At 65.3% G+C, this 461,373-nt stretch carries 401 protein-coding genes, 5 tRNA genes, 6 rRNA genes, 4 pseudogenes and 2 riboswitches (2 of these 418 running past the window's edge); of the genes and pseudogenes, 176 read left to right on the top strand and 240 right to left on the bottom strand.

Annotation, left to right across the window (positions count from 1 at the left end; translation table 11 throughout):
• Positions 1 to 309, bottom strand: partial view of a catalase gene (locus N2K99_RS04020; RefSeq protein ID WP_227923537.1) — the start only. 1,365 nt of this gene lie to the left of the window's left edge; the window shows 309 of its 1,674 coding nt (coding positions 1–309); the start codon lies at positions 307 to 309; the stop codon falls past the left edge of the window.
• 140 nt (positions 310 to 449) lie between these two features.
• Here N2K99_RS04020 and N2K99_RS04015 point away from each other — a divergent pair, with 140 nt between their 5' ends.
• On the top strand, positions 450 to 875 hold the full coding sequence (locus N2K99_RS04015) for a pyridoxamine 5'-phosphate oxidase family protein (RefSeq protein WP_227923535.1): 426 nt from the start codon (positions 450 to 452) through the stop codon (positions 873 to 875).
• Here N2K99_RS04015 and N2K99_RS04010 read toward each other — a convergent pair.
• Positions 872 to 1,768, bottom strand: a complete 897-nt coding sequence (locus N2K99_RS04010) for a phosphodiesterase (protein ID WP_227923532.1) — start codon at positions 1,766 to 1,768, stop codon at positions 872 to 874. The genes N2K99_RS04015 and N2K99_RS04010 overlap by 4 nt on opposite strands.
• A gap of 197 nt (positions 1,769 to 1,965) precedes the next feature.
• Here N2K99_RS04010 and N2K99_RS19050 point away from each other — a divergent pair, with 197 nt between their 5' ends.
• Positions 1,966 to 2,598, top strand: coding sequence for a hypothetical protein (locus N2K99_RS19050; RefSeq protein ID WP_308036424.1), 633 nt, complete (start codon positions 1,966 to 1,968; stop codon positions 2,596 to 2,598).
• A gap of 9 nt (positions 2,599 to 2,607) precedes the next feature.
• Here the strand turns inward: N2K99_RS19050 and N2K99_RS04000 are convergent, their stop codons facing one another.
• Positions 2,608 to 3,357: a sulfite exporter TauE/SafE family protein gene (locus tag N2K99_RS04000; RefSeq protein ID WP_227933968.1), complete on the bottom strand. Its 750-nt coding sequence runs from the start codon at positions 3,355 to 3,357 to the stop codon at positions 2,608 to 2,610.
• A gap of 96 nt (positions 3,358 to 3,453) precedes the next feature.
• On the opposite strand from N2K99_RS04000, the gene N2K99_RS03995 reads away from it, so the two are divergent.
• Genes N2K99_RS03995 through N2K99_RS03965 form a run of 7 tightly spaced genes read left to right on the top strand, consistent with a single transcriptional unit; the run spans position 3,454 to position 8,787 of the window.
• On the top strand, positions 3,454 to 3,756 hold the full coding sequence (locus N2K99_RS03995; RefSeq protein WP_227923527.1) for an urease subunit gamma: 303 nt from the start codon (positions 3,454 to 3,456) through the stop codon (positions 3,754 to 3,756).
• On the top strand, positions 3,753 to 4,070 hold the full coding sequence (locus tag N2K99_RS03990) for an urease subunit beta (protein WP_308036423.1): 318 nt from the start codon (positions 3,753 to 3,755) through the stop codon (positions 4,068 to 4,070). The genes N2K99_RS03995 and N2K99_RS03990 overlap by 4 nt, the downstream gene beginning before the upstream one ends.
• A 2-nt stretch (positions 4,071 to 4,072) precedes the next feature.
• Positions 4,073 to 5,779, top strand: coding sequence for an urease subunit alpha (locus tag N2K99_RS03985; RefSeq protein ID WP_227933967.1), 1,707 nt, complete (start codon positions 4,073 to 4,075; stop codon positions 5,777 to 5,779).
• Between the two features lie 8 nt (positions 5,780 to 5,787).
• Positions 5,788 to 6,471, top strand: a complete 684-nt coding sequence (locus N2K99_RS03980) for an urease accessory protein UreF (protein ID WP_227933966.1) — start codon at positions 5,788 to 5,790, stop codon at positions 6,469 to 6,471.
• Positions 6,464 to 7,219: an urease accessory protein UreG gene (gene ureG / locus N2K99_RS03975; protein ID WP_227933965.1), complete on the top strand. Its 756-nt coding sequence runs from the start codon at positions 6,464 to 6,466 to the stop codon at positions 7,217 to 7,219. The genes N2K99_RS03980 and ureG overlap by 8 nt, the downstream gene beginning before the upstream one ends.
• A complete protein-coding gene (locus N2K99_RS03970; RefSeq protein ID WP_227933964.1) occupies positions 7,185 to 8,183 on the top strand; it encodes an urease accessory protein UreD in 999 nt (332 codons plus the stop codon). The genes ureG and N2K99_RS03970 overlap by 35 nt, the downstream gene beginning before the upstream one ends.
• Positions 8,065 to 8,787, top strand: a complete 723-nt coding sequence (locus N2K99_RS03965) for an AAA family ATPase (RefSeq protein WP_227923513.1) — start codon at positions 8,065 to 8,067, stop codon at positions 8,785 to 8,787. The genes N2K99_RS03970 and N2K99_RS03965 overlap by 119 nt, the downstream gene beginning before the upstream one ends.
• A 54-nt stretch (positions 8,788 to 8,841) precedes the next feature.
• On the opposite strand, the gene N2K99_RS03960 is transcribed toward N2K99_RS03965, so the two are convergent.
• From N2K99_RS03960 to N2K99_RS03930, 7 genes are all read right to left on the bottom strand, one after another.
• Positions 8,842 to 10,239, bottom strand: a complete 1,398-nt coding sequence (locus tag N2K99_RS03960; protein WP_227933963.1) for an HNH endonuclease signature motif containing protein — start codon at positions 10,237 to 10,239, stop codon at positions 8,842 to 8,844.
• A gap of 92 nt (positions 10,240 to 10,331) precedes the next feature.
• Positions 10,332 to 11,348, bottom strand: coding sequence for a zinc-binding dehydrogenase (locus N2K99_RS03955; protein WP_227923511.1), 1,017 nt, complete (start codon positions 11,346 to 11,348; stop codon positions 10,332 to 10,334).
• Positions 11,349 to 11,480: 132 nt separating this feature from the next.
• Positions 11,481 to 12,536 carry a zinc-dependent alcohol dehydrogenase family protein gene (locus N2K99_RS03950; protein ID WP_227933962.1) on the bottom strand — a complete coding sequence of 352 codons (1,056 nt, stop codon included), beginning with the start codon at positions 12,534 to 12,536 and terminating at the stop codon, positions 11,481 to 11,483.
• A gap of 148 nt (positions 12,537 to 12,684) precedes the next feature.
• Positions 12,685 to 13,098 carry a YchJ family protein gene (locus N2K99_RS03945; RefSeq protein ID WP_227933961.1) on the bottom strand — a complete coding sequence of 138 codons (414 nt, stop codon included), beginning with the start codon at positions 13,096 to 13,098 and terminating at the stop codon, positions 12,685 to 12,687.
• A 27-nt stretch (positions 13,099 to 13,125) separates the two neighbouring features.
• Positions 13,126 to 14,604: a serine/threonine-protein kinase gene (locus N2K99_RS03940; protein ID WP_227933960.1), complete on the bottom strand. Its 1,479-nt coding sequence runs from the start codon at positions 14,602 to 14,604 to the stop codon at positions 13,126 to 13,128.
• A gap of 185 nt (positions 14,605 to 14,789) precedes the next feature.
• Positions 14,790 to 16,088: an Nramp family divalent metal transporter gene (locus tag N2K99_RS03935; RefSeq protein WP_227923502.1), complete on the bottom strand. Its 1,299-nt coding sequence runs from the start codon at positions 16,086 to 16,088 to the stop codon at positions 14,790 to 14,792.
• Positions 16,089 to 16,357: 269 nt separating this feature from the next.
• Positions 16,358 to 16,561, bottom strand: a complete 204-nt coding sequence (locus N2K99_RS03930; protein WP_146362590.1) for a cold-shock protein — start codon at positions 16,559 to 16,561, stop codon at positions 16,358 to 16,360.
• Positions 16,562 to 16,767: 206 nt separating this feature from the next.
• On the opposite strand from N2K99_RS03930, the gene glsA reads away from it, so the two are divergent.
• Positions 16,768 to 18,582 (top strand): glutaminase A, encoded by a 1,815-nt coding sequence (gene glsA / locus N2K99_RS03925; protein ID WP_227933959.1) that lies wholly within the window; start codon positions 16,768 to 16,770, stop codon positions 18,580 to 18,582.
• Positions 18,583 to 19,439: 857 nt separating this feature from the next.
• Here the strand turns inward: glsA and N2K99_RS03920 are convergent.
• From N2K99_RS03920 to N2K99_RS03900, 5 genes are all read right to left on the bottom strand, one after another.
• Entirely contained in the window at positions 19,440 to 19,643 is a 204-nt protein-coding gene (locus N2K99_RS03920; protein WP_146362594.1) for a cold-shock protein, read from the bottom strand.
• 202 nt (positions 19,644 to 19,845) lie between these two features.
• Positions 19,846 to 20,613, bottom strand: a complete 768-nt coding sequence (locus tag N2K99_RS03915) for a VWA domain-containing protein (RefSeq protein ID WP_227923497.1) — start codon at positions 20,611 to 20,613, stop codon at positions 19,846 to 19,848.
• 71 nt (positions 20,614 to 20,684) lie between these two features.
• Positions 20,685 to 21,230: a DUF421 domain-containing protein gene (locus tag N2K99_RS03910; protein WP_227923495.1), complete on the bottom strand. Its 546-nt coding sequence runs from the start codon at positions 21,228 to 21,230 to the stop codon at positions 20,685 to 20,687.
• 99 nt (positions 21,231 to 21,329) lie between these two features.
• On the bottom strand, positions 21,330 to 21,800 hold the full coding sequence (locus tag N2K99_RS03905; RefSeq protein ID WP_227933958.1) for a thioesterase family protein: 471 nt from the start codon (positions 21,798 to 21,800) through the stop codon (positions 21,330 to 21,332).
• Positions 21,801 to 21,849: 49 nt separating this feature from the next.
• Positions 21,850 to 22,839 carry an LLM class flavin-dependent oxidoreductase gene (locus N2K99_RS03900; RefSeq protein ID WP_227933957.1) on the bottom strand — a complete coding sequence of 330 codons (990 nt, stop codon included), beginning with the start codon at positions 22,837 to 22,839 and terminating at the stop codon, positions 21,850 to 21,852.
• 124 nt (positions 22,840 to 22,963) lie between these two features.
• Between N2K99_RS03900 and N2K99_RS03895 the strand changes: the two genes are divergently transcribed.
• Both N2K99_RS03895 and putP read left to right on the top strand, forming a co-directional pair.
• Complete coding sequence (locus tag N2K99_RS03895; protein WP_227933956.1) at positions 22,964 to 23,692, top strand: DUF72 domain-containing protein; 729 nt, start codon at positions 22,964 to 22,966, stop codon at positions 23,690 to 23,692.
• Positions 23,693 to 23,751: 59 nt separating this feature from the next.
• Positions 23,752 to 25,260, top strand: a complete 1,509-nt coding sequence (gene putP, locus N2K99_RS03890) for a sodium/proline symporter PutP (RefSeq protein WP_227933955.1) — start codon at positions 23,752 to 23,754, stop codon at positions 25,258 to 25,260.
• Positions 25,261 to 25,300: 40 nt separating this feature from the next.
• Here putP and N2K99_RS03885 read toward each other — a convergent pair whose 3' ends face one another.
• Both N2K99_RS03885 and N2K99_RS03880 read right to left on the bottom strand, forming a co-directional pair.
• Positions 25,301 to 26,263 (bottom strand): L-lactate dehydrogenase, encoded by a 963-nt coding sequence (locus N2K99_RS03885; RefSeq protein WP_227923481.1) that lies wholly within the window; start codon positions 26,261 to 26,263, stop codon positions 25,301 to 25,303.
• A gap of 111 nt (positions 26,264 to 26,374) precedes the next feature.
• On the bottom strand, positions 26,375 to 28,189 hold the full coding sequence (locus N2K99_RS03880; RefSeq protein ID WP_227933954.1) for a gamma-glutamyltransferase family protein: 1,815 nt from the start codon (positions 28,187 to 28,189) through the stop codon (positions 26,375 to 26,377).
• A gap of 117 nt (positions 28,190 to 28,306) precedes the next feature.
• Between N2K99_RS03880 and N2K99_RS03875 the strand changes: the two genes are divergently transcribed.
• The 3 genes from N2K99_RS03875 (at position 28,307) to N2K99_RS03865 (ending at position 31,893) form a co-directional block, all read left to right on the top strand.
• The gene (locus N2K99_RS03875; protein WP_227933953.1) at positions 28,307 to 29,014 is read left to right on the top strand and encodes a YoaK family protein; all 708 of its coding nucleotides are present in this window, start codon (positions 28,307 to 28,309) and stop codon (positions 29,012 to 29,014) included.
• A 192-nt stretch (positions 29,015 to 29,206) separates the two neighbouring features.
• Entirely contained in the window at positions 29,207 to 30,946 is a 1,740-nt protein-coding gene (locus N2K99_RS03870; RefSeq protein WP_227933952.1) for an L-lactate permease, read from the top strand.
• An 86-nt stretch (positions 30,947 to 31,032) separates the two neighbouring features.
• Positions 31,033 to 31,893 carry a methylenetetrahydrofolate reductase gene (locus N2K99_RS03865; RefSeq protein WP_227933951.1) on the top strand — a complete coding sequence of 287 codons (861 nt, stop codon included), beginning with the start codon at positions 31,033 to 31,035 and terminating at the stop codon, positions 31,891 to 31,893.
• A gap of 2 nt (positions 31,894 to 31,895) precedes the next feature.
• On the opposite strand, the gene N2K99_RS03860 is transcribed toward N2K99_RS03865, so the two are convergent.
• On the bottom strand, positions 31,896 to 32,882 hold the full coding sequence (locus tag N2K99_RS03860) for an ABC transporter substrate-binding protein (protein ID WP_227933950.1): 987 nt from the start codon (positions 32,880 to 32,882) through the stop codon (positions 31,896 to 31,898).
• Positions 32,883 to 33,189: 307 nt separating this feature from the next.
• Between N2K99_RS03860 and N2K99_RS03855 the strand changes: the two genes are divergently transcribed.
• On the top strand, positions 33,190 to 34,596 hold the full coding sequence (locus N2K99_RS03855; protein WP_227933949.1) for an aminomethyl transferase family protein: 1,407 nt from the start codon (positions 33,190 to 33,192) through the stop codon (positions 34,594 to 34,596).
• 183 nt (positions 34,597 to 34,779) lie between these two features.
• Positions 34,780 to 35,889 carry an alpha/beta hydrolase gene (locus tag N2K99_RS03850; protein WP_227923465.1) on the top strand — a complete coding sequence of 370 codons (1,110 nt, stop codon included), beginning with the start codon at positions 34,780 to 34,782 and terminating at the stop codon, positions 35,887 to 35,889.
• Between the two features lie 13 nt (positions 35,890 to 35,902).
• On the opposite strand, the gene N2K99_RS03845 is transcribed toward N2K99_RS03850, so the two are convergent.
• Genes N2K99_RS03845 through N2K99_RS03835 form a run of 3 tightly spaced genes read right to left on the bottom strand, consistent with a single transcriptional unit; the run spans position 35,903 to position 38,840 of the window.
• Entirely contained in the window at positions 35,903 to 36,523 is a 621-nt protein-coding gene (locus tag N2K99_RS03845) for a lactate utilization protein C (protein WP_227933948.1), read from the bottom strand.
• Positions 36,520 to 38,019: a LutB/LldF family L-lactate oxidation iron-sulfur protein gene (locus N2K99_RS03840; protein WP_227923461.1), complete on the bottom strand. Its 1,500-nt coding sequence runs from the start codon at positions 38,017 to 38,019 to the stop codon at positions 36,520 to 36,522. Before N2K99_RS03840 ends, N2K99_RS03845 begins: the two co-directional genes overlap by 4 nt.
• Positions 38,016 to 38,840 (bottom strand): (Fe-S)-binding protein, encoded by an 825-nt coding sequence (locus tag N2K99_RS03835; protein ID WP_227933947.1) that lies wholly within the window; start codon positions 38,838 to 38,840, stop codon positions 38,016 to 38,018. The genes N2K99_RS03840 and N2K99_RS03835 overlap by 4 nt, the downstream gene beginning before the upstream one ends.
• Before the next feature lie 167 nt (positions 38,841 to 39,007).
• On the opposite strand from N2K99_RS03835, the gene N2K99_RS03830 reads away from it, so the two are divergent.
• Positions 39,008 to 39,370: a hypothetical protein gene (locus N2K99_RS03830; RefSeq protein WP_227923458.1), complete on the top strand. Its 363-nt coding sequence runs from the start codon at positions 39,008 to 39,010 to the stop codon at positions 39,368 to 39,370.
• 12 nt (positions 39,371 to 39,382) lie between these two features.
• Here N2K99_RS03830 and N2K99_RS03825 read toward each other — a convergent pair whose 3' ends face one another.
• The 4 genes from N2K99_RS03825 to N2K99_RS03810 all read right to left on the bottom strand — a co-directional run bounded on the left by N2K99_RS03825 (position 39,383) and on the right by N2K99_RS03810 (position 44,289).
• Complete coding sequence (locus tag N2K99_RS03825) at positions 39,383 to 40,777, bottom strand: MFS transporter (RefSeq protein ID WP_227933946.1); 1,395 nt, start codon at positions 40,775 to 40,777, stop codon at positions 39,383 to 39,385.
• 93 nt (positions 40,778 to 40,870) lie between these two features.
• Positions 40,871 to 41,260: a VOC family protein gene (locus N2K99_RS03820; RefSeq protein WP_227933945.1), complete on the bottom strand. Its 390-nt coding sequence runs from the start codon at positions 41,258 to 41,260 to the stop codon at positions 40,871 to 40,873.
• Between the two features lie 110 nt (positions 41,261 to 41,370).
• Positions 41,371 to 42,780, bottom strand: a complete 1,410-nt coding sequence (locus N2K99_RS03815; protein ID WP_227933944.1) for an aminomethyl transferase family protein — start codon at positions 42,778 to 42,780, stop codon at positions 41,371 to 41,373.
• 21 nt (positions 42,781 to 42,801) lie between these two features.
• Positions 42,802 to 44,289 carry an aldehyde dehydrogenase family protein gene (locus N2K99_RS03810; protein WP_227933943.1) on the bottom strand — a complete coding sequence of 496 codons (1,488 nt, stop codon included), beginning with the start codon at positions 44,287 to 44,289 and terminating at the stop codon, positions 42,802 to 42,804.
• 227 nt (positions 44,290 to 44,516) lie between these two features.
• Here N2K99_RS03810 and N2K99_RS03805 point away from each other — a divergent pair, with 227 nt between their 5' ends.
• Genes N2K99_RS03805 through N2K99_RS03790 form a run of 4 tightly spaced genes read left to right on the top strand, consistent with a single transcriptional unit; the run spans position 44,517 to position 48,354 of the window.
• Positions 44,517 to 45,407, top strand: coding sequence for an aldo/keto reductase (locus N2K99_RS03805; protein WP_227933942.1), 891 nt, complete (start codon positions 44,517 to 44,519; stop codon positions 45,405 to 45,407).
• A gap of 44 nt (positions 45,408 to 45,451) precedes the next feature.
• Positions 45,452 to 46,153 (top strand): type 1 glutamine amidotransferase domain-containing protein, encoded by a 702-nt coding sequence (locus N2K99_RS03800; protein ID WP_227923447.1) that lies wholly within the window; start codon positions 45,452 to 45,454, stop codon positions 46,151 to 46,153.
• Between the two features lie 3 nt (positions 46,154 to 46,156).
• Entirely contained in the window at positions 46,157 to 47,002 is an 846-nt protein-coding gene (locus N2K99_RS03795) for an SDR family oxidoreductase (protein ID WP_227933941.1), read from the top strand.
• 32 nt (positions 47,003 to 47,034) lie between these two features.
• On the top strand, positions 47,035 to 48,354 hold the full coding sequence (locus N2K99_RS03790; RefSeq protein ID WP_227933940.1) for a multidrug effflux MFS transporter: 1,320 nt from the start codon (positions 47,035 to 47,037) through the stop codon (positions 48,352 to 48,354).
• 19 nt (positions 48,355 to 48,373) lie between these two features.
• Here N2K99_RS03790 and N2K99_RS03785 read toward each other — a convergent pair whose 3' ends face one another.
• From N2K99_RS03785 to N2K99_RS03740, 10 genes are all read right to left on the bottom strand, one after another.
• A complete protein-coding gene (locus tag N2K99_RS03785; RefSeq protein WP_227923444.1) occupies positions 48,374 to 48,829 on the bottom strand; it encodes a DUF3817 domain-containing protein in 456 nt (151 codons plus the stop codon).
• Between the two features lie 82 nt (positions 48,830 to 48,911).
• Complete coding sequence (locus N2K99_RS03780; RefSeq protein WP_227933939.1) at positions 48,912 to 50,267, bottom strand: PQQ-binding-like beta-propeller repeat protein; 1,356 nt, start codon at positions 50,265 to 50,267, stop codon at positions 48,912 to 48,914.
• A gap of 154 nt (positions 50,268 to 50,421) precedes the next feature.
• Entirely contained in the window at positions 50,422 to 51,351 is a 930-nt protein-coding gene (rbsK, locus tag N2K99_RS03775; protein ID WP_227933938.1) for a ribokinase, read from the bottom strand.
• Between the two features lie 5 nt (positions 51,352 to 51,356).
• Positions 51,357 to 52,379: an aldose 1-epimerase family protein gene (locus N2K99_RS03770; protein ID WP_227923429.1), complete on the bottom strand. Its 1,023-nt coding sequence runs from the start codon at positions 52,377 to 52,379 to the stop codon at positions 51,357 to 51,359.
• Positions 52,366 to 53,712 (bottom strand): L-fucose:H+ symporter permease, encoded by a 1,347-nt coding sequence (gene fucP, locus N2K99_RS03765; RefSeq protein ID WP_227933937.1) that lies wholly within the window; start codon positions 53,710 to 53,712, stop codon positions 52,366 to 52,368. The genes N2K99_RS03770 and fucP overlap by 14 nt, the downstream gene beginning before the upstream one ends.
• Positions 53,712 to 54,368 (bottom strand): deoxyribose-phosphate aldolase, encoded by a 657-nt coding sequence (deoC, locus tag N2K99_RS03760; protein ID WP_227923424.1) that lies wholly within the window; start codon positions 54,366 to 54,368, stop codon positions 53,712 to 53,714. Before deoC ends, fucP begins: the two co-directional genes overlap by 1 nt.
• Positions 54,369 to 54,459: 91 nt before the next feature.
• Entirely contained in the window at positions 54,460 to 55,413 is a 954-nt protein-coding gene (locus N2K99_RS03755) for a sugar-binding transcriptional regulator (protein ID WP_227933936.1), read from the bottom strand.
• Positions 55,414 to 55,564: 151 nt separating this feature from the next.
• On the bottom strand, positions 55,565 to 57,103 hold the full coding sequence (locus N2K99_RS03750; protein ID WP_227933935.1) for a tripartite tricarboxylate transporter permease: 1,539 nt from the start codon (positions 57,101 to 57,103) through the stop codon (positions 55,565 to 55,567).
• A complete protein-coding gene (locus N2K99_RS03745; protein ID WP_227933934.1) occupies positions 57,103 to 57,729 on the bottom strand; it encodes a tripartite tricarboxylate transporter TctB family protein in 627 nt (208 codons plus the stop codon). Before N2K99_RS03745 ends, N2K99_RS03750 begins: the two co-directional genes overlap by 1 nt.
• Positions 57,726 to 58,706, bottom strand: a complete 981-nt coding sequence (locus N2K99_RS03740) for a tripartite tricarboxylate transporter substrate binding protein (RefSeq protein WP_227923408.1) — start codon at positions 58,704 to 58,706, stop codon at positions 57,726 to 57,728. Before N2K99_RS03740 ends, N2K99_RS03745 begins: the two co-directional genes overlap by 4 nt.
• A gap of 219 nt (positions 58,707 to 58,925) precedes the next feature.
• On the opposite strand from N2K99_RS03740, the gene tcuA reads away from it, so the two are divergent.
• Together tcuA and N2K99_RS03730 are read left to right on the top strand one after the other, a co-directional pair.
• Positions 58,926 to 60,404, top strand: coding sequence for an FAD-dependent tricarballylate dehydrogenase TcuA (gene tcuA, locus N2K99_RS03735; RefSeq protein WP_227933933.1), 1,479 nt, complete (start codon positions 58,926 to 58,928; stop codon positions 60,402 to 60,404).
• Between the two features lie 61 nt (positions 60,405 to 60,465).
• Entirely contained in the window at positions 60,466 to 61,149 is a 684-nt protein-coding gene (locus N2K99_RS03730; protein ID WP_227923405.1) for a GntR family transcriptional regulator, read from the top strand.
• A gap of 12 nt (positions 61,150 to 61,161) precedes the next feature.
• Here N2K99_RS03730 and N2K99_RS03725 read toward each other — a convergent pair whose 3' ends face one another.
• A complete protein-coding gene (locus N2K99_RS03725) occupies positions 61,162 to 62,064 on the bottom strand; it encodes a DUF5996 family protein (protein ID WP_227933932.1) in 903 nt (300 codons plus the stop codon).
• 155 nt (positions 62,065 to 62,219) lie between these two features.
• On the opposite strand from N2K99_RS03725, the gene N2K99_RS03720 reads away from it, so the two are divergent.
• The gene (locus N2K99_RS03720; protein WP_227923401.1) at positions 62,220 to 62,609 is read left to right on the top strand and encodes a VOC family protein; all 390 of its coding nucleotides are present in this window, start codon (positions 62,220 to 62,222) and stop codon (positions 62,607 to 62,609) included.
• Positions 62,610 to 62,655: 46 nt separating this feature from the next.
• Here the strand turns inward: N2K99_RS03720 and N2K99_RS03715 are convergent, their stop codons facing one another.
• Entirely contained in the window at positions 62,656 to 62,961 is a 306-nt protein-coding gene (locus tag N2K99_RS03715) for a DUF6966 domain-containing protein (RefSeq protein ID WP_227933931.1), read from the bottom strand.
• A gap of 473 nt (positions 62,962 to 63,434) precedes the next feature.
• On the opposite strand from N2K99_RS03715, the gene N2K99_RS03710 reads away from it, so the two are divergent.
• Positions 63,435 to 65,066, top strand: a complete 1,632-nt coding sequence (locus N2K99_RS03710) for an HNH endonuclease signature motif containing protein (protein ID WP_227933930.1) — start codon at positions 63,435 to 63,437, stop codon at positions 65,064 to 65,066.
• Positions 65,067 to 65,280: 214 nt separating this feature from the next.
• Here N2K99_RS03710 and N2K99_RS03705 read toward each other — a convergent pair whose 3' ends face one another.
• Complete coding sequence (locus tag N2K99_RS03705; protein ID WP_227923396.1) at positions 65,281 to 66,306, bottom strand: LacI family DNA-binding transcriptional regulator; 1,026 nt, start codon at positions 66,304 to 66,306, stop codon at positions 65,281 to 65,283.
• A gap of 139 nt (positions 66,307 to 66,445) precedes the next feature.
• On the opposite strand from N2K99_RS03705, the gene N2K99_RS03700 reads away from it, so the two are divergent.
• The 5 genes from N2K99_RS03700 to N2K99_RS03680 are packed head-to-tail and all read left to right on the top strand — an operon-like array spanning position 66,446 to position 72,936.
• Positions 66,446 to 67,753, top strand: coding sequence for an ABC transporter substrate-binding protein (locus tag N2K99_RS03700; protein WP_227923393.1), 1,308 nt, complete (start codon positions 66,446 to 66,448; stop codon positions 67,751 to 67,753).
• A 20-nt stretch (positions 67,754 to 67,773) separates the two neighbouring features.
• Entirely contained in the window at positions 67,774 to 68,724 is a 951-nt protein-coding gene (locus N2K99_RS03695; RefSeq protein ID WP_227923390.1) for a carbohydrate ABC transporter permease, read from the top strand.
• Positions 68,724 to 69,542, top strand: a complete 819-nt coding sequence (locus N2K99_RS03690) for a carbohydrate ABC transporter permease (protein ID WP_227923386.1) — start codon at positions 68,724 to 68,726, stop codon at positions 69,540 to 69,542. The genes N2K99_RS03695 and N2K99_RS03690 overlap by 1 nt, the downstream gene beginning before the upstream one ends.
• A 2-nt stretch (positions 69,543 to 69,544) precedes the next feature.
• Positions 69,545 to 71,908, top strand: coding sequence for a glycoside hydrolase family 3 N-terminal domain-containing protein (locus N2K99_RS03685; protein ID WP_227933929.1), 2,364 nt, complete (start codon positions 69,545 to 69,547; stop codon positions 71,906 to 71,908).
• Positions 71,909 to 71,943: 35 nt separating this feature from the next.
• Positions 71,944 to 72,936 (top strand): acetylxylan esterase, encoded by a 993-nt coding sequence (locus N2K99_RS03680; RefSeq protein WP_227933928.1) that lies wholly within the window; start codon positions 71,944 to 71,946, stop codon positions 72,934 to 72,936.
• On the opposite strand, the gene N2K99_RS03675 is transcribed toward N2K99_RS03680, so the two are convergent.
• From N2K99_RS03675 to xylA, 5 genes are all read right to left on the bottom strand, one after another.
• Positions 72,933 to 73,493 carry a GNAT family N-acetyltransferase gene (locus tag N2K99_RS03675; protein WP_227933927.1) on the bottom strand — a complete coding sequence of 187 codons (561 nt, stop codon included), beginning with the start codon at positions 73,491 to 73,493 and terminating at the stop codon, positions 72,933 to 72,935. The genes N2K99_RS03680 and N2K99_RS03675 overlap by 4 nt on opposite strands.
• 31 nt (positions 73,494 to 73,524) lie before the next feature.
• Complete coding sequence (locus tag N2K99_RS03670) at positions 73,525 to 73,962, bottom strand: cytoplasmic protein (RefSeq protein ID WP_227933926.1); 438 nt, start codon at positions 73,960 to 73,962, stop codon at positions 73,525 to 73,527.
• 49 nt (positions 73,963 to 74,011) lie between these two features.
• A complete protein-coding gene (locus N2K99_RS03665) occupies positions 74,012 to 74,929 on the bottom strand; it encodes an aldose-1-epimerase (protein ID WP_227933925.1) in 918 nt (305 codons plus the stop codon).
• Positions 74,930 to 74,939: 10 nt separating this feature from the next.
• On the bottom strand, positions 74,940 to 76,361 hold the full coding sequence (locus N2K99_RS03660; protein WP_227933924.1) for an FGGY family carbohydrate kinase: 1,422 nt from the start codon (positions 76,359 to 76,361) through the stop codon (positions 74,940 to 74,942).
• 90 nt (positions 76,362 to 76,451) lie between these two features.
• Complete coding sequence (xylA, locus tag N2K99_RS03655; RefSeq protein ID WP_231709512.1) at positions 76,452 to 77,633, bottom strand: xylose isomerase; 1,182 nt, start codon at positions 77,631 to 77,633, stop codon at positions 76,452 to 76,454.
• A gap of 204 nt (positions 77,634 to 77,837) precedes the next feature.
• Between xylA and N2K99_RS03650 the strand changes: the two genes are divergently transcribed.
• Entirely contained in the window at positions 77,838 to 79,025 is a 1,188-nt protein-coding gene (locus N2K99_RS03650; RefSeq protein ID WP_227933923.1) for an ROK family transcriptional regulator, read from the top strand.
• 28 nt (positions 79,026 to 79,053) lie between these two features.
• On the opposite strand, the gene N2K99_RS03645 is transcribed toward N2K99_RS03650, so the two are convergent.
• Positions 79,054 to 80,199: an FAD-binding oxidoreductase gene (locus tag N2K99_RS03645; RefSeq protein ID WP_227933922.1), complete on the bottom strand. Its 1,146-nt coding sequence runs from the start codon at positions 80,197 to 80,199 to the stop codon at positions 79,054 to 79,056.
• Between the two features lie 88 nt (positions 80,200 to 80,287).
• Here N2K99_RS03645 and N2K99_RS03640 point away from each other — a divergent pair, with 88 nt between their 5' ends.
• Positions 80,288 to 81,331 carry a nucleoside hydrolase gene (locus tag N2K99_RS03640; RefSeq protein ID WP_227933921.1) on the top strand — a complete coding sequence of 348 codons (1,044 nt, stop codon included), beginning with the start codon at positions 80,288 to 80,290 and terminating at the stop codon, positions 81,329 to 81,331.
• On the opposite strand, the gene N2K99_RS03635 is transcribed toward N2K99_RS03640, so the two are convergent.
• The 7 genes from N2K99_RS03635 to N2K99_RS03605 form a co-directional block, all read right to left on the bottom strand.
• Positions 81,318 to 82,124 carry a 3-hydroxyacyl-CoA dehydrogenase family protein gene (locus N2K99_RS03635; RefSeq protein WP_231711905.1) on the bottom strand — a complete coding sequence of 269 codons (807 nt, stop codon included), beginning with the start codon at positions 82,122 to 82,124 and terminating at the stop codon, positions 81,318 to 81,320. The two genes, N2K99_RS03640 and N2K99_RS03635, sit on opposite strands and share 14 nt — an antisense overlap.
• A 46-nt stretch (positions 82,125 to 82,170) precedes the next feature.
• Positions 82,171 to 82,977 (bottom strand): enoyl-CoA hydratase/isomerase family protein, encoded by an 807-nt coding sequence (locus tag N2K99_RS03630; protein ID WP_227933919.1) that lies wholly within the window; start codon positions 82,975 to 82,977, stop codon positions 82,171 to 82,173.
• Positions 82,978 to 83,062: 85 nt separating this feature from the next.
• Positions 83,063 to 84,130, bottom strand: coding sequence for an SGNH/GDSL hydrolase family protein (locus tag N2K99_RS03625; protein ID WP_227933918.1), 1,068 nt, complete (start codon positions 84,128 to 84,130; stop codon positions 83,063 to 83,065).
• Between the two features lie 118 nt (positions 84,131 to 84,248).
• The gene (locus N2K99_RS03620) at positions 84,249 to 86,258 is read right to left on the bottom strand and encodes a hypothetical protein (RefSeq protein ID WP_227933917.1); all 2,010 of its coding nucleotides are present in this window, start codon (positions 86,256 to 86,258) and stop codon (positions 84,249 to 84,251) included.
• Between the two features lie 238 nt (positions 86,259 to 86,496).
• Positions 86,497 to 88,920 carry a zinc ribbon domain-containing protein gene (locus tag N2K99_RS03615; RefSeq protein WP_227933916.1) on the bottom strand — a complete coding sequence of 808 codons (2,424 nt, stop codon included), beginning with the start codon at positions 88,918 to 88,920 and terminating at the stop codon, positions 86,497 to 86,499.
• Between the two features lie 115 nt (positions 88,921 to 89,035).
• Entirely contained in the window at positions 89,036 to 89,692 is a 657-nt protein-coding gene (locus tag N2K99_RS03610) for a class F sortase (RefSeq protein WP_260554808.1), read from the bottom strand.
• A gap of 29 nt (positions 89,693 to 89,721) precedes the next feature.
• The gene (locus N2K99_RS03605; RefSeq protein ID WP_308036418.1) at positions 89,722 to 90,555 is read right to left on the bottom strand and encodes a hypothetical protein; all 834 of its coding nucleotides are present in this window, start codon (positions 90,553 to 90,555) and stop codon (positions 89,722 to 89,724) included.
• Between the two features lie 161 nt (positions 90,556 to 90,716).
• Here N2K99_RS03605 and N2K99_RS03600 point away from each other — a divergent pair, with 161 nt between their 5' ends.
• Both N2K99_RS03600 and N2K99_RS03595 read left to right on the top strand, forming a co-directional pair.
• Positions 90,717 to 91,415 carry a sigma-70 family RNA polymerase sigma factor gene (locus tag N2K99_RS03600; protein ID WP_227933900.1) on the top strand — a complete coding sequence of 233 codons (699 nt, stop codon included), beginning with the start codon at positions 90,717 to 90,719 and terminating at the stop codon, positions 91,413 to 91,415.
• Positions 91,412 to 92,170, top strand: coding sequence for an anti-sigma factor domain-containing protein (locus N2K99_RS03595; protein WP_227933899.1), 759 nt, complete (start codon positions 91,412 to 91,414; stop codon positions 92,168 to 92,170). Before N2K99_RS03600 ends, N2K99_RS03595 begins: the two co-directional genes overlap by 4 nt.
• Positions 92,171 to 92,240: 70 nt before the next feature.
• Here the strand turns inward: N2K99_RS03595 and N2K99_RS03590 are convergent, their stop codons facing one another.
• A complete protein-coding gene (locus N2K99_RS03590; protein WP_227923341.1) occupies positions 92,241 to 92,549 on the bottom strand; it encodes a hypothetical protein in 309 nt (102 codons plus the stop codon).
• A gap of 311 nt (positions 92,550 to 92,860) precedes the next feature.
• On the opposite strand from N2K99_RS03590, the gene N2K99_RS03585 reads away from it, so the two are divergent.
• From N2K99_RS03585 to N2K99_RS03535, 11 genes are all read left to right on the top strand, one after another.
• The gene (locus N2K99_RS03585; RefSeq protein ID WP_227923338.1) at positions 92,861 to 93,973 is read left to right on the top strand and encodes a DUF475 domain-containing protein; all 1,113 of its coding nucleotides are present in this window, start codon (positions 92,861 to 92,863) and stop codon (positions 93,971 to 93,973) included.
• Between the two features lie 12 nt (positions 93,974 to 93,985).
• Positions 93,986 to 94,576 carry a TerD family protein gene (locus tag N2K99_RS03580; protein WP_227923335.1) on the top strand — a complete coding sequence of 197 codons (591 nt, stop codon included), beginning with the start codon at positions 93,986 to 93,988 and terminating at the stop codon, positions 94,574 to 94,576.
• Between the two features lie 28 nt (positions 94,577 to 94,604).
• Positions 94,605 to 95,186, top strand: a complete 582-nt coding sequence (locus N2K99_RS03575) for a TerD family protein (protein WP_227923333.1) — start codon at positions 94,605 to 94,607, stop codon at positions 95,184 to 95,186.
• A 28-nt stretch (positions 95,187 to 95,214) separates the two neighbouring features.
• Positions 95,215 to 95,796, top strand: coding sequence for a TerD family protein (locus tag N2K99_RS03570; RefSeq protein ID WP_227923331.1), 582 nt, complete (start codon positions 95,215 to 95,217; stop codon positions 95,794 to 95,796).
• Positions 95,797 to 95,889: 93 nt separating this feature from the next.
• Positions 95,890 to 97,083 (top strand): toxic anion resistance protein, encoded by a 1,194-nt coding sequence (locus tag N2K99_RS03565; RefSeq protein WP_227923330.1) that lies wholly within the window; start codon positions 95,890 to 95,892, stop codon positions 97,081 to 97,083.
• Positions 97,084 to 97,121: 38 nt separating this feature from the next.
• A complete protein-coding gene (locus tag N2K99_RS03560) occupies positions 97,122 to 97,637 on the top strand; it encodes a hypothetical protein (protein WP_227923329.1) in 516 nt (171 codons plus the stop codon).
• Positions 97,637 to 98,188 (top strand): TerD family protein, encoded by a 552-nt coding sequence (locus N2K99_RS03555; RefSeq protein WP_227933898.1) that lies wholly within the window; start codon positions 97,637 to 97,639, stop codon positions 98,186 to 98,188. The genes N2K99_RS03560 and N2K99_RS03555 overlap by 1 nt, the downstream gene beginning before the upstream one ends.
• A gap of 3 nt (positions 98,189 to 98,191) precedes the next feature.
• Complete coding sequence (locus tag N2K99_RS03550) at positions 98,192 to 99,106, top strand: hypothetical protein (protein ID WP_227933897.1); 915 nt, start codon at positions 98,192 to 98,194, stop codon at positions 99,104 to 99,106.
• A 3-nt stretch (positions 99,107 to 99,109) separates the two neighbouring features.
• Positions 99,110 to 100,300, top strand: a complete 1,191-nt coding sequence (locus N2K99_RS03545; protein WP_227933896.1) for an HpcH/HpaI aldolase/citrate lyase family protein — start codon at positions 99,110 to 99,112, stop codon at positions 100,298 to 100,300.
• Complete coding sequence (locus N2K99_RS03540) at positions 100,297 to 103,059, top strand: phosphoribosyltransferase domain-containing protein (RefSeq protein ID WP_227933895.1); 2,763 nt, start codon at positions 100,297 to 100,299, stop codon at positions 103,057 to 103,059. The genes N2K99_RS03545 and N2K99_RS03540 overlap by 4 nt, the downstream gene beginning before the upstream one ends.
• A 5-nt stretch (positions 103,060 to 103,064) precedes the next feature.
• Entirely contained in the window at positions 103,065 to 103,862 is a 798-nt protein-coding gene (locus N2K99_RS03535) for an HAD family hydrolase (protein ID WP_227933911.1), read from the top strand.
• On the opposite strand, the gene N2K99_RS03530 is transcribed toward N2K99_RS03535, so the two are convergent.
• The 3 genes from N2K99_RS03530 to N2K99_RS03520 form a co-directional block, all read right to left on the bottom strand.
• Positions 103,859 to 104,293 carry a hypothetical protein gene (locus N2K99_RS03530; RefSeq protein WP_227933894.1) on the bottom strand — a complete coding sequence of 145 codons (435 nt, stop codon included), beginning with the start codon at positions 104,291 to 104,293 and terminating at the stop codon, positions 103,859 to 103,861. The two genes, N2K99_RS03535 and N2K99_RS03530, sit on opposite strands and share 4 nt — an antisense overlap.
• A gap of 145 nt (positions 104,294 to 104,438) precedes the next feature.
• Positions 104,439 to 104,876, bottom strand: a complete 438-nt coding sequence (locus N2K99_RS03525) for a hypothetical protein (protein ID WP_227933893.1) — start codon at positions 104,874 to 104,876, stop codon at positions 104,439 to 104,441.
• A gap of 41 nt (positions 104,877 to 104,917) precedes the next feature.
• Positions 104,918 to 105,520 (bottom strand): hypothetical protein, encoded by a 603-nt coding sequence (locus N2K99_RS03520; RefSeq protein ID WP_227933892.1) that lies wholly within the window; start codon positions 105,518 to 105,520, stop codon positions 104,918 to 104,920.
• Between the two features lie 135 nt (positions 105,521 to 105,655).
• Between N2K99_RS03520 and N2K99_RS03515 the strand changes: the two genes are divergently transcribed.
• A complete protein-coding gene (locus N2K99_RS03515) occupies positions 105,656 to 105,784 on the top strand; it encodes a hypothetical protein (RefSeq protein WP_257793679.1) in 129 nt (42 codons plus the stop codon).
• A gap of 8 nt (positions 105,785 to 105,792) precedes the next feature.
• Here the strand turns inward: N2K99_RS03515 and N2K99_RS03510 are convergent, their stop codons facing one another.
• The gene (locus N2K99_RS03510; protein WP_227933891.1) at positions 105,793 to 106,977 is read right to left on the bottom strand and encodes a thiolase family protein; all 1,185 of its coding nucleotides are present in this window, start codon (positions 106,975 to 106,977) and stop codon (positions 105,793 to 105,795) included.
• A 108-nt stretch (positions 106,978 to 107,085) separates the two neighbouring features.
• Between N2K99_RS03510 and N2K99_RS03505 the strand changes: the two genes are divergently transcribed.
• Positions 107,086 to 108,315 (top strand): acyl-CoA dehydrogenase family protein, encoded by a 1,230-nt coding sequence (locus N2K99_RS03505; protein ID WP_227933890.1) that lies wholly within the window; start codon positions 107,086 to 107,088, stop codon positions 108,313 to 108,315.
• Positions 108,316 to 108,326: 11 nt separating this feature from the next.
• Here N2K99_RS03505 and N2K99_RS03500 read toward each other — a convergent pair whose 3' ends face one another.
• Both N2K99_RS03500 and N2K99_RS19045 read right to left on the bottom strand, forming a co-directional pair.
• The gene (locus N2K99_RS03500; RefSeq protein WP_227933889.1) at positions 108,327 to 109,529 is read right to left on the bottom strand and encodes a hypothetical protein; all 1,203 of its coding nucleotides are present in this window, start codon (positions 109,527 to 109,529) and stop codon (positions 108,327 to 108,329) included.
• A 175-nt stretch (positions 109,530 to 109,704) separates the two neighbouring features.
• Positions 109,705 to 110,520, bottom strand: coding sequence for an excalibur calcium-binding domain-containing protein (locus N2K99_RS19045; RefSeq protein WP_308036414.1), 816 nt, complete (start codon positions 110,518 to 110,520; stop codon positions 109,705 to 109,707).
• 180 nt (positions 110,521 to 110,700) lie between these two features.
• Here N2K99_RS19045 and N2K99_RS03490 point away from each other — a divergent pair, with 180 nt between their 5' ends.
• Positions 110,701 to 111,237, top strand: a complete 537-nt coding sequence (locus tag N2K99_RS03490) for a hypothetical protein (RefSeq protein WP_227933888.1) — start codon at positions 110,701 to 110,703, stop codon at positions 111,235 to 111,237.
• Here the strand turns inward: N2K99_RS03490 and N2K99_RS03485 are convergent.
• On the bottom strand, positions 111,200 to 111,790 hold the full coding sequence (locus tag N2K99_RS03485; protein WP_227933887.1) for a TetR/AcrR family transcriptional regulator: 591 nt from the start codon (positions 111,788 to 111,790) through the stop codon (positions 111,200 to 111,202). The two genes, N2K99_RS03490 and N2K99_RS03485, sit on opposite strands and share 38 nt — an antisense overlap.
• 26 nt (positions 111,791 to 111,816) lie before the next feature.
• Here N2K99_RS03485 and N2K99_RS03480 point away from each other — a divergent pair, with 26 nt between their 5' ends.
• Positions 111,817 to 113,100 carry an MFS transporter gene (locus N2K99_RS03480; RefSeq protein ID WP_227933886.1) on the top strand — a complete coding sequence of 428 codons (1,284 nt, stop codon included), beginning with the start codon at positions 111,817 to 111,819 and terminating at the stop codon, positions 113,098 to 113,100.
• Between the two features lie 70 nt (positions 113,101 to 113,170).
• On the opposite strand, the gene N2K99_RS03475 is transcribed toward N2K99_RS03480, so the two are convergent.
• From N2K99_RS03475 to N2K99_RS03450, 6 genes are all read right to left on the bottom strand, one after another.
• Positions 113,171 to 114,379 carry an alpha-hydroxy acid oxidase gene (locus N2K99_RS03475; protein ID WP_227933885.1) on the bottom strand — a complete coding sequence of 403 codons (1,209 nt, stop codon included), beginning with the start codon at positions 114,377 to 114,379 and terminating at the stop codon, positions 113,171 to 113,173.
• Positions 114,380 to 114,780: 401 nt separating this feature from the next.
• Positions 114,781 to 115,212 (bottom strand): hypothetical protein, encoded by a 432-nt coding sequence (locus N2K99_RS03470; RefSeq protein ID WP_227933884.1) that lies wholly within the window; start codon positions 115,210 to 115,212, stop codon positions 114,781 to 114,783.
• 5 nt (positions 115,213 to 115,217) lie between these two features.
• Entirely contained in the window at positions 115,218 to 115,721 is a 504-nt protein-coding gene (locus tag N2K99_RS03465; RefSeq protein WP_260554795.1) for a hypothetical protein, read from the bottom strand.
• A gap of 31 nt (positions 115,722 to 115,752) precedes the next feature.
• Complete coding sequence (locus N2K99_RS03460) at positions 115,753 to 116,757, bottom strand: hypothetical protein (protein ID WP_227933882.1); 1,005 nt, start codon at positions 116,755 to 116,757, stop codon at positions 115,753 to 115,755.
• Positions 116,754 to 117,248 carry a hypothetical protein gene (locus N2K99_RS03455; protein ID WP_227923261.1) on the bottom strand — a complete coding sequence of 165 codons (495 nt, stop codon included), beginning with the start codon at positions 117,246 to 117,248 and terminating at the stop codon, positions 116,754 to 116,756. Before N2K99_RS03455 ends, N2K99_RS03460 begins: the two co-directional genes overlap by 4 nt.
• A 101-nt stretch (positions 117,249 to 117,349) precedes the next feature.
• A complete protein-coding gene (locus tag N2K99_RS03450; protein ID WP_227933881.1) occupies positions 117,350 to 117,973 on the bottom strand; it encodes a phosphatase PAP2 family protein in 624 nt (207 codons plus the stop codon).
• Positions 117,974 to 118,169: 196 nt separating this feature from the next.
• On the opposite strand from N2K99_RS03450, the gene N2K99_RS03445 reads away from it, so the two are divergent.
• Positions 118,170 to 118,499 carry a hypothetical protein gene (locus N2K99_RS03445; RefSeq protein WP_260554790.1) on the top strand — a complete coding sequence of 110 codons (330 nt, stop codon included), beginning with the start codon at positions 118,170 to 118,172 and terminating at the stop codon, positions 118,497 to 118,499.
• On the opposite strand, the gene N2K99_RS03440 is transcribed toward N2K99_RS03445, so the two are convergent.
• The 3 genes from N2K99_RS03440 to N2K99_RS03430 form a co-directional block, all read right to left on the bottom strand.
• Complete coding sequence (locus tag N2K99_RS03440) at positions 118,496 to 119,824, bottom strand: amidase (protein ID WP_227933879.1); 1,329 nt, start codon at positions 119,822 to 119,824, stop codon at positions 118,496 to 118,498. The genes N2K99_RS03445 and N2K99_RS03440 overlap by 4 nt on opposite strands.
• Entirely contained in the window at positions 119,821 to 121,200 is a 1,380-nt protein-coding gene (locus N2K99_RS03435) for an MFS transporter (protein ID WP_227933878.1), read from the bottom strand. The genes N2K99_RS03440 and N2K99_RS03435 overlap by 4 nt, the downstream gene beginning before the upstream one ends.
• An 83-nt stretch (positions 121,201 to 121,283) precedes the next feature.
• Positions 121,284 to 122,312 carry a LacI family DNA-binding transcriptional regulator gene (locus N2K99_RS03430; protein ID WP_227933877.1) on the bottom strand — a complete coding sequence of 343 codons (1,029 nt, stop codon included), beginning with the start codon at positions 122,310 to 122,312 and terminating at the stop codon, positions 121,284 to 121,286.
• A 118-nt stretch (positions 122,313 to 122,430) separates the two neighbouring features.
• Between N2K99_RS03430 and N2K99_RS03425 the strand changes: the two genes are divergently transcribed.
• Complete coding sequence (locus N2K99_RS03425; protein WP_227933913.1) at positions 122,431 to 123,315, top strand: hypothetical protein; 885 nt, start codon at positions 122,431 to 122,433, stop codon at positions 123,313 to 123,315.
• 114 nt (positions 123,316 to 123,429) lie between these two features.
• Here N2K99_RS03425 and N2K99_RS19040 read toward each other — a convergent pair.
• From N2K99_RS19040 to N2K99_RS03410, 3 genes and pseudogenes are all read right to left on the bottom strand, one after another.
• A pseudogene (locus N2K99_RS19040) lies at positions 123,430 to 123,492 on the bottom strand (hypothetical protein); the annotation flags it as partial.
• Between the two features lie 170 nt (positions 123,493 to 123,662).
• Complete coding sequence (locus N2K99_RS03415; RefSeq protein ID WP_227933876.1) at positions 123,663 to 125,111, bottom strand: basic amino acid/polyamine antiporter; 1,449 nt, start codon at positions 125,109 to 125,111, stop codon at positions 123,663 to 123,665.
• Positions 125,112 to 125,418: 307 nt separating this feature from the next.
• Positions 125,419 to 126,681 carry an arginine deiminase gene (locus N2K99_RS03410; RefSeq protein WP_227933875.1) on the bottom strand — a complete coding sequence of 421 codons (1,263 nt, stop codon included), beginning with the start codon at positions 126,679 to 126,681 and terminating at the stop codon, positions 125,419 to 125,421.
• Positions 126,682 to 127,142: 461 nt separating this feature from the next.
• Here N2K99_RS03410 and N2K99_RS03405 point away from each other — a divergent pair, with 461 nt between their 5' ends.
• The gene (locus N2K99_RS03405; RefSeq protein WP_227933874.1) at positions 127,143 to 129,245 is read left to right on the top strand and encodes a DUF262 domain-containing protein; all 2,103 of its coding nucleotides are present in this window, start codon (positions 127,143 to 127,145) and stop codon (positions 129,243 to 129,245) included.
• Positions 129,246 to 129,462: 217 nt separating this feature from the next.
• Here N2K99_RS03405 and N2K99_RS03400 read toward each other — a convergent pair whose 3' ends face one another.
• From N2K99_RS03400 to N2K99_RS03380, 5 genes are all read right to left on the bottom strand, one after another.
• Positions 129,463 to 132,459 carry a DEAD/DEAH box helicase family protein gene (locus tag N2K99_RS03400; RefSeq protein ID WP_227933873.1) on the bottom strand — a complete coding sequence of 999 codons (2,997 nt, stop codon included), beginning with the start codon at positions 132,457 to 132,459 and terminating at the stop codon, positions 129,463 to 129,465.
• Positions 132,447 to 134,372, bottom strand: a complete 1,926-nt coding sequence (locus N2K99_RS03395) for a site-specific DNA-methyltransferase (RefSeq protein WP_227933872.1) — start codon at positions 134,370 to 134,372, stop codon at positions 132,447 to 132,449. The genes N2K99_RS03400 and N2K99_RS03395 overlap by 13 nt, the downstream gene beginning before the upstream one ends.
• 56 nt (positions 134,373 to 134,428) lie before the next feature.
• The gene (locus tag N2K99_RS03390; RefSeq protein WP_227933871.1) at positions 134,429 to 137,341 is read right to left on the bottom strand and encodes an SNF2-related protein; all 2,913 of its coding nucleotides are present in this window, start codon (positions 137,339 to 137,341) and stop codon (positions 134,429 to 134,431) included.
• A 359-nt stretch (positions 137,342 to 137,700) separates the two neighbouring features.
• On the bottom strand, positions 137,701 to 140,814 hold the full coding sequence (locus tag N2K99_RS03385) for a DUF3427 domain-containing protein (protein WP_257793685.1): 3,114 nt from the start codon (positions 140,812 to 140,814) through the stop codon (positions 137,701 to 137,703).
• Positions 140,815 to 140,840: 26 nt separating this feature from the next.
• A complete protein-coding gene (locus tag N2K99_RS03380) occupies positions 140,841 to 143,189 on the bottom strand; it encodes a UvrD-helicase domain-containing protein (protein ID WP_227933869.1) in 2,349 nt (782 codons plus the stop codon).
• Between the two features lie 502 nt (positions 143,190 to 143,691).
• On the opposite strand from N2K99_RS03380, the gene N2K99_RS03375 reads away from it, so the two are divergent.
• The 4 genes from N2K99_RS03375 (at position 143,692) to N2K99_RS03360 (ending at position 151,983) form a co-directional block, all read left to right on the top strand.
• Complete coding sequence (locus N2K99_RS03375) at positions 143,692 to 144,402, top strand: ribonuclease HI (RefSeq protein WP_227933868.1); 711 nt, start codon at positions 143,692 to 143,694, stop codon at positions 144,400 to 144,402.
• 38 nt (positions 144,403 to 144,440) lie between these two features.
• Positions 144,441 to 145,697: a sigma factor-like helix-turn-helix DNA-binding protein gene (locus N2K99_RS03370; protein ID WP_227933867.1), complete on the top strand. Its 1,257-nt coding sequence runs from the start codon at positions 144,441 to 144,443 to the stop codon at positions 145,695 to 145,697.
• 83 nt (positions 145,698 to 145,780) lie between these two features.
• Positions 145,781 to 148,648: a PD-(D/E)XK nuclease family protein gene (locus N2K99_RS03365; protein ID WP_227933866.1), complete on the top strand. Its 2,868-nt coding sequence runs from the start codon at positions 145,781 to 145,783 to the stop codon at positions 148,646 to 148,648.
• Positions 148,645 to 151,983, top strand: coding sequence for an exodeoxyribonuclease V subunit beta (locus N2K99_RS03360; RefSeq protein WP_227933865.1), 3,339 nt, complete (start codon positions 148,645 to 148,647; stop codon positions 151,981 to 151,983). The genes N2K99_RS03365 and N2K99_RS03360 overlap by 4 nt, the downstream gene beginning before the upstream one ends.
• Before the next feature lie 60 nt (positions 151,984 to 152,043).
• Here the strand turns inward: N2K99_RS03360 and N2K99_RS03355 are convergent, their stop codons facing one another.
• On the bottom strand, positions 152,044 to 152,598 hold the full coding sequence (locus N2K99_RS03355) for a hypothetical protein (protein ID WP_227933864.1): 555 nt from the start codon (positions 152,596 to 152,598) through the stop codon (positions 152,044 to 152,046).
• 284 nt (positions 152,599 to 152,882) lie between these two features.
• Positions 152,883 to 153,548, bottom strand: coding sequence for an NrtR DNA-binding winged helix domain-containing protein (locus N2K99_RS03350; protein WP_227933863.1), 666 nt, complete (start codon positions 153,546 to 153,548; stop codon positions 152,883 to 152,885).
• Positions 153,549 to 153,640: 92 nt separating this feature from the next.
• On the opposite strand from N2K99_RS03350, the gene N2K99_RS03345 reads away from it, so the two are divergent.
• From N2K99_RS03345 to N2K99_RS03335, 3 genes are all read left to right on the top strand, one after another.
• Complete coding sequence (locus N2K99_RS03345) at positions 153,641 to 154,582, top strand: ARPP-1 family domain-containing protein (RefSeq protein ID WP_227933862.1); 942 nt, start codon at positions 153,641 to 153,643, stop codon at positions 154,580 to 154,582.
• Entirely contained in the window at positions 154,579 to 156,063 is a 1,485-nt protein-coding gene (locus N2K99_RS03340) for an ADP-ribosylglycohydrolase family protein (RefSeq protein WP_227933861.1), read from the top strand. The genes N2K99_RS03345 and N2K99_RS03340 overlap by 4 nt, the downstream gene beginning before the upstream one ends.
• A gap of 68 nt (positions 156,064 to 156,131) precedes the next feature.
• Positions 156,132 to 157,700, top strand: a complete 1,569-nt coding sequence (locus tag N2K99_RS03335; protein WP_227933860.1) for an SIR2 family protein — start codon at positions 156,132 to 156,134, stop codon at positions 157,698 to 157,700.
• Here the strand turns inward: N2K99_RS03335 and N2K99_RS03330 are convergent.
• From N2K99_RS03330 to N2K99_RS03305, 6 genes are all read right to left on the bottom strand, one after another.
• The gene (locus N2K99_RS03330) at positions 157,672 to 158,862 is read right to left on the bottom strand and encodes a GDSL-type esterase/lipase family protein (RefSeq protein WP_308036412.1); all 1,191 of its coding nucleotides are present in this window, start codon (positions 158,860 to 158,862) and stop codon (positions 157,672 to 157,674) included. The genes N2K99_RS03335 and N2K99_RS03330 overlap by 29 nt on opposite strands.
• Before the next feature lie 88 nt (positions 158,863 to 158,950).
• Complete coding sequence (locus N2K99_RS03325; RefSeq protein ID WP_227933859.1) at positions 158,951 to 159,967, bottom strand: ABC transporter substrate-binding protein; 1,017 nt, start codon at positions 159,965 to 159,967, stop codon at positions 158,951 to 158,953.
• On the bottom strand, positions 159,964 to 160,830 hold the full coding sequence (locus N2K99_RS03320) for an ABC transporter permease (protein WP_227933858.1): 867 nt from the start codon (positions 160,828 to 160,830) through the stop codon (positions 159,964 to 159,966). The genes N2K99_RS03325 and N2K99_RS03320 overlap by 4 nt, the downstream gene beginning before the upstream one ends.
• Positions 160,830 to 161,624, bottom strand: a complete 795-nt coding sequence (locus N2K99_RS03315; protein WP_227923191.1) for an ABC transporter ATP-binding protein — start codon at positions 161,622 to 161,624, stop codon at positions 160,830 to 160,832. Before N2K99_RS03315 ends, N2K99_RS03320 begins: the two co-directional genes overlap by 1 nt.
• 14 nt (positions 161,625 to 161,638) lie before the next feature.
• The gene (locus N2K99_RS03310; RefSeq protein ID WP_227933857.1) at positions 161,639 to 162,487 is read right to left on the bottom strand and encodes an NAD(P)-dependent oxidoreductase; all 849 of its coding nucleotides are present in this window, start codon (positions 162,485 to 162,487) and stop codon (positions 161,639 to 161,641) included.
• Positions 162,484 to 163,743 (bottom strand): FAD-dependent oxidoreductase, encoded by a 1,260-nt coding sequence (locus tag N2K99_RS03305; protein WP_227933856.1) that lies wholly within the window; start codon positions 163,741 to 163,743, stop codon positions 162,484 to 162,486. Before N2K99_RS03305 ends, N2K99_RS03310 begins: the two co-directional genes overlap by 4 nt.
• Before the next feature lie 149 nt (positions 163,744 to 163,892).
• Here N2K99_RS03305 and N2K99_RS03300 point away from each other — a divergent pair, with 149 nt between their 5' ends.
• Positions 163,893 to 164,804, top strand: a complete 912-nt coding sequence (locus tag N2K99_RS03300; protein ID WP_227933855.1) for a LysR family transcriptional regulator — start codon at positions 163,893 to 163,895, stop codon at positions 164,802 to 164,804.
• On the opposite strand, the gene N2K99_RS03295 is transcribed toward N2K99_RS03300, so the two are convergent.
• The 3 genes from N2K99_RS03295 to N2K99_RS03285 form a co-directional block, all read right to left on the bottom strand.
• Positions 164,801 to 165,985 carry an ROK family transcriptional regulator gene (locus tag N2K99_RS03295; RefSeq protein ID WP_227933908.1) on the bottom strand — a complete coding sequence of 395 codons (1,185 nt, stop codon included), beginning with the start codon at positions 165,983 to 165,985 and terminating at the stop codon, positions 164,801 to 164,803. The genes N2K99_RS03300 and N2K99_RS03295 overlap by 4 nt on opposite strands.
• 79 nt (positions 165,986 to 166,064) lie before the next feature.
• Positions 166,065 to 167,120, bottom strand: a complete 1,056-nt coding sequence (locus N2K99_RS03290) for an ABC transporter permease (protein ID WP_374200057.1) — start codon at positions 167,118 to 167,120, stop codon at positions 166,065 to 166,067.
• On the bottom strand, positions 167,117 to 168,592 hold the full coding sequence (locus N2K99_RS03285) for a sugar ABC transporter ATP-binding protein (protein ID WP_227933906.1): 1,476 nt from the start codon (positions 168,590 to 168,592) through the stop codon (positions 167,117 to 167,119). Before N2K99_RS03285 ends, N2K99_RS03290 begins: the two co-directional genes overlap by 4 nt.
• 227 nt (positions 168,593 to 168,819) lie before the next feature.
• Here N2K99_RS03285 and N2K99_RS03280 point away from each other — a divergent pair, with 227 nt between their 5' ends.
• The 3 genes from N2K99_RS03280 to N2K99_RS03270 all read left to right on the top strand — a co-directional run bounded on the left by N2K99_RS03280 (position 168,820) and on the right by N2K99_RS03270 (position 172,187).
• Positions 168,820 to 169,860, top strand: coding sequence for a substrate-binding domain-containing protein (locus N2K99_RS03280; RefSeq protein ID WP_227933854.1), 1,041 nt, complete (start codon positions 168,820 to 168,822; stop codon positions 169,858 to 169,860).
• Positions 169,861 to 169,933: 73 nt separating this feature from the next.
• On the top strand, positions 169,934 to 171,133 hold the full coding sequence (locus N2K99_RS03275; protein WP_227933853.1) for a Gfo/Idh/MocA family protein: 1,200 nt from the start codon (positions 169,934 to 169,936) through the stop codon (positions 171,131 to 171,133).
• A gap of 52 nt (positions 171,134 to 171,185) precedes the next feature.
• Positions 171,186 to 172,187, top strand: coding sequence for a sugar phosphate isomerase/epimerase (locus N2K99_RS03270; RefSeq protein ID WP_227933852.1), 1,002 nt, complete (start codon positions 171,186 to 171,188; stop codon positions 172,185 to 172,187).
• Positions 172,188 to 172,268: 81 nt separating this feature from the next.
• Here the strand turns inward: N2K99_RS03270 and mmsB are convergent, their stop codons facing one another.
• From mmsB to chvE, 3 genes are all read right to left on the bottom strand, one after another.
• On the bottom strand, positions 172,269 to 173,471 hold the full coding sequence (gene mmsB, locus N2K99_RS03265; protein ID WP_374200056.1) for a multiple monosaccharide ABC transporter permease: 1,203 nt from the start codon (positions 173,469 to 173,471) through the stop codon (positions 172,269 to 172,271).
• Positions 173,468 to 175,015, bottom strand: coding sequence for a multiple monosaccharide ABC transporter ATP-binding protein (gene mmsA, locus N2K99_RS03260; RefSeq protein ID WP_227923176.1), 1,548 nt, complete (start codon positions 175,013 to 175,015; stop codon positions 173,468 to 173,470). Before mmsA ends, mmsB begins: the two co-directional genes overlap by 4 nt.
• A gap of 102 nt (positions 175,016 to 175,117) precedes the next feature.
• Positions 175,118 to 176,233: a multiple monosaccharide ABC transporter substrate-binding protein gene (chvE, locus tag N2K99_RS03255; protein WP_227933851.1), complete on the bottom strand. Its 1,116-nt coding sequence runs from the start codon at positions 176,231 to 176,233 to the stop codon at positions 175,118 to 175,120.
• A gap of 484 nt (positions 176,234 to 176,717) precedes the next feature.
• Here chvE and N2K99_RS03250 point away from each other — a divergent pair, with 484 nt between their 5' ends.
• Complete coding sequence (locus N2K99_RS03250) at positions 176,718 to 179,372, top strand: M14 family zinc carboxypeptidase (protein ID WP_227933850.1); 2,655 nt, start codon at positions 176,718 to 176,720, stop codon at positions 179,370 to 179,372.
• 66 nt (positions 179,373 to 179,438) lie between these two features.
• Here the strand turns inward: N2K99_RS03250 and N2K99_RS03245 are convergent, their stop codons facing one another.
• The gene (locus N2K99_RS03245; RefSeq protein WP_227933849.1) at positions 179,439 to 180,251 is read right to left on the bottom strand and encodes a helix-turn-helix transcriptional regulator; all 813 of its coding nucleotides are present in this window, start codon (positions 180,249 to 180,251) and stop codon (positions 179,439 to 179,441) included.
• Between the two features lie 79 nt (positions 180,252 to 180,330).
• Between N2K99_RS03245 and N2K99_RS03240 the strand changes: the two genes are divergently transcribed.
• Positions 180,331 to 180,864: a glyoxalase/bleomycin resistance/extradiol dioxygenase family protein gene (locus N2K99_RS03240; RefSeq protein ID WP_227933848.1), complete on the top strand. Its 534-nt coding sequence runs from the start codon at positions 180,331 to 180,333 to the stop codon at positions 180,862 to 180,864.
• Between the two features lie 58 nt (positions 180,865 to 180,922).
• Here N2K99_RS03240 and N2K99_RS03235 read toward each other — a convergent pair whose 3' ends face one another.
• From N2K99_RS03235 to N2K99_RS03225, 3 genes are all read right to left on the bottom strand, one after another.
• On the bottom strand, positions 180,923 to 181,345 hold the full coding sequence (locus tag N2K99_RS03235) for a VOC family protein (RefSeq protein WP_227923168.1): 423 nt from the start codon (positions 181,343 to 181,345) through the stop codon (positions 180,923 to 180,925).
• A gap of 118 nt (positions 181,346 to 181,463) precedes the next feature.
• A complete protein-coding gene (locus N2K99_RS03230) occupies positions 181,464 to 181,853 on the bottom strand; it encodes a hypothetical protein (protein WP_227923166.1) in 390 nt (129 codons plus the stop codon).
• Positions 181,854 to 182,157: 304 nt separating this feature from the next.
• Positions 182,158 to 184,809 carry a glycoside hydrolase family 3 protein gene (locus N2K99_RS03225; protein WP_227933847.1) on the bottom strand — a complete coding sequence of 884 codons (2,652 nt, stop codon included), beginning with the start codon at positions 184,807 to 184,809 and terminating at the stop codon, positions 182,158 to 182,160.
• A 493-nt stretch (positions 184,810 to 185,302) separates the two neighbouring features.
• Between N2K99_RS03225 and N2K99_RS03220 the strand changes: the two genes are divergently transcribed.
• Positions 185,303 to 186,697: an FAD-binding oxidoreductase gene (locus N2K99_RS03220; RefSeq protein WP_227933846.1), complete on the top strand. Its 1,395-nt coding sequence runs from the start codon at positions 185,303 to 185,305 to the stop codon at positions 186,695 to 186,697.
• Positions 186,698 to 186,701: 4 nt separating this feature from the next.
• Here the strand turns inward: N2K99_RS03220 and N2K99_RS03215 are convergent, their stop codons facing one another.
• From N2K99_RS03215 to N2K99_RS03200, 4 genes are read right to left on the bottom strand one after another with little or no spacing between them, the layout of a single operon-like run.
• A complete protein-coding gene (locus N2K99_RS03215; RefSeq protein ID WP_227933845.1) occupies positions 186,702 to 187,244 on the bottom strand; it encodes a hypothetical protein in 543 nt (180 codons plus the stop codon).
• 48 nt (positions 187,245 to 187,292) lie between these two features.
• Positions 187,293 to 187,877, bottom strand: a complete 585-nt coding sequence (locus tag N2K99_RS03210) for a hypothetical protein (RefSeq protein ID WP_260554761.1) — start codon at positions 187,875 to 187,877, stop codon at positions 187,293 to 187,295.
• Between the two features lie 15 nt (positions 187,878 to 187,892).
• Positions 187,893 to 189,668, bottom strand: coding sequence for an alpha/beta hydrolase (locus N2K99_RS03205; RefSeq protein ID WP_227933843.1), 1,776 nt, complete (start codon positions 189,666 to 189,668; stop codon positions 187,893 to 187,895).
• Entirely contained in the window at positions 189,665 to 190,036 is a 372-nt protein-coding gene (locus N2K99_RS03200) for a DUF6507 family protein (RefSeq protein WP_227933842.1), read from the bottom strand. Before N2K99_RS03200 ends, N2K99_RS03205 begins: the two co-directional genes overlap by 4 nt.
• A gap of 304 nt (positions 190,037 to 190,340) precedes the next feature.
• On the opposite strand from N2K99_RS03200, the gene N2K99_RS03195 reads away from it, so the two are divergent.
• The 4 genes from N2K99_RS03195 (at position 190,341) to N2K99_RS03180 (ending at position 195,453) form a co-directional block, all read left to right on the top strand.
• Positions 190,341 to 191,099 (top strand): LamB/YcsF family protein, encoded by a 759-nt coding sequence (locus tag N2K99_RS03195; protein ID WP_227923152.1) that lies wholly within the window; start codon positions 190,341 to 190,343, stop codon positions 191,097 to 191,099.
• Positions 191,096 to 192,985 (top strand): carboxyltransferase domain-containing protein, encoded by a 1,890-nt coding sequence (locus N2K99_RS03190; protein ID WP_227933841.1) that lies wholly within the window; start codon positions 191,096 to 191,098, stop codon positions 192,983 to 192,985. Before N2K99_RS03195 ends, N2K99_RS03190 begins: the two co-directional genes overlap by 4 nt.
• Positions 192,982 to 194,718, top strand: coding sequence for a biotin carboxylase N-terminal domain-containing protein (locus N2K99_RS03185; protein ID WP_227933840.1), 1,737 nt, complete (start codon positions 192,982 to 192,984; stop codon positions 194,716 to 194,718). Before N2K99_RS03190 ends, N2K99_RS03185 begins: the two co-directional genes overlap by 4 nt.
• Positions 194,719 to 194,787: 69 nt before the next feature.
• Positions 194,788 to 195,453 carry a GntR family transcriptional regulator gene (locus tag N2K99_RS03180; protein WP_227933839.1) on the top strand — a complete coding sequence of 222 codons (666 nt, stop codon included), beginning with the start codon at positions 194,788 to 194,790 and terminating at the stop codon, positions 195,451 to 195,453.
• A gap of 24 nt (positions 195,454 to 195,477) precedes the next feature.
• Here the strand turns inward: N2K99_RS03180 and N2K99_RS03175 are convergent, their stop codons facing one another.
• The 5 genes from N2K99_RS03175 to N2K99_RS03155 all read right to left on the bottom strand — a co-directional run bounded on the left by N2K99_RS03175 (position 195,478) and on the right by N2K99_RS03155 (position 200,528).
• Positions 195,478 to 196,287, bottom strand: a complete 810-nt coding sequence (locus N2K99_RS03175) for a putative hydro-lyase (protein WP_227933838.1) — start codon at positions 196,285 to 196,287, stop codon at positions 195,478 to 195,480.
• A gap of 32 nt (positions 196,288 to 196,319) precedes the next feature.
• Positions 196,320 to 197,537 carry an NRAMP family divalent metal transporter gene (locus tag N2K99_RS03170; protein ID WP_227933837.1) on the bottom strand — a complete coding sequence of 406 codons (1,218 nt, stop codon included), beginning with the start codon at positions 197,535 to 197,537 and terminating at the stop codon, positions 196,320 to 196,322.
• A 179-nt stretch (positions 197,538 to 197,716) separates the two neighbouring features.
• On the bottom strand, positions 197,717 to 198,964 hold the full coding sequence (locus N2K99_RS03165; RefSeq protein ID WP_227933836.1) for an NRAMP family divalent metal transporter: 1,248 nt from the start codon (positions 198,962 to 198,964) through the stop codon (positions 197,717 to 197,719).
• Between the two features lie 71 nt (positions 198,965 to 199,035).
• Complete coding sequence (locus tag N2K99_RS03160) at positions 199,036 to 199,872, bottom strand: MBL fold metallo-hydrolase (RefSeq protein WP_231711892.1); 837 nt, start codon at positions 199,870 to 199,872, stop codon at positions 199,036 to 199,038.
• 17 nt (positions 199,873 to 199,889) lie between these two features.
• Entirely contained in the window at positions 199,890 to 200,528 is a 639-nt protein-coding gene (locus N2K99_RS03155; RefSeq protein WP_227923136.1) for a GNAT family N-acetyltransferase, read from the bottom strand.
• 156 nt (positions 200,529 to 200,684) lie between these two features.
• On the opposite strand from N2K99_RS03155, the gene N2K99_RS03150 reads away from it, so the two are divergent.
• The 5 genes from N2K99_RS03150 (at position 200,685) to N2K99_RS03130 (ending at position 204,084) form a co-directional block, all read left to right on the top strand.
• Complete coding sequence (locus N2K99_RS03150; RefSeq protein WP_227923281.1) at positions 200,685 to 201,053, top strand: helix-turn-helix transcriptional regulator; 369 nt, start codon at positions 200,685 to 200,687, stop codon at positions 201,051 to 201,053.
• The gene (locus tag N2K99_RS03145) at positions 201,050 to 201,556 is read left to right on the top strand and encodes an SRPBCC family protein (RefSeq protein WP_227923133.1); all 507 of its coding nucleotides are present in this window, start codon (positions 201,050 to 201,052) and stop codon (positions 201,554 to 201,556) included. Before N2K99_RS03150 ends, N2K99_RS03145 begins: the two co-directional genes overlap by 4 nt.
• Positions 201,556 to 202,044 carry an SRPBCC family protein gene (locus N2K99_RS03140; protein ID WP_227923131.1) on the top strand — a complete coding sequence of 163 codons (489 nt, stop codon included), beginning with the start codon at positions 201,556 to 201,558 and terminating at the stop codon, positions 202,042 to 202,044. The genes N2K99_RS03145 and N2K99_RS03140 overlap by 1 nt, the downstream gene beginning before the upstream one ends.
• 8 nt (positions 202,045 to 202,052) lie before the next feature.
• On the top strand, positions 202,053 to 202,490 hold the full coding sequence (locus tag N2K99_RS03135) for a VOC family protein (RefSeq protein WP_227923129.1): 438 nt from the start codon (positions 202,053 to 202,055) through the stop codon (positions 202,488 to 202,490).
• Between the two features lie 220 nt (positions 202,491 to 202,710).
• Complete coding sequence (locus tag N2K99_RS03130) at positions 202,711 to 204,084, top strand: amino acid permease (protein WP_227933904.1); 1,374 nt, start codon at positions 202,711 to 202,713, stop codon at positions 204,082 to 204,084.
• Positions 204,085 to 204,106: 22 nt separating this feature from the next.
• Here N2K99_RS03130 and N2K99_RS03125 read toward each other — a convergent pair whose 3' ends face one another.
• A complete protein-coding gene (locus N2K99_RS03125) occupies positions 204,107 to 204,358 on the bottom strand; it encodes a hypothetical protein (RefSeq protein WP_227923127.1) in 252 nt (83 codons plus the stop codon).
• 162 nt (positions 204,359 to 204,520) lie between these two features.
• Between N2K99_RS03125 and gluQRS the strand changes: the two genes are divergently transcribed.
• Positions 204,521 to 205,420, top strand: a complete 900-nt coding sequence (gluQRS, locus tag N2K99_RS03120; protein ID WP_227933834.1) for a tRNA glutamyl-Q(34) synthetase GluQRS — start codon at positions 204,521 to 204,523, stop codon at positions 205,418 to 205,420.
• On the opposite strand, the gene N2K99_RS03115 is transcribed toward gluQRS, so the two are convergent.
• Positions 205,417 to 206,439, bottom strand: coding sequence for a DUF1524 domain-containing protein (locus N2K99_RS03115; RefSeq protein ID WP_227933833.1), 1,023 nt, complete (start codon positions 206,437 to 206,439; stop codon positions 205,417 to 205,419). The genes gluQRS and N2K99_RS03115 overlap by 4 nt on opposite strands.
• Before the next feature lie 238 nt (positions 206,440 to 206,677).
• Between N2K99_RS03115 and N2K99_RS03110 the strand changes: the two genes are divergently transcribed.
• From N2K99_RS03110 to N2K99_RS03100, 3 genes are all read left to right on the top strand, one after another.
• Entirely contained in the window at positions 206,678 to 208,681 is a 2,004-nt protein-coding gene (locus tag N2K99_RS03110) for a S8 family serine peptidase (protein ID WP_227933832.1), read from the top strand.
• Positions 208,682 to 208,854: 173 nt separating this feature from the next.
• The gene (ppk2, locus tag N2K99_RS03105; protein WP_227923123.1) at positions 208,855 to 209,892 is read left to right on the top strand and encodes a polyphosphate kinase 2; all 1,038 of its coding nucleotides are present in this window, start codon (positions 208,855 to 208,857) and stop codon (positions 209,890 to 209,892) included.
• 154 nt (positions 209,893 to 210,046) lie between these two features.
• Positions 210,047 to 210,790: an alpha/beta fold hydrolase gene (locus tag N2K99_RS03100; protein WP_260554753.1), complete on the top strand. Its 744-nt coding sequence runs from the start codon at positions 210,047 to 210,049 to the stop codon at positions 210,788 to 210,790.
• Here the strand turns inward: N2K99_RS03100 and N2K99_RS03095 are convergent.
• A complete protein-coding gene (locus tag N2K99_RS03095; protein WP_227933830.1) occupies positions 210,787 to 211,359 on the bottom strand; it encodes a GNAT family N-acetyltransferase in 573 nt (190 codons plus the stop codon). The two genes, N2K99_RS03100 and N2K99_RS03095, sit on opposite strands and share 4 nt — an antisense overlap.
• A 266-nt stretch (positions 211,360 to 211,625) precedes the next feature.
• Between N2K99_RS03095 and N2K99_RS03090 the strand changes: the two genes are divergently transcribed.
• The 3 genes from N2K99_RS03090 to N2K99_RS03080 all read left to right on the top strand — a co-directional run bounded on the left by N2K99_RS03090 (position 211,626) and on the right by N2K99_RS03080 (position 216,033).
• Positions 211,626 to 214,991: a DEAD/DEAH box helicase gene (locus tag N2K99_RS03090; protein WP_227933829.1), complete on the top strand. Its 3,366-nt coding sequence runs from the start codon at positions 211,626 to 211,628 to the stop codon at positions 214,989 to 214,991.
• A 218-nt stretch (positions 214,992 to 215,209) separates the two neighbouring features.
• Positions 215,210 to 215,470 carry a hypothetical protein gene (locus N2K99_RS03085; RefSeq protein ID WP_227923117.1) on the top strand — a complete coding sequence of 87 codons (261 nt, stop codon included), beginning with the start codon at positions 215,210 to 215,212 and terminating at the stop codon, positions 215,468 to 215,470.
• Between the two features lie 110 nt (positions 215,471 to 215,580).
• Entirely contained in the window at positions 215,581 to 216,033 is a 453-nt protein-coding gene (locus N2K99_RS03080) for a MarR family winged helix-turn-helix transcriptional regulator (protein ID WP_227923115.1), read from the top strand.
• A 33-nt stretch (positions 216,034 to 216,066) separates the two neighbouring features.
• On the opposite strand, the gene N2K99_RS03075 is transcribed toward N2K99_RS03080, so the two are convergent.
• A complete protein-coding gene (locus tag N2K99_RS03075) occupies positions 216,067 to 216,690 on the bottom strand; it encodes an FMN reductase (protein ID WP_227933828.1) in 624 nt (207 codons plus the stop codon).
• Positions 216,691 to 216,963: 273 nt separating this feature from the next.
• Here N2K99_RS03075 and N2K99_RS03070 point away from each other — a divergent pair, with 273 nt between their 5' ends.
• The gene (locus N2K99_RS03070) at positions 216,964 to 217,497 is read left to right on the top strand and encodes a hypothetical protein (RefSeq protein ID WP_227923110.1); all 534 of its coding nucleotides are present in this window, start codon (positions 216,964 to 216,966) and stop codon (positions 217,495 to 217,497) included.
• A gap of 80 nt (positions 217,498 to 217,577) precedes the next feature.
• Here the strand turns inward: N2K99_RS03070 and N2K99_RS03065 are convergent, their stop codons facing one another.
• Entirely contained in the window at positions 217,578 to 219,248 is a 1,671-nt protein-coding gene (locus N2K99_RS03065) for an FAD-binding dehydrogenase (RefSeq protein WP_227933827.1), read from the bottom strand.
• A gap of 187 nt (positions 219,249 to 219,435) precedes the next feature.
• Here N2K99_RS03065 and N2K99_RS03060 point away from each other — a divergent pair, with 187 nt between their 5' ends.
• On the top strand, positions 219,436 to 219,579 hold the full coding sequence (locus N2K99_RS03060) for a hypothetical protein (protein WP_227923106.1): 144 nt from the start codon (positions 219,436 to 219,438) through the stop codon (positions 219,577 to 219,579).
• 128 nt (positions 219,580 to 219,707) lie between these two features.
• On the opposite strand, the gene N2K99_RS03055 is transcribed toward N2K99_RS03060, so the two are convergent.
• Positions 219,708 to 219,944, bottom strand: coding sequence for a YegP family protein (locus N2K99_RS03055; protein WP_227923105.1), 237 nt, complete (start codon positions 219,942 to 219,944; stop codon positions 219,708 to 219,710).
• Between the two features lie 127 nt (positions 219,945 to 220,071).
• On the opposite strand from N2K99_RS03055, the pseudogene N2K99_RS03050 reads away from it, so the two are divergent.
• The 3 genes and pseudogenes from N2K99_RS03050 to N2K99_RS03040 form a co-directional block, all read left to right on the top strand.
• Positions 220,072 to 220,485, top strand: a pseudogene (locus tag N2K99_RS03050) (very short patch repair endonuclease); the annotation flags it as partial.
• A gap of 140 nt (positions 220,486 to 220,625) precedes the next feature.
• Positions 220,626 to 221,318 (top strand): HAD family hydrolase, encoded by a 693-nt coding sequence (locus N2K99_RS03045; protein WP_227933826.1) that lies wholly within the window; start codon positions 220,626 to 220,628, stop codon positions 221,316 to 221,318.
• 13 nt (positions 221,319 to 221,331) lie between these two features.
• Positions 221,332 to 221,550, top strand: a complete 219-nt coding sequence (locus N2K99_RS03040; protein ID WP_227923103.1) for a hypothetical protein — start codon at positions 221,332 to 221,334, stop codon at positions 221,548 to 221,550.
• Positions 221,551 to 221,578: 28 nt separating this feature from the next.
• On the opposite strand, the gene N2K99_RS03035 is transcribed toward N2K99_RS03040, so the two are convergent.
• Both N2K99_RS03035 and N2K99_RS03030 read right to left on the bottom strand, forming a co-directional pair.
• Positions 221,579 to 224,032, bottom strand: coding sequence for a Tex family protein (locus N2K99_RS03035; protein ID WP_227933825.1), 2,454 nt, complete (start codon positions 224,030 to 224,032; stop codon positions 221,579 to 221,581).
• Positions 224,033 to 224,086: 54 nt separating this feature from the next.
• A complete protein-coding gene (locus N2K99_RS03030) occupies positions 224,087 to 224,380 on the bottom strand; it encodes a DUF503 domain-containing protein (protein ID WP_227923100.1) in 294 nt (97 codons plus the stop codon).
• 78 nt (positions 224,381 to 224,458) lie between these two features.
• Here N2K99_RS03030 and N2K99_RS03025 point away from each other — a divergent pair, with 78 nt between their 5' ends.
• The 5 genes from N2K99_RS03025 (at position 224,459) to N2K99_RS03005 (ending at position 228,952) form a co-directional block, all read left to right on the top strand.
• Entirely contained in the window at positions 224,459 to 224,947 is a 489-nt protein-coding gene (locus tag N2K99_RS03025) for a DUF2243 domain-containing protein (RefSeq protein ID WP_227923098.1), read from the top strand.
• Positions 224,940 to 225,719: a cytochrome c oxidase assembly protein gene (locus tag N2K99_RS03020; protein ID WP_227923095.1), complete on the top strand. Its 780-nt coding sequence runs from the start codon at positions 224,940 to 224,942 to the stop codon at positions 225,717 to 225,719. Before N2K99_RS03025 ends, N2K99_RS03020 begins: the two co-directional genes overlap by 8 nt.
• 95 nt (positions 225,720 to 225,814) lie before the next feature.
• Positions 225,815 to 227,029, top strand: a complete 1,215-nt coding sequence (locus tag N2K99_RS03015) for a type III polyketide synthase (protein WP_227923094.1) — start codon at positions 225,815 to 225,817, stop codon at positions 227,027 to 227,029.
• Positions 227,026 to 227,757, top strand: a complete 732-nt coding sequence (locus tag N2K99_RS03010) for a class I SAM-dependent methyltransferase (protein WP_227923093.1) — start codon at positions 227,026 to 227,028, stop codon at positions 227,755 to 227,757. Before N2K99_RS03015 ends, N2K99_RS03010 begins: the two co-directional genes overlap by 4 nt.
• Positions 227,747 to 228,952 carry an NAD(P)/FAD-dependent oxidoreductase gene (locus tag N2K99_RS03005; RefSeq protein ID WP_227933824.1) on the top strand — a complete coding sequence of 402 codons (1,206 nt, stop codon included), beginning with the start codon at positions 227,747 to 227,749 and terminating at the stop codon, positions 228,950 to 228,952. Before N2K99_RS03010 ends, N2K99_RS03005 begins: the two co-directional genes overlap by 11 nt.
• A gap of 4 nt (positions 228,953 to 228,956) precedes the next feature.
• Here the strand turns inward: N2K99_RS03005 and N2K99_RS03000 are convergent, their stop codons facing one another.
• The 4 genes from N2K99_RS03000 to speB form a co-directional block, all read right to left on the bottom strand.
• Entirely contained in the window at positions 228,957 to 230,621 is a 1,665-nt protein-coding gene (locus N2K99_RS03000; RefSeq protein WP_374200058.1) for an MDR family MFS transporter, read from the bottom strand.
• Between the two features lie 41 nt (positions 230,622 to 230,662).
• Entirely contained in the window at positions 230,663 to 231,175 is a 513-nt protein-coding gene (locus N2K99_RS02995; RefSeq protein ID WP_227923089.1) for a MarR family winged helix-turn-helix transcriptional regulator, read from the bottom strand.
• Between the two features lie 119 nt (positions 231,176 to 231,294).
• Positions 231,295 to 232,977: a thiamine pyrophosphate-binding protein gene (locus N2K99_RS02990; protein WP_227933823.1), complete on the bottom strand. Its 1,683-nt coding sequence runs from the start codon at positions 232,975 to 232,977 to the stop codon at positions 231,295 to 231,297.
• Positions 232,974 to 233,942: an agmatinase gene (speB, locus tag N2K99_RS02985; protein ID WP_227933822.1), complete on the bottom strand. Its 969-nt coding sequence runs from the start codon at positions 233,940 to 233,942 to the stop codon at positions 232,974 to 232,976. Before speB ends, N2K99_RS02990 begins: the two co-directional genes overlap by 4 nt.
• A 122-nt stretch (positions 233,943 to 234,064) precedes the next feature.
• On the opposite strand from speB, the gene N2K99_RS02980 reads away from it, so the two are divergent.
• The gene (locus N2K99_RS02980; RefSeq protein ID WP_227933821.1) at positions 234,065 to 235,762 is read left to right on the top strand and encodes an FAD-dependent monooxygenase; all 1,698 of its coding nucleotides are present in this window, start codon (positions 234,065 to 234,067) and stop codon (positions 235,760 to 235,762) included.
• A gap of 25 nt (positions 235,763 to 235,787) precedes the next feature.
• Here the strand turns inward: N2K99_RS02980 and N2K99_RS02975 are convergent, their stop codons facing one another.
• Entirely contained in the window at positions 235,788 to 236,363 is a 576-nt protein-coding gene (locus N2K99_RS02975; RefSeq protein WP_227923078.1) for a helix-turn-helix domain-containing protein, read from the bottom strand.
• 150 nt (positions 236,364 to 236,513) lie between these two features.
• Here N2K99_RS02975 and N2K99_RS02970 point away from each other — a divergent pair, with 150 nt between their 5' ends.
• Entirely contained in the window at positions 236,514 to 238,046 is a 1,533-nt protein-coding gene (locus tag N2K99_RS02970) for a sodium:solute symporter (protein WP_227933820.1), read from the top strand.
• Positions 238,047 to 238,053: 7 nt separating this feature from the next.
• Here N2K99_RS02970 and N2K99_RS02965 read toward each other — a convergent pair whose 3' ends face one another.
• Both N2K99_RS02965 and N2K99_RS02960 read right to left on the bottom strand, forming a co-directional pair.
• Complete coding sequence (locus N2K99_RS02965) at positions 238,054 to 239,220, bottom strand: AI-2E family transporter (RefSeq protein WP_227923074.1); 1,167 nt, start codon at positions 239,218 to 239,220, stop codon at positions 238,054 to 238,056.
• A 16-nt stretch (positions 239,221 to 239,236) separates the two neighbouring features.
• Positions 239,237 to 241,048 carry a long-chain-fatty-acid--CoA ligase gene (locus N2K99_RS02960; protein ID WP_227933819.1) on the bottom strand — a complete coding sequence of 604 codons (1,812 nt, stop codon included), beginning with the start codon at positions 241,046 to 241,048 and terminating at the stop codon, positions 239,237 to 239,239.
• A 333-nt stretch (positions 241,049 to 241,381) separates the two neighbouring features.
• Here N2K99_RS02960 and N2K99_RS02955 point away from each other — a divergent pair, with 333 nt between their 5' ends.
• The 7 genes from N2K99_RS02955 (at position 241,382) to N2K99_RS02925 (ending at position 250,745) form a co-directional block, all read left to right on the top strand.
• Entirely contained in the window at positions 241,382 to 242,512 is a 1,131-nt protein-coding gene (locus N2K99_RS02955) for a VIT1/CCC1 family protein (RefSeq protein ID WP_227923069.1), read from the top strand.
• Between the two features lie 156 nt (positions 242,513 to 242,668).
• A complete protein-coding gene (locus tag N2K99_RS02950; RefSeq protein ID WP_260554747.1) occupies positions 242,669 to 244,006 on the top strand; it encodes a DUF6507 family protein in 1,338 nt (445 codons plus the stop codon).
• Positions 244,003 to 245,865, top strand: a complete 1,863-nt coding sequence (locus tag N2K99_RS02945; protein ID WP_227933817.1) for an alpha/beta hydrolase — start codon at positions 244,003 to 244,005, stop codon at positions 245,863 to 245,865. The genes N2K99_RS02950 and N2K99_RS02945 overlap by 4 nt, the downstream gene beginning before the upstream one ends.
• Entirely contained in the window at positions 245,862 to 246,446 is a 585-nt protein-coding gene (locus N2K99_RS02940) for a hypothetical protein (RefSeq protein ID WP_227933816.1), read from the top strand. Before N2K99_RS02945 ends, N2K99_RS02940 begins: the two co-directional genes overlap by 4 nt.
• Positions 246,447 to 246,457: 11 nt before the next feature.
• Positions 246,458 to 246,640, top strand: a complete 183-nt coding sequence (locus tag N2K99_RS02935; protein ID WP_227923060.1) for a hypothetical protein — start codon at positions 246,458 to 246,460, stop codon at positions 246,638 to 246,640.
• Between the two features lie 367 nt (positions 246,641 to 247,007).
• Positions 247,008 to 248,915, top strand: coding sequence for a BCCT family transporter (locus N2K99_RS02930; RefSeq protein ID WP_227933815.1), 1,908 nt, complete (start codon positions 247,008 to 247,010; stop codon positions 248,913 to 248,915).
• Between the two features lie 267 nt (positions 248,916 to 249,182).
• Positions 249,183 to 250,745: an alpha/beta hydrolase gene (locus N2K99_RS02925; RefSeq protein ID WP_227933814.1), complete on the top strand. Its 1,563-nt coding sequence runs from the start codon at positions 249,183 to 249,185 to the stop codon at positions 250,743 to 250,745.
• 65 nt (positions 250,746 to 250,810) lie between these two features.
• On the opposite strand, the gene N2K99_RS02920 is transcribed toward N2K99_RS02925, so the two are convergent.
• The 5 genes from N2K99_RS02920 to N2K99_RS02900 form a co-directional block, all read right to left on the bottom strand.
• A complete protein-coding gene (locus N2K99_RS02920) occupies positions 250,811 to 252,214 on the bottom strand; it encodes a sugar porter family MFS transporter (RefSeq protein WP_227933813.1) in 1,404 nt (467 codons plus the stop codon).
• Between the two features lie 79 nt (positions 252,215 to 252,293).
• Positions 252,294 to 253,196 (bottom strand): succinate--CoA ligase subunit alpha, encoded by a 903-nt coding sequence (gene sucD / locus N2K99_RS02915; protein WP_227905829.1) that lies wholly within the window; start codon positions 253,194 to 253,196, stop codon positions 252,294 to 252,296.
• A 36-nt stretch (positions 253,197 to 253,232) separates the two neighbouring features.
• Positions 253,233 to 254,402 (bottom strand): ADP-forming succinate--CoA ligase subunit beta, encoded by a 1,170-nt coding sequence (gene sucC / locus N2K99_RS02910; protein WP_227933812.1) that lies wholly within the window; start codon positions 254,400 to 254,402, stop codon positions 253,233 to 253,235.
• A 202-nt stretch (positions 254,403 to 254,604) separates the two neighbouring features.
• Positions 254,605 to 257,052 (bottom strand): DNA helicase PcrA, encoded by a 2,448-nt coding sequence (gene pcrA, locus N2K99_RS02905; protein ID WP_227933811.1) that lies wholly within the window; start codon positions 257,050 to 257,052, stop codon positions 254,605 to 254,607.
• 87 nt (positions 257,053 to 257,139) lie between these two features.
• A complete protein-coding gene (locus N2K99_RS02900) occupies positions 257,140 to 257,943 on the bottom strand; it encodes an inositol monophosphatase family protein (protein ID WP_227933810.1) in 804 nt (267 codons plus the stop codon).
• A gap of 90 nt (positions 257,944 to 258,033) precedes the next feature.
• On the opposite strand from N2K99_RS02900, the gene N2K99_RS02895 reads away from it, so the two are divergent.
• The gene (locus N2K99_RS02895) at positions 258,034 to 258,666 is read left to right on the top strand and encodes a hypothetical protein (RefSeq protein ID WP_227933809.1); all 633 of its coding nucleotides are present in this window, start codon (positions 258,034 to 258,036) and stop codon (positions 258,664 to 258,666) included.
• 21 nt (positions 258,667 to 258,687) lie between these two features.
• On the opposite strand, the pseudogene N2K99_RS02890 reads toward N2K99_RS02895, so the two are convergent.
• Positions 258,688 to 260,649 (bottom strand): annotated as a pseudogene (locus N2K99_RS02890) (MMPL family transporter); the annotation flags it as partial.
• Positions 260,650 to 260,733: 84 nt separating this feature from the next.
• On the opposite strand from N2K99_RS02890, the gene N2K99_RS02885 reads away from it, so the two are divergent.
• Positions 260,734 to 261,270 carry a MarR family winged helix-turn-helix transcriptional regulator gene (locus N2K99_RS02885; RefSeq protein WP_227923038.1) on the top strand — a complete coding sequence of 179 codons (537 nt, stop codon included), beginning with the start codon at positions 260,734 to 260,736 and terminating at the stop codon, positions 261,268 to 261,270.
• 32 nt (positions 261,271 to 261,302) lie between these two features.
• A tRNA-Arg gene (locus N2K99_RS02880) sits at positions 261,303 to 261,376 on the top strand.
• A 27-nt stretch (positions 261,377 to 261,403) separates the two neighbouring features.
• Here the strand turns inward: N2K99_RS02880 and N2K99_RS02875 are convergent.
• From N2K99_RS02875 to N2K99_RS02865, 3 genes are all read right to left on the bottom strand, one after another.
• On the bottom strand, positions 261,404 to 262,309 hold the full coding sequence (locus tag N2K99_RS02875) for a carbohydrate ABC transporter permease (RefSeq protein ID WP_227933808.1): 906 nt from the start codon (positions 262,307 to 262,309) through the stop codon (positions 261,404 to 261,406).
• 1 nt (position 262,310) lies between these two features.
• Entirely contained in the window at positions 262,311 to 263,234 is a 924-nt protein-coding gene (locus N2K99_RS02870; RefSeq protein ID WP_227923028.1) for a carbohydrate ABC transporter permease, read from the bottom strand.
• A gap of 63 nt (positions 263,235 to 263,297) precedes the next feature.
• Positions 263,298 to 264,536, bottom strand: a complete 1,239-nt coding sequence (locus N2K99_RS02865; protein ID WP_227933807.1) for an extracellular solute-binding protein — start codon at positions 264,534 to 264,536, stop codon at positions 263,298 to 263,300.
• 355 nt (positions 264,537 to 264,891) lie between these two features.
• Between N2K99_RS02865 and N2K99_RS02860 the strand changes: the two genes are divergently transcribed.
• The 5 genes from N2K99_RS02860 to N2K99_RS02840 are packed head-to-tail and all read left to right on the top strand — an operon-like array spanning position 264,892 to position 269,379.
• The gene (locus N2K99_RS02860) at positions 264,892 to 265,815 is read left to right on the top strand and encodes an SIS domain-containing protein (protein ID WP_227933806.1); all 924 of its coding nucleotides are present in this window, start codon (positions 264,892 to 264,894) and stop codon (positions 265,813 to 265,815) included.
• 8 nt (positions 265,816 to 265,823) lie between these two features.
• Positions 265,824 to 266,768, top strand: coding sequence for an ROK family protein (locus tag N2K99_RS02855; protein WP_227923021.1), 945 nt, complete (start codon positions 265,824 to 265,826; stop codon positions 266,766 to 266,768).
• Positions 266,765 to 267,718 carry a 1-phosphofructokinase family hexose kinase gene (locus N2K99_RS02850; RefSeq protein ID WP_227933805.1) on the top strand — a complete coding sequence of 318 codons (954 nt, stop codon included), beginning with the start codon at positions 266,765 to 266,767 and terminating at the stop codon, positions 267,716 to 267,718. Before N2K99_RS02855 ends, N2K99_RS02850 begins: the two co-directional genes overlap by 4 nt.
• Positions 267,715 to 268,569 (top strand): class II fructose-bisphosphate aldolase, encoded by an 855-nt coding sequence (locus tag N2K99_RS02845; RefSeq protein ID WP_227923016.1) that lies wholly within the window; start codon positions 267,715 to 267,717, stop codon positions 268,567 to 268,569. Before N2K99_RS02850 ends, N2K99_RS02845 begins: the two co-directional genes overlap by 4 nt.
• A 6-nt stretch (positions 268,570 to 268,575) precedes the next feature.
• Positions 268,576 to 269,379 carry a DeoR/GlpR family DNA-binding transcription regulator gene (locus N2K99_RS02840; protein WP_227923014.1) on the top strand — a complete coding sequence of 268 codons (804 nt, stop codon included), beginning with the start codon at positions 268,576 to 268,578 and terminating at the stop codon, positions 269,377 to 269,379.
• Between the two features lie 3 nt (positions 269,380 to 269,382).
• Here N2K99_RS02840 and N2K99_RS02835 read toward each other — a convergent pair whose 3' ends face one another.
• Positions 269,383 to 271,278, bottom strand: a complete 1,896-nt coding sequence (locus N2K99_RS02835; RefSeq protein ID WP_227933804.1) for an ABC transporter ATP-binding protein — start codon at positions 271,276 to 271,278, stop codon at positions 269,383 to 269,385.
• Between the two features lie 196 nt (positions 271,279 to 271,474).
• On the opposite strand from N2K99_RS02835, the gene N2K99_RS02830 reads away from it, so the two are divergent.
• Entirely contained in the window at positions 271,475 to 273,187 is a 1,713-nt protein-coding gene (locus N2K99_RS02830; protein ID WP_227933803.1) for an ATP-binding protein, read from the top strand.
• Between the two features lie 17 nt (positions 273,188 to 273,204).
• Here the strand turns inward: N2K99_RS02830 and fdhD are convergent, their stop codons facing one another.
• From fdhD to N2K99_RS02785, 9 genes are all read right to left on the bottom strand, one after another.
• Entirely contained in the window at positions 273,205 to 274,050 is an 846-nt protein-coding gene (gene fdhD / locus N2K99_RS02825) for a formate dehydrogenase accessory sulfurtransferase FdhD (protein WP_227923007.1), read from the bottom strand.
• Between the two features lie 92 nt (positions 274,051 to 274,142).
• Entirely contained in the window at positions 274,143 to 275,438 is a 1,296-nt protein-coding gene (locus N2K99_RS02820) for a molybdopterin molybdotransferase MoeA (RefSeq protein ID WP_227923003.1), read from the bottom strand.
• Complete coding sequence (locus tag N2K99_RS02815; RefSeq protein ID WP_227923001.1) at positions 275,435 to 275,719, bottom strand: DUF6457 domain-containing protein; 285 nt, start codon at positions 275,717 to 275,719, stop codon at positions 275,435 to 275,437. The genes N2K99_RS02820 and N2K99_RS02815 overlap by 4 nt, the downstream gene beginning before the upstream one ends.
• A gap of 36 nt (positions 275,720 to 275,755) precedes the next feature.
• Positions 275,756 to 276,445, bottom strand: a complete 690-nt coding sequence (locus N2K99_RS02810) for a molybdenum cofactor guanylyltransferase (RefSeq protein WP_227933802.1) — start codon at positions 276,443 to 276,445, stop codon at positions 275,756 to 275,758.
• Positions 276,445 to 276,945, bottom strand: a complete 501-nt coding sequence (locus N2K99_RS02805) for an HNH endonuclease (RefSeq protein WP_227922996.1) — start codon at positions 276,943 to 276,945, stop codon at positions 276,445 to 276,447. Before N2K99_RS02805 ends, N2K99_RS02810 begins: the two co-directional genes overlap by 1 nt.
• A gap of 245 nt (positions 276,946 to 277,190) precedes the next feature.
• Positions 277,191 to 277,991: an NlpC/P60 family protein gene (locus tag N2K99_RS02800; RefSeq protein WP_227933801.1), complete on the bottom strand. Its 801-nt coding sequence runs from the start codon at positions 277,989 to 277,991 to the stop codon at positions 277,191 to 277,193.
• 26 nt (positions 277,992 to 278,017) lie between these two features.
• Positions 278,018 to 278,818, bottom strand: coding sequence for an NlpC/P60 family protein (locus N2K99_RS02795; protein WP_227922992.1), 801 nt, complete (start codon positions 278,816 to 278,818; stop codon positions 278,018 to 278,020).
• Between the two features lie 3 nt (positions 278,819 to 278,821).
• Positions 278,822 to 278,980: riboswitch (cyclic di-AMP (ydaO/yuaA leader) on the bottom strand.
• 148 nt (positions 278,981 to 279,128) lie between these two features.
• Positions 279,129 to 279,893, bottom strand: coding sequence for a M23 family metallopeptidase (locus N2K99_RS02790; RefSeq protein ID WP_227933800.1), 765 nt, complete (start codon positions 279,891 to 279,893; stop codon positions 279,129 to 279,131).
• Between the two features lie 3 nt (positions 279,894 to 279,896).
• Positions 279,897 to 280,093, bottom strand: a riboswitch (cyclic di-AMP (ydaO/yuaA leader).
• Between the two features lie 90 nt (positions 280,094 to 280,183).
• The gene (locus tag N2K99_RS02785; protein WP_227922988.1) at positions 280,184 to 280,882 is read right to left on the bottom strand and encodes a metal-dependent transcriptional regulator; all 699 of its coding nucleotides are present in this window, start codon (positions 280,880 to 280,882) and stop codon (positions 280,184 to 280,186) included.
• A 217-nt stretch (positions 280,883 to 281,099) separates the two neighbouring features.
• On the opposite strand from N2K99_RS02785, the gene serC reads away from it, so the two are divergent.
• The gene (serC, locus tag N2K99_RS02780; RefSeq protein ID WP_227933799.1) at positions 281,100 to 282,227 is read left to right on the top strand and encodes a phosphoserine transaminase; all 1,128 of its coding nucleotides are present in this window, start codon (positions 281,100 to 281,102) and stop codon (positions 282,225 to 282,227) included.
• 45 nt (positions 282,228 to 282,272) lie between these two features.
• On the opposite strand, the gene N2K99_RS02775 is transcribed toward serC, so the two are convergent.
• Genes N2K99_RS02775 through N2K99_RS02765 form a run of 3 tightly spaced genes read right to left on the bottom strand, consistent with a single transcriptional unit; the run spans position 282,273 to position 284,585 of the window.
• Positions 282,273 to 283,553, bottom strand: a complete 1,281-nt coding sequence (locus N2K99_RS02775; RefSeq protein ID WP_227933798.1) for an MFS transporter — start codon at positions 283,551 to 283,553, stop codon at positions 282,273 to 282,275.
• Between the two features lie 54 nt (positions 283,554 to 283,607).
• Positions 283,608 to 284,180 carry a DUF3027 domain-containing protein gene (locus tag N2K99_RS02770; RefSeq protein WP_227933797.1) on the bottom strand — a complete coding sequence of 191 codons (573 nt, stop codon included), beginning with the start codon at positions 284,178 to 284,180 and terminating at the stop codon, positions 283,608 to 283,610.
• Positions 284,181 to 284,201: 21 nt separating this feature from the next.
• The gene (locus N2K99_RS02765) at positions 284,202 to 284,585 is read right to left on the bottom strand and encodes a cold-shock protein (protein WP_227922981.1); all 384 of its coding nucleotides are present in this window, start codon (positions 284,583 to 284,585) and stop codon (positions 284,202 to 284,204) included.
• A 211-nt stretch (positions 284,586 to 284,796) separates the two neighbouring features.
• Here N2K99_RS02765 and N2K99_RS02760 point away from each other — a divergent pair, with 211 nt between their 5' ends.
• The 11 genes from N2K99_RS02760 to N2K99_RS02710 all read left to right on the top strand — a co-directional run bounded on the left by N2K99_RS02760 (position 284,797) and on the right by N2K99_RS02710 (position 295,623).
• The gene (locus N2K99_RS02760; protein WP_227922978.1) at positions 284,797 to 285,108 is read left to right on the top strand and encodes a hypothetical protein; all 312 of its coding nucleotides are present in this window, start codon (positions 284,797 to 284,799) and stop codon (positions 285,106 to 285,108) included.
• Positions 285,109 to 285,147: 39 nt separating this feature from the next.
• Positions 285,148 to 287,583 carry a helicase-associated domain-containing protein gene (locus N2K99_RS02755; RefSeq protein WP_227933796.1) on the top strand — a complete coding sequence of 812 codons (2,436 nt, stop codon included), beginning with the start codon at positions 285,148 to 285,150 and terminating at the stop codon, positions 287,581 to 287,583.
• Positions 287,576 to 289,222, top strand: a complete 1,647-nt coding sequence (locus tag N2K99_RS02750; protein WP_227933795.1) for a DNA repair helicase XPB — start codon at positions 287,576 to 287,578, stop codon at positions 289,220 to 289,222. The genes N2K99_RS02755 and N2K99_RS02750 overlap by 8 nt, the downstream gene beginning before the upstream one ends.
• A 267-nt stretch (positions 289,223 to 289,489) precedes the next feature.
• Positions 289,490 to 289,837, top strand: a complete 348-nt coding sequence (locus N2K99_RS02745) for a DUF6507 family protein (protein ID WP_227922967.1) — start codon at positions 289,490 to 289,492, stop codon at positions 289,835 to 289,837.
• Complete coding sequence (locus tag N2K99_RS02740) at positions 289,834 to 290,982, top strand: hypothetical protein (protein WP_227933794.1); 1,149 nt, start codon at positions 289,834 to 289,836, stop codon at positions 290,980 to 290,982. Before N2K99_RS02745 ends, N2K99_RS02740 begins: the two co-directional genes overlap by 4 nt.
• Positions 290,976 to 291,398, top strand: coding sequence for a hypothetical protein (locus N2K99_RS02735; RefSeq protein WP_227933793.1), 423 nt, complete (start codon positions 290,976 to 290,978; stop codon positions 291,396 to 291,398). Before N2K99_RS02740 ends, N2K99_RS02735 begins: the two co-directional genes overlap by 7 nt.
• 4 nt (positions 291,399 to 291,402) lie before the next feature.
• Positions 291,403 to 291,858: a hypothetical protein gene (locus N2K99_RS02730; RefSeq protein ID WP_227933792.1), complete on the top strand. Its 456-nt coding sequence runs from the start codon at positions 291,403 to 291,405 to the stop codon at positions 291,856 to 291,858.
• Complete coding sequence (locus N2K99_RS02725) at positions 291,855 to 292,706, top strand: hypothetical protein (protein ID WP_227933791.1); 852 nt, start codon at positions 291,855 to 291,857, stop codon at positions 292,704 to 292,706. Before N2K99_RS02730 ends, N2K99_RS02725 begins: the two co-directional genes overlap by 4 nt.
• A 261-nt stretch (positions 292,707 to 292,967) precedes the next feature.
• Entirely contained in the window at positions 292,968 to 293,681 is a 714-nt protein-coding gene (locus tag N2K99_RS02720) for a response regulator transcription factor (RefSeq protein WP_227922956.1), read from the top strand.
• A gap of 79 nt (positions 293,682 to 293,760) precedes the next feature.
• A complete protein-coding gene (locus N2K99_RS02715) occupies positions 293,761 to 295,152 on the top strand; it encodes a HAMP domain-containing sensor histidine kinase (RefSeq protein WP_308036407.1) in 1,392 nt (463 codons plus the stop codon).
• 180 nt (positions 295,153 to 295,332) lie between these two features.
• Positions 295,333 to 295,623, top strand: coding sequence for a WXG100 family type VII secretion target (locus tag N2K99_RS02710; protein WP_227922954.1), 291 nt, complete (start codon positions 295,333 to 295,335; stop codon positions 295,621 to 295,623).
• A 145-nt stretch (positions 295,624 to 295,768) separates the two neighbouring features.
• Here the strand turns inward: N2K99_RS02710 and groL are convergent, their stop codons facing one another.
• From groL to N2K99_RS02690, 4 genes are all read right to left on the bottom strand, one after another.
• Positions 295,769 to 297,406 carry a chaperonin GroEL gene (gene groL, locus N2K99_RS02705; RefSeq protein ID WP_227922944.1) on the bottom strand — a complete coding sequence of 546 codons (1,638 nt, stop codon included), beginning with the start codon at positions 297,404 to 297,406 and terminating at the stop codon, positions 295,769 to 295,771.
• 356 nt (positions 297,407 to 297,762) lie between these two features.
• Entirely contained in the window at positions 297,763 to 297,966 is a 204-nt protein-coding gene (locus N2K99_RS02700; protein ID WP_227922942.1) for a cold-shock protein, read from the bottom strand.
• Positions 297,967 to 298,166: 200 nt separating this feature from the next.
• Positions 298,167 to 298,796 carry a LytR C-terminal domain-containing protein gene (locus N2K99_RS19035; protein WP_308036405.1) on the bottom strand — a complete coding sequence of 210 codons (630 nt, stop codon included), beginning with the start codon at positions 298,794 to 298,796 and terminating at the stop codon, positions 298,167 to 298,169.
• 67 nt (positions 298,797 to 298,863) lie between these two features.
• A complete protein-coding gene (locus tag N2K99_RS02690) occupies positions 298,864 to 299,172 on the bottom strand; it encodes a DUF3263 domain-containing protein (RefSeq protein WP_227922936.1) in 309 nt (102 codons plus the stop codon).
• A 121-nt stretch (positions 299,173 to 299,293) separates the two neighbouring features.
• Between N2K99_RS02690 and N2K99_RS02685 the strand changes: the two genes are divergently transcribed.
• Entirely contained in the window at positions 299,294 to 300,073 is a 780-nt protein-coding gene (locus tag N2K99_RS02685; protein WP_227933790.1) for a uracil-DNA glycosylase, read from the top strand.
• Positions 300,074 to 300,119: 46 nt separating this feature from the next.
• Positions 300,120 to 300,983 carry a siderophore-interacting protein gene (locus N2K99_RS02680; protein ID WP_227933789.1) on the top strand — a complete coding sequence of 288 codons (864 nt, stop codon included), beginning with the start codon at positions 300,120 to 300,122 and terminating at the stop codon, positions 300,981 to 300,983.
• A gap of 64 nt (positions 300,984 to 301,047) precedes the next feature.
• On the opposite strand, the gene N2K99_RS02675 is transcribed toward N2K99_RS02680, so the two are convergent.
• The 4 genes from N2K99_RS02675 to N2K99_RS02660 form a co-directional block, all read right to left on the bottom strand.
• Entirely contained in the window at positions 301,048 to 302,724 is a 1,677-nt protein-coding gene (locus tag N2K99_RS02675; RefSeq protein ID WP_227933788.1) for a threonine/serine exporter ThrE family protein, read from the bottom strand.
• Positions 302,725 to 303,057: 333 nt separating this feature from the next.
• On the bottom strand, positions 303,058 to 304,131 hold the full coding sequence (locus tag N2K99_RS02670; protein ID WP_227922927.1) for a peptidoglycan bridge formation glycyltransferase FemA/FemB family protein: 1,074 nt from the start codon (positions 304,129 to 304,131) through the stop codon (positions 303,058 to 303,060).
• Positions 304,132 to 304,260: 129 nt separating this feature from the next.
• Positions 304,261 to 305,826 (bottom strand): MFS transporter, encoded by a 1,566-nt coding sequence (locus N2K99_RS02665; RefSeq protein ID WP_227922925.1) that lies wholly within the window; start codon positions 305,824 to 305,826, stop codon positions 304,261 to 304,263.
• A gap of 13 nt (positions 305,827 to 305,839) precedes the next feature.
• Complete coding sequence (locus N2K99_RS02660; RefSeq protein ID WP_227933787.1) at positions 305,840 to 307,357, bottom strand: CHAD domain-containing protein; 1,518 nt, start codon at positions 307,355 to 307,357, stop codon at positions 305,840 to 305,842.
• Between the two features lie 136 nt (positions 307,358 to 307,493).
• Between N2K99_RS02660 and N2K99_RS02655 the strand changes: the two genes are divergently transcribed.
• The 3 genes from N2K99_RS02655 (at position 307,494) to N2K99_RS02645 (ending at position 309,972) form a co-directional block, all read left to right on the top strand.
• Positions 307,494 to 308,471 carry an aldo/keto reductase gene (locus N2K99_RS02655; protein WP_227933902.1) on the top strand — a complete coding sequence of 326 codons (978 nt, stop codon included), beginning with the start codon at positions 307,494 to 307,496 and terminating at the stop codon, positions 308,469 to 308,471.
• A gap of 155 nt (positions 308,472 to 308,626) precedes the next feature.
• Positions 308,627 to 308,998, top strand: coding sequence for a DoxX family protein (locus N2K99_RS02650; protein WP_227922920.1), 372 nt, complete (start codon positions 308,627 to 308,629; stop codon positions 308,996 to 308,998).
• Positions 308,995 to 309,972, top strand: a complete 978-nt coding sequence (locus tag N2K99_RS02645) for a transposase (RefSeq protein ID WP_227933786.1) — start codon at positions 308,995 to 308,997, stop codon at positions 309,970 to 309,972. The genes N2K99_RS02650 and N2K99_RS02645 overlap by 4 nt, the downstream gene beginning before the upstream one ends.
• On the opposite strand, the gene zapE is transcribed toward N2K99_RS02645, so the two are convergent.
• Positions 309,973 to 311,043: a cell division protein ZapE gene (gene zapE / locus N2K99_RS02640; RefSeq protein ID WP_227933785.1), complete on the bottom strand. Its 1,071-nt coding sequence runs from the start codon at positions 311,041 to 311,043 to the stop codon at positions 309,973 to 309,975.
• Positions 311,044 to 311,179: 136 nt separating this feature from the next.
• Between zapE and N2K99_RS02635 the strand changes: the two genes are divergently transcribed.
• From N2K99_RS02635 to N2K99_RS02625, 3 genes are read left to right on the top strand one after another with little or no spacing between them, the layout of a single operon-like run.
• Complete coding sequence (locus tag N2K99_RS02635; RefSeq protein WP_227922913.1) at positions 311,180 to 311,470, top strand: DUF1540 domain-containing protein; 291 nt, start codon at positions 311,180 to 311,182, stop codon at positions 311,468 to 311,470.
• 3 nt (positions 311,471 to 311,473) lie between these two features.
• A complete protein-coding gene (locus tag N2K99_RS02630; RefSeq protein WP_227933784.1) occupies positions 311,474 to 312,343 on the top strand; it encodes a restriction endonuclease in 870 nt (289 codons plus the stop codon).
• A gap of 14 nt (positions 312,344 to 312,357) precedes the next feature.
• On the top strand, positions 312,358 to 312,738 hold the full coding sequence (locus N2K99_RS02625; protein WP_227922909.1) for an RNA-binding S4 domain-containing protein: 381 nt from the start codon (positions 312,358 to 312,360) through the stop codon (positions 312,736 to 312,738).
• 22 nt (positions 312,739 to 312,760) lie between these two features.
• On the opposite strand, the gene N2K99_RS02620 is transcribed toward N2K99_RS02625, so the two are convergent.
• Positions 312,761 to 314,287 (bottom strand): acetyl-CoA hydrolase/transferase family protein, encoded by a 1,527-nt coding sequence (locus tag N2K99_RS02620; RefSeq protein ID WP_227933783.1) that lies wholly within the window; start codon positions 314,285 to 314,287, stop codon positions 312,761 to 312,763.
• Between the two features lie 160 nt (positions 314,288 to 314,447).
• On the opposite strand from N2K99_RS02620, the gene N2K99_RS02615 reads away from it, so the two are divergent.
• Genes N2K99_RS02615 through N2K99_RS02605 form a run of 3 tightly spaced genes read left to right on the top strand, consistent with a single transcriptional unit; the run spans position 314,448 to position 317,825 of the window.
• A complete protein-coding gene (locus N2K99_RS02615; RefSeq protein ID WP_227933782.1) occupies positions 314,448 to 315,215 on the top strand; it encodes a tyrosine-protein phosphatase in 768 nt (255 codons plus the stop codon).
• Between the two features lie 2 nt (positions 315,216 to 315,217).
• The gene (gene nhaA, locus N2K99_RS02610; RefSeq protein WP_227933781.1) at positions 315,218 to 317,044 is read left to right on the top strand and encodes a Na+/H+ antiporter NhaA; all 1,827 of its coding nucleotides are present in this window, start codon (positions 315,218 to 315,220) and stop codon (positions 317,042 to 317,044) included.
• 22 nt (positions 317,045 to 317,066) lie between these two features.
• Positions 317,067 to 317,825, top strand: a complete 759-nt coding sequence (locus N2K99_RS02605; RefSeq protein WP_227933780.1) for an SDR family NAD(P)-dependent oxidoreductase — start codon at positions 317,067 to 317,069, stop codon at positions 317,823 to 317,825.
• A 33-nt stretch (positions 317,826 to 317,858) separates the two neighbouring features.
• Here the strand turns inward: N2K99_RS02605 and N2K99_RS02600 are convergent, their stop codons facing one another.
• Both N2K99_RS02600 and N2K99_RS02595 read right to left on the bottom strand, forming a co-directional pair.
• On the bottom strand, positions 317,859 to 319,118 hold the full coding sequence (locus tag N2K99_RS02600; protein ID WP_227933779.1) for an MFS transporter: 1,260 nt from the start codon (positions 319,116 to 319,118) through the stop codon (positions 317,859 to 317,861).
• A gap of 42 nt (positions 319,119 to 319,160) precedes the next feature.
• Positions 319,161 to 319,826 carry a peptidyl-tRNA hydrolase gene (locus N2K99_RS02595; protein WP_227933778.1) on the bottom strand — a complete coding sequence of 222 codons (666 nt, stop codon included), beginning with the start codon at positions 319,824 to 319,826 and terminating at the stop codon, positions 319,161 to 319,163.
• A 133-nt stretch (positions 319,827 to 319,959) separates the two neighbouring features.
• Between N2K99_RS02595 and N2K99_RS02590 the strand changes: the two genes are divergently transcribed.
• Entirely contained in the window at positions 319,960 to 320,436 is a 477-nt protein-coding gene (locus N2K99_RS02590; RefSeq protein WP_227933777.1) for a hypothetical protein, read from the top strand.
• A gap of 28 nt (positions 320,437 to 320,464) precedes the next feature.
• On the opposite strand, the gene N2K99_RS02585 is transcribed toward N2K99_RS02590, so the two are convergent.
• The 3 genes from N2K99_RS02585 to N2K99_RS02575 all read right to left on the bottom strand — a co-directional run bounded on the left by N2K99_RS02585 (position 320,465) and on the right by N2K99_RS02575 (position 322,060).
• Positions 320,465 to 320,884, bottom strand: a complete 420-nt coding sequence (locus N2K99_RS02585; protein ID WP_227922892.1) for a hypothetical protein — start codon at positions 320,882 to 320,884, stop codon at positions 320,465 to 320,467.
• A gap of 94 nt (positions 320,885 to 320,978) precedes the next feature.
• Positions 320,979 to 321,515 (bottom strand): hypothetical protein, encoded by a 537-nt coding sequence (locus N2K99_RS02580; protein WP_227922889.1) that lies wholly within the window; start codon positions 321,513 to 321,515, stop codon positions 320,979 to 320,981.
• Positions 321,515 to 322,060 (bottom strand): hypothetical protein, encoded by a 546-nt coding sequence (locus tag N2K99_RS02575; protein ID WP_227922887.1) that lies wholly within the window; start codon positions 322,058 to 322,060, stop codon positions 321,515 to 321,517. The genes N2K99_RS02580 and N2K99_RS02575 overlap by 1 nt, the downstream gene beginning before the upstream one ends.
• A gap of 203 nt (positions 322,061 to 322,263) precedes the next feature.
• On the opposite strand from N2K99_RS02575, the gene N2K99_RS02570 reads away from it, so the two are divergent.
• Both N2K99_RS02570 and N2K99_RS02565 read left to right on the top strand, forming a co-directional pair.
• Entirely contained in the window at positions 322,264 to 322,767 is a 504-nt protein-coding gene (locus tag N2K99_RS02570) for a GNAT family N-acetyltransferase (protein ID WP_227933776.1), read from the top strand.
• A gap of 60 nt (positions 322,768 to 322,827) precedes the next feature.
• Positions 322,828 to 323,466 (top strand): GNAT family N-acetyltransferase, encoded by a 639-nt coding sequence (locus N2K99_RS02565; protein WP_227933775.1) that lies wholly within the window; start codon positions 322,828 to 322,830, stop codon positions 323,464 to 323,466.
• Here the strand turns inward: N2K99_RS02565 and ligK are convergent.
• The 4 genes from ligK to N2K99_RS02545 all read right to left on the bottom strand — a co-directional run bounded on the left by ligK (position 323,463) and on the right by N2K99_RS02545 (position 327,149).
• On the bottom strand, positions 323,463 to 324,146 hold the full coding sequence (gene ligK / locus N2K99_RS02560) for a 4-carboxy-4-hydroxy-2-oxoadipate aldolase/oxaloacetate decarboxylase (RefSeq protein WP_227922880.1): 684 nt from the start codon (positions 324,144 to 324,146) through the stop codon (positions 323,463 to 323,465). The two genes, N2K99_RS02565 and ligK, sit on opposite strands and share 4 nt — an antisense overlap.
• A complete protein-coding gene (locus N2K99_RS02555) occupies positions 324,139 to 325,194 on the bottom strand; it encodes an amidohydrolase family protein (protein WP_227933774.1) in 1,056 nt (351 codons plus the stop codon). Before N2K99_RS02555 ends, ligK begins: the two co-directional genes overlap by 8 nt.
• A complete protein-coding gene (locus N2K99_RS02550) occupies positions 325,191 to 326,384 on the bottom strand; it encodes a 4-oxalomesaconate tautomerase (RefSeq protein ID WP_227933773.1) in 1,194 nt (397 codons plus the stop codon). The genes N2K99_RS02555 and N2K99_RS02550 overlap by 4 nt, the downstream gene beginning before the upstream one ends.
• A gap of 99 nt (positions 326,385 to 326,483) precedes the next feature.
• Positions 326,484 to 327,149, bottom strand: a complete 666-nt coding sequence (locus tag N2K99_RS02545; RefSeq protein WP_227933772.1) for a GntR family transcriptional regulator — start codon at positions 327,147 to 327,149, stop codon at positions 326,484 to 326,486.
• Between the two features lie 161 nt (positions 327,150 to 327,310).
• On the opposite strand from N2K99_RS02545, the gene N2K99_RS02540 reads away from it, so the two are divergent.
• Both N2K99_RS02540 and N2K99_RS02535 read left to right on the top strand, forming a co-directional pair.
• Complete coding sequence (locus N2K99_RS02540; protein WP_227933771.1) at positions 327,311 to 328,093, top strand: NAD(P)-dependent oxidoreductase; 783 nt, start codon at positions 327,311 to 327,313, stop codon at positions 328,091 to 328,093.
• A gap of 124 nt (positions 328,094 to 328,217) precedes the next feature.
• Positions 328,218 to 329,180: a catechol 2,3-dioxygenase gene (locus tag N2K99_RS02535; protein ID WP_227933770.1), complete on the top strand. Its 963-nt coding sequence runs from the start codon at positions 328,218 to 328,220 to the stop codon at positions 329,178 to 329,180.
• A 64-nt stretch (positions 329,181 to 329,244) separates the two neighbouring features.
• On the opposite strand, the pseudogene N2K99_RS02530 reads toward N2K99_RS02535, so the two are convergent.
• The 5 genes and pseudogenes from N2K99_RS02530 to N2K99_RS02510 all read right to left on the bottom strand — a co-directional run.
• A pseudogene (locus tag N2K99_RS02530) lies at positions 329,245 to 329,928 on the bottom strand (ABC transporter ATP-binding protein); the annotation flags it as partial.
• 181 nt (positions 329,929 to 330,109) lie between these two features.
• Positions 330,110 to 330,883, bottom strand: coding sequence for an ABC transporter permease (locus tag N2K99_RS02525; RefSeq protein ID WP_227922864.1), 774 nt, complete (start codon positions 330,881 to 330,883; stop codon positions 330,110 to 330,112).
• Positions 330,880 to 331,719 carry an ABC transporter permease gene (locus N2K99_RS02520; protein ID WP_227933768.1) on the bottom strand — a complete coding sequence of 280 codons (840 nt, stop codon included), beginning with the start codon at positions 331,717 to 331,719 and terminating at the stop codon, positions 330,880 to 330,882. Before N2K99_RS02520 ends, N2K99_RS02525 begins: the two co-directional genes overlap by 4 nt.
• A complete protein-coding gene (locus N2K99_RS02515; RefSeq protein WP_227933767.1) occupies positions 331,719 to 332,696 on the bottom strand; it encodes an ABC transporter substrate-binding protein in 978 nt (325 codons plus the stop codon). The genes N2K99_RS02520 and N2K99_RS02515 overlap by 1 nt, the downstream gene beginning before the upstream one ends.
• Before the next feature lie 138 nt (positions 332,697 to 332,834).
• Positions 332,835 to 333,917, bottom strand: coding sequence for a PLP-dependent cysteine synthase family protein (locus N2K99_RS02510; protein ID WP_227933766.1), 1,083 nt, complete (start codon positions 333,915 to 333,917; stop codon positions 332,835 to 332,837).
• Between the two features lie 378 nt (positions 333,918 to 334,295).
• Between N2K99_RS02510 and N2K99_RS02505 the strand changes: the two genes are divergently transcribed.
• The 6 genes from N2K99_RS02505 to N2K99_RS02480 all read left to right on the top strand — a co-directional run bounded on the left by N2K99_RS02505 (position 334,296) and on the right by N2K99_RS02480 (position 340,378).
• Complete coding sequence (locus tag N2K99_RS02505) at positions 334,296 to 334,517, top strand: hypothetical protein (RefSeq protein ID WP_227922855.1); 222 nt, start codon at positions 334,296 to 334,298, stop codon at positions 334,515 to 334,517.
• Positions 334,518 to 334,933: 416 nt separating this feature from the next.
• The gene (locus N2K99_RS02500; protein ID WP_227922853.1) at positions 334,934 to 335,881 is read left to right on the top strand and encodes a nucleoside hydrolase; all 948 of its coding nucleotides are present in this window, start codon (positions 334,934 to 334,936) and stop codon (positions 335,879 to 335,881) included.
• Complete coding sequence (locus N2K99_RS02495; protein ID WP_260554726.1) at positions 335,878 to 337,332, top strand: MFS transporter; 1,455 nt, start codon at positions 335,878 to 335,880, stop codon at positions 337,330 to 337,332. Before N2K99_RS02500 ends, N2K99_RS02495 begins: the two co-directional genes overlap by 4 nt.
• A complete protein-coding gene (locus N2K99_RS02490) occupies positions 337,329 to 338,762 on the top strand; it encodes an MFS transporter (RefSeq protein WP_260554725.1) in 1,434 nt (477 codons plus the stop codon). Before N2K99_RS02495 ends, N2K99_RS02490 begins: the two co-directional genes overlap by 4 nt.
• Positions 338,763 to 338,792: 30 nt before the next feature.
• Positions 338,793 to 339,707 (top strand): ribokinase, encoded by a 915-nt coding sequence (locus N2K99_RS02485; RefSeq protein WP_227933765.1) that lies wholly within the window; start codon positions 338,793 to 338,795, stop codon positions 339,705 to 339,707.
• Positions 339,708 to 339,871: 164 nt separating this feature from the next.
• On the top strand, positions 339,872 to 340,378 hold the full coding sequence (locus N2K99_RS02480; protein ID WP_227933764.1) for a hypothetical protein: 507 nt from the start codon (positions 339,872 to 339,874) through the stop codon (positions 340,376 to 340,378).
• 91 nt (positions 340,379 to 340,469) lie between these two features.
• On the opposite strand, the gene N2K99_RS02475 is transcribed toward N2K99_RS02480, so the two are convergent.
• The 5 genes from N2K99_RS02475 to N2K99_RS02455 all read right to left on the bottom strand — a co-directional run bounded on the left by N2K99_RS02475 (position 340,470) and on the right by N2K99_RS02455 (position 344,391).
• A complete protein-coding gene (locus tag N2K99_RS02475) occupies positions 340,470 to 341,276 on the bottom strand; it encodes a DUF4259 domain-containing protein (RefSeq protein WP_227933763.1) in 807 nt (268 codons plus the stop codon).
• Between the two features lie 54 nt (positions 341,277 to 341,330).
• A complete protein-coding gene (locus N2K99_RS02470; RefSeq protein ID WP_227922844.1) occupies positions 341,331 to 342,155 on the bottom strand; it encodes a histidine phosphatase family protein in 825 nt (274 codons plus the stop codon).
• Positions 342,156 to 342,367: 212 nt separating this feature from the next.
• Complete coding sequence (locus N2K99_RS02465; protein WP_227933762.1) at positions 342,368 to 343,180, bottom strand: hypothetical protein; 813 nt, start codon at positions 343,178 to 343,180, stop codon at positions 342,368 to 342,370.
• Positions 343,181 to 343,290: 110 nt separating this feature from the next.
• A tRNA-Thr gene (locus N2K99_RS02460) sits at positions 343,291 to 343,364 on the bottom strand.
• A gap of 157 nt (positions 343,365 to 343,521) precedes the next feature.
• Positions 343,522 to 344,391, bottom strand: coding sequence for a thioredoxin domain-containing protein (locus N2K99_RS02455; protein WP_227922839.1), 870 nt, complete (start codon positions 344,389 to 344,391; stop codon positions 343,522 to 343,524).
• 169 nt (positions 344,392 to 344,560) lie between these two features.
• Here N2K99_RS02455 and N2K99_RS02450 point away from each other — a divergent pair, with 169 nt between their 5' ends.
• The 4 genes from N2K99_RS02450 to N2K99_RS02435 all read left to right on the top strand — a co-directional run bounded on the left by N2K99_RS02450 (position 344,561) and on the right by N2K99_RS02435 (position 349,552).
• Positions 344,561 to 346,042, top strand: coding sequence for a trehalose-6-phosphate synthase (locus tag N2K99_RS02450; protein ID WP_227922837.1), 1,482 nt, complete (start codon positions 344,561 to 344,563; stop codon positions 346,040 to 346,042).
• A gap of 2 nt (positions 346,043 to 346,044) precedes the next feature.
• Entirely contained in the window at positions 346,045 to 346,830 is a 786-nt protein-coding gene (otsB, locus tag N2K99_RS02445) for a trehalose-phosphatase (RefSeq protein ID WP_227933761.1), read from the top strand.
• Positions 346,831 to 346,996: 166 nt separating this feature from the next.
• Complete coding sequence (locus N2K99_RS02440; protein WP_227922833.1) at positions 346,997 to 348,085, top strand: ABC transporter ATP-binding protein; 1,089 nt, start codon at positions 346,997 to 346,999, stop codon at positions 348,083 to 348,085.
• Between the two features lie 105 nt (positions 348,086 to 348,190).
• Positions 348,191 to 349,552: a DUF4032 domain-containing protein gene (locus tag N2K99_RS02435; protein WP_227933760.1), complete on the top strand. Its 1,362-nt coding sequence runs from the start codon at positions 348,191 to 348,193 to the stop codon at positions 349,550 to 349,552.
• Positions 349,553 to 349,584: 32 nt separating this feature from the next.
• On the opposite strand, the gene N2K99_RS02430 is transcribed toward N2K99_RS02435, so the two are convergent.
• The gene (locus N2K99_RS02430; RefSeq protein ID WP_227922828.1) at positions 349,585 to 350,103 is read right to left on the bottom strand and encodes a DUF4190 domain-containing protein; all 519 of its coding nucleotides are present in this window, start codon (positions 350,101 to 350,103) and stop codon (positions 349,585 to 349,587) included.
• Between the two features lie 278 nt (positions 350,104 to 350,381).
• Between N2K99_RS02430 and N2K99_RS02425 the strand changes: the two genes are divergently transcribed.
• A complete protein-coding gene (locus N2K99_RS02425) occupies positions 350,382 to 352,091 on the top strand; it encodes a glycoside hydrolase family 13 protein (protein WP_227922826.1) in 1,710 nt (569 codons plus the stop codon).
• Here N2K99_RS02425 and N2K99_RS02420 read toward each other — a convergent pair.
• From N2K99_RS02420 to N2K99_RS02360, 13 genes are all read right to left on the bottom strand, one after another.
• The gene (locus N2K99_RS02420) at positions 352,088 to 353,464 is read right to left on the bottom strand and encodes an FAD-binding oxidoreductase (protein ID WP_227933759.1); all 1,377 of its coding nucleotides are present in this window, start codon (positions 353,462 to 353,464) and stop codon (positions 352,088 to 352,090) included. The two genes, N2K99_RS02425 and N2K99_RS02420, sit on opposite strands and share 4 nt — an antisense overlap.
• Before the next feature lie 9 nt (positions 353,465 to 353,473).
• Positions 353,474 to 353,965, bottom strand: a complete 492-nt coding sequence (locus tag N2K99_RS02415) for an SRPBCC domain-containing protein (protein ID WP_227933758.1) — start codon at positions 353,963 to 353,965, stop codon at positions 353,474 to 353,476.
• A gap of 124 nt (positions 353,966 to 354,089) precedes the next feature.
• Positions 354,090 to 354,206, bottom strand: a 5S ribosomal RNA gene (rrf, locus tag N2K99_RS02410).
• A 274-nt stretch (positions 354,207 to 354,480) separates the two neighbouring features.
• Positions 354,481 to 357,615, bottom strand: a 23S ribosomal RNA gene (locus N2K99_RS02405).
• A 527-nt stretch (positions 357,616 to 358,142) separates the two neighbouring features.
• Positions 358,143 to 359,670 (bottom strand): 16S ribosomal RNA (locus tag N2K99_RS02400).
• The 16S, 23S and 5S rRNA genes sit together here, the layout of an rRNA operon.
• 554 nt (positions 359,671 to 360,224) lie before the next feature.
• Positions 360,225 to 361,997: a thioester domain-containing protein gene (locus tag N2K99_RS02395; protein ID WP_260554717.1), complete on the bottom strand. Its 1,773-nt coding sequence runs from the start codon at positions 361,995 to 361,997 to the stop codon at positions 360,225 to 360,227.
• A gap of 192 nt (positions 361,998 to 362,189) precedes the next feature.
• The gene (locus N2K99_RS02390; RefSeq protein WP_227934809.1) at positions 362,190 to 363,869 is read right to left on the bottom strand and encodes a thioester domain-containing protein; all 1,680 of its coding nucleotides are present in this window, start codon (positions 363,867 to 363,869) and stop codon (positions 362,190 to 362,192) included.
• A 395-nt stretch (positions 363,870 to 364,264) separates the two neighbouring features.
• Positions 364,265 to 364,381 (bottom strand): 5S ribosomal RNA (rrf, locus tag N2K99_RS02385).
• Between the two features lie 275 nt (positions 364,382 to 364,656).
• Positions 364,657 to 367,791: ribosomal RNA gene (locus tag N2K99_RS02380) — 23S ribosomal RNA — on the bottom strand.
• Between the two features lie 527 nt (positions 367,792 to 368,318).
• Positions 368,319 to 369,846: ribosomal RNA gene (locus tag N2K99_RS02375) — 16S ribosomal RNA — on the bottom strand.
• A 490-nt stretch (positions 369,847 to 370,336) separates the two neighbouring features.
• Complete coding sequence (gene glgB, locus N2K99_RS02370; protein WP_227934239.1) at positions 370,337 to 374,062, bottom strand: 1,4-alpha-glucan branching protein GlgB; 3,726 nt, start codon at positions 374,060 to 374,062, stop codon at positions 370,337 to 370,339.
• Positions 374,059 to 375,828, bottom strand: coding sequence for a maltose alpha-D-glucosyltransferase (gene treS / locus N2K99_RS02365; RefSeq protein WP_227923772.1), 1,770 nt, complete (start codon positions 375,826 to 375,828; stop codon positions 374,059 to 374,061). Before treS ends, glgB begins: the two co-directional genes overlap by 4 nt.
• On the bottom strand, positions 375,828 to 377,879 hold the full coding sequence (locus tag N2K99_RS02360; protein ID WP_227934238.1) for an alpha-1,4-glucan--maltose-1-phosphate maltosyltransferase: 2,052 nt from the start codon (positions 377,877 to 377,879) through the stop codon (positions 375,828 to 375,830). Before N2K99_RS02360 ends, treS begins: the two co-directional genes overlap by 1 nt.
• 169 nt (positions 377,880 to 378,048) lie before the next feature.
• Here N2K99_RS02360 and glgP point away from each other — a divergent pair, with 169 nt between their 5' ends.
• Complete coding sequence (gene glgP, locus N2K99_RS02355; RefSeq protein ID WP_227923774.1) at positions 378,049 to 380,673, top strand: alpha-glucan family phosphorylase; 2,625 nt, start codon at positions 378,049 to 378,051, stop codon at positions 380,671 to 380,673.
• 218 nt (positions 380,674 to 380,891) lie between these two features.
• Here glgP and glgX read toward each other — a convergent pair whose 3' ends face one another.
• From glgX to N2K99_RS02325, 6 genes are all read right to left on the bottom strand, one after another.
• Positions 380,892 to 383,030, bottom strand: a complete 2,139-nt coding sequence (glgX, locus tag N2K99_RS02350; protein WP_227923775.1) for a glycogen debranching protein GlgX — start codon at positions 383,028 to 383,030, stop codon at positions 380,892 to 380,894.
• Between the two features lie 34 nt (positions 383,031 to 383,064).
• A complete protein-coding gene (gene rlmB / locus N2K99_RS02345; RefSeq protein ID WP_227923777.1) occupies positions 383,065 to 384,069 on the bottom strand; it encodes a 23S rRNA (guanosine(2251)-2'-O)-methyltransferase RlmB in 1,005 nt (334 codons plus the stop codon).
• An 81-nt stretch (positions 384,070 to 384,150) separates the two neighbouring features.
• Positions 384,151 to 385,575, bottom strand: a complete 1,425-nt coding sequence (gene cysS / locus N2K99_RS02340; protein ID WP_227934237.1) for a cysteine--tRNA ligase — start codon at positions 385,573 to 385,575, stop codon at positions 384,151 to 384,153.
• Positions 385,576 to 385,604: 29 nt separating this feature from the next.
• Positions 385,605 to 386,102, bottom strand: a complete 498-nt coding sequence (ispF, locus tag N2K99_RS02335) for a 2-C-methyl-D-erythritol 2,4-cyclodiphosphate synthase (RefSeq protein WP_227923782.1) — start codon at positions 386,100 to 386,102, stop codon at positions 385,605 to 385,607.
• Between the two features lies 1 nt (position 386,103).
• Positions 386,104 to 386,880 (bottom strand): 2-C-methyl-D-erythritol 4-phosphate cytidylyltransferase, encoded by a 777-nt coding sequence (ispD, locus tag N2K99_RS02330; RefSeq protein ID WP_227934236.1) that lies wholly within the window; start codon positions 386,878 to 386,880, stop codon positions 386,104 to 386,106.
• A gap of 87 nt (positions 386,881 to 386,967) precedes the next feature.
• A complete protein-coding gene (locus tag N2K99_RS02325) occupies positions 386,968 to 387,450 on the bottom strand; it encodes a CarD family transcriptional regulator (RefSeq protein WP_066300159.1) in 483 nt (160 codons plus the stop codon).
• 256 nt (positions 387,451 to 387,706) lie between these two features.
• On the opposite strand from N2K99_RS02325, the gene N2K99_RS02320 reads away from it, so the two are divergent.
• Positions 387,707 to 388,246 (top strand): hypothetical protein, encoded by a 540-nt coding sequence (locus tag N2K99_RS02320; RefSeq protein ID WP_227923786.1) that lies wholly within the window; start codon positions 387,707 to 387,709, stop codon positions 388,244 to 388,246.
• Positions 388,247 to 388,322: 76 nt separating this feature from the next.
• On the opposite strand, the gene N2K99_RS02315 is transcribed toward N2K99_RS02320, so the two are convergent.
• Positions 388,323 to 389,009 (bottom strand): response regulator transcription factor, encoded by a 687-nt coding sequence (locus N2K99_RS02315; protein ID WP_227934235.1) that lies wholly within the window; start codon positions 389,007 to 389,009, stop codon positions 388,323 to 388,325.
• On the bottom strand, positions 389,006 to 390,166 hold the full coding sequence (locus N2K99_RS02310) for a cell wall metabolism sensor histidine kinase WalK (RefSeq protein WP_227934234.1): 1,161 nt from the start codon (positions 390,164 to 390,166) through the stop codon (positions 389,006 to 389,008). The genes N2K99_RS02315 and N2K99_RS02310 overlap by 4 nt, the downstream gene beginning before the upstream one ends.
• Before the next feature lie 203 nt (positions 390,167 to 390,369).
• On the opposite strand from N2K99_RS02310, the gene phoU reads away from it, so the two are divergent.
• Positions 390,370 to 391,032 (top strand): phosphate signaling complex protein PhoU, encoded by a 663-nt coding sequence (gene phoU, locus N2K99_RS02305; RefSeq protein WP_227923793.1) that lies wholly within the window; start codon positions 390,370 to 390,372, stop codon positions 391,030 to 391,032.
• Positions 391,033 to 391,130: 98 nt separating this feature from the next.
• Here phoU and N2K99_RS02300 read toward each other — a convergent pair whose 3' ends face one another.
• Entirely contained in the window at positions 391,131 to 391,883 is a 753-nt protein-coding gene (locus N2K99_RS02300) for a phosphoglyceromutase (protein ID WP_227934233.1), read from the bottom strand.
• A gap of 453 nt (positions 391,884 to 392,336) precedes the next feature.
• On the opposite strand from N2K99_RS02300, the gene N2K99_RS02295 reads away from it, so the two are divergent.
• Complete coding sequence (locus N2K99_RS02295; RefSeq protein WP_227934232.1) at positions 392,337 to 393,098, top strand: class I SAM-dependent methyltransferase; 762 nt, start codon at positions 392,337 to 392,339, stop codon at positions 393,096 to 393,098.
• Between the two features lie 127 nt (positions 393,099 to 393,225).
• On the opposite strand, the gene N2K99_RS02290 is transcribed toward N2K99_RS02295, so the two are convergent.
• Both N2K99_RS02290 and N2K99_RS02285 read right to left on the bottom strand, forming a co-directional pair.
• On the bottom strand, positions 393,226 to 393,549 hold the full coding sequence (locus N2K99_RS02290) for a DUF2516 family protein (protein WP_227923921.1): 324 nt from the start codon (positions 393,547 to 393,549) through the stop codon (positions 393,226 to 393,228).
• An 18-nt stretch (positions 393,550 to 393,567) separates the two neighbouring features.
• Entirely contained in the window at positions 393,568 to 394,713 is a 1,146-nt protein-coding gene (locus tag N2K99_RS02285; protein ID WP_227934231.1) for a PLP-dependent aspartate aminotransferase family protein, read from the bottom strand.
• Positions 394,714 to 394,869: 156 nt separating this feature from the next.
• Here N2K99_RS02285 and tmk point away from each other — a divergent pair, with 156 nt between their 5' ends.
• From tmk to N2K99_RS02260, 5 genes are all read left to right on the top strand, one after another.
• Positions 394,870 to 395,472: a dTMP kinase gene (gene tmk / locus N2K99_RS02280; RefSeq protein ID WP_231711959.1), complete on the top strand. Its 603-nt coding sequence runs from the start codon at positions 394,870 to 394,872 to the stop codon at positions 395,470 to 395,472.
• On the top strand, positions 395,469 to 396,611 hold the full coding sequence (locus N2K99_RS02275) for a DNA polymerase III subunit delta' (RefSeq protein ID WP_227923799.1): 1,143 nt from the start codon (positions 395,469 to 395,471) through the stop codon (positions 396,609 to 396,611). The genes tmk and N2K99_RS02275 overlap by 4 nt, the downstream gene beginning before the upstream one ends.
• A gap of 79 nt (positions 396,612 to 396,690) precedes the next feature.
• Positions 396,691 to 398,256: an alpha/beta hydrolase gene (locus N2K99_RS02270; RefSeq protein WP_227934229.1), complete on the top strand. Its 1,566-nt coding sequence runs from the start codon at positions 396,691 to 396,693 to the stop codon at positions 398,254 to 398,256.
• A 143-nt stretch (positions 398,257 to 398,399) separates the two neighbouring features.
• Positions 398,400 to 398,472 (top strand) — tRNA-Thr (locus N2K99_RS02265).
• A gap of 237 nt (positions 398,473 to 398,709) precedes the next feature.
• Positions 398,710 to 399,036, top strand: coding sequence for a hypothetical protein (locus tag N2K99_RS02260; protein ID WP_227923803.1), 327 nt, complete (start codon positions 398,710 to 398,712; stop codon positions 399,034 to 399,036).
• Between the two features lie 180 nt (positions 399,037 to 399,216).
• On the opposite strand, the gene csrA is transcribed toward N2K99_RS02260, so the two are convergent.
• The 30 genes from csrA to N2K99_RS02110 all read right to left on the bottom strand — a co-directional run bounded on the left by csrA (position 399,217) and on the right by N2K99_RS02110 (position 424,233).
• Positions 399,217 to 399,483, bottom strand: a complete 267-nt coding sequence (gene csrA / locus N2K99_RS02255; RefSeq protein ID WP_227923806.1) for a carbon storage regulator CsrA — start codon at positions 399,481 to 399,483, stop codon at positions 399,217 to 399,219.
• Between the two features lie 81 nt (positions 399,484 to 399,564).
• Complete coding sequence (locus N2K99_RS02250; RefSeq protein ID WP_227934228.1) at positions 399,565 to 400,614, bottom strand: hypothetical protein; 1,050 nt, start codon at positions 400,612 to 400,614, stop codon at positions 399,565 to 399,567.
• Complete coding sequence (locus N2K99_RS02245) at positions 400,595 to 402,652, bottom strand: flagellar biosynthesis protein FlhA (protein WP_227923811.1); 2,058 nt, start codon at positions 402,650 to 402,652, stop codon at positions 400,595 to 400,597. The genes N2K99_RS02250 and N2K99_RS02245 overlap by 20 nt, the downstream gene beginning before the upstream one ends.
• Positions 402,649 to 403,776 (bottom strand): flagellar biosynthesis protein FlhB, encoded by a 1,128-nt coding sequence (locus N2K99_RS02240; protein WP_227923813.1) that lies wholly within the window; start codon positions 403,774 to 403,776, stop codon positions 402,649 to 402,651. Before N2K99_RS02240 ends, N2K99_RS02245 begins: the two co-directional genes overlap by 4 nt.
• Positions 403,777 to 404,535 carry a flagellar biosynthetic protein FliR gene (locus N2K99_RS02235; protein WP_227923815.1) on the bottom strand — a complete coding sequence of 253 codons (759 nt, stop codon included), beginning with the start codon at positions 404,533 to 404,535 and terminating at the stop codon, positions 403,777 to 403,779.
• Positions 404,536 to 404,811 (bottom strand): flagellar biosynthesis protein FliQ, encoded by a 276-nt coding sequence (fliQ, locus tag N2K99_RS02230; protein WP_227923818.1) that lies wholly within the window; start codon positions 404,809 to 404,811, stop codon positions 404,536 to 404,538. It lies immediately after the preceding gene.
• Positions 404,811 to 405,662 (bottom strand): flagellar type III secretion system pore protein FliP, encoded by an 852-nt coding sequence (gene fliP / locus N2K99_RS02225; RefSeq protein ID WP_374200073.1) that lies wholly within the window; start codon positions 405,660 to 405,662, stop codon positions 404,811 to 404,813. Before fliP ends, fliQ begins: the two co-directional genes overlap by 1 nt.
• Positions 405,659 to 406,168 (bottom strand): flagellar biosynthetic protein FliO, encoded by a 510-nt coding sequence (gene fliO, locus N2K99_RS02220; protein WP_227934227.1) that lies wholly within the window; start codon positions 406,166 to 406,168, stop codon positions 405,659 to 405,661. Before fliO ends, fliP begins: the two co-directional genes overlap by 4 nt.
• Positions 406,168 to 406,869 (bottom strand): flagellar motor switch protein FliN, encoded by a 702-nt coding sequence (fliN, locus tag N2K99_RS02215; protein WP_227923823.1) that lies wholly within the window; start codon positions 406,867 to 406,869, stop codon positions 406,168 to 406,170. Before fliN ends, fliO begins: the two co-directional genes overlap by 1 nt.
• Before the next feature lie 3 nt (positions 406,870 to 406,872).
• A complete protein-coding gene (locus tag N2K99_RS02210) occupies positions 406,873 to 407,742 on the bottom strand; it encodes a flagellar motor switch protein FliM (protein WP_227923826.1) in 870 nt (289 codons plus the stop codon).
• A 74-nt stretch (positions 407,743 to 407,816) separates the two neighbouring features.
• A complete protein-coding gene (locus N2K99_RS02205; RefSeq protein WP_227923828.1) occupies positions 407,817 to 408,629 on the bottom strand; it encodes a flagellar motor protein MotB in 813 nt (270 codons plus the stop codon).
• Complete coding sequence (locus N2K99_RS02200; RefSeq protein ID WP_227923830.1) at positions 408,626 to 409,447, bottom strand: motility protein A; 822 nt, start codon at positions 409,445 to 409,447, stop codon at positions 408,626 to 408,628. The genes N2K99_RS02205 and N2K99_RS02200 overlap by 4 nt, the downstream gene beginning before the upstream one ends.
• The gene (locus N2K99_RS02195) at positions 409,447 to 409,752 is read right to left on the bottom strand and encodes a flagellar FlbD family protein (protein ID WP_227923849.1); all 306 of its coding nucleotides are present in this window, start codon (positions 409,750 to 409,752) and stop codon (positions 409,447 to 409,449) included. Before N2K99_RS02195 ends, N2K99_RS02200 begins: the two co-directional genes overlap by 1 nt.
• Before the next feature lie 174 nt (positions 409,753 to 409,926).
• Positions 409,927 to 411,093, bottom strand: coding sequence for a flagellar hook protein FlgE (locus N2K99_RS02190; protein ID WP_227934226.1), 1,167 nt, complete (start codon positions 411,091 to 411,093; stop codon positions 409,927 to 409,929).
• A 40-nt stretch (positions 411,094 to 411,133) separates the two neighbouring features.
• On the bottom strand, positions 411,134 to 411,595 hold the full coding sequence (locus N2K99_RS02185; protein ID WP_227934225.1) for a flagellar hook assembly protein FlgD: 462 nt from the start codon (positions 411,593 to 411,595) through the stop codon (positions 411,134 to 411,136).
• A gap of 13 nt (positions 411,596 to 411,608) precedes the next feature.
• Positions 411,609 to 413,141: a flagellar hook-length control protein FliK gene (locus tag N2K99_RS02180; RefSeq protein WP_227934224.1), complete on the bottom strand. Its 1,533-nt coding sequence runs from the start codon at positions 413,139 to 413,141 to the stop codon at positions 411,609 to 411,611.
• On the bottom strand, positions 413,138 to 413,809 hold the full coding sequence (locus N2K99_RS02175; RefSeq protein ID WP_227923858.1) for a C40 family peptidase: 672 nt from the start codon (positions 413,807 to 413,809) through the stop codon (positions 413,138 to 413,140). The genes N2K99_RS02180 and N2K99_RS02175 overlap by 4 nt, the downstream gene beginning before the upstream one ends.
• Positions 413,809 to 414,240, bottom strand: coding sequence for a flagellar FliJ family protein (locus N2K99_RS02170; RefSeq protein ID WP_227934223.1), 432 nt, complete (start codon positions 414,238 to 414,240; stop codon positions 413,809 to 413,811). The genes N2K99_RS02175 and N2K99_RS02170 overlap by 1 nt, the downstream gene beginning before the upstream one ends.
• Positions 414,240 to 415,571, bottom strand: a complete 1,332-nt coding sequence (locus N2K99_RS02165) for a FliI/YscN family ATPase (RefSeq protein ID WP_227934222.1) — start codon at positions 415,569 to 415,571, stop codon at positions 414,240 to 414,242. Before N2K99_RS02165 ends, N2K99_RS02170 begins: the two co-directional genes overlap by 1 nt.
• Positions 415,568 to 416,179 (bottom strand): FliH/SctL family protein, encoded by a 612-nt coding sequence (locus N2K99_RS02160; protein WP_227934221.1) that lies wholly within the window; start codon positions 416,177 to 416,179, stop codon positions 415,568 to 415,570. The genes N2K99_RS02165 and N2K99_RS02160 overlap by 4 nt, the downstream gene beginning before the upstream one ends.
• Positions 416,169 to 417,134 carry a flagellar motor switch protein FliG gene (gene fliG, locus N2K99_RS02155; RefSeq protein ID WP_231709554.1) on the bottom strand — a complete coding sequence of 322 codons (966 nt, stop codon included), beginning with the start codon at positions 417,132 to 417,134 and terminating at the stop codon, positions 416,169 to 416,171. The genes N2K99_RS02160 and fliG overlap by 11 nt, the downstream gene beginning before the upstream one ends.
• A gap of 134 nt (positions 417,135 to 417,268) precedes the next feature.
• Positions 417,269 to 418,852 carry a flagellar basal-body MS-ring/collar protein FliF gene (gene fliF, locus N2K99_RS02150; RefSeq protein WP_308036455.1) on the bottom strand — a complete coding sequence of 528 codons (1,584 nt, stop codon included), beginning with the start codon at positions 418,850 to 418,852 and terminating at the stop codon, positions 417,269 to 417,271.
• 11 nt (positions 418,853 to 418,863) lie between these two features.
• Positions 418,864 to 419,169 (bottom strand): flagellar hook-basal body complex protein FliE, encoded by a 306-nt coding sequence (fliE, locus tag N2K99_RS02145; protein ID WP_227923869.1) that lies wholly within the window; start codon positions 419,167 to 419,169, stop codon positions 418,864 to 418,866.
• Positions 419,169 to 419,561, bottom strand: a complete 393-nt coding sequence (gene flgC / locus N2K99_RS02140; protein ID WP_227923870.1) for a flagellar basal body rod protein FlgC — start codon at positions 419,559 to 419,561, stop codon at positions 419,169 to 419,171. Before flgC ends, fliE begins: the two co-directional genes overlap by 1 nt.
• Entirely contained in the window at positions 419,561 to 419,902 is a 342-nt protein-coding gene (locus N2K99_RS02135) for a flagellar basal body protein (protein ID WP_227923871.1), read from the bottom strand. Before N2K99_RS02135 ends, flgC begins: the two co-directional genes overlap by 1 nt.
• Before the next feature lie 185 nt (positions 419,903 to 420,087).
• The gene (locus N2K99_RS02130; RefSeq protein ID WP_227923873.1) at positions 420,088 to 420,432 is read right to left on the bottom strand and encodes a hypothetical protein; all 345 of its coding nucleotides are present in this window, start codon (positions 420,430 to 420,432) and stop codon (positions 420,088 to 420,090) included.
• Positions 420,422 to 420,859 carry a flagellar export chaperone FliS gene (fliS, locus tag N2K99_RS02125; RefSeq protein ID WP_308036453.1) on the bottom strand — a complete coding sequence of 146 codons (438 nt, stop codon included), beginning with the start codon at positions 420,857 to 420,859 and terminating at the stop codon, positions 420,422 to 420,424. Before fliS ends, N2K99_RS02130 begins: the two co-directional genes overlap by 11 nt.
• Positions 420,860 to 420,861: 2 nt before the next feature.
• Complete coding sequence (fliD, locus tag N2K99_RS02120) at positions 420,862 to 422,196, bottom strand: flagellar filament capping protein FliD (protein ID WP_227934219.1); 1,335 nt, start codon at positions 422,194 to 422,196, stop codon at positions 420,862 to 420,864.
• Positions 422,197 to 422,403: 207 nt separating this feature from the next.
• Positions 422,404 to 423,249 carry a flagellin gene (locus tag N2K99_RS02115; RefSeq protein ID WP_227934218.1) on the bottom strand — a complete coding sequence of 282 codons (846 nt, stop codon included), beginning with the start codon at positions 423,247 to 423,249 and terminating at the stop codon, positions 422,404 to 422,406.
• Positions 423,250 to 423,384: 135 nt separating this feature from the next.
• Positions 423,385 to 424,233 (bottom strand): sigma-70 family RNA polymerase sigma factor, encoded by an 849-nt coding sequence (locus tag N2K99_RS02110; protein ID WP_231709541.1) that lies wholly within the window; start codon positions 424,231 to 424,233, stop codon positions 423,385 to 423,387.
• Between the two features lie 304 nt (positions 424,234 to 424,537).
• Here N2K99_RS02110 and N2K99_RS02105 point away from each other — a divergent pair, with 304 nt between their 5' ends.
• Genes N2K99_RS02105 through N2K99_RS02090 form a run of 4 tightly spaced genes read left to right on the top strand, consistent with a single transcriptional unit; the run spans position 424,538 to position 427,724 of the window.
• Positions 424,538 to 425,023, top strand: coding sequence for a flagellar protein FlgN (locus tag N2K99_RS02105; protein WP_227923886.1), 486 nt, complete (start codon positions 424,538 to 424,540; stop codon positions 425,021 to 425,023).
• Positions 425,024 to 425,042: 19 nt separating this feature from the next.
• On the top strand, positions 425,043 to 426,443 hold the full coding sequence (gene flgK, locus N2K99_RS02100; protein ID WP_227934217.1) for a flagellar hook-associated protein FlgK: 1,401 nt from the start codon (positions 425,043 to 425,045) through the stop codon (positions 426,441 to 426,443).
• Positions 426,444 to 426,447: 4 nt separating this feature from the next.
• Positions 426,448 to 427,335 carry a flagellar hook-associated protein FlgL gene (gene flgL / locus N2K99_RS02095; RefSeq protein ID WP_227934216.1) on the top strand — a complete coding sequence of 296 codons (888 nt, stop codon included), beginning with the start codon at positions 426,448 to 426,450 and terminating at the stop codon, positions 427,333 to 427,335.
• Complete coding sequence (locus tag N2K99_RS02090; protein ID WP_227923889.1) at positions 427,332 to 427,724, top strand: flagellar assembly protein FliW; 393 nt, start codon at positions 427,332 to 427,334, stop codon at positions 427,722 to 427,724. The genes flgL and N2K99_RS02090 overlap by 4 nt, the downstream gene beginning before the upstream one ends.
• Positions 427,725 to 427,787: 63 nt before the next feature.
• Here N2K99_RS02090 and N2K99_RS02085 read toward each other — a convergent pair whose 3' ends face one another.
• From N2K99_RS02085 to N2K99_RS02060, 6 genes are all read right to left on the bottom strand, one after another.
• Complete coding sequence (locus N2K99_RS02085; RefSeq protein WP_227929397.1) at positions 427,788 to 428,624, bottom strand: aldo/keto reductase; 837 nt, start codon at positions 428,622 to 428,624, stop codon at positions 427,788 to 427,790.
• Between the two features lie 130 nt (positions 428,625 to 428,754).
• Positions 428,755 to 429,231 carry a hypothetical protein gene (locus N2K99_RS02080; RefSeq protein ID WP_227923894.1) on the bottom strand — a complete coding sequence of 159 codons (477 nt, stop codon included), beginning with the start codon at positions 429,229 to 429,231 and terminating at the stop codon, positions 428,755 to 428,757.
• A gap of 7 nt (positions 429,232 to 429,238) precedes the next feature.
• Complete coding sequence (locus tag N2K99_RS02075) at positions 429,239 to 429,916, bottom strand: bacterial proteasome activator family protein (protein ID WP_269436593.1); 678 nt, start codon at positions 429,914 to 429,916, stop codon at positions 429,239 to 429,241.
• A gap of 210 nt (positions 429,917 to 430,126) precedes the next feature.
• Positions 430,127 to 430,327: a YbdD/YjiX family protein gene (locus N2K99_RS02070; RefSeq protein WP_227923896.1), complete on the bottom strand. Its 201-nt coding sequence runs from the start codon at positions 430,325 to 430,327 to the stop codon at positions 430,127 to 430,129.
• The gene (locus N2K99_RS02065; RefSeq protein ID WP_227923899.1) at positions 430,324 to 432,618 is read right to left on the bottom strand and encodes a carbon starvation CstA family protein; all 2,295 of its coding nucleotides are present in this window, start codon (positions 432,616 to 432,618) and stop codon (positions 430,324 to 430,326) included. Before N2K99_RS02065 ends, N2K99_RS02070 begins: the two co-directional genes overlap by 4 nt.
• A 197-nt stretch (positions 432,619 to 432,815) precedes the next feature.
• Positions 432,816 to 433,793 (bottom strand): NAD(P)H-quinone oxidoreductase, encoded by a 978-nt coding sequence (locus N2K99_RS02060; RefSeq protein ID WP_227934215.1) that lies wholly within the window; start codon positions 433,791 to 433,793, stop codon positions 432,816 to 432,818.
• Positions 433,794 to 433,855: 62 nt separating this feature from the next.
• Between N2K99_RS02060 and N2K99_RS02055 the strand changes: the two genes are divergently transcribed.
• A tRNA-Ser gene (locus N2K99_RS02055) sits at positions 433,856 to 433,946 on the top strand.
• A 311-nt stretch (positions 433,947 to 434,257) separates the two neighbouring features.
• Complete coding sequence (locus N2K99_RS02050) at positions 434,258 to 435,316, top strand: SMP-30/gluconolactonase/LRE family protein (RefSeq protein WP_227934214.1); 1,059 nt, start codon at positions 434,258 to 434,260, stop codon at positions 435,314 to 435,316.
• 268 nt (positions 435,317 to 435,584) lie between these two features.
• Here the strand turns inward: N2K99_RS02050 and N2K99_RS02045 are convergent, their stop codons facing one another.
• Complete coding sequence (locus N2K99_RS02045; RefSeq protein ID WP_227934213.1) at positions 435,585 to 437,399, bottom strand: NAD(P)/FAD-dependent oxidoreductase; 1,815 nt, start codon at positions 437,397 to 437,399, stop codon at positions 435,585 to 435,587.
• Positions 437,400 to 437,619: 220 nt separating this feature from the next.
• Here N2K99_RS02045 and N2K99_RS02040 point away from each other — a divergent pair, with 220 nt between their 5' ends.
• Positions 437,620 to 438,096 carry a MarR family winged helix-turn-helix transcriptional regulator gene (locus N2K99_RS02040; RefSeq protein ID WP_227923910.1) on the top strand — a complete coding sequence of 159 codons (477 nt, stop codon included), beginning with the start codon at positions 437,620 to 437,622 and terminating at the stop codon, positions 438,094 to 438,096.
• Between the two features lie 59 nt (positions 438,097 to 438,155).
• Entirely contained in the window at positions 438,156 to 438,722 is a 567-nt protein-coding gene (locus N2K99_RS02035; protein WP_227934212.1) for a hypothetical protein, read from the top strand.
• Here the strand turns inward: N2K99_RS02035 and galK are convergent.
• Together galK and galT are read right to left on the bottom strand one after the other, a co-directional pair.
• Positions 438,709 to 439,920, bottom strand: a complete 1,212-nt coding sequence (gene galK / locus N2K99_RS02030; protein WP_227934211.1) for a galactokinase — start codon at positions 439,918 to 439,920, stop codon at positions 438,709 to 438,711. The genes N2K99_RS02035 and galK overlap by 14 nt on opposite strands.
• A complete protein-coding gene (gene galT / locus N2K99_RS02025) occupies positions 439,917 to 441,020 on the bottom strand; it encodes a galactose-1-phosphate uridylyltransferase (protein WP_227934240.1) in 1,104 nt (367 codons plus the stop codon). Before galT ends, galK begins: the two co-directional genes overlap by 4 nt.
• Before the next feature lie 391 nt (positions 441,021 to 441,411).
• Between galT and N2K99_RS02020 the strand changes: the two genes are divergently transcribed.
• The gene (locus tag N2K99_RS02020) at positions 441,412 to 445,911 is read left to right on the top strand and encodes an ExeM/NucH family extracellular endonuclease (protein ID WP_227934210.1); all 4,500 of its coding nucleotides are present in this window, start codon (positions 441,412 to 441,414) and stop codon (positions 445,909 to 445,911) included.
• 158 nt (positions 445,912 to 446,069) lie between these two features.
• Here N2K99_RS02020 and N2K99_RS02015 read toward each other — a convergent pair whose 3' ends face one another.
• On the bottom strand, positions 446,070 to 446,969 hold the full coding sequence (locus tag N2K99_RS02015; protein ID WP_227934209.1) for a DUF2382 domain-containing protein: 900 nt from the start codon (positions 446,967 to 446,969) through the stop codon (positions 446,070 to 446,072).
• 119 nt (positions 446,970 to 447,088) lie between these two features.
• A complete protein-coding gene (locus N2K99_RS02010; protein ID WP_227923916.1) occupies positions 447,089 to 447,748 on the bottom strand; it encodes a hypothetical protein in 660 nt (219 codons plus the stop codon).
• 219 nt (positions 447,749 to 447,967) lie between these two features.
• Here N2K99_RS02010 and N2K99_RS02005 point away from each other — a divergent pair, with 219 nt between their 5' ends.
• Together N2K99_RS02005 and N2K99_RS02000 are read left to right on the top strand one after the other, a co-directional pair.
• The gene (locus N2K99_RS02005; protein ID WP_227934208.1) at positions 447,968 to 449,461 is read left to right on the top strand and encodes an aldehyde dehydrogenase family protein; all 1,494 of its coding nucleotides are present in this window, start codon (positions 447,968 to 447,970) and stop codon (positions 449,459 to 449,461) included.
• A 173-nt stretch (positions 449,462 to 449,634) separates the two neighbouring features.
• On the top strand, positions 449,635 to 450,420 hold the full coding sequence (locus N2K99_RS02000; RefSeq protein ID WP_227934207.1) for a hypothetical protein: 786 nt from the start codon (positions 449,635 to 449,637) through the stop codon (positions 450,418 to 450,420).
• A 74-nt stretch (positions 450,421 to 450,494) separates the two neighbouring features.
• Here N2K99_RS02000 and N2K99_RS01995 read toward each other — a convergent pair whose 3' ends face one another.
• Positions 450,495 to 451,445 (bottom strand): zinc-binding dehydrogenase, encoded by a 951-nt coding sequence (locus N2K99_RS01995; RefSeq protein WP_227923933.1) that lies wholly within the window; start codon positions 451,443 to 451,445, stop codon positions 450,495 to 450,497.
• 211 nt (positions 451,446 to 451,656) lie between these two features.
• Positions 451,657 to 453,678: an FAD/NAD(P)-binding domain-containing protein gene (locus N2K99_RS01990; RefSeq protein ID WP_227934201.1), complete on the bottom strand. Its 2,022-nt coding sequence runs from the start codon at positions 453,676 to 453,678 to the stop codon at positions 451,657 to 451,659.
• A gap of 97 nt (positions 453,679 to 453,775) precedes the next feature.
• Here N2K99_RS01990 and N2K99_RS01985 point away from each other — a divergent pair, with 97 nt between their 5' ends.
• The 4 genes from N2K99_RS01985 (at position 453,776) to N2K99_RS01970 (ending at position 457,837) form a co-directional block, all read left to right on the top strand.
• Complete coding sequence (locus N2K99_RS01985) at positions 453,776 to 455,905, top strand: prolyl oligopeptidase family protein (RefSeq protein WP_227934200.1); 2,130 nt, start codon at positions 453,776 to 453,778, stop codon at positions 455,903 to 455,905.
• 82 nt (positions 455,906 to 455,987) lie between these two features.
• Positions 455,988 to 456,075 (top strand) — tRNA-Ser (locus N2K99_RS01980).
• Positions 456,076 to 456,157: 82 nt separating this feature from the next.
• Entirely contained in the window at positions 456,158 to 456,784 is a 627-nt protein-coding gene (locus N2K99_RS01975; RefSeq protein ID WP_227934199.1) for a GNAT family N-acetyltransferase, read from the top strand.
• 12 nt (positions 456,785 to 456,796) lie between these two features.
• A complete protein-coding gene (locus tag N2K99_RS01970; protein WP_227934198.1) occupies positions 456,797 to 457,837 on the top strand; it encodes an aldo/keto reductase in 1,041 nt (346 codons plus the stop codon).
• A 34-nt stretch (positions 457,838 to 457,871) separates the two neighbouring features.
• On the opposite strand, the gene N2K99_RS01965 is transcribed toward N2K99_RS01970, so the two are convergent.
• Positions 457,872 to 458,429 carry a hypothetical protein gene (locus N2K99_RS01965; protein WP_227934197.1) on the bottom strand — a complete coding sequence of 186 codons (558 nt, stop codon included), beginning with the start codon at positions 458,427 to 458,429 and terminating at the stop codon, positions 457,872 to 457,874.
• An 89-nt stretch (positions 458,430 to 458,518) separates the two neighbouring features.
• On the opposite strand from N2K99_RS01965, the gene N2K99_RS01960 reads away from it, so the two are divergent.
• Positions 458,519 to 459,355 carry a crotonase/enoyl-CoA hydratase family protein gene (locus N2K99_RS01960; protein WP_227934196.1) on the top strand — a complete coding sequence of 279 codons (837 nt, stop codon included), beginning with the start codon at positions 458,519 to 458,521 and terminating at the stop codon, positions 459,353 to 459,355.
• On the opposite strand, the gene N2K99_RS01955 is transcribed toward N2K99_RS01960, so the two are convergent.
• Complete coding sequence (locus N2K99_RS01955) at positions 459,306 to 459,893, bottom strand: hypothetical protein (RefSeq protein WP_227934195.1); 588 nt, start codon at positions 459,891 to 459,893, stop codon at positions 459,306 to 459,308. The two genes, N2K99_RS01960 and N2K99_RS01955, sit on opposite strands and share 50 nt — an antisense overlap.
• Positions 459,894 to 460,046: 153 nt before the next feature.
• Between N2K99_RS01955 and N2K99_RS01950 the strand changes: the two genes are divergently transcribed.
• Entirely contained in the window at positions 460,047 to 460,889 is an 843-nt protein-coding gene (locus N2K99_RS01950) for an alpha/beta fold hydrolase (protein WP_227934194.1), read from the top strand.
• A gap of 64 nt (positions 460,890 to 460,953) precedes the next feature.
• Here the strand turns inward: N2K99_RS01950 and N2K99_RS01945 are convergent, their stop codons facing one another.
• On the bottom strand, positions 460,954 to 461,373 hold the end of the coding sequence (locus tag N2K99_RS01945) for a RecQ family ATP-dependent DNA helicase (RefSeq protein ID WP_374200070.1). It continues 1,749 nt past the right edge of the window; only the last 420 of its 2,169 coding nucleotides appear in the window; its start codon lies beyond the right edge, outside the window; its stop codon occupies positions 460,954 to 460,956.

Here is a 461,373-nt window from a genome sequence, read left to right as displayed (position 1 = left end):
GGGTTCGGAGAAAAGCTTGGCGCGGGTGTACTTGGCAATGGGCTCGTCGCCCCACTTGCCGGAAGCCTCGAACTCGCCGTACGCCACGAAACCGCGGGCGTGGACTACGCGCTCGGGGATCCGTTCACGGTCGAAGTGGCTGATCTTCTCGAGGAGCTGGTAGTTCTCAAGCGTGGCCGGGCCACGAGCTCCCACAGTCCGGGTGTTCTGGTTGTCGTAGACCGGGTGTCCCTGGCGTGTGGTCAGGGTCTTCGGGTCTCCGGCGTCGTTCTGGCCGGTAGTGGAATGCTGCTGTCCTGCGTCTGTCATAACGTGTGCTCCTCGGTGGTGAGGTTTATTGCTGGCGGGCAATACTACCTAGTCCACTCTCTTGCAAGGGTAGGGAGAGAGTCAAGTTCATAAGCAACCTGATAGTGGCGGTCAGGAGGTGCCGTTGGCACACTGTGTGCATGACTAATGAAGAGCGTCCCCCGGTCGTTGAACTGTCTGATGAACAGAGCTGGAAGTACCTGGAACACACGCACCACGGCCGCCTGGCGGTCAGTGTCGCGAACCGGCCCAGCATCTATCCCATCAACTATCTGGCCCACGACGGCGTGCTCCTCCTTCGCACCGCGCCGGGCACGAAGCTGGCGGAAATGGCGGTCAACACGTACGTCGCGTTCGAAGCCGACGGCGTCCACAGCGACCAGGCCTGGTCCGTCGTCGTCAAGGGGACAACCCGCTTCCTGGAGACGGGCGCCGAGATCGAAGCCGCGGACAGCCTTCCCCTGCAGCCCTGGGTTCGGACGGAGAAGTACCGCTACGTGGAAATTGTGCCCGAAACCGTCACCGGACGGTTCTTCAACCTGGGTCCGGATCCGTCCCGGGACTAGGCCGATGTCAGTGTGAGCGCCCCTGGTAGCCGGATGCCTGCCTCCGCCAGGCGGGCAGCGGTTTCCTCCGGCCCAACCTGCTCCCCCACGGTGCGGCTTTCCGCCAAGGGCACCACGGAGTGCACCACCGAATCCTCGTAGAGGTGGATCATGTTGTAGCCCTGGCCCGCGTCCTGGCCTCGGGTGCCCGGCGTCGTGAGGTCCTGCGTGTAACAAGTGGCTGAGGCCACGGACACGGGGATTCCGGCGAAGGTCCCGAACGTCGAATAGTGCAGGTGCCCGGCAATGATGGCCCGCACGTCACTGCCCGCCAAGACGGCTGCAAGCCGGTGCTGCTGCCGCAGTTCGACCAGGACGGCGAGGTCCTGCACGCTGGGGACCGGCGGATGGTGCATGGCGAGGATGGTTCCCTCCGGAGCGGCCGTCTGCAGTTCCCGGCGCAGCCAGGCAAGCTGGCCGTCGCTGAGCTCCCCGTGGTGGTGGTCCGGGACGGTGGTGTCCAGGGTGATGATCCGCAGCCCGCCGAGGTGGTGCACCTGGTCCACGGGTGACATTTCCGGGGCTTCGTCCAGCAGGACCTGGCGGAAAGCCGCCCTGTTGTCGTGGTTGCCCATCGCCCAGATCACCCGGGCACCCATCCGCTCAGCGGCAGGGAGAACGATCTCCCGGAGCTTGGCGTAGGCACCGGCTTCACCGCGGTCCGCCAGGTCGCCGGTGAAAACAATGGCTTCGGGCCGTTGTCCGCTGTCTTCGAGGCGGGCGAAAAGCGCACGGAGTTTGGCATGGCTGTCCACTGCGCCATACAGGCAGTTGTCACCCCCGAGCAGGTGGGTGTCGCTGAGATGGAGGAGGAAATGACGCGGGCGAGGATGCTCACCCGGGAGGTATTCCATCGGAACCTTCTTGTGTCGACAGCTGCTGCGGCGTACCCCTTTATGAAAGCAGAGATGGCGACCGGTGAGTAACCTGTTCCCCCGCGTTTCGGACATTTTTGCCCGGCTCTTCGCCACCGTTCGTTCCAGCGTCTACTCTGGCGCAGGCACCGCGGCGGTCGTAGGCTCGGAGTTGCATCGTCCGTGAAGGGACCCCCATGAAACTCAGCCATATTCCCCTGCGCCTGACCACCGGCGCCTACATCCTCAACTCCGGCCTCAACAAGCGCAACATGGATGCCGAAAACGCGGCTTACCTGCAGCAGATGGCCGCCAATGCCTTTCCCCAGGTACAGGACATTGAACCGGCAAAATTCGGCAAGCTGATCAGCACGGCCGAGATCTGCGTCGGGCTGTCCCTGCTGATCCCGTTCGTCCCCAGCCGTCTGGCCGGACTCATGCTCGGCTGCTTCTCGGGCGGCATGGTGCGGATGTACCTCATGACGCCGGGGATGACCGAGGCAGACGGCATCCGCCCCACCCCCGACGGCCTCGGGCTGGCGAAGGACACCTGGATGGCCGGGATTGCAGCCGCACTGGTCCTGGACCGCAAGCGGCCGAAGACCAAGGTCAAGGTCGTCACGGTTCCGACGCCGGTGATGGGTACCGCAGCAGCGGTCGGCACCAAGGGCGCCGCCAAGGGTGCTGCCAAAGCCGCCAAGACTGCGAAGGCCGCCAAAGCGGACAAGCATGCGAAGGCCGCGAAGGTCGCCAAGGTCGCCAAGGCGGCTGCAGCCGTGAAGGTTGCCAAGGCAGCCAAGGACCGTGCCGGGAAGCACGGCAGCAAATAGGCTCTGCGACTACTGCAGGTCGATGATCCCCTTGACGAGGGCGGACACGGCTCCCAGATAGGCCAGGACGACGACGATGCGGCGCGCCGTGGACTCGGGAACGTGCGGAGCCAGCCGGCTTCCGGCTCGAAGCCCGGCCACGGTGAGGACGCCGAGCAGTGCCCAGATCCACCAGGCGAGCTGCGGCCACTCCCCCGGGTCCACCACGGCGTGCGCCGCCAGGGTCACGATGCTCAGCGTGGCAAGGAAGGGCTGCATGGTTGCCATGAAGGAGGCCTGCGGCCAGCGGGCCAGTACCGCGTAGGCGCTCACCGCTGGAACCCCGGCTCCGGCCATGGAGTTGCTGATCCCGGCTAAGAGTCCTGCGGCAGCTTTTGGCGAACCGCCGCGCAGCACCATCTCGGTCCGGTTCAGCACCAGGGATGAAGTCAGGGCCGCGAGCATAAAAATGCCGACTCCGATTTCCAGCGGTCCCACCGGAAGGACCGACGCCGCATACGTTCCCAGCACGACGCCGAGCGCCGCCGGGACGGCCAGCGAGGCGTACATTTTCCAGTCGATGCGCTGCCACACGTGCCGGATCACCAGACCGGCGGCGAGCATGCCGCACACATTGGTTACCACGACACCCTGGTACGGGCCGAGAGCAACAATGAAGAACGGCGCCAGCAGCAGTCCGAAGCCAATCCCGGCAACCCGCTGCGCGATTCCCCCAACAAAAACGGCGACCAAGATGGCCAGCAGCAGTCCGGAATTCACTGCCGAAGTCTATGGCGGAAAACTGCAGGCGCCCAATTTCTCTGTTTACGCAAATTACGCAACACCACGGAAACAACCCGGTGACAGAATCGGCGCATGTTCCTCACTCCCGCTGATAAGGACAAGCTGCTGCTCAGTGTTGCCGGCATGGTGGCACGGGACCGCCGCGAACGCGGCATCCGGCTCAACTACCCCGAGGCCGTGGCCCTGCTTTCCTGCTGGGTGATGGAACGGGCACGCGAGGGCGGGCTGGTTGCCGACCTGATGAGCGAGGGACGCTCGGTCCTGCGCCGCGACGACGTGATGGAAGGGGTGCCGGAAATGATTCCGGATCTGCAGATTGAAGCCACGTTTCCTGACGGCCGCAAGCTGGTCACCATTACGGACCCGATCTCATGAGCCTGGTGCCGGGCGAGATCCGTACCGCTCAGGGGGACGTGGAGATCAATGCCGGACGTGACACCCGCAGCCTGGTGGTGACCAACGACGGCGACCGTCCGGTCCAGATCGGCTCCCACTTCCATTTCGCGGACGTGAATCCGGCGCTGCGCTTCGACCGGGATGCCGCCGTCGGCTTCCGGCTGGGAGCCCCGGCAGGTACGGCCGTCCGCTTCGAACCCGGCGCCTCCCGCGAGGTCGTCCTCGTCCGGTTGGCGGGCACCGGCACGGTTCCCGGCCTTCAACTACGGGGTACCGCGCAGGAAGGGGCCTGAACATGCGGATCAGCAGGCACGAATACGCCCATCTGTATGGCCCCACCACGGGCGACTCGATCCGGCTGGGCGATACGGATCTCTGGATCAGCCCGGAACAGGATTACACCTTCGGCGGGGATGAATCCGTCTTCGGCGGCGGCAAGAACATCCGCGAGTCCATGGCCCAGTCCACCCGGACCTCCGATGAGGGCGCTCCGGACCTGGTGATCACCAACGTCGTCATCGTGGACCACTGGGGCATTGTGCGGGCCGACGTCGGGGTCCGGAACGGCCGGATCACGGGCATCGGGAAGTCGGGCAACCCGGACATCATGGACGGAATCGATCCGGCGCTGGTCATCGGCCCCGGGACCGAGATCATTTCCGGCGAGCGCCGGATCCTCACAGCCGGCGGCGTCGACACCCACGTCCATCTGCTGGGGACCGACGCCCTGCGGGAGGCGCTTGCCTCCGGCATCACGACCGTGGGCGGCGGCGGCACCGGACCGGCCGAAGGGTCCAAGGCGACGACAGTGACCCCGGGCGCGTGGAACCTGCAGGTGATGCACCGGGCACTGGACCACCTGCCGCTGAACTTCCTGCTTTACGGCAAGGGCAACACGGTGAGCCAGGCCGCGCTGGAAGAGCAGGCCCTTGCCGGAGCCGCGGGCTACAAGGTCCACGAGGACTGGGGTTCGACGCCGGCCGCCATCGACGCCGCACTGACCGCCGCGGACCGGTGGGGCGTCCAGGTGGCGTTGCACGCGGATTCGCTCAACGAGGCCGGCTATGTCCAGAACACGCTGGGGGCGATCAACGGGCGCGGCATCCATGTGTTCCACGCCGAGGGTGCCGGCGGTGGGCACGCCCCCGACATCATCACGGTGGCTGCCGCCGCGAACGTACTGCCGGCGTCGACCAACCCGACCCTCCCCTTCACGGTCAACACCGTGGCGGAGCATCTGGACATGCTGATGGTCTGCCATCACCTGAACCCCCGGATCCCCGAGGACCTGGCATTTGCCGAGTCCCGGATCCGGGCCAACACCATGATGGCCGAGGACGTCCTCCAGGACCTCGGCGCCATGTCCATTACCTCTTCCGACGCCCAGGCCATGGGACGCATCGGCGAAACGATCACCCGCACCTGGCAGGTGGCGCACGTTATGAAGGAGTACATGGGCGCCACGCAGTCACAGCTTCCGGCCGACAATGAGCGGGTGCGCCGCTACATTGCCAAATACACCATCTGCCCGGCGGTGGCGCACGGCATCGACCACGAGGTCGGATCCGTCGAGGTCGGCAAAATGGCAGACCTGGTGCTGTGGGATCCGGCGTTCTTCGGCATCCGTCCCACGCTGGTGATCAAGGGCGGAGCCATTGTGGCCGGCCAGATGGGTGATCCCAATGCCACCTTGCCCACGCCCCAGCCCGTCTGGATGCGGGAAGCGCTGGCGGGAACGGCGTCGTCGGCTCCGCATCTGTCCACCTCCTTCGTGGCGCCGACCGCGCTCGACGACGGATTGGCGGACCGCCTCGGGCTGACCCGCACACTGACCGCCATCCGCTCCACCCGGGACGTCACCAAGGCGTCATTGCCGAACAACACGGCGCTGCCGGACATCCAGGTGAACCCGGAAACATTCATGGTCAGCATCGACGGGCAGGTCATTGAACCGACCCCCGCGTCCGAGCTGCCCCTGACCCAGCGTTACTCGCTTTTCTAGTGGAACCGATGCTGCCAGCTCCCGACGCCGGTGTTGCCGCTTTCCTGCTGGCCGATTCGCGGTTGCCTTCCGGGGCGTACTCACATTCGGCGGGCCTGGAACCTGCGGTCCTGGCAGGCCTGGGGGTGGACGGCGTGTATCCCTACCTGCTCGCCCGGCTGCGCACAGTGGTCCGGGTGGAAAACGCCGCCGCGGTGCTGGCGCACAGGTCCGCCCGCGGCGTAGCGGACATCAGCTTCGCCCGGATCGAAGCCGCCCTCGACGCGCGGACACCCTCCGCTGCGCAGCGGGAGGCCTCGCGCCGTCTGGGCCGGGGCATGCTGCGCCTGGCCGGGAAGCTGAAACCGGACTCTCACGCCGTCGTCGAGCTGCAGCGGACCGTCCCGCGCCCCACCCGCCCGGTGGCCCTGGGCGTGACCGCTGCCGCGCTCGGCGTCGGAGAGCTGCAGCTCGCCCGGCTCTGCTGCTACGACGATGCGCAGTCTGTGGTGGCAGCTGCCCTGAAGCTGCTGCCCATCGATCCGATGGATGCCACCGCCTGGATCCTGGACGCTTCCGGAGAGATCGACGCCGTCGCCGTGGAGTCGCTGCTCATTGGCGGCTTAGACGATATTCCCGCCCTCAGTGCCCCGTTGATGGAGCACTGGGCCGAAGACCACACCACTAGAACAAGGAGGCTGTTCGTTGCCTGACAATTCGTTCCCCGCTGCTGCCCCGTCCACCCGTTCACTGCGCCTGGGCGTTGCCGGTCCGGTGGGTACCGGCAAGAGCTCGCTGATTGCCACCATCTGCCGGTCCATGGCCGGCGAGCTGCAGATCGGCGTGATCACCAACGACATCTACACGGATGAGGATGCCCGGTTTCTCCGCTCCGCAGGTGTGCTTCCGGAGGAGCGCATCCGCGCAGTGGAAACCGGTGCCTGTCCGCACACGGCCATCCGCGATGACGTGACCACCAACCTGCTTGCCGTTGAGGACCTGGAGGCGGACTTCGCTCCGCTGGACCTCGTCCTGGTCGAAAGCGGCGGCGACAACCTCACTGCCACCTTCTCCCCTGCCCTGGTGGACGCACAGATCTTTGTCCTGGACGTTGCCGGCGGCGGCGATGTCGCGAGGAAGGGCGGGCCGGGTATCGCCCGTGCCGATCTGCTGGTGATCAACAAGATCGATCTGGCTCCGTACGTGGAAGTGGACGTGGAACAGATGGTGGCGGACGCCGTCGAGGCGCGGGACGGCGCTCCGGTGCTGGCCCTTTCCCGCAAACAGCAGGACACCGTGGACGAACTCTGCGCCTGGGTCCGCGGGTTGGTGGCGCTGCACCGGTCAGGGCTGCACACGCCGCAGGATCCCGGTCCCATGGCTCCGCATTTCCATGCGGACGAGGACGGCGGGTTTGTCCATACGCATGGGGAGGAAGACACTGTCCGCCACCAGCACTGAGCGGGTGCCTGCTCCCGTACCGGCCGGCGCGCACCCCGGGCAGCGGCCTACCCGCATCGCGGTGGAAGCCGCCGGTGATGGCGCACGCTTCGCGCTCCTGGACCAGGGGCATTATCTGGCTCCCCGTCCGGTTGCCGGCGGTTCCGGCGGTTCCGGTGCACGGCAGCTGCGGGTGGCACTGATCGGCATCCACATGATGCTGCTCGCCGGAGACGATGTCCGGATTGAAGTGTCTGTGGGTCCGGGCGTCACCTTGGAGGTGGTCGAGCCGGCCGGCATGGTGGCTTACGACGCCGAGGGCAAGCAGTCCCGCTGGACGCTGGAGGCGGTGCTGGCTGAGGGCGCGGTGATGATCTGGGAGGGAGCGCCTTTTGTGGCTGCCTCCGGGTCCAACGTGCTCCGTGAAACCCGTGTGAAGCTGGGCCCCGGCGCCCGCTTGTTGATCCGCGAAACGCTGGTCCTCGGCCGCTCCGGCGAGGAGGCCGGGCCGCTGCGGAGCATCGCCCGGCTGACCGGTCCGAACGGGGACTACCTGTACGAAGACCTTGACCTGCGCGGAACGCGGCACCGCGCCGTCGGCGTCCTCGGCACCGCCAAGGTGCTGTCCAGTGCGACGGCGGCCGGTTGGCGGCCGCAGGCCCTGCATCCGAACGGCGGCGCCAGGCCCGGTGACGGCAGCGCACGGCGCCTGGATTTGGCGGCGGAGGGAGCCGTGATCCGGGCGCTTTCGGGTACGGCGCATGAAGCCGCACGGGAAACCGACCCCGTCTACCGGTTGTGGAAGGATCAGCTGCTGGGTGAGCCCCGGCCTGATCCGGCACGCCTGTTCGTGGCAGAATCTGCGTATGTTCACGGACCGATACCCCATCCGCCAGGTTCGGGAACACCCCTTGGAACCTCTGGACCGGCAGAAGTGGCCAGCAACCCTCCCGCCGGTGGCCCAGCTGCTGAAGGAGGGCCTTGACCTTGCCCAGGCCACGGTCTTTGTGGGCGAAAACGGGTCCGGCAAGTCCACGCTGATCGAGTCGGTGGCTCTCGCTTTCGGCCTCTCCCCCGAAGGCGGTTCCACCGGCGCCCGCCACACCACCCGCAGCACCGAATCGGAGCTCAGCCGCCATCTGCAGCTGGTGCGTAATCCCGGCGGGACGAAGCGGGGCTACTTCCTGCGTGCCGAGACGATGCACGGCTTCTTCACCTACCTGGAGCAGAACCCCTCCACATCCCACCTGGATGTGGAGTTCCATTCGCTCTCGCACGGGGAATCCTTCCTGGCCCTGGCGGAAGACAGGTTCCGCGGCCCGGGGCTGTGGGTGCTGGACGAACCCGAGTCCGCTTTGTCCTTCTCCGGGTGCATGGCCCTGCTGGGTGTGCTTAAGGAGAAGCTTGCAGACGGCAAGTCGCAGGTTCTGCTCTCCACCCACTCGCCGCTTCTCGCCTCGCTTCCGGGAGCCCGGATCCTCGAACTGGGTCCGTGGGGATTCCGGGAGCGTGAGTGGGACGAACTCGACTTGGTGACCAATTGGAAGAGTTTCCTCAACGGTCCGGAACGCTACCTGCGCCGGCTGTAGCGCGCAGGAGGGCGCCGGAAGGCATCACGAGGACCGGACTTCAACCGGCCGGACCTAGAACGGCGGTGGACCAGGGTCCGGGTACGGATCCGCCTGCAATACCGCGGCAGGAAAACCAGCAGGGACCGCAGCCGTCGGTGGATCGGACCGGGTTTGATAACGCCGGCCCAGGACGGACCGGAACTCGAACTCCCCCGGTGTGGGCTGATCCGCTTTCCAGAGAGCCTCGCTCTTGAGTTTGTGGTGTTTGCGGCACCACGACCCCAGGTTCCCATGATCTGTGGCTCCGCCTTCACACCAAGGCACCGTGTGGTCCGCTTCGCAGGAACCGGCCGACACCCCACAGCCCGGGAAGCGACAGGTTCGGTCCCGCACCCGGATCCAAGTCCGGAGATCTTTGGGTACCCGGTACCGTTTTCGGTCCAGTGCCAGGGCCGCACCGGAGACCGGGTCGGTCAGCAGCCGAAGGAACGAGCCTGCTCCCGCGGCAAGCTTCCGGGCGGTATCCGGATCGATGGGGCCGTACCCTTCCAGATCTCCTGGCTGGTCGGAGAGCCCCAGGAGGGTAAGCACCGGAACAGTGACCAGCACCTGGGCCTGCAGCCCGGCCCCGTCACTGCTGCTTCCGGTGAGAAGGTCGCAGAACAGGTCAGCCCGGAGTTGGGCGAGGTTCCGGTCCTGGTCCCCGCGCTGCCCGCTGGGAACCGGACCGTTCCCGGACTGCATGGACCGGGCGGCGTTTGTCAGCCGGCGGAAGATCCCCTCGGCCTGCTCGGCGGGAAGGTAGGCGTTGAGCCAGGACATACCGTCCTGGTCCGGAAAGAGGCGGATGCAACGGTCCGATTCTGCCCTCCGGCGCCGCACGCCGACGCTTTCGGGGTGCAGCACTTCCCGCAGGCGTCGGGCCTTGGCGGCGAGCCGGGCGGGTGGCAGATCACGGGCGGCTTCAAGCAGCTCCGCTTCAAGCCCTTCCGTGCACCCGGAAGGAACCCCGACGAGTCCATGCAGGATTTCGCGGGCCTGGGGATAACTGCACTCGCCGCGGCTCAACGCTCCCAGCGTCCGCCGAAAATCGCCGGACAGCGCATAGGACTCCTTCACCAACGCCAGCGCTGTCCGGCCGGAAACGTTAAGGGCACAGGCAACCTCAGTAGCCGCGACGTCATCTACATGCATAGGGCCGCGGCCGTATTGTTCCAAGGCCGGAGCTACCAGCTCCTTGACCCGCTCCACCACAAGCACTGTTTGGGCATCCGTCCAGGCCTTGAGCCGGGCAAGGTCCGTGAGGGCGTCCAGAGCAGCGGCCGGGTCCATGTCCGCCGCCGGATCCATCCGGACAACGCCGTGCACCCCCGTCCCCGGCGTGGACGGGCCTTCCACGGCAAACCCCAGCGGACCGCTGCCGCGGGCGCCGCCAACAAGGTCGATAGAGGATTCCGGAAGGCTTTCCATACCCCTAGACCATCACCCCGCACCGACATTTTGAGGGTGCTGAAGTGCCCTGTGAAAACCACCTACTCAGGTATTTCCCCGCGCAGATGAAGCTACGGGATCAGCACCAGGCGGATCGGGTTGCCTTCCTTCGCGTCGAGCGCCTTGACCGCCTGCTCGGCGTCGGCCAGCGGGATGCGCGCGCTGACGGACTTGGCGAAATCGAGCCGGCCCAGCCGGGCCAGGGACACCAGCTGCGGTACGTGGTGCGCGTCCGAGCCGTAATGGCCGCGGATCTGCTTGCGTGCGTAGGAGAAACCGGTGCTGTCATTGATGGTCATCGGCTTGCCGGACAGACCCACGAGCACGAGGCGTCCGCTCCGGCCCAGGCAGTTGATAGCCTGCGTCCGGACGGCGTCAACACCGGCGAAGTCCAGGGCGACGTCGAGCCCCTGGCCGGCAGTGGCGGCCTTCATCGCCTCCGAGAAGTCCTCCGCCATCGGATCAAGCGCCAGATCGGCACCGAATTCCAGGGCACGCTCGCGGGCCTCGGGGATGGGATCAACGGCAATGATGGGCGCGGCACCAATCAGGCGCAGCAGCTGGACACCGTGGGCACCGAGCCCGCCGATGCCCCAAACGCCCACTGCTTCACCGGCGCGCACTTCAGCAGTGGAGGCAATGGCAGCCCAAGGAGTGGACACGGCGTCGGGAATGATGGAGGCCTGGTCGAAGGGGATGTCATCCCCCAGCGGCACCAGCACACCGGCGGGAACAACGAGGTACTCGGCCCAGCCGCCGTCGAAATCAACACCCATGGTCAGCGTGACGCCGTTGTATTCGTACCCGGCCTGCACCACCACCCGGTCTCCGGGAGCAACGGAGGTGACACCTGCACCGGGAAGGTCCACAGTGCCGGCCACTTCGTGGCCGAGGGTGACCTCGTTGCCCTCGAGGAACTGCGGACGCAGCATGCCCTGGATCAGGTGGACGTCGGACAGGCACACGCCCGCAGCTCCGACCTTGATACGGACAAAGCCCGGACCGGGATCGGGAATCGGAACTTCCTTCATGGCGAACGTGCCGGTCTCAACGTTGAGCCGTCCTGCAATCATGGTGCCGTTAGACATGGAAAACCTCTTCTGAACTCAGAACTGCGGCGGCAGATGCGGCCCCAGTTCTCATTATCTGCCAGTGCCGCCGCGGCGCAAAAAGGCGGCAACCGGAACCGGCTGCCGCCCTCCTGCCCGCAGAAGAAAAGTTCAGGCCTGCAGGATCACCTTAAGCGCGTTCGTTTCGGCGGCCCGGGAGAAGGTGTCGTACGCCGTGAGGATGTCGGCCAGCGAGTAGCGGTGGCTGATGAACTCCTCGGCCGGCAGCTTCCCCTCGGCAATCAACTTCAGGAGCATGGACAGGGTATTCGTGTTGACCAGGCCCATGCTGATGTTGATGTTCTCGATCCACAGCCGGTCCAGCTCCAGGCTCACGGGCGTCCCGTGCACCCCCACGTTGGCCACGTTGCCGCCGGGCCGCACGATACTGGTGCACATCTCGAACGTGGCAGGGATGCCCACGGCCTCCACGGCGACGTCCACGCCCCAGCCATCCGTCAGGTCCATGATCTGTTCCCGCCAGTTCTTATCCCCGGAGTTCACTCCGTGGGTGGCACCGAATTTTCGGGCCTGCTCCACCCGGTTGGCGTCCAGGTCCACGGCGATGATTTTCGCGGCACCGTACAGTCCCGAGGTCGCAATCACGGCCAGCCCCACGGGTCCTGCGCCGACCACTGCGACGACGTCGCCCGGCTGGACCTGCCCGTACTGCACACCCATTTCAAACCCGGTGGGAAAGATGTCACTGAGCAGGACACCATGCTCCTGGGAGACGTTTTCCGGCAGCCGGTACATGGACGTGTCCGCGTAGGGCACACGGACGTACTCGGCCTGTGTCCCGTCGATCAGGTGTCCGAAGATCCAGCCGATGCCGGACTGCCCTTCCTCTCCGGTGCAGTGCGAATAGAGCCCGTCCTTGCAGAAACTGCAGGAGCCGTCCGCCGAGACGCAGGACAGGATCACTTTGTCGCCGGTCTTGAAGGCATTCACGCCGGAGCCGGTCTCCGTAACGGTGCCAACCCCCTCATGACCAAGGATCCGGCCCGGTGTAACGGCCGGAACGTCGCCTTTGAGGATATGCAGGTCGGTGCCGCAGATGGTGGTGGTATCTATCTTGACGATGGCATCCCGCGGGTCTTGGATCTGAGGGTCCGGAACGTCCTTCCAGGACTTCTGGCCGGGGCCTTCATAAACGAGTGCTTTCATAGTGTCCTCGCCTGCTCATCCGACTTACGTGCAGGACCTCTGATGCGCCTGCGTTTCGGGAGCTTCCCTGAGCGGGCCTGTTTCGGGGCCGCCGTCGGATGCTTTCAAGCCTAGGTCCCGCCCGTGGCTGTCCGGAAGAAGCGGCGGGCTATCGGCCCTCCACATAGAGCCATTGGCCTCGTTCACGAACAAAACTGCTTCTTTCCTGCTGTGTACCGCGTTGACCGTCCTCCCGGTAGTGGGCACGGAATTCAACCGTTCCGGTGTTGTCCAGGGGGCCGCCGCCGGAGGTGGAAAGGATATCCAGCCGCCGCCATTCGATCCCTGCGTCCAGTTCGAGGTTGGCGGGGCGGTGGTCCGGATGCCACGTGGCCAGCAGGTAGGGGACGTTGCCGGTGGCGAAGGCGCTGTACCGCGAGCGCATCAGCGCCTCTGCGGTGGGGGCGGTAGCGGCTCCGGAGTGGAAGCGTCCGCAGCAGTTCCCGTAGGTTTCCCCGCTGAGGCAGGGGCACCGGCTTTCATCGGTGACAGCGGTGGACGGGACGGGTGTAGAGGTACTCATCGCTCCAGTATCCCGCGACTGGTCCGGTTACGGCCCGAAGCTGTCCTGCAGCCGCTCCAGGTTCTGCCCGATCTCCCCTGGAATGACGCCTCCATCCGGCAGCGCCCCCACGCGCCCGAGCATCAGGACCACCGCTGCCGTCAGCACGGCCATCACCAGGACGGCAAGCAGGGCTCGTCCGGCGAAGGACTGCCGCGGTTCGGCGAGCACCTGTACACGCGGCGTCGGCTCGGACAACGGCACTGCGGCTACCGTCCCTACGGTGGGCGGGACACTCGGCGGAGACGTGATCTGCCCGGACAGGGCAGGCAGGTCCATGGGCGGGGGAACCGAAGGCAGGGGCGCCGAGGGATGCCGGCCCAGGGCCTCGCCGCCATCGGTCCCGTCCGCTTCCCTTGGGGCAACGACGACTTCCCTTGGGGCAACGACGGCGCCGGCTCCCCCGGCGGCGTTGTTGTCTTTCACGGAGGCAACATCCGCCTGAGTTGCCGGTCCGCTCCACGGGTCCCAGTCCGGTGCGGCGGGAGCCCGGTCGGCGGGAGCCCGGTCGGCGGGAGCCCGGTCAGCGGGAACCTGCGGCACCGCTGGTCCGCCCAGACCCGAGGCCAGCTGCGGCACCCGTCCCGGCTGCACCGTCCCTTCCGCCCAGCGGTAGTCCAACAGGGTCGCGGAGACTTCAGCCGCCGTCGGCCTCAGGTCCGGGTCCCGGCTGGTCATGGCGGAAAGCAGGCCGCGCCAATGGCTTTCCAACGACTCTGGAACCGCGGGGTCGCGGCTGAGGCGGGCGACCGCCGCCTCGATAGCGCTGCCGTTAAACTCCACCCTTCCCGTGACGGCTTCAAGCAGCACCAGGCCAAGGGAGTAAATATCGCTTGCCGGTTCTGCCCCCAGTCCGGATGCCTGTTCCGGGCTGAGGTAGTTGGCGGTGCCGAGGGTGGCACCGGCTGCAGTGATCCGGGCGCCGCCCAGAATCCGGGCGATACCGAAATCCGTCAGCTTGGCCCGCGGCGATGTCCCCGCTACAGCCGGCGGCAGCAGGATGTTTGCCGGCTTTACGTCACGGTGGACCACACCCCTGTCATGGATATAGGCCAGGGCTCCCGCCAGCTCGGCCCCAATGAAGGGGACATCCGCAGACAGGACGGCACCCTCGCGCAGGCGCTTGCGCAGGTCCGGCCCGTCAACCAGCTCCATGACCAGATAGGTCCGAGGCTCCCCCGCTTTGCCGTTCCCTTCGCCGGGATCGGCGTCGTCCTTGCCCGCATCGAACAGGGTGACCAGGCCCGGATGCGAAAGTGAAGCGAGGAGGCGCATCTCGTTTTCCTGCCGCCCGATGTCGTCCGGAGCCACGGCACTGGCGCGGAAGAGCTTCACCGCAATGTCGCGGCCGAGCGCTTCATCCTGGCCTCGATAGACGGTGGCCATGCCCCCGCGTCCAATTGGTTCGATGAGTCGGTATCGGCCTGCGATGAGCCTGTCGAGGCCACCCGTTGCGCTGGTTTCCATCCTGCAACCTTCTCTCGCCGCTAATAGCGTAGCTGAGCAGAATCGCTGCGTAGATGGCCCGTAAGCACTTTTCTTTTACTCTGTTTTACCCCTCGTGGAAGCCCGCCTGCTGCGCTAAACTAGCCCGCCGCGAAAGGTCCGCGGCGGGCCGGTCTGCTGGCGCTCGTCCGGATGTTTCCGTACCGCTACAGCGCCTTGGCGATGTTGTCCCACAGCTGCTGGATGCCCAGCGCAATGAACAGCAGCGCCGTGAAACCAAGGGCGAGGTTGGTATGGAGTTTGTTGGCCCATTGCTTGGGAATGCGGCGGCCGTTGAGCAGGCCGAGCAGGGTCACCGCAAGGAAGGGCATAAACAGTGAACCCAGCACACCGTAGACCAGGATCAGGCCGATGGGTTGTCCAAGCTGGAACAGGATCATCGGCGGGAACGTCAGCCAGAGGACGTAGAAGCGGAAGTACTTTCCGCCGATACGCGTGTCGGGATGGCCGGATTCCTTGCCGCGGATGTTCCCCCAGAAATCGGCGAACATCAGCGAGACGCCGTTCCACACCCCGATGATCGAGGAGAAGGACGCGGCCCAGAACCCGATCAGGAATCCGGTGCCGACCACGTCTCCGTATTCCACCTTCAGCACGTCGTACAGATCCAGCAGGCCGGCGTCGCCGCTGGAAAGGGACACTCCTGCGGAACGGACCACTTCTGCGCCGACAATGAGCATCGCCACCACGAAAATGCCCGTCATCACGTAAGCCATGGAATTGTCGATGCGCATGACCCGCATCCATTTGGGGGTGTACCAGCCCTTTTCCCGCAGCCAATACCCGTACGCCGCCAAGGTGATGGTTCCACCCACACCGCCGGCGAGTGCCAGCGTGTAGAACACTCCGCCCTCGGGGATCATCGGAACCAGTCCGGCGAACATCGCCGGAATATTCGGCACGGCAATCACGGCCAGACCCACCACCGTGACGAACATCAGCCCCACCAGCACTGCGGTGATTTTCTCGAAGGTCGCGTATCGGCCGAACCAGACCATGACGAAACCGGCCAGTCCCATCAGGACCGCCCACGCAGTCAGCGGGAGGGCGGGAAAAACGGCGGCCAGCGGCAACGCGGCGGAGGACATGGCGGTGGCTCCATAGATGAAGCCCCAGATCATGATGTACGGGCCGAAGTACCAGGTGGTCCATTTACCCAGTGACCGCCAGCCCTCGAAGATGGTCAGGCCGGTTGCAAGGGTGAAACGCCCGGCACCCTCCACCAGGATGATTTTCAGGACGACGCCGAGGATCACCGCCCAGAGCAACGCGTACCCGTAGCGGGACCCGGCAACGAGGGTGGCCACCATATCGGCGGCGCCGACGCCGGTAGCAGCCACCACGAGCCCGGGACCGACCACCTTCCATTTGGCGGGTGCGCCGCCGTCGTCGTCCACTGCATCGGAGTGGTTTACGGGCCTCTTGGGAGGGGTGTCAGCAGACATGGCTGGTTCCTAACCTTGGGTGCGCGTGTGGCCGGAGCTTACCCTATGGTGCACGTCACTCCGAGCCCGGTTATCTTCGCATCCAGGCAGGGGCACACGGAATTCGGCGAGTCATCCTGCGTTAGATTGCTCACGTGTCCTCGGCCGCCCGCGGGGGCGGCAATGGACGGCCAGCGAAAGAATCCGGCGGGCAAAACAAAAGCAGGACGGGAATTAATCCCGTCCTGCTCCTGATTCAAGCCGGCCCGTGAAACGGACCTAATGTCTTATTAGACAGCCTGGATGTTAACCGCCTGCGGACCCTTGGGGCCCTGCTCGGTGTCGAAAGTGACCTTCTGGTTCTCTTCGAGAGACCGGTAGCCACTGGAGTTGATAGCGGAGTAGTGGGCGAAAACATCGGCGCTGCCGTCATCGGGCTCGATGAATCCGAAGCCCTTTTCAGCGTTGAACCATTTCACGGTACCTGTTGCCATTTTTAATCATCCTTCTGAACGAAACCTGCCCCGACCTTCGGGGAGTTTCACGTTGCCGTGCCTTCCATGCAAAATACAGAAAAAGCGGCTGGCCCTAGATCTGGGTTTCGCCGCTTGAACGTACAAATTGCACAACACTGCAACAACAAAAGTATACCGCGCACCCCGTGGAGAGTCACCCCTCCGCAAGCCCCTAGGCTTGAAGTATGGACTCCCCGATCGAGAACTACCTACGCAGGATCCACGCCGAGATAGCCGGATTGAAAGACGGCACCCCGTACCGCGGCATTCCGGCCATGGCCAATGTGGACCCGGATTGCTTCGGGATTGCTCTCGCCACCGCTGACGGCTTTGTCTATGAGGTTGGGGATACCCGCGAGGAGTTCAGCATCCAGTCCATCTCCAAGCCCTTCACCTACGCCCTGGCCCTCGCAGACCTGGGCATGGATGCGGTGGACGAGAAGGTGGACGTGGAACCGTCCGGGGACTCCTTCAACGAAATCTCCCTGGCCGAAGGTACCGGCCGCCCGGCCAACGCGATGATCAATGCCGGCGCCCTGACCGCCACCTCCCTGGTCAAAGGATCCGGCGGCAGGTCCCGGTTCAAGCGCATCCTGGATACCTATTCGGCCTTCGCCGGCCGTGACCTCGACGTGAGCCAGCGAATTTACGCCTCCGAGCTGAGGTCCGGCCACCGCAACACCGCACTGGCCTATCTGCTGCGTTCCTTCGGAATTATCGAGTCCGATCCCGCCCCGATTATCAAGGACTACTTCCGGCAGTGCTCGGTCATGGTCAACACCCGCGACCTGGCCCTGATGGCCGCCACCCTGGCCAACAGCGGCCGCCATCCCCTCTCCGGAGAAGAAGTCCTGGACCTGGCCTCGGTGGAACGCGTCCTTTCGGTGATGACCACCTGCGGCATGTACGACGACGCGGGATCCTGGATCAGCAGCGTAGGCATGCCCGCTAAGTCCGGGGTGGCCGGCGGTATCCTTGCCGTCCTCCCCGGTCAGGTGGGCCTGGCCGTCTTTTCCCCTCCCCTGGACGCCCACGGCAACAGCGTGCGCGGGGTGGCGGTCAGCCAGCGGCTCTCCCACGACCTGGGCCTCCACTTTGTCCGGGCTGCACGGACCGGCCGCTCCGCCATCCGCGCCATCTATGACATCACCTCCACCCCCTCCGGCATCCGGCGCACGGACGAGGCCGCGGAGATCCTGGCCCAGCACGGCCATCGGGTACAGGTCATCGAGCTCAACGGCGACCTCCTCTTCGCCGGGGCCGAGTCCATGGTCCGGGCCCTCACCGAGTTGCCCGACGACGTCGAACTCGTCATTGCCGACCTGCGCAGCGTGGATGAAGTGTCCGACGTCGCTATCCGGCTGATTGCCGAGGCGGAAGACATGCTCCGCCGTGCCGGGCGGGAACTGGCCCTGGTGGATGTTGAGGGTTCGGTTACGACCGCACTGCAGGAACTGGACCGGAAGACGGCATCCTTCACCATGCGTTCCGCCGCCATCGAGTGGTGCGAAAACAGGCTGCTGGAGGGCTACGGCACCGAGCTTGTCCTGCCGGACCGCATCGACCCCGCCGACTCCCCGGCGCTCAGCCCGCTGGACCCCGAAGAAGCGCAGCTGCTGCAGCAGCTGATGGAGGACCGGGCGTACGACGACGGCGACGTGGTCCGGCGCGTGGGGCAGCGCTTCGGGGGTGTGTTCTTCATCGTTTCCGGGCACATCACTACGTCAATGCCCGGTCCGGACGGCAGCAGGGTCAAACTCGCCACACTGGGTCCGGGCATGACCTTCGGTGAAATGGCGATGGGCGAGGACAAACGCCAGGAAACCACCGTCAAGGCGGCGGGACCGGTGAAGGTCAAGGTGCTGACTGCCGACTCGATTGACGAGCTGGCTGAAAAGGATCCGGTGCTGAGCATGAACCTGTGGAAGGCCCTGACCCAGGACGCGTACAGCCGGGTTGAACAGTACCTGCGCGAGGCAGCCGTCCGGATTCACGACTGAGGGCGCTGCGGCGGACCGCTCCAGCTCTAGTTGCTCCAGCTCTAGTTGCTCCGGCGCCTCCCGGTCCGGCACCCGTTCCCGCTCCTGAGCCCGGAACGGCGGCAACGAAATTCCTTGCTCGCAGAGCTCGCAGGAATATTAAAGCCGCCTAACCCGGGCGCCTGCACGGGTGGGCTTGTCGGAACCTTCGCTGCCGGCAACCTCCCGCAGTCTTGGACGGAAACGTGCCGGACGGCACCCGACCGCTACTGAACCCCACACACGTTGGTTAGGAAGGCTTCTTCCGCGCCCGGATTCCCTCCGGTTTGTCCGGATCCCTGCAGTCTGTGGCAATCCCTGCGCCGCGCAGCGCGGGAATCCGGACAAACTGCAGGGAAACACCCAAACTGCAGGGAAACGCCCAAACTGCAGGGAACCGCTGCCGCGGGGTTGGCAGACATCGGCAGACCGTAGGCACGGCCCCAGACCTACACGATAGCTGCGGCCCAGGTCCTTCGAACCCCGGCCTGGCCCCGGCGCCTTTTCCGGTTTGTCCGATTCCCTCCACTTTTGGGAAAATCCCCACGGTTTGGGAAAATCCCCACACTACGCAGTGCAGTAATTGGCACAAACCGTAGGTTTTTTCCCAACCCGCAGGGGAAATCCGCCTTCCGACGAGCTGCAGGGCGGCAGCCTGGCCCGGCAGACAACGGCAGACACGGCAGCAGCGCCTGGACCACGAACCGGTCCGGCATGGACCGTTGCCCGCGACAGACCCGTCCCGAGCACGCCGGTTAAACACAAGAGCAGGACGGGAGATCCCGTCCTGCTCTATGTAGTATCGGCGCTAAGCGGCCGTTACAAAGTCTCTAAGAATATTAGAGGGCCTGGATGTTCGAGGCCTGCGGGCCCTTGGGGCCCTGCTCGGTGTCGAAGCTAACCTTCTGGTTCTCGTCCAGCGACTTGTAGCCGTTGGAGTTGATCGCGGAGTAGTGAGCGAAGACGTCGGCGCTGCCGTCGTCGGGCTCAATGAAGCCGAAGCCCTTTTCGGAGTTGAACCATTTCACGGTACCTGTAGCCATTTTTTTAATTCCTTCTGCATTCGAAACACATCCCGACTTTCGGGCGGTTTCAGTCGCGGTGTTCCTTTACCGCTTCTACAGAAAAAGCAGCTAGACCAATTGGGTTTCGCCACTTGAAATACAAAATGCGCAACACAACAACTGCGTTTCAGCCTACACGAGGTTTGCCCGGACGCCTAATCCACTCCCCCGCACCCCCCGATTACCTGATCAGGCCCTTGCTGCGGGCCTCAGCGATCCAGGCTGGATACTCGTCGAGCATGGCGTCGAACAGGGCTACGTCGGAAAGCTGGTCGGTGTCCCCCACCGCCTTGTAGTCGGCGTTGTCCATGAACCGTTCTTCGAGGTCATCGAGTTTCTGCAGGAAAGCCATCTCCTCGCGGCCGATGGACAGGAACTTCCAGAAGATCGGCGTTGTACTGACCTCGGTCAGCGCCTTGACTGCCGCCGCCTTGCTGTCAGGAGCGCCGTCCGTCAGGAAGAGGGCGTAGACGGGCTGGTCGGCGGGCACTGTGCCTGCTGCCGGCTCCACCTTCTTCGGGCCGCCGAACAGCCCCTTCCGCGTAGGCGTCTTCAGAGCCGGCGGAAACCCGAAGTGGTCACGGACGGCAAGGAAGGCCGCTGCGTAGTTAGTGGTACCCATCCGCCGCTTACCGATCAGGCGGGAGACGCCGTCGCTGAAATCGTCGAGGCTGATTTCACCCAGGTGAGCCGCACCGCTGTCGAAGACGAAGAAGTCGATGGCGCCGTCGTCGTCGAACTGGGTGGCCAAGGCCAGGACCTTCTCCGCCAGCCGCTGCATGGCACCGGACTTGTACTGCGAGTGCATGGAGCCGGAAAAGTCCAGGACAAGCGCGACTTTGGCGGTCTGACCGTTCAGGCCGGACATGTCCACGGCAGCTGAGGCGTTCTTCGCGAGGCTGAGGAGGGAAGGAGCCTTCTCGGCAACCTTGTCGAGTGAAAGGGGCATCGTGGTCCTTTAGGTGAGTGTGGCGCCCGTCTCGGGGCAGGTACGCAGAAGCCTACCCGGACACGGAACACCTACTCCGGGAGCACCAGTTCCCGTGGAATCCGGGATTGGTTAGGGACCCGGGTCAGCAGCAGCGGATCAATGCGCTCGCCCCGGCGCAGGATGCTGACCTCGCCCGTAGGTTCCAGAATCGCCACGGCCACTTCGGTCAGGTTCCGAATGCCGGACTGCCTCAGCTTGAAGAACAGCTCCTCCTCCAGGATGTGCGCCTTACGCAATCCCTCCTGCACCACCTCGCTTCCGGCCATCAGGAGGATCGGCCGGCTGGTGAGGTAGGCTCCGTGCCGGCTCCGGCGAAGGTAGCCCTCCACCCGCAGCATCCCGAACATCGTGGCCAATCCGATGACGCCGGCCGCAAGGGTCGGCGTGTAGCCGAGGACCACCCGGCCAAGCACAGCACCCAGGGCAATAACGATGGCGCGGTCCAGCGTGGACCAGCTGGCCAGTGCGCGCTGCCCAAAGCCGCGGACCAGCAGCGAGAAGGCTGCGTAAATGCCGAGGGCACTCACGACAACCCAAAGAGCTTCGGACGGGGTGATGCCGAGGTTGTGCCACACGGTGCATCTCCTTGGTTACCGGGCTGGACCTGCCGGGACTACCAAAGATGTTAATGGCGGACGCGTGCCGATCACAGGGGTCGAGGGTCGGCGGGGAGCTCAGGCGAAAACGGAGGCTCCTGTGTGGGCTGCTGCCATTTCCCGCTGGGTCGGCGTCAGGCGCTGCAGCGTACCCGTGGCGCCGTCGACAAAGGCCAGCGTGGTTTCCGCCCGGACACAGGCCTGCCCAGTCACCGGGTCATGGATCACGTACGAGAGTGTCAGGCTGGCGCCCTTTACCGCGCTGATCCAGACGTCGACGTCGGCCGGAATGTTCCGGTACGTCAGTTCCGCTACGTACCGGACCCGGTGTTCCACGACGAGGGACTGGGTGCCGGGCGGAACATCGCTGAACAGCGGAACGGCGGGCTTGTCCCCCGGCCCTCCCGTTCCGCCGGGAGGGCCGAAGGCATGCACTCGTGCTTCCTCGAGCATCCGGACGATCTCAACATTGTTGATATGCCCGTACGCATCCATGTCCCCCCAGCGCATGCCGACGGAACAGGAGATGACGTGGGGGTTAGAACTCATCCTTCATATCTAGCACAGCAGCCGCAGGCCGCTGTGGATGAGGCATGGTTCAGGCGCGGACCGGCAGCGCCGCATCCGCGAGCAGCCGGAAGGAGCGGAGCCGCGATTCCAGCGTGGCGGTCTGCGTGGCAACGATCAGTTCATCGGCCTGCGCATGTCCGGTGAACCAGTCGAGGTAGTCGCGGACTTCCTCGGGGTTGCCGACGGCCGAGTAGCGGCCCATCTGCTTGACCTGCTGTCCGCCCGGCGACTGAAGGATGGCATCCGCCTCTTCATCGGTGAAGGTGCGGTCCCGGCCGAAGAGCTGGGTCACCCGGCGGCGCTGCGAATCGGCGAACATCTGCTGCGCTTCTTCGGTGGTCTCGGCGGCCACCACGTTCACGCCGGCAATCACGTACGGCTCGGCCAGCTGGGCCGAGGGCTTGAAGTCGCGGCGGTAGATGGTCACTGCGTCCTGCAGTGCCTGCGGGGCGAAGTGCGAGGCAAAGGAGTACGGCAGTCCCAGCGCGGCCGCCAGCTTGGCGCCGAAGAGGGAGGAGCCGAGGATGTACAGCGGCACGTTCGTGCCGGCTCCCGGCGTCGCGTTGATGCCCGGAATGAGGGTGTTGCCGCTCAGGTATCCCTGCAGTTCCTGGACATCCTGCGGGAAGCTGTCCGAGGACATGTGGTCCCGGCGCAGCGCGTGCAGCGTCTTCTGGTCCGTGCCGGGAGCCCGGCCGAGGCCGAGGTCAATCCGGCCCGGGAACAGCGTTTCCAGGGTGCCGAACTGCTCCGCAATGGTCAGCGGGGCGTGGTTGGGCAGCATAACGCCGCCGGCGCCGAGCCGAATGCTCCGGGTGTGCGCGGCGATGTAGCCGATCAGCACGCTGGTGGCGGAGGAGGCAATGGTGGGCATGTTGTGGTGCTCTGCGTACCAGATGCGGGTGTAACCCAGCTTTTCCGCTTCCTGGGCCAGCGCCAGCGAAGACGCAAAGGAATCACGTGCGGTCTCGCCCTCATCGATGATGGCGAGATCGAGAATTGAGAGCGGAACACTCATAGGGGGACTTGCCTTTCAGTTGCTTGCGCGCCGGGCCTTTTTGTCCGGGCACGCTAGTTGCAACGGCGACGGCGCCCGGGTTATTTCATCACCGGGTGCACAGCCAGCGGCTAGTTTGGATGGTGTGAGCATCCATATCGGAACATCGGGCTGGGCCTACAACCACTGGCGCAACGTGCTGTACCCCAAGGGCGTGCCGGCCCGGGTATGGCTGGAAAAGTATGCGAGTGAATTCGAAACCGTCGAGTTTAACGGCAGCTTTTACCGCTGGCCCCGCGAGGAGGCGTTCGCCGCCTACCGGGACCGACTGCCGGAAGGGTACGTCTTTTCGGTCAAGGCTCCCCGGGGACTCACCCACGGGCGGAAGCTGCGGGATCCGGATGAGTGGATCGGCCGGATCGAGCGCTGTTTCGCCGCGCTGGGAGACCGCAGCGGTGTGTTCCTTCTTCAGCTTTCCCCGGATATGGAGCGCGACGACGACCGCCTGGACTACATCCTGGCGAAACTCCCCGACAACATCAGGGTGGCGGTGGAGTTCCGGCACGACAGCTGGAATGACGAAGAGGTCTTCCAGCTGCTGGAACGCCACGGCGCCGCCTACACCGTAATGAGCGGGGCGCACCTGCCGTGCACCCTGCGCGCAACCGCCCCGTTTGTGTACGTCCGGTTGCACGGACCGAACCCTGAGCAGCTCTACGTCGATTCCTACACCGAGGAAGACCTGCAGTGGTGGGCGGCCCGGATCCGCGAGTGGGACGCCGCGGGCAAGGACGTTTATGCGTACTTCAACAACGACCTCGGTGGGCATGCGGTCCGGAACGCCTGGCGGCTGCGGGAACTTACATCTATGTGATTCCTGACATACTTGGACGCCGTACTCCTCACACGCACCTAGTGAACGGCAACTAAGCAATGACAGATCAGACGTACAAAGTGATCGCCATGACGATCTATATGCTCGCCATGCTGGCGATCGGCTGGTGGGCCTACCGCAAGACCAACAGCCTGGACGACTACATGCTCGCGGGACGGGACTTGAAGCCCGGCGTCGCCGCCCTCAGCGCAGGCGCCTCCGACATGTCCGGCTGGCTGCTGATGGGCCTGCCGGGCGCCATCTATGTTTCGGGATTGGTGGAAGGCTGGATTGCCGTCGGCCTGACCGTCGGGGCCTGGCTGAACTGGAAGTTCGTGGCACCCCGCCTCCGCGCCTACACGATGGTCGCCAACAATTCGATCACGGTGCCCAGTTTCCTGGAGAACCGGCTTCGGGACCGTTCACGGCTTCTACGGGTGGTATCGGGCCTGATCATCCTGGTCTTCTTCACCTTCTACGTCTCCTCCGGCATGGTCGCCGGCGGCGTCTTCTTCGAAAGCTCCTTCGGCTCAAGCTATGTGACCGGCATGCTGATCGTCGCCGTCGTCACCATTGCCTACACGCTCTTCGGCGGATTCCTCGCGGCCAGCTACACCGACGTGGTGCAGGGCCTGATGATGGTGGCCGCCCTGGTGCTGGTTCCCGTGGTCGGCCTGGTTAATGTGGGCGGTTTCGGCGGCATGACCGATTCCCTCCGCGAGGTGAATCCGGACATGCTGGACCCGATTGCCGGCGGCACGGCGCTGGGCATCATTTCCGCACTCGCCTGGGGGCTGGGCTACTTCGGCCAGCCGCACATCATTGTCCGCTTCATGGCGCTGCGCTCCCCCGCCGATGCGAAAGCCGGCCGCCGGATCGGCGTCGGCTGGATGCTGTTCAGCGTGGTCGGCGCCATCCTCACGGCGCTGGTAGGCGTGGCGTACTTCCAGCAGAACAACCTGACCCTCGACGAACCCGAAGCGGTTTTCCTGAGCCTGGCGCAGATCTTCTTCCACCCGCTGGTGGCCGGCTTTGTCCTGGCCGCCGTGCTGGCTGCGATCATGAGCACCATTTCCTCCCAGCTGATCGTGACGTCGTCGGCGCTGGTCGAAGACCTGTACCGGATTGCGCTTCGCCGCGAGGCCTCCCCTCGGTCCCTGGTGATGCTCGGCCGGCTTGGCGTCCTGGTGGTCTCCGTGATCTCCATCCTGATTGCGCTGGGCCGCAATGACACCATTCTTGACCTGGTGGGCTTCGCCTGGGCCGGATTCGGCGCTTCCTTCGGACCGACCATCCTGCTGGCACTGTTCTGGCGGCGGCTGAGTACTGCGGGCGCGCTGACGGGCATGATTGCCGGCGCCCTCACGGCCTACATCTGGGGCAGCGTGGATGCGCTCTCGGGAACCCTGTACGAGATTGTTCCCGGCTTCATCATCAACGTGGCCCTCACCGTGGTGGTCAGCCTGCTGACCCACAAACCCTCGCCGGAGGTTGACGCCGAATTCAACGACGCCGTCCGGCTCGCGAAGGAACCGGCACAGGAACCCGAGCCGTCAGCAGTCAGCTAGGAACCCCGGACCCGTAAGGCCCGTGCGCCTTACGGGTCCGTCAGATTCCCAATGACTTCAGAGTGCCCTGCAGGGTCTCGGCCGAGGCCATGAGCTTCCCGGTCTCGGCCTCGTCCAGCGGCATTTCGAGCATCTTGTAGACCCCGTTGTGGCCCACGATGGAGGGGAGGGACAGCGCAACACCGCTGATCCCGTACTCCCCGTCCAGCGTGGCCGCAACGGGCAGGACTGCGTTTTCGGCATTCAGCACCGCCTCGATAATCCGCACTCCGGCCAGTCCGATCGCGTAGTTCGTTGCTCCCTTGCCCTCGATCACCTTGTAGGCGGCGTTGACGACGTCGTCCGTGGCGGCGGCAAGGAACTCATCGGTGAAAACCTGCCGCCCGCTGATTTCCCATTCCCGGATGGGCACCGGGCCGATGGTCGCGTTGGACCAGACAGGGAACTCGCTGTCGCCGTGTTCACCGATGATGGTGGCGTGCACGCTGGTCATCAGTACGTGCGCTTCGCGGGCCAGCAGCAGCCGCAGCCGAGAGGTGTCCAGGACCGTTCCGGAGGAAAACATCCGGTTGCGCGGCAGGCCGGCGATTTTCTGTGCGGCAACGGCGAGGACGTCGGCCGGGTTGGTGACCATGATGTAGACGGCGTCCGGCGCCTGTTCCATCAGCTGGGGCATCAGCTTCTCCAGGATCCGCACGTTGGCGCCGGCCAGGTCCAGCCGGCTCTGGCCCGGCTGCTGGCGTGCTCCGGCGGTGATGGCTATAACGTCCGCCCCGGCCAGGTCCTCGATATTGCCTCCGCCGGTGACCGTGTTGGCGCCGGTGAACTGGGTGCCGTGGGCCAGGTCCAGACCTTCGGCCTCGGCCCGGACGGCGTCGATGTCGTAGATCGCAATCTGGCGGGCAGTGTCCCGGATGATCGCTGCGTATGCCATGGACGTGCCGACACTTCCGGCTCCCACGATTCCAAGTTTTGTGACGGGTCGGGTGGTGATATTGGCCATCTTGAAGCCTCGCTCACAGTAGGAAGGAACCCCTCTTGAACTATAGGCTCGGGGCTCACCCGAACGGAACGGGCGGGACTCCCCTCCCCCTGAGCAGGGGGTAAGCCGGTCTCACCGCCCGGCTGCATACCCCTGCGCTCCCCGCGGATTCGCTGCTGCCTGCAGGAGGCCCGAATCCGGCTCCCGGACCACAGAGGACAACCGCCCCAGTGCCCAGTCCCCGGCCCGGGTCACCACATGGCCCCGGGATTCCAGCTCGGCAATCACGTCCTCCCCCAGCCGGTCTTCGACCACCGCGCCGCCGGGTGTCCAGGTGCGCGGCCAGAAAGAACCGGGAATGGACGTGGTGTGCAGGGCGGGGGCGTCAATGGCCTGCTGCGGGGTGTACCCGCCGACGATCGTGCGCAGCAGGTACAGCAGCTGCCACTGATCCTGCTGGTCCCCGCCGGGCGAACCCAGGGCAACCACCGGTTTGCCGTCCTTCAGCACCAGCGTGGGGGTCAGAGTGGTGCGCGGCCGTTTCCCCGGCGCCAAAGTGGACGGCGCGCCCTCTTCCAGCCAGGTCATCTGCAGCCGCGAGCCCAGGCAGAAACCGAGTTCCGGGATGGTCGGGGAGGACTGCAGCCAGCCTCCCGACGGGGTGGCGGAAACCATGTTCCCCCACCGGTCCGCGACATCGATGTGGCAGGTATCCCCGCGGGTCTCGCCGGTGGGCATCACTGTCGGTTCGCCGACGCCGGCAAAACCGGCGCTGCCCGCTCCCGCCAGGGCCGGCGGCAGGTACTCCGTGCGCAGCGGCGGCACGAAGGGCGTGTATCCCGGCACCGTACCGGGGCGGAATTCAGCGGAGGCGGTGTCGGTGATCAGAGCGCGGCGCCCGGCCGCGTATTCCTCGCTCAGCAGGTAGTCCAGGGGCACCTGAGCGTCACCGTAGTATGCCTCGCGGTCCGCGATGGCCAGCTTCTGGGCTTCCAGGATGGTGTGTGCGCCCAGCGCCGTGGACGGGTCCAGACGGTCGTCGTCGAAGCCGGCGAGGATGGCCAGGGTCTGCAGCAATGCAGGCCCCTGCCCCCAGGCTCCGGTCTTGGCAATGGTGTAGCCGCGGAAGTCGAACGTGACAGCCGGTTCAAACCCCGCTTCGAAGGCCGCGAAGTCTGCGGCAGCAATGACGCCGGCGTGGTCGGCGCCTGAGGAGTGGCGGTGCGGCGCGGCCGCGAAATCCGCCGCTGCCTGCGCCACGAAACCCTCGCGCCATTCACGCCGGGCGGCGTCTATCCGTTCTTCCCGGCTTCCGGCGCCGGAACCGGCGTCGACCAGCCGGTCCAGCACACTGGCATAGGCCTCGTTGCGGATGATGTCGCCCTCACGCGGAACGCGCCCCTCCGGCATCCACTGGGCCGCCGAGGTGGGCCAGTGGTCGGTGAACAGCTCCGCCACGGATTCGATGGTGGCTCCGACCCGGGCCAGGACGGGATGACCGTTGCGGGCGTAGTCCACGGCGAAGGCCAGAACGTCTGTCAGTTCCCAGCTGCCGTGCTCCCGCAGCAGCAACAGCCACGCGTCGACGGCGGCGGGGACGGCTGCGGCGAGGGCACCGGCGCCGGGCACCAGTTCCAGGCCTTCGGCGAGGTAGTGCTCCCGGGTGGCTGCGGCGGGCGCCGGTCCCTGGCCCATCAGCACCACCGGTTCGCCGGGGTTCTCCGCCGTCGCGAAAACACCGGTCATGTCCCCGCCCGGACCGTTCAGGTGCGGTTCCACAACGTGCAGCACAAAGCCGCCGGCTACTGCGGCGTCGAAGGCGTTTCCTCCGCGCTCCAGGACGGCCTGGGCTGACGCCGTAGCCAACCAGTGCGTAGACGCACTCATCCCGAAGGTGCCCTGCAGGGTGGGCCGGGTGGTGAAGGAATCCGGGGCGGTGTAGGTCATGGGGCATCTTTCGGGAGACAACAGGTTAGGCGAATCCTTGCATCACGCGATTTTGAATACAATCGGACCTTCCGCCACGTTCGTATACGGACGGCTGCCTAAGGAGACATTCCGCCAGTGAAGCGACTGAACGCCGTACCGACCGAACGGGTGCATTTATGGCTGATGCTGGCCCTGACTTTCTCCACCGGGGTAGTGGACGCCGTCGGTTATCTGGGCCTTGACCGGGTCTTCACCGGAAATATGACAGGCAACGTGGTGTTGCTGGGCATGGCCTTCGCCGGCGGTGCCGACCTGCCGATCCTGCGTCCGGTCCTGGCGCTTCTCTTCTTTATGCTGGGCGCCGCCCTTGCCGGCCGGATGCTGCGCAAGGGCCCGGAGGGCTGGTCCGGGCGGACCACGCTGTCACTGATGGTGGTCGCCGGTGTCATTACCGCACTGGCCGTCCTCACGGCGGTGGTGGACGTGCAGGCCAGTTCCCTTTTGGGCAGCATCACGACGTCGGCTCTCGCCATAGCCATGGGCATCCAGGCCGCGACCGCCAAGCGGTTGAAGGTCGCGGAAATAACCACAGTGGTGGTGACCTCAACCATTACGGGGCTTGCCTCGGACTCGCGTCTGGCCGGCGGGGACAGCAAGCACTGGGTCCGCCGTGCCCTCGCGATTGCCCTGATTATGCTTGGAGCCGTAGCCGGCGCTGCTGCCCTGAATGTCGGGCTCTGGCTGGGATTGACTATCTCAGCCGTCATCTCGATTGCTGTGGCCGTGACCGGTTACGTCCGCCACCACCGCGAACGCAACGGCGCAGGAGTCTCGGCAGGCTGAGCCGGGACCCCCGAAGGTCATTTCCTCTCCGGTTCAGGGCCTGTGGATGCCTTCCGGGGGTTACCAGCCGGGAACCCGGCCTTAGGCTTGAAGGAACGCTTGATCCAGCGCTTCCCCGGTTTGACCGGTGTTCCGGTTCGGCAGGGAAGCTCCATCCGTTGAGCCCGCTTCCGGCTCGACGCGGAGGCCCCTATGGACAGCTTTACTCCCAGCACAGATCCCGTCCTCAACAGCGTTGCCCTGTCCGCCCTCGTGGCGCTGCTTCCACTGCTGACCTTTTTCTTCCTGCTGGCCTTCGCCAAGACGCGGGCGTACGTGGCCGGAGCGTGGGCTCTGCTGGTGGCCCTCGCCGTCGGCGTCTTCGGTTTCGGCATGCCTATTGGACTCGCCCTGCTCTCCGCCACGCAGGGGGCGGCTTTCGGCTTGTTCCCGGTGGTCTGGATCATCGTGATGGCCGTCTGGCTGTACCAGGTGACGGTGCTCAGCGGCCGGTTCGAGGACCTGAGAAGGGTCTTCGACGCGATCGGCGGCGGAGACCTGAGGGTGCAGGCCATCCTGGTGGCCTTCTGTTTCGGCGGCCTGCTGGAAGCCCTGGCCGGGTTCGGAGCCCCGGTGGCCATCACCGTGACCATGCTGCTGGCCCTGGGCATCGCTCCCATCCGCGCGGCCACCGCCGTGCTGGTGGCCAACACCGCCCCGGTGGCGTTCGGTGCCCTGGCCATCCCCATTACCACCGCCGCCAACCTCACCGGCTACACCGGAGATGAAATCGGTGCCGTGGTGGGCCGGCAGACACCGGTGCTGGCCCTGTTTGTACCGCTGATCCTGCTGTTCATCCTGGACGGACGCCGCGGCCTGCGGGACTGCTGGCCCATAGCCCTGTTCACCGGCGTCGTTTTCTCCATCTTCCAGTTCCTCTGCTCAAACTATTTCTCCTACGAACTGACCGACATTGTGGCCTCCCTCGTGGCGCTGCTGGCCGCCGTGGGGTTCCTGCGCTTCTGGCATCCGCGCAACGGAGGCGAAGCCGGCCAGCGGATGAAAGCGGAACTGGCCGAAGCGCGGGCGGGCGGCTGGACGCCGGCCGGCACCGGCACGGCATCGGACGTGCTGACCGCGGCGGATGACACCGCCGAGGACCGGCTCACCCCGTCCCGGGCGTGGATGGCGCTGTTCCCGTATGTGGCGGTCATTGTCATTTTCGGCTTTGTGAACCTCTGGACGCTGGGCGTCGACGTGCCCGAAGCACTCGCGAAGACCAACATCGAGATCCCCTGGCCGGTGCTGCACGAAGCCCTGCTGGACAGCAACGGCCAGACCCAGTCCTCCACCGTCTACAACTTCGACTGGCTGATCAGCCCCGGTACCTTGCTGCTGATCACCGGTCTGATTGTTGCCCTGATCTACTCCCGCTTCAATGAAAACGGCCGGTATCCGCTGAGCATGGGCGCGGCGGTGCGGGAAATCTGGACGACGGCGGTGCGGATGCGTTCCGCCGCGCTGACCATCCTTGGTGTGCTGGCCCTGGCGTACGTGATGAACTTTTCCGGACAGACGGTATCAATCGGTACGTGGCTCGCGGCGACCGGCAGCTTCTTTGCCTTCCTCTCCCCCGTGCTCGGCTGGATCGGCACGGCAGTGACCGGTTCGGATACCTCCGCGAACGCGCTCTTTGCCAAGCTGCAGCAGACGGCCGGTATTGAAGCCGGCCTGGATCCGCAGCTGATGGTCGCCGCCAACACCGGCGGCGGTGTCATGGGCAAGCTGATCAGCCCGCAGAACCTGGCCATCGGCGCGGCCGCGGTCAATATGAGCGGGCAGGAATCGGTGCTGCTTCGCAAGGTGATCGGCTGGAGCGTGCTGCTGCTGCTCGCCCTGTGCATTCTGGTCTATCTGCAGTCCACCCCCGTCCTGGAGTGGATGCTGCCGTAGCTCCGGGGTCCTTCAAGGAACCGGACGGTTCCAGCTCCGGAGCGGAACCATGGACACCGGTTTCCGCGGTCGCTAGGGTAACGCGCATGACTCCGGACTCCGCTGAAACGCCTTCCGCCCCCGCGCAACTACTCACAGATTTTTCGCTCGAGATGACCGGCAAGGACATTGGCGCGCTCCGGGAAGCGCAGCCTTCCATTCCCTCGGGGACGCGGATCAACGTCACGTTCCTGGGTAATGAGGACCTGCCGATGCGCGTCGCCGCTGCTGCTGCCGTGCGGGCAGGCGGGTTCGTTCCCGTTCCGCACATTTCCGCGCGGCGGCTGGAATCCCGGGAAGACCTCGGCAAGTTCCTGGTGGCGCTCGAGGAAGCGGACGCAACGCGTGAGCTTTTTGTGGTCGGCGGAGACCCGGTTTCTCCGCTGGGCCCCTTTCCGGACGCATTGTCCGTGATCCGCAGCGGACTGCTGCCCGGGCACGGTGTCCGGGCCGTGAGCATCAGCGGCTATCCCGAAGGTCATCCGGACATTGATACCGACACCCTCTGGACCGCTTTGGAAGACAAGATCCAGGCGCTGGACCAGAGCGGTTTGGAGGCTTCGATCACCACCCAGTTCGGCTTCGACGTGGCTCCTGTCCTTGGCTGGCTTGAGGAACTCCGCAGCCGCGGCGTGAGTGCACCGGTCCGGATCGGAGTCCCCGGACCCGCCGGTGTGAAGCGCCTCCTCGGTTACGCCCGCCGGTTCGGGGTTGCCTCGTCGGCTGGGATCGCCCATAAGTATGGGTTTTCCCTGACCAATCTGCTGGGCACGGCAGGCCCGGACCGGTTCATCCAGGACCTGGCCGAGGCTCTGTCACCCGCAATCCACGGCGATGTCCGGCTGCATTTCTACACCTTCGGCGGGATCAAGACCACGGCGGATTGGGTACACGCGTACCGCAGCTGAATTCACCCGGACCGTGGCAGGAGCTCTTCCAGATTAGGTTCCTCCTCGATCAGGCCTCGGTCGAGCGAGATGCGCATGACCTCCTCCAGCGAATCCTGGTTGATCTCGCCGTAGTACCTGGGCAGGGTCAACTCCTCGATAACGTCGGGTTCCAGCGAGGTGTAGGTCGGCAGGACGGCGCGTACCTCGTCAGGATTCGAATCTGCATATTCCAGGGATGCCGTCATCGCACGGACAAACTTCTCCATGGTCTCCGGGTTCTCCTGCGCGTACTGGTCCGAGGTGAAATAAACGGCCACGGTGAGGTCCTTGATGGGCTCCGCGTAGTTTGAGAACACCGGAACGGCCCCCTGTGCCTCGGTGATGGTCACAAAGGGTTCCACTGCGGCAATGGCGTCCACGTTGCCGCCGTCGAGCTGTGCCGGCATGTCGGGAAACTGCATCTCGACAAACTCGATGCTCTCGTAGTCACCGCCGGCCTGCTTCACCGCTTCCGACATGGTGGAGTCTGAAATGTTGTTCAGCGTATTCACGCCCACCCTCTTGCCGGCCAGGTCCGCGATCTCCTCGATCCCGCTGCCGGGAAGCGTCATCACCGACGCGAAATCCGCATCGACATCGCCGGTGGTGCTGGCGCCCGGGGCCACCATCTGGAGCGGCAGACCCTTGGACTTGCCCACGATCATGGAGGTTACGTTGGAGAAGCCGAACGCCATCTGCCCCGAGGTGACCGCCGGGACAATCGCCGCGCCGCCCTGGGCAAGCGTCAGGGTCAGTTCCAGGCCTTCGTCCTCGAAGAAGCCCTGCTCCACCCCCAGATAGATCGGCGCCACATCCACAATGGGGATGACCCCCACTTCTATGGACACCAGGTCCCCGCTGGTTTCGGTTTCGTTTTCGGTTTCGGACGACGGCGAACCTTCGCTGCATCCCATAAGGACCAATAGGCCCGCCGCCAGGACCGCAGCAACACCGGTTTTCCTCATCATGCCCTCCAGTTTTCACTAGCCGGAGGCAAGCCAAGTCCCGGCTGCCCTGTCGGTAGCTGCACCCTAGCCGCGTTTAGCCCGCTCGGCCAGCGAGGTGTCCGGCGGCCCGCTGGAGCCCCGGCGCCCGGGGCTCCGGCACCGGGCTCCTCCGTGACGGCCCTCGACAGCACTCGAAGATGGCCCTAGGGTCGGGTCAATCCGTGCTGCTTCTCCGCCGGTGGGCCAGGGACGATTCCGTGGTCCGCGGGCGGAGGCGCCGCATCCGGAGAAGAAGCGTTCCAATATCCCAGCGAAGAAGAGGTTCAACGTGGCACCTAAGAATCTGCAGGACGTCCTGGACTCAAGCGGAAATGTTGTGGATCGACTCCGCAATTCCCAGATCGGGGCGTACATCTATCCCGTTGTGGCGCCGGAGTTCAGCAACTGGCGCAGTGAACAGCGGGCCTGGCGCGAGACTGCCGTGCTCTTTGACCAGTCCCACCATATGGATAACTTGTTCATCAAGGGCCCTGACGCCCTGAAGCTGATCTCCGACACCGCGGTCAACAGTGTGGCGAATTTTCCGGTCAACAAGGCGAAACAGTACGTTCCCACCGGCCCGTCAGGCCACGTGATCGGTGACGGCATCCTCTTCCACGAGGACGACGACGAATACATCTACGTGGGACGGGCACCCGCGGCCAACTGGCTGCTTTTCAACGCCGAAACCGGGGACTATGACCTCGACGTCCAGATCGACCGGCGCTCCCCCTCACGGCCGATGGGCCGTCCGGTATCCCGACGCTACTGGCGGTTCCAGATCCAGGGTCCCAACGCCTGGCAGATTATCGAGAAGCTGAACGGCTCCTCGGTGGAGCAGCTGAAATTCTTCAACATGGACCATATGACAATTGCCGGCGAACGGGTCCGGACGCTTCGCCACGGGATGGCCGGAGCTCCGGGGCTGGAGATCTGGGGCAACTACGGGTCCTATGAGAAAGTCCGGGACACCATCATGGACGCCGGCGCGGAGTTCGGGATGGCCGCCGTCGGCGCCCGCGCCTATCCGTCCAATACGCTCGAGTCCGGCTGGATCCCCTCTCCGCTGCCGGCCATTTACACGGGTGAAGAGCTGCGGCCGTATCGGGAGTGGCTCGGAGCGGACAGCTACGAAGCTTCCAACGCCATTGCAGGCAGCTTTGTCAGCCCGAACATCGAGGACTACTACCTGACCCCGTGGGAACTGGGCTACGGGTCCTTCGTGAAGTTCGACCACGACTTCATTGGCCGGGAGGCCCTGGAACAGATGGACCCGTCGGCACAGCGCCGCAAGGTGACGCTGGATTGGAACGCCGAAGACCTGGGGAAGATCCTGGCCTCGCCCTTGGGCACGGAGGAACCCTACAAGCACTTTGACCTGCCCCTGGCCAACTACGGATCCTCCAACTACGACTCAGTCATCGATGCGGACGGGAACGTCGTGGGCCTCTCCATGTTCACCGGGTACTCGGCTAACGAGCGCCGCGGCCTCTCGCTGGCAACGGTCGATCCGTCGGTGCCCCTGGGTGCCGAACTCCGGGTGGTGTGGGGCGAGCCCGACGGCGGCAGCGCCAAGACAACGGTGGAACCGCACCGGCAGCTTGATGTGCGTGCAACCGTGAGCCCGGTCCCGTTCTCCGAAACGGTCCGGAAGGAGTACAAGGGCGGCTGGCGAACGGGGAACAGCCCGGCCTGACCGGGGCCGCGCCGGGCGCTGCAGGTGCCGGGGACCTTACGGGACCCGCCGCAGCGCCCGGCGGGCCGGCAGTGCCGTCCAACACCACCGGCCATGAGATTCCTCGCAGCTGCCGGCCCGGAGCCGCTCAATGGCGCGGAACCCGCCGAAAGGGGCCTGTTTCCGGGGATTTAGCTTAAGGGGATGAAGCTCTCCTCGCTTACTGCGGCGGGGCTCCTGACCGGAGCGGCCGCCGCTGTCGGGCTCAGTGCCGCTGCCGTGCTGCAGCGGGGTCCCCGGCCGGCTGCACTGCTCATTCGCGGGGTATTCGCCGGTGCAGGCAAGGTTCCGGTGAAGAAGGTCCTTCCCCATATCCCCCGGTTCACAGTGACCAGGCACCGGGACCTGCATTATTTGGGGTCCGCCGGCAAACCCTCCCTCGATTTGTTCCTTCCGGACGATCCGGCCCGGAAACCGCTCCCGGTGGTGATGTGGGTCCACGGCGGAGCATGGATTTCCGGCTCCAAGGAAGATGTGGCGCCGTATCTCAAGGTCCTTGCCGGATACGGTTACGCCGTACTGGGAGTCGGGTATTCGATCTCGCCCGAAGCCGTCTACCCGACCGCGGTGAAAGAGCTGAACGCTGCGTTGGGCTTCATCCGCGAACGTGCGGACCGTTACGGGCTGGATCCCCACCGGATTGTGCTGGCCGGCGATTCCGCCGGCGCGCAGCTGGCCGCGCAGCTGGCCCTGGTCATCACCAACCCGGAGTACGCCCGGGACACGGGGGTTATTCCTGCGGCGGGCCCCGGGCAGCTGTGCGGAATCGTGCTGAACTGCGGAGTCTTCGATCTGGAATCCGTGGCCCGCATGGCCGGACCGGTGGGCTGGGGACTCCGGAAGGCCCTGTGGGCCTACACCGGGTCCAGGAACTGGGCAGCCACCCCTGCCGCGGACCACATGTGCATCCCGAAACACGTGGATCACCGCTTTCCGCCCACCTATATTTCCGGTGGAAACGGCGACAACCTGACCCTCGCGCAGTCGGTGCCCCTGGCAGGCCGGCTCCAGGATCTTGGGGTACCCGTACGCTGCAGGTTCTGGCCAAAGGACTACAAACCGAAGCTGGGACACGAGTATCAGTTCCAGCTGCACCGCCCCGAGGCGATGGAATCACTGCACTCGACGGTTGCCTTCTTGGAAGACGTGACAGGCGTATCCGCCCTGCCCGGGCAGCCGCCGCAGAAGGTGATCTCCCTGGGCAAGGACCTGCTGGAGGACCTCGCCCGAACGAAGGGGCTGCTCGCCGCCTAGCCGGGCTGCGTTGTCAGGTCCGGATGATCACCACGTCCAGTCGCCTCGGCCCGTGCACGCCTTCCACCCGCTGCAGTTCAATGTCGCTGGTGGCACTCGGGCCGCTGATCCAGGTCAGCGGATGGGTGACGTTCAGGCGCCGCACCGCTTCGGGGAGCACACCGGAAATGTCCCGGGCCCGGACCAGGCACACGTGGTGGTCCGGGACCAGTGAACACGCCCGCCGGCCCTGCCCCGGGCTGCCGTCCAAGATGATGGTGCCGGTTTCGGCCACCGCCGCCGCGGAGCCGGTGACCACCGCGTCAATGCCGTCCAGCTCCTCCACGCTCAGCGGCTCCTCCGGTGAATCCACCACCCGTCCCGGGGCCAGCGCCGTCCAGCGTTCATCGAGTCCCGCGGGAACCACGTAGGTTCTCTCCCCTGCCAGCAGTTCGGCCACCCGGGCGGGCACGGATGCTTCATCCACCACGCTGACGCCGGCCTTGTAATCCAGCAGCCGGTCGCTGAGCAGTTCGATGAGTTCGTCCTCGTTCATGCCGGAGTTGTGCCGGTACTTCCGTGGAATTTCCGGTGCTTCCGGGGCATCGTGGAGGGCGGACCGCAGCCGGTCCAGGATTTCCGTACGGGCGCTCATGCTTGCTCTTTCGACGCAGTGTCTTCGTGCTCTTTGGCCCACCAGTCCCGGAAGGACTGCGCAGGCGGAGCCGGGAGGTCGCGGCTCCTGGTCCACCCGGCGGCGATGCCGGGAAGCTTCTTGATTTTCCTATCCGGTCCGGCCGCCAGCTTTCCCAACGGCAGGGCCTTCTCCACCAGGGCCATCCGCCGTCCCGAGCCCATCAGCCAGGACGCTGCCTTCATGGCAACATCCATCTGCCCCGGCACCTTCTTCGTCCCGCGGCGGCTCTGGACATCCTCGGAGCGCAGGTGCACCAGGATTTCCGGGATATTGATCTTCACCGGACACGCGTCGTAGCAGGCGCCGCAGAGTGAGGAGGCGTACGGCAGCGACGCATTCTCTTCGGAGGTGATCCCGGTCAGCAGCGGCGAGAGGATCGCACCGATGGGTCCGGGGTAGGTGGAGCCGTAGGCGTGCCCGCCGGTGCGCTCGTACACCGGGCAGACGTTCATGCAGGCGCTGCAGCGGATACAGTGCAGTGCGGAACGCCCTCGCTCATCCGCGAGCGCCGCGCTGCGCCCGTTGTCCAGCAGCACCAGATGCACATTCTGCGGCCCGTCGCCTGCCGTGACTCCGGTCCAGAACGAGGTGTAGGGGTTCATCCGCTCCCCCGTGGAGGAACGCGGCAGCAGCTGCATAAACACCTCCAGGTCCGTCCACGAAGGCAGCAGCTTCTCCACCCCCATCACGGTGATCAGGGTTTCCGGGAGGGTCAGGCACATCCGGCCGTTGCCTTCGGATTCGACGACGGCGAGCGTACCCGTATCGGCCAGGGCGAAGTTCGCGCCGGAGATGGCCACCTTTGCGGAAAGGAACTTCCGGCGCAGGTGCAGCCGCGCCGCTTCGGCGAGCCGGGCCGGGGTATCGGTGAGGTCCGGATCAACGTCCGGCATCTCGCGCAGGAAGATGTCCCGGATTTGGCTGCGGTTCTTATGGATTGCCGGCACCAGGATATGGCTGGGCTTGTCATGGTCCAGCTGGACAATCAACTCCGCCAGATCGGTTTCGAACGCGGAAATGCCGTGCTCTTCAAGGTATTCGTTGAGTCCTATTTCCTGGGTGGCCATGGATTTGACCTTGACCACCTCGTCCGCGCCGGCGTCGCGGATCAGGTCCCGCACTATTTCGTTGGCTTCCGCTGCGTCCCGCGCCCAGTGGATGACGCCGCCGCGTGCGGTGAAGTTCCCCTCGAACTGCTCAAGCAGTTCGGGCAGCCGCGCCATAACAGCGGCCTTAGTGGCGCTGCCGGCTTCGCGCAGTTCCTCCCAGTCCGGCAGTTCGGCGACCACGCGCAGCCGCTTGTCGCGGATGGTGGAGGTGGCGTGGCCGAGGTTGGCACGCAGCTGCGCGTTGTCCAGTTCCCGCCGCGCTGCGACCGGAAAGGGTTCAGCGGTATGCAGGTTGCCGCTGCCGAAAACCGGCACCGCCGGCATGCCCAGATATGTGGAACTCATTGTCCGGCCTTTCCCGTGAGGCGGGCGGTGCTCCGGGCCCCGTCCCGCCCGGCACCCGGCGGCGGTGCCGGGTGGTCGTGCGTGCTGGCCAGGATTTCCGCGAAGTGCAGGGTTGTGATGCTGCTGCCTTCGCGGGAGAGGCCCCCGCCAAGGTGCATCAGGCAGGAGGCGTCACCGCCGCTGCACAGCTGGGCGCCGGTGGCGGCGATGTTCGCATTCTTGTCCGCCAGCATGGCCGAGGAGACGTCCGCGTTCTTGAGCGAGAACGTTCCGCCGAAGCCGCAGCATTGGTCCGCTTCGGGCAGCGGTTCCAGTTCCAGGCCTTCCACTGTGCGGAGCAGGTTCGCCTGCCGGTCCCCCAGCCGCAGCAGCCGCATGCCGTGGCAGCTGGGGTGGTAGGTGATCCGGTGCGGATACCAGGAGCCCAGCTGCGCAGCGGCGTCCGTCACGCCCAGGACATCGGTCAGCAGGGCGGAGAGTTCGTAGGTCCGTGCGCCGACGGCGGTGGCCCGGGATTCGAGGTCTGGATCGCCCACGGATCGGGCCAGCATTGCATGCTGGTGTTTCACCGAGGCGACGCAGGAGCCCGACGGCGCCACGGCGACGTCGTAATCCTCTGCCTCAAAAGCCTCTACGTGGTTGCGGACCACGGGCACCGCTTCCGGGAAGTACCCGGAGTTGAGGTGCATCTGCCCGCAGCAGGCCTGGCCGGCCGGGAACACGACGTCGTGCCCCAGCCGTTCCAGTATGGAAACCGTGGCGCGGGCCGTGGAGGGATACATCGCGTCCACAATGCAGGTGGCGAACAAAGCAATCTTCATGGCTGCCTTTCAGCGGAAGCGCGGCGCTGCACCTCCTCGAGTGGAACCATCTTTCAATATAACTCCGCCGATTGATATGCCTGCTGCGGGTGAAGTTCGTGATCGGCCCCAGCGCCCTCCCTCCCGGCCTCCCGCTGGGCAGTCACCGCTGCGCTATTCTCTGTTGCATGACGAACATGGGGAATGCAAAAACAATCAGTCTCGAAATAACGTCCAAGCGGGCCCGCGGCCGGGGTGAACTGGTGATCTCCGCGCCGGTGTCTGCCTTGCCGCCCGCCGTCGAGCGGGCAGCACACCGGGTACCGAAGATGACGCTCACCGGGGTGTGGCAGGAACGGGCAGAGTTCTCGGTCGGAATGACCTGGAAGTCCTACGGATCCAACATTGTGCTCTCCTTTGAACCGGTCGACGCCGGCACCACGCGTGTGCTGGCCACGAGCACACCGGCGGTTCCCACTACGGTGACGGACTGGGGGCAGGGCAAAGCGGACCTGGCCGAGCTCCTGAACGCCGTAGCCGCCGAACTCTAGGACTGCAGAACCCTAGGACCGCGCGGACCGGGGCGGGTCCAGCCGTCCCGGGGCCAGCCGTCCCGAAAGGGCCAGCGCTGCGGCGGCCAGGCCGGCGGCGCTGGCAAAGGCTCCGATGAACGCACCCAGCGGCGCCACCGGCAGCATCAGAGCAAAAGCAACCGTGCCCAGAGCCAGCCACAGGGACTGCACGAGGTTGTCGTTGACCTGCAGGGAAGAACTGTTGGTGCCTTCCTCCCCCTCGGCGGAAAAATCCAGCATCAGTACCGACAGGGTGGGAAACGCCATCCCGATGCCGGCACCGGCAACTGCCCAGCCCAGCACGGGCAGCAGGATACTCACCCGGGGGTCGACGCTCCAAGCCGTCGCACCGATGCCTACCGCCAGGAGGAGTGCCCCCAAACGGACCCTCGCCACCTTGTTCGCCAGGACCGCCAGGTTGGCCGCGGCCAGCGATCCGGCGAACCAGGCCACGGCCGAGACGGTCAGCAGCAGCCCGGCCTGCGTAGGCGTGAACCCCCGGTGCACGGACAGCGCCAGGGGCAGATAGGCCTCCGCCCCGACAAAGGCCGCTCCGATGAAACCGCGCAGCAGGATGGTTGCCGGCAGGCCGCGGCCCATCGTCCAGGTCCGACGCGGCAGCAGCCGCGGGCCGGACAGGAGCACCAGGGCGGCACATGCTGCAGCCGGCAGCAGTGCCCATCCCGTGGCTTCACCTCCGGTCAGCCCGATGCCGAGAACTCCTCCGGCCGCCAGGACTGCCCATGCAGTGCGCACATAATTCGGACGCCAGGCTTTGCTCCCCGGCAGCTTCCGGAGCACCGGTGCAAGGCCTGCATAGGCGGCCACGGCAAACAGTGGCGCCGCTCCGAAAACCGACCGCCAGCCCAGGAAGTCATTCAGCCATCCGGCAAGGGCCGGTCCCACCAGCGCGGGAAACACCCAGCCGCTGCTGAGCACGGTGAAGGCCTTCGCCCGCAGGGACTGCGGGTAGGCGCGGGCAATGACGACGTACATTGCCACTCCCGCCAGCCCTGCGCCCAGTCCCTGCAGCGACCGGCCGAGGACCAGCATCACCATGGACGGTGCCAGGGCTGCGGCAACAATTCCCACGGAGAACAGGGCGACGCCGGTTCGCAGCGCCGGGGCGGGTCCCCGTGCGTCGGTCCAGCCGCCGGCCAGCGCAATAGTGACGACGGCGGTGGCCATCGGTGCACCGAAGGCCAGGCCGTAGAGGGACAGCCCGTCCAGCTCCCGTGCGACCACCGGCATCACTGTGCCCACGGCGAGGGATTCGAAGGCAAACAGGAAGGCAAGGGTGAAGAGCCCTACCGTGGTCGAGAGGTAACGGCGGGACCAGAAAGCGGCGCGGTCGGGCCCGGTATTGACCTGGTGTTCGGCCTGCAAGTGATGCTCCTTGAGGATGTTGATTCCGGCTGTGCTGCTCGAAGTCAACAGGCTCAAGTGCGGTTGAGGTCAAGCGCGGTTAGTTGCCCTCTGCTACAGCTGCGACGGCAGGGTGGGCGGGATCTCCGGCATTTCCTGCAGCGACCACTGATTACCGTCCGGGTCGCTGAAGTAGACAAACATTCCCCAGTCCAGCGGAGTGATGTCGCTGGCCGCCACACCGTGGTCCACCAGGTGCTGTCGGGCGTCGGCAGCGCTGGGGACCACTACCTGGATCCGCTGGGTACCGGGAACCATATCCGTGGTCCCCGGGCCGATCACCACCGAGCAGGCCGAGCCCGGCGGGGTGAGCTGCACAAAGCGCAGGCCTTCATTGATGCGTTCGTCGTAGTCGGCGTTGAAGCCCACCTGGTTCACATAGAAGTTCTTGGAGGCGTCGACGTCGGACACCGGCACGGGGACGAGCTCGATTTTCCAGTCCATGGCATTGACGATAGGGGCGCCGACGACGTCGTGGAACAGTGCTGCGGACAGCTTCAGTCCTCGTCCGGCAGATTCGTCCGGGCCGCAGCTGTCCGTCGAGCCGGTTCCGGCTAAACAGCCGCCGCTTTCCGCCAGCCGCCGTCCGTGTACGTTCTGCGGACAACTTCGGAGTACGGCACCGGACTGACGTCCACGCCGACGTTGTATTGCCGGTGCGGTTCCACCGAAGATTTCCGGGTCCCGCCGTCCGGTTCGCCCCAGACCACCGACAGCCGCGATCCGATCTCCACGTCCGGGTTCACCACGGCCAGCGAAAGCGGACGCTTCTCGTTCCAGCTGTAACCGGTGAACATGGAAATGCCCACCATCCGCCCCGAGTCGTCCAGAACGGTGTCGAAATTCGAGGCACCGTAGTTGGCATTGGGCAGGTCGAAGAACTTGTAGGGCAATTCCTCTTTGGAATACATCGAGGCGTGAATCGTTGCCACATCATCGCCGTCCCAGGCCAGCGTGACCTTCCGGCGCTGGGCCCGCGGGTCCATGGCCTCCAGCGCGTCCCGGCCGATGAAGTCATGGTCGAACTTGATAAAGGACCCGTAGCCCAGTTCCCAAGGGGTGGTGTAGTACCCCTCGACCGAGTCCGGCACATAGGACCCCGCCACGGCGGAACGGGCTTCGAAGCTGTCCGCTCCCAACCACCGGCGATAGCCTGCCAGTTCCTCCCCGCTGTAGATGCCGGGCAGGGGTGACGGGATCCACCCGGATTCGAGGGTGTTGCAGGAGTAGGCGCGCGCACCGGCAGGCTCAAGTCCGAACTCCTCGCCGGCACTGAGGATGGTGTCCCGGATCCGGTCGTAGTCCTCGTACGGGCCCCAGAGCTCCAGGCCGGGGGCTCCCGCCATACCGTGGCGCAGGGTCCGCACCCGGGTTCCGCCCACGGACATGGAGGCCATGGAGAAAAACTTCAGCTGCTCCAGCGGGCCGCCGTTCACTTTCTCGATGACGTCCCAGGCGCGGGGTCCCTGGATCTGCAGCCGCCAGTAGTCCCGAAACACGGGCTTGCCCATGGGGCGCGACGGCGAGCGTCGGTCGGTCTTCAGCTCGACGTCGTATCCCCCTTGCTCCGCGTTGTAGAGCAGCCAGTTCACAGCAGGTGAGCGGCCGACAAAGACGAATTCTTCCTCCGCTTCCCGGAAGAGGATTCCGTCCCCGATGACGTGCCCGTTGGGGGTGACCGGAACGTATTGCTTGGCCCTGTTGACGGGAAAGTTCTCCATCGAGTTGATGGCGGTATCGGACATCAGCTTCAGGGCTCCGGGCCCGGAAACGGTCAGGTTGTCCATGTGGTGGGACTGGTCAAACAGCACTGCCGTTTCGCGCCAGGCCCGGACCTCGTTGCGCCAATTGGTGAACTCCGCAGCGACCACCGGGTAAACGTAGGCGCCCATCTGCACATTGCGCAGGTAATCCACGGCGTTTCCGGACGCGTTCAGGACCTCCTGCAGGGAATTCGGGGACATCGTCGGTTCCTTTCGCGGGGCTCAGTGCGCAGCCGCGGCTGCAACCTCGTCAAGGTGGGCAATGGATCGGGTGTCCTGGAAAGCCCGGACGCCTTGGATTCCCTGTTCACGGCCCATGCCGGACTGCTTCATGCCGCCGAACGGTGCGCGAAGGTCCAAGCGGGTCGCTCCGTGGTCGTTGACCCACACATAGCCGCAGGCCAGGCGCGAACCGACCGCGTTGGCCCTGGCCGGATCCTCGGTCCAGACCGAGCCGCAGAGCCCCGCCCAACTGTCGTTCGCCCAGGTAATGGCTTCGTCTTCGGAATCAAACGGAATGATTGGAACCACGGGCCCGAACTGCTCCTCGGTGACCACTCGCAGTTCCGGCGGCGGATCAAGGACCAGCGCCGGGCGCAGGAAGTTGCCGTCCCGCAGTTCCGGATCCCGGGGAAGGGTGCCGAACCGGCGGACCTCGGCGCCGGCAGTCTCTGCCTCCTCGATCAGGTCTTCCACGAAGGCCTTCTGCGCCGGTGAATGCAGCGGCCCCATGGTTGTTCCTTCGTCGAGGCCGTAGCCGATCACGGCGTTTTCCAACCGGGCGGACAGTCCCTGCACCAGTTCTTCGAAGCGGGAGCGGTGAACGTAGATCCGCTTCGCGTTCATGCAGATCTGGCCCGTTGTATCGAAGACCGCCGCATGGAGGCGGTCCAGCCGGGTGTCGTCCAGCAATGCATCGTCGAGGATGATGGCCGCGTCGTTTCCCCCGAGCTCGAGGGTGACCCGGGTCAAGGACCCGGAGGCCATTTCCATGATGCGTTTGCCGCCGTTGACGCTGCCGGTGAAACAGACCTTGGCAACGTCGTCGTTCCGGATCAGGCCGGACAGGTCGCTGTCCCGGCCGGTGACGACGTTCAGCACTCCCGGCGGCAGTTTTTCGGCAACGCGCTGCACAATCCGGGTGGTTGCCAGCGGCGCGGTGGGCGGCGGTTTAACGATGGCGGTGTTCCCTGCCAGCAGGGCGTGGGGCAGGGACGCGCCGAGGATTGCGACCGGCCAGTTGAAGGGCACAATCACAGTCACCACACCCAGCGGCTGGTAGGACACGGTGGTGGTCACGGGGATGCCCGGCGCCGGTTCGAGGATCCCGTCCTGATCCACCTGATCGGCCAGGGACAGGGCAAGCTGCCAGCGGAGCTCGAAAACGAGGGTGTCCACCCAGCTCTCCATAACGATTTTGCCGTTCTCCCGGGACAGGATGGCCGCGTCCTCATCCCGCAGGTCGGCTATGCCTGCAATCGCGTCGGCCATCCGCGCCGCCCGTTCCTGCGCCGACAGCGCCGACCAGGCGGGAAAGGCCGCCTTTGCAGCACCGACGGCGTCCGCCACGTCCTCCGGCGACGCAGCCGCTGCGTGGCCCGCCACCTGCCCGGGCCTGGCAGGATCCGCGACGGCCAGGGTTTCCTGCGTCCTCCGGGGCTCACCGTTGATGTACAGCCCGGTCACCACCTGGGCGGAAGTCTTTGTCATCGCCAACACCTCTCTGTGTTGCTGCTGATCTGTCGCTGCTGTATCCGTGACGCTGCTGATCCGTGTTGCTGCTGTACTCGCCGGCTGACAGCTTCGAATGCCCTGCCGCGGTGGGTACAAGGTAGCCCACCCCGGGGGTCCGGACAACAGGGTCCGAAAGGGTGCCGCCGGCACCTATGTAAGGATGCTGAGGAATAAACCCGGCGACGGGCCTTGTTGACGCCAATATGACTGATACGACGGAAACGACTCCCGCCCTGTCCCCCACCATCGACCTCAAGGACCTCGGCATTGTCCACCGCCTGGGCTTCGGCGCCATGCGGATTGTGGGACCCGGTATCTGGGGCGAGCCGGAAAGCCGCGGCACCGCCGTCGACGTGGTGCGCCGCGCCGTCGAGCTGGGCGTCGACTTCATCGACACCGCAGACTCCTACGGACCGAACATCAGCGAAGAAATCATCGCCGAGGCGCTCTACCCCTACCCGGACGGCGTCCGCATCGCCACCAAGGTCGGCTTCGTCCGCACCGGGCCCGACGTCTGGGTACCGGTGGGCCGCCCCGAATACCTGCGCCAGCAGACCGAACTCGCGCTGCGCAAGCTGCGGGTTGATTCCCTGGACCTGCTGCAGCTGCACCGCATTGACCCCAAGGTCGATCCCGAAGAGCAGTTCGCTGTCCTGCGCGATCTCCAGCAGGAGGGCAAGGTGAAGGCACTCGGCCTGTCCCAGGTCTCCGTTGCCGAGCTGGAAGCCGCGTCGAAGTTCTTCACCGTCTCCACCGTGCAGAACCGCTACAACCTCACCGACCGTTCCTCCGAGGACGTGCTGAAGTACGCCGAAGACAACGGCATCGGCTTCATCCCCTGGGCTCCGATCTCCGCCGGCGAGCTGGCCCGGCCGGGCGGCCCCGTGGACGAAGCGGCCAAGCGCCTGAACGCCAGCACCTCGCAGGTTGCCCTGGCCTGGCTGCTGCGCCGCTCCCCGGTCATGATGCCGATCCCGGGCACCGGCTCCATCGAGCACCTCGAAGACAACCTGGGTGCCGCAGACATCTCACTCGACGACGCCACCTTCGCTGAGCTGGACGCCGCCGGCGCCGCCGCAGCACCGGCCAAGTAAAAACACTTTCCGCTTTTCCCGCCAAGCAAAGGAAAAAAGAACGCATGGCAAATATCCTGATGGTTGTATCCGCAGCAGACTCCCTCACCATGAAGGACGGCAGCGAACACCCCACCGGCTACTGGGCCGAGGAACTGGTTGAATCCCACCGGGTACTGCGCGAAGCCGGACACACCGTCCGCATCGCCACCCCCGGCGGCGTGAAGCCCACCGTGGACCAGGTCAGCCTGGCTCCCGAGTCCGCCGGCAGCCCGGAAAAGGCTGCCGCCTTCACCCAGTACATTGCCTACATTGACGCCGAGCTCTCCTCGCCGCTGGTGCTCGCCGACGCAGACGTGTCGGAGTACGACGCCGTGGTGATGCCGGGCGGGCACGGTCCCATGGCGGACCTGGCGTTCGACAAGGACATGGGCCGGATCCTCATTGCGGCTGACGCCGCGGGCAAGATCATTGCCCCGTTCTGCCACGGCCCGGCCGGCCTGCTGGCCGCCGAGACCGAAGACGGCAAGTTCATCTTCTCCGGCCGCAAGCTCACCGTCTTCACCGACGAGGAGGAGCTGAACGGCGGCACCGGAGAGAACACCCCCTGGTTCGTGGAGGAAGTGCTCCGGAACAAGGGCGCCGTGATCGAAACCGGCCCCGCCTGGACCAGCTACGTGGTCCGCGACCGGAACCTGATTTCCGGCCAGAACCCCCAGTCCAGCGAGGATGTGGCCAAGGCCGTCATCTCCGCACTGGCTGAGTAGAACATGACGGTCCTGATCGCCGGCTGCGGCGATCTGGGCACGGAGGCCGGCCTGCGGTTTGCTGCGGCCGGCTTTTCCGTGCTCGGGTGGCGGCGCTCCCCGGAGAAACTGCCGAAGCAAATCACCGGATCTGCCGTGGACCTGGCCGGCGACCTGCCGCGCATTCCTGCGGACACCGACGTCGTCGTCATTGCGGTGGCCGCCGATCAGCGGACCGAGGAGGCCTACCGTGCCGCCTACGTCACCGGCACCGCCAACGTCCTGGACGCGCTTGAGCGCGACGGCGTGGAGCCGCGCCGCATCCTGTTCGTTTCCTCCACCGCGGTATACGGCGACGCCGACGGCGGCGAGGTGGACGAGGAAACCCCGGCCCGCCCGGCGTCGGCCACGGGTGCCGTCATCCTTGAGGCCGAACAACTGCTGCACGCCCGCCGCCCCGACGCGGTGGTGCTGAGGCTGTCCGGGATCTACGGGCCGGGACGCACCCGGCTGATCGATTCCGTGAGCGCCGGAACCGCCGTCGTACCTGCCAGAACCCAGCTGACCAACCGGATCCACCGGGACGACGCCGCCGCGGCCATCGTGCATCTGGCCACCCGGGTTTCGCATCCCGCGCCGCTCTATGTTGGAGTGGATATGGAGCCGGTGGAGCTGGCCGAGGTGCTCGGTTTCCTGGCTGCCGAACTCGGCCGGGAACTGCCGCCGGCGGGCGAAACGTCCAGCAGCCGCGGCGGCAACCGCAGGCTGAGCAACCGGCGGCTGCTCGGAACCGGATTCGAGTTTGCCTACCCCACGTACCGGGAAGGCTACCGGGCCGTTTTGGCCGGAGCCGGTGTCCGGCACCCTTAGGATTTTGTAACCGTACCTGCACCAGGAGCCCCGTGAGCGATACCCCGCCCAAGACCGGAACACGAAACCGCACCGCACGCCGCACCAGCATTAAGTACATCCTGATGCTCGGTGCGCTGGCCGCACTGCCGGCCGTGACCACCGACATGTATCTTCCCGCGCTGCCGGAGGTTGCCGAGGACCTTCACACCAGTGCCGCCGCCGCCCAGTTCACCCTTTCCGGCACCCTGCTAGGTGCCGCCGTCGGGCAGCTGGTCATCGGACCGTTCTCGGACCGGTTCGGCCGGCGGCTGCCGCTGATCATCGGCATTGCCCTGCACGTGGTGGTTTCGCTGCTGTGTTTCCTGGCTCCCAACATCGGCGCGCTGATTGTGCTGCGCCTGCTGCAGGGCTTCTTTAACGCCGCCGCCGGCGTGGTGGCCCTCGCCGTGGTCCGTGACCGGTTCACCGGTTCCTCCGCCGCAGCGATGCTCTCCCGGCTGATGCTGATCATCGGCCTCGCCCCGCTGCTGGCGCCCAGCATCGGGCAGGCTGTTTCGGGCCTGTGGAACTGGCGGGCGGTGTTCCTGACGCTGGCGCTGATCGGCGTGGTCCTCGGAGCGATCGTACTGAAGTGGATGCCCGAAACGCTGCCGCCGGAACGGCGCCGGACCAAGGGCGGCGCCAGTACCTTCAGCGGCTTCCGGGTCCTGCTGAAGGACCGGCAGTTCCTGGCACTGGCCACCATTCCCGGCCTGGGCATGGCAGTGATCATGAGTTACGTGGTGGGCTCGCCGTTCGTCTTCCAGGACGAATACGGCCTCAGCCCGGCACAGTACGCCGGAGTGTTCGCGATCAACGGCGTCGGCATGGTTATCTCTGCGCAGCTCAACGCGTGGCTCGTGCACCGCTACTCCCCCATGGGCATCCTGCGGCTGGCAGTGATCCTGCTGCTGGGGCTGACCGTCCTGCTGCCGGTGATCGTGCTGACCGGCCTCGGCGGTGCCGCCGGCCTGACCGCCGGATTGTGGCTGGTCCTGGCCATGCACGGCTTCATCGCTTCGAACTCCTCCATACTCGCCCTGAACGACTACGGGCACATGGCAGGCAGCGCCGCAGCACTGATCGGTGCCCTGCAGGTGGGCCTGGCCGGGATCATCAGCCCGCTGGTCGGCATTCTCGGCGGCGGGGCAATGGCCATGGTTTCGGTCATCATCGGCTGCGCCGCCCTGATCGTCCTCATTCTGGCCACGGCGACGACGGCGTACCGCGGCGGCGGCTCCAACCGTCCGGGCCGGCGGCGACTGCGTCGCGGTGCCGCTCCGGGTGCTGTCCCGGCTGAGCCGGGCGCCCCGCTGGCCACGGAGTCCTAGGGCTTACCCTTCGGAACGCTTACCCCAGTTGTACGGGCGGGCCGAGGTAGAGCAGGACGCCGAAGACCACTGCCACGGCAACCAAGGCTACGGCCCCGGCGGCGACGGGGCGGCGCAGCACCAGGGCGGCAATCCGGTCCACGCCGTTGGTGGGCTCTTCGCCGCCGGGGGCCATCCGCCAGCCGCCTTTCAACATGCCGCGTCGGTCCACCGACTTCTCGAAGGGGATGGTGGCCCACGGGATCACCGTGGTGGCCAGGCCGAGGATGCCGGTGCGCGCCGGCCATTTCTGGTTGGCCCAGACAAAGAGGGTGACCACGCCGTAGGCCAGGAAGACGAAGCCGTGCAGGCCGCCGAAGATGGGCGTCAGGGCTTCAAAATGCAGCACGTACTTGGCGAACATGCCGATCAGGAGCAGGGTCCAGGTCACAGCTTCGGCCAGGGCAAGGGTGCGGAACAGTTTGCGGGGTGACATCGAGGGATCCGCCTTCATTTCGGGTTTACCAACAGTATGTCAGCATGCCGCAGGTTCAGGCGAATCCCCCTCCCTGGCAGGATTAGGGGACCGTGGGCAGGACCAGCACCTCATCATCCGCCTGTGAGCTGCCTGCGTGGTGGATCAGAAGGTTGCCGCCGTCGATCTTCGGCCCGGCTGACTGGCGGGGAGCATCGATGTCGTAGGCGGCACGCATCTCGCCGCTGGCGATATCCAGCGCCAGCAACCGGCTCGTGGTGTCCTCGTCATCCGGTTCCGCTTCGCCGGTGGCATAGATGTACACCGTGTCCGCGTCGAAGGCGGCGAAAAGGTCCACGTACGGGATATCCCGCTCAAACTCTCGATCGAACGGCTTATCGCGGACCGATGCGATCCAGCGGGTTTCTCCGGAAGCCTCATCTACGGCGTGGACCTCTGAATCGCTCTTAAGCACGATGGTGCCGTCATGTACGGCCATCTGCAGATTCGTCAGTTCCGGTGAGTCCGTTTCCCGGGTAGTGGCGATTTTCTCCTCGTCACCACTGCTGCCGCTAATCCGGTACAGGTTCGAAGCACTGGTGAAATAGTCGCTCTGGGTCTCCTCGGTGCGCTCAGCCAGGTAGAAGTCGTCGGGGCCGGCAGCGAGACCCACGAAGAAGGTCTCGGCGTCGCGGTCCACAACCTGCTCGCCGTCTTCGAGGTTGAACGCATCAAACGTATAGGTGTGCATCACTCCGACGGCGTTATCACTTACTGCCAGCACCACATCGAGGGCGGATTCCACATCGCAGTCCACCTGCCAGAGCTGATTGCCGGTGCCGGTGTCCAATGCGGTGAGCAAACCGTCCGCCAGATAGTAGAGGACGCCGTCGTGCACCGTAATCTGCGGGAATTCGGTAGTGGTTGCCAGCACTTCGGGCAGGCCCGTTGCCAGATCGAAGCGGGCCAGTTCTTGTTCGCCGTCGTCGGGCTCTCCCTCCACCGACCGGTCCGAGAAGTACAGGTAACCGTCCGCTGCCACCGGCAGGGTGAACAACTCGACGAATCCCATTCCCCGATAGAGGGCAGCGTGTTGCGAACCTTCTCCGTCGGAGGTTGGGTACCCGGCCGGAGGCTTACCCGTGGCATAGTCGGCGACAAACAAAGAGTTGTTGTCGTAAGTGAACAGTTTCCCGTCGTGTGCGCTCATCTCCTCACGCGGGCTTCCGGCAAATTCGAGCGGCACCCGCTCCACGTCCTCGGGAACTTCCGCCTCGACGTCAAAAATACTCAGGTGCTTGAAGTCCGATTCGCTCTTCCCCTTGGCGCTTTCCTTCGATTCCCCTCCGCTGCCGTTGCTGTTGGCGGCGTCGGAGTCGCTTCCCCCGCAGCCGCTGAGCAGCAGTGCTGCGGACAGCGCCATGGCAGGCAGGAAGACGGACGGCTTTTTATACGGCATTATTTCCCCCAAAATTTTTGCCTCAGAAAGTGATTCCGGACAAGGATTGTAGTGGAAGGGTGAATCCCCGCACGCAACAAAAAAGGCTGCTGCGACACAATGGCCCCCAGGGTCGGAGTCGTGTCACAGCAGCCTCATGCCGAAGCCGGACCGGTCAGGCGGCGGCGCCCGGTGCCCTGCCCGTATTCCGTTCGAACTGCTCCCGCGTGGCGTAAGAGGTCTGGGTGCCGCGCCGGGTGACGGAATCCGCAGCGTAGGCGTTCGCCGTGGCCAGCGACTCGGGGACGTCTCCGGATTCCACCAGGCAGTGGCTGAAGCAGCCGATGAACGCATCGCCGGCGCCCGTTGTATCCAGGGCGGGGACGGTCCGGCCTTCAACCAGGACGGGGCCGGCGGCCGAGAGCCACAGGACCCCGCGCGAGCCCATGGTCACAATGACGTTCTTGACGCCGTGGTCCAGGATGGATCCGGCCGCGGCCTGCACCTGGTCAAGGGTTTCCACCGGCATCCCGGTGAGCAGGGCCAGCTCGGTTTCGTTGGGTACAAAGTAGTCGCACTTTGCCACCTGGGCAAAGTCCAGCTCCGGCGTGGCCGGAGCGGGGTTCAGCAGGACGGGAATGCCGTGCCGGTTGCCGAAGTCGATTGCCGCATAAACGGTCTCGAGGTTGACCTCCAGCTGCAGCACGATCAGGGAGCACTGGGAGATCGCCTCGGCTGCATCCTCGATGTCCCCCGGTGTCAGGAAGGCGTTGGCACCCTTGGCGATGACTATTGAGTTGCGTGAGTTGTCATCCACGAAGATGGGCGCGACGCCGCTGGTGGCCTCGGTCTCCAGGACATAGGTGGTGTCGATGCCGTTGGCCTCGAAGTTGCTGCGAGTGGTTTCGCCAAACGCGTCATTGCCGATCCGGGTGAGCATCAGGACCGAGGAGCCCATGCGGGCGGCAGCCATGGCCTGGTTGGCTCCCTTGCCGCCGCAGCCCATAGAGAAGTCCCAAGCTTCGACCGTTTCGCCTTCGTCCGGCATGCGGCTGAGATAGGACACCAGGTCCACCATGTTTGAGCCGATTACTGCAATATCCAACGGGCTTACGCCTCCTCTGTAATGCCGGTACTGACGTGGAAGGAGCGGGACGCTCCGGGAGCCAGTTCAATCAACGTTCCCGCTGCCTTCGCGGCGAGGAATCCTTCGGGCCGGGATGTACCGGGCAGGACAAATGACGCCACCCGCTGATCCGGGTTGTGCAGCAGCCACCGGGTGGCCACCGGGAAGTCCGTGCTGGAGAAGCGCGTGCAGAACGTGATGCCGTCGGTGCGCTCGAGCCGGAACTCCAGGTCCTGCCCGTACGCCGGCAGGTCATCAGCGAGGAACACGATTTCCGGGTCATACCCCTGGGCCGCATCCAGCACGTCCGCGGCGACCTGCCCGCTGCGGATGGCCTCGTTCAGGACCGTCCACTCCGGCGTCGGGAAGACGTGCGCCGGCACGGTCCCGCGCAGTTTGAACGCGCCGTCGGGCAGGGACTGCGTCATCCGCGCCCCGTCCGAGTAGGCGTAGTTCATGTGGCACATGTACTGCAGCGGCATGGTGCGTACTGCGGACAGGTTGGTCACGGACAGGTCGATGTCGAACATGGCCGAACCAGCCCGGAGGCGGACGGCGGGAACGGCCTCGTAGTGGTCACCGAATCCCTTGACGAATTCATGGCGCCCGGAGACGGCCACGGAGTCGGCGTCGATTTCGAGCCAGGCTTCGTCGAAAACCGCACACGGGAACTCCCCGTGCAGCGGGTGGTTATCCTCCGGCGACGGGCAACCGGCGGCGAGCAGTCCGGAGTGGAAGGCGAAGCAGCCGTAGGTGTCTTCGATCAAAGTGGCGGGATAGGGCTGCCGGAAGGGCGAATCCATCCGCAGGCTCACGCCGTCGAACTCCGCATCCCAGACCATCTGCCCCAGGAACGGCAGGACTTCCACCCGGCCGCGGGCGTTGGCCACGGTGACGGACTCGACGCCGGAGGGGTACCGGATACCCGTGACCGTGAATTCGTCCGATTCTGCCAGGGTTACCGGAACCGCGGAGAAGGCGGACCGGGCCAGATTAATGCGAAACATACTCGGCTTCCTTTTCCGTGCTGATGGTGCGCCCGGTTATCCGGCGCTGACGGCCGAAGTGCAGCAGGACCGTCACGAAGCAGACCAGGGATACAACGAAGGAGAACTGCAGGGAACCGGTTGCGTCCGAGACCAGGCCCTGGACCACGGGGATGACTGCTCCGCCGACAATGGCCATAACCAGCACGGCACCGCCGGTTTCCTGGTGGCGCTTGTCCGTGATGGTGTCCAGCGTGCGGCCGAAGATGGTGGCCCAGCAGGGACCGAATAGACCCGAGACCAGCACTGCGGCCCAAACCGCGGTGATGTTCGGAACCAGCATGACGTACACCAGGGCCAGGCTGCCGAGGGCGGCAAAGCCCATCAGTACGGCGTTTACGTCAAAGCGGGCAATCAGGAAGTTGGCGACGGTCTTGCCGAGGAAGAAGGCGGCAAAGGCGAACACCATGTAGTTGGTGGCATCGCGTTCGTTGATGGAATCATCCAGGTTCAGCGCCAGCCGGATGGTGAAGGACCATACCGCGGTCTGCATACCCACGTACATGAACTGGGCGAAGATGCCGCGCAGGAATTCCTTGTTGCGGGCCAGATACGCCAGGGTCTCCCCCACACGGGCAGTGGCCAAATGCGTCCGGTCACCCAGCGGCTTGCAGTGCGGGAACTTGGTCAGCGCCACCACGATGAAGACCACCACCAGGATCATGATGATGTAGCGGTACGGCAGCAGGGTCCGCTGCAGCATTTCGGCGCTGAAGGCCGTTTTCTCCTCCATGGTCATGCCGGCCATCTGCGCGTCCAGGGTGTCGCCGTCGGTAAAGACAAGGTACTTGCCCAGCAGGATGCCCAGGATGGAACCCAGCGGCGTGAAGGTCTGGGAGATATTGAGCCGGAGCGTGGAGGTGGGCTTCGGGCCAAGCATGGTGGAGTACGTGTTGCCGGCCGTTTCCAGGAAGCTCAGGCCGATGGCGATGGCGAACAGGGCCACCAGGAACATGCTGTACGTGGCCATGTGCGAGGCGGGGAAGAATGCCGCGCAGCCGACGATGTAGACGCCGAGGCCGATCAGGATGCCCGTCTTGTACGTGAACCGGCGGATGATGCGGGAGGCGGGAATCGCGATGACGAAGTAGCCGCCGTAGAACGCCGACTGGACGAAGGCGGTGGCCAGGTCCGAAAGGGTGAACACGGACTTGAACTGCGTGATGAGGATGTCGTTCAGGCTTGCCGCGGCGCCCCACAGGGGGAAGCACAGGGAGATCAGAAGGAACTGGAACCACGGGATACGGCTGAGGTAGCCGTCCGGCTGCTGGACGGCTGAAGTCTTGAAGAGCATTAGATGGTGCTCCCCGCCAGGATGGCTGCGCCGGCGGAGGCTCCGATGCGGCTGGCACCGGCTTCCACCATCCGGGCGAGATCCTCGGGCGTGCGGACACCGCCGGAGGCCTTGACGCCAAGGTCGGGTCCCACTGTCTTGCGCATCAGCTGCACGGCTTCGACGGTGGCGCCGTGCTTGGAGAAGCCGGTGGAGGTCTTCACGAAGTCCGCACCCGCAGCGACGGAGCGGCGCGAGGCTTCCGCTGTCTGTTCGGCAGTCAGCAGGCAGGTTTCAAGGATGACCTTGACCAGGGCATCGGAGCCGGCGGCGTCGACGACGGCGCGGATTTCCGCTTCAATGTCATCCCACTGGCCGGCGAGTGCCCAGCCGATATTGATGACCATGTCCACCTCGTGCGCACCGTTGGTGACGGCATCGGTGGTTTCGAAAACCTTTACGGCCGTGGTGGACGCGCCGAGCGGGAAGCCGACAACGGTGCACACACCGACCGGGGTTCCTTCTACGGCACGGCGGGCCCGGCTGACCCAGGCCGGGTTGACGCAAACCGTCTTGAACCCGTGTTCAACGGCCTCCTGGACCAGGGTGTCGATCTGCGTGGCTGTTGCCGTCGGGGCAAGCAGGGTGTGATCGATGAGCTGCGAAATCTTCGACATGTGAGCCTCCTCATTGAGGGTTTTCACTCACTGTAGAAGTGGCTCGGAACACATGTCAAACCAACTATTGACATAGTTTCCGCTGTTACTGCTAGGAAGCGGCTCGCCGGCGGGTCATCCGCAATACCTGCCGGGCGGTGTCCTGATCGATCACCAGATGCGTCGCATATCCGGCACGCAGCGCGGCTTCGATAGCCGTCGCCTTGTGCTCGCCGCCGGCGACCATGAGGCGGGTGGGCACCCTGCGCAGGTCCTGCAGCGTGATTCCGACCGTCCGCTCGTCCAGCTGCGGGACGCAGGGGTTCCCGTCGTCGTCGAAAAAGCGGGAGCAGATATCCCCCACCGCGTGCGCGGCAATGCCTGCCTCCTCCGTCTCGCTGAGGTAGCCAAGGTTGAACAGCATGGCGTCCGGGCGGATTGCACCCACGGTGAAGACGGCGACGTCGGACTCCCGGCCCATGTCGATGACCCGCCGGATGTGCTCCTCCTCCTCCACGAGCCGCTTGACCTCTACGCTGTCGAAAATCACCGGCAGCGGCAGGGTCCGGGCAAACGCACCGAAGGCATTGCAGAACAGGGTGATGGTCTCGAAGTCATTGGTGGCCCGGGTGGTGTAGGAAACCCCGCCTTTGAGCTGAATGATTTCCACCCCGCGGCGTTCCTGACGCTGAAGGTTACGTGCCACGGCGTACATGGTGGAGCCCCAGGTGACGCCCACCGAATCGCCGTCGTCGACGTTCTCGGCCAGCAGCGCCGCGCCTACCTTGCCGAGCTCCCCCACCAGGTCGGGTCCGTTTTCCGGCACGACGGCGAGGCGGACGTCGGAGAGGCCGAAGGCGTTGCACAGCTCCGTAGCCAGTGAGGATTCCTGCTCCCGCGGGTCATGGATCTGGATGGAGACGTACCCTCGGTCCTTGCCGTGCTGGATGAGCTTGGAAACAGTGGGACGCGACAGCCCCAGCCGCTGGGCAACCTCGCTCTGCGACAGTCCGGTTCCGTAATAGAGCTTGACCGCGTCAAGCGCCTGTTCATCCCGCGCATCCATTGTTTCCCCCTTGTCACACCCTCGCCAATGAGGTTGCTCACAGGTGATTCTTCCATCTCCGGCAGTATGCTGCGGAACCAGCCGCAGATCCAGTCGGCCGCGGTTCGTTCGAACCACGGCCGACTGGGTCCCGGACTGTTTACCCCTCGGCCTAATTCACCGGGGCCAGTGTCGGTTCATCCGTCTGCCGGTCCGCCCGCCGGTGCCGCAGGTGCTGGACGCCGCTGACAACCAGTGCCACAACCAGCACCAGGTAGAGGGTGATGGTGATGGGGCTGCCCACCAGAATGCCCAGGTCCCCCTCGGATACGGCCAAGGCCCGCCGCAGTTCAGTCTCGGCCATCGGACCGAGGATGACGGCGATCAGCACCGGAGCCAGCGGAATGCTGTAGCGGCGCATCATGAAGCCGACCAGGCCGATTGCGATGAGCAGCCACAAGTCGATCAGCGACGAGCTCACCGCATAGACACCCAGCACCGAGAACACCGTGATCCCGGCGTAGAGGTAGTGCCGGGGAATACTCAGCAGCTTGGCCCAGACGCTGGCGAACGGGAGGTTGATGATCAGGAGCATCACCAAGCCGATGAACAGCGAGGCCAGCAGCGCCCAGACCAGGTCTCCGCTGCGCTCGAACAGCAGCGGTCCCGGCTGCATGCCGTATTGCTGGAAGGCGGCGAGCATGATTGCCGCCGTGGCCGACGTCGGCAGGCCCAGCGCCAGCAGCGCACCCATGGCGGTTCCTGCCGTGGCATTCGATGCCGCTTCCGGTGCGGCCAGTCCCTTGATGGAACCGGTGGTGCCGAACTCGGGATCTCCGCGGCGCTTGGCCAGCTGCTTTTCCGTGCCGTAGGCCAGGAACGTCGGCACCTCTGCGCCGCCGGCCGGAATCAGGCCGAAAGGGGCTCCGAATGCGGTGCCGCGCAGCCAGGCTGGAAGGGCCTTGCGGAAGTCCCGGAAGTTGATCCGGGCGTTGCCCCCTGCCTGGATCCGGGTGGCCACCGGGTCACGGTGAATCCGCGAGGCCACATGGAACACTTCGCCCAGTGCCAGCAGTCCCACCGTAATCACGATGATGGAGATGCCGTCGAACAGCTGCGGCATGCCGAGGGTGAAGCGGGCGGTGCCGCTCGGCCCGTCGATGCCGACCAGCGCGAGGGCCAGGCCGATGCACAGCGCGGCCACCCCGCGGATTACGGATTCGGAGACAACTGCCGAGATGGCCAGGAAGGCAAAGACCGCCAAGGCGAAATACTCTGCCGGGCCGAAGACGGTGGCGAGGCGCACCAGCGTTGGTGCGAAGAACACCACCAGCGTCGTGGCAATCAGTCCGCCGATGAAGGCACCGATGGCTGCGGTGGCCAGGGCCTTGGCGGCGTGGCCGTTCTTAGCCATGCGGTGGCCCTCGAAGGTGGAGGCAATGGCCGAGGAGTTGCCCGGGGTGTTGAGCAGGATGCCGGCCGTGGAGTCACCGAACAACCCGCCGAAGTAGATGCCGGCGAACATGATGAAAGCGGCAGTGGGTTCCAGCGAGAAGGTGACCGGCAGAAGCAGCGCCACCGCCATGGCGGAGCCGAGTCCGGGCAGCACGCCCACGGCCGTGCCCAGCACCGCGCCGATCAGGACCCAGAGCAGATTAACGGGCGTCAGGGCGTGCGCGAATCCTTCAAAAAGCAGTCCGAGCTGATCCATCAGAACATCCCTCCCAGGAAGCCGGAGGGCAGGTTGAGGCCAAGGCCGGCGCCGAAGGCCAGCTGGACAATGGAGGAGAACAGCAGGGATACGCCAACATCAAAGCCGGGACGTTTGCTGCCCATGGCGTAGCAGACCACCCAGAACAGGAACGCGGCGCTGATGATCCAGCCCAGGATGTTGAGCGCGGCGGTGAAGACCACCACGCCGCCCACCACCAGGCTCACGGTCCGCCAGTCCGAGTAGGTTTTCCACGTGGGTGAGGCCGCGGCGTCGGGGTGCGGGGTGGAGAACTCGTGCTCGCCCGAAAGGTCGTCGAGCATGGCGCCGGAGAAGTTGCCGCGGCCGGGGTGGATGCGGGTATCCGGGATGTTGGGACGCCGGATGACGGAGATCGCCAGCGCCGTGGCCACCACGTAGAGGGCGATGCAGACCAGCACCGGGAAGAACTGCGGTCCCGGTACTGCGCTGCCCTGCACATTCATGGAGACAGTGCCGACGGTGAGGAAAACGGCGAGGGCGTAGAGAACCGCCACCACGATCAGTTCGCTGCGCCCTTCGAGGGCGGGGCTCCGCGGCGGCGCCGTCCGCTGCAGCGGAGCCGGCTTGTCCTGGGCAAGACTCATAGTCCGAGCTCCTTAACAATTGATTGGGCCGTGGAGACTTCTTCTTCGATAAAGGCTTCGAATTCTTCCCCTGTGGCGAAGCTGTCCGTCCAGCTGTTGCGTTCCAGAGTGTCCTTCCAATCATCGGATTCGCGCATTTCCGTGACGATGGAAATGAACTCCGCCTTCGCCTCTTCCGAAATCCCGGGAGCTGCAACGACGCCGCGCCAGTTGGACATGGACACATCCACCCCCTGCTCCACAAAGGTGGGCACGTCCACCCCGTCGAGGCGTTCCGCGGAGGAGATGGCCAGCGCACGCAGGGTGCCGGACTCTATCTGGTCTGCCACCTCGTTGTACCCGGACATGCCGACGGCCGTGGTGTGGGAAAGCAGGGAGGTCAGCGCCTCGCCGCCGCCGGAGTAGGCCACGTAGTTCACCGTGCTCGGATCCATGCCGATCTTCTGTGCGAGCAGCCCGCTGAGCAGATGGTCGATGGAGCCGAGAGAGCCGCCGCCGATCGAATTGGCTCCCGGATCCGCCTTCCACGCCGTCAGGAAATCGTCGAGTGTCTGGAACTCGGAGTCCGCCGGAACCACAAGCGCCGCGTAATCGTCAGCGAGGCGGGCAATCGGCACGACGTCGGCCATCGACTCCGGGTTGTCCGCCAGTTCGATGGCTCCCACCATGACGCCGCCGGTGACCAGGAGTGCGTCCTCCCGTCCTGGGGTCTGGACGAACTGGCTGAGGCCGATGGTGCCGCCGGCTCCGGGGACGTTGACTACCTGCGGGTTATTCACCACCCCGTTGCTGCGCAGGGCCTGCTGGGCTTCCCGGGCGAACCCGTCCCAGCCGCCGCCGGGGGCGGCCGGCGCGATGAGCGTGAGTTTGCTGCGAGCCGTGGCGGTCCCGCCGGACGCAGCTGCATTGAAGAACGCCAGAAGGGTGACCACGGCGACCACGAGGGCAAACGCTCCCGTACGGAGAGATTTTTTCATGTTTCCCGTTCCATTACTTCGTTGTGGTGGAGACGTTTGTACACACTCAAATACATATACCGGAAGTGACGTAGCTCACCACAATAGGCCCCGTCATCGCGAAGTCACAATACGAATTAGGGTCCGGTTATTTGACGAAGTGCTGAACTCTCGTAGACTCGTGGCCATTCCACGGAGCACTGTATACACTCGTATACACCGAATCACAGGAGCATAGAGATGGCAGAGAAACCTGGTCCCGTCCGCACTGATGTCGTAGTAGTGGGCGGCGGCAATGCCGGCTTTACCGCCGCCCATGCCGCAGCTGAAAGGGGCCGTTCGGTCATCCTGCTGGAAAAGGGAACTCAGGAGCTTTCCGGCGGCAACAGCTTCTACACGGCCGGCGCCACCCGGATTGTCCACGGCGGATTGGAGGACCTGGCCGGGCTGGTCGAACCCGATGACCGGCATGCCTCCACCGTGGTTCCGCCGTACACGGCGGAGAACTACGCCTCAGATCTGGCCAAGGTCACCGAAGGACGCAATGATCCCGGGCTCACCGAGGTGCTTATTGCCGAAAGCCAGTCCACGCTGCGTTGGCTGAACAGCCTGGGCTTGAAGTACCGGCTGATGTACGAGCGCCAGGCCTACCAGCGGCCCGATGGAAGCTACCTGTTCTGGGGCGGGCTGCATGTCGGCAATGTGGGCGGCGGCGAGGGCATGATGGCGGACCACACCCGCGTGGCCTTGGAGCACGGCGTCGACATCCGCTACGGCAGCCCGGCGACCCGGCTGGTGCTCGACGGCGGCCGGGTCACCGGCGTCGTTGTTTCCGGTCCCGAGGGCGAATACGAGATCTCGGCCGAATCGGTGATCCTCACCGCCGGCGGCTTCGAATCCAGCCCCGAACTGCGCCGGGAACACCTCGGCGAGGGGTGGGAAAACGCCAAGGTGCGCGGCACTCCCTGCAACACCGGAGACATGATTCTCGCGGCCTTGGAAGCGGGTGCTGCACGCGGCGGCGACTGGAACACCTGCCACAGCGTGCAGTGGGATGCCTTCACCGAGAACAATGAGAGCAACCGCGAGCTGACCAACCGCCTTACGCGGCAGAGCTATCCGTTGGGGATCATCGTCAACCGTGACGGCGAGCGCTTCCTGGATGAGGGTGCAGATTTCCGCAACTACACCTATGCCAAATACGGACGGGAAATCCTCCGCCAGCCGGGCTCGGTCGCCTGGCAGATTTTCGACGCCACGCTGCGGCCCATGCTGCGGACCGAGGAATACGACATGCCCGGCGTCTCCGTGGAAACCGCGGACAGCATTGCCGAACTCGCGGCGAAAATCGGCATCGACCCCGAGGCCCTGGAGAAGACCGTCACCGCGTTCAACGCCTCGGTGGATCGCGGCGTCGACTTTGACCCCAACGTCCTGGACGGCCGTTCCGCCCAGACAGAGCCGGTGAAGAGCAACTGGGCGGTTCCCCTGGAAACCGGCCCGTTCTATGCCTACGGCGTCACCTGCGGCATCACGTTTACTTTCGGCGGGGTCAAGGGCGATACGCACGGCCGCGCGCTCGACGTGGACGGCAACCATATACCGGGGCTATACGCGGCCGGCGAGATGCTGGGCGGGCTGTTCAGCGTTAACTATCCCGGCGGTTCCGGCTTGGCGGCAGGCTGCGTCTTCGGCCGCAGGGCAGGCTCCCTGGCCTGAGCTCCCGTATTGTGGGGACCGACAATTCGGCAGTTTTCCGCATCATTTCCTAGGACACTAAGTGGCGCAAGCAGCATCAGCACGCATGGACGGCGAGTCGATCTTCGCAACTCTGCGCAGTGAGATCCTCTCCGGCGTGCACCGGCCCGGCACGGCGATGCGGGAAGTAAACCTGGCCGAACGATTCGGCGTCTCCCGGACACCCATCCGGGAGGCGCTCTCCCGCCTGCTCCAGGAACGGCTGCTCGAACGAGCTGCCCGCGGCCTGCAGGTGACCCGGATTGAACCTGCCCAGGTCATCCAGATCTACGACATGCGCATCCTGCTCGAGGAAGAAGCAGCCGGACAGGCGGCACGGGCCCGCCAATTCACGGACCTGATGCGGTTGGAAGCCTTGCTGGAGCGGGACCGCCGGCTTACGGATCCCGACGATGCAACCCGGATAACCACCAACCTGGAATTCCATGCCGCGGTCTGGGAGTGCGCCCACAATCCCGTGCTGACCGACCTGCTGGAACGGCTCAGCACACACCTGGTCCATGCGCCGCAGTCCACACTGTCCGTGGACTCGCGCTGGGACGTTGCTCTCGACGAGCACGCCGCGTTGATCCGCGCCATCGACAGCCAGGACGTGGAGGCCGCCCGCCGCATCGCCCGCGATCACATGGAAACCGCGCGGCAGATCCGGCTGAAGCTCCTGCGCGAGGGTGCGCTTCGGCAGCCGCTGCCGCCGTTCACCCGCTAGCCGGCCCAACCATCAGTAGGTCAGCGGTTCGGTGATCCAGTCGATGTCGTCCCACGGATCCAGCCGCTGCAGGATGTCGAAGCTCGTGCGGCAGAAGTCCACCACGGCCTGCTGTGGATCGTCATAGGAGAAGGCGTCCTTGAGCGTGAGGATGAATTCGCTGGACTTAGTGAGGAATTCTGCCTTTGCCGGAGCCAGCATGGTGCCGTAACTGCCGATGTTGGAGAGGAAGGGATAGGGCATCACGTAAAACGCGGGTTCCGTGGAGGACGGGTCGCCAGGCCAGAACCCGAACTCGCAGAACCGCTCATCAAAGCAGTTCACGGCAATCACTCCGTTTCCGGGGTACGGCTCCGACTGTCCGCTGAAGATTGTTCCGGAAAGGTCCATGGTGCCGAACCAGTACGACGGCGCGAAGACCTTTCCACGCACCGGCCCGAGAAACTGTCCAAGACTTCGATGCGCGAAGTGCAGGTTGTCCAGGAAGAGCTCCACCGCCTGCTTGTCATAGGTGGAGTGCTTGGTGTCGGCGTCGAAAGGCACCGGATCGTAGAATTCCTGGGGGTCGGTGTTGATGGCCGTGGGCGCCCCGATGAATTCCAGCGCCCCCATCAGCTGACGGTAGAAGTCCGCCACGCTGAGGCCGTCGCTGAGTTCGATCCGGGTGCGGATGTGATTGGTGTTCTGCACGTCCACATGATGCTGGTGCAGGTTGAAGTAAATCTCGAAGTTCGTATCGGGTCCCGGCATGATGCCGGTTCCGATGCCCTGGACGGTGAGGGGCATCCGCACGTGGCCCCATTCCGGTTCGGGGTAGCTGCGCTCCAGTTTTACCTTGCCCGCCACCTGAAGGTAGAGGTGCAGGGTATCGGCGGTGGCCTGCCAGTCCGGGTAGTTCAGGAAGTTCTGGTCCATGGGAAGCGCCTTCGGTCGGGGGCTCGGTGGCGGTGGCTCGGTGGCGGACAGCGAACGTGCTGCTCCCAGTCTGGAACCCGCCCCGGAGCCGGTCAACGGCACCTTCTGGCACAATTCGGTTCGTTACTGCAATCAGTCGGGACTCGGGGGGATTCATGCGGCTGCACCATGTACAGGTTTCAATACCCACAGGCGGGGAGGACCAGGCCCGGCGGTTTTACGGTGAGGCACTGGGACTGACTGAGGTGGGCAAGCCGCCGTCGCTCGCCGGCCGGGGTGGCTGCTGGTTCCGGGCGTTCGACGGCGACGCCGTCGTCGCGGAGATTCATCTGGGAGTGGACTCCCCCTTTGTTCCTGCCAGGAAGGCGCACCCTGCCCTGCTGCTGGATTCTGCGAATGCACTGGAGGAACTGGGGGCCAGGCTCTCGCTGCATGGCTTCGAGGTCTCCTGGACTGACCGGTACACCTTCGAGGGTTACGAGCGGTTCCATTGCAGGGACCCCTTCGGGAACCGGGTGGAAATCCTTTCACCGCCTGCGGGCTGAGCCCGCCGGGTGCAGGGTCGCCGGGTCGCCGGGTGGTCCGACAGGCTCAGCGCGGGCCTGTCTGGTCTAACGCGAAAGTGCGCGCACGGACCAAAGGCACGCGCAGCTTGTTGACCGCGCCAGCCATGGCCTCGGTGCCGACGTCCGCAAAGGAGCCCATCCCTCCATACAGGCGCAGGCAGTCAGCGGCTCTCTCCCGCAGGTCGGAAACCTCAGTAATGCCGGCAAACATGTGCTCAATCCGGTTTGCCACCCCACTCCGCCACTCGTCGTCGTCCACTCTCGCTGCGGCTCGGACGGCAGAAGCGGCCGAAAGGATTTCATCGCGGACGTCTTCAACACTTTGCGGCATAGCTGGGCGGCTCTCTCTCCGGTGTATCGGTCCCGCTGACCTTAGCGATGATCAGGTGGGCCGTCGAACCTGGGTGCTGAGATATCGGTGCCGAGGCATTGGGGGCTCCCCCGGCGGTCCCTTCCGGAGCCAGGTTCCCGGGCTAGGTAGTGCTGCAGAAAAGACAGGTATTTTTGATTTCCGGGGAGGCCATTTAGGGGCTGGTTTGGGCCCGGAAATGTCAGTGCCGGATGAAATCCTGAGGTATGGATCAGCTCGGGAATACCGAACCGACAAACGGAGAGCCAGGCACTAAAGACCAGCAGCCGGAGGGGCACGCTGGCGAAGCGGATGCGCCGTGCTCCCCGGTCAGTTTGTCTGTATTTAGGGCGGACCCTGTCTCCCCCTACGACGGTGACAAGTCCGCTGCGGAGGCCGACGACGGCCCGACTGGCGCTGCTGCATCTACTGGGTTTATGGGATCTGCCGGGTCTATGGGATCTGCTGGGTCTTCCGCTCGCTCGGCCGCCACTGGTCCCGCCGCCGATCCCACCTCTGCCAACCCCGCCGACCCCAACACCGCTCCCTCCCCCACCACCCCGAGTCCTGTCGGTGATTACCCTGACGGTTTCACCGGGACCTTGGCGCTGCAGAACCTTGAATCGTTCGACGAGCACATGGTCGGAGAGGCTCTCCGCCGGATGGCGCACCTGCTCGCGTGGACGCAGGCGCTGGAGGCTCGTCTGGTGCACCGGATGGAGCAAATCTTCCGGGACAGCTTCTTCGATCCGTCGGAGCGGGATAAACCCGGGATCGCGTTCAGTCTTGCGGCTTCGGAATGCGCCGCCATCCTGAATGTTCCGCAGGTGACCGGCCAGCGGCTGCTGAGCGAAGCCGGGCAGCTGTGCGGCACCCATACCGCCACCCTGGCCGGGCTGGAAGAGGGCCGCTTCTCCTACCAGCATGCGCAGGTGGTCCTGGAACACTGCCAAAACGTTCCTGCGGAGAAACTCCCCGGGTTCGAAGCGGACCTGCTGAAGGCTGCGGAGGGTCAGACGCGGACGCAGTTCTCAGCTAAGGCCCGGCGGCTGCGCGAAAAGACGTTCCCGGAGACCATAAGCAAGCGGCACGTGAGTGCTTTCGAACAGCGCAAAGTCACCCTGGACCGGGAAGAGGACGGCATGTCCTGCCTGTCGGCCTATCTGCGTGCTGCGGAAGCGCAGCAGATCTATACCGCTCTCAGCACTGCGGCGCGGGGTGAGCAGGCGGGAGGAGATTCCCGGACCACAGACCAGCTGCGTGCGGATATTCTGGCCCAGCTGCTCATGGGCGGCAGCCGGGGTATCTTCACCGCGCCCGGAACCCCGGATGTGGCCGGAACCCGAGACGCGACAGAAGTCCGACGCGGCACCGGGCGCATCGGCAATGACACTGACACTGACACTGATGCAGCCACTCCAGACGAGGAACGAACCGGCTTGGGTGACGTCCCGGAGGGTACTGCCCTGCGCCCAACCGGCCCGGTCGAGGAAATCGTCCCGCGGGCGGAAATAATGGTCCTGATCAGCGCCGAAACACTCTTCGGAGCCGACGACGAACCCGCAGAGCTGCACGGTTACGGTCCCATCAGCGCCGAAGAAGCCCGGAGACTGGCTAGGAATGCTGCAGGTTTGACCGGACTGGCCCAGGACCCACAAACCGGGGAGATTTTAGGGGTCGGGAGACGCCGAAAGGTCCCGGCCGGGCTAAAACGCTGGCTTCGCGCACGGGACGGAACGTGCAGGTTCCCCGGCTGCCGGGTCAGTACCGCCAATGCGGACATTGACCACACCGTCGACTGGGCACGAGGCGGACCCACAGACCACGGAAACCTGGAACACCTCTGCCGCCGGCATCACCGGTTCAAGACCCTCGGGTTCTGGAAGGCCTGCCAGCCAACACCCGGGGTGATCGAGTGGACTTCACCTACCGGCCGGGTTTATCGGACCGAGCCGTTTCTCGATTTGGTTTCTCAGCAGCCGACGGACCCGCGGACGGATCCTAAGCAGCCGCCACCCGGTCTGAGGAAGGATCATGCGCAGACAGACCATGAACATAGCGCCTACCAGGCTGCGCCGCCGTTTTGAGCGGAATGGAAAGCGGGGCACAAGGACCGGAAGTCCGTGTGTCGGCCCGGGCTCACGGGCTCACGGGCTCACGGGCTCACGGCGTCACAGGGTCACAGGGTCAGGGCTCACGGCTCGCGGCGTCGCGGGCTCACCGCGGACGGACTCACCGGGCTCACGCCGGCAGCAGTGGGCAACCCGGGCACCTCGGGCCACAACCGAAACCGAACGCTGCCTATGAACTGACGGCCGCAGGCACCCGGGCAGTGCTCTGCCGCACCACCAACGACGTGGCCAGATCCAGACGCAGGTTGTTCGGACGCTCCCCCTCGAACAACCGGACCGCCATCCGGGCAGCTTCCTCGGCCATCTCGATCAGCGGCTGGTGCACGGTGGTCAGCGCAGGACTGGACCACTGCGCAACCTGTAGATCGTCATACCCGACAATCGACAGTTCGTCCGGGACACTAATGCCCAGCTGCCGGGCGGCGTCGAGCACGCCCAGCGCCTGCAGGTCGCTGCCGGCAAAGATGGCAGTAGGCCGGTCCGGAAGCGACAGCAGCTCCAGCGCGTGATCCCGGCCGCCGTCAACGTGGAAGTTTCCGTACCTGATCAGATCCCGGTCAAGCGGCAGCGCGGCGTTGTTCAGCGCAGATCGGTAGCCGTCAATCCGCGCCAGCGAACACATCATGTCCTCCGGCCCCGTGATCGCAGCAATCCGGGTGTGCCCCAGCTCGATCAGGTGGCGGGTGGCCATCATGCCCCCGGACCAGTTTGCCGACCCCACGGACGGCACATCCGGAGCCGGATCCCCCGCCGGATCGATGATCACAAACGGAATGGACCGCGCTTCAAGCTGCCGACGCGAGTCCTGCGCCAGGTCGGAAAAGACCAGAACGACGCCGACGGGCCGCCGGGCGATGACCCCTTCCACCCACTCGGGCGACGGCGCGTGCCGGGTTCCGCTCTCCGTCAGGACCACGCTCAGGCCCTTCTCCCGGGCAATGTTCTCCACGCCGCGGATAATCTCCAGTGCCCAGGCGCTTTCGAGTTCGTGGAACACCAGTTCCAGCAGCCGCGACTTGGCCCCGCCTTTACGGCGATAGCCGTGCTCCTCCAGCAACGCCTCGACTTTCGCCCGCGTTTTCCGCGAAACGTCTGTTCTGCCGTTGAGAACTTTCGAAACTGTCGAGAGTGAAACCTCGGCTTCGGAGGCCAGGTCTGCCAGCGTGACCGGGTGCTGCGGCAGTGATGACTGCATGGGTAGTCCTTCGGGTGTTCGAGCCAGCGCGGACAACAGTTTATCGAAAAGTGTTGCGCATCACATTACGCACATCTTATGCTGACGGCGTCTAGTAACTTTCGACCAATATACCGAAACTTTCGGAAGGTGTTCAACGATGAACAAACCCTCGTCCCGGACCCCGGTCCTGGCCACCGCCGGCATACTGGCGCTCGGCCTCACCCTGGCCGGCTGTGGAGGCGGCGACTCCGCTGCCTCGGACCGTCCCGAAAATGAGATCCATGTCCTCGTTTACGGAGACGCGAGCAACGACGTCGAATCCGCTATGGTCGAACGCTTCAATGAGACCTCCGACGTGAAGGTGGTGCTGGACACCATCCCCGGTGCCGAATACCAGCAGAAGCTGCAGACGGTCATGAGCACCGACGCAGCACCGGACATCTTCTTCAACTGGGGCGGAGGCAGCATCTCCGACTTCGTGGACGCAGACCTGCTGATGCCGCTGGATGACTTCATCGAGGAGGATCCGAAGCTGAAGGACGCCTTCCTTCCCTCGGTGTTCGACGTCGCCACGGTGGACGACACCCCGTACGGAGTGCCGATGCGCGGCACCCAGCCCGTAATGCTCTTCCACAACAAGGAAGTGCTCGCCTCGGCAGGCATCGAGGAAGCACCGCAGACCTGGGACGAACTGCTCGACGCCGTCGAGAAGCTCAAGGCTGCAGGCAAGACCCCGATCGCCCTCGGCGGCGGCGACGAATGGCCCACCCAGATGTGGTTCTCCTACGTCTATGACCGCGTAGCCGGGCCGGAACTCTTCCAGTCCGCCATAGACGGCGACACCGACGTCTGGGATTCCGAAGAAAGCCGGGAATCGCTGGGCATGCTGCGTGAACTGGTGGACACCGGGGCCTTCGGCACCAACTTCCAGTCCGTGAAGTTCACCGACGGCGGCTCCCACACCCTGCTCTCCAGCGGCCAGGCAGGCTTCGAGCTCATGGGCTCCTGGGAGTACTCCACCATCCAGGACGTCAACCCCGAGTTCGCAGCGAGCGGCCTGGGCTGGAGCGAATTCCCCGAGATCGAGGGCGGCAAGGGAGATCCTGCCAACCTGGTCGGCAACACCAACAACTACTACTCCGTCCTCAAGGACACCCGCTATCCCGAGGCCGCACGTGACTTCCTGAAGCTGATGTACTCGGACGAGTTCGTTCAGGAGCAGATGGCCATCGGCAACCTGCCCACGACTACCAGCACCGAACAGTTCCTGGACCAGGCCACCAACCCGGACTACGCCCGCTTCCAGTTCGGGCTGGTGCAGGATGCGCCTAACTTCCAGCTGTCCTGGGACCAGGCCTACCCGCCGGCCGCAACACCCACCATCCACAGCGCTGTTGCCGACTTCTTCGCAGGAGGCATCGACGAAGACGGCTTCATTGAAGCCATGCAGTCGTTGAAGAAATAGCCGGACCGATTGCCGAGACCATGACCACTCTGCTTCCACCTCGGCCCCCGGCCGCACCGGACAACCCCGCCAAGGGTCGTCCGGTGCGGGCCGGCCGGGCCCGGCTGAACCGTCCGGGTGTCGCCTGGACCCTGCCCGCCACCGTCTTTTTCCTGCTGTTCGCCGTTGTACCGCTGATCGCCGTCGTCGTTCTGTCCTTTATGACCTGGACGGGGCTGGGCGACCCGAAGTTTGTCGGCATGGAGAACTGGGAAACCCTTGCCGGGGATTCGGTAATGCTCAAGAGCCTGTGGCTCAGTGTGCTGTTCATTGTGCTTGGTGTTGCCACCCAGACTCCGGTGAGCATTCTGCTGGGTGTCTGGGCAGCAGGACCGCAGCGTAACCGCGCCGTGCTCAGCGCCATCTTCTTCCTCCCCCTGCTGCTCTCCTCCGCGGCCATCTCCGTACTGTGGCGGGCCCTGCTGGATCCGAACTTCGGGGTTCCGGCACAGCTCAAGTGGCTGTTCGGGGACGGCAACCTCTTCGGCAACCAGTCCACCGCCATCGGCGTGATCATCTTCGTAGGCATGTGGCAGTTCACCCCCTTCCACACGCTGATCTACCAGGGCGCTGCCAAATCCGTTCCGCCGGTGCTGTACCAGGCCGCGGAAATCGACGGCGCCGGACGGGCACGCCAGTTCTTCTCCATCACGCTGCCGCAAATGCGCAACAGCATCATCACCTCCGTGATCCTGATGGTGGTCGGCGGCCTGACCACCTTCGAGACGGTGCTGATCCTCACCGACGGCGGACCCGGAACGGACACCACCATCACCGCCTTCTACATGTATGAGGAAGCCTTCCGCCGCTACAACTTCGGCATGGGCTCCGCCATCGCCCTGGTCCTGGTGGTCGTGGCCACCGCCGTCTCGCTGATCATGGTGAAGGCCTCCGGCTACGACAAAATGCGCAGCACCATGGAGGGAGTCTGATGCGTACCCGCCCCAATTACATTGCCGGAGCTGCCGTCACCGTCTGGCTCCTGATCGTTGCCCTGCCGCTGTACGTCATGATTGCCGCCAGCGTGCAGACCCGCCCCGAATTCAGCGCGAACGGCCCGCTGTCCGTACCCACCAGCCTGACCTTCGAAAACTTCCTGATGGTTTTTGACAGCGGGTTCGGCAAGTACTTCCTGAACACCTTCATTGTCACGGCCGGCGTGGTGGGCATTGTCCTGCTGGTGGTGCCGCCGTTGTCCTACGCCATTGTGCGCAGCCAGTCCCGCTCCACCACGTTGATCTTCCGGTTCTTCCTGCTCGGGCTGGCTATTCCGGTCCAGGCAGTGATTGTGCCGATGTTCTACCTGATCAACTCGGTGGGCCTGTATGACACCCTGCTGGGCATCATCCTGCCGACCGCCGCCTTCGCGCTGCCGATCTGCACGCTGATCCTTTCCGGGACCATGCGGGACATCACGCCGGAACTCTACGAGGCGATGTCGGTAGACGGAGCGTCCACCACACGCACCTTCCTGCGCCTGGTGCTGCCGCTGTCCAAGGGCGGCCTGTCCACGATTGCGGTGTTCGCAGCACTGCAGGGCTGGAACGGGTTCCTGCTGCCGCTGATCCTGACCCAGTCGGAATCCACCAAGGTGATCACGCTTGGCCTCTTCAACTTCCAAACCCAGTACGGCATCAATGTGCCGGGCATCCTCGCCGCGGTGATGCTCTCCATGATTCCCGTCCTGCTGGTGTACCTCTTTGCGCGCCGCGCACTGGTCCAGGGCCTTATGGGCGTTGGCGGAAAGTAGACATGACAGAAACAACAGTTCAGCACCTCCCCTGGCGGGACACGTCGCTGACCGCCCGCGAGCGCGCCGCCCGGCTGGCGGAACAGATGACGCTGCAGGAAAAGGTCGCCCAGCTCTTCGGCGTCTGGGTGGGCGCCTCCAGCGAAGGCGGCCAGGTGGCACCCCACCAGCACGACATGAAGAAACCGGTGCCGCTGGAGAATCTCCTGCCGAACGGGCTGGGCCAGCTCACCCGGCCGTTCGGCACCCTGCCGGTCGACGCCGGCATGGGCGCCCTGTCCTTGATGCGCACGCAGCAGCGGATCGCCGAGTCCAACCGGTTCGGCATCCCGGCCATGGCGCATGAGGAATGCCTGGCCGGGTTCGCGGCCTGGGGCGCAACGGCGTACCCGGTGCCGCTCTCCTGGGGCGCCACGTTCAACCCGGAACTGATCGGCCGGATCGGTGCGGCCATCGGCACCGACATGCGCTCGGTCGGCGTGCATCAGGGCCTCGCACCAGTGCTCGACGTCGTCCGCGACGCCCGCTGGGGCCGGGTGGAGGAGACCATCGGCGAAGACCCCTATCTGGTGGGCAGCATCGCTTCCGCCTACATCCGCGGCCTCGAAGGTGCGGGAGTGGTGGCGACGCTGAAGCACTTCGTTGGTTACTCAGCCTCCAAGGCGGGCCGCAACCTGGCCCCGGTCTCCGTAGGTATGCGCGAACGCGCGGACGTCCTGCTGGTGCCTTTCGAAATGGCCGTGCGGGAATCCGGGGTGCGCTCCGTGATGCACGCCTATACCGACGTCGACGGCGTCCCCTCCGCTGCGGACCGCTCGCTGCTCACCGGCCTGCTCCGCGAGACGTGGGGTTTCGACGGCACGGTGGTGGCCGACTACTTCGGGATCAGCTTCCTCAAGGAACTGCACCGGGTGGCCGGTTCGCTCGGCGAGGCGGCTGCGGCGGCGCTGACCGCCGGCGTAGACGTGGAACTTCCCACCGTGGATGCCTTCGGCGAGCATCTCATCGAAGAAGTGGAGTCCGGACGGCTGGATGAAGCGGTCATCGACACCGCGCTGCTGCGGGTGCTGACGCAGAAGGTCGAACTCGGGCTGCTGGACCCGGACTGGTCCGCGGTGCCCTCGGCCCTGGCTGGTATGGACCTCACGGACTCGTCCGGCGTGCTGGGTTCGGTGGACCTGGACCGGCCGGAGAACCGGTCCCTGGCGGCCGAGGTCGCCGAGCAGGCATTGATCCTCACCGCCAACAACGGAATCCTGCCGCTGGCAGCGCCGGGCCGCATCGCCGTCGTCGGACCCAATGCCGACAACCCGATGGCGTTCCTCGGCTGCTACTCCTTCCCCGCCCACGTGGGTGTGCAGCACCCGGAGGTGGCAGCGGGAATCGAGCTGCCCACCATGGCGGCATCGCTGCGCGGCGAATTCCCCGACAGCGCGATGACCGTGACCGCAGGCTGCAGCGTGGACGGACCTGAGACAGACGGATTCGCCGACGCGTTGTCCGCCGCCCGGGAGGCCGACGTCGTCGTGGCCGTGCTGGGTGACCGGTCCGGGCTGTTCGGCCGCGGCACCAGCGGCGAGGGCTGCGATACCGAGTCGCTGGTCCTGCCCGGAGTGCAGCAGCAGCTGCTCAATGAACTGCTGGACACCGGCAAACCCGTGGTGCTGGTGCTGCTGACCGGACGCCCCTATGCCCTGGGCCGCGCCGCTACGGAAGCCGCCGCCATTGTGCACGCGTTTTTCCCCGGCGAAGAGGGCGGACCGGCAATCGCCGGTGTGCTGAGCGGCAGGGTGAATCCCAGCGGCCGGCTGCCGGTCAGCGTTCCGGCGTCCCCCGGTGCGCAGCCGTCCACCTATCTGGCCGCTCCGCTCGCGCAGATGAGCGACGTGTCCAGCATCGACCCGACACCTGCCTTCGCATTCGGCCACGGGCTGGGCTACAGCAGCTTCGAGTGGTCGAACGTCGCCCTGGACGGTCCGGCGGAGTTCGGGGTCGACGGCGAAACGTCCGTTTCCGTGACCGTAGCCAACACCGGCGAGCGCGACGGCGTCGAGATCGTCCAGCTCTACCTGCACGATCCGGTGGCCTCGGTAGTGCGCCCGGTGCAGCGGCTGGCCGGGTTCGCTCGGGTCCCGCTGCGTGCGGGAGAAGCGGCGAAGGTGCGGTTTACGGTTCCGGCCGACGCCGCGTCCTTCACCGGGCGGGACGGGCAGCGCATTGTGGAGCCCGGGGACCTGGAGCTGCGGCTCGGGGCGTCGAGTGCCGATATCCGCGGTACGGCCGGTGTTAGCCTGACCGGAACCGTGCGGGTAGTGGACCACACCCGGCGGCTGCACTGCCCGGCGGACGTGGCACCGCTGGGCTGAGCACCTTTACCTTCAACCCGGGAGCATAAAACCGCATGTACTCCGACCTGCCCGCCGACCAGCTTGCCGCCTATCGAGGCAGCACCCGTGCCCCGGAGGACCTGGACCGGTTCTGGGCGGACACCCTGGACGAGGCACGGCAGCATCCGCTGGCGGTGGAGGTCACCCCCTACCCCAGCGGGCTGCGGACCGTGGAGCTCTACGATGTGGTGTTTCCGGGTTTCGGCGGTGAACCCATCCGGGCCTGGCTGCGGCTGCCGGCCCGGAGCATCGGCGGCGACGGTCCGCTGCCCGGCGTCGTGCAGTTTGTCGGTTACGGCGGCGGACGCGGGGATGCGCACGAGAATCTGTTCTGGGCCTCGGCCGGGTTCGCGCACCTGCAGATGGATACCCGCGGGCAGGGAGCCGGCTGGAGCAAGGGCACCACGCCCGACGCCGCCGGCAGCGCCGGACCGCAGGTCCCGGGCGTGATGACCCGCGGCGTGCTCGACCCGCACACCTATTACTACCGGCGGCTGTTCACCGACGCGGTCCGCGCGGTGGAGGCGATGCGCTCCCTGTCGGAGGTGTCGTCGGTGCAGGTGGATCCGGCGCGGGTGGCCGTGCTGGGACAGAGCCAGGGCGGGGCGCTGGCCCTCGCGGCGTCGGCGCTCTGCCCGGACGTGGCCGCCGTCGTCGCGTTCGTCCCTTTCCTGTCCGATCTCCCGCGGGCCGTGACCGTCACCGATTCCTATCCGTACCGCGAGATCCGTGACTACCTTGCGGTCCAGCGTGGGCAGGCGGAGACGGTGATGGAGACACTGGCCTATTTCGACGCCGTGAACCTGGTTCCGCGCTCAACCGCCCCTGCACTGTTCTCGGTGGCGCTGATGGACACCATCACTCCCCCGTCCACGGTCTACGCCGCGTACAACAACTACGCCGGTCCGAAGGAACTGACGGTGTGGCCGTTCAACGGGCACGAGGCCGGGGCCATCGAGGACGACGTCGCCGCGCTGGCGTTCCTGCAGAAGCAGCTGGCGGGTTAGTTCGGGTTCTCGGCGGTGAACAGTTCGCAGACGGTGTTGTAGTACCGGTCCGTGCTGCTCTGGTGCTGCAACCCGATCTTCCCGCAGACCCGCATCGATGCCGTGTTGGCAGGGTTGGTGACGGCCACAACGCGCGGCAGGCCGTGCTTGAAACCGTGCTGCAGGACGGCGGCACCAGCCTCCGACGCGTATCCCTTGCCCCAGCTGTCGGGGTGGAAGTGCCAACCGATCTCGATGTCGCCCGAGGGCTTCCGCTCAGGGCCCGATGCCGGGATGGGCTTCAGCAGCAGGGTTCCGGTTAGGTTCCCGGCGTCCTGGTCCTGCACCGTCTTCTCCTGCACCGTCTTCTCCTGCACCGCCCAGATGCCGCAGGTTCCGTCGTCTCGGCGGGCCCATGCCTCGATCAGGGTGAGCGCCTCGGCCCGGTCCTGCATCGTCTTAGGGTTGGCGCCCAGAAAACGCTGCACCTCCATGCGGGAGTACAGGTCCAGGACAAAGTCCGCGTCTTCGGAAGTGTAAGGGCGCAGGGTCAGCCGGGGCGTTTCCAGGATCAGCATCCGGGAAGTCTACAGCGGCTGAAAGAGCAGGTCAGGGGCCGGCCGGCCCCGGCCCGCCCGGCGCCGCGCCCGACGGGTTCGGCTCTTTGAGTTCCACGAAAAACACGTGGGTTTCCGTCTCTCCAGTGTTTTCGCCGTAGTGCTCCTGGGCCGGAAGCCAACGGACGGCACCGGCGGGCAGTTCCACGTCCATTCCGCCGCCGGGAGCGGGTGTCGGTCCGCCCGGTCCGCCCGGTCCCGGTCCGCCCGGTGTCGGGCCACCCGGTCCCGGACCACCCGGACCATCAGGCCCGCCGCTCGTGTGCAGCCGCCGGTGAAACGGACTGGCGGTCAGCATCACGCTGTCCGGATGCCGGTGCGGTTTACTGATGTGCCCCGGCGTATCCCGGTACTCGAGCACACGCACCCGCTCGTTTTCGAATACCACCTTGTAGTGGTCCGGATTGGACTGGACTGGGTCCTGGGTCATGCCTGGAAGCTTAGGCCGGGTGCCGGCAGGACAACAGAGCCGCGACCGCTTACGCCCCCGCGATCCGGTAAGCCAGCCGGTGCTCCTCGCCGGGCGCCAGCACAATGAGTCCCTCCCCGGAGTTGAAGGCATCCGGCGGGCAGGTCATTGGCTCTACGCCCACGCCCAGCCGGTCCATCTTCTCGCCGGAATAGACCTGCAGCCACGGCGCCTCCTTGCCGGTGGCGGACAGGACAGCACCGAAGCCGGTCTCCGGATCTGTGAGCGTTACCTGCCAGTCGCCGTCGGGCAGGCCGGTGAAGGCATGGTCCGCAGTGCGGGCGCCGATCGGTTCCGGAGCGTTGAAGGCGAGCACGGTTCCCTCGGTGTCCCGCAGTTCGCTCAGGTCCAGGGGGCTCCCGGACTGCTCCGGACCGCCGAGGACCCGCGCGGCGGGAACGTCCAGCACACAGCGGTCCACCGGCACCCGGCCGGCAGTGAGGTAGGGGTGGGCGGAAACGCCGTACGGTGCCGACGACGTGCCCGCATTGGCGGCAGACAATTCCACACTTAGCCCGGTTTCGGCCTCAAGCGCATAGACCGCCTGCAATTCCAGCTGGAAAGGATAGCCGGGCTGTCCCATCAGCCGGTGCTTCAGGACCACGCGCTCGGGCGAGGTTTCGACAACGTCCCAGGCATCCCAGGCAACCAGTCCGTGCAGGGCCATGCCGGTCTCGGGCTCGTTGACCGGCACCTGGTACTCGGTGCCGTCGAAGGTGTAGCGGCCGCCGACAATCCGGTTGGGCCAGGGCATCAGCACCTTGCCGGTGAAGGCCTGCGGAATTTCGTCTTCCGCAAGCGGCAGCACCACGTCCCGGCCGCTGAAGGTCAGCCCGGAGAGCGTGGCGCCCACCGGCAGGATGGTGGCCCGGTAATCCCCGGCGGCCAGGGAAACGGGATGGCCGTTGGGGCCGAAAGAGGAAGTCATGGGCCCGATCCTATCCGGCAGCCGGCAGCGCAGGGCTTCCCGCCGCCTGCCGGTAACGCTGCAGCACCCCAGGCGTGGGATCGGCCGTGACCACCACGGACGCGCCGTCGTTCCACGCGGGCCACGCGCCCGTGAGGATGGCTGCGGCCTGCCGGGCGGCGCCGTCGGCCACGTACTCCCCCGGCCGCGGGACGGTGACGGGAAGCTCGAAGACAGCGGCGATGACCTGCTGGATCGCCTCGGACCGGGCAGCTCCGCCCACCAGGATCACGCGCTGCGCGGACACTCCCGTGTTCTTCAGCGCCGCGAAGCCGTCCGCGAGGGAGCAGGCCACGGCCTCGACGGCGGACCGGGCCAGATTGGCGGGAGTGAAGTTCCGCAGCGTCATGCCGTGCAGGGACCCGGTGGCGTCCGGCCGGTTGGGGGTGCGTTCCCCTTCGAAGTAGGGCACCATCATCAGGCCGTCGGCACCGGCCGGAGCGGAGAGGGCCAGCCGCGTCAGTTCGTTCAGTTCCACCCCGAGCATGGCAGCGGTGGCGTCCAGGACGCGGGAGGCGTTCAGGGTGGCGGTCAGCGGGAGGAAGTGGCCGGTGGCATCGGCAAAGCCGGCCACAAGTCCGGTGGCGTCCGACGTCGGATTGTCGGCGACGGCGAACACGGTGCCTGAGGTGCCGATGGAGACCACCACGTCCCCCACCCCGGCCGCGACACCCAGTCCGGCAGCGGCGTTGTCACCGGCGCCGGGTCCGATCAGCGCGCCGGCGGGGGTGCGGGCGCCCGCTTCGAGCGGGCCCAGGACGCGGGGCAGCTGCGGCACGTGGCCGAGGGTCTGCTCCAGGATTTCGGGGAGGTACTCGCCGGTGGACGGGGACCAGTAGCCGGTGCCGGAGGCGTCGGACCGGTCGGTGGTCAGGGCGGCCAGCCCTTCCGCGCCGCTGCCCGGCCCGTAACCGGCCAGGCGCCAGCTCAGCCAGTCGTGCGGCAGACAAACGGCGGCGGTGCGGGCAGCGTTTTCCGGCTCGTTTTCGGCCAGCCAGCGCAGTTTCGTCGCAGTGAACGAGGCCACCGGCACGGAGCCCGTGGTGTCGGCCCAGTACCGGGCGCCGTCGGGTCCGGCGTCGGCAATGAGCTTGTCCGCGGCGGCGGCGGAGCGGACATCGTTCCAGAGCAGGGCCGGGCGGACCACGGCACCGGTTTCGTCCAGGCAGACCATGCCGTGCTGCTGCCCGCCTACCGAGACAGCGGCGACGTCGTCCAGTCCCCCGGCAGCCGCAGCTGCCTCTCGGAACGCCGCCCACCACGCTTCCGGGTCCACCTCGGTACCAGCCGGGTGGCGGGCCGTGCCTTCGCGCAGCAGCGCGCCGGTCTGGGCATCGCGGATGACTACCTTGCAGGACTGGGTGGAGCTGTCGACTCCGGCAACGAGTGGCATGTCGAGCCTTTCAACGGGTGCTGCCGCCGGTCCCCCAGGGCCCGGCGGCAGCACGATTCGGTGATGGTTTGCGCGTCGTGCGCAGGTAGCCTAGCGGGCACCCATCAGGTGTTCCAGCGCAAGCTGGTTCAGCTTCACGAACCCGAAGTCGCGGTCCGCGGCGGCGTCGGCGTTGAAGTCCTCGAAGGACGCGGCGTCGGAAAGCAGGTCCGTGACGGATTCACCGGCAGCCAGCGTGGGCTGTGCCAGCTCGGTGATGCCGGCGTACTGCATGGCTTCCTGCACCTCGGGATCAGCGCGGAAGGCCAGGGCACGTTCCTTGAGCAGCAGGTACATGTCCATGTTGGCCTTGGCGGATTCCCAGACACCCTCGTAGCCCTCGGTGCGGGACGGTTTGTAGTCGAAGTGGCGCGGACCTTCGTAGCGCGGTCCGCCGTTGGGGAAACCGTTCTCCAGCAGGTCCACGGTGAAGAAGGCGCTGGTGAGGTCGCCGTGTCCGAAGACGAGGTCCTGGTCGAACTTGATGGACTTCTGGCCGTTGAGGTCAATGTGGAACAGCTTGCCGGACCACAGGGCCTGGGCGATGCCGTGGGTGAAGTTCAGCCCGGCCATCTGCTCGTGCCCGGTCTCCGGGTTCAGTCCGACAATGTCGCCGTGCTCGAGCTGGGCAATGAATGCCAGGCCGTGGCCGATGGTCGGCAGGAAGATGTCGCCGCGCGGTTCGTTGGGCTTGGGCTCGATGGCGATGCGCAGCCCGTAGCCCTTTTCCTTGATGTAGCCGGCAGCTGTGTCGATGCCTTCACGCATGCGGTCAAAGGCTGCGGAGAAGTCCTTGGAACCGTCGTATTCGCTGCCTTCGCGGCCGCCCCACATCACGAAGGTTTCCGCGCCGAGCTCCGCCGCGAGGTCGATGTTCCGCAGCACCTTGCGCAGTGCGAAGCGGCGGACGGAGCGGTCATTGGAGGTGAAGCCGCCGTCCTTGAACACCGGGTGCGTGAACAGGTTGGTGGTCACCATGGGTGCCTTGAGGCCGGTTTCGGCCAGGGCATTGGTGAAGTTCTTGATGATGATGTCCCGCTCCTGCGCCGTGGCGTCGAAGGGAACCAGGTCATTGTCGTGGAAGGTCACCCCGTAGGCGCCCAGTTCAGCGAGCTTATGCATGCCCTTGATGGGATCCAATGCGGCCCGCGTCGGTGTGCCGAAGGGGTCGGTTCCGGTCCAGCCGATGGTCCAGAGGCCGAAGGTAAAGCGGTCGGAAGGCGATGGCGTCATTGTCACGATAGCTCCAGATCAAGTATTAGTTGGAAGCAACAACATATTCGGGTGGCTCTCCCGTGTCAATGGTTCCCGGACGAAAAAGCTTCCGTCCCTCACGCGGTGGGACCTCTCGGAGGCACTTTGTTGCCGACCCCAACCAAACCGCGGCGACGACAGGTAGGCTGGAGGATGACCAGTAACCGGAGAGGAAACCAAGACGTGGAAAGCGGCATTATCAGCGCCCCTGCACCGGCAGGCCGCGGCACCGATAACCTGCGGTCCACCAACCTCTCCCGCATCCTGACCCTGCTGCACCGGAACGGGCAGCTCTCCCGCGCGGACCTGACCCGGCTTACCGGCTTCAACCGCTCCACCATCGGCGCCCTGGTCGGCGAACTGGCCGGCATGGGGCTGGCTTACGAGACCGATCCGCCCGCTGGACGGGTCGGCCGGCCCAGCCCGCTGGTCCACCCCAACGAGCGGGTGGCCGCCATAGTGGTCCATCCCGACGTCGACGCCGTGACCGTCGGCCTGGTGGGGCTGGGCGGGCGGGTGCACCGCCGGGTCCGCCACGACACAGTTTCGCGGCCGAGCGTGGCCGAGACGGTAAGCATCACCCGCGCCGTGCTGGCCGGGATGGCTCCGGACCTGGCCGGAATGGACCGGATTGCCGGGGTCGGCGTGGCCGTTCCCGGGCTCACCCGCACCTCCGACGGCCAGGTGCTGCTGGCACCGCACCTGGGTTGGCGGAACGAGCCGCTGGCCGCTCCCCTGGCCGAGGCGCTGGACCTGCCGGTCTTCGCCGGCAACGACGCCACCCTGGGTTCGGTGGCCGAGAGTCTCTTCGGTGCCGCCGTCGACACCGACAATGCCGTGTACCTCAACGGCAGCGCGAGCGGGATCGGCGGCGGGATCATCGTCGCCGGCAGGCCGCTGCGAGGGGCGGACGGCTACGCGGGCGAGCTCGGGCACACGCTGGTCCGCAGCGACGGCGAGCGGTGCCACTGCGGCCGCCGCGGCTGCCTGGAAACGGAAGTGAACCTGGCCGGCCTGCTGGAGGTGCTGGGCCTGGACCGCGCGGACCAGGACACACTGGACGCGGCGATGGCCGAACAGCAGACCGCAGCAGTGCGCGCCGAGGCGGACCGGCAGCTGGATCAGCTGGCAGTGGCGCTGACGAACTTCGTGAACATCTTCAACCCGGACACGATTGTCCTGGGCGGTTTCCTCGGCACCCTGTTCGCTTCCAATCCCCAGCGGCTGACCGACGCCGTTGCCGCCGAGGCGGTCGCGGGCCTGGGCCGGCGGGTACAGCTGCGCCGGGCGGCGCTGCGTTCGGAACTGCTGCTGGTCGGCGCCGCGGAGCTGGCCTTCGCTCCGGTGCTGGCCGCGCCGCGCCCGGCCTAGGAACCGGCCGGCTTAGTAACCTTCCGGCTTAGGAGTCCCAGCCGAAACTGAACCGCTCGGGCCGGAACGGTTCCAGCAGCGGATGCCGGCGGCCGGTGCGGATTTCCGCGGCCACCAACTCCCCTGCGATCAGGCCCAGTGTGGCCCCCGAGTGCGTGAAGGCGGTCCAGCAGCCGGACAGCGCGGCAAGCTCGCCGAGCACCGGTTCACCGTCCCCCGGCACCGGTTTCAACCCCGGCTGCCGGCTCTGCGGCACCACCTCCGGATGCCCGGCCAGCACCCGGCTCGCCTCCGCCGCCAACTCGGCCGGCACCTCGGAATCCACGCTCCAGCTGCCGTCCTCCCGGCGCTGCACGCGGTCCAGGTACCAGGTGGAATCCATCGCGAGCCGCCCACCGGGGTGCGGGCGAAGCGAAATCCGCGGCGTGTTCAGCACGGCCCGCAGTCCGTGGTCCACCGGTTCGCTGATCACCAGCATGGCCGGGTCGGAGGCATCGGGCAGGTGGACGCCGGCCTCGGCCAGCACTGCGGGCGTGCCGGCTCCGCAGGCGACGACGACGGCGTCGGCCGCGTATTCTTCCCCGCCGGCGGTGCGGATCCCGCGTGCCCTGATGCCGCCGTCGGACCCGGCGCCGCGGGTAAGAGTGCACATTCCGGTGTGTTCGATCATCGTGCCGCCGCGCATCGTGAACTCCTCGGCCAGGTACCGGACCAGGTGCGGCAGCGACACCCAGCCTTCACCCGGGTTGACCAGCACCCGGTGGGGCAGCACCCCCGGGTCCACGCCGGGCACCATGCCTGGAACGTCATCGCGTTCCAGCATCCGGGCCTCGTAGCCCTGCCGGGTCTGTTCGTTGTGCCGCTCAACGACAACGAACGGGTCATCGTCCCAGTACAGGCCGCCGTCGAAGGCAAGCCAGTCGATGCCGGGATTCTGCGCCAGCAGGGTCCGGTACCGGTCGATACCCGCCATCCGCAGCCGGTAGTAATCTTCGCCGTAACTCCCGCCGGCGTTCAGCCAGGACAGTGAGCGCCCGGAGGCTCCGCTGCCCACTTCCGCTTCCGTCACCAGCAGCACGTCCGCGCCGCCGCGCAGCAGCTGCACCGCAGTGGAAAGTCCCAGCACTCCGCCGCCCAGGACGGCGACGGTATCCGGCGGAAGCGTGTTCGGCATGCCTTTCCCCTTCTTGAAGTACCGCAGGGTTTAATTCTCTGGTTACCTTGTCAGGTAATTTCCAGCAGGTTAAGCGAAAGACGGCGCCGTGCATTCTTCTTCCTCCCCCGATCAATCGCGCCGCATCCCGGTGATTGCCGACGTCGACACCGGCGTGGACGATGCCCTGGCCCTGACCTTCCTGGCCCGCAGCCCGCGCATCGACCTGCGCGCAGTGACCTGCGTGGCCGGGAACACCGACGTCGACCAGGTACTGCGCAATACCCTGGACGTGCTGGACCTTGCCGGCCGGCCGGACGTTCCGGTGGCCCGCGGGGCGGAGCGGCCGCTGATCAACGAGCCCCGCAACGCACACGCCTTCCACGGCGCCAACGGGATCGGCGGGCTGCAGCTGCCGGCCGCCAGTGCATCGGCTTCGCCCCTGGCCGCCGTCGAACTGCTGCACCGCACCATCGAAGAGTCTCCGGAACCGGTGACCCTGCTGGGCATCGGCCCGCTGACCAACCTGGCGGTGTTCCTGCGTGCCTACCCGCTCACGGCCCGGAAGCTGGAGCGGATTGTGTTTATGGGCGGATCGGCCGGGATGGGCAATGCCACCTCGCATGCCGAGTTCAATGCCTGGCATGATCCGGAGGCGCTGGCCGTGGTGCTGGAGAGCGGCGTGCCCGTGACCATGTACGGGCTGGACGTCTTTATGGTGGCGACCCTCGATGCGCCGCAGTACCTGTTGCTGGAAGCCTCCACGGATCCCGGTGCCCGGCTCGTGGGCTCCCTGCTGGCTTTGGGAGCGCGGACCCGGGCGGCCGGAGGCGTCCTGGGCGCGGAGCCGCTTCCCACGGTGAGCGCCAACGACGGCACCCTCGAGCCCATGACCATCGGCGACGCCGGTGCCGCCTGCCTGATCGCCGCACCGGAAACCGTGGTCCTCGAGGATTACCCGGTGCGGGTGGAGCTTGCCGGGCACAGCCGCGGGCAAACCCTGGTGGACCGGCGGAGGATCGCCGGCGAGGACGCGGTGCACGGGCTGCTCGCACCGGCACCGGTGATTTCGGTGGCCATGGCGCTGGACCACCCCGCCATGGTCCGGACTTTCCTGGACACGGTGGCTCCGGGCGAGGCTATTCGTAGCTGAAGAAGCCCTGCCCTGTCTTCCGTCCGAGTTCGCCGCGGGCCACCTTGTCGCGGAGGATCTGCGGCGGCGCGAAGCGGTCCCCCAGTGTCGAGTGCAGGTACTCGGCAATGCCCAGCCGGACGTCCAGTCCCACCAGGTCCGTAGTGCGCAGCGGGCCGGTGGGATGGCGGTAGCCCAGCGTCATGGCGGCGTCGATGTCCTCGGCGGATGCCACCCCCTCCTCGACCATCCGCATGGCTTCCAGGGCAATGGCGACGCCGAGCCTGGAGGACGCAAAACCGGGCGCATCGCGGACGACGACGGCGGCCTTGCCCAGGGCTTCGATCCATTCCCGTGCGCTGGCGGCCAGCTGCTCCGATGTACGGTCGCCGAGGACCAGTTCCACCAAGCGGGAAGCCGGCACGGGATTGAAGAAGTGCAGGCCGCAGAAGTTCTCCGGCCGCTTCAAACCCGCAGCCAGCCGGTCCACGGACAGCGAGGACGTGTTGGTCGCCAGCCAGGCGCCGTCGTCGAGCTGTTCCTCCACAGCGCGCAGGGCCGCGGACTTCAGCGCGTAGTCCTCCGGCACCGCTTCCACCACCAGGCCGCAGCCCGCAAACTGTCCATAATCCACGGCGAAGGCGGCACGCTCAGCGAGCTCTTGGGCGCTTTCATCCGTGTCCCCGCGTTCCACGCTTTTGCCGAGAGACCCGGTGACCCGGGTGCGGGCGGCGTCGGCGGCTTCCCGGTCCCGTTCGACCACCACCACGTCCGCTCCGGCGAGAAGGAAGGCGTGGGCTATACCCGCTCCCATGCGTCCGCCGCCCAGCACCCCTACCCGTGCCGGGACGGTGCCGATGTCAGCGCTCTCGAAGGCCACGGGAATTCTCCTTGCGGTCGAGGAAGGCCTGCATGCGGTTCAACTTCGCCTCGGATTCAAAGAGGATTCCCTGGGCGAGGTTGTCGATCAGCGGATGCGCGTCACGCGGGGCGGCGAAGGCAGCTTTGGTCAGGCGCAGGGCCAGCGGATCGGAGGCGGTGATGCGGTCCGCGAGCGCGTGGGCGGCGGCCAGCAGGCCGGCGGGGTGGTGGAGTTCGGTGATCAGCCGGACAGCCAGTGCTTCCTCCCCGGACAGGATCCGTCCGGCCAGCAGCATGTCCTTGGCCAGCGGCTCGCCCACCAGCTCCTTCAGCCGCCAGGTGGCTCCGGCAGCCGCCATGATTCCCAGCCCTGCTTCGGGCTGGCCGATCTTCAGCCGTGGTGTGCCCAGCCGGAAGTCCGCGGCGTAGGCCAGTTCCGCTCCGCCGCCCAGCGCAAATCCGTCCAGTGCGGCGATGACCGGCAGCGGCAGCGCGGCTATCCGGGTGAAGAGGCCGGAGTTGATGCCGGCCAGGGCGTCGTCGCGGCGGCGTTCGCGCAGCTCGGTGATGTCCGCCCCGGAGGCGAAGATCCCCTTTCCGCCGGCCTCGGTGCCGGAGAGGATCAGGACCCGCGGCTGCCGCTCCAGTTCGGCGCAGACTGCATGCAGTTCCTTCACCATGGCCGCGTCAATGGCGTTGCGGACCTCGGGCCGGTGCAGCTGGACGTGGACCCGGTCCGCTCCCTCGGTCACCCGGAGCGTGGAAAATCCTGCGAATGCCTGGGTCTGCTGCGGGGGTTCCGTCACGGTGCGCCCGTCCTCTCGTTGCGGGCCGGCGTCCTTGCCGGCAGTCCTAGTATTACGCAGCCGCCGGGCTTTGCCGTGATGCGGCTCACTGCGGCACGGGGTGCTCTGCAGCCCAATGGACCAGCTCCGCGGTCATGGCACGGTAGCCCGCAGAGGTGGGGTGCAGCAGCTCCTGGTTGGCGGTAAACGAATCGGCGGCCTTCAGCAGACCGGAGACATCCGCGGCATGGACAAACGGTTCCGGGCTGCAGGCGCCGTGTCCGGCCAGTGCCTGTTCGACGGCGTCCACGTAGTAGATGTTCGGCGCGGAGGAGCTGTCCACGGCGGACCGGATGACGGCGTTCAAGTCATTGATGAGGTCCCGGCCGAAGCGTTGTTCCGCGGTGCTGAGCCGGCCGCAGTCGCCGTCGGGCTCATCAAAAAGCTGGGGGTACGGAAGCACCAGCACCGGAGCGGAGACCGCGGCCGCCACGCCCGCGTAGGCGTCCACGAGGTCCGCCTCGAGGGCGGACAGCTGCTCTGCCGCGTGGGCGGCCAGTTGCGGGTCGTCGCTGCAGGGAGTGGTTTCCAGCAGGCAGGCCTGCAGGATTCCGGCGAAGTCGAGGTTGTTGCCGCCCACCGAGAGCACCACCAGGGTCGGTTCGAAGCCGCGCAGCTGCTCCAGTTGTGCCGGGACCGTACCCGGGTCGGTATTCGGTCCGGCTCCGGAATCCGTTACTGCCAGCCGTTGCTGCGCGGTCAGGTGCCCCGTGGTGGCCCGGGAACACGCCAGGTTGGCAATGTTCTGTGGAGCAAACAGTTCCGCAGCGGCCGGGTGGAGGCTGCGGTGGCAGGAATCCCGGACCCCCGACACTGCAGGCTGGTAATCGTCGGCCCCCTCCCCCGCAGCGAAGGAGTCGCCGAGGATGGCCAGGCGTCCGACGTCGCCGGTAATCTCCTCGAGCCAGCCTGAGGGGCGGGGCGGTTCCGGCGTTGGGGTTGGGCTTGGGCTCGAGGTCGAGGTCGGATCGGGGCTGGCCGCTGCCGTCGTCGTCGTGCTGTCCGACGGCGGTCCGGCGGCAGGGGCGGTCGAGCACCCGGAGAGCAGTATTGCGGCCCCCGCGATGCCGGCTGCTGCACGCCGCCTCGCGCCGGCGCATGCGGAGTTTTTCATGAGCGCCCCCTGAATCCTTGAGCGGGTGGAAGTTAAAGGCCGGCGGCCGGCGTCGTTGGCGGTGATAACCCGTACCAACGACGTCGGCCGCCGCTTCATACCTATTACTTAGGGCCGGTTACCGACGGCGGCCCAGCGCCTCGTTCACGGCCGGATCTCCGAGCTGGCTCAGCCAGGTCAGCAGTGCCGGGTAGGTGGACGGGTTGGCTGCCACGACTACCCGGGCCCGCGGGTGGGTAGCCAGCTCCTGGAGCCGGACCAGGGGTGTGGCCGGATCGGCAGCTTCGGCCAAGAGCGCGGCATCCGGGTCAGCGGCCGGCGTACGCCGAACGGTGTCCTCGGACACTTCTTCGTCCTGGTCCGTAGCCTGGTCCGGCGACTCCGTTGCCGCGGTCTGCACGGGTTCCTGGGCCGGAGCCGGTTCCTGGACGGGCGCTGTGTGCTGGGGCTGAACCGGAACCTGCTGCTGCGGCTGAACGGGCGCCTGAACTGGAGCCTGCTGCTGCGGCTGAACCGGCTGCTGAACCGGAACCTGCTGCTGAACGGGCTGGCCGGCGGGCTGGCCCTGCTGCGGAACCTGGTGTTGCTGCGCCCCAACGAAAGTGGCCGGCGTCGGAATGGCGGGAACCTGTGCACGGGCCGGAGCCCCTTCGAAGGCGAAACCGGTGCCCGTGTTTCCGGAAGCCGGCAGCGTCTTGAAGTGTGCCCGCGCAGCCTTGTCCAGCCAAAGTACGGCCAGAACCACGAACGGCATAACCCAGGTGAGCAGCATGATCAGGGTCGTGACCGTTCCGACCGGCAACGGTGCGGCGCTCGTCGTCGAAGAGTCCAAGTCCTGGACTTCGAAAAGGATCATAAGGATCAGCGACAGGACAAACAGGGCACCCGCATAGACGCTGCCCATCACGAAGGCGGACCGCTCATCGCGGGCGGCAAGCTTCCGGACCACTATGGTGGCGGCCACCAGCAGCAACGCGAGGACCAGGCCAACGGACCAAGTGGCGACGCCGTCGTGGTCCTCCACCAGGGTCTGCACCAGTCCGACCACCATGAAGAGGGCGAGGGCCGACGCCAGGATCAGGGTTAGCAGCACCACGGGGCGGAGGGCCGTGAGCCGGTCCGCGGGGGCAACTGCGGTCCGGTGCGTGGTGCGGGCGACGGACGGAGCGGAAACCGCAGCACCGAAGGCCATCCAGAAGAAGGTGGAGAACCCGGCAACTCCCGGGAAGAAGCCCTCCGTAAGGGAATCCACACCCATGAGTCCGAGCACGGCGAGGAAAGCAGCGCCCGCACCAAGTGCCGCACCGGCAAAGCGCCAGGCGTCGGAGCCGCCGAAGACCTTCAGCGCGACAAGTCCCAGGACTCCCACTGAAAGGAGCGCGGCAAGGACTTGTGCTATCAGGAACAGCCAGCCGTCCGCGCCTGTGTAGTAGTCCAGCGCGTCCATAACAAACAGGATGATCTGCACAAAGGTGACGACGGCGGCAAAGCCCACAATGCCCAGCATGACGAACAGCCAGCGCCGGTGGCGGGCATGATCGACGTCGCCCGGAGCTATTTCGCCGTTCCGGGGCTGTGCCGCGAGAAGGGCACCGGCAAGTCCGAAGGCGACGGCGCCGCCCAGGTAGCGGTAGCTGTCGTCGCCGAAGCCTGATACCAGGCTCAGGACGAAGTACACCAGCACCAGGATGACGTACGGGAGGTTGGCCAGAAGACGGATGTCCTGGACTTTCCGGTAGCCGACTGTCGGGCCGAAGACGCCGCCACGCCACAGGTAGCTGATGCCCAGGGACAGGATGCTCAGGAGCGTAATAAGGAGTACGTCAACGCGGGCACCCGCTTTGGTGGCGTCGTCGTAGCTACTCGTACTGAAGGTCCAGGTCATGAAAAGCGAGGCGAACAGGGCCAGGAACGCGATGCCGTCCCGGACGTAGTCGCTGATCGGAACCCCGGCGAAGGGTGACGGACGCTTGGTGCCGGAGGAAGCCTGCGCCTGGGCCTGGCCGTAGCCGGGGTTACCCGGATACTGCTGCTCTTGACGCTGCTGAGTCGGCTGACCATACCCACCTTGGCCGTAGGCCTGGCCGGGCTGGCCTGCCCCGACTGCGGCGAGCTGCCGGTCTTCCACCGATCCGGTGGTTGGTGTTGCGGGTTCGGCGGCAGGTTCCGTACCCGGCGCGGAGGCTGCAGAAGCGGGCGCGGCACCTATGGCATACCCGCACTCCGCACAGAACCGGCCCCCCGGTTCTTGTTGTTTCCCACACTCGGGACAGAATTTCATAACGCCTTCCTTGGATCTTCAAAATATTGATGACGCCGGCGATCCGGCATACCCGGCGGCAGGCTGACCTGCCGCCGGGTGTCTGCTACTTCGTCTTGACCGCGACCGTGTAGCTCACAAGAGCGAAGTCGGTCTCCGGAGTGGCAGACAGTATCTGGACTTTCAGCTCGTGGTCCTTGCCGTCGTTGGGGTAAGCGATGGAGTATTCGGTCCGCTCCCCTGCCGGGATTTCAACTTTCTCTTCCTTGCCGTCCAGCGTGATCCCGATGACGATCTTGGAAGTCGTCGAGCCGAGGGCGCTGATCTCCAGGTCGGCTTCGGCGTCGGTGCCCGAGAGGGTGTGGCTCTTCGCGGACTCTGACGAGGCCCCGGTGGAGAGCACGCCGTAATCGCTGCTGATGTACGAACCGGAAGGCAGTGACTCGTCAGAGTAATCCGAATCATCCGAAGAGGAATCCGAGAAGTCGTAGCCCTTCCCCTCAACCAGGGTCAGGTCGGCGGAGTACTCGAAGTCCTTGCCCTTTTCGGCGAACTCTTCCTGCCATTCCGGGCCGGCAAAGACCACGAGCTTGTAGTTGCCCGCCTCGACCTCATCGCCCCATCCCAGGTCCGCGATCTGCTCCTTGCCATCCTCGGAGTAAACCAGCATGTCGCCGAAGTCGCCGTCTTCTGCTTCCAGGGCCATTTCCTCGTCCACCGTCAGGTTGAGGACCGCGAAGCCGGCCGAGTTGAACTCCACCTCGGTGGATTCGTCCACGCTGATATCTCCGGTGGCGTCCTCGGTATTCGCGAGCTGCAGCATAGCCAGGGCCTGCTCACGGGTCAGGGAATCGGTCCAGTTGATGATCCAATCCGCGACGGTGTGCCCCAGGCTCACCCGCCACTTGCCGTCCTCCTCGATGGTGGTCAGGCTCATGATCTTCGCACCGCCCAGCATCTCCACGGAGGGCTCAATGGAGTAGCCGGACTCGCCGAAGCAGATGCTGTCGGACTCCCGCTCGCCCTCGATGCAATCGCTGGTCAGGGTGATCTTGTCGCCGTATTCGCTTTCAACAGTGATGTTCTCGACGACGGCGACGGCACGGTCGCCGTCCTTGTCACCATCCGTGAACCGCACGTCGCTGATGTTCAGCTCTTCCCCACTGGCGCCGGCCATCAGGTCATCGAACAGGTCCGGGTACAGGTAGAGCATGCTGCCCTCATGGATGGACAGTGTGCCGGCGAGCGGCTCCAGGCTTCCTTCGGAAACCGCCTCCGGCACCGCCTCTACTGCCGCCTGCGCTGCTGCTGCCGGGCTGTCGCTGCCGCCCGCCGATTCGGGAACGCTGCCGCGGTCAAAGCCTTCACTCTCGTTGATCATTTCGACAATGCTGTACATCGGGCTCACGTACCAGCGGCCGTCGCGTTCGGTGGCCAGCAGGGTCAGGGGCGAGCCGTCCGGTCCGAGTTCGTTAAGCTGGACGGTTTCGTCGATCTTTTCCTCGTCCTCAAGATCTCCGGCCTCGATCGCGGAGCGGATGGTTCCGGTAGTTTTCGCCGGATCTATCTGGAAACGTGCTTCGCCGGAGGTGTACTCAATCAGGGCGGTGTGGTCATCGATCTCGGTGACCTTGGGATCCACACCCTCAAAGGTGATGTCCATGCCGTCGAAAGTCAGGTCGTCGTCAATCTCCGAGTCTTCGTCAGAGACCTTGTTGATCGCTTCCTCCAACCGGAATTCCTCGGCCTTGTCCTCAAGCTGCTCCTGGATGCGCTGGAGCGGTTCGCGTTCCTCCGGCGGCACCATGGTAGCCAGCCCAATGATGTCCTTGGACTCGATGGCCTCCACCACCTTGTCGGCAGCGCCTTCGGCGGACCCGGCACCTCCGCGGACCATGTTCTGCACGATGAAGAACGCGGCCAGCCCCAGGATGACCAGGAGTGCCAGCACGGAGACCAGGATGATCGTCAGCTTGCGGGAAGGCTTCTTGCCGCCCGACGACGGCGCGCCCGGTCCGGCGGGCCCCTGCGGACCAGTGGGGCCGCCGTCGTTGGGACCACCTGAGTGGGGACCTGAGCCGGCGGGGCCGGTGTAGCCTGGCTGGCCGGATCCGGACTGGGCCGCAGCTTGCGAGACAAAAGGTGGGTCGAACACGGAAGTCGGCGCACCCGGAGCGCGCATAGCTGCGGCCTGCTGTTCGCTGTGCTGCTGGGACGGGGCCTGCCCGAAGCGCTGCGTCGGCTGCTCGGCCGGGGCCGGAGTCTGAACCGGAGCCGGCTCGAAGCGCTGCGTCGGCTGCTCGGCCTGGGCCGGGCTCTGGGAGTCGTCGGTCTGAGGGGAGGCTGCCTGCGGGGATGCTGCCTGCGGGGAGTCAGCGCGGTGCGTTCCGGAATTCGAGGCCGCATCGGCTTCGGTGCCTTGAGGTGCGGTGCTTTCGCCGCCCGACTGTGCCGGCTGAGGTGCCTGGCAGTTGGTACAGAATTTCCAATGCGGCTGCAGTTCAGCGCCGCAGGACGTGCAGTGTTTCAAGACTCCCCCAGGATGTCAGCAAGGACCCGGAAGGAGTAAGTGATGGTCCCCCCGAGCCAACAGATACGTACGGCACTAGACCCTAGCACGGGCTGGGGTCAGGCTGGGGGCAGGTTCACCGGCTGAGACTGGCGTAGACAACGTAGTTGTCGTCGAAGGTTCCGGTGGCAGGGTCGAAACCGTCGCAGGTGATCAGGCGCAGCTCTGCACCGGCGGTATTGCCGTACACCGCGAGCGTAGGAAACTCGTCCTTGCCGTATTGCTCTCCCCGGTCTACCGAGAAGACCGCAGTGCTCCCGTCTTCCCGGGCAATTTCGAGCCGGTCGCCGGGCGACAGGTTCCGCAGGCCGGCAAAGACTCCCTCGCCGCCGCCGGTGGCGTTGACATGCCCCAGCAGCACGGCGGGGCCGCGTTCCCCCGGGGTGGGCGAGCCCGTGTACCAGCTCGCCGGCGAACCGGGAGGCTCCGGCGGAACCTCGAGGGAACCGTCCTCCCGCAGTCCAAGATGCAGGAGCCGGGATTCGGTGCCGGTGGCCGGGATAGATAAGGACACCGGCGCGGAGGGGGAAAGCACCGGAGGAGCGTCAGCCTGCGGGGCTGCAGGCTGGCTTGACGCGGCGGCCGTGGCAGCCGGGGCAGCCGCCGTCGTTGTGGTGGTTGTCGGTGCTCCGGTCTCCGGCGCGGCCGTGCCGCTGCATCCGGAGAGCAGGAGAAGCGCGGCCGCCGCGCAGGACATCAGTCCTGCGCGGCGGCCGGGGCGGGATGCCGTCATGGGAATCGACGCTTCAGCTACGGTCAGTCTTAGGCGTTGGCACGACGGCGGATAGCCATCGCCCCACCGGCCAGGGCCAGGACACCGGCGCCGGCTACGGCAATTCCGGCGGAGTTGCCGTTGCCGGCTGCTGCCTCCACCCCGGTGTCAGCTCCGCCTTCGGGCATCGCATCCATCTGCGAACCGGTAAGGGTGCCGCAGGCCGCGGGAAGGGTCGCTGCGGCAGGCAGCGTCTCGTCGAGGTCGGACATCTTCTCCGCTGCGGCGGCGGGCATCAACGCGGGATCCACTCCATGGACTACCACTACCGCGGACCCGTCCTTCAGGGATGCTGCGGTCTCGGGAGTCAGTTCGAAGGTGCGCTCGTAGGTGTACGCGGATCCGCCCGGGAAACGATCGACGGCCAGTGCGGAGTCCGCACTGGTGTCACCCTCGGTGGTAAGCGAGTTGCCGATGTGGCCGTAGAACGGGTGTCCCTCGGTGGTGTTGACGACGCCGTCGCCGTCGGTGTCGGCGTCGGGACCCGGGCAGACACCCTGGGCGGCGATGTGGATGTGCTGGGCGTGCGGGAAGGGACCGTCCATGAAGGTCTCCGCCGCACCGGAGACGTTGACCGTTACCTTGGCCTCGGTGCCGTGGACGTCCACCATGGCCTGTCCGGTGGTGCCGGAATTATTCATGGTGTTCAGCGTGGCCTGGCTCGACCAGGAGTCTTCGCCATGGGCCATGGCGGGACCCGTCGAAAGGGCCAGCGCACCCAGGGCCAGGGTGGGAACGGCAAGCAGGCGCATCTTCTTGTTCATGATCGGTTCCTTCGTCGTGTCGGTGTGCACATCGAGGTGCGTGCATCGGTCGTTAGACATGGAAGGTTCGGAGCCGATCCGTTCCCGGATGGGTCGTGAGGCAAATTACTTTGAAATCGGCGCGGGCTACTTGTCCCGGGAGATGAGGGGATCACCCATCCATCGGCGGCCCCGCTGCGAACACTGGGTATGGAGACTCGGTATCTGCGCGGTGCGAAAGTATGACAGTGTTCTCAGCGAACATCTCCCCGTCCGTTGCCGCGGCCGGGGGCCGTCGTCGAAGGGATGACCTGTGGGAGCCCATGACTGACTCGGGAACCGGCCCGACGGATTTCACTGCTCGGCCTGCACCGGAAGACCGGCAGGAGGACCGAGGGGTCGGGCTCGCCGATCTGGTGCGCCGCTGCGGCGAAGGTGACGAAACCAGTTTCGCGGCCCTGTATGACGCCACCTCTGCCAAGGTGTACGGGCTGGCGGTACGGGTGACCAGGTCTCCGGAAATCGCGGCCGAAGTTGTCCAGGAGGTCTATCTGATGGCCTGGCAGCAGTCCGCACGTTTCGACCCGACGCGCGGGACAGTGCTGGCATGGTTATGCACCCTTGCCCACCGCAGGGCAGTGGACCGGGTGCGCCAGGTGGCCCGTGAACGGGAGCGGGAACAGACCTATGAGGACCAACGGACGGGAACGCCAGTGGACCAGACATGGCAGGAAGTGGAGCAGGGGATGAAAACCCACGAGGTGCAGAACGGGTTGAGCACCCTCACCCCGCTCCAACGCGAAGCCGTTGCCTTGGCCTACTACCAGGGATTCACCTATCAGGAGGTTGCCCTGCGCCTGGATATCCCGTTGGGCACAGCCAAAGCACGGATCCGTGACGGGTTGAAGAAGCTTCGCTCGGCATTGGGGGGACAGTCATGAACCAGCACAGCCAGAACGCCGGGCACCTCCATGAGCTCGCCCCGCTGTATGCCGTGGACGCCCTGGAGCCGGCCGAGCGCGAAGAATTCGAACAGCATCTGGCGGACTGCCCCCGCTGCCAGGCGGAGGTCGCCGAATATGCCGAAGTCACCGCCGGCCTTGCTGCGGAGACGGCCCAGACTCCCCCGCCTGCCCTGCGCAGCTCCGTGCTGTCTTCCATCCACGGCACCCAGCCGCTGCCTGGCCCCCGGACGGGGCCGGCCGCCGTCATCGTCTCCCTGGACGAACGACGACGACGGCGCGGGCGTCGGCTCCTGGCCGCCGCAGCGGCTGCCGTCCTGCTCCCCGGAATCGGCCTGGCCGGCTGGAACCTGGGGGTCCAGTCGGAGCAGCGCGAGCAGGAACAGCAGGCAGCTCAGGAACAGGACCGGGAAACCCGGCTGCTGGCCGCACCGGATGTCGCCACGCAGCGCGTCGACGTCAACGGCCAAGCGGCCACCCTGGTTGTTTCGCGGGAGGAGGATGCCGCCTTGTTCGTCGCGGACACCCTGCCCGATCCCGGCGAGGGACGGGAGTACCAGCTCTGGCTGCTCGAGGGCGAGACTCCCATTCCGGATACGCACTTTTCCGGAGGGGACGTCAGCGTCTGGCTCAGCGGCGACGTCGCCAAGGCCGGAGCCGTGGCCCTGACGGTTGAGCCTGCGGGCGGGTCCTCCACGCCTACGTTGCCGCTGGTGGCCGTCGCCGAGATCTAGGCTTGCCCTTTAAACGGAACGTCCCGCCGCATCGACTTCGTGCAGCGGGACGTTCCCGGTGGAGTGGAGGCTAGCGGCCGCCGCGGCGCGCCAGTGCTTCGTTCACGCCGGCGTCGCCAAGTGCGCCGAGCCAGGAAAGCAGCTCCGGGCCGGCAGCGGGGTTGGCGGCCACCGCGGGGCGGGCCAGCGGATAGTCGGTGGCCAGTTCCTGCAGCCGGAGCGGGTCGGTACCCGGATCTTCGGCCTCGGCAAGGATGGCAACCTCGGCGGGGTCCACCTGCGCGGGCGGAGCGGCGGATGCTCCGCCGTTGACGACGTCTGCTGCCGGAATGTTCATAACCGGTTCCGGATTTCCGTTCCCAAACTTTTCGTCCTGCATGCAGTCCTCCTTCAAACGGGTGCCTGAGTAAGCAGGCTTTCCATTATTCTTTCAGACCACGAGGGCCGCCGCCCAATCGCCGCCGCCTCGTCAAGGGACTCAACCCACTGCCGCAGTCGGCCGCCGCTCTGGCGCCCTGCACTCCCCTGGCTCTACCCTCTCCGCGAACGTCACCGCCGGTAGTTGCCCGCGGTGTCCGGGGTGCGACATACTGAAGCCTAATTCGATTCGGATGAAGCCATCCTCTACCTAGTTTTTGCCCTTTCCGCCCCCACCGGCTGCGCGCAGGAACTGAAGGAGCTGCAAGCAGAGTGTTTTTCAAAACTTTCGGTTGGTCGTTTGTAATAACGGCCGCCGCGCTGGTAACGGCGTTCTTCTACGGCGGGGTAGAGGCACTCATCCTCTGCGCCATCCTGGGCGTTCTCGAAATCAGCCTTAGCTTCGATAATGCCGTGGTCAACGCGCGCATCCTCGAAAAAATGAGCCCCTTCTGGCAGAAGATGTTCCTCACCGTGGGCATCCTCATCGCCGTCGTTGGTATGCGCATCGTCTTCCCGCTGGTGATTGTGGGCGTCACCGCCAGCATCAACCCGATCGAAGCCCTGCAGCTGGCCCTCGAAAAGGGCGATCCGGACGAGCCCGGCAGCTACGGCTACCTCCTGCATGAAGCCCACCCGCAGATCGCCTCCTTCGGCGGCCTGTTCCTGCTGATGATCTTCCTGGACTTCATGTTCGAAGACCGCGACATCCGCTGGCTGCGCTGGCTGGAAACCCCGTTCGCCAAGGTCGGCAAGATCAACGGCGCCTCCCTGATCGTCGGCCTCGGTGCCCTGCTGGCCGCCGGTGCCCTCTCGGACCCCTCCCACACCACTGACGTCTTCGTTGCCGGCGCCGCCGGCCTGATCACCTACCTGCTGGTTACCGGCCTGGGTGACATGTTCGACGTCGACGGCGACGGGGACTTCGATGCCGACGACGTCGAGGCACGTGCCCCGAAGTCCGGCAACGGCGCCCTGGTGAAGGCCACCGGCAAGGCCGCCTTCATGCTCTTCCTCTACCTGGAAGTCATTGACGCGTCCTTCTCCTTCGACGGCGTCATCGGCGCCTTCGCCATCACCTCGGACCCGATCATCATTGCCCTGGGCCTTGGCCTCATCGGTGCGATCTTCGTCCGGTCCCTGACCGTGTTCCTCGTGAAGCAGGGCACCCTGGACGAGTTCGTTTACCTGGACCACGGTGCCCACTGGGCCATCGGCGCCTTGGCGACCATCCTCCTGCTCACCATCGAGATCGAAATCAACGAGGTCATCACCGGCCTGATCGGCGTGGTCTTCATCCTCGCGTCGCTGACCTCCTCGATTGTGCGCAACAAGCGCGCAGCGAAGTCCGCCGGTGCATCAAAAGATCCTGTCTACACAAACTAACGAGGGAGAATCATGGGCCTGAGCCTGGAAAAAGGTCAGTCGCTGTCACTGACGAAGAAGGACGGCGGAGCGCTGAGCAAGACCCGACTGGGACTGGGCTGGGATTCCGCTGCCCCGGTCAAGCGCGGCCTGTTCGGCGGCAAGAAGACCGCGGAAGTGGACCTCGATGCCTCGGCCATTTTCTTCGACGCCAACGGCAACGCTGTTGACCAGGTCTGGTACGGCCAGCTCGCCAGCAAGGACGGCTCCACCAAGCACACCGGCGACAACCTCACCGGCGCCGGCGAGGGCGACGACGAGGTCATCCTGGTGAACCTGGCAGCCGTCTCCCCCGCTGTGCAGAACATCGTGTTCGTGATCTCCAGCTACAGCCGGCAGACCTTCGACCAGGTGCAGAACGCCTTCTGCCGCCTGATCGACGACTCCACGCCCGGCAGCCCGGAAATCGCCCGCTACCAGCTGACCGACGCCGGCACCCACACGGCCATGGTTATGGCCAAGGTGGGCCGCGAAGGTTCCGGCTGGAGCTTCAAGGCCATCGGCGAACGCGCCCAGGGCCGTACCGTAATGGACCTGATTCCCACCGCAGCCCGCTCGCTCTAACCACCCGCCCGTCCGTAAGGAGAGCACCTTGTCCGGCCTGACACTTTCCAAAGGAAGCAACCTTTCCCTCACCAAGGCTGACCCGGGCCTGGAACGGGCCCTGATCGGCCTGGGCTGGGATCCGCGCACCACCAGCGGAGATCCGTTCGATCTGGACGCCTCCGCACTGCTGCTCGGAGCCGACGGCAAGGTGCGCTCCCAGGACGACTTCATTTTCTACAACCAGCTGTCCGCCAAGGACGGCTCGGTGGTCCACCTGGGCGATAACCGCACCGGCCAGGGCGACGGCGACGACGAGCAGATCCTGATTGACCTCAGCATCCTGACCGACGACGTCGACCGCGTGGTCATTGTGGTCTCCATCGACCAGGCCGAAGCGCGGCACCAGAACTTCGGGCAGGTGCGCGATGCGTACTGCCGGGTGGTCAACCAGGACACCGACGCAGAGGTGGTCCGCTACGACCTCAGTGAGGACGCCGCAGCGGAAACCTGCATGATTTTCGCCGAGATTTACCGCAACCGCGGAGAGTGGAAGTTCCGCGCCATCGGCCAGGGCTACGCGTCCGGGCTGTACGGGGTTGCCACCGACTTCGGCATCGCCCTCGACTAATCCCCACGTCTACAAGGAGCTGAACAGCATGGCAGGACTGACCCTCACCAAGGGCAACAACCTTTCCCTCACCAAAACCGATCCCGGACTCCAGAAAGCCGTAGTCGGCCTGGGCTGGGACCCGCGCACCACCACGGGTGAACCCTTCGACCTGGATGCCTCGGCGCTGATGATCGCAGCCAACGGCAAGGTGCGCTCCTCCGACGACTTCATCTTCTACAACCAGCCCGCTGCCAAGGACGGCTCCGTCACCCACCTGGGCGACAACCGTTCCGGCGCCGGCGAAGGTGATGACGAGCAGATCCTGATCGACCTGACGCAGATGGCCGCCGACGTCGACCGCGTGGTCATTGTCGTTTCCATCGACCAGGCGGAGGCTCGTAACCAGAACTTCGGCCAGGTCCGCGGAGCGTACTGCCGCGTCATCAACCAGGACAACGACAGCGAAATTGTCCGCTTCGATCTGAGCGAGGACGCCGCGCCGGAGACCTCCATGATCTTCGCCGAGGTGTACCGCAACAACGGCGAGTGGAAGTTCAAGGCCGTCGGCCAGGGCTACGCCACCGGCCTGGCCGGCATCGCCACCGATTTCGGCGTGCAGCTCAGCTAGACTCGCTTTTTCAGTTACACCCTGCGGGGAGTGTTCCGCAGGCCGGGACACTCCCCGCATCCGTATACGCAGCTCACAAGAAAAGGCTGGACCATGACCACACCGTTGACTCCCCCGGACGCCACCGAAGCCGCCCTGGTGCTGAAAGCTCCGGAACCGCCCGCTCCGGTCGCTCCCGAGAGCGCTCCGGGCATGGTTCCGGTGCCGGAGGAACGCCGCGTCGAAATCGCCGCCCAGGCCAAGTCCTTCATGGAGGAAGTCTCCAAGCTGGACGCCCGCAGCCCGGAGTTCACCGCCCAGGTGGATTCCATCAACAAGCTGGCCGGTGCGGAAATGGTGCAGTCCGCCGGATACTCCACCCGTCTGCTGGACCGTTCCTCCACCTCCGTGGCCGGGGCGAAGAAGTCCGGCAATGACGCACAGAAGAAGGTCGCCGTCACCCTGGGCGACCTGCGCAGCACCGTCGAGGACCTCACCCCGAACCAGGCGAACCTGGGCACCGGACGCAAGATCCTCGGCATCATCCCCGGCGGCAACAAGCTGGCCAAGTACTTCCAGAAGTACGAGTCCGCGCAGGTCCAGCTGGACAAGATCATCAAGGCCCTGATGGCCGGCCAGGATGAACTGCTCAAGGACAACGCCTCCCTCGCCGGGGAAAAGGTGGAGCTGTGGAAGACCATGCAGACCCTGAGCGAATACTCCGTGCTCGCCGAGTCCCTGGATGCGGCCTGCGTCGAAAAGGTGGACAAGCTCAAGAACTCCGGGCAGATTGAGCAGGCCAACGCCCTGGAAGCGGATGTGCTCTTCCCCATCCGCCAGCGCCGCCAGGACATCCTCACCCAGCTGGCCGTGTCCGTGCAGGGATACCTCGCCATGGACCTGATCCGCAAGAACAACGTGGAACTGATCAAGGGCGTGGAGCGGGCACGCACCACCACCATTTCCGCGCTGCGCACCGCAGTGATCGTGGCCCAGGCCCTGGCCAACCAGAAGATGGTGCTGGACCAGATCGACGCGGTGAACACCACCACGAACAACATGATCCTGAGCACCAGCGAAATGCTCAAGGACCAGACCGCCCGGATCCACCAGCAGGCCTCCAGCTCCGGCGTGAGCGTGGAAACCCTGCAGAAGGCGTTCGACAACGTGTACCAGACCATGGACGCGATCGACACGTTCCGTTCGGAAGCAGCCCGCAACATGGAAGGGACCGTGAAGTCCCTGGAATCCACCATCACGCAGGCCAAGCCGTACCTCGAGCGCTCCCGCCAGAGCGAGTCCCGCTAAATGCCGGGCAGGACAGCACCGGTGGGTAGGAGCCGGCCATGGCAGTAGGCAGGTTCTTCGGTTCCCTCTTCGGCAACTCGCCGGAGCCGGAACCGCCACCGGCGCTGTCCGCGGCCACGCCGTCGGGCCCTGACGCCGAACACCAGGAGACCGTGAAGTCCCTGGAAAACCTGCGCAGGGCCGTGCGCAGGGCCGGCGCCGCCCTGCCGACCCTGGTGTCCTCCATGGTCCGGCAGATCGACGACATCCTGGCGCCTTTGGTGGAATACGTGGGCAGCCACGGCGCCTCCACCGAGCAGCGCGTGCTGCTCAACGCCATCATTACCAATTACCTCCCTACTCCCCTGCGTGCCTACGTGGCCCTCAGCGACCGGGAGCGGACCGAGAGTTCAGAGGCCACCACATTGCTCGTTGACCAACTCACCATCCTGGAAGGCATTGCCCGGGACCTGGAGAACCAGGTCCGCACCGGCGCCATTGCCGAGCTGTCCACCCACGGACGGTTCCTCGATGACAAGTTCTCCCCCTCCTCCCTGACCTTCGGGGACCGCTGATGGGAACCCTGGTAGCCGGCGCCAACGCCGCCCTCACCGCCGAAAACCCCGGCCTCAGCTCCGTCCTGGTGGGACTGGGCTGGGACGTGATCCCCAGCCGCGGGCCCGCAGCCGAACTCGTTCCGCTGACCCTGCTGTGCGGCTCCGACGGCCGGGTCCTCTCCGACGAGCACCTGGTCTTCTTCAACCAGATCGCCAGCCCGGAGGGTTCCGTCGTGTTCGAGGGCGACGACGACACCGAGCAGATCGACGTCGACCTGTCCCGGGTGCCGGATGCGGTCTCCAAGATTGTCTTCGCTGTCTACGCCGACCCGGAGATGCGCGGACCCGGCACCTTCGCCGCCGTGCGCAGCGCCTACATCCGGGTGGCACGGCCCAACGGCGGGGAACTGGTCCGGTTCGACCTGCCCTCGGCGAACCGGGACAGCATCACCGCCATGATGTTCGGCGAGCTGTACCGGCACCGCGCCGACTGGAAGTTCCGCGCCCTGGGCCAGGGGTACACCACCGGCCTGCGCGGACTGGCTGCCGACTTCGGATTCGATCTCTAGGCGATGGCCGTCAACCGCTCGTCGGCCGTCCGCACCGACCTTCCCTTCCTGAGCCGCCGGGTCAAGCCGCGCGCTGCGGCTCCGGTGCCGCCCCAGGCTGCCCCCGCACCCCGAACGACGCCGGCACCGGCCGCAGCGCCGAGCACTTCCGCGCCGCGAACTTCCGCGCCCGCCGCCCGGCCGGCCACCCCGGCTAGTCCGGCTCCGGCTCCGGGGTCCCTTTCGCTGTCTCCGCCGCCGCGGCAGCAGCCCGCACCGTCGGTCTCCCCCTCGCTTTCGCTGGGCCTGTCCCCCAAGGCGGAGGCGGCCAGCAGCCGTGCCGCTGCCCCCGCAGCGCCACGGCCGACGTCGTCCTCCCGCACTTCCGAACCGGTACGGGTGGAACCCCTGCACAACAGGCTCTTCCCTGCACCGGGCATGGGCGAGCTGCGCAGCCTGGACCGGCAGAACCCGGTAGTACGCCTGACCCCCATGGAATCCGCCGTGGGCAGCCTCGTGGTTGCCGGCACCGTGCGTGCGGTGTGGGAAGGCCCGGGATACAGCACCGGTTCCATTTCCGCCGGCGAGTTCCGGCCCGAAGACCTGGACGGCGTCCAGGTCCAGGCTCCGGGCAACCGGCCGCTGGTCGGCTATGAAGATGACCTCGCGCTGGTCCCGCTGCGCCATGTTCGAATGCTGCGCCGGGCACTGTTCTTCCCGAAGCCGAAACAGCCCATGAGCGTGGGGGTCTACAACGGCAAATCGGTGACCATCCCGGCGCAAGCCGGCCACCGCAGCTATTACGCGCTCTCCGTGATCCGCATTGACGACGTGCTTGAACTCCGGGCCGAGGAACTGCCGTACGGCATGGAGTTCAAAGCCATCTGGGAGGCCTTCGGCTTCACCATGACCACCCGCCTCCCCTACCAGGGGCGGTAACCGGTGCGCCATTTCTCCTACCTCAGCGAGCGGGAAACTGCCCGCCTGTTCCACCTCGCACCGCAGGAACTGACCCTCGATTCCGACGCCCGCCTGCTGGCGACCGCGCTCGGAGCCACGCTTTACTGCCCCGCAACCCGGCCGGACCTGGTCAAGGACATCCGCAAACAGGCTGCCCGCGGGGCCGTCAGCATGGTCATCTGCCTGGAGGATTCCATTGCCGACGCCGAGGTGCCGGCCGCAGAGACCAACGTGGTGGAAGCCCTCGCCGAACTGCACGCTGCCGGCATCCGGAAAGCCGGCGACCCCGAAGACCTGATGCTCTTCATCCGGGTCCGCACGCCCGAACAGCTGCTGAGCCTTGCCGAGCGCGGCGGACAAACGCTGGACGTCCTCACCGGGTTCGTGATTCCGAAGTTCGAGAACACCTCCGGCACTGCCCAGCGCTTCCTCGACGCCCTACACACCGTGAACGACGCCCGGTGGGCCGCCGATCCCGGTGCCCGGCCGCTGCGGATCATGCCGATCCTCGAGTCACCGCTGATGATCCACGCCGAGACCCGCACGCATACCCTCGGCGGCATCTTCGAGGTGCTGGAAGCGAACCGGCCGGACATCCTGTCCGTACGGATCGGCGCCACGGACATGTCCAGCGCCTACGGGCTGCGCCGTTCCCGGGACCTCACCATTTACGACGTCAAGGTGGTCTCCGCGGTGATCGGGGACATCGTCAACATGCTCGGCAGGCCGGGGGGCTTTGTCATCAGCGGCCCGGTCTGGGAACACTACAGCTCCGGCGAGCGGCTGCTGCGTCCGATGCTTCGGTCCTCCCCCTTCGCGGACGCCGACGAGCTGGGCCTGCGCCAGCGGCTGCTGACGGCAAACCTGGACGGACTGATCCGCGAAATCGAACTGGACCAGGCCAACGGACTGCTCGGCAAGACCGTCATCCACCCCTCGCACGTTCCCCTGGTCCATGCCATGTCCGTGATCAGCCACGAGGCGTACCTGGATGCCCTCCACATCTCCGGCGAGGCCGGGGGCGGCGCCGCGGCGTCGCCCTACCGCAACAAGATGAACGAAATGAAACCGCATCAGGCGTGGGCAGCTTCCACCCTCGTCCGGGCCGCTGCCTTCGGCGTCGCAGCCCCCGACATCACCTATGTAGACCTTCTGGAAGCGAGCATGAATTGAAGCACCACCCCTGGACCGGCGGATTTGTGAACGAGGCCCTGGGAGTGCGGATCACCTCTGATCCTGCAGCACTGTTGCCGGTAGAGGACCTGGTGGGACTGGCATTGCGCCGCAACCCCCGCCGCGCGCACCTGCTCGTGTCCCGCGTGCTGGCCAAACATGTACCCACCGAACCGGCGCTCGTCCTGGCGGCCGGAGAGCTGCTCGGCGCACTGGCCGGAGCGGCACTCGGCAGCAAGGTGGACGACGCCGTGCTGCGCGGCGTCGCAGCCGACCTTTCGGCGGTGCTCGAGGACGGCGACGGTACGGCCGGGTCCAGGCGGGCGAACGACGACGGCGGCCGGCACGCCGCGCCCCGCCCACCGCGCACCCGGCTGCAGTATGCCCGCGAACGGCTCTGGGACCTGCCCGTCTCCCATCCCGAAGTGGTGACCATCGGCTACGCGGAGACCGCCACCGGTCTGGGCCGGCTCGTCGCCGACATGCTGGGCTCCTACTACATCCATTCCACCCGGCACGCACCGGAGGGTGCGGTGGCGTACGGCGCCTTCGAGGAAGCCCATTCACACGCCACCTCGCACCGGCTGCTGCCCGTGGATCCCGCCCTGCTGAACAGCCCCGCCCCCGTGGTGCTGGTCGACGACGAGCTCAGCACCGGCGCAACAGTCATCAACACCATCACCGAACTGCATGCCGCCGCACCGCATCCGCTCTACGTGGTGGCCTCGCTGATCGACCTGCGTTCCGACGCGGACCGTGCCCGCTTCGACGAGCTGGCGGACGCGCTGGGCTGCACCATCCGCGTGGTCGCGCTGGGGACCGGCAGCATCGAACTTGGCGAGGACATCCTGGCCCGGGCCGAGGAACTGATCGGCGGGCTGTCCACCCACGAGCCGGCCGGCACTGAGCCGGCCGGCGCTGAGCCGGCCGCGTTGTCCGCTGCCGTTTCCGAACCCGGCACCGTGACCGTGCTGGATTACTCCAGTGCCGCACGCAGCCTGCGCAGTGACCGCTTCGGCAACCGTGCCGGCATCTCCTCCGAATACCTCGGCACCCTGCCGGATGCCCTGCCCGGAGCAGTCTCGGCTGAGAGCCTGGCATTCGTTGCCTCCCGCATCTCCGCCGCGCTGCCCGCTTCGGCGGAATCGGTGCTGGTCCTGGGCTGCGAGGAATTCATCCACGTGCCGCTGACCATCGCCAACGCCGTGGCCGAGGCCCTGCCGGCCGCCTCGGTCCGGTTCTCCACCACCACCCGCTCCCCCATCGTGCCGATTGACCGGCCGGACTACGCCATTGCCAATGCCGTGGACTTCGCCAGCCACGATGTCACCGAGGACGGTCCCGGCCCGCGGCACGCTTACAACGTCGGACCCCGCCGAGCCGTCGACGGCAACGCCTCGAACACCGGCTTCGACAGCATTGTGCTCCTGCCCGAACCCGGCACCGACCCTGCATCCATCACCGGCCCGGGCAGCGTGACCGAGGCGCTGCGCACGGTGACCGGCGCCGTCGTCGTCGTACTGTTGCCGGCCGATGTCCCCGCACCCGAGGACTGGACCGGTTCCGTTGCTGCGGCCGTGCCGCTGACGGGCCCGGAGTTCGGGTCCTACGCGCCCGAAGACGTGACCTGGCTGCTGAAGGACCTGCGCGACGCCAAGCTGGAGGCCCCCACCGCCGAGCGGGAGGCCGCCATCCAGTCCGGCGGGGCGAACTACGCCGAGTCGCTGCCGATGGAGTACCTGCCCTCGGCGCAGTACCAGGACCTGTATGAGGAGGCCCTGCGCCGTTCCGCGCCCCGGGTCGCGTCCGCTGTCGGCACCGTGACCGAACTGGCGCTGGCCGCCCGGAACCCCGAGCCGGTGCTGGTCTCGCTCGCCCGGGCCGGGACGCCCATCGGAATCCTCATGCGCCGTTGGGCGCAGCGGATGCACGGGCTGGACCTGCCGCACTACACCATGAGCATTGTGCGCGGCGTGGGAATGGATGAAACGGCGCTGCGTTACCTGGCGCGGACCTACTCCCCCGAGCGGATCCTGTTCGTGGACGGCTGGACCGGCAAGGGCGCCATCACGCGGGAGCTGACCGCGGCGCTGGATAAGTTCGAAGCAACCGACGGCGTACGGTTCTCCTCCGAGCTTGCGGTGCTGGCCGACCCCGGCCATTCCGTGGAGCTGTTCGGCACACGGGAGGATTACCTGATTCCGTCGGCCTGCCTGAACTCGACCGTCTCCGGGCTGGTGTCCCGCACGGTCTTCAACAAGGACCTGATTGCGCCGGAGGATTTCCACGGCGCGAAGTTCTACGCCCATCTCGCCGGCGCCGATGTGTCCCGGGATTTCCTGGCGGCGATCGAACGGCACTTCGACGACGTACGCCACGAAGCGGAGGCTGCTGCGGTGTCGCTCGCAACTGCGGACCGGACCCCCACCTGGGTGGGCTGGCAGGCAGTGGAGGGCCTGAGCGAGGCATACGGCATCTACAACGTGAACCTGGTGAAGCCCGGCGTCGGCGAGACCACCCGCGTGCTGCTGCGCCGGGTGCCGTGGAAGGTGCTGGTCCATCCCGGGGCGCTGGAGGACGTGGCGCACGTGCTGCTGCTGGCCGAACAGCGCGGCGTACCCGTGGAGGAGGTGCCGGACCTGCCGTTCAGCTGCGTGGGCCTGATCCACCCCCGGTTCACCGCCGGCGCCGTGGGCGCGGACGGCCGGGCGGTTGCTGCCGCCGGTGCCGCTGCAGCCGTTCCGGGGGCCGACGCGTGAAGACGATGCTCGCGTCCGACCTGGACCGCACCCTGATCTACTCCGCGAATGCCCTGTTCCTGAACACCGAGGACGCCCTGGCTCCGGCCATGGTGGTGGCCGAAGTCTATGAGGGTAAGCCGCTGTCCTTCATGACCCGTGCCGCCGAGGCGCTGCTCGTCTCCGCCGCGGAGATCTCCGTGTTTGTCCCCGTCACCACGCGGACCGTGGCCCAGTACCGCCGCATCCAGTTGCCCGGGCCTACGCCGGAATACGCCGTCACCACCAACGGCGGCGTCATCCTGCACCATGGAGAACCCGACGCCGACTGGGAGGCCTCCGTGCGTGGCCTCGTCACGTCCGGGTGCGCGCCGCTGGGCGAGATCGAGGCTTACCTGGGCCGTCCTGAGTTCCATGAATGGATTCTGAAGCTTCGTTCGGCTGAGGACCTGTTCGCGTACGCGATTGTGGACCGGGATGCCCTCCCCGGCGAGTTCCTGCTGGCTCTGGAGGACTGGTGCGATGCACGCGGCTGGACCGTGTCGCTGCAGGGCCGCAAGCTCTACTGCGTGCCCACACCTGTCACCAAGCAGCAGGCCGTGGCCGAGGTTGCCCGCCGGATCGGTGCGGACCGCATCATCGCGGCCGGGGATTCCCTGCTGGACCGGCCCATGCTGGAGTGCGCCGACATCGCGTTCCGTCCCGCACACGGTGAACTGGACGACGCCGGCTACTTCGAGCCGCATCTGCAGGTCACCGAGGCGCGCGGGATCCTGGCCGGGGAAGAAATTGTCCGGCGGATGCTGGGACTGGTGCGGGCCTAAAGGTGGAACGGCGGGACGGGAACGGCACCTGAAACGGGCCGGCGAATGCCCACCACCCCCGCTGCATAGCTGAGGAATTCCTCCAACCGGTAGTTAAACAACACCGGGACGTCGAAGAGGGTTCCGTTGCCCATCCGGAACCCGTACGTATCGTAGCCGTGGACGTCGATGGCCGTCCCGGAGCCGGACGGGGAGATGCTGAACGCCAGGGTCAGCGGCACGCTGGCACGGCCTGCGGCGAAGAAGGTGCCCAGCATCCGGTACGTCCAGTACGAGCCGACGTGCACAACCAGCCGGGACTCGTCCCGGCGGACGTCCTCACCATGGGATGTGAAGGCACCCGTCAGCGCAGCCATAACCGCATGCGGCGGTTGCCCCGTGGTCCATTGTTCCCTCTTCTCCACAATCGGTGCAGCGCTGAACAGCCCCACAATAAACCCCTTTGTTTGTGACTGGTTGAACCAAGATCAGCCGATTACGAGCAGTCCGGAAATACTTGCCTCGGGCTTTCTGACCGCTATGCCGGATATCATCGGCAACGCTACCTCGACCACCCCTGCCGGACATATGAAACGCCTAGAAGTTGAAGCGGGGCGGAGAAGGCACAGGCCCGCTGACGGGCCGGTCGATGCCGATCACCCCTGCTGCATAGCTGAGGAATTCCTCCAGCCGCCGGTTGAACGTCTCGGGGACACCGAAGGACTTTCCGCTGCCGATCCGGAAACCGAAGGTGTCGAACGCATGCACTTCGATGGCAGCACCGGTTCCGGATTCGGACGCAGTGAAGGTCAAGGCGACCGGCAAATTCGCACGGCCTTCAGCGGTCATGTTGCCCCACGTCCGGTACAACGCGTTTGACCCAATATGCACCTCCAGCGAGGACTTTTCCCGCCGGACGTCCTCTCCGTGGGCCGAGAAGGCCGAGGCCAACGCGTCCAGGACGGCCTGCGGCGGCTGGGCCGAGGTCCACTGTTCCTTCTTTTCCACTATCGGTTTCGTGCTGAACAACCCCATGGCGATGCCCCTTGTTTGAGCCTGGTTTATTTGAGACTGGTTTATTCGAGAGTGGCGCCGGCGAAGGCCTGCTCGTAGAGAGCCGCCTGTTCGGGAGTTAGTGCTCCCGACACCCTTAGGAGCACCGTTCCCTGCAGATAGTGGTACTCAGCGTTGAAGGCCGGGCCCAGCGCGATGTGCTGCTGCAGGGCGGACAAGCGGGCCTGGGCTTCTACTTCGCTCGCAAATACCTCCACCACGGCTCCGCCCACGACGCTGTTCTCAGTCGCGGCAGCACCGGTGTCGGCAATCCACGCAGCAGACGTGTACTTGCCGGGCTGGCCGATAGACCCGGTTGAATCATTGGCTTCCGTCACTTCAATGACGGATGTGATGGTCGGTACAACTGCCTGCAGACGTTGGGCAACGGTTATCGCGGTCACCGGCAGCGCAGCGTCGGCGGCGGGAGCGGACGTTTTCGGGGCAGGCGCCGGTGTCGTGGCCGGGGACGCTGTCCCGGTGGAGGACGGGGCCGGGGTGGTCTTGGCCGACGCCGATACGCTCGGGGAAGCTGCGGAAACGGGTTGTTTGGCTGCTTCGGATGAGCATCCAGCTAATCCCAGAGAACCGATAAGCAGCAGCCCGGCAATACTTCCCTTGTGCATTCTTCCCCCATATGTACGGACCGATTATCTGCCAAAGCCTATCCCGTAGAAGTATGCGGATCTTAGAAACCGGTTTGGCCGACGGCAGGAATCCAGACCGCCATATACGGTCCAGGCAGGCGGTAGAGTGCTCGCATGACTGAGCAGCATCAGGACCCCCAGGACAACGACGATCGAGACGAGCGCGAGCGTGAAATCGACGCCGGGCTCGCCTTCGTCCTCAAGCACGATGCCGAGCTGCTCGCCAGGCTCGCTGATTTGTAGGTAAGCGCCTACACCCGCTCCAGCAGCATCGACACACCCTGGCCCAGCCCCACACACATAGTCACCAGCCCCTTCGAAGCACCCTCACGTTCCATCCGGTTCAGCATCGTCACGGTAAGCCGGGACCCGGACGACCCCAGCGCATGCCCGAGGGCAATGGCCCCGCCGTCGCGGTTCACAATGGACTCGTCCAGGTTCAGGGCGCGTATGCACGCCAGCGACTGCGCAGCGAAAGCCTCGTTCAGCTCCACGGCCTCGATGTCGCCAAGCGACCAGCCGGCCCGGTCCAGCACCTTCTGCGTCGCAGGGACCGGCCCGATGCCCATCACGGCGGGCGCCACGCCGGCGGAAGCGCCGTCGACAATCCGGGCCCGGGCGTTTAACCCGAGCCGGCGGACGGCGTCGGCGCTGGCGACGACGACGGCGGACGCGCCGTCGTTCAGCGAGCTCGAGTTCCCGGCGGTCACAACGCCGTCGGACCGCACGATGGGCCGCAGCTTCGCCAGCGCCTCGATGCTGGTTTCCCGGCGTGGCCCCTCGTCGGTCTTCACCACGCCCTTTTTCGTCTCCACCGGCACGATCTCGTCCGCGAACCGCCCCTCGTCAATTGCCGCGAGAGCGCGCTGATGCGAGCGCAGCGCGAAGGCGTCGGAATCCTCGCGGGAGATCCCGTCCCGGGCGGCCAGCTCCTCGGCGGTTTCGGGCATGGAGTAGGTGGTTCCGGGCAGGTCGTAGAACCGAGGATTGGTGAACCGGGCGCCGATCGCGGAATCGGCCAGCTCCCCCGGCTTCGCGAAGGCCTTCTCCGGTTTCGCCAGCACCCACGGCGCCCGCGACATCGACTCCACTCCCCCGGCCACCACAATGTCCACGGCACCAGACTTAATCATCTGCGAGGCCGTGATGATCGCGCTGAGCCCGGAGGCACAGAGCCGGTTCACCGTCATCGCCGGCACGGTGTCGGGGAACCCGGCGAGCAGGGCCGCCATCCGTGCCACGTTCCGGTTGTCCTCGCCGGCCTGGTTCGTGTTACCCAGCAGTACCTCGTCGACGTCGGCCGGGTTCACCCCTGCACGGGCCACCGCCTCGGAAAGCACCAGGGCCGCGAGATCGTCGGGGCGGACGCCCGAGAGGGCACCGCCGTAGCGGCCGACGGGAGTGCGGACGCCGGACACCAGATAAGCCTCAGTCATGCTGGAAATAGTACTGCGGCCGAAATAGTAATGTGACTTGGACAACACGCCGCCGATCCCGGTGAGACACCAAGTTCGGGCCGCAGCGCTGCGGCCGCAGGAGGAACCATGAGCACGCCCACGACGCCGTCTACCGCCCCGGCCTCCCCCGCCCCCGCCGCGCCGGACCTCGAGGCCCTCCGCTCGGCGTCGGACGTCCTCGGCCTGGACGGACTCCTCACCGAGGAGGAACTGGCCTTACGCGCCAAGGTCCGGGCCTTCGTGGACGAGCGCATCCGGCCGAACATCAAGGACTGGTACGAGGACGCGGTCTTCCCGGTGGAGATCGTCCGGGAACTGGGCGACCTCGGCGTGCTCGGCATGCATCTGGAGGGCTACGGCTGCCCCGGGCGCTCCGCCGTCGAGTACGGGATCGCCGCGATGGAACTGGAGGCGGGCGATTCGGGCCTGCGCACCTTCGTCTCCGTGCAGGGCTCGCTGGCCATGACCGCCATCCATAAATGGGGCTCGGAGGAACAGAAGAACCGGTACCTGCCGGGCATGGCCCGGGGCGAACTGATCGGCTGCTTTGGCCTGACCGAACCCACCGCCGGTTCCGACCCGTCGAGCATGAGCACGCATGCCGTGCACGACGGCGACGGCTGGGTCCTGAACGGCGCCAAGCGGTGGATCGGGCTGGCCTCCATTGCCGACGTCGCGGTGATCTGGGCGCAGACCGGCGACGGCGTCCGCGGCTTCCTCGTCCCCACGGACACCCCGGGTTTCTCCGCCGTCCCGATCGAACCGAAACTCTCCATGCGTGCCTCCATCCAGTGCGATGTCTTCCTGGAGGATGTCCGGCTGCCCGACTCCGCGCTGCTCCCCGGTGCCAAGGGCCTGCGCGGGCCGTTCTCATGCCTGAACGAGGCCCGCTACGGGATCCTCTGGGGTTCGATGGGCGCTGCCCGGGACAGCTACGAGGAGGCGTTGAAGTACTCGCTGGAACGGCTGCAGTTCGACAAGCCGCTGGCCGCCTACCAGATCACCCAGGAGAAGCTGGTGAACATGCTGCTGGAAATCTCCAAGGGCGTGCTGCTGGCCATCCATACCGGGCGGCTCAAGGATGCGGGCACACTGGAACCGGTGCAGATTTCCGTGGGCAAGCTGAACAATGTGCGCGAAGCGATCGCGATCTGCCGGGACGCCCGCGCCATCCTGGGCGGCAACGGCATCACCTTGGACTATTCACCGCTGCGGCATGCGAACAACCTCGAATCGGTGCGGACCTACGAGGGCACCGACGAAGTGCACACCCTGATCTTGGGCCAGCACATCACGGGGATTGCCGCGTTCCGGTAGACGGCACAGGTTTACCGGGCGGCCGGCAGTACTGCTTCGATGGCCGCCTCGGTTGAGTCCGGTGCGTCTGACGGCGGAGCGAACGACGACGACGGCGGGGTTGGCCGCGGCGGTGACGGCGGATCGGGCGGGAACGGGAATTCCGGCGGAATGACCGGAATATCCGGGTCCGGCGTCCCCGGCTCAGGCGGCTCAGGCGGTCCCGGCGGTGTGGGCGGTGCCGGGGGCGGCGCCGTCGGGTCCGGACTCGGCGGGGAGGTCGGGGGTTCGGTGGGAGGTTCCGTCGGCGGCTCCCTCGGTGGCTCCGTAGGCGGCTCGCCCGGGTCGGTCGGCGGTCCAACAGGCGGTTCAACCGGCGGGGGCTGCGCCGAATTGCCCGGCGGATTCACCGGTGGCTGCTGAGGCAGTGGCTGGGGGCTCCGGGCAGCTTCCTCAGCACGTGCGCGTTCTTCGGCTGCCCGTTGCTGTGCCTGTTCCCGCTGGTCCACCTCCGCCTGGCGCGCCCTTTCCGCTTCGGCCTGGCGTGCCTTTTCCTCTTGCTCGGCCTGCTGCTGGGACGCGGATGCACTGTCCAGCCACACGAGATCCCCGGCCGGATTGCGCGTGCAGCGGTACTCAACCTGACGTTCCGTACGCGCTTCCCCCTCGGTGAAACACGGACTGTTTCGAAGGGACACCTGCCGAACCGGCTCCTGCACCAAAGCATCCGCAAGTACGGCAACGTCGCCCGGCTCGTCTGTCGAATCGTCGATGGCGCCCTCCAAACCCGACGGGAGCGGCAGGTTCAGCACGGACCCAGGCGGCGGCGTCGTCGTCGGCAGGGCGAAAAGATCGGGTCGCGGCCGAAGGCCTTCGGCATCCGCGGAAAGTGAACTTGGAACGGGATCGGGCGTCGAGACGACTCCTGCGACCATACCGACCACCAGCACCACGGCCCCGAGCGACAGGGCGAACTTCCGCTGTTCAAGCGTGTCCAGATTGGCCCAGCTGCGGCGTCGGAAGCCCAGCGCGTACAGCGCTGTGAGCACCAACAGCGATCCGGTGGCGAGCAGCCACACGATGACGCCGAGACTCCCCTGCAGTGCCGCAACCCAGAGCAACCCGGCCGCCAGGCCGAGGACTAACCAGGCTGAGCGGGGATTTCCGAGACCGGGACTTCGCTGCGGCACGGACGCATCGAAGCGAGCTGCTGCCGGTGTTGATTCGTGCGACATGATGCCTCAGCGCTGTGGAACCGGGCCGGTCTCCCCCGATCCGCGGACCGCGGCCGGCTTCTGATGCGGCAACAACCCTGACCGGTCCGGATACCGGAGCCGTTAAAGGATGCTGCCCTTGGAACCACGCTAGGCGGGTCCAAGGGCAACTTCTACTGCTTCCGGAAACTGGTTGTCAGCGCTCGCAACCGACGCCGTCGCCGTCGCGGTCCAGGTGAGGTCCGTACCCGGGTCCCCCGGCGTAGACGGGAGCGCCTCCGGCTTTACGGGCCTCCGTGCAGTTGGCGTAGTAGACGTTGGCCAGCGGCGCGGGCGGTGCCGGTGCCGGGACCACGGGGGCGGGAGCAATCTGCTGGCGGGCCTGTTCGTCCGCGACCCGCTGCGCTTCCGCCGCTGCCGCCTGCTCGTCGGCCACACGCTGGGTCTCCGCGGCTGCCTCGTCATCAAGGCGCTGCTGTTCGGCTGCCGCGGCTTCTTCTGCCGCTTGCTTGTCCGCAGCTTCCTGGCGCTCGGCAATCAGCTTGATGGAACTGTCCTCGTCCATCCAGACGAGCAAGCCGTTGTCATTTTCGGTGCAGACATAAACCACGGACTGGGACGTCGGCGTGGCTGACGGCGTGGCTGACGGCGAAGCCGTTGTCGTCGACGGGGACGACGAGGGCGTGGCCTTGGCGGATTTGGTGGATGCCGACGCCGAGGGTGTGGGGGTGGCTGTTCCGGCCTGCTTCTGCGTCTGGGTGGCACCGGCCGTCTTGCAGGCCTTATTGGCGATCTGCGTCGCAGTCGGCGTCGGCGTTGGTGTCGGTGACGAGGTGGTCTTGGTCGGCGACGGAGTGGCGGCAGCGGGTTCGGCGTCGCCGCCGCCGCAACCGGACAGGACGACGACGGTGCTGAGCGCCAGCGCGCCAAGGGTGAGCGCCCGGGAGCGGGCGGAAGATGCGGTGCGGCGGGTCATCGTTGACGCGGTGCGGCGGGCGGGCAAAACAGGCATAGGTCCCCCATGGACAAGACAGTTGAATATGTATGCGAATGCATCGACCCAAAGGCTACAGGACTTGCGGAGGAGCAATTACCAGACGGAACGGACACCAAGTAGTCCGGTCCGACGTCGGTTCTCTAGCCGACGCCCGAACAGGGCCGTAGCCTCTCTGCACGTCCCCTGGAGGTTGCGATGGAGTGGATCTGGAACGTTCTCTGGCCCATCCTGCTGATCGGCTTCGGTGCAGGCTGGCTAACCAAGCGGAGCCTGGACCGGCGGCACGAGTCCCGGGCGCTCAACGAGCTGGTCACCTACCTGCACCTGAAACGGACGCTGGCCCCCATCGATCCGCAGCCGGCACAGGGCGGACCGATGGAAGCCCGGCACCGGTCCGCCGTGCAAGATCTGCGCGAAAACGTCATGGAGACGCTCGCGCATCTCACACCCGGATCCGGTGCCACCGAGGTATTGATGCGGATGTCCGCCGCCAGCAACCGCTACCTGCGCGATGTTGCCGCAGATCCGGGGAGCTACCAGTTCGCGCTGATGGAGTTACGGCGAAACCTGGACGAGGACCTGCGGATCCTCACGGACGGCCGCCGCGACGTCCAGTACCTCAGCCCGGGTGAAGCCTCGACCTGCAAACGGCCGCCGCCGTCGTCGTCCGGGACTTCGCGGCCGTCGTCGGGGACTACGGGGCCGGGTGGGAGGACCCGAACCCGTCGATAACGAAGCCCGCGGTGGCGCGGCCTGTGGCCGCCGCTTCTGCCGGCGAGGCCCCGCGGAGCAGCATGCCCAGCACGCCGGTGAAGATCAGCAGTAAGTGGGCCGCCAGCGCGTCGGCGTCGTCCGATCCGACGACGGGCACCGCAAGTTCGCGGAAGCGGTCGGTGAGCAGCTGCGTATCCTGCGACAGGGTTTCAGCGAGTTGCTGGCCCGGGTCAACGGTTTCGGCAGCGACGCCAAGCGCGGCACACCAGCGCGCGGCGGACGCGCCCGACCGGTAGCTGGTCAGGGCCGGAAAGACCGCCAGGAGCCGGTCCCGGTCCGTGGCGGCGGCGTCGATTTCCCGTTGCCAGGCCGCGTCCCAGTTCTGCAGCCGGCGGCGCAGCGCCTCCGCAATCAGGCCCTCCTTGTTGCCGAAGTGCGCGTAGAGGGTCGCCGGGGCAACGTTGGCGCGCTGCAGGATCCGGTCCACCGGTGTCGCCGCGACGCCCTGCGTGAAGGCGAGTTCCTCGGCGGCGTCGAGCAGCCGGTTCCGTGCACTGGGTTGTAGAACCATGCGGCCAGCATATAACGTACGTTTCAATGAAACGACCGTTACAGCCTTCCGCTCCGACCGCCGGCCCGCTCTTCGCGGTCGCCGCGGTGACACTTATCGCCGCGACCTACGGCCTGGCGCGGCTGGGCTACGGCCTGTTCCTGCCCGCCTTTTCCGCCTCGTTTAAGCTGACTCCGGCCGTCGGCGGACTGCTCTCCTCCGGTGCCTCGGTGATCTACTGCGTGTCGGCCGGGCTGGGGTTCGCCTACGCGCCGCGGCGTCCGCGGCTGATGACGATTCTGGCCGGTTCTACGGCGGCACTCGGCTCGGCCGGTATCGCCGCGGCGACGTCCACGGGGTTCTTTGCCGCGGCCGTGCTGCTGGCCGGGATGGGTGCGGGGTTCGCCTCCCCTGCCCTGGTGGAACTGGTGCAGCGCAACACGAAGCCGTTCCGGGCGGCGAGGCGGCAGTCGGTGGTGAACTCCGGAACCGGCTTCGGGGTGGTCGCGGCCGGTTTGCTGGCCCTGCTGCTGGGATCCTCGTGGCGGCTGGCATGGGTGCTGATTGCGGTGATCGCGGTGGCGGGCATGGTCGGGGTGCTCCTGGGAGACGTCTCGCGCGGCCGCGGGAGTGCAGGAGGAACGGGCGGCACAGGAGGCGCGGGCGGCACAGCAGGCGCGGGCGGGAACGACGACGGCGGGCGCCACCAGCGCGGCGAAAGCCGGCAGCGGGGGCTGGGCCTGGGCGCGTTGAAATGGCCGCTCGCTGCCGCCTTCATCTACGGCATCGGCTGCGCCGCTGTTTGGGTCTACGGACGCACCCTGCTCGAGGATCAGGGCGGCATGCCCGTCGCACTGTCTGCCGGAGCCTGGATTGCCCTTGGTGTCGGCGGCGCCGCCGCAGTCCTGACCGCCCCCTGGCTGGCACGGCACTCGATCCGCCTCACTTGGCCGGTTACGGTGCTGGCCACGGCGGCGGCCACCGGTGTTATGGCACTCGCACCGGGGAGCACCGGGATCTCCTTCGCCACGGCCGCACTGTTCGGGCTGGCCTACACCGCCGCGACGTCGGTCCTTATTATTTGGGCCACCGCCACGGCGAGCAGCAGTGCCGCCGGCACATCGGCCCTGTTCATCAGCCTCATCCTGGGGCAGGCCGCCGGGGCAGCCCTGACCGGTGCCCTCATTGAAGTGTCCGGATTCGGACTGGCCTTTGCCGTGTCCGCGGCGGCGTGCGGCGTCAGCGCCGCCGGGGCCATTGTCCGCACCCGAAACCTCGGCAGGTCGGAAGACGACGGACTCCGGACAGCCCGCTCCGAGGCCACGTCCTGATCGAGGGCGGTCGCCCGGGGTTGCATCCCGCCATGCAGCCCCGGAGCCGAACCGTCCCCGGCCGGCAGGGTCAGACGCTGCGGATGTGCTCCGGACGCAGCTCGGCCACGCTCGTGACGCCGAGCAGCTGCATCACCAGGGTCATTTCCGTGCGCAGCAGCTCCAGCGTGCGTTCGGCGCCCTGCCTGCCACCGGCCATCAGCCCGTACAGGTAGGCCCGACCGATCAGCGTGAAGTCCGCGCCGGCAGCAAGCGCCGCCACAATGTCGCCGCCGGACATGATGCCCGAGTCCAGGATGATCTCCGCCTCGGGTCCGACGGCGGCACGGATGGACGGCAGGATCCGCAGCGGCACCGGGGCACGGTCTAGCTGCCGTCCGCCGTGGTTGGAGACCACCAGGGCGTCCGCGCCGCAGGCAAGGACCTCGACGGCGTCGTCGGGCGTTTGGATGCCCTTGACGATGAGCTTGCCCGGCCACGTTTCGCGCAGCCAGTCCAAGTCGGTGAAGTTCAGCGAGGGTTCGAACATGGTGTTCACGGTTTCCGCGAGGGAGACCCGTTCACCCTCGAAGTTGGCGAAGCCCAGCGGTTTGGTGGTGAGGAAGTTGAACCACCACTCGGGCCGGTAGGAGGCGTCCAGAATGGTTTTGGCGGTCAGGGTGGGCGGCATGGTCATGCCGTTGCGGGTGTCGCGCAGTCTGGCGCCCGCCACCGGGGTGTCCACCGTGACGATCAGCGCGCCGTATCCCGCCGCGGCGGCCCGCTGCACCAGTTCGCGGGAACGTTCGCGGTCCTTCCAGAGGTAGAGCTGGAACCATTTGGCGGCGTCGGGCACCGTTGCGGCCAATTCCTCGATGGATGCGGTGCCCATGGTGGAGAGCGAGAAGGGCACCCCGAAGGCGGCCGCGGCCTGCGCGCCGCCCACCTCCCCTTCGGTGTGCATCAGCCGCGTCAGCCCGGTGGGCCCGATGCCGACGGGCATGGCGGACTCGGTGCCGGCGATCTTGGTGCTCAGGTCCACGCTGGTCACATCGCGCAGCACATGCGGCACGAATTCGATGTTGTTGAAGGCCGCGCGGTTGCGCTGCAGGGTCTGCTCGCCGAACGAGCCGCCGTCCACGTAGTCGAAGGCTGCGGCCGGGATCCGCCGCTTGGCGATGTCCCGCAGTTCCCAAATGTTGGTGGCCTTGGCCAGGCGGGCGCGCCGGCGGTCCAGGTCGAAGGATCGAAACTGGACGAGATCGCGGAGTTCGGAGTATTGGGGAATTCGGCGTTTCATGGCTGCTTTCTGGCTCGGCTTGGCGCCAGTCTAGGACGGTTGGGCCGTCACTGAGCAGGAGTTGACCGATCGTTACGCGCATCCTGAACGCCCGCCGGAAAACAGCGAAGCCAGCGGAGGATATCCGCTGGCTTCGGTTGCAGCCATCCACCGACCCCCCACAGGCAGCGGATGCTACAGATACAGTGCGCCGAGACGCGCCGATAAACGGGGACGGAGGCCTATAAGCCTTCGAGGTGGAGACTTCGGCAGTGACCCCCCAGCCACAAATACACGAAGATTCCCCATCGGCCCAGGATCGCTCCGTCCGCCGTTTATGAACTTTTCAGTCCGTCTCACACATGTGTGAGACATGAGTGAGACGCTACCATCGCTCGGTGTCCGGGTCAAAGGGCGGAAGGCTAGAGATCTTCGTCCAGGATCTTCGCGATGGCCTTCAAGGCCTCCGGATCCACCGGACCCAGGGCCCGGGCCGCGAAGTTCCGCACCTCGGCGCGGCGCAGGCTGCGGAGCAGCTCCAGTTCGGCCTCGACCCGCTCGGGCAGGTTTCCGTCCTCCTGCAGCAGGTAGTCGGGATCGACGTCGAAGACGGCGGCAATGGCGCGCAGCGCTTCCTCCGGAACCACCTGCTCCTTGCCGGACTTCAGCAGCGACCACCGGGTGCGCGAGAGGTAGTAACCGGCTTTCTGCGCCCCGTCCCTGATGGCCGGGTAATCGAAGGGCTTGCCGGAGTCGGACATGATGACGTCCAGCAGAAGATTGATCTTCCGGGCAAGCGTTTCGGCTCGTCGGATGCCCGCAGCGCGCTCCGGGGGAAGATCAAAATCGTTCACGTAGTTCAGCTCCATGTCATAACTGCGAGGAAACAGCAGAAGGTGGCCAGTCCCAGGGCCGCGCCGGAAAGCGCCTCCCGCAACGAATGTTCGCCGAGGGACACCCGGCTGAAGATCATCAACGGCGATAGTATCAACAGCCACGCCCAGCCCGCGCCGTATGTCGCTATTACCCAAAGCACACCGAAGGTCAGGACCGACACATGGGCTGACACATTGAGCCAGCGCCGGAAAAAGACAAGGCCCAGGTTGCCGAGCAGCAGCCCGGTCACCGTTTCCGGCACCGGCGATGCCACGGGCAAGAGATAGCAGACGACGGCGCCGGCCAGCATCAGGGCAGCCACCAGGGCGGCCCGCCAGCGGTCAGGTATCCCCCGGCGTCGGAACAGTCCCTTGGTGCCCTTGTAGATCGTCCCAGGCACTACGACGACGCCGGCCAGGAGCAGGAGCACGCCCGCCGGTCCCAGCCCCGCCTCGATCCCCGCTGCAATGATGAGGACCGCCAGCACGAGGGCCGGCGGCAGGATTTTGGAGTACCAGCTAGCCGCCGATGATAGCTGCGCGGCGGGCCGGTGTTCCGTTGTCTTCAATTCTTCTGCCTATCTCGTCAATGATCCGGGTCTCCTCCGGCGACAACAGCCCGGGTTCCAGGACCCGGATGTCGCCGATGAGGATGAACCAGCGGTAGAGCTGGGTCTTGGAAGTGCGGGCGTCGAGGGAGACGTTGGCCGCTTCCAGGGCCCGCGTGCCTTCGCAGGTCTTCATCAGGCGGCGCACGATCGGCCGCAGGGCGTCCAGATCCTCGGCACGACGACGGCGGGCGGCGGCGGCGGTTTTGAGGCGGGCGTAGGACGGCACTGCGAACCCGACGGCGAAGCCGAGCATGGTCAGCGCCATGAGGATGCGGTAGCCGAGGTAGAGGCCGAAGGGCGCCTGCACGCCGGCGAATTCCAGGCCGATGAGCAGCATTTTCACGGACACGGCGGCGACGCCCGCTCCGCACCCGGCGCTGAGGATGCTCAGGCCGATGCCGAATTCCCGGGATTCCCCGCTCTTGTCCCGGCGCAGGCATTCGATGCCGGTGTAGCCGAGCACCGCGCCGATCCAGGCAAAGAAGCTCGCCTGGTATGGGGCAATCGTGGGGATGGACGCGAAGGTGTCGGTGAAGTTAGTGGCGGAGCCTGGGGTCTCGGACACCAGCAGCAGGGTCGTCTGAATGACGGCCAGGACAATTCCTATGCCGATCAGTGCCTTCACGTGCCGCCCGCCGTCGTCGTCCGTTCTGCCGGTGGCCTTGAGCAGCAGGCGGCTCAGTTCCGTCATGCCGGCACCCATGATCAGGTGGACAATCAGGTTGAGCAGATTCCGCTCCCCCAGCAGGGAATCGACGAAGAGGTAGACCTGGTCAATGTTCAGGGTGGCGCCGATGGCCACGGCGGCCATGCCGGGCAGGATGCCAAGCTTCCAGCCGAAGCGCAGGCCCACCAGCCGGATGATCACCAGCGTCCAGAGGGCGGCGGCGGGCATCATCTGCAGAGTGATCACTGGAAGGTCCGTTCAAAGGTGCTGGAGCTGTCGCGTTCTTTGGGCAGCAGGGCCAGCGAGAGGAGGTAGGCCACCTGCTCGGCGGCGCGTTCGGTTTCGTTCCAGGTCAGGGACCGCGCGAGCATCCGCCGGATTCCCTGGCGGCTGCCGATGTGCTGGAACACTGACGGCATGGCCGTTTCCACTCCGCCGCATCCTTGGTGGCGCAGGAGGATGTGCCCGAATTCGTGGCAGGCGGCGTGGGTGCGGTGGAGGCGGTTGTCGCCGGAGGGCAGCAGGATGATCGACTTCGTGTCCTTCTCGATCCAGAGACCGGTGACGGAAGGAATCACGGCGGAGTCGATGTCGCGCAGTTCAATGGGTTTTCCGTGTGTCTTGGTCACGGCGGCCAGCAGTTCATCGAAGGTGACGTGCTCGCCGAGCTGCAGGGCGGCGACCACTGCTTTTGAGGTGGTCCGTTCACCGGCGGACTTCCCGAATCGCGTTGTCATGAATTCCCCATCGTTGTTTTCCACATCTTTGCTAGGCAAATGTGGAACGAGACTGCTCCCGACTTTATCGCAATCCTGGGGCTTGGCCCCGGCGCGGGGCCCTAGGGCAGGAGCAGGGCAGCGGTGAAGGTCAGGCATCCGGCAATGTGTCCGGCTAGGACCTGGGTGGGGGTGTGATCGCCCAGCTTCACCCGCGACCAGCCCGTGGCCGAGGCCAGCAGCAGGGCCAGCGCTGCGCCGACCGTGGGGATGGGTGCGAGCAGGGCCAGCCCGACGTAGGCGGCGACGGCGGAATGCACCGACAGCTTCCACACCAGGTTCGCTGCCAGGCACAGCATCATGCCGATGAAAACGCCGCCGATTTCGCCGAACAATGCGGCCGGGGCGTCCAGCAGGACCAGGAGCAGGGCTCCGATGCCCAGCGACACTGCGGACGCGGCCAGGATCGGTGCGCGTTGCGTCCGCACGCCCACATGATGGTCGGTCACCCTGCCGCGCCGCTTCAGCACCAGGATCCCGGCGAAGGGCAGCCCTACGGTGAACAGGGCCGCCGTGATGCCCTGCAGCCAGGTCACGCCCGGGCTAAGCAGGGGCTGCAGCAGGAGGAGGATTCCCACGAGGACGGCCGGGGCGGAGGTTTCCGTGACGATGCGTGCCAGGCGGGTGGAGGCGGTGGCGGCGGTGCGGGGTGCTGTCGGTGCGGTGGGCTGCAGGGTTTCGGGCATCCGTCGATTCTACGGGGGCACGGAGTGGCGGTCCGCGGTGGCACCGCGGCCACCATCACAGATCAACGACCCCGATACCGTCCGCAGGGGCATTCCCCGAGAGGAAGCGCGACAATGGGGCATGGACGAACGTGGCGCGCTACTTAGAGCGGTGAAGGTATTTCACACGTTTGCATGGTTCACCATCGAAAGCTGCATGGTCTACGTCCTGTACTCCGGCGTCCGGAAGCGGTCCGATCGGAGGGCTGGGATCGCGGCCGCAGTGGTGGCCGTGGAGTCCTTGATCTTCGCAGGCAACGGATTCCGCTGCCCGCTTACGGCGGTGGCACGCGATCTCGGAGACAGTACAGGCTCGGTCACCGACATCTATTTGCCGCGATGGTTGGCCAGAAACCTCCCGGCCATCCACGTTCCGCTGATCATTATTGCGGTGGTCCTGCATTGGCGGAACATCAGGGGGCGGCAGACGGCAGCCGGCACCGCGGGTGGTACGGACGCTGCCCGCGCCGGCCGCCGTCGTCGTTAGCCTTTGCCCTTCCGCATATCCCCCAGCTGTTGGGCCAGGCCGATCAGCTGCCATTCAGAACCGGGACGGCCGGCCAGCTGGATCCCCACCGGCATCCGTTCCGTGTCCTTCCAGACGGGAACAGACAGCGCCGGAACGCCCAGGACGCTGAAGGGCACCGTGAACGCGAGCGCCACGTCCCACACCGTGTCCCACCCCGCGCCGAACGCTTCACGTTGGCCGATCCTAGGCGCCGTGACCGGCGACGTGGCACATAGCAGCAGGTCGTGGCCGCCGAATGCCCCCGGCACGTCGGAGCGGAGCGCCTCCATCTGCCCCAGGGCACGGCAGTACTCCCAGCCAGGCACCTCCTGCGCACCCCGCAGCCGTGCGAGCACTTCGGGCTGGTAACGGCCCGCATCCTGCGCCAGGTTGTCGGCGTGAAGCGCCGCGGCTTCAGGGCCCTGGATTGTCGGATACAACCGGTGCGTCAGTTCGGTCCAGGACGGCTCGTAGCGGGTGACGGAATGGCCCAGCGCGGCCAGCGCGGCGCTGACATCCTGGAGCGCATCACTGACGCTGTCCACTGTCTGTGACCACGGCGCACCGGCAAGAAAACCGATGCTCAGGGGCCGGTACCCCGGCTGCGGGGACGGCGCTTGCCCGCTGAGGGCCGCCCAGAGGTCGGCAATCCCCTGGATGCTGCCCGCCATCGGGCTGACCGTGTCCAGCGACGGCGAGAGCGGGAAGATCCGCTCGATACTGGTTGCCGCGTAGGTGGGCCGCAGGCCGTAGATCCCGCAGAAGGCCGCCGGCGTCCGCCCAGATCCTCCCGTATCCGTGCCCAACGCCAGGTCCAACGCACCGCAGCCGATGGCCGCGGCGGATCCGGCGCTGGAGCCGCCGGACATCAACGACGGGTCGTGCGGGTTCCGCACGGGTCCCGCGGCGGTAACGTCACCGGTGGGACCGTAGGCATATTCGTGCGTCTGCGTCTTCACCGCTGGGACGGCACCGGCCCGGCGCAGGGCCTGGACCACGGGTGCGTCCGCCACTTTAGGGGTGTCGCGGCCCCACTCCGAACCGTAGCGGCTGGGTGCCCCGGCCACGTCGATCATGTCCTTAATGCCGACCGCCCTACCCGCCAACGGAGATCCCGCGCGACGGGCAGCCGCGATGAGGTCGGGGTCCAGCTGCGCGGCGTCGATGTGCGCGACGGCGTTCAGCTCCACTGCACGGGCCAGGCTGTCTGCGGACGGCGGATCGACCAGATGGCTGTGCCCAGCCAGCAGCGACGCCGCGGTGTCCAGGGTCAGGTGTCCGGCAGCGGGTGTCCCGCCGGTCACCGGACCGTTTCCTGCGCGGAGGAAAGCCGGCGGCTCAGGTGGCCGGGCTTGACGAAGGCCATGGCCACGACGCCGATGCCGGTGGCGATGGCTGTGGCGACGAACATTGAGCCGAAGCCGTGGGCGCTGACCAGGAAGCCGGTGAGGGTGGGGGCGGCAACCGCGGCGATGTTGGCGATGAAGTGGGTCATGCCGCCGAAGGTGCCGGTGCGCTCAGGCACAGTATCGATGACGACGGTCCAGTAGACGGCGTTGGGAAGGGAATTGAGCGCGTTGCCGATGGCCATCACCAACAGGATCATGGCGACGGAGTCCAGGGTGGGGATGAGGCAGAAGCACAGCGTGGTGAGGGCGAGGGAGCCCATGGCGAAACCGCTGCGGGCGATCCACAGGCTGCCGGTGCGGCGGCGGAGCCAGTCACTGATGCGGCCGCCCAACAGCACGGTGACGCAGGCACCGATCCAGGGGATCATCCCAAGGTACCAGAGCGAGCCCAGGGAGAAACCGAACTCGGCCTGGAGATACCGCGGCGTCCACGTCAGGATCATGAAATTCACGTACATAAAGGCGAAGTAGCCGATGGCGTTGCAGACGAGGGTGCGGCTCTGGAAGAAGTTCCACCATTTGAGCTGCCGGGCGGCCTGGTCCACCGTGGTTTCCCCGGCCAGGGTGTCCGTCTGGTCCCGGATCACGGCCAGTTCTGCTGCTGAGACGCGCGGGTTCTCTTCCGGGGTATTGGTGAAGATGCGTAGCCACCAGGCCAGCCACACGAGTCCGATGACGCCGAGGATGATGAAGACCCAGCGCCAGGATCCGGTCAGGGCGATCAGCCCCACCGCCACCGGTGCGGTCAGCAGCGCGCCCAGTGGGGTGCCGAGCAGTCCCACTGCGGACATAAAGCCGCGTTCCTTCACGGTGGCCCAGTTGGCGACGGTCCGGTTGACCGTGGCATAAGCCGGCCCTTCGGCAAGGCCGAAGGTGATGCGGAACAGCGCGAAGCCGATCAGCGCGGAGCCAGCCAGGGCGACGCCCACGTCGCCGGCAAAGACCACGCACATCACCAGGATTGACCAGGACAGGGTAGCCAACGTCCAGGTGAAGCGGGGGCCCTTCTTATCCGCCAGCACGCCGCCGATCAGGGCACCGAACATGTAGCCGTAGCCGAAGAAGCCCAGGACCTTGCCCCAGTCGGCCGGGTCCAGCCCGTACTCGCTGATGATCCCGTCGGCGGCGTAGGAGATTGCACCCCGGTCTATGTAGTTGATCACGGTGATCACCACGATGCCGAACAGGACGACCCACCGGAAACGGTTCACGAACAATCCCCGGCTGGCCGGGTTCACGCTGCTCACGATCGGAGCTGTCTTGTTATCCATGTCACAGGAGCCTAGGGGCCTGAACGCCAAAATGCAATCGATTGCATTACTGCCCCGCCGGCAACCGACTGGCCGTGCTGCGCTTACGTTTGTCTTTGCGTGGACTCGCGGATCACCAGTTCCACCGGCACCGTGGCTGAGACCGGGTTCTCCCCGTTGATGCGGGCCAGCAGGGCCTCGGCCGCCCGCGCCCCGATCTCGGCCATGGAAGAACGGACGGTGGTGAGGCCGACCGGAATTGCCCTTGCCAGCGAAATGTCATTGAAACCCACCACATACACGTCCCGGCCCGGCAGCAGGCCCGCCCGGTAGAACTCCCCGAGGGCACCGATGGCTGCGGTGTCGTTGACTGCAAAAAGCCCAAAGGGTGCATCCAGCTGAGCCATGAGCTGCTGGGCGGCGGCGGCGCCGTCTTCGGCATACAGGCCGCCGTCGAGCACCAGCTCCGGCGCGAGGGTCCGCCCGCGGGCCCGGAACCCGTCCCGGAAACCCTGTACGCGCCTGGCCAGGTTCCCCGCGTACGGCATTCCCGCATACACGGCGACCGGGCCCGGGCAGACCTGGGCCAGATGCTCGGCGGCGAGCATCCCACCCTGATAGTCGTTGCTCGTGACCGAGGGGTACCCGTCCAGCGGACGGTTGAACAGGACAAACGGGAGGCCCAGCTGCCGGACGTTGTCCAGGAAGTCCGAGTCGCTGCGGGCGTCGCCGATCAGGACGCCGTCCACGCCGCGCTGGAACGCCATCTCCAGCTTCGCGACCTGCTCGGCCGGGTCATCGCCGGTGGGCACCACGATGCTCTGATAGCCGGCGGCCGCTAGGACCTCGTCGATGCCCTCATGCATCAGGGCCAGCACTTCGTCACGCAGCCGCGGCACAAACACTGTTACCAGCCGGGAGGAGTTGGTCCGCAGCGACGCCGCGGTGAGGTTGGGCCGGTAGCCCAGTTCTGTCGCGACCCGCCAAATGGCGCGTCCCTTGTCCGTGCGCACCTGGTCCTCCGGCTTGCGGAGTGTGCGGGACACCGTGGAGATATCCGAGTTGCTCGCCCTGGCGATGTCGGCCATGGTGACGCGTGGCGCTCCGGGCGAGGGGGACGGACTGTTAGGCACAGGCGTCAGTCTACTGGCGGCGGGAGCGGGGCCGTTCCGGTGACGCCCGCCCCGGGCGCTGTAGGCTGTGAATTCGCTTTAACTCATGCGTCTTTCAATCACTAATATGGGGCAGCAAATGGCTACGAAAATATTCGATGTCGAAATTCCGGATGGTCAGCATCTCGGTTTTTCGCGGGATACGGATGGCGCGTACCGTGCCCATCTTTTCGACGATGAAACGAACGGTCTCGTCGGCCATGCGGAACTTTTCGAACACGATACGGACGAGGCTCAGACTCCGCGCGTCGAGTACGTCTATGTCTCGGATTCGGAACCGTCGAGAGGGCATGACCTTACCGACAAGGAACTCGAGGAGACTATCGAGGCACTGCTCAACCTTGGAATCGTCGCTGCCATGCTCGCTATCAAAGCAGCACCCCATGTTGCCGGCTGGTGGCGCGGCACAGCCATGCCTGCCTTGAAGTCGGCTGGCGGCAGCGCGCGATCGGCAGTGAAGTTGGCCAATGAAAAGACTGTCCGCAGCATCCGCTCGAAGAGCGACACCGCACTGCTCACCCTGAAGTCAGCCTGGCCCAAACTGCATAAAGATCCGAAGGCGGAGAACACCGTCCTCACCGGTCAGACCGTAGCGGCCGGATCCGAGAATCCGCGTCGTCCCGCTCAGTTGGAAACCGCGTTCACGGAGTATCGGTCCCGTATGGGCAGCGCCGAAGCACGGGAACGGTTTGTCGCCACGCTTGTAGCGCGGGCCTTCAGCGATCAGCAGATGCAGGCGTTACGCGACGCCACCATCGAGGACAACGGTGATTTCCCCGGCCTGGGCGATGCAATGAAAGCTCTCACGCCGCAGCGCGTCGGAGAGACGATTTCCCTGATGTTGGAGAAAAACCCGTCGCTGCTCGAACCTCAGTCCATTTTGGAACTCCGTGCCATTTTCGGCGGCGGCAACGAGGGCCTGGCATTGCGGATCGAACGGCCGCAGACTGCGGAGACGCTGTAGAGGCTTAGTCCGGGCGCGGCGCGGAGGGTGCAGAACCGGTGCCGCTCGCCCCGCCTCCAGGTGTATGGCGGCGCGCAGCTTGGGCATCCCGGCGACGACAATGCGTTCGGCGGCTTCGTCCTGGAAGAGGGCCTGCGCGAGCTGGGTGATGGCCTGCCGGGAGGTCCGCTCCCCCATGCCCAGCCCCACGCGGTTGGCGATGATCTTGCGGTCCAGCAGCCAGGTCTGGACCTCGGGGCACTCCGTGGTCTGGCAAGAAGACAGGGAGTTCGACGACGTCGACGCTGGCGCGGGAGCGCTGGGCGTTCTCAGCCCTCATGGTGTGGCCAGCCCGCGAGTCCGCTAGCTCAGAGCTCTATCCACCCCCGGGCCAGGGCGAGCACGCCTGCAACGGCTCCGGCCAATGTAATAAGGAAAAGGATTAGCTCCCCTCCCCGGAACACGCGCTGCCCTTGTTCACGGCGGGCAATCACGAACAGGACGGTGGCGGGGGCGTAGAAGATCATCGAAAGCAGCACCAGGGGCAGCCCGGCGGCATAGACCAGGAACACTGAATAGATGGTGGCAATGACGGCAATGACCAGGTCGCCCCGCCGGGTGCGGCTCGGGGCTCCTTCATACGTTTCCCCGCTCCAACCGAGCTTGAGGGCGTAGAGGGCCGCGAAAAGGAGGGAAAACAACGTCAGGACCGCGGTCATGTCCAGTGCGAAGTCGAAGGCGTCCTCGGAGAAGTAGGTGATGACCATTACCAGCTGGCTGAGCAGTGTGCTCAGCAGCAGGGCGTTGACCGGGACATCGTCCTCACTGACCTGGGACAGAAACCGCGGCATGTCCTTCTCCCTGGCGGCCACGTACAGAACCTCCGCTGACATCAGGCTCCAGGCCAGGTAAGCCCCCATCACCGAGATAATCAGGCCTGCGCTGACGAACACCAGCCCCCAAGTCCCTACCCCCGCTTCCAGGACGCCTGCCATGGATGGTTGGCGCAGCTCGGCGAGCTGTTCCATCGGCAGGACCCCGTAGGAGACGATCGTGACCGAGGCAAAGATGGCAAAGACGCTCAGGAAGCCGAGGATGGTTGCCCTGCCAACGTCCTCCCGCCGTCGGGCATGGCGCGAATACACGCTGGCACCTTCAACACCCAGGAACACGAACACCGTCACCAGCATCGTGTTGCTGACCTGCTCGAACAGCGGCCCCGTATAGTCCGCCCCGTTAAGGTTTCCTGCGAAGACGGCGGGGTCGAACAGAAAGACAGCAAACAGCACAAAGACCAGGATGGGAACAACCTTGGCGATCGTGACTATCCGGTTAATGGCCGTGGCTTCCTTGATGCCGCGCCTGATCAGGAAGAAGAATCCCCACAGACCGGCCGAGGACAGCACGACGGCGAGGAGGGTGTCCCCTGCGCCCAGCTGCGGAAACAGGGCTCCCAGCGTGGACATGGTGAGCACCCAGTAGGTGACGTTTCCAACACAGGCGCTGGCCCAGTAACCCGCTGCGGAGAAGAACCCCACGTAATTTCCGAAGCCGGCCTTGGCGTAGGCGAAGACCCCCGCATCAAGGTCTGGTTTGCGCATGGACAGCCGCTGGAACACGAAAGCCAGCATCAGCATGCCGGAACCCGCAATCAGCCAGGCGACCAACGCACCCCACACCCCGGTTTCCTCGGCGAAGCGCTGGGGCAGGGAAAACACCCCCGCCCCGACCATGGACCCGATCACCACAGTGGTGAGGGTCAGCAGGGAGAGTTTGGCCGCTGGGGCTTTGTCCCCTGAAGCAGGCGCATTAGACACGGTTCTTTTTCCAATCGGATGTGGCGGCCACTGAGGCAACACCGCTTAGACATCTGTGGAGGGACGGACCGCTTCCTGCGGAGGCTCCTCCGTCAGCGGCTCACCACAATCCTCTCAGAGGGAGACGGCGGGGTCCGAATCGGCGGCCAGCACCTCGAGCCAGTTGCCGAAGGGGTCCCTGCAGTGGAAACACGTGTACCCGTCAGAGATGGTGCGCTCACGTATGTCCAACTTGACGCCGTGACCGGAATTCCGGTGTCGGACGCGGCCGCGGTCAAGTGCCAGCCGCCGCCAGCCGTCGTCGTTGTCAGTCGAGGGGATCCCGGATGATCGGGCAGGTCATGCAGTGCCCGCCGCCGCGGCCGCGGCCGAGTTCGGCGCCGACAATGGGGATGACCTCGACGCCGGCGTTCCGCAGTGCCGCGTTGGTCTGGGTGTTGCGGTCATAGGTGAACACCACGCCCGGTTCCAGGGCGACGGCGTTGTTCGCGCTGTCCCACTGCTGGCGTTCGGAGGCGGAGTAGTCGCCGGCGGTCTCCACCAGGCGCAGCTTTTTGTAGCCCATGGATTCGGCCACCACATCCACGAACCGGCGGTCGCGGTGGTCCCGCACCTCCAGGCCGGGGCTGCGGTCCGAGGGGTGGATGGTGAAGGCGTGGATGCCGTCCACAATGGCCGGATGGATGGTGGCCAGGTCCCGGTCGGCGAAGGTGAACACGGTGTCCAGATGCATGGCGGCGCGCAGCTTGGGCATGCCGGCGACGACGATCCGTTCCGCGGCCTCGGCGGCGAACAGCGACTGCGCCAGCTGGGTGATGGCCTGGCGGGAGGTGCGCTCCCCCATGCCGATCAGCACGGTGCCGTTCCCCACCGGCATCACGTCCCCGCCTTCCAGGTAGGCCTGGCCCCAGTCCTGTTCCCCGTCGCCCCACCACACGGTGGACGCCGCGTACTCCGGATGGAACTTGTAGATGGCCTGCATCAGCAGGGTCTCGTCGTGGCGTGCCGGCCAGTACAGGGGGTTCAGCGTCAGGCCTGCGCCGACCCAGCAGGTGGTGTCCCGGGTGTAGAGCGTGTTGGGCAGCGGCGGCAGCAGGTACTCGGGCCGGCCCGAGGATTCCCGGGCCAGCGCGATGTAATCGGTGCGGTAGTCGGCGGGGAGGTCCGACGTCGCGAGCCCGCCGATGAGGTAGCGCGCCAGGTCCGCGCCGGTCAGCGAATCCAGGAAGGCCCGGGTGCCGGACACCAGCCCCAGCCCGACCCGGTTGGCGATGATTTTCCGGTCCAGCAGCCAGGTCCGTGCCTCGGGCAGGTCCATGGTCTGGCCCAGCAGGTCGTGCAGTTCGACGACGTCCACGCCGTGGTTTTCCATCTTGGTGACGAAGTCCGCGTGGTCGCGCTGGGCGTTTTCCACCCACATCACGTCGTCGAAGAGCAGGTCTTCCCGGTTGGTGGGGGTCAGCCGTTCGTGGGCCAGGCCCGGTGCGCAGACCAGGACCTTGCGCAGTTTGCCGACCTCCGAGTGCACCCCGTAGGCGGCGGCGGGCGAGGTGGGGGCGGGGGAAGGCATGGGGAACTCCTTTATCAGCAGGCTTACCAGCATCCTCGCAGAATGGTGCTCCGGGTCCGAATCGACGAGGAGGTTCGGACCCGGCCACTCGCACCTACCAGCTGAACGCGAGCAGCAGTAGAGCTGCTGGGTCCTAACCATCAAACGGCCTGCACGTCTCGCCAGAGCGGAAGGAATCAAGGTACTAGTGCCGCTCCTCCGGGTCAGTGATGGAATGCCTTATTACGAGGATAATGTGGAGCGAAGCTGTGACGCGCAAGAGCTGCACACTGTCAGTCCTTGGTCAGATTCTCGGACTTTGAATGCCCTCGTTAGCCCCCGGAGATCATGGCAATACAATTGACGAAACGCCTCTAGAACACGAATACCCTTCAAACATGCCGTGGGCAGTCTGCTGAAGGTCCGAGCACTGAGATTCGACCGTTTGGCAATCTGAATATCCCCACCTGAGGAGTCCTATTATGAGTACCGTATTCAAACCCGTCGGATGGAAAGTTCAGGGGCTGGTCGACAGCGTCGAGTCAGGCGTTGTGCAGTTGCCTGATCTGCAGAGACCGTTCGTATGGCCCAAGTCGAAAATCCGTGATCTGCTCGATTCCATGTATCGCGGCTATCCAGTGGGTGAATTAATGTTCTGGAACGTGTCGCAGGAGGACTCTTCAAGAACAATCTCCGGGGCCACGGGCCGGATAGGAAGCCACCAGATCATTGACGGGCAGCAGCGGTTAACCAGCTTGTACGCGGTCTTCAAGGGTGCGATGGTGAGGGACGCAGATTATAATTCCAGGCGTATGTCGATTGCCTTCAACCCGCTCACGGAAAAGTTTGAAGTTACTAACACTGCGATTGAAAAGTCTGTGGACTGGATCAGCAACGTGTCGGAGTTTTTCGGAAATACATATAAGACCCGCCGATCATTCAAAAAACGTTATGAGGAAGCTCGTGGTGAACTAACCGAGGACATGGAAGAGCTCATCGAAGAGCGCCTTGGCCGGCTGGATAGCCTGCGCAACTATGAATTCACTGTGGTTGAAATACAACCGGACGCAGATAAGAAGGTAGTCGCGGATATCTTTGTGAGGATCAACTCAGAAGGAGTCAGCCTCAAAGCCTCCGATTTCATTCTAACCTGGCTCAGTGTTTTCTGGCCCGAGGGCAGAGAGCTATTGGAGCGGTTCGCCCGGGATTCACGCCTGACGCCCCAGCGTGCGAGCGAGATTGCCGAGCGTCCCGTTTCGTGGACTCCAATCAACAACTATCTTGCCGTCGACGCAGGGCAACTAGTGAGAGTACTAGTGGCTGTCGGTCAGAACCGGGCGAAGCTCGGCGACGCCTATAACGCCCTTCAAGCCAAGGACCGTAGCACCGGATTCGTTGTACCGGATCGGCAGGAGATCGAGTTAGCCAAGCTCAAAGCGGCACTGCCGTTGGTACTGAAGGAACTCCATTGGACCGAGTTCATCCGGTGCCTGGCCGTAGCCGGTTTCAAGTCACGAAAAATGGTCACCTCGGACATGAACATTCTGTCCAGTTATGCTCTCTGGATTATGGGGCGCACACGTTTCGGCGTGGATATTACAACTCTGCGTAACCTCATGGCCCGCTGGCTCTTCATGTCCCAGCTATCTGGACGTTACACCGGAAGCGCGGAAACTCAGCTACAGAAGGACTTGGATAGGTTAACCGCTATCAGCGGCAACGAGGCAGGCAGTTTTGTCTCAACACTTGAAACAGTCATAGATGCCGAACTATCCGAGGACTTTTGGACGCTGCGGATGCCCGATTCGTTGATCTCGTCGTCGTCAGCCCTTTCCCCTTCTTATCAGGCATATCTGGCCGCCCTGAACATCCTCGATGCGGACATGTTTATGCTCAATAACAAAGTTCAGCAGTGGATGGATCCTGCCCTGCCAGCGACCAAAGGGACCGAGGGACACCATCTGAATCCCCGAAAATACCTTGAAAACGTCGTCGGTATCCGAGATCTGAAAAAAATCAACCAGGTCGCCAACTTTGCGCCCACGGATTGGAGCACGAACAACCTAATATCCGATCGTGAACCTGCTGACTATTGGCCCGCACTGGTTAGGGAACGTGGCTTCGATGAAGAGTCGTTGCGGCAACAGATGTTCTGGCACGCCCTCCCTGATGGCTGGGAAGGTATGGACTACGAGGAGTTCCTTTACGAACGGCGTATCCTCCTAGCTCAGGTGACTAGGGCGGGATATGAACGCCTCAGGTGGGGGCAGTCAGAGGCTCCAGCTGTTATCCCTCTGACGGCAAGGTCGTCAGCTACTCACGCTGAGAGGGACATCGCGGAGCTGATGGAAGCAGGGGTCCTCTCATCTGGTGATCTCCTCAGCCCGGTCGACGATTCCATCAGAATGCGAGCCGAGGTAACCGATGACGGAGTAGTTGTCATCGACGGTCATGAATTTGCAACTTTGAACGCGGCGGCCCACCACGCGGGTGCAGACAATGTGCCCGGTGCTGAGTTTTGGCAGGTCGAGAATCCCGAAGGAGAACAAGTCGCGATACAGTCCCTGATGGCCGGGGCGCTATAGATGCCTCGACACCACAGCGAGTGGTGACGTACCAATAACGCCATAAAGGCTGTGATTTAGAGTGGCCTGCACAGGGCGGATACTGCGACGGCAGACAGCACAGGAACCGGTCGTTAGCGAAGCGGGCACGGACCACCCCGTCCACACAAGGAGGAGTGGTCCGTGCCCTAATCCGTGACTTGCGGATTAGGGCACGGACGGCCGGCGGTTGGAAACGCTAGATGTTCCAGGCCGCGGGTACGGAACGGGAGTAATCCACGCCACCAAGCGCCGCGAAATGCGCCTTCGCGGACTTGATTTTCGCTACCTCCGACGGACGTAGCCTCGAATCATCACTCGTACTCTTCGTCTCCCGGATCATATAAACCCTGTCCTGACCGCCCTCCTGCTTGATGATCGCCCAGTCAGGGTTGTACGGGCCCACCGGAGTATCGATCTTGAACTTCGAGGGCAGCTTCATAAACAGCTTGATGTCCTCACGCGAGTCCAAAAGTTCGGCGAACCTGCGCTCGACATCGGAATCGAACACCACATAATCAAAGTCCGTCTTCCCTGTTTCCTGCACCTGGTACATCTGGTCAAGGAAACGTTCCTTCTCTTCCTCTCCGTCCTTCTGCAACTCACGCAGCTCATACACGGAACCGGCGATCTTCTCGTACTGGATACCCTCAACCACGATCTTCGCCAGCTCGCCCTGCAGCACCCGCTTGGCCATGGAAATAAAATCATTCGGATTCGTGATGAACTCGGACAGACGTCCGCTGCCCACCAAAATATCGATGATGGTTCTGCGGGTCAGGGAGGTGGCCTCCTGCAGTTCCGTGATGATGTCGGGCAGATCATAGCTTCCCCGAAGGTCCGCATCCCGGCTGCCGAGTTCCTCACCCTTGGCACCACCGCGCAGCACCCGCACCCCCGCCCGCGTGACATGGATGCGCAAAGGATCGATCGGCGGCGCGTCCTGAATAGCTTTGATCGAGTTCTTCAGGAGCTCGTCCCGGCCTACGCTGACACGGTAGGTGGTCCGGCCGCTGATTGCTTCCCAAAACTCCTCAAACTCCGGGGTCGAATACAACGCTTTGTTGAGCTTTCGTGCCCGGCGCTTACTTGCCGGACGGACGTACTTACCGATGTGCGCGCGCCTGATGAGATCAGTAACCTCATCCTCAAAAATCGAGTACTCCTCGGGCAGGTGAAGGCTGAAGCCCAGCGTGTCCGGCTGGAACGCCGAGGTGACCGCGCCAGCCTGGTCAATGAACCCCTTGCCTTTCAGGTGCTCCCAGACCTGGGCCGAGCGCTGGAAACCGAACCGGTCATCGGTCATCACCCCGTCCTCGTCCCGGAGTAGGATCTTGGCGAACTCAGCCCTGCGCACGCGTCCGATATCGACGCCTGCATCCTTATACTCCTTCTGCAGGCTGTCAGCGAATTTCTTATACGACTCGTTCGCGACCACTGTGAGGGTCGCTATTCCTCGCTCATCAACACGCTGGTAACCCGTCTTGGTTTCCGCCACGGGCAGGCGGAGGCCGCGGCCCAATGTCTGGCGGCGTTCCGTCTCGGCGCCCATCTCCCGCAGGGTGCAGATCTGGAAGACATTCGGGTTGTCCCAGCCCTCGCGCAGGGCCGAATGGCTGAAAATGAACCGGCCCGGTTCATTCTCGTCCAGCAGGCGTTCCTTGTCCTTCATGATCAGCTCATAGGCATCATCATCAGCTTTGGTCGCACCCGAAGAGTCTTGGAACGCGGTCTTCTTACCGCGTTTGATCTGGGAGAAGTACGCCCGGCGAAGCTCCCTCGGATCCTGCGGCAGCAACTCCTGGTAGCGGGCGGACTTGGCCCGCTCTTCGATGAACACCTCGTCGAACCAGCGGGCGAAGTCCCCGTCCGCGTCATCGTTGGTCATACCGTCGCCAAGGTAGCTGGCAACTTTGTCCACGAAGAACAGGCTGAGCACCTTGATCCCACGGCCTCGGAGCAGCACAGCTTTGCGCAGGTGCTCACGGATCGTCTCGCGGATCATCTCCTTATAAATCGCCCCGGTCGACGCGCCAAGGCTCTCCCCCTCGTAAAGGAATCCATGCTGGGTCAAGTCAACACAGGCCGGGTCAATGCTCATCTCATTGATTCGCCACCCCTCGTAGACAGGGTTGTTCGTCAGGCGGGCATCAGAGAGTTCCTGATGCTGCTTCACGTTCACAATCCGGCGGGCAACGGTACCGTCAGCCGTGCGAACCGACAGTTCCAGTCGGGCCGTCCAGGACGGCTCCCGCCTGACCTCCACCAACTTGATATAAGGGGATGCGTCCGCGCCCTGCTGCTGCACGTCCGCAACCACGATCTGCTTCACCAAACCCAGATCGTGAGCATCCACCGGATCCAACCGGTAAACCACATTGCGCTGCTTCGCGTGCGTGGCGCTATACCGCAACGTAAACACCGGATCGAGTTCACCCACCGCCGACTGGGAGAGCAGCGACTCCATGTTCTGCGGCTCATCCATGATCACCACAGGTCGCGTCGCCTTCAAATAATCCAGCGGACGCAACCCGTTCAGCTTGTCCCGGGCCTGATGAATAATCCGGGTATTGGCATTGCCGCGGATCGAGTCAATGGTCATGACCAGGATCTGCACATTGGTCGACGTCGCAAATGACTGCACCTCTTCAGCCGTCTTGCCGCTGTAAACAGAGGAAACGAAGTTAACCCCGTACTGCCTATACAGGTTCTCAAAATGGGAACGCATCAACCGGATACTCGTATTCACACCCTCGCGGATAGCGACACTGGGCACCAGAATCACGAACTTCGTGAAGTTATACTTCACCGCCAGCTCAAAAATCGTACGCAGATACACGTACGTCTTACCCGTACCGGTCTCCATCTCGATATCGAAATCAAGGGAATCCTCGTCGAAGAGCTTAGAGACGACTTCCAGACCGTTGCGGTCCTGCACCCGCTGCAAATTCGCCAGGATCAGGTCACGATCGAGCACCAGGCTGTTGCCAACAGCCCCTACCTCTTGCATGAGATCAATCTCCAGGGCTGACTGGTCATCGTCAGCCAGCACTGCTGCACCGCGCAGCGTTGTCACCAGTTTCTGCGCGTCCTGCGGCTGCCCGTCAAAGAGGTCAACCACCGACGCAATAGCCTCAAGCTGATACGGCTGGCTCGCGTCAAACTGGAACCCTGCCCCGCGTGCTACGCCGTCCACAGGTCAACTCCCCGGCCCTTGCACAACTGCGCCAGATTCGTCTTCAACTCATCATCACCCTGGAACACGTCCTCCAACACAATCAGACGCTGCGGATCAGCCTCCACAACCGCCCGAAGCTGCTCCAACGACGGCTTCACCTGCTCATCCAGATACGCCAAAACCAGGCCTCCCGCCACAGACCGCAGCTCCAGCCCGGCAATCTCCACCAGACCAATCTCTTCCGTCAGCGAGTAGCCCTGCTTCAACAACAACTCCGTCAGCAAATCATCCGCCGACGCCCCATCCGAGCTGTTGCTGTCACGCCACTCCAACAAACGCTGCTCAAAAGCATCCGGCTCAACATCACTCGACAACCGCCACTTCGAAAAACATGTGTCATCGAGACGGTAGGACCTGAATCCCAGATCCAGAGTGGGTTCATCCGCATTGTTCAGGCGGGAGTTAGCATCGTGCACAGCTCGTTCCCTAACTAGCGCGATTCGCCGACGAGAAACCTCAGAGATCGTGGCATATCCAGCGTTGTCCGCAACAGACCCTTCGGGCACAGGCTCCGGAAGCTGAACTGAAATCCATTTACGGGATCCCCCATCGGCCAAGTTCTGCTCAATCACAGCCTGAGCTGTTGTTCCCGATCCGGCAAAAAAGTCAAGAATGACCAAATCCTTTGACGGGTGCAGGGATAGCAAGTGCCTAATTAGACCGACCGGTTTAGGATGATCGAAGATCTTCTTTTGCCCAAAGAGATCCGCGACTTCCTTCGAGCCTGATGCATTAGTGAATCCCTCGAACCAAGCTTTTTCCACTTGATAGATGCTCTGGTCGTCAGCCGCATCAAAATAGATCTTTCTAGCCAAAATATTTCCGTCATAGTGAATGAATCGTTCTTGATCCGCTTCAAACTTTTCGCGAGTCCACAACCAACGACCTTCCTCACCGTTGACTTCCTTAGGCAAAAGGATCTTGGCGGTGGAGCGAGGCTCAGTTGTTGAAAGTGACCCGTCAGTTGCAACATAAATAGGGAACCACATATTTGGACGCGCTTTGCGGGTGGCATCCGAACCACTCGCCTGAAATTGGCCCAGTCGATACTTTCCCCATTTATCATGCAGGGGATATTCCTTCTCCCCAACAAGCTTTCTTTGAAGCACGGTCTGCGATGAGCGCGAGTAAATCAATACATAATCGTTTAGTTTACGCATCGCTGCCTCTGATCGCGTAGCAGCGGCGCCAGCACCAGTCTTGCGGGGCGCAAGTGCAACGTAGTTCGACTCTCCGAATACCTCATTACAGAGCTTCTTCAGGTTATCGACTTCCATATCGTCAATAGAAATGAAAATAAGACCGTCGTCGGCCAGCAGGTTGCGCGCAAGCTTCAGACGTGGGTACATCATGTTGAGCCAGTTGGAATGGTAGCGACCCTCGGTCTCGGCATTGGTGGAGAGTTTTTTACCTTCGTCGTTGACCTGGCGCGTCCACTCCAGATAGGTGTCGAGACCCTCCTTAAAGTTGTCCGGGTAGACGAAGTCCTTACCCGTGTTGTACGGAGGATCGATGTAGATCATATTGATCTTCGCGTGATAGTGCTTCTGCAGGATCTTCAATACTTCGAGGTTGTCACCTTCGATGAAGACGTTCTTAGTGGTGTCCCAGTCCTTCGAGTTCTCGAAGTCAGGCCGAAGCGTCGCGGTCGTTGGGTCCTGTGCCGCCCGCAGGGCACTCTTCTTCCCGGGCCAGAACAGACCGAAACGCTCGTTACTATCGGCAGCATCGCCGTCGAGCAGTTCCTTGAGCTTCTCGACGTCGACCTTGCCGTCGGCAATGGCTTCCGGAATCAGATCGGCGAGCTGCTCCGCAAGCTCGGTCTGAAAATTTGGTGTTGTCGAGGGTATTTCGTGGACGTCGTCCGTCATGTGATTACTTTCTTTCCTGGCTAGTGTAAGTTTGGTCGGTCTTATACAGGGTTGGCTCAGGCATCAATACGCCAGCGAATCGTGAAGAGATGCTCCGTGGTCTGCGTACCTTGAAGGGACTGTTCGATCAGTTCGAGGTACTTGTTTGCCTCAGCACGTAGCTGTTTAAGGACTCCACGAAATTCCTCATCAGCTTCCTCAGCGCGTTGCTCCCACTTGCGGGCTTCCTTCTTGAGCCGGAGCTGTTCCATTGGGTCGTCGGCCTGGCGCGCACGTTTGCGAGCATCCTTCTCCATCGCGCGGTACTCGCGGATTTTGCCCTCGTGCTCTGCCTTGCGGTCTTGTTGGTTACGGTAGATCAGCTCTTCCTGCTGGTCGTAGTACCGCGAGTTACGGCCCCGTACCTCGCGTTCTAACTCAGTGCGGCGCACCGCCAGTTGCGGCTCGAATTTCCCCTGTTCGATCCGCACCTCCACATCGCCAACCTCAGTGCAACTGAGGTCAAGAATGTCAGCAACGTATTCCTCATCGAGCCATTGTCCGTCGTCAGTGAGGCCACCGGCGAGTACATACGATTCGGCGATATCCTCGTCCCGGGCCCTCATCGTGAACGTCAGGAGGTCGACGGTCAGTTCCCCGCTAGCGCCTGCGAGTTCCTTTACCGAGTTACTAGCGCGCGCTGACTGGCTGAGCGATAACGTCAGCTCTCGAGCCGGGGTGGCGTGGCTCTTCGCGGTTCCGAGAACATGTTGCGCCAACGGACTCGCATACCTGTACTGGTACGCGTTGTCCTGCGGCTTCGATTTGAAGAAGTACCGCCCCGTGGAAGTTTCGACAATCGGTGCTGTGTGGAGGACGAAGGTGCCGCCGTCGCCCTCGAAACTGGCCTGTTCCGCCAGCTCATGGCGGGTGACCGCGAGCAGGAGGCGTTCGAACTTATTAAGCACCTCTCCTGACTGGGCGTCGTAGGCTTTGAGTCGATCCTGAACGTGCGGATCCAGGTTATCGAAGACCTTTGCCTTCGCCTTCTCCATCTCACTCGAAATCTCAGTGGCATACTGTCCCTCCAGCTCCTTGAAAGCGGAGTCCAATTCGCCGGCCGTCTTGCAGTTGGTGAGGATATCGCTGATCCGCTTCTCGAAATCCAGTCCGTCCTCGATCGCACCGAGTACTTCGTCGCTAGCACCGAACACGCTCGAGAACAGCTTGAACTTGTCCGTCAGCAATTCCAGAATTCGTTGCTCAGCAACGTTGCCCTTATTCGAGAAGTTGACGACCACGACGTTGTGCTTTTGCCCAAAACGGTGCACGCGGCCGATGCGCTGCTCCACGCGCTGCGGGTTCCAGGGCAGGTCATAGTTAACTAGCATCGAGCAAAACTGCAGATTGATGCCCTCGGCTGCAGCTTCAGTGGCGATCATGATCTTGCCCTGGTCACGGAAATACTCCACGAGTGCCTTGCGCCGATCGACGGCGACAATCCCCGTAGCCACTTCCCCGTCCTTATTTTTTTTGAGCCATTCCTGATAAATGGCGGTTTGCTCCGGCGAGTTGTTCGACCCGTTAAACAGCACCAATCCTTCGCCGCGTCCCATGCCGGTCAGAGTCCGGGCGATGTATTCCTGCGTCTTCGTCGAGTCGGTGAAGATGATTGCTTTCTCAGGCGCTCCCAGCTCGCGCAACCGTTCAAAGCCCCGGTCGAGGGCTTCGGCGAGCTTGACTGCCTTCTGGTTCTCCGTGATCGAGCGGGCGAGGGCAGCGTAGTCACGCAACTCCGCAACCTCCGCTTTCATGGCCGTGAGTGTGTCTTCGTCCAGATAAACAGCCGGCTGCACTACGCCGTGCTGTCCATCGGCTGTTGCACCGCCGACTTCTTCGGCTTCTTCGAGCACCTCGCCAGTGAGTTCGTCGTCCGCTATGAACTCCGCAGTAAAAAGGCCGCCCCTGCCATCCCGCCGCTGCCCGGCGGCTACCTCGTCTGCCAGACGATTAGCAATGTTCTCCAACGTGCTTGCGACAGCGTAGGTCGAGGATCCCAGGCGCTTACGAATGATCAAGGCGGAAAGATGACGCTGGCTATCAGCGAACGCGAACAACTGCCCACGCTGCAGATAATCGTTCACCAGGTCATACAACCGAGCCTCATCCGGCGACGGGGTGAACTCCACCGTGAGCGGCATCCGCTTAGTGAAGTGAATGTACTTGTCCGCATCCCGACGAAGCGTTCGCTTCGAGATCGCCGCCACGCGTTCGACCAAATCATTATCACCGGTCATCTCACGGTTCTTGATGTACCGCTCACGGAACGCCTCGAGCGAGTAGAAGTAGGAGGGGTCGAAGATGGAGACCAGGCCGTAGAGTTCCTCGAGCTTGTTCTGCAGAGGCGTTGCCGTCAGCAGGACCGTTTTGCGCGCGCCCTTAACGATATGAGCGACGGCCTCGGCTGCTTTTGTCTTACCCGTCCAGTGATTGCGCAATCGGTGCGCTTCGTCAGCGACTACAAGGTCCCACGATTTCAGCAGCGATAACTCATTCCGCAGCGCAAATTCATAGGAGCAGATCAAAACTTGCGCTGAACGGGAACCCGCTTGCTTAAGGAGCTCATCCTTGGATTTGGGTTCGAGGATGGTCGACGGGATAAGGAACTTCTCATAAAGCTCCTGCTGCCACTGTTGCCGAAGGCTCGACGGAGCAACAATCAGGATGCTTCGCCGACGTTCTGCCCAGTACTGCGAGATGACGATGCCTGCCTCAATCGTCTTTCCGAGGCCCACCTCATCGGCCAGAATCACTCCCGGCAGGAACGGCGTCTGCAGCGCAAACAATGCTGCATCTATTTGATGTGGTTTCGGTTCTACCTGAGCGTCAAATAGCAGCCCGGCCAGCTTGCCAACGTGGTCATTCGCGTAGCTCCGCTGCAGCTCGTGGGCATAGTACTTTGCCTGATAATCGCTGATGCTGGGCTTCATTTGGCAACCTTGACGCGGACCGGCGGCGTCCAACCAACCGAGGGCACCTGGGCACAGGAACGATTTAACACTGCCGCGATGGATCTCATTCTTGTGTTGCTCCTCCATACCCACGGTGGGGCAATATTTCCTGCTCAAAGCAGGTAGACCGGGACGTCTCCAAGGCTACCGACGCCCTCTGACACTGCTGGGACGCCGCGCCGCGACGGGATACTCACGGCCATTGGATTCCGCCGGACGGTGGCACCCATCCTCGCCATTTTATCGCTCGCCGGCCGCGAGAATCACGCTGGCTGCGTTGTGTACCCGACGCATGATGCTCTGCTGCCGGCGCCGGTAAGCGGCTCGGTCACCCCGCTTCAAAGTGCAACAGCGCTAGCGTCGACATAGACGTCGCCAGGCATTGGCCGGTGCAGCTTCCACGTGATAGCGATCGGCTTTGATCCCGTGTGCGACATATAGTCCATTTGCCCCAGGCAGGTGTAGGCCATGGTCAAACCCGAGTCGTCGTTTTCACGAGGGCGGGTGAACAACAGCACCTGGCTGCCTGCCTTCTTGTGGTCCAGATACCGCCGACCGGTTGGACTTCCGGGAGCCGTCGCGTTCTGGGATTCCCAGTGGAACACCTCAGGACTCATCGCATAGTCCTTATACATGATCGACGCCGCCCTGTCCTTGGCATCCTTTTCGAGCGTGACGAAGAAGGCGTCAGTCTTTGTGTTCTCACACCAAGCAACACCCTCCCGGTGTCGCGCCCGGCGTCCTTCCAACGAAAGGTAACCCAAAGCAGCGAGGACTTCCTCGCGCCGGTAGGTTGCGTGGGAGTACAGCGGGACGTGCTGGAGGCCACGGCCCAAGCCTTTGGGCGCGTAGCGGGACCGCTGGATACCTAATTCCATGAGCTGCTGGATTTCCGAAACAACGGGCGGAAGTGAGCGCACGAAATCCAGTCCGGCGTCATAATCCGAGAAACCGCCGCCTTCCGGCCACAGGGCGAAAAACAGCATCCGGGCCAGCGTCTGCTCCCGGTTGCTCAACTGGTCATAACGTGGAGAGTCATCGGAAACGAGACGGGCATAGGTTTCGGCCCGTTCTAGATCGTCGACGCATAGGAACGTCGTCATGCGCCGAAGGAGAATAGCCTCCTCTGCCACGGACAGGGCGGATTTTCCCGCAATGACGGCATCCGGGCCATAGACCAGGTCGATGAGACCCGCGTCCCGGAGCAGCGCCGTCCATGATTCGCCGGTCTTCCGGTAGATATCTTCCAGGCTGAGCCCCGATTCACGCAGGAAGTCCTCGAGTCTAAGCTCTCCATGGGACTGCACATCTGCGACGAGCTGGCGCCTGTTGAATCGGAGCTGGGTACGAATGTTGTCGAGGATAATCTTCTGCGCCACCCTGTCCAGCACAATCTGCGAGCCGGACGGAAGATAGGGGAATTCATCCTCCACAGCCTTTGCGAGCGTTTTGCGTCCCAACCCGGTAAGTGCCCGGAGTTTGGTCTCAAAACGGAACTCGCGATGCTGTTGCCCGATGTAGTCCAGCACGGTGAGGACCGCTTTGTCCTTTGCTCGGCGCAAGCCGCGGCCGAGCTGCTGTAGGAAAACGGTTGAACTCTGCGTCGGACGAAGCAGCATGATGGTGTCGACTTCAGGCAGGTCCAGTCCCTCGTTGAAGAGGTCGACCGCAAAGATGCAGTTCAGTTCTCGTGTACGGAGCCGTCTCAGCGCATCTGCCCGTTCATCCTCCGGGGTGTTCCCTGAGACGGCGATGGAAGCAATCCCGGCTCGGTTGAAGACCGCAGCCATGTATTCCGCATGTTGAACCGAAACGCAGAAGCCCAGTGCGCGCATCTGCTCTGTAGAAGTGACCTTGTCCCGCAGTTCCTTGATGACTTTTGCAGCACGCGCATCGTTGCCCGTATAGAGACTGCTCAGCTGGCCGACGTCGTAGTTTCCGCGTTTCCATTCAATCTGCGAAAGATCCACATCATCGGAGACTCCGAAGTAGTGGAAGGGCACGAGCAGGTCGGCATCCAGCGCATCCCACAGTCGCAGTTCACTGGCGATGCGGCCGCCGAAGAACTGCTCGGCAACGTTGACGCCGTCGCCTCGCTCCGGGGTAGCTGTCAGGCCCAGCAGCTCCTGAGGACGCAGGTGGTCGATCAGCCGCCTATACGTCGGCGCCTGGGCGTGATGAAACTCGTCAATGACGACGACGTCGAACGCGTCCGGGGCGAGCTTATCGATGCCGTAGGCAGCGAGGGACTGGACGCTGGCGAACACCTGCCTCCACGCCGTTGGGCGGTGATCACCGACGAACAATTCACCAAAGGATCCGCTCTGCATCACGTCACGGTAGGTATGCAGCGACTGTTCCAGGATCTCTTTCCGATGCGCCACGAAAAGAAGCGACAAAGGCCTCCCTGCTGCCTCGCAGAGCCGCTTGTAATCGAGTGCGGCGATAACCGTTTTCCCGGTGCCTGTTGCTGCCACAAGGAGGTTGCGGTGGTATCCATGGACTTCCCGAGCGGCGTCCAGCTCTTCCAGCATCTCCTGCTGGTGGACGAACGGCTGAAGTTCCAAGCCGGTAGCTGCAGCCGGGCGTGACGTGGATTTACCGCCGTTTCGGGCCAGAGCGGCGTCGAGTTTATCGCCGTCCCGCACAGGGTCGTACGTCTGAAAAGCCGACTGCTCCCAGTAGCTATCGAAAGTGAGCTCAAATTTTTGCAGCAACTCTGGTGTGCCGACCGCTGAGAGCCGGACGTTCCATTCCAGTCCGTCGAGCATGGCCGGGGCGCTGAGGTTCGAGCTGCCCACATAGGCTGTATCAAAACCCGTGTTCCGCCGGAAGAGCCATGCCTTGGCATGCAGCCGGGTGGCATGCGTTTCGTAATTGATCTTGATCTCCGCGCCGTACTTCACGGCGAGTTCATCAATGGCCCGGCGTTCCGTGGCACCCATGTAGGTGCTGGTGAGGACCCTCAGCTTCACGCCACGGTCCCGCAGCTCGGCCAGAGCTGGTTCAAGCAGCCGAAGCCCGGTCCAGCGGATGAAAGCGCACAGCATGTCCACCGTGTCCGCTGACCCCATTTCCGTGCGGATTTCGGCGGCAAGGTTGGGGTCGTCCTTACCGTTCGTCAACAGTGCAGGCTGGCTGAGCGGTGTTGAGGGACGGCGGAGCTGGCGACGTCGGAGGCCTTCCTCCGCGAACAGGGAGGTCAGCTGTTGAGGTCCTGGCTCCAGCCTGTCTGCACCGAGGCGGCTAAGCAACGAGTTGGCCAATGCGACCCGGTCTTCGGGGCTGGCTTGGTCCAGAGACTGCCGGACCCTGCGTGCGATGTGAGCGGACAACGCTTCCGAGGACAGTGAGTCCGGGACGGGCTCGAGGACAGCTTTCACCCCGGACTGTCCAGCCAATGCCTGTCGGAGATTATTCGTGTTGAGAAGCTCGTAGAGACCTTCCGGCATGCGTTCGCCGGGGTTGACGGACCGCATCATTTCTGTTCCCCAACCAACCGGTTCAACTCCTGGACAACGGCCCGTTGGAGTGGCTCCGCCACCTTGGACAGCATCCTGTTGATGATGTTCTGTACGACGACGTCAACCATTTGGCGATCGAAGTCGTCGAGAGGTTCATCCATGGGATTTGCGAGCAGAGTCGCTACGGGTGCGGTGGAACCCTGTGCTTCTGATGAAGAGCCCACTTCATGCACCGAAGAAACCGGCTCAGGCAACGCGGCCGGAGCCAAGCCACCATCGTTTGAAAACGCGGTGTCCTGGTTCGTATCCGCAGGGTTGGGTGAACCTCCACCAATAATGGAAGGAAGCGAGCCGAGGGGGTACACGACGTCCAAACGGGTGGTCGTTCTCGTCAGAGCTATATACAGGAGGCGTTCTCCGTGGGGCTTGTCCACAATCCGCTGTGGGTCCACCACAATGACGGCGTCGAACTCAAGTCCCTTGGATGCTTCCGGCGTCACCAGGTTGATGGCATTGCTCAACCCGCCGGACGTTGATTCGCTCCATTGAATCTCTTCGGATCGGAACGCAGCCCGGATGTCGTCCCAGAGCTCGGGGACGGCGATGACACCGACAAACCGGCCGCGTCCACTGTGGTGAACCACGATGTCGGCCACCTCGCTTGCGAGATCGTCCTCGTCGACTTCCGAGAACTCCGGCTTCGCGTTGGCGGACCTGGTCACCAGAGGAGGCGTGACATGCGGTGCCGCCACGGCGAGGACTGGCGTGGCAAGGGCAAAGACTTCTCGGGGAACTCGGTAGCCGTGTTCCAGCTCCTCGAGGCTGCAGGGCAGGCTCGAAACAAGCATTTCTTTGACCCGGTCCCAGTTCTCCATTGCGCTTGGACCGGTGGATTGGGCGATGTCGCCAACGACGGTCATCGACCCGTGTCGGGACCGGCGCCGGATCGCCATAAGTTCCATCTCCGAGAGATCCTGTGCCTCGTCGACTACGATGTGGCCAAATAGGTCGGGTTCCCCTCTGAGGCCCTCTGCCGCTTCATCGATGAGAGCCAGATCTGCGACTGTCCAGGGCTCATCGGCAATATTCGAGGCCATTGGACGGTACAGCAGCTCGATGTCTGAGGCACGCAGGTCGGTGCCGGTTGAAGCTCGCAACAAGCGTTCCTTGGACCCGAGGAGCTCACGGACGAACTGTTGGGGGTTGAGCTGCGGCCAGATTTGATTGACCGCAGAGTCCAGACTCTTAGGGTCAAGAAGATTGGGATCCCTGAAAGGCGCGAAGGCGTGCCGTAGATGTTCAGCCTGTGCCAGCTCTATCAGTGACGACTTAAACTTCGCGCGGCCTTCCAGATATATCTCACCCTTAAGGGCCCGGATATGGTCAACAACTTCTTCCGGAGGAACAGAGATAAACCGTCCGCTGGAGCGTTGCTGAATCCGCACCGGCGCCTTCGGTTCCCGGATTCGGTCAACCAAACCGGTGGCAATGATATCCGCCATGAGAGCAGAGCCCTTCAACGCCGCTACATTGGGGCTTTCTATCGCTCGGACCTCGGTCCCGGGAGCGAGCATCTCGGGAAGGGCCTGCTGCACGACGTCGTTATCGCCCAGGTCCGGCAGGACTCGTCTAATATACCGAGTGAAGGTGGGGTTGGGACCGATCACCAACACGTCACCCGGCCTGAGATCGTCCTGATAGTTGAAGAGCAACCACGAGACACGGTGCAAAGCAACAGCCGTCTTTCCCGTGCCAGGGCCGCCCTGAACGATCAAAAGGCGGTCTTTGTCCATCCGGACAATCTTGTCCTGCGCCGCCTGAATGGTACGGACGATATCCGCCATCTGGCCATTACGTTTCTCGGACAGGGCGGCGATCAATAGGTTGTCATCGGGAGCCTGCCAGTGCTCAAGTTCGGCAACCGCCTGGGCGAGCTCTTTGAAAACTGTGTCCTGAAACGTCTTGATCCGGTTTCGCTCCGCATCAAAGGAGCGTTTACGTAGCAGTCCTTGCGAATCATGCGCCGTCGCCTGGTTGTAAGCGGCCGCTGCCGGAGATTGCCAGTTAATCACTAAAAGGTTCTTGTCGGAATCGAAGATGGGATGCTTGCCGACGTAATACACCTCGCCGTCTTCACAATCCATCCGGCCGAAAGCGACGTTCTCGCCCAGGTCGATGTCCGTCTGGTTCGCGAAGGAACGGGCAAACGCCCGGCGTTCGGCGGCCGTTCCTGCCGACCAGTCTCTGACCCCGCGACCTGCTACCGATTCCTCCCGATACGCTGCGGCGAGATCGAAATAGTCCTGCTCCATGACGATTTCATCTGCCGTGTTCAGGCGCGGATCCAACGACTCTATTGACATAGCTTCCCCAACCAATATGCGGTCCTCACCTATGAGGACTGCCTCTCACGGCTCAGGTTATCGGTAGGCGGTGACAGTTTTTGACAGCCGCGCGGTAGCTGATGAATCCAATCGCTACTCGCGGCCTGCTGAAGCCGGGATTCGTGTTCTTATAAACGCAACGTGTCAAGTTACAAAAGGTTTTCGAAGTTACAAAAAGTGTTTAGACACCTCCATTCTGAAAATGTCAGTGCCGGGACCTACTGTGATCCGTGTCGCAGCAATTCCGTCCCAGCATCAGGAGGCAGTTATGAGTTTTCCCGTACCCGTAGCCCCGGCTCGGCCCTTCATTTCCGCCGCCGATACCGTTGCGGCCCGAAGCGGTATCTCTGTGCGTGTATCACCGAAGCACGGGTTGCTGGTCTGGGCTGTTGTCAGAACACAGGGCAGCCAGGTTTCAGCAGTTCAGTCCGGGATTTGGAATCCTTCGTGTCCCGGCGGACAGCCGAGTCTTTACGGCACTGTGCGCCAGGCAGTGAACTACCAGCTCCAAGCTGGCACCCAGGAGATCTACTGCGACGACGAAAACACTGCAACCAGCCTCCAGGCCCTGGGGGTGTCCGCCAGCTTCCAGTACCCTCCAGCCGTCGCCATCACTGCCCTGGACGAGGCAGTTGCCGTGGAAATCAACGGCTGGTTCGCACAACTGACCATCACCACCGATTCATCGCGCGGAAAGTGTTCTCCCTGGCTCGGGCACGGCTGGGTACTGGACTTCGGCGGGGAAGCACGGGTGAAACCGGGGCAGAAGGTCTCCGAAGGAGACAGCATCCTCGAAGGCGAGCTACGGTCAATCAGATTCGGCTTGCAGGCTGCCCGGGGTGTCTATTCATCGGCTTTGCAGGGCGGCACCGCCATCACTGTTCGGTCGGACAGCCAGCTGGCCCTCCGCATGCTCACGGAACCAGGTTTCGCACCGCCGTCGGCAAGCCGCTTTTGCCGCGAGGAAGTAGCTCGCATCCTTGGATACACACGCGACGCCCAGGTGCGCTTCCTGTGGGTCAAAGGCCACAGCGGCGACCCGCACAACATGGCGGCCGACCGCTTGGCCGTGCTTGCCCGAAGGTCCCGCGAGGCCGATCTCAGCTTCGATGAGGTACAGCGCCTCACAGCGTTGGCCCACCAGGACGTATTGAACGACATCCGGCGCTCCCGCATGGCGCTGGCAGCCTGACCACGTTTCTCATCAACGTCAAGAATTAGGGGGATCCCATGACCCAGACATCACAGACAACTTCACCCAGTCCCTCACGCCCTACCGCCCAGGAACGAGACGCGGCCATGGTGCAGAGGTACATCGAGGGGGAAACCCTCGAAGCCATCGGCGCCGACTACGGGGTTACGCGGGAGCGAGTCCGGCAAATCGTCAGCAAGGTAGGTGGCAGCATGGCGGCCGAATCCCGGAAACGCCGGTTGGAAAAACGGGAAGCGGAAACCAAAGCCGCCTCCCAATCCTTCATGGAATCATACGGAGCAGTGGCGCGGACTGCCGCTGCAACCGGATCGACCCGCACGGAAACGGTCCTGAGACTGTCGATCCTTTTTCCGGAGATGGACAAGGACTTGGCCGAGTCGACCCTTCGGGATTCCAGTATCCGGTTTGATACCCGGGCTCAGGACATATTCTCCAAAGCCGTTGTTGAAGCGGGCCTGTATTACCTTGTGGGGGCCGAGCTGGGTCTGGCTCCGGACCCGCACTTTGCAGCAGCCAATCTGGGCCTCGACATGATGACAGAACTGGTCGCTGTCCTCCAGCAAGGTACGGCAACGGAAGAAGACATCGCAACCATTCTCGGAATCATTGGCGCTGCCAAGCGCCACATCGCCGAGCATCCAGAAACGACAATTACCGGTTCGCGCTATGACGAACTACGCGATGAACTTGTCCCGGCTCTCGGTTGGGAATCCCGCCAGGGCGCGTCACCTTGGCCGCCGACCCGGCAAACCGTCATGGGGAGGTACACGTATTGGAATGCCGCTCTGGAATCCATAGGTCTGGCCGCCTCCAAAACGGGACGGCCGCCGGGGCTGGTCAAATTCTCTGAAGCTCTCTACGAGAAGGCTATTCGCGATTTCGTCAGTGACATGAACCAGGCGGGTTTGCATCCCAGCCATGACAAATACACAGAATGGTCCGCCGCTATGAACGCGGTGGGTCGGGAGTATCCGTCTTCATCGAGCATTCGCAACTATTTCCGTAACTGGACCGCCGCTCTTCGGTTTGCGCAAAGCGAGAGTAACGCCCACTCTGCCTCGGAACATAGCCAGCCCGAAACTTCTGCCGAACCGAAAGATGACACCGCGACGTGTCCTAGATGTTCCCACGAGGCATGGCGCATCGTCCGCGGCCTATGGACGCCCGACCCGGATAACCCTGAACCCAAGGTCTGGTCGGCAGGCTGCATGGTTATTTCTGACGACCCCAGAACATGGCACTGCATGAACAATGGCTGCGGCTGGGAATGGTAATTCTCCAGCCCCGTGCAAGCCGCCGCTAAGACATCAGCACCTACTGCTAGGTTGAAGAACACTTAATAACAAGGGGGAGTTAATTGAGTACGCATTCATTGAGTACTAGCGCTGCACTGGAGGAGCATTCGTCCACGCAGACTTACACCAGCACACCGGAAGCACTGCAGGCCCTGGCCGAGGCCGTTACCAAGGCTCAGCAGGGCAAACCGCTGCAGCCGGTGACCGTCCTGGCGCCCAGCCGGGTAGCCGCACAGGACCTGTCCCACTACCTGGGCAGGATCCTCAACGACGGCCGCGGCAGCGCCGCCGTCCGCACCACCACCTTGGCCGATCTGGCCGAGGAACTCGCCGCCACCGACGGGCAGCTGGCCTGCCGCGCGCCGCTCCCGGCGATGGTCCGCGAAGGTGCCGTCACCGCCGTGCTCGCCGACACACCCGGACTGTTTACCGAAGTCGCAGACCAGCCGGCCACAGCACGAGCCATCGCCGCCACCTCCGCATCCCTGGACGCAGCCTGCCCCGACGACCTGACTGGCCTGTCACCCTTGGTGTGTGAGGTTGCCCGCGTCCACCGGGCCGCCGCCGGGATCCTCGGGGACAGTTGGTACACCAGCCTTGACCTCTACTCCGCTGCCGCCGCCGCACTGCAGACGCCGCGGATCGGCAAACTTTTGGGCCCCGTGATCGGTTTCCAGCTCGCCGACGAGCAGGACCCGTCCGCCGCAGCCTTCCGTGCCGCGCTGGAGCAGCAGGCAGGAACCACGTACCTCACCGCCATGTGCTCCCCCGCCCCGGGCGAGCAGATCCTCAGCGCATCCGACGCCGACGACGAGGCACGCGCCGTCGTCCGCCTGGTCATCGAAAAGCTTCGAACAGGCACATCGGGTCACCGCATCGGAGTTTTCTATTCCGCCGCGGAACCGTACCGCGCCCTGCTGGCCCAACGCTTCGACGAAGCCGGCATCAGCTTTGCCGGCCCGTCCGCACTCGCACTGGCTGATACCGGGCTGGCCCGTGGGCTGGCCAACCTGCTTCACCTGGATCCGGCGAACCCCGATGTCCGGGTCATCCTGGACGTGATGTCACAGGGCGTCCTGCACTGGCGCGAGGAAAACCTGCCCAGCAGCGCCGTCTGCGAGCGGCTGCATGCCTCTCCCCCGGCCGAGCAGGAGGAAGCGGACGAAACCCGCGAACCAACCGAGGCAGAGCAAAAACGCCAGCAGGCCTACGCGCAGTTCACCGGCTTCGTCGGAGTCCTGGGCGAACGGCTGGCCGAGGTCTTCACCGCCCGCACCTGGACGGAGGCCGCCGGGACCCTGGCGGAGTTCGTCACGGAGTTCCTGGGTCCCCGGTCCGAGACGGAACGCCCGGAGCTGGCCAAGGCCCGCGAAGCCCTCGAGGAGGTGCTCCGCGACCTCGGGCTGCTGCACGGGATCGCGCCGGCACCCTCCGCTGCGGCGGTACACGCCGCCGTCGCCCAGGGCATCGATGCCCGCCGCTTCTCCACCGGCAGCAGCGGCACCGGGGTGGTCCTGGGATCGTACGACGACGGCGTGGGCCGGGATCTCGACGTCGTCTTCATTACCGGTGCGGCGGACGGACTCGCTCCCGCCCGTATCCGGGAGAACCCGCTGCTTCCCGACAGTGCCGGCCATCTGCTGGCGGTGAAGCTGCCTACCATCCACGAACGCTCCTCCGCCCGGAGGGAACAGTTCCGGCAGCTGCTCGCCACCGGTACCGACCGCACCATCCTGTTTCCCCGCGGCAACCTGCGCGCCGGCGGAACCCTCCAGGCCTCGCGTTGGCTGGGCGGCACCACGGTAACGGATCTGCCGTCCTTCGCGCACGGCCTGATGCACGGCTCCCCCACGGGTGTGGCCGCCACGGGGCAGGAATGGCGCGTCCGCCGGCTCCTGAGCACCGGGTCCCTGACCGGCGACGCCGTGCTGGCCAACGTGTCCGAAGTCCGGACCGACCGCCGGAACGGGACCTTCTCCCGTTTCAACGGCAACCTCACCGGTGTCTCCGGACCAATCATCGATCCGCAGCGGGCCATCTCGCCCACCAACCTTGAGGACTGGGTCATCAGTCCGCTGGCCTACTTCCTGCACCGTGTCCTGCGTGCCGAACTGTTTGAGGATGTGACCCTCGAGGTCCAGATCAGCAACCTGCAGCGCGGCAACCTGATGCACAAGGTGCTCGAGGACTACGTCCGCGGCCTGACCGACGGCAGCCAGACGGTGTCTTCCGAGCGGCTGCTGGAAATTGCCGAAGCCGCTTTCGAGTCCACCATCAATCCTGCCTGGCTGCTGCACACCTGGGACCGGGACAAATCCCGGATCCGCACCGACCTCCAAAAGGTCCATGATTCGGACCAGCAGGCACGCGAGAACGGCTGGCAGCACCTCTCGGTGGAAGCCGAGTTCGGCGCCGAGGACGGCGAACCGTCAGTGGAACTGGACCTGCCCAACGGCAGCATCGTCCGCTTTAGAGGCAAGGTGGACCGCGTGGACCGGCATTCCAGCGGTCAGGTGCTTGTCATTGACTACAAGACCGGCAAGGCGGACAAGTACAAGAAGCTGACCCGCGAGGATCCCACCGCAGGCGGCACCCGGTTCCAGCTGCCGGTCTACGGCCTATTCGCCCGGCGGTTCTCCACCGATCCCGGCGCGGAGGTCCGCGCCGAATACCGGTTCATCACCGCCGACGGGAAGTACGAACGCGTCGGCTATGAAGTGGGGGCCGACGTCGAAACCCGGCTCCGCGAGGACGCCGGACTGGTCATGGCGGCGCTGCAGGCCGGGATCTTCCCGCCCCGGCCCGAATCGGACCGGTACACCAACCACACCACCCTGATGGGCGCCGCCGGAGTGCGGCACACCTGGGAGCGGCTCAAGGACGACCCCGCCCTCAGCGACTATTCCCGCTTCTTCCAGGAGGAAAAATGAGCCAGCCGACAGTCACGCCCGCCCCGGACAAAGCGGGCAGCACTAAGAAGCCCCTGCAGGACAAGCAGGCACGGAAAGACATCGCCGAAAAGCTGGGCACCACCGTGTTCGTGGAGGCCGGCGCCGGCAGCGGCAAGACCCATGCCCTGGTTGGACGCATTGCTGCCCTGGTGGACGGCGGCGTCGACATCGGCGGCATCGCGGCCATTACCTTCACCGAGAAGGCCGCCGGCGAACTGCGGGACCGGCTGCGCAGCGAGCTGGGCAAGACCGACGGGCTGGACAGTACCGGGGCCGAACGGCGGAATACGGCGCTGGACCGGCTGGATGCCGCGCCCATCGGCACCATCCACTCCTTCGCTGCCCGGCTGATCAGCGAATACCCCATCGAGGCCGGGGTTCCGCCGCTGATCACCGTGGTGGACGAGCTCCGCTCCCAGATCGCCTTCGAGCGCCGGTGGGAAGACGCGCAGCAGGCGTCGTTTACCGATCCGATGGCCGACGCCGCGCTGCGGGTGCTGCTCGCCGTCGGTGTCACCCTGGACCAGCTTCGGAAGGTCGCCGCTGCCCTGGACGGCAACTGGGACCGGCTGCGGACCCACCCGCCGCAGCGGCAGACCGTTCCGGTGCTCGACGTCGCCCCGCTGCTCCGCGCCGCCGAGCTGGTGCTCGAACGAAAGGCCGACTGCACCGACCCCGCGGACAAGCTGATGGCGCGCTTCCCCGTCGTGGAGGAATGGCGCACCCGGCTGCAGGAAGTCTCCGGCTCCGGTGATCTGGGCCGCATTCTCGACGTACTGAATGCCCTGCCCTCCACCGGCTACGCAAGGAAGGGTTCCAAAAAGAACTGGGGCGGCGACGTCGAAAGCGTCCAGCAGCAGTTCCTGGCACTGGTCGAAGAGCGGAACGGGCTCATCGCCGGCTTGGTTTCCCCGGCGGTCAACACGGTCAGCGCGGTCCTGGGCGACGTCCTGCTGGCAGCCGCGCAGGTCCGGCAGCGCAGCGGTGAACTGGAGTACCACGACCTGCTCGTCCATGCCCGCGACCTGCTGGTCGGCGAAACGGAAGCCGACGCCCCCGCGCGGCTGCCCCTGCACCGGCGCTACACCCATCTCATGCTCGACGAATTCCAGGACACCGACCCCGTCCAGGCGGAAATCGCCGTCCGCCTCGCCGCGGACACCAGCTGCGGCACCGACGGCTGGGAGGACCTCCCGGTGGCCCCGGGACGCCTGTTTATGGTGGGCGATCCGAAACAGTCCATTTACCGTTTCCGGCGCGCCGATATCGCCACGTTCCTCGCCGCACGTGCCCGTGCCGAGGCGGATCCCGGCTCCCACATCGCCGCCCTGCAGACCAACTTCCGCTCCACGGAGCCCCTGCTGGACTGGATCAACAAGGTGTTCAAGAAGCTGATTGAACCCAACGGGACCGTTCAGCCGGACTACGCCGAACTGGCGCCGGACCCCGACCGGCCGGCTTGGAACGACGACGACGGGCCCGCCGTCGTCGTACTGGGGCGCACGGATCCCGCTCCGGATGAGAACGGCAAAGTCAGCGCAGCTAGCCGCAACCGCCAGGAAGCCGCCGACGTCGCCGCGGCCATCCGGGTGGCGACCGGCAGCGGCGGCACGGACGCCTGGCAGCATCAGGCCGGGAACAAGGATGACTTTGCCCGGCGGGCGCTCGAGCTGCAGGATGTCTGCATCCTCCTGCCCACCCGCACCGCACTGCCCTACTTGGAGGACGCGCTCGACGCAGCCGGCATTGAATACCGGGCCGAAGCATCCTCGCTGGTCTACGCCACCCAGGAGGTGACCGATCTGCTGCTGGCGCTGCGGACGCTGGCCAACACCGCCGACCAGGCGGCCCTCGTGCTGGCCTTGCGCTCGGCGCTCTTTGCCTGCGGCGACGACGACCTGTTCTGCTGGAAGCAAGCCGGCGGAGCCTGGAACCTGTATGCACGGGTGCCGGAGGGACAGGAAGACTCACCCGTGGGGAAGGCCTTGGGTTACCTTCGGTCCCTGCACCGGGAACAGCAGCTGCTCTCCCCGGCCGAGCTGATCGAGCGGATCGCCGCCGACCGGCGGGTGCTGGAAGCGGCAACCGATACCCCGCGCTACCGTGACGTGTGGCGGCGGATCCGGTTCGTGATTGACCAGGCGCGGGCCTGGTCCGAGGCGACCCACGGCGGTCTGCGGGATTATCTGGCCTGGGCGGCCTCGCAGCAGGAGGAAAACGCCCGCGTCAAGGAGGCCATGGTCCCCGAGACGGACATGCAGGCGGTGCGGATCATGACCATCCACGCGTCCAAGGGTCTGGAATTCCCGATGGTTATCCTGGCCGGCGCGGGCTCCGCTCCCATGCACTCGTCCGCACCTGCCCTCTGGGATGTGGCAGGCAACGTCTATGTCCGTTTCCACAAGGACGTCGAGACCCATGGCTACGAGGAAGCGGCCGGGACGGAGAAGATGTTCACGGAAGCGGAACGCCGTCGGCTGCTCTACGTTGCCTGTACCCGGGCCGAAAGCCATTTGGTGGTCTCGCACTACAACGGGTCATCCAGCAGTCTCAGCGGTCTGCTGGCGAAGGAGAATACCCTCGAGCTGGCCCCGGATCTGGAACTGCCCGAAGATCTCCCGCCGCTGCACAAGGCACAGGCCTCGGCCGATCCGGTGCCGGAGTTTGCCGGCTGGCTGTCCTCGAGCACCGGGTGGGCCGCGGCGTCGGCACGGGTGTCCCGTACCTCGGTCACTGCCCTTGCCAAGGGCAGCGACGCCGGGGTCACGACGGACTACGGAACCGCAGGTACGTTCACGGTTCCTGTAGGGGAAGAGGAACGGCTTCCCGCGTTCGCAGGCAAGCCGGAGGAACATGGAACCGTGTTCGGCACCTCGTTGCACCGTCTGCTCGAACTCACGGACCTGAAGCTGTCCCCGTCGCTCTCTGGTCTGGCAGCCGATGTCGCCTCCGGTGCGGGGCTGCGGAACGCTGCCGATCTGGAGGCGTCCGCCCGGGCCGCCCTGGAAAGTACGCCGGTCCGTCGGGCTGCCGAACGCGAACACTGGCTGGAACTGCCGGTCGTGGTGCCGGAGACCGGCCACACCGTGGAGGGCATCATTGATCTGATGTACCGGGAGGATGACGGCACCCTGGTGGTTGCCGACTTCAAGACTGACATCAGCGTCAGCGAGGAGCAGGCGGCTGCGTACTGGCGGCAGTTGGGCAGTTACGCCAAGATGATTAGCCGGATCACTGGCGAGGAGGTCAGCGAATTGGTGCTGATTTTCTGCCGAGCGAGCGGTGCCGAGGTCCTGCGGCGGACCCGGGGCTAAGGTAAAACGAAGCCCTCCGGCATCCTGTCGGATGCTGGAGGGCGTCGGTGCTACGGAGGCTTACGCCGCTTTGGCGGGTGATTCCAGAGGAGACAGGCTTCCTCGCGCGTCCCTCATCCAAGTCTTCCCATTGCTGTCGGTGAACGTCAACGACGCCAGGTAACCGGAGTTTTTCAAAATAGGCTCTGTTACGTCGTCTTTCAACAGCGTCGGGAACCCATCATCTTTTCGATCAGATACGAAGTAGCGCCCCGGCGGAAGAATGGCTATTTGCTTGGCAACCCGGGCGATCTGCACGCCCTTGTTAGTTTCACCTGCTTCGCGAAGTACCTGCAACGAAAATACCGGTGCCGAGGTCCTGTTGTCTACGATCAGTCCCCAGGATTGCTTTCCCTGTTCTGGCGTCAGTATGGCGGGCCATGAGACGATTCCGGTAGCCTGCTGCCGTGCCTGGTCCTCTACCGCTCGAAGTTCCCGCTCCTGCTCAATGCTGAGCATGTTCTGCGTATGCTCCAGCGCATTGTTGGCTTGCTTCGTCTGGTTCGCGATGAAGAACAGCGCCCCTACAGTACCGACGGCGGACAGAATTTCCGCCAGATTTACAAAGATGTCCACTTATTTCCCCCATTTGTGAGGCCATGCCAGCAGAAAAGTACCGCGGGCTTAGCCATATACTTGCCTAGCTTTTATAGCAGTACGGACACCAATACTCAAAAGCGTCATAAAGAACAGGCACAGCACGATCGAGAATCCAAAAATGAAAAGCACACTTCTGAATTGCACATTTATTCAGGTGTTGTTCTGCCAAGAAAAGGGGTGTGCTGCCCGTGCCGCACAAGTGCTAGAGCTGATGTCTTTTCGTGGGGTGTCACTACCCTTGAGTTCGGAATGGAGGGTACTTAACGCTCTCCGTGCCGCCACAACCGCGACGGCCGTCCGCGGGTGCCGTCCGACATCTGCCCGGTACCGGCCAGTTGCGGTTCCATCTGCCGGCGGAAGGTGTCGCGCATCAGCGGCCGGCCGGCCACCGCCTCGTGCAGGTCCCGAAGTTCCTTCAGCGTGAAGGGGTCGTGCAGCAGGCCTGCCGGATCGGGGGTCTGCGCATAGTCCTGCCGCATTCGCTCAAGCGCCAGGAGCACCATATCTGCGTGGCCGTAGGGCAGAGCAGCGATCAGGTCCGCCTCCTCCGCGATCGAAGCCAGACGGACATCGTCGGACTGCAGCGGGGCTTCCAGCTCCCGGAACGGGACTGCGTCCACATGGGCTACGGACAGTGTCCAGCCCCGGTCATCCCGGTCCGGATCATCGAAGACATGGAGCTGCTGCGGGACCCTCCCCTCGATTCCAGCCTTGTCCCGGAGGGATCGCAGGACGGCATCCGCCAGAGTTTCACGTTCCCGCAGGAACGTGCCAGGCAGCGCCCACTCCCCCGCGTGGTGTTCCTCCCGCCTGCGTACGAGTAGGACCATCAGTTCGTCCCCAGCCACGGTCAGCGCTGCGGTGTCCACAGCCACGGAAGGACGCGGATAATCCAGGAGGGACAAGGGCGTACGGGACTCACTCATACCCTCATTTATCTCAATCTTGCGCAAAAGATGCAACCGGTGCATACTGGAACTACTTAGCTCACATTTGCGCTAAAGCGAGGAGGTTCGACATGCAGATTCCACAACTCCACGTCGGCGCCGGCACTGCCGCCGGCCCACTTACGATCTTTCCCGTATGGACAGCCGGACGCGGGAGGCTCGGCATCAGCACCGGACTCCACGCAGACCTTGCCGTCTCCGAGCTGGCGACGGGTGCCAGGGTGGGCCAGCTAACAGTCCGGAACAACGGAAAACGCGCGGCCCTACTGCTCGAAGGTGAACTGCTGGAAGGGGGACAGCAACACCGCACCTGCGCCCGCGACGTCCTCATTGACGCGGGCGAAACCATGGACATCGACACGTTCTGCGTCGAGGCAGGACGGTGGGAAACCGGCCAGAACACACACCACCGCCAGGCACGGAGGGCACCGCTAAACGTCCGCGCCGAGCTAGCTGGCGCCGGGTCCACCCAATCCGGAGGTCGACGGCAGGAGCAGATCTGGGAACGGGTCCGGCGTTTCGATACCGCCCGCGGACCCTCGGCCACCAGTTCTCTTCCCGAGCACTTGGACAGGTTTGGCAGCCGTGACAGGCACCGCTTCGCCAGCTCCGTACCGGAGCCGCTGGAGGGCCAGCGCGGCGTGGTGATCGGTGCCAGCGGACAACCCCTGCTGCTGGAAGTTTTCGGCACCGCTACTTTGTTCCGACGCCATTACCAGCAACTCATGGACGCTGCCCTGCTCGATGCGGCACTGTTGCCCGAGGCCCAGAGCACCGTACCGATGCCCGGTCAGCTCGCTCGTGACTTTGCTGCCATCGCCGGAACCATCGACTTCGGCGAGTTCTACAGCGAGGGCGTCCGGCGCCACGACTCAATGCGCAGCCGTAACATCTTGGGGATCCACGGCCCCGTCATCGCAGAAGGCATGGCCGTCCGGCTCCCCAACCGGGAACCCGATATCGCCCACCTATCCTGCTGGAACACCAAACATCCACTTATGGAGGCCCTATGAACCTGAACTCACAGCAGAACCACCGCGCCGCCGGTGTCCTCGTCGCCTTGGCCGCCGGAGACGCCCTCGGCGCCGGCTACGAGTTCGGCGCTCCCCTGCCGGACGACGCCGAGGTCACGATGAAGGGCGGCGGCCCCTTCGGATTCGACCCGGCCGAATGGACCGACGATACCTCCATGGCGATCCCCATCGCCGAAGCATTCCTCGACGCCGGAACCACACCGGAAGCACTCACATCCGTGGTCCGCTCCTGGACCGACTGGGCACGCGGCGCCAAGGACGTCGGCGCGCAGACCAGCAACGTCATTGCCCGCGCCCGCCGCATCGCCGACGACGACGGCCGGACCGACCCGACCGCCGACGATTTCACCCGTGCTGCCCAGGAGTTCCACACCCGCGCCGGCCGCAGCGCCGGCAACGGCTCTCTGATGCGCACCGCTCCCCTGGCCCTGGCCTATCTGGACCGGGAGCCCGCCGAACTCATGGCGGCGGCCGGCGTACTCAGCGCGCTCACCCACGTGGAAGACGACGCCCAGGAAGCCTGCGGCCTCTGGTGCGTTGCCATCCGCGACGCCGTCCTGACCGGCAAGCTGGAAATCCGCACCGGCCTGCCCCTGCTGCCGGCGGACCGCGCCGCAGTGTGGCTGGAGCGGATCGAAACCGCCGAACGCTCCCGGCCGCGTGACTTCACGAAGAACGGCTGGGTAGTGGAAGCACTCCAGGGTGCATGGAGCGCCATCTCCACCACCCGCACCGCTTCCGGCCCCGATCATCTCCGGGCCGGGCTCGAAGAGGCGGTCCGCGGCGGCCGCGACACCGACACGGTGGCCGCCATCGCAGGCTCCCTCCTGGGCGCCGCCTACGGCTACTCCGCCGTTCCCTTTGAATGGCGCCGCAACCTGCACGGCTGGCCGGGACTGCGGGCACACGACCTGATGACCCTCGGCGTCGAACTCGCCTCCGGGGCGGGGCGTCGTACGCAGGAGTGGCCGCGGGCCGAGCACCACGACTACAGCTCGTGGAGCAGGACCGATGTCCTGGTCCAGCACCCGGACGACGACGGCGTCTGGCTCGGTGGCGTGGGCGCAGTGGCCAGGACTGCCGAACTGGGCATTGATGCAGTCGTTTCCTTGTGCCGGCTGGGCACTGCAGACGTGCCCGGCATTGCGCCGGAGAACCACGCGACGTTCTGGCTGGTCGATTCGGCTGCCGCGGATTCCAATGCCTACGCCGGCTACGTGCTGCAGGAGGCTGCCGCCGCCGTCGAACGTTTCCGTGCCGAGGGCAAGAAGGTGCTGCTGCACTGCGTGCGCGCCGAGTCCCGGACGCCTACGGTTGCCGCTCTCTACGGCGCCCGGGCCGCAGGAGTGACTCCATTGGAAGCGCTGGAACGGGTACGCCGCGTCCTCCCCAACGCACACCCGAATTCGGCGTTCCGGGACCTGTTGGCTGCGGAGGCGGCGGGTCGACCCTCCGCATAATTCGGGCCGAACCGGCCCCTGAACCCACCAATACGTGGACCGGGGGCCGGGCATGGTAGGAATTCCCTATGGGGGAATCACACGTCTTCGTGACCAGAGGCAGCCTGACCAACTTCGCTTGCGATGCATGGCTGCTTCCGACCGATCGCACCTACAGCATTGCAGGGTACTGGCGGGAGGCACTCCCAGGCCTGGAAGCAGTGCTAGCCAGCAGCAGGGATGTCGACTTCTCCAGCGGGGCTAAGCTCGCGCAGCCTCTTGACTCCTGGCCCGCCGGGGAGCCCATGCCGGTCCTCACTGCTGTTCCGTATTACGGCATTTCCTCGGTCGAGGATCTGGTTCCGCCGTTGCGTGAATTCGTTCGCGTCGCTGCGGAGCAGGTCGGACGGCGACAGCGGGCTGCGGGCGGCAAACCGTCCCGCCCAGTTCCCCTGCTCGCCATGCCGCTTTTCGGCACCAGCGGCGGCGGAGCAGGACTGGTGCGCGGCGACGTGATTCAGCGGCTTCTCCAGGAGGCACGCCGTGCCGCGGCCGAGTCCGGCGTCGACGTCGCTCTGATCCTCACGAACGATAAGGACTTCGCCTTCGCCCAAGAGCTGCGGAAGCGTCAGCCCGACTGGTGGAAACCCCTCGATCGGGAGCTGCAGGACCACGCCGCACGACTAGCTGCGCATGCCCGGGACGGCAAGCTCGTTCCCTTTATGGGCGCGGGCGTCAGCATGAGCGCTGGCGCCCCGAGCTGGGACGAACTCCTCGCCCGTCTGGCGACAGCTGCGCAGCTGTCAGGCGATGAATCTGAGTCGCTCAAAAAGCGCGGGCATCTGGACCAAGCCGGCATTCTGCGTTCTATCTATGAGGAACGCTCCGACGCGGGCGGTCGGAGTTTCAATCAGGCCATCGCCGACCTGGTGGAGCTGAAACGCTACGGCTTGGCACCGGCCCTCCTCGCCAGTCTGGGCAGCAGGGAGGCGATCACCCTGAACTACGACGAGCTCTTTGAATTCGCTTCGGCCGACGCCGGCGTCCCCCGGTCGGTGATTCCTGACGGCGGCGGGGAGAACGATGACTGGCTGCTGAAGCTCCATGGTTCGGTGACGAACCCTGACTCGATCGTCCTCACCCGCGACGATTATCTCGGTTTCAACGCATCACGCAACGCGCTCTCGGCCCTGGTGAAAGCCACCCTCATGACGCAGCACATCCTGTTCGTCGGCTTTGGCCTTGCCGACGACCACTTCCACGAGATCCTGCACGACGTGAAGCGTGCCCTTCCTCCGGAACCCCGGGGCAAGGACGGATCCGCGACGGCGCTGATGCTGTCCGCGGATCCCCTGGACCGGCGGATGGTTTCCCAGCTGAATCTGGTGCCGATGAATGAGGAATCCGGTACCGCGGCAGGACGGACCCTCGAGATCTTCCTGGATCTTCTCGTAGCCCTGTCGACGGACAGCCATTCGTATCTGTTGGCCGAGGGCTACGAAGGAGCTTTGACCGAATCCGAGCGGTCCCTGCGTGAAACCCTGCTGGATCTCACTAAGCGGCTCACTGACGACGAAGCTCAAAGCAGCGGAGGCGTCCGGCTGCAGGAGATGCTGGCGGAGCTGGGAGCTAGTGCCCCCAGTTCATGTACCCCTTGAACGGCCCCTCCGCGGCAAACGCATACTCCGCAAACCGCTCCCCGATCATCCGGTGCGTAGCAGTATCCGGATGCAGAGCGTCAGGCAACGGATGCAGCTCAGCGTCCTCGGCCCCGTAAAGACTCAGGCCGTCCAGGAAATGAAGGTTCGGATCGTCCGTCCGCCTCGCCACGAGTGACTCCAACGCCTCGCGGATCACCCGCAGCGTCAGTTGGCCCGCAACCACCCCCTCCGGCGAACCGGTAGCGATAAACCGAACCTGATCAGTACCAAACGACGCCGGATCGAAAGCACCCGGGCCCGGAGTGTCTTCGTGGATACCGCAGAAGATCGGCGAAATAAGCACCAGCGGCGTCTCCGGATGCCCCTCCCGGATGGTGTCCAGGAAACCGTGCACCGCAGGCACAAAAGCACGAAGCCGCATCGAATCCATATTCACCACGTTGATGCCCAGCTTCACGCTGATGAGATCGGCAGGAGTATCGCGCATAACCTGCGCCGTGAACGGGTCCACCAGGGCGCTCCCGCCCAGTCCAAGATTGTGCAGCTCCACCCCGCCCAACCGTGCCGCCACAACAGGCCAGATCTGGGCTGGCGTGGCGGCATTCGAACCGTGGCTGATGGAGCTGCCGTGGTGCAACCAAACGGGCTTGCCCGAGGAATACGGTGCGACCGGAGCATCCGAGCGCATCTCGACCAGCTCAACCGCCTCATTGTGCGGCAGCCAAATCTCCACCACCTTGGAGCCCGCAGGCAGACGGAACACGCTGGTATGCGACGGCCCCTCACATGGAGTCGCGGCCCCGGTCGACATATCCACCTCGACGTAGTCGCCGCCGGTGAGTTCGTCGCTCTCGAGCAGCTTTCCGTCGACCACCAAATCCACAGAACCCCGCGGCCGGTCCGCGCCACGGTAAACCACCCGGGACGGGTGCACCACAACGGCCAGAACCTCCGCCGTCGTCGAGAAAACCAGCCGGACACCGGACGGCTGGCTTTCCGCCATCATCAGCTGCGGATCTGGGAACCTGTTGCGCACCCAGGCCGGCAGCCGGTGCGGACGCAGACCGCGGGGAGTCGTTTCCAGTTCCGCCGCACCGCGAACAAGGGAGGGCGTAATGGGGGTGGTCATCATGCTCAGGGTCTTCTCTCGGTTGTCCACATAGGCACCCTCAGTTTATGCGGCGCCCAGACAAGACAGCGGCACCCCGGTTTCCCGGAATGCCGCTGCGAATGCCAAACAGATGTAGTTAGGACGTCTTCTCGGAGAAGGATGAATCGATATAGGTGTCCTGCTTGATGGCTTCCTCGTACTCAATGGCACCGGATTCCATCCAGACAGCTTCCATGCCCTCCAGCTGCTCAGGCAGCGGCTCCAGGTTCGGCATCCAGGCGTAGAGCGGTACGGATTTCAGTTCCTCGACCGTCTGTCCCGTCGCGTCGGCAATGATCTTCAGGTTCTCGTCCGAGTAGCGGTCCTCGCCCTGCAGGTCCTTTGCAGCCCGGGCTACAGCATCGAAGAACTTCTGTGCGTTCTCGGTGTCGGCGAACTGGCCGCCGTACAGCATGCCGGTGCCGGAAGTTCCGGCCGGCGGGACAGCCATGGATACGCCGGTGCCGTCTTCGATGGCCAGCGTCGAGAACGGAGCCGAGATCAAGCCGGCGTCGAGGCTGCCGTTGGCCAGCGCCGTCGGCATGTCCGGGTTGCCGAGGTTCACAATCTCGACGTCATTGATGGTCAGGCCTTCCTCTTCGAGGGCCAGGCTGAGCAGGAAGGCACCCGTGCCGCCCGCACCGCCGGCAGCACCGATCTTCTTGCCCTTCAGGTCGGCGATGCTGGTGATATCACCGGAATCCACTTTGGCTTTGGAAACCACCAGGTCAGTCGGGCTCTTCTCGGTGTCGCCGTCGCTGACGCCCATGGACGCCACTACCTTGATGTCCAGGCCGGTTGCAATGGCACTGAACATTCCCGCGGAGAAGCCGGCGGCAACGACGTCGAGCTTTCCGCTGGACGCCAGCGGCACCGCATCCTGGCCGGACTTCACGGTTTCGAGCTGGACGTCGAGGCCCGCTTCGTCGAAGTAGCCCTTCGCTTCAGCAACGTAAATCGGCGCGAAAATCGGCAGCTGGACAATACCGACCTTCACCGTTGCGGTTTCCGTTGTCCCCTCTTCGGAGGAAGAGGAGCCCGAGTCCGCGCCGCAGGCGGAGAGGGCAAGTCCGGCCAGCACCGTTGCTGCCAGGACCTTGAGGTGTTTTTTCATTTTTGATCTTTCTTCTTTGATCCGGATGAGTATTTCCAGGGCAGGGCAGCCCGTTCAAGAAGGATGATGAGCGCCGTCACCGCTGCGCCCACCAGGGACACCACAATGAGGCCGACGTACATTTTGCTGGGCTGGAACAGCTGCCAGGAGTTCCAGATGAGATAGCCCAGTCCGTTATTGGAGGCGACAAACTCGACGGCGGTGATCACGATAACGGACATTCCCGCGGCCACGCGCAGGCCCGTCATGATCGCCGGAGTTGCGCCGGGAAGCAGTACGTAGCGGAAGAGCTTCAGCCCGCTGGCCTTGTACGCCCGGGCCGCTTCCAGGACCCGGCTGTCGATCTGGACAATGCCGGCCAGGGTGTTGATCTGCATTACGAAGAACACGGAAATGGCAACGGAAAGCACCTTGGGTGTCTCCGTCAGCCCGAAGATCAGCAGCAGCAGCGGAACAATGGCGATTTTCGGCAGGGCATATAGGGCAGTGAAGGTCGGCCCCAACGCGGCGCGCACCGGCCGCCAGACTCCCATCAGCAGGCCGGCCAGGATGCCGGTGACGGCCCCCAGTACGAAGCCCAGCAGCAGTCGGCCCATGGTGGCCGAGGTGTGCTGCCACAGCTCGCCGCTCAGGGTCATCTTCCATGCCTGCTCGGCGATGAGGCTCGGCGGGGTGAAGAGCCTGGCGTCCAGGGCACCGTTCCGGGCGGCCACCTCCCAGAGAGCCAGGAGCAGCACCGGGGTCAGGGTGGACAGCAGGATGTCGCGGTAGCGCAGGCGGACAACCTGGCGGTACTCACGGCGGATGGCACTGTCGAGCTCGGAGGAGTCCGTGGTCTTGGGGGCAGTTGCAGTGTTAGTCATTAGGAGAACCTCAAAGATGCTTGTACCTCGTCGCGGAGGGAATCCCAGATGTCCTGCTTCATGGAGCCGAATTCGCTGGTGCCCTCGATTTCCATGCTGCGGGGACGTCCGAAGGGCACGTCGATGATCTCCTTGACGCGGCCCGGGCGGGCGGACATCATCACGATCTGGTCGCCGAGCAGGAGGGCCTCGTCGATGGAGTGCGTCACCAGGACAACGGTCTTGCGTTCCAGTTCCCACAGCCGGACCAGCTGTTCCTGCATCAGCATGCGGGTCTGCGCGTCCAGGGCTCCGAGCGGCTCGTCCATGAGCAGTGCCGGTGATCCGGTGGCAAAGGCCCGGGCAATGGCAATGCGCTGGCGCATCCCGCCCGAGAGCTGGTGCGGATAGCTTTCCTCGAAACCGGTGAGGCCGGCTTCCGCAATCCAGTGCCGGGCGTGTTCGAGTCGTTCACGCTTGCCGACGCCGGCCATGTGCTCGCCGAAGGCCACGTTCTGCAGGACGTTGAACCACGGGAATACCCCGTGTTCCTGGAAGACAAAGGCCGACGCCGGCACCTTCTCTGCGGAAACGTTCCGGGTGACCGTACCGGTGGTAGCCGTTTCCAGTTCCCCCAGGATCCGGAGCAGAGTGGACTTCCCGCAGCCGGACGGGCCGACGATGCAGGTAAAGGAGCCCTCTTTCAGCTTGAGGTTGATGTCATCAAGGGCGTGAACGTTCTGCGATCCGGTGAAGACCTTATGGACCGAGTCGACCTCGAACGCGTAACGGACCTCGGGTGGAGCTTGTGTCATTTCGAAATTCCTCATCATGTGGAGGGATGCATGCTGGGCTGGCGGGGAGGACGGGGTGAGCAGAAGACGCCGCCGATGAACTGACGGTCCCAGTCGGACTCTGCGGCCGAAGCCGGTGCCGCCGGACCGGTCAGGTCTCCGGCGTAACGTTCTGCATCATCCTTAGGAACGTAGCCGAGGGCGGCCCCGGCGTCCGGCGAGAGATAGCTTCGGGTGTTGGCCGAAACCCCCCAGACAATCCGGAATCCTTTCACTGAATCCGTCAGGGCTGCCGTAAAGAGACGGGCGGCGTCGTCGGGCGAGAGCCAGGTGCTCAACATCCGGACGTCCCGCGGCCGGTCGATCCGGGACGCGATGCGCAGGCAGATTACGTCCATGCCGAAACGGTCGGAGTAGTAGCTGCCCAGCGCTTCCACCGCCGCCTTCGAGACTCCGTACAGAGTGTTCGGCCGCACCGGAGTGTTGTCAGGAATGAAGTCCCCGGCCGGAGGTACCGGGGTGAACCCGGCGGCATGGATGGAGCTGGCGAGGATCACCCGCGGCACCCCGGCCATGTGGGCGGCTTCCAGGACGGAATGGGTGCCGTCGATATTCGCGGACAGGATCCGGTCCCAGTCATCTTCCAGCGGAATCCCGGCCAGGTGGATGACGGCGCCGCATCCGCGGAACGCCTCCACGAGCGTCCCGGTGTCGGCCACCTCGGTGAGCACCCAGTCCTGCCCGAAGGATTCAGCCGGCGGTGTCCGGTCCACGCAGACCATGGAGTAGCCCGCATCGGCCAGCCGGGGAATGATGTCCCGGGCCAGGCTGCCGGCGGCACCGGTGACGGCGATCCGTTTGGTGTCCGGATGGTTGATACTCACAGCAGGGCCCCCTGGTCTTGAAGCAGTCCGCGCAGCTTGGAAACGTCCACACTGCCGGTGGAACTATGGAGTGATGCGGCCAGGCCGGCCGCATGCCCGGTGGCGAACGAGGTGCCCATCACCCGCAGCGAGGCAAACGAGCGGCTGTCACTGCTGGTGAGCCGGCCTGCGCCCCAGAGGTTGGCGATATTGGCGCTGGTCACGGCCCCGTAAGGGATGTCGTACCACTTGCGGTCCTTGATGCCGCTGTAGGTGGTGGCGCCGGGGGTCGCATGGTCCTCCATCGGCCAGCCGCACCGGGCAATCCCGTCGGCCGGACGACGCCGGGCGGTCAGGACGTCGTCGGCGGTTACGCTTTCGCGGCCCTGCATCCGGCGGGCTTCCCGGATGCCGATCTGCGGACCGGTGGAGGCCAGGTACGCGCCGGACCAGCCGCGCATGCCCGCCTTCAGCGCCTCGAGGTAATGCCGGGCCTTGACTCGGCCGTCCTGTTCGGCGCGGGAGATTTCGTGCACGTCCAGGACGTCCACGTATTCGTCCGCGAGCAGGAGCATCAGCTCGCGTGAACGGGGCATCCGTACGCAGGTGCCGTTGCTCCGGGTGAGGATTTCCCCGGTGGTTTTGCCGTAGGCGGCGAAGGCGTCATCCATGGCCGCGGTGGACAGGTCCGCGTCTTCGCCGACGCCGCCGACCCGCATCACCAGGGTGCTGGCCTGGCGGCGTTCGGTCGGTGAAAGCTGGAACTCGGCGCCGGCGGCCTGCAGCAGCGCGCCATCCCCGCTGCAGTCCACGAACGCGGTGCCGGAAAGACGCAGGTTGCCGCCGCGGTGCACCACCTGCACGGCGCTGATCCCGCCGGCGTCGGTATCCGCGGCTACGAGGGTGCTGTGGAACAGGACGTCGACGCCGGCCGAGCGGACCAGCTGGTCCAGCACCGACTTAGTGGTTTCCAGATCGAGGACCACGATGGTGTTTCCCGTGGCGGGCGAGGTCTCGAAGTGCAGGAGTTCCTGGCGTTCCAGCTCGTCCAGGAAGTCCTGCCCAATGCCGCGCACCACCTGTTCCCTGGTCTGGTCAAAGAAGCCGCAGTAGGCCAGGACCGAGCTGTTGGTTGCCGCTCCCCCGAGGAATCCGTATTGCTCAATAAGGCAGACGCTGGCTCCGGCACGGGCAGCGCTGACAGCTGCTGCCACCCCGGCAGCGCCGCCACCCACAACGACGACGTCGTAGGTTGCGGTGGTGGAAAGGGAAATCATCAAAATCCTTAGATTGCAGGTGAATCACGGAGTGAGCTGAGTCACACCAAGCACATAAGAACCATGGTCCACTTGTATGCATAAATCAAATGCCTAAAAGTGCCTGTCGGTATGCCTTTTAGGTATCTCAGGTCGCAGGGGGCAGGAACATGGAAATCCGGCAGTTGAAGTACTTCGTCCGCACGGCGGAGACCGGCAGCATCAGCGGCGCCGCCGTTGAACTGCATATGACACAGCCTGCGCTGAGCCGGCAACTCGCCGAGCTCGAGAAGGAACTCGGGGGTGCCCTGCTGCAGCGGAACCCGCGCGGCGTGACGCTGACTACCCTGGGACACGTCATTAAAACCCACGCGGACACCATCCTGGCCCAGGTGGACCGCACTCCGGAGCTGGTCCGGTTGGCCGCGGGCAGCCGCTCACTGATCCGGCTCGGTGCCCCTCCGGGATTGCCGCATGACTGGTTCCGCGCTGCCGTCCAGACGGTGGAGTCCGCAGGGTTGGCGGTACGCTTTTCGCTCTATGAGGCCAGCAGCGATGAGCAAAGCCGCTTGCTGCGGGCCGGCCAAATCGACCTGGCCCTCCTGCACACGGAACCCGCGGAAGGCATCAACGGGCAGCACCTGCTCACCCAGCCGCTGGGGGCAGCCGTCCGGCCGACGTCGCCGCTCAGCACCCGGGATGTCCTGGGCCTCTTTGATCTGGACGGCCTCACGGTCATGGCACACGCTGCCGGGGAAATCCGCATCCAGGAGGTCAAGCTGCGCAGCGCCGCCGAGGCCGAGGGCGTGCGTACGCATTGGGTCTTCCGGCGGTTCAGCCACCACAGCCTGCTGATTGCTGACCTGGCCGACGCCGATGCGGCGCTCACCACCGAGGCGTCCGCAGGGCTCAACTTTCCCGGGTGGAAGTGGGTGCCGCTGACGGCACGGGATGCGGCCGGGCATTCACTGCAGGTCGAGACGTGGGCGGCATGGAACGCGGCGGCGTCGCCGGAGGTCCGGAAGGTCGCCGACTTGTTCCGGTCGACGCCGGTGCAGGTCTTGGACGGGCCGGAAAGCTAAACCCCCACCCGCCCCGCGAGCATCCGCTCCACACTCTCCGCAGACAACGCATGCTGGATGGCGAGCTGGGACGCACCAAGCATCCCGGCGTCGAGCCCGGACGAGGACTGCACAATCCGCAGGTGCTGGGTGGCCAGCGGCATGGTGCGCGAATAGACCACTTCGCGCACCCCGGCAATGAAGTGCTCGCCGGTCAACGCCATCGAGCCGCCGAACACGATCACCTCGGGGTTCAACATGCTCAGGCAGGCGGAAAGCACCTCACCCACCTCGCGGCCGGCCTGCCGCACCGCATGCACCGCCTCGTGGTTGCCGGAATGGACCAGGGCAACGACGTCGCGCCCGTCCTCAGCATCCAGCCCCAAGGACTGCAGCCGGGCGGCCACCGCCGGCCCGGAAGCCAGCGCCTCCAGGCAGCCCCGGTTCCCGCACCGGCACAACAGGTCCTCCCCGCTCGGCACGCGGATGTGCCCGATATCCCCGGCCACCCCGTCGGCGCCGCGCAGCAGGCTGCCGTTGCAGATGATCCCGGCGCCGATGCCGGTGGCGACCTTCACGAAGACCAGGTTCTCGACGTCGGGCCACGCCGCCTGGCGCTCCCCCATCGACATCACGTTGACGTCGTTATCCACCAGCACCGGCACGTGGAAGGACTCCTGCAGGTAGCCGGGCACATCGAAGCCGTGCCAGCCGGGCATGATCGGCGGATTGATCGGCCGGCCGGAGCGGTGCTCCACAGGTCCGGGCAGCCCGACGCCGACGGCGAGCAGCTCGGCAGCCGACCGGCCGGTCTCGGCCAAAAGCGCGTTCCCAAGCTCCACCACAGTGTCCAGCACGGCACCCGGACCGTCGCTGACGAGCAGGTCGCGGGAAGCATCGGCCAGGGCAGTGCCGGCCAGATCGGTGAGGCCCACGCGCAGGTGGCTTGCGCCGACGTCGACCCCCAAGACCACACGCGCCCCGGTCTGCAACGCGAACCGGGAGGACGGCCGCCCGCCGGTCGACACCGCGTCTTCAATCGGCGCCACGAGCCCGAGGTCCATGAGCAGCTCCAGCCGCAGCGCAATGGTGGACCGGGCCACCCCCACCAGATCGGCCAGCTCGCTGCGGGTGCGGGGCTGTCCGTCCCGCAGGAGCTGGAAAAGTTCGCTGGCCCCGGGCGCGGTGGGGTTATTCCTTATATCGACCACTGGGCAATTGAAGCATAGGGATCGACGCTACGGCGTCGGCCCGGCGACGCGGACCGCCCAACAGACACGCTCATAACGCCCCCTTCCTTCGGCCGGTCCCCCGCACGGCGAACCGCTGCTGCAGCAGCACGGCCACCACAATGATCGCGCCGCGGGCCACGGCCTGCACCGAGGTGTCCAGGTTGTTCTGCGTGAAGACGTTGATGAGGGTGCTGAACAGCAGCACGCCCAGCACGGTGCCCACAATGGTGCCGCGCCCGCCGATCAGCAGGGTTCCGCCGACGACGACGGCGGCAATCACTTCCAGCTCGTACAGCAGCCCGTGGGTGGAGGTGCCGGCGGTGGTGCGGCCCATCATCATGATTCCGGCGATGCCGGCGGTGAGGCCGGAGAGGACGTACAGCAGGACAATGTGCCGCTTGACCTTGATGCCTGCCAGCCGCGCGGCTTCCAGGTTCCCGCCGATCGCCACGGTCCGGCGCCCGAAGGTGGTGCGGTTGAGCAGGAACCAGCCCGCGACGGCCACCAGCAGGAAGATCCAGATCAGCAGCGGCACGCCCAGGAAGTTCGAGCGCATCACGGAGAGGAAATCCCGGTTGGTGACAATCTGCGTGCTGCGGCCGGAGATCAGCTCCGCCACGCCGCGCGCGGCCACCAGCATTGCGAGGGTGGCAATAAACGCCACCACGTTCCCGTACGCGATGATCACCCCGTTGATCAGCCCAGTCCCCACACCGACCGCCAGCGCCACCACCACCATCAGCATCCAGCTGCTGTTCGTGGCGGCCAGCTGCACTGAGGTGAGGGTGGCCAGCACCGTGGTCAGGCCCATCACCGAACCCACCGAGAGGTCGATGCCGCCGGCGGTAATCACAAAGGTTGCCCCGATGGCGATCACCCCGAAGATCGACGCGTACCGCAGGATGGTCAGCATGTTGTCCAGGTTCAGAAAGCGCTCGCCGCTGGTGACCGCCCCGACAATAAACAGCAGCGCCAGGGCAATGATCAGGCCGATGTTGCGGCCCGCGGATCCGCCCAGGAACTTCCCCAGCGGATTGCTGCGGGGCACCGCCGCCGTCCCGCCGCTGGGAGGCGGCTGCAGCGCCGCCGTCGTTGATTCGCTCACTGCGCACTTCCTTTCAGCACCAGGTCAAGCACGGCGTGCTCGTCCATTTCGTCTGCGTTGCCGGTGGCGAGGACCCGTCCGGCGTCGAGCACCAGAATCCGGTCCGCAAGGCCGATCACTTCCTCGATCTCGCTGGACACCACCACAATCGCCACGCCTTGAGCCGCGAGGCTGCGGATCAGCGCGTAAATCTCGGTCTTGGCGCCGACGTCGACGCCGCGGGTCGGCTCGTCCAGCAGCAGCACCCGGGTGCCGTGGATCAGCCAGCGGGCCAGCAGCACCTTCTGCTGGTTGCCGCCAGAGAGGGTGCGGGCGGCCCGGTCCGGATCGGGCGGGCTCAGCTGCAGGGCTTCGGCCTGCTGCCGGGCGGCCTTCTTTTCGGCGCGTTCGTTCAGCCACCCGTGCCGGGCAAACCGGGCAAAGGTGGACAGGGTGACGTTGCGGTAGATGGGCTCCTCCAGCAGCAGCCCCTGGCTTTTGCGTTCCTCCGGGGACAGGCCGAGCCCGGCGTTCACCGCCGCCCGCACCGAGCCGGGCCGCAACGTCCTGCCCTCCACAGTGACGGTGCCCGACGTCGCACGCCGGGCACCGTAAACGGTCTCCAGGATCTCCGAACGCCCGGACCCGACCAGGCCGGCCAGGCCGAAGATTTCCCCGGCCCGGACCGTGAAGCTCACATCGTGAAACGAACCTTCCAGGCCGAGGCCCTCCACCTGCAGCGCCACCGGGGCGTCCGACGACGGCGGCCTCCGCGGCGGGAACACATTCGCCACATCCCGGCCGGTCATCAGCCGAACCAGTTCGGCGCGGGGAGTATCGACAACCGGAAGGGAGGACGCGGTGCTGTAGCCGTCCTTGATCACCGAGATCCGGTTGCCGATCTGCCGGATCTCCTCCAGCCGGTGCGAGATGTAGACAACCGCGATGCCCTGGCCGGTGAGTTCCCGGATCACCCGGAACAGGTTGGCCACCTCGCCGGAGTCCAGGATGGCACTGGGCTCGTCCATGATGATCAGCCGGGCGTTGCGGGACAGGGCCCGGGCCAGGCTGACAATCTGCTTCCCGGCGGCGGACAGGCTCCCCACTTCCGCGGACGGTGACAGGTCCTCGTGTCCCAGCCGCGCCAGCAGCTCCCGGGTCCGACGGCGCGCGTCCCGGACGCGGAGCACTCCCCCGCGGGCGTCTTCGTGGCCCAGGAAGATGTTCTCGGTGACGCTCAGTCCGTCCACCACATCCAGTTCCTGGTACATGGTGGCAATGCCCAGTGCCAGGGCGTCGGCCGGACGCGCCAGTTGGACGGGTTCCCCGTTCCAGCGGATCTCCCCGCCGTCCGGTACGTACACCCCGGACAGGGCCTTGATCAGGGTGGATTTCCCGGCGCCGTTCTGGCCCAGGACGCAGTGCACCTCGCCGGGCAGGACGTCCAGGTCGACGCCGCGCAGCGCCCGGACGCCGGCGAAACTCTTGCTCAGGCTGCGTACCTCAAGCAGCGGCTGCTGTACCGGCTGAGGGGCGGCAGATGCTCCCGATGCTGTCATGGCACGGAGCTTACACACTTATGTCGATCATCAGTAGTATGTTGGCGCTTTATCGTCAGACTTCTGTTACTGTGACGCATGTCACGACGATGTGCAGTGCGCTGGCTGGTTCCGATGGGGTGCGGACTCGCCTCAGCGCCCCACTTACAGAGGAGAGAACCATGCACGCACCACGCATGCGCGGGAAGATCATCACCGCAGCGGCCTTCTTCGCCGCCGGCGGGCTTGCCCTCACCGGCTGCACTGCAGGCGAGGACACCAATGCCGAACCGACCAACAACTCCGTGGAAGGCAACCAGTCCGAGGGCGAGACCGTCGTCATCGGATTCTCCGGACCGGCCGCGGACCACGGCTGGCTGGGCGCCATCAACTCCGCCGCCACCGCCGAAGCCGAGAAATACCCGGACATCGACCTGCGGGTGGCCGAAGGAACCAATGACGCGAACCTGCAGATCAGCCAGGTGGAACAGTTCATCAATGACCAGGTGGACGCCATTGTCCTGCTGCCCACCGACGGCGCTGCACTCACCGACGTCGCCATCCGCGCCATGGAGGCGGGAATCCCCGTGATCAACGTGGACCGCGAGTTCTCCAGCCCCTTCGCCGCCCGGGCCACCGTCCTCGGCGACAACTACGGCATGGGGGTCAGCGCCGGCACCTACATCTGCGAGCAGGTGGGCGACCAGCCCGACGCCGTGGTGGCCGAGATTGCCGGCATCGACGCCCTGCCGCTCACCCAGGACCGCAGCGAAGGCTTCAAGGACGCCCTCGCCGGCTGCGGGCTCGAGGTCAACAACCGGGTGTCCGCGGACTTCACCGTCCAAGGCGGCGAGGCCGCAACGTCCCAGCTGCTCGCCGCCGCACCGGAAATCGACGCGCTGTGGAACCACGACGACGATCAGGGCATCGGCGTCCTGGCCGCCATCGACGCCGCCGGACGCGACGAGTTCATCATGGTGGGCGGCGCCGGCTCCGCAAATGCCATGCGGGAAATCGAGTCCGGGGACAGCGTCCTGCAGGCGACCATCATCTATCCGCACACCCAGGCCGCGGACGGCATCCGGCTCGCCCGGCTGCTGGCACAGGACAAGGCCATGAGCGACCTGGTCGAGATCGAGGTGCCCAACCGCGTGGTGCTCAACGCCCCGGTGGTCACCAGCGAAAACGTCGAGGAATACCTGCCCACCGCCTTCGAGTCCTGACCGGGCTATCCGAACGAGAGCCGGGCGGCCCGGGCACCCGCTCAAAACAGCAGCACAGCACTGAGGAGAGAACATGCAGGACGATAAGCCGCTGAGGGTGGCGCTGGTGGGCCACGGCTTTATGGGGGCGGCCCACTCACAGGCCTGGCGGGTGGCCCCGCGGTTCTTCGACCTGCCCCTGCAGCCGCGGATGAACCTGCTGGTGGGCCGGGATGCGGACCGGACCTCAGCCGCCGCCCGGAAATGGGGTTGGGCCGAGTCCGCCACCGATTGGCGGGAGGCGGTCACCCGGGAGGATATCGACGTCGTGGATATCGTGACGCCCGGTGCTTCCCATGCCGAGATCGCCATCGCAGCGCTCGACGCCGGCAAGCACGTGCTCTGCGAAAAGCCGCTCGCCAACACGGTGGAAGAGGCGCAGGCGATGGCCGACGCCGCCGCCCGCGCCGAGGCGAGGGGCGTTCGGGCGATGGTGGGCTTCACGTACCGGCGGCTGCCCGCCACCACGCACGCCCGGAATCTCGTGGCCTCGGGGGCGATCGGCACGGTCCGGCAGGTGCGGGCCGTATATCTGCAGGACTGGCTGGTAGACGAGGACTCTCCGCTGACCTGGCGGCTGCAGCAGGACGAGGCCGGGTCCGGCGCCCTCGGCGACCTGGGCGCGCACGCCATCGACCTGGCCCAGTACATCACCGGGGTGCCGCTGGCCGAGGTCAGCGGCACCCTCGCCACCCTGGTCCCCACCCGCCCGGTGCCCGAAGCGGACCAGCGGGGCACGGGCTTGGGCGGAGGCAGCGCTGGTTCGGGCAACGACGCCGGCCCCCGCGGACCGGTGACGGTCGACGACGTCGCGCTGTTCCTCGGCCGCTTCGAGGACGGTGTACTCGGGTCCTTCGAAGCCAGCCGGATGGCCACCGGCCGCAAGAACGCGTTCCGGCTGGAAGTCTCCGGCAGCAAAGGTGCCATCAGCTTCGATCTGGAGGACCTGAACTTTTTGGGCTTTATGGATTACACGGTTCCGCCGGACCGGCAGGGCTTCACCCGCATCATGGTGACCGAACCGGACCACCCCTATGTCTCCGCGTGGTGGCCGGCCGGCCATTCGCTCGGCTACGAACACGGCTTCGTGCATCAGGCGAAGGACTTCGTGGAGGCCATCGCCGCCGGAACCGCCCCGGCGCCGTCGTTCGCCGACGGCCTGCAGGTCCAGGAAGTCCTCGACGCCGTGTCCCGCAGCGCCGCTAAATCCAGCGTCTGGCTGCCCGTGCGCTGACCGTCCCGTCCCGACTCACCATCCCCCGTCCACGCAGGCAAAGGAGCCCGTCATGTCCCGACCAGTCACTCTGTTTACCGGCCAGTGGGCCGACCTGCCCCTTGAAGAAGTGGCCCGGCTTGCCTCCGGCTGGGGGTACGACGGGTTGGAAATCGCCTGCTGGGGCGACCATCTGGACCCCTGGCGGTGGGATGACGAGGAGTACGTGCAGAGCCGCCGCGACATCCTGGAGAAGTACCGCCTGAAGGTGTTCGCCATTTCCAACCACCTCAAGGGGCAGGCGGTCTGCGACGATCCGATCGATCAGCGGCACCGCGATATGGTGTCCGACGCCGTCTGGGGCGACGGCGATCCGGAGGGGGTCCGGCGCCGGGCCGCCGAGGAAATGAAGCACACCGCCCGGCTCGCCGCGGCCCTCGGGGTGGACACCGTGATCGGTTTTACCGGCTCGTCCATCTGGAAATACGTGGCCATGTTTCCGCCGGTCTCGGCGGAGGCGATCGACGCCGGGTACCAGGACTTTGCCGACCGGTGGAATCCGATCCTCGACGTCTTTGACGAGGTGGGCGTGCGCTTTGCCCACGAGGTTCATCCCAGCGAAATTGCCTACGACTACTGGACGACGCAGCGGGCGATGGAGGCCATCGGGCACCGGCCCGCGTTCGGCCTGAACTGGGACCCCAGCCACTTTGTCTGGCAGGACCTGGACCCGGTGGCTTTCCTCTGGGATTTTCAGGACCGGATCTACCACGTCGACTGCAAGGACACGAAGAAGCGGATGACCAACGGCCGCAACGGCCGGCTCGGCTCGCACCTGCCCTGGGCCGATCCGCGGCGCGGCTGGGACTTCGTATCCACCGGCCACGGGGACGTGCCGTGGGAGGACGCCTTCCGGATGCTCAACAGCATCGGCTACGACGGCCCGATCTCGGTGGAATGGGAAGACGCCGGAATGGACCGGCTGGTCGGAGCACCGGAGGCACTGGCCTTCGTCCGTTCACTGGCAATGGATCCGCCCGCTGCGGCGTTCGACGCGGCGTTTTCGTCGAGGTAGGTCCCGGACAACGAAAACGACGACGGCGGCCCCTCCTTCGGGAGGCGGCCGCCGTCGTCGTCGTTCGAGCGAAGCAAAACCCTACCGCGCGTTGCGCTTCCGGCTGAGTCCGAACACCACGGCCAGCAGCAGCACGAGGCCCTTGATGATCTGCTGCCATGCGGCGTCGACGGACAGGATGGACAGGCCCTGGTTCAGCACACCCATCACCAGGCCGCCGATCACGGCGCCCACCACGGTGCCCACGCCGCCTTGCACCGATGCGCCGCCGATGAACACCGCGGCAATGGCATCGAGTTCAAACCCTCCGCCGGCCGAAGCCACGGCTCCCCCGGCGCGGGCGGTGTTGACCACGGCGGCCAGTCCGGCGAGGAAGCCCATGTTCACAAACACCAGGAAGTTCACCCACTGGGTCTTCACTCCGGACATCATGGCGGCGTTCAGGTTCCCGCCCATGGCGTAGATGTGCCGGCCGAACACTGTGCGGCCCAGCAGGAATGAATACGCCAGCACCAACCCGGCCAGGAGGATCAGGATGATCGGCAGCCCGCGGCTGTAGGCCAGCAGGTAGCAGAGGTACATGATGGCGAAGACGGCCACGGCGTTCTTGAACACGAACGAGCCCATCCGTTCCCGCGGCAGGTCGAGCCGGCGCAGGTCCGCCCGGCCCTTCAGCTGCTGCAGCACCAGGGCAACCGACGCCAGCGCACCGATGCCCAGGGTCAGCAGGTCCGGGGTGCCGGTGGAGGGCAGGGTACCGGAGCTAATGGCATTGAACGGCCGGGGCAGGCCGCTGATCGTGCCACCGGTCAGCAGGACCAGGGCTACGCCGCGGAAGACGAGCATCCCGGCGAGGGTAACGATGAAGGCGGGTATCCCCACGAACGCCACCCAGAAGCCCTGCCAGGCTCCGATCAGCGCGCCGACCACCAATGAGAGCACTGCGGCCGCCCACCAGGGCATCCCCCAGTCGTTCATGGCCAGGGCGGCAATGGCTCCCACCGCGGCCACCACGGAGCCGACGGACAGGTCAATATGTCCGGCAATGATCACCATGACCATGCCGATGGCCAGGATCAGCACATACGCGTTTTGCTGGATGAGGTTGCTGACGTTGCCCGGATAGAGCAGCCGGCCGCCGGTGAGCACCTGGAACAGCAGGATGATCACAACAAGTGCGGCCAGGATGCCGTATTGGCGCAGGTCTACCCGGCGGCGCTTCTTCGCAGCCGCGGCTTGCGGCGGCAGCGGTGCCTTCGCCTGTTCTGGGGTTGTGGTGGTCACTGGACTTGTACTCCTTGGGTCCTGGCAGCGGTCATGTGGCGCATCAGTTCTTCCTGGGTGGCGTCGGCACGGTCCACTTCGGCAGTGAGTCGGCCCTCGGCGATGGTGTAGATGCGGTCGCAGAGCCCGATCAGTTCGGGCAGTTCGCTGGAGATGACGATTACGGCTTTGCCCTGGGCCGCCATCTCGTTGATGATTCCGTAAATTTCGTACTTGGCGCCGACGTCGATCCCGCGGGTGGGTTCGTCAAGGATCAGCACGTCCGGGCCGGAGTAGATCCACTTGCTGAGGACTACTTTCTGCTGGTTTCCGCCCGAGAGGTTGCCGACGGTCGAGGTGACGCTGGGGGTGCGGATGTTCATCCGCTGCCGGTACTCGTCCGCCACGGCGTATTCCCGGTGCCGGTCAATCACGCCCAGCCGGGCCAGCTTCCCCAGCGCGGCGGCAGAGACGTTGACGGTCACGCTGCCGATGAGGTTCAGGCCGTAGCGCTTGCGGTCCTCGCTGACGTAGGCAAGGCCGTTGCGGATGGCCTCGCCCACGGTACGGGTGCCGATTTCGACGCCGTCCTTGTAGACCCGCCCGGAGATCCCGGTGCCGTACGAGCGGCCGAAGATGCTCATGGCCAGCTCCGTGCGGCCGGCACCCATCAGGCCGGCGAACCCGACAATCTCCCCGGCCCGGACGTGGAACGACGCATCCTTCACCACTACGCGGCCCGGATCCGCCGGGTGATGCACCGTCCAGCCCTCCACCCGGAACTTCTCCTCGCCGATGTCCGGTTCGCGGGGCGGGAACTGGTGGTCCAGCGGCCGGCCAACCATGGCACGGATGATCCGGGTTTCAATCTCGTCGGTGTCCTCCACCGGAAAATCAACAATTGTGCGCCCGTCGCGGATCACCGTGACCGTATCGGCAATCGAGCGGATTTCCTTGAGTTTGTGGGAAATGATGATCGAGGTGATCCCCTGGCCGCGCAGCTGGTCGATCAGGCCCAGCAGGTGGGCGGAGTCGTCGTCGTTCAGCGCTGCGGTGGGCTCGTCGAGGATCAGGATCTTCACTTCTTTGGACAGTGCCTTGGCAATCTCCACCAGCTGCTGTTTGCCCACGCCGAGTTCAAGGATCTTCGTGGCCGGGTTTTCATCCAGTCCCACGCGTTTCAGCAGTGCCGCGGCCTGCAGGTTGGTCTGGTTCCAGTCGATCACCCCGCCGCGGGCCACCTCGTTGCCGAGGAAAATGTTCTCGGCGATGGACAGGAACGGGCTCAGGGCCAGTTCCTGGTGGATGATCACGATGCCGTCGCGCTCGCTGTCGTTGATCGAGTTGTAGCTGACGGGCTTGCCGTCGAGGGTGATTGTCCCGGCAAAGCTGTTGTGCGGATAGACCCCGCTGAGCACCTTCATCAGGGTGGATTTGCCGGCGCCGTTTTCGCCGCAGATCGCGTGCACTTCGCCGCGTTCAACACTTACCGAGACCTCGTCGAGGGCGCGGATGCCGTTGAACTCCTTCACTATGCCGTCCATGGACAGGATGACGTCAGTCATGTGGTTCTCGCTTCAGTAGCTTCAATACAGGCGGCAGCGGCGTGCGGCGGTTTTCCGCCGTCGCACGCCGCTGTTTTTGCCCGTCGAAAGTAACGCCGGGGATCAGAGACCGACGTCGCCGGCTTCCATGAACCCGGAGTCCACCAGCGCGGACTGGACGGTGTCCTTGGTGACCACCTGCGGATCGAGGATGTAGGTGGGGACCACCTTGACCTCGTTGTTGTACGTCTCGGTGTCGTTAACCTCCACGTCCTCTCCGTCAACGAGGGCCATGATCATGGTCTCTACCTGGCTGCCGAGCTCGCGGGTGTCCTTCCAGACGGTCATGGACTGCTGGTCTGCCAGCATGGCCTTGACGTTCGCGACGTCGGCGTCCTGGCCGGTGATGAGCGGCCAGTCCGAGCCGGGCTCGTACCCGGCGGAATTCAGCGAGGCCTCGATACCCAGCGCCAGGCTGTCATTCGGGGAGAGCACGACGTCGACCTTCTCGCCTCCGGTGTAGAAGGACTGCAGGCGGTTGTCCATTTCCGCTTGTGCGTCGACGGACTGCCAGCCGAGGATGCCGATGGACGTCCACTCGTCGTTGCTCGCCGGGGACTTGCCGGAGGGAACCACCAGCTGGCCGCTTTCCACGTAGGGAAGCAGGACGTCCCATGCTCCGGAGAAGAAGAACGAGGCGTTGTTGTCGTCGGGGCTGCCGGCGAAGGGCTCGAGGTTGAACGGGCCCTTGCCCTCTGCCAGGCCGAGCTGCTCTTCGATGAACTCGCCCTGGAGCTGGCCCACCTTGTAGTTGTCGAACGTGGCGTAGTAATCCACGGCTTCGGTGCCGTTGATCAGGCGGTCATAGGCGATGACCTGAACGTCCTGGTCCTTCGCGTCTTCGAGCGCCGGGCCGAGGGTTTCGCCGTCGATGGCCGCGACCACAAGGATCTTCGCGCCGCCGGCGACCTGGTTCTGGATCTGGCTGATCTGCTGGTCGGTCTTGTCATCCGCGTACTGCAGGTCAACGGTGCAGTCCTGGGCTTCGAGTTTCTCTTTGAGCCCCTCACCGTCATTGATCCAGCGTTCGAGGCTGCGCGTGGGCATGGAGATCCCGACGTTGCAGGAGCTCGCCTCGCTGTCTCCGTCAGCGTTGGAGCCCGCGGGTGCACAGGCCGACATGCCTGCCGCCAGGCCGACGGCCAGGAAGACCGCCGAGACATTCTTGATTCTGGTCATGCTGCAAAACCTTCGAAAAGGATCCTGCCGGTGCGGAGCCGTTCCGCCCCGCTGTCGGCGGAAACGGCCACGGTCCGCCCGCGGGCTGGATCGAGCGGATACAACGCTGTAGCGCCCAGTCGACGCATGGCATCAACAATTTGTAGGCGAAGACAACATATCCTGATGTGGCGTACATCACAAGAGGAAATTAGAAAAGTTTCCACGTCGATTCCGAGGGATCGGGAACCCGACTCCGGCCGATGCGTTGCCCGCAGGCAGCACCCCGGCCACCCCGTATTGACGCCCGTGAGCCGCACCCATAGCGTCCCCCATACACTCGCGCCGCCGCACCGTCACTGGGTGCGGCACACCGCGGCACCGCCGGCCGGTCGATGGTGACCGGCCGGCGTCGTCCCGCACCGCCGCACGCTCCACGATGCGGACTCGAAGCAGTACCCGCTGCACCAGGGGGTGGGCGCAGCCTCTCTCTGAGGGATCCTTCATGCAACTTCGACATCGAACCGCCGCGGCGGTTGTCACTTCCCTTGCCCTGCTCGGGCTCACCATTTCCCCGGCCGCCGGAACGCGCGTCGAAACCGCCCCTGCCAGCAAACTTCCGGATCTGCCCACTCCTGCCGAGTACTTCGGTTTCGAAATGGGCGACGAGGGCCGGCTGGCGGCTTTCAGCGACATTTCCGAGTACTTCGAAACCATTGCCGACTCATCGCCCGAAGTGGAGTACGAGGTGGTGGACCGGACCACGGACAACAACGAATATCCGATCCTGCGCCTGAGCAGCGAGGAAAACCTGGGCCGGCTGGATTCGATCCTGGCCGTCAATGAACGGCTTGCCGATCCCGACGCCATGGCCGCGGAAGCCGCCGGCGCCGGGATGGAACCGGAAGAGTACGCCCGGCAGCTCGCCCAAACCACGGTCCCTGTCTACTACATCGAAGCGTCCATCCACGCGACGGAAGTCGGGAACACCCAGGCGCTGGTCGACATCGTGCACCGCCTGGCCACCGAGGATTCCGAGGCGATGAACCGGATCCTGGACAATCTCGTGGTGCTGGTGGTGCCTTCCGCCAATCCGGACGGCCAGCAGATGGTGGTGGATTACTTCAACTCGACCGCAGGCACGGAATACAACCGGGTCTATCCGGACCTCTATCACCGCTACGTGGGGCACGATAACAACCGCGACTGGTTCATGTTCACGCAGAAGGAATCCCGCACCCGGGTGGCGCTGGAGCAGAAATACCGGCCGGTGGTGCAGCACTACATGCACCAGGCCGGCACGGAAAGCCCCCGGATCTGGACCCCGCCCTATGACGAACCGCTCTCCCCCGATGTGGACCCGATTGCCATCTCATCCTCCAACGCACTGGGCCAGTTCACGCAGCGGGACCTCGTGGCCGAAGGGCTCAAGGGCGTGAAGTCCGACGACGCGTACGGCATCCTGTGGAACGCCGACGTCGCCGGGTACGGCACCTTCCTCGGCACCTCCACCTTCCTCACCGAGATCGCTTCCGTCCGGGACCTCGCCTACCCGTACACCGGCGAGGGCGTGCTGGAGCCGGTGGACAAAACCATGCGCTCTCCCCTGCCGTATGACTCGGACACTTGGACGCTGAAGCAGATTGTCCAGTACGCCACCTCGGCCGCGTTCTCCGGGCTGAACACCGTGGCCGGCGATCCGCAGTCCTGGCTGCTCAACAACCTCTACCGGGTCAACGCGAACAGCGAAACCTGGGACGGCGGCCCGTACGCGTACGTGGTGCCCGCCGACCAGCGGGATCCGTACGCGGTGTACGACATGATGCGGATCTTCGACTTCGGCGAGGTGGAGATTGAGGAGGCCACCGCACCGTTCACGGCCGAGGGCCGGGAGTTCGACGCCGGGTCCTACATCATGCGCACCCAGCAGCCGCTGGGCCGCTGGGTGGATCAGCTGCTGCGCATCGACGAGTATCCGGACAGCGCCCGGAAATGCGACGACTGCCCGCTGATCCTGCCGTACAGCGAAACCACCGACAACGTGGCCCTGTTTATGGGCGTGGATGTGGCGGCGGTGCAGGAAGAGTTCGACGCCGAGACCCGGCAGGTGCGCGCCATCACGCAGGAGCGCATCCGGATGCCCCGTGCACCCGGTGCCGACGGCGCCTACATCCTCAGTGCCGAGTCCTACGGGCTGGGCCGGATCATCGACGCACTGCAGGACGCCGGCGTGGACGCCTACCGGGCCGCCGGCGCGATCACTGTCGACGGACAGGAATTCGCGCCGGGTGCCCTGATGGTTCCCGCCGGAGAGGCCCGGGCACGGGAAACGCTGACCCGGGCCGTCCGGGACACGGCGCTGCCGGTGTACGCCACCGCTGCAATGCCTGCCACCGGGGCGGTCCAGCTCGCCGAGAACACCCGGGTGGGCTTGGTCCGGGGCGCCAACAACATGCCCGGCGGCTGGCTGATGTGGATGATGGACCAGTTCGGCACCAACTACGAGGTGGTGGAGGCCGCGGACTACGCCACCCTGTCCGAGCAGTTCGACACCCTTGTGCTGGCTCCGGGCATCACCACCGAGCGGCTGACCGTCGGGCTGGACGCCACCAAGTATCCGGAGGAGTTCGCCTGGGCTGCCGGTGTTCCGGACGCTCCGCAGCGGCTGGCCGACTTCGCCAACCAGGGCGGGAACGTCCTGGCCCTGGGATCCTCGTCCCTGACCGCCGCGTCCGCGATGGGACTGCCGGTGGAGAACGTAACTCCGACGGACCGGGAAGTCTTTACTGTGCCCGGTGCGCTGCTGGCCCAGGAGTATGACACCTCCCAGCCGGCGGCGTGGGGCATGCCGGCGGCCTGGCCCACCTGGTTCAACAACGACGCCGCGTTCCGGCTCACCGGCGAGGGCACCTCGGTGTCGCGCTATCCGGCCGAGGGCAACCCGCTGGTCAGCGGCTACGCTCTTGGTGCCGAGGCGCTCAACGGAGCCACCAACATTGCGTCCTTCGATGTTGGGGAAGGGGAAGTGACCATTGCCGGCGGACACATCACCTTCCGCACCTGGCCGCGCGCTTCCTGGACGGTGGTCACCAACGCCATCTACAACGGTGCAGGCACCGAGCTGACGGCCGATGAAATGGCTGCCCGGTTTGGGGGTTAGTCGTTCGCCAGGCGGTTCCCGGGTTGGAGCGTTTTGCTCCGACCCGGGAATGTCCGGGGCGGACCCTCACTGCTGGGCCGCGGAGTGCCGGTAGCCGCTGGGGGTGAAGCCCAGGACTTCCCGAAACGCGTTGGCCAGGTGCGCATGGTCGGCGTAACCGAGATCGGCGGCAACATCGGCAATGGAGAGTTCGGTGTTGCCGCGCAGACGTTCCGCTGCCTCCTGCAGCCGGTAGCGGCGGATCATCGCCAGCGGCGGCAGGCCGACAAACCGGCGCGCCAGGCGCTGCAGGGTCCGGACGGAGACACCGAGCTGGTCGGCTGCCTGGTCAACCCGGGTCAGCTCGCGGTCGGATTGGATCAGGTCCTCCAACCGATTGGCCGCTTCGGCTTCGGCTGTTGGTACCGGTACGCGGGCCTCCAGCCACGCGGCTACCGCCGCCGCAGCGCGCTCCCGGCGGCGAGCGCCGTCGTCGTCATCCCCCGCTCCACCGGCGCCGCAGCTCATGGCGGCCATCACCGCGGTATGCAGGTCCGGGGCGTGGAACGGGATTTCCGCGTCGCGGAGTCCGCCCGGGTCATCAGTGAAGACCGGTACGGCTGCCGGCCGCAGCAACATCCCGACGGCCCAACCCCGCCCCGCCAGGTCGCGGAAGGAGCGCCGCGTGGCGGGACCGGAAAGACTGACACCTTCCTCCTGCACCACCAGGTTCAACGCCGGGAACGGCAGGACCTCCTGCCGGGAGACCTTGCCGGGTGCCAGGTCCCATTCCGGAATCCAGACCCAGCGAAAGCGGTCCCGAAGCGGGTCCGGCGGGAGCAGCCGGTGGAACGCAGGCAGCCGAGCGGGATAAAGCAACCCACGCCACTGTTCCTCCATAGCCTGCTCATTTCTCGTGCTTCCTGGCCTGTCGCGAATCTTCAAGCGCCACCCTACTGCTGCTGCCTAGCCTTGCAGCATGACATTCACAGACAACACCACTCCAGACGAAACCATCACCGGCCTCACCGGAGAACACACCACGGGCGGGATTCCGCACGGCGCCACGAGCCTGACCCCGTTCCTGGCCGTACCGGATGCCCGGAACGCCACCGCCTTTTACCGTGACGTGTTCGGGGCCCGGGTGGTGGACGTGACCGAGATGGACGGCATGGTGGTGCACGTCGATCTCGACTTCGGCATGGGCCGGCTGCAATTGGGCGAACCCAATCCCGCTTTCGGGCTGGTGCTCCCTCCGGAAGGGGACAACGACTGCTACTCGCTCGGGCTCTACTGCGCCGATGCGGACCAGACCGTCGCCCGGGCGGTGGCGGCCGGCGCCGTTGTCCGCGAACCACTGACGACCTTTGTCTCGGGAGACCGCTTCGCCAGTATCCGTGACCCGTTCGGGGTCCGCTGGTCAGTGATGTCCCGGGTGGAGGACCTTTCCGAGGAGGAAAGCGCCCGCCGTGTCGCCGAGTGGGCGGCGGAGCAGTCCGGCGGAGACAGCTGAGCCGCCGCCGTGAAGGCGGCGGCTCAAAGTGCCGGGCGCTTCAGCGGCTAGAGGCGCTTCAGCGGCTAGAGTCCTCAGTCTCAATGCTGATCATCCAGCTGGTTCCGAACCGGTCGGTCAGCATGCCGAACATGTCTCCCCACGGCGCTTTTTCCAGCGGCATGGTCATCTGGCCGCCGTCGAGCAGTTTGTCCCAGTACCCGCGGAGCTCCTCACCGTTATCACCGCTGAGGGAGATGGAGTAGCTGCTGCCCGAGTCCATATTCATGCTGTTGGGCGTGTCCGAAGCCATTAACACCAGGCCATTGTCAGTGGTCAGGGAGGAGTGCATGATCTTGTTCGCCTCGGATGGATCCTCGGCCATGTTCATGTCGCCGAAGGTGGAACTTTCCAGCGTTCCTCCGAAAACGTCCTGGTAGAACGCCATCGCTTCGGCGGCGTTGTCCCGGAAGCTGAGGTAAGGGTTCATCAGGGTGGACATGGTTGTCTCCTTACGGGTGACGGATCGAATGCTCCCGAGTATGCGCCGACCTCCATCCCTGCGGAACCCGCCGGACCAAATTCCGCCCTGCGCGGTCCGGTCCTGCGGCTTCCCTGCTTTACTTCCCCGCCGGCCGCCCGCGCACCGCAGACCACTCGCTGTTGATAACGGCGTCGCCCACGGGCTCCCAGTCATTCGTTTCCACGAGGGAAGCCACGGTGTCCCGGTTCAGGTCCGGGGCGCCGCCGTCGACGTCCGCCGTCGGATAGCAGACCCAGAGGGATCCGCCGGGTTCGACGGCGGCGGCAGCCTTGGCCAGGTCATGCGCCAGGTCGGCAGCGGAGGCTACGAACAGCAGCACGACGTCGGCCGGGAAGCGCCCGTCATCCTCGGCGAGGAACGCGGAGTCCGGCAGCAGCCCGGCCACCTCGGGAAAGTTCTTCGCACCGTAGACGGTGACGCGGTCCGTTTCGGAAATTTCAAACGGCTGGGCTGATTCGGGTGACACTTGGGGGGCTCCATTCCTGGGCACGAGACTCTGGTGGTACGGGCGGCATCGAACAAGTAAGCCGCCTTTCCTATTGTTTCAGTTACGGCCCCCGGATTGCCCCGGTTTTGGCGATTCGGAAGCACCGAATCTGTAACGACAGCGCCTTCTGAAACCGCTGGCACTCGTCCTTGCCGTGACCCACAACACCTCAACTCCTGGCAGCTCCGCTAGAGGCGCACCGCATCAAAAAGTAAAGGGCCTCCCGGACGACGAATAGTCGTTCCGGGAGGCCCTTTAGTTTCCAGTTCAGCGGCAACCGATCCTAGCCGCGGCCTCCCCCGTGCCCTCCGCCGCCCCAGCCAGCGTGATGACCCGGATGACCGTGGTGTCCATGGTGGCCGTGATGACCGCCGTGCCTGTCACTGACGTAGAGACTTCCGGCCAGCCGGAGATCCTCCACCGAGCGGCCCACGTAGATGGGGACCTCTCCGGTGGGAGTCACCCAAGCACTCTCGGTCTCGTCCCAGTACTGCAGGGAGCGCGGATCCAGCTCGATTTCCACCCGGTCCGACTCCCCCGGCGCCAGCGTCACACTGCCGTACCCGGCGAGCTGCAGGGCCGGCGTCGGAACATCGGTGGGCAGGTTGCCCACGTACACCTGCAGTGTTTCCTCGCCGGTGTAATGCCCCGTGTTCCATACCCGCACCGACACCGCGGCCTCCGGATCGGAGGCGTCCACCTTGTGCGTGGTCCGCAGTTTCCCGTAGTCGAACTTCGTGTAGGACAGGCCGTGGCCGAAGGGGAAGAGCGGAGTCAGACCTTGCTCGAGGTACCCCTTGTAGCCTACGAACACGCCCTCAACATAGGGAACCTCAGGATCCACGATCTCAATGAGCGAGAACGGTGCCGGCGGTGCCACCTGGACGGCCTGCTCGTCGCTGACCGGGAAGGTGACCGGCAGCTTGCCGGACGGGTTCGCGTCGCCGAACAGCAGCGCCGCCGTCGACGTTCCCTGTGCCTGGCCGGGGTACCAGATTTCCATCACCGACGGTACGTCCTCGATCCACGGCATGGTCACCGGACCGCTCGTCGCCAGTACGACGACGGTGTTCGGGTTCACTGCCGAGACAGCCGAAATGAGCCGATCCTGGTCCTGCGGAAGCACCAGCGAGCCGCGGTCAGCGGCCTCCCCGGTGTAGTCCCGCGCCACGATCACGGCCACTTCGGACTCGGCGGCGAGAGCCACCGCTTCGGCCATGGCCGGCGGCAGGACGTCCTCCGGCGGAGTCCAGCCGAAGCGCATCATGGCTCCGGGCTGATCATTGAGTCCGCCGTTGAACTGGTTCGGCGCGTCCGTGGTGTAGTCGATCCGCACGGCCACATTCTGTCCGGCGGTCAGGTCCACGGTTGCTTCCTGGGTGCCGAACGGCGCAGCCGGTCCGGTGATGACTTCCTGCTCGTTCAGGAACAGCCGGGCGGTGCCCAGATGGGTCAGGGACAGCGTGTAGCTTCCCGTGGTGGGCGCCGCCAGGGTGCCGGTCCAGCGGACGGAAATCGGCTGCGACGCCAGCTGCGCCCCGATGCCCGGTATCTGGGAGGTGTTGATGGTGTCGGCCGAGATACCGGTCCGCAGATTGACCTGCAGCTCGTCCCGGGCCAGTGCGGGCTCACCTTCGAAGGTATTGATCCCGGTCCAGTAGCTCGCGGACAGGTCCGTCAGCACTCCGCTGGGGACCGGCGGCGGGCCGGGAATCGTGTCGCCCAGGGACACCGGATCCGTACCGGGCGCCCATTCGACGGCTGTTCCGGCAGCCCGGGCGGTGATCCCGTCCAGGATGGTGGTCAGCCGGGCAGGGTTGGGAATGGCACCGCTGCCGCCGCCGTCGATGTACCAATCGGCGTCGGAACCGATGACCGCCACGGAACCGGCGTCGTCATCCAGCGGCAGGGTCCTGCCCTCGTTCTTCAAAAGCACCGCCGCTTCGAGGGCGGCCTGTTCCGCCACCTCTGCGTGCTCGTCGAGCATTTCCGCGGGCACCGGCGGGTCGGCCGGCTGCGGGTTGATGAAGGAGCCGACCGGCGGGTTGTCCACGATGCCCTTGTCGAACATTGTGCGCGCCACCCGGCGGGCGGCGTCGGTCACCCGTTCCTCGGAGACCTGCCCGTTCTGCACCGCCGCCAGGAGCGCGGGTCCGGAGAATTCGAGGCCCGGCCCGGCGACGTCGAGCCCCGCCGCGTAGTCCTCGAAACTGTGCGCGGCGTTGAAGTCCGAGGAGACGAACCCAGGGAAGCCCAGCTGGCCCTTGAGGATCTGGTTGAGCAGCGTGTCATTGCCGCAGGCGAACGGCCCGTTCACCCGGTTGAAAGAGCACATAATGGCGCCGGGATCCCCCTCGCTCACCATGGTTTCCCAGGGGCGGGTGTAGGTCTCCTGCAGGGTCCGCTCGTCCACCAGGACGTTCACGTGCCCGCGGCGGGTCTCGAAATTGTTCAGGTTGTAGTGCTTGGGAAGCGCCGAGATGTCCGCGCTCTGCTCACCTTGCACCTGCCCCGCGGCAATGTCGCCGCTCAGCATTGGGTCCTCGCCGAGGTCTTCCCACATCCGCCCGTTGAAGGGCGTCCGGACCAGGTCCATGGTGGGGCCGGCGATGGCGTTGTAGCCGGTCGCCCGGGCTTCCTCACCGCCCACGGCGCCGTAGGCCTGGGCGAGTTCCGGGCTGAAGGAGGACGCGAGTCCCACTCCGGCCGGCAGTGCCGTGGTGTCCTGGGTTTCCAGGGCGAGTCCGCAGCAGCCGTCCTTGCTGCGGATGGGCGGCAGGCCCAGTTCCGGCAGCCCCGGCCCGCCGCTTTGGATCAGGTAGGTCACCTTCTGTTCCATTGTCATCACGGCGACCACCAGGTCCGCCCGTTCATCCGGTGACAGTTCCGGGTCCATCCACGGCATGCCCGGCGGCGCCTGGGATGGGAGCGCCACCCCGGTTTCCGGTGTTAGGGGTGCCGCAGCGGCACCGGCTGGGTAAAGGCTTCCGGCAACCAGCATCGCTGCAAGCGACGCCAGCCCGAGTCGTACTGATTTTTTTCGTTGATGCATGGCTGTTCCCTCATACTGGGCCGCGTTCACCCCCAGGGGCGCAGCGGTGTCAGTTGCCGCATCCGGCGAAGATGCGAGAGTTCGCAGAACGGGTTGGCCCCTCCCCGACGGGCGGCCCGCGCAGCTGACGTGCCGTTCCGGGTGACGGGACGGCGGTGCGAGTGCAGGAAGGACGCTATGGGGCCGGAAGGGAAGGGACAACCAAGGTTCGCGGTATCGGTTGCCCGGGAGGGGATTTAGCCCGCGCATCCTTAGGTTGCGGGCCGCCCTTGATTCGCCGGGGCGGCAGGCGAAGACTTTTTACAGCGGCAGGAAACGACTGGACCGGACACCATCCGGGCGTCCGGCGGCTGCCGCTCGAAGGCGGTGTAATCCCATGGAACCCCTCCTTTCCCCGGACGCCGTTGCGGACCTGCGGGCGTCCCTGACCGGTTCCGTCGTCCTGCCGCAGGACGAGACGTACGACGACGCCCGGCGCGTCTGGAACGGCATGATCGACGTCCTGCCCGCGATGGTGGTGCGTGTTGCATCCGTGGAGGATATTGCCGCGGTCCTCGCCTTTGCGCAGCAGTGGAACCTGCCGCTGGCGGTCCGCGGCGGCGGGCACAACGTGGCGGGGAACGGGACGGTGGCGGACGGGATCGTGCTGGATATGAGTGGCCTGCGAGACGTCAGCGTAGACGTGGACAGCGGCACTGTCACGGTGCAGGCGGGAGCCACCATGGGCGACGTCGACGCCGCCACCGAACCGTACGGCCTGGCCGTTCCCATGGGCGTCGTTTCCGGCACCGGCGTGGCCGGGCTAACCCTCGGCGGGGGTGTCGGCTGGCTTACCCGCGCGCATGGACTGAGCATCGACAACCTGGTGGCGGCCGACGTCGTCACCTCCGACGGCGAGTCCGTCCACGCATCCGCTGGCGACCATCCTGAACTGTTCTGGGGGCTGCGCGGCGGGGGCGGGAACTTCGGCGTCGTTTCTTCCTTTACCTTCTCCGCCCATCCACTGCCCGCGCAGGTCCTCACCGGGAACCTGGCGTACGGCAATATGCACTGGCGCTCTGCGCTCCGCGCCTATGACGCGTGGGCGGCCGACCTGCCCGATGAGATGACCACCATCATCAGCTGCCTAGTGCCGATCGAGGAATGGGACATGGGGGACCAACCGCTGATGGTGATCGGACTCGCTTGGGCGGACCCGGATCAGGAGGCCGGGGCCGCGCTGATCCGGCAGCTTACCGCGGCAGCTCCGCCTGATATCGAGGCAGTGGAAGCGGTGCAATGGTCCGACTGGCAGACGGCCATGGACTCAACGTTTCCGCCAGGCTCCCGCGCCTACTGGAAAAACGCCTCCATCGACCGGCTGGATGACGCCGCCATAGACACCCTGGTCCGCGCCGGCTGTGACCAGACCTGGCACGGGACCGGCTTTGACATCCACCATCTGGGCGGCGCCTACGGCCGGGTCGCGGACGACGCCACCGCCTTTCCCACCAGGGATGCCCCCTATTGGCTGAACATTTACGGTTTCTGGCAGGACCCGGCGGACGACGCCGCGCGTACGGCTTTTGTCCGCGGGCTGGCGAAGGCCGTGGAACCGTTCTCCTCCGGCGCGCAGTACGTGAACTTCATGGGCGCCGAGGATCCAGTCGCACAGGGCACCGCCCCGTCCGTCTACGGCCCGGACAAGCTGGCCCGGCTCACCGCTTTGAAGACCGCCTACGATCCGCAGAACCTCTTCCGGCGGAACCACAACATCGTGCCGACCGGCTAGGAGGTCAGGGAGCTTCCTGTGAGACTTTGTTCTGCATGGACGGATGGGCGGAGCACTCCCCGTGCAGGGTTATTGCCCGATGGTGCGAGCTAACGGCATAGTCGACCATCAGCCCGTTCTCTCCTCGTCCGAAGGCGTTCCACGCCACGCCCTCCGGGTACGAAGGATCTCCGAGGACGCCGCTGACTTCCAGCCCCTGGTCTTCCATATATCGAATCATCGCATCGCGGTCCGCCTGCAGGTCCTCCGCACCCGGCCCAAGGACCTGAAGCGATAACTGATACGGAGACGTCCTCCAGTTTTCGACGTCGCAGGGTTCCGGGGTCAGCTCGTTGCCGGGTTCCAATGGCCACGGCTCCGAGAATTCCGTGGTCCAGCCGGCCTGCTCTCCGGTAACCGCTAGGATTTCTGCCATCTGAGCCACGAACTGGTCGTAGGACTCCCGTGAGGTTTTGTCCGTAGCGGACGGAGCAGAACCGCCGCCGGATCCTGACTGCCCCGTTTCTCCGGCGCAGCCGGACATGCTGGCAGCGACAACAGTCAGCATGCATAACAGCACAAGAGCTGGCCGCCGTATCCGGAAAGGGTTCATGAGTCAGGGCGCGTCCCGGGAGACGCCGTTTTGCATGGACGGATGGCTGGAGCACTCACCCTGCAGAATGACCGACCGTCGATCCTTGCTCGTACCGTAATCGATCGTCAATCCGTTCTCACCACGGCCAAAGGCGTTCCAGGCTACGCGTTCGGGATAGGACGAATCCCCGAACACCCCGCTGACTTCCAGCCCCTGGTCTTCCATATATCGAATCATCGCATCGCGGTCCGCCTGCAGGTCCTCCGCACCCGGCCCAAGGACCTGAAGCGATAACTGATACGGAGACGTCCTCCAGTTTTCGACGTCGCAGGGTTCCGGGGTCAACACATTGCCGGGTTCCAATGGCCACGGTTCCGAGAATTCCGTGGTCCAGCCGGCCTGTGCCCCAGTGACGGCCAGAATCTCATCCATCTGAGCCACAAACTCGTCATAGGATTCCCTCGAGGTTTTGTCGGTAGAACTGGCTTGATTTGTTGCAGGGCCATCAGGGGCGGTCATGGTTTCATTCCTTTCTGCACAGCCGGAGATACCGGCCAGGAGAGATAACAGAACTGCGATCAGAAGGACTTTTGACAGCTGCTGCACTTTGATTTCCAATCATTACTGAGCCGCTTTTATTAGTTCAACAGCCTCTTCACTTCCCCCGCTCGTGACCAGGGCGGTGATTTTCATGCTGAAGGTGCCGCCCTCCAAGTACAAATGTAAATGGTGATCCTCCACCGCTTCGTAGGAAATGTTATTCACGGTAACCTCATCGGAGCTGAACACCCTCCCGCCCCAGGGGTCAGCTTCGTCAGCAGGATCGGTTCGCCAGCTCATGTCGGATCCCCAGGGGGCAAGCGAATCCGCCTCTGCGGTCGTAACGAACACTTTTCTTTCCCCATCAGAGCCGAGGCCCACGTTAAAATCTGCGACCGCGACACCTTCCGGCAGACCTGCGGACGCAAGCAGCACCGCGCTTGCCACACCATAGTCCGTCTGCCCCAAGGCGATAGCTGTCATCGTGGTCCCGTAGGAGTGCGCAATGACGTTAACCTCAACGACGGTGCCTGCAGCGCTCCTGGTTAGGTACAAGCCATCGAGTGAGTCAGCAAACGCCGGGGCACCCTTTTCTGCGAGGTCTTCGCTGGTAACTTGTCCGAGAGTCGGTGATTCGTACCCCATATAGGCGATCACGGCTGTGTCATTCCCATAGATACCCTCTAGGCTTTGGCGCTTGCGGAGGTCGTCTGCTTGGGTGACCAGGCCGAGGGCGTCCACGGAGGAGCTGTACATCCCCGGTACCACGTAGGTGACGTTCCTGGCTGTGTCAGGATTCCCCACTGCGACTTGTGCCAGAGGGGCATCGGTACGCGGATCAAGCGAGATCAAGTACCGGTCCTTCTTGCTCAGGGCCAGGGCCAGGCTTTCCAGCGCCCCCTGCCTTACTGCCAGGGCTTCGTAATCCGTTCCGACCCTCCCGGAGTTCCGGAGGTCCTCGATTAGTTCTTGCTGAAGAATCCCAAGTAACTGCCGGTTTGCCGTATCGCGCGTCTTATAGGGCGCGCCTTCCAGGCTTCCCACCAGACCGGGAAGCGCAACCAGAAGAGCCCCCTGCTGCTCCGGGCTCAGCTTGCCCCAGAACTTCATTTCCTCATGGGGACTCATGCCGGCCACAAATTGTGCTGCCCCCGGCCTCTTGCCGAGTTCTTTCATCAGATCAGGGCCGGCCAAGAGCAGGAGATTGTAAAAGGCTTTGATGTCCTCGGGGCTGGCGTCGGGAGCCAATGCCTTGTCTAAGGCTGCAATGGCATCATCACGCTCAGTAGCAGCCAGATCCATGACGAACGATGGATAGGAGGAAATGACGTCGGGGCTGGATCGTGCAATCGCGCCCAGCGAACGGACGCAGGCTTGCCTCGCCTGCTCATATCGTTGGGTGATCTCGGCAAGACGGGTTTGCAGGGGAGCATTCAATTCTTCGCGGGCAGCCTCCATCTCGTAAGTGGACGCGTCCTGCGCATTCAACTCGTCCAATCGCTCCAGCCATACCCCATACGCCGCATTGGCAGCCTCGTCCAAGGCTCGGGTCTCATAGTCGATCTCTTCCAGTTCCCGGCCGAAGGTGTCCAAGGCTTCCTGAAATACGCGCACGCTTTCAAGATGGGTCCCAGCCTGCTTGGACGGTTCGTCCATGGCCCGGAGGGCAAGCTCCTGTTCCGGGGCTTGATAAACCAGGCCCAGTGCCTGCCATCTATTGCCGGCCGAGGACACGACTTCCTGGAACACCTCGGCACCGGCCAGGATTTCCTTGGCTTTTTGCTGGATCGGTCCGCCATCCGGCAGCAACCGCAACTCAAGGGTGTCAACAAAGAATGCATGCCGGAGGTACGTCATTCTTCGGCCCTCAAGTAATAACCGTTCGAATCCTGGAGTGATTTTATGGGCGGTGAGGATGCCGCGCGCTGGGCGTTCATGACATTCATGGCCATCTCCTCATCGCCCCTCTGGTATTCGGTCACGGCCTGCCCCACGCCCATAACAGCGTTGTTGCATCGCACCATAATTGCCGACTGGTCGCGCCAAAGGATTTCCGTGCCCGCACGGGTGACTGCCGCCGATACTTCCGCGCACTTCCCCAGGGCTTCAACCAGAGCCTCGATCTGGGACTCCAACGTATTTCTGGCCGCTTCTAATTCGTCGAACTCACGGGAAGCGTCCGCCAAGAGGCTTCGAACCTGGTCCACCTGAATGTCTATTTCCATCAGTTCCCCCTATATGGCCATCAACATATGGGAAAACAAACATATAGGGAATGGGTAGAACTACCCATGCAGGCCAGCCAAGGGTTGGGCAAACCCCCGTCCGGTCTTGGCCCGGAACTGACTGTTGGTCTTATCCCTCCTCTTGTCAGGCCTCCCGCAACGGCAACCGCGGGAGCAGAATACGTGGTACCGCGGCCGGCCCCGTGGCCTGCCGACATCAGCAACAAACCTTGGATTGTTGAACAATCCAAGGTGACCGGGCACACTGTAGAAACACATTGCATCAGAAGCAGGAGGCAGGACCATGACCGTCATTGACCTGAACAGCGACGTTGGCGAGTCCTTCGGCAACTGGAAGATGGGCGATGACGCCGCCGTCTTCGAATCCGTATCCAGCGCCAATGTGGCCTGCGGTTTCCACGCCGGTGACCCCTCCACCATCGCCCGGACCTGCCGCGACGCCGTCGCCGCCGGTGTCACCATCGGCGCGCACCCTGCCTACCGGGACCTGGCCGGTTTCGGCCGGCGCTTCCTGGACTGCTCCTACACCGAACTGTTCGACGACGTGCTCTACCAGCTGGGCGCCCTGCAGGCGATGGCGCGGGCAGCCGGCTCAGAAATCCGCTACGTCAAACCCCACGGCGCGCTGTACAACACCATCGTGAGGCACGAAGTCCACGCCAAGGCCGTGATCGACGCGGTCCGCACCTTCGACAAGGACCTGCCTGTCCTGCTGCTGCCCGGCGCCGTGGCCCTGGACATCGCCGCCGAGGCTGGCCTGCGCGGCGTCACCGAAGCCTTCGCCGACCGCAACTACAACCCCGACGGCACCCTGGTGTCCCGCCGCGAGGCCAACGCCGTGATCCACGACGCCGGGCAGGTCACCGTCAACATGGTCCGCCTGGCCACCCAGGGCACCATCACCGCCGTCGACGGCACCGACATCCCCATGTCCGCCGAATCCATCTGCGTGCACGGCGACACCCCCGGGGCCGTGGCCATGGCGAAGGCCGTCCGCGCCGGGTTGGAAAACGCCGGCGTGACCATCCAGAGCTTCGTGTGAGCACCACCCCCAAGGCGCACACCGGCGGACCGCGGATCGGCGCCATCCGCCCCGCCGGCACCAGGGCCCTGCTGGTCGAGCTCGGCTCGCTGGCCGACGTCGTCGCCCTCCATGCCCAGTTGCAGGCCCGGCCCCTGCCCGGCCAGATTGATGCGCTGGCCGCCGCCGGAACCGTGCTGGTCCGGTTCGCCGGACGCAGCGAGACAGTGGCCGCCGTCGGGCTCCTGGAGCACCTGGACTTCAGCCACGCCGAACTGCCCGACGCCCGCACGGTCACCATCGACACGGTGTACGACGGCGAGGACCTCGCCGAGGTGGCCCGGCTCACCGGTCTCTCCGAAGAGGCGGTCATCAACGCCCATACCGGCACGGCGTGGACCGGCGGGTTCGGCGGTTTCGCCCCGGGCTTCACCTACCTCGTCGGCGGGGATCCGGCGCTGAACGTTCCGCGCCGCAGCACCCCCCGCAAGGCGGTTCCGGCCGGCTCGGTGGCCCTCGCCGGCGACTATTCAGCTATTTACCCCCGCACCTCCCCCGGCGGCTGGCAATTAATCGGCCGTACCAACGCCAAACTATGGGACCTTTCCCGCCCCAACCCTGCTCTCATCCGTCCTGGCGATTCAGTCATTTTCAACCCCGTCCGTGAATTGATTACCACCTCTCTATCGCAGGCGAAGGCGGACAATGGAACCCGCGATTCCGTGAGCCCCGCATCGCTGAACGCGACAGGGCTGGCAAGTCCCGTGAGTCCCGCATCGCCGAGTGAGGAACGACGAGGCAGCGAAGGATCAGGGTCCCCTCTCCGAGCTTGCGAGGAGGAGGGTGGATCCGAAGCGCTAAGGGGCGATGGGACTTTCCAGCCCACCCAAGGCGAGGGCAGGTCCCAGGATGACCACGGCTATCTCGAGGTTCGCAATCCAGGCCTCCAGTCCCTGATCCAGGACTTGGGCCGCCCCGGTTATGCGGACCTCGGCGTCTCCGCCGCCGGCGCCGCCGATACCCGCTCGGCCCGCCAGGCCAACCGGCTGGTCGGCAACCCGGCGGACGCTGCCGTGATCGAGAACCTGTTCGGCGGACTGGAGCTGACGGCACACGGCGACACCGTCCTGGCACTGTCCGGAGCGGAGACACCGGCCGCCGTCGTATCCCCAGGCGGCACACGGGACCGGCCCGCACCGCTGAACACGCCCTTTGCCTTGCTGGACGGGGAAACCCTGAGCCTGGGCACACCGTACCGCGGCGTCCGTATCTACCTTGCCGTACGCGGCGGGCTGGCCGTGGACCCGGTGCTGGGCAGCCACAGCACCGACACGATGAGCGGCATCGGCCCGGCACCGCTCGACGCCGGCACTCGCCTGCCCGTCGGCGACGTTCCCGGCGTCGCACCGGTCGGCACCGCCGAACCGTCTCCCCTGCCCGAAGGCACCGCCCCGGGCACCCTGGGCGACGGCCGCACACCCACTCTGCTCCGGATCACCGCTGGTCCGCGGCAGGACTGGTTCGGCCCCGACGCCGCCACCGCCCTGACCGCACACATCTGGCTGGCCACCAATGAGTCCAACCGGATCGGCGTGCGGCTCGCCACCGACCCGGCTGACCCCGACGCCGCCCCGCTGGAACGCGTCCGGGACGGGGAACTGCCCAGCGAAGGCGTAGTGGCCGGCTCGCTGCAGGTGCCGCCTTCGGGCCTGCCCGTATTGTTCCTGGCCGACCATCCGGTCACCGGCGGCTACCCGGTGATCGCCGTCGTCGTACCCCAGGACCTGCCTGTTGCCGCCCAGCTGCCGCCCGGACACCCGGTCCGCTTTGTTTTCTCGAACCCCGACACCCTGGCCCCGCTCTCCGCGGAGGAAACCGCCGGGCTGTTTACGGAAGGAACCCCATGAAGAAGGTCCTGATCGCCAACCGCGGCGAAATTGCCGTGCGCGTGGCCCGCGCCTGCGCCGACGCCGGGATCGGCTCCGCCGCCGTGTACTCGGACCCGGATGCCGATGCCCTGCACGTGCGCCTCGCGGACGAGGCCTATCCCCTGCACGGCTCCGCCGGCGCGGACACGTACCTGAACATCCCCAAACTGATCGACGCTGCCCGCCGCGCCGGCGCCGACGCGGTACACCCCGGTTACGGATTCCTCTCCGAAAACGCCGAGTTTGCCCAGGCCGTGCTCGACGCCGGACTGACCTGGATCGGGCCTTCCCCGCAGGCCATCCGCGACCTGGGCAACAAGGTCACCGCCCGCGACATCGCCGTCCGCGCCGGAGCCCCGCTGGTGCCCGGCACCGAGGGACCGGCCCAAAGCGCCGAACAGGTCCGCGCCTTCGCCGAGGAGCACGGCCTGCCCGTGGCCATCAAGGCGGCCTTCGGCGGCGGCGGCCGCGGCATGAAGATCGCCCGCCGGCTCGAAGACGTCGAGGATGCCTTCGAATCAGCCGTCCGCGAAGCGGTGTCCGCCTTCGGCCGCGGCGAGTGCTTCGCCGAACGGTTCCTGGATAAGCCCCGCCATGTGGAGGCCCAGGTGCTGGCCGACACGCACGGCAACGTCGTCGTCGTCGGTACCCGGGACTGCTCGCTGCAGCGCCGGAACCAGAAACTCGTGGAGGAAGCCCCCGCCCCGTTCCTCACCGATGAGCAGCGGGCCACCATCCACGAATCCGCCAAGGCCATCTGCCGCGAAGCCGGCTACACCGGTGCCGGGACCGTGGAATACCTGGTCTCCCCCGACGGGCTGATCAGCTTCCTGGAAGTGAACACCCGGCTGCAGGTGGAGCATCCGATCACCGAGGAAACCACCGGCGTGGACCTGGTCCGCGAGCAGTTCCGCATTGCCGACGGTCTGCCGCTGTCCTTCACGGAGGATCCTGTGCCGCACGGTCACGCGTTCGAATTCCGGCTTAACGCCGAAGACCCGGCCCGCGGATTCCTGCCCGGCCCCGGCCCCGTGGAGACTTTCGAGCCGCCCACCGGCCCGGGCATCCGGATGGACTCCGGCGTACGCTCCGGGTCCGTGGTGCCCGCCGAGTATGACTCGCTGATGGCCAAACTGATTGTCTGGGGCGAGGACCGGCCGCAGGCCCTGCGCCGGGCACGGGCCGCCCTGGACGAACTGGTGATCCGCGGCGTGCCTACGGTGGTGCCCTTCCACCGGGCCGTGGTGCGCTCGGAGGCGTTCAACCGCCCCGACCAGCTGGGCGTGCACACCACCTGGATCGAGTCCGAGTTCGCCGAGCCGCTGGCCGCCTCGCCGGAAATCGCCGCGTCCCTGCCGGGCGCCGAGCGGGAAACGGTGACCATCGACGTCGACGGCAAGGCCGTGGCCCTGGGTGTGCCGGCCGCGCTGCTCAACGCGCTGCGGGCCGGCGGCGGCGGTGCCGCGGCCGCTCCGGCCGAGGCCGGCGCCGCGGACGAGAGCGTGCTCGCCTCGCCGATGGCCGGGAACCTGGTGAAGTGGCTGGCCGACGACGGCGCGCAGCTGGCCGAGGGCGATCCGGTGGCCGTGCTGGAGGCGATGAAGATGGAAACCACCGTCCGCGCCCACCGGGCCGGCACCTTCGCCCGTGCCGGGCTGGAACCGGGCACCGCCGTCGGCCGCCGGGATTCGTTGGGGACCATCGGCGCCTAAGACCCGGATGCCCGGCCGTTCCCCGCGGCCGGGCATCCGTTTACCCTCTAGTGCCGCTAGATTAGGGAGATGCCTGTGAACCTGGGGGACGCCACCATCGAGCGCGCCGACCACGCGAACACCACGGTGTGGGTGGCCGATGTGCTGCGCGCCAGCATCGCCGCAGGCGAACTCCTGCCCGGCACCAAACTCTCGGAACAGCAGCTGGCCGCGTCCCTGCAGGTCTCCCGCAATACCCTGCGCGAGGCGTTCACCATGCTCAGCATTGAAGGCGCCGTCACCCGCTATCCCAACCGCGGGGTGTTCGTGGCCGCTCCCGGGGCCGACGCCGTGCGGGAGATCTACCGGGTGCGGAAGATGCTGGAACCCTCGGCCGTGCTCTGGGGCCCGGAACTGGACCTGGACCGGCTGGACGCGGTGATCGCCCAGGCCCGGGATGCGAAGGCCCGCGGGGCGGTGGCGGAAATGGCCGCCGCGAACCAGGCCTTCCACCAAGGGCTGGTCGCAATGTCCGGCAGCGCGCATCTGCAGCAGGTGATGGGCCGGGTGCTGGCCGAAATGCGCCTAGTGTTCCACGCCATGAGCAGCCAGCCGGACTTCCACTCCACCTATGTGGAGCAGAACGCCCGGCTGGTGGACCTGCTGCGCGCAGGTAAACGCGCCAAGGCCGCAAAGGTGCTGCAGGCCTACCTGGATTCCGCCGAGGCCGAGCTGCTGGCGCACGTGCATCCGTAGGCTCGGCTCACGGCACGGGCCGATCTACGGGACCAGGTAGGAACTGTCCCGCGCATCGGTGATGAGCATGTGCCCCGGTGCGTGCCCGATGGCCAGCGCCGGCTTCGACTCCATGACCGCCGCCTGCGGGGTCACGCCGCAGGCCCAGAACACGGGCACGTACCCGTCGGCAATCTGCACCGGCTCGCCGAAGTCGGGCCGGCCCAGATCGGTAATGCCGATCTCCGCCGGATTGCCCACGTGCACGGGAGCGCCGTGCACCGCCGGGTAGCGGGAGGTGATCCGCACGGCGTCGGCCACCTGCGAGGCGGGCACCGGCCGCATCGAGACCACCAGCGGTCCGGCCATGGATCCGGCCGGTTCGCAGCGGACCGAGGTGCGGTACATCGGCACGTTGGTGCCCTGGTCGATGTGGGCGATCCGGATGCCGCCCTCCTGCAGGGCCGCCTCGAAGGTGAAGCTGCAGCCGACAATGAAGGTGACCAGGTCCTCGCGCCAGTATCCGGTGATGTCTGTGGGCTCGGCGACCTTCACACCGTTTTCGTACACGGTGTAGCGGGGCAGATCGGTGCGGATGTCACCGCCGGCCAGCAGCGGCCCGGCGGTTTCCCCTGCGTCGAGCACTCCCAGGATGGGACAGGACTTCGGGTTGCGCTGGGCGAACAACAGGACGTCGAAGGCCTGCGCCTTGGGCACGATGATCAGGTTGGCCTGCGCGTAGCCGGCGGACCAGCCCGCTGTGGGCGTGACCAGTCCGTCCCGGAACATCGCCCGGGCTGCGGCCGGTGTTAGGCCGGCCGGGTTCAATACCGCCGCGTCGGTGAGGTTTTCCATGTCAGCTCATCCTTTCCGGAGGGCGGTGCCCGCTACTGCCAGAGTGCGGCGAGGCCGGAGAGCGAGTTCCAGCCCAGGAACAGCGTCAGCGCCCACGCCAGCACACCGATGATGAGCAGCCATTTGGGGTATTCGTAGCCCTGCAGCAGGTCCCGGCGCCGCCAGGCCGCCCAGAGCAGGATGCCGAAGCCCAGCGGAAGAATCAACCCGTTGAACGCACCGGCGAAGACCAGCAGGGTCTGCGGTGCCTGGCCCAGGAACAGATACACCACGGTGCAGAAGGCAATGAACCCGACGGTGATCCAGCTGCGCGTGCGGTCCTTGGTGGCCGGCGTCGTAACAAAGGACACCGAGGTGTAGGCCGCGCCGATCACCGAGGTCAGTGCCGCAGCCCAGAACACGATGCCGAACATCCGCAGCCCGATCTCGCCGGCGGCGTGCCGGAACGCGTCGGCGGCCAGGTTGTCGCCGGCCAGGGTAACCCCGCCGGCCACGACGCCCAGAATGGCCAGGAACAGCAGGGCACGCATGACGCCGGTGACAATGATCCCCAGCATCGAGACCTTGGTGATGTCCTTGACGTATGAGGGACCGGTGGTGCCCGAATCCAGCAGGCGGTGCGCGCCGGCGTAGGTGATGTAGCCACCCACCGTGCCGCCGATCAGCGTGGTGATGGTCAGGAAGTCCACCTGCTCGGGCAGGACAGTGTTCTTCAGCGCCTCCCCTACCGGCGGCGCGGCGCTGATGGCTACGTAGAGCATCAGCAGGATCATCACTGCGCCCAGTGCCACCACAATCCGGTCCAGGGCGAGGCCTGCCTTTTTGGACAGGAAGATGAAGATGGCGACGGCGGCGGAGATGGCGCCGCCGATCTTGGTGTCCAGGCCCAGCATGGCATTCATCCCCAGGCCGGTGCCGGCAATGTTGCCGATGTTGAAGACCAACCCGCCCAGGAAGACCAGTCCCGCGAGGACCCAGCCGGCCCCCGGGAGGACTTTGTTGCCCAAAACCTGGGCGCGCAGGCCGGAGACACCGATGATCCGCCAGACGTTCAGCTGGACCGCGATGTCCACCAGGATCGAGACCAGGATGGCGAACGCAAACGCGGCACCCAGCTGGACCGTAAACACCGTGGTCTGGGTGATAAAGCCGGGGCCGATGGCACTGGTGGCCATCAGGAACATGGCACCGAGTAAGGCCGTGCGCTTGGCGTTGGGCCGGACCTTTACCTTGGTAGACGTGCTGTCCATGGTGATTCCGATCGCTGGAAGGTGTGGGGCATGCCACGTGGGCTTCCAGCAGTCTAAGGGTTGTTCAACAATCCGCAAGCGTTTTGTTGAACGATCCGGCGATTGTTAACACGGTCTTTACAGGGGGTTACGGCCCGGACATTCCCGGGCCTCTGGGAACGGCCGGGAGGGCCGTGGCCCTACGCCCAGAGGTCGATCAGCCCGGCGACCGAGTTCCAGCCGAGGTAGAGGGTCAGCAGCCAGGCCAGCACCCCGGCGATCAGCAGCCAGCGCGGATACCGGTACCCGGCGAGCAGGTCGCTGCGGCGCCAGGCTGCCCACAGCAGGACGGCGAAGCCCAGCGGGAGGATCAGCCCGTTGAAGGCTCCGGCAAAAACGAGCAGGGTCTGCGGCGGCTGCCCGGCGAGCAGGTAGGCGGCTGCACACACGGCAATGAAGGCCACCGTGAGCAGGTTCCGGGTACGAGTACTGGTGGTGAGCTTGGTAATAAAGGACACCGATGTGTAGGACGCACCGATCACCGAGGTCAGTGCCGCCGCCCAGAAGACAATGCCGAACAGCCGGATGCCGAACTCGCCGGCAGCTATCTTGAAGGCATCGGCCGCCAAGTTCCCGCCGGTCAGCACCGCCCCGCCCGCCACCACCCCCAGCACGGCCAGGAACAGCAGCACCCGCATCACGCCGGTGACAATGACTCCCAGCAGCGCGGCGCGGGTGATCGGGCGGACGTTCTCCAGCCCGGAGTTGCCCGAATCCACCATCCGGTGCGCGCCGGCATAGGTGATGTAGCCGCCCACGGTGCCGCCGATCAGGGTGGTGATGGCGAGGAAGTCCACCTGGTCCGGCAGCACGGTATTCTTCAGGGCGCTGCCCACCGGCGGGCCGGCGATGATCGCCACGTACAGCATCAACAGGATCATCACGATCCCAAGGACCACCACTACCCGGTCCAGTGCCAGGCCCGCCCGTTTGGACAGGAAGATCAGGATGGCCAGAACGGCAGAAATCCCGGCGCCGATCCGCGGTTCCAGCCCGAGCATGGCGTTCAGGCCCAGCCCGGTTCCGGCTACGTTGCCGATGTTGAAGACCAGCCCGCCCACAAACACCAGGATGGCCAGCACCAGCCCGGCACCGGGCAGGACCTTGTTCCCCAGGACCTGGGCACGCAGGCCGGAAATGCCGATGATCCGCCAGACGTTCAGCTGCACGGCAATGTCCACGAGGATCGAGACCAGGATGGCGAACGCAAACGCGGCACCCAGCTGGACCGTAAACACCGTGGTTTGGGTGATGAAGCCCGGTCCGATGGCGCTGGTGGCCATCAGGAACATGGCACCGAGGATGGCGGCCCGCTTGGGGTCAGGGGGTTTCCGGTCCCGCTTGCCTGCGGCGGCGGGCGGATCGTCGGGGGCAGCCTGCTCGTCCATGCGCCTGTCCGTTCCTCGCGGGTGCGATTTCCGCGGCCAGTGTACGGCGGCGGAACACGGGCCGGAAGACGTTACCCAAGCATCGAATCGCCGCCCGGCTCCATCCGGCCGTAGTTGGGTTCGCCCGCCCAGCCGGCTTTCCGGGCGCCGGGAACAACCACCTTTCCGGGCTTCGCCGCTTGCCGGCTTCGGGCGGTGTCCACGGCGTCGCGGATCCCGGCGCGGAGCGCAGGACCATGTCCGGGCAGCAGCAGGCAGGCGTCCAGCCCGGCCAGGACCGCCAGTGCAGTGTCCACCCGCGCGCCGTCGTAATGGAACATTGAATGCAGCAGCTGCGGACCGCTGCGCGCACTGATGGCGTGGCCGGTGACCAGGGCGTCGCCGGTGACCACCGCTTTGGCGTCCGGGAGGTAGAACGCGGTGTGCCCGGGGGTGTGCCCAGGCGTCGGGACCGCTACCGGCCGTCCGGGAAGCCCGGCCAGCAGGTCATCGGTCCAGACGGCCGCCGACCGTACCGGTATGCCCTTCGGCCCGCCGGAGCGCAGCACGTGCCGCGCCCAGCGGAAGACCCGGGGCTGCCAGGCGCGGAACAGTACCTGCAGCGGCGTAACGGAGAACTTTTCCTCCCCGGAGAGGTGCTTATGCTCGGCGGCGCTGCTGAGGACGGGCGTGCCGTACTCGCGGGAAAAATAGGCGGCGGCTCCCGTGTGGTCCACGTGGGCGTGCGTAATCAGGACGGCGACGGCGTCGGCCGGGTCCAGGCCTGCGTCGCGGATGGAGGCCAGGACCAGAGGCAGGTCGCCGCGGTAGCCGCCGTCGATCAGCGTGAACTGCGCGGCCCGGCGCAGGAGGATCCAGTTCGACGCCGGGCCCTCCACGAATAAGACGTCGGCTGCCGGTTCGCTCATGCGGTACTGGCTGCTCTTCACGGCTCCCCTACCGGTTCTGCCTGACATTGTCCCTGCCGGCGGGCTCCGCCGACAGACCCCGCCCTCCTGCCGCGCCATTCATCGGCCAGGAGCGCATAGCGAAGGTCATCGAGCCAGCGGCCCGAGCGGTGTAGGGACCCCTGCCGGGATCGCCCCTCGCGCCGCATACCCGTTTTTTCCATGACCCGCCAGGATGCGGTGTTGTCCGCGAAACACTCAGCCACGACCCGCCGCAGGCCCAGTTCCTCGAAACAGATGCGCACCAGTTCAGCTACGGCTTCGCTCGCATATCCCCGTCCGGCATATTCCGGTGCGATGACATAGCCGATCTCCGCCTGCGTACCCCGTGCCAATACCTCTATTTCTTTCTGCGCCCACGCGTCCTGGCGGACAAGATAGAGGTCACCAACCAGCGTTCCGGCGTGTTCCACAACAAAAATGGCTGCCAGCTGCTCCGGCTGCCCGAGCCGCTCCACGAAGGTATCCACGTCCGTGGGCTGGGCCGTCAGCCATTGCGCGACCTCGGGCTTCCGGCGGTACTCGAATACCTGCGGCAGGTCTTCGAGGACGGCGGGGCGGATGGTGAGGCGGGGTGTGGTGACGGGCCAACGGACCTCAAGGGGATTCGCAGTCATGGCACCATAATGGCCTATGCGGGTCTCCGGCCGGCCTCCCGGAAAAACCAGCCGCAACCCATTGACCGGCGCCCCGCCCGGGCGTAGCTTCGTAGTCAACCGAAAGGTTGAACAACCAGTACCTTGATTACACGTCTACAGAAGCTGACCGACCGCATGGACTCCCACAGCGACGAACCCCTTCTGGACAAGGCCTTCCTGGCCCTGGCCGATCCGGCCCGCCGCCAGATCATCGCCCGGCTTTCCCGGGGCCCTGCCACGGTCAACGAACTGGCGGAACCCTTCGAGATATCGAAGCAGGCCATCTCGAAGCACATCCAGGTCCTCGAGCAGGCGCAGCTGGTCACGCGCAGCCGTGACGCACAGCGCCGGCCCGTCCACCTGAATCCCGCACGGTTGGAGGCGCTCACCGCGTGGATTGGCCAGTACCGGCTGGTCCGCGAGGAGCAGTTCCGCAGCCTTGATGCCGTGCTCAACGCACGGGCCGCAGCGAAAGGCGGCCCGCCGGCAAAGGATTCATCATGACCAACGCACTGCAGCTCACCGTCCCGGAAGGTGTCCCCTTCATTGATTTCAGCCGCGAGGTGGACTATCCCGTGGATCAGGTCTTCCGGGCGTATTCCGAACCGGACCTGCTGGTCCAGTGGCTGGGACCGCGCCGGATGAAGATGGACATCAACCACTACGACTTCCGCACCGGAGGGTCCTATAGCTACATCCACACCGGCCCGGAGGGTATCCCCTACGAGTTCCGGGGCATCTTCCACACCGTGCGGGAGAACGAGTTCGCCATCCAGACCTTCGAATTCTCCGGCTATCCCGACGTCACCAGCCTCGAGTTCATGACCCTTGAGGCGCTCGACGGCGGCCGCACCCGAATCACCGCCCATGCGATCTACCCCTCGATGGAGGCACGGGACGGCATGGCTGCCTCGGGGATGGAGTCCGGCGTCGCCGAAGGGTTCGACCGGATGGATGAGCTCCTCGCCCAGCTCCAGCCGGAGGCACTGCAGGGAAGGGGCGCGTGATGAGCAACCCGCTGACGATTCACGCCCCCGCGGGTGAACCCTTCCTGGAGTATCAACGCGACTTCGACTTTCCGGTCAGCGCTGTCTTCCAGGGACACACGGATCCGGACCTTTACGTCCAATGGATCGGCCCGGAGGAGCTGACCACTCGGATGGACGTGTTCGAGCCGCGGTCCGGCGGTGCCTACCGAGTAGTCCAGTCCGCAGGCGACGGCGAGGAATATGCCTTCCACGGCATGTTTCACACGGTACGCCAGGACGACTTCATGCTGCAGACCTTTGAATTCGAGGGCTACCCGGACGTGGTGACGCTCGAATACAACACCTTCACCGAGCTGCCCGGCGGCAGGAGCCGGGTGACGGGCCGTTCCCTGTACCCGTCGGTCGAATCCCGGGACGAGTTCCTGGGCAACGGCATGGAAGAGGGCATGTCTGACGGCTATAACCAGCTGGATGCTCTGCTCGCATCCGTTCGAACCGGAAGGTAGGAGCGACCATGGACTGGACCCTCGAGGTAATGATCGTCCCGGTTAGTGACCAGGACCGTGCCATCGCTTTCTACCGCGACCAGGTGGGCTTTCACCTGGATCACCGCACGTCGACCGAGCAGATGGACTTTGCGCAGCTGACACCGCCCGGCTCCGGCTGCTCGATTGTGCTCGGGGATCCGGGTTCCCAGCAGGGCATGGTCCCCGGTTCCCTGCGGGGACTGCAGCTGGTGGTACCGAATGCGCAGGCGGCCCGGCAGGAACTGCTGGACCGCGGCGTGGAGGTCGGCGACGTGACCGTTTTTGACGAGCGCGACGGCGGAACGTTCTTCAGCTTTGCGGATCCGGACGGCAACGGCTGGACCGTGCAGGAGATGAAGGTCCGGGCGGACAAGCCACTGATTCCGCACGAGGCGCGGATTAGCTATGCGGCGGAGCAGCACTAAAAGAGCCGCAGAGCATCAACCGTCGAACGGCGGGGAGCCCCAACGGTGTCCCCGCCGTTCACATGTGCAGCCACCCCCTGAAAACGACATCCCGCCAGCAGGCGTAATATGGATTGGCCCCTGAACTGGGCCTACCCCCACATTCCAAGGTGCGTTTTTCTTGAAGTCCTCCTTTACCCAGGCATTGGCCCGCGGGCTGAATGTCCGGCACATCCGCTTCATGGCGCTCGGCTCGGCCATCGGCACCGGCCTGTTCTACGGGTCCGCCTCGGCCATCCAGTCCGCCGGACCGTCCGTCCTGCTGGCCTACATGATCGGCGGAGCCGCTGTGTTCCTGGTTATGCGGGCCCTCGGCGAGATGGCAGTCCGGCATCCGGTGACAGGTTCGTTCGGCCACTACGCCAGCCGCTATCTGGGCCCGTTCGCCGGGTTCATCACGGGCTGGACGTTCGCCTTCGAGATGGCCATCGTCGCCATTGCCGACGTCACGGCGTTCGGCATCTATATGGGCTTCTGGTTCGAAGACGTGCCGCGCTGGATCTGGATCCTGGCCGTCATCCTGCTGATTGCCGCACTGAACCTGATGCGGGTGAAGGTCTTTGGCGAGACCGAGTTCTGGCTCTCGCTGATCAAGGTCGCTGCCATCATCGCGATGATCGTCGGCGGCGCGGCCATCGTGGTCTTCGGGTTCGGACTGCCCGACGCCGCGAACCCCGGCCTGGATACAATGCTGGGCTCCGGCGGGTTCTTCGCCAATGGATTCTGGGGGCTGCTGGCGTCCTTCTCGATTGTGATGTTCGCCTTCGGCGGCATTGAGACCATCGGCATCACCGCAGGCGAAGCGGACAACCCCAAGAAGGCCATCCCCGCTGCGGTGAACACCGTTCCGGTCCGCATCCTGCTCTTCTACGTATGCGCCCTGGGCATCCTGATGATGATCTTCCCGTGGCAGGACATCAACGGCGAAACCAGTCCGTTTGTGCAGATCTTCGACACCCTGGGCATCCCGGCGGCAGCGCACATCCTCAACGCCGTGGTCATCACCGCAGCGATCTCCGCCATCAACTCCGACATCTTCGGAGCCGGCCGCGTCCTTTACGGACTCGCACAGGAAGGCCAGGCACCGGCGTCGTTCGCCCGGATTTCCCGGAACGGGGTGCCGTGGATGACCGTGGCGACCATGGCGGTGGTGCTGCTCGTCGGCGTCGTGCTGAACGCCCTGCTGCCCGAATCGCTGTTCACGATCATCGCGTCCATCGCCACCTTCGCGACCGTGTGGGTGTGGCTGATGATCCTGCTCTCGCACATCGCCATGAAGCGGGAAATCAAACGCCGGAACCTGCCGGCATCGGAGTTCGGCGTGCCGTTCTGGCCGGCCGCGTCCTATGCGGCACTGGCTTTCATGGTGTTCATCGTGGTGCTGCTGGGCATCATGCCGGACACGCGCGTGGCCTTGATCGTGGGCGCCGTATGGATCGCGCTCCTGTTCGTCGCTTACCGTCTGTGGGTCCGCGGGGACGGTCTGGTACGTGCGGAACTGGCGGATGAAACGTACGACGACGGAGCGCAGGGGGCAGCGGAAAGCCGGGTCTGATTCGCGCCGCTGGCTACTCCCGCTACCCCGGAAGAAGTCGAGACGCCCCGTGCGAGCGGACCCGGCGTTCGGACGGCAGCCAGACGGTACGGAGCAAAGCCACCTGGAAACGCCCCAAACGCAGCGTAATCAGCGGCCAGTCGGTCTGGACACGCTCCGGTTCGTCCGCTTGCTCCCGCTCCTGCAGGGTTCGCCGGAGGCGGTGCCGCTGTTCCAGCTCGGCTGTCCGCAGGCGGTGTTCCATCTGGGCGACCTCGATCTCCATGAGTCCCATGCGTGAAACGCTAGACACCATGGCGGGGTGCGGGCCACTGCCTTGCGGACACCCTTGGTCCGCAACCAAAATCCCTTCCGCAGCCCCGGACAATGAAACTCCCCTCGGCCGGGAGAATGAAGGCCACCCGTGGACGCCACCGCACCCGAATAGACTGGTCCTGTGCCTAATTCCTCCGCCGCCGGCCGCTTCGCTCCCAGTCCCACCGGGGAGCTGCACGTAGGAAACCTGCGCACCGCCCTGCTGGCCTGGCTCTTCGCCCGCAGCACCGGCCGCCGGTTCCTGCTGCGGATGGAGGACCTCGACCGGGTGCGCTCCGGCGCCGAAGCGGCGCAGCTGCGCGACCTAACCGCCGTCGGCCTGGATTGGGACGGCGAGATCATCCGGCAGACCGAACGCACTGAAATCTACCTGGACGCCATCGCCGGGCTGCGCAGTGCTGGACTCGTGTATGAATGCTTCTGCACCCGGCGCGAGGTGGCGGAAGCGGCGTCGGCCCCGCACGCACCGCCCGGGGCCTACCCGGGCACCTGCCGGAACCTCACCGAAGAGCAGCGTTCCCGACGACGGCGCGAACGCCCCGCCGCCCTGCGCCTGCGGGCGCACCTAAACGAGTTCACCGTGACCGATGAGCTGCACGGCAGCTACACCTCGGCGGTGGATGACCTGGTGCTGCTGCGCAACGACGGCGTCCCCTCCTACAACCTTGCGGTGGTCCTCGACGATGCGTTGCAGGGCATTGACCAGGTAGTGCGCGGGGATGACCTGCTGAGTTCGGCACCCCGCCAGGCGTACCTCGGATCCCTCCTCGGGTTGCCTCCGGTCAGCTACGCCCACGTTCCGCTGGCACTGAACACTGCGGGCCAGCGCCTGGCCAAGCGCGACGGCGCCGTCACCCTCCCCGACCTCGCCGCAGCGGGCCTGGATGCGGACGCCGTCAGGGCCCTGATCCTCGGGTCCTTGGGCCTGCCCGGAGACCTCAGCGAAGCCCTGGCTGAATTCTCTCCCGCGCAGATCCCGCTGGAGCCGTGGATCTTTGAGGCCAAGGCCTACGTGCCCTAGGACGTGCAGCCCACGCCGTCGCCGTCCCGGTCGAACTTGGGATCCCAGCCGGCGTCTCCCGGGCGGATCGGTGCCACGCCTGCAGCCTTGACGGCGGTGCAGTTGGCATAGACGGTTCCGGCGGGCGCAGCTGGAGCGGGTTCCACCGCGGGAGCGGCAGGTACTGGCTCAACCGCGGGTGCGGGCTGCGCTTCCTCGGCTGGCTGCGCGGCATCGGCTGCAGCAACCGCTGCGGCAGGCACGGTGCCGTCCCGCGCGGGAACCGGCTCATCCGGGCAGCCGGACAGGACGGCAGCGATCGCATCATGCTCTGCCTGCGTCATCCACAACCGGTATTCGGCCTTGACGGCAGTCTGGCGGGCTACGTATTCGCAGCGGAAGGCCTTGTTGGCCGGCAGCCAGGTGGCGGCGTCGCCGTCGGACTTGGAGCCGTTGGCGGGACCGTCGGCGGCCATGAGGTTCAGCGGATCATTGGCCAGCTGCCGGCGTTCCTCGGCGGACAACTGCTGTGCCCCCTTCTGCCAGGCATCGGAAAGGGCCACCACGTGGTCGATCTGGACGGCGGTGCTGGTGGTGTTGCCGCGGACAAACGCAATGGTGGTTCCCGTATAGGGATCCAGGAAGGTGCCCGAAGCAACCACGCATTCCTGGGTTCCGTCCTTGTACACAATGTCCACGAGGTCGCGGGCGAGGATGTCGTTGCGGGTGTCGCAGCCGTTGCGGTCCGTATCGGCCCAGGCCGGACCGAACTGCTCGCGGTCGTACCCGGTCTTCGGCGCGCGGCCCTTGATCGGGATGCCGGCCAACTGGTCCAGCGCCGTGCCGGCTGCGGCGGGCTCGGCAGGTGCGGCGGGTTCCGCAGAAGCGGACGGGGCCGCGGATTCCGTGGAGCCGGTCGCGGGTTGGCTCGCGGAGGACGGGGCTGGGTCGGAACCCGTGTCGGTGGCGGGGGTGCAGCCGACTACGCCGAGGGCGAGCAGGGCAACGAGGGACAGAGCTTTGGTGCGTAGTGAAGTCATCAATGTCCATTATGAAGGATTGACCGTTCAGTATTACGCGCCGGATTTTCCGCGAGTCGGCCTACCCGGAGAGGAAATACCCCGGCACCCGCAGAACCTGTCCTTTAGCGCGACAACCCCAAATAGCGGAGTATTTCGGACTTCCGTTATAGTTTTTTGGCGCGTCAATAGACGGGGCTCCGGGCCGGCCACCACCTCGCCAGATAGGCTTCGGTGTCCGCCTTTTGACAGGATATAAATGGGGAAATCACTTTCGCACCGTGCGCGCCGCACCGGTGCCACACTGGCAATTACTGCGTTCTTAGGCAGCACGTTTATTGCCGGACCTGCTTTCGCTACAGAGGAAACGCCGCCGTCGGCCGAAATCCGCAGCAGCGACGTTCCGGATCAAACCTCCAATCGGTTCATCGTGAAATTCCGTGACAAGGCGGGAATCTCCTCCACCAACCGGGCCGAGACCTATGACGAGGCTGCCGCGGAAGTGGGCGGCGCAGCCACGGAGCTTTTCGAGACCGCAACCGGTGCTTCCGTAATCGCCTTGGACCAGGAATTGACGGCCGCTGAGTCCACGGCAGTGGTTGCCGCACTTGCTGACAACCCCGAGGTCGAGTACGTCGAACCGGATGTGCTGCTGACCGCAGCTTCCGTGGATCCCAACGATCCCTACTATCCCGATCAATGGGATCTGTGGGAGCCTCTGGCGGGCGCAAACGTGGCCGCTGCTTGGGAAGCCACCCGGGGTGAGGGACAAATCGTAGCGGTGGTTGATACCGGAATTACCGACCACAGTGACCTCAACGCCCAGATGCTGCCCGGTTATGACCTGATCAGCGATGCGGCACAGGCCCGCGACGGCGATGGCCGGGACAGCAATGCACAAGACGAAGGCGACTGGCACGATCCAGGCCGCTGCGGGCTCACTTACAGCGAGCGTTCGTCGTGGCATGGAACGCACGTAGCTGGCACAGTGGCTGCCACGTCCAACAACGGCAAGGGCGTTAGCGGTGTTGCTCCCTTAGCCAAGATCGTTCCTGTCCGCGTCTTGGGCGAATGCGGCGGCTGGATGTCCGACATTACTGACGGCATCATCTGGGCCGCCGGCGGCAGCCTGCCGAACGTGCCCGTCAATCCCCATCCGGCGCGGATCATCAACGTGAGCATCGGGGGAAACAACACCTGTTCCAAAACTTCACAGGCTGCCATGGACTATGCCAAAAGCCGGGATGCGATCGTTATCGTGGCAGCAGGCAATAACAATCGACCCGTTTCGACCTCGCAACCAGCCAACTGCCAGAACGTACTGGCAGTCGGCGCGACAGGGCGGGATGGAACCCGGGCTCCCTATTCAAACCACGGACCCGGCATTGACATCATGGCTCCCGGTGGAAACACATCCAAAAGTCCCGGTGGCGGCATTGTTTCTACCCTCAATGACGGTGGGCAGGGCCCCGAGAACGAGGCCTATGCCTACTATCAAGGCACATCGATGGCCGCTCCCCACGTGGCGGGAGCCGTCGCGTTGATGCTGTCGGCCGACGGCGCGTTGACGGCTGCAGAGATTGAATCCCGGTTGACGACGACGGCGCGGGATCTGCCCAATGGCTGCGACCCATACTGCGGGCCGAAACTGCTGGACGTGGCCGCAGCCGTCGCCGAACCGCCGATGTTCGCCGACGTACCGGCAGGCCTGCTTTTCTATGACGAGATCCAGTGGATGGGAGGCGAAGGCATCTCCACCGGCTGGCCGGAAGCCGACGGCACCAGGACCTACCGGCCGTACCAACCGGTGAACCGGGACGCGATGGCCGCCTTCATGTACCGGCTGGACGGAAGCCCTGAATTCACCCCACCGAACGAGTCACCCTTCACGGATGTGGCAACGAGCAACCCGTTCTACAAGGAAATCACCTGGCTGGCATCCAACGGCATCTCCACCGGCTGGCCGGAAGCCGACGGCACCACGACCTACCGCCCGTACCAACCGGTGAACCGGGACGCGATGGCCGCCTTCATGTACCGGCTGGACGGAAGCCCTGAATTCACCCCACCGAACGAGTCACCCTTCACGGATGTGGCAACGAGCAACCCGTTCTACAGGGAAATCACCTGGCTGGCATCCAACGGCATCTCCACCGGCTGGCCGGAAGCCGACGGCACCAGGACCTACCGCCCCTACCAACCGGTGAACCGGGACGCGATGGCCGCCTTCATGAGCCGCTACAACTCCGGTAGCGGCCGCTGACGGCACGCATCGGCCAGCACCCTGAAAAGGGAGGTCCGGGTTTCCGGGCCTCCCTTTTTGCACCCCGACAGTGCCGGCACCCGGCAACCGGAAACCTCTTCCCTCTCCCGCCGCATCCAAGTAGGTTCGTAAACCAATCGGATTCCCGTTCCAAACCTCCCGCAGGAGATGTCATGGCAACCAGTAAAAACGGCACCAAGGAAGTTTCGGCCCGGCAGCCGTCAGCAGCCAACGGACTCGCGGCGGATGAGCAAAGCCTGGACGGCCAGCGCGTGGCGGTCGCGGAGGACTATGCGCAGGAACTCGACGAGCTGCAGGAACTGAAAACGAAGGGCAAAAAGCTCAAGATCAAGGTCGACGACGACGCCTGGCGCCAGAACTACCCCTACGACACCAAGCTCAGCCGGCGCACCTATGACCGGCAGAAACGCCGGCTCCAGATCGAACTGCTGAAGATGCAGCTCTGGGTCAAGGAAACCGGGCAGAAAATGCTCATCATCTTCGAAGGCCGTGATGCCGCCGGGAAAGGCGGGGCGATCAAACGGTTCGACGAGCACCTGAATCCCCGCGGTGCACGCGTCGTGGCGCTGGAGAAGCCCACCTCCGAGGAGCAGACCCAGTGGTATTTCCAGCGGTATATCCGGACCCTGCCCAGCGGTGGAGAGATCGTGATGATGGACCGCTCCTGGTACAACCGGGCCGGCGTCGAACGCGTGATGGGGTACTGCACCCCGGCGCAGTACCTGGAGTTTATGCGGGAGGTTCCGGAACTCGAACGGATGCTCGTCAATTCCGGCACCCTGCTGCATAAGCTGTGGTTCTCTGTGGGCCGGGCGGAGCAGCTGGCCCGGTTCGCTGCCCGGGAAACGGATCCCGTGAAGCAGTGGAAGCTCTCCCCCACCGACCTGGCCAGCCTGGATAAGTGGGACGCGTACACGGAGGCGAAGGAAGCCATGTTCTTCTACACGGACACCGGAGACGCGCCCTGGACCGCGGTGAAGTCCAATGACAAGAAGCGTGCCCGGCTCGAAGCGATGCGCCATGTGCTCAGCACAGTGGAATATCCGAACAAGGACACGTCCATTGCGCATGCACCGGATCCGCTGATTGTTGGACGGGCCTACAACCATTTTGAAGAGGACGATGAACCGCACGGTAGTTTCCCCGTGGTGAAACCGCAGGGAAACGCGACGACGCAGGCCGCGGGGTAGCTGCAGTAGCCGTGCTGCTCACGGCTCAGGCTCCGGCCAGTCGCTCCGCCTGCGCGGGCAGGAGCAAGCATAGGATCGCGGGGTGATAGCCCGCGAAATAGGAAACGGCCGACCCTTGGTGCTCATACACGGGTTTGGCGTAGACCACCGGATCATGCTGCCCCTGGAAAGCGCCCTTGGCGACCTTGCCTGGCGTCGCATCTACCTTGACCTTCCGTGGGCGGAGCACGGTTCGCGGAAGCCTGCCGCCGGCACCCAAGAGGTGGCAGACGGCGTCGTCCAGGAAATCCGGGACCGGCTGGGCGACGAGCCGTTTGCCGTGATCGGGAATTCCTTCGGCGGCATGGTGGCCCGGCACGTTGCCCATACCCTGAAGGACCAGGTGCTCGGGTTGGCAACCCTGGCATCGGTGTTCACGGCGATCCACGAAGACCGGATCCTGCCGCCCCGGCAAGTAATTCACCGGGACCCGGCCCTAATTCATGCCGCGGCAGAAGGCGCATCCGACTTCGCGGACGAGGCGGTCCTGCAGACGGCCGGCACTTTTGCCGCCTTCTCCGAATTCGTATTCCCGGGCCTCCGGGGCGCGGATCAGGCACTCATGGAACAGATTGCCGCGGACTATGCGCTGGATGCGGAGCCCGAGCTCGCCCACCCGCAGCCGTTCGAAGCACCGTCCCTGCACATTTTCGGCCGGCAGGACCATGTCACAGGGTATGAAGACGGCTGGGCAGCGCGGGATCATTACCCGCGTGGCACCTTTACCGTGCTGGACGCCGCCGGGCACAACCTCCACCTCGAACGTCCCGGGCTGGTCTCAGCTTTGGTGCGGGATTGGATCGAACGCGTCGAAATCCATGTGGGCTCTGGTTTACCGGCATCCGCCGGACTGTCCTAGCCCGCGGCCCGGTATTCCTCCTCCAGCATTCCGAGCAGCACCTGGTCGTGGAACTCTCCCCGGTGGAACACGGCGGCGCGGCGTCGTCCTTCCTCCCGGAACCCCAGCGAGCAATACAGATGGATGGCCCGCGAGTTATAGGACCATGTCTGCAGTTCGGCCTTATGCGCACCCATTTCCTCAAAGACAATCCGCAGTCCGAGCTGCAGGGATTCCCGGCCCAGGCCCTGGTCCTGGAATTCCGGGCTGATGATAATTGCCATAGTGGCAATCCGTTCCGGAACGGATATACCCCAGACGCTGATATGTCCGATCAGCTTTTCGGCTGGATTGACAATGCTGTAGCCGAAACCGGACGGTGATTCGTTCTTGCTCCAGGTCCGGAACATGGCTGCCGCGGTCTCCTGCGGACGGACGGTCACCCGGTCCTGCTGGAGGATCGCCTGGGACGGGTCATTCCACCACGCGACCAGGTGTGCGAGGTCCTGTTCACGAAGCTCTCGGAAGCGGACCCGCTCGCCGGTGAGCATTGAAGAGGACCATTCCTGAAGACCCGCAGAATCATTCATGCGGCGATAATAGCGCACGGGTATTTAGGAGCCGGGACTGCACCGGGGCTTAAAGCGGAGGAGGACGGACGCGGACGACGACGGTCCACTCTGACGCGTGAAACGGCGGTTCCACGCTGGTACCCGACCAGGAGGAAAGTAAAACGCAGATCACGCCATTGTGACCCGCGCTACTAACATCCTAAACAGGGCACCCCGGACCCTGCCAAATCCCGCGAAAAAACCCGACGGCGGAAACCGTCAGTACCGCGTGAGACGATAAAACCATGCTCGAAACCCCTCCGCTCGTAGACGTTACCGACGTCATCCGCGTGGTCGGCGGATCGGCGTTTCAGCGGGGCCAGACCTACGCCAAGGGTGGCGCCGTGGAGGCCCTGGAGTGGGATGCGCAAGGCGAGGTGCTGCGCGCGTCTGTCCGCGGCAGCGCGTCGGTCCCCTACCGGACCATGCTGCAGCTCGGCGCTAAACGCCAGGGCGACTACCGCCTGCTGGACAACCACTGCAGCTGCCCCCTCGGTTTCGACTGCAAGCATGTTGCCGCGGCAGCGCTGCAGAGCAACACCGAGCATTTGATTTCCCGGCAGGAGCTCTCCGCCCCCGCCCTACGGCCATCCGTGCCGGCCTGGCAGCAGTCGCTGCAGACCCTGATCGATGCCGATCTGGCAGACAGCACCAAGCCCACGGAAACCACTCCCCTGGCACTGCAGTTCGAACTGCGGAACTTTGCTGCGGCAGCTGCGCCCCGCTGGGGCGCGCCCACCCCGCGCAGCCGGCACCGGGCCACGCCCTTCCGCCTGGGGGTGCGTCCGGTGGTGCGCAACTCCAAGGGCAACTGGGTCAAGAACAACCTGGCGTGGAGCAATATCAGCTACCAGACCTACGGGCTGCGGCTGGATCCGGACCAGCACCGCTGGTTCTCCCAGTTCCCGGCCCTGCACCGCTCCAACGGCGTGAGCTACTTCGGGCAGAACGATTCGTGGCTGTACCTCGACGACTTTGCCAATCCCCTGCTCTGGCAGCTGCTGGATGAAGCGGTGCGGCTGGGCATCCCGTTTGTCGGCACCAAGAAGGACGCCGCCGTCCGCGTCGGGAAACTCGCCACCCTGTCCCTGGATGTCCGGGCCGCCGGCGGGGACACTCCGGCGCCGCTGCAGCTGCTGCCCACGCTCGAAGTGGACGGCTCGCCGGTTCCGCTGGAAGATGCCGGGATCATCGGCAGCCACGGCATCTACCTCCGGTCGCCGCAGAACACCATCACGCTGGCACCTACGGCCAAGACCCTGACGGAACAGGACAAGGGCCTGCTGCTCCAAGGCGCCCCGGTAACGGTGCCGAAGGCAGACGCCGCGGTATTCCTCGAGAAGTTCTACCCGCGGCTGCGGCAGGTCCTGCCGGTCACCAGCAGCGACGACTCCGTGGAGTTCCCCGAGATCGAGCCGCCCGCGCTGCTCCTCACCGCCGCCTTCGGCCCCGAGGACCAGTTGACCCTGACCTGGAGCTGGGTCTATCAGCACGGCAGTTCCTCCACCCGGCTGCCGCTCACCCGCACACCCCAGAGCGGCAAGGCAGGGGCAGCGGACGACGGCGATACCTCCTACCGCGACATCCCCGCCGAGGCGGCACTCCTGGCGGCTGTGGGGAAAACCCTGCACGCGGTACCCCGCAACCGGATCCTGCGCGAGATAGAGGCCGCCGAATTCACCGAGCATGTCCTGCCGGAGCTGGAGAAGCTCGACGGGGTGCGGGTGGAGATCGAGGGAAACCGGCCCGATTACCGGGAGCTGCTCGAGGCGCCGAAGCTGAAGATCACCACGGTGGAAACCGAACGCCGCGACTGGTTCGACCTCGCCGTGATGGTCACTGTGGAGGGCCGGCTGGTGCCGTTCGCGGACATCTTCAAGGCCATAGCGCAGGGCAAAACCAAGCTGATGCTCGTGGACCGGACCTACCTTTCCCTGGACCGTCCCGAGTTTGAACATCTCCACGCGCTGATCAATGAGGCGCAGGGCCTGCAGGAATGGGATACCGGAGAACTGTCCATCAGCCGTTACCAGGCCGGACTGTGGTCCGAGCTGGAGGAACTGGCGGAGGAAACCGAGGAAGCCGTCGCCTGGCGGGAGTCCGTCTCGGCCCTGCTGGACTTGGAATCCGTGGACCCGGTGCCGCTTCCCGCCGGGCTCCAGGCCAGCCTGCGGCCGTATCAGCAGGACGGTTTCAACTGGCTGGCGTTCCTCTGGGACCACGGCCTGGGCGGGATCCTGGCCGACGATATGGGACTCGGCAAGACCCTGCAGACCCTCGCACTGCTTGCCCACGCCCGGGAACGGCAGGCGCAGGAAGAATCGACCGCACAACAGCGAGCCGAAGAATCGACCGCGGTAGCTCAACCCCGCCGGCCCTTCCTGGTGGTTGCCCCCACCTCGGTGGTTCCCAACTGGGCGTCCGAAGCCGCACGCTTCACACCGGGGCTGAAGGTGGTGACTGTCTCCGACACCAGCGGCAAGTCCCGCGTACCGCTGGCCGAGGTGGTGGCAGGGGCCGACGTCGTCCTCACCTCCTACGCTGTGTTCCGGCTGGACTTCGCCTCCTACCGGAAGCAGGAGTGGGACGGGCTGATTCTGGATGAGGCGCAGTTCGTCAAGAACCGGGTGACCCGCGTGCATCAGTGCGCCCGGGACCTGCCCGCGCCGTTCAAACTGGCCATCACCGGCACCCCGATGGAAAACAACCTGATGGAGCTCTGGGGGCTGTTCGCCATCGTGGCGCCGGGCCTGTTCCCCTCCGCCCGGAAGTTCGCCGACGAATACCAGCGGCCCATTGAACGCGGCGACAGCCCGGAGCTGCTGGCACGGCTGCGCCGGCGTATCCGGCCGCTGCTGATGCGCCGCACCAAGGAAGCCGTGGCCAAGGACCTGCCGGAGAAGCAGGAGCAGATCCTTGAGGTGGAACTGCATCCGAAGCACCGCAAGATTTACGAGACGCATCTGCAGCGCGAACGGCAGAAACTCATGGGCCTGATCCAGGACATGGACCGGAACCGCATGATCGTCTTCCGTTCCCTCACCCTGCTGCGCATGCTCAGCCTCGACGCTTCACTCGTTGAGCCGGAGGAATACGACGGTGTGCCCTCGGCGAAGCTGGACGTGCTCTTTGAGCAGCTCGAAGACATTACCGCCGAAGGCCACCGCGCCCTGATCTTCAGCCAGTTCACGTCCTTCCTGAAAAAGGCCGCCCAGCGCCTGGACGAGCAGGGCATCAAGTACGCCTACCTCGACGGCTCCACCCGCAACCGGGCCGAGGTGATTGCCTCCTTCAAGGACGGCGTTGTTCCGGTGTTCCTGATCAGCCTCAAGGCCGGCGGATTCGGGCTGAACCTCACGGAGGCGGATTACGTCTTCCTGCTGGATCCGTGGTGGAACCCGGCCGCGGAATCCCAGGCGGTGGACCGCACGCACCGGATCGGGCAGAAAAACAACGTCATGGTGTACCGCATGGTCGCCCGCGACACGATCGAGGAAAAGGTCATGGCGCTGAAGGAGCAAAAGGCGAAGCTGTTCTCGTCCGTAATGGACGACGACGCCGTCTTCAGTTCCGCGCTCACCGCCGACGACATCCGGTCGCTGCTCCAGTAGCGGAACTGCGTTGGGTCTGCTGCAGTAACGGGCCTGTATCAGCCGCGGATCCCGACGTGAATTCGGCCACCCTGCATCTGAGGACAGCCGCTCAATCCCGCGCCGGCGCCGGGATCGGCCAGATTCTACGGCGCATGGAACCGGTTACTTTGGAAACAGGGCCCGCTTCCGCCGTCGGACGGCGTCGGGCCGAGCAGCATGCGTACCAAGGAAAGGCAATGAGCGTCCAGGAATCAACGCTGGTCCGGCCGGTCGAGACTCGCCCCAAGGATGAAGACGATCTGGTGCACATTTTCTGCACCCCCTGCAAGCGGCGGGCACGCAGCCGTGCACGTCGCCCGGTCCCCTACTGCGGCAAACAGATGCCCAACCGTCCGCTGCAGGACGATACCGGCGACCTTCCCGTGTGCGCGGTCTGCCTGGACCTGGCCCGGTCCGCACCCTGTCCCCGGTGCGGCACCCAAGCCCGCTTCGACTGAGCCGAACCCTGGTGCTTGGTCCGGCGTGGCGCCCAAGCCCTCTTCGACGGCGGCCTACTGCCTGCACCACTGCCATTCCCTGCACGGGGTTTGATTTGTACAGTGGAGTGATGGCGAATCAGGAGCGTCCCATCGGATTCTGGCTCAAGCTCGTCGACCAGCTGGTCGACGACCAATTTGGCGCCAGCTTCGAAGAACATGGCGTGACCCGCCGGCAGTGGCAAATGATGAACCTGCTGGTTGAGGGCCCCGCTACCCAAAAAGAGCTGTCGGACGGCCTGCGCCCCTACTTTCCCGCGGTGGAAACCGGCACCTCCGCGGAGCTTATCGAGGAACTGCGGGAATCCGGCTGGGTGCTGCTGGAGAACGGCCAGTACCAGCTCACCGACCTTGGCAGCCGAAGCCTGGAGAACCTCCGCGGTGCGGTGGACCGGATTCGGCAACTGATGACGGACAACATCACCGAAGAGGAATACACCGCACTGCTTGCCGTCCTGCAGCGGATGGCCGGCAATCTGGGGTGGGACGGCGACGTCGCGTCCGGCCCCCGCGTGGACACGTAGGTTTAGCGGTCCGTAACTACTAGCGCTCCGTAACTACTTGCGCTGTGTCTGGGCGAGCAGTTCCTCGAAGGACAGCGACTGCGCCGGATCCCGGCGCTTCTGCACCGGGGCATCCCCCAGCAGTGCCACCAGTTCTCCGGCAGCACGGCGGACCCGCTGATCCAGGGAACCGGTACCGGTTTCGCCCGTCCCCCAGTCGCCCGGTGCGGCGTAGACAGCGGTTGGAGCCACCCGCGCGCGGAGGTAGCTGAACATCGGACGCAGGGAGTAGTCCAGGACCATGGAGTGCCGGGCACTGCCGCCGGTTGCACCGAGCAGTACCGGTTTGCCATCCAGTGCGGTGTTGTCGACGACGTCGAAGAAAGACTTAAACAGTCCGCTCATGGACGCGGTGAAGACCGGAGTGACTGCCACCAGCGCATCAGCGGCAATCAGCTCATTAATCGCCGCTTCCAGGCGCGGCGCCGCGTAACCCGTCACCATGTTGTTGGCTATGTCGACGGCGTATTCGCGCAGTTCGAAGGTCGTGACGCTGGCGCTCAGCCCAAGCCCCTCGATTTCAGCCTTGGCCGCCGCTGCCAGGGCGTCGGCAAGCATACGGGACGACGACGGAACACCCAGGCCGCCCGAAACCACGACAATCCTGCGATCCACCATGTTGGACTCCTCTTCATGCTTTTGCATGTTCATCTCAACTGCGGCGTTGGCGGCGTTATTCCTGCGCGGAAACCCCACCGGGCGCAGCGCCAAAGCCGGCGGTTCCCGGGTAATCCTTCCGGCGGACCCAGGCCTTGGCTCCATCCGGATAAAAACACCGTGAATCTCCCCCGGAGTGGGGAGGCGCAGTGGCGAAATCTTGGCTACGCTGGGCCGAAACGAGCGTTTTGTCATTTCCGCAAACCGCTGGCCCAAAGCACCTAAGGGGAAAAAATGAGTACGCCTTCGAACTACAACTACAACGCCTTCAGCGGGGGACAACCTGCTGCCCCTCCTGCCGCGCCGGAGCGTCCGGCCGCCGTGGAGCGTGGTTTTTGGCTCCTGATCGCCTCCGCCGTTGTCAGCCTCATTGCCGGAATCCTTTCCATTGTCACCCTGATGTCGGATGAGGGCCGCAGCGAACTTGCCCGGGTCAGCGGGCTCAGCTCCGCTGAAGCGGACACGGCAGTAACCATCGGGATTGTTACCGGCGTTGTGATCGGCGTGATCAGTGTTGCGGTCAGCGTCCTGTTCGCCGTGTTTGCACGGAAGGGACACAACTGGGCACGCATCGTCATCACCGTGTTCGCTGCGCTTTCCCTGTTCGGCCTGGTCGGAATCAACGGCTCCCTCGAGGGGATCCTCAGCCTTGTTTCCATCCTGCTGATCGTTGCCGCCGTGGTGCTGTTCTTTACCGCCCCGGCCACTGCCTACTTCAACCAGATGAAGCAGTACCGCCAGGCGAAGTCCCTGGGCTACGCCGGCTAAACCCGCTGCACCGCAAAACTGTACCTCCGCTGGCCGGGCCACCTCCAAGGTGTCCCGGCCAGCGGTCTTTGGGAGTCCGGTTAGCCGGCCGCAGCCCGGCCGGCAGCTCTTCCACTGAACAGGCACCCACCGAGGAACGTCCCTTCCAGCGAGCGGTAGCCGTGCATTCCACCGCCGCCGAAACCGGCGGCCTCCCCTGCTGCGAAAAGGCCGGGGACCGGGGCGCCGTCGTCGGCCAGGACCCGGGACTGCAGGTCCGTCTCCAGCCCGCCGAGGGTCTTGCGGGTCAATACGGACAAGCGCACGGCGATCAGCGGTCCAGCCTTCGGATCCAGGATGCGGTGGGGTGCAGCGGTGCGGATCAGCCGGTCCCCCAAATAGGTGCGTGCCCCGCGGATGGCGGTCACCTGCGAATCCTTCGTGAACGGGTTGCGGATTTCCCGGTCCCTGGATTCCAGTTCATGCCGCACCGACTCCGCCGACAGTTCCGGCGCGTCGCCATGCACGGACGAACCTTTGGCCAGCAGGTTCATGCCGGCAACGAGCTCCTCGACGGAATTGGCGGTAATGAAGTCCTCACCGTGGTCCAGGAACGCCTGGACGGGGGCAGGCACTCCGGCCGTGGCCCGCTTCAGGACGTCCCGGACTGATTTTCCGGTGAGGTCCGGATTCTGTTCGGAACCGGAAAGCGCAAATTCCTTGCGGATGATCGCCTTGTTCAAAATGAACCAGCTGTAGTCGGAGCCGCTGCGGCGCAGGTGCTCCAGGGTGCCCAGGGTGTCGAAACCCGGAAACAACGGCACCGGCAGGCGGTTTCCGGCCGCGTCCAGCCACAGCGAGGACGGACCGGGCAGGATGCGGATTCCGTGGTTCTTCCAAACCGGGTCCCAGTTCCGGATTCCTTCCACGTAATGCCACATGCGGTCCGGGTTGATCACCCGCCCGCCGGCAGCCTGGGCAATTCCGATGCCCCGCCCGTCCACATGCTCGGGCACCCCGCTGAGCATGTTCGTGGGCGCAGGTCCCATCCTCCGGGGCCACGCTGCCCGGACGGCATCATGATCCCCGCCGATGCCACCGGTGGTTATCACCACGGCGGAGGCACTGAATTCGAAGTCCCCGACGACCTTGCGGCTGGACGCGGTGCCGCGCGGCGCCGTCGTCGGCTCCAGGACGCTGCCGCGCACGCCGGTCACGGCTCCCCCGGTCAAGACCAGGTCATCGAGACGGTGGCGGAACGCGAAACGCACCAGCCCGCGTTCGACGCCGTCGCGCACCTTGGCCTCGAAAGGCGCGGTGATCCCCGGCCCCGTGCCCCAGGTGATGTGGAAGCGCGGAACGGAGTTCCCTGGTCCGTTGGCGCCGTATCCGCCGCGCTCGGCCCAGCCCACCACCGGGAAGATCCGGTGCCCCATCTGCTGCAGCCACGCCCGCTTCTCCCCTGCGGCGAAATGCACGTACGCTTCGGCCCACTTCCACGGCCAATAATCCTCCTCGCGGTCAAAACCCGCGGTGCCCAGCCAGTCCTGCCAGGCAAGCTCCACGGAGTCCTTCACCCGGAGCCTGCGCTGTTCAGGCGAATCCACCAGGAAAAGCCCGCCAAAGGACCACCACGCCTGGCCGCCCAGCCCTTGGGATCCCTCCTGCTCAAGCAGGATCACCGAGCGTCCGGCGTCCACGAGTTCGGCTGTGGCTACCAGGCCGGCGAGCCCGGCTCCAACAACAATGACGTCCGCGTCTTTTGGCTGCATCCGGCTCACGCTACCGGCGACGACGGGTACTGGCCAGCAGCTTGGTGCAGGCGTGTCCGCAGCCGCTCCTCGAGCCCGTGTGTGTCCCTAAGGGCTTCTAGACTCGGGCAGAGGTTTCTAGACTGGAGGTAGGGCCGCTAGAGCCGGCGGATGCCGGTGTCGGCTGGAAACGAATCGGAGAAACCGCATGAGCGAACAGAGCGCCAACGAGGAAAAAGACTCCAACCGGACGCATTCGCAGGAGCCGTCCGAAGGTGAGACCAACGAGCAGGAAAACGAGCAGCGCGAGCACACTCAGGAGCCGGCCGAAGGTGGCGAAGACCAGGCCTGAGTGGGGTTTTTCGGCCCGGGCCTGGAGCCTGCGGTCTGCGCCCGGCGGTGAGGAAGCGTTGCGACAACGGAACAGACCTCCGGTTCCCGGTTAGGGAGCCGAAGGCCTGTTTTGTTTGTTCGTCGTCGTCAGCTGGCTGCTGCCTTAGGGGCCGACTTCTTGGCTTCGCCCAGCACATCCGAATCCCGGCTCTGGTCGACTACAGGACCTGTTCCCGCAATCTCCCGCAGCTGCGCGATCCCAGCCGCTGCTTCCTGCTTGGTTTCAAAAGTCGTGGACACTGCCATCAGCGTTCCGTCGCCGGCAATGAGCTTAATGCGGAAACTTCCCTCGTGGGCGTCCACCAGCTTGAAGTAGCCCGACATCGCTTACCTCCTTGTAAGGGGTCTATCAGTGCCTTCAATGCTAAGTCACCTTATGAGTTTGCGGATCCCCCGCCGCAAGAATCGAGTAGTGCGAAATGCAATTGTGATCTGTTCCTAGACTGGACCCATGGCCGATACCGTCAGTCCGGAGCAGCGCAGCCGCAACATGTCGCGCATCCGGGGCAAGAACACCAAGCCTGAACTCCTGATCCGCGGAATCCTCCACGCCGCGGGTTACCGGTTCCGGTTGCACGGATCCTTCGGTAAGACCAGCCTTCCGGGCAAACCTGACCTGGTTTTCGCCGGGCGCAGGAAAGTCCTCTTCGTCAACGGTTGCTTCTGGCACTTCCACTCCTGCCGGGCCGGACAGCACGCTCCAAAGACCAATAGCGAGTTCTGGGCCGCGAAACGCAAACGCACCGTCGAGCGGGATGCGGCGGCCCAGGAACGGCTTGCGGCCGGAGGTTGGGACGTCCTGGTGGTCTGGGAATGCGAACTTCGGGACCGCAGCATCCTCGAAGAACGACTGCGTACCTTCCTGGGCCCGCCCGGACAGGTTCGCGCGACGACGGCAGCCAACGGAGCCAACGGGTCGACGACGGCGGCGGCGTCGTCGTCGGCACGGCCACTAGACTTCGAACCAGAACCAGACAGGCTCCAAGGAAAACTGAGGCACACACCATGAGTAATTCGGACAACGGCAAGCGCGGAGTTCTTTTCGACGTAGACGGAACCCTGGTGGATTCCAACTACCTCCACGCCGTTGCGTGGTGGCAGGCCTTCCGCCGGATGGAACATGACGTTCCGATGTCCGCCATCCACCGCGCCATCGGCATGGGCGGCGACAAGCTCGTGGAACACCTGCTGGGCGAAGACCGAAACAAGGATGAGGATGAGCAGCTCGATGCCACGCACGGTGCCATCTTCTCCACCTGGTGGCCGTCGCTGCGTTCTTTTGACGGCGCCAGTGAACTCCTGAAGGCCTGCTCGAAGAAAGACCTCACCGTGGTCCTGGCATCCTCCGCTTCCGGAGCCGAACTCGAGTACCTGCGCACCGTTATCGACGCCGACTCCGCGATCACCGATGCCACCAGCTCCGCAGACGCCGAAGCCAGCAAACCCTCACCGGACATCCTCGAAGCTGCCCTCGAGGCCGGTGGTCTGGAAGCCCCGAACACCGTATTCGTGGGCGATTCAGTGTGGGACGTCAAGGCAGCCGGGGAGCTCTCTATTCCCACCATCGGCCTGACCTGCGGCGGCACGAGCGAAGCCGAACTGCGCGAGGCAGGCGCCCTGGAAGTCTACGAAAACCCGCGGGCACTTCTTGCCGCCCTGGACACCAGCCTGCTGGGCGAACTCCTCGCCCAGGGCTAACCGAGAGGACACTGTGACTACTGAACCCACCGGCCCCGCAAACGACGCCGAGGATCCGCTCGGTCCCAGCGCCCCGCAGCCCGGCCCCACCGGCGAACCCCGGAGACCGGGCCGCGCCTCGCATTCCGCCGGCAACATCCGCGACGATCAGGGGACCTCACCCGCCGGCGCGGTCCCTGCCGCACAGGACAAGGCGGACGAAGCAGCCGAGGCCGAAGGCCCCGCCGAGTAACCAGCGGGGGCAAGAGGCGACGGTCGGGCTATTTCAGCAGCCCGGCCGCCCGCAGCGCATCCGCCATGGCCCCGGTGGGTGCGCTGGCCTTCGGGGCGTTGGCCTTCGGGATGCCGGCCTTCGCTGTGCCGGGTTTCTCGGCCTTGGACTTGGCGGCGCCTGACTGCGTATTGCCTGGCTTGGTGCTGCCTGCCGTGGGGCTGCCCGACTTGGTTCTCTCGGCTTTGCGGCTTCCCTGCGCGGGGCGTCCGGACCGCCCGCCCGGCTCCGCGGCGTCGTCGTCAAGCCGCAGCGTCAGCGAAATCCGTTTCCGTTCCGGGTCTGCCTCCATCACCTTGACCTTCACCACCTGTCCGGACCGGACCACCTCGCGTGGATCCGAAATGAAGGTGTGCGACATCGCGGAAATATGGACCAGCCCGTCCTGGTGGACTCCCACGTCCACAAAGGCTCCGAAGGCAGCCACGTTGGTGACCACGCCGTCGAGGATCATTCCCGGACGCAAGTCCGAAATCTTCTCGATTCCCTCCGAAAAGCTGGCTGTTTCGAAAGCGGGCCGCGGGTCCCGCCCCGGCTTCCGCAGCTCGGCGATGATGTCCAGGACGGTCGGAAGGCCTACCTGGTCATCCACGAACGCTGCCGGGTCCACGCCCTCCAGGGCCGCTCCCGACGCACTCATGGTCGCCCCGGCCGCGGCAAGGACCTTCCGCGCAATCGGGTAGGACTCCGGGTGGACGCTGGTCCCGTCCAGCGGCTCCTTTCCGCCGCTGACACGCAGGAACCCGGCACACTGTTCAAAGGCCTTCGCCCCGAGCCGAGGCACCTTCATCAGGTCCTGCCGGCGGGCAAACGGACCGTTCGCATTGCGGTAAGCCACGATGTTTTCGCTGAGCAGCGGACCGACGCCGGCCACCCGGGCCAGCAGCGACGGGGACGCCGTGTTCACATCCACCCCCACGGCATTCACGCAGTCCTCAATCACCGCATCCAGGGAACGCTCCAGCTTCGCCGGAGTCACGTCGTGCTGGTACTGGCCCACCCCGATGGACTTCGGATCGATCTTCACCAGTTCCGCCAACGGATCCTGCAGCCGCCGGGCAATCGAGACGGCGCCGCGCAGGGACACATCCATCCCGGGCAGCTCGGCCGAGGCAAGGGCGGACGCTGAGTACACCGACGCACCCGCCTCGGAAACCACCAGCTTGCGCACGGACCCGCCGGGCACCTGCCGGATCAATTCGGCTGCGAGCTTATCCGTTTCCCTGGAAGCGGTGCCGTTGCCGATAGCAATCAGTTCCACCCCGTGCTGCTTCACCAGACCGGCCAGCGTGGCCAGGGCGTCATCCCAGCGGCGCACCGGCGCATGGGGATAGACCGTATCGGTGGCAACCACCTTGCCGGTGCCGTCCACCACGGCAACCTTCACGCCGGTACGCAGCCCGGGATCGAGCCCCAGCGTGGTCCGGTTCCCAGCTGGTGCGGCCAGCAGCACATCCCGCAGGTTGGCCGCAAATACCCGCACCGCCTCGGTTTCCGCGTCCGTAAAGAGGCGCACACGCAGATCCACCGCGAGCTTGGCCAGGATCCGGCGCCAGGCCAGCTGCACGGTGGTCATCAGCCATGGGTCAGCGGGACGCCCGCGGTCCGCCACCCCCAGACGGGCCGCCACGGAGCGTTCGTATCGGGCGCGGGCCGCAGCCAGGGCATCGGCATCGGCCGGATCCCCCTCCGTCAGGGCCAGTTCCAGCATGCCTTCCTTTTCGCCGCGGAACAGGGCGAGGACGCGGTGTGACGGCATACCGGAGGGCGACTGGGAAAAGTCGTAGTAGTCGGTGAATTTACGCCCCTCGGCTTCCTTGCCGGGACGCACCTGCGAGCGCATCCGGCCCTGGCGCCAGAGCTTCTCGCGTTGTTCGGTCAACAGGTCCGCGTCCTGTGAGGCCCGTTCGATCAGGATGGCGCGCGCCCCGGCGAGCGCCTCGGCTGCATCCGGGATTCCCTCGCGCACGTACCGCGCGGCTTCAGCGTCCGGGGAACGCCGGGGATCGGCCAGCAGCGCATCCGCCAGCGGTTCCAGTCCCGCTTCCCGGGCTATCTGTGCCTTGGTCCGCCGCTTGCTGCGGTAGGGCAGGTAGATATCTTCCAGTCGGGACTTGGTTTCGGCGCCGACGACGGCGTCCCGCAGTTCGTCCGTCAGCTTTCCCTGGGCAGCGATGGCCTCGAGGATGGCCCGACGCCGGTCCTGCAGTTCGCGCAGGTACCGCAGCCGCTCGTCCAGGTCCCGCAGCTGGGCATCATCCAGCGTGCCGGTGGCCTCCTTGCGGTACCGGGCGATGAACGGAACCGTGGCGCCGCCGTCGAGCAGGCCAACGGCCGCCCGGACCTGCCAGGGCGCTACCCCCAGCTCGGCGGCCAGTTGGGCAATCACCTGCTCGTCGGTGGACCCGGAAACATTGACTGGTTCTACGGTGCTAAGACTCACCCGGCCAATTGTTCCCCATTTATCCGGCGGATGGGCGGATGCGGAGCGCGGCGACTAGTCCTGCTCGGTGAACAATTGACGCCGGGCGCTCAGCAACTCCACTTCCGGCCGGCCCGCCACCAGCCGTTCCGCGGCATCCAGCACGTCCACCACGTGGGCACGGTCCGCCGCAACAATGCCCACGCCTATCCCTGACCGGCGGTGCAGGTCCAGGGAGCCGACCTCTGCGGCGGACACATCGAATTTGCGCCGCAGTTCGGCAAGGATGGGCCGGACGACCGACCGTTTCCCCTTGAGCGAATGCACGTCCCCCAGCAACAGGTCCAGCTCGAGCGCCCCTATCCACATGGCTCCCATCCTTGCCGCAGACGCCGTGCATGTCACGCACCCCTGCGGCCGGTGCCGTGCCGGTGTTATGTTCGAAACATGAGTTCTCCCCTCCGCGAGCGCCGCTCTCCGCGGCTGCGCAACCTGGTTTCCGGCTTGCTTTTCGGGATCGGACTGGCTGCCTTCGTCGACGAAGTGATCTTCCACCAGCTCCTCCAGTGGCATCATTTCTACGACCGCTCCACTACGTCTGTTGGACTCTTTTCGGACGGGCTGTTCCATGCCTTCGGCTGGTTCGCCGTTGTAGCCGGCCTCTTCCTGTTCGCCGATCTGCGCAGGTGGCATGAAACCCTCCTGCAGCGGTGGACCGGCGGCGTCCTGCTGGGTGCCGGAGTGTTCCAGCTCTATGACGGCACGGTGCAGCACAAGCTCATGGGGCTTCACCAGATTCGCTACGAGGTGGATCTGCTCGTGTACGACACGGTTTGGAACGCCATCGCGGTGCTGTTGATCCTTGTCGGCGCGTTCCTTACCTACCGCACCCGCGCTGCCGTCCCGCGGGAATCGACAGCCTCAGCCGATGCATAACCACGGCAGCGACTTTCCCGTTGAGTCGCTGTTCTTCATTCCCGCCGTAGTTGCCCTGGTTGCCTACTGGGCGGGCGCGCGTTCGCCGCGCTCCGGCCGCTGGCCCTGGTACCGGACGGCTTTCTTCACGCTGGGCGTGGCCGCAGCGCTGGTCACGGTCCTGAACCCTTTGGCCGAACTGGCGCATCGGGATTTCGCAGTACTGAGCTTTTCGCATCTCCTGGCCGGGATGCTCTCCCCGCTGCTGCTGGTGCTCTCCCGGCCGTTCACCCTGGCACTACGCACCCTCGATGTTTTTCCGGCCCGCCGGCTCTCCCGGGTGCTGCGCAGCAGGTTCGCCCGGTTCCTGTCCTTCCCGGTCACTGCCGCACTCCTGAACACCGGCGGCATGATCCTGATGTTCCGTACCGGACTGCTGCAGGCAATGCAGGAGTCGATGCCGGTGCACTGGCTGGTGACCTTCCACCTGCTGGCTGCGGGCTACCTGTTCACGGCTTCCATAGTGGGACGGGATCCCTCCCCGCACCGGGCCGGTTATCGGCTGCGGGCAACCGTCCTGGTGCTTTCCATCGCTGCGCACAATATCCTCGCCAAGGGCATCTACGCCGACCCGCCTCCCGGTATCCCGGCTACGGCTGCGGAACACGGGGCGCTGGTGATGTACTACGGCGGTGGAATCCTCGAACTGGTGCTGATTGTGCTGCTCTGCCGCCAGTGGTATGCCTCAGCGCGGCCACGCGGCAAGGTCGCATCCGCCGTCCGCCCTCAGTAGCTTGAACGCCTCAAGCCGCGAAACCAGTAGCCGGGCCGAATCGTTCAGTTACCCCAACCATTGTGCAGAGCATCACCATCCCTTAACAATGGACTATGACGGTTACCCTCAGGTCCCTGGAAACTGCGATCCCGCCCACTGTCCTGGTGCAGTCCGAAGTCCGCGACACGTTCGCAGCCCAGCCCGGCCTGACCCGGCTGGGTGAGCGGCTGGTGCGTACCTGCTTCGATTCGGCGGCCATCGACACCCGCCGTACGGCACTGGCTGAACTTTCGCTCACCGACACCTCGGAGAATCCGAAGTTCTACGATGCCCGCAGCGGCCTGCTGCTGCGGCCCAGCACCAAGACCAGGAATGACATCTTCGCGGTGGAAGCCACGAAACTCTTCATCGAGGCCGCATCCAAGGCACTGGACGCATGTGCCGGTATCGCCCCGTCGGATATTACCCATGTGATCACCGTGTCCTGCACGGGCTTCTTCAACCCCGGCCCGGATTACAAGGTGACCCGGGCGCTGGGGTTGAATCCGTCCGTGCAGCGCTACCACCTGGGCTTTATGGGCTGCTACGGAGCCTTCCCGGCCATGCGCGCCGCCAAATCCTTCTGCGAGGCGGATCCCGGTTCCGTGGTGCTGGTGGTCAGTGCGGAGCTGTGCTCCCTGCACGTCCGCACGTCGAATGACCCGGACGCCATCATGGGGTCCTCACTCTTCGCCGACGGTGCCGCCGCGGCCATCATCACCGCCCGCGAAGACCTTCCGGACTCGGGACCGGCCATCCAGCTGGACCACTTCGAAACCATCCTGACCCCGGTGGGTGAGGAGGCCATGGCCTGGAACATCGGCGACGAAGGCTTCGAGATGGTGCTGGGCACCTACGTCCCGCACATCATCGACGACCACATTGTCGGTGCCCTGGAACCCCTGCTGGCGCACGACGCATCGGTCAGCTCCCGGCCCTACCGGGAGATCGAGCACTGGGCCATCCATCCCGGCGGCCGCAGCATCCTGGATAAAGTCGAGGCGAAACTCGAGCTGAGCGAACAGCAGCTGGTGCCGGCCCGGGAGACCCTGCGCACCGTGGGCAACATGAGCAGCGCCACCGTGCTGTTCGTGCTCAAGTACATCCTGGAACAGCCCTTCAGCGGGGGCAACGAACGGATCTGCTCCATGGCCTTCGGCCCGGGCCTCACCGTGGAGACGGGATTGTTCACCCGGGTCGGCGGTCCGGTGCAGCCGTCGGCAGCGGTGTCTGTGGATCTGGCAGAGCCAGCGGAGGCTGCGCCGGCAGAGGTCCCCGCCGCAGTATGATCGCCGTTTTTCCGTCCATGGCCACCCGGGCAGTGGACGCGGTGGAGGAAATGGACCGGCCCGACGCCGACCTGCAGCGCCTCGAGCGTACCTACGCCCAGTTCTGGCTGGTCAATGCGGTGGTCTCGGGGTGGCGGCGCAACTACGTCCGGTATCTCCGTCCGATCTTCGCGGCGAGTGGCGGTGGCACGCTGCTGGATATCGGTTCCGGCGGAGGGGACGTTCCCCGCTGCATTGCCCGCTGGGCGCGCAGGGACGGGTTTGCCGTGGAGATCACCGCCATTGACCCTGATCCGAGGGCGCACGCCTTCGCCTCCGCGCTGCCGCCGCTGCCGGGATTGTCCTTCCGCCAGGCGTACAGCAGCGAGCTGGTCTCGGAGGGGCGTTCCTACGACGTCGTGATTTCCAACCATATGCTCCACCATCTGGCGCCCGCGGAACTGCAGGCCTTGCTGGCGGACTCGAGGCGGCTGGGCCGCAGGCTCTGCCTGCACAGCGACATTGAGCGCAGCCGCTGGGCCTATGCCCTGTTCTCGGTCGGAACCTTGCCGTTTTTCCCGGGCTCGTTCATCCGGGCCGACGGGCTGACCTCCATCCGCCGCAGTTTCACTGCGGCGGAAATCGCCGAGGTGACACCCCAGGGCTGGCAGAGCCTGCAGCAGCGGCCGTGGCAGAACCTGCTGCTGCATCCACCGTGCTCCCGGGGAGCCGACCACCGTGCGGGCTGAGCTGCCGTCCGTCGCCGCGGAACAAGCCGCCTCGCCCGCTCCGCGCAGCATTCCCCGCCGCTCTTCCGATGTGGTGGTGGTGGGCGGCGGGCCGGTGGGCATGTATCTGGCCGTCCTGCTGCTCCAGGCGGGGGTATCCGTCCAGGTATTGGAACGGCGACTGAACCGCAGCAGGCATTCGCGGGCCATCGGGGTGCATCCTCCGGCCCTGGCATCCCTGGCGCAGGCCGGCATCGCCGACACCATGACGCGGGAAGGGATCCGGATCAGCCAGGGGGAAGCCCGCAGCGCCGGGCGGACCGTGGCCCGGCTGGACTTCGCCGCTGCGTCGGCCCGGTACCCCTTTGTGCTGACCCTGCCGCAGATGAGAACCGAACAGCTGCTGGAGGAACGCCTCAGGGCCCTCGACCCGGGAGCACTGATCCGCGGCGCCCGGGTGGAAACCTTCAGCGACAACGGCGCCGACGTGCGGGTGCACGGGATCCACGGCGAAGAACCCTTCACCACAGAGGCGGGCCTCCTCGTGGCGGCCGACGGCGCCCGGTCATCGATCCGGTCCGCACTGGGCGGCGGCTGGGCTTCGCGCGAACTGCCGGATACCTATCTGATGGGCGACTTCCCGGACGGCACCGGGGACGGGACGCTGGCCGTGCTTTACCTCGAGGCGGAGGGGATCGTGGAGTCTTTTCCACTGCCCGGAGGCCTGCGTCGGTGGGTGGTCCATACCGATGCACTGCAGCAGGATCCCACTGCCTCCGGTCTAGCGGAGCTGGTGCGGCGGCGGACCGGGCACCGGCTGGAGGTGGACGGAAACTCCATGCTGAGTGCTTTCGGCGTACAGATCGGCCGGGCGCCCCGGCTGGTTTCCGGACGCACGGTCCTGATCGGGGACGCGGCGCACCAGATCAGTCCGATCGGCGGGCAGGGGATGAACCTGGGCTGGCTGGACGCCGCTGCCGTTGCCCCGATCATCGCGGCATCCCTGCAGGGTAAACCGGTGGGCAGGGAGCTGCGGGAGTTCGAACGACGCCGCCGCCGGGACGCCGCCGTCGCCTCCGCCCAGGCACAGATCAACATGGCGCTGGGTCGTCCGCTGCCTGCGGGGGTGATGGCCCTGCGCAACGCCGGGCTGGAACGGATGTTCCAGGTCCCGGCGCTGGGCGGGGTCGTTGCACGGCGTTTCACCATGCAGTAGGCGCTTACGGCGCGGTGGTGCCGGCTTTTTCCGTGCCGTCGGTGGTCCGCGGTGCGGATCCCTGGCTGCCGGCGCCCGGCACGGTAGCCGGTTCGACAGCGGACATGGCACCGGTGTGCAGGATTTCCGCACCGCCGGCAAGGCCCGGTTCCACCGGGTTGGAGGAGGTGGGCTTGATGTCCAGGGTCCGGCGCAGTGCCTTCTCCTTGATGAACAGCACAGCAACCAGCGCGATGACGGCCACCGCGGCGGCGATCTTGAAGATGTCCGCCGTGCCTTCCGCATACGCGATCCGGAAGAACATCTGGACCTCTGGCGGGAGCCCAGCCAGGTCCAGCGTGGCCGTGGTGCCGCCGCCGTCGGTCGGCATGCCTGCCTTGTCCAGTTCCTCCGTGACCCGCCGGCTGACGGAGCTCGAAAGGACCGCGCCCAGTACCGAGACGCCGATGGCGCCGCCCACCGTGCGGAAGAAGGCAACGGACGCGCTGGCGGAGCCGACGTCGCTGACCTTGACCGTGTTCTGCACGGCCAGCACCAGGTTCTGCATCAGCAGGCCCATGCCCACACCGAGGATGAAGATGAAGAGGCTGACCAGGATCATGTCGGTCTCATGGTTGATGAAGCCGGCCAGCCCCGTCCCGAGGATCACCAGGACCGTGCCGATGATCAGGAACCGCTTCCACTTGCCGAAGCGGGTGATCAGCAGGCCGGACCCTACGGACCCGAGCAGGTTGCCGGCAATCATCGGCAGCATGAGCAGTCCGGCCTCGGTCGGAGTGAAGCCGCGTGCCAGCTGGAAGTACTGGCCCAGGAACGTGGTGGAACCGAACATGGCGATACCTACCGCAACCGAGGCGATGATGGCCAGGGCGGTGGTCCGCTGGCGGATGATCTTCAGCGGAATGATCGGCTCGGCGACCTTGGACTCCACCAGCACCAGCAGTGCCAGCAGGATGACGGATCCGCCAACCATCGCGGCCGTTTCCCATGACCACCATTCGTAGTAGTCGGGCTTGCCGGCGAAAGAAACCCAGATCAGGAGCAGGGAGACGCCCGCGGTGAGCAGGATCGAGCCGAGCCAGTCGATCTTGGCGGGACGGCGCACATGCTGCAGGTGCAGCGTGACCTGCAGCAGGAAGAGGGCGACGACGGCGAGCGGAACGCAGAGGAAGAAGGTCCAGCGCCAGCCCAGCGGGCTGTCTACGATGAAGCCGCCCAGCAGCGGGCCGCCGGCGGTGGCCACTGCCATTACGGCGCCCATGTAACCGGAGTACCTGCCGCGTTCCCGCGGCGGAATGATGGAACCGATGATTGCCTGCGCCAGTGCCGTCAGGCCGCCCATGCCCAGGCCCTGGATGACGCGTGCGGTCAGCAGCAGGTCCATGGAATGGGAGAAGCCGGCGAGGACGGACCCGGCAACGAAGATGACGATGCTCAGCTGTACCAGCAGCTTCTTGTTGAACAGGTCCGCGAGTTTGCCCCAGATCGGGGTGCTTACGGCGTTGGCCAGCAGGGCGGCCGTGACCACCCAGGCGAAGTCGGTCTGCGTTCCGTGCAGGTCGGCCATGATGGTCGGCAACGCGTTGGCCACGATGGTGGTGCTCAGCATTGCCGTGAACAGCGCGGCAAGCAGGCCGGTGAGGGCCTGCAGGATCTGTCGGTGGCTCATGTCACCGGGGACGTGTTTCTTCCGGGCGGTCTTGGAATCGGTCACTTAGTTGTTAGCTCCTGCGGATCGGATACGGGGGTTTCCAGCGTCGGCTCGGCGGCTCCGGGCGCTCGGCGGATGGAGGTGAAGAGCGCGTCTGAGAGCGTTCCAAGGGTGTCGGACGCGAGCTGCGCCTGGTCCTCGGACCAGGCGGCAAGGGCTTCCTGCAGCAGGACGGCCCGGGCCTTGAGTGCTTCGCGGAGGACTGACTCCCCCAGCTCGGTCAGGCTGATGAGGTAGGCGCGGCGGTCCTGCGGATGCGGGCGACGCCGGACGTAACCGAGTTCTTCCAGTTCCGCGACGTGGCGGCTGAGTCCGGCAGGGCCGACACCGAGTTTGGCGGCAAGCTCGGTTGCCCGCAGCTCGCCGTCTTCGCCGATCATCCGCATGACGCCCTGGAGTGCCACTCCGGGTCCACCGATGTCGGCGCTGTGCTGGGTCACGCACCGCAACGAACGTTGCAGGGCGAAGATCTTCCGGATCAGGTCATCCGCCGTTTCCTGTTGCATGGGCATGGGGATGGGTCTCCGGAGGTTGGCACTGATAGTTGACCTAGGCAACTATACGCCGAAATTTGCCTAGGTCAACTAACTAAAGGGAGTCCTCGCTCTCCCGGATCCGGCAGCCTGAATGATTAAGCCAGGTGGGTGGGAGCAAAAAGTCCTATCCGGGCTTCAACTACGACTACGTTGGGGCCTTCTCCGGCAAATGCCTCTTCCAATGCCGTGCGGATGTCCGCTGGAGCGCAGCGGCGGGCCGGAACACCGAAGGATTCCGCGAGCTTCACGAAATCCGGGCGTGCCAGTTCCGTAGCCGTGGCCTTGCCGAACGCGTCCTCCATGTATTCGCGCAGGATGCCGTAGCCGCCGTCGTCGACAATCAGCCAGGTGACGGGGAGGCTATGCTGCCGGGCCGTGGCCAGTTCGGAAATGGAGTACATGGCCGAACCGTCGCCGGACACGGCAAGCACCCGCTCCCCCAGGCCCACTGCACCGCCGATTGCGCCCGGGTAGCCGTAGCCCAATCCGCCGGCACCCTGGGCGGAGTGGAACTGGCCGGACTTCGCGTCCCAGCAGCTCCAGGCCCAGTAGGCGGAAATGGTCATGTCCCAGTAGGTCTGCATGTCATCGGGGACGGCGGCGCGGATGTCCGCCATGAAGCGGCGTTCCATGTCGAGGCCCTGGGTATCCAGGCGGGCCTGCACCCGGGCCAGGGCGCCGGCCACCAGCTCCTCGGCGCTTTGTCCGTGCCAGTCGGGAATGTGTTCCGCCGCCGGCAGGGCGGCATCCAGTGAGTCCAGGGCCTGCCGGGCGTCGGCGCGGATACCCAGCGCCGGCCGGTTGGACTCCAAGACCCGGGGTTCGGCGTCGATCTGGATGATCCGGCCGCGGGGCGCCATGGTGAAGTAATTGGACGTCACTTCGCCGAGCGAGGAGCCGATGACCACCAGTACGTCGGCGTCCTCGAGCACCTCCGTCATGTGCCGGTCCTCCATCCAGGACTGCAGGGAGAGCGGATGGTTCCAAGGGAAGGCTCCGTTGCCGCCGGGGGTGCAGATCACCGGGGCGTGCAGCTTCTGGGCAATGGAAAGCAACGCAGCCTCGGCACCGCTGCGGCGCACTCCGCCGCCGGCAATGACGGCGGGCCGGCGGGCCTCGGAGAGCCAGCGCACGGCTTCCTTGACCAGTTCGCTGCGTGGAGGGTTGTCGAACGGTTCCGCCAACGCGTCTTCTACGGCAGGCACCATGACCGGGTTGAGCAGCACGTTCTGCGGGATCTCGATCCACACCGGTCCCGCCGGGGAGGAGATGGCTTCCGTCCAGGCGTCCTGGATGGCGGACGGGATGCCGGAGGCGTGCTGGATCAGCCGCTGGCTCTTGGTGACGTTGGCTGCGGAGGCCTTCTGGTCATCGAGCTGGTGCAGCATTCCCCTGCGCCGGGCCCCGAGCCCGTCAATGGGAATCTGGCTGGCCACCACGATCATCGGCACTCCTGTGGCATAGGCCTCCTGCAGCCCGGCCAGCGAGGTCAGGGCGCCGGGACCGGTGGACAGGAACAGCACCCCCACCTGCCCGGTGCCCCGGGAAAAACCGTCGGCTGCAAATGCGGAGTTGTTTTCCACCCGGGAGGAAATGAACTCCAGCCGCGAACGGGAGAGTGCATCGAACAGTCCCAGGGCATGCTGGCCGGGGATGCCGAATACCTTGCTGGCACCGAGGGCTTCGAGGGTTTCCACCACCAGGTCTCCACCGTTGCGGACGGAACCGGTCCCGGGAACGGCCTCGCCTGGACCCGGGACAGTGGAATCGGCACTCATGCGGACAGTCCCATCAGGGTAATCAGGTCATAGGCCACGTGCGAGGCGGCCACGGCGGTGATGTCGGCATGGTCGTAGGCGGGGGCGACCTCGACGACGTCGGCGCCCACCAGGTTCAGTCCGCGCAGCCCGCGCAGGATCTCCAGAAGTTCGCGGCTGGTGATGCCGCCGGCCTCGGGGGTGCCGGTCCCCGGCGCGTGGGCCGGGTCCAGGACGTCGATGTCCACGGACACATACAGCGGACGGCTGCCGATCCGGTCCCGCAGTTTCGCCACAACCTCATCCACGCCCTGGCGGTAGACATCGGAGGAGCTCAGGATGCCGAAGCCGAAGCGGCGGTCATCCTCAAGGTCCTTCTTGCCGTACAGCGGACCTCGGGTGCCCACATGGGAAATGGCCTCGGTGTCCAGGATGCCTTCCTCGACGGCGCGGCGGAACGGGGTTCCGTGCGTGTACTCGGCGCCGAAATAGGTGTCCCAGGTGTCCAGATGTGCGTCGAAGTGCAGCATGGCGACCGGAGAACCGGCACGTTCAGCGGCGGCTCGCAGCAGCGGCAGGGCGATCGTGTGGTCCCCGCCCAGGGTCAGGAGCTTGGTGCCATGCTCCGTGAGGTCCAGGGCGTTTTGCTGGACGGTCTCGATGGCTTCATTGATATTGAAGGGGTTCACGGCCATATCGCCGGCATCGGCCACCTGCAGGTTTTCAAACGGGGAGGCATCCAGGGCCGGGTTATAGGGGCGCAGCAGCCGGCTGGCCTCGCGGACATGGTTGCCGCCGAACCGGGCGCCGGGCCGGTAGGAAACACCGCTGTCGAAGGGCACTCCCACCACCGCAACCTCGGCCCGCTCCACCTGGTCCAGGCGGGGCAGCCGGGCGAAGGTGGCAGCCCCTGCGTAGCGCGGGACCTGCGCCGCATCCACGGGTCCGATGCGGCCGTTCGCGTTCACACGGGGAAGGTTGTCCATAGGTAGTCTCCGGTTCCGGGATGGGCGTCGTCGCCCGGTGGGCTGGGTTACCTGAGGGTAACCAAAAGTTTACCTAAAAGCTAAAGTGGAACTGCGGTTGGGGTCAAGACTAGGCTGAGGACATGGCGGCTCACGATAACAGCGAAGACCCTAACTACGACGTCGATGTCCTGATTGTGGGTGCCGGGCCTACGGGCCTTGCGCTGGCCGCCCAGCTGGCCGCTTTCGGCGCCAGTTTCCGCATCATTGACCGGCGCCAGTCCCCGGGAACCGAATCGCGGGCCATTGCCATCCAGCCGCGCACTTTGGAAGCCCTGCGGCCCTTCGGCGTCAGCGGCGAGCTGGTTGCCGCCGGACGTCCAGCCCGCGAGCTGCACCTCCACCTGCCGGAGGAAACGCTGGAAGTGGACCTGTTCGACACGGGACTGGAGGATTCAGCGTTCCAGCAGTTGCTGTTCCTGCCCCAGACGGACACCGAGCGCATCCTGACCCAGCACCTGCTTTCCCGCCGGGTACGCATTGAGCGCGGCGCGGAACTCCAGGACCTGGAACGCCTGGATCCCGAGGACCCGTTTGCCGGAATGGAAGCAAAGATCCAGCGGATGGACCGCGGCATCGAGCGCATCCGTGCCCGTTACGTGGTTGGTGCCGACGGTGCCGAAAGCACGGTCCGTGCCAAGGCAGGCATGGACTGGCGCGGCGGAGCCTACCCGGACACCTTCATCCTGGCCGACGTCGAAATTGACGGTGCGGAACCCGATGCCGTGCATTCCTACCCCACCGAGGGCGGGTTCCTCTTCCTGTTCCCGCTCGGCGGATCCGCTACCTGGCGGATGATCGCAATTAAGCCGCCGCATCACCCTGCCACCCTTGAAACAATGCAGGAGCTGGCCGATACCTTTACGCATGGCGCCCTGCAGGTGCGGGATCCGAAGTGGATCAGCACCTTCCGCCTTTCGCACCAGATGGCCGAGTACTTCCAGCGGGGTTCGGTGTTCCTGGCCGGCGATGCCGCCCATGTCCACTCCCCCGTTGCCGCCCAGGGTATGAATACCGGCATCCAGGACGCGCTGAACCTGGGCTGGAAACTCGCCCTCGGCGCCCGCGGGCTCGCCAGCGATGAGCTGATTGACAGCTATCACGCCGAGCGACGGCCCGTGGGCCAGGAAGTCGTGTCCACGACGGACCGCATCTTCAAGCTCGCCACCAGCCGCAACGGCCTCAAGAAGCTGCCCCGCACCAAGCTCCTGCCCGCGCTGGCTCCGAAGGCCATGGGCTGGGACGGGCTCCGCTCGCGGCTCTTCCGGACCATGGCCCAGCTGAACATCAACTACCGCGGCAGCAGCATGGTCGACGCCGGGGATTCCCGCCGGCCGGCGCTTCTGGCCCGCGGCGTCCGCCCCGGCGACCGCCTGCCCGATGCCGACGTCATCTACCAGGACCGGGAACGGCGCCTGCAGGACCTGGTGGCCACGCCCGGCTTCTCCATCCTCCTCAGCGGACCCGGCTGGCCGCAGGACGCACCGCGCCAGCTCCGGACGGCACTGCCCCAACTCGCCGGACTGCTGAATATCCAGCAACTGACCGTCGGCAGCAGCCTCATTGCGAATTCTCCGGGCATCATCAAGGACGTCAGCGGTCTGGCCTTCCACCGCCTGGGCCTGAGCTCGCGCCGGCCTGAACTGCTGGTCATCCGCCCCGACGGCTACGTCGGCTACCGGTCCTCCGGTCGGGATATCACCGGCGCGGTGGAGTACCTGCAGCGCTTGACCAGTGAATCCGTGACCGAGCCTGCGGCTGGCAATACCCTGTCCGCCTAGGCACCGCCGCGCCTGGCTCCGCAGCCTAAGCGCCGCCGGGGCTGACGAGGGTCCAGAGCACAATCGTTTCCTCGTCGGACGGGTTGTGCCATGAGTGCGGTTCCCGGCCGGGGAAGGTGACCGTGTCTCCTGTCGTCAGTTCGATCCGCTCGTTGCCCAGGATGAGTTCGAAGCTGCCCTGGGCAACGTGCAGCACCTCCACTTCGCAGTCCACCGAATAAAGATCTGCTTCGCCGGACCCGCCGGGTGCAATCACGGAACGGACCACTTGGACGCGCCGTTCCGTCCGGGCCGTGACCAGCCGTTCCACTATTCCCTCGCCGCCCAGGCTGATACGCGGGGCATCCGCCAGCCGCGTCACATTGGTTTCGGGTGCGGCGAAGAGGTCGCCGATGGAAATGGAAAGCACCTGGCACAGGGTCAGCAGGGACGCCACTGACGGAGAGGTCAGGTCCCGTTCCACCCGGCTCAGGAAACCCTTGGTGAGGCCGGTGGCTTCAGCCACCTGCTCAATGGTCAGATGCCGGGCCTGGCGTGCGGAGCGGATCCGCACCCCAATCGCCACCGGAGCGTTGGTCGGTTCTACGGGCAAGGCCTTCATGCTTATGAGCATACCGAGGGAAACATGCACGTAATGCGGTGGTATTGCGGGGCGGCTAAATTGACGGCGTGACTGAAAGCACACTAGCTTCAGTAAACACTTGTTGCCTGTCAGGCAATTCGACGCCGGTTTCCTAGCTCGAGGACTGCAATGGAATACATCAACGGGACCATCGTGGTCCTTTACCTGCTGGCAATGTTGGGTTTCGGTTGGTGGGGCAAGTCCCGCACCAAGAACGTCAGCGACTATCTGGTTGCCGGCCGCCGGCTGGGGCCGCTCTTTTACACCGGAACCATGGCCGCCGTCGTGCTCGGCGGGGCCTCCACGGTGGGCGGGGTGGGGCTCGGTTACAAGTACGGCATCTCCGGCATGTGGCTGGTGGTCGCCATCGGCACCGGAGTCCTGCTCCTCAGCCTGCTCTTCGCCTCCACATTGCAGAAGCTGCGGATCTACACGGTGTCGCAGATGCTGTCCCTGCGTTACGGGACCGAATCCACGAAGGTTTCCTCGATCGTGATGCTGGCCTACACGCTGATGCTCTGCGCCACCTCCACCGGCGCCTACGCCACCATTTTCGTGGTCCTCTTCGGCTTTGAGCGGTGGCTGGCCATTGCGGTGGGCGGCGCCGTCGTCCTCGTCTACTCCACCATCGGCGGAATGTGGTCCATCACACTCGCCGACATGGCGCAGTTCGTTATCAAGACCATCGGCGTCTTCGCCCTGATGCTGCCCTTTACGCTCTCCGCTGCCGGGGGCCTTGACGGCATCCGGGAGCGGGCGGGAGCGGAATTCTTCAGCATCACCGGTATCGGCGCGCAAAGCATTATTACCTATTTCGTGGTCTACACGCTGGGCCTGCTGATCGGCCAGGATATCTGGCAGCGGGTCTTCACGGCACGCACCCCGCTTGTGGCCCGCTGGGGCGGCACCGCGGCCGGGATCTACTGCATCCTCTACGGCGTGGCCGGGGCACTGATCGGCATGGGCGCCAGCGTTGCTCTTTCCGCGGTGGAGTCCCAGGATGATGTCTACGCCGATGTCGCCATGACCCTGCTGCCCGTCGGCCTCGGCGGACTCGTCCTGGCCGCTGCGGTGGCCGCCATGATGTCCACTGCCTCGGGTGCGCTGATTGCTGCGGCCACCGTCGCGCGGACCGACGTCGTCCCCTTCGTCCGCGGATGGTTCCACCGTGGTCCCGGCAGTTCCACCGGCCGGAGCGCCGGCACCGGGCCGGAGACCGGGGACGACGCCGGAGAAGACATCGCGTCCAACCGCTACTGGGTACTCGGGCTGGGCATTGTCGCGATCATCGTGGCCATAGTGGTCCAGGACGTGGTCGCTGCGCTAACGATTGCGTACGACATTTTGGTGGGAGGGCTGCTGGTGAGCATCCTGGGCGGACTGGTGTGGAAGCGCGGCACCGGACTGGGTGCAGCCGTGTCCATGGCTGCCGGAACCGTGGTGACCCTGGGAACCATGATCTACCTTGAGATCCAGGCTGCTGCCCCGTACGACGGCGTGTACGCCAATGAACCGATCTACTTCGGGCTCGCTGCGTCGGCCGTTGCCTACTGCGTAGTTTCGCTGCTCTCCCGTCCCACGGATCCTGAGGTCCGTGCAGCCTGGGACAAGCGGGTGGCCGGCACCTCCACCGCCGAGGCGGAAGAAGTGCCGGCCACCTAAGCCGGGCCTACTTTTCCGCAGATTCCATTTCCGGCTGCTCCTCCGGATCCGGGATCTCCTTCGCGTCGAGGTCCTCGCCGTCGTCTTCGCCGGTCCAGACCTTGATCACGGCCCAACCCACTGCCGCGATCGGGACGGCCAGGATGGCGCCGACAATGCCGGCCAGGATGGTTCCTGCGGTCAGGGCCAGCAGGATCACCAAGGCGTGGATGCTCAACGACTTGCCCATCACCACCGGTTGCAGGAAGTTGCCCTCCAACTGGTTCACCGCAATGATCACCACGACGACGATCAGGGCAACAACCGGCCCGTTGGCCACCAGCGCGATCAGGGCTGCGAAGACACCGGCCGCGGTGGCGCCAACCAGCGGGATGAACGAGCCGACAAAGACAATCACGGTCAGGGGCAGGGCCAGCGGAACCTGCAGGATGAACAGCGCCGCCCCGATGCACACGGAATCGACCAGCGCCACAATGGCGGTGCCGCGGATGTACCCGCCGAGGACCTCCATCACCCGGAAGCCGGAGAGCCGGGCCTTGTCCCGGCGGTCTCCTTCCGGGAACATGCGCAGGAAGAAGGCCCAGATGCGGTCCCCGTCTTTGAGGAAGTAGAACAGCACCACGGCCATCAGCAGGAACCCGGTGGCAAACGTCGTGGCCGCGGAGATCCCGGCAATGGCCCCGCTGCTTACCGTGCTGCTGGTAGCAAAGTCGATCACGGCGTCCCGCGCGTTGGCGAGCATCTCCTGGTCGATCGGGAGCGGGCCGTTGAGTACAAAGTCATAGAGCTGGTCGAAGCCTGCAACGGCCTGGTCCACCAGATCGCTCCATTCGCTGCGGATAGCGAACACAATCCCGGTCACCAGCCCGCCGAAAATGCCGAGCAGCAGCAGGAAGGACAGGCCTGTCGCCAGCGCGCTGGGCCATCCCTTGCGGCGTAGCCAATTCACGAACGGAGCGATTGCCGCGCCCAGGATCAACGCGAGCAGCACCGGAATCACCACCAGCGTGACCTGCAGCAACCCGTAAACCGTCACCGAAACCAAAAGCAGGATCAACAGGATCTGGGCGGAGCGCTGCCCGGCGTGGCCGAGGGGGCCGCTCCAGTACCGTCCAGGCCTGGCGTGATCCGGCTGGGTATCCCGTTGAACCCTGTTAGGGCTTGATGCGCTCATGTTCGCTACTTCCTAGTCAGGGCTTGTTCTGGAGATCGGTGGGGGAATTCGTTTCTGCGGTGCCGTTGGCCGGCGCGGAACCGGTGCCGTCGGCCGGCGCGGAACCGGCGCTGCCGTTCTGCAGGCTGTCGCGGACATGCCGGCGCAGGACCTTCCCGATCAGGGACTTCGGCAGCTCCTGGATCTCCACGATCCGGCGGGGCACCTTATAGGCTGCCAGTTCCTTGCGCACGAATGCCCGCAGTTCTTCGGCGTTAAAGCGGGAACCAGCCTTGGGTACCACCGCTGCCACCACATCCTCGCCGCCGCCGGAACGGAGCAGGCCGACGACGGCGACGTCGTCGACGGATTCGTGGCGCTTCAGGGCGTTTTCCACTTCCGAGGGGGACACATTGAAGCCGCCGGTAATGATCAGCTCCTTGATCCGGTCCACGATGGTAACAAAGTGGTCCTCGTCCACGGTGACAATGTCCCCGGTACGGAACCAGCCGCCGTCGAGCAGTACCGCCTCGGTTTCCCGGGGCTTCTTCCAGTAACCGGCAAAGACCTGCGGGCCCTTGATCAGCAGCTCGCCGCGGTGGCCTTGGGGAACGTCGACAGTAGGATGCTCAGGATCCACCACCCGGATGTCGGTCAGCGGGAAAGGAACGCCCACCGTTCCCGGTTTCCGCGACTTGGCGAACGGGTTGCCCAGCGCGATGGGAGACGTTTCGGTCAGGCCGTAGCCTTCGATCAGGAGTCCGCCGGTGGCTTCTTCCCAGATCTCGACCGTTCGAGGCGGGAGGTTCATGGCACCGGAAATGGCAGACCGGACGCCCTTGAGCGAAATGTTCTGTTCCTTGGCTCCCGCGGCCAGGCGCTCGTAAATCGGCGGTACGGCCGGGAGGAAGGTGGCCGGGGATTTCTTCATGGCCTTGAGCGTCATGTCGACGTCGAACTTGGGGAACAGCACCACCCGGGCCCCCAGGCTCATAGCGGTGGTGAGGCACAGGGTCAGCCCGTAGGCATGGAACATGGGCAGGACGGCATAGAAGGTTTCATGGCCGGGCTTCAACCCGGGAACCCACGCCCGCCCCTGCGCCGCATTGGCCACGAGGTTCGCGTGCGTCAGCATCGCACCCTTGGGATCTGCGGTGGTTCCGCTGGTGTACTGGATCGCCGCCAGGTCCGACGGCTCCGGACGCGGATGGCGTTTGCGCAGCGGGCGGTTGTCCAGCAATTCCCGCCAGCCCACCACTCGCCGCGGGCCGCGGGGCGGACGCTTGGAAGCGGAAAGGGCGGCCCGCGCCTCGCGGAGGGCGGGAACGGGAAGCTTCAGCGCCAGCCGGTTGACCAGCGGCATGGCCGGGATCAGTTCCACCGAAACGATGCTGCGCACCGGAATATCCGCCGGCAGCTTCTGGACATTCTCCACAACCTTGTCCCAGACCACGGCCACGGTGGCACCGTGATCCTCGAACTGGTGCCGCAGCTCCCGGTCCGTATAGAGGGGGTTGTGTTCCACCACCACGGCTCCCAAACGGAGGACGGCGTAGAACGCCACCACGTGCTGCGGCGAATTGGGCAGCACAAGCGCCACCCGGTCGCCCTTGCGCACGCCGAGTTTCATCAAGCCCGTCGCCGCACGACGGATCTGGTCCCCCAGTTCCTCGTAGGAAGTGGTGGCACCGAAGAACTGCAGGGCGGTCTTCGATCGGTATTTGCGGACCGAGCTCTCCACCACGTCAACGAGGGACTCATCCGGGAGGCTGAAGCCTTCCAGGACTCCCTCGCTGTAGTGGCGGGTCCAAGGGCGGGCAGGATCCGTAAGAGGGAAGTTTTTGCTCACAATCTGACTCTAGCGCCTGCCCGACACGGACAAGAAGTCAGGGTGCTTAGGGACGAAACCAGGCTCGGGCGTATCGCGCAGTTCCGGCCGGTTCAGCCGCCGGATTCGACTACACTTGGACACGCGAAGGGGAGTAGCTCCGGTGCGGACTTGATGGGTCATTCCAGACAGTTCAGTTTCCGCCGAGGCCTGTCGACATACTGGACGCCGCGGCGTCCCGGCAGTCCACCCGCCGGCATCACGCCGCGGGCGAGCGAGACCTTCGGTCAGAAGAGTTGTCTTTTACTTTGGACTGACCGGATCCCTCCGTTTCCGGTCCCTGTCAGGAGCACCGTGAATTCCCATTCCTCGCCGGAGCCCGCGTTCAGCGAATCCAGCGTTCCTTCCAACGCCGACAAAAAGCGATGGCGGCAGTATCTGGCCGATGAACAGGCCGAAGCAGCGACCTACCGGTATCTGGCTGAACGCCGGGACGGTGAGGAACGCGACATTCTCCTGGCACTGGCCGAGGCCGAGGGCCGCCATGAAGAACACTGGCGTACGCTGCTGGGCGACGACGCCGGGCGCAGGGCGCGTGCTTCCTTCCGCAACCGGGTCCTCGGCCTGCTGGCCCGCCGTTTCGGCTCGGTGTTTGTACTGGCATTGGCGCAGCGCGCCGAGGGCCGCTCCCCCTATGCGCAGGATCCAAATGCCACCAGCGCGATGGCCGCGGATGAACAGATTCATGAGGAAGTGATCCGCGGGCTGGCCACCCGGGGGCGGACCCGGTTGTCGGGGAACTTCCGGGCGGCAGTGTTCGGCGCCAATGACGGCCTGGTCAGCAACCTTGCCCTCATCATGGGCATCGGCGCCACCGGAGTGTCCAGCACGTTTATCCTTATCAGCGGTCTGGCCGGCCTGCTTGCCGGAGCGTTGTCCATGGGCGCGGGAGAGTACGTCTCGGTCCGGTCCCAGCGTGAACTCCTGGAGGCCTCCCGGCCCACCCAGATCACACTGTCGGCCGCGAAGTCACTGGACATTGACGCCAACGAGCTGGTGCTGGTCTACCGGGCACGCGGTATGACCAAGGAAGCGGCCGAACACCGTGCGGCAGAACGGATGGGCCTCTACAGCTGCGACTGCGATCCGAGTTTCTCGCTGAACCCCGAGGCTGACGCCGAAGAAAAACGCGACGAGCACGAGTCCGTAGGGACAGGGCTGGGTGCTGCTGCTTCCAGCTTCTGCTTCTTCGCATCCGGTGCGGTGATTCCGGTACTCCCCTACCTGTTTGGCCTTACCGGAATGACCGCCGTCGTCCTCTCCTGCGTCCTGGTGGGTCTGGCGCTGCTGATGACCGGCGCCGTCGTCGGTCTGCTCTCCGGCGCCTCGCCCCTGAAACGGGCCCTGCGGCAGCTGGCGATCGGGCTGGGTGCCGCAGGCGCCACCTATCTGCTGGGCATGGTTTTCGGGACGACCGCCCTCTAGGACACGCGACATGGGTAGTTCTCCCCATGTACGGATTCCTTCCGGCGGGTTATGTTCTTCCTGACATTCAGGGGGAACTGTCATAGTGCGGCTCTCCTGCCGCCTCGCGACTGCAGCATTGTTACTGCGGTCGGGGGCCCGTACAAGGGGGAGAAAATGGGCGCCTATGACATAGACGCTGCAACAGTAGGCAGGATAATCACGGACAGCGAGTCCATCCTGTTGCAGAACGAGAGTCTTTACATCGACCTTCAAGACCGGATCGACGGTGTTGAAACCGCACTCGGCAAGAGTGGGGCACTCGCGGCGTTTTCGACGTTCGCTTCAGAGACGCTGATGCCGGGCGCCAAGACGGTAATCACCCGGAGCGATAACGCCGTCCTTGCAACCCGGCGGGCCCTGAACGCCTATGTCCAGGGTGACGAGGAGATGGTGGCGAATGCGCAGCAAGCGGCAGCGAGCATCGCGCCGCTTGCCCCTTCCCCGGCACCAGCCCCGGAGCCGGCTCCCGCTCCAGAACGTCCCCTGCCCGGGTCCATCCCCATCGTCCCGTTGTTGCCTGCTCCAGGAAACGTACTCCACCCGCTGCCGGCGCCCCTCCCCGAAGCCAACCCCGGCGGAAACGTACTCCACCCGCTGCCGGCGCCCCTCCCCGAAGCCAACCCCGGCGGAAACGTACTCCACCCGCTGCCGGCGCCCCTCCCCGAAGCCAACCCCGGCGGAAACGTACTCCACCCGCTGCCGGCGCCCCTCCCCGAAGCCAACCCGGGTGGACCCATCGCCGAGCCTGCCCCCTACTACCCGGCCAACCCCGGTGGAAACGTACTCCACCCGCTGCCGGCGCCCCTCCCCGAAGCCAACCCCGGTGGACCCATCGCCGAGCCTGCCCCCTACTACCCGGCCAACCCCGGTGGAAACGTACTCCACCCGCTGCCGTCGCCCCTCCCCGAAGCCAACCCGGGTGGACCCATCGCCGAGCCTGCCCCCTACTACCCGAGCAACCCGGGCGACCCGGGCCGCGGCGCTATGTGGCCCGGACTGGACCCTGGATTCTGGATCGACCCTTCAGGTCCGGACTTCGAGCGCCTTCCCGGCGAAATGCCGCAGGAGATCACGAAGATGCCCGAAGTCATCCCCTGGATGCCGGAATTCATCGACATCGCACCAAAACCCGAAATCATCCCCTGGATGCCGGAATTCATCGACTTCGCGCCAAGGCCGGACATCACCGCGTGGATGCCGGAAGTTATCCACTTCGAGCCAATGCCGCTGCCCGAGGTCATCGATATCAAGCCGATGCCGCTGCCGGAAGTCATCCATTTCGAGCCGATGCCGGATACGGCGCCCGGTGACTTTGGGGGCGCCGGCGTCACACCCGAACCCACCCCCGTGCCGCGGGAAATCAACGGCATTCCAGTAGCGACTCCCCTAGCTGACCAGACGCCGTCCGACGCGGAGCCCAACAAGACCCGCGGAAGGTGGGGTTTGACGTGAGCATCAATGTTGATCTGAGTGGTACCGACAATCTGCCCAACGAGGCGGCGCTGCTGGCTGCTGCCGCGCGGCTGGACAGACGCGTTGAACGTATGGCTGATACCTTGGACGACGCCCAGGCCAAGTGGCAGACCGTCGATTCCTTCTACCGCGCCCCGGAAGCAAACCTCGTGTACACGGCGATGGACAAACCGCGCGACGACAGCGAGGAGATCCTGCTTGCGGTGCGCTCCTCAAAACAGGCGTTGGAGGTCTTCGCGGAAGAAATCACCGCAATCAAGGCAAAGCGCGCTGAGCTCAAGGCCAAAATCGCAACTGCCCAAGCGCAAGACAAGCGCGAAGCCGAAATCATCGATGGCATCGGAGAATTCGGCTTCCTCGGAGAGGCTGTCAGCAAAATCGGGTCCGTCATGGACTCCGCGGACGCTTTCATGGATCAGTTCATGCTCCAAAGGGAAGCGGACCAATTGGCAGCCGAACTTCAAAAGGCAGAGCAGGAGTGTAGCCGGGCGCACAGGGCCTTGGTCCGTCCTACTGCTGATGTTCCGCCAATCAGCAAGGAAGCCCTGAACGAATGGGCTATCCAGGATGTCACCCAGGCCTACAACCGGGTGCAGAACTCCATCGGTGACCCGACTGTAGCCATGCAGCAGTATCTTGCGCTCTTGGCCGGGCTCAGGCCCGACCAGATGGAACAGTTCCTGGCCCGTAACCCAGAGGCCGCGCTCTCGCCGCCGGCTCTCGGATCGGATCCCCAGAAAAATAAGGAAGCCTGGGAGAAGCTCACGCCGGAGCAGCGCGCTGTCATCAGCCAGAAGGTGCCGTCCCTCGTAGGCAATCTGGAGGGCATTCCTTACTCAGACCGAATTGCTGCGAACAACGTGGCGCTGGACCTGGCACTGGCCCAGGATCCGCTTCCGGATGCACAGCGGGATGTCCTGATGGAAATAAAACATGCCGCTGACCCCGGCCGCGACAACCGGACCGTCCGCGGACTGATTTCCTTTGATCCCACGCACCCGCCGCTGGCCGCTTTGGCTATCGGAAATATGGATACTGCTGACAACGTCACGTGGAATGTCCCGGGGATGGGAACGACCGCCGGGTCCATGGATGATTGGGCCAAGGGGTCACAGAACATTTACGATGCCCAACTGAAGCTTGGCGGCGGCGACCCGGCGGTAGTTGCCTGGATCGGTTACCACACACCAGCCATGCCGCCCTCCACCGAAGTCTTGGGCAACAAACATGCCCTAGACGGAGGTGAGCGGCTCGCCTCATCGCTGAATGGCTTCAACGCTGCCAGCGACGGCCGTGATACTTACGTTTCGGTGGCAGCGCACTCCTACGGCACCACTACCACCGCTCACGGCCTGACCGGGATTGATTTTGACGTGGACTCTGTGGCGTTTTATGGCTCCGCCGGCCTGGACAACACGGCCCTGGCGGACATGCGCATTAAAGATGGTCCCGGGGGACAACCGGCGTTGTTTGCTACCCAGGCCACCCAAGACGACGTCGCATCGCTTGGTCGGTCCTCAGGTCGCACCGACCCGCTGGGGGACGGTTTCGGGGCACATGAATTCAGTTCGGAGGGGGACGCAGAGCGGGAGCTCAAGCAGACCCTGGGACACTCCGTCATCGGGGAAGACGATGACAAATGGAATCCCCTGCACACCTACGATAAACATGGGTATCTGGACGTTGGAACGCAGAGCTTGGATTCCATCGCCAAGATTACAACCGGAAACGGTGATGAGGTCCTACAGCGCGAGGAAGAATTAGCGGATACTTCGAGAGCCTTTGAAGAGAGACGGTCTGAGATGCCTTATTACCCGCACAGTTTTGGCAGACGATGAACCGGCTGACCCTGGCGGTTGGCTCGATCGCCCTTGCCCTAGCCCTAACGGTGGCCGGCTGCGCCACCCCGTTCGATTCAGAGGACACCATGAAAAGTGAAAACAGCCAAGCCGCGGATCAGTCCAGGCCTGCCTCGGAGCTGCTCGCCAGGATGCTGGAGCTAAGCGATGAAACCACCAAGGTCCACGGTGGACAGTGGACCTATTCCAATGACGCACGTTCAGCCTGGGACGGTACGAAAACGAGCGGGTATATCGCGGATACCTGTACGAGGCTGAAGCCCGGAAGCGGCGAGAAGCGCGCGTACCGCTACAGTTCGATGATCATGGGCCCCGCGGTGGAAGACCCGGAAGCCGCCATGGACAAGTATGTCTCGCATTTCGAACAGCAGGGATTCACCGAAACCAACCGTTACGATTCCCCAGTGCCCAAGTCCCTGGGACCGGGTTACTACATCATGGTTACCCTTCAGGACGAAGAGGGAAGCACATTGGTTTACCAGGCCGGCACCCATCTCAGCAGCCTGAGCTACGAAGGACCATGTTCCTACGACCCCGAGATGGAATTCCGGACCACCTAGAAGACGACCACATGACAATTCGAAGAGCCACCGCCCTCCTTCAGCGCATGATGGAACTGACTGAAGAGACTGTTCAGCTCCACGGCGGACGGTGGGTCCATGGCGACCCCGAGGAGACTGTTTGGGATGCCAACGACCCCAGTGCGCTCGCACCGTCTCCGTCGAAGGTCCCTGCACGGATGATCCTGCGATGAAGATTCGCCCCAGCCGCGAACCGTAACAGCTTCACCTCAGCGTCCGTGGCCCGACGCACAGTGCAGGGTGGCCTATAGCACAGCCACCAGGTACGGCGCCGGGGACCAGTGCGCAAGCCCCGTGCGGCGTCCTCCGGGGACGCTGTCCAATTTGACTTGACGCGTTGCAGGCCGCGAGTCTGGAACTAACACTTGCGAATTATGTAAAGGGACGCAGAAGCTAGGCAGCGTTACTTTATCGATTCCGGAGGACGGCGTACCGTCCGTCACACGCTCAAATAAAGAGTGACTGCCATTCTGCCTGCCCGGGTCCTTCAACGAGGGGCTCGGGCCCTTTTGCGCTGACATGCTGACATAAGGAAGGCCTATGGCTACCACAGAAGGTCCACCGCGCGACGCCGGGAGGCATGCGGCTGACCCCGTCGCCCCGGTTCCCGCCAACACCCACTCCTCCGTTGCCCCGGAGGATCCCTCCACTTCGTCGATGCCCATCGTGGAGCAGGAACACGAACTCGTCCAGCAGCTCATCGAGGGACAGCGCGAGCAGGAAGCGGCGCTCAGTCGCGGCGTGCCGGCGAAGCTCGACAAGGTGATCTTCGCGATCACCGGCGCCCTTGCGCTGGCGTTCATCGCGTGGGGCTTCTTCGGGACAGACAGCCTCTCCGCCGTCTCCTCGACGGCACTGGACTGGGTCATCACCAACGCGGGCTGGTTCTTCGTGCTCCTGGCCTCGTTCCTCGTGGTTTACGTGATCTGGCTGGCTGTGGGACGCTACGGCAAGATTCCCTTGGGCCAGGACGGCGAGGAACCGCAGTTCAAGACGATCTCCTGGATCTCCATGATGTTCGCCGCCGGCATGGGCATCGGCCTGATGTTCTACGGCGCGGCCGAGCCCCTGTTCTACTACATCTCCCCTCCCCCCGGCACCGTTGACGGCCAGACCCCCGAGGCCCTGCAGACCGCCATGGGCACGTCCCTGTTCCACTGGGGCCTGCACCCGTGGGCCATGTACGCCGTCGTCGGCATTGCCATGGCCTACGGCACCTACCGTCTCGGCCGCCGTCAGCTGATTTCGTCGGCCTTCACCTCACTCTTCGGCGTGAAGCGCGTGGAAGGCCCGCTGGGCAAGGTGCTGAACATCTTCGCCATCTTCGCTACCCTCTTCGGCACCGCGGCATCGCTGGGCCTCGGCGCCCTGCAGATCGGCAGCGGCCTGCAGTCGGTCGGGTTCCTCGGAACCGCCGGAACCACCGTCCTGGTCGCGATCGTCGCGATCCTCACCGGTTGCTTCGTGGCGTCCGCGGTTTCCGGTATTTCCCGCGGCATCCAGTGGCTGTCCAACATCAACATGGTCCTCGCGCTGGTGCTGGCCGCCATCGTTTTTGTTGTGGGGCCGACCCTGTTTATCCTCAACGTCATTCCGGCAGCGATCGGTGACTACGCCGCCAACCTGGCATCCATGGCTTCCCGCACCGAGGTGTCCGGCGACGAATCCATGCGCGCCTGGCTCTCCAGCTGGACCATCTTCTACTGGGCCTGGTGGCTGTCCTGGACGCCGTTCGTCGGTATGTTCATTGCCCGCATCAGCCGCGGCCGCACCATCCGCCAGTTCGTCACCGGCGTGCTGGTGGTTCCTTTCGTTGTCAGCGTGGCCTGGTTCTCCATTTTCGGCGGCGCCGCGATCGGTACGCAGCAGGAAGCGGCAGCCAACGGCACACCGGGACTCACCACCATGGTCGACGGTGAACCCACCATTGATTTCGACGGCTCGCTGTTCGACCTGATTGCAGCCCTCCCCATGCCGAACCTCCTGGCCGCTGCGGTGGGTATCCTCGCCATGGTCCTGGTGGCCATCTTCTTCGTCACCGGAGCGGATTCGGCCTCCATCATCATGGCGTCGCTAAGCTCCAACGGAGCCGAGCACCCGTCCCGCGGCGTCGTTATCTTCTGGGGCGTCCTTACCGGCGCCGTGGGGGCGGTGATGCTGCTGGCCGGCGGCGATGACCCTGCCGAGGCGCTGGACGGCCTGCAGCGGATCACCATTGTGGCCGCGCTGCCCTTCGCCGTGGTTATGCTGCTGATGACCATCGCCTTGGCCAAGGACCTGGCCAAGGACCCGCTCTCACTGCGGCGCCGACTTGCCGTTTCCGTGGTGGACCGGGCCATCCAGGCCGGCGTGGACGAACATGGCTCCTCCTTCGATCTGCACACTACCGAGCACGACGACGGCCCGGACGCGGCAGTGTCGGCGAACACCGCCCCGGAACGCAGGTAGCTGACCCGGTCGCTAAGTAATACGCGAAGGTCCCCGCACATAATCCGTGCGGGGACCTTCGCGCATATGTCCCACCAGTCCAACCTCATCCCGGGTCCACCGGGGGCTTAAACCACAACACCGCACCGCACAATAGATGCCGCCGAAACAGGGCTCCCAACGGGTGAATTTGCCTGCTGGCCTTGTGCCCTCTTCCTCCTCCTCATAGTCTGCGGAAAGTTACCGCCCGGTAACCACTCGCGCTTTCCCGCAGACAATGAGGTCACCATGAGGAAACATCTGGGCATTTTGGCGGTGTCCGCCGCGCTTCTGGGTTCATCCCTGGCCGCCGCGCCCGCCGTCGCAGCGCCGGGGGCACCGGCTGTAGCTGCACCCGCGCCTGCCAGCCGCACCGACGTCGTTATTACCAGCTTCGACGGCACCCCGATCCACACGAACTTCTTCCCGGCCACCGGCCTGGCCGCCGGACAACAGGCACCCACCGTGATGGTGGGACCCGGATTCGGGCTGCCCGGCGGGCGCATCCCGTTGAGTACCACCAGCACGCTGATCGGCTCCATCGGTATCGCTCCCCTGCGGGACGCCGGCTACAACGTGGTGACCTGGGATCCACGCGGTTTCGGGCTCAGCGGCGGTGAGGCCTACGTCAACAACCCTGCCTATGAGGGCAGGGACGGTTCCGCGATCATCGACTACATTGCCACCCAGCCCGAAGCGCAACTGGAGTCCCCGGGAGATCCCGTCCTCGGCATGGCCGGCGCGTCCTACGGCGGCGGCATCCAGTTTGTCCTCGCCTCCCAGGACCAGCGCGTGGACGCCATCACCCCCACCATCGCCTGGAATGACCTGACCACCAGCCTGTACAAGGCCGGTTCCTTCAAGACCGGCTGGGGTGCCCTGCTCTGCGCCGAGGGGACGGCACTGGGACAGCTGGGCTCCCTCGTCGGCAACCAGGGCGCCCTCGCGGCCCCGGTCCGCAAGGCCTGCCAGGAAGGCCTGACCTACCCCAACCAGCTCAGCGCCGAGTCCATTGCTTACTTCGAATCCCTGACCCCGGACTCCCTGTTCACCTCAATCACTGCCCCTACCCTGATCATCCAGGGCACCGCCGATACCCTTTTCACGCTGGACGAGGCCCGGCGCAACTATGACCTCATCCGCGGCACCGGCACGGCCACCAAGATGCTGCAGTTCTGCGGCGGCCACGGGTTGTGCAATTCCACTGCCGGACCGGACCGGATCACTCCCGCGGTGTTGAACTGGTTTGCCCGTTACCTCCGGAACGAACCCGTGGATACCGGCGCGGCCTTCCAGTTCATCGACCAGGCCGGCGTGACCCGCGGAGCGCCCGGATACCCGCAGGCCACCGGCGCCCTGACCGGCACCGGGAAGGGGTCGATCATCCTCTCCCCCGCCGCCGTCAGCGGCGCAGTCGTGGCGGCCGCCGTCGCTCCGGTGGCAGTCAACGTCCCCATCAGCGCCCCCACGGTGACGACGTCGGTCTTCGGCGCACCGCAGCTGACGCTGACCTACCGCGGCTCGGCCCGGCAGGTCAACACCCATGTCTATGCCCAGATCATTGACCGGTCGCGATCCTCCCTCGTGCTGGGCAACCAGGTCACACCGATTCCGCTGATCCTGGATGGGAAGGAACATACCCTGACCATCCCCCTGGAAGAGGTTTCCTACACTGCCGATCCAAGCACCCGGCTGGTCCTACAGGTCACGCCCGCCACCTCCGTCTACGCGCTGCCGAAGGCGACGGCGCTGACCAGCTTCACGGCGTCCGTCACCGTGCCCACCGTGGCCGCTTACCCGGCGATCCCCTAGGGTCGACTAACGAAAAAGAAGGGAACCTGCCGGCGGCAGGTTCCCTTCTTTTTGCGCACGGGTTCCTATTTGGTACCGGCGATCCGGAGCTGTTCTTCCACCTGCTCCAGGCTCTGTCCCCGGGTCTCCGGGACGAAGCGGCGGACAAACATCAGCGCCAGCAGGCCCAGCACCACGAAGATGAAGAATGTCTTGGAGATGCCGATGGCGTCCATCAGGATCGGGAAGGAGAAGCCGACGGCGAAGTTGGTCATCCACTGCACGAAGACCGACAGGCCGATGCCCAGGCCGCGGACCTTCAACGGGAAGATTTCCGAGAGCATCAGCCACGTCACCGGCGAAACGGCGCCCTGCTGGAAGGCCAGGAACGTGACCGTCAGGGCCAGGATGATGTAACCGCGGACGCTGCCTTCCGTGACGAAGATGGATACCAGCCCGATCAGCAGCAGCGAGGACCCGGTACCGATCAGTCCGGTCATCAGCATTTGCCGACGGCGGACCCGGCCCAGCAGCCAGATGCCGAAGATAGCCGCTGCCACGGACACCACACCGTTGGCAATGTTGGCGGTGAGCGCCGCCTCGGTACCGAAACCGGCGTCGGCAAGGATCTGCGTGCCGTAGTACATAATCGCGTTCACGCCGGTGATCTGCTGAACGATGGACAATCCCATACCGATCAGCAGCACCCGCAGCAGCCAAGGTTCCGCAAAGTCCCGCAGCGTGCCTGCCTGTGCCGATTCCTTCTCCGCCAAGCCACGCACTTCGTCGTGTTCGGCCAGCGCATCTTCCTCGCTGCGGATGCGGCGAAGGGCCGCTAGTGTTTCGGCGAAGCGCCCCTTGGACGCGAGCCAGCGCGGGCTTTCCGGAACAAAGCTGATTCCGATCCACAAGGCGATGGCCGGCAGCGTGGCCACCACGAGCATCCAGCGCCAGACGCCCTGGTCTTCGCCCCAGATGTTGCCGATCACCGCGTTGGCAACAAATGCGACCAGCTGTCCGGTGACAATCATCAGCTGGTCGCGGGTGACCATCTGGCCGCGGCGTTCCGCCGGTGCCAGTTCGGCCAGGAATACGGGCACCAGCGCCGAGGCGCCGCCCACGGCCAGGCCGAGCACAACCCGGGACAGCACCATCACGGCGATCGTTGGCGCCAGGGAGGTGCCGAGGGTTCCAATCAGGAAGACGGCAGCGAGACCCATCAGGATCCGGCGCCGGCCGAACCGATCAGTCAGCTTCCCGGAAATAGCCCCGCCAAACGCCGCGCCAAAGAGCAGGCTGGAGGTGATCAGGCCTTCGGTGAAGGGGGTCAGGCCCAGATCGTCTTCCATGTAGGGCAGGGCGCCGTTGATGACGCCGGTGTCGTAGCCGAACAGGAAACCGCCAAGGGTGACGATCCAGGACGCACGGCGAAGCGCCCGTCTATGCGGGGAAGGAGCCCGGTCGGGACCGGCTGTTACTGTGGTGGACATTTGCGACTTTCTTGGCTGCGACGCACAAAACCCCCGTCCCGCGGAAAAATCCGTTGGACGGGGGCGTGCAGTTACTGAACTAGAGGGCTGCGTAGACTTCGCGCAGCAGCGTAGCGGTCTCGGACGGCGTCTTGCCGACCTTCACGCCCGCGGCCTCGAGGGCTTCCTTCTTGGCCTGTGCCGTTCCGGCGGAACCGGAAACGATGGCACCGGCGTGGCCCATGGTCTTACCTTCGGGAGCCGTGAAGCCGGCCACGTAGCCGACAACCGGCTTCGTGACGTTGGCCTTGATGAACTCAGCGGCACGCTCTTCGGCGTCGCCGCCGATTTCGCCGATCATCACGATGGCCTTGGTTTCGGGATCCGCTTCGAAGGCAGCCAGTGCATCGATGTGGGTGGTGCCGATGACCGGGTCGCCGCCGATGCCGATGGCAGTGGAGAAGCCAAGGTCACGCAGCTCGTACATCATCTGGTAGGTCAGGGTGCCGGACTTGGACACCAGGCCGATGGGGCCCTTGCCGGTGATGTTGGCGGGCGTGATGCCGACCAGCGCTTCGCCGGGGGTGATGATGCCGGGGCAGTTCGGGCCGATGATGCGGGTGACCTGGTTGCCGTCAGCGTCCACCTTGGACTGGGCGTGGGCCCAGAACTCGGCGGAATCCTGTACGGGAACGCCTTCGGTGATGACGACGACGAGGCCGATGCCGGCGTCGATCGCTTCCATCACGGCGTCCTTGGTGAAGGCCGGCGGTACGAAGACGATGGAGACGTCGGCGTCGGTCTTGTCGATGGCCTCGGCAACGGTGCCGAAGACGGGCAGTTCAACGTCGCCGTGGGTGACGGTGGTGCCGGCCTTGCGGGCGTTCACGCCGCCGACAACCTGGGTGCCGGCCTTGAGCATCAGGGCGGTGTGCTTGGTGCCTTCGCCGCCGGTGATGCCCTGAACGATGACCTTGGAGTCCTTGTTCAAGTAGATAGACATAGGTGGGTTCTCTCTTCTAGGTTTCGACAGGCTCGGTTAGCGAGCAGCGTGAGCGAGCTCGGCGGCCTTGTCGGCGCCTTCGTCCATGGTGGTGGCCAGGGTGACCAGCGGGTGGTTGGCCTCGGCAAGGATGCGGCGGCCTTCCTCGACGTTGTTGCCGTCGAGACGGACGACCAGCGGCTTGTTGGCTTCGTCGCCCAGGATTTCCAGGGCCTTGACGATGCCGTTGGCCACGGCGTCACAGGCGGTGATTCCGCCGAAGACGTTCACGAACACGGACTTGACCTGGGAGTCATTCAGGATGACGTCCAGGCCGGCGGCCATGACGGAGGCAGAGGCGCCGCCGCCGATGTCCAGGAAGTTGGCCGGCTTCACGTTGCCGTGCTTTTCGCCGGCGTAGGCGACGACGTCGAGCGTGGACATAACCAGGCCTGCACCGTTGCCGATGATGCCCACTGCGCCGTCCAGCTTGACGTAGTTGAGGTCGTTTTCCTTGGCCTTAGCCTCGAGCGGATCCGCGGCGTCCTTGTCTTCCAGCGCGGCGTGGCCGGGCTGGCGGAAGTCGGCGTTTTCGTCGAGGGTGACCTTGCCGTCGAGGGCGAGGATCTCACCGTTGCCGGTCTTCACCAGCGGGTTGACCTCGACGAGGGTGGCGTCTTCCTTGGTGAAGACATCCCACAGCTTGATGATGGCGTTCATAACGCCTTCGCGCAGCTCGGGGGCGAACCCGGCGGCGTCGACGATCTCTGCGGCCTTGGCGGAGTCAATGCCGACGGCGGGATCAACGGCAATGCGGGCGAGTGCGTCGGGACGCTCCACGGCCAGCTGCTCGATCTCCATGCCGCCTTCAACCGAGCACATGGCCAGGTAGTTGCGGTTTGCGCGGTCCAGCAGGACCGAGAAGTAGTATTCCTCGGCAATGTCGGCACCCTGGGCAATCATCACCGTGTTAACGGTGTGGCCCTTGATGTCCATGCCGAGGATGTTGGATGCGTGCTCGAAAGCTTCATCGGCGGTCTTGGCAACCTTCACGCCGCCGGCCTTGCCTCGGCCACCAACCTTGACCTGCGCCTTGACGACTACAACGCCGCCGATCTTCTCAGCAGCAGCTTTGGCTTCTTCAGGGGTGTGCGCCACGATTCCGGCGAGCACGGGTACTCCGTGCGCCTCAAACATATCGCGCGCCTGATATTCAAACAGGTCCACGGGCTAGTGTCCTTCTACGTCGAAGTAGGGGTTTACATGCGATCTGGCGATCGCAGAGCAGATGCATCCGGCCGGTCTGCCCCATCAGGAACTTTAGTCCCTTGGGGCAGAACGCCGATCCCAGACTACCCCTTTAGTGATAAAGCACACAGTTCTATCGTTTGTAGAAAATGCCTGGTCTGGGTTATGAAAAACTCCCCGCTCAACTCTCTTTGGTCAGCGGCGCGTAACGCAGCAGCAGGCGTTTTTCGCCGACGTCGAACTTCACCTTCGCTACCGTCTTGTCCCCTGCGCCTTCCACCGCGAGCACGGTGCCGGAACCGAAGGAGGTGTGGTTGACCCTGTCTCCGGCCGCCACGGACACGACTTCCTTCTGCGGCTGCACGCGGCCGATGGCCTTGGCCACCGGTGAATTGGCGGTGCTGCCGCCGGTCCCGCTCGGCGCTCCGGCGCCCCAGGACGATCCGCCGTAGCGGCTTGAGGTGATGCTGCCGCCGCCCCAGGTGGGACGGTCCATACCCTCCCGCTTCCACTCGATCAGCTCGGCCGGGACTTCGCTGACAAACTGGCTGGCGGGGTTGTACTGGCTCTGGCCCCACATGCTGCGGACCTCGGACCGGGTCAGGTACAGGCGCTGGCGTGCGCGGGTCAGGCCCACGTAGGCCAGGCGCCGTTCCTCGGCCAGTTCGGCCGGATCCGTGGCCGAACGCTGGTGCGGGAACAGGCCCTGTTCCATCCCGGTGAGGAAGACGACCGGGAATTCCAGTCCCTTGGCGGTGTGCAGGGTCATCAGGGTCACCACGCCCTGCCGGCGGGATTCCTCGACGGCGGCCGCGACTTCCTCCGCCGAGCCGCCGGGGGCATCGGGGATGGAATCGGCGTCGGCCACCAGGGAGACCTGTTCCAGGAACTCGCCGAGGGAACCTTCGGGATTGTCCCGCTCATATTCGCGGACCACGGCCACCAGTTCGGCCAGGTTCTCCACCCGGGATTCGTCCTGCGGGTCATTGCTGGAGCGCAGCTGCGCCAGGTAGCCGGTCTGTTCCAGGACGGCTTCCAGGGCTGCGGACGCGCCGGAGCCGCTGGCCACCTCGGCGAGGTCGTCGATCAGCTTGACGAAGCCGTTGATGGAATTGAGTGACCGGGTGGCCAGGCCCGGAGCCTCCTCGGCACGCCGCAGGGCGGCCATGAAGGAGATCCGTTCGCGTTCGGCGAGGGCGGCTACTGAATACTCGGCGCGGTCGCCGATGCCCCGCTTGGGTTCGTTGAGGATCCGGCGCAGGTTCACGACGTCGTCCGAATTCACCAGCACGCGAAGGTAGGCCAGCGCGTCCTTGATTTCCTTGCGCTCGTAGAACCGCGTGCCGCCGACCACCTTGTAGGGCAGGCCCACCCGCACCAGGACGTCTTCCAGGGAACGGGACTGGGCGTTGGTCCGGTAAAAGACGGCGACGTCGCCGGGGCGCAGGTTTTCCTCATCCTGCAGGCGGTCGATCTCCTCGGCGATGAAGCGGGCTTCCTCGTGCTCGTTTTCGCCCACGTAGCCGATGATCTTTTCGCCGTCGCCCTCCGCGGTCCACAGCCGTTTCTCGGGGCGGTTGGGGTTGCGGGAGATGACTGCGTTGGCGGCGTTGAGGATGGTCTGCGTGGAGCGGTAGTTCTGTTCGAGCAGGATGGTCCGCGCGCTCGGGTAGTCCTTTTCGAAGTCATTGATGTTGCGGACATCGGCGCCTCGGAAGGCGTAAATGGACTGGTCGGAGTCGCCCACCACGGTGAGTTCGGCCGGCGATACGTCCAGCGCGTCGTCGTCGCTGCCCACCAGTTCGCGGACCAGGGCGTACTGCGCGTGGTTGGTGTCCTGGTACTCGTCCACCAGGATGTGCCGGAAGCGCCGGCGGTAGTACTCGGCGACGCCGGGGAACGCGCGGAACATAAACACGGTCTGCGCGATCAGGTCATCGAAGTCCATGGCGTTGGCCTGGCGCATCCGCTGCGCGTAGCCCTTGTAGACGTCTGCGACGGCCTGCTCGAAGGGATCGGAGTAGTTGGCCGATTCCGCATAGGACTCTTCGTCAATGAGTTCGTTCTTCAGGGCGGAGATCTTGTTCATGATCGACTTGGGCGTGAAACGCTTCGGGTCGAGGTCCAGCCCCTTGGCCACCAGCGTGATCAGGCGCAGCGAATCCGCCGAGTCATAGATGGAGAAGTTCGAGTTCATCCCCACGGTCTTGGCTTCCCGCCGCAGGATCCGCACGCACGAGGAGTGGAAGGTGGAGATCCACATGGTCTTCGCGACGCCGCCCACCAGGTTTTCGATCCGCTCGCGCATTTCGGCGGCTGCCTTGTTGGTGAAGGTGATGGCGAGGATCTGGCCGGGGTTGGACCGGCCGGTGGCGAGCAGGTAGGCGATCCGGTGGCTGAGCACCCGGGTCTTGCCCGAGCCGGCGCCGGCCACGATCAGCAGCGGGGAGCCGGCATGCTTCACCGCTTCCTCCTGCTGCGGATTCAACCCCTGCAGCAGGTCCGCGGCCCGGCTTTCATCCGCGTAGGAGGAGCCCCTTCGCTCGGTGCCGGAATGCGGCGCCTTTGTGGCAGGCGCCGGTTCAGCTTTGCGGGGTGCGGGAAAGAGTGGATCAAAGAGATAGTCCATGATGGCTTTAAGTCTAGGCGCTGCGGCCGACATTCCGGTGAGCACCCAAACCGCCCGCTGCGGCGGGAGCGTGCCGGGCCGAACCGGTCAGCCGGAGGTCAGGGCTGCGTGGATCTCGCGGACGGCGGTGGCGGTGCCGGCGATGTGCCACCGGAAGCCGTGGACTTCGACGACGGCGGTGCTGCCGCCGGCGGCTCGGACTATGGCCTTGCCCGGCAGCCAGTCCCATTCCGGGCAGCTGTGCTGGAACCAGGCGCCGGACTGGCCGGTGGCCACACGGGCGAGGTCGCAGGAGCCGGATCCCATCATCCGGATGGTCGCCGCCCGCGAGGCCGCCGCCGTCCAGGGACCGGTGACCTCGGGGCGCAGCAGCCAGGTGGGGTGGATGTAGGTTCCTGCGGACAGGCGGTCCAGCGGTTCGTCGTCGGGTGGAGCAATAACGGCTCCGTTGAGCGTGGCCGGGACGCCCTTGCCGCCGATCCACAGCCGGTCTTCCTGCGGCTGGTAGATGGCGCCGAGCAGGACATCCGGATCTCCGGGAGACTCGTGAGGTCCGGGTTCGGACCGAAGCGCGATGGCCGAGCACCAGTAAGTGGAGCCGGCGAAGAAGTTGTAGGTTCCATCCACCGGGTCGATGACCCAGGACCGGCCGGAGGTGCCCTGGTGGCTGGCGCCCTCCTCCCCCACAATCCCGTCATCCGGGCGCAGCTGCCGCAGCCGGTTTACCACCAGGGCCTCGGCCTCGCGGTCCGCGGCGGTTACGACGTCGGACACCGAGGTCTTCTCGCTGGCGGTCAGCCCTTCCGAGCGCATACGCAGGGCAAGCTGCCCGGCTTCCTGCACCAGCTCGGCGGCGAGGTCGAAGTCTTCGGGGGATGCAACGGCACTCATAGCCCCAGCGTAGCCGTCCACCGGCGCTCCGGACAGGCGCACACGGGGCGGCTCATCATGGTGCGGGACCGGTGCGGCCATACTGTACCTATGGGAAAAACAGCCGCGCAGCGCGCCGCCAAACACGGACTCCAAGCCGGACAGCCCCGCCCGGGCGGCCCGGGACCAATACCCGCGGGGCCGCAGGGCAAGAGCAGTCCGGGACTGCTTGTCATTGCGGGCGTGGTGGCCACACTGTTCCTGTTCTGGTACCTGCACCTCATGGTGCCGGGCCAGTTGTCCCAGCTCGCAAACGGTCTGCCCATGCCCGATTCCATGGTCTTCGGCTACGGCGAAGACCACCTGGCGGCCCTGCGCAGTGCCATGGACAAGGAGGCGCTCGGCCGGCTCAGTTACGTGCACAAGACGGCCGGGACGCTCTTTCCCCTGATCTTCGGCCTGACCTGGCTGCTGATCATCGGCCTGAACACCCAGCGCCGGGCGTTGCGCTGGGTGCTCTTCAGTGCGCCGATCCTCTTTGTGGTGGCCGACCTGTGGGAGAACATTGCCATTGACAATGCCCTCGGGGCCGTCGAACTATCGAGCGGAGATGCCGCTCTGGCCGGCACGCTGACCGTCGCCCGCTGGATCCTGCTGGGGCTCAGCCTCGTGGCGTCCGTGGTGTCCGTCTTTACCCGCGGGGTTGGACGGCCACCAGAACTTGTCGCCCAGGACAAAGGCTAGGGCCGGGACCACGACGGTCCGCACCAGCAGCGTGTCGAACAGGACGCCGATGGCCACGATGATGCCCACCTGGGTCAGGGTCACCAGCGGCAGGACGCCGAGGACCGCGAAGACGGCCGCCAGCAGGATGCCGGCGCTAGTGATCACGCCGCCGGTGGAGCGCAGTGCCGCCAGCATGCCCTGCTTGGTGCCCATGGTCGCTGCGTTCTCCCGGGCACGAGTGGTCAGGAAGATGTTGTAGTCCACACCCAGGGCCACCAGGAACAGGAACGAGTAGAGCAGTGTCTGCACGTCCATGGCCGGGAAGTCCAGCACATTCTCGAACAACAGCCAGCTGAGACCGGTTGCGGCCAGGAACGTCAGCAGCACGGAGGCAACCAGCAGGACCGGCGCCACCAGGGAACGCAGCAGGATCATCAGCACAAGGAACACCAGGGCGATCACGGAGGTGCCCACCAGGACGGTGTCGTGCTGGTTCGCAGCCAGCTGGTCCACCCGTTCGGCCGCCTCGCCGCCTACCAGTGCCTCGTAGTCCTCAGCGGCAAGGTCACTCCGCAGGTCGGTGATGAAGGTGTTGGCTTCGTCGGTGCCGGCCTCGTATCCGGTGACCAGTTCCACCCGGGTACGTCCGTCATGCTCGGTGCCGGGGGTGGCTGCGGTGACGCCTTCGATGCCGGAGAGCTGGGCGACGGCGTCGTCCGCTGAGTCGGTGTCCACCAGGACAGTGACGGGTGAGGACGAGCCGGCCGGGAAGCCTTCGGAAAGCGTCTCCGCGGCGGTGACCGCCTGGGGCTTCTCCCGGAACTGCTCGTTTTCGCTCAGGCCGATCTGCAGGGTGAACAGGGCGCTGCCCAGGGCCAGCAGTACCAGGACGGCGGTGCCGGCAATGGTTTTGGGCCGGCGTGCGGTGGCTTCACCGAGGCGGCCCCAGAACTTGCCTTCCTTGGCCTGGTCCCCCACCTTGGGCACAAAGGGCCAGAACAGTTTGCGGCCAAGCAGCACCAGGGCCACAGGCAGCAGGAACAGTGCGCTGAAGATGGCCAGGACAATGCCGATGGCCGCCGAGAACCCGAGGCCGCGGTAGCTCTGGGTATCGGCAAACAGCAGGGTGAGCAGGGCCAGGATGACGGTACCGCCGCTGGCAATGATGGCTTCACGGGTGCGGGTCAGGGCCTTGCGCATGGCCTCGTACACCGAGTCGTGGACACGCAGCTCCTCCCGGTACCGGGCAATGAGCAGCAGGGCATAGTTGGTGGCGGCACCGAAGACCAGGACGCTGGTAATGCCTACGGCAGACGGATCCACGGTGATTCCCGTGGCCGGGGCCAGCAGGTCCACTACCTTGGCGGCCAGCTGTTCGATGGCGCCGACGATCGCCAGCGGCACGATCCAGAGCCACGGCGAACGGTAGGTGATCAGCAGCAGCACGGCGACGACGCCGGCGGTGACGGTCAGGAGCACAAAGTTGGCTCCGGAGAACACTCCGGCCAGATCGGCACTGAAGGCAGCCCCGCCGGTCAGCTCTGCCTTGACGCCCTCCGGGGCGGCATCGGAAACGGCCGTCCGGAGCTCTTCGACCTCGGCAGAGACGGCGTCGCCGTCGTCGGCGGCTGCCTGCAGCGTCAGCGGAACAATCGCGACCAGCCGGTTCTCCGAAACCACCGGCGGAACCTGCGGCGGCGGGCCTGAGGCCCCGACCTCCGTGGCCGCTGCGTTGATCCCGGCAATGCCGGCAGTATCCGCATCCGTCAGCGGACCGCCGTCCTCGCGGGAAACCACCACGATGGCGGAGGATTCCTGCGCGTCAGGGAACTCCTGGAGCAGATCGGCGACCTGTGCGGACTGGTACTTGTCATTCAGCCCGCCCACGTCGGTGGTGTCGTTTTCCTGTGCCGGCAGGGCGAACAGGCCGATGATGACGGCCACCCCGATCAGCAGCGTGACCCACGCCGTCTTGGCGTTCTTCACTATCCCTGCATACATGCGCTTCTCCAAGCCTTCTAAAGTATCTCCATTCGAAAGTATCTTAGATATAGAGATACTTCAATTCCCAGTTACTATTAGTTTGTGGAGGATAAAGAGCTACGGCGGGAGATCGTCGATGCACTCCGCGGCATGAGCCTGGACGGACAACGTGTCGCGGACGCTTTCGCGCACTCGAACGGCCTGAATGCCACCGACATGCGCGCCCTTGTGCTCATCATGGAGGCGGAGATGCGGCATGAGGCACTAACCGCCGGGCAGCTCAGCGCCCGGCTGGGCACCTCCTCCGGAGCCACCACTGCGGTGATCGACCGGTTGGAGCGCATCGGCCACATCCACCGCAACCGCAGCCATGCGGACAGGCGGAAGGTCACCCTGCACTTCGAACCCCTGGCCATGCAGCTTGCCGGCGCCTACTTCGGTCCTCTGGGCGCACTCACCGACGAGGTCATGTCGCGGTACACGGAAACGGAGCTGCGCACCATCCTGGGCTTTATGCAGGCCATACGTGAGACCTATGACCGCCACATTAAAGACCGGCAGTCCGACGGCGCCGGCGCCGCCCCCGTCAGCGGCGGCGCTCCGGACGGGCTGCAAACACGCAGCGGGAGAAACGGGTAAGCTGGTACCGCCCGCCGGGAAGCCGGCGGTCCGCCCTCGTAGCTCAGTAGGATAGAGCGGCCCTCTCCTAAAGGGCAGGTCGTCGGTTCGATTCCGGCCGGGGGCACATTTTTCTTTAAGGGCCCGTTCCCGGCTATTTAACGGCGCCGGCCGTGAGCCCGCCGATCAGGCGCTTCTCGATGACCGCGAACAGGATAATCACCGGCACGATCGCCACGATCGAAACCCCAAACACGTATTGCCAGCTGGTGGCGTACTGGCCGATGAATTTCGTCAGCGCCACTGACAGCGGCTGGTTCTCCGCCGTGGACATGATGACCAGGCTCGCTGCGAATTCGTTCCAGGACGAAACGAAGGTGAAGATCACTGCCGTAACGATCCCCGGCCAGACCAGCGGCAGGTTGATCCGGAAAAGCACCTTGAGCCGCCCGGCGCCGTCGATCTGCGCCGCCTCGTCAATCTCGCGGGGAACTGCGGCAAAAAAACTATGCATGATCCACAACGCGAAGGAAAGATTGAAAGCCGCGTTGATCAGGATCATGGCCAGCCAGGTGTCGTTGAGGTCCAGCCACAGCATCTGGCGGAAAAGCCCCGCGGTCAGCACCGCCGGCTGCAGCATCTGCGTCACGATCACCAGAAACAGGAATGCCAAACGGCCGGGGAAACGGAACCGGGCCGTGTAATAGGCAGCAGGCGTGGCCACAAGCAGCACCAGAACCGTGGCAAACACGGCAATGATGACGGTTGAAACCAGGTTGTAGGTCAGAGGCGTTTCCGGTGTGTCCCACATGGACTGGTAGTTGCCGAACTGCAGGCCCTCCTGCGGAAGATACTCAGGCGGAACCGACAGGATTTCCGGGCGGGTCTTCAACGAGCCGACGAACATCACCAGGTAGGGCGTCAGGAACAGCAGAGCGATAACGGCACCGGCAGCGGTACGTCCCCACATCCGCCGGGCACTGACGTTATCGGCATACCGGCGGGGGCGCGCGGGTGCCGGGGCAGCAGTGCGGATAGGGGCCGGGGCGGTGATGGCCACTTCATGCCTCCTTCATCGGTTTGACGATCTTCACGTACGCGGCCACGATCACCAGCACGACGGCGAAGTTCACCACGCTGAGCGCGCTCGCCACGTCCAGGCGCCGGTCAAACTGAAGCACTTTGAAGATGTACGTCATCAGGGTGTCCGCACTGTAGCCGGGAATGGATCCCGTCATGATCCGCAGGATTGGGAGGTTATTGAAGACATTGATGATGTTGATCAGCACGGCGACTGCGAGCGCGCCGCGCAGCTGGGGCAGCACCACGCTGAAGTAAGTGCGCACCGGTCCCGCGCCGTCCATTTTGGCTGCCTCAAGGGCATCCCCGGGAATGGCCTGCATCCCGGCAAGCAAGGTATAGGTGGTGAACGGAAGGGACACGAACACCCCCACCACGATGGCCGCCCCGAGGGCGGTGGCAACATTCTTGGTGAAACCGTAGGAGGCGTCCAGCAGCCCGACGTCGACCATGAACTTGTTCATGATCCCGTAGTCCCGGTCCAACCCGTAGTAAAACACCGTTGTGGTCATGACTACGCTGGCCGCCCAAGGGACCACAACTGCCATCCGGACGAGCGTTCGGCCCGGGAACGGCTTGTTCAGGAAGTTCGCCAGGGCCAGTGAAATGACAACGGTCAGGGCAACCACAACCGTTACCCACACCACGGTATTGAGGAGGACACGGGGCAGGTTGGGGTCTTCGAAGACCGTCCGGTAGTTTGCCAGCCCCACACCTTCCACGTTCGTACCGGCCTGGCTGATGCGGCGGGTCGAACTGTAGATCATGTAGCCGGCAGGAAAGATCACAACTCCGAACACCAGGGCCAGCACCGGAGCGATCCAGGGCAAGGCAGCCCATCCGCTTTCACTGTTTCGGAGCTTCTGCCGGCGAACCCTCACACCCGGGTGGCGGACTGTACTCATAGGCTCAAACCGTTCTGGACCGGGAGGAGCCGCATCGGTTGACACGGCCCCTCGGGACGGGTGTCAGGCTGCGTCGGCCTTGGACTGGATCTGCTCCAGTACTGTCTGTGCGTCCTGGTCCTCCAGTTGGCCCATAAGGGACTTGAACGCTCCGTCGGCCGCGTTCCAGGCGGGGTTGGTGGTCGGGTAGAACTCGGCGGTCGGCAGCATGTCCAGGAACGGCTTCAAGCTTTCATCCGAGCCCATCGCCTCGGATCCGCTCTTGGTGGTGGGCAGGAAACCTTCGGTCTCCACCCAGTCCACGTAGTTGTCTTCCGCGTAGAAGAAGTCCATGAACGCCTTAATGGCCTCCTGCTTGTCCTCATCGTTCTTGAAGGCCATCAGGCGGTCCGCGACCCCGAGGGTGGAAGGTTCGCCGCTGTTGGTGGGGACGCTGGCAATCCCATAGTTCAGGTCCGGGTTCTCTTCCTCAATCTGGCCAACGGTCTGCGGCAAGGCGTAGACCATCCCGATCTGCCCCTGCGCGAAGACGTTGATCATAGGAGTGCGCTGGGTGGCGCCCGGATCCGGCTGGGTGACGCCGTCGGAGATCATTTTCTTCATAAACTCTGCTGCCTCGAGGTTCTCGGGCGTATTCACCGTGATCTCCGATTCGTCCCCAAAGCCGCCGCCGTTGCCGGCGAACCAGATGAGGCTTTCGCCCTGCGCCTCTTCCGATCCGAGCGGCATTCCGTACCCGGGAACGCCGGTGGCCGAAATCTCCTGGGCGGCTGCATGGAGTTCGTCCCAGGTGGTGGGAGGGGCCTGGATGCCTGCAGCATCGAACAGATCCTGGTTGTAGAACAGGGCACGTACCGAAGCGATCAACGGCAAGCCGTACTGGGTGCCGTCGAGCATCTCGTTTTCTGCGAACGACTCTTGGAAGTCGGCGATGGTCTCCTCTGAGGCCACCTCGTTCGCCGGATAGAGCAGCCCCTCATCCGCAAAAGCAGAAAATGCACCGCCGTTGTAAATGTCGGGCGCCTCTCCGGCCTGGATTTTCGTCTGCAGCACCGATTCCAGGTTTTCCCAGGACTCCACCTGCAGGTTCACGCTGATGTCCTCGTTGGCGGCTTCGAAATCTTCGATGACCCCTTCCCAGAGGGCCTTGGTGCCGTCGGAATAGCTGGGAACAAGCAGGTCCAGGGTGCTGGCCCCGCCTTCCTCGCCCGAGTCCCCGCTTCCCCCGAAACCGCAGGAAGACACCGTAAGCGCTCCCGCCGCGGCTAGGGCCATCATGCCGGTTCGAAGTTTGCTCTTCATTGGATCCTCTTTCAGACAGTCACGGCCGGGCCGCGAATCCGAGCCACGACGCCGAGGCCGCCGGACGGCCTGAGCACCCTTGGCTGATGATGGAACTTGATAGCAAAACGGGATATTCGATCAGCGAACATCAGTTGATGGAAGATACTGGCCCTCCTGCCCCGGTCCGTCAAGGGGTCCGGCGCCGCCCGTCTAAAGAAAGGCCCGCAAACCGCACACCGTCGTGCGGGTTCATCCCAGGATGTGTTCGGATCATTTGCTTGATTTTTTCTGATCTATAGACAGCAACTTCAATCAGAGCGCATCATTGACCAACTCTCGTCCGATCCGGAGGGCCAGCCCAGAGGAGCCGAGCATGCCTGAATCCTTTACCGCTCCCCAGGCACCTGCTGCCGGGAGCATGATGCGCAAAGAACTGCACTCGCAGCCGGACGTTTGGGAGCGTGCCATTGCCCAGGCGCATGCCGAGGACCTCCTTCCGGCCCCCGGCAAACGCGTGGCAGTGATCGGCTGCGGCACGTCATGGTTCATGGCCCAGTCCTATGCTGCGGTCCGGGAGGCCTCCGGCGGCGGGGAGACAGACGCATTCGCAGCATCGGAAGCCGCGGCGGTGAGCGCCCGGGGATACGACGCCGTCGTCGCCATCAGCCGTTCCGGCACTACTACGGAGGTTCTGGAATTACTGGACCTCGTCGGGGAGGCGATGCCCTCTACCGCGGTCCTGGCCGACGCCGGTTCACCCGCCGCGGGGCTGGCCCGGGGTGTGGTTGCCCTCCCCTATGCTGACGAATCATCCGTTGTGCAGACCCGCTTTGCCACCTCTGCCCTGGCCTACCTGTTGACGGCCACGGGCATGGATCTGGGCAGCGCCGTGGAGGATGCGCGGAACGTCCTGGCGGAACCGATCCCTGCCGAGCTCCTTGGGGCTGAACAGTTCAGCTTCCTGGGCCGGGGGTGGACGGTCGGTCTGGCCCACGAGGCAGCGTTGAAAATGCGCGAGGCGGTCCAGGACTGGACGGAGTCCTACCCGGCAATGGAATACCGGCATGGACCAATCGCCATTGCCGGGCCGCGCAGGGTCACTTGGATGGTTGGTAAAGAACCGCGGGGGCTGCGTGCGGATGTGGTTGCGGCAGGTGCGCACTATGAGCACTCCCTCCGCCATCCGCTGGCGGAGCTCGTGCGAGTCCACAGGACAACACTGGACCGGGCATTGGCGCGGGGGTTGGATCCCGACCACCCCCGCCACCTCACCCGGTCAGTGGTCCTGGAAGGCTAGCGGCGCAAATGGTTGGTGCAGGTTCTCCTACGGTAGACGGGGATTCCGTCCTTGCCTTCGATGTTGGCGGGACGGATATCAAGGCCGCGTTATCCGGTCCCGACGGCGCGTTGCATTCCCTCCAACGCGTGCCCACTCCGCGTGCCCGGGCAGGGACGGGGGAAGCCATAGTGAAACGGGTTGCCGAGCTGACGCACGGTCTTGTCAGGGACTATCCGGCTGCCTCGGTGAAGGCCATGGGATTTGTGGTTCCCGGGTTGGTTGATGAACGCGGCGGGGTCGGCATCCTGGCGGCGAACCTGGGGTGGAGTAACTATCCGTTTGGGCGTCGCCTCCGCGAAGAGACAGGTTTGCCGGTTGCCTTCGGCCACGACGTCGGCGCGGCCGGTGAGGCCGAAATGCGGCTCGGCGCCGGACAGGGACTGCGGAACGCGGTAGTGCTGGTTATCGGCACGGGAATAGCCGGTGCAATTTTCTGTGACGGTGCCCGGGTAGCCGGGGACGGGTTTGCCGGGGAAATCGGGCACACCCCCGTTCCTGGCGGCTTCGCCTGTGCCTGCGGGGCACACGGGTGCCTCGAAACGATCAGTTCCGCCGGGGCCATCGTGCGCCGGTACAACGAAAGGACGGGCCGGAAAGCCGTGGGGGCGGACGAGGTAGTCCGGGCGGCCCGCAGCGGGGATGTCCGGGCGGGTGAAGTCTGGGATGCCGCCGTGGACGGCCTCGCAGCAGGCATCTGCCAGCTCGCGGCGCTGCTTGGCACCGAGGCCGTGATCCTTGGCGGCGGATTGTCCCAGGCCGGGGAGTTCCTCACCGCTCCCCTGACCCGAGCCGTTGATGCCAGACTGTCCTTCCACCGCCGGCCCGGGATCCGGATCTCAATGCTGGGACAGGACGCGGGATTGATCGGAGCGGCACTGCATGCACGCGGCCTGACGGCGGTGCCGCTGTGACGGGCTCGGTCCTGACCGTCACGGCCAATCCTGCCCTGGACAAAACCTATGTCGTGGAGCAGCTCAACCCGGGGGACAGCCACCGCGTTCCACCGCCGGTGGTTCGGGCCGGAGGCAAGGGCATGAACGTCGCGCGCGTGGCCCACCAGCTCGGCGCTTCCGTCCTGGCCGTGGCCACCTGCGGCGGCTCCTCCGGACGTGCCTACCGGGAGGACCTCGATCGCTCCGGCATCCCCCACCGCCTGGTGCCGGTGGAACCGGCCACCCGGCACAGCCTCGCCTTTGTGGACCGGTCGGCCGGCGCCACCAGCATTTTCAACGAAACCGGCAGCGCGCTCTCGTCGTCGGAGTGGCGTGCGCTGGAGCAACAGACCGGCGAGCACCTTCGCGCGGCCGGCTGCCTGGTGGGGTCGGGCAGCCTTCCCCCGCAGTCCCCCGCAGACTTCTACCCGGGGCTGGTCCGTGCTGCCTCTCGACGAGGCGTTCCCTGCATCATCGATACCTCGGGACCCGATCTCATCCGCGCGGCGGAAGCGGGTGTCTTCGCCGTTAAACCGAACCACCGGGAGCTGTTGGAAGCCACGGGTGAAGCAAATCCCCAGACGGCTGCACGCGTCTTAATTGCCAGAGGAGCCGGCGTTGTCTTCCTCAGCTGCGGGGAGGACGGGATGCTGGCGTTTACGTCCGCAGACCCCGGCCACTTCCTGCAGGCACGGCTCGGTCACGCCCTGAAAGGAAACCCCACCGGAGCGGGTGACGCCGCAGTGGCCGCCATAGCCGTACTACTGGCGGCCGGCTGCCGGGATGTCACACTGATGCTGCGCACCGCAGCGGCGTGGTCCTCGGCGGCTGTCCTGATGCCGGCCGCCGGTGAAATCTCGCCGGAGCACCGGTCCCTGATACGCCGGATTACGGTGACCCGACACCACGACGGGGAGGAACTCCGATGACCCTCACCTCCACACGTGCACTGATGGACCGGGCCGCTGCGGCTGGAACGGGCCTCGGGAGTTTCAACGTGCTGCATCTGGAAACCGCAGAAGCGATCATCCAAGGGGCTGAAGCCGTGGGATTGCCGGTAATCCTGCAGATTTCGCAGAACTGCGTTGCGTACCACGGTTCACTCGAACCGCTGGGGGTTGCCTGCCTGGCTGTAGCCGCCGGAGCCCGCGTTCCCGTGGCACTGCATCTGGACCATGCCGATGATGAAGAGCTGGTCTATGAAGCGGTCCGGCTTGGGTTCAGTTCGGTGATGTACGACGGCGCGCACCTTCCCTACGGGGAGAATGTGGCAGCAACCAGCCGGGTCGTGAAACACGCGGAACCGTACGGCGTCTATGTCGAGGCGGAGCTGGGCAGGGTGGGCGGCAAGAACGGGGCACACTACCCCGGCGTGCGGACGGATCCATTCGAAGCTGCAGACTTTGCGCTGTCCACCGGCGTTGATGCATTGGCGGTAGCCGTGGGTTCATCCCATGCGATGACCACGCGCAGCGCCCGGCTCGATCTGGGATTGATCCGGGAACTCCGAGGTGCGTTGGACATCCCGCTGGTCCTGCACGGCTCCTCAGGCGTTCCGGATGCAATGCTCGTAGCTGCCATTACTGCTGGGCTGACGAAAATAAATGTTTCCACGCATCTGAACGGCTTTTTTACCCGTGCAGTGCGCCAGGTGCTCGGGAACGATCAGGATCTCGTCGATTCCAGGACGTACCTTTCCGCGGGCCGGAGCGCGCTTGCCTCCGAGGCCGGCCGCTTGTTATCCCTCTTCGCCCGGGCCGTCCCTGCGGACCTGGACTGAAACCCGATGGAGAAGACAGCGCGGCTCAACGCGATCCTCGACCTCCTTGCCGCCCGCGGGCACGTGCAGGTTGAGGAAATAGTAGTGTCCCTCAAAGTGTCCCCGGCCACTGCCCGTCGGGACTTGGACAGCCTCGCTGCACAGCGGCTCTTGAGCCGGACCCGGGGCGGGGCAACCATGGAAGCAGTCGCCTATGATCTGCCCACGCGCTACTCGCGCGACGAGCACACCGCTGAAAAGCAGGCCATAGCCCGGGCTGCGAGCTCCTTGGTGCCCAAGGGTGCCGTGATCGGCTTGTGCGGGGGAACCACCAGCACCGCCATCGCGCAGGCGCTGGGCATGCGGCGGGACCTCATGGAACCGTCAAACAGGCCGACCCTTACCGTGGTCACGAACGCCATCAACATCGCTGTCCAACTGGTAGTCCGCCCCAATATCCGGGTCATGGTGACCGGCGGGGTCGTGAATCCGCGCTCCTATGAACTGGTTGGGCCCTATACCGATGTCATCCTGCAGCGCGTGGCCCTGGATTTCGCGTTTGTAGGGGTCAACGGACTGGACGCCGAAGTAGGTCCCACGGTCAGCGATGAAGGGGAAGCAGCCGTCAACTCGCTGATGTCCCGGAGGGCATCGGAAACCTACATCGTCGCCGATTCCTCCAAAATCGGAAACCGGAGCTTTGCCACGCTCAGCGGATACGTCTTTAGCAACCTGATCACGGACAGCGGCATCTCCGACAGCGACAAGGCTGCCTTCGAGAGCCGCGGCACCCGGGTCCTCGTAGCACCGATGGAAGGCAGCATCAGCTAGGCCTCAGGACAGGTCCGCGGAGTTCCGTTCCTCGTCCCGGGCCACGGCGAACTGGGTGTTGTACAGCTCCGCGTAGCGTCCCTCCCGCGCCAGCAGTTCCGCGTGCGTTCCCTGTTCCGCGATCCGTCCGCCCTCAATGACCAGGATCCGGTCGGCATTGCGGATGGTGGAGAGCCGGTGGGCAATCACGACGGCGGTCCGCCCCTGCAGCGCCTCGCCCAGGGCGGCCTGCACGGCGGCCTCGGAAGTGGAATCCAAAGCGGCGGTGGCCTCGTCCAGGATCACGATCCGCGGCTGGGCCAGCAGCAGCCGCGCGATGGTCATCCGCTGGCGCTCCCCGCCGGAAAGCCGGTAGCCGCGCTCCCCCACCATCGTTTCCAGCCCGTCCGGCAGGGACCGCACCATGTCCTCCAGCCGCGCCCGGCGCAGCGCATCCCAGACTTCCTCTTCACTGGCGTCGGGGTTAGCCAGCAGCAGGTTGGCCCGGATGGTTTCGTGGAACAGGTGCCCGTCCTGGGTCACCATGCCCAGTGCCTGCCGGATGCCGGCGAAACTCACGTCCCGCACATCCGTACCGGAGAAGCGCACGGCACCCGAATCGACGTCGTACAGCCGTGCCAGCAGCTGCGCAATGGTCGATTTGCCCGCCCCCGAGGTTCCAACCAGGGCGACGGTCTGCCCCGGTTCAACGCGGAAAGACACTCCGTGCAGGACTTCCTCCCCGCCGCGGGTGTCCAGGACAGCCACCTCTTCCAGCGACGCGAGGGACACTTTGTCCGCGGTGGGATAGGCAAACCGGACGTCGTCGAACTCCACGCTCAGCGGTCCGGCCGGCACCGGTGCCGGGGATTCCTTCTCCCGGATCAAGGGACGAAGGTCCAGGATTTCGAAGACCCGCTCGAAGCTCACTACCGCGCTCATGATCTCCACGCGGGCGTTGGCCAGGGAGGTCAACGGCGCATAAAGCCGGGTCAGCAGCAGCGCCAGCGTGACGACGTCGCCCGTATTCAGGCTGCCCTGCAGCGCCAGGTAACCGCCCAGCCCGTAGACCAGGGCCAGGGCCAGGGCGGATACCAGGGTCAGGGCCGTCACGAAGACGGCCTGCATCATTGCCATCTTCACGCCGATGTCCCGCACCCGGGAGGCACGGAGCGCAAACTCGCGGGATTCGGCGTCGGGCCGTCCGAACAGTTTGACCAGGGTGGCACCGGGTGCGGAGAACCGCTCGGTCATCTGCGTACCCATGGACGCGTTGTGGTTGGCAGCCTCCCGGCGGAGCGCGGCAAGCCGGCCGCCCATCCGGCGTGCCGGCAGCAGGAACACTGGCAGCAGCAACATGGCCAATACGGTCACCTGCCAAGAGGTACCGAGCATCACGATGAGGGTCAGTACCAGTGCGACGACGTTGCTCACCACACCGGAAAGGGTCCCGCTGAAGGCCTGCTGGGCGCCGATGACGTCATTGTTGAGCCGGCTGACCAGCGCACCCGTACGCGTGCGGGTAAAGAAGGCAATGGGCATTTTCTGGACGTGGTCGAACACCGCGGTGCGCAGGTCCAGGATGACGCTTTCGCCGATGCGCGAGGAAAACCAGCGCGTAGCCAGGGAGACTGCCGCGTCCGCCACCGCGACGGCGGCAATCAGCAGGGCCAGCCGGATCACCACGCCCGGCGCTGTGCCGGCCACAATGGAGTTGACCACCTGCCCGGCCAGGACCGGCGTCGCCACGGCCAGGAACGCGCCCACCACGGACAGTAAAACGAACCCCAGGAGCCGGGTCCGGTAGGGAGCGGCAAAGCGGACAATCCGCTTCAGGGTTTCCCGCGAAATCTTGCCGTCTACTCCCTTGGCGCGGGAGATCTGCATCAGCGAACCCCACGCTGCGCCTTCCATGCTCATGTCTGTTCCTCCGATATCCGCACGTTCCAGCTTAAACCCGTCCGAAGGCCGTTCCCGCCTGATCGCTAGTGGCTGAAACTCCGCCGGAATCTGTTCCTGAGGGCACAGTGAACCAAGTCACTAGTTTGGCTCCGGGCGCTGGTACACTTCGAATCGCTGCCCCTGGAGCTGAACCGGGCACCGACGAAAGGCCGTAATGCCCCCGGCACTCAAACCCTTAGCCGCCCCCACGGGCGGCGCCTCTTCGGAGGGCAACACTCCCGGCGCGCAACCGCGTCCCACGGCGCTGGTTGCCGTTGAACAACCCGAGGTCTTCTCCGTTGTGGCCGGAATTCTCGCCGATGCGGGCTTGGAAGCAGTCCCCGTGCTGGACCTCGACGAGGCCATGGAAGCTGCACGTGCCGGCTCGCCGGTGTTGGCGGTGGTGGATTCCACCATCCGCCAGGTCGCCGGAATGGACATGCTCAAGCGCCTCCGGCACGAACCGGCCATGACCAAGCTGCCGGTCATCCTCGTGGCGGGCGAAGCCGGGCTGGACATGGACTTCATGGTTGACCTGGGCATCGCCGACTTCGTGGCCAGCCCGGTGGACCCCGAGGATCTGGCACGCCGGATCAACCTCATCCTGGCCACCGCTCGGGCGCGCAGGGACCGACGGGCGGCCACATCGCGGCTGCGGGCGGACACGCGCCGTATTTCCGCCGCCATCCGGGCCACGAATGATCCGCAGCAGATGGCCGAGGTAGTGGTTCACGGACTCGGAGCCACCTTTGAAGCGGACCATGCACTGCTGGTGACCTTCCCGGATGAGCGCGTTCCGGAACTGGCCCTGGCGTGGAGCCGCGAGGAAACCTCCGGTGGCATTCCCGCGTTGAACGCCCATACTGCGGGTGAGCTGGCCGAAACGCTGTGGGAGCGGGGCCGGGGAATGGCGGTGGAAGACCACGGTCAGCCCGCCGATGAGCCGGTACCGATAAGCGCGGAATCCCGGGCTGCCGGGCTGCGCACCTCCGTGATTGTGCCGCTCGGCCACGGGGACAAGGCTTTCGGGCTGCTCTGGCTTGCCGGCGAGGGTGCCCCGCGGGACTGGACGAGCACGGAGATCTCCCTGATCCAGCATGTCAGTGGAAACCTGGCGCACGGCCTCGTGCAGGGCAACCTCATTACCGCGCAGCGGATGGTACTCAAACGCCAGCGTGACCTGGACCAGGCCAAGACCGATTTCGTGGCCACGGTCAACCACGAGCTGCGGACACCGCTGACCTCGATCACCGGCTATCTGGACCTCATCCTGGACGGCTCCGGCGGGGACATCCCGGACGACGTCGCGCAGATGCTCAAGATCGTTGGCCGCAATGCCGTTCGGCTCAACCAGCTGATCAGCGATCTGCTGACCATCTCCCGGCAGGATGCGGACGAGATCAACCTCGAGGTGGAGGAAGTGGACCTGGAAGAACTCCTGCGCGCCGTTGCCGCCTCACTGGCACCGGCAGCCGGGGCCAGCAGCCTGGACCTGCGGTTGGACCTGGGGACCGATCCCTTGCTGGTTGACGGAGACCGCGCCCAGCTGGAGCAGGTCTTCACCAATCTCTGCTCCAACGCCGTGAAGTTCACGCCGGCCGGCGGAACCGTGCAGGTCAGTGCCGCGCTGGTCCATCCGGACGGCGCCGGGCCGGGCGTGCGGGTACAGATCCGGGACACCGGAATCGGCATCCCGGAAGGGGACCTGCCCAATCTGTTCCGGCGTTTCTTCCGTGCCTCCAACGCCACCTCCGCTGCCATCCCCGGTACCGGCCTGGGCCTGGCCATCGTCCAGGACATTGTGCTCCAGCACGGCGGAGAACTGGGGATTGCTTCCAAAGTGGGCGAGGGCACCACGGCAACGGTCCAGCTTCCGGCCACCCGCTAGGGTCCGGACGGCTGCGGCTAGACGGGGGCGGGGGCGGCAGCCAGGATCCGTTCCGGCGCGGAATAGCAGTTCAGGGACGTACCGCGGCTGAACCCGATCAGCGTCATTCCGGCGTCCTTGGCCAGATCCACGGAAAGCGCGGACGGTGCACTGACGGCGGCTAGTACCGGGATACCCGCCAGTTGGGCCTTCTGGACCAGCTCGAAGGACGCCCGTCCGGATACCTGCAGCACCATGCCGCGCAGCGGAAGCATCCCGGCGCGCAGGGCCCACCCCACCACCTTGTCCACCGCGTTGTGCCGGCCCACGTCCTCGCGCAGGCACAGCAGCTCGCCGTCGGCGTTGAAAAGACCCGCCGCATGGACGCCCCCGGTCCGGTCGAAGACCTTCTGGCCTTCGCGCAGCCGGTCCGGCAGGGCCGCCAGCATGTCCAGCGGGAGCCTCACGCCGTCGGAGGACGGATCGAAGTGCGAGGACTTCCGGACCGCCTCGATGGAAGCCGTTCCGCAGATGCCGCAGGAGCTGGACGTATAGACGTGCCGTTCCATCCCGGTGTCAGGGAGCGGGGTGCCGGGCCGGAGCTGGACATCCACCACGTTGAAGGTCTGTTTGCCTTCGTCATCCACTCCGGCGCAGTACCGCAGGCTGATGAGCTGGGCCGGGTCCCAGATCACCCCTTCGGAGACCAGGAATCCGGCCACCAGGTCAAAGTCATCGCCGGGGGTCCGCATGGTGACGGTGAAGGACTTACCCATCACCCGGATTTCCAGCGGTTCCTCCCCCGCCAATACGTCATCCCGCCGGCTGACGTTCCCGTCCAACCGGAAGCGCGTGACCCGCCCTCGCTGGGTAACCCGTCCCATGGTGTCTCCCTGTCTTTAGTGCATTGACTCTGGCTCCGGGTGGCCGGGGTCCCCCGGATTGTCCCGCTCTCCGGCCTTCCCGGTGTCCGGGCTTATCCGGACGGTGCGCGGTTGACCTGCCACGGCAGGGGCAGTGCCATCACGGCCTGGTCCCTGATGCAGCCTTCCGGCGGCACCACCATAACGGCGTCCGCCTCTGCCAGTCCGCGGAGCATTCCGGAGCGGAAATACGGCGAAGGCATGGCCCGGTCTTCCTGGATGCTGCAGGGAACCAGCCTGGTCCGTCCGGGCAATGGTTCCAGATCCACCCCGGCCAGGACATGCCGTTCACGGGAAATCGGTGCCCCGCGGAGTCCGTCCAGCAGCGGTTGGACGATGGTGAAGACCGCCATCATCGCGGCCAGCGGGTTGCCGGGCAGCGCTACCAGCAGGCGGCCGTCCTGCAACCGGGCCAGCATGGTGGGATGGCCCGGACGCATCGCGATTCCGTCAATGAGGAGTTCAGCCTCGACCTCTTCCAAGGCACGGCGCAGGTGGTCCGCGTCGGAACGTCCGGTGCCGCCGGTAGTGACGAGGACGTCGCCGGAAGACATTGCGATGGAGAGTTCATCCGTGGCTTCGCTGCTCAGCGCCGCCACCACTTCCTCCAGCCGGTCCGGCAGGCGCCGGACGACGTCGATGCGTCCCCCCAGCATCGTGATCAGCTGCGGCAGCTGGGGTCCGAAGGTGTCTCGGACCTGTCCCGGCTCGGGCAGGCCGGCTTCGATGACTTCGTCCCCGGTCAGCAGCAGGGACACTCGCGGGGAGCGCAGCACCGGCAGGGTGTCATGTCCGCACACGGCAGCCAGTGCAATATGGGCCGGGTTGAGCATCTTGCCCGCCGGGATGGTGGTCTCCCCCGCTGCCGCCTCTTCTCCGGCCGGGCGGATATGTTCGCCGGTGCGCGGTTCGGATTCCTTCGCGCGGTCGCTGAGCGTCAGCTGCGGCGGCGTTGTGGCCGACACGTTGCCGCTTTCGGAGCGCAGCACGGCTTCGGCGCCTTCGGGGATAAGCCCGCCGGTGAGGATTTCCACGGCCTCGCCCGGCTGGAGTGCGCGGCGTCCCGATTCGCGGTGGATCTGCCAGCGTTCCACCTCGGGTTCCTCATGGGTAATGACAGTCCACGGCGGCGGTCCTGCAACAACCCATCCGTCCATCGCGGCGGAGGCGTAATGCGGTACCGGTTGCAGGGCAGTGGTTTCGAGGGCCAGGATCCGGCCGAGTGCCTCGTCCAGGGGAACCGTCTCATACGGCAGCGGGCGGGCCGCTGCATAGGCGGCGTGGCGGGCCTGCGCCCAGGAGGCATTGGGCTGGGCCGGCAGGATGACGGGTGCGGGATGTTCGCTCATTGGGCGTCTCCTTCCGTTGCGGCGTTCCGGCACTGTTCCGCGGCTACCGCCATGGCCGAACGCATGGCGACGGCGTCGTCGGCCTGGCCGCTGCCGGCGGCGAGTCCAGCCGCGTACCCGACAATGAAGGTGGTCAGCGGGGCGGCAGGCCGCACCACGCTGTGCGCGGCAGCTGCAGCCAGATCGAGGACAGCGGAGACATCCACCGGTGTGCCCTCGAGTTCCAGTGCCTGCAGCAGCCTGCCGCTCCACGCCTCGAGTTGTTCCTGCTGGCTTGCCATTCGTGCTCCTTCGTTTCGCTTGGGGACCGCCCGGTGCTACGGCAGGTCCCCGGCGCTCACACCCAGGGTTTGTGCATCGTTCCAGGTGTCAACATCGGCTGTACTCGTCGGGGGAACATCAACACCCCTCCATTGCACCCTAGCAAGCAACGCCTTCATGGACTTGTTCGCTAAACCCTCCGCGGCCAGGGAAGCAACAGCGGCGCGCAGGTCAGCTGTGCGGTAAAGCGCCGCCAGCGGCTGGCGGTTACCGCTGGAATCCACTGCCAGCAGGCTCTCGGCGGGCGGCACGGCGGCTGCATCCAGCAGGGCCCGGACGGCGGAGGCGATCTGCGGCATGTCGCAGGCCAGGACCATCGTCCAGGGGCTCCCTCCCCGGTCCTTGAGGCCGCCGTCAGTGAGGCTGCCGCTGGCGCTGTCCCTCTTCTCGAGGTCGGCGAGGGCGGCGACGGCGGCTCCGACTGCTGCTGCGGGACCGGCGTAGGCCGGCTCCTCCCGGACCAGCAGAGGCGTCACCGGGGACCCGCCCAGTGCGGATGAGCTCAGCAGGTTCGACAGGTCCGGCGGCCCCGCGACGGCGATGCTGCGTGCATCCTGCACTGCGGCAAGGGTGGTTTCCAACAGGGTTCTGTCCCCTGCCAGGAGCAGCGCCTTGGGCGTGCCTCCAAGGCGCGTGGAACGGCCGCCGGCCAGGACGACTGCATCATAAGGAGCGGCAGCGGACATCAGGCAGCCGTGTCATTCTGCAGGAACGGATCCCACTGCGGTGAGGGACGTTCAAGCTCGCGGATCTGCCAGCGCGCACCCCGGGGCGCTTTGGGGGAAATCCGCAGCTCCCAGCCAAGTTGCGCCAGTGTCCTGTCCCCTTTGGTGTTATTGCAGCGCAGGCAGCAGGCAACCAGGTTCTCCCAGCTGTCATCGCCGCCGCGGGACCGCGGGACCACGTGGTCCACGGTAGCCGCCGCCTTCCCGCAATAGGCGCATTCATGGTTATCCCGGCGCAGGACGCCCCGTCGGGTGGCTACGGTGCCCTCCCGGTAGGGAATTTTCACGTACCGGTGAAGCAGGATCACCGAAGGCCTGGGGAGGATTTCGTTGGGGCCGACCACCGGCTCGCCGTTTTCCGCCACCACACTCGCCTTTCCATTCAGGACCAGCACCAAGGCGCGGCGGAAGGTGATCACGGCCAACGGTTCATATCCAGCATTCAGAACGAGAGTGCGCATGCACATACCTCTTCGCCTGCCGCCCGCGAACCGGTGAGTACAAGACACCGCTTTCGCCAACGGCACATCGGATTGTCTATGCAAGAGTAGAACGCGATCGCGTTCTTGGCCATTTATGCCGGTGGTGCAGGGGCTCGGCCCCGGCCCGCAGCACCCCGCCTGGCTCCGTGCCCGGGCTGCGGCTTAACCAGGCAAGGCCCCTCCCGAAGGAGGGGCCTTGCCATGGATGCTGTACCGGGAGCTGCCTAGCCGCCTACGCGGATGTAGACGCCGCCGGAGCCGAGCTCGGCCGGAGCCACAACGGTGGATCCACCGTTGAAACCGCCGTGCACTGCCTGTCCGCCGCCCACGTACACGGCGATGTGGGCCATGCCCATCCCGCCGTCTGCGTAGTAGATAAGGTCACCGGGGATGGCCTCAGCTGCGCTCACCGTCCGTCCAAGGGTGAGGTAGCTTGCAGGCCAGCCGTGGTGGTTGATTCCGGCCGCGGCCAGCGCGTTGGTGACCAACCGGGTGCAGTCCTGGCCGATGCCCAGCTGCGCGTAGGCAGCGGCTGCAATGGTGGATGCTACGCCGGAAGGGGCGCTCTGCGCGGGCTGCGCAGGTGCCGGCGTGCTAAGGGTGGTGGCCTGAGCAGCAGGAACCGTGTTGGCAGCAGCACGCGTGCCGGCAGCGACGGCAGCCGGTTTCGGAGCCGCAGCGGCAGCAGGTGCTTCGGCAACCGGGGCTACAGGTTCCGCCACGGGTGCCGGGGTGGTGCCGGCGATGCTGTCGCGTTCGAACGAAACCGTCGCGTTTTCGGAGACCTGGAGGATCTTGACCGAGGAAAGATCCAGGGTGCTCGTCTGGACGTCGCGCATGGCGTCCGCCCCGGAGGCATTGGCCGCGACACCGGTGGTCAGTACCAGCCCGGAGGCTGCCGCGATCACGGCGGCCTGGCGGCCCACCGTTCCGGCGTTGGCACTGACGGCGCCGGCAAGGGCGTTCAGCGTAGTGGTGCGTTCCACCGGCGCCCGGTGGCGGGCGCGCTCAATTGTCGAGGTCATGATTTTCTCCGCGTCTCGTATTCCGGTTAGCTGACGCGGACGAAGCTGACGCCGCCCAGGTCCGAGAGGGCATGCAGGCCGGTGTTCAGGCCGTTCAGGCCGCCGCTGATGACCTGGCCGTTGCCGACGTAGATCGCAACGTGGCCGCCGTTGACCACAAGGTCACCGGGAGCCGGAGTGGAAACCTGGGGACCGAACTGCAGGAACTGCATCGGGCCAAGGTCGCCGACGGCCTTGCCGACGGAGCGCAGGGCGTTCTCGACCATGGCGGTGCAATCCTGTGCCACACCGATCTGGCCGTAGGCGGAAGCAACCAGGCCAGCTGCGATGTTGCCGGAAGCCGGTGCTTCGACCGGAGCCGACATGGAGGAGGCTGGCTTTACGGCGGCACCGGAGGCTGCCGGGGCGGCGGTGCGGGCAGCTGCGGCATTCTTGGTGGCTGCTGCCTGGGTTGCTGCTGCGGCCTGCGAGGCTGCGAGCTCTTCTGCTGCCTGGGCTGCGGCCTCTTCGGCTGCAACCTGTGCGCGGTATTCGGCGCCGGAAGTGGAGCTGGGGGCAACCAGGGGAAGCTCGAACGGTGCGTTGGCGGGGGCGGTAACGCTGCCGGCCACGATGTTCAGGGGGGTTGCTGCGAGTGCCTGGCGGTCCGTGCTTACGGAAGCCTGTGCAGGAAGTCCGGCAGCCAGCACGAGGCCGGATGCTGCAACTACGACGGCGGCCTGGCGGCCTACGGTTCCGGCGTTGCTGCTGACTGCCTTGGAAAGTGCAGTGATCGGGTTGGTCTGTACGGTGGCAGCGCGACGGCGGCCATGAGCGTTTGATGACACAAGTTTGCCTCTCCCAATTGCCTACGAGGTGAGCTGTCGGATTCGGATGGGAGTCACCCGGTTGCCCGGCCAATGGCCTTTTGCAACTTAACCCCAAGGGTTTCTTTCGAAACCCGAAATTGGTTCCCCCGCCTCTGCCATGCGATTCTGCGAACGGACTTCAAACAGTGGCAGAGCTAGGCGATCTGTTCGAAGGTGCCCCACCTTTGGCGAATCGGGCACGAGGATGAGCGTACAGCAACATTTGAGGTATGTCACGTTCCGATCACGAAACGATATTCAACTGGTTACAACCAATTGATTTAAGCGCTTACAACCAATTCAGCGGGTCCACTACTTCGCCGTTAACCATGACCTCGAAATGCAGGTGGCAGCCGGTTGAGGAACCGGTTGTACCGCTCGCGCCGACCAGGAATCCGCGCTCGACTTCAGCGCCCACGGTGACGGCAATATTGGAAAGGTGGTTGTACGTGGTCTGGACTCCGTTGCCGTGATCAACCACAACGCGGTTGCCGCCGCCGTAGGGATGCCAGCCGGCGAAGACCACGGTGCCGGATGCCGCAGCATTGACCGCCGTACCGCAGGCAGCGGCGAAGTCCTGTCCGTTATGCATCTCGCCGTGCTGCCCGGTGATGGGGCTGACCCGGTGGCCGAACCCGGAGGTCTGCACCAAAGATGAGTCCAGGGGCGTGGACAGCGTGCCCTTGGCTGCAGCAGGGACCGCATGCGAGCCGGCGGCAACCGTGATGGCGGCCAGCTTGGCGTCCGGGTCGTATTTGCTGCTCAGCCCGGCCCGGGCGAATCCGATATCAGCGTTCGGGTCGGCCGAGACAGGCGCGTCGACCGCCACCGGCTCGTGCTGGACCGGATCGTCGGCTGCCGCATGCGTGGGCATGGCGGCCGTAAGGATCAGGCCCGACGTGGCAGCGGTAATAGCCACCTTCTGGGCGGCACCGCCCACGGACACGGACTTTGTTTCGGCGCGCCGGCGGCCTGACGGTGAGGCGTTGCGCGGGCGCGCAGGTGCAATAGGAGCTGACGCGCGGCGCCGGCCCGAAGCAGCATGCTTCGACAAGTTTTTCCCTCTCATGGATCGCCTGCGAAGTTAGCTGTCGGATTCGAGTAGAGAAACTCGGCCTTTCCGGAAAAGGCGGGCATCACCTGCAACTATGCAGGAAATGCAGCCGGCTCCCGAAAGGCTTCACCCCAAGGCAGCAATGCTGCCGGAAAGTGGGTCCTCCGCCCCTGCCTGGACGAGTTTAGTGCTCCGGTCCGCTGGCAGGGCTCGGCGGACGGACCGGATAACGATGGTGTTTCAGCGTCGGAACTCACTATAGGGTAAATGTCACAAAAGTGACCATTCCGTTACCCAACTGGGGAAACAAAGACGTGGGATGCCACTTCCGTAGGCAGTTCCAAGGCACCCTCGATGCCCGGAACACGCACGGAAATATAACCGCCTACAACTTCTGCAGTGATCTGCGCTCCGGGCCGCAGCCCCGCTTCGTCCAGCTGGGTAAGCAGTTCGGGTTCCACCTGGATGGGTTCCGCCAGCCGGACCAGCCGAAGCTTGGTCCCCGGCTCGGCCGACGCGACAGTGGACACCAGATCGACGACGCCGGCGATGAACACTTCCGCTGCCACCCCGCCGATCCCCTCGAGGCCGGGAATGGGATTGCCGTAGGGCGATTCCGTGGGGCGGCCCAGCAGCTCATACAGGCGCCGTTCCACACGCTCGCTCATCACGTGTTCCCAGCGGCAGGCTTCGTCATGGACGTAGGCCCAGTCAAGTCCGATGACGTCCGCAAGGAGCCGTTCGGCCAGGCGGTGCTTGCGCATGACCTCGGTGGCCCGGCGCCGGCCCAGTTCCGTCAGTTCCAGCCGACGCGTCCCGGCAACCACCACGAGCCCGTCACGTTCCATTCGCCCGATGGTCTGGGAAACCGTGGGCCCGGAGTGGCGCAGCCGTTCGGCAATGCGTGCACGGAGGGCAACGATGTTCTCTTCTTCCAGTTCCAGGATGGTCCTGAGATACATCTCAGTGGTGTCAATGAGATCCGTCATGACGGGCCGCTCCTAGCAAGGGAGGAAGAGAGGCAGCGCACCGCTGCCCCGGGGGTGTACGCCAACACGTTAGCCTATCCGCCGGACCGCCCGATAATTGCGCGGCACCGGGCACAGTCTCTGGTGGCGGGCGTCATACATCGCGGGCTCCCGAGCCTGTACGGCAGAATGGAAGTGCATATCCGCCACTGTCGAAACCCGCTTGGAGCGTCACACCATGGGCGATACCGCCGCACTGAAAATTCCCGCTGGGCTCCTCCCGAAGGACGGCCGATTTGGTGCCGGTCCTTCCAAGGTACGCCCGGAACAGATGTCCGCACTCGCAGCAGCGGGAGCCAACCTGCTCGGCACCTCCCACCGGCAGGCTCCGGTACGGAACCTCGTGGGCAGCGTCCGTGAAGGCCTCATGGAGTTGTTCTCGGCGCCCGAGGGTTACGAGGTTGTCCTGGGCGTGGGCGGTTCCACCGCGTTCTGGGACATCGCGGCCTTCGGCCTGGTCCAGGAGAAGGCCCAGCACCTTTCCTTCGGTGAATTCGGCTCAAAGTTTGCGGCAGCCACCAACAAGGCTCCGTTCCTCGCGGCATCCAGCATCATCACCTCCAACCCCGGCACGCGCCCCGAGCCTGCGGCGGAGGCCGGCGTCGACGTTTATGCCTGGCCCCAGAATGAGACCTCCACCGGCGTGGCTGCCCCCGTCCGGCGGGTGGAAGGCGCCGACGCCGGCTCCTTGGTCCTGATCGATGCCACCTCTGCTGCGGGCGGCCTGGATGTGGACCTGGCGCAGGCCGATGTCTATTACTTTGCACCGCAGAAGAACTTCGCTTCCGACGGCGGCCTGTGGCTGGGCATGTTCTCTCCGGCTGCGCTGGAACGGGCGGCCCGGATCAATGCCGGGGACCGCTGGATCCCGGATTTCCTGAACCTGCAGACCGCCATCGACAACTCGAGGCTGAACCAGACCTACAACACGCCGTCGTTGTCTACGCTGGTGACCCTTAACGCGCAGATCGAATGGCTCAACGCCAACGGCGGACTTGGCTTCGCCGCGGGCCGGACCGCGGAGTCGGCGGGGCGGATCTATTCGTGGGCCGAGAAGTCCTCCGTGGCCACTCCGTTCGTAACCCGCGCCGAGGACCGCTCCAATGTGATTGCCACGATCGATTTCGACGCGGGCATCGACGCCGCGGCAATAGCCAAGACCCTGCGCGCCAACGGCGTGGTGGACGTGGAGCCCTACCGCAAGCTCGGCCGCAACCAGCTGCGGATTGCCACCTTCGTGGCCATCGAGCCCGACGACGTCAGCGCCCTGCTGGAGTGCATCGATTTTGTGATCGAGAATTCCTGACCCGCAAGGCCGCCCCACGATAGGGGCCGCGGCAGGACCCGGACGCTAGGCGTTGTCCGGGTCCTGCTGCTTTTCCGGAGTGTCCGTGGTCATGCTCAGCCTGCGCGGCAGGCTCCGGTCATAGTGGAAACGCATGCCGTAGGTGCGCCAGGCCCAGACGAAACCGATCGCGGCGGCCAGCAGGCCGGAAGCTGCGGCAACGCCCAGGCTCCAGCGGGGACCGAAGGAGTTCGAGACCCAACCCACCACCGGGGCGCCCAGCGGCGTGCCGCCCATAAAGATGGCGAAGTACAAGGCCATGACCCGCCCGCGCATGATCTGGGCCGTGGTGGTCTGGACATACGCGTTGGCGCTGGTCATCAGGGTCAGGGCAAACAGGCCCACGGGGACCAGCGAGACGGCGAACAGGATCAGGCTGGGTGCCATGGCGGACAGGATGCAGGCCAGGCCAAAGGCTCCGGCCGCACCGAAGACAAAGCGCAGGCGGGGCCGGTCCCGCCGCGCGGACAGCAGGGCGCCGGCGACGGATCCGATGGCCATCACCGAATTCAGGACGCCGAAAATGCCGGCGTCCCGGCCGAACTCGGTGCGTGCCATGGCTGCTATATAGACAGCGAAATTCATGCCGAAGGTCCCCACGATAAAGATCGCGAGCATCACCATGATCAGGTCCGGCCGGTGCCGCACGTAGGCAAGTCCGGCCCGGATGCGGCCCTTCCCCGGCGGCGCCTTGGGCAACACGCGCAGCTCGCCGGCACGCATTTTCAGCAGCGCAATCACCATGGCGCCGAACGTCACGGCGTTGAGGACGAAGACCAGGCCCGGGCCCACGGCCACGGTCAGGAGACCGGCGACGGCGGGGCCAATCATCCGTGCCCCGTTAAAGGAGGCACTGTTGAGGGCGACGGCGTTGGGCAGGTCCCGCTCGGAAACCACCTCAGAGACGAAGGCCTGGCGTGCCGGCCCGTCGACGGCCGACACCACACCCAGCGCCAGCGCGAAGGCGTAGACGTGCCACAGCTCGGCATGCCCGGAGAGCACCAGGAGCCCCAGTGCCAGGCCCAGGCCGCCCATGCTGACCTGCGTGAGCAGGAGGACCTTGCGGCGGTTGTACGTGTCGGCGATCAGGCCTGACCACGGGGCCAGCAGCAGCTGCGGGCCCAGCTGCAGCGCCATAACGATTCCCATGGCCGCCGCGTCCTGATCGGTCAGGATGTCGTAGACAAGCCAGTCCTGCGCGGTGCGCTGCATCCAGGTGCCGATGTTCGACACCAGGGCGCCGATAAACCAGATGCGGTAGTTGAAAATGCGAAGGGAACGGAACATCAGTCCAGCCCCCCCTTGGGGATAGTGAACCTTGTTGCCGCAACCGTCACGGGATTATTCGTCCTCCTGGGCACCTGTCGCTTCGGCGTGCTGTTCGCCGGCATGGTTCTCGCCAGCCTCGTCCTGCTGCCCGTTATCGTCCCGGCCAGCCTGTTCGGCCTCGGCCTGTTCCTGATCAGCCTGTTCCTGCGCCCGCTGTTCCTGGGCCTGCTGTTCCTGTTCGGCAGCAATGTCTTCCGGACGCAGCCGGTCGGACCAAGGCACCCACTCGGGAGCCAGCAGGGCTTCGTCCGAGGGGAGCAGGCCCACTTCGGACACCGTTACCTTCTTGCTCCGGGGCATACGGGCAACCGTGGCGTACCAGTACCACCCGCGGTAGCCGGGACGGAGGGAAGAGAACCGGTGCGTCACCACCCGTTCGGCGTCGGCCGCAGCACCCAGGTAGTTGCCTACTTCGTCTTCGGATACCACTTCCAGCAGTCCGGCGCGGGCTTCGGCCACGGCGGCCGCGAGCACGGCGTCGGGCTTTCCCGGCCGCCGCGGGGCGCGCTTGCGAACCGCCGGAGCAGCAGCGGCGTCGGTGTCGGGTTCAGGGGACGAGTCGGGAGAGGGAATTTCCGGTCTCATAGTCAATTCAGTGCACTTACCTTATATATCCAGATCATCGGCAACGGCCCGCAGGACGGCAGCTACCTTGGATGCGTGCTTCTTATCCGGGTAGCGGCCGCGCCGCAGTCCGTTGGAAATACCGTCCAGCAGCTTGATCAGGTCCTCGGTGATCACGGCCATGTCTTCGGCATCCTTGCGGGTTGCCCTGGCTACCGACGGCGGGGCCTCGAGAATGCGGGCGGATAGGGCCTGCGGTCCGCGACGTCCGTCCGCAACACCGAATTCCATGCGGGTGCCGGGCTTGACCTCGCTGACTCCCGCAGGCAGGGCCGAAGCATGCAGGAAGACTTCCTGCCCATCGTCCGTGGCCAGAAACCCAAAACCCTTACCAGTGTCGAACCATTTGACCTTGCCGATGGGCACTTCGGTTACCTCGTTCTTAGTTTAATTGCAGCAGGACACCTGCCGCAGGAATAGTCGTGACCCGCGTTGGCCAGCCAGGCCCGAAGCGGCGCCGGAGTACCTTTGGAGATACTACGGGGAAGTCTGTTCCCTTTAGAATATCCCGACACGGGAATGGGGCACCAAGGTCTCCCCTTTGTCCCCCAGTTTTCCGCTGTTAGCGTTAATTACCATGAGCAACACCCCACCGGAGAAGGTCCGGGTCCCCGCGGCACGCGCAGAGAAGCAGTTTCCGGCACCCCACACCCCGCCGGATCCCCAAGTCCCTCCCCGCAACTCTCCGCTCCGCCGGTTTGCCGCCGTCCTTGCGGCCCTGCTGGCCCTGTTCGGACTGGGCACGCTCGCCGCGGTACTGGCCCTCTACCTCGGGAGCCAGGCAGTGGCGCCTTGGCTCATTGCCGCATCCCTCTACGCACTCCCCCTCGCGTTCCTGCTTATGGCGGGCTTGGTGATCGACGGAATCAGGCGGCGGCGCCGGGGCTGATCGGTCCGTTTTTCTCCCCACTCAGGTAACGTGGTTTTGATGTCCGCGATTCGAGCCCTGGCCGAAGATTTAGCAGCACGCAGTGATGACCAACTGCGTGAATTGCTCGCGGCCCGGCCCGATTTGGCGCTCCCCGCCGTCCCGGATTTCCAGGCTCTGGCTGCGCGTGCTTCCACACGCGTCAGCGTCCAGCGGATCCTCGAAAAACTGACGGCACCGCAGCTGCAGGTCCTGGAAGCGGTGGACCTGACCACCAACGAAGATTCCCAGCTCAGCACCACCGCCTCATGGTTGAAAACAACAATCTCGGGCTCAACCATCAAGTCCCTCGATGCGATCCTGGGCCACCTGCATTCCCTGGCCCTGCTGCGGCGGGCCAAGCCGCACCCCGGAGCGCCGAAAGCTGATGCCTCCCGCCGGTTCTATCTACCCGTCTCGGTCCTTGGGGAGGCGCTGGGGGCCTACCCCGCCGGGCTGGGCAGGCCGTATTCCACCCTGGCGGCGCAGCATCCGGAGTTCGGGCAACGCCTGGTCGGCATCGTCGAGGGGCTGCGCAGCAGCGGACTGCCCATAGAGAAGGCCGACACCCCCGCCACCGCCGCCCATTCCCTGCATCATCTGGTCTCTGATCCTGCAGGCTGGGCGACGCTCATGGAGGGCGCTCCGCCGCAGACAGCAGACCTGCTTCGCCGGTTCAAGTATTCACCGGTGGGCACCATCCCCAAGAAAGCCGCCCTGGGACGGGCCGTCCTGGACAACCCCTCCCCCACCCCGGTGGAGTGGCTCGTGGCCCGCGGCCTCCTGGTCCCTTTGGATGCGCTTCACGTGGAACTTCCGCGGCCGGTGGGTCAGGCCTCCCGCGGCCATGTAATCGTCGCGGACTTCCAGTTGGAAGCACCCCGGCCGGTTCCCCGCAACGTCGCCCGCAACCTGCGGGACAACGCCGCGTTTGGAGCGGTGGCCGAAACCCTGCGGCTGGTAACGGAACTGCTGGCGCTTGCGGCCGAAAACCCGATCGGGACGCTCCGCTCCGGAGGCGTTGGCGTGCGCGAAGTGCGCCGTCTCTCCGAATCGCTGCGGCTGGACGGTGCCGCTACGTCCTGGCTGCTGGAACTGGCGGCCCTGGCCGGGCTGATCACCTTGGATGCCGCAACCTCACGCTGGGGCACCACAGAGGGAACCTGGCTTACCCAGAACCGTGAAGATCAGTGGCGCCGGTTGGTCGAAGCCTGGCTGGATGCGGACCGCGCACCGTCCCTGGTGGGTGCACCCCTGCCGGCAGGCGGAGCAGTGAACGCGCTGGCCGCAGAAGTTTCCCGCCCGGACGCCCCAGTGGTCCGCCGTCGGGCACTGGAAATGCTTGCGCTGCTATCCGACGTCGAGGGTGCGGGCGAAAACGAGACTGTCGGTGCCTTCGAAACCGAGGACCTCATCAGTGCCCTGACCTGGCACCAGCCGCGGCTGCAGCGGCGTTTTGCCCGGCTGGTTCCGGGCATCCTGAAGGAGGCAGCCCAGCTGGGGCTGCTCGGTTCAGGTGCGTTGACCGTGCTGGGGTCGGCCGTTGCCGGCAGCGACTATGCCCGTGCCACCTCCGTGCTGCGCGACGCCCTGCCTGCGCCCTTGAACTCCTTCCTGCTGCAGGCTGACCTCACGGCGGTGGCGCCCGGGTATCTGGAGCCCGACGTCGCCCGGGAGCTGGCCCTGATTTCCACGGCGGAAGGCCAGGGCCCGGCAACGATCTACCGGTTCTCGGCCGAGTCCATCCGGCGGGCACTGGATGAAGGGCTCGACGCCGACGGCATCCTCGCCTTCCTGCACCAGCATTCCGCAACGGATGTCCCCCAGCCGCTGCGCTACTTGGTGGAGGACACGGCAGCCCGGTACGGCCGGCTGCGGGTGGGCGCGGCGGGATCTTATCTGCGCAGTGATGACGAGGCCGGGTTGAACGCCCTGTTGGCGGACCCGCGGACCGCTTCACTGGGCCTGGTGCGGCTGGCCCCGACAGTGGTCGCAGCCAACGTGCCGGCCAAGGAACTCACCTTTTCCCTCCGGGAGCTCGGCTATCCCCCGGCACTGGAAGGACCGGCACGCAAGCCGGTCGGCTCCCACCGGATGATCCCTGTGCCGGCGCCGTCCTCCTCCAGGGCCCGGCTGAATCCGTGGGAACTTACGGACGAGGACCTGGACCGGCAGCTGGCCGCGCTGCGCGGCGGAGGGCCCGTCCCGCATACCGGCGGCGAGAGCCAGTCCCTGGTCAGCCTGGAAACCCTGCGCAAGGCCATCCGGACCAAGAGTTCGGTGCGCATGGGCGTGGTGGATGCCCAGGGGAATCAGCGGCAGGAAATTTTCGTTCCCCTCTCAGTGAGCGACGGCAGGGTCCGGGTCTACGACCCGCGCCACGACGTCGAACGCACAGTGTCAGTACATCGGATTATGGACGTGGAAATAGTGGAGGGTAGCCCGGCACATGGTTGACGGACCGTTGATTGTCCAGAGCGATAAGACGATTCTTCTGGAGGTCGATCATGAACAGGCAACCGAGGCCCGGCACGCCATCGCGGCTTTCGCCGAACTCGAGCGTGCCCCCGAGCACATCCACAGTTACCGGCTGACGCCGCTGGGCCTGTGGAATGCGCGGGCCGCGGGGCTCGACGCCGAACAGGTCCTGAACACGCTGCTTATGTACTCCCGTTTCCCGGTGCCGCACTCGCTGCTGATCGACATTGAAGAAACCATGTCGCGGTACGGGCGGCTGCGGCTGGAGAAGGATCCCCAGCACGGGCTGGTGCTTCGCACCAACGACTATCCGGTGCTCGAAGAAGTAATGCATGCCAAGAAGATCCAGCCGCTGCTCGGCCCGCGGATCGACGGCGAAACCGTCGTGGTGCAGTCCGCCATGCGCGGCCAGCTCAAACAGCTGCTGCTGAAACTGGGCTGGCCCGCCGAAGACCTGGCCGGCTATGTGGACGGCACGCCGCATCCGATCCTGCTCAATGAGGACGGCTGGGCGCTGCGCCCCTACCAGAAGCTCGCCACTGAGAACTTCTGGGCCGGCGGCTCCGGCGTGGTGGTGCTGCCCTGCGGTGCGGGCAAAACCCTGGTCGGGGCGGCGGCCATGGCCACCAGCTCCACCACCACCCTCATCCTGGTGACCAACACCGTCTCCGCCCGGCAGTGGAAGGACGAGCTGCTGAAGCGCACCTCCCTGACCGAGGACGAGATCGGCGAATACTCCGGCGCAGTGAAGGAAGTCCGCCCGGTCACCATCGCCACCTACCAGGTCCTGACGCTCAAGCGGGGCGGGCTGTATCCGCACCTGGAACTGCTGGACGCCAATGACTGGGGCCTGATCATCTACGACGAGGTCCATCTGCTGCCGGCACCCATTTTCCGGATGACCGCGGACCTGCAGGCCCGGCGCAGGCTGGGCCTGACCGCCACCCTGGTCCGCGAGGACGGCCGCGAGGGCGAGGTCTTCTCCCTGATCGGTCCCAAGCGGTACGACGCCCCGTGGAAGGACATCGAGGCGCAGGGCTACATTGCGCCCGCCGAGTGCATCGAGGTCCGGGTGGACCTGCCGCGGGATGAGCGGGTGGCCTACGCCATGGCCGAAGACGGGGACAAGTACCGGCTGTGCTCGACGTCGGAAACCAAGACCGGCGTCGTCGAACAGCTGGTGAAGCGCCATGCCGGCGAGCAGACCCTGGTGATCGGGCAGTACCTTGACCAGCTGGACGAACTTTCCGAGCGCCTGGACGCACCGGTGATCAAGGGTGACACCCCGGTCAAGGAACGCCAGCGGCTCTTCAACGAATTCCGCGAAGGCGCCCTGAGCACCCTCGTGGTGTCCAAGGTTGCCAACTTCTCCATCGACCTGCCCGAGGCCTCCGTGGCCATCCAGGTCTCCGGTTCCTTCGGCTCCCGGCAGGAAGAGGCCCAGCGGCTGGGCCGGCTCCTGCGCCCCAAGGCGGACGGCAAGGCGGCGCACTTCTACACCGTCGTGGCCCGCGACACCCTGGACCAGGACTTCGCGGCCAAGCGGCAGCGGTTCCTCGCGGAGCAGGGCTATGCCTATTCCATCCTGGACGCCACGGACATCGAAAAGCCGGTGTAGCCCCGGGCACGGCTTCGGCGAGGGACCTTCCCCTCTGCGCCCATAACGCGATATCGCCAAAAGACCGATGCCGCTTTCCCTCCGAGCGGCATATCCGCCTATCTGGCAAACTGCTTATTGCAAAAGGCCTTGAACGCATATTGGGCGCTTTGGCAATTGCGTTGATGTCCATGGGTAGTTCTCCCCATGGACATGCGCTTGTCCAAGGACATACGGTAAACCGGTGTCGCTGGCGGAGCTTTTTTGCAGGGGGAAGGATAATGGGGGATGTCACTTAATGGGTGGGATATCGACGTCGCGGGAACCCGGGGCGTGATAGTTCAAGCCAGAACAGAACACCGAGAACTTGGAACAGAAGGAAACGTTCTTCGGAATGCCCTGACGGGCGCTGCGGAAAGTGTCAACAGCGGACTTATCACCGGCGCATTGATGGAAGTCTATGAGGGCTACCTGGGCCCGCTGGTAGCCAGTGCAGTACAGCGCGCCGATAAAGTTCTTGATGAAACCGCAAATGCTATCCATGCGTACATCGACGGCGACCAGGTTATGGCGGAGACCGCCAATCAGCAGGCATCCATCGCTGCTCCCAGCGTATCTCCGGAGGCGGACAAATGAGTGCGGATGCGTTGCCGGTCCTTCCGGACCCGGACCTGATTATTTCCGATGCCGCGCTGATCGCGGCCTCCGGCACCCGTGCCGCCCAGTCCGGAAACGAGCTTGTTACTATCTGGAACGGCATTCAGCCGCATTATCAGGCCCCGGAACAGTCGCTGGTGTACGAAGCGATGAAGCCGGTAACCGTCTTCACTGACGAAGCACAGATTGTGACCCTCCTGATCGAATCTGCGTTGAACACCTTCGCGGAGGCGGTCCGCGGCATGCAGGCCCGGCACAAGGAGCTCGTTTCGGCGGCCGGCACCTCCTATCCCGAATCAACTGATGACGATCCTGACTACGGCAAGAACAAGGAAGCGGAAGTGGCCGCCGAAATCTCCGCCCTGGCGCAGGAGTACGCTGCGGCGGAGGAAGCCTGCGCCGCAGCCATCCGGCAGGCCGACCCGGCCAAGCTCCCCGATTCTCCCGGCTTTACGGACACCCCTGCTTGGGACATAGCCAATGATGCGGCCGACAATGTTCTGACCAGGATCCATCAGGAAAGGGTGCGGGTAACTGTTTCCAGCACCGTCCACGTCCAGACCCTCGACATCAGCCGGGTATTTATTACCTATGCAGACGGCACCGTGGTTCCGGCCACTCGGGCCACGCTAACCACCACCGTGGAACTGCGCATACAACAGCACGAATACGAGCGCACCGTTCTGGTGGCCAATGATGAACTGGCCAATATGCCCCCGTGGGCGAAACGGGCGGGTAATGCGCTGGGCGCACTGGACATCGGCCTCTCCATTTATGACAACGTGACCGAAGAGTGGAACCAGGACCTGATAGACCATCCCGAATATGACACGGGCGAGCGGGTAGCGAGTGCGGCCAAAAACGCAGCTTTCGAAACCACGGGATCTGTCTTGGGCGGGGCAGGGGGCGCTTGGGCGGGTGCGGCAGCGGGAGCCGCCATCGGGTCCGTTTTCCCGGGCCCGGGGACCCTGATCGGCGGCATCGTCGGCGGCTTTGTCGGCGGATTCTTCGGCGGAGCAGCCGGCGAGGCTGCGGGCAGTTACGCCCAGGACAAGACCGAAGGTAAAAGCCATGAGGACTCATGGAATGGCGCAGTCAAGGAGTTCTGGGGTTCACTATGGTAATGCAGGAATACTTGGTCTGGATCGGTATATATACGGTTGGCGCAGCAATGCTCGTATCCGGAATTGCTGCTTACCGCGGTAAGTGGCGGCGGTGGGTCCGCCACATGATGGCATATGAAATGGGGAAACATCCGCAGTTCGGTTTCTTGATGCTTTATGCCGGGCTTGCCGTGGTTTTCGGAGCATCAGCAGGAGTGGCGGGAAGCCTACGTGCGCCTGATTTCCTGGGTATTGGCTTTCAGGCGCTGGCCGGACTGTCAGTCCTCCTGTGCATCGCCGCCGTAACCCGGCTACCCAGGCCCCTTCTTCCGGCTTGGTACCGCCGGTGGATCGATAACGGCGCCGTGAAGGAAGACATATTGCATACCGGCGGCGACCCGGTCACCACGTGGGTGCGTAAGCGTGCCGGAAGGTAAGGGAATGCTGGAACCACTATTGCGTGAAGAATCCCGGTTTTGTTCCATCGGCAGGCCGCATGACTGGGAAATCGGCGGTCTAACGGATTCCGCTGATCTGGTCCTGGCCGCACCCGTGGCTGCTGAAGGGGCCTTCCGTCCGAGCGTTGTCGTCAACAGCTTTCCGTACACGGGCAGCATGGAGAAACTGAGCACACTGGTCCTCTCCTACGCCCACGCCATGCTGCAGGACGTCTACTTTATTTCCGTGGACAGGTTCCCTCCCGCCCGCGGGGAGGGCCGCATCATCGAGTACACGTATTCCAGCGGCGGACTCGCCGTGCACTGCCGGGTGGATGTGCATCAGACCGCCGGCCACGGAGTCCTGGTTACCACCTCGTGCGCGTCCGCGGAGCTAGGTGCCTACGATGCCGTCCTTGAGCTGATGTGCTCGTCTGCGCAGATTAAGGAGCCGGCGTGACCGAGATGTACGTTCCCACCCGCGAACCTTCCCTCGAAGAGGTTGCAAGCCGCCTGGCAGGTGTCCCTCTCGAGCGTTTAAGCGGCCTTCGGGCGAAGCAACCGTTTGCCTCCGACGGACCATGGCTTGATCCGGCGGCGGCGTCCATGCTGCACCGGGTCGCCCAGAACGGCCGGATAGGACGGCTGGAGCGATCGGGCAACGGACCGTCTATCAAGGTCCTGGCCGACGCGGGGCTTCTGGACAGCGCCGGACGGCTTACCCCCGGCGGCAGGGTCATTACGCGGCCGCTCGACCAGCCAGCAGCGGTCCTTCACTTCAGGGCGTCCTCCCTGGGACAAGCGACCGAGCTGCAGGTCTGGTTGGACGGAACCAACGCACTCATGCTCGCCGGCCCCTCGGCGGGCGTGTTGGCAAGCCCGTCCGAAAAACCCGCGGACACCGCCGGAAAGCTGCAGTTGAAGTTCGTGAGCCTCCATGAGCTCTTCCCTGTTCTCGCGGCATGGCTGGGGATTTCGCCGGCATGGAACCTGCCTGTCTCTCCCGCTGCCTTTCCTGTGGAGATCCTCAACGAGAGGCACCGGGACTCCGGGGCCCCGCTGCCTGAGGGGGCGGACGAAGCCTTGGCGTATGCCTGGTCCCAGCCGTGGTTCCTCTGGCATCTCGTGATGGACCCGGCCACCGGCGAGGGTGTGGGGTATCTGAATGCCGGCGGCGCCGGCCACTATCGCGTGGTGGCCGACGAGGACCAGGCAACCCTGGCTTCCATCCCCTCAGCCAACGTCTACCGCCATTTAGTTGACCTCGTCGAGTCCGTACGTTTCCAGCGTCCTCCGCGGTTTGCCTAGCGATTCACCGGACATTTCCAGAATCCGTCCTGCCGGTCTCGGCAGGGTTGCAAAGGGAATTTCGTCGAAGGCAAGGACCGGGGCCAATCACTCAAGAACGGCACCAAGAAGTTTTGGGAGTCATCGGGGTAATTCCGGCGGAAACGCCTAGCTGTTCTGCGGGCTATGCCGTTCAGCTTCCGGCACCGCTCACCGGACCCTCCCAGATTTTGTTCTGCCCACCTACAGACAACGTCCAGCTAAATGTAAGAAACTGGGCGGGTGAACAAATCGTCTGCACCCGAAGCACGCCTCCTTGTTGTCGATGATGAGCCCAACATCCGCGAGCTGCTGTCCACCTCGCTGCGGTTCGCCGGGTTCGACGTCGTCGCTGCCGCGAACGGCCGTGAGGCCCTCGCCGCCGTCGACTCCCACAACCCGGACCTCGCGGTCCTGGACGTGATGCTTCCGGACATGGACGGCTTCACGCTCACCCGCCGGCTGCGCGCTGCCGGACAGCACTTCCCCGTGGTCTTCCTGACCGCCCGCGACGACACCGAGGACAAGGTCACCGGACTGACCGTGGGCGGCGACGACTATGTCACCAAGCCCTTCAGCCTCGACGAGGTGGTGGCGCGGATCCGCGCCGTACTGCGCCGCACCCAGCCGCTCGAGGACGACGACGCCGTCATCCGCGTGGATGACCTGGAGCTCGACGACGACGCCCACGAGGTGCGCCGCGGCGGTATCACGATCGATCTCTCCCCCACCGAGTTCAAGCTGCTGCGCTACCTGATGCTGAACCCGAACCGTGTCCTGTCCAAGGCGCAGATCCTGGACCACGTCTGGGAATACGACTTCAACGGAGACGCCTCCATCGTGGAGTCCTACATCTCCTACCTGCGCCGCAAGATCGACCGCAGTCCGGACGCGCCGGCGCTGATCCAGACCAAGCGCGGCGTGGGTTACCTGCTGCGGTCCTCGGAGAAGCGCTAGGACCTTGATAAGGCGCTGGAAATCCGCTTCACTTCGGTCGCAGCTGCTCGCCATCATGGCGGTGCTCATGGTGGTTACGGTGACTATCACCGGCTTCGCCACCATTACCCTGCTGCGCCAGATACTCGTGGACCGGCTGGACGCGGACATCGACGCAAATGCGTCCAAGGTGTCGCGCTACCTGCTGGTCAACGAGCCGAGTACTGATGCCTCCCTGTTCCGGTACTACGGGCTGTACCTGAACGAAGACGGCAGCCATGGTCCGGCAACGCATTCCGAGTCGGCAACGGACATCCCGAACCTCGAGAACTACACCTCCGACCAAGTGGAGGCGATGGGTACCGAGGGCTTCGATGTCCGCGGCACCGAGCCGACGTCCAAGGGCTGGCGGGTACGCATCTACGATTTCGAGAACCTGCCCGGGTCCGTCGCCGTTGCGATCCCGCTGGACTCGGTCGCCGCGACCGTGGACGAAGCGGCGTCGCTGGTGTTTTCGGTCGGGCTGCTGGGAACCCTGGGCGCCACGGGGATCGCCTACTGGGCGGTCACCCGGCAGTTCCGACCGCTGAGCCAGGTCGAAAAAACCGCTGCCGCGATTGCCGCCGGCGACCTGTCCCGCCGAGTGGAGGTGGGCAACCCGGCCACGGAAATCGGCCGCCTGTCCCGCTCGCTCAATGCCATGCTGGCCCATATCGAAACGGCGTTTGCCGCCCGCACCCAGTCTGAACGCAAGATGCGCCGCTTCGTGCAGGATGCCTCCCACGAGCTGCGGACCCCGCTGGTGACCATCCGCGGGTTCTCGGAGCTGTACCGCCACGGCGCCCTCCAGAAACCCGAGGAGATCTCCGCTGCCATGGGCCGGATCGAGAGCGAAGCCAAGCGTATGGGACAACTGGTCGAGGACCTCCTGACCCTGGCCCGGGTGGACGAGCAGCGCCCGCTCGAATACGAGCCGGTGGACCTGATGATCCTGGGCAACGACGCCGCACTGGACGCGCGGGCCAGCGCCCCCGATCGGAATATACGGGTGGTGGGGCTGGACGGCCACGCGCCGCAGAGTGCACCCACCATGGGAGACGAGGCCCGGCTGCGGCAGGTCGTGGCGAACCTCATGACCAACGCCCTGCGCTACACACCGGCCGGTTCCCCCATCGAAGTGGCAGTCGGAGTTGCACCCGTTATCCATGACCGGATGGATGCGGTGCTGGAGGTACGGGACCACGGGCCCGGGATTTCCGAGGACGACGCCGCACGGGTGTTCGAACGCTTCTACCGCGCCGATTCCTCCCGCTACCGGGAGACCGGCGGCACCGGCCTCGGACTGGCCATTGTGGCGGCCCTGGTGGCCCAGCACGACGGGACGGTGCGGCTGGCCGAGACGGAAGGCGGAGGCGCCACCCTATCCATCCGCCTGCCCTACCGCGCTCCGGAGCAGTTCCCCGAGCGTCCGGACGAGGCTGACGACAACTGACCCTCCCCGGGCGCATACGGGGGCTCCAGACGGGCAGGAGGGACCGTGCTGCCCTCCACAACGCCCGCCCCGAGGCAGACCCGCCGTGGCACTCCACATCCATTGGTCCTTCGCGCGTTGACGGCCGTCTGCCGGCCTAGCCTTCCGGTATCGGTCCCAAGACACTACCAGGAGGAAATCATGCCTTTATTTGCCGTGGACAGCGAGGCGCTGGCTGCCAAGAGTGCCGAAGTGCAGGGAACCATCGAACGCCTGCGGGCAGACGTGAATGGAATGCAGGCCGGACTGGCCTCGTTGAGCGAGATCTGGCGGGGATCGGCGTCGTCCAATTTCCAGCTGCTGGTTACCGACTGGCGGGCCACCCAGGCCCGGGTGGAGGAATCACTGGACAGCATCAACCAGGCGCTGGCCTTCGCCTCGGCGCAGTACGCCGAGACGGAGGCGGCGAACACTTCGCTCTTTATGCACTGACGGCGCCCGCCGGTGCCGGGGGCTGTACCGGCGCTTTGCGCGGCGGTGCGCGCTTAAATGCGGCGGTGCACGCTTAAATGCAAGAAGGCGCGGCACCCGGTCCGGGTGCCGCGCCTGCTTACGCTTTAGCTAAGAGCTGCGGGGCTTAGAAGCCGCCCATGCCGCCCATGCCGGCCATCTCGTCAGCGCCGCCCATGGCGGGGGCCGACTTCTCCGGCTTGTCCGCAACCACTGCTTCGGTGGTCAGGAACAGGCCGGCGATGGAAGCTGCGTTCTGCAGGGCAGAGCGCGTTACCTTTACCGGGTCGTTGATGCCGGCAGCCAGCAGGTCTTCGTACTCGCCGGTTGCTGCGTTCAGGCCGAAGCCTTCGGGCAGGCCGCGGACCTTGTCCACAACAACGCCCGGCTCCATGCCGGCGTTGAAGGCGATCTGCTTCAGCGGAGCGTCGATGGCAACGCGGACGATGTTGGCGCCCGTTGCTTCGTCGCCCTCGAGGGACAGGTTGGCGAAGGCCTTGAGGCCGGCCTGGATGAGGGCCACGCCGCCACCGGCGACGATGCCTTCTTCAACGGCAGCCTTTGCGTTGCGGACAGCGTCCTCAATGCGGTGCTTGCGTTCCTTCAGCTCAACCTCGGTTGCCGCACCGGCCTTGATGACTGCAACGCCGCCGGCCAGCTTGGCCAGGCGTTCCTGCAGCTTCTCGCGGTCGTAATCCGAATCGGAGTTCTCGATTTCGGCACGGATCTGGTTGACGCGGCCGGCGATCTCTTCAGCGTCGCCTGCGCCTTCCACGATGGTGGTTTCGTCCTTGGTGACAACAACCTTGCGGGCCTTGCCCAGCAGGTCCAGCGTGGCGTTTTCCAGCTTCAGGCCAACCTCTTCGGCGATGACCTGGCCACCGGTGAGGATGGCAATGTCGGCCAGCTGTGCCTTGCGGCGGTCGCCGAAGCCCGGTGCCTTGACGGCTACGGACTTGAAGGTGCCGCGGATCTTGTTGACCACCAGGGTTGCCAGGGCTTCGCCCTCAACATCTTCGGCGATGATCAGCAGCGGCTTGCCGGACTGCATGACCTTCTCGAGGACGGCAACGAGATCCTTGACGTTGGAGATCTTCGAGTTGACGATCAGGATGTACGGATCCTCAAGGACCGTTTCCTGGCGCTCGGCGTCGGTGACGAAGTAACCGGAGATGTAACCCTTGTCGAAGCGCATGCCTTCGGTGAGTTCCAGTTCCAGGCCGAAGGTGTTGGACTCCTCGACCGTGATGACGCCTTCCTTGCCCACCTTGTCCAGTGCTTCGGCAATCAGGTCGCCGATCTGCTGGTCACCGGCGGAAATGGAAGCCGTAGCGGCGATCTGCTCCTTGGTTTCGATCTCCTTGGCAGATGCAATCAGTTCGGCGGTAACGGCGGCAACAGCCTTCTCGATGCCGCGCTTCAGGCTCAGCGGATCGGCGCCGGCGGCAACGTTGCGCAGGCCTTCCCTGACCAGTGCCTGGGCGAGGACAGTTGCCGTGGTGGTGCCGTCACCGGCAACATCGTCAGTCTTCTTGGCAACTTCCTTGACCAGCTCTGCGCCGATCTTCTCGTAGGGATCGTCCAGCTCGATCTCCTTGGCGATGGAAACGCCGTCATTGGTGATCGTGGGGGCGCCCCACTTCTTTTCGAGGACCACGTTGCGGCCACGCGGGCCGAGGGTCACCTTGACGGCGTCGGCGAGGATGTTCAACCCGCGCTCGAGGCCGCGGCGTGCCTCTTCTTCAAATGCAATGATCTTGGCCATAACGGCTATCGTCCTTCCGGAACAGTCATGCTTGGAGCAAAATGTTGCATTCCTGGCTGGAGTGCCCGCGACGGACGGATCGGCTCGCGCGATCTCTTTACGCGCTCCCCGTTCCTCACTCCAGTGGGTTGCTTGTTCACTCAACACCGTCGGACATTTAGCAGTCATCCGGCAAGAGTGCTAAGTCAATAATTAGCACTCCCACACACTGAGTGCAAGCGATCACGCTGACATGCCACGCGGTTCACTTTCGTTCCCGACCGCTGCCGGCGGGTGAATGCAAAAGCAGCGGCCGAGCCGAAGCTCCGCCGCTGCCGATCCCGCCCCCAAGCCGGGAGGATGTTACTTAGAGTGGCCTACAGTGCTCGGACTTCCTCGGCCTGCGGACCTTTCTGGCCCTGGCCGATTTCGAACTCCACTCGTTGTCCTTCTTCCAGCGTCCGGTAACCCGATGCCTGGATGGCGGACCAGTGGACGAACACATCCGTTTCTGCTTCGTCGAGGGTAATAAAGCCGTAGCCTTTTTCACCGTTGAACCACTTGACGATCCCCTGCGCCATGATCTTTCTCCAACCTAGATTCCGATGCCGCCCTCCGGCGGCATGCTTGGACGCCGGAGGCGCCGGATCCGTCCCTCTGTCGGTCCCCGAGGGAGGCCGAGGTCAGCGGCGCAAACCGGCTGGCATCACTCTAACTACGGTGATCCCGATCACATACAGGGGTGTTGATAACGTTATGGTCTTTTTACCCGAGGCCCCGGTTACCGGTATCCGGGGCCCAGGATCACGGTGACGCTGGCGAAGCCGGGCGTTTCCAAAGCAGGAATTCCCAGCTGCGCACCGATTTCCTGCGCGTTGGCTGCCAGCTCCGGGGAGCTGTAGTAGACGCCGGATCCCTGCTGGGGCGCTCCGGCCCAGTTGGCGACCGTTCCAACTGCCCATCCTGCAGCGGACATCCGTCCGGAAACACCTGCACCAAGTCCGGTCACGCCGCTGGCATTGAACACTGCAACCGGCTGGGTACGGTCAATCGCCGGCGCAGTCGGCGTCGGCGTTGGCGTCGGCGTCGGAGCCGGCGTGGATGCCGGAGCAGGACTCGGCGAGGCGTCGTCGGCCTTCGCCTCGGGAGTCGGAGTGGCTGCAGCTGAGGCGGACGCGGAAGCAGGCGCCGAAGCCTGGGCCTCCGGGGACGGAGCAGCGGAACCCGCACCGATCCCCAGCCGCGGCAGGACAAAGTAGGCTGCCAAGCCGATCAGCAGAGCGAGCACACCCACGGTGATCAGCAGGCCCAGCCCGTTGGAACGCGTGGGAATGAGGCGTTCGCGGTGCACGCCCTGCCGCGCGGACGTTTCGGGGACCTTGTCGAACTCGTCCCGAGGGTATTGGCTCATTGTGGAGTTTCAATCCTTGTTCTGATGGCGCCGCGTACTGGGCGGCCAACATTGGAGGGAACCGGCGCTAGACGCCGGTGCCCAGGCGGCGGGCGGTACGGGCACGCTGGCGGGTCGTACGTAGTCTACGCAATCGCTTGACCAGCATCGGATCATGGGCGAGGGCTTCCTCGGTATCAATCAGGGCATTCAGGACCTGGTAGTACCTCGTGGCCGACATCCCGAAGAGGTCCTTGATGGCCTGTTCCTTGGCACCGGCGTATTTCCACCACGCCCGTTCCAACGCGAGCATCTGCTGTTCCTGGGCACCCAACGGGCTGTCCGGGTCCACTGCGTCATCGAGGGAAAACCGCTCGGCTTCGGCCGATTCCGCCACATTCACTCCCAAAAAGATCCCTGTATATATCTACCGCCCATGCTAATTGGGAATAACAGGCTTGTCATTTACGGCAGGCGCCGGCAAGACACCGCAAACGCACCGGTGACAAAATGGACCAGTGAGCACTGACGAACCCCAGCTTTTTTCCTACACCGGCGAAACCGCACCGGGGGAAAACACCCCTTTTCCTTTCGCTGCACCCACACGCCTTGAGGACCTCATGGCTCCCGATTGGGCCCATGTGCTGGCCCCGGTGAAGACGCGCCTCGAAGAAATAGCCGCCGAACTGGAAGCGGAGCGCCGCGCCGGGCAGCGCATTCTGCCCGCACCCGGCAACATCCTGCGCGTCTTCCAACGTCCGTTGGCGAGTGCCCGCGTGCTGATCGTAGGCCAGGATCCCTACCCCACCCCCGGGCATGCCGTAGGCCTGTCCTTCTCAGTAGGAAAGGGCGTACGTCCGCTTCCCCGAAGCCTGAACAACATCTTTACCGAGCTGAAAGCCGATATGGGAATCACCCCCTCCCCCTCCGGGGACCTCAGTGCCTGGGCGGATCAGGGTGTGGTCCTGATGAACCGCGTACTCACGGTGCGTGCCGGGGAAGCAGGCTCACACCGGAAGCGGGGATGGGAGGAAATCACTGAACTTGCTGTGCGCGCACTGGCTGCCCGCCGCCGCCCCGACGGAACACGCGTTCCCCTGGTTGCCGTCCTGTGGGGCCGCGATGCCCAGGGCATCGTCCCGTTCCTCGGCGGAACGCCCACCGTCGAATCCGCGCATCCCAGTCCCCTGTCGGCCTCACGCGGGTTCTTCGGTTCCCGGCCGTTCAGCCGGGTTAACGAACTGCTGGCGCAGCAGGGCGCCGAACCCGTGGACTGGCGGCTTCGCGGGGAGCGGTAAGGGCGGCGCGATACGGTAGTTACAGGCCCTTTCCTAGGAGACACCCATGCCCGAACCAATGACTTCCCCGCGCCCGCAGGAGCCGGAGTCCCCGGCTCCCCGCCGCCAGCGCCCCCTGCTGACCCTTGAGGTTCTCCGCCGCGAACAGATCAGCGAGCATATGGTCCGGGTGGTTGCCGGCGGACCCGGTTTCGACAAGTTCCAGCCGAACAGCTGCGCCGATGCCTACTGCAAAATCTGGTTTGGCCCGCAGGGCCGCCCCATTGACGGCACCGAGGACCTGGACACCATCCGGGCGCGGAGCGAACGGGAGCACTGGCCGGTGTCCCGCACCTACACGGTCCGGGACGTGGATCTTGAAGCACGCGAAATCAGCATCGACTTCGTAGTCCACGGAGACGAAGGCCTGGCCGGGCCGTGGGCAGCCTCGGCACAGCCGGGGGAACCACTGACCTTCTCCGGTCCCGGAGGCGCCTTCAACCCCGATCCCGACGCCGACTGGTACCTGCTGGCTGCCGATGAATCAGCCCTCCCCGCAGCTTCCACCGTGCTCCGTGCGCTGCCGCAGGACGCCGTCGGGCAGGCGTTCATCGAAGTCGCCGGCCCCGCTGACCGCCAGCCGGTGCCGAAACCTGCGGGAGTGGAGCTGACCTGGCTGTACCGCGGGGACATCCCCGCGGGGCGCAGCCGGATGTTGACCGACGCCGTTTCGGCGACGCCCTGGCGGGATGGAACCGTGCAGGTCTTTGCACACGGTGAACGGGAGGCAATGAAGTCCCTGCGCGACGTCTTGTTCAGCCACCGGGGGCTGGAGCGCCGGCAGGTCTCACTTTCCGGCTACTGGGCTGCGGGACGCACCGAAGACGTCTTCCAGGCCGAAAAGCGCACGCCGGTCGGCAAGATTCTCTAGCCCGGACAGCAAGGAGCCCGGCCCGCTGCAGCAGCGGGCCGGGCTCTTGTCTTTTTTGGTGCAGCTAACGCCGCCGGTTACGGCGGTCGTTGCCGTTGAGGTTGCGGGTGAAGGGCCGGCCCAGGTTATCGCCGAGCACCACGCCGCCGGAGATGGCCAGAATGACGGTGAGCGCGTCAAACAGGCCTACCACGCCCTGGTACATCTCGTCGGTGCCGATGCTCAGGCCGTACATGGACCGGAAGATCGCCAGCCCCGGGAACAGGAACAGAACGGCCGGCACCGCCACGATCAGCTGCGGGGCACCCATCCGCAGGGCGACAATGCGGGCCACCATGCCGATGAAGATGGCAGCCACCGCCGGGGTGAGGCGCGGCCCCATGCCGCCTGCCTCCACCAGCTGGTAGACCAGGAACCCGGCAGTGCCGATCAGCACCGTAGGCAACACCAGCCGGCGCGGGGACTGTTCGACAATGCAGATGGCTCCCAGCGCAATCGCCAGCAGCAGCAGGGTCACGGCGAAGGAATACTGCGACGAGGCCACGTCGGTAACATTCAGCCGGCCCATCCCCATCAGGGCACCCAAAACGAGCGCGACGGCGATGCCTGCCACCAGGGCGCCGAAGGTCAGGAACGCGGACAGGAACCGGCCGGACGCCGTGACCGGGAACCCGTTGATCGCATCCTGCACGGCCGAAACCAGACGGCCGGTGGGCAGCATCACCAGGATGCCGCCGGCAACGACGATGCCCGGGGAGATGGGCACCTCCATGGACCAGAACAGCATGGCCATGGCCGTGACCACAAAGCCGCTGGCCGCCGTCGTGAAGAAGTCCGGGACCCGCCACCTGCCGAGCACGCGCTGGAGCAGGCTGACCATCACCGTGCCGGCGAATCCCACCAGTGACGCGAGCGGACCGCCGCCGATAAACCCGACGATGGCCGCTGCGAACACCCCGGCGGATACCGTCACTGCCCAGCGCGGGAACGGCTTGGGCTGGTGCGTGATCTCGTTGAGCCGGTTGGCCGCCTCGGCGCGGGAGAGCCCGCCGTCGATGATGTCGGTGACCAGCTGGTGGACCAGGCCAAGCCCGGCATAGTTGTTCGTCCAGGAACGGACCACGCGCATCACCGTGATGGGGGTCTGGTCCTTCGGAGAGTAGTTGAGCAGCACCGACTGGTTGGTGATGTCCACTTCGATGCTTTCCAGCCCGAATGCGGCGGTCACGGCAATGATGGCGGTTTCCACCTCCAGCGCGCCGGCACCGTAGCGGAACATGGATTCGGCCATGCCGAGGGCCAGGTCCAGGGTCTTGCGGGCATTCGCGTCCGGCCCGGCGGTGCGCACGAGCGGATTGGCATAGGGGCTGCCTGCCAGCCGTTCCACAATGGACATCGCCTGGGTGGGCGGATTCTCCCCCTGGACCAGCTTGCGCAGCATGCGCCGCGCCGCAGCGGATGAGCGGTCGGCGCGGACGGCGCTGGAGGCCAGCGGCACCGTTCCCGGCGGAACGGTTTTACGCGTACGGGCAGGGCGTTTCTCGCGCGGGTCGGCAGTCGTCCGCATCCGGCCCGTCTGCGGCCGAAGCACCTTGGACCCAGCCGGGCGGATTACGGAGGTGGTGGGAGGAGGCGGTTTGGGCCGGGTGCTGCGCAGGGCAGCGGTGGGCATGTCCATGCCGGTGGCCGGCTGACCCGGAGCCTTCGACGGCGGGTTCGGCGCCTTGGCGGCCGGCCGCATAGGCCGCCCGGAGGCGCCTTGCCCCGGCCGGGGTCCCTTGCCGGACTTTGCCCTCTGGGCCTGTGGCTTCCCTGCCTGGCCGCTGCCGGGCTGAGGGGGCTCCTGCCGTGCCTTCCCCGACTCAGGGGTCTCCGGCTGCGCCTTTGCTGGCTCTGCCCGCCGGCGCGCCGGCATGCTGATCAACGGAATGGGCCCCGCAACCGGGTCCGGATTCGGTGCCGAATCCGGATTCGATCCGGGCTTGCGCCCACCCGGATCGGCTGTGTTCTCCAAGGATTCACCCTTTCGCCTGTTCCGGGACCCGCCCGGGTTATTGCCTGGTGGAACTGCTGCTTAGTAGAACGGCTGCTGGTGGCGGCGCCAGTAAATCTGCCGCGCCACGCGTTCGCCAATGGTGTTCCAGATGCGATAGCGGATCGGATCCACAATGAAGTCGTAGCAACCGACGAAATCCGTGACCGTCTTGGAGAAACTGGTCTTGAACAGGCCCAGCCCGTGATGCGGGTGGCTCTTGTCCTTGAGCTGGTTACTCGGCGGTGTGCCGCAGAAGTCGTACTGGACAATGCCGCACTCCTTCTTGAGTTCGGTGATCGCGGTCCACTGGACCAGGTGTGAATCCCCGTACTGGGAGCGCCGTGGCTTGGACCCGCCGTCCTTGTACGTGCCCTTGTTACCGTAGGCAATCACGAAGGCACCCACTGTGGGTTCCCCGTCCTCGAATGCGAAGTAGAAGCGTCCCTGCCCGGCAGCAACGAAGTTGGACCAGAACCGGTGGTAGTACTCGTAGGAGCGCAGCCGCGCCGCAGAGCGGTCCTCGATGTGGGCCATCAGGCGGTACATGGTCCGCATGTTCTCTTCGGTCGGCTCGACCCGGCGGACATCGGCGCCTTCGCGGATCGCCCGGCGGACCGCGTTCCGGCCCCGGGAGGAGAGGTTCTTGAGCAGCTGCTCCTCGTCCGGTGTGGTGTCCAGCAGGGCCGTGGAGTCATTGGGCTGCAGGTTGAAGGTCTTGATGAATCCGGCCCCGGTGAACAGGGCCTGGACCTCTTCGCTGTCCACGATGTCCGGCTCAACCTTGATCGCGAAAACCTTGCGGCGGGTCTCCTTGATGAACCGTGCCAGCGCGTTCACCACCAGCGGCACATCTTCGGGGGCGGCGACGTCGGGGCCCTTGATGAGGTACCAGAGGCTGCCGAGGGCCGGGACCTTCTTCTCGATCGCCAACGTGTAGGTCACGTAATCGGGTCCGGTGAAGGCCAGGTAGACGGGATTCCAGCCGTGGTGTGACTTCACTTCCGCGAAGGACGCTGACTGGAGGACATTGCCGCCGCCGGGGTTAGCCAGCACGTGCTTGTCCCAGTTGGCGATCTCCTCGGCAGTGGCCAGGCGTGCACTAAAATCTCGCAAAATACCTCAACTAATGGTTTGTTCACTGCATCGTTTTCAGCGCATCGCTACCAACGCGCCGGCCCGCCGCGGAAACGGCCTTCGAACCGGGTCCCAGTCTATCCGTTGCACTGCCGCCGGGCCGAACGCTCAAGTGGACGCGGGGAGGAACCAGCGGACCCGCGGTTCCACTTCGGCCAGGTCCCATGCGGCCTGGATGATCCGGCGGTCCTCCCCCGTGGTCCGCGTCTGTTCCTGCCGCACGTACTCCCGCCAGGTGGGCACATCGTAGATTTCCCGGAACTGGTCCTGGTCAGTGACCGAGTGCACCAGTTCCCAGTCCGTGGCACCGGTGCGCATGCGCGATAGCCGGACGTTGTGCATGGCCGTCACGAACTCGTCCTTCCGGTCCGCAGGCACCTCATAGGAGACAAGGACCGTCACCGGTCCGGCGCCGGGATTCGGTTCCTGACCGGCAGGAAGCTGCAGTTCCGTGCCGGCTACGCTGCGGTCCAGGCGTCCGGTACCCGGCAGCAGCGGAAGCACCAGGACGCTGGCCCCGGCCAGCAACAGTACGCCGGCGGCAAAAGCCAGGGTGGGAGCGTAGCCGGCACCGGTTGCACCCGATCCCCAGAAAACAGCGCCCACGGCCTGCGTGCCGGCGGCGACCATCAGATACACGGACAGGCCGCGGGCACGCACCCATTCGGGCAGGGTCAGTTGCATCGCGGCGTTCAAGGTGGAGAACGTGGAGATCCAGGCGAACCCCGCGAAGACCAACAGAACGGCAACGGCCCACGCGGGCAGGTATCCCGAGGCGAAGGCCCCGGCCGCGAAGACCACGGCGCTGATGCCCAGCAGTGTGTTGTCCTTCAGGACGGTCCGGAGCCGCGGCAGGAGCAGGACACCCAGCACGGCACCGATACCCAGCGCCCCGAGGAGCAGCCCGTATCCTGCCGAGCCCAGGCCGAGATGGCCGTTGGCGGCAACGGGCAGCAGCGCATAGAGGGCGCTGGCGGGGAAAATGAACAGACCGGACCGCAGGAGAATCCGGCGGATGAGTGGTGCAGCGCGGATGTAGCGGATACCTGCGGCGAGCGCCTCCCCCATGTGTTCCCGTTCGACGGGATCCCGCTGGGGAGCCCGCCAACTGTAGATGGCAATGGCGGTGCCCACGAAGGACAGTGCGTTCAGGCCGAACACAAAGGCCGGACCGGTCAGGGCCACCAGCAGACCGGCAATCGCTGGACCAACTGCACGGGCCGTGTTCATTGCCACGCTGCCGAGCGCCGCGGCCGCCTGTATCTCTTCCCGGGGCACCAGTGCAGGGGTGATGGCCTGCCAGGCGGGGGCGCTCAGCGCCATGCCGCAGCCAATGAGGAAGGTGTACAGCAGCAGCGAATCCGGGTCCAGCAGGCCCAGCGCAGCCACGACCGTCAGCACGGTGGCAGCGCCGGCGGCGAAGATGTTGGCACCCAGGATCAGCCGGCGCCGGTTGAAGGCGTCCGCCAGTACCCCGGCCATAAGGCCCAGCAGAAGGGAAGGCGTGAGGTTAGCAGTCTGGACCAGGGACACAAGGGCGGGGTTTTCGCTGGATTCCACCAGGAACCACTGGGCCCCGACGGTCTGCATCCAGGTGCCGATATTGGAACCCAACTGGGCAAGCCACAGAATGAGGAACATCCGCCGGCGCAGCGGCGCCCAGGGCGATTCCATTCGATTCCCTCTCTCAGGGGCTGGACGGGAAGCCTTTCCAAACGCGGGCAAAGCGCTCCTGGGCCGACTGGGCAGAGGCCTGCTCCAAAGCATGCAGCCGCCCGTAGGTAAAGCCGTTCTCGCCGGCGGCCAACGCCGTGGCCCCCATCCGCCGCAGATAGGCCTGCGTCACCACGCTGTCCTGGTGCTCACCGAGGACTTTCTGCACATGCTCGGCGGCGTCCACCATTTCCTTCGCTTCCTTCGGCTGGACGGGTGCCCAGACCTCGGCCGCGTAGCGCAGCTGTTTCGCATCCTTGCGCGCGTCATGGAGCACTTCCGCGTAGTCTTCGCCCGCCAATGTCCGTGTGGCCCTTATCCGGCGGTGCAGCCTTTTCCGGTCCCGCCGGATGATGCGGGCAGCGGCGGGACCCGCCGGTTGCCTGGCTGTTTCCGTCCAGAACGGGCGGTCCAGCAGCGCTTCGAGTCCGTCCAATGCCTGGAAGTACCGCTGGGAGTGCAGTGCTTCGCGGACGTGCCCGTAGGCCTGCCGATAGTCATGGAGCAGTTCCTCGTCCACGCGGGCGGCAACCGGCCCCATCACCAGGTCAGCGGGTTCAGCGGCAATCAGCTGCTGGAGCCGGTGGCGCATCACCTGCGCATCCCGGGCCTCCCCCAACACCCGGGCGATCCACCGCAGTTCCCTCCGCAGCGAGCGCCCCGGCTCGGGGTCCATGGTGCTGCGGTAACTGGAGAGGGCCGAGCGCAGCCTCCTGGTGGCAACCCTCATCTTATGGATCCCGTCGGCGTCCCCCCGCCGTACGCGTGGATCGTGGCGCAGCAACTCCTCGAACTGTTCGCGCAGATACTCCAGCAGCAGCAGCGCCACCGGGCTGCCGGCGTCCAGGAGGCCGGCCTCTGTTCCGTCCGGCGCACCCCCGGTGCCCGCGCCGGCCTTCTCCGGGTGCCGGACCGCATCCCGTCCCGCAGCTGCCTCCGGGCCGGCCGGCACGGCACCGGCAGCGAGGAACATGGTTTCCGCCTCCGCGCCCAGCGCACCGTCGTCGGACGCGATGGACCAGACCCGGCGGTCCGGCCCGCCGGACTCCGCTTCAGCGTCACTTGTCCTGGTGCTTTCATCGGTGACCCGGGCAAGCACCGTGCCCGCGCTGTCCAGCAGGTCGTACTCCAGGTAACGCGTGACCAGCGTCTGCGCAGGCACCAGTTCCCGCCCCCGAACCACGGCTTGGACGTCATCCACCAGTTCCGCCGGAATCCCTGCACCGGATTCGGCAGTGTGGCTGGTCCGGACAGCAGGTTCCAAAGAGGGGGCGGTGCGCTCCCAGCGCGTGCCGCCGTCGTCGTCCGTATGCCGGGAGAGGCTGAAGCGGCGCCTGCGGAGGGAACCGTCCGGGGTGTCATACCGGACTTCCGTGCGGCGGCCTTCCCTGGGCTGCGCCACTTTGGCGACACCCGACAGCTCATGCAGCGGCGGCAGCACCAATGCAACATGTACCAAGAAGGGGCTTGCGGTACCTGTTCCGGCGACCATGTGCGCCAGTATAGGACCGCAACGGCCGCTGCCGGGAGTCCTTGGGCCTCCTGCCTACCGGAGCCGGGGCGCTTCCCGGTACCATCGGGCGGTAATGAACCGGCACTGCAGCAGCGGAGGCCAGCGGATGAACTCGATGACGTACGCCAAGCTCGGCAAGTCAGGGGCAACTGTCTCGGTCCTTGGGCTGGGCTGCCTGGGATTCGGCGATCCGGACCGCGGCGCGCACGGATGGACCATCCGCGAGGATGAGGCCAAGTCCCTGCTGCGGCACGCGGTGGAGCTGGGCATCAATTTCTTCGACACCGCCAACGTGTATTCCGCCGGCCACAGCGAGGAAATCCTCGGAGCTGCGGTCGCGGAATATTGCCGGCGGGAAGAGGTGGTCATCGCCAGCAAGGTCCACGGCGAAATGGGACCGGGCCCGAACGGGTGGGGATTGTCCCGCAAACACATCCTGTGGCAGGTGGAGCAGAGCCTGCGGCGCCTGGGCACGGACTATATCGACCTTTACCAGGTGCACCGCTGGGACGGCACCACGCCGCTCGAAGAAACGCTGGAGACCCTGGACCTGCTCGTCCGGGACGGCAAGGTCCGGTACCTGGGCGCCTCGAGCATGCACGTCTGGCAGTTCTCGAAAGCCCTCTTCCTGCAGGAGCAGCACGGCTGGGCGCAGTTCATCACCATGCAGGATCACTACAACCTCCTCTACCGCGAAGAGGAACGGGAAATGTACCCGCTGTGCGCGGACCGCGGCATCGGCGCACTGCCCTATTCCCCGCTCGCCCGCGGGCGTCTGGCCCGCCCCTGGGGAACGAGGACGGTCCGGCAGGACTACGACGAGCAGGGCCACATGCTCTATCGGGGCAACGAGGAAGTGGACCGCAGCATCACCGATGCAGTGGGGAACGTGGCCGAGGGGCTCGGCGCCACCCGGGCGCAGGTTGCCCTGGCCTGGGTTCTGGCCAACCCGGTGGTCACGGCTCCGTTGATCGGTGCCACGGCCGCTTCCCACTTGGATGAAAACATCCAGGCATTGGAAATCCAGCTCACCGAAGAGGAATTCAATGCGCTCGAGGAGTTCTACCGTCCCCGTCCCGTGGCCGGGTTCTGAGCGACCAGCGCTACGCCACGCCCGTTGTTGCGCAGTTCCCGGACGGCAGACCATGCTTGGGTTGTGATGGTTCCAGTGGTTCCACTGGTTCCACTGGTTCCACCGTGTTGTATGTGCTGACTCCTGCCCGTATACAGAAAGTCGCTTAGGTACCCATGCTGTCTCTGGTCTTGTGGCTTGTTCAACTGCTGTTGGCACTTCTATTTGCCGGAGTCGGCTTCGTAAAGATCTTCCAGGGCTATGCCCGCCTTCGGGAGAACCTTCGCTGGCCCGAGGACTTTTCCCCCGTCACCGTGAAACTGATCGGCATCCTCGAAGTCCTTGGAGCGGCCGGGCTGGTCATCCCCGAGGCGACCGGCATCCTGCCCGTACTGACGCCGATAGCTGCCTCTGCGCTGACGATCCTGATGGCCCTGGCGGTCCTGATCCACGCGCGGCGCGGTGAACGCAACCGGATCGCCCTGGGTGTCATTCTGATGGTGCTTTCGCTGGTGGTGGCACTGGGCCGGTTTGGCGTCTTCGGGTGAGCAGTGCGGATCCGCAATCCCCGCCGTCGCTCGCTGCAGCCGTCGTCGGGCTGTACGCGCTGCTGCCGTCTGAATTCACCGCCGCCCGCAACGCCCGCGCCGCCGACGCCGGGCGGGCCGGGGACAAGGATCTGGCCAAACGCATCAAGGCACTGCCAAAGCCCTCGACGGCGGCCTGGCTCGTGAATCTGCTGGCGCACCAGCGGCGGGAGGACCTGGAAGAGGTGCTGGAGCTGGGAGCGGCGCTGCGCGAAGCCCAGGAGGACCTGGACCAGAAGCAGCTGCGCCGCTTAAGCACCGAACGCCAGCGCCTGCTGCGCGCGATTGTCCGCCAGGCCCGGGACCTGGCTTCCGAACTGGACCACCCGGTGAGCGAATCGTTGGCGGCGGAAGCCGAACAAACGCTCTGGGCCGCGATGACCGACCCGTCGGCGGCCGACGCCGTGGCCAGCGGCCAGCTGGTCCGTTCCCTCACCGCCAGCGGTTGGGAAGAGGTGGACCTGGACGGTGCCGTTGCCGACCCGGACTCGATCTCCCACGGTGCCGGAGGCGGGGCGGGGTCCGGGACGGCGCCGGGCCGGGCCGGGACCGCGAAGGAGAAGGGCGGGAGCTCGGACAGCGCGGCAGTACGACGGCGGCAGGCCGAGGCCCGGCGGGCGGTCCGGAAAGCGGAGACGGACCTGGAGGAAGCGGCAGGCGCCGAACGCCGGGCTCAGGAAGCACTGGACACGGCCCAGCAGGAAGTGGATGAGTCTGCCGGCCGCCGGGACGAGCTCACGGATGAAATCGACGAACTGCGTGAGCGGATCCGGCAGCTCGAGCGGGAGGTCGCAACCGTGGACCGGCGCTCCGGGAAGCTGGAACGCGAGCGGGACAATGCCCGGCGCGCGGCCCGTGCCGCCCGCCGGACGGCGGAGAAGGCCAGGCAGAAACTCGCGGACGCCCAGGATCTGGCCGACGGCGGGACGCCGTAACTAGCTTCCGTTTCCGGGCAGCCGCTGCAGCATCCCGAACCGGCTGCGGATCCGCGCCAGATCGGTGGTGTGGGCTATCCCGGGGAACACGCCGTCGTAATCCGGCATCCCGATGACGTCCAGGCGGCAGCCGGCGTCGTAGAGCACATCCACGACGTTGCCGAAGCGCTGCCAGCCGTAGGGATTCGACCCCTCGGTCGGGGGCACGCCACTGATCACCCAGTGCCGGTGCGTCTGCGCCAAGTGCAGGTAATCGGAGGTGGCCGACTGCGCGTGGCACAGATCCTCGAAATCGAACCACAGCTGCCCGCCGCCCGCCCGCAGCGCGTCCAACGTCCGGGTGCCCGGCGTCAGCTGCAGCGCTTCCTCTGCGCCGGGCGGGGTCAACCCGGCGGAGGCCAGCAGCACGTCGTCGTTGCTGCGCAGGTGATACCCGGCGGCGAAACCCGACGCGTTACGTGGCCCTGCGACGGCGCGGTAATCCGTGTCCCCGTCCAGCTCCAGGACCTGCAGGTGTCCGGTAATCAGTGCAATGCCGGGTTCGAAGAGATGGTGGAACATCTCATCCGGAAGCAGCTCCTGCGGCGCATAGTTGGACGTCGCCACCAGCACGATGCCGCGGTCCAGCACGGTGCGGAGCAGCCGCGTAATGAAGGCGGCATCTGCCGGGTCCTTGACATGGAATTCGTCAAAGCACAGCAGCCGGACGTGGCCCAGCATTTGGTCCAGGGCTGCAGCGAAGGCCGAATCCCGCCGGTAGCCGGGGTTTCCGTAACCGGCGAACACGAGTGCATGCAGTTCCCGGAAGAAATCATGGAAATGCAGCCGCCGTTTCTCCGGAATATCGACGGAGTCGAACAATGTGTCCAGCAACCAGGTCTTTCCCCGCCCCGGCGGACCCCAGAGGTAGACGGAGGTGTGGTCCGGCACAGGCTGCGGAGATTGGGCCGCTGCTGCTGCCCGTGCCAGCGCCGGAAGGACGGCCCGCTGGGCCGCATCCAGGGCCAGGCCCTGCCCTTCTGCTGCGAGCTGGAATTCGTCGGCGGCGCCCGGGGCCTGCATTGCGGTCATCCCTCCGTTCTACCCAACCAGGGGGCACGGGCCAAACCGGTCGAATAGGGCAGGGAAATTCGCGCTAATTATTCCCGCGCCGCGGTGGTACGTTCGAAGCCAGGCACGGAACGAATGACCGCCTTTTGGAGGAACCATGACCGATCATGTTGCCCAGGTGCAGGACTGCACGGTATCCAGCTGCGACTTCAACCATGAGGGATGCACCGCCTACGCGATCACGGTGGGCGGCTCACCTGATCACGCCAGCTGCGCCACCTTCATCGACACATCTGCCACCGGCGGGCTGCCCAAGGTCCTCGCCCAGGTGGGTGCGTGCCAGCGCAATGAGTGCCGGTTCAATAGCCACCTGATGTGCGACGCCCATGATGTGCGGGTAGGCCCCGGCGCGGAACTCGCTGACTGCCTTACCTATCAGCCCCGCTGACCGGTGCCATCAGTCCTTCTTGAATGGAATCCGGACCTGCCGGACCCCTGGCCCGGCGGTTACGGTCCGGCGGTAGCAGCAGTGGACGACGGCGGAACTTTCCGCCGGCGCATCCCGCTGATCGCCGGCTTCCCGCCGGTTGCTGGAACCGAAGTATGGCTCGTGCTGCGCGGCAGTATGCGGGGGCTGCGGGGCCTGGTGGGCCACGGCGTCGTTGTCCCGCCCGGATCAGGGGACACTGCAGACGCCGTGACGGTGGACTTCGACCGGCTGCTGCCCCTGGGTGAGCAAGTGCCGGCGTCACTGCTCGAGGAAGATGTGCCCAACCTGCCCCGGGTCGACGGTGCCGCGTCCGTACCGTCAGCTTCCGTGCCGGCACTGCGGCGGCTCTGGTCGGGATTCCTCGGCGCCGACCCGGATCCGCTGAGTCCTGCGCCGGGCACGATTGCGGCCGAAGCATCGGGCCTGCAGCGCGTCAACGCCTACGAGCATAACGCCGAGGCCCGCCGGCTGTGCCTGGCCTTCCACGGCAATTGCTGTGCGGCCTGCGGGCTGGTCCCTGCGCAGCGGTACGGTCCGGGGACGGAAGCACTGATGCAGGTGCATCATGTGGTGCCGGGCACGGACCTGCCCGCCGACTACGCCCTGGATCCAGCCTCGGACCTGGTGCCGCTGTGTCCCACCTGCCACGCCGTGGCACATACCCGGGTTCCGGTCCCCTACACCCCCGCCGAGGTGCGCGGCCTGCTTGCCGCCGCACCGGATGCAGCGTCACGGGCAGTGGGCGCGGACGCCGTCGTCGTCGGGTCCCTGGTGAGCGCGGAGCAGCAGCAGGCGTTGGACGACGCCGCCCGGCTGCGCGGACTTCGCTAGACTCTAGAACTCCCATGAGTATTCCAGCGAGCACTTCCAAAACCGTCCGGGTGGACGCCTGGCTGTGGGCGGTCCGCGCCTATAAAACCCGGTCCGCGGCCACCGCCGCGTGCCGCGCCGGCCATGTCCGGTTGAACGGCAATCCGGCCAAGGCCGCGCAGCCGGTGCAGCCCGGGGACACCGTCCGGATCCGGCAGCCCGGCTTCGAACGGATCCTCGAGGTGCGGCAGCTGATCAACAAACGCGTGGGTGCCGAGGCGGCGTCGCACTGCTTTATCGACGCCACGCCTGCCCGTCCCGCAGCTCCGGCTCTGGGTATTCCGGTGCGGGACCGGGGCGCCGGCCGGCCCACCAAGAAGGACCGCCGCGAGCTGGACCGGCTGCGCGGGAGCTAGACCGGCACCCCTCGGTTTCCGCCTAGAGAACCGCGGGCTCCGGCAGGCTGGTTCCCGTTTCCACGTACCGCTGGTGGAAGGACAGGGACTCGTCCAGCAGATGCGGGGTGTGCTTGCCGAGGCTGTCCCGGCTGGCGCGCTCGAAGTAGTCCTGCAGCAGCGGCTGGTAGTCCGGGTGGGCGCACTTCTCGATGATGACGCGGGCGCGCTGCTTGGGGGAAAGGCCGCGCAGATCCGCCAGGCCCCGCTCGGTGATGATGAGCATGGTGTCGTGTTCGGTGTGATCCACGTGGGCCGCCATGGGTACGATCCCGGAAATCTTTCCGCCCTTGGCCGTGCTCGGGGACATAAAGGCGGAGAGGAAGCCGTTGCGGGCAAAGTCCCCGGAGCCGCCGATGCCGTTCATCATGGCCGTACCGGCAACGTGGGTGGAGTTCACGTTGCCGTAAATATCAGCTTCGATCATGCCGTTCATGGCAATGCAGCCCAGCCGGCGGATCAGTTCGGGGTGGTTGGAGATCTCCTGGGTCCGCAGGATGATGCGCTTGCGGTAGAAGTCGATGTTGGAGTTGAATTCCTCGATGCCCGCCGGGCTGAGCGAGAACGACGTCGCGGAGGCCACCCGGATCACCCCGTCACGGATCAGGTGCAGCATGCCGTCCTGGATCACCTCGGTGTAGGCCGTGAGCCCGGTGTACCCGGCGGTGGAGAGCCCGGCGAGCACGGCGTTGGCAATGTTGCCCACCCCGGACTGCAGCGGCAGGAGCTTGTTGGTCAGCCGGCCGGCCTTGATTTCGGAGTCGAAGAAGTCCAGCAGGTGCCCGGCGATCTGCTGCGAGGTTTCGTCCGGGGCTGCAAACGGAGTCATGCGGTCCGGCGCGTCGGTTTCGACGACGGCAATGACCTTCTCCGGGTCCAGGCGCAGGTAGGGCTCGCCGATGCGGTCATCCGGGTTCACCAGCATGATGGGCTTGCGGTGCGGGGGCAGTGCGGTCCCGTAGTAGACGTCATGCATGCCGTCCATGGCTTCCGGCTGCTGGCGGTTCACCTCGATGATGACTTTGTCTGCCTGCTCAATCCAGGTCTTGTTGTTACCCACGGAGGAGGACGGGATGAGGCTGCCGTCCTCGTTGATACCGACTACCTCGATCACGGCCAGGTCCACATGCCCGTAAAAACCGAACCAGGTGTACTGGGCCACGTGCCCGAGGTGGATGTCGATGTACTCGAGTTCGCCGTCGTTGATCCGCTTCCGGAGCGTGGGATCTGACTGGTAGGGCAGGCGCAGTTCCATGCCGTCTGCCTTGGCCAGCACACCGTCGAGTTCCGGGGCCGTCGAGGCGCCGGTGAGGACCTTGATCTGGAAGTCCTCGCCCTTTGCGTGCGCGGCTTCCATCTGGACTGCGAGCGCCTGCGGAACGGCCTTGGGATAGCCGGCGCCGGTGAAACCGCTCATCGCCACGGTCATTCCCGGGCGAATCATGGCCGCTGCCTGTTCGGCGGTCATAACGAGTTTCTGGAGTCCGGGATGGGAAATGCGACGGTGCATGGAGAGGCCTTTCAGAGAACGAGATCGAATTCACCCTATCGCCCTGTGAGCCGTGCCTCATAGTCGGGTGTCGCGGCACACGTTGCCGATCGTGCCTAAGATGGTGGCCACAAGCGCCGCCGGCCATGCCCGGCGGATGGCACCCGGGAGGAAACCTGTCATGCCGAACCCCATCATTCCTGCCCCGACGCCGCTGGCGAACCTGCGGGATCTGGGCGGGATTCCAGTGGACGGAGGGAAGATCCGCGCGGGCCTGGTGCTCAGGGCCGACGACGTCGCGACCACCACCGCGGAGCAGGTAGCCGAACTCGTGGAGGCGGGCCTGCGCACGATCATTGATCTGCGCTCGGCTGACGAAGCGGAACGCACCGGACGCGGTCCGTCCGCAGACCATCCGGTGCAGTACCTGGCCCTGCCCCTGACCGATTCCATGGACGCCCCGCCTGAACTGGCGGGGCAACTCCTGAAGTCGGTCCGTTCCTCCGAGCAGGTGGGCCAGTGGTACGCGAAGATCTTCGCGTACCAGAAAGAGGCCCTGGTGCGGGGGCTGCAGGCCGTGGCCGATTCCCCCGGTGCGGTCCTGTTCCACTGTGCCGCCGGCAAGGACCGAACGGGCCTGTTCGCCGCAGCGCTGCTGACCGTGCTGGGTGCGGAACCGGAGGCCGTCGTCGAGGACTACGCCCGGACCCAGGCCCGGCTCCCGGAGGTCTACCGTCGGATGGGACTGGCTGAGCTCAGCGGCGGTTATGACATCCCTGCGGATCATCCCGTACTGGCCGCCCACCCGGCCGCGATGCGGTCCATGCTGGCAACCCTTGACGGCAGGGCGGGCGGCGTTACCGCGGTGCTGCGGTCCGGCGGCCTCACGTCCGAACTGATCGGCGGCCTGCGCAGCAAGCTGGTGCAGCCGGTACCCGCCCAGGTGTAGCCTTGCCGGCCCGCCCGCACCGCATTGCCACCACCGCTGCCACCGGCAGCGGCGGCGCGGAAAAGCGTCCCGCGGCCCTGCTGCTGCTGGCAACTATTCTGGCGGTGCTTTGGGCCAATGCACCGTTTGCCGCCTCCTACGAGGAGTTCTGGGAATCCACCGTCGAGGTGCGTGCGGGCAGCATGGATCTGGAGCTGACCACCCGGGAGCTGGTCAACGATGCACTCATGGCCGTGTTCTTCTTCGTTGTGGGACTTGAGGTGCGGCGGGAGTTTGCCCTCGGGGAGTTGACCAACCGGTCCCGGGCGGTGATTCCGGTGGTCGCCTCGGCCGCGGGGATTGCCGTGCCCGCCTTAGTCTTCCTGCTGTTCACGGCCGGCACGGAAGATGCAGGTGCGTGGGGCGTGGTCATCTCCACCGACACCGCGTTCCTGCTGGGCGCGCTGGCCGTCGCAGGACCCCGGGTTCCCGGCAGGCTGCGGATCTTCCTGCTGACCCTCGCGGTGGTCGACGACGTTGCCGCGCTCAGCATCATTGCCCTGGTCTACACCGACCATCTGGAACCCGTTCCGCTGCTGCTGGCCTTCGCCGGGCTGGCTGCCGTTGCGCTGACCCGGTACCTGCCGTACGGGCGCGGCGCCGTATACGCGGTGCTGGCGGTGCTGGTCTGGCTGGCCTTCTACGCCTCGGGCGTGCATCCGACCCTGGCGGGCGTGGGCATTGCCCTGCTGGTCCCCGTGTTTCCGCCCGCCCGCAGGGACGTGGAGCACGCGTTGGAGCAGACCCGTGTCTTCCGTCAGTCCCCCAATTCCCGGTACGCCCGGGCGGCGGTGCACAGCGTGCGGGAGTCCCTTTCCATCAACGAACGCCTGCACAGCGCCTACACCCCGTACGTGGATTACCTGATCCTGCCCGTATTCGCCCTCGCCAACGCCGGAGTGCGGCTGGACGGGCCAACGTTGGAACTAGCCCTGCGTTCCCCACTCGCCTGGGGCATTGTCTGCGGCCTGGTATTGGGAAAGTTCACCGGCATCTTCGGGGCTGCGGCAGTGCTGCACCGGCTGCGGATCGGCGAGTTCGGCCCCGGCCTGACGCTGGGCCGCATTGCCGGCGGCGCCGCCCTGTCCGGCATCGGATTCACCATCTCCCTGTTCATTATCGGCCTCGCCATCGAAGACCCCGCGGTGCAGAACGAAGCACGGGTGGCGGTCCTGGCCGGATCACTTCTGGCGTTCACGGCGGGAAGCGCCATCTTCCGGGCCGTGGAGGGACGGCGCCCTGCCGTTCCCCCGGGTGAGGTGCTGGCCCGGCCGGTGGATCCGGCACGGGACCATGTAGTGGGCCCTGCAGATGCTCCGTTGACCCTTGTGGAATACGGGGATTACGAGTGCCCGTTCTGCAGCCGGGCCACGGGAACCATCATGGAAGTGCGCGAGCATTTCGGTGCCGAGCTGCGCTATGTCTGGCGCCATCTGCCGCTGTCCAGGGTCCATCCCAATGCCGTTGCGGCTGCCGAAGCTGCAGAGGCCGCGGACCGGCAGGGGCGCTTCCGGGAATACAGCGCGCACCTTTTCGAGAACCAGGACAACCTGCTCCCGGAAGACCTGCTGGGCGCGGCGGAGAGCCTGGGCCTGGACATGGACCGGTTCGAAGCGGACCTGCGCTCGGCAGAGGTCAGCAACCGTGTGCTGGACGATGCCCTGGACGCCGAGTCGATGGACCTGCACGGAACTCCCACCTTCTTCATCGGGCACCGCAGGCACCACGGCCCCTACGACTCCGCCACCCTGATCCGCGCCCTGGAGGCATCACGTTCCGCCGAACCGTAGCGCCTGCCGGTACGCTCGGGCGATGAGTACAAATACCTTGGTCACCGGTGCAGGCCGGGGCATCGGCGCAGCAATCGCAGCCGCCCTCGCGGTGGCCGGCCACACCGTGGCGGTGCACGCCGGGCACGACGCCGACGCCGCCCGCCGGGTTGCCGCTACGCTGCCCGGAACGGGCCACGCCGTCGTCGTCGGGGACCTGTCCTCCCCCGCGGAGTGCGAGCGGGTCTTCGCCGAGGCCGTGGATCAGCTCGGCGGCCTGGACGTCCTGGTGAACAACGCGGGCATCTTCCGGGCCCAGCCGGTGTTGTCCGGGTCTTTTGCCGATTGGCACGAGGCGTGGCGGCAGACCCTTGACGTCAACCTGTTGGCACCGGCGAACCTCTGCCGGCTGATGGCCGAGCATCTGGTCCAGCGGCCCGCGGGTCCGGCGGGCGGGCGGCTGGTGAATGTGGGATCGCGCGGCGCCTACCGCGGCGAGCCGGAGAACGCTGCCTACGGTGCCAGCAAGGCCGGGCTGCACTCCCTCACCCAGTCCCTTGCCGTGGCCCTGGCGCCGCATGGGATCTTCTCCGCCGCCGTCGCACCGGGATTCGTGGACACCCGGATGGGCCGCCCCGCCTTGGAGGGGGCCAGCGGCGCAGCCATCCGGGCGCAGAGTCCGTTCAACCGGGTCGCGGAGCCGGAGGAAGTGGCTGCGACCGTAGCCTGGCTCGCCACGGCGGCTCCGGAGTGGGTCAGCGGCACGGTGATCGACGTCAACGGTGCCTCGCACCTGCGCTGACGTCCGAGGACGTCCAGACGCCCGTGCCCGTCCTTACGAACCTCTCACCGGGCGTCTCGGCACCGCGGCCAGTTCATCGTCCACGAACAGCGGTGCGGCGGCGCGGATGCCGGCCCCGACCATCACGGCGGCGGAGGCAATCAGGAGCGCCAACGGCAGGGTCCAGCTGCCGGAGACATCGTGCAGGGCGCCGATGGCGAACGGCCCCATGGCGGCCAGCAAATAGCCGACGGGCTGAATGAAGCCCGAGAGCTGGGCCGTGACCCGCGGTTCCCGGGAGCGGGCGGTGATCAGTGCCAGCGCGGTGGGGAAGGCGAACCCGCCCACGCCCAGGAACAGCGCCCAGAGCCAGGGCAGCGTGTCCGCTGCCAGCAGCAGCCCGCTGTAGCCGGCCACCATGCAGACACCGAGGCCAACAATGTAGGTCCGCAGGCGCGGCGAGCGTGCCACCAGCACCGGCATGATCAGGCCGCCCGGGATGCCAAGGCCGGCAATGATCGCGGCCATCAGTCCGGCGTGCGCCTGTTCCAGTCCGGCGTCGCGGTAGATCTGCGCAGCCCAGCCGAACTGGACGTAGGCGTGCATGGACTGAACACCGAAGAAGATGCTCAGGGCGACGGCGGTGCGTGACGAGCGCATCCGGGCGCCCTTCGTCCGGCGCGGCTCGCCGGCCGCCACCGGATCACGTCCTGCCCGCAGCGCCACGAGAATCCACGGGATAAACGCCGCCGCGGCCGCTGCGCCCCATACCCCCAGGCTCAGCCGCCAGCCGGCCGGATCACTTCCGGCCAGCACGCCGCCCAGCAGCAGCGGCAGGCTGGCGCCCAGGGCCAGCGTGGTGCCGTAGACGGAGTTCAACAGGGCCAGGCGCGACCCGCCGTGGCGCTTGATAAAGGCGGGGACGAGGATGTTGCCCACCGCCATGCCGGCGAAGGCGAGCACGGTAAGCGCCAGGAAGAGCACGGCGGAGCCTGCCAGCGCCCGCGCCAGCAGGCCTGCTGCCACCGCCCCCAGCGCCAGGACAACGGCGCCGTTGATGCCGGTTTTGCGCGAAAGTGCGACGGCGAGCGCCCCCACCAAGGCAAAGGTCAGCCCCGGCAGCGCGGTCAGCACGCCGGCGGCGGTGGCGTCCAGGTCCAGTGCGGCCTGCAGCTCGGCCAGGACCGGCCCTATGGAGGACGCACCCGGGCGCAAATTGACGGCGACCAGAACCACGGCGATGCCGACCAGCCAGATCGGCAGGGTGCGGCCGCCTGCGGTGGTGTTTGCCGGTGTCCCCTTGGTCTCGCTCACCCGAGTCTTTCTATCATGGCGCCGGCAACCGGGACCTATGTGTCAGACCGGCAGCCCGGCGGCCGGGCTGAAGCTGGCCGACTCCACGAACGCCGTCGCGGTATCCGGGGCAATCTCCGTCATTCCGGCGTCGACAATCAGCGGCCCGGCTCCCGGGCGGGCGGCGAACTCGGCGAAAAGCTTCCCGGCCGTGAAGCGGACTCCCGCAGGTTCCCCGGCATCCTGCCACGCCTGCCGGGCGGTCGGGCCCAGCTGAAGGTACCAGGACAGCAGCGCGTGCGCTGCCTGGGCGGACGCCTTGCCGGTCGACATGTCCAGGTCTGCGTTCAGGACGATCACCGGGGAGTTTCCCGGCCAGGGCGCCGGCGCGTCATCCGGCAGCTGGGTACCGGAAACCTGCAGCTTCGCGAGGTTCTTGGGCATCTGGTCGTAGGTGACCGGTTCGAAGGCGATGGCCTGCGCCCGGCCCACCGTCACCGCCCCCGACGGCGCTTCAGCGGCCAGCCGCCCGAAGGTGCTGGGATTCGCCCGGCGGACGGTCTTCGTAAACCGGCCGTACAACCAGTTCTCCCACGCTTCACTGTCCTTGGTGGATGTGTAGGCCCGAACGCTGGCGACGGCGGCAGCGGCCACGGCGTCGCGGTGGGCGGCGGGATCAGTCTTGTCCACAAGCAGGACGATGGGCTGGACTTTGTCGAACGGCTGCATACTTCCAGTTTTCCATGTTCCGCCGGGCCGCTCTGTGCGGGTGTGCACCGCTCCGCAGACCGGCTCGCCGTCGACCCCTTGGATGTCATCGCTACTCTGCCCCTGCTCCTGCCGCCGCGGTAGCGTGCGCGGCATGAGCGATCGCGAAACCCAGAGACACAGTTCCCTTCCCCCGCGGCAGGCACCCGGTTCTTCCCCGAACCTTGGTTCTTCCCGTAGCCCGGGCACGGCCGAGACGGCGGGACCGGAGGCGCAGTGGCAGTCGATGGAACGGGAGGACGGCCTGTACACCGTGGCCCAGATAGCCCAACAGCTGGGCTTCGGCGGCGGCCCCAATTCGATGGCCCGCCAGCTCACCGGGAAGGGGAGGATCCTGGTGGTAAAGCGGGGAAAGCAGTTCCTGTATCCGGGTTTCCAGTTCGACTGGAATAGTGAGCGGGTGCTTCCCACAGTTAAGGACGTGGTCCGGATGGGCCGCCAAGCCGGCTGGCCGGATGAGCGGATTGCCCTGTGGTTCTACACCTCCAACGGGGGCCTTAAACGGCCGGTGGACGTGAGGTCCAATGAGGAAGAACTGATCACTCTCGCCGGGGAAGAGTTCGGGCAGTAACTGATCGCCGGCATGGGAAGTTCTCGGGTTAGAGGCGGATGGCCGCAGCCATCTCATTGACGAAGTCCTCGGTCTCGGCCGCGTTCCGGAATCCGTAGGAGACCTCCCGGACCGCTTCCTGCCGCGAACCGGGCACGGCGTGGTATTTGACGGCGGCAAAGTTACCCGGTTCACTGACCGGTTCCACCAGCGGACGGCCGTTCAGCCGGGCGAACTGGCGCAGGGTCGGGTCGATGCGCCACTGATCCGTCTCCACCCAGAAGTGATCGCCCATGCCCGAGCTTCCGCTGGCCACCCGCACGCCCTCCAGCCCGGCGGAGGCCATCAGCCAGGCAAGCGTGAAGGAAGCGGGGGCACCCAGCCCGGAGCCGTAGGGAATATGGGCCTCGGCTACGGCTGCTGCCTGTTCTGCGAGGGCGGTGGCTTCCTTGAGGCTGAGTGTCTGCATACTTCTATGTTCTCAGCCGCTGGGCACAAACCTTGCCGCCGCCCCCGGCACCCCGCACGGCCACCCCGACAGGACACGCCGGACCGGTACCGGTTCAGGCAGCCGCCCCGGTGCCCGGACGGCGCATCCGGTCAGTTGCACGCCGGACCGGCGGATCGTTTTCGGCGTTCTGCAGCAGCCGGTCGAAGTCCATGAGCCCCACGTCGCCGCACTTGAAGGACAGCCTGGCCTCGGGCCTGCTGCCGGCCGCCGTAGGTTTCCGCCGCCCGGTAAGCGCCAGGCGCAGCTGCCCGCCGCCGTCGTCGTTGACCTGCAGCTGCCGCTTCGCTACCAGTTCACGGACGCCTTTCGCGTCCACCGCGGGTGCGTTGTAGAAGTACTCGCGGACCACTCCGGTGAGGGCTTCTGCGTCCGCACGGTCCTGCCGCGGCCACCGGATGAGTTTGTCGGTGACAGCTTGGACGGGCTGAACAATAAAGCCGAATGCGATCAGCAGTGCAATCAGGTCACCGCCGCCCATCACGAGGAACAGCATCGCGGCCACGCTCAGGCCCACGATGGTTCGCACTGAGTGGGGATGCCGTGGACTGAGCGGCACGGTGACCAGTATCGGTTGGATCTGCGCGGCCATCAGGACCAGCCTCCCTTTAGCCCGGCCAATGCCTCTGCTTCGCGGGCGAGCCTGGCCGCCTCGTGGAGCTCGTGGTCGGAGCGGCTTTTGTTATAAGTCATCGGGTCCTGCTCGACGGCCGCTTCGAGGGAACGCAGCCGGTTTCGGTGGTTCTCCGCCGTTTGTGCCAGCTTCAGCTGCGACTTCGAACTTGTCAGTTTTTGCATCAATTCCTCCACACGGGATTCCTTCGCACGGACAACCTCAAAATGGTGGCGTGCCGTGGCTTCAACGCGTACCGCAAGGTCATACATGCGGCGCGCGGTCGCGGCGAGGCTGACGGCTTGGCCTGCGGTCAGCCGTTCCTCGGCAACAACGGCTTCCAACGCCTTCAACCGGGTTTCGTAGGACCGCGCGACCGCACCGTAGTGCCGCGCCACTTCCCAAGCCGCGCGGACCTGGTTCCGCAGCACGTCCTGGCGCGCGGCGGTGACGGCAATCGCCGCATCGAGCCGGGCGCAGGTCTCGGCGTAGCTGTCCGGGGGCTCGGGAACCCCGAACTGCACCTGCACTATCCTTTGGACCCGCCTCAGGTTTTCGCCCACAGCTGCCTCTCTACAGTCTGACCGCGAAAGAGTGCCGCATCGGATTCGAAGCAGAAACGGGTCCTGACGGCGGCAACGGTCATCCGGTCCATTAACCCTGCCCGCGCCCGGCCCGCCCGGTCAATGGATGGAGCCGGTTTGCCACCGTGTGGAAGACTGCGGGCATGGAAATCCGTCCCGCCGCGTTGCTCGGCGGCTCCTACCATGTGCGCAGGGCAGAGCGCGACGACGTCGGTCCGATCGTTCGGCTGCTGCTGGCCGACACGCCGTCGCCGCCCCCGGCCGATGCGCCGGGCGCCCATCCCCTGGAGCCGTATCTGCGTGCTTATGCTGCCATTGCCGCGGATCCGGCCAATTTCCTGGCCGCGGTCGAGGATCCGGGAGGGCAGATTGCCGGGACACTGCAGTTGACCCTGATCCCCTGCCTGGCTGTCGGCGGGGCAACCCGGTTACAGGTTGAAGCCGTCCATGTGCGGGCTGATCTCCGGTCCAACGGGCTTGGTGCGGCCATGATGGACTGGGCGGTTGCCGAAGGCCGGCGGAACGGTGCCACGTTGGTCCAACTCACCTCCAATGCGCGGCGGGAGTCCGCGCACCGCTTTTATTCACGGCTCGGCTTTGAAGCCTCGCACCTCGGATTCAAGCGTGCCCTGCCGCCGCTGCCATAACGCGCGTTGACTACCGGTTCCCTGCACTGGCACTGTCGTGCCCAAGAGTTGGAGGGCACCATGCCGGAATCACCTGCCATTGCGGATCAGTTCACCGTTGTTTCTGCCAATCAGGCCTCGCGTGCAGACCTTGACGCAGTGTTCGGGGCACGCGGGGAACCGCACCGCTGCCAGTGCCAGTGGTTCAAGACCAGCGCGGACCAGTGGCGGAGCATACCGGTGGAGGAACGCGCGCGCCGGTTGGAGGAGCAAACGGGCTGCGGGGATCCGGATTCCCCGACCACGGGGCTGGTGGCCTACCTGGGCGAGGAGCCCGTGGGATGGTGCGCCGTCGAACCCCGCACCGGTTACCCGCGCCTCCTGCGCTCCCGGGTGCCATGGACGGGACGCGAGGAGAACCGGGCTGACGCCGGCGTCTGGTCGGTGAGCTGTTTCGTGACCCGCACGGGCTACCGTCGCCGCGGGGTGAGCTACGCGCTGGCCGCAGCCGCGGTGGATTTTGCCCGCGAGCGCGGCGCCTCGGCCCTGGAGGGCTACCCGATGATTACCGAACCTGGCCGGACCGTGACGTGGGACGAATTATTCGTGGGCAGCCGCAGCGTTTTCGCCGCAGCGGGATTTGAACAGGTCAGCCATCCCACGCCGCGCCGGGTGGTGATGCGGATCGATTTCCAACCCGCACCACCCTCCAGCGGCTAATCGATGTAGCGCAGTCCCGCCGCTTCAAGCGGTCCCCGCATCGAGTACATGTCCAGTCCAAGTTCCCCGGCGGCGAGGCGTTCGCGTTTGGCCGCCTCGTTGTCCTCCCGCTTCCGGGACGCCTCGGCAACTTCTCCGGCACGGTCGGCAGGAACGACGACGACGCCGTCCACATCTGCAACCACCACGTCGCCGGGGTTCACCAGGGCGTTGGCGCACACTATCGGAACGTTGACCGAACCCAGGGTCGCCTTGACCGTCCCCTTGGAGTTGATGGCACGCGAGAACACGGGAAAGTCCATCTCCTCTAAAGCCGCGGCGTCACGGCAGCCGCCGTCGATCACCAGGCCAACACCGCCGCGTGCACGTACCGATGTAGCCAGCAGCTCGCCGAAGAAGCCGTCTTCGCTCTCCGTGGTGCAGGCCGCCACCAGCACGTCGCCGGGCTGGAGTTGTTCAACGGCCACGTGCAGCATCCAGTTGTCCCCCGGCTGCAGCAGCACGGTCACCGCCGGGCCGCAGAGTTTGGCGCCGGGGTAGACGGGGCGCATGTAGGGGCGCATCAGCCCCAACCGGCCCATGGCCTCGTGCACGGTACTGGTCCCGTACGGGGCCAGAGCCTCGACGTCGGGCTGCGGGGCACGGGTGATGCTGCGGTGGACCACTCCGAGTTCATGCATGGGTGCTGCTCCTTTGGGGTTCACGGCCCTGCCGGGTCAACAGCGCATCCAGGCGCGGATAGACGGCACGGGCATTGTTCTCGCGGATATCGGCAAGTTCCTCGCCGGTCAGGCCGGCTGCAGCCAGGTACCGCCCGGTGTCATCGAAGTTGAACCCGGTGCCCGGGTCGACGTCGCGCACCGCTCCGATCATCTCGGAGGCGAAGAGGATGTTCCGGGTGGGCATCACCTCCAACAGCAGGTCGATGCCGGGCTGGTGGTAGACGCAGGTGTCGAAAAAGACGTTGTTGAGCAGGTGCTCCTCCAGCGGCGGCTTCTTCAGTGCCATGGCCAGCCCGCGGAACCGCCCCCAGTGGTAGGGCGCGGCGCCGCCGCCGTGCGGAATAACGAACTTCAGCTCCGGGAAGTCCCTAAACAGGTCCCCCTGGATCAGCTGCATCACCGCGGTGGTGTCCGCATTGAGGTAGTGGGCGCCCGTGGTGTGGAAGGCAGGATTCACGCTGGTGCTCACGTGGATCATCGCCGGCAGGCCGTACTCAACCATCTTTTCGTAGATCGGGTACCAGGAGCGGTCCGTCAGCGGAGGGGCGGTCCAGTAGCCGCCGGAAGGGTCCGGGTTGAGGTTCAGCGCCACGGCACCGTATTCGTTGACGCAGCGTTCCAGTTCCGGGATGCAGGACGCCGGGTCCACTCCGCTTGACTGCGGCAGCATGGCGGCCGGAGCAAAACGGTCCGGGAAGAGTTGGCTGACCCTGAAGCACAGCTCGTTGCAGATGGCCGCCCACGCGGCAGACGTGGTGAAGTCCCCTACGTGGTGTGCCATGAAGGAGGCCCGCGGCGAAAAGACGGTCAGGTCGATACCGCGTTCGTCCATCAGGCGCAGCTGGTTCGCGGAGATGCTTTCCCGCAGTTCATCGTCGCTGATGACCAGGTCCGCCGGGTTCGGAGCAGCCGTTCCGGGGTCGGCGAGCGCAGCGATCTGCCGGTCCCGCCAGTCGCCCAGGGCCGGCGGTGCGGTGGTGTAGTGGCCGTGGCAATCGATGATCATCGGGTGTTCTCCTCTGTTGCTGCCGCCTGTTGGAGACGGCGCGGGACAAAAACTTCGCCGGCCATGATCAGCCGGGCGGTGCGCAGCAGCGCGGATTTGGTGACGTGCTGGGGGTCCTGCGGGTCGAGCCCGAGTGCCACAGTGAATTCACCGGAGGGGTGCTCCACCGAAACCGTGAGGTCCGCTCCGGGGCGGGCATCCGCAACGGTGCTGATTTCCCGTGCCACCGTGCCGTCAATGACGCATGCGGTGGCAGCGGTGACGGCGGCCAGCACGCCAATGGATTCGTGGCAGACATGCGGGATGAAGCTGCGGGTGGTGATGGTGCCGCCGTGTGCAGGCGGGGCTATCAGTGTCATCTTCGGGTAGTTCTTGGCGGTGACGTCTCCCAGTCCCATTAGCTGCCCGCACTGGAGCCGCAGTGCTTCAAGGCTTCGTTTCAGCTCTTCGTCTTGGTTCAACTCGGCGGCGGATTCGTAGCCGGTGCGGCCCAGGTCCGCTGCCTGGACCATCACCAGCGGTTGGCCGTTGTCGATGCAGGTGACGCGGACCGGGCCCGCGCCGTCGAGAACCACCGTGTCGCTGGCGTTGCCGGTGGGAAGCAGGGAGGCACAGACGGAACCGGCCGTGTCCAGGAAGTTGATGGTGACGGCCGCCGCCGTACCGGGAACACCGTCGATCCGTGTCTCCCCGCCGTACTCGACAAACCGGCCCTGCTCCCCTGCCGGCGTCGGGATGCTGATCTCGGCCACCATGCCCGTGTTCAGCGTCAGGACCCGGGCAGTGGTGGTATCCCCGCCGGGCAGGAGGAGGCCGGACTCCACGGCGAACGGCACGACGGCGGCGAGCATGTTTCCGCAGTTGGCCGTGGTATCCACGGTGTCGGAAGTCGGTTGCAGCTGCGCGAACTGGAATTCCAGGTCCACCCCGTCCCGGCTGCTGACGTCCACGATCCCCACCTTGCTGGTGAGCGGATTGCCGCCGCCCAGCCCGTCAATCTGCAGCGGGTGGGGAGACCCGAGGGCGGCAAGCAGCACCTCGTCCCGGCTTTCGCCATGCAAATCAGCCGGCAGGTCGGCGCGGCGGAAGAACGGTCCGCGGGAGGTCCCTCCCCGCATGAACCAGCAGGGGATGCCGAACTGACTGCCGCGGACGGGACCCGGCACCAAGGACTCTTCTGTGGTCTGCACCACAAGAATGTACCTCGTCAACCAGATTGTTGACAATAACGGTGACAACCTCAGGCGCAGGAGCCACAGGGCGTTTGTCCGCTAGGCGTACTACACGGCTTAGTGCCCGGACGCAGAGGCTGTCCGGCGGATGGCATCGGCAATGCTCGCCATATGGGTTTCCATCATGCGGGCAGCCTGCTCGCCCTGCCCGGCGCAGATGGCCTCAATGATTTCCACGTGTTCCGGCAGCGAAACGTTGGCACGTCCAGGCTGGACAGCCAGCCGGAACTGGTGGCGCACATTCTGCGCCCGCAGCCTTTCGATGGTGGCTCCGGCGGTTCGCTGGCCGCTGATTTCCACGATCCGCCGATGGAGCCTGGAGTTGATCTCCGAGTAGCGCATCAGTTCTCCGGCCTTTACGGCGGACGCCATGTCGTCGGCCATCTGCCGGAGTTCGGAGACCTGCCCGGCGTCAATCCGCTCCGCTGCCTTGCGGGCACACAGCGCCTCCAGCACGCCGCGGACCTCAATGATCTCCACGGCTTCTTCCACGGGCACCGACCGCACGCGGGCCCCCCGGTTCTGCACCCGCTCCACCACGCCCTCGACGGCGAGTTCGGCAAGGGCGGAGCGGACCGCGCTGCGGCTCGCCTTGAACTGCGTGCACAGGTCCGCCTCCACGAGCCGCTGGGACGGCACCAGCTCGCCGTCAAGAATTGCCGTGCGGATTGCGTCCGCCACCTCCGCAGCGTTACTCGTGGTCGCTGCTGCATCTGCTGTCATTCGAAGCTCCTCGGCGAAACGGCACCCCGCCCGCCCTCATTTTCAGTGTCACGCCAAGTTATCACTGCATCACCGTCTCCCAGCCCCCGCCGGGCGGCCGCGGCTTGGAATTGTTGACAATCATGGCAATAATCGGCGGACAGCTACGAGAGGACACAACCATGACTGCGGTGACCGTACTGGGCCTGGGCGAAGCCGGACGCCTGTACGCCCTCGGCCTGGCGGAGGCCGGGGCGGACGTACGCGGCTATGACCCGTATACCGACGCACGCGATGCAGGCATCCGCCAGTTCGGCTCGCTCGCCGATTCCGTTGACGGAACCGATCTGGTCATCAGCCTGGTCGGCGCCGCCGCTGCCCGCAGTGTCGCGGAGCAGGCACTGCCGCTGCTTCCAGTCAACGCAGTGTTCGCGGATTTCAACACCGCCGGCCCGGAGGACAAAGCCGGACTCGCCGAACTCGCCGCAGGCTACGGGGTGGATCTGGTGGACGTGGCCGTCATGGCACCGGTCCCCCGCGCCGGCAGCCGCACCCCGCTCCTCGTCAGCGGCACCGCGGCGGACAGGTTTGCCGCCCTGCTGGAAGGCTTCGGCACCCCCGTGGAAACGATCCCCGGCGCCCCCGGGGCCGCGGCAGGCCGCAAACTGCTGCGCAGCGTCTTCATGAAGGGGCTGGCCGGCCTGGTGCTGGAGTGCCGGGCCGCAGGGAAGGCGGCCGGCGCGGAGGAGTGGCTCCTGGCGGAAATCGCCGGGGAGCTGGGCCCGGACGGGCCGGACCTGGTGGCCCGCCTCCTTCAGGGCTCGGAAACACACGCCGTGCGGCGTGCCCACGAGGTCGCAGACTCATTGGCATACCTCCGCGGACTGGGCACGCCCGCCTGGATGACGGAAGGTACGTTCAGCTGGCTGTCCGCACTGGCGGCGGACGGCACCGGCCCGACCTGACGGGTATTGTCTGCGAAATTGTTGACAATACCCGGGGGCGCTGATTGACTCTCAGCACTGCTTCGGGACCGGCAGGCCGGCAACGAAGCCCGTGCCGTTTGAGCAGACCGCAAAGGAAACCGCAATGCCTGATGCTTTTCGCGACGTGGCCCATTTGGGCTTCGTGGAACTCTATACCCCGGATTTCGACAAGAGCCTCTGGTTCTTCACCGAACTGCTGGCCATGCGCGAAGTCGCCCGAGAGGGCGATTCCGCCTACCTGCATGCGTGGGATGACTACGAACACCACACCATCAAACTCACCGCCCATGAGACCTCCGGCGTCGGACGACTGGGCCTGCGTGCCGCCAGCGAAGAGGCGCTGCAGCGCCGCGTCGCGGCCATCGAGGCGGCAGGACGCGGAGTCGGCTGGCACGACGGCGGTCCGGGCATGGGCAAGACCTACGCCTTCACGGATCCGGACGGGCATCCGATGGATATCTATTTCGAGAGCCAATGGCACGTCCCCACTGAGGAGTCCCGGCCGGCCCTGAAGAACCAGGCGGACCGCTTCCCGGGCCGCGGCGTGAACGCCCGCCGACTGGACCACGTCAACTTCCTGGGCGCAGACGTTGCCGAGAACGGCCGGTTTGTGGAAGAGGTGCTGGGCGGCAAGCCCACCGAACAGATCCGGCTGGACAACGGCCGGCTTTCCGGCCAGTGGTTTACCTTCTCCAACAAGTCCTACGACCTGGTGTACAGCGGTGACTGGACCGGCAGCAGCGGCCGGCTGCACCACGTCGCGTTCGCCACCGACACCCGCGAAGACATCCTCAAGGCTGCGGACATCTTCCTGGAAAACGGCATCCACATCGAGACCGGGCCGCACAAGCACGCCATCCAGCAGACCTTTTTCCTGTATGTGTATGAGCCCGGCGGCAACCGGATCGAATTCTGCAACGCCGGTGCCCGCCTGATCCTGGCGCCGGACTGGAAGACCATCGAATGGTCCGAGGCCGAGCGTGCCAAGGGCCAGGCCTGGGGCATGAAGACCATCGACACTTTCCATACCCACGGCACTCCCCCGGTGGAGCTTCCCGCCGACTGAGCCTGGCAGAACGACGGCGGCCCCTCCTTCGCGGGAGGGGCCGCCGTCGTTCGTTCTGCCGGAATCAGCGCGCCGCGTCCGGCCGGTGGCCCTTCTTGGCGAGCTGGATCTGCTCGTAGACGTGGTGGCGCAGCTCGGTGAAGCGCGGCATCCCCCGGGTCTCCAGCTGGTCGCGGTCCTCCGGGAGATCGATTCGGATGTCCTCCTGCACCACGGTGGGCGAGGAGGACAGGATGATGACGCGTTCACCGAGGTACACGGATTCGTCGATGTCGTGCGTGACGAACAGGATGGTCATGCCCAGGTCCTTCCACAGCCGCCGGGTAAGGTCCTCCAGATCGGCACGGGTCTGGGCGTCGACGGCGGCAAACGGCTCATCCATCAGCAGCACCTCCGGCTGGTACGCCACGGCACGGGCGATGGCCACGCGCTGCTGCATGCCTCCCGACAGCTGCCAGGGGTAGGACTTGGGCACGTGCTCCAGTCCCACCGCTTCCAGCGCGTCGGCAACCCGCTGCCGGCGTTCCGCCTTGGGCACGCCGGCGTTCTTCAGGGGCAGCTCCACGTTGTCCGCGACCCGCAGCCAGGGAAACAGGGAGCGGCCGTACTCCTGGAACACCACAGCCATTTTCTTGGGCGGCGCCGTCACCTTCTTACCGTCGAGCAGCACTTCGCCCTCGGTCGCTCCGAGCAGCCCCGCAATGCACTTGAGCAGAGTGGTCTTGCCGGAGCCGGAGGGACCGACCAGGCAGGCCAGCTCGCCGTGGCCCAGGTCGAAGGTGAGGTTGCGGACGGCTTCGATGGGGCCGCCGTCGGTGGAGTAGACCTTTTTCAGCCCGCGGACCGAAAGCAGCGCCTCCCCCTCGGGCAGGGTGCGCCCGGACGGTGCGGTGCCCTCCGGCGCCGGAGTGGTTTTTGCGGAGATGGCATCAGGCTGCATTTTCTACCTCTTTAAGGCCGTGGTACCAGCGCAGCACGCGCCGTTCGCACCATTGGAAGATCAGGGACAGGGCCAGGCCGATCAGGCCGAGCACCAGGATGCCGGACCACATTTCCGGGATGGCGAAGGACCGCTGGAACTGCAGGATAGTGAAGCCCAGCCCCGAGGAGGAACCGAACATTTCCGAAATGACCATAAGGATCAGGCCAATGGACAGCGACTGCCGGATACCGGCCATGATCGTCGGTGCGGCAGAGGGCAGCACCTGGTAGCGGATCCGGTTCAACCCGGAGATGCCGTAGGAACGGGTCGTTTCGTTCTGCACCGGATCAATGGAGCGCACCCCTTCGATGGTGTTCAACAGCACCGGCCAGATGCAGCCGACCACAATCACGGCAACCTTCATGCCGTCATTCAGGCCCACCAGCAGGATCAGCACCGGAACCAGCACCGGAGGCGGCAGGGCACGGAAGAACTCGAACACGGGTTCGGTGAGCGCCCGCAGCGTCCGGTTCAGGCCCACCAGCAGCCCGACGACGATGCCCAGGATGATCGCGATGGCGAGCCCGGCGAGCAGCCTTCCCAGCGACGGCAGGACATCCCCGGTGATCCGTCCCTCAAACCAGGTGGGACCGAAGACATCCACCAGGGCGGAGGGTGTGGGCACGAAGAAGTTCGGTTCGCCGCGGGTGGAAGCCCACCACAGGAGCACCAGCAGCAGGGGCAGCGCAACCACGTAGGCAAGGCTCTTGAGCGTCTTCACAGCACCACCTCTCCACGGACGGACGGATGCCAGGACAACAGGCGCTGCTCCGCCTGGCGCATCACGATATTGATCGCCACGCCCAGCAGGCCGGTGGCCAGCACCAGGGCATACATGCCGGAGATGGCACCGCCGGATTGGGCGTCCGCAATTTCACGCCCGAGCCCGGGAGAGCCGATGATCAGCTCGGCGGTGATGGCCAGGATCAGCGCCACGGAGGCCGCCAGGCGGATGCCCGTCATCAGGTACGGCAGCACGGTGGGAAACACCACGTGCCGGATCCGCTGCAGCTTGGAGAAGCCGTAGGACTGTGCCGTCTGCGTTGCCACATTGTCGACGTCGGCCACCCCGTAGAGCACCTGGATCAGCACCTGCCAGAAGCAGGCATAGATGATCAGCATCAAAGAAGATTCGATTTTGACGCCGAACAGCAGCACGGCCAGCGGGATCAGCGCCACCGACGGAACCGGGCGCAGGAACTCGATGGTGGAGTTGGTAAAGCGGCGCAGGAACGGACTCATGCCGATCACCAGGCCCAGGATGCCGGCGGCGACGACGGCGGCTGCCAGGCCGATGGCCCAGGCCATCAGGGTGTGTCCCACGGCCACCCAGAAGGCAGTCAGCCCGAAGTCCCGGGCGAGGGCGAGGATGACTTCCGAGGCAGGGGGCAGGAAGCGGGGCTGGACCAGGCCAAGCCTTGGAACCAGTTCCCAGATCAGCAGGAAGCCAAGGACCCCGACCAGGCCCAGCACCGGCTTCGGCACGGGGCGGCGCGCACCCGGCCGGGCTGCGCGTGGCTGCGCAGCCCGGCCGGGTTTCAGCACGTCAGTACTCATTACGGCAGCAACTCATCCAGCTTCGGCTCTTCACTGATCAAACCGTCACTGAGCGAAAGCTCCGCAAGCGTTTCCACGCCGGCACGGTTGATCTCCGTGGTGAAGCTGGGCAGGGTGAGTGCCTTCGCCGTCTCTGCGTCGATCTTCGTGTAGGTGAGCAGGACCTCGCGGACAGCGTCCGGGTTCTCCTCCGCGTATTCCAGGGACTTGTTCATGGCCGCCGTGAATTTCTCCACTGTTTCGGCATCATCCTCGGCCTTCGCCGACGTCGTGAAGTAGCCGGCGACGGTCAGGTCCTCCGCGGTATCCACGTAGTTGGACGCGATCGGAGTGGACCCGGCATTCTGCCCGCCCGTCAGGAAGGGCTCCACCACCTGGATGGCGTCCACCTGGCCGCGTTCCAGGGCAGCCTGCATATCGGGGAAGGCCAGCTCAACGAACTCGATGCCCGACGGGTCGCCGCCTGCCTTGCGCACGGCCGCGCGGACGGTGGTGTCGTTGATGTTGTTGAGCGTGTTCACGGCCACCTTCTTGCCCGCAAGGTCCGCCGCCGTCTCGATCCCGGCATCCGGGTTAACCAGGATGCCGCCGAAATCGGCGCCGTCCTCGCCTGTCGACGCCGCTCCGGCGGTCACCACCTGCACATCCAGGCCCTTGGACTTGGCCACCAGCATCGAGGAAATGTTGCTGAAGCCGAAGTCCATGCTCCCGCTCATGACGGCCGGAACAATGGCCGCGCCGCCCTGGGCCGGCTGCAGTTCCAGCTCCAGGCCTTCCTCTTCGAAGAAGCCCTCCTGGACGCCGAGGTAGATCGGTGCCACGTCGACGATGGGAATGACTCCGACCGTCACCTGGGTGAGGTCCCCGCCACCGGCCTCGCCGGTATCTTCGGCCTCCCCGCTGGGCGACCCCGAGCCGCAGGCGGCAAGAGCCAGGACCGCGGTGGAGGCGGCGAGCATCCTAAGAATTGGCTTCATTGTCATTCCCCGGTTTCCGTGTAAAAAGTTAGCTAGGTCACACACACGGTATTTTTGGTAAACATGATTGTCAACAATTCTTAATAACGATCGAGGAGCAGTGCCTGCCGCTCCCCGGCGGGGCCGGCGTGCAGCGGATCAGCCTTCAGGCCACCGTCCGGTCCGGAACAGTTCCTCAAGCACTGCTGTGGCCCGGGCCGGGTTCAGGCCGCGGGACTCCAGCCAGGCGTCGTCGCCGTAGGATGCGGTGTACCGGTCCCCCGAGTCGCACACAAGCGAGACGATGCTTCCGGAACGGCCGTCCACTTCCATGGCGGCGGCCAACTGCCAGACACCCCAGAGATTGGTGCCGGTGGAGGGGCCGGCATGCAGCCCGGTGAGCCGCCTCAGGTGCCGCGAGGCAGCCACGGATGCGGCATCCGGGACCTGGATCATGTGGTCGATTACCGCCGGGACGAAGCTGGGTTCCGGCCGGGGCCGGCCAATACCTTCAATTCGGGAAGGCCTTCCGGCCGCGGGCTCCCCCGGGTTCTGCCAGGCGGGGAAAAACGCGGAGTTCTCCGGATCCACCACGGCCAGGCGGGTGGGATACCGGTGATAACGGATATAGCGGCCGATCGTTGCACTTGTCCCGCCGGTACCGGCACCCACCACTATCCAGTCCGGCAGCGGGTGGTCCTCCTGGGCCATCTGGGAAAAGATCGACTCGGCAATATTGTTGTTGCCCCGCCAGTCAGTGGCGCGTTCTGCGTACGTGAACTGGTCCATGTAGTGCCCGCCGGTGCTGGCCGCGACGGCCTCCGCGGCGGCGTATACCTCGGAAGGCTCCTCGACGAAGTGGCAGCGCCCGCCGTAGTGCTCGATCAGCCGGATCTTCTCCGCACTGGTGCTCTGCGGCATCACGGCCACAAACGGCAGTCCCAGTAGTTGGGCGAAGTAAGCCTCCGAGACAGCGGTGGAACCGCTGGAAGCCTCCACGATGGTGGTGCCCTCGGTGATCCAGCCGTTGACCAGGCCGAAGAGGAAGAGGGAGCGGGCCAGCCGGTGCTTGAGGCTGCCGGTGCGGTGGGTGGACTCGTCCTTCAGGTAGATCTGCACGGACCAGCCGGCCGGGACCGGAACCTGGAACAGGTGCGTGTCCGCCGAGCGTGCCCCCTCGGCCTCGATGCGGCGGATGGCGGTCTCGGCCCAAGTGCGGTCCGGAAGCGTAAGAGTGTTCACGGTTCAAGCCTACGTTCGGTTGCGCACCTGCTGGATTGTCCGCCCCGGCACCAGCCCCCTTCGCTCAACCGCGCGGCGGCGGCACCGGCTGCAGGTGCCGTCGTCGTTAATGCGTCAGAATGCATCGGGTTCTTAGGGAAAGGGCTATCCCGCGGACGGGCGCACTGTTATGGTCATCCGCATGGGAACACTGATATTCGAGTAGCGCTGCGCGCTCGAAACCCACCGCAGACACCATCCATTAGAGCTTGTTGAGGCGCTGCCTCCGAGCCCGTCCGTCTGCCCCGCAAAGCCTCCCGGTAGAACCGGTGTGCGTTTCGCATGCCCGGACGGTTTCCCTGACATAACCTCAACGGCCAAGAGCCATTGGAGAACACCATGCGTGCACCTAAAAAGCCCGAACCCGAACAGCCCGTACTGCCGCCGGTCCAAATCCATCTCGCTCCGGCGGCCGAAGCGCGGCTGAGCGAGGCGAGCGCACAGCAGCTTGCCTCCGCTCCGGAGACCGCCCTGCCCGGCTGGCAGAGTCTCGGCAAGGGCCACAAGCCCACCCGCGCGACCACGAAGCAAGGCCCTCGGGAGCGAAAGGTCCGGTGGTAAGAACGCACGGCCGCCCCGCCCTTCGCGGGCAGGGCGGCCGCCCCAACTTCCCGCATGGGGTCCGCGGATAGGTGGCGCATGCAACCCGAATCGCTGCACCTGTCTGGCGGGTACCGTGCCGTTCGGGCAAGCTGAATGGGGAGGCGAGAGCCCACCGCCCCGCCCCGCCCGCGAAAGAGCGGCGGAAAGCATAATTTCCAGGCGGGCAGATGGCAAATTGGGCCGCCGCTCCGCCAGGGGCGTGGCAGAAGCCACGGCGGAGTGGTCCGCAATACGTCGATATCGTTAATTCCGGTGCCTGATGGGCACTCCCCCATGTCCGCACCGCCGCGGGCCGCTGCAGGAGTACCGGAAGTGGGCGCCGAAATGCCGGAACCGCGGTCCCGGAGCTAGAACCTCAACGAAGCGGAGACGTAATGCCCCACAAAATCATCCTGGATTGCGATCCCGGGCATGATGATGCGGTCGCCCTGCTGCTGGCACACGGCAGCCCGGAGATCGACCTTCTGGCGGTGACCACCGTCGTCGGAAACCAGACCCTGGAGAAGGTGACACGTAACGCACTGGCAATTGCCCGTGTCGCAAATATCACAGGCATTCCCTTCGCCGCCGGCTGCGACCGGCCCCTGGTCCGAACCATCGAAAACGCCCCGGACATCCACGGCGACTCCGGCATGGACGGCCCCGAGTTGCCCGAGCCAACCCTCGAACTGGATCCCCGCCACGCGGTGGACCTGATCATCGACACGGTCATGGCACATGAGCCGAACACCGTCACCCTTGTCCCCACCGCAGGCCTGACCAACATCGCCATGGCCGTGCGCAAGGAACCGCGCATCGCCGAACGGGTCAAGGAAGTTGTCCTGATGGGCGGCGGTTACCACGTGGGCAACTGGTCCGCCGTGGCCGAGTTCAATATCAAGATCGACCCCGAAGCTGCACACATCGTCTTCAACGAGAAGTGGCCGCTGACCATGGTCGGCCTGGACCTCACCCACCAGGCACTGGCCACCGACGAAGTGGCCGAGCGCATCGCCGCCGTCGGCACCAAGCCGGCCAAGTTCGTCGGCGAACTGCTCGAGTTCTTCGGCGAGGCGTACAAGGACGCCCAGGGCTTCGACTTCCCGCCCGTGCATGACCCGTGCGCCGTCGCCTACGTCATCGATCCCTCCGTCATGACCACCCGGCGCGTGCCGCTGGACGTGGAACTGACCGGCACCCTGACGCTGGGCATGACTGTGGCGGACTTCCGCGCACCGGCTCCCGCTGACTGCAACACATCCGTAGCCGTCGACCTGGACCACCGGAAATTCTGGGACCTGGTTGTCGACGCACTTCAGCGCATTGGCGAGGTTGACCTGTGAGTGAAACCGCCCGCCGGCGGGTAAGCGTCGGCGCACTAATGGCGGCTCTGCTGGCCGCCTGCGTGGCGTTCCAGCTCAACGCCTCCATGCTCTCCCCCGCCCTGTTCACCATCGAGCAGGAGCTGGACACCACTCCGGCTGCCGTCGCCCTGACCCAGACCGCATTCTTCACCGCAGCCGCCTTGTTCTCCCTGTTCCTGCCCCGACTCGGCGACATCGTCGGCCGCAAGAAGGTCCTCACCGGCATGCTGGTGGTCCTGACCATCGGCTCCGTGATCGCCGCCCTCGCACCGAGCATCGAGGTACTGTTCCTGGCCCGCCTGATCCAGGGCGTCTCCGGACCCACCGTTGCGCTGTCCATGATCATGCTGCGCGTGGAGATCCGCGACCCCAAGCTTTACGGCACCCTGATGGGTGTCATTGCCGCAGTCAACGGCGGCATCGCCGGCGTTGATGCCATTGCCGGCGGCTATCTGGCGCAGAACCACGGCTTCGCGTCAATCTTCTGGTCCATGGCCGTCGTCGGCGTCATCGCCGCCGCCCTCGTCATCGCCGTCGTACCGGAGTCCCGGGCCGAGAAGAAGGAAAAGATGGACTGGGTGGGCGTTGTTCCGCTGGTCATCTCGGTCGGCACCCTGCTGACCGCCTTCAACGAGGCCGGCAAGTTGGCGGAGGCCAACTGGCCGCTGGTCATCGGCCTGATCGTCATTGCCGTCATCGCGTTCACGGTGTTCTGGAAGGTCGAAAACCGCACCGAACAGCCGCTGATCGCCACCTACCTGTTGAAGCAGCGCTCCACCTGGGCCCTGCTCCTGACCACCGTGCTGACCATGACCGGCGTCTTTGCCGTCATGAACGGCATCATCCCGGCCCTGGCACAGGACGGTGCCGTGGGCTTCGGGATGGGCGCCGAAGAGTCCGCCTGGTGGACCATCACTCCGTACGCCCTCGCGGGCCTCGTCGTGGGCCCGTTTGCCGGGCGGCTGGCAGGCAGCTGGGGTTACGCCAAGGTGCTGCGGATCGGCACTATCGGCTCGGTCATCGCCCTGGCCCTGATGCTCCCTGTTGTCGGCAGCGATTCCCGGCTGGGACTGCTGGCCATTTCCATCCTGGTTGGCATCACCTACGCCGGCATCGGCAACGTCATGCTCAGCGGCCTGGGCGTCATGCTTTCCCCCAAGGAAAACCCCGGCTTCCTGCCCGGCCTCAACGCCGGCGCGTTCAACCTGGGCGCCGGCCTGAGCTTCGCCGTGATCTACGCGGCCAAGACCGCCACCACCGTTACGGACGGATCCGGGACCGAAGGCTACTACGGCGGCATCATTGCCGGCGCGGTCATTCTGGGCCTGGCCCTGGCCTCGTCTTTCCTGATCCCCAAGCCTGCTGTCACCGCTGATCCGGCGGCTGCTGAACCGACCGCCGGCCGAGCCAAAATCGAGGTGCACTCGTGACTGAAACCGCCCGCCGGCGGGTAAACGTCGGCGCACTAATGGCCGCCCTGCTGGCCGCCTGCGTGGCGTTCCAGCTCAACGCCTCCATGCTCTCCCCCGCATTGGTCAGCATCGAGGAGGAACTGGAAACCACCTCGGCGGCAGTCGGACTGACGCAGACCGCGTTCTTCACCGCCGCCGCGCTGTTCTCCCTGTTCCTGCCTCGCTTGGGCGACATCATCGGCCGCAAGAAGGTCCTGACCGGCATGCTGGTGGTCCTGACCATCGGCTCCGTGGTCGCCGCCCTGGCCCCGAGCATTGAGGTTCTCTTCATCGCCCGACTGATCCAGGGCGTTTCGGGACCGGTGGTTCCGCTGACGCTGATCATGCTGCGCGTGGAGATCCGCGACCCCAAGCTGTACGGCACCCTGATGGGCGTCATCACCGCCGTCAACGGCGGCATTGCCGGGGTCGACGCCGTCGCCGGCGGCTACCTCGCGGAAAACCACGGGTTCGCCTCAGTCTTCTGGGCCATGGCCATTGTCGGTGCGGTCGCCACGGCCCTGCTCTTCTTCCTGGCCCCCGAATCCCGGGCCGAGAAGAAGGAAAAGATGGACTGGGCGGGCGTTGTTCCGCTGGTCATCTCCGTGGGTACGCTGCTGACCGCGTTCAACGAAGCGGGCAAGCTGGGGGACGCCAACTGGCCGCTGGTAATCGCCCTGATCGTCATCGGCATTCTCGCCTTCGTGGCGTTCTGGAAGGTGGAGAACCGCACCGAGCAACCGCTCGTGGCAACCTACCTGCTGAAGCAGCGCTCCACCTGGGCCCTGCTCCTGACCACACTGCTGACCATGACCGGAGTGTTTGCCGTCATCAACGGCATCATCCCGGCCCTGGCGCAGGACGGCGTCGTCGGTTTCGGCATGGGCGCCGAGGAGTCCGCCTGGTGGACCCTTACGCCGTACGCCCTTGCGGGCCTGCTCCTGGGCCCCCTCGCCGGCCGGCTGGCCGCCAGCTGGGGTTACGGCAAGGTGCTGCGGATCGGCCTGGTCGGCTCCGTCATCACCCTGGCCCTGATGCTCCTGATGGTCGGCAGCGACTCCCGGCTGGGGCTGCTGGGCGTGTCCGTGCTGATCGGCATCACCTATGCCGGCATCAGCAACATCATGCTCAACGGACTGGGTATCGTGCTCTCCCCTCGGGAGAACCCCGGCTTCCTGCCCGGCCTCAACGCCGGTGCCTTCAATCTGGGCGCGGGCCTGAGCTTCGCCGTGATCTACGCGGTGAAGACGGCGGCCACCCCGGCCGACGGCGCCGGCTCCACCGGGTACTACGCCGGTATCATTGCCGGTCTGGTCATCCTGGCGCTGGCCCTGGCCACGTCCTTCCTCATCCCGAGGCCCGCCGACGCCGAGGTTGACGCCGCCGAGGCCGAGACCGACCACCGCTGACCCCGCACGCCACCCAAGGAGAATCCCTGCATGTCCGCCGGAAAAGTTGTAGTTGTCGGCTCGCTTAATGCCGACCTGACCGTCCGCACCGACCGTTTCCCCTCCCCCGGGGAAACCCTGAACGGTTCGGAACTGGTCATTGCCCCGGGCGGCAAGAGTGCCAACCAGGCCGCTGCCGCTGCCCTGCTGGGTGCCGAGGTGCGACTCTTCGGCGCCGTGGGGGCCGACGGGCACGGGGATCTGCTGCTCGAGGCGGCTGCGGGAGCCGGCGTAGACGCCTCCCGCGTCCTGCGCCGCACCGGCACCGCGACGGGCACAGCCATGATCGTGGTGGATGCAGCCGGGGAGAACACCATCATCGTCTCCCCCGGTGCCAACGGCACGGTCACCGGCGCCGAGCTCCCGGCGGACCTGTTCGACGACGCCGCAGTGCTCTGCCTGAGCCTGGAGGTGCCGCTCGAAGCGGTGACCGCCGCGGCACAGGTCGGGCACGACGCCGGTGCGCAGGTGCTGCTGAATCTCTCGCCGTACCGGGAGGTTCCCGCCGAACTGCTGGCCCTGACCGATGTCCTGCTGCTCAACGCCCACGAAGCGGCGCTGGTCACTGGACTGTCCGATCCGGCGTCGGACTGGGAACGGGTCATCGCCGCCCTGGCCCGCCTTGGTGTGCGCCGCACCATCATCACGCTCGGCGGCGAGGGCGCCGTCGTACTGGACGGCACCGCTACCGGTGCGGACCGTGTTGTTGCAGTCGCTCCCACCCGGGTAACCGCGGTGGACACCACCGGGTGCGGGGATGCGTTCACAGCCGGCACTGCTGCGCGGCTTGCCGCCGGCGATTCGCTGGTCCAGGCCGCCGAGTTTGCGGCGCGCGCCGGCGCCCTGGCCGCTACCCGCGAGGGCGCGCAGTCCTCGTATTCGGCGCTGGCGGAAATGGTGGGCTGACCACTTACCCCGTCCGTCCAAGGGCCCTGCGTCTGAGCCATTTGCCAGATGCAGGGCCCTTTCCCGTTCATCCTTCGGCGAGTTCGTTCGCCGCCGACGTCAGACTATGCTGGCAGGTACTGCGGCGCATCCGCCGCGGACTCAGCCGGCTTTATGGGGGAAGCATGTCCGAACAAGTGCCGCAGGGCACCAACAACGCCAACAGTTACAATTCCTATGCCTATCCCGGAGCCCCGGGCGTGCCCGGGCCTGCAGCAGCGGGGGTCGCGCCGAAGCGGCCGAAGCAGGTTGATTCAGCTTTCGTGCTGCTGATGGTCACTGTGGCCCTGACCGTGCTGAGTGTCCCCGCGGGCATCTTCATAGCGAACGCGGACGGCAACACGGTCACTGCCGAAGGCGTCGTCTTGTTGGTGGCGCTGGGCGTCATCTGCCTCGCTTTCACTCTGGTAGCCGCCATCTTCATCCGCAAGGGCCATAACTGGGCGCGGATCCTGCTTGCCGTCTACACCGGTCTTTCAGTGCTGTCCCTGTTCACCGGCACTAATCTGCTGGGCTGGTGGGGAATCCTGGCACTGGTCGTGGCCACGGTGATGGTGTACCGGAAGCCGTCGCCGGCGTATTTCAAGGAAATGAGCCAGTACCGGCAGCATAAAGCGCTCAACCAGGCCTAATAGCCACCTCTGCAGCGCAGTGAAGGCGGCGCCTCCCGATCGGAGGTGCCGCCTTTTTGCGCTGGTGCTAGGGCAGCATCCGGAGGACGGGTTATCGGAGCGGGCCCGGTATTTGGCCCGCCTGCTCCCTGCCGGCCAAATGGTTCTCTGCGCTCAGGCTCAGCGCGCTCCAGCCGGAGTAGAACGTCGCGTAGGCCATGTCGTTGGCCGGCCAGTTCGGCAGGCATGTCACGTGGGCGAAGCCGCAGGCCCGCCAGTCAGGGTCCTTTTTCTGGAACCGCGTCACGTGGTAAATGACGGGGACTTGGGGCATACCGTGATGCGCGGGGGCCTGGATCGGTTTCAACCGGGCAAGCCTCCAGGTACCCGGCGCGCTTCGCCCGGTCCAGTCCAGCCATTCGAGGCACGGCATGTCGCCGGCTCTTGCCCGCCGAATTCCGGCAACGCGGAACAGTGCCATGCGCCCCTCTGCGTCCGTGTAGCTCAGGATGTCGCCGGCCACGAGTTCGGTTTCCTCATGGCGCCACGGCCGGCGGAGCTTCATTCGGGCCGGTTGCGGCCCGGTGAGCTGGTCCCGCAGTTCCTGGAGGGCCGCCACACGTTCGGCCAGTTCGTCCGGACCCGCTTCCTCCCACTCCTCGAGGCGGCTGCCCTGATCGATCACATCAAGCGCGGCGGCTTTCACCTCGTCGTCGAGCCTGCCCACCTGGGACTGCGCCGCCGCGAGCGCCACCCACAACTCGGCAGCGTTGTCCTCTCGCAGCAGATAACCGAACGATTCGATGACTAGGCGCGTCGCTTCCTCGTCCGGAATCTGGTCCTCGAGATGTTCGCGGTACTCCCCGCGAATGTCCGCCGCCGTGTCATTGGCAAAAATGCCGCTCCCCCATGCACCCATGCGGCGAGTATTGCAGATAAATGAATTTACGGGGCGGAAGCCGGTTGGACCTGCTCAGCTCCCGAAAGCTCCCTCAAGGAAATGCCGGTTTGCTTCGGCCCGCTCCAGGAGATCCTCCCTGGTGAAGTACTTCCGGTCGAACTCTTCCCAGTCGCCGACGAACATGGTCCATTCGCCGTCGACCTGAACCGGCCAGCAGCGGCGGACCCAGTTGAGCTTTTCGCGGATGTTGTTCCGGTTGGCCGGATCGGTGCTGGTGTACTGCAGGACGGTGCAGTTGTGGATCATCTGCTCTTTGTCCGCGTCCCGTTCCAGGAACTCTTCGTCGCTCCAGCGCTCCAGCACCAGGCGCGTGGCCCACATGAATTCACCGTGGGTCACCAGGAGGACGTTGTCGCGGGCGTTTTCGCGGTGCAGGGTGCTCAGGATGTTCCGCACCCGGTTTTCGGCGACATTGGCAATGGATTCACCGGCGGGCGGAGCCCAGTACAGCGGATCGCTTTCGCGGTAGGCGGCGTTCTGCGAGTACTTCTGCGCGAAGTCCTGCTTCGACATGGATCCAATCTCGCCCCAGGAACGCTCGCGGATGACCCGGTTCTCTTCCCAGCGCACATCCAGCCCGAGGTGCGCGGCGGTCTCGCGGGTCCGGGTGTAGACGGAGACCATGGCACGGTCGAATTCGATATTCTGCCGGGCGATCCATGCGCCGGCGACCTTGGCCTGCTGGACCCCGAGTTCCGTGAGCCGCCACGAACGGTCCGGGACGGTCATCGTCTCTTCGGTGTAGAGGCTCGGGTCCCCGGCCTTGGCTGCCCTTTGCATTACGTTCGCTTCACTTTGTCCGTGACGGACGAGGAACAGGTTCCGGGGCATGACCATTGGAGACTCCTAACGCGTGCGCATTGACTCTGCTTTTTATCTTATGGGTGGTCGGCGAGGTGGCCTGACCAGGGTCTGACCGGGCCAGGCCACCGCTGACGACGACGGCCCTTCCCCATCACCACGGCCAGGGCGCCACCCACGAACCGGATCGGCTTTTGACTACCTGATCGACAAGGTCAACAGCCCGCTGCGGCGTAGGCCCGAATTCGCTATGCCGTTACTCTCGGCGTTTGGACGGGGCTCTTTGAGGGAGTTGCCTTCGCCTTCCGCTTCCTCTTTCGCCGCCGCTTGGTTTTGCCGGCGAACGGAGGGCGCGGCGCGCCGAATCGCGGACCCCACCAGTACCTGCCGCCGATCAGCCTGCCTGCAAGGAAGCCGAACAGCCCGGTGAATACGGCGTCTCCGTAGCCAAAGGATCCGGCCAGGATCAGTGCGGGTATGAGGGCGAAGAACATGGCGATGAGGGTTATGAACTGGGCCTGGGACGACTTCACAAAGCGGACCAACGCCCACCCGCCGAGGAAACCGATGACCAGGGACACGGCGAGGATCTGCACCGTGACACCGTCAAGGAGCATGGCTGTAGGCGCACCGAGCAGCACGGCTGCGGAGGCTGCGTTGATCAGCGCCAGCTGCCACCCGCCCGTGTAGCCGCCGTCGGCGGTACGCTCGCGCTTGCGCCTGATTACGGACCCGGACCTCTTCCCGGACCACCAATGTCCGCCGGCGATGGCGCCGGCCGTGAAGCCCATGAGCCACGGGCCCGCCATGGGCATGCCAAGGGTATCTTCCACGGAGAGCATCATGATGAAGATCAGGTTGAAGGCTACGCGCATCACCATATCGGCGCGTACGGACAGAGAAACCACCCTGAACAGAAGGACCCCGTAGACCGCACCCAGCGCAAAGAAACCGGCGGCCGGGCCAGGCGCCCCGCCGAAGAACCAGACGGTCATGGCGACAGGCGCGACGATTGTCAGGACCCGCGTGAACCGCCAGTCATTGAGCCATTTCCTGAGCACTTCTGCTTCCCCCCGTAGCAAAGCCGCTGCCAGAGCGTCCTCGGCTGCAACCGCTGCATAAAAAACCCCTCCTGATCAGGCGTAATGCCTGATCAGGAGGGGTTTGTCGGAGCCCCCTGCCGGATTCGAACCGGCGACCCCCTGTTTACAAGACAGGTGCTCTGGCCAACTGAGCTAAGGGGGCGTGGCCGGCGGGCTAGAAAGTCCAAGCCGGTCACGCCGCCGTCGTCCGCCCGAACAAACGGGTGCGAACAACAGCGCTAGACAAGATTAGCCCAGAGCGCCCGCCCCCGTGAAACCGGAAAGGTTTCACGGGGAACAGGCGCCGGACTCGCCCCGGCTTACTTGTTGGCGTCGATGGCGCCCTGGACCGTTTCCACGAAGGTGTTCAGGTCCGCTTCCTCGCCGTTGACGAAGGCCGTCGGGGTGCCGTTGATGCCGTCCACCCGGGCCAGCTGGTCCGCGTACTTCACGAACGGACGGTAGGTTCCGTCGTCGATGCAGTCTTCCATGCCCTCGGTATCGGCGCCCACGGACTCAGCCATGTCCACCAGTTCTGCGTTCTTCACTTCACCGGAGGCGTGCTGGGCGAAGATGGCCTTCATGAAGTCCCAGTAGGACTCGGGGCTCTGGTCTGCCACGCACGCCGCCGCGTTGGCGCCGCGGGAGGAGTAGTTGGAGGTGGAGTTGCGGTCCAGGAATGCCACGGTGCGGTATTCGTAGGTGATTTCGCCCGCATCCAGCCACTGGGAGATCTGATCGTCGTAGGTAGCGGCGAAGTCTGCGCAGTGCACGCAGTTGATGTCCACGTACTCCACCACCTGGACCGGCTCACCCTCTGGCGCAGCTTCAACCCCCGGCGGAATCGGCGTCTCCTCGGCGGCTTCCTCCGGTGCGGCCGGCAGCGTTTCCGTGTCGAAGTCGAAGGTTTCCGTGGGCTCCAGCGCGGTGGTCGAGGTCAGCGTAAACCCGCCGTACTCATTGGCATTGGCCGGCGAAGTACCGGTGTTCGCGATGTCCTTACCCATGCTGTTCACCACAATTACGGCCACAATCGCGATCACCGCAACGATGGCCACCACAACACCCCAGATCACCAGGAGACGGTTGCGCCGTTCCTTCTTCTGCTGGGCCTCGCGCAGTGCGCGGGCCTGCTCGCGGGCAGCAGCAGTGCGTTCTGCCTTGGTCGGCTTGGGGTTCCGGTCAGTCATAATTCCTCATGTCTCTCAACGCCGGCTCCGTTTCCGGGGCCGCTCAGCTCATCACCAGTGTAGGGGGAACGGCGCCCACCACCCTTCGACCAACGCCCGCGGGCGGTACAAAGTTTCCCCGCTTCGCTAGAGTGGCAATATACGACCAATCTAAAAAGGGGTGCCATTCGTGAACGCTGACGCGGATCCGAGTTCCAAGGAAGACGCTCCGGACAGCTACGGCGACTTCGATTTCATCGTCGTGTCCAACCGGCTTCCGGTTGACCGCGTTAGTGGACCCGACGGCGAAACCTGGCGGCGCTCACCCGGCGGGCTGGTCACGGCCCTCGCTCCCGTGATGGCAAAGGCCGACGGCGCGTGGGTGGGCTGGCCCGGTTCCCCGGACGAAGAAGTGGAACCCTTCGACCACGACAACATGTATCTGAAGCCGGTGCCGCTGAGCACCGACGAAGTGGAACTGTATTACGAGGGCTTCTCCAACGCGACGCTGTGGCCGCTCTATCACGATGTGATTGCCGCCCCGGAATTCCACCGCACCTGGTGGGATGCCTACCGCACCGTGAACCGCCGGTTCGCCGACGCCGCCGCTTCCGTGGCCGCGAAGGGCGCCACGGTCTGGGTCCAGGATTACCAACTGCAGCTGGTCCCCCAGCTGCTGCGCCAGGCCCGGCCCGACCTGAAGATCGGTTTCTTCAACCACATTCCCTTCCCGCCGCTGGAGATTTTCGCCCAGCTGCCCTGGCGCCGGAACATCATCGAGGGTCTGCTCGGGGCGGACCTGATCGGGTTCCAGCGCCCGTCCGATGCGAGCAACTTCCTGCGCTGCGTACGCCGCTTCGCCGGCTACACCATCCGCCAGCAGCAGGTGAACGTCACCACGGAAGACGGACTGTCCTACGTTTCCCGCGCCGAGGCGTTCCCCATCTCCATCGATGCCAGCCAGATCGCCGAGCTGGCGCAGCGCGAAGACGTCATTGAACGATCCAAGCAAATCCGCCGCGAACTGGGCAATCCGGACACGGTGCTGCTGGGCGTTGACCGGCTGGACTACACCAAGGGCATCAGCCACCGGCTCAAGGCCTACGGCGAACTCCTCGAAGACGGCCGCATCACGGTGGAAAACGCCGCCATGATCCAGGTGGCCAGCCCCTCCCGCGAGCGCGTGGAACAGTACCGGCTGCTGCGCGAAGAAGTGGAAGGCACCGTCGGCCGGATCAGCGGCAGCTTCGACACCATTTCCAACACAGCGCTGCGCTACCTGCACCACAGCTATCCGGTGGAGGAAATGGTGGCGCTCTACCTTGCCGCTGACGTTATGCTCGTCACCGCGCTGCGCGACGGCATGAACCTGGTTGCGAAGGAATACGTCGCCGCCCGCACCGGCAACACGGGCACCCTGGTCCTCTCCGAGTTCACCGGCGCCGCGGACCAGCTGCGCCAGGCCGTGCTGGTCAACCCGCATGACATCGACGGGCTGAAGGCCGCCATCCTCACCGCGGTAAACATGCCGGCCCGGGAAGCCAGCCGGCGTATGCGCCTGATGCGCCGGCAGGTGCTGCAGAACGACGTCGAACGGTGGTCCCAGAACTTCCTGGAGGCACTCGAACAGGACCAGGACCGGGAACAGACCGAGAATCAGGACCGGGAGTAGTCATGAGTTCACTGGACACTGAGCTGCAGGCGGCGCTGGAGTCCGTGGCCGGCACTGGGAAACTCCTGGTGGCGCTGGACTTCGACGGTGTGCTCGCCCCGTTGGTGGAACATGCCGAGGATGCCCGCCCGCTGGACGGATCGGCGGCCGCTGTCCGGACCCTCGCTTCCCTCCGGGACACCGTCACCGCGTTCATCTCCGGGCGGGCGCTCGACAGCCTGCGCACCGTCGCCTCCCCGGATCCCGAAACCCTGCTGATCGGCAGCCACGGCGCCGAGACCTGGACCGGTCCCAATCAGGAGCCGCTGCAGCTGACCCCCGAGCAGGCCCAGCTGCTGGCCAGCGCCCGCACAGCGGTGGAATCCGTGGTCGCCCGGCACCCGGGCTGCCGGCTGGAACACAAGCCGGCCGGCGTCGTCCTCCACACCCGCAGCGTCTCCGAACCGGCCGCTGCTGCCGCCGCCACTGAGGAGGCACGGAGGGAACTGAGCCTGCTCGACGGCGTTCAGGTCACCGACGGCAAATCCGTCCTGGAGGCCTCCGTCGTCCACACCAACAAGGGCGAAGGCATCCGCGCCCTGCGGGAACTGACAGGCGCAACGGCGGTGCTGTTCGCCGGCGACGATGTCACCGACGAACGCGGTTTCGCGGCTTTGCAGCCCGGCGACGTCTCGATCAAGGTCGGCGACGGGAGCACGGCTGCCGCATACCGGGTCGCCTCCCCCGAGGAATTCACTGCGGTACTCGCAGAACTTGCAAGGCTGCGCGCCGCCGCCGTCGCCGGATAACAACCCGCACGGGCCGGACGTTCGCAGCTGGACAACGTGTGCAATACTGTCCCCGTGAGCTGCGTCACAGGTCGGAGAAGACCTGCCAGCAGCAATCAACTCAACTACATAGCTCTCCATTCACAACGGATCGTCGGGCACGTACCTGCCCGTGAAGGGAAACACCATGGCAACGGTAACGTTTGACCAGGCAACACGCGTCTACCCGGGGACGGAACGCCCAGCGGTAGACAATCTCAGCCTCGAAATCGCCGACGGCGAATTCCTGGTTCTCGTCGGCCCCTCGGGCTGCGGAAAATCCACCTCGCTGCGGATGCTCGCAGGGCTTGAAGACGTCAATTCCGGACGGATCCTCATCGGTGACCGCGACGTCACCGACGTTCCGCCCAAGGACCGCGACATCGCCATGGTTTTCCAGAACTACGCGCTGTACCCGCACATGTCCGTGGCGGACAACATGGGCTTCGCCCTGAAGATCGCCGGCATCGGCAAGGAAGAGCGCATGGAACGCGTCCGCGAGGCCGCGAAGCTGCTGGACCTCGAAGACTTCCTGGACCGGAAGCCGAAGGCACTCTCCGGCGGTCAGCGCCAGCGCGTTGCCATGGGCCGCGCAATTGTGCGTAACCCGCAGGTCTTCCTGATGGATGAACCGCTCTCCAACCTGGACGCGAAGCTGCGCGTGCAGACCCGTACCCAGATTGCGTCACTGACCCGGCGGCTCGGCGTCACCACGGTGTACGTCACCCACGACCAGGTGGAAGCCATGACCATGGGTGACCGCGTGGCCGTACTCAAGGACGGCGTCCTGCAGCAGGTCGATACCCCGCGCAACCTCTATGACCACCCCCGGAACGTTTTCGTCGCCGGATTCATCGGTTCCCCGGCGATGAACCTGCTCGAGCTCCCGGTGGTGGACGGAGGCGTAGCCTTCGGCGGGTCCGTGTACCCGGTGGAGAATTCGGTGCTGGGCGCCGCCGCGGGCAACACCGTGACTCTGGGTGTCCGCCCGGAAGACATGGAAACCGTCCCGGAGGGCGAGGGCCTGCGCGTTGAGGTGGACGTGGTCGAGGAACTGGGAGCCGATGCCTACGTTTACGGCCACAGCACCATCGACGGCAAGGACCATGACATGGTGGTCCGCGTTGACGGCCGGCGTCCTCCATTGAAGGGCGACACTCTTCACGTCCGCCCGCAGAAGGGCCACGTGCACCTCTTCGATACCTCCAACGGGGAACGGCTGGCCGAACAGGCTTAACCCGGCCGGAACGACATGCGGTGGCTCCCCTGCTCAACTAAACTCTTGAGGTGGGGAGCCACCGCTTTTTCGTTAATGCATGCTGAGACGTAAGGGCTTTCGCCTATGACAGATTCCGTACCTGCCAACTGGCAGAACGAACCCACGGACTGGGAGCAGACCGGCAAGCTGCCCCGCACCACACGCTCCTCGACCAACCGGATCAACACGCTGGGGTCGCTGAACATCACGGCTGCGTCCATGGACCCGGCCCTGTTGGACCTGCCCTGGCACATTCCGCTGGAGGAATGGCCCAAGGAGAACCTGGCTGCACTCCCCCGCGGAATTTCCCGTCACGTTGTCCGCTTCGCACGGCTGGGCGATTCCCTCATTGCCATCAAGGAAACCAGCGAACACGTGGCGCGGCAGGAATACCACATGCTGCGCAAGCTTCGTCGCCTGAACGTCCCCGCGGTGGCTCCGGTGGCGGTCATCACCGGCCGCATGGATCCAGCCGGGGAAGAGCTGCAGCCGGTACTGGTCACCCGGCACCTGCGCTTCTCCCTTCCCTACCGTGCCGTCTTCTCCCAGACCCTGCGTGAAGTCACGCTGACGCGGCTGATCGATGCCCAGGCGCTCTTGTTGGTCCGCCTGCACCTGGCCGGCTTCTACTGGGGCGATGTCTCCCTTTCCAACACACTCTTCCGCCGCGATGCCGGGGCCTTCGCCGCCTACCTGGTGGATGCGGAAACCGGGGAGCTCTACCCCGAATTGTCCAACGGGCAGCGCGAATACGATCTGGAGATCGCCCGGGTCAACATCGCCGGGGAACTGATGGATCTGGCCGAGGGCGGCCTGGTCGAAGAGTCCGTGGATCCGCTGGCCACCAGCGAACGCATCATGGACAGTTACCGCGGGCTCTGGGCCGAGCTGACCGAACGGGAATCCTTCGGCATGGCTGATCGCTGGCGTGTAGATGCACGCATCCGGCGCCTTAATGACCTGGGCTTCGACGTCGACGAGCTCAGCATCAGCACCACCCCCGACGGGACGCAGGTCCAGTTGCAGCCCAAGGTGGTCGACGCCGGCCATCACCAACGCCGGCTGCTGCGCCTGACCGGCATCGATGCCCAGGAGAACCAGGCCCGCCGGCTGCTTAATGACTTGGACTCCTACCGGGTGACCAACCATCCGGAACTCGACGAAGAGCTCAGCGCCCATCTGTGGGTCACGCAGGTCTTCGAACCGATAGTCAAGGCCGTGCCGCGGGATCTGGGCAGCAAGCTCGAGGCTGCCGAGGTGGTGCACGAAGTCCTGGAGCACCGCTGGTACATGTCTGAAAATGCCAACCGCAACGTGCCTATGGCCGAGGCGGTGCAGTCGTACATGGATACCATCCTTCGCCACCGGCGTGACGAAGCTGCGATCCTGCTCAGCACTGATACCCGGACTATGGAGATCCTGGACGCAGGAGGAGCCCCGGCCTAGGGCCGGGGCTCCTCGGAGGTGCGTGGTGCGGGTCAGTAGCTGGAGCCGCTGTCGGCCGCGATCCCGACCATGATGAGAATGAAGAAAAGGATCCCGAAGAGGGTCCCCAGCCCGCCGACAATAATGCCGATTACAGCGGGAGTGTTGCCCATCCCTACCTTGCGTGACTGGTTCAGCCCCACAATGCTCAGCACCAGGCCCACCACGGAGAAGAAGAAGGACGTGATGAGGCCGGCAATGCCCATGGCCTGGCCGGGGTTCGGCCGCGGCTGGGGGTAGGCATCCTGCCCGTACGCCAGGTAACCAGGCTGCTGGCTGTAGGCCGGCGCTTCCTGGCCGGAACCCGGGTAGGCAGGCTGCTGGCCGTACGCAGGCACTTCCGGCTGCTGGCCGTAGGACGGATACGCGGTGTTTCCGGTTTCACTCTGCTGGGACCCGGGGTAGGCGGACGGCGCCGACGGGGGCGGGGCATACTGGCCGCTATCCGAAGCACTATCGTTTCCTGCTGCCGGGTCGCCGCCGGGCTGCCATTCTGGTCGGTTCTCTGACACGCGGTATTCCCCCTGAAGATGAAGTGGTTAGCGTGGTCGCAACGGCGTCCATTCGACATCCATCCGACTACGCAAAGTCTGTGTGACCTACGCCAATCCTATACATTCAAGCTGAGACGTACCATCCATTCCCGGAACGGACAGCAGGCGCCCCCGCCTACTGAAAAGCGTGTCGCAGATCTCCTGTGATCTGCACGACCATCGCTAACTCAGCGGAGGCCGGAGTCGTTAAATGGAACTGTAACGTCAAAAAATCTGCGCGAAGGATGACGCCCTGAATGGTTGAACAGCTGACTACCGCTTCCAGCCTGACTCGGCTGGTCCCCGTCCATGAGCCTCCCGCCGGCCGTGAGTGGTGGCGGTCATCGGTGATCTACCAGATCTACCCGCGTTCGTTCCGCGACCTGCGTGGAGACGGAGTGGGGGACCTGCCCGGCATCACCGCCGAGATCCCCGCCCTGTCCGAACTCGACATCGACGCCATTTGGCTCTCCCCCTTCTACCGCTCCCCGCAGAAAGACGCCGGCTACGACGTCGCCGACTACTGCTCCGTGGATCCCCTCTTCGGCACCATGGAGGACTTCGACGCCCTCGTCGCCGAAGCCTCCCGCCACAACATCCGCATCATCGTGGACCTGGTCCCCAACCACTGCTCCGACCAGCACCCCCTCTTCCAAAAAGCCCTGGCCTCCCCCGCCGGTTCCCCGGAGCGGGACCTCTTCATCTTCCGCGACGGCACCGGAGACCACGGACAAAATCCGCCCAACAACTGGCAGTCCCACTTTGGCGGCCCCGCCTGGACCCGCATCACCGAACCCGACGGCACCCCCGGACAGTGGTACCTGCACCTCTTCGACACCTCCCAGCCGGACTTCAACTGGGACAGCCCCGCCGTGCACGCCGAATTCGAGAAGATCCTGCGGTTCTGGCTGGACCGCGGCGTCGGCGGGTTCCGCGTGGATGTCGCCCACGCACTGATCAAGAAATCCGGGCTCCCGGATTGGGGCGGACGCGCGGACGGATCCTCCTCCGACGGATACCCCGGATCCGACGCACCCATGTTCGGCCAGCCCGGCATCCACGACATCTTCCGGTCCTGGCGGAAAATCCTGGACTCCTACGACGGTGACCGGGTGCTCTGCGCCGAAGCGACCATCGACCCGATCGAGCGGCTCAGCGACTGGGTCCGGCCCGACGAAATGCACCAGACGTTCAACTTCGCCTACCTTCACCACCCCTGGCATGCGCCGGCACTGCGGCACGTCATCGAGTCCTCCCTGCAGGCCTTCGACCGCGTCGGGGCACCCACAACCTGGGTGCTGTCCAACCACGACGTCGTCCGGCACACCAGCCGCTTCGGCCTGACCGGAGCCGGTCCCCGCTCCGGGGACGGCCTCGGGCCGCGGGACGAGCAGCCTGACCTTGAACTTGGACTCGCGCGGGCCCGCGCCGCCACCTTGCTGATGCTGGCCCTGCCCGGCGGCGTCTACCTCTACCAGGGCGAGGAGCTCGGCCTGCCGGACCATACGCTGCTTCCGGATGAATTCCGCCAAGACCCCACCTTCCACCGCACCGCAGGCGTCCGGGTGGGCCGGGACGGCAACCGGGTTCCCCTGCCGTGGAAGGCGAACCTGCCCAGCTACGGATTCAGTTCCACCGGAGAGAGCTGGCTGCCGCAGCCGCCTATTTGGGGCAAGTGTTCCCGGGATATCGAGCAGCGCAACCCCGACTCCACGCTGAACCTCTACCGCAATGCCCTCGCCCTTCGCCGGGAACTGCGTCTGGGCGATGGTTCGCTGGCGTGGTGGCCGGAGCACGACGACGACGGGCTGGTCGCCTTTGTTAATGACGGCGTGCTGGTGGCCATGAACATGGGGGATGCACCGGTCCAGCTACCCGATCTACCGCTGCTGATGGGTAGCGCTCCGGACGCTCTCGAGGGTCCGCGGCTCCGGCCCAACCGCACCGTCTGGATGCGCTTGGACTAGTCTGGCTCACCTGGGATGGCCTTCCCGGGGTTGAGGATGCCTGCTGGATCGAACACTGCTTTCACCCTGCGCTGCAGCTCGAGCACCTCTGCCCGCTGCTCCTGCGGCAGCCAGTGAAGCTTGAACTGGCCCACTCCGTGTTCCCCGGTGATGGTTCCGCCCATTGCCAGCGCAACGGTGATGGATTCCTCCAGTGCGGCGTCCAACCGGTCGCGTCCGCCGACGTCGTCAGCCTGCACCCAGAAGGTGGGGTGCAGGTTGCCGTCTCCGGCATGGGCCACCACCTTGAGGTTGACCCGGTACTGTCCAGCCATCCGTTCCAGCTCCGCGACATACCGGACCAGCGCGGAACGGGGGACGGCGACGTCCTCCCCTACCCTGACCTGATCCAGCACCGCGTCTCCGCGGCTGTGCCTGCGCAGTTCCACCAGCCGTTCGGCCTCCGCTGCCCCTTCCGTGCTTACCGTTCCACCCAGATCGCTGAGCACTCCTCGCACGACGTCGGCCTCGGCGTCGGCCCCGAAGCCATCCGTCTGGATCAATAACAGCGCGTCGCCCCGGGCGCGAAGGGCGCTGCCGTGGGCTTCATCCAAAGCCGTTAGGGTGGCACCGTCCAGCAGCTCCATGATGGCCGGTTGCACCCGGGCGGTGCCCACCGCCAAAACGCCGGCGGCCGCCGTCGGGAAATCAGGGAAGAAGGCGGCAATGGTTCGGATTTCGAGCGGAAGGTACCGCAGCCGCACAGTGATGCCGACAATAATGCCCAGTGTGCCTTCCGACCCGGTGAAGAGGCTGGTGAGGTCGTAGCCGGCGACTCCCTTGAAGGTCCGCTGGCCAGTGCTGATGAGCGTTCCGTCGGCCAGAACGACGTCGAGGGCCAGGACGGAGTCACGGGTAACCCCGTACTTCGCGCAGCGGAGACCGCCGGCGTTAGTGGCCACATTCCCGCCAATGGTTGAGGTCAGGTAACTGGCCGGATCCGGCGCGTACATCAGCCCGTGTGCCGCCGCCGCCGCATTCAGGTCCGCGTTGATCACGCCGGGCTCGACGATGGCCACTTCATCCTGGGGATTGAGTTCCAAGATGCGGTTCATTCGGTCCAGGCAGAGGATGATGCATCCGCCTGTGGCATGTGCTCCGCCTGAGACTCCGGTACCGGCGCCGCGAGGTACCACGGCGGTGCCCGTTGCAGCGGCCCAGCGCAGCACCTCCTGCACGCCCTCCACACTGGTGGGCCAGACGACGGCCAACGGCTCTACGTAGGCCAGTACCGGACCGCAGTCGGTGGCATAGGCCGCGAGCACCTCCGGTGATGTTTCAACCAGCAGGTCCGGGCCATTGAGGGTGAGGCCGTGCAGGGCATCCAGGGACATGCCAGCAGACTACCGCGCCCCCATAAAGCGCGAGTAGCGATCCAGGATCTCCGACCATTCCCTTTGCAGCCGCTCATATTCCTGAGCCCCGTCGGGTAGTCGGTCAATGCCCGAGTGGCGGAGCGTCACCACCGTGGAACCGTCAGCCGCCGGAGCGAAGTCGACGCGTACATCCGTGGGGATCCGCGGGTCCTGGCCAGCCACCCAGTCCAATTCCAGCAACGTGTCCGGCTCCCGGGTACGTACCGTGGCCCATACCGCGGTTTCGCCGTCGGGGCCTGTTTCCGTGAGTACGCCACCCTCAAACTCGGCATGTGTACCTTCACCGAAGTCCGTAAGGTCCTCCGGCCACCATAAGTGAAGGTAATCGGTGAATCCGTTAAACGCTTCTTCTGCATCTCGGGGGATCTGCCGAACCGCCACGACGTCCGGAACGGACGCGTCTTGTTCAGTGCCCTTCGGATCCGGGTCGGCGGCGTGGGAAAACAGGGAGGGGCTCATGCTTTCCAGCCTACCGGGACCGGCCTCCTGCCCAGAGCCGGGCGGCTGGCCGGCCCGGACACTTTCTGGGGTTAAACAGGAAGAGCCCGTACCAACACTGGTACGGGCTCAACCTTCAATTATTGTCCGGCGGTGACCTACTCTCCCACATCCTCCCGGATGCAGTACCATCGGCGCTGTGGGTCTTAGCTTCCGGGTTCGGAATGGGACCGGGCGTTTCCCCCACGCTATGACCGCCGTAACCCTTCTACCCGCACCACACACCCGCGAAAACAGGGTATGCGTGGGGAAAACAATGGTTACAACACGTCCCGGAACCACCTCGCAAGGAGGGGTGCCGGCAGTGCGGTAAATTGTGAACCCGCCCCTGGACAAGGGGGCAAGGATTCGGTGTTCCAGGGCAGCAACCAACGGTTGTTGTCCGGGAACCACATAGTGGACGCAAGCAGCATGATCTAACAACACCCTTTATACTTTGACGGACCGTTTGAAGTCGTGTCCGTCCAGGTGCTGGTGTGGTGTAAGTTATCGGCCTATTAGTACCGGTCAGCTTCACGGGTCTTTAGTCCCCGCTTCCACATCCGGCCTATCAACCCAGTGGTCTGGCTGGGGGCCTCTCACACACAAGGTGTATGGAAATCTCATCTCGAAGCGGGCTTCCCGCTTAGATGCTTTCAGCGGTTATCCCATCCGAACGTAGCTAATCAGCGGTGCACTTGGCAGTACAACTGACACACCAGAGGTTCGTCCGTCCCGGTCCTCTCGTACTAAGGACAGCCCTTCTCAAATTTCCTGCGCGCGCAGCGGATAGGGACCGAACTGTCTCACGACGTTCTAAACCCAGCTCGCGTACCGCTTTAATGGGCGAACAGCCCAACCCTTGGGACCTACTCCAGCCCCAGGATGCGACGAGCCGACATCGAGGTGCCAAACCATGCCGTCGATATGGACTCTTGGGCAAGATCAGCCTGTTATCCCCGAGGTACCTTTTATCCGTTGAGCGACGGCCATTCCACAATGTACCGCCGGATCACTAGTCCCGACTTTCGTCCCTGCTCGAGATGTCTCTCTCACAGTCAAGCTCCCTTGTGCACTTACACTCGACACCTGATTGCCAACCAGGCTGAGGGAACCTTTGGGCGCCTCCGTTACTCTTTAGGAGGCAACCGCCCCAGTTAAACTACCCATCAGGCACTGTCCCTGACCCGGATTACGGGCCGAAGTTAGATATCCAGTATGACCAGAGTGGTATTTCAACGATGACTCCACCCGAACTGGCGTCCGGGTCTCACAGTCTCCCACCTATCCTACACAAGCCACACCGAACACCAATACCAAACTATAGTAAAGGTCTCGGGGTCTTTCCGTCCTGCTGCGCGTAACGAGCATCTTTACTCGTACTGCAATTTCGCCGAGTTTATGGTTGAGACAGCGGGGAAGTCGTTACTCCATTCGTGCAGGTCGGAACTTACCCGACAAGGAATTTCGCTACCTTAGGATGGTTATAGTTACCACCGCCGTTTACTGGGGCTTAAATTCCCAGCTTCGCCCGTAAGGGCTAACCGGTCCTCTTAACCTTCCAGCACCGGGCAGGAGTCAGTCCGTATACATCGTCTTGCGACTTCGCACGGACCTGTGTTTTTAGTAAACAGTCGCTTCCCCCTGGTCTCTGCGGCCCCGATCCCCTCCGGACAGCAAGTGTCCATCAAGGTTGGGGCCCCCCTTCTCCCGAAGTTACGGGGGCATTTTGCCGAGTTCCTTAACCATAATTCTCTCGATCGCCTTAGTATTCTCTACCTGATCACCTGTGTCGGTTTGGGGTACGGGCGGCTGGAACCTCGCGCCGATGCTTTTCTAGGCAGCATAGGATCACCGGATCCCCCCGTGAGGGGGTCCCGTCGGATCTCAGGTTCGTCATCAAAGACACCGTGACGGATTTACCTATCACGGACCCTACGTCCTTAGACCAGGTCTACCATCGCCTGGCCCGGCTACCTTCCTGCGTCACACCTGTTAATACGCTTACCTCCCAGGATCAGGTCCCGTGCTCGGCCAAAACCCTCACACCACAAGGGTGATCGGGCAGGCTCCGGACGGTTAGTGTCCCCTGCTTGGTATGGGCGGTTCTTCGCCGGTACGGGAATATCAACCCGTTGTCCATCGACTACGCCTGTCGGCCTCGCCTTAGGTCCCGACTTACCCAGGGCAGATTAGCTTGACCCTGGAACCCTTGATCATTCGGCGGACGGGTTTCTCACCCGTCTTTCGCTACTCATGCCTGCATTCTCACTCGTGTAGGCTCCACCACTGGTTTACACCGCAGCTTCACTGCCCACACGACGCTCCCCTACCACTCCAGACGACTGAACCACGAAGGCTTATCTATATCTGAAATCCACAACTTCGGCGGTGTACTTGAGCCCCGCTACATTGTCGGCGCGGAATCACTTGACCAGTGAGCTATTACGCACTCTTTCAAGGGTGGCTGCTTCTAAGCCAACCTCCTGGTTGTCTGGGCAACTCCACATCCTTTCCCACTTAGCACACGCTTAGGGGCCTTAGTTGGTGGTCTGGGCTGTTTCCCTCTCGACTATGAAGCTTATCCCCCACAGTCTCACTGCTGCGCTCTCACTTACCGGCATTCGGAGTTTGGCTGACGTCAGTAACCTTGTAGGGCCCATTAGCCATCCAGTAGCTCTACCTCCGGTAAGAAACACGCAACGCTGCACCTAAATGCATTTCGGGGAGAACCAGCTATCACGGAGTTTGATTGGCCTTTCACCCCTACCCACAGCTCATCCCCTCCATTTTCAACTGAAGTGGGTTCGGTCCTCCACGACGTCTTACCGTCGCTTCAACCTGGCCATGGGTAGATCACTCCGCTTCGGGTCTAGATCACGCCACTGCATCGCCCTATTCAGACTCGCTTTCGCTACGGCTTCCCCTCACGGGTTAACCTCGCGACGTAACACTAACTCGCAGGCTCATTCTTCAAAAGGCACGCTGTCACAGCAATCAGAGCTGCTCCAACGGTTTGTAGGCACACGGTTTCAGGTACTATTTCACTCCCCTCCCGGGGTACTTTTCACCTTTCCCTCACGGTACTTGTCCGCTATCGGTCATCAGGGAGTATTTAGGCTTACCAGGTGGTCCTGGCAGATTCGCACGGGATTTCTCGGGCCCCGTGCTACTTGGGATCCTCTCCAAGCGGCAGCATGCATTCCGGTTACGGGGCTAACACCCTCTACGGCCCGGCTTTCAAACCGGTTCACCTATACATCTGCACTCACTTCACCGATCCGGCAGAATCGGTACGGAAAGTCCCGCAACCCCAGTGATGCAACGCCCGCCGGCTATCACACACCACTGGTTTAGCCTCTTCCGCGTTCGCTCGCCACTACTAACGGAATCACTGTTGTTTTCTCTTCCTGTGGGTACTGAGATGTTTCACTTCCCCACGTTCCCTCCACGCACCCTATGTGTTCAGATGCGGGTCACCCGGTCACTCGCGCGCCGGGCGGGGTTTCCCCATTCGGACATCCTGGGATCAAAGTTCGGTTATCAACTCCCCCAGGCTTATCGCAGATTCCTACGTCCTTCTTCGGCTCCTGATGCCAAGGCATCCACCGTGTGCCCTTAAAAACTTGACCACAAAAGATCAATTTATTATCGCTATCGAGAAAACCACGGTCTCACCAGGCACCCTGTAAGGGGCACCCGGATCTACCAGGTTTTTCTGAAATTGCACTTAATATTTTAAGATGCTCGCGTCCACTATGTAGTTCTCAAACAACAACCCCGTCACACCCGTCCCCGCACCCGGCAACCCCGCAAGGGACTGCCAACGACACGGTTCCGGCCTGCGCAGGAACAAACAGAAACAAACCGGCAAACCCGCGGTACCTCCCCTTGGAAAGGAGAAGACCCGGGTGCCTGTTGCTTCAGGACCCAACAGTGTGCCAAACGACTAACCGGTCTTACCAGGGCCGCAGAGGAGGTTCCAGGAACCCTCCAAGGAGGGAACGTACTGATCCGTTGCGGCCGGCATGCCGGCGCCTATCCATTGATATTCCACCCTTGAGCACCCACCGGAGAACATATGTCTCCGATATGGGCATCTCCTGCAAAGCACACATCCAACACTGTGGAAGGACATGGTCTTCGAGGTGCTCCTTAGAAAGGAGGTGATCCAGCCGCACCTTCCGGTACGGCTACCTTGTTACGACTTAGTCCCAATCGCCGGTCCCACCTTCGACGGCTCCCTCCCACAAGGGGTTAGGCCACCGGCTTCGGGTGTTACCAACTTTCGTGACTTGACGGGCGGTGTGTACAAGGCCCGGGAACGTATTCACCGCAGCGTTGCTGATCTGCGATTACTAGCGACTCCAACTTCATGAGGTCGAGTTGCAGACCTCAATCCGAACTGAGACCGGCTTTTTGGGATTAGCTCCACCTCACAGTATCGCAACCCTTTGTACCGGCCATTGTAGCATGCGTGAAGCCCAAGACATAAGGGGCATGATGATTTGACGTCGTCCCCACCTTCCTCCGAGTTGACCCCGGCAGTCTCCTATGAGTCCCCGCCATAACGCGCTGGCAACATAGAACGAGGGTTGCGCTCGTTGCGGGACTTAACCCAACATCTCACGACACGAGCTGACGACAACCATGCACCACCTGTAAACCGGCCACAAGTGGGGGACCTGTTTCCAGGCCTTTCCGGTTCATGTCAAGCCTTGGTAAGGTTCTTCGCGTTGCATCGAATTAATCCGCATGCTCCGCCGCTTGTGCGGGCCCCCGTCAATTCCTTTGAGTTTTAGCCTTGCGGCCGTACTCCCCAGGCGGGGCACTTAATGCGTTAGCTACGGCGCGGAAAACGTGGAATGTCCCCCACACCTAGTGCCCAACGTTTACGGCATGGACTACCAGGGTATCTAATCCTGTTCGCTCCCCATGCTTTCGCTCCTCAGCGTCAGTTAATGCCCAGAGACCTGCCTTCGCCATCGGTGTTCCTCCTGATATCTGCGCATTTCACCGCTACACCAGGAATTCCAGTCTCCCCTACATCACTCTAGTCTGCCCGTACCCACTGCAGACCCGGGGTTGAGCCCCGGGCTTTCACAGCAGACGCGACAAACCGCCTACGAGCTCTTTACGCCCAATAATTCCGGATAACGCTTGCGCCCTACGTATTACCGCGGCTGCTGGCACGTAGTTAGCCGGCGCTTCTTCTGCAGGTACCGTCACTTTCGCTTCTTCCCTGCTGAAAGAGGTTTACAACCCGAAGGCATTCGTCCCTCACGCGGCGTCGCTGCATCAGGCTTCCGCCCATTGTGCAATATTCCCCACTGCTGCCTCCCGTAGGAGTCTGGGCCGTGTCTCAGTCCCAGTGTGGCCGGTCACCCTCTCAGGCCGGCTACCCGTCGTCGCCTTGGTGGGCCATTACCCCAACCAACAAGCTGATAGGCCGCGAGTCCATCCAAAACCGCATAAAGCTTTCCACGGACCGCCATGCGGTGGTCCGTTGTATCCGGTATTAGACCCGGTTTCCCAGGCTTATCCCGAAGTCAGGGGCAGGTTACTCACGTGTTACTCACCCGTTCGCCACTAATCATTCTGTGCAAGCACAGAAGTCATCGTTCGACTTGCATGTGTTAAGCACGCCGCCAGCGTTCATCCTGAGCCAGGATCAAACTCTCCGTAAATGTGTTACAGACACAGTGCCGAAGCCAAGGAAAATTGGCTGCAGACACTGCACTAAATTCGAAACCGGCTAAAAAAACCGTCCCGTACCCACGGGGTGGGCGGAAACGGCCTGTTCAACCAATCAAAATAAATTGGTATCAATAAACTTGGCACACTATTGAGTTCTCAAACAACAGACGCAATCCGAAGATACTCGGGAAAACAATGTTTTCCTTTTCTTCTTCGCTGCAATGTTTTATATCTTATTCCATTCCGGCGTTATTTGCAATTCGCGGTTTCCCTTGTCGGGAGCCCGTGAGATGCGTTTTACGCCGTTCCGGACCCAGCATCCAACGGAGTCTTTTCCACCGGCCCTGCAAAGGGCGCGCACTGGTTGGACTCTGTTTTTTGTTGGGGTTTGGCCGCCATGCTCGGGCGCTTTTCCAGCGTCCCGGCCGCGGCGACTTAGAAAAACTTTACACACGTTTGCCCCCAGCTGCAAATCGAGGCCAGGGGGTTGGAGCCGGCCCCTTACGATTGCCGGCTCCAGCCGCCATTTGCGCTTTTCGTCCGCTTAGCTATGGCGCCGCCGGTACGACCCCAGGACCAATAGGGATCCGGCGAGCATTGCACTTCCGGCTGCTCCCACCATGGCTGCGGTGTCTTCCGCCCCTGTCCGCGGAAGCCGTTCGGTTACCGGCACCGGCGCGTATTCATTGATAACCTCAGCCGCCACCTCCTGCCCCGGCAGGATAGTTACCTCCGCCGTACCTGACGATTCCACGGTCACGTCCTCATTGGCGCCGGATGCCGGCTCCGTAACCCGACACACCGTTCCCGCCGGGATGCCGTCGTACCGCTGGGTGAAGGTATCCGCCGAAGTCCCCTCGGGGATAACGAAGATCTCGTCGATCAGTCCGTTACCGCACTGGATGTGAAGCACGACTTCGTCCTGCAGGCCGGCTCCGGAGCCGCTGATGGTCTTGGCGACTACAAGGCTGCCCGGGTTGAACTCAACCGTGTTGGTCACGGCGAGGACATTTTCCCCCTCAGCGATAGTCACCGGATCCGAGACTGTCGGAGTCACCGTCACCTCGGTATTGGATCCCGTGACCGGTTCGGTGACGGAGCACACTGTACCCACCGGAAGATCAACAATCGTTTCGCTGACGGGAGCTGTGGTTCCTGCGGGGATTTCAAAGCTAAACAGCCCCGCTGCACCACAGTCGACAGTGAGCGCGATTGCACCTTGGCGACCTGCGGCTTCCCCTGCAAAGGTTTTGTTCACCACGAGGTCTCCCGGCACAAAGAACTCCGCGGTCGCCTCGGCAGTCGCTTCCAACGCTGTGGTCGCGGCGAGGATGAGGGGCTGCGCGTTGTCCAACAGCGGATCGCCCTGGTCGTAGAGGTAGACGTTGCCGGTCTGGACCGTGACGGAAGCGCGGGCGCTAAGGACCCCCGGAGCGGTTGAACCCGGGGGGCCGGCCACCCAGATCTGCGCTCCCGAAAGGACTGTGCTTCCGGTCGGGATGGGGACGGTCCCCGCAGCATCGGCAAACATGGTGTACCCGGCAGGCACGGAAACGGTAACCTCCGCTGCTCCTTCCGACGCGACCGTAAACGGGCCCGCCACGCCTCCCGCTGGACCCGCAGCAACCGGTGGGGTGACGGTGACATTCGGCGGGGGCGGTTCCACCAAGGGTCCGTTGGCCTGTGCGTCGGCGACGATCGCCTCAACCGCGGGCCTGATGACCGTCTCCGTAGTATTGACCAGGTATCCGTCGGTGAAGTACCAGATCGCACCCTGCACCGCCGCAGCCTGCTGATTGACGGTTAAGCCCGCAGGCGCTGCGGGATTCGCAGGATAATAGTTGTTCAGGATGTAATTTACGTAGCCGATGTTGGCTACGTTGGCTTCCTCCCAGGCCCCCTGAACGTAGCCGATGCCGACCATGGTCTCCACCGCTGTGTCGATGCAGTACATCTGCCCGGTCCCGCCACCGGCATCCTCAGTCAAAATGATGCCCGCGAACCGGCCGGTCACAGGCACTCCCACTGGGTTGTCCTCTGGATACGGTGCCAAGGGATCCGGCGGGGTGGGATTGTCAGCCACGAACGCCTGTACCCTTTGGGCGGGCCCGAGGTCGGTAGTCACGACTTCCGCATTGATGCCGGCTACCGGCGCCGGATCATTCGGGTCCGGCTCTGCCCAGGAGGCATTCGCGGGTGCCGCGAACGGTGCCAGCAGCAGCACAGCAGCGGCCGCGACGCCTAAAAGAGACCTGCGTATCCGGCGCTCGGGCCCCGGCTGGCGCCGCGGGCCGGATGGAAAGTAATGATGGCTCATAGGGGTCTCCTGCTTCTATCCCTGGGGATGACTCGCGAGTGACCATGCCGAAACAAGTTCGGCCTGTGCTGGGCACAGTATGTGGAATCCGAGGCCGGGTGTAGTGAAAACCGCCATATTCGTAGAAAGAGGTCTCGGGGTCTTGCCGTCGGCAGCGCTGGAGCGAACTTCAGCAGCAATCGCCACCGCTAACTAGCTGCGCCGCCGTCGCGAGGTTCCAAGAACCAGGACCGATCCGGCGAGTACTGCAGCGCCGGCCACAGCGCCCAGCACCGTGGCGCCGTCGGCCCCGGTGCGCGGGAGCCGTTCGGTTACCGGCACCGGCGCGTATTCATTGATAACCTCAGCCGCCACCTCCTGCCCCGGCAGGATAGTTACCTCCGCCGTACCTGACGATTCCACGGTCACGTCCTCATTGGCGCCGGATGCCGGCTCCGTAACCCGACACACCGTTCCCGCCGGGATGCCGTCGTACCGCTGGGTGAAGGTATCCGCCGAAGTCCCCTCGGGGATAACGAAGATCTCGTCGATCAGTCCGTTACCGCACTGGATGTGAAGCACGACTTCGTCCTGCAGGCCGGCTCCGGAGCCGCTGATGGTCTTGGCGACTACAAGGCTGCCCGGGTTGAACTCAACCGTGTTGGTCACGGCGAGGACATTTTCCCCCTCAGCGATAGTCACCGGATCTGAGAACGTAGGCGTAACCGTCACCTCCGTGGTGGACCCGGCAACCTCTTCCGTCACCAAACAGACCGTTCCAACCGGAAGGTCGGTAACCGTTTCGGTGACCGGCGTTGTTGCCCCGGCCGGGATTTCGAAGACGAAGGCCCCTATAGGACCGCAGTCCATGGTGAGGACAATGGCGCCCTGGCTGCCGACTGCCTCTCCGGCAAAGGCCTTATTTACCGTCAGGTCTCCGGCGACGAAGAACTCCGCCGTTGCCTGGGCGTTGGATTCAATCTCGGCATTGGCCGCCAGGATCAGCTTTTGCGCCTCAGTCACGTCGGGATTGTTGCCAGTGTAGAGGTAGACATTGCCAGTCTCTACGGGTACTACGGCGCTGGCTGTGATGACAGCCGGGTCCGTTGTCTGCGCTGCGCTCCGTACCCAGACCTGGGTACCGGACGCGACCGGGTTCACAAGCGGAACGGTCCCTGCGGGGTCCGTGAACAAAGTGAATCCAGCAGGAGCCTCCACGGTCAGGGCCGCCCCGCCGCCGGCGCTGATAGTAAACGGTCCCGTCACGCCGTCCACGGGTCCGGCGGCCACAGGCGGATCAATAGTCACGTCCGGAGCAGGCGGTTCCGTGAGTGGCCCGACGGCCAGAACAGCGTCGATAATCCCCTGGGTCAGCGGGCGGAGCGGGTCAATGTCCTGCAGGACGAAGCCGTCGCTGAAGAACCAGATTGCTGCCTGGACCGCTGCGGCACGAATACTGTCATTCGCTGCTTCGGCAGGAAGGCCCGGCTGATCAGGGTAATAGCTGTTCAGGACCCGGTTCACGTATCCCACATTCGGGACATTCGCTTCGCCCCACGTACCGCTCTCATAGCCCAGCCCGGAGTAGGTGGAGGTACGGATGTCGATGCAGTACATTTCCTGCGTGTTCCCCTCAGCGTCTGCAGTGAGGATGGTGCCGGCGAATGAAGGATTGTCTGCTTCGTAATTGGCTGGTACGTCCGGTGGATAAGTACTGATATCAAATGTCTCCCCAACGGGAGGTAGTCCTCCAGTTGCTGCCGTCCCTACCCCCGTGCCTGTCATCGTGATTTCGACCTCGGCAGTGGGAACAGCGGTACCTGGCTGCGGTCCGGAGAAAACCGCCTGCGCAGGCAACGCCGTCACCACCAACGCGGCCAGCAGTGCACCCACCAGACCAAATAATGTCCTCAGATACCTCCGCTGCCTTCTGGCCCTCCCCCGGTTCCCCCCAGACTGTGTATGTGCTCCACTCCGGCTCATAAGGTCCCGCCTTCTCTCGCTGGCTTACTGAGACGGGCAGCTGCAGTAGAAACCAGCTCAAAGCCGGCAAACGCTCGCCCCGAAGTCGCGACGGTATATGCCGGCATACGTGCTTGTAAGGGTAAGAGTGATCCAGCGCGGTCGGAGACCGAAAACAGTACGGCCGGGCCATTGAGGATGGACAACGCCAAGGCATGCCGTATAGATGGGGCGCCTGCTCCAGGCACCGCGGCCCTTACTAAACCCTGCGGGTTAAACAGGAAGAGCCCGTACCAACACTGGTACGGGCTCAACCTTCAATTATTGTCCGGCGGTGACCTACTCTCCCACATCCTCCCGGATGCAGTACCATCGGCGCTGTGGGTCTTAGCTTCCGGGTTCGGAATGGGACCGGGCGTTTCCCCCACGCTATGACCGCCGTAACCCTTCTACCCGCACCACACACCCGCTGAAAACAGGGTATGCGTGGGGAAAACAATGGTTACAACACGTCCCGGAACCACCTCGCAATGAGGGGTGCCGGCAGTGCGGTAAATTGTGAACCCGCCCCTGGACAAGGGGGCAAGGATTCGGTGTTCCAGGGCAGCAACCAACGGTTGTTGTCCGGGAACCACATAGTGGACGCAAGCAGCATGATCTAACAACACCCTTTATACTTTGACGGACCGTTTGAAGTCGTGTCCGTCCAGGTGCTGGTGTGGTGTAAGTTATCGGCCTATTAGTACCGGTCAGCTTCACGGGTCTTTAGTCCCCGCTTCCACATCCGGCCTATCAACCCAGTGGTCTGGCTGGGGGCCTCTCACACACAAGGTGTATGGAAATCTCATCTCGAAGCGGGCTTCCCGCTTAGATGCTTTCAGCGGTTATCCCATCCGAACGTAGCTAATCAGCGGTGCACTTGGCAGTACAACTGACACACCAGAGGTTCGTCCGTCCCGGTCCTCTCGTACTAAGGACAGCCCTTCTCAAATTTCCTGCGCGCGCAGCGGATAGGGACCGAACTGTCTCACGACGTTCTAAACCCAGCTCGCGTACCGCTTTAATGGGCGAACAGCCCAACCCTTGGGACCTACTCCAGCCCCAGGATGCGACGAGCCGACATCGAGGTGCCAAACCATGCCGTCGATATGGACTCTTGGGCAAGATCAGCCTGTTATCCCCGAGGTACCTTTTATCCGTTGAGCGACGGCCATTCCACAATGTACCGCCGGATCACTAGTCCCGACTTTCGTCCCTGCTCGAGATGTCTCTCTCACAGTCAAGCTCCCTTGTGCACTTACACTCGACACCTGATTGCCAACCAGGCTGAGGGAACCTTTGGGCGCCTCCGTTACTCTTTAGGAGGCAACCGCCCCAGTTAAACTACCCATCAGGCACTGTCCCTGACCCGGATTACGGGCCGAAGTTAGATATCCAGTATGACCAGAGTGGTATTTCAACGATGACTCCACCCGAACTGGCGTCCGGGTCTCACAGTCTCCCACCTATCCTACACAAGCCACACCGAACACCAATACCAAACTATAGTAAAGGTCTCGGGGTCTTTCCGTCCTGCTGCGCGTAACGAGCATCTTTACTCGTACTGCAATTTCGCCGAGTTTATGGTTGAGACAGCGGGGAAGTCGTTACTCCATTCGTGCAGGTCGGAACTTACCCGACAAGGAATTTCGCTACCTTAGGATGGTTATAGTTACCACCGCCGTTTACTGGGGCTTAAATTCCCAGCTTCGCCCGTAAGGGCTAACCGGTCCTCTTAACCTTCCAGCACCGGGCAGGAGTCAGTCCGTATACATCGTCTTGCGACTTCGCACGGACCTGTGTTTTTAGTAAACAGTCGCTTCCCCCTGGTCTCTGCGGCCCCGATCCCCTCCGGACAGCAAGTGTCCATCAAGGTTGGGGCCCCCCTTCTCCCGAAGTTACGGGGGCATTTTGCCGAGTTCCTTAACCATAATTCTCTCGATCGCCTTAGTATTCTCTACCTGATCACCTGTGTCGGTTTGGGGTACGGGCGGCTGGAACCTCGCGCCGATGCTTTTCTAGGCAGCATAGGATCACCGGATCCCCCCGTGAGGGGGTCCCGTCGGATCTCAGGTTCGTCATCAAAGACACCGTGACGGATTTACCTATCACGGACCCTACGTCCTTAGACCAGGTCTACCATCGCCTGGCCCGGCTACCTTCCTGCGTCACACCTGTTAATACGCTTACCTCCCAGGATCAGGTCCCGTGCTCGGCCAAAACCCTCACACCACAAGGGTGATCGGGCAGGCTCCGGACGGTTAGTGTCCCCTGCTTGGTATGGGCGGTTCTTCGCCGGTACGGGAATATCAACCCGTTGTCCATCGACTACGCCTGTCGGCCTCGCCTTAGGTCCCGACTTACCCAGGGCAGATTAGCTTGACCCTGGAACCCTTGATCATTCGGCGGACGGGTTTCTCACCCGTCTTTCGCTACTCATGCCTGCATTCTCACTCGTGTAGGCTCCACCACTGGTTTACACCGCAGCTTCACTGCCCACACGACGCTCCCCTACCACTCCAGACGACTGAACCACGAAGGCTTATCTATATCTGAAATCCACAACTTCGGCGGTGTACTTGAGCCCCGCTACATTGTCGGCGCGGAATCACTTGACCAGTGAGCTATTACGCACTCTTTCAAGGGTGGCTGCTTCTAAGCCAACCTCCTGGTTGTCTGGGCAACTCCACATCCTTTCCCACTTAGCACACGCTTAGGGGCCTTAGTTGGTGGTCTGGGCTGTTTCCCTCTCGACTATGAAGCTTATCCCCCACAGTCTCACTGCTGCGCTCTCACTTACCGGCATTCGGAGTTTGGCTGACGTCAGTAACCTTGTAGGGCCCATTAGCCATCCAGTAGCTCTACCTCCGGTAAGAAACACGCAACGCTGCACCTAAATGCATTTCGGGGAGAACCAGCTATCACGGAGTTTGATTGGCCTTTCACCCCTACCCACAGCTCATCCCCTCCATTTTCAACTGAAGTGGGTTCGGTCCTCCACGACGTCTTACCGTCGCTTCAACCTGGCCATGGGTAGATCACTCCGCTTCGGGTCTAGATCACGCCACTGCATCGCCCTATTCAGACTCGCTTTCGCTACGGCTTCCCCTCACGGGTTAACCTCGCGACGTAACACTAACTCGCAGGCTCATTCTTCAAAAGGCACGCTGTCACAGCAATCAGAGCTGCTCCAACGGTTTGTAGGCACACGGTTTCAGGTACTATTTCACTCCCCTCCCGGGGTACTTTTCACCTTTCCCTCACGGTACTTGTCCGCTATCGGTCATCAGGGAGTATTTAGGCTTACCAGGTGGTCCTGGCAGATTCGCACGGGATTTCTCGGGCCCCGTGCTACTTGGGATCCTCTCCAAGCGGCAGCATGCATTCCGGTTACGGGGCTAACACCCTCTACGGCCCGGCTTTCAAACCGGTTCACCTATACATCTGCACTCACTTCACCGATCCGGCAGAATCGGTACGGAAAGTCCCGCAACCCCAGTGATGCAACGCCCGCCGGCTATCACACACCACTGGTTTAGCCTCTTCCGCGTTCGCTCGCCACTACTAACGGAATCACTGTTGTTTTCTCTTCCTGTGGGTACTGAGATGTTTCACTTCCCCACGTTCCCTCCACGCACCCTATGTGTTCAGATGCGGGTCACCCGGTCACTCGCGCGCCGGGCGGGGTTTCCCCATTCGGACATCCTGGGATCAAAGTTCGGTTATCAACTCCCCCAGGCTTATCGCAGATTCCTACGTCCTTCTTCGGCTCCTGATGCCAAGGCATCCACCGTGTGCCCTTAAAAACTTGACCACAAAAGATCAATTTATTATCGCTATCGAGAAAACCACGGTCTCACCAGGCACCCTGTAAGGGGCACCCGGATCTACCAGGTTTTTCTGAAATTGCACTTAATATTTTAAGATGCTCGCGTCCACTATGTAGTTCTCAAACAACAACCCCGTCACACCCGTCCCCGCACCCGGCAACCCCGCAAGGGACTGCCAACGACACGGTTCCGGCCTGCGCAGGAACAAACAGAAACAAACCGGCAAACCCGCGGTACCTCCCCTTGGAAAGGAGAAGACCCGGGTGCCTGTTGCTTCAGGACCCAACAGTGTGCCAAACGACTAACCGGTCTTACCAGGGCCGCAGAGGAGGTTCCAGGAACCCTCCAAGGAGGGAACGTACTGATCCGTTGCGGCCGGCATGCCGGCGCCTATCCATTGATATTCCACCCTTGAGCACCCACCGGAGAACATATGTCTCCGATATGGGCATCTCCTGCAAAGCACACATCCAACACTGTGGAAGGACATGGTCTTCGAGGTGCTCCTTAGAAAGGAGGTGATCCAGCCGCACCTTCCGGTACGGCTACCTTGTTACGACTTAGTCCCAATCGCCGGTCCCACCTTCGACGGCTCCCTCCCACAAGGGGTTAGGCCACCGGCTTCGGGTGTTACCAACTTTCGTGACTTGACGGGCGGTGTGTACAAGGCCCGGGAACGTATTCACCGCAGCGTTGCTGATCTGCGATTACTAGCGACTCCAACTTCATGAGGTCGAGTTGCAGACCTCAATCCGAACTGAGACCGGCTTTTTGGGATTAGCTCCACCTCACAGTATCGCAACCCTTTGTACCGGCCATTGTAGCATGCGTGAAGCCCAAGACATAAGGGGCATGATGATTTGACGTCGTCCCCACCTTCCTCCGAGTTGACCCCGGCAGTCTCCTATGAGTCCCCGCCATAACGCGCTGGCAACATAGAACGAGGGTTGCGCTCGTTGCGGGACTTAACCCAACATCTCACGACACGAGCTGACGACAACCATGCACCACCTGTAAACCGGCCACAAGTGGGGGACCTGTTTCCAGGCCTTTCCGGTTCATGTCAAGCCTTGGTAAGGTTCTTCGCGTTGCATCGAATTAATCCGCATGCTCCGCCGCTTGTGCGGGCCCCCGTCAATTCCTTTGAGTTTTAGCCTTGCGGCCGTACTCCCCAGGCGGGGCACTTAATGCGTTAGCTACGGCGCGGAAAACGTGGAATGTCCCCCACACCTAGTGCCCAACGTTTACGGCATGGACTACCAGGGTATCTAATCCTGTTCGCTCCCCATGCTTTCGCTCCTCAGCGTCAGTTAATGCCCAGAGACCTGCCTTCGCCATCGGTGTTCCTCCTGATATCTGCGCATTTCACCGCTACACCAGGAATTCCAGTCTCCCCTACATCACTCTAGTCTGCCCGTACCCACTGCAGACCCGGGGTTGAGCCCCGGGCTTTCACAGCAGACGCGACAAACCGCCTACGAGCTCTTTACGCCCAATAATTCCGGATAACGCTTGCGCCCTACGTATTACCGCGGCTGCTGGCACGTAGTTAGCCGGCGCTTCTTCTGCAGGTACCGTCACTTTCGCTTCTTCCCTGCTGAAAGAGGTTTACAACCCGAAGGCATTCGTCCCTCACGCGGCGTCGCTGCATCAGGCTTCCGCCCATTGTGCAATATTCCCCACTGCTGCCTCCCGTAGGAGTCTGGGCCGTGTCTCAGTCCCAGTGTGGCCGGTCACCCTCTCAGGCCGGCTACCCGTCGTCGCCTTGGTGGGCCATTACCCCAACCAACAAGCTGATAGGCCGCGAGTCCATCCAAAACCGCATAAAGCTTTCCACGGACCGCCATGCGGTGGTCCGTTGTATCCGGTATTAGACCCGGTTTCCCAGGCTTATCCCGAAGTCAGGGGCAGGTTACTCACGTGTTACTCACCCGTTCGCCACTAATCATTCTGTGCAAGCACAGAAGTCATCGTTCGACTTGCATGTGTTAAGCACGCCGCCAGCGTTCATCCTGAGCCAGGATCAAACTCTCCGTAAATGTGTTACAGACACAGTGCCGAAGCCAAGGAAAATTGGCTGCAGACACTGCACTAAATTCGAAACCGGCTAAAAAAACCGTCCCATACCCACGGGGTGGGCGGAAACGGCCTGTTCAACCAATCAAAATAAATTGGTATCAATAAACTTGGCACACTATTGAGTTCTCAAACAACAGACTGCTTCCGGCACCAGCAGGCGATCCTCAAGGGGATCTAAGCTCTGCGTCGCTCCGGAGCAACTTTTCTATCTTAGCCACACTGCCCGGTGGGTGTCAATTCGGCCGTTGGTCCGTCCGGCGAACCGGCGGGAAGCTAGTTCCCGGACCCACGGCTGAAGGTTGAAACCCGTGGGATCCGGTCTCCTGGTTCAATGTCCAGGATCTCGTTTCCCTCGATCAGCGCGGGTATTAACTCTAGCACGGTTTTGAGGCGGCTATGCACCCGTGCAGGCCCGGTCTCTTTCTAGGAGGCCGGGCCTGCGGGAGATGCTTACGGCTTGGGAACCAGGTACAGCACGCCAAGCGGAGGAACGGTCAGCGTGGCGGATGCCGGCTGGCCGTTGCAGGCACCTTCAACGGCGTGCACTACGCCCATGTTTCCTACCCCGGAACCGCCGAACTCCGCGGCGTCGGTATTCAGCGCCTCCACCCATTCCCCGGCCCACGGCATTCCCAGCCGGAAGTCCTGGTGCGGGGCGCCGGCGAAGTTGGCCACGCAGACCACCGGATTTCCCTGGTGGTCCCAGCGGATGAACGAAAGGACATTGCGGGCGCCGTCGTTCTCGTTGATCCATTGGAAGCCTGCGGGCTCGTTGTCCCGGGCGGACAGTGCAGGCGTGTTGCGGTAGATCTCGTTGAGCTGCCGGACCATCAGCTGGACACCCTTATGCTGCGGGGTGTCGGTCAGGTACCAATCCAACCCGTACTGCTCCGACCATTCCGCTTCCTGGCCGAATTCGGTGCCCATGAAGATCAGCTGCTTACCGGGGTGCGCCCACTGGAACGCCAGGTAGGCGCGCAGATTGGCCAGCTGCTGCCACCGGTCACCGGGCATCTTGCGCAGCAGGGAGCCCTTGCCGTGCACCACTTCGTCATGGCTGATGGGCAGCAGGAAGTTCTCCGTGTACGCGTAGACCAAGGAGAAGGTCAGCTGGGCATGGTGGTAGACCCGGTTGATCGGGTCCTCGGACATGTACTGGAGGGTGTCATGCATCCAGCCCATGTTCCATTTGAGCCCGAAGCCAAGCCCGCCGGTGCTGGTAGGACGGGTGACGCCGGGGAAGGCAGTGGATTCCTCGGCGATCATCACAATGCCGGGCACCCGCTTATAGGCGGTCGCGTTGACTTCCTGGAGGAAGGAGATCGCTTCCAGGTTTTCCCGTCCGCCGTGAACGTTGGGGGTCCACTGGCCTTCCGGCCGTGAGTAGTCCAGGTACAGCATCGATGCCACGGCATCCACCCGGAGTCCGTCCACGTGGAACTCTTCGAGCCAGTAGATCGCATTCGCGACAAGGAAGTTGCGTACTTCCCGGCGGCCGAAGTCGAAGACAAGGGTTCCCCAGTCCAGCTGCTCGCCGCGGAACGGGTCGCCGTGCTCGTAGAGCGTCTGGCCGTCGAACTTTGCCAGTGCCCAGGGGTCCTTGGGGAAATGGGCCGGAACCCAGTCCAGAATGACGCCGATGCCGGCCTGGTGCAGCCGGTCCACGAGGTAGCGGAATTCGTCCGGATGCCCGAACCGAGCGGTGGGGGCAAAGTAGGAGGTCACCTGGTAACCCCAAGAGCCGCCGAAGGGGTGCTCGGCTACGGGCATCAGTTCCACATGGGTGAAGCCCTGCCACTGGACGTATTCGGCCAGCTGGTCGGCCATTTCCCGGTAGTTCAGTCCCAGGCGCCAGGAACCCAGGTGCACCTCGTACACGCTCATGGGCGAATTGTGCGGATCCCGGGAGGCCCGGGTCTCCATCCACTCGGCATCGCCGAACTCATAGGTGGACTCGACGACGCGTGACCCGGTCAGCGGCGGCACCTCGGTGCCCTTGGCCATGGGATCGGCCTTTTCCCGCCAGACGCCGTCGCTGCCGAGGATTTCATACTTGTAGCGGGCACCCGGTTCGACGCCGGGCAGGAAGATTTCCCAGACGCCGGAGCTGCCGAGGGAACGCATCGCGTTGATGGTGCCGTCCCAGCCGTTGAAATCGCCCTTGACCCGCACCGAGCGTGCATTGGGGGCCCAGACTGCGAAGCTGACGCCGGAAATGTCGCCCAGCACGGAATCGTAGTGGTGCAGGTTCGCGCCGAGGACTGTCCACAGGTTTTCGTGCCGGCCTTCACCAATCAGGTGCAGGTCAATGTCGCCCAAGGTCGGGAGGAACCGGTACGGATCGTCGAACAGCTGGGGCTCATCGCCGTCGTACGTCACCTCCACCCGGTAATCCGGAACGGTGCCCGGTGTCGAAGCCGGAAGGGTTCCTACCCAGATGCCGTTGTACTCGTGCTGCAGCGGCACACGGCTGTCAGGGGTCACGACCACGACTTCGCGCGCCAGCGGGCGCAGGGTTCGAATGGTGACCATGGTTCCGGAGTCGTCCGGGTGCGCACCCAGGACTGCATGCGGCTGGTAGTAGCGGCCTTCGGAAACGGCCTGCAGCACGTCCTCGGCAACGGGGATCGGATCGGTGGAGACGGGCACGTCGGGCACCTGGGGCTCTGCGGTGGCGGATGTGGACCGCGACTTGCGTGGCTTATTCACTGTGCTCTCTTCCTTGCTGCCGTCTTGGCGTGCTGCGTCGTCGGCCTTCATGAGAATGGACCGGGCGGCGGCAGCGGGCACGCTGATCCAGCGCGGACGGTTTCTCATCTCGTAGACAACTTCGTACAGCGCCTTGTCCAGCCACAGGGCCAGGAACAGCGGGTCACTGCGGTTGATGGTGGTGCCGGTTTCCTTCTCATACCCCCGCAGGAAAGCATCGGCCGCGGCAGCTGCCCACCGGCGGGCCGATTCGCTTCGCCGCTGGACGGCCTCTTCAGGCTCTTCTGCGCCGTCCGCACCATCAATCAGCGCGACGCCGGCGGCGTAGTCGATCGAGCGCAGCATGCCGACGACGTCGCGCAGCGGCGCATCGGGGACACTGCGTTCGGCAGCGGGCCGCAGCGGCTCGCCCTCGAAGTCAAGGACGATCCAGCCCCGATCCGGAACCCGCAGGACCTGGCCGAGGTGGTAGTCGGCGTGGATGCGCTGCAGGTTGGGCAGTGTCCGGAGGTTGCGAACCTGTTCCAGCAGGTACTCCACGGCATCATCGAACGGCCCGACGACGTCCCGTGCTTCCGCCCACGCCCAACGGATCCTGGAGCTGAGGGACTCAAGGAACTCTGTGCGTTCTATGGCGCTGGGAGGCCTGCTGCCGAATGCTGCCGCCAGCTGCTGGTGGATGCGGCCGGTGGCGGCGCCCAGTTCCTCGGCCTCCGCGGTGAAATCCCGGCCGGCAAGGGCAGCCGAGGATGCGGTCCGCCAGGCGTCTTCGCTGCCGGGGAAGAATTCCCGCAGCACGGACAGGTGCCCGGTCAGCAGTTTCTCGCCGGACTCGTCCGCCGGGTCCGTCCAGGAACCGGTCACCCAGCCGTAGGTGGCCGGAACGTCCACCGAGCCGACTTCGGTCAGCCGTGCACTGACTTCGACGTCCGGACTCTCGCCGGCGGCCACCACGCGGTAGAACTTCACGATCAACGGTGCTTCAGGGGCCTGCACAATCACGGAGGTGTTGGACTGTTCACCCGTCAGGACCTTGGTGGGCAGCGGCGCCCGGAACGGCTCCCAGTCGGCGAAGCCGTCCAGGGCAAAGCCGTGCGTGTGCCCGTCCAGGGACGAAGCCTGGGAACGCATCAGTTCCAGCCAGGCGGTGACGAAGACCGGGTCGGCCGTCGCGTCGTACAGCCACCGCTCCCCCAGGTCTTCCTGGTGCGCCCGGCCCAGCAGTGCGGCTTCCAGCTCGGGGGCCGGCGCCGTCCGGTAGCTTACCGGCACGCTGATGACGTCCCGGCGGTCCCCGGAGACGACGGCGATGAGGTGGACTTCAAGTCCGACCTCGCCGGCTGGATCCTCGAGCCGGATCCCGCCGACCCTTTCCAGCAGGACTTCGCGGCCCTTTGCAGGGAACCAGCGTTGCCCGGGGAGCCAGGACGTCAGCATTTCGGGCAGGGACGGCGTCAACGGGCTCATCTCCGTGCCGCCTCCGAGATCGGAATCATGGGAATGGCTTCGGTCTGGGGCGACGACGTGTCCGACTTCACCGACCGCAGGCGCAGCCAGTAGAAGTCGTGGCTGCCCAGGGTCAGCGTCAGGGCACCGTCTTCTCCGATGGTGGGGAAGAGCGTGCCGCCGAAAGCATCCCGCAGTCCGCGGTTGGCGAACTCCGGCAGCTTCATGGACGCGGAGATGGGGTGCTGGGAAAGGTTGAAGATACACAGCACTGTCTCGCCCACCTCGCCCTCCGGGTTGTTGTCCGGCAGTTCGCGCACAAAGGCCAGGGCTGCTTCGGCATCGGTCGGCACGTTGCGGTAGGAACCCAGGCCGAAGGCCGGGTGGGCGCGGCGGACCATGATCATCTGCCGGATCCAGTGCAGCAGCGAGCTCGAGCTGGCCAGCTGCGCTTCCACATTGACGTGGTTGTAGTGGTAAACCAGCGACTGCACCACCGGCAGGTACAGCTTGCCGGGATCGGCGGTGGAGAATCCGGCATTGCGGTCCGGGTTCCACTGCATGGGTGTGCGGGAGGAATCGCGGTCTTCCAGCCAGATGTTGTCCCCCATGCCCAGCTCATCGCCGTAGTACAGGAACGGGCTGCCCGGCAGGGCCAGCAGCATCGCGTGGATCAACTCGATTTCCGACCGCGAATTGTCCAGCAGCGGAGCCAGCCGGCGTCGGATGCCGATGTTGGCCCGCATGCGGGAATCCGGGGCGTACCAGCCGAGCATCGCCTGGCGCTCTTCATTGGTGACCATTTCCAGCGTCAGCTCGTCATGGTTGCGCAGGAAGGTTCCCCACTGTGCGCCGGCCGGAATCTCCGGGGTCTCTTCCATTGTCTGGATGATCGGAGCGGCCTTCTGGTCCCGCAGCGCGTAGAACAGGCGCGGCATGATCGGGAAGTGGAAGCACATGTGGCACTCGTCGCCGGTTTCGTCACCGAAGTACTCCACCACTTCGTGCGGCATCTGGTTAGCCTCGGCGATGATGACGCGGCCCGGGTAGTTCTCGTCGACCATGGTGCGCAGGTCCTTGAGGAACCGGTGCGTGGCCGGGAGGTTTTCACAGTTCGTGCCGTCCTCTTCGAAGAGGTACGGGATCGCGTCGGCCCGGAATCCGTCGATGCCCTGGTCCAGCCAGAAGCGGACGACGTCGAAGATCGCCTCGACCACCTTGGGGTTTTCGAAGTTCAGGTCCGGCTGGTGGCTGAAGAACCGGTGCCAGAAGAACTGCCGGCGGACCGGGTCGAAGGACCAGTTCGATTCCTCGGTGTCCACGAAGATGATGCGGGCGTCTTCGTACTTCTGGTCCGTGTCGGACCAGACGTAGAAGTCCCCGTAAGGGCCGTCCGGGTCGCTGCGGGACTCCTCGAACCACGGGTGCTTGTCCGAGGTGTGGTTCAGCGGCAGGTCGATGATGACGCGCAGGCCGCGGGCGTGTGCTTCTGCAACCAGGCGCTTGAAGTCGCTGATGGTGCCGAATTCGTCGAGGACATCGTAATAGTCGGAGATGTCATAGCCGCCGTCGCGCAGCGGAGACTTGAAGAACGGCGGCAGCCACAGGCAATCGATGCCCAGCCACTGCAGGTAGTCCAGCTTTTCGATCAGGCCGCTGAAGTCACCTGATCCATCCCCGTTGGCGTCCGCGAAGCCGCGGACGAGTACCTCATAGAAAACGGCCTTGCGGTACCAATGAGGATCATTGGTCAAGCCGGGTGCGTGCAGTTGAAACGGGTTGGGCACTAGGAGTTCCTCCGAACTGACAGGATGTGCGCGGGTTCAAAGTGGGCGTCCAGGCGGACGTAATTGTGGGCTCCCCAGCGCCAGCTCTGGCCGCTGATCAGGTCATCCACCCAGAAGGTGCCGTCTTCGTTCAAATCCTGCGGGGCGAGGTGAAGCGCATCGAGGTCGAGCGTGACAGTGGATTCGCGGGCGCTGTGGGGGTCCACGTTAACCACAATAATGAGTGTGTCCCGGCTGGACGGATCGCCGGGACGGGTCTCTTTGTATTTGGAGTAGACCACGGTGCAGTCGTCGGTGCTGGAGTGCACCGTGAGGTTCTCGAGGTCCCCCAAAGCTGGATGGGTGCGGCGGATTTCGTTCAGCCGGGTGATGTACGGGGCGAGGCTGCGGCCTTCAGCTTCCGCTGCGGCGAAGTCCCGCTGCTTGTACTCGAACTTTTCGTTGTCGATGTATTCCTCGGCACCGGGCCGGGCGACGTGCTCAAACAGCTCGTAGCCGGCGTAGACGCCCCACAGCGGGCTGCCGGTGGCAGCCAGGACGGCGCGGATCTTGAAGGCTCCGGGGCCGCCGAACTGCAGGAATTCGGTGAGGATGTCCGGAGTGTTCACGAAGAAGTTGGGCCGGAAGAAGGCCGAAGACTCCCGGGACACCTCGGTGAAGTACTCCTCGATCTCCTCGCGGGTGTTCCGCCAGGTGAAGTAGCTGTAGGACTGCTGGAACCCGGCCTTGGCCAGTGCATGCATCATGGGCGGGCGGGTGAATGCTTCGGCCAGGAAGACCACGCCCGGGTACTCTGCGTTCACCGTGCCGATCAGCCATTCCCAGAACCGCAGCGGCTTGGTGTGGGGGTTGTCCACCCGGAAGATCTGCACCCCGTGGCTGATCCACAGCCGCACGATGCGCAGAATCTCCTGCGAGAGGCCCTCGTAGTCATTGTCGAAGTTCAGGGGATAGATGTCCTGGTACTTCTTCGGGGGGTTCTCGGCGTAGGCAATCGAACCGTCCACGCGGGTCGTGAACCATTCCGGATGGCTGGTCACCCAGGGGTGGTCCGGGGAGGCCTGCAGTGCGAGGTCAATGGCTACTTCCAGACCCAGTTCCCGGGCGCTGTCCACGAAGGCGTCGAAGTCCTCGAACGTTCCCAGATCGGGGTGGATGGCATCATGGCCGCCCTCGGGTGCGCCGATGGCCCAGGGCGAGCCGGGATCCTGCGGGCCGGCAACCAGGGTGTTGTTCGGCCCCTTGCGGTGCGTGGTGCCGATCGGATGGATGGGAGGCAGGTAAATGACGTCGAACTGCATGTCCGCAACGCGCTGCAGGCTGCGCGCAGCAGTGCGGAACGTCCCCGACGTCCACTCGCGGGTGGCCGGATCCCACTGCGCGCCTTCGGATCGGGGGAAGAATTCGTACCAGGCGCCGCGGCCGGCAAGCTCCCGCTCCACCAGAAGGGGGAAGCGGTCCGAGCTGGTGACCAGGTCGCGGATCGGATCGCGGTCGAGGATAGCGGTGACAGCTTCCGTTCCGGCTGCTGCAAGGCGTTCCTCGACCGGCATCCCGGTGTCTGCGAGCGCTGCCGCAGCGGCACGGAAGACCTCGGCGTCGGCGCCGCTGCGCTCGGCGGCAGCAGCGATGAACAGTTGGTGGCCTTCGGTGAGCATCAGCTCAACGTCGACTCCGGCGGCGATCTTCACCTCGGCGTTGTGGTGCCAGGTAGCGTAGACGTCCGCCCACCCCTCCACGGCAAAGCTCCAATGGCCCGTGCCGGCCGGGCGCAGCATGCCCTCCCAGCGGTCAAGCCCCAGGCCCACCGGGTGCATCCGGCTGCGGGCTACGACGATGCCTTCGGGGTCGTAGAGGACGGCACTGGCCCCTACCAGGTCATGTCCCTCGCGGAACACGGTGGCCCCGATAACGAGGTCCTCTCCGGGCACTGCTTTGGCGGGGAATCTCCCGTACTCCACTACGGGCGCCACATTGGTGATCGGAATCCGGCCAAACCGGAGATCCTTCGAGGGCAGGTCTTCTGGTGTCAACGCGCTGGATGTGCTCACAGACTAGACGTTATCGAGAATTCGGGCAGAATGCTAAGGCAACGTACTTTTATGGAATCGCCGCAGGTCGGCCATGGTTAGGCGGCGTTTTCAAGCCGCCTGGTATTTACCTGATTATTTGTCCGTCATTTTGGTTTATCCGATGCGTTAGTGCGCTAGCGTGACCGGGGTGAAGGCTATACGCAGATTTACCGTCCGAACCGTCCTGCCGTCCAGCATCGCCCCTTTGGGGAAGCTGGCCTCGAACCTGCGGTGGTCCTGGCACCAGCCGACGCTCAGGTTGTTTGAGAGCATCGACCCTGCTGCCTGGAAATCCAGCGGCGGGGACCCCGTGAAGCTGCTCGGCACCGTGAGCCGGGACAAGCTCGAGAGCATCGCGCAGGATGAGCACCTGGTCTCCGTAATCGCCGATCTCGGCGCCGACCTGGACAGATACCTCAACGAACCCCGCTGGTACCAGGGCCTGGGTGAGGACGCCCCGGCATCCATTGCGTACTTCTCCCCCGAATACGGCATCAGCGCCGTACTCCCCCAGTACTCCGGCGGCCTGGGGATCCTGGCCGGCGACCATCTGAAGGCCGCCTCCGATCTTGGAGTGCCGCTGGTTGCGGTGGGGCTGCTCTACAAGGCCGGGTATTTCAAGCAGGCACTCTCCCGCGACGGCTGGCAGCTGGAAACCTATCCCGTACTGGACCCCAATGCCCTGCCGTTGACCCTGCTGCGCGAGGAAGACGGCACCCCGGCGAAAATCACCCTGCCGCTCCCGGACAACCGCCAGCTTTCGGCACACATCTGGCGCGCCGACGTCGGGCGCGTACCCCTGCTGTTGCTGGACTCGGACGTCATCGGGAACGACGACGCCGCCCGCGGCATCACGGACCGCCTGTACGGAGGAGGCGGAGACCACCGGCTGCAGCAGGAACTGCTGCTGGGCATGGGCGGTGTCAAGGCCCTGCGCGTACACCAGCGGCTTACCGGGGCCCCGCCCGCCGAGGTCTTCCACAGCAACGAAGGCCATGCCGGCTTCCTGGGCGTAGAGCGCATCCGCGAACTGATGGACCAGGGCATGACCTGGGAGGAAGCGCTGACCGTCTCCCGCGCGTCGACGGTATTCACCACGCACACCCCGGTCCCGGCGGGCATCGACCGGTTCGAGCAAACACAGATCCGCCACTTCTTCACCGCGGGACTGGCGCAGTCCGTCCCCACCGACAAGATCCTGGCTCTGGGCGCGGAGAACTACGAGGGTGGAGATCCGGCCAAATTCAACATGGCAGTCATGGGCCTGCGGCTGGCCCAGCGGGCCAATGGCGTGGCCAAACTGCACGGCGAAGTCTCCCGGGAAATGTTCTCCGGCCTGTGGCCGGGCTTTGACGTGTCCGAAGTGCCGATCACATCCGTGACCAACGGCGTGCACGTCCCCACCTGGATCGATCCGGAGGTCACTGCCCTCGCCAGCGAAAAGTTCGGCGTCGCCACCGTGCATGACCGCGACTGGGGCAGGGCCTACGAGCTTGATGACAAGGATCTGTGGGACCTGCGGCGGAAGCTGCGCAGCAACCTGGTCCACGACGTCCGGCGCCGCGTCAAGCGTGCCTGGCGCCGGCGCGGTGCCTCTGACGCCGAGCTGGCCTGGACGCAGAACGTGCTGGATCCGGACGTGCTGACCATTGGCTTCGCCCGCCGGGTGCCCACCTACAAGCGGCTGACCCTGATGCTGCGGGACCCGGACCGCCTCAAGGCGCTGCTGCTGCATCCCACCCACCCCATCCAGGTAGTAGTGGCCGGCAAGTCCCACCCTGCCGATGAACAGGGCAAGAAAATGATCCAGGACCTGGTGCGCTTCACCGACGACCCTGAGGTCCGGCACCGGATCGTTTTCCTGCCCAACTACGACATCGCGATGGCGCAGACCCTGTTCCCCGGGTGTGACGTGTGGCTGAACAATCCGCTGCGCCCGCTGGAAGCCTCCGGCACCTCCGGCATGAAGTCGGCCATCAACGGCGGACTGAACCTCTCTATCCTCGACGGATGGTGGGACGAGATGTTCGACGGCAACAACGGGTGGGCCATTCCCTCCGCCAATCCCAGCAAGGGAACGCGGACCCGGGAGGTCTACACCGCGGACCAGCGGGACGACATTGAGGCAGCCGCGCTTTATGACCTGCTCGAGAACTCAGTTGGACCCATGTTCTACGGAACGGAGCCGCCGGCCGCGGCCGGCGCGGCCGGACCCTCGGATCCGCCTACTGATTCGCTGCCGCACGAGTGGCTGGAAATGGTCAAGCACACCCTGGCGGACCTGGGGCCGAATGTTTCCGCCTCGAGGATGCTCAAGGACTACGTGAACCGGCTGTACCGGCCCGCCAGTTCTTCCGGACGGTTCATGGCAGCGGACGGGTACACCGCTGCGAAGGAACTCGCCCTGTGGATCACGCGGGTGCGTGACGGGTGGTCCACCGTGCAGGTGGAGAACGTGGATTCCGTAGGCGTCAGCGAAAACCCGCAGATCGGCGACACCCTGACGGTGCAGGCCTACGTCTCCCTCGGCTCCCTTCGGCCGGAGGACGTCAGCGTGGAAGCCGCCTACGGCATGGTGACCGAGAATGACCGGATCAGCGAGCACCGCATCCAAGAGCTCGCGCCGACAGAAGACCTGGGGTCGGGCCGCCACCTGTTCACGGGCACCATCCGCATCGAGCAGGCCGGACCGTTCGGCTACACCGTCCGGGTGCTGCCGAGGCATTCCGGGCTGGCGTCGAAGGCTGAGTTGGGGTTGGTCGTTAACGCTTAGCCTGCCTTGGTGTCCGTTCCGGGCGTCTCGGTGTCCGCGCCGGGGCCGCGCCGGGCGTTCCGGAACGGCGGCAACGAAAATCCCCGCTCGCAGAGCTCGCGGGAATTATTAAAGCCGCCTAACCCGGAACGTCCGGAGCGTTGGTGCCGTTGTCACCTCACGCAGAACATCCGGGTCGCCGGCTCGGGTGCCGTTATCGCCTAACCCTGAACGGTTCCCTAGGCGCGGTAGAGGCTGATTGAGTTCGCAGGAACTAGATCGGTGTTGCCCGACGGACGGACCTGGCCCCGGCGTTCTCCCAGATCCGAAGCAGTGGAGAAGACGAGTTCGTATCCGGAGGATTCACCAGGGGCAGAAATGTCCTCGAAACCGTTGCCCGCTTCGGAGGCCGCGCTGCGGACCGTCGGTGCGTCCGGAAGGCGGACGTCGACGTCGGACAGCGTGCCGTTCAGGACCATCAACCCGTTCAGCGAACCGTCTCCGGAGCCGATCAGGACCTGCACCACCCGGGTGGCGGGATCGCTCCACTGTTCCGGCGTCATGGGCTTGCCCTCCTGATCGAACCAGAGCAGGAAGGACTGCCGGCGGTCGGCCGGGAAGCGGTACGGCTGGCTGGCAAGATATTCGCGGCGCAGGCGCAGCAGCTCACGAGTGGTCGAGAGCATGCGGTGCGCGGCGTCGTCGAGGTTCCAGTTCAGCCAGGAGAGCTCGTTGTCCTGGCAGTACGCATTGTTGTTGCCGCGCTGGCTCCGGCCGATTTCATCCCCTGCCGTGATCATGGGCACACCCAGGGACATGGTGAGCGTAGCCATCAGGTTCCGGGCAGTCAGGCTCCGGGCAGCATTGATCCGCTCATCGTCCGAGGGCCCCTCGATGCCGTGGTTGTAGCTGCGGTTTTCTCCCGTGCCGTCCCGGTTTTCTTCACCGTTGGCTTCGTTGTGCTTACGCTCGAACATGGTCAGGTCGGAGAGGGTGAACCCGTCGTGGGCCGTGACGAAGTTAATCGAGGCCAGCGGTGTCCGGCCGGAGTCGGCGAAGAGTTCGGCTGAACCGGCCAATGCACCCGCCAGACGCGCCAGGGAACCTCCTTCCCGCCCCGCGGCAACGTCCGCTTGGCCGCGAAGCCAAAAGTCCCGGACTATGTCGCGGAAGTGGTCATTCCAGTCGGCCCACCCCTGCGGGAACCGGCCGGTCTGCCAACCGTCCGGCCCCACGTCCCACGGCTCCGAGATTAGTTTTACGTCCTGCAGCACGGAGTCGGCTGCCGCTGCTACGAGAAAAGGGTGCCTCGGATCAAACCGGCCGTCTGCGCCGCGGCAGAGCGAGGGGGCCAGATCGAAGCGGAAACCGTCCACGTGGTACTCCTGCACCCAGTAGCGCAGGGAGTCCAGTGCCAGCTGGATAATCCGGGGCTCACTGAAGTCCAGGGTGTTCCCGCAGCCCGTGGTGTCAACGTACGCACCGTCCGGGGCGTGACGGTAATAGGTTTCATCTCCCAGTCCGCGCCAGCTCAGCGCGGGCTGGTCGGACTTACCCTCAGCAGTGTGGTTGTACACCACGTCCAGCAGGACTTCGATGCCGGCCTCGTGAAGCGCCTTCACCATCCCCTTGAGTTCATCCTGCACCGCCTGGGCGCCGGCTTCCCGGGCAGCCCGGGTGGCGTAGGCGTCATGCGGGGCGAAGAACCCGAGGGTGTTGTAACCCCAGTAATTTGCCAGCCCCAGTTCCTGCAGGTGCAGCTCGTCGGCATGGAAATGCACCGGCAGCAGTTCCACCGCAGTGATGCCCAGGTCCTGCAGGTACTGGACCATCACCGGGTGCCCCATGCCGGCGTAGGTTCCCCGGAGCTCTTCCGGGATCCCGGGATGCAGCATGGTCTGGCCCCGCACATGGGCCTCATAGATGACGGTGTCCCGCCAAGGGGTGTGGGGACGGCGGGCGTTGCCCCAGTCAAAGTCCCCGGCGGTGTACACCGAGTAATAGATCTGGCTCCCCTGCACCGGTTCCGCTTCGATGCCGCGCCCGTAGGGGTCCAGCAACAGCTGGAAGCTGCCCGGCCCTGCCGGAAGGGACCGGTCCCGCGGCCAGAAGCCGTAGCGGCTCCCGGGCCGCAGGCCGTACACCCGGCCGTGGTGGATGCCGAGGACGGTGTCCGTCAGCGGGGCCGTGGACCAGTGGCCGGGAGCCGTCTCGTAGTACACATCGACGGCGGGCAGGCCCGGGGCGTAAACGGACACATTGACGGCACCATCGACGTCAGGCACACCTGAAACGGTGTGCCTGACGCCCAGCGGCAAGGGTCGCGAGTCGCGCTTCGAGGCGCTGCCCGCGGCGGTTCCGCCGATCACGTGTGCCATGTACGCCCTTTACTGCCGGTGACCCCGGCCCGGATTAGGAGGAGCGCTGCCGGGAGATTTCGTACAGGGTGATGCCGACGGCCATGGAAGCGTTGAGTGACTCCATGGCGGAGTCGATGGGGATGGAGACAATCTGGTCGCAGTTCTCCCGGACCAGGCGGGACAAGCCCTTGCCCTCGGAACCCACCACAATGCAGATCGGTTCCTTGGCCAGCACGATGGAGGGAAGCGATACATCGCCGTCGCCGTCCAGGCCCAGAACAAAAATACCCATCTTCTTGAACGTCTTGAGGGTGTTGTTCAGGTTGCCGGCCCGAGCCACGGGGACGCGGACGGCAGCACCGGCACTGGTCTTCCATGCCGAGGCGGTGACGCCCACGGCCCGGCGTTCCGGAACGACGACGCCGTGTGCGCTGAAGGCCGAGGCAGACCGGATGATCGCGCCGAGGTTGCGCGGATCGGTGATGCCGTCCAGGGCGACGAAGAGCGGCGCGTTGCGGATGTGGCCCTTCTTCCAGGCCTCAAGGGTCTCGGAGGCAAGGTCGGTGGGGTCGGCGTACTCGTACGGCGGGATCTGCAGGACGAGGCCCTGGTGCACGGCCTCGTTGGTCATGCGGTCCAGCTCGGGCTTGTGCGTTTCCATCACCGGCAGGCCGCGTTCGGCCGCCATCTTCAAGGATTCCCGGACCCGGTCATCCATGTCGATACGGACGGCAACGTGCAGGGCCTTTGCCGGGATGCCCGCACGCAGCGCTTCCACGACGGAGTTGCGGCCGGTAACAACTTCTTCAGCCACCTTGCCGCGGACGTTGGTGCCGCTGCGGCCGCCGGCACGGGCATCGCCGCGCTTGGCATCGCCGCGCTTGGCGGCGGACCGCTCAGCAAGCTGCTTGCTCTTGAACGCCTTGTGGTACGGGCGCTCTTCAGCCTTGGGTGTGGGGCCCTTACCCTCGAGGGCCTTGCGGCCGAGCCCGCCGGTACCGCCGCTGGGGCCCTTCTTGGCTTTGCGCATTGCGCCGGGACGTCCATTGTTGGCCATCGGTTACACCTTTACTAGAAGAAAGCATTCCATTCCAGTTTACGCAGTCCGCGGCCGGGTTGGCGGACACCGCTGCTGGACTCAGGCGACGCTCCACGTCACGCCGTCGGCGCCGTCCTCCACGGTGATGCCGGCGGCGGCCAGCGAATCGCGGATCGCGTCGGCCCGGGACCAGTCCTTTGCGGCCCGGGCAGCGTTCCGTTCGGCGAGCCGGTCCTGCACCAGGGCGTCCAGTGCGGCGTCGGCGGGACCCGACTGCGCTGCGGCGTCCGTCGCGTCGTCCAGGCCCAGGACGGAAGTCATGGCCCGCACCTGTCCCAGTGCGCGCTGAACGGTTTCATTGTCGCCGGCGGCAAGGGCCGTGTTACCGGCGCGCACGGTTTCATGCAGCACGGCCAGGGCCTGGGGAACATTCAGGTCATCGTCCATGGCGGCGGCGAAGGCATCCGGAACCGCGGCGGGCGCGGCGTCGGCCTTCGCAGCAGCCTTGACAAGGAACCCGTCGATACGCTCGACGGCGGCGGCCGCCTCCTGCAGGGACGTCGGCCGGTAGTCCAGCACCGATCGGTAGTGGGCCTGGCCCAGGTAATACCGGACCACGCGGGGGCTGGCCTGCTCCAGCATTTGAGTCGGACTAATGGTGTTGCCGATGGACTTGGACATCTTCTCGCCCTCGAAGGTGACCATGCCGTTATGCATCCAGAAGTTCGCGAAGCCGTGCCCTGCGGCCTGGGACTGCGCCATCTCGTTCTCGTGGTGCGGGAAGCGCAGGTCCAGCCCGCCGCCATGGATGTCGAACTCGGTGCCTAGGTATTTGGTGACCATGGCCGAGCACTCCAGGTGCCAGCCCGGGCGTCCGCGGCCCCAGGGGCTGTCCCAGGACGCGGTCTCCGGCTCGCCCTCCTTATGCCCCTTCCACAGCGCGAAGTCCCGCGGATCACGCTTGCCCCGCGGGCCGGCGTCGGGCGCTGCCTGCATGTCATCGATGTTCTGGCGGGTCAGCGACCCGTACTTCTGCCAGGAGCGCACGTCGAAGTACACGTCACCGGAAGCGTCCAGGGCCGGGTAGGCGTGTCCGCGCTCGATCAGGGCCGCAATGAGCGCATGCATTTCCGGGATGTGTCCCGTGGCGCGCGGTTCGTAGGTGGGACGCTGGACGCCGAGGGTGTCGTAGGCCTTGGCGAACTCCTGCTCGAACCGGTAGGCCAGCGCCCACCAGGGTTCGTCCGGGACGACGCCGGGAGCCGGCTGGGCGCCCACGGAGTCGGCTGCCTTGGCCAGGATCTTGTCGTCAATATCCGTCACATTGCGGACCACGGTGACCTGGAGTCCGCGGTAACGCAGCCAGCGGGTGAGCTGGTCAAAGGCGATGGCGGAGCGGATGTGCCCTACGTGCGGGAGCCCCTGCACGGTGGCGCCGCAGTAGTAGAGGCTGGCCTTGCCTTCAACCAGGGGAACGAAGTCCCGGACCTGCGCTGTTGCGGTGTCATAGAATCTCAAGCTCACTGCTCTAGGCTAGCCGAAACCGCGTGCCCTCAGTCAGCGGCCGTCGCAGCGGCGGCGACGACGGCGGTGGCCACCGCGGCGATCCCCTCGCCGCGGCCGGTGAAGCCCAGCTGGTCGGTGGTGGTGGCGGAAACGCTGACCGGCGCGCCGGCGGCTGCACTCAGGACCGCTTCAGCTTCTGCCCGGCGGGGACTGAACTTGGGCCGGTTGCCGATCAGCTGCACGGCGATGTTGCCGATCTCGAAACCCGCCGCCCGCACAATTCGGGCAGCCTCGCCGAGGAGTACTGTCCCTGCAGCACCGGCGTATTCCGGCCGGTCGGTGCCGAAGTGGGTACCCAGATCCCCCAGCCCGGCAGCCGAGAACAGTGCGTCTGCGGCGGCATGGGCCACCGGGTCGCCGTCGGAATGCCCGGCCAGACCCCGCTCGCCTTCCCAATGAAGGCCCGCTACCCACAGCGGCCGCGGTGCGTCGTCGGGCGCGAAGGCGTGTACATCGACGCCGATTCCGGTGCGTGGCAGGGCCATTTCAGTCCTCCTGGCGGTGGTGCCCGCCGGCCAGGATCGCTTCCGCGAGCACCAGGTCCAGCGGGGTGGTGATTTTCAGGGACAGCTGTGAACCTTCGACCACGTAGACCTCGGTCCCCAGGGACTCCACGAGCATGGCGTCGTCGGTGACGGCCGCTGCCGTGTCCATGTCGAAGGAGAGGGCCGCGTCGTGGGCCCGGCGGAGCAGGGCCGCATCGAAGCCCTGCGGGGTCTGTACGGCACGCAGCCGGGAACGGTCCGGCGTCCCGGTGACGAGGCGTGCGGCGACGGAGGAGGTCTCGGCGACCGCCGACCCGCCGGCCGGCACGGGAGCCGTGTCCTTGACAGTATCCACCACGGGGATGGCAGGAATGACCGCTGAGGCACCCGCAGCCAGCGCTGCTGCCACGCGGTGGAACACCTCCGGCGGCGTCAGCGCACGGGCTGCATCGTGGACCAGCACCGCGTCCAGGTCCGCCGGCAGCGCGTTCAGCGCAGCCCGGACCGATTCGGGCCGGGTGGCTCCGCCGTCGACCGCTTGGACAGAAGCCGGGAACCGGTCACAGATGCTGCGCATCACGGTGTCACCGGCAGGCACGGCAACGGCAATGGCGGCGGCGATATCGGCGGCCTGGACGGCACGGAGGGCGTGGACGAGCATCGGTTCCCCGGCAAGCGGAACCTGGGCCTTGGGCATGCCGTAGCCGAGCCGCTGGCCGGATCCTCCGGCTACTACGACGACGCCGATCCGCGGCGGGCGGGAAGGGGTAGTGGACACCTTTCCACCCTAATGCCAGCGGGCAGGCGCTTAAACATTGATTGCCGGCCCCGAAGGACCGGCAATCGATGAAACTGGCTTGGCTGCCTAGCTCGCGAGAACCTCGTCGAGCACGGCCGCTGCCTGGTCTTCATCCGTCTTTTCGGCAAGTGCCAGTTCCGAAATCAGGATCTGGCGTGCCTTCGCGAGCATTCGCTTCTCGCCGGCGGACAGCCCGCGGTCATGGTCGCGGCGCCAGAGATCGCGGACAACTTCCGCTACCTTGACGACATCGCCTGACGCAAGCTTTTCCAGGTTTGCCTTGTATCGGCGCGACCAGTTAGTGGGCTCTTCAGTGAGCTCGGCGCGCAGGACGTCAAAGACGTGCTCCAGGCCTTCCTTGCCCACTACATCGCGCACCCCAACGAGGTCGACGTTCTCAGCCGGTACTTCTATGGTCAGATCACCCTGGGCCACCTTAAGCTTGAGATACATTTTCTCTTCGCCCTTGATGGTTCGCATCTTGATCTCTTCGATCTTCGCGGCACCGTGGTGAGGATAAACAACTGTTTCGCCAACCTCAAAAACCATGTGGTCTTTCCCCTTTCCCGGGGCTCAGTTTATCAGAGATGCGACACGCCGAGTAGAGTTTTCGCAGGTCAGGTACTGCATGGGCTCCGGTGTAGGTAGTATTCCGCCTTTCACGGGTACTTCACGGGCATCTCCACTGCTCAGGAACCGCCGTCCGCGCCTGCCCAAGAATCCAGTTTTTCGCCGGTTTGCCGATAGGCTAGGCAGCAAAGATAGCCTCAGGTCGCTAGACCGCAATACTTCAGGAGTTTGTGCTGTGAGATTCACACCCAAGAACCGGGTCCGGCGCACCGCTGCGGCCGGTGTCATCGCGCTTGCCATGCTGGGAACGGCAGGCTGCAGCGCTGTGAACGAGCAGGCAACCACCATTCAGTACTCGCCTTCGGACGGCATCGCGGAGAACGTTGCCGACCTGCAGCTGCGCAACATCCTCGTGGTCAGCAACGGCTCCGGGGAACCCGGCCGGCTCATCGGCACCGTGCTCAACGACTCCGACCAGGCCCAGCGGTTCTCCCTCGACTTTGGCGGCACGCCCCTGTCCTGGACGCTGCCGGCCGGCGGCAAGGTCGTCTTCGAGGACGAGGAAGAGGAGAAGGTCACCGTCTCCTCCGTTCGGCAGGAGCCCGGCACCGGCATTGACGCCGAGCTGACCCTCAACGAAGAAACCAAGGACCTGAACATTCCGGTGGTCAACGGCGACCAGGAAGATTACCGTCCGTACCTGCCGACAGGGTCCGAGTACACGCCGCGACCGGTTGAAACCACCGAGTCCGAGAGCTCCGGCGAGGGCCACTAGCCAGACCGGACATCTCCGTAAAACCCCGAAAGGGCCGGCGCTGCGGCGCCGGCCCTTTTTCGTGCCCTGCCCCGGGTCAGGCCTCGAACTTATAGCCCAGCCCGCGAACGGTCACCAGGTGCCGGGGCGCGGAGGAATCCGCCTCTATCTTTGCCCGCAGCCGTTTGACGTGGACATCGAGGGTCTTGGTGTCACCCACATAATCCGCGCCCCAGACCCGTTCGATCAGTTGTCCGCGGGTCAGGACCCGGCCGGAGTTCCGCAGGAGCAGCTCCAGCAGCTCGAACTCCTTCAGCGGGAAGGGCACGCTGGTGCCGTTGACCTGCACCACGTGCCGGTCAACGTCCATGCGCACCGGCCCTGCCTCCAGTGCAGCACCGGCAAAGTCCGTTCCCGCTCCTTCCCCCCGGCGTCGGAGCACCGCACGCACCCGGGCCAGCAGCTCGCGCGAGGAATACGGCTTGGTGACGTAGTCATCGGCGCCGATCTCGAGGCCGACCACCTTGTCGATTTCCGCATCCCGTGCGGTCAGCATGATAACCGGGACATCCGAACGTTGGCGGATCCGGCGGCAAACCTCCGTGCCGGAGAGCCCGGGCAGCATCAGGTCCAGCAGGATCAGGTCCGCGCCCGACTGTTCAAAGGCGGCGACGGCGTCGGTGCCGTTGTCCACGACGTCAACGTCGAATCCCTCCCTGGCCAGCAGATAGGAGAGGGGATCGCTGAAGGACTCCTCGTCTTCGACAATCAGAATCCGGGTCAAGCGGTAGCTCCCTGTTTCGATTCGCGGATATCTGCGGCGTCCATCTCGGGCAGCCGCACGGTGAAGGTGGATCCGTGCCCCGGGCGGGACCACAGGTCCACCTCGCCACCGTGGTTGGCCACCACGTGTTTGACGATGCTCAGCCCCAGACCGGTTCCGCCGGTGTGCCTCGAACGGGCGGAATCGATCCGGTAGAACCGTTCAAAAACCCGTTCCTGTTCTTCGGGAGCTATGCCTGGGCCCTGGTCCGTTACGGCCACCTGGGCCATGCCGTTGCGGGACTGCAGCCCGATCCCCACTCTGCTGCCCTCGGGCGAATAGCGGATGGCATTGTCGATCAGGTTCCGGAAAGCGGTGGTCAGCATCGGGGCGTCGCCGTACACCGCAGCATCGGACCTGCCGCCCACGAGTACCTCGATGTTCTTGCTCTCGGCGTTCAGCCGGTTGGCCTCGACGGCGTCCTCGAGAATCCGGTTCACGTCCACCGGTTTGGCACGGTCCACGATGTCAGTGCTCTGCAGCCGGGACAGTTCGATGATGTCCTGAACCAGGGCAGTGAGGCGGGCGGATTCCCGGTGCATCCTTTTGGCGAACCGGCGGACCGCTTCTTCGTCGCCTGCGGCGTCGTCCAGCGCTTCGGACAGCAGCGAGATGGCACCCACCGGCGTCTTGAGTTCGTGGGAAACATTCGCAACGAAGTCGTGGCGGACTTCCTCGGTGCGGGTGATCTCCGTCCGGTCGTCGGCCAGGATCAGCACATACTCCTCCCCCACTGTCGCCACCCGGACCTGCAGGATGAGGGACCCTTCACCGAGCGGACCCCGGGGAAGCTCCAGCCTGGCCTCCTCGATGACGCCGTCGCGGCGCACCCTGGCGCACAGGTCCAGTAAGCGGTCATTGACGATCGTGTGCCCGCGGACCAGGCCGAACGCGTAGGCACCGGGGCTGGCCCGGACAACGCCGTCAATGGCATCGGCAACAATGTAGGCGCGCCCAATGACGCCGAGCACCTCGGCAGCACCCTCGGGGACCGTCGGCTCGGAGATCTCGGCCAACTCCCGCCGCTGGCGCTGGCTGGCCCCGTACGCGAGGACACCGAAAGCACCAACAGCCAGGCCGAGGAGGCCGGCCAGCAAGGCCAGCAGTACAGGATTCACTCTCTTAGCTTAGGCCGGTCTCCGCGGCCGGGAAGGAAAGCCGGTGGCTTTGGACCATTCGTTAAACTAACGTTCATCTAAGGGGCCAGTGTGGTTCACCCGCGGCTGACATCCTGCAGGAGCAGCCGTAGGCGCAGGAAGCGCCGGGCCGCACCCGTTCCGCAGATCCCATACGATCCACCCGCTTTTGAGAGGACCCTTCAGTGCGCAAGGTTTTCCAGGCCGAGCTTCATCAAATCGGTGAAGAACTGACCCAGATATCCCAGCTGGTAACGGAGGCGATGCGCAAAGCCACGCTCGCCTTTGAAGGCGCCGATATCGAACTCGCGCAGGATGTCATCGCTGCAGACGCGCGGATCGACTTCCTGCAGAATGACCTGGATGAGCGTGCCATCGATGTTCTCGCCCTGCAGGGCCCGGTGGCCAGTGACCTGCGCATGATCGTCGGATCGCTGCGCATGAGCGCGTCGCTGGAACGCATGGGGGACCTGGCCCGGCACATAGCGCAGCTCGCGCGCCTGCGGTACCCGGCCAACGTGGTGCCGGACAACATGGTGCAGACCTTCCGCGAGATGGCGCAGCTGGACATCCGCATTTCCGAACAGCTGACCGAACTGCTGGAGACGCGCAACCTGGAGATGAGCAAGGACATTTACGAGGCCAACAGCCGGATCAACGAACTGCATGCCGGGGTTTTCAAATCCATTGCCTCCCCGGACTGGAACGTTCCCGCCGTCAGCACGGTGGACCTGACCCTCGCCAGCCGCTACTTCGAGCGCTTTGCGGACCACGGGGTTTCCGTCACCCGCAAGGTCAACTACCTCGTCACCGGTGAATGGCATCCCCTGTCAGAGTCAGGCGTGTAGCGTCCGGGACTCACCACCGGCTTGAAACATAAAAGGGCGGTCCCCACTTGGGGACCGCCCTTTCCTACGACCGGGACCAATGCCACCGGCCGCAGGTGCTACTTCTTCTTACCCTGGTTCGCCACGGCCTTGATGGAAGCGGCGGCGGCCTCGGGATCGAGGTAGGTGCCGCCGGCCTTGACCGGCTTCAGGTCCTCGTCGAGTTCGTACACCAGCGGGATACCGGTGGGGATGTTGACGGCGGCGATATCGGCGTCGCTGATCCCGTCCAGATGCTTGACCAGCGCACGCAGGGAGTTGCCGTGCGCGGCAATCATCACCGTCTTGCCGGTACGGATGTCCTTGGAGATGTCCGACTCCCAGTACGGCAGGAACCGTTCCAGGACGTCCTTGAGGCACTCGGTGCGCGGCAGTTCGTCGGCGGCCAGATCCGCGTAACGGGGATCGTGGGCCTGGGAGAAGTCGCTGTCGTCCGGCAGGGGCGGCGGCGGGGTGTCGTAGGAACGGCGCCAGAGCATGAACTGTTCCTCGCCGTACTCGGCCAGGGTCTGGGCCTTGTCCTTGCCCTGCAGTGCGCCGTAGTGCCGCTCGTTCAGGCGCCAGCTGCGCTTGACGTCGATCCAGATGCGGTCGGCCGCGCCCAGGGCCAGGTTCGCCGTGTTGATGGCCCGCTGGAGCCGGGAGGTGTAGAGGATGTCCGGGAGAATGTTGTTCTCAACCAGCAGCTGCCCGCCGCGGATGGCTTCCTCACGTCCGAGGTCGGTCAGATCCACGTCCACCCAGCCCGTGAAGAGGTTCTTTTCATTCCATTCACTCTGCCCGTGGCGCAGAAGGATCAGTTTGTAGGTCATATAAGCATGGTATCGGAGTGCGTACCGCGCAGGGAGGGCGACGGCGGTTTGGCCGGGCAGATGGGCGGGGCCCGGAATCTACTGAGCAGATAACGGGGGCATCCGGCGGCCATGAGCCCGTTACCTGCTCAGTAGATCGATCCCGCCCGGTGAATCTTCCGGGCGGCCCGCACAGGATCCCACTGGGTGGTGCTGGTGATTCTATTGGGACCCCTTTGGCCACAGCCGCACCATAGGGTGGGATCCTCTGTCCGCAAGCGGCGACTCAGCCCGACCTCAGCCCTGCTCCCGGACCGGCACCCCGGCCCCGCTCCCAGAACGCACCCCGCTCCCGACCCCCGCCCCCAGCGGTGAACCGGCACCCGACGGCTTCCGACCTTCCCGCGGTCAGGGGCATCCCCTTGCGCCCGCTAGCATTGTGTGGTGCAAAAACCGCTAAGACCCGTAGGAACTGTGACCAGGGGCACTACAAACCCCAATCGGCTCCGGCGGGTGGACCGCTGGCTGGCGGGACCGGCACGGTGGCGTCTGCGGCAGGCCGCCGATCCCTTGATCGTGGACCTGGGCTACGGCGCAGCGCCTACCACCGCCGTCGAACTCCATGGCCGCCTCGGGCGGGTGCGGGCGGATGTGGAAGTCATGGGAATTGAAATCGACCCGGCCCGCGTCCTTGCGGCCAAACCGCTGGAACGAGAGGGGCTGAGCTTCCGGCAGGGCGGCTTCGAACTGCCTGTTGACGGACGCCGCCCGGTGATGGTCCGCGCCTTCAACGTCCTGCGCCAGTACGCGGAGGAGGACTATGCGCAGCACTGGGACATGGTCTGCTCGCGGCTGGCACCGGGAGGGATTTTCGTGGACGGCACCTGCGACGAAATCGGCCGGCGTGCCACGTGGGTGGAACTGGACGCCTCCGGCCCGGTTTCGCTGAGCATTTCGCTGCGGTTCGGCGCGTTCGAGCGCCCGTCCGATGTTGCCGAACGGCTGCCCAAAGCGCTGATCCACCGCAACGTTCCCGGAGAGCGGGTGCATGCTTTCCTCCAGGCCATGGACCGGGCGTGGGAGGAAGCCGCACCGATGGCCTCCTACGGCAACCGGCATCGTTGGCTGGCAATGTGCAGCGCGCTGAAGGCAGGCGGGGTACCGCTGCTGACCGGGCCGTCCCGGTGGCGGCTGGGCGAAATTACCGTAGCCTGGGACGCCGTCCGGCCCTCGTAACCGCAACCGCGTAACCGTCACCTCGCCACCGGAACGGCTGAGCCGAACGGCCGGTTAAGGAGGTCCGCCCGGACAACCCTGGAAGGGGCGGTCCGGGGCGGACTAAAAGTCAGCGGTTTATCGGTGGCTACCAGGGGCCGTACGGGCCCTGGTTGCTGTTGCCGCGGCCGCGGGAGCTGCCAATGGCAGGCTTCACATCCGCGAGGTACACGCAGGCAGCAATCACGGCTGCCAGCTGGAACAGGATCAGGCTCAGTGACGGCACCAGTGCAGACAGCACGCCGACGGCGGCTGCTCCGCCCGTGAGGCCCAGCCAGAATCCCTTGGTCCGCTTGTAGGCACGCTCAAAATCGGCGGGCTTGCGCCGCGCACAGTCCAGCAGCGCCCAGAGCTCAATGCCCAGCGCCACTATGCCGAGCGCCAGGTAGAGGTAGTACTGAATCATGATCATTAGGGCCACAGCGCTAGCCTACCGTGTAAGTGCCCGCTCTAGGTCCCTCCAGAGGTCGTCAACATTCTCGATGCCGACGGAAAGCCGCAGCAGCCCCTCCGGAACGGTGTGCGGTTCCCCGGGCTGGCGGCGCCGCCGTTCGATCAGCGACTCCACGCCGCCGAGCGAGGTGGCCGGCAGCCACAGTTCCACGGTTTCTGCGACCTTCTCCGCCGCGGCGGCTCCGCCGGCAACTTCGATGCACAGGACGGACCCAAAGCCCGACATCTGCGCTGCGGCACGGCGGTGCCCCGGGTCCCCGGGCAGGCCCGGATAACGCACGTTTTCCACCTGCGGAAGTGCCTGCAGCCGGCGGGCAAGTTCCATGGCGGTGGCCTGCGAGCGCTCCATCCGCAGGGCCAGTGTGCGAAGGCCGCGCAGCGCCAGCCACACTTCGAACGGCCCGGCCACCGCTCCGTGCAGCGAGCGGTACCGGAGCATGCGGTCCCTCAGGTCGGGGTCGGACGTCACGGCTGCTCCCAGGACGACGTCGGAGTGCCCGGCCAGGTATTTCGTCACCGAGTGGACGACGACGTCGGCTCCCAGTTCCAGGGGCCGCGTCACCAGCGGCGTCGAGAACGTGTTGTCCGCTACCACCAGAGCACCGGCAGCGTGCGCGGCCTCGGCCAGCGCCGCGATGTCGGCAACCTCCAGCATGGGATTGGTGGGGCTCTCCACCCAGAGCAGCGAGGCGCCGTCGAGCTGCGCTATGACGTCCTGGGTTTCGGCGATATCCACGGTGCGCACGGAAAACCGGCCGTTCGCTGCCTCCTCCGCTGCCAGCAGCAATGATCCCTGGTAGCTGTGCCGCGGCATCACCACCACACCGCCGGCGGGAACCAGGGACAGGGCGGCCATTACGGACGCCAGCCCGGAGCCGAAGACCAATGCGGGAAGGTCAGCCCCTTCGAGCTCGGCGAGCGCCTGTTCGAAGGGATCCCAGGTGGGGTTGGAGTACCGGCCGTAGCCGCGCTCCCCCGGAACGGGCGTGCCCGAGCCGAAGTAGGTGGAGGACAGCACGATGGGCGGATTCACCGGGGCATCATGCTCGCGGGGAGGGCGGCCCGCGGAGACAACGAGGGTATCGGGGGAAACGGCGTGCCCATGCGGCGGGATGTGGCTCATAAGGAACAGCCTAGACCGCCGGACGGGCCGGCCGGCCGGTGCCGGCGAAGGGTGTCCGTGACCGTTCGCCCGCCGCACCGGGCTCCCAGCCGGACTAGGTAGGCTAGGCGGGTGAGCAATTCTAATCCCCCCGAAACCCGCGGCCTGTTCATTGCCATGGAGGGCGGAGACGGCGCCGGGAAATCCACCCAGGCGCAGCGGCTGGCCGCCGCACTGCAGGAGACCGGCCGTACGGTCCTGCGCACCCGTGAACCAGGCGGCACCCCCGTAGGCGAGCAGCTGCGCGCGCTGGTCCTTGAACACGGCAACGGCGAGATCGACGCACGCACCGAGGCGCTGATCTTCGCTGCCTCCCGTGCCGCACACGTCCAGCAGGTCATCGAGCCGGCGCTCGCCGCCGGAACCGTGGTGGTCTGCGACCGCTATGTCGACAGTTCCATTGCGTACCAGGGCGCCGGCCGGCAGCTCGGCACGGACGCTGTCCGAACACTGAATCACTGGGCCACCGGAGGCTTGGAGCCGGACCTCACCGTCCTGCTCGACGTCGATCCCGAACGCGGCCGGGACCGCCGGACCGCCGGCGATGCCGCCGAGGACCGGCTCGAGTCCGAACCGGATGCCTTCCACCTGCAGATCCGCCTGGCGTTCCTTGAGGCCGCACAGGCAGCCCCCGGGCGCTACCTGGTGCTCGACGCCGGCCGTCCCATGGACGAACTGGCCGAAACCATCCTGCGGCGCGTGGAAAAGCTGCTGCCGTGAGCGTGTGGGATGACCTGCAGGGGCAGGATCCTGTGGTGGCCCAGTTGCGCCGCGGTGCCGCAGACGCCCGGCCCAACCATGCCTGGCTGTTCACCGGCCCGCCCGGTTCCGGCCGCTCCAATGCCGCCCGCGCCTTTGCCGCCGCACTGGTCTGCGAACAACAGGACCCGGCGCTTCGGGGCTGCGGCGAGTGCAAGGCCTGCCGGACCGTGCTGGCCGGCTCGCACGCCGACGTCGCCTCCGTCACCACGGAGAAGGTCACCATCAGCATCGATGAGGCCCGCGAACTGGTCCGGAAGGCCCAGGACAAGCCGTCCACCGGCCGCTGGCGCGTCATCATCGTGGAAGACGCGGACCGGATGCAGGAGCGCAGCACCAACGTGCTGCTCAAAGCCATTGAAGAGCCGCCGCCGCGCACCATCTGGCTGCTCTGCGCCCCGAGCCCCGGTGATGTCCTCGTCACCATCCGGTCCAGGTGCCGCCCGGTAGGGCTGCGGCTGCCGCCGGTTGAGGATGTAGCGGAACTGCTGATCCGGCGGGACAACATCGAACCGGACGTGGCCCTCAATGCTGCGAGGGCCGCGCAGAGCCACATCGGCGTCGCCAAGCGCCTGGCCACCGACGAAGGCGCACGGCAGCGCCGCGAGAGTATCGTGCGGCTGCCGCTGTCGCTGCGCAATGTCTCCGGAGCCATGAAGGCTGCGGCGGACCTCGTGGCCCTGGCCGAAGCGGAAGCCACCAGTTCCTTTGAACAGCGGGACGCCGCGGAGAAGGAAGCGTTGCTCGCCTCCCTGGGCGCGCCCGCCACCGGAACCCTGCCGCCGTCGCTGCGCAGCCAGGTGAAACGGCTCGAGGAAGACCAGGTGCGCCGGGCCAAGCGGTCCAAGAACGATTACTTCGACCGGGCGCTGACTGACCTGCTCTCCTTTTACCGCGACGTGCTGATGATCCAGCTGGGCAGCGCCGGTCCCCTTGTGAACGAGGGACTCCGCCGGGAACTGGACGAGTTTGCCGCGTACGGCTCCCCGGAACAGACGCTGATGCGCATGGAGGAGATCAACACCGTGCGCCGCCGCCTGGTGACCACTAATGTGGCACCGCTGCTGGCCATCGAAGCGATGGCCCTGAGCCTGTTGTAAAGCCTGCTGTAATGTCCAGTTATCCACCGCCTTCCGCCAGCCCGGCTGGTCCGCGCACCTAGCCGCTCCAGGAGTAAGAATGACCACCGCCACTGCCCGCCGCCGTTTCCCGCGGCTGGCCGCCGCTGCTGCTTCGGTGGTGCTGCTGGCGGCTTCCACCGCCTGCACCACGGACTCCGAACCGCGCGGAAAAAGCAGCGCCGGCGGGGACTCCTCCACCACCGCACCGGCAGACGTGATCGGCGACGTACCCGAGGACCTGCAGGAGTTCTACAGCCAGGAGGTCACCTGGTCGGACTGTGAAGGAGACTTCCGCTGCGCCACGGTGACTGTCCCCATGAACTATGCAGACCCGGACGCAGGGACAGTGGAATTGTCAGCCATCCTGGCCGACGCCGATGGGGAGGCCCGGGGCACCATCCTGATCAACCCGGGCGGTCCCGGCGGATCCGGTCACGACGTTGTTCTCCAGTCAATGGAGAACATCACCAGCGACCGGCTGCGCGAGAACTTCAACATCCTCGGGTTCGACCCGCGCGGCGTCGGCCGCTCCACCCCGGTGAAGTGCCTGAGCGACAAGGAAATGGATGAGGCGCGCGCCGAGTACATCGACCCGAGCACTCCCGAAGGCCTCACCGCCTCGCGGTTGAGCGCGAAGGAATTCGCCGATGCGTGCGCAGAAGAGACCGGCGAGCTGCTTGGGTTTGTCGACACGGCAAGCGCTGCCCGCGACATGGACATCCTCCGGGCCATTGCCGGGGACGAAAAGCTGAACTACCTCGGCTTCTCCTACGGGACCTACCTCGGCGCCACCTACGCCGAACTCTTCCCCGACAAGACGGGCCGGCTGGTGCTCGACGGCGCCTTGGACCCCGCCTCCTCCAACGAGGAAATCACCCTCGGACAGGCCGCGGCGTTCGAAAAGGCCATCCGTGCCTACGTCGAGGACTGCGTGACCGGCAGCAACTGCCCGCTTGAAGGCAGTGCCGACGAAGGCATCGCCACAATCCGGGAGCTGCTGGCCTCCGTCGAGGCGAGTCCGATGACGGCGGCCGACGGGCGGGTTGTCACCATCTCCACCTTTGTCAGCGGCTTCATTCTCCCGCTGTATGACGACGGCAACTGGCCGGTGCTCTCGCAGGCCCTGGAGACTGCCATGGAGGGCGACCCGACCTACATGCTCCGTCTGGCCGACATCAGTGCCGACCGTGCGGAAGACGGCACGTACCGGTCTAACAGCACCGTGGCGTTCAACGCAGTCAACTGCCTGGACTATCCGATGACCGCCGATGATGCGCAGATGGCCGCCGACGCCCTGGAACTTGAAGCGGCGTCCCCCACCATCGGCAAGTACCTGGCCTACGGCGGGGTCACCTGCGAGGCCTGGCCGCACGGACCCGTGAATGAACCGCACCCCATCAAGGCTGCCGGCGCGGCGGACCTGCTGGTGATTGGAACAACCGGGGATCCCGCCACCCCCTATGAGTGGTCCCAGGCGCTGGCTGCACAGCTCGAATCCGCGGTACTGGTCACGTGGGAGGGCGAAGGACATACGGCGTACGGGCGCGGCAGCCAGTGCATCGAAGACACGGTGGACGACTACTTCGTAGACGGAACGGTACCGAAGGACAACGTGGTCTGCTGATCCCGAGGGCCGGGACGGACCCTGCGGGACCTTGCCGCCGGCCGCCGAACGGCCCGGTCATCCTCGGCCATTTTGACCCGCACCGCCGGGACGTATAAAGTAGTTCCTTGTGGATTCTGCCCGGCAACGGACAGCTGAAGCCCGCCTCCTTAGCTCAGTTGGTAGAGCGTCTCACTCGTAATGAGAAGGTCGCCAGTTCGATTCTGGCAGGAGGCTCAGTTCCCCCAGAAAGCCCCCGGCATCTTGTGCCGGGGGCTTTCTGCTTTCCGTCCCCGGCAACGACGCGGCGGTCTCCGCTGAGTCGGCAGCCGCAGAGCAGGTCCAGTTGCGGAAACGCTGCGCAGAAATTCCGGTTTCCTTGCGGATGACTTTAGGGTTTCCTGTCGGCCGCGGCCCTATCCTCGGGACATGCAACCGCACCGGCAGGACGCCGGCGGGACGAGGGGGATAACCATGGACGCAGCATTGACGGGACTCACTACCCGCCGCTACACGCTGGTTCAGCGCGAGAACTTCATTTCCCCGCTCTGTGCCGAGTGCAACCGCCGCATGATCCCGAACTGGGTGGAGGACAGGGGCCGGTGGATCATCAACGGCTTCCGTTACCCCGGTGTCCGATGCAGCACCCACGAACGCCGCGTCCTTCCCGAGTATTTCGGGCTTTCCCAGCACGTTCCCGCCCCGAACGTGCGGCGGGACACCGCAACGTCTGCCCGGCGCTCCAAAGCCGGCAGCCGGTTCCTGGGGCTGGGTGCCAAACGCGCACAGCGCAGCGCCTAGCCGCCGGTCCCTTGATACGCCCGGCCGTCCCCGGGCAACAGACCAGGAACCCTCGTCGTTTTCCCCAAGAAACGGCGGGGGTTTCTGTTGTCCGGTGTACCGGGAGAAAGATGGTCGGCAGAAGAGGGCCTGGAACACTCCGGTTCAGCAGGCAACAGGCGGCGGGTAAGGCCAACCCGGTTAGGAAGCGGGTTTGTCGCTTTCCGGGGGCAGCATTCTGCCTGCCAGCAACGCCTTGATGCGGTCTTCGGCATCCGGCAGGGCGGCGGCGCTGGCGGCCACATTGGCCTCTTCCACTGCGCGCAGCACCTCGTGGCGCTGGATCTTGACCCCGCGGGGGGCATCAATGCCGATGCGTACGCCGTCGCCGCGTGAATCCAAAACGGTAATGACAATGTCATCCCCGATCAGGATCTGCTCCCCGGACTTGCGTGTTAGCACCAGCATCCGCCCACTCTACCCCAAGCCGGGGCCGTTCCCGCCGAAGCTGAGGAACGGTTCAGTCCGGCGGGTTACCCGGCCCGGAGCTTAGAGCACCGGTGTCGGCGAGGGTCCGCCGTCGAGCCACCCGATGGGCAGGCCGAGCGCGTTCACGGACTGCGGCGTGCCGGTGGTGTCAATGCCTTCGACGGCGGCGGCGTCCACCACGGCTGCGGACCGCACGGCACCGACCCAGGCTGCGGTGTCTTCCGGTTTCCGGCCGGCGTCCACCACCACCCAGACCTGATCGGCGGCCAACGCGGAGATCAACGTGGAATGCCGGGCCATTTCGGTACCGGACCGCCCCAGCCCGTAGGCCAGGAAGATGCTGTGTCCGGCCATAACGCCGGCGGCACGTGCGGTTGCCACCGCACGCCGGTCCGCGGCCCGGCCGACGCCGTCGGTCTCCAGCACGCCGGCCACGCGGACGGCTGCGGCACCCGCGCCGGAGAAGTCGGCCATGGAACGGCATACCTCCAGCGCGTCATCGCCCAGTCCGACCACCATCACCAGGTCACCGGCTCCGCCGAGCGGAGCAGGCGCCACCGGCACGGCATTGCGCTGGACCGGCTCCGTGCCTTGGTTGATCCGGCCGGAACCTGCCTGGCTGAGCGGAACGTGGTTCACGGCGTTGGGCGGCTGCATGGCTTCCAGCCCGGGAGTGAACGCGGCCGCAGCCTGGCTCTGCGCGGGGGTGCCTGTGCTTGCCGCGAGGGTATCCATAAGTTCGGCGAACGCATGGGACCCCGTGGAGACGGACGGAGCGGGTTGCGGGGCCGGTTCCACGGGAACGGCCGGGATGATCGCGGCCGCCGGGTGCAGGGTGGATTCGGCCCGCTCTGCCTCTTCCAGCAGTGCGGATATACCTGCCCGCCCCGAGTCCGTTCGGCTGGGCAGGTCCGGTTCCACCGGTGCCCGACGCCGGCCGCTGGGCGGCAGCTCCACCGTCACCTCGTAATGCTGGCGGGAAAGGAATCCGCCGATCCCGCCCACGGTGACCTTTTCCGCCGCAATTATCCGGGCCCGCGGGCCGTGTTCGGCCAGCACCTGGGCTTTTAGCGCGTCAAGCGACGCCCCCTCAAGCTGAAATCGTCTCATTACCCCGCACCACCCCTACAGTCTCGATACCGACATTACCCGCTGTGGCTTCCTGGTAGGACAGTACCGGCAGGCCGCCGGTCTGTGCCGAGACCAGCCGCCGGATGGCCGGGCGCAGGGCCGGGGCGCAGACCAGCACCGCATTGAACCCCGCGTTCTCGGCGCCGGCAACGGCAGCTTTCAGCGACGCCAGCACGGTATCAACCCGGGCGGGGTCAAGCAGGATCTGGCTGCCCTGTTCGGAGGGACGCAGCGCTTCGAGCATGGACTGCTCCAGCGACGGATCGATCATGATCACCCGCAGGACTCCGTCGGCGATGTACTGCGCGGCCAGCGCCGGCCCCAGTGCCGTCCGTGCCGTCTCGATGAGCCCCTCCGGGTCCGCGGAAACCTTGGCCCGCAGCAGCAGGGACTCGTAGATCCTCGGCAGGTCGTTGATGGGGATCTGCTCGGCGAGCAGGCCCTGGAGCACCCGCTGCACTTCGGCAAGGGACAGCACATTGGGGATCAGTTCCTCGACGGCTGACGGGTTGACCAGCTTGACCCCCTCGGTCAGCACCCGGACGTCCTCGCGGGTGAGCAGCCGGGCGGCGTTGGCGGTGATCACCGCGGAGAGGTGCGTGACCAGCACCGACACTCGGTCGATCACGGTTGCCCCGGACATCTCGGCCGCGTGCTGCATTTCCGCCGGAACCCATTTGCCGGCCAGGCCGAACACGGGTTCCACGGTGGCGGTGCCCGGCAAACCGTCCAGATAGTCCCCAAGGGCCAGGATCTTGCCCGCAGGGGCGTCCCCGCGGCCGGCTTCCACGCCGGCGATCCGGATGACATAGGTGGACAGGGGCAGATCCACGCTGTCGCGCGTGCGGACCGGGGGCACCACAATGCCCAGCTCCATGGCGATCTTGCGGCGCAGCGCCCGGACCCGTGCCAGGAGATCGTCGGACCCGCCGGTGACAATGTCCACCAGATCCGGTGCCAGCATGATCTCCAGCGCATGGACGCGCATCTGTTCGATCAGGTCCTCCGTGGTCTCGGAGGTGGCGGGCGCGTCCAGCGCCGCCTGCGCGGAATCCTTCTCGGCCTGTTCGGTGGTTTCCCTTCCCTTGATTTTCCAGGAAATGAAAATCAGCAGGGCACCGATGGCGATGAAATAGAGCTTCGGCATGCCCGGAATCAGGGCCATCACGATGGCCGCGGCGCCGGCGATCATCAGGGCGTTCCGGGACTGGCCCAGCTGCGCGCCGGCCGTGGAGCCCATGTCCGCCTCGGCATTGGACCGGGTGACGATCATGCCGGTGGAAACGGCCATCAGCAGGGCCGGGATCTGGGTGACCAGTCCGTCGCCGATGGTCAGGAGGCTGTAGGTGCTCACCGCTTCGCCGGCCGACATGCCGCGCTGGATCATGCCGATCGCGATGCCGCCGATGAGGTTGATGATGATGATGATCAACCCGGCGATGGCGTCGCCCTTGACGAACTTCGACGCGCCGTCCATAGCACCGTAGAAGTCCGCTTCCGCGGAAACCTCCGCCCGGCGTTCCCGGGCCTGGGTGTCGGTGATCAGGCCGGCGTTGAGGTCTGCGTCAATGGCCATCTGCTTGCCCGGCATGGCGTCCAGGGTGAACCGGGCTCCCACTTCGGCCACGCGTTCGGCACCCTTGGTGACCACCACAAACTGGATGACTACGAGGATCAGGAAGATCACGGCGCCGATGATCAGCGAACCGCCCACGGCAACGTGCCCGAACGCTTCGATCACCTGCCCGGCGTACCCCTCCCCCAGCACCAGTCGGGTGGAGGCCACATTCAGGCCCAGCCGGAACAGGGTGGCGACCAGGAGCAGGGACGGGAACACGGAGAAGTCCAGCGGCTTCCGCACGAACATGGTGGTCAGCAGGATCACCAGTGCCAGCAGGATGTTGATGATGATCAGCACGTCCAGCAGTTCGGCGGGGATGGGTACCACCAGCAGCAGGATGATGCCGATGACCCCGACGGGGACGGAGAGTTTCAGGAGGTTGCGGTTGCGGTTCACGACGCGGCCTTACGGTGTTGTGGGGTGGTTCCGGGTTCGGGCGGTGCGGCTGCCATGGTGTGCATGCCCCGGGCGGCGCCGCGCCGCTTCAGGGCCATAACGAAGGCCAGGACCCGGGCGACGGCGTTGTACAGTTCCACGGGAATTTCGGCGTTCAGTTCGCAGGCGCTGTGCAGGGCACGGGCCAGCGGAATGTCGGAGACCATGGGGACGCCCTGCTTTTCGGCTTCCTCACGGATCCGGGTGGCAATGTTGTCCGCACCCTTCGCCACGACCCGCGGCGCGGACTTGCCCGGCTCGTATTTCAGGGCGACGGCCACGTGGGTGGGATTCACGAGGACGACGTCGGCATCCGCCACGGCGGCGATCATCCGGTTCCGGCTCATGGCCAGCTGCCTGGACCGGCGCTGCGACTTGATCAACGGATCGCCGTCGCTGTTCTTGTTTTCGTCCTTGACTTCCTTCTTGGTCATGCGGGTTCGTTTCCGGTTGCGCTTCATGACCACGAAGATGTCCGCCGCAGCGAGGATCAGGCCCGCAGCGACGGCCGCCTGCAGCAGTAACGCAGTACCGCCTCCCGCAGCCTCCAGGACGGCGGAGATCGGCAGTCCGCCGGCGGACATAAGCACCGGCATCAGTTGCTGGATCACCGCGTACAGGACCAGTCCCACTACGGCGGTCTTGAGCAGGGATTTCACGCCGTTCCACAGGGCCTGCGTGCCGAAGACGCGTTTGACGCCGGCGATCAGGTTGAACTGCTCGAACTTGCCCTTGAACTTCTTCACGTGGATACCGCCCTGGACGGCGGCGGTGAGCAGGACCGCAGCGGCAACTACACCCAGCAGCGGGCCAAGGATAAAGGCCAGGGTGCCCAGGCCCTCGTTCATCTGGATCAGGGCGAACTCGGGATCGGGGTTCGCGATGGTGGTAGCGACGCCGGCCAGGATCTCACCGGCAGCTTCGGAGCCCCGGGAGATGGTCAACGGCATCATCAGGGCGGCCGTGCCTACGCCCACCCAGGCGGTGAGGTCTTCGGACCGGGAAAGCTGGCCCTTGGAACGGACTTCCTTCATCCGTTTGTCGGTGGCCTGCTCGGTCCGCTCACCTGAGGGCTGTTCCGGCATCTATCCCACCCCCGTCAGCGCGCGCTCGATAGTGGAGACCAGCCCGGAGACGATGCGGGGCAGGGCCAGGAAGACAACTGAGGCCAGGGACAACGTCAGCAGGATCTTCAGGGGGAAGCCGAGGGCGAAGGCATTCAGGGCCGGGGCCACGCGGGTGAGCAGGCCCAGGCCCGCGTCGGCCAGGAACAGGACCACCAGCAGCGGTCCGGCAATCTGCACCGACGCCAGGAACATCTGCGAAACCGCGGCGGTCAGGGCGGACACCGGTGAGGACAGGTCCAGTCCCCCGGTCAGCGGCAGCGCGGTGAAACTGCGCAGCAGCCCGCCGATAATCAGCTGGTAGCCGTCCGAGGCGAAGAGCAGCGCCAGGGCGGTGATCTGGAAGATGCGTGTGAACTGGGCGCCGTTGACCATGGACTGCGGATCGAAGGCCTGCGCCAGCTGGAAACCGCCGAAGGTATCGATCAGGTTGCCGGCGGACTGCACGGCGGAGAAAACCACCATCACGAGGAACCCCAGCACAAAACCCACCAGCAGCTCCATCACAATGGCCATGAAGAACGCCCCGGTGCTCAGCGAGTTGTACCCCTCGCTTACCTGCGGGGCGATGGCCAGCCCCAGGCCGAGCCCGAGCATGGCTTTGATCCGCGCCGGGAACGCGTTGTAGGAGAACGGGGGCGCGATGACCAGGAAGGCCACCATCCGCACCGAGGCCAGCAGGAACGCCTCGATCCAGTCCTGGTCAAGGGTGATGTTCATCTAGCCGCCGCCGAGCAGGGACGGGATCCTCTGGAACATCTCGTGGGTGAAGGACACGATTTCCGAAATCATCCAGTGTCCGCACACGAGCAGGGCGAGGGCCACGGCAAGGGCCTTGGGCACGAACGAAAGCGTGACTTCCTGGATCTGGGTGATGGACTGCAGCAGTGAGATGGCAAACCCGACTACGAGCGCGGTGATCAGCACCGGGGCCGACAGCTTGGCCGCAACCCAGAGTCCCTGCATGGCAATGTCCAGGACGGCGTTTGTATCCACTAGGTGCCGCCCTGGTAACTGTTGACCAAGGACGTAATGATCAGTCCCCAGCCGTCCACGAGGATGAACAGCAGGATCTTGAACGGCAGCGAAATCATCACCGGCGGGAGCATCATCATGCCCATGGACATCAGTGCTGCGGACACCACCAGGTCGATGACGAGGAACGGCACGAAAATCACGAACCCGATGATGAACGCCGCCCGCAGCTCCGAGATCATGAACGCCGGGATCAAGGTGGTCAGCGGAACGGACTCGGGGGTTTCGGGATTCTCCTGCCCGGCCGCGCGGGTCATCAGTGCGATGTCCTCTTCCCGGGTGTGGGCGAGCATGAACTGCTGCAGCGGCCCGGACCCGGTGTCGAGAGCGGCATCGAAGTTGAGCTCGCCGTTGAGGTAGGGCTGCACGGCGATCGTGTTAATTTCGCTGATCACGGGCGCCATGATGAAAAGCGAGAGGAACAGTGCCAGCCCGGCCAGGACCTGGTTGGGCGGGATTGAAGGCAGCGACAGGGCGTTGCGGGTCATGGCCAGCACCACGAAGATCTTCGTGAAGGAGCTGAGCATCAGCAGCAATGACGGCGCCACCGAAAGCAGGGTGATGCCGATGAGCGTGGTCACGGCAGTGGAGGGCCCGCCGTCCTGGCCGTTGATATCGATGCTCAGCCCGCCGCCGTCGTCCGGCTCCGTGGGAGCACTGGGGTCGGTAGGCGCAACGGGCGCGGCGGGATCGAAAGTGGTGGCGTGCCCGGCTGCGGCTCCCAGCAGGAGCAGGGCGGCCACTGCGAAGAACAGGGCGGCGGCCAGGGTAAGCGCGTGCCGTGCCCTGCGCACGTCGACGGCGGCGCTCACCGTTTGCGTCCCCGGCCCAGGGCCGCGCCGGCCTGGCGCCAGGTTTCGGGGGCAAGGATGGATCCGGCCAGCGCCGATTTGGCGGGCACCGGGTGCGTGGAGGGAAGGGCATGTGCCCCTCGTCCGGCGCGGCGCGGGGGCAGGGCGGAGTAGGCGTCGGCGGCATGGCCGTCCTCCGGATAGGACGCGGAGGACTGCTGGGCGGCTTCCAGCGAGGCGGCAAACCCGGTTGCGGGCACCGGTTCGGATTCCGGGGGAACCTCTGTGGTGTGCAGCAGGTTTACCGAACCTTCGGCCACCCCGAGCAGGAGGCGCTGTCCGTCGGTTTCCACCACTACCAGGGAGGCCTTGGGGCCCAGCGGCTGGCGGCTGACCACGCGCACGGCGGGCTGGTTCGCGCCGGCGGAACCGAGGGTGCGGCTAAAGCGGCGCTGCAGGAACCACAGGAGTCCGAGCACGGCGCCCAGTGAAACCAGGACACGGAGTCCCAGAAACAGGGTTTCCACTAATTGAGCCCCTCGACCACGTCCAGGATTTTGGTGATCCGCACGGCGTAATCCTGGTCAATGACCACAACTTCGCCGTTGGCGATGAGCCGGCCGTTCAGCAGGATGTCCGCGGGGGCACCGGCGGAGCGGTCCAGCTCCACCACCCGGCCGGGTTCGAGGTTCAGCACGTCGCGGACGGACATGCGGGTGTGTCCGATTTCCACGGTCAGCGCCATCTCGATGTTGTTGATGCGGCCCATCTTGCCGACGATCGAGGGGTCGGTGGTGCCGCCGGAAGTGCCGGGGGTGTCCCGCAGGCGGATGGCGAACCACCCGGCGGTGCCCTCCGGGGAGCGCAGTTCGAAGACGACGCTGTCCGGATCGGCGAAGAGGGCGGAAGCGTCCTCGGTGCGGGCTTCGCCGAGCACGCCGACGCCCAGGGTGGCACTCGCCGCTTCGAGCGAGGGACGCAGTACGTCCGCGGCCGAAACGAGCGCGGAGTCGGTGCCTGCGACGTCGGCCAGCGGCGAGGAACTGTCCAGGACCAGGGCGAGGTCCGCCGATTCGGTGCCCACGAAGGACGCGGTGACCGCCGTCGCAGTGTGCGACGCCGGTACGCCTGCCCCGTTATGCGGGATCGGTTCCAGGACAAGGGGGGTGGGCAGGCCGCGCACCAGGGCGGAAACGGCGTCGGCGTGCAGGCTGTGGGGGCTGGACATAGGTTACTTCTCCTCGATACTGACGATGCTGCCGGCAAGGCGTGACCCGCTGGCTCCTACTGCTGCCTGGGCCAGCGTCTGTCCGTCAACGGTGACGTTCAGCGGGCGGTGGCGGGGGTGGCCCAGATTCAGGACGTCCCCTACGGCAAGGTTCAAGACCATGGCGGGCTTCACCGTGATGGGTTCCAGCTGCAGGCACACCTTCACGGGCACGTGTGCAAGCTGCAGCTGGACAAGTTCGGCCGGAGCGGCGTTGCTGGACTGGGCGCCCAGCGGGTCCAGCTGCGGCAGCAGGGCGGCGGCCGGGATGGCCACGGTGGCGGGAGCGGTGGTTTCACCGACCACCATCTCGAAAGTGGCCACGATCATCGGGTCCCCGGAGGCCGCCGCCTGGGCGAACTGCGAGTTGTACTGGACCGAGGACAGCGTCAGCGGGGCCGAGAGCAGGTGGCCGAGGGAGTAGTGCAGGTCCTCCACGGCGTCGTCCATGATCTTGCCCAGCAGTGCCTGCTCGATATGCGTGAATTTGCGCTCCGGCGCGGTCTGGAAGCCGGTGCCGCCGAGCATGTGTCCCACCCAGGACAGTGCTGCGGCCATGGGGAACTGGATGACGGCCTTCGCGGAGGTGGTGGAGATGTTGAAAAGCACCATGCCGGTGTTGTCCGGCAGCGCGGCGGCGTACTCGTCGTAGCTCAGCACCTGCACGTCTTCCGAGGTGACCTGCGAAAGCACCCGCACCTTGGCGGTCAGCTGCGTGCCCCACTGGCGGGCGAAGGTGTCGAAGGCCATTTCCAGGACACGCGCATGCTCACGGGCCAGCGTAGTGGGCCTGCTGAAGTCATAGACCTCTACGGGCTTTGCTTTCGCGGGCATGCTTAAGGAAGGTGAATCTTGGACCATCACACCCCGCACTATCGGCACTCGGAACGGCTGCGTAAGAAAAGCCGTTAGGTGCCTGCCGCGGTTTCACGCTCGGCCACGATTTGGGGGATGAGCGAGCGGACGTCTTCGCTTTGTCCGGACAGGACCACTATGTCCACCCGCCGGTTCTGGGCGAGTTCGGCGGCGTCCCTGCCGGGGGTCAGCGGGCGGGATTCGCCGTAACCCACTGCCTTCATGTGGTCCTGCTTCACTCCCCCGCCGGAGACGAGGTAACGCAGCACGTTCACCGAACGGGACGAGGACAGTTCCCAGTCCAACGCGTCGTCGGCGTACTGGCGGACCTGGGCGGTATGGCCTTCCACCGAAACCTGGTAGGTGGTCGGAGCGAGTGCGGGACCTACGGTGTCCAGCACCTGGACGGCCTCGTCGGTGAGGTCGGCCAGGTCCGGGGCGAAGAACATTTCCGAGCTGACCAGCCGGATGGTCAGGCCGCGCTCATCCATTTCGAAGCGCACGGCGTCTTCCAGGCCCTTTTCCTGCAGGCCCGCGTAAATGGCGTCCTGGAGCGCCGTGAGATCGTCCACTTCCTTGGCGGCCAGCGCGGCGTCGGGCTCAACGGTCTCTTCGCTGTCCACCTTGTCCGGCGGCACGATGATGCCGACGGCGGTGTCCACTGTGTTGCTCTCCTCGGCACCGAAACCGGTGGCCAGGGATTCCTTGAGCTGCTCGAACTTCTTCGCGTCCACAGTGGACATGGCGAACAGGACAATGAACATACACATCAGCACGGTGACCATGTCCATGTAGGAGGCCATCCAGCGTTCGTCCGGGTGATCGTCCTCCTCGTGCTGTTTTGGACGCCGGCCCTTGGCGCTCACGCTGCGTCCTGGACCTTGTCTGCAGCATCGGCCTTGTCGGCCTTATCTGCCTTGTCCGCCTTGCCGCCCAATGTGTGGGCCGGGACCATCGCGCGCAGCCGTTCCCCGAGCAGGCGCGGCTGGCTGCCGGCCTGCAGGGCCAGGACACCTTCCATCAGGAGGTTCATTTCATCCGCTTCGAGCTCCGCCAGCCGCTTGAGCCGGGTGCTGATGGGCAGCCAGATGAAGTTGGCCGAAAGCAGCCCCCACAGGGTGGCCACAAAGGCAGTGGCGATCATGGGCCCCAGGTGGTCCGGGGTGGAGAGGTTCTCCAGGACGTGGGTCAGCGAAACAACGGTGCCGATGATGCCGATGGTGGGACCATAACCGCCCAAGCTGTTGAAGAACTTCACCGCAATCTTGTCGGTGGCGGTCTTGGTGGCGATTTCGTCTTCGAGCAGCATGCGCAGCTCCTCGCCGTCGGTGCCGTCGGCGATGTTCTGCAGGGCCGTGCGCAGGAAGGGATCTTCGACCTCCGCGGCGTCCTGCTCAAGGGACAGGAGGCCTTCGCTGCGGGCCTTTTCCGCCAGCAGGACCACCCGGTCAATGGTCTCCTGCGGCCGGGGGGTCTTGCCCATGAAGGCCCGGGGCAGGGACTTGAAGGACAGGATGAAGTCCTTGAAGGTTCCTCCCGCAAGGCCCACGGCAATGGTGGCGCCGAATACGAGGATCATCGGCGCCGGCAGCAGGAGCGCGGACACATGGGCACCTTCGAGGGTGATCATGGCATAAAGCGACCCGAAGGCGAGGACTAAGCCGATAATTGTTGCTGGATCCATTAGTCGTTCCTAGGGCGAAGGGGCACTGCATTGCTGGGGGGAGCTTTCTCCGGGGCCGCCGGAAAAGCGTCGGGCACGAGCCCAAGGGGACGCCCGGGAACGCGGGGAGGGATGTCGCGTGCCATGGAAATCACCTGCGCCCGGTAGGCCGCAATGCGGTCGATAACTTCCTGCAGGCTCTCCGTCACGATGTACTTCGCGCCGTCGACCATCACCAGGGTGGTGTCCGGGTTGGAGTGGATCCGCTCGATCAGGTCAGGGTTGATCGCGAACTGAGCATCGTTGAGACGCGTAAGAACAATCATTGCCCCGTCCTGGCTGGTTCCACAGGACTCCGATAGGCCCTCACCCCTACTTTCGGCCGTTACGGCCCCGTCGTTAGGAAGGTCCGGTACCGGACGTTGCATCCGCGGGGTACAGGACGCCAAAACGGCCCCGCCGGCAGCTGCCGCAGACGGGGCCGTTCGGTTCAGCAGAGGCTAGCGCTTCAGGTTGGTCAGTTCCTGCAGCACTTCGTCCGAGGTGGTGATGATTCGGGCGTTGGCCTGGAAGCCGCGCTGGGCGACGATCAGGTTGGTGAATTCCTGGGACAGGTCCACGTTGGACATTTCCAGCATGCCGCTGCCGATGCCGCCGGCACCGGCCTCGCCGGGACCGGCGATGACGGGGTTGCCGGAGTTCACCGTAGCGGTGAAGCTCGAGTTGCCGGCCTTCTCCAGGCCGGCCGAGTTGGTGAAGGTGGCGACGGCGATGCGGGCCAGGGCCTGCTTTGCACCGTTGGTGAAGGAACCGATCACCGTGCCGTCCTTGCCGATGGAGAAGGACTCCAGCGTGCCCGCACTGCGGCCGTTGCTGGTGACGGAGGCCGTGCTGACACCGGCGTAGCTGGAGAGCCCGGTGAGGTTCACGGCCACGCCGCCCACGGTGATGGTGTCGGCATTGGCGTCGGCCTGGGCGCCGTCGGCAAAGTCCAGGTCCACGAGTGCCGCGCCCGTCGCGCTAACGCTCCAGCCGCCCGCGGTACGCGTGAAGGTCAGGGGAACCACTGAGGGGTTGCCGTTGGCATCGTAGACGTCCATGTCGCGCACAACCGTGCCGCCGACCGGGGTCTCCGAGGGCAGGTTGCCGGTCATGGTGGCTTCGTTGGTAGCCGCGGCCGGGACGATGGCACCGTCGGGCAGGACAATGTTGCCCACTGCACCGCCGGTGTTCAGGGTGCCGTCGGCGTTGGCAGTCCAGCCCTGGACAATGCCGCCGTCCGTTGAGACCAGGCGGCCGGCTCCGTCCAGGTTGAACGCGCCCGCGCGGGTATAGGTGGAGGTATTGCCCTGGCGGGTGATGAAGTAACCCTCGCCGTTGATCATCAGGTCCTCGGCCCGGCCCGTGGCCTGCGCCGAACCCTGCGTGAAGTTGGTGGTGATACCGGAGACCAGGACGCCGAGGCCGACCTGCGCCGGGTTGCCGCCGCCGTTGTTGGCGCCTGGCGCGGTGGCACCCTGCGTCAGCTGGGACAGGGTGTCCTGGAACTGGACGGCAGTGGCTTTGTAACCGGTGGTGTTGACGTTGGCGATGTTGTTGCCGGTGACGTCAAGCATGGTCTGGTGCGAGCGGAGTCCGGAGATACCGGAGTAAAGGGAGCGAAGCATTGGTGGCGCCTTTCAGCTTTGGTGGTGCCGGGAGGGAGGGTTATGCGGTTGCTGCGGGTGCTTTGGGTGCGTCGGGGGTTTGATCTGCTGCCCCGTCGACGACGCCGGAGATTCGGTCCAGCAGGACATCCTCACCGTTGATGTTGACGGTCGGGACGCCGGCGGCGTAGGAGACCGATTTGGCGGTTCCGGTGACGGACACACCGTCGTCGTTGGTATAGGTGACGGTCTGGCCGATGAGCGCAGCAGCGGCAATACGCATCTGCAGGGAGAAATTCTCTTCGTCCATCTTCGCCATGGCGGTGAGCTGTTCCATGGACGCCAGCTGGGTGGTCTGGGAGATCATCTCGTTGGTGTCCATGGGCGAACTGGGGTCCTGGTTGCGCAGCTGGGTGACCAGCAGGTGCATAAAGACCTCGCTGTCCATGGTTTGCTTTGGCTCTCGGACTGCGGTTCCGCCGGCGGTAATGCCGCCTGCGGCCGCTACTCCTTCTACGGGCACGTGGTCTCCTCTTCTAGGCCAGGAAGTCGATGGTTGATGCCGACGCGGGGAATCCCGGCCGGTAAGTGAGTGGAGCCGGGTCCGCCGGCGTCTGCTCGGGGTTGGCCCGGTCCTGCGTTGCAGAACCCGGTTCCGTTCCGTGCCCGCGGCGTTCAGCACCCTCGCCCGGGGCGTCCTGGGCGGAGAGGGAAAGGTTGGCGTTCATGCCCGAGCCGGCAAGGTCCCGGCGCAGGTCCGTCATGAGGGTGCGCAGCGCTTCGCGGCCGGCCTCGGACGGAGCGAATAGCTCGATCCGGACGCCTTCCGTACCCACATGGGCCCTAACGGTGACCGGTCCGAGGTTGTCCGGGGTGATGCTCAGCGTCATCACATGCTCCCCCTGCGTAGCCGTTGCAAGGGAAAACAGCGGCTGGGACACCTGGGGCAGCAGCGGGGTTGCAACGGGCGCGGCCGCCGAGGCCGCCGGCATGACGGGCGCTCCGGAGACAGCCGCCTGGGGCTGCAGCGGGGACAGTGTCATAACCGGCCCGACAGCCGGGGATTCTGCTGCGCCCGCGGGAACCGGTGCGGCGGAAGCGGCAGTATCGGCAGTTCCGGCGGCGGGCATTGCGGCGGCGAAGGCCAGGGCCGCCGCGTTTCCGGCGCCTGCACCGGAGACCGGCACGGAGCCGGGAACCACTGTGCTGTTCGCTGCCCCGGCCGGCGCGTTCGACGCCGGTGCGGCGCCGCCGGTTGCCGGGAGTCCTGCCGCCGAGGCGGCGGCATCGGCTTGAACGGTGCCTGCGGTGCCTGCGGTGCCTGCGGTGACGGCGTTTGCCGGTGACGTTGCCGTGGCTGCCGTGGCTGCGGTGCCCGGCAAAGGACTTCCTCCGGTGGCCGCGCTGGCCGCACCTGAGGTGGTGACGGCAGACGGCTTCGGGGTACCGGCATCGGCCGTGTTCCGCGGAGCTGCTGTTGCTGCCGCCCCGGTGGTGACGACGGCGGCGGCGCCCGCAGTAGCCGCGGCCATGACGCTGCCCGGGGTGGAGGCGACGGCCGTGGCGGCCGTGCCCGCCGCACCCGGTGCGGCTCCCCCGACGGGAACGCCGTCAACAGCTTCGGAATCGCTGGACCCGGCACCGGTTGAGACTGCTGCCGGCAGGGATGCACCCGCAAAACCGGCAAAAGCCGTTGCCGGAGCGGGAACCGGGGGCTGCACCGATGATCCGGGCGCGGGCATTACGGACGCAGGCTGCAACGGGGAAGCCGCGGCGCCCTCGACTGCAGTGGACGTACCGGCAAAGTCTGCAGGGGCTGTCGCGGCAGCCTGTCCGCCAGCCTTTTGTTCCGGCATTGGAGCAGCTTTCCCGGCGTCGCGGGCAGCAGCTTTCCCGGCGTCGCGTCCAGCGTCGCGGCTGGATGCGGCCCGGTTCGAGGCGGCAAGGGCATCCTCAAACGTGGACCCGAACTGGTCTGCACCAACGCCCGCGGAGGCGGACCCCTGGACAGCGGTCCGGGGGGAAGCAGCGGGGGCGGCCGTGCGCGGCATGCCGGCGGAGACGCTCATGCTGCAGTTCCCATCATGGCCGCCTGCGCGGCGCGGGCGGAAGCCACCAGGTCGGAGAGACCGGCGGCACCGGCAGCGCCGGCACTACCGGCGGCACCGGCGGATTCCGTCGGCAGGATGCGGCGGATAGTGGTCAGGTTGGCGTCGGTTTCCCATGCATCGCGGATGGCGATGGTCTGGCCCGGCTGCGGCGCGTCCACTGCCTTTCCGTTGCCCAGGTAGATGGCAACGTGTCCGCCGTCGTGGCTGAAGAGCAGGTCCCCGGGCTGTGCGTCGGCCATGGAAGCGACCTCGGTCCCCGAGTTCATCTGGTCCCAGGTGACGCGCGGAAGGGTGAAGCCGAGATCCTTGTAGACGTTCTGCACGAAGGAAGAACAATCCAGACCCTGCGCTGGATCGTTGCCGCCCCAGATGTAGGGCAGGCCCAGGTATTTCTGGACGGCGTCGAGCACTTTGCCGTCCGCTGCCGCGCCGCCGGATGTGCCGGTGTCCGTTCCCGCCGACGCCGCGGAAGTCAGCGCGGACAGAGTGGAAGCGAACTCCGCATCGGACCCGGCCGCTGTGGCCGTGGAAGTGGCAGCGGCCGCCTTTGCGGCTGTTGTTCCGGAGAGCTGGCTCAGCGTGCTTCGGATTTCGTCGATCCGCCCCAGGGCGTCCGTCATGCTCATTAGTTGGCTTCCTTCTGCCGGCGGTGCCAGGCGGAGCCGGCGAGTTCGTCCAGGATGGTTTGTTCGGTGCGCAGGTCCTCGGCGGCTTCTGCCTCGGCGAACTTGCCTTCAAGCTTTTCCAGGCCCACGGAGCGGGCGCGTGCGGAGGAGAATTCGGCGCGTGCCGCTTCCACTTCCGCGGCATGCCGCGTGCCCAACGCGTTCAGATCCGCGAGCATGCTGCGCGAGGAGGCGCGGGCCGCCGCAATCGCGTTCATGGTTGCCGCATCCACCGCCTCGCTGTGGGAGGCTTCGAGGGAGTTGTAGGCCTCGGCACGGGCTTCGCGGATTTCCCGCATGCGGACGTTGGCCGCCGCGAGTTCGCCTGCGGCGCGGTCCTGCTGCAGCTGGCGCAGCCGCAGCAGTCCGGCCAGGGGGAAGGCACGGGACATCAGGACACCCCCAGCATCCGGGTGAGATTGTGCAGCTGCGCCCAAGCGGTCTCCGCCGGGGTCTGTTCATCCATGCGCTGCTGCAGGAACGCGTTGATGGCGTCCTGGTTGTCCACTGCCGCGTCCACCAAGGGATTGGAGCCGCGCTGGTAGGCGCCGACGTCGAGCAGGTCCTGCGCAGCCTTCCGCGCAGCCATCACCCGGCGCAGCGTTGACGCAGCATCGCTGCGTTCCCGCGGGTTTACGCGGGAGGCAACGCGGGAAATGGAAGCCAGGGCGTCAATTGACGGGAAGTGGCCGGAGACGGCGAGCTTGCGGTCCAGGACCACGTGTCCGTCGAGGATAGAGCGGGCGCTGTCGGCAATGGGCTCGTTGTGGTCATCGCCGTCCACGAGCACGGTATACATGCCGGTGACGGAACCCCGTTCGCCCGTACCGGCTCGTTCGAGCAGCTGCGCGAGCAGGGAGAAGGTGGAGGGCGGGTAACCGCGGGTGGCCGGCGGTTCGCCTACGGATAGCCCGATTTCACGCTGGGCCATGGCCACGCGGGTCAGGGAATCCATCATCAGCATGACGTCGGCGCCCCGGTCGCGGAAGGATTCGGCAATCCGGGTGGCCACAAACGCGGCACGCAGGCGCATGAGCGCAGGTTCGTCCGACGTCGAGACCACCACGATGGACCGCGCCAGGCCCTCGGCGCCCAGGTCGTCTTCGAGGAACTCGCGGACTTCACGGCCGCGCTCCCCTACCAGGGCGATCACGGACACTTCCGCGTCCGTGCCGCGGGCAATCATGGAGAGCAGGGAGGACTTGCCGACGCCGGAGCCGGCGAACAGGCCCATGCGCTGGCCGCGCCCCACGGTGGTGAGGGTGTCCATTGCCCGGACGCCGAGCTGCAGCGGGGTATTGATCCGGGTGCGCAGCATGGCGGACGGGGTTTCGTGGTCCAGCGGCACAAAGGCCTCGACCTGCAGCGGACCCTTGCCGTCGATGGGGCGGCCCAGGCCGTCCAGCACCCGGCCGAACAGCCCGGTGCCGGTGGGGACCAGCAGCGGTGTGCCTTTCGAGCGTGCCGGAGTTCCGGCGGTCAGGCCGGCGATCCGGCCGAAGGGCATGCAGCGGATGCCGTCACGGGTGGCTGCCACCACTTCGGCGTCCACCTCGGACCCGGGGTGCCCGATGGACACCAGCTCGCCTACGCCGCAGTCGAGGCCGGCAATTTCAATGCTCAGCCCCAGGACGGAGGATACCCGGCCAATGCGCTGCGGTGCGGCGGAGCGCAGGGCTGCCGTGAAACGGTCGGCGCGGGGGCGCCACGTGGTGACGGTCATGAGTCCTCCCCCAGCAGAGCCGCGCGGGCACGCTCGACGGCGGAACTCAGCGAGGCGTCCAGGTAGCCGTCCGGGAACTCGGTGACGGCGTCGCCCCGCCGCAGGCCGGCGTCGCCCACGAACTCCACCCGGGCGCGGCGCAGCGTGTCTTCATCCAGGGACGCGAGGTCCACCGGATGCATGCGGACGCGCTGCACCAGGTCAGTGTCCACGCCTTCCAGGGCACGGGCCAGCGCTGAGCGGGCGGAGGTGTCGTCGGAAGCGAGTTCCCGGCCCAGCAGCGCTTCGGCCAGGTCGATGGCTGCGGCGGCCAGCGCGTCCTGGACGTCGGTGATCAGGGCGACGGTGCGGCCTTCGAGGCTGAAGACAGCGGAGTTGAGCGCGGAAAGGCTCCGGTTGATGCGTTCCTGGCCGCGGCGCATTTCGTCGTCGTACTGCTCCCGCAGGGTGCGGCGCAGCAGATCGGTGTCCGCTGCGGCGGCCCGCAGGCCGGCGGCGTAACCGGCGGCGTGGCCGCGGGCTTCCACCTGGGCGTTGAGCTGTGCTTCGTCCGTGGCGCCGAGGGAGGTGTAGACCAGGCGGGAGAACATCTGCTGGTCAGTAGACATATTCTTCCTCGTCCGCGTGATGCACCTCGATGATGCCCTGGGCTTCCATTTCGCGGATGGCCCGGACAATGTTGGCGCGTGCTTCTTCCACCTGCGAGAGGCGGGCGGGACCGGAAACCTTGATTTCGTCGTCGAGCAGTTCGCGGTTGCGTTCGGAGACGTTGGTGCGGATGGCGTCCAGCACCGCCTCGGTGGCGCCCTTCATGGCCAGGGCCAGGGTGCCCACATCGATGCCGCGCAGCACAAGCTGCACGTCCCGGCGTTCGAGCTTGACCAGGTCGGCGAAGGTAAGCATCCGGGAGCGGACTTCTTCCGCCAGCTCCGGATCGCGTTCCTCAAGCGCCTCGAGCAGCGCCCGTTCGGTGACTGCGTCGGAGCGGTTGATGATTTCCACCAGCGGCTGCACGCCGCCGATTGCGTCGGTTGCCTCGCGGGCGGCACCCAGCGCCGAGGCGCGTGCCCGCAGCGTTTCGGCGACCACGCGCACGGCTTCCGGGGTAGCGCGGGCCATGGTGGCAATGGCCTGCGCGACGTCGGTGCGCAGCTCCGCGCTCAGGCCGGTCAGCACGGCTGAAGCGCGCTGGGGACGCATATGCGCCAGGACCAGCGCAATGGTCTGCGGCAGCTCACCGTCCAGCAGCGAAATCACCTGGTTGGGCTCGGCGGTTTCGAGGAATTCGAAGGACTTGCCCGCCATCGAGGAGGCCAGGCGTTCCATCACGCCGGAGGCACGCTCAACACCGAAGGACGCTTCGAGCAGTCCCATGGCGACGTCGCGGCCGCCATGGGCGCGGCGGCGACCCTCAATGGTCATCTCGTAGAACTCGTTGATGGCTTCCTCGGCCACGGAAGAGTCAACCCGGCGAAGCCGGACAATCTCCGCCGCGATGGCCTGCGCCTCGGCCTCGGTGAACTGCTGCATAACCACCGCGGCCCGGGAGGTTTCCAGCTGCATCAAGATGATGGCAGCCTTCTGGGTGCCGGTCAGTTCGCCCGATCCCGAAGCCGGCCCGGCGCTGTGCAGGGCAAGGGAGGACCCGTTCGAGGCGACGGCAAAGGGCAGTCCGGCCGGGGCAGTGGCAACGTCGGTCATGCTCGGGTGTCCTCCATGAGGTTGCGCAGGTAGTCAGCGGTGCGGACCGGGTCCTGTGCTGCCAGGGCGTCGAGTTCGGCCCGCTTACGGTCCTGGTCCACGGCAGCAGCGACAATCTGCATCGAGGCCGTGTCCGTGGAAACCAGCGGGGCGGGTTCGCTCAGCATGGTGAGGCCCGCCGCCGGTGCCAGCGGATCCAGCTCCGGCAGTTCTCCAATGTCGATGGCTTCGCGGTTCTGCCGGCGGGAGCGCATGGCGTAAGCGACCAGGGCCAGGATGACCACCAGGACGATGCCGGCCACGATGATTCCCATCTGGAGCATCTCTGCGCGGCGTTCGGCTTCTTCTTCTGCCTGTGCCTCGGCCAGGGCGTCCTGCGCGCTGGTGGCGCCGTCCGCGTTGAAGGAGACCATTTCGACCGTGATCTCGTCACCGCGCTCGGCGTTGATGCCGGCGGCGGTGGCGACCAGGGCTTCCAGGTCTGCCACGTTCAATCCGGCGGCCGCATTGGTATTCAGCGCCACGGAGATCGTCTGGCGGTTCAGGGAACCGGCCGGGATGTCCCGGGTTTCGGTCACCTTGTTCACCGCGTTGTTCTTGGTGCTCGTTTCGGAACGGAAGGCGCCGTCGTCGTTTCCTCCGTTGGGCACCGCAATGTTGTCCGGACCCAGGATGCCCGCGGCGCTGCCGTTGGCACCGCCGGTGTATTCCTCGGTGCTGGTGGCTTCGTTCAGGGCCGGAGTGTCCTGCGGCGCGGTGAAGGATTCCTCCACCCGGTTGGCGGACTCATAGTTCATGTCGGCGGCGACGGCTACGGTGGCGTTGCCGGGACCCACTACACGGTCCAGCATGGTCTGCACGGAGGCGGTGACCCGCTCCTCGTAATCGGTGGCCTGCTTGTCGGCCGAACCGGTAGTGCCGGTGCCGACGGCGGAAAGCACGGTGCCGGTGGCATCGATAACGGCGACGTCGGTGGACTGCATACCGTCAACCGAGGCTGAGGTCAGGTGCACAATGGCGGAAACCTGGTCCGAGCTGAGCGTGGTCCCGTTCTGCGTTTCCACGAATACGGAGGCGGTGGGATCGGCCTTTTCAGACACAAACACGGTGTCTTCGGGGATGGCCAGCTGCACGGAGGCGTTCTTCACGCCGTCGATGGCACCTACGGTCTTGGCGATCTCGCCTTCCAGGGCCCGCTTGTAGGTTACGGACTGCTGGAATTCCGAGGAGGTGACTCCCATTTCGTCCAGCAGCGAGTAGCCGCCGCTGGATTCGGACGGCAGGCCGGCACCTGCGGCCTTGAGCCGCTGGTCGTAAACGAATTCCTCCGGCACCATGATGGTGCCGCCGCCGTTGGCAACCTCGTAGGGAACGCCGTCGGTCTTGAGCTGTTCCACGATGCTGTTGGCATCCGTGGCCTCCAGGCCGGAGAACAGCGGGGTGTAGGCCGGTTTGGTCAGCCAGGAGGCAAGCAGCGCAATGCCGAGGGCCACCACGGCAATACCGATAATGGCGATGGTCTTCTGCGCCAGGGTGAACTGGCCTACCGTCTTGCCCAGCCGGCCGGTCATCGCGCTCATGGGTCCGGGCATCAGGCCTGCATCCGCATGATCTCGTTGAACGCGTCAACACCCTTGTTCCGCACTGCGGCGACAAGTTCGAGGGTGACGGAGGCCCGGGTGGACGCGATGGTGGCTGCGTGGATGTCATCAAGGTCGCCGGTCACGGCCTGCACGGCGAGTGTCTTGGACGTGGACTGCAGTTCGGTGACGTTGTCCACGGCTCCGGTGAGCTGCGTGGCAAAGGAGGAACCGTCAGTGGAGACGGCGGGCTTTACGGCTTCCACGTATCCCGTCGGCGTGGTGCTGCTGACTGCGGCGATGGCGGGAACGGGCATTAGGAGCGTCCAATCTGCAGTGCTGCTTCGTATGTGCTCTTGGCACGGTCAACCACGGCGGCATTCGCTTCATAGCCGCGCTGGGCAAGGATCAGGTTGCCCATTTGTTCCGACAGGTCAATGTCCGGGTACCGGACGTAGCCTTCGGCGTCGGCGAGGGCGTGGTCCGGCTGGTAGACCATCCGGCCTTCGGCGTCGCCGTACTCCACGCCTGTGACGTGGACTCCGCTGCCTTCCCGGCCTTCCTGGGCTACGACGTAGCGGGCCTGGAAAGCAGCACCGTCGGTGCTGGAGACATTGTTGGCGTTGGCCAGGTTGTCGGAAACTGCGTCCAGCCACTTGCGGTGAGTGGTGAGTCCGGTTGCGGCAATGCCGATGGCATCGAAAGTCATTAGTTGGTCCTCAATGCCGTGCGGAGGGAATTGGCTTCTCCGCCAACGGCTTGGGTGGCGAACTGGTAGCGCAGCACGGTGTCGATATTGGACAGTGTTTCGGTGTCCAGGTTGACGTTGCTGCCGTCCAGGCGGGTGGGTTCAAGGGAACGCGAGGTGGTGGCGGCGACTGCTCCATTACCGGCTTTCACCGATTTAGCGAGGGCGTCCTCGAAAGTGACGCGCTGGGCCTGGTAGCCGGGGGTATTCACATTCGCAATATTGTTTGCGATGGTCCGCTGACGGAGGGCAAGACCGTCCAGGGCGCTTTGCAGCGCAATGGAGGAGACGGAATCGAACACAGTGAAACCCAGTTCTCGCTAAAGGGACAGTGCGGCCGATCCGTGGCCTCTTTCGTGAGCTATCCGTGCTCGTTAATGGTTATCGGCCGAATTAACGAGTAGGTAAGCGGTAATCAAGTAATTCTTTTGGATTTTTGCAAGTATGCGGTATAGGAAAAGTAAGCAGTCTTCCGATTTCGCTGCTTTTAGCCGTCAACTTCGAGATAAACGGCCGACGCCGCGGGGCCGGGGACACTGCGGATCAGCAGGGACTGTTTCCGGTTGGTCCGCGACTCACTTCGCAGCTGGGCGTATGCCCGGGTCTGTGCCTTGGACAGCATCCGGGCACGGGTAACGAGCTCCTCGGGGAGCGGGCCGAGGTCCGCCGGAGGTTCCCAGTCGGCCGCCACCTCGCGGGCCTGTTCCGTGAGGGACTGTCCTTCGAGGAAGGACTCCAGGTTGTCTTCGAGCTGCGTGAGGACGAATTCCCAGAGCGCGAGGTTGGCCAGTTCCTCCGGGCCGCGGTAGGGTTCTGCCGATTCAGCCGACACCGAGAACCCCTCCCGGTGTGCCGGCAGCGGCTGGCGTTGCGCCTGCGGCTGGGAGCTGCGCCGCCGCTTCATGCCAGGCAAGCCGGATCGGTTCGAGCAGGTCGATGCATTCCCGGGTCAGCTTTGCGTCCCGGCCGATGTTCGCGTTCATCAGGGTGGAAAGCGAGTACGTGTACAGGGCATGCAGGTTTTCCCCGCCCTCCCACACATCGGTCTTCAGCGTGCCCAGCAGCTCGGTGATAATGGCCTGGGCATGAAGCAGGTTCTCCGAAGCCACCGGCCACTCGGCATTCTGCTGCGCGGTTTCGGCCCGGGCAAGGTCCAGCAGCAGCCGGTCGTACAGCATCGTCAGGAGCCGGGCAGGCGAGGCCGAGAGCACGGCATTGCGTGCATATTCGGCCCGTTTGGCTGCCATTGAGTAGTTCACGGTCACTTCTTACTCGAGGAGGCGGTGAGGGAGTCGAGCTGGCCGGTGAGCCAGTCCATCTGGCTGTTGAGGGAGCCCAGCTTGACTTCAAGGTTGGTCCAGACGAGCTTCAGGGTGGATTCCCGCGAAGCCAGCCGGCGGTCCCACTGCTCGACCTGGCTGTTGAGGGACTTCACGGTGGATTCCTGGCTCTGGATCCGCTTGGTAATGGAGCCGTCGTACTTATCGGAGGCTGTCTTACCAACGGCCTCAACGCGGGCGGCAATTGCCTGCAGCGAAGCCTGCGTTTTTTCCGGATCCGCGGCGAGGGCGGCGGCGAACTTGTCGGCGTCGAACTCCACGGTGCCGTACTTGGTGAGCGTAATTCCGATGTCCGACGTCGAACGGCCGTCCAGCGAGCCGGTTGCGGCGCCCATGATGGACTGCTTCAGGGAGCGGGTGGCCGAATCCCCGGTGAACACCCCGCCGGTGGTCTTGGTGACGCCGTCGGAGGTGTCTATCGAGACGGCGGAGTTTCGGTCCATGTAGCCGAAAACGTCCGTCAGGGCGGACACCAGGGAGGCCGCGACGGCGGAAATCGCCTTGACGTCCCGGCTCACTGCCACGGTGACCGGATCGGTAGACACCGCGGAGACCGTGATGTCCACACCGGGCATCAGGTCCGCGAAGGTGTTGGTGGCGGAGGTGATCTTCGTTTCGGCTCCGGCCACTCCGGCCCACAGGGTGACCTCGGCGTCCTGACCGGCGCGGATGGCACCCAGGTCGGTGCCGTTCTGCGAGACGGTAAAGGCGCCGGCCGAGCCCGTGGCGGAGGCACTGAACTGCATCCGGTACTGGGCGACGCCGTCCACGCTGCCGGCAGCGATCTTGACGGCGGTGACACCCAGGTTGGCTTTGTTGACGGTGCTGATGACTTGATCCAGGCTCTTGCCTGCCGTGTCCAGCGCGGTGATGGTTCCGTTGGCAGAGATGGAAAGGGCGTCGCCGTTGGGCCACGCCGCCATGGCGCCGGAAAGCGAGACCTGCGCCGTGGCCAGTTTGTTCACCGTGATGTCCAGCGAGCCTGCGGCAGCGCCGGCCTTGGTGGTGGCCGTGACGGTGGTGGAGCCGGTGACGGCGGCGTAGCGGTCCGTTCCACCTGCCTTGGCGATCTTCCCGGCGGCTTCCGTCAGGGAAGCGATCTTGGTGTTGAGGTTCTGCAGGGCGGTCACAAAGAGCTGGTTGCTCTCGACCTTGTCCTTCAGGAGCTTCTGCGGGCGGGCTTCGATCTTCATCAGGTCCGCAATCATGGCGGTGGTGTCGATGCCGCTGATCAGCCCGTCAATGCCTAGCGCCATGAAAATGCTCCTTGGGAAGTCCTGCCGTGTCCTGCTGATGTCTTACGGGGTCCTGCTGGGTCCTGCATGTCCTGCGGTGACAAACAGAAGGCAGGGAATGGGCTGGCGGCGGGAAGCGTGAGGTCCAAGTCATGTTTCCCCGCCGCCAGCGGCCATTCACCTGCCGGTTCTGCGGTTACTGCTGATGAATCTGGTCAGGCGCTGCTACTACTGCAGGAGCGACATAACGCCGGAGTTCATCTGGTTGGCCTGGGCCAGCATTGCGGTAGCGGCCTGGGAGAGGATCTGGGACTTGGTGAAGTTACCCATTTCCGCTGCCATGTCCGTGTCGCGGATGCGGGAGTTGGCCGAGGAGAGGTTCTCCACGGACACCGCGATGGAGCGTGAGGCGGATTCCAGGCGGTTCTGCTGTGCACCCAGATCGGCGCGCTGGTCGGAAGTGGCCGCGATGGCAACATCCAGAGCGGTCGTCGCGGTAGCGGCAGAGGCCTGAGTATCGAGATCTCCCAAGCCCAAGGCGAGCGTGGTCAGAGTGCCGGCGACATCGGCCTGCGTGATGTCGATGGTCTCGTCGGCGCCTGCGCCTACCTGGATCTTCAGCGTCGCGGACTGGGTCTTAGTAGCATCCGCGTTCGGGCCCAGCAGCTGAATGCCGTTGAAGTTGGTGGAGGTGCTGATGCGGTCCAGCTCCGACTTCAGTTCGTCAACTTCGGACTTGATCGCGCCGCGCGACTCAGTGTTGTTCGTATCGTTAGCAGCCTGAACCGTCAGGTCACGCATACGGTTGAGGATGTTGTGGACCTCGGTCAGGGCGCCTTCAGCGGTCTGGATGAGGCTGATGCCGTCCTGGGCGTTGCGGCCGGCCTGCGTCAGACCGGAAACCTGGTTCTTCAGGCCTTCGGAGATGGCCAGGCCTGCAGCGTCGTCAGCCGCACGGTTGATGCGCATACCGCTGGAGAGGCGCTCCACCGACTTGGCCTGGTTCGTCTGGTTCAGGTTCAGGTTGCGCATGGCGTTGAGCGATGAAACGTTGGTGTTGATTGTGAAACCCATGATGTATTCCTCCGTGAGTGGGCTGTACTAACAGGCCCTTCCGTGGGCCTGCAACCATAGCTATCGGCGGAGCACCGACGGGTGTTAGGAGTTCTGAAAAAGAATTCGAAAAAAGATTTAAGTGCGGCGGTAAGCCTAGGAAGCGGCCGGATTGAAAGTTGCGGGGCGGCCCGGAACACCCGTAAGTCCGGGAACAAAGGCCTGCGCGCCGGGAAGGGCCGGGGCCAGATGGTGCCGCGTGATGCCGCCGGCGGTGCGTTCTCCCACTGAGGTGAGATAAGCGTTGCGGCGTGCCGGTGCGATCCGGGACTGGAGTTCCGGTGCGGCAGTAGCGTCGGAGTAATGCGTGCCCAGGCCGTCACGGAGGAGGCGGACCGCTTCGGCCCGCTGCTGGGACACGGCCGAGTGGGTGCTGCCGAGCTCTTCGGCTATTTCCTTGACCGTGCGGTCGTGGAAGTAAATCTCCTCCACTACATACCGCATCTTTTCCGGCAGGGCGGCGACGGCGGCCTGCAGGTACTTCAAGCGCTCGGAGGCCAGGAGGGAACCCTCGGGCGACGGCATATCTGCGATCAGGAAATCCGTTGCGGATTCGTCCAGGCTGGACACTGTGCGGGAAGCATCCGACAGTGCATCCTCTGCCACAGTGCGGTCCACACCCAAGGCGGAGGCGATCTCGTCCACATTGGGAGTGCGGCCCAGGGCGCCGGTGAGGGTTTCCTTCACCGCGAGGGTTTCCTTGATCCGCCGGCGGGCGGATCGCGTGGCCCAGTCATTGGAACGCATTTCATCCGCAAAGGCGCCGACGATGCGGCGGCGGGCATAGGCTCCAAAGGGAACACCCAGGTCCGGGTCGAACGAATCTGCGGACGTTATAAGGGCGATGGATCCGGCTGAGGCCAGGTCGTCACGCGAGAGGTGCGTGGCCTTGGCGCAGACTTCGGATACGAGATAACCAACCAACGGCAGATTTTCCACCACCATGGCATTACGTTCGGCGCGATTCAATGTGGACCCCCAAGCCCTTGTTCCCCAACTGTCCCCATACTGCGACCAGTTACGCCTGCTTCGTGGTCAGTGGCTGAGACCGCTGGTGAATCCACGCTTAAGCGCTTTAGCTGAAACATACCACTAACATTGAAGATGAACCGGCCGATAGTGATTTGTGGCGGACGTATTGGAATGCGGACGCCAAACCAAAGACTTTTGCCGCAGGTTGGGGCCTGAAATCAGACGTCTTATTCCGCTTTAGAGACATTCAGTGCACCACCTAGGAGGTGAGCAAAGCATGGGTACCCAGAAACTCTCGGCCCTTCTATGGGAAGAGCGCGAGTTGTTGGAACTTCTTGTGTTCAAGCTCGAAGAAGAACAACTGCTGCTCACCTCCGGAAAAACCAAATGGCTGACTCACGCCACGCGCGAGGTTGAACAGGTCCTCGAGCGCCTCCGCGGAGCCGATCTCGGCCGGGCTGTTGCCGTTGCCGGACTCGCCGTCGAATGGGGCACCTCCGAAAACGCCACGCTGCGTGAGCTGGTAGCCGCAGCTCCTCCCGGTCCGTGGACGGAAATCTTCAACGCACACCTCCAGGCCATGACCGAGCTGACCGTGAAGATCCGCGAACTGCGCGATATCAACGAACAGTTCCTGCGCACTGCGGCACGCTCGGCCCAGGAAACGCTCGCGGGGCTAAGCCCGGAAGCGAACACCTACACGGCGTCCGGCACCTCGGCCGCCCCCACCTCAGCCGCCCGGCTGGTTGACCAGAGCATTTGACGTTAAGGACCCCTAGAGAATGAGTACCTTCAGCGGCCTGAACACGGCGTACACCGGCCTCACCGCCGCCCGCAAGGGCCTCGACGTCGTCGGCCAGAACGTGGCCAACGCCAACGTGGCCGGCTACACGCGGCAGCGCCTGAATACTTCCGCGGTTCCCTCCCTCGCGCCCGCCGGCAGGTTCGCCGCCCCTACCGGGGTAGGCCAGGGCGTATCAGTGGATTCCATTGCCCGGCTGGGCAGCCAGCAGCTGGACACGCGGGTACGCAGCACCGCCGCCGTTGCCGGCTATTCCGCCGTCCGCGCCAACGCGCTGATCGAGCTGGAGGACGGGTTCAACGAGCCGGGCAAGAACGGCCTCTCCACGGCACTGCAGAACTTCTCCGCCGCCTGGGACGGCATTTCCCACAATCCCTCGGACAACACTGCCGCTGCGGTACTGCTCAGCGCGGCCAGCACCGCCGCAGGACAGATCGCCAACGGCTACAACGCGGTCCGGGACCAGTGGAACAGCACCCGCAGCGGGCTCAATGACATGGTCACTGAGCTGAATTCCAGCGCAAAGCAGCTGGCCAGCCTTAACGGGGCCATCCGCTCCACGCTTGCCTCCGGCGCGTCGGCGAACGAACTCGTTGACCAGCGCAATGCCCTGGCCACCACCATCGCAGCGCTTAGCGGTGCCACGGTGCGGGAATCCTCCGACGGCATGGTGGATGTCCTCATCGACGGCAATGCACTGGTGTCCGGCACGAATGCCCGTTCCCTCCAGGTCACCGGCGGAAAGACCATGGACGATGCGCAGGAACCCGTAGTGGGCTGGACGGACCGGCCCGGCTCGGCAGCCATTAGCAAGGGCGAAATTGCCGGCGCCACGTCGCTCCTCGCCTCGGCCGGCAACGGCGGCGTCTTCGCGCGGGCCGCAGCTTCCTACAACGAGGTTGCCGCCTCGCTGGCTTCCAGCGTCAACGAGCTGCACCGTCAAGGCGCAACCACGGCCGGCATCGCCGGCGGAGATTTCTTCAGCGTGGGCACCCCGGCTGCAACCACCCTGGCGACCGTGCCGACCGATGCCTCCGGCATTGCCTCCGGCCGGCCGGGCTCGGGAACACTCGACGGCGGCATTGCCGACCAGATTGCCCAGCTGGGTTCCAAGGCCGGGTCCGCGGACAAAGTCTGGAGCGCCTTCGTCACGGCCACCGCGTCGCAGAGCCGCGCTGAACTGCAGCAGGCCACGCTGGCCGACGTGGCGTCCTCCTCCGCGGTGGATCTTCAGCTTTCCAACGCCTCGGTGGACCTGGACGAAGAAAACGTGAACCTGCTGATGTACCAGCACGCCTACCAGGGTGCCTCCCGCGTCATGAGCGCCATTGACGAAATGCTTGACACCCTCATTAACCGCACCGGAATTGTTGGAAGGTAACCCCGTGATCAGCCGCACCACGAACCAGACCATGGCCCGCACGGCCCAGCAGAACCTGCAGGCCAGCATGTCCCGGATGGCCAAGCTGCAGGAGCAGGTCGCCTCCTCCGCTGCTATTGCCCGCCCGTCCGACGACCCCACGGGGACCGCCAATGCACTGAAGGTTCGGTCGGAAATCCGGGCCAACGTGCAGTACACGTCCAACGTGAGCGACGCGGAGGGCTGGCTTACCGTCACCGACAATGCGCTGACCAACACCACTGACATCCTGCGGCGGGTCAAGGACCTCACGCTGAACGCTGCCAACGGCACCCTTTCGCCGACCGACCGCAAGGCCATCGCCACGGAACTTTCCGGCCTGAAGTCGGACCTGCTGCGCGAGGCCAACACCACCCACCTTGGCCGCACGGTCTTCGCGGGCACCTCGGACACCGGCAAGGCGTTCACCGAAACGGGCGGTTCCTACACCTACAGCGGTAGCGGAACCCCCACCACCCGCCGGCTGGACAGCAGTACCCAGATGCGCGTGGACACCGACGGTGAAGCCGTTTTCGGCAAGGGAGACAACTCGGTCTTTCGGATGATGGACAACCTCGTGGCGGACCTGGAAGCGAACAACGACGTCAGCGGCTACCTGACGAAGGTTGACGCGGCGGCCGACACCGTCCTCATGGAACATTCCGCGCTCGGCGTCCGGCATGCTGCCACAATCAATGCCAAGGACAACCTGGCCGAGAAATCCATCAGCCTGGAAACCCGCCGCTCGGGGATCGAGGACCTGGACACGGCAAAGGTCATCCTGGACATGAAACTGCAGGAAGTCGCCTATCAGTCGGCCCTTGCCGTGACGGCCAAGGCACTTCAGCCGACGCTCATGGACTTCCTGCGATGAGCACCGGCCTGACGTTCCTGACTCCTCCTCCCGGGCTGGCCCCGGAGGTGCACTTCGACCTCGAAGAGATCGACGGCGCGGCCGGCTTGTTCGCCATGACCGCGGCCGGCAGCGCCGACGGCGGCAGCAGGCGCCTCTACGTCCTGGACGCCTCCGTCTATCTTCCGGACTACCACCCGGAAATCACCGACGAACAGCGTCATCAGCTGGAACTGGTGACTCCCGAGGACGCCGCCGTGCTGGTGGTGGCCAATCCGACGGTAGGCGGGACCACCGTGAACCTGCTGGCGCCTATCGTGGTCAACCTGTCCACGGGCAGCTGTGCCCAGGTGATCCTTGAAGGCCAGGACTGGCCGGTCCGTGCTCCCTTGGAGCCGGTCGCCGCATAGGTTTCCAACACAAAAAGGCGCACGTTCCGTGGAACGTGCGCCTTTTGTACTTAAGCGGAAGGCTTAGGCGAAGTCGGCCGTGGCCGGATCCGCGCCGTAGCGGGTGCCGTTGTCGAGCGCGTTGATGGCCTCGATGTCTTCGTCACTCAGCTTGAGGTTCAGTGCTTCCCAGTTTTCCCGGATACGGGATTCCGTGACGGACTTGGGGATGACAATGCTGCCCAGGGCCAGGTGCCAGGCGATGACGACCTGGGCCGGGGTGGCGCCGTCGTACTTCGCGGCGATCTCAACGAGCTTGGGATCCTCGAGCAGGCCCTTGCCGGAGCCCAGCGGGGACCAGGACTCGTGCAGGATGTTGTGCTCCGCCTCGAAGGCACGCAGGTCGGCCTGGTTCAGGTACGGGTGGGTTTCCACCTGGTTCAGGACCGGGACAACGCCAGTGGCGTCGATGATTTCCTGCAGGGCTTCCTTGGTGAAGTTGCAGACGCCGATGGACTTCACGCGGCCCTGCTTCTGCAGCTCGACCAGCGCCTTCCAGGTGTCCACGTACTTGTTCTGCTTCGGCTGCAGCCAGTGAATCAGGTACAGGTCGAGGGTTTCCAGGCCGAGACGCTCCATGGAGGCGTCGAAGGCCTTAAGGGTTTCTTCGTAGCCCTGGTCCGCGTTCCACACCTTCGTGGTGATGAACATGTCCTCGCGCGGGACAGAGGTGGCGGCGATGGCGCGGCCGACGCCGGCTTCGTTGCCGTAGATCTTGGCCGTGTCGATGTGGCGGTAACCAACCTCGAATGCCTGTCCCACTACCTTTTCGGCAACCTCGTCCTCAACCTGCCACACGCCGTAGCCGAGCTGGGGGATGGTGTTGCCGTCATTGAAAGTCAGTACCGGTGATGTAGTCATCCCCTCATCCTTGCCCTGATGCCGGGCAGGACAAAGCGGATAAGCTCACCGCGAAAACCCGACGTCATGTATTCCCGGTTTAGCCAGGTTTCTTTTGCGGGGTTTGCCGGTATTTCGGGAAAGCCGATTCCTACTTTCGGGAAATCCCGGTTTCCCGGGCGCTGAGCAGCGCGCGTTCGGCTTCAACCACGTCCTCCTGGACGAGTTCCGCGCGGCGCCGCACATTGTCCAGTCCGGCGGACGCGATCCCCCAGCGCTCCCCTTCGAGCCGCGACATGGCGGCGGCTTCGGCGGCGGCAGCGAGGGAATTGCCGCTGCGGGACAGCGCCCGGTGTACTGCGGTCAACGCTCCGGGAATGTTCTGTCCGGTACTGGGCAGCTGCAGTTGGGCAGCGGCACACACCTCCCGGACGCGCGGCAGCAACCCTGCGAGCTCATTGGCCACGGTCACCAGCTCGTTGTAGATGGCGTCATCCTCCACGCCCTCGAGCATCTGGTAGTAGCGGTCCAGGCCCCGCGTAAAGCGGTCATGCGCCCGGCGCCAGACACCCTTGCCGAGCTCCGCGTCGTCTTTCCGCCCCTGCCGGGCGGCTGCAAAAAGTACCATCAATGTCCTACAAGTACTGGCCGGGGCCCGATTGCGGTTCCTGCCGCGGGCTGCCGGGCATCTGGGCAGCACGGTGCGGTTCCCCATCATCTCCGATAACAACACCCGGCGCCAGTATGGTCCCGGGCGGCAGCTGGCGCAGCTGCAGGCGCCCGGCCGCGTGGCTGGCGGTCTGCTGCGCGGCAATGGCCGTCTGGATGCCGCGGAACAACCCTTCGAGCCATCCCACCAGCTGGGCCTGCGCAATCCTCAGCTCCGCGTCGGTGGGGGTGGAATCATCCATGAACGGCAGGTTGATCCGGTGCAGCTCGTTCACGAGTTCCGGGGCCAGCCCGTCCTCGAGTTCCTTCAAGGACCGGGAATGGATCTCCGCCAGGCGGTTGCGCGCCGCATCGTCCAGCGGTGCGTTGCGGACTTCTTCCAGCAGCTGCTTGATCATGGTGCCGATCCGCATGACCTTTGCCGGTTCATCCACCAGTTCGTTGAGCTTCGCCGGTCCGGTCTTGCCTTTGCCGTGCCCGGGCGCCTCCCGGCTGTCCCCGGAGTGGTTCACCGCTCCGGCGTCACCGGCGGGCGCAGCGGCGCGGGCCGTGCCATCGTCGGCCGGTGTCTGTTCTGACTTCTGCCCAACAGGAGCACCCGGAGCCGCGTCGCGGCGCTCGGAGGATCCGTTCTGTTCAGTCATGGCATTAATGCTCTCACGGTTGGCGGCGGTTGCCCCGCGGGCGGGCGGTTTTCCGGTTCCGTCCGCCGGTTTTGGCGTTCCCTCCGGTTCGGCAGGCTGGGCCCAGGCGCCCAAGCGAAAGCAACAAAGCCAAACAACGACGGCGGCACCGCAGCTGAGGCAATCAGCTGCGGTGCCGCCGTCGTACTTATTGCCGGATCGGCTGCCGTGCTAGCAGCAGCGGCCCTCCGGGTTGGCGTCCTGCCGGTCCATCTTGTCCCGCCAGAACTCCCGTTCGCTCATCAGCGGCGAAGTGCAGCCGGACGCGGCATGGAAGTCCGTGTACTTGCGGTAGGCGTCCTCCCCCATCACGTCACGGAAGAACCGGACGAACCCGGTCACCCCTTGGCGGACGGCGACGGCGGCACTCATGTGTGCGCCGCCCTCTTTGCGGGCCGGTCAGCCTCCGGCAGCGAGTCCCACTGGGCCATGATCTCCTTTTCAGCCGGCGTCGCCAGGAAACCGGCCGGTGCGAAGGTGCGGGACGGAACGGCCGGATCCTCGGCGCTCGGGGCACCGCCCGAACGGAAGGACCGGATGCTGGCGATGATGGCCGTGATGATGACGATGATCGCCAGGGTCACGAACACCACCGAGAGGGTGGTCTGGATGAGCGTGTTGCGCACCACCGCTTCCATGGCCTCCACGGTCTTGGCCGTGCCGAAGCTGGTTTTCCCGTCCGCCAGTGCCTGCTGGAAGGCCTCGTGGTTGGCCCAGTAACCGACGCTCGGCACCGGCGAGAAGATCTTGTAGAACGACGCCGTGATGGTCACCACCGCGGCGAACGCCAGGGGAAGTGCCACGATCCAGAGCCACTTGAATGCGTTCTTCTTGGCAATGATCGCCATGCAGATGGCCAGCGCAATGGCTGCCAGCAGCTGGTTGGCGATGCCGAAGAGCGGGAACAGCGTATTGATGCCGCCCAATGGGTCCGTGACCCCCATGATCAGGATCGACCCCCAGCCGGCGACCATGATTGCCGTACATATCCAGGCTCCGGGACGCCAGGACATGTCCTTGAACTTCGGGGCCACGTTGCCGATGGTGTCCTGCAGCATGAACCGTGCCACCCGGGTGCCGGCGTCGACCGCGGTGAGGATGAACAGGGCCTCGAACATGATCGCGAAGTGGTACCAGAACGCCATCATGCCGGGTCCGCCGATCAGGCTCTGCATGATCGTGGCCAGGCCGACGGCGAGGGTGGGCGCCCCGCCGGTGCGCGACACAATGGATTCCTCGCCCACGTTGGATGCCAGCGACGAGAGCATGTCCGGAGTGAGGTTCACTCCGGCCAGGCCCAGGCCGTTCACGAAGGCGACGGCGCCTTCCACCGTGCCGCCGGTGGCGCCGGCGGAGGAGTTCATGGCGAAGTAGATGCCGCGGTCAATGGAGATGGCAGCCACCAGCGCCATGATGGCCACGAAGGACTCCATCAGCATGCCGCCGTAACCGATGAAGCGGGTCTGGCGTTCCTTCTCCAGCATCTTGGGGGTGGTGCCGGAGGAAATCAGGGCATGGAAGCCGGACAAGGCGCCGCAGGCGATGGTGACGAAGAGGAACGGGAAGAGCGGCCCGGCCACCACCGGCCCGTCGTCGCGGCTGGCGAACTCGCTGACCGCCGGAACGCTGATCTCCGGGCGGACAATGATGATGGCCACGGCCAGCATCACGATGGTTCCCACCTTCATGAAGGTGGAGAGGTAGTCGCGCGGGGCCAGCAGCAGCCAGACCGGCAGGACGGCGGCGATGAAGCCGTAGATGATGATGCCCCACGCGATGGTGGTCGGTTCCAGGGTCAGGGCGTCGCCCAGCGGGGTTTCGGCAACCCAGCCGCCGGCAATGATGGCGGCGAGCAGGAGGACGAAGCCGATGATGGAGACCTCGGTGACCTTGCCTGGACGCAGGTAGCGCAGGTACACACCCATGAACAGGGCGATGGGGATGGTCATGCTCACGGAGAAGACGCCCCACGGGCTTTCGGCGAGGGCGTTCACCACCACCAGGGCAAGGATGGCCACGATGATGATCATGATGACCAGGGTGGCGATCAGGGCGGCGGTGCCGCCGATGAGTCCGAGTTCATCCCGCGCCATCTGCCCCAGGGAGCGTCCGCCGCGGCGCATGGAGAAGAACATCACCAGGTAGTCCTGGACGGCGCCTGCCAGCACCACGCCCACGATGATCCAGATGGTGCCGGGCAGGTAGCCCATCTGCGCGGCGAGGACCGGTCCGACGAGCGGTCCGGCGCCGGCGATGGCGGCGAAGTGGTGGCCGTAGAGGACCCGGCGGTCCGTGGCGGCGTAGTCCTTGCCGTCCGCCTTGTACTCGGCGGGGGTGGCGCGGCGGTCATTGGGCTTCAGCAGCTTCGCTTCGATGAGCTTTGAATAGAAGCGGTAGCCGATGAGGTAGGTGCACACGGCGGCGAACACGAACCAGATGGCGTTCACGGTTTCGCCGCGGACTACGGCGAGCATGGTCCAGCTGAAACCGCCCAGCAGCGCGATGCCCGCCCAAATGGCGATCTTCGCGGGCGTCCAGCGCCGGCCCTCCGCCTCGAGGACTTCCGGATCCACGGCCACCGGCGGCAGTGCCGGGTCCTGTTCCAGGACGTCGCCGTCCAGTGGTTGCCGGTTGTCGGCCCGGCGCCGTTGGTTCTCGCTCATGATGATCCCTTTTGTCTGCGGTGGCTTGTCTGCATTGACATACGTACCGAACGGGGGCAGGGAGTGGCCCTGCACCTTGAGATTACCAGCGGCTGAGGTGGCCGTCACAGACAAACGTGACGGCGGCCGCATGGTGCGCGGCCGCCGTCGTCGTCGGGGGTCCTGCCTGGTGGGATGCCACCCGGCAGGTTGCATGCCTAGATCGTCAGCAGGATCTTTCCCGCGTGCTGCCCGGAGTCGAAATACTCGTGTGCGGCGGCGGCGTCGGCCAGCGGGAAGGTGCGGTCCACCAGGGGCCGGATCTGGCCGGAGACCAGCAGCGGCCAGACGTACTCGCCGACGGCGGACATGATGGCGGCCTTTTCCTCCACGGGCCGGCCGCGCAGGGTGGTGCCGATGACGGCGGCGCGCTTGGTCATGAGCTGGTTCAGGTTCAGCTCCGCCTTGGTGCCGCCCTGCAGCCCGATGATCACCAGGCGGCCGGCGACGGCGAGCGCGTCCAGGTTCCGCTGCAGGTACTTGGCGCCGACGACGTCGAGGATGACGTCCGCGCCGTGGCCGTCGGTGGCAACACGCACCGCTTCGACGAAGTCCTGCTCCTTGTAGTTGATAAGGACCTTCGCGCCGAGCGATTCAGCCAGTTCCAGCTTTTCGGCCGACCCTGCGGTCACCATCGGAACGGCGCCGAACGCGGCAACCATCTGGATGGCCATGGTGCCGATGCCCCCAGTGGCGCCGTGGATGAGGACGTAGTCCCCCTCCTTGACGCCGGCGGCCATAAAGAGGTTGGAGAACACTGTGGCGGCGGTTTCCGGCAGGGACGCGGAAGTGACGGCGTCGAAGCCGTCCGGGAGGGGCAGGACCTGCCCGGCGGGGACGGCAACCTGCTCGGCGTATCCGCCGCCGGTCAGTAGTGCCACCACTTCGGTTCCGACAGCGAAGCCTTCAACGCCCTCGCCCAGGGCGGCAATGCGGCCGGAGACTTCCAGGCCCGGATACTCGGATGCTCCGGCGGGCACCGGGTAGTGGCCCTGGCGCTGCATCACGTCGGCGCGGTTGATGCCGGCGGCAATGACGTCGATCAGGACCTCGCCCGGTCCGGCCTCGGGAGCAGGAACATCCTGCAGTTCCAGTGCTTCCGGTCCGCCGGGTGTTCCAATAACGATGGCTTTCATGCTGTCCTTCCAGGTTTAGCGAATTTTGGTGATTTCATCCCTTCTGCCAGACTACATAGTGAGGAAGGTTGTCCGAGCGGCCGATGGAGCTGGTCTTGAAAACCAGTGTGCGGTAACCCCGTACCAAGGGTTCGAATCCCTTACCTTCCGCCAGACAACGAGAAGCGGTCCCTGATCAGGGGCCGCTTCTTCTGTTTAAGTGCGCGGACCGGTCTCGGGCGCGGATTCATGATTCTCTTACGGAATTGCTGCCGGTTGGGGGATGTGGTGGCGGTTCAAAGTGCAGTAGATGCTGCCTCGGACCCGGCCAGACAGCATCTACTGCACTATGAACGCGCGGACAGAACAGAAGCGGTGGTGGGCGGCGGCCCCGGGCAGCGGCCGGCGGAACGTGACGGACGCAATCACTTAGGCTTGTCCTAAGTAATTGCTTCCGCAGTCCCCCACCGCATCGGAGCCGCAGCATGTCCCACCGCACCTCTTTCTCTTTTCCGAAGCCGGTCCGTATCGCCGCACTCACGCTCGGCCTGGCCGCCGCGCTCAGCGGGTGCGCCGCCGGTGACGACGACGATCGTGACGAATCGGCGTCGAACACCGGAATGCATGGGGTCCCCGAACAGACCGCCGAGCGGGTGCTCCAGGTCAGCTCCGTCCATCCGGAAACCGGCATGACCCTCATCGAAGGACCCACGTTCGGGCCCGACGGCGGCCTGTTCGTCGTCGATGTCACGGCTCCGGCCGGCGAAGCCAAGGTGATGCGGGTGGACGTGGAGGATGAATCCGTTTCCCGGGTCTACACCGAGGGCAACGGCGCCTACACCTCCGCGCAGTTCAGCCCGAAGGACGGCCGGATCTACCTGACGGACTTTGCCGGCGGAAAAATCGACAGCATGACCGCCGACGGCCAGGACCATAAGACCTTCTTCGCCGGCGACGTCGACGGTTCCCCCATGCGCCCGGACGATCTGGCCTTCGATGAAGAGGGGAACCTCTTCGTCAGCGATTCCACCGGTTATGCCGATCCGGCGTGGGAAGCACAGGGCCGGGTGGTGCGGATCGACAAGGACACCGCGGAGGCCACCGTCCTCGCCGAGAACCTTGCCGCCCCGAACGGCATCTCCTTCAGCAAGGACTTCAAGGCCCTGTGGGTCAGCCAGTACATGGACAACCGGATCGACTACCTGGTGCTGAACGAGGACAAGACCGAGGTCACCACCTCCCATCCCGGCATGCACTTTGACGGCGGCACCAGCCAGACGGATTCCAACGCCGTGGACGCCGACGGCAACGTCTATCAGGCAGTCCACGGCCAGCCGCGCATCTTCATCTACAACCCCCGGGGTGAACTCCTGTCCACCGTCACCGTCCCGGCGGACGACGAGGACGGCCTCACCTCGGCCACCAATATCGCCATCAAGCCCGACACCAACGAGGCCTACCTTACGGTCAGCGGCCCTGCCGGTGGTTTCATCTACGAATTCGAATCCCTGTCCACCGGCATCCGCCAATCAAACGGCGGCTAACCTCCTCCTACCCCAGCTCCCACCCCCCCCACCAAGACCAGCACGGATAAGGTGCGAGGCGTCCTGGCGAGGCGCGCCGCCTCCGGAGCACCTCGCTGCTGACTACTAGGGGTGACATGCACCCGTAGGGGCCTGGCGGAGGCGGCTTTAATATTCCAAGCGAGCTCTGCGAGCTCTGGAATTTCGTTGCCGCCGGAGCCAGGCCCCGCAGGCGACCCGGGCCAGGCCGAGCCCCAGCCCCCGCAGGCCACCGCGTGAGGCGCAGAGACTAGCCCTCAGTCACCAGCACCTCGTCGATGCTTTCCTCGCGCCACTGCTTCAGCAGCCGGTGGAACACTACCGGCCCCGGGCTGAAGGAGAAGCTGACGGGCGGCGGGTTGCCCTCGCGGTTGTAGTAGCCGGGCGTGCATTCGGCGGCGAACTTGCGGTTGTCCGCCGAGGTCCGCTGGATGGTTTCGCCCCAGGCCGCCTCGGCTTCGGCCGTCGGTTCGATGTACCGGGCACCCACCTCGCGTGCCCTGCCGATGACGGCGCCGATGTGGTTGGCCTGTTCCATCAGGATGTGGACGAAGTTCACCGAGTTGGCGTTCTGCAGGGAGCCGAGGTGGAACAGGTTCGGGAAGCCGTGCGTATAGAAGCCGTGCAGGGTCCGCGGGCCGCGGCCCCAGGCTTCCAGCAGGGTCTGGCCGCTGCGCCCGGTCACCGGCATGGCCCCGGAGGTGACACCCGAAATGCCTACCTCAAAGCCGGTGGCGAAGATGATGCAGTCCACCTCGTATTCTTCCTCGCCCACCACGATGGTGTTTTCCGTGATGCGGGTGATGCCGCCGAAGTCCGCCGTGTCCACCAGCGTCACGTTGGGACGGTTGAACGTCTCCAGGTAGTAGTCGCTGAAGGTCGGACGCTTGCACATATAGCGGTACCAGGGCTTGAGCTTTTCGGCCGTCGTCGGGTCGAAGACTTCCTCGTCCACCCGGGCGCGGATGGAGTTCATTTTCCGGAAATCAACGAGTTCGTCGAGCCGTTCACGCTCGTCCGCCGAAACGGACTTGTCCACGGCGCCGCTGATCATCTTGCGGTGCAGCTGAGGCACGGAGGTCCAGCCATCCCGGGTGAGGTCCTTCTCCACCGGCTCGCCGGAAACCACAGCCAGGAAATTCTCCATCCGTTCCTGCTGCCAGCCCGGCTTCAGGGAAGCGGCCCATGCGGGATCAGTGGGACGGTTGTTCCGGATGTCCACCGACGACGGCGTGCGCTGGAAGACGATGAGCTGCTCGGCGTCGCGCGCCACCATGGGGATCACCTGGATGCCCGTGGCGCCGGTGCCCACCACGGCCACCTTCTTGTCCGCCAGTCCGGTGAGGTTGCCGAACTGGTCGCCCCCGGTGTAGCCGTAATCCCAGCGGCTGGTGTGGAAGGTGTGCCCCTTGAAGGAGTCGATGCCCGCAATGCCGGGCAGCTTCGGCTGCGTGAGCGTTCCGGAGGAGGTGACCACGTAGCGGGCACGCATCGAGTCGCCGCGGTCGGTGGAAACGATCCATTCGGACGCAGCTTCGTCCCAGGCCAGGCTGGTCACGCGGGTGGAAAACACGGCGTCGCGGTAGAGGTCGAAACGTTCCGCAATGGCCACGGCGTGCCGGCGGATCTCCTCGCCCGGCGCGTAACGCTCGGTGGGCATGTAACCCACTTCTTCGAGCAGCGGCAGGTAGACGTAGGACTGGATGTCACAGCGGATGCCGGGGTAGCGGTTCCAGTACCAGGTGCCGCCGAAGTCCCCGGCCTCATCCATCATGCGGATGCTCTCGACGCCGGCCTGCCGCAGCCGCGCTCCGGTCATCAGCCCGCCGAACCCGCCGCCGATCACCAGCACCTCCACGGTGTCGGCCAAGGGCTCCCGTTCGGTGCGGGGAGTGTAGGGATCGGTGGCGTAGTAGCCGAATCTTCCCTTGGCGGGCTGATACTGGGTGGCGCCGTCCGGGCGGATCCGCCGGTCCCTTTCGGCCTTGTACTTCGCCCTCAACGCCTCGACGTCCAGGCCGTCTTCTATGCGCTCGTACGCTATGGGGGTTTGCGTGCTGCTCATGTAGTGTCCTCGCTTCGCTTGCGCGTTCCCGTGACCCAGGGCAGAGCGGGAGGACTACGACGCCGGTGCGCTCGGAGTCCGTCTCACTCCGATCTGCAGCCGCGGGGACGCCGGTATATCTCAAAAACCGATAAACGGTTAGCCTCACCCTAACTAATTTGGCTGAGCATTCGCTGACCTCTGTGTTTGCCGACACGTCCGCGGCCACTACGGTGAACTCATGACCGAAGGAAGCAATGAGCAGCAGGAACGCGAACGCGTTCTGCTGAGTCTCGAAGAACTGGCCGATTCCCTGCAGTCGTCGGCCCTGCCCAGCTTCCTCGATCCGTTGCTGTCCACGGACCTGACGGTGCGCCAGTTGAAGGTCCTGACCGTTCTCGTCACCGCAGAGGAGGGTGCTACCGGCCGTGGCCTCTCGGAGTCCTTCGGTGTTTCCATGGCATCCATGTCCGGTTTGATCGACCGGCTCGTCGCCCAGGGTGTAGCTACCCGCTCGGAGGATCCCCTGGATGCACGGGTACGCAGGGTGAAGGCAACGCCGCTGGGACGGACGGTGGTGCGCCGGCTCGTGGCCGGACGCCCCGAACTTAATGTCGAAATTCTCTCGCGGTTGTCGATTGAAGACCTGCACGCACTCGAACAGGGCATGCGTGCCGTCCATGCCGAGATAGGCCGTGGAGCGGACGCCAAGAGATGACTGTTCGGCCGCCGCGCCTTATCTCCGGGGCCAACTGGTTGGTCCAGGCGGCAAGCCTCATGGCTCTGGCCTACCTCCTCCGCGTGCTCCAAGCCAGCGGGACCCTGCTTTACCTCGGGGCGGGAATCGGCACAGGCCAGTTGATCGTGGCTGCGCTGGTGGCGGCCTGGTGTTTCTTCCTCGGAGCTTCCTGGACACTCGTTCCCTGGTTCAGCGGCCTCTTTCGCCATGTCTTTCTGCGTCGGGCCGCCGGCTTCCTCGGCGGCATTATCACCTGCGCATGGTTGCTCCTCCTTGCTGGATATGGATTCCTCACCCTTTTCTTCTCGGGGTCCGGCTACCAAAGAATCTCAGCGCCGGCGGGAGAGCACACATTGCTGATCAACAACCAGAGCGTTTTGTTGATCGGCTCGCATGCCGTCTACGAACAGGTGCAAGGCCCGGTCTACGAATACCGGGACCAGGTGCTGACAGATGACGGCTACGATCCGTTCAGCGGCGGAGCCTTTTCCGTGCAGTGGGGTGAAAAAACCGCAACGATTTCCTTCGCGGTGTATTCGCAGGGCGAGGACGGCAATGCGGGGGACCGGAGCGGCCGGGCAGTCATTCCCCTCAGTGCCAGGTGACCCGGATCCGTCCCGCCCCGTCCGCCGGAAGCACCGGGAACAGGGCAGGTTCCCGGAAACCTCGCTCCGCGAAGGCCCCACGCACGGCCGCGCGGACCCGTCCCTCGTCCTCCCGCCGGATCAGGGCAATGGCCGAGCCGCCGAATCCCCCGCCGGTCATCCGGGCACCCAGCGCACCGGCGGAGAGCGCCGCGTCCACCGCCAGGTCCAGCTCCGGGCAGGACACTTCGAAGTCATCCCGCAGCGAGGCATGGGAAGCGGTCAGCAGGTTCCCGATGCCGGCGACGTCGCCCGCCCGCAGGTGCCCGACAACCTGCAGCACCCGTTCGTTCTCTCCGAGCACGTGCCGGACCCGCCGTCGGGTTTCCGCATCCAACCGGTCCAGGGAGGTACCGGCAGGCACCTCCCGCAGCGACGCCGCACCCAGCGCCGCCGCTCCGCGTTCGCAGGACGACCGCCGGGCGCTGTAGCCGCCGTCGGCGTGGCTGTGGACCACCCGCGTATCGATGACCAGCACTTCGAGTCCGTGCCGGGCCAGGGGCAGCGGCACGGTTTCGGAGTCGAGGCTGCGGCAGTCCAGGAACAGCGCACTGCCCTCCCGGCCCATCAGTGATGCCGACTGGTCCATGATGCCCGTGGGCGCACCGACGAATTCGTTTTCGGCGTACTGGGTCAGCCGGACCATCCGGGGCCGGTCCATGCCCAGCTCCAGCAGCTCGTTCAGCGCCACAATCACGGCCACTTCCACGGCGTGCGAGGAGGACAGGCCGGCACCTACCGGCACCGTGGAATCCAGCAGCAGGTCAAAACCGGGGACGACGACGCCGGCTCTGCGCACCAGCGCGAACACCACACCAGCCGGATAAGCTGCCCAGCCGCCGACCCCGCCCGGCTCCAACCCGCCGGTATGGAACCGCGCACGGGACAGCTCCTCACCGTCCGGAGCATAGGTGGAAGCGAGGCGCACGACGTCGGACTCTCCTGTTTCGCCCGACCGGCGCAGCCGCATGGCCACGAGGGCACTGCGGTCGATGGCGAACGGCAGGACGAAGCCGTTGTTGTAGTCCGTGTGTTCGCCGATCAGGTTTACTCGCCCGGGGGCCCGCCACACGCCGTCGGGCGTCTCGCCGTACACCTCTGCAAAGCGCCGGACCAGGTTTTCGGCCCGGGACTGCACCGGCTGAACCGGCGCGCTCATACACGCACCTCCCGAAGGCGGACGGCGGTCTGCTCCGCAGTGGTGTCGTTGATGAAGGCACCCATCGCGGCCTCGGAGCCGGCCAGGAACTTCAGTTTGTCCGCTGCCCGTCGGGGACTGGTGAGCTGCAGGTGCAGCCAGCCAGCTTCACGGTCAGCGGCATTCACCGGTGTCTGGTGCCAGGCGGAAATGTACGGGGTGGGGGTGCCGTACAGTCCGTCCACCCGCTGCAGCAGTTCGAGGTACACGGCAGCGAGCTCGTCGCGTTCTTCCCCGGTAAGCGCGGCCAGGTCCGGGACCTGGCGGTGCGGCACCAGGTGGATTTCCAGCGGCCAGCGGGCTGCGTACGGCACATACGCGGAGAAGTGCCTGCCTGCCAGGACCATGCGGTCCCCGGCCTCGGACTCGTCCCGAAGCAGCTCGCCCATCAGTGCCCGGCCATGCTCGGACAGGTGCTGCCGGGAGCGTTGGGCCAGCCGGGCGGCGTGGGGTGCGGCGTACGGATAAGCGTAGATCTGCCCGTGCGGGTGGTGCAGCGTGACGCCGATGTCCTGGCCCCGGTTCTCGAAGGGGAAGACGTGCGCGATGCCCGGCAGGGCCGAGAGTTCCCCGGTGCGCTGCGCCCAGGCTTCGACCACGGTGCGGGCCCGGGTGTACGGCAGCGAGGCGAAGGAGGCGTTGTGCTCCGGGGTGAAGACCACCACCTCGCAGCGGCCGAACGCCGGCGAGGGCCGCCCCCAGAGCGCACGCTCATCCCCTGTCCCGCCCGGTTCCGGCAGGATGCCGAGTTCCGGTCCCAGGGAGGGGAAACGGTTCTCGAAGACCACGACGTCGAAATCTTCCGCCGGTATTTCCGACCTCCGTCCCGGACGGGTGGGGCACAGGGGGCACTGGTCGGCGGGCGGCAGGTAGGTCCGGGCCTGGCGGTGGGCCGCCACGGCCACCCACTCCCCCGTCAGCCGGTCGAAGCGCACCTCCCCGTTGCCGGAACGGGGATCCAGCGGACGGGCATCCACGACCGTTTCCACCGGTTGCCCGCCGCGGTCGGTGAAGAACAGTGCCTCCCGGCCGTCGGCGAGCCGGTGCCGGCGGTGGACGATCGGCTGCACAGCCGCGTCGGAATCAGCAGCAGGAAACTGGCCGGACACGTATCGGCCTCCTCTTCGGCGGATTGGAACTCGTTTTGCGTTCACTACGACCATAAGGGGCCGCACCCTCGGTGAGCGGGCGCTCCTTTGTTACTCCTCGGTACCTCGTGTCAGGAAGTGGGGGTGCAAGGCCGTACACTGTGCTGGCGATCACTTTTCCGCCTCCTCGGGGGACGCGGCGGAACCTTCCCGAAGCTCATGCATTGACGCATGTCACCGGACGGACACCTGTTCGTAACCCGCCCCGCCTAGCATCACCCTTCGTAATCACTCGCTGTATCCCCTGCCGCCGTATCCGGCGGCCATTACCTGTCGGCCGCACGCCGACCAAGGAGTATGAGGCATGAGACCTTTCCCATGGAAGGCCGCGCTCGGGACCGCCCTGTCAGCAGGCCTGCTCGCCGCCCCGCTGACCGCATTCCCGGCCTATGCACAGGACGGCAACGCTGCCGGTCCCGGCATCATCATTAACGAGGCATATCTGTCCGGCGGCAGCGCCAACGCCCCGTTCAACACCAAGTTCGTGGAGCTCTACAACCCCACCAGTGAACCGGTGAGCCTGGACGGCTGGTCCCTCCAGTACCGGGCCGCGAGCGCCACCGCGGCGCCCACCGGTATCGGCACCCTCTCCGGCAGCATCGCTCCGGGCGGGTATTACCTGGTTTCGGGCGCCAGCAACGGCACCGCCGGCGCGGCCCTCCCGAACGCCGACGCCACCATCGGCGCCAGCTTCGCCGGAGGCGGCGGCACCCTGATCCTCGCGAACCAGGGCACCCGAATTGATCCCCTGCCCACCGGCTCGGTCATCGGCGCTCCCGGCGTGGTCGACCTGATCGGCTACGGCACCTCCAACACCTTCGAGACCGCAGGCGCGGCCGCACCGGCCGGCAACTCGGATCCGAAGTCGCTGAACCGCACCGGGTTCGCAGATTCGAACAACAACGCCGCCGACTTCACCCTCAGCACGTCGGTCACCCCCACGTCTTCGGCCGGCACGGCTCCCACCGAGCCCACCCCGACGCCGACGCCGACGCCCACACCCACGACGCCGGTACCGGTGCCGGTGCCGGGGGACGCGGTTCCGATCGCCGAAATCCAGGGCACCGGCGCGGCCAGCCCGCTGATCGGCCAGACGGTCACAACCCGCGGCAAGGTCACGGGCGTCTACGCCACCGGCGGCTTCAACGGCTACTACATCCAGACCCCGGGTACAGGCGGTGACATCACCCCGGCCACGCACACCGCATCGGAAGGCATCTTCATCTTCTCCGCGGCAACTGCAGGCCAGGTGACCGCCGGCGACTACGTCGAGGTCACGGGTACCGTAGGCGAGTACTACAACCTCACGCAGCTCACCGTCGCCGACGGCGCCATGACGAAGCTCAGCGAAGCGGCGCCCGAGGTCAAGCCCGCCGCCGTAGCGTGGCCGGCCACCGAGGAACAGCGCGAGACCTTTGAGGGCATGCTCCTGGCACCTCAGGGCGAGTTCACCGTCACCGATAACTTCTCGCTGAACCAGTACGCAGAGATCGGCCTCGCCGCCGGCAATTCTCCGCTTGTCCAGCCGACCGCCGTAGCTGCCGTCGGAACCCCGCAGCACGCCGCCGTCGTCGCGGACAACGCTGCCCGTGCCGTGAAGCTCGACGACGGCGCCAGCACCAACTTCCTCAACGCCGCCAACCAGGGCAAGCCCCTGCCCTACCTGACACCGGAAAACCCGGTCCGGGTGGGTGCCGCAGCTGCCTTCAGCACCGGCGTGATCCTCGATTTCCGCAACAGTGCCTGGAAGTTCCAGCCGCTGACCGAACTGACGCAGGCCAACGCGGCGACCGCCACGCCGGCGTCGTTCACCAACACCCGCACCGCGGCGCCCGAAAGCGTCGGCGGCAACCTGAAGCTCGCGTCCTTCAACGTGCTGAACTACTTCACCACCACCGGTGACACGCTGTCCGGCTGCACCTTCTACAAGAACCGCAGCGGCGAACCCGTGACCGTCAACGGAGGCTGCGACGCCCGCGGCGCCGCCAACGCAGCGAGCCTGGAACGCCAGCAGGCCAAAATCGTGGCCGCGATCAACGCCCTGGGCGCCGACGTCGTCTCGCTGATGGAGGTGGAGAACTCCGCCAAGTTCGGCAAGGACCGCGACGATGCGCTGTCCCGGCTGGTGGCAGCGCTCAACGCGCAGGCACCGGGAACCTGGGACTACGTCCGCTCCCCCGCGGCCCTGCCTGCCGATGAAGACGTGATCCGCTCCGCTTTCATCTACCGCACCGGAACCGCCGAACCTGTCGGCGAATCCACCATCCTGGACAACGAAGAGGCCTTCTCCAACGCCCGCGAACCGCTGGCCCAGGCCTTCCGCCCCGCCGGCGCGGAAGACGGCACCGAAATCCTCGCCGTCACCAACCACTTCAAGTCCAAGGGTTCGGCACCCTCCTCCGGCGAGAATGCCGACACCGGGCAGGGCGGCTTTAACGCAGACCGCGTCCGCCAGGCGCAGGCACTGGTGGAGTTCGCCGGGACCGTATCGGAAGCAGCAGGCACGGACAAGGTGTTCCTGCTCGGCGATTTCAACGCCTACCACGCGGAGGATCCCATCAAGGTGCTGGTTGACGCCGGCTACGTTGACCTCGGTGCAACCACGGGCAAGCACTCCTACGCCTTCGGCGGGACCGTCGGCAGCCTGGACCACATCCTGGCCTCCCCGGCAGCCAATGAAGCGGTCACCGGAGCGGATATTTGGAACATCAACTCCGTGGAGTCGGTGGCCTTCGAATACAGCCGCTACAACTACAACGCCACCGATTTCTACGCACCGGATCCTTACCGTGCCTCGGACCATGACCCGATCCTCGTCGGCATGGACCTGACCGCCGAAGGTACGGACACCGCCACGCTGAACCTGCTGAACATCAATGACTTCCACGGACGGATTGATGCCAACACGGTGCCGTTCGCCGGAACCGTTGAGGAACTGAAGGCCGGTGCACCGGAGGGCAGCTCGCTGTTCCTTTCCGCGGGCGACAACATCGGCGCGTCCCTGTTCGCTTCCTCAGTGCAGCAGGACCAGCCCACCCTTGACGTCCTGAACGCCCTCGGGCTGCAGGCCTCGGCCGTCGGCAACCACGAGTTCGACGGCGGTTTCGCGGACCTCACCGGCCGCGTCGACGCGGGTGCACAGTTCCCCTACCTGGGCGCCAACGTCTACGCCAAGGGCACCACCACGCCTGCGCTGCAGGAGTACGAGATCATCGACGTCAACGGAGTCGATGTCGCCGTTATCGGCGCCATCACCCGGGAGACTGCAAGCCTGGTCAGCCCGGGCGGAATCAGCAACCTGGACTTCGGCGATCCGGTGGAAGCGGTCAACCGCGTAGCCGAACAGTTGGTGGAGCAGGACCTCGCCGACGTGATCATCGCCGAATACCACGAGGGTGCCGGCAGCGGCACTCCCGACGGCGCCAACCTCGATCAGGAGCTGGCGGCCGGCGGTGCCTTCGCGGAGATCGTCAATGACACCACCGAACTGGTCGATGCCATCTACACCGGGCACACCCACAAGCAGTATGCCTGGGATGCAGCCATTCCCGGCGGCGACGGCAAGACCCGTCCCGTGGTGCAGACCGGTTCCTACGGTGAATTCATCGGCCAGATCCGGCTCGAATATAACGAAGCAACCGACGAGGTCACTTCCTACACCGCAGCCAACGTGGCCCGCACCAAGACAGCCGCACCGGCACTGGTAGCCACCTACCCGGCAGTGGCCGAGGTAAAGCGGATTGTCGACGCCGCCCTGGCCTACTCGGCGGAAGTGGGCAACCAGCCCGTCGGCTCCCTCACCGGAGACATCACCTCGGCCTTCGTGGGTACTGCCCGCGACGACCGCAGTTCCGAATCCACCCTCGGCGCATTGGTGGCCGATTCACTCCTGTCCACCCTTGCCGCCCCCGAACGCGGAGGCGCCGAGATCGGTGTCACCAACCCGGGCGGCCTGCGTGCCGAGCTCTACTACGGCGAGGACGGCGTCATTACGTACGCCGAGGCCAACGCGGTTCTGCCCTTCGTCAACAACCTCTGGACCACCACGTTGACCGGTGCCCAGCTGAAGACCATGTTGGAGCAGCAGTGGCAGCCGGACGGCAGCTCACGCGCCTTCCTGGCCCTCGGCCTTTCGGACAACATCACCTACACCTTCGACCCGGACCAGCCCCGCGGCTCACGGATCCAAAGCGTCACCATCAACGGTGCCGCCATGGACCCGGCCCGCGATTACCGGGTGGGTACGTTCAGCTTCCTGGCCCAGGGCGGCGACAACTTCACCGTCTTCAAGGAAGGCAAGAACACCCGCGATACCGGCCTGGTGGACCGTGACGCCTGGATCAGTTACATCTCGGCCAACAGTCCGCTGTCCCCCGACTTTGCCCGTCAGGGCGTAGTCGTCAAGGGTGCACCCAGCACGGTCAAGGCAGGCACAGCAGCGACGTTCACCGTCGGCCAGCTGGACCTGACATCGCTCGGCAGCCCTGCCAACACCTCGCTGGCAGTCAGCTTCGTGAACGCTGCCGGAACCTCCACGGCCCTGGGCACGGCATCGGTCAGCGCCGGTTCCGCCACAGTGACCGCGACGCTTCCCGCGTCGGCCTCCGGCCCCGGATCCCTGGTGCTGAAGGCTGCTGAATCCGGCACCACGGTGACCTTGCCGGTCACGGTAGAGAAGGCTGCGGCGCCGGCACCGGTCTGCAAGGCGCCGATCGCGCCGAAGCAGTGGTGGGACGTGCGCGGCTGGGTCCGCTACGCCTACGAACTGGCGCAGTACGTTCTGTGCCTGGCCGGACGGAAGTAACCCGCTAGTAAAGCAATGACAGAAGCGCCGCCTTGGGTTTACCCGGGGCGGCGCTTCTGCGCTGTGGACAGCTATGGTGGTGATCCATTCCCCTTAAACCACCGCAGGCCGCCGGTGGATTCCGGCGGCCTGCGGTGCTGGTGTGGGACTAGTCCGGATCAGCGGCTGCGTTTGCCTCCGCGTCCGCTCCCGCCTTCACCCTCCATATCAATCTGTTCCTTGCTGACCTCTTCCGTGACGGTGGCCTCTTCTGTCACCGTTTCGGTGTCCAGCCGGACACGCTCGACCGGAACTGCTTTCTTTTCCACCACGGGCTCCTCGGCGTGGAGGGTCACTTCGTGTTCCTCCTCGCTGATGGAGGGTCCGTCCATGGCAGAGCCCCGGTTGCCGTCCGTGATGGGCTCACGCTCAATCCGGGCTTCCTCATGGCTGACCGGAACCGTCTTGGTGACGTTCTCAGTGGTGACGTACTTGCGCAGGCGGGCCCTGCCTGACTCCCGGCTCTGCTTGCCAACATGGAGCTGCTCCTCGGAGCGGGTCATCGCATCGTCCGTAGTGGGGCCGGAAGTGTCATGCCCCACCTGGCCGTGGTCTGAGCCCCGGCTGCTTTCCGTCCGGCCGGAGGTCCCGCTTCCGCTCGAGGTCCCGCTTCCGCTCGAGGTCCCGACGCCGGACCCGGCAGAGCTCCGCTGGCCGGAAGTACCCGACGTGCCGGACGTGCCGGACGTGCCGGACGTGCCGGACGTGCCGATAGAGTAGTAGCTGTAAAGCTCGTCCTGCTCCTGGTCACTGAGATGTCCGTCCTTCTCCACCCGCGGAGCGTCCTTCACCATCTCTTTGGAGTACGGCACCCGCACAACAGATCCCTCAACCGAGGCGTCGGCCAACGGCACAAAGCTCTCCTTAGAGCCAAAGAGCCCGGTCTTGGTGGTGACCCATGCCGGCTGGCCCGACTCGTCATCCAGGTAGATATCCCCTGCCGAGCCAATCTTTTCCCCGTTCGGCCCTTCCACGGTTCCGTGGTTCATAATCGTGTCGATCTGTTCGCTGGTGATCACGTTGTTCTCCTGTATTCCGCGCCTCGTAGGCGCATGGTGCTGCCTTGGTAACTGCATCCCCCGCTTCCCCCACGACTTTTCCGCCGGTTTCCTTCGGGCGCCGGCGGTTCGCCCGGCTGTCAGTCCCCCAGCCCGGCCTTGTCCACCCGGCGGTGGAAGCGCATACCACCCAGTCCGCCGAGGATGGCGCCGATCAAAGCGACTGCTGCGGCCACGAGGGCGGCAATGATTGTCGACGCCGTTGCGTTGTCACCGAACATCGGAATCTGCGGGAATCCGTTGAGTTCAACCAGGATGTTGAACTGGTCGCCGGCGATCGCGGCCAGGATGGCTGCCACAATGGCGATGACCACGGCCCAGACCCAGACGGCAATGCCCTGCTTCATCCCGTTAAAACGGGCCATTCGTCCCGCAACGTACCCGCCGCAGTAATAGGCCACGAAGAGGATCACGAGCAGGATGATGGTCCCGGTGATCGTGATGGCCGTGGCATCCGGGCTGTCGTCGTTCAACAGCACTGCCGCGCCGAGGGCGGTGGCCAAGGCGCTCAGCAGCACCGTGGTTCCGATGGCGGTCAGCCAGCCAAAAAACGCCGAGCCGATCTTCACTCCACCGAAGGTCGCTTTCTCACGGTCAACCACTTGCCGGCGGCTGGTGTTGTCCATCCCATCGCCCCGCGTGCCGTCCGGAGTTGGGTCTCCGGCTTCTCGGCGCTCTCCGGACCCCTGGCCGGCAGCCTTTCGTCCGTGGTCTCCTGCCGCACTTGCACTTGTGCTCATGAAGGTGTCCTTTGCGGTAAGAGCAGCCGGGGAATTCCCCTTTTGGCCACTGGTACTCCCAACGCTAGGCTGAACCGGGGGAAATAAAAAGGGTACTTAGTATATGGAGCCCTTGACACCCTCCCTCGGCCTTGACCCTTCCTGCGCCTTCGGGAATTGATCCGACCCCTCCCGGGTTGTAGCCAGCAATACACCGTCAAGATTCATCTAGGAGAAATCATGACAACTCAGCTCGAATCGACTTCCCCGGCCCTCACCGACTGGATCCCCGCCAAGCAGTTCATTGGTGGGCAGTGGCGCGACGGCCGTTCAGAGAAGACCCTCACGGACACCAACCCCTTTGACGGTTCGCAGCTGATGACCATGCAGCAGGCCTCCCGCGAAGACCTGAACGACGCGTACGCCGCAGCAGAGGAAGCCCAGAAGGATTGGGCAGCCAAAACACCGAATGAGCGCCGAACCGTCATCGCCCGCGCCGCAGAGATCTTCGAAGAACGCCGGGACGAGATCATTGCCTGGCTCAACGCCGAATCCGGCAGCACCATGCTGAAGGCCAACATTGAAGTTGCCTCCGCCGCCTCCATCACCCGCGAGGCAGCCACCTTCCCGCACCGTGTGTCCGGCAAGATCATGGATTCGGACACCCCGAACAAGGAACTGCGCGTCTACCGCGCACCGCTGGGCGTGGTCGGCGTCATCAGCCCGTGGAACTTCCCGCTCCACCTCTCCCAGCGCTCCGTGGCTCCGGCACTGGCCCTGGGCAACGCCGTCGTCCTGAAGCCTGCCAGCGACACCCCGGTCACCGGCGCCCTCATCATCGCCAAGATCTTTGAAGAGGCAGGCCTGCCCGCGGGCGTGCTGAACGCCGTCGTCGGAGCCGGCTCGGAAATCGGCGACGCCTTCGTGGAGCACCCGACCCCGCGCATGATCTCCTTCACCGGTTCCACACCGGTGGGCAAGAACATCGGTGCCCTGGCCGCCACCGGCGCCACGCTGAAGTACACGGCACTTGAGCTCGGCGGCAACAGCCCGTTCGTGGTTCTTGCCGACGCAACCGTTGACCAGGCAGTCCGCGCCGCAGCGATGGGCAAGTTCCTGCACCAGGGGCAGATCTGCATGGCCGTGAACCGGATCATCGTCGAGGACGCCGTCTATGACGAGTTCGTCGAGAAGTTCACGGCGCACGTGAAGACGCTGAATGCGGGCGATCCGACCGACCCCAAGAACGTCGTGGGCCCGATCATCAACGCCAAGCAGCTCGAGGGCTTGAAGACCAAGATCGAGACCGCGAAGTCCGAAGGCGCACGCCTGATGATCGAAGGAGAAATCAACGGCCAGGTACTTTCCCCGACCGTCTTCGCCGACGTTACCAAGGACATGGAGCTGGCCCGCGAGGAGATCTTCGGCCCCATCGCCGGGATCATGCGCGCCAAGGACGCCGAGGACGCACTGGCCCTGGCCAATGACACCGACCTCGGCCTCTCCAGCGCCGTCTTCACCGCCAACCTGGAGGAGGGCGTCAAGTTCGCCCGCCGCATCAAGGCAGGCATGACGCACGTCAATGACTTCCCGGTCCAGGACGAGGCGCACATTGCCTTCGGCGGCGAGAAGAACTCCGGCCTCGGCCGCTTCAACGGCGAGTGGGCCATCGACGAATTCACCACGGACCACACCATCAGCGTCCAGCACGCTCCGCGGGAATACCCGTTCTAATCCGGTAACGGATACCTGCAGGTAAACGACGACGGCGGTCCGCACCAATAGGTGCGGGCCGCCGTCGTATTACGTCTTGGCTACACTTGCACGCGACACGCCCCAGGGCGTCTGGCGCACTGTTAGTCTCCCTCTCACCGGCCCGGAAACTCCGCGCCGAACTACTGGGGGAATTGATTGGATTGACCGCTTCTTTTTCACGCCGAGCCCGCATATGCGCCTTGGTTCTCGCGTCCGCTGCCTTGCTGACCGCCTGCGGCGCGGATAAGGCAGCCGAGCCGGCAACTTCGAAGAGCGCGACGGCTACACCGTCCACTTCGGCAACACCGTCGGCGACGGCGTCAGCGACAACGCCTGCTGCAACACCGTCAGCGACGCCGGCGCCTACGGAAACGCCCGTTCCTGAACCGGCAGCGCCGGTCATCGTCACCACCCCCAACGGGCTGCACAGCTTCACCCTTCCGGCCGGATGGTCGGCCGTTCCGACCGAACCGCTGCCCATGCTTGCCCATAGCGTCGGTCTGTCACCGGCGGCCTTCAATATTCTGGACTCAACCGGGAACCCGGTAGCCAAGTTTGAAAGTGGAGCCGACCTCCACAACATCTCAGTAATTAGCCCGGGGCACATCATGTACGACGTACAGGAACTGCCCGGCTACACGAACAAGGTTGGCGAGCCTGTCTATTTCCAGTTTGAATCCCGTCCGACCTACGCAGCACCGGGATCTCCCAGTCGCGGCTACTATGTCCAGCTTGAGGATGACGGCTTGCCGGACGCGGATGGTATGGATGGCGGCAATGCCTACGGCACGGTTTTCATGTCTGACGGCGACATCAGGTTCGAAGCCCTCATTGATCCCGGAGCCTTCGCGGACGACGCCGCAGCCCGGGCCTGGATGCAGACCGACATCTACCAGCAACTGAAAGCTATGATGCTTTCGCTGACCTACAACGGCTAGGGACAGAACGACGGCGGCTGCGCACCTTGGAAGGTGCGCAGCCGCCGTCGTTAACGGTTATTCGCCGTTAACAGCTATTCGCCGAAGCGGGCCACCAAGCGCCCCAGCACCTGGTTGTTCTTGAGCCGCTCAAGCCCGTCACCGACCTGGTCGAAGCTGATTTCCTCGTACCCCGGAGTGATCTCGCCGCGGAGCATCAGGTCGAAGACTTCCTCGATGTCTTCCACGGTGCCGCCGAGGGAACCCTCAATGGACTTGCCGAGGATGGTGTTGGTCGCCACCGTGAAGGTGGGCTTGCCGAGGCCAACCTGGACCACCTTGCCGCCGCGCCGGACCGCATTCACGGCCTTCTGCGTGGTGTCGAACCCTGCGTAGTCAACGATGAGGTCGAAGTCGCCGCCACGCCGCGGGTCGGTGACCCATTCCGCGGCGTCCTTGACGCAGGAAACCACGCCGGCCTCCTTGGCATTGGCCCAGGCTTCTTCCTTCATCTCGGCTACGTGCACTTCGGCACCGGCCAGGACGGCGGCGCGGGCGCCGATCTGCCCCAGGCCGCCGAAGCCGATCACGCCGACCTTCATGCCCTTGGCTGCCTTCCCGACTTTGATCATGGCGTGATAGGAGGTCATGCCGGCGTCCGTGGCGAGGGCAGCGAGGGAAATATCGAGGCCCTCGGGAACGCGGGCCAGGTCGCGGTAGTCCGCAGCGAGCTTGTCCGCGAAGCCGCCGGGAGTGAACATGCCGGTAGGCGGCTGGACTCCGGAGGAGCATACGCCGACGACGTCCCCGACCTGGAAGCCGGTCACCTCGGATCCCAGCGCGGTGATCACGCCGGCGTTTTCATGCCCCTGCGTCATCGGCAGGAACGGCATGGCGGATTCTCCGACCTCCATGTACATCACGTCGGAGTGGCACAGGCCCGCCGCCTTGACGTCAATGATGACCTGCGTGGGTGCCGGAACGGGCTCCGGGATTTCGTTCAGCTGGATCGGTTTGCGGTCCCCCATGTACTGCCAAGCTTTCATCACAACGTGTCCTCTCGGGTTGATTCGCGAGGCGGCTGCCGTGCTGGATAGGAGCACGAAATGGAGTGGTTCAGCCCCGCTGATGCCGATTTTATCGGCGCGGCACACCCTGACAGGGGCCAGGTTCACCCGCCGCTGAGCGCTGGGCGCGCCGCTCCGGCGCCCCTCACCGCCACTGTTACTGTGCGACGTGCAGGCTTGAAAGCCGGGTTCAGCCCAGCACAGCAGGTTGGTCCTGGCCGGCCGACGGTTCCGGGGCCGTGGCCCGCGAATTCGGAACCGCAGCGGTGGACGCGGCAGCGGACAGCACCGCAGCGGCTATCGCGTCGGCGTCCTGCAGGGTCCGTGAACCTTCCGCTGCCGGAGCGCCGGCCTCGGCGGCAATCGCCGTTCCCCACTGGACCGAGGACAACTGCAGTCCCAGCACAAACAGGTTCTCCACCGGTTCGCCGCTGACGCCCACCGTCCGATAAGGCGGCAAGGTAACGTCCAGCCCGGGAGTCATCACGGGGGTACCGTCGGCGGACATCATGACCTTGGGCCGGGCCAGGCCGTCGCGGATCAGTCCTGCCAGCAGCGGTGAGACGCTGCGGTCCACCCGGTTGGGCGGCATCATGGCCTCCATCAGGGTGGAAGCTGCGTATTCAGTGCCCACCCAGGGGGATGAGGCCGTAAATACGCCCCGGGCCTCGTCCACGTCGAAGCGTGGATCCGGCCCGACAAAGTGCACCAGTCCGGCGCGGACCAAGGCCGCCAGCTGTTCGATCCGCTCGGGCGGCGGACCGCTGGCCAGGCCCTCGACCAGCGGCTCAAACCAGCCCCGCAGCTCGGTGAGCCAGGAAGGTTCGGCCAGGCCGCCGTCGGCCACTACTGCCTTCAAGAGGCTGCGTCCGGCGTTCAGGGCCCCGATTGCCATCTTCAACGGGTCGTCTTCCCCGGCGGCGCTTCCGGCGGCGTCCTCCTCCAGATAGGCCAGGACGGCGTTGTCCGCGTCGGCGGCACCCTTGAAGGGGCGGCGTCCCAGCGGCTGGGCCAGGGCTTCAAGATTGGTGCGGCGGTTGGACGGGACGTAGGCGTCCAGCACCGCTTCCTTCGCGGCATCCCACTCCGGGCCCGGAAGGTTAAGGGCAGCTTCCAGCTGGTCAGAGAATTGCGCGGCGGTGCCGTTCAGCTCGCCGGGGGCCACCCGGGCGAGCGTGCTGTAATACGCCCAGACCGCGTCACGGTGCAGCAGGGGCCAGAGATCGTGGTCAAAACCGGGCAGCAGGCCGTCGGCCCGGAAGGCGAGCGCCCTCTCGCGGGTCAGCCAGCGGAGGTGCACTCCGCGGGGGACGTAGGAGTCCAGCTTCGCCTTGGCCCGGTAGGGGGTGCCGCGGCGTGAGGCAGCGATCAGCTGCGGTTCCCGGCCCGAGGGTTCGTAGCGCAGGGCGCGGCCGGCGGGCTGCCCGGTGGCGACGTACCGCCCGCCGCGGCCGACGGTGGCGGCAGCCATCACGTCAAAGAAATTCAGGCCCAGTCCGCGCACCAGTACCGGTTCCCCGGCGGGCAGGCGGGAGAAGTCGACGTCCGCCGGCACGGCAGGCGGAAGGTAGGTCAGGCCGTGGCGTTGGGCGGCGTCCTGCAGCCGTGCCTGTTCCGGGGAAAGCAGTGCGGGCAGGTGCCCCAGGGCCAGCACCACGGCGTCCGTTGCCAGGACCTGCTGTCCTTCCAGCTCGACGATCAGCCGGCCGTCCGCTTCGCGGGAGATGCCCAAGGCTTCGGTGCGGCGGTGTACGAGCTCCACGCCGTCGTCGGCAGCGGTTTTCCGCAACTGGTCGTAGGTCCACTCCAGATACCGCCCGTACAACGGACGGCTGGGGAAATCCGCGGGACCAAGCGCGGCCAGCTCCTGGCGGTCACCGGCGGAGAGACCATCCGCCGCACGGGTGCCGGCACCCATCAGCTCGCGCCACTGGTTAAAGGAGAGTCCGGCGGGCGAGGGCAGCAGGTCGCGGACCGTATCCCCGGCCGGGACCACGGTGGGGAACAGCGCCGGTGTGTTCATCAGGAAAAGCCGCGACTGATTGGTCCGCCAGACGTGGCCCGGACCCGGGTTGAAAGGGTCAATCAGCTCAATCCGGAGGGGCTGGCGCTGCGCACCGGCCCGCCGGTTGGTCAGAAGCCGGTCCACTACGGAGAGGCCGCGGGGTCCTGCGCCAATGACAGCTACCCGGAAACTCTGCGTGTGATCCATCCATCTAGGGTATCCGGAGCCGGAGCGGCGCGGGTTCGGGCAGGCGGGCACACCCCGTCGAGCACGACTGGAAAGCCTCGGTAGCTAGGATGGGCGCATGACATCCCCGAACCTCGACGCCGCCGATTCAGCCCCTACCGACGAGTTCCTCTGGCTGGAGGACATCTACGGAGATAAGCAGCTGGACTGGGTCCGCTCCGAGAACGCCGTGACCGAAAACCTGCTCTCGCGCACCGGATTCGAGCAGACGGAGGAACGGCTGCTCGAAGTCCTGGATTCCACGGACCGGATCCCCATGGTCGCCAAGCGCGGGGAGCACTATTACAACTTCTGGCGCGACGCAGAACATCCGAAGGGCCTGTGGCGCCGCACCACGTGGGAGAGCTACACGGCAACGGAAACCGAGTGGGAGGTGCTGCTGGACCTGGATGAGCTCAGCGCGGCCGAGGGGATCGAATGGGTGTGGGGCGGGTCTATGTTCCTGCGCCCGCAGGACGGCGTTTCCTACCGCCGTGCATTGGTGGCCCTCTCCCCCGACGGCGGTGACGCGGCCCGCTACCGGGAGTTCGACGTCGTCGACCGCGCTTTCGTGCCCGGCGGCTTCGACATTCCCGCGGCCAAGAGCCGGATTAGCTGGGCCGGTGAGGACAGCCTGTATGTGGGGACGGACTTCGGCCCGGGTTCCATGACTGCCTCCTCCTACCCGCGCACCAGCCGCATCCTGCACCGGGGGCAGGACTTGTTGGACGCCGAACCCTTCTTCGAGGTTCCGGAAGACCACATGATGGCCGTGGTGCAGCGGGACCAGACGCCCGGCTTCGAACGGGACCTGGCCGTGGACATCATCGACTTCTACAACACGCGTACCTTCCTGCGGGAGGGCAGCGACTGGGTGCAGCTTGATCTCCCGCTGGACGTGAACGTGGATGTTCACCGCCAGTGGCTGCTGCTGCGGCCGCGGACCGACTGGGAGATCGACGGCCTCACCCACCCCGCCGGTTCGCTGCTGGCCGCGTCGCTGGACGAATTCACCGCCGGAAACCGGACCGTCCACCGCCTCTTCACCCCGGATGCGTCCACGTCGCTGCAGTCCTGGAGCTGGACCCGGGACCGGCTGCTGCTGAACCTGCTGCGCGATGTGAGCTCCGAAATCCTGGTCCTCACCCCCGAAGACGGCTGGCGGGCGGACATCCTCGACGCCTGCCCGCCGCTGCACTCAGTGGACGCGTACGCCGTGGATGACGAGGACGAAGACGCCGGCAACGATTACTGGCTGATCAGCACCGGGTTCCTGACGCCGTCCACGCTGTCCCGCGGCACCCTGGCCGGTCCCGGTTCCCGGGACGGCAGCCGGGCCGAAGCGGTCAAGACCTCCCCCACCATGTTCGACGCTTCGGGACTGACGGTCGAACAGCACTTCGCCGTCTCCGTGGACGGCACCAAGGTTCCCTACTTCCAGGTGGGCCCGCAGGACCTGGTGCTCGACGGCTCCAACCCCACCCTGCTCAACGGGTACGGCGGATTCGAAGCCTCCCTGACCCCCGCGTACAGCGGAGTGGTGGGCCGCGGCTGGCTGGAGCGGCGCACCACGGACGCCGACGGCGTCGAACGGCACGGCGTCTATGTGCTGGCCAACATCCGCGGCGGCGGGGAATACGGACCCGAATGGCACCGTGCCGCGCTGCAGGAAAACCGGCACCGGGCCTACGAGGACTTCGCCGCCGTGGCCGAGGACCTCGTGGCCCGCGGCGTTACCTCCCGGGAGCATCTGGGCTGCACCGGACGCAGCAACGGCGGATTGCTGGTGGGCAACATGCTCACCACCTATCCGCACCTGTTCGGTGCTGTGTCCTGCGGGGTGCCGCTGCTGGACATGCGCCGCTACACCAAGCTTTCCGCCGGATATTCCTGGATCGCCGAATACGGTGACCCGGACGATCCCGCGCAGTGGGAGTTCGTTCAGACGTTCTCCCCCTACCACCTGATCAAGGAAGACGTTTCCTATCCGCCCACGCTGATCTGGACGGCCACCAGCGATGACCGGGTAGGTCCGGTGCAGGCCCGCAAAATGGCTGCCCGGATGAAGGCCATGGGTGCGGACAAGGTCTGGTTCCACGAAGCGTTGGAGGGCGGGCACGCCGGTGCGGCGGACAACCGGCAGTCGGCCCGGATGCACGCCATGTCCTACGAATTCCTCTGGGAAGCGCTCACCGGAAGACTGGCCTGAGGCGTTTTGCCCTAATCGGCAAGTTGCCGGTAGTCTTGTCAGGCTGGCAGCGGAAGTTGCCGGCGTTGTAAGTATGCAAGTTGGAGACGTGCCAGAGCGGCCGAATGGGCTTCACTGCTAATGAAGTGTGGGCCTAAAGCCCACCGGGGGTTCAAATCCCCCCGTCTCCGCGCTGAAACCCCCGGGCAACCGGGGGTTTTTTTGCGTCTACCCTAGATTCACCACCGAATCGCTTCAGAAGGGCACGCAGCTATGGCACTGGACGGCATCCTGCTTCACGGACCGCGGGTGACGCTGCGGGATTTCCGGGCCGACGACGTCGACGCCGTGCACGCATTTGCCTCCGATCCGGTGGTCACGCAGTGGTCCACGTGGGGACCCAATACCTGGTCCGATACGCGGTCCTTCGTCGCGGACGCTGCCGCCGAACCTGCTGCCCCGGAGAGGACCCGGTTCACGCTGGCCGTGCTGTTCCAGGACCGTCTGGTGGGGACGGCGGCGGTGTGGACCACCAGCGCGTCCGACCGCAACGGGGAACTGGGATATACGCTGGCGCATGATGTGTGGGGGCAGGGCCTTGCCACCGAAGCCGCAGCACTCCTGCTCGGCCATGCCTTCGGTCCGATGGGGCTGGTGCGGGTGGAAGCCACCTGCCATCCGGAGAACGCGGGTTCGGTCCGGGTATTGGAAAGGAACGGCTTCGCATTCGAAGGCCGGCTCCGGGAACACCGGCTGGTGCGCGGGAAGCGGCGGGATTCCCTGTTGTTCGCCGCCCTCCTTTCGGACCGGAAGCTCTCAGGCCGGGACCTCTGGGACCGGGAGCTTTCAGGCCCCTCGGCGGATAAGCTGGCAACCGGTTCACCGGCTTCCCTACCGTGAAGGAAAATACCCATGGAAATGCGACTGCTCGGCAATAGTGGAACCTCTGTCAGCAACTATGCGCTGGGCACCATGACCTTCGGGAACGAATCCGACGAGCGGGCCTCGAACGCCATCCTCGACGATTACGTCCGGGCCGGCGGGAACTTCGTGGACACCGCGGATGTCTACACAACCGGTGCGTCCGAAGAAATCATCGGCCGCTGGCTGCACGCCCATCCCACGGAAGCGGCCGACGTCGTCCTCGCCACCAAGGGGCGCTTCCCGATGGGCGGCGGGGCCAACGACCTAGGCACGTCCCGGCGCCATCTGCGCCGCGCGCTGGATGACTCCCTGACCCGGCTGGGTGTGGACCACGTGGACTTGTACCAGCTGCATGCCTGGGATCCGTGCACTCCGCTCGAGGAAAGCCTGGGCTTCCTCAATGACGCCATCACCGCGGGGAAGATCAGCTATTACGGGCTTTCCAACTTCACCGGCTGGCAGCTGACCAAGGCCGTCTATGTGGCCCGCGAACACGGCTGGGCGTTGCCGGTCACGCTCCAGCCGCAGTACAACCTGCTTGAGCGGGAGATCGAATCCGAGATTGTTCCCGCAGCGCTCGACGCCGGGCTGGGGTTGCTGCCCTGGTCGCCGCTTGCCGGGGGCTGGCTCACCGGCAAGTATCGCCGCGAGACTGTTCCCGCCGGGAACACGCGCGTGGGCGACAACCCCACGCGGCAGTTCCAGGGGTGGGACCTGCGCAGCCACAACGAGCGGACCTGGCGGATCCTCGACGAACTGCGGACCGTGGCTGCCGCACACTCCGCCACGCCGGCACAGGTGGCACTGGCCTGGCTGGCGGACCGTCCCGGAGTGACCTCGGTAATCCTCGGCGCGCGCACGACGGACCAGCTCGCTGACAACCTGGGGGCGGCGTTCCTGGTGCTGACCGCCGAGGAAAAGCAGCGCCTGACGGACCTGAGCGTCCCGCAGGTCGGCAACTATCCGTACGGTCCGGACGGCCGGAACCAGCGGGAGCGTCTGCTCGAGGGCGGCCGGGCCGGGCGGTAACGCCTGCTGCACCCAATGCCCCGGCGGGAGTGCCCTACGGCTTGAGGAAGTCCTCGGGGCGCAGCTTCTGCGCCCATTTGCTGATCTCTTCTTCCCGGACCGCTTCTGATTCTGCCCCGGCTGCGGGTTTGGCTGCATCCGGCGCGGCCGCACCGGGCTTCGCGGCGTCGGGCGTGGCCGCGGACCCGGGATCCGGGATGGGCCGTACATACGGCTGCGGGTGCGCAGCCATGTTCGTGATGGCAGCCCCCGAGGCCCGGATGCCGGCGCCGGTGAACATCGCGTAGAGCTTCAGCGCCTTTACCGGCTGGCCCTGCCCGAGGGCGGCATATATCTGCCGGTGCTGATCTGCGCTCAGCAGCGCGGCAGCATCCCTGGCGGCCTGCGGCGACGTGCCGGTTGCCGCCGGCGCGGGACGGGGACGTGCAGGCCGTGCCGGCCGCGCCGGGCGTGCACCGCCCGAACCGTCGGCACCGCTGGAAGCGCCTGCCTCCGGCTTGGGGTTGGCGGCACGGCGCTTCTCGAACCTGCCCCAGAGCGCACTCAAAACAGCGATGGATAGGACGAAGAGAATGATAACCGCAAGCTCCATACCTTGATCCTAGCTTTGCTTTCTTCGGGCCTTAAAACGACCGGTATATTGACGTCCAGCACAATGACGCCCAAATCAACGGAGATGCCATGACGTCCAGCGCCACTTCACTGTCTTCCCTGAAATCCCTGAGTGTCGAAATTCATGACGGCGTGGCCGAGGTGCAGTTGATCGGACCCTCCAAAGGCAACGCCATGGGCCCGGATTTCTGGGCCGAGCTGCCCGCAGTGTTTGACGCGCTCAGCACCGACGACGCCGTCCGGTCCGTCCTGCTCTACGGCTCCGGCGGGAATTTCAGCTACGGCCTGGACCTTCCCGCCATGGCTCCGGTGTTCGCGCCGCTGCTCGCCGCCGGCGGCATGGATGCCAAGCTGCGCGAAGGTTTCCGCCGGCAGATCAAGGACCTCCAGGACGCCGTCACCTCGCTGGCCCGCAGCGCGAAGCCGGTCATTGCAGCGGTGGACGGCTGGTGCATCGGCGGAGCCATTGACGTTATTGCCGCAGCGGACATCCGTATTGCCTCCCGCACCGCGCGCTTCAGCGTCCGTGAGGTTCGGGTAGCCATCGTGGCGGACCTCGGTTCGCTGCAGCGGCTGCCCGCCATCATCGGTGAAGGCGCCACCCGGCAGCTGGCCCTGACCGGAGAGGATTTCGACGCCGACCGCGCCGCGTCCCTTGGCCTGGTCACGGAACTGGCGGACGACGTCGTCGCGCGCGGACGCGAGCTGGCCGTGCAGATAGCTGCGAATCCCCCGCTGGTGGTGCAGGGCGTCAAACAGGTGATGAACCGGCGGACCCAGGCGCAGGTCCAGGACGGGCTGGATTATGTGCAGGTCTGGAACACAGCGTTCCTGGCCAGCCACGATTTCGGCGAGGCTACCGCTGCCTTCGCTGAACGGCGTCCGCCGGTTTACCGCGGCCAGTAGGGTTTCCGGAGGGCAGGGTTCTGCCCGGCCACACCGCGACCGAGAGGGCGGCAACGGTCACCAGCCCCAGCATCACCGGAGCCCCGGGCAGGTCAGGAAACACCGCAAGCGCGACCGCTGCAGCGAGTGCCGTGATGCCCATCGCCGCAGTCCGGGCATCGCGGGTCCGCACCGCAAGCAGCAGTAGGGCAGCCCCGAAAACCGGGCTGAAGACCAGATCCGGGGTGAAGGGAACGCTGAACACTGCGAGTCCTGCGAGCGCTGCCAGGGCTCCCCGCTGCTGCCTGATCCCCCGTCTGCCCTCCCACCATGCCGTGAGCGCCCAGGCTGCTGAGAGCAGCGCCGCGGCCAGGATCCCGGCGCCGAAACCGACAAGCAGGGAGCCGAACCAGTTCTGCGGAAGGAAAGGGAGATTGCCGGCGAGGTGCCAGGCCGCGCCCAGCGCTGCTCCGGCACCTGTCGCCGCCGCCAGCCACCGTGTCGCGTTGTGGTCCGCCCTGCGTTTGTTGCCCAGCTCTTGCGAATCATCCTGACGCATGCGCTTCCCCTCCCGGCTACACGTGCCGCCTCCCGGATAGAGTCTGCAGCATTTGCGGGCAGCCCGCACGCTTACCGAATGGCGTTCCTTCTCTTAGCATCTTCCTCGCAACGGGAACGGCCGTTCCCGCCCGATCCGAGAGGGGAACCCCTGATGGGTTACATCGAAGTTGGCACCGAAAACAGCACCGCCATCCACCTCTACTACGAAGACCAGGGAACCGGCCAGCCGGTAGTGCTGATTCACGGGTATCCCCTGGACGGCCATTCCTGGGAGCGCCAGACCCGCGAACTGCTCGCCTCCGGCTACCGCGTCATTACCTACGACCGCCGCGGCTTCGGACAGTCAAGCAAGGTCGGTTCCGGCTACGACTACGACACCTTCGCCGCGGACCTGAACACCGTGCTGGAGACGCTCGACCTTCGCGACGTGATCCTGGTCGGCTTCTCAATGGGCACCGGGGAACTGGCCCGCTACGTCAGCCGGCACGGCCATGACCGCATTGCCAAACTCGCTTTCCTCGCCTCGCTCGAGCCGTTCCTGGTGGCCAAGGAAGACAATCCCGAGGGCGTGCCGCAGGAAGTGTTTGACGGCATCGCAGCAGCCGCCCGCGAAGACCGTTACGCCTGGTTCACCAACTTCTACTCCGATTTCTACAACCTTAAGGAGAACCTGGGCAGCCGGATCAGCCAGGAGGCCGTCACGGCCAGCTGGAACGTCGCCACGGCGAGTGCCCCGGTGGCAGCCTACGCCGTGGTGCCCACCTGGATTGAAGACTTCCGGGCCGACGTCGATGCGGTCCGCGAAAGCGGCAAGCCCGTGATGATCCTGCACGGCACGGCGGACAACATCCTGCCGATCGACGCCACGGGCCGCCGCTTCCGGAAGTTGATCCCCGCAGCGGACTACGTGGAGATCGACGGCGCACCCCACGGCCTCCTGTGGACGCATACCGCCGAGGTCAATGCAGCCCTGCTGGAATTCGTCGGCAAATAACCGGTGGGAAAACAGCGGCGGGACGGGCTCACCCGTCCCGCCGCTGTTGCACCGCAGGGCGGCGCTAGGCCTTCAGCGCCAGCACGAACGGCAGCACCGCTTCGGCCCCGGCTTCCCGCAGCACGCGCCCGGCTTCGGTGAGGGTCCAGCGGCTGTCCGCGAAGTCGTCCACCAGCAGCACCGGTCCGGGGTTCGCGGCGAACCAGGCAACCCCTTCGGGGGGAACCGCAAACTGGTCCCAGACGGCGGCCAGCCGGAAGGCACTGTTGCCGCCGGGGCCGCCCGTGGGTCCGCCGTGCGGCAGTTGGAGCGTCCCCAGATACGGAATCCGGCCAAGCTCCGATAGCCCGCTCGCGAGCGAGTCCACCAGCTGCGGCCGGGACCGGGACGGAATGGACACAATGGCCACCGGGCGTTCGGTCCAGCCCCACTGCGCCAGGACCTGTACACAGCCGTGAAGCAGTGCCGAGTCCACCGGCATGTC

Origin of the sequence: Arthrobacter sp. zg-Y1110, assembly GCF_025244865.1 — a bacterium.
Lineage (GTDB): Bacteria > Actinomycetota > Actinomycetes > Actinomycetales > Micrococcaceae > Arthrobacter_B.
The sequence above is the reverse complement of the archived record's forward strand: the minus strand, read 5'-3'. Positions and strand labels throughout refer to the sequence as shown.

Coding starts and splice junctions, on each gene's coding strand:
- N2K99_RS04015 (WP_227923535.1), top strand. CDS start 450: ATGACTAATGAAGAGCGTCCCCCGGTCGTTGAACTGTCTGATGAACAG.
- N2K99_RS04010 (WP_227923532.1), bottom strand. CDS start 1,768: ATGGAATACCTCCCGGGTGAGCATCCTCGCCCGCGTCATTTCCTCCTC.
- N2K99_RS19050 (WP_308036424.1), top strand. CDS start 1,966: ATGAAACTCAGCCATATTCCCCTGCGCCTGACCACCGGCGCCTACATC.
- N2K99_RS03995 (WP_227923527.1), top strand. CDS start 3,454: ATGTTCCTCACTCCCGCTGATAAGGACAAGCTGCTGCTCAGTGTTGCC.
- N2K99_RS03990 (WP_308036423.1), top strand. CDS start 3,753: ATGAGCCTGGTGCCGGGCGAGATCCGTACCGCTCAGGGGGACGTGGAG.
- N2K99_RS03985 (WP_227933967.1), top strand. CDS start 4,073: ATGCGGATCAGCAGGCACGAATACGCCCATCTGTATGGCCCCACCACG.
- N2K99_RS03980 (WP_227933966.1), top strand. CDS start 5,788: ATGCTGCCAGCTCCCGACGCCGGTGTTGCCGCTTTCCTGCTGGCCGAT.
- N2K99_RS03970 (WP_227933964.1), top strand. CDS start 7,185: ATGGGGAGGAAGACACTGTCCGCCACCAGCACTGAGCGGGTGCCTGCT.
- N2K99_RS03965 (WP_227923513.1), top strand. CDS start 8,065: ATGTTCACGGACCGATACCCCATCCGCCAGGTTCGGGAACACCCCTTG.
- N2K99_RS03960 (WP_227933963.1), bottom strand. CDS start 10,239: ATGGAAAGCCTTCCGGAATCCTCTATCGACCTTGTTGGCGGCGCCCGC.
- N2K99_RS03955 (WP_227923511.1), bottom strand. CDS start 11,348: ATGTCTAACGGCACCATGATTGCAGGACGGCTCAACGTTGAGACCGGC.
- N2K99_RS03950 (WP_227933962.1), bottom strand. CDS start 12,536: ATGAAAGCACTCGTTTATGAAGGCCCCGGCCAGAAGTCCTGGAAGGAC.
- N2K99_RS03945 (WP_227933961.1), bottom strand. CDS start 13,098: ATGAGTACCTCTACACCCGTCCCGTCCACCGCTGTCACCGATGAAAGC.
- N2K99_RS03940 (WP_227933960.1), bottom strand. CDS start 14,604: ATGGAAACCAGCGCAACGGGTGGCCTCGACAGGCTCATCGCAGGCCGA.
- N2K99_RS03935 (WP_227923502.1), bottom strand. CDS start 16,088: ATGTCTGCTGACACCCCTCCCAAGAGGCCCGTAAACCACTCCGATGCA.
- N2K99_RS03930 (WP_146362590.1), bottom strand. CDS start 16,561: ATGGCAACAGGTACCGTGAAATGGTTCAACGCTGAAAAGGGCTTCGGA.
- glsA (WP_227933959.1), top strand. CDS start 16,768: ATGGACTCCCCGATCGAGAACTACCTACGCAGGATCCACGCCGAGATA.
- N2K99_RS03920 (WP_146362594.1), bottom strand. CDS start 19,643: ATGGCTACAGGTACCGTGAAATGGTTCAACTCCGAAAAGGGCTTCGGC.
- N2K99_RS03915 (WP_227923497.1), bottom strand. CDS start 20,613: ATGCCCCTTTCACTCGACAAGGTTGCCGAGAAGGCTCCTTCCCTCCTC.
- N2K99_RS03905 (WP_227933958.1), bottom strand. CDS start 21,800: ATGAGTTCTAACCCCCACGTCATCTCCTGTTCCGTCGGCATGCGCTGG.
- N2K99_RS03900 (WP_227933957.1), bottom strand. CDS start 22,839: ATGAGTGTTCCGCTCTCAATTCTCGATCTCGCCATCATCGATGAGGGC.
- putP (WP_227933955.1), top strand. CDS start 23,752: ATGACAGATCAGACGTACAAAGTGATCGCCATGACGATCTATATGCTC.
- N2K99_RS03885 (WP_227923481.1), bottom strand. CDS start 26,263: ATGGCCAATATCACCACCCGACCCGTCACAAAACTTGGAATCGTGGGA.
- N2K99_RS03880 (WP_227933954.1), bottom strand. CDS start 28,189: ATGACCTACACCGCCCCGGATTCCTTCACCACCCGGCCCACCCTGCAG.
- N2K99_RS03870 (WP_227933952.1), top strand. CDS start 29,207: ATGGACAGCTTTACTCCCAGCACAGATCCCGTCCTCAACAGCGTTGCC.
- N2K99_RS03865 (WP_227933951.1), top strand. CDS start 31,033: ATGACTCCGGACTCCGCTGAAACGCCTTCCGCCCCCGCGCAACTACTC.
- N2K99_RS03860 (WP_227933950.1), bottom strand. CDS start 32,882: ATGATGAGGAAAACCGGTGTTGCTGCGGTCCTGGCGGCGGGCCTATTG.
- N2K99_RS03850 (WP_227923465.1), top strand. CDS start 34,780: ATGAAGCTCTCCTCGCTTACTGCGGCGGGGCTCCTGACCGGAGCGGCC.
- N2K99_RS03845 (WP_227933948.1), bottom strand. CDS start 36,523: ATGAGCGCCCGTACGGAAATCCTGGACCGGCTGCGGTCCGCCCTCCAC.
- N2K99_RS03840 (WP_227923461.1), bottom strand. CDS start 38,019: ATGAGTTCCACATATCTGGGCATGCCGGCGGTGCCGGTTTTCGGCAGC.
- N2K99_RS03835 (WP_227933947.1), bottom strand. CDS start 38,840: ATGAAGATTGCTTTGTTCGCCACCTGCATTGTGGACGCGATGTATCCC.
- N2K99_RS03830 (WP_227923458.1), top strand. CDS start 39,008: ATGACGAACATGGGGAATGCAAAAACAATCAGTCTCGAAATAACGTCC.
- N2K99_RS03820 (WP_227933945.1), bottom strand. CDS start 41,260: ATGGACTGGAAAATCGAGCTCGTCCCCGTGCCGGTGTCCGACGTCGAC.
- N2K99_RS03815 (WP_227933944.1), bottom strand. CDS start 42,780: ATGTCCCCGAATTCCCTGCAGGAGGTCCTGAACGCGTCCGGAAACGCC.
- N2K99_RS03810 (WP_227933943.1), bottom strand. CDS start 44,289: ATGACAAAGACTTCCGCCCAGGTGGTGACCGGGCTGTACATCAACGGT.
- N2K99_RS03805 (WP_227933942.1), top strand. CDS start 44,517: ATGACTGATACGACGGAAACGACTCCCGCCCTGTCCCCCACCATCGAC.
- N2K99_RS03800 (WP_227923447.1), top strand. CDS start 45,452: ATGGCAAATATCCTGATGGTTGTATCCGCAGCAGACTCCCTCACCATG.
- N2K99_RS03795 (WP_227933941.1), top strand. CDS start 46,157: ATGACGGTCCTGATCGCCGGCTGCGGCGATCTGGGCACGGAGGCCGGC.
- N2K99_RS03785 (WP_227923444.1), bottom strand. CDS start 48,829: ATGTCACCCCGCAAACTGTTCCGCACCCTTGCCCTGGCCGAAGCTGTG.
- N2K99_RS03780 (WP_227933939.1), bottom strand. CDS start 50,267: ATGCCGTATAAAAAGCCGTCCGTCTTCCTGCCTGCCATGGCGCTGTCC.
- N2K99_RS03770 (WP_227923429.1), bottom strand. CDS start 52,379: ATGTTTCGCATTAATCTGGCCCGGTCCGCCTTCTCCGCGGTTCCGGTA.
- fucP (WP_227933937.1), bottom strand. CDS start 53,712: ATGCTCTTCAAGACTTCAGCCGTCCAGCAGCCGGACGGCTACCTCAGC.
- deoC (WP_227923424.1), bottom strand. CDS start 54,368: ATGTCGAAGATTTCGCAGCTCATCGATCACACCCTGCTTGCCCCGACG.
- N2K99_RS03755 (WP_227933936.1), bottom strand. CDS start 55,413: ATGGATGCGCGGGATGAACAGGCGCTTGACGCGGTCAAGCTCTATTAC.
- N2K99_RS03750 (WP_227933935.1), bottom strand. CDS start 57,103: ATGGATCAGCTCGGACTGCTTTTTGAAGGATTCGCGCACGCCCTGACG.
- N2K99_RS03745 (WP_227933934.1), bottom strand. CDS start 57,729: ATGAGTCTTGCCCAGGACAAGCCGGCTCCGCTGCAGCGGACGGCGCCG.
- N2K99_RS03740 (WP_227923408.1), bottom strand. CDS start 58,706: ATGAAAAAATCTCTCCGTACGGGAGCGTTTGCCCTCGTGGTCGCCGTG.
- tcuA (WP_227933933.1), top strand. CDS start 58,926: ATGGCAGAGAAACCTGGTCCCGTCCGCACTGATGTCGTAGTAGTGGGC.
- N2K99_RS03725 (WP_227933932.1), bottom strand. CDS start 62,064: ATGGACCAGAACTTCCTGAACTACCCGGACTGGCAGGCCACCGCCGAT.
- N2K99_RS03720 (WP_227923401.1), top strand. CDS start 62,220: ATGCGGCTGCACCATGTACAGGTTTCAATACCCACAGGCGGGGAGGAC.
- N2K99_RS03715 (WP_227933931.1), bottom strand. CDS start 62,961: ATGCCGCAAAGTGTTGAAGACGTCCGCGATGAAATCCTTTCGGCCGCT.
- N2K99_RS03710 (WP_227933930.1), top strand. CDS start 63,435: ATGGGATCTGCTGGGTCTTCCGCTCGCTCGGCCGCCACTGGTCCCGCC.
- N2K99_RS03705 (WP_227923396.1), bottom strand. CDS start 66,306: ATGCAGTCATCACTGCCGCAGCACCCGGTCACGCTGGCAGACCTGGCC.
- N2K99_RS03700 (WP_227923393.1), top strand. CDS start 66,446: ATGAACAAACCCTCGTCCCGGACCCCGGTCCTGGCCACCGCCGGCATA.
- N2K99_RS03695 (WP_227923390.1), top strand. CDS start 67,774: ATGACCACTCTGCTTCCACCTCGGCCCCCGGCCGCACCGGACAACCCC.
- N2K99_RS03690 (WP_227923386.1), top strand. CDS start 68,724: ATGCGTACCCGCCCCAATTACATTGCCGGAGCTGCCGTCACCGTCTGG.
- N2K99_RS03685 (WP_227933929.1), top strand. CDS start 69,545: ATGACAGAAACAACAGTTCAGCACCTCCCCTGGCGGGACACGTCGCTG.
- N2K99_RS03680 (WP_227933928.1), top strand. CDS start 71,944: ATGTACTCCGACCTGCCCGCCGACCAGCTTGCCGCCTATCGAGGCAGC.
- N2K99_RS03675 (WP_227933927.1), bottom strand. CDS start 73,493: ATGCTGATCCTGGAAACGCCCCGGCTGACCCTGCGCCCTTACACTTCC.
- N2K99_RS03670 (WP_227933926.1), bottom strand. CDS start 73,962: ATGACCCAGGACCCAGTCCAGTCCAATCCGGACCACTACAAGGTGGTA.
- N2K99_RS03665 (WP_227933925.1), bottom strand. CDS start 74,929: ATGACTTCCTCTTTCGGCCCCAACGGCCATCCCGTTTCCCTGGCCGCC.
- N2K99_RS03660 (WP_227933924.1), bottom strand. CDS start 76,361: ATGCCACTCGTTGCCGGAGTCGACAGCTCCACCCAGTCCTGCAAGGTA.
- xylA (WP_231709512.1), bottom strand. CDS start 77,633: ATGACGCCATCGCCTTCCGACCGCTTTACCTTCGGCCTCTGGACCATC.
- N2K99_RS03645 (WP_227933922.1), bottom strand. CDS start 80,199: ATGCCGAACACGCTTCCGCCGGATACCGTCGCCGTCCTGGGCGGCGGA.
- N2K99_RS03635 (WP_231711905.1), bottom strand. CDS start 82,124: ATGGGAGCGGGTATAGCCCACGCCTTCCTTCTCGCCGGAGCGGACGTG.
- N2K99_RS03625 (WP_227933918.1), bottom strand. CDS start 84,130: ATGAAAAACTCCGCATGCGCCGGCGCGAGGCGGCGTGCAGCAGCCGGC.
- N2K99_RS03610 (WP_260554808.1), bottom strand. CDS start 89,692: ATGACGGCATCCCGCCCCGGCCGCCGCGCAGGACTGATGTCCTGCGCG.
- N2K99_RS03605 (WP_308036418.1), bottom strand. CDS start 90,555: ATGTCTAACGACCGATGCACGCACCTCGATGTGCACACCGACACGACG.
- N2K99_RS03600 (WP_227933900.1), top strand. CDS start 90,717: ATGACAGTGTTCTCAGCGAACATCTCCCCGTCCGTTGCCGCGGCCGGG.
- N2K99_RS03595 (WP_227933899.1), top strand. CDS start 91,412: ATGAACCAGCACAGCCAGAACGCCGGGCACCTCCATGAGCTCGCCCCG.
- N2K99_RS03590 (WP_227923341.1), bottom strand. CDS start 92,549: ATGCAGGACGAAAAGTTTGGGAACGGAAATCCGGAACCGGTTATGAAC.
- N2K99_RS03580 (WP_227923335.1), top strand. CDS start 93,986: ATGGGCCTGAGCCTGGAAAAAGGTCAGTCGCTGTCACTGACGAAGAAG.
- N2K99_RS03570 (WP_227923331.1), top strand. CDS start 95,215: ATGGCAGGACTGACCCTCACCAAGGGCAACAACCTTTCCCTCACCAAA.
- N2K99_RS03565 (WP_227923330.1), top strand. CDS start 95,890: ATGACCACACCGTTGACTCCCCCGGACGCCACCGAAGCCGCCCTGGTG.
- N2K99_RS03560 (WP_227923329.1), top strand. CDS start 97,122: ATGGCAGTAGGCAGGTTCTTCGGTTCCCTCTTCGGCAACTCGCCGGAG.
- N2K99_RS03555 (WP_227933898.1), top strand. CDS start 97,637: ATGGGAACCCTGGTAGCCGGCGCCAACGCCGCCCTCACCGCCGAAAAC.
- N2K99_RS03550 (WP_227933897.1), top strand. CDS start 98,192: ATGGCCGTCAACCGCTCGTCGGCCGTCCGCACCGACCTTCCCTTCCTG.
- N2K99_RS03535 (WP_227933911.1), top strand. CDS start 103,065: ATGCTCGCGTCCGACCTGGACCGCACCCTGATCTACTCCGCGAATGCC.
- N2K99_RS03525 (WP_227933893.1), bottom strand. CDS start 104,876: ATGGGGTTGTTCAGCACGAAACCGATAGTGGAAAAGAAGGAACAGTGG.
- N2K99_RS03520 (WP_227933892.1), bottom strand. CDS start 105,520: ATGCACAAGGGAAGTATTGCCGGGCTGCTGCTTATCGGTTCTCTGGGA.
- N2K99_RS03515 (WP_257793679.1), top strand. CDS start 105,656: ATGACTGAGCAGCATCAGGACCCCCAGGACAACGACGATCGAGACGAG.
- N2K99_RS03510 (WP_227933891.1), bottom strand. CDS start 106,977: ATGACTGAGGCTTATCTGGTGTCCGGCGTCCGCACTCCCGTCGGCCGC.
- N2K99_RS03505 (WP_227933890.1), top strand. CDS start 107,086: ATGAGCACGCCCACGACGCCGTCTACCGCCCCGGCCTCCCCCGCCCCC.
- N2K99_RS03500 (WP_227933889.1), bottom strand. CDS start 109,529: ATGTCGCACGAATCAACACCGGCAGCAGCTCGCTTCGATGCGTCCGTG.
- N2K99_RS19045 (WP_308036414.1), bottom strand. CDS start 110,520: ATGCCTGTTTTGCCCGCCCGCCGCACCGCGTCAACGATGACCCGCCGC.
- N2K99_RS03490 (WP_227933888.1), top strand. CDS start 110,701: ATGGAGTGGATCTGGAACGTTCTCTGGCCCATCCTGCTGATCGGCTTC.
- N2K99_RS03485 (WP_227933887.1), bottom strand. CDS start 111,790: ATGGTTCTACAACCCAGTGCACGGAACCGGCTGCTCGACGCCGCCGAG.
- N2K99_RS03480 (WP_227933886.1), top strand. CDS start 111,817: ATGAAACGACCGTTACAGCCTTCCGCTCCGACCGCCGGCCCGCTCTTC.
- N2K99_RS03475 (WP_227933885.1), bottom strand. CDS start 114,379: ATGAAACGCCGAATTCCCCAATACTCCGAACTCCGCGATCTCGTCCAG.
- N2K99_RS03455 (WP_227923261.1), bottom strand. CDS start 117,248: ATGACAACGCGATTCGGGAAGTCCGCCGGTGAACGGACCACCTCAAAA.
- N2K99_RS03450 (WP_227933881.1), bottom strand. CDS start 117,973: ATGCCCGAAACCCTGCAGCCCACCGCACCGACAGCACCCCGCACCGCC.
- N2K99_RS03445 (WP_260554790.1), top strand. CDS start 118,170: ATGGTCTACGTCCTGTACTCCGGCGTCCGGAAGCGGTCCGATCGGAGG.
- N2K99_RS03435 (WP_227933878.1), bottom strand. CDS start 121,200: ATGGATAACAAGACAGCTCCGATCGTGAGCAGCGTGAACCCGGCCAGC.
- N2K99_RS03425 (WP_227933913.1), top strand. CDS start 122,431: ATGGCTACGAAAATATTCGATGTCGAAATTCCGGATGGTCAGCATCTC.
- N2K99_RS03410 (WP_227933875.1), bottom strand. CDS start 126,681: ATGCCTTCCCCCGCCCCCACCTCGCCCGCCGCCGCCTACGGGGTGCAC.
- N2K99_RS03405 (WP_227933874.1), top strand. CDS start 127,143: ATGAGTACCGTATTCAAACCCGTCGGATGGAAAGTTCAGGGGCTGGTC.
- N2K99_RS03395 (WP_227933872.1), bottom strand. CDS start 134,372: ATGACGGACGACGTCCACGAAATACCCTCGACAACACCAAATTTTCAG.
- N2K99_RS03390 (WP_227933871.1), bottom strand. CDS start 137,341: ATGAAGCCCAGCATCAGCGATTATCAGGCAAAGTACTATGCCCACGAG.
- N2K99_RS03385 (WP_257793685.1), bottom strand. CDS start 140,814: ATGCCGGAAGGTCTCTACGAGCTTCTCAACACGAATAATCTCCGACAG.
- N2K99_RS03380 (WP_227933869.1), bottom strand. CDS start 143,189: ATGTCAATAGAGTCGTTGGATCCGCGCCTGAACACGGCAGATGAAATC.
- N2K99_RS03370 (WP_227933867.1), top strand. CDS start 144,441: ATGACCCAGACATCACAGACAACTTCACCCAGTCCCTCACGCCCTACC.
- N2K99_RS03360 (WP_227933865.1), top strand. CDS start 148,645: ATGAGCCAGCCGACAGTCACGCCCGCCCCGGACAAAGCGGGCAGCACT.
- N2K99_RS03350 (WP_227933863.1), bottom strand. CDS start 153,548: ATGAGTGAGTCCCGTACGCCCTTGTCCCTCCTGGATTATCCGCGTCCT.
- N2K99_RS03345 (WP_227933862.1), top strand. CDS start 153,641: ATGCAGATTCCACAACTCCACGTCGGCGCCGGCACTGCCGCCGGCCCA.
- N2K99_RS03340 (WP_227933861.1), top strand. CDS start 154,579: ATGAACCTGAACTCACAGCAGAACCACCGCGCCGCCGGTGTCCTCGTC.
- N2K99_RS03335 (WP_227933860.1), top strand. CDS start 156,132: ATGGGGGAATCACACGTCTTCGTGACCAGAGGCAGCCTGACCAACTTC.
- N2K99_RS03325 (WP_227933859.1), bottom strand. CDS start 159,967: ATGAAAAAACACCTCAAGGTCCTGGCAGCAACGGTGCTGGCCGGACTT.
- N2K99_RS03320 (WP_227933858.1), bottom strand. CDS start 160,830: ATGACTAACACTGCAACTGCCCCCAAGACCACGGACTCCTCCGAGCTC.
- N2K99_RS03315 (WP_227923191.1), bottom strand. CDS start 161,624: ATGACACAAGCTCCACCCGAGGTCCGTTACGCGTTCGAGGTCGACTCG.
- N2K99_RS03305 (WP_227933856.1), bottom strand. CDS start 163,743: ATGATTTCCCTTTCCACCACCGCAACCTACGACGTCGTCGTTGTGGGT.
- N2K99_RS03300 (WP_227933855.1), top strand. CDS start 163,893: ATGGAAATCCGGCAGTTGAAGTACTTCGTCCGCACGGCGGAGACCGGC.
- N2K99_RS03280 (WP_227933854.1), top strand. CDS start 168,820: ATGCACGCACCACGCATGCGCGGGAAGATCATCACCGCAGCGGCCTTC.
- N2K99_RS03275 (WP_227933853.1), top strand. CDS start 169,934: ATGCAGGACGATAAGCCGCTGAGGGTGGCGCTGGTGGGCCACGGCTTT.
- N2K99_RS03270 (WP_227933852.1), top strand. CDS start 171,186: ATGTCCCGACCAGTCACTCTGTTTACCGGCCAGTGGGCCGACCTGCCC.
- mmsA (WP_227923176.1), bottom strand. CDS start 175,015: ATGACTGACGTCATCCTGTCCATGGACGGCATAGTGAAGGAGTTCAAC.
- chvE (WP_227933851.1), bottom strand. CDS start 176,233: ATGACCAGAATCAAGAATGTCTCGGCGGTCTTCCTGGCCGTCGGCCTG.
- N2K99_RS03250 (WP_227933850.1), top strand. CDS start 176,718: ATGCAACTTCGACATCGAACCGCCGCGGCGGTTGTCACTTCCCTTGCC.
- N2K99_RS03245 (WP_227933849.1), bottom strand. CDS start 180,251: ATGGAGGAACAGTGGCGTGGGTTGCTTTATCCCGCTCGGCTGCCTGCG.
- N2K99_RS03240 (WP_227933848.1), top strand. CDS start 180,331: ATGACATTCACAGACAACACCACTCCAGACGAAACCATCACCGGCCTC.
- N2K99_RS03235 (WP_227923168.1), bottom strand. CDS start 181,345: ATGTCCACCCTGATGAACCCTTACCTCAGCTTCCGGGACAACGCCGCC.
- N2K99_RS03220 (WP_227933846.1), top strand. CDS start 185,303: ATGGAACCCCTCCTTTCCCCGGACGCCGTTGCGGACCTGCGGGCGTCC.
- N2K99_RS03215 (WP_227933845.1), bottom strand. CDS start 187,244: ATGCTGACTGTTGTCGCTGCCAGCATGTCCGGCTGCGCCGGAGAAACG.
- N2K99_RS03205 (WP_227933843.1), bottom strand. CDS start 189,668: ATGACGTACCTCCGGCATGCATTCTTTGTTGACACCCTTGAGTTGCGG.
- N2K99_RS03200 (WP_227933842.1), bottom strand. CDS start 190,036: ATGGAAATAGACATTCAGGTGGACCAGGTTCGAAGCCTCTTGGCGGAC.
- N2K99_RS03195 (WP_227923152.1), top strand. CDS start 190,341: ATGACCGTCATTGACCTGAACAGCGACGTTGGCGAGTCCTTCGGCAAC.
- N2K99_RS03185 (WP_227933840.1), top strand. CDS start 192,982: ATGAAGAAGGTCCTGATCGCCAACCGCGGCGAAATTGCCGTGCGCGTG.
- N2K99_RS03180 (WP_227933839.1), top strand. CDS start 194,788: ATGCCTGTGAACCTGGGGGACGCCACCATCGAGCGCGCCGACCACGCG.
- N2K99_RS03175 (WP_227933838.1), bottom strand. CDS start 196,287: ATGGAAAACCTCACCGACGCGGCGGTATTGAACCCGGCCGGCCTAACA.
- N2K99_RS03170 (WP_227933837.1), bottom strand. CDS start 197,537: ATGGACAGCACGTCTACCAAGGTAAAGGTCCGGCCCAACGCCAAGCGC.
- N2K99_RS03165 (WP_227933836.1), bottom strand. CDS start 198,964: ATGGACGAGCAGGCTGCCCCCGACGATCCGCCCGCCGCCGCAGGCAAG.
- N2K99_RS03160 (WP_231711892.1), bottom strand. CDS start 199,872: ATGAGCGAACCGGCAGCCGACGTCTTATTCGTGGAGGGCCCGGCGTCG.
- N2K99_RS03155 (WP_227923136.1), bottom strand. CDS start 200,528: ATGACTGCGAATCCCCTTGAGGTCCGTTGGCCCGTCACCACACCCCGC.
- N2K99_RS03150 (WP_227923281.1), top strand. CDS start 200,685: ATGGACTCCCACAGCGACGAACCCCTTCTGGACAAGGCCTTCCTGGCC.
- N2K99_RS03145 (WP_227923133.1), top strand. CDS start 201,050: ATGACCAACGCACTGCAGCTCACCGTCCCGGAAGGTGTCCCCTTCATT.
- N2K99_RS03140 (WP_227923131.1), top strand. CDS start 201,556: ATGAGCAACCCGCTGACGATTCACGCCCCCGCGGGTGAACCCTTCCTG.
- N2K99_RS03135 (WP_227923129.1), top strand. CDS start 202,053: ATGGACTGGACCCTCGAGGTAATGATCGTCCCGGTTAGTGACCAGGAC.
- N2K99_RS03130 (WP_227933904.1), top strand. CDS start 202,711: ATGGCGCTCGGCTCGGCCATCGGCACCGGCCTGTTCTACGGGTCCGCC.
- N2K99_RS03125 (WP_227923127.1), bottom strand. CDS start 204,358: ATGGGACTCATGGAGATCGAGGTCGCCCAGATGGAACACCGCCTGCGG.
- N2K99_RS03115 (WP_227933833.1), bottom strand. CDS start 206,439: ATGACTTCACTACGCACCAAAGCTCTGTCCCTCGTTGCCCTGCTCGCC.
- N2K99_RS03110 (WP_227933832.1), top strand. CDS start 206,678: ATGGGGAAATCACTTTCGCACCGTGCGCGCCGCACCGGTGCCACACTG.
- ppk2 (WP_227923123.1), top strand. CDS start 208,855: ATGGCAACCAGTAAAAACGGCACCAAGGAAGTTTCGGCCCGGCAGCCG.
- N2K99_RS03100 (WP_260554753.1), top strand. CDS start 210,047: ATGCTGCCCCTGGAAAGCGCCCTTGGCGACCTTGCCTGGCGTCGCATC.
- N2K99_RS03095 (WP_227933830.1), bottom strand. CDS start 211,359: ATGAATGATTCTGCGGGTCTTCAGGAATGGTCCTCTTCAATGCTCACC.
- N2K99_RS03090 (WP_227933829.1), top strand. CDS start 211,626: ATGCTCGAAACCCCTCCGCTCGTAGACGTTACCGACGTCATCCGCGTG.
- N2K99_RS03085 (WP_227923117.1), top strand. CDS start 215,210: ATGAGCGTCCAGGAATCAACGCTGGTCCGGCCGGTCGAGACTCGCCCC.
- N2K99_RS03080 (WP_227923115.1), top strand. CDS start 215,581: ATGGCGAATCAGGAGCGTCCCATCGGATTCTGGCTCAAGCTCGTCGAC.
- N2K99_RS03075 (WP_227933828.1), bottom strand. CDS start 216,690: ATGGTGGATCGCAGGATTGTCGTGGTTTCGGGCGGCCTGGGTGTTCCG.
- N2K99_RS03070 (WP_227923110.1), top strand. CDS start 216,964: ATGAGTACGCCTTCGAACTACAACTACAACGCCTTCAGCGGGGGACAA.
- N2K99_RS03065 (WP_227933827.1), bottom strand. CDS start 219,248: ATGCAGCCAAAAGACGCGGACGTCATTGTTGTTGGAGCCGGGCTCGCC.
- N2K99_RS03060 (WP_227923106.1), top strand. CDS start 219,436: ATGAGCGAACAGAGCGCCAACGAGGAAAAAGACTCCAACCGGACGCAT.
- N2K99_RS03055 (WP_227923105.1), bottom strand. CDS start 219,944: ATGTCGGGCTACTTCAAGCTGGTGGACGCCCACGAGGGAAGTTTCCGC.
- N2K99_RS03045 (WP_227933826.1), top strand. CDS start 220,626: ATGAGTAATTCGGACAACGGCAAGCGCGGAGTTCTTTTCGACGTAGAC.
- N2K99_RS03030 (WP_227923100.1), bottom strand. CDS start 224,380: ATGTGGATAGGGGCGCTCGAGCTGGACCTGTTGCTGGGGGACGTGCAT.
- N2K99_RS03025 (WP_227923098.1), top strand. CDS start 224,459: ATGAGTTCTCCCCTCCGCGAGCGCCGCTCTCCGCGGCTGCGCAACCTG.
- N2K99_RS03020 (WP_227923095.1), top strand. CDS start 224,940: ATGCATAACCACGGCAGCGACTTTCCCGTTGAGTCGCTGTTCTTCATT.
- N2K99_RS03015 (WP_227923094.1), top strand. CDS start 225,815: ATGACGGTTACCCTCAGGTCCCTGGAAACTGCGATCCCGCCCACTGTC.
- N2K99_RS03010 (WP_227923093.1), top strand. CDS start 227,026: ATGATCGCCGTTTTTCCGTCCATGGCCACCCGGGCAGTGGACGCGGTG.
- N2K99_RS03000 (WP_374200058.1), bottom strand. CDS start 230,621: ATGAGCCACCGACAGATCCTGCAGGCCCTCACCGGCCTGCTTGCCGCG.
- N2K99_RS02995 (WP_227923089.1), bottom strand. CDS start 231,175: ATGCCCATGCAACAGGAAACGGCGGATGACCTGATCCGGAAGATCTTC.
- N2K99_RS02990 (WP_227933823.1), bottom strand. CDS start 232,977: ATGAGTGCCGATTCCACTGTCCCGGGTCCAGGCGAGGCCGTTCCCGGG.
- speB (WP_227933822.1), bottom strand. CDS start 233,942: ATGGACAACCTTCCCCGTGTGAACGCGAACGGCCGCATCGGACCCGTG.
- N2K99_RS02980 (WP_227933821.1), top strand. CDS start 234,065: ATGGCGGCTCACGATAACAGCGAAGACCCTAACTACGACGTCGATGTC.
- N2K99_RS02975 (WP_227923078.1), bottom strand. CDS start 236,363: ATGAAGGCCTTGCCCGTAGAACCGACCAACGCTCCGGTGGCGATTGGG.
- N2K99_RS02970 (WP_227933820.1), top strand. CDS start 236,514: ATGGAATACATCAACGGGACCATCGTGGTCCTTTACCTGCTGGCAATG.
- N2K99_RS02965 (WP_227923074.1), bottom strand. CDS start 239,220: ATGAGCGCATCAAGCCCTAACAGGGTTCAACGGGATACCCAGCCGGAT.
- N2K99_RS02950 (WP_260554747.1), top strand. CDS start 242,669: ATGGGCGCCTATGACATAGACGCTGCAACAGTAGGCAGGATAATCACG.
- N2K99_RS02940 (WP_227933816.1), top strand. CDS start 245,862: ATGAACCGGCTGACCCTGGCGGTTGGCTCGATCGCCCTTGCCCTAGCC.
- N2K99_RS02935 (WP_227923060.1), top strand. CDS start 246,458: ATGACAATTCGAAGAGCCACCGCCCTCCTTCAGCGCATGATGGAACTG.
- N2K99_RS02930 (WP_227933815.1), top strand. CDS start 247,008: ATGGCTACCACAGAAGGTCCACCGCGCGACGCCGGGAGGCATGCGGCT.
- N2K99_RS02925 (WP_227933814.1), top strand. CDS start 249,183: ATGAGGAAACATCTGGGCATTTTGGCGGTGTCCGCCGCGCTTCTGGGT.
- N2K99_RS02920 (WP_227933813.1), bottom strand. CDS start 252,214: ATGTCCACCACAGTAACAGCCGGTCCCGACCGGGCTCCTTCCCCGCAT.
- sucD (WP_227905829.1), bottom strand. CDS start 253,196: ATGTCTATCTACTTGAACAAGGACTCCAAGGTCATCGTTCAGGGCATC.
- pcrA (WP_227933811.1), bottom strand. CDS start 257,052: ATGGACTATCTCTTTGATCCACTCTTTCCCGCACCCCGCAAAGCTGAA.
- N2K99_RS02900 (WP_227933810.1), bottom strand. CDS start 257,943: ATGAGTGCCGTTGCATCCCCCGAAGACTTCGACCTCGCCGCCGAGCTG.
- N2K99_RS02895 (WP_227933809.1), top strand. CDS start 258,034: ATGGGAAAAACAGCCGCGCAGCGCGCCGCCAAACACGGACTCCAAGCC.
- N2K99_RS02870 (WP_227923028.1), bottom strand. CDS start 263,234: ATGAGTACAGTCCGCCACCCGGGTGTGAGGGTTCGCCGGCAGAAGCTC.
- N2K99_RS02865 (WP_227933807.1), bottom strand. CDS start 264,536: ATGAAGAGCAAACTTCGAACCGGCATGATGGCCCTAGCCGCGGCGGGA.
- N2K99_RS02860 (WP_227933806.1), top strand. CDS start 264,892: ATGCCTGAATCCTTTACCGCTCCCCAGGCACCTGCTGCCGGGAGCATG.
- N2K99_RS02855 (WP_227923021.1), top strand. CDS start 265,824: ATGGTTGGTGCAGGTTCTCCTACGGTAGACGGGGATTCCGTCCTTGCC.
- N2K99_RS02845 (WP_227923016.1), top strand. CDS start 267,715: ATGACCCTCACCTCCACACGTGCACTGATGGACCGGGCCGCTGCGGCT.
- N2K99_RS02840 (WP_227923014.1), top strand. CDS start 268,576: ATGGAGAAGACAGCGCGGCTCAACGCGATCCTCGACCTCCTTGCCGCC.
- N2K99_RS02835 (WP_227933804.1), bottom strand. CDS start 271,278: ATGAGCATGGAAGGCGCAGCGTGGGGTTCGCTGATGCAGATCTCCCGC.
- N2K99_RS02830 (WP_227933803.1), top strand. CDS start 271,475: ATGCCCCCGGCACTCAAACCCTTAGCCGCCCCCACGGGCGGCGCCTCT.
- fdhD (WP_227923007.1), bottom strand. CDS start 274,050: ATGGGACGGGTTACCCAGCGAGGGCGGGTCACGCGCTTCCGGTTGGAC.
- N2K99_RS02820 (WP_227923003.1), bottom strand. CDS start 275,438: ATGAGCGAACATCCCGCACCCGTCATCCTGCCGGCCCAGCCCAATGCC.
- N2K99_RS02815 (WP_227923001.1), bottom strand. CDS start 275,719: ATGGCAAGCCAGCAGGAACAACTCGAGGCGTGGAGCGGCAGGCTGCTG.
- N2K99_RS02810 (WP_227933802.1), bottom strand. CDS start 276,445: ATGTCCGCTGCCGCTCCTTATGATGCAGTCGTCCTGGCCGGCGGCCGT.
- N2K99_RS02805 (WP_227922996.1), bottom strand. CDS start 276,945: ATGCGCACTCTCGTTCTGAATGCTGGATATGAACCGTTGGCCGTGATC.
- N2K99_RS02800 (WP_227933801.1), bottom strand. CDS start 277,991: ATGACCTCGACAATTGAGCGCGCCCGCCACCGGGCGCCGGTGGAACGC.
- N2K99_RS02785 (WP_227922988.1), bottom strand. CDS start 280,882: ATGACGGATCTCATTGACACCACTGAGATGTATCTCAGGACCATCCTG.
- serC (WP_227933799.1), top strand. CDS start 281,100: ATGGGCGATACCGCCGCACTGAAAATTCCCGCTGGGCTCCTCCCGAAG.
- N2K99_RS02775 (WP_227933798.1), bottom strand. CDS start 283,553: ATGTTCCGTTCCCTTCGCATTTTCAACTACCGCATCTGGTTTATCGGC.
- N2K99_RS02770 (WP_227933797.1), bottom strand. CDS start 284,180: ATGAGACCGGAAATTCCCTCTCCCGACTCGTCCCCTGAACCCGACACC.
- N2K99_RS02760 (WP_227922978.1), top strand. CDS start 284,797: ATGAGCAACACCCCACCGGAGAAGGTCCGGGTCCCCGCGGCACGCGCA.
- N2K99_RS02755 (WP_227933796.1), top strand. CDS start 285,148: ATGTCCGCGATTCGAGCCCTGGCCGAAGATTTAGCAGCACGCAGTGAT.
- N2K99_RS02750 (WP_227933795.1), top strand. CDS start 287,576: ATGGTTGACGGACCGTTGATTGTCCAGAGCGATAAGACGATTCTTCTG.
- N2K99_RS02745 (WP_227922967.1), top strand. CDS start 289,490: ATGTCACTTAATGGGTGGGATATCGACGTCGCGGGAACCCGGGGCGTG.
- N2K99_RS02740 (WP_227933794.1), top strand. CDS start 289,834: ATGAGTGCGGATGCGTTGCCGGTCCTTCCGGACCCGGACCTGATTATT.
- N2K99_RS02735 (WP_227933793.1), top strand. CDS start 290,976: ATGGTAATGCAGGAATACTTGGTCTGGATCGGTATATATACGGTTGGC.
- N2K99_RS02730 (WP_227933792.1), top strand. CDS start 291,403: ATGCTGGAACCACTATTGCGTGAAGAATCCCGGTTTTGTTCCATCGGC.
- N2K99_RS02710 (WP_227922954.1), top strand. CDS start 295,333: ATGCCTTTATTTGCCGTGGACAGCGAGGCGCTGGCTGCCAAGAGTGCC.
- groL (WP_227922944.1), bottom strand. CDS start 297,406: ATGGCCAAGATCATTGCATTTGAAGAAGAGGCACGCCGCGGCCTCGAG.
- N2K99_RS02700 (WP_227922942.1), bottom strand. CDS start 297,966: ATGGCGCAGGGGATCGTCAAGTGGTTCAACGGTGAAAAAGGCTACGGC.
- N2K99_RS19035 (WP_308036405.1), bottom strand. CDS start 298,796: ATGAGCCAATACCCTCGGGACGAGTTCGACAAGGTCCCCGAAACGTCC.
- N2K99_RS02680 (WP_227933789.1), top strand. CDS start 300,120: ATGCCCGAACCAATGACTTCCCCGCGCCCGCAGGAGCCGGAGTCCCCG.
- N2K99_RS02675 (WP_227933788.1), bottom strand. CDS start 302,724: ATGCGGCCGGCCGCCAAGGCGCCGAACCCGCCGTCGAAGGCTCCGGGT.
- N2K99_RS02665 (WP_227922925.1), bottom strand. CDS start 305,826: ATGGAATCGCCCTGGGCGCCGCTGCGCCGGCGGATGTTCCTCATTCTG.
- N2K99_RS02660 (WP_227933787.1), bottom strand. CDS start 307,357: ATGGTCGCCGGAACAGGTACCGCAAGCCCCTTCTTGGTACATGTTGCA.
- N2K99_RS02655 (WP_227933902.1), top strand. CDS start 307,494: ATGACGTACGCCAAGCTCGGCAAGTCAGGGGCAACTGTCTCGGTCCTT.
- N2K99_RS02650 (WP_227922920.1), top strand. CDS start 308,627: ATGCTGTCTCTGGTCTTGTGGCTTGTTCAACTGCTGTTGGCACTTCTA.
- zapE (WP_227933785.1), bottom strand. CDS start 311,043: ATGACCGCAATGCAGGCCCCGGGCGCCGCCGACGAATTCCAGCTCGCA.
- N2K99_RS02635 (WP_227922913.1), top strand. CDS start 311,180: ATGACCGATCATGTTGCCCAGGTGCAGGACTGCACGGTATCCAGCTGC.
- N2K99_RS02625 (WP_227922909.1), top strand. CDS start 312,358: ATGAGTATTCCAGCGAGCACTTCCAAAACCGTCCGGGTGGACGCCTGG.
- N2K99_RS02620 (WP_227933783.1), bottom strand. CDS start 314,287: ATGCACCGTCGCATTTCCCATCCCGGACTCCAGAAACTCGTTATGACC.
- N2K99_RS02615 (WP_227933782.1), top strand. CDS start 314,448: ATGCCGAACCCCATCATTCCTGCCCCGACGCCGCTGGCGAACCTGCGG.
- N2K99_RS02605 (WP_227933780.1), top strand. CDS start 317,067: ATGAGTACAAATACCTTGGTCACCGGTGCAGGCCGGGGCATCGGCGCA.
- N2K99_RS02595 (WP_227933778.1), bottom strand. CDS start 319,826: ATGCAGCCGTTCGACAAAGTCCAGCCCATCGTCCTGCTTGTGGACAAG.
- N2K99_RS02590 (WP_227933777.1), top strand. CDS start 319,960: ATGAGCGATCGCGAAACCCAGAGACACAGTTCCCTTCCCCCGCGGCAG.
- N2K99_RS02585 (WP_227922892.1), bottom strand. CDS start 320,884: ATGCAGACACTCAGCCTCAAGGAAGCCACCGCCCTCGCAGAACAGGCA.
- N2K99_RS02580 (WP_227922889.1), bottom strand. CDS start 321,515: ATGGCCGCGCAGATCCAACCGATACTGGTCACCGTGCCGCTCAGTCCA.
- N2K99_RS02570 (WP_227933776.1), top strand. CDS start 322,264: ATGGAAATCCGTCCCGCCGCGTTGCTCGGCGGCTCCTACCATGTGCGC.
- N2K99_RS02565 (WP_227933775.1), top strand. CDS start 322,828: ATGCCGGAATCACCTGCCATTGCGGATCAGTTCACCGTTGTTTCTGCC.
- ligK (WP_227922880.1), bottom strand. CDS start 324,146: ATGCATGAACTCGGAGTGGTCCACCGCAGCATCACCCGTGCCCCGCAG.
- N2K99_RS02555 (WP_227933774.1), bottom strand. CDS start 325,194: ATGATCATCGATTGCCACGGCCACTACACCACCGCACCGCCGGCCCTG.
- N2K99_RS02545 (WP_227933772.1), bottom strand. CDS start 327,149: ATGACAGCAGATGCAGCAGCGACCACGAGTAACGCTGCGGAGGTGGCG.
- N2K99_RS02540 (WP_227933771.1), top strand. CDS start 327,311: ATGACTGCGGTGACCGTACTGGGCCTGGGCGAAGCCGGACGCCTGTAC.
- N2K99_RS02535 (WP_227933770.1), top strand. CDS start 328,218: ATGCCTGATGCTTTTCGCGACGTGGCCCATTTGGGCTTCGTGGAACTC.
- N2K99_RS02520 (WP_227933768.1), bottom strand. CDS start 331,719: ATGAGTACTGACGTGCTGAAACCCGGCCGGGCTGCGCAGCCACGCGCA.
- N2K99_RS02515 (WP_227933767.1), bottom strand. CDS start 332,696: ATGAAGCCAATTCTTAGGATGCTCGCCGCCTCCACCGCGGTCCTGGCT.
- N2K99_RS02505 (WP_227922855.1), top strand. CDS start 334,296: ATGCGTGCACCTAAAAAGCCCGAACCCGAACAGCCCGTACTGCCGCCG.
- N2K99_RS02500 (WP_227922853.1), top strand. CDS start 334,934: ATGCCCCACAAAATCATCCTGGATTGCGATCCCGGGCATGATGATGCG.
- N2K99_RS02485 (WP_227933765.1), top strand. CDS start 338,793: ATGTCCGCCGGAAAAGTTGTAGTTGTCGGCTCGCTTAATGCCGACCTG.
- N2K99_RS02480 (WP_227933764.1), top strand. CDS start 339,872: ATGTCCGAACAAGTGCCGCAGGGCACCAACAACGCCAACAGTTACAAT.
- N2K99_RS02475 (WP_227933763.1), bottom strand. CDS start 341,276: ATGGGTGCATGGGGGAGCGGCATTTTTGCCAATGACACGGCGGCGGAC.
- N2K99_RS02470 (WP_227922844.1), bottom strand. CDS start 342,155: ATGGTCATGCCCCGGAACCTGTTCCTCGTCCGTCACGGACAAAGTGAA.
- N2K99_RS02455 (WP_227922839.1), bottom strand. CDS start 344,391: ATGACTGACCGGAACCCCAAGCCGACCAAGGCAGAACGCACTGCTGCT.
- otsB (WP_227933761.1), top strand. CDS start 346,045: ATGAGTTCACTGGACACTGAGCTGCAGGCGGCGCTGGAGTCCGTGGCC.
- N2K99_RS02440 (WP_227922833.1), top strand. CDS start 346,997: ATGGCAACGGTAACGTTTGACCAGGCAACACGCGTCTACCCGGGGACG.
- N2K99_RS02435 (WP_227933760.1), top strand. CDS start 348,191: ATGACAGATTCCGTACCTGCCAACTGGCAGAACGAACCCACGGACTGG.
- N2K99_RS02425 (WP_227922826.1), top strand. CDS start 350,382: ATGGTTGAACAGCTGACTACCGCTTCCAGCCTGACTCGGCTGGTCCCC.
- N2K99_RS02420 (WP_227933759.1), bottom strand. CDS start 353,464: ATGTCCCTGGATGCCCTGCACGGCCTCACCCTCAATGGCCCGGACCTG.
- N2K99_RS02415 (WP_227933758.1), bottom strand. CDS start 353,965: ATGAGCCCCTCCCTGTTTTCCCACGCCGCCGACCCGGATCCGAAGGGC.
- N2K99_RS02395 (WP_260554717.1), bottom strand. CDS start 361,997: ATGAGCCATCATTACTTTCCATCCGGCCCGCGGCGCCAGCCGGGGCCC.
- glgB (WP_227934239.1), bottom strand. CDS start 374,062: ATGAGCCCGTTGACGCCGTCCCTGCCCGAAATGCTGACGTCCTGGCTC.
- glgX (WP_227923775.1), bottom strand. CDS start 383,030: ATGGCACACGTGATCGGCGGAACCGCCGCGGGCAGCGCCTCGAAGCGC.
- rlmB (WP_227923777.1), bottom strand. CDS start 384,069: ATGGCCAACAATGGACGTCCCGGCGCAATGCGCAAAGCCAAGAAGGGC.
- ispF (WP_227923782.1), bottom strand. CDS start 386,102: ATGGCCCTGCCACGCACCGGAATCGGCGTCGATGTACACGCCTTCGCG.
- N2K99_RS02325 (WP_066300159.1), bottom strand. CDS start 387,450: ATGGTTTTTGAGGTTGGCGAAACAGTTGTTTATCCTCACCACGGTGCC.
- N2K99_RS02300 (WP_227934233.1), bottom strand. CDS start 391,883: ATGACCTACAAACTGATCCTTCTGCGCCACGGGCAGAGTGAATGGAAT.
- N2K99_RS02290 (WP_227923921.1), bottom strand. CDS start 393,549: ATGATCATGATTCAGTACTACCTCTACCTGGCGCTCGGCATAGTGGCG.
- N2K99_RS02285 (WP_227934231.1), bottom strand. CDS start 394,713: ATGAGCCACATCCCGCCGCATGGGCACGCCGTTTCCCCCGATACCCTC.
- tmk (WP_231711959.1), top strand. CDS start 394,870: ATGGAGGGCGGAGACGGCGCCGGGAAATCCACCCAGGCGCAGCGGCTG.
- N2K99_RS02270 (WP_227934229.1), top strand. CDS start 396,691: ATGACCACCGCCACTGCCCGCCGCCGTTTCCCGCGGCTGGCCGCCGCT.
- N2K99_RS02260 (WP_227923803.1), top strand. CDS start 398,710: ATGGACGCAGCATTGACGGGACTCACTACCCGCCGCTACACGCTGGTT.
- csrA (WP_227923806.1), bottom strand. CDS start 399,483: ATGCTGGTGCTAACACGCAAGTCCGGGGAGCAGATCCTGATCGGGGAT.
- N2K99_RS02250 (WP_227934228.1), bottom strand. CDS start 400,614: ATGAGACGATTTCAGCTTGAGGGGGCGTCGCTTGACGCGCTAAAAGCC.
- N2K99_RS02240 (WP_227923813.1), bottom strand. CDS start 403,776: ATGCCGGAACAGCCCTCAGGTGAGCGGACCGAGCAGGCCACCGACAAA.
- N2K99_RS02235 (WP_227923815.1), bottom strand. CDS start 404,535: ATGAACATCACCCTTGACCAGGACTGGATCGAGGCGTTCCTGCTGGCC.
- fliN (WP_227923823.1), bottom strand. CDS start 406,869: ATGTCCAGCCCCCACAGCCTGCACGCCGACGCCGTTTCCGCCCTGGTG.
- N2K99_RS02210 (WP_227923826.1), bottom strand. CDS start 407,742: ATGCCCGCGAAAGCAAAGCCCGTAGAGGTCTATGACTTCAGCAGGCCC.
- N2K99_RS02200 (WP_227923830.1), bottom strand. CDS start 409,447: ATGGATCCAGCAACAATTATCGGCTTAGTCCTCGCCTTCGGGTCGCTT.
- N2K99_RS02195 (WP_227923849.1), bottom strand. CDS start 409,752: ATGATTGTTCTTACGCGTCTCAACGATGCTCAGTTCGCGATCAACCCT.
- N2K99_RS02190 (WP_227934226.1), bottom strand. CDS start 411,093: ATGCTTCGCTCCCTTTACTCCGGTATCTCCGGACTCCGCTCGCACCAG.
- N2K99_RS02180 (WP_227934224.1), bottom strand. CDS start 413,141: ATGAGCGTCTCCGCCGGCATGCCGCGCACGGCCGCCCCCGCTGCTTCC.
- N2K99_RS02175 (WP_227923858.1), bottom strand. CDS start 413,809: ATGAGCATGACGGACGCCCTGGGGCGGATCGACGAAATCCGAAGCACG.
- N2K99_RS02170 (WP_227934223.1), bottom strand. CDS start 414,240: ATGTCCCGTGCCTTCCCCCTGGCCGGACTGCTGCGGCTGCGCCAGCTG.
- N2K99_RS02165 (WP_227934222.1), bottom strand. CDS start 415,571: ATGACCGTCACCACGTGGCGCCCCCGCGCCGACCGTTTCACGGCAGCC.
- N2K99_RS02160 (WP_227934221.1), bottom strand. CDS start 416,179: ATGTCTACTGACCAGCAGATGTTCTCCCGCCTGGTCTACACCTCCCTC.
- fliG (WP_231709554.1), bottom strand. CDS start 417,134: ATGCAGCTGGAAACCTCCCGGGCCGCGGTGGTTATGCAGCAGTTCACC.
- fliF (WP_308036455.1), bottom strand. CDS start 418,852: ATGAGCGCGATGACCGGCCGGCTGGGCAAGACGGTAGGCCAGTTCACC.
- fliE (WP_227923869.1), bottom strand. CDS start 419,169: ATGCCCGTTCCCGCCATCGCCGCAGTCAGCAGCACCACGCCGACGGGA.
- flgC (WP_227923870.1), bottom strand. CDS start 419,561: ATGACTTTCGATGCCATCGGCATTGCCGCAACCGGACTCACCACTCAC.
- fliD (WP_227934219.1), bottom strand. CDS start 422,196: ATGGCGCTAGGCATTGACGGGCTGATCAGCGGCATCGACACCACCGCC.
- N2K99_RS02115 (WP_227934218.1), bottom strand. CDS start 423,249: ATGGGTTTCACAATCAACACCAACGTTTCATCGCTCAACGCCATGCGC.
- N2K99_RS02110 (WP_231709541.1), bottom strand. CDS start 424,233: ATGGTGGTGGAAAATCTGCCGTTGGTTGGTTATCTCGTATCCGAAGTC.
- N2K99_RS02105 (WP_227923886.1), top strand. CDS start 424,538: ATGGGTACCCAGAAACTCTCGGCCCTTCTATGGGAAGAGCGCGAGTTG.
- flgK (WP_227934217.1), top strand. CDS start 425,043: ATGAGTACCTTCAGCGGCCTGAACACGGCGTACACCGGCCTCACCGCC.
- N2K99_RS02090 (WP_227923889.1), top strand. CDS start 427,332: ATGAGCACCGGCCTGACGTTCCTGACTCCTCCTCCCGGGCTGGCCCCG.
- N2K99_RS02085 (WP_227929397.1), bottom strand. CDS start 428,624: ATGACTACATCACCGGTACTGACTTTCAATGACGGCAACACCATCCCC.
- N2K99_RS02080 (WP_227923894.1), bottom strand. CDS start 429,231: ATGGTACTTTTTGCAGCCGCCCGGCAGGGGCGGAAAGACGACGCGGAG.
- N2K99_RS02075 (WP_269436593.1), bottom strand. CDS start 429,916: ATGACTGAACAGAACGGATCCTCCGAGCGCCGCGACGCGGCTCCGGGT.
- N2K99_RS02070 (WP_227923896.1), bottom strand. CDS start 430,327: ATGAGTGCCGCCGTCGCCGTCCGCCAAGGGGTGACCGGGTTCGTCCGG.
- N2K99_RS02065 (WP_227923899.1), bottom strand. CDS start 432,618: ATGAGCGAGAACCAACGGCGCCGGGCCGACAACCGGCAACCACTGGAC.
- N2K99_RS02060 (WP_227934215.1), bottom strand. CDS start 433,793: ATGAAAGCCATCGTTATTGGAACACCCGGCGGACCGGAAGCACTGGAA.
- N2K99_RS02050 (WP_227934214.1), top strand. CDS start 434,258: ATGTCCCACCGCACCTCTTTCTCTTTTCCGAAGCCGGTCCGTATCGCC.
- N2K99_RS02045 (WP_227934213.1), bottom strand. CDS start 437,399: ATGAGCAGCACGCAAACCCCCATAGCGTACGAGCGCATAGAAGACGGC.
- N2K99_RS02040 (WP_227923910.1), top strand. CDS start 437,620: ATGACCGAAGGAAGCAATGAGCAGCAGGAACGCGAACGCGTTCTGCTG.
- N2K99_RS02035 (WP_227934212.1), top strand. CDS start 438,156: ATGGCTCTGGCCTACCTCCTCCGCGTGCTCCAAGCCAGCGGGACCCTG.
- galK (WP_227934211.1), bottom strand. CDS start 439,920: ATGAGCGCGCCGGTTCAGCCGGTGCAGTCCCGGGCCGAAAACCTGGTC.
- N2K99_RS02020 (WP_227934210.1), top strand. CDS start 441,412: ATGAGACCTTTCCCATGGAAGGCCGCGCTCGGGACCGCCCTGTCAGCA.
- N2K99_RS02010 (WP_227923916.1), bottom strand. CDS start 447,748: ATGAGCACAAGTGCAAGTGCGGCAGGAGACCACGGACGAAAGGCTGCC.
- N2K99_RS02005 (WP_227934208.1), top strand. CDS start 447,968: ATGACAACTCAGCTCGAATCGACTTCCCCGGCCCTCACCGACTGGATC.
- N2K99_RS01995 (WP_227923933.1), bottom strand. CDS start 451,445: ATGAAAGCTTGGCAGTACATGGGGGACCGCAAACCGATCCAGCTGAAC.
- N2K99_RS01990 (WP_227934201.1), bottom strand. CDS start 453,678: ATGGATCACACGCAGAGTTTCCGGGTAGCTGTCATTGGCGCAGGACCC.
- N2K99_RS01985 (WP_227934200.1), top strand. CDS start 453,776: ATGACATCCCCGAACCTCGACGCCGCCGATTCAGCCCCTACCGACGAG.
- N2K99_RS01975 (WP_227934199.1), top strand. CDS start 456,158: ATGGCACTGGACGGCATCCTGCTTCACGGACCGCGGGTGACGCTGCGG.
- N2K99_RS01970 (WP_227934198.1), top strand. CDS start 456,797: ATGGAAATGCGACTGCTCGGCAATAGTGGAACCTCTGTCAGCAACTAT.
- N2K99_RS01965 (WP_227934197.1), bottom strand. CDS start 458,429: ATGGAGCTTGCGGTTATCATTCTCTTCGTCCTATCCATCGCTGTTTTG.
- N2K99_RS01960 (WP_227934196.1), top strand. CDS start 458,519: ATGACGTCCAGCGCCACTTCACTGTCTTCCCTGAAATCCCTGAGTGTC.
- N2K99_RS01955 (WP_227934195.1), bottom strand. CDS start 459,893: ATGCGTCAGGATGATTCGCAAGAGCTGGGCAACAAACGCAGGGCGGAC.
- N2K99_RS01950 (WP_227934194.1), top strand. CDS start 460,047: ATGGGTTACATCGAAGTTGGCACCGAAAACAGCACCGCCATCCACCTC.